This is a genomic window from Phyllobacterium sp. OV277 (assembly GCF_900104355.1).
Lineage (GTDB): Bacteria > Pseudomonadota > Alphaproteobacteria > Rhizobiales > Rhizobiaceae > Phyllobacterium.
The window spans coordinates 224,263-573,677 of the sequence record NZ_FNIY01000003.1 but is presented as its reverse complement, the minus strand read 5'-3'; the positions used below and the strand labels follow the sequence as shown (position 1 = coordinate 573,677).

The following is a 349,415-nucleotide window of genomic DNA, read 5'->3' as shown; positions in this document are numbered from 1 at the left end:
GGCACCAGACTGGATGCACTGACTTTAAGCCTTGGCACCAGCCTTGCCCATCATCAGATTGATACGCGCCGTAAAGCCCTCGGCGACAGCAACACTGCAGACTATTCGGCCAACACAGTGCAGCTGTTCGGTGAAGCCGCCTACCGGATCGATACGGCCTATGCCGCCCTCGAACCCTTTGCCGCAGCCGCCTATACCCATCTGAAAACCGATGGCTTTACCGAGACCGGTGGCAAGACTGCTCTGTCAGGTCAATCTGATACAACTGACCTGACCACCACTACCCTTGGTCTCAGGGCCTCACATCGCTTTGTCTTGAGCGAGGCGACCGCACTCACCGCTCATGGCATGGCGGGCTGGCGGCATGCCTTTGGCGATACCACACCGGAAGCCTCATTGGCCTTTGCCAGTGGTGGTCAGGCTTTCCCGGTCCATGGATTGCCCATCGCATCAGATACAGCCCTCGTCGAGGCCGGACTGGACTTTGGTATCGGCAAGGCAACCACGCTTGGCGTTAGCTATACCGGCCAGTTCTCGCAACAAACCCGCGACAATGCCGTCAAGGCCGATCTGACGGTACGGTTCTAGCTCAATCGATCCAATCTGTTCATGAACAGATTGCCCCGGAATGCTTCCGGGGCTTTTCTTTTTAAAATCAGCAACTGCGAAGCCTGCGCGGATCGAATGGCAGGTCCGCCAGTTCATCCAGTCCCATGGCTTGCAACGCCGGATGGGAGAGTGGGTCCCGGCGCCAATGGTCAGCTGCATCTTCGTCGGGAACATTCCCGTTCGGGCGGAACAGGCCAAGAATTTCCGCACACCACTTTGTTAGCCAGAAAATCTTCATAACACGGCTCCCATGATTGGAGGAATGTGCTATTCTGATTGGGTTTATTGCCATCAGCAATCAAGAATGGCGATATCAGAGTTTAGAAAATCTTGATGAAGAAATCGCATCATGAAGAATTTGAACAGGGTCCACATCAACGGATTGAAGGCTGTTGAGGCTATCGGGCGGCTGGGATCGCTGCCTAAGGCGGCGGCAGAACTTGGCGTTTCAGTCAGCGCCGTCAGCCAGCAGTTGATCCGCACCGAAGCGCAGATTGGTCACACGGTCTTTGACCGGACGCGGGCAGGGCTCGTTCCCACCTTTTTCGGCAAGGGATTCATTGCCCGGCTGGAGGAGGGGTTCCAGCATCTGTCGCGCGCTGTCGCCATGGCGGATGGGGTTGAGCAGACCCTGCTTCTTTCCGTGGCCCCGACTTTTGCCTCAAAATGGCTGGTGCCACGGCTTGGTCGTTTGCGCGCCGCACATCCGGATATGAAGATCCGCATTGATCCTTCCCCAGGCATTCTCGACCTGAAGAACTCTGATATCGATCTGGCCATCCGGCTCGGCAATGGTGATTGGCACGATGGGGCCCCTGAATGCCTGCTGCCGCAAAAGATGTTTCCGGTCTGCACGCGCGCCTTCGCCGAACGCCTGACGGGACCTGCCGATATTTTTCGCCAGCCTATCATCTGTTACGAAAATCCTATGTTCAGCTGGGATGAATGGCAGACGGCGGCTGGTCTGGGTGGTCCGCTATCCTTTGATGGCCCCACTTTCTCCGACCCGTGGCTTGCGGTCGAGGCGACCATCAGCGGGCAGGGCATCATGCTGGCTTGGGAATTGTTCGTGGAGGATGCGTTGGCCGATGGGCGTCTGGTTGCGCCATTTCCGCTGCGTGTGCCTTCAAATATTGCCTATTGGCTGGTTTCCCCGAAAAACCGCAAGCCGACGCTGCAAATGCAGCATTTTCAGGCATGGATACGCACGGAAATCGCCCTGGACGACCGCGCTCCGACCGCATGATCTGTTGACAAGTTATACCGAAGTTTGAAGAGTGCGGCTCACCACCAGACGGGTTGCGTTGGGGAGGACTACATGTCTATGCGCGCGGTTATCGGATTTTCAGTTTTTCTTCTCTCTGCCTTGGTTTCCGGCGCACCCGTTGGCGCTGCTGAAACGAATCGCGACATTGTCACCACCAAGGACGGCGACTATTTCGGGTTTGACCTGCGCACCGAAGAGGACGTGACCCTTGAGCAGTGCGAGGCTGTCTGTCTGGCTGAATCAACGTGCAAGGCCTTCACCTATAATCCCAAGGTGAAGTGGTGCTTCATGAAGTCTGACTTCAACCAGTTGCACAGTTTCCCCGGTGCCATCGCCGGCAAGGTTGTTGAAACCACCGTCGAGCCGGATATCGGCGCGCCGACAAGACTGGCATTTCTCTCCGACCAGCTTGTGCAGGATGCCCGGCAGGTCAAGGCGCGTCTTGCCTTGACGGACGCGCAGAAAGCAGAGGGCGCTGACGGGCTGAAGGCTACCGCACGGGCGGAGCTGGCCGCTGGTAATATTGAAAATGCGCTTAATGCCTTCAAAGGCGCGCTTGCCGTATCGCCCGATGATGCGGATCTGTGGATTGAAACCGCTCTCGCTGCCAATCGCGCCGACAAGAACACCTATATTGCCGGTCAGGCCGCGCTTGCCGCCTATAATGGTTATCTTTTAACCCGCACCACCCAGAGCCGCGCCGATGCGTTGGCTGTGCTGGCGGCTTCGCTGCAAAACGCGCAGAATTATCGCGCGGCGCTGAATGCCTACAAGGCCAGCCTCGAACTTGTCGATGCGAAAACTGTCAAGGCGGCCTATGTCGATCTGAAGGCTCGTCAGGGCTTCCGGGTCATCAACCACACCATCGATGCGGACAGTGCAACGGCGCGGGCATGCGTGCAGTTTTCCGAGCCGCTGGTTAAAATGGGAACGGACTACGCGCCATTCGTAACACTGGATGGAGCCGCGCCCAAAGGTCTTGAAGCCAAGGGCAGCGAGATTTGTGTAGAGGGCCTGAATCACGGCCAGCGCTACAAGCTGGCCTTGCGCGCGGGTCTGCCATCTTCGGTGGGTGAACCGTTGCAAGGTCAGGTTGATCTCGACATTTACGTCAAGGATCGCTCGGCCATGGTGCGCTTTACCGGCGATAGTTTTGTGCTGCCCAGCACCGCCCGCCGTGGCATTCCGATTGTCTCTGTTAATACCACCAGCGCCAATCTGAAGCTTTACCGCATCGGTGATCGCGGCATTGCTTCACTGCTCACAAGCTCGCAGTTTCTCACCCAGATTGATGGTTATAACGCCCAGAAATTGCAGGATGAATCCGGCGAACTGGTCTGGCAGGGCGCGATTGATATCCAGTCCGATCTCAACAAGGACGTGGTCACCAGTTTCCCCGTGGACGAAGCGTTGCCGCAGCGCAAGCCCGGCGTCTACGTTCTGACCGCAGTCTCAACCGACGCTCATACCAATGAGTGGGATTCACAGGCGACCCAGTGGTTTGTCGTTTCCGATATCGGACTTTCCACCTATACCGGCACGGATGGCCTCAATGTTTTTGCCCGGTCTTTGGCAAGCGCTCAACCTTTGATAGGCGTTGAGTTGCAGCTTCTGGCCAAGAACAATGAAGTCCTCGGTACGGCCATCACCGATACGGATGGCCGCGCGACATTCACCGCGGGCTTGCTGCGCGGCACTGCTGCCATGACGCCTGCCGTCATCACCGCCAAGAATGGCGATGCGGATTATGTGTTCCTCGACATGACGCGGGCGGGCTTTGACCTTTCGGATCGCGGTGTGACCGGCCGCACGGCTCCCGGTGCAATCGATGTGCTTCCGTGGACGGAACGCGGTATCTACCGCGCCGGTGAAACGGTGCATGCGGCAGCACTTGCCCGCGATATCAGCGCCAATGCCATCGAAAACCTGCCGTTGACCTTTGTCTTCAAGCGTCCTGATGGTGTGGAAGATCGCCGTAAGGTCAGCGCCGGTACTGAGCTTGGCGGCCATATGCTCGATCTGGCGCTGCAGGCAAACGCCATGCGCGGCACATGGAACATGCAGATTTATACGGACCCCAAAGCTTCGCCGATCGCCGAAAAATCCTTCATGGTTGAAGACTTCGTTCCTGATAGGATCGAATTCGACCTGACCAGCGAGGCTAAGTCGGTCGCAGTCGGCGCGCCGACGCCAGTTACGGTTGATGGCCGTTTCCTCTATGGCGCACCGGCAGCGGGCCTCAATCTTGAAGGTGAAGTCAGCCTCAAGCCGACGCATGAGGATGCCAACTTCAAAGGCTATCGTTTCGGTCTGGCCGATGAACAGGCCAATGAGGACACGCGCATTCCGCTGGAGGATTTGCAGGCGCTTGATGAGAACGGCAAGACGACATTCGATGTCACGCTGAATGAGGTGCCTTCAACAACGCAATTGCTGAATGCCAATATTGTCGTGCGTATGCAGGAAGCCGGTGGCCGTGCCATCGAGCGCACGCTCACCCTGCCGGTGAAATCGCAAGGCTCGAAGATCGGCATCAAACCGGAATTCGATGGTGATCTCGCCGAAAATTCCGTCGGCAAGTTCCACATCATCGGCGTTGACAATAATGGTCAGAAACAGGCGATGAATGGCTTGAGCTGGAAACTTGTCAGCGTCCAGCGCAACTATCAATGGTATCGCGATGGAAACTCATGGAAATATGAGCCCATCGTTTCGACAAAACTCATCTCCAACGGCACTGTTGATGCAACGGCTGATGGCTCTGAGATTTCCGTCCCTGTTACCTGGGGCCGTTTCCGGCTTGAGGTGGAAACAGCAGAAGCGGACGGGCCCACATCCAGCGTCGAGTTCGATGCCGGATATTATGTTGCCGCCACGTCGACCGAAACGCCTGATGGCCTTGAGATCGCGCTCGACAAGCAGAACTATGCCCCTGGCGATACGGCCAAATTGAAAGTATCGCCGCGTTTTGCCGGTGAACTTCTGGTGACGGTCGGCGCTGAAAACCTGCTGACGACGAAGCGTGCAAGCATTCCTGCGGAAGGTGGCGAGGTGGAAATTCCTGTCACTGCCGATTGGGGCGCCGGGGCCTATGTCACGGCGACACTGTTCCGTCCGGGCAATGATCGGGACAGCCATATGCCGATGCGCGCCATCGGCGTGAAATGGCTGGGTGTCAATCCGGGCGACCGCAATCTTGCGGTGAAGCTGGATACGCCAGAAAAGACCCTGCCACGCCAGCCGCTGAACATTCCCGTTCAGGTGACCGGTGCGGGCGTTGGTGACACGGCCTATGTTACGGTGGCCGCCGTTGATGTCGGTATCCTCAATCTCACCCGCTATGAAGCGCCCAATCCCGACAACTGGTATTTTGGTCAGCGCCAGCTCGGCCTTGAAATCCGCGATCTCTATGGCCGTCTCATTGATGGCTCGCAGGGCGTGGCAGGCCGGTTGCGCACCGGTGGTGATGGCGCGCAGATGCCATTGCAGGGCAGCCCGCCCACCGAAAAACTGGTTGCTTTCTTCTCCGGCCCGGTAAAGGTCGATGCGGAAGGCAAAGCCAATGTGAGCTTTGATATTCCGCAATTCAATGGAACTGCGCGCGTCATGGCTGTTGCCTGGTCTAAGGCGGGCGTTGGCCATGCCAGCAAGGATGTCATCATCCGTGACCCTGTTGTGGTGACGGCGAGCCTGCCAAAGTTCCTCGCACCCGGAGACAAGGCCGCACTACGGCTCGATATCGCCAATACGGATGCACCGGCAGGCGATTATCAGTTGCAGGTGACGAGCAATCAGGCAGTGGCTGTGGATCAGCAGTCCGCTGCCCAAACCGTCAAGCTGACGGCTGGCGGCAAGTTCGATCTGACATTGCCACTTAACGGTCAGGAACCGGGTGATGGCGTTGTCTCGGTCAAACTATCGAATGCTTCAGGGATTTCGCTGGAACAGTCGTTGAATATTCCGGTAAGGCCGGCATCACTGCCGATCACGCTGCGCAATCCGATCAAGATTGCACCCAACAGCACGTTGAAAATCGATCGCGAATTGCTGGCAAGCAGCCTTTTGCAAGGCGCATCGGTCAGTCTCAATGTATCGCGTTCATCGGCCTTCGATATACCGGGCCTGCTCATGACGCTCGACCGTTACCCCTATGGCTGCGCCGAACAGACCACCAGCCGTGCTCTGCCGCTGCTTTACCTCAGCGAAATGGCCAAGCAATCGGGTCTCGCCGAAGATGGCGATGTGCAGAAGCGGGTGCAGGAAGCGATCTTCCGCGTGCTGTCCTACCAGTCATCGACGGGCAGTTTCGGCCTGTGGGCGCCCGGTTCCGGCGATCTCTGGCTTGATGCCTATGTCACCGATTTCCTGACGCGGGCACGCGAGCAGAAATATGATGTGCCTGAGAAGGCGCTCGTACAGGCGCTGGAAAACCTGCAGAATTCACTGAGCTATGACGTGAATGTCAAGGATCAGGGCAACCAGATTGCCTATGCACTCTATGTTCTCGCCCGCAACCGCAAGGCGGCTGTGAGTGACCTGCGCTACTATGCCGATACGAAGCTGTCGGAATTCCCCACGCCATTGTCGCGCGCCCATCTGGCCGCTGCTCTGGCGCTTTATGGGGATGCGCAGCGCTCGCAGAGCATCTTCACCAACTCGCTGCAAATGTCGACCAAGGCCACCAATGTCAGCCTTGTGCGTTCCGATTATGGTTCGTCCCTGCGTGATGATGCGGCGGTTCTGGCGCTGGCGGCGGAAAGCCGTCCGGTTCCGGCCATCATTCCGCAATTGTCGCAGATTGTTGCCAAGGAATGGGAGCGCAAGCTCTATACCAGCACGCAGGAGCAGACATGGATGCTGCTGGCCGCGCGTGCCATTCAGAGTGGTGATAATGATCTGAAGCTCACCATCAATGGTGCAGCGCATACGGGCGGCTATGCCCAGCGTATGACCGGCGACGAACTGATCGCGCAGCCTGTCAGCATCACCAATGGATCAACCGAGGCCATATCGGCCGTGGTGACGACAGTTGCTGCACCCGCCCAGCCTTTACCCGCGGGTGGTGATGGCTTCAACATCCAGCGCAGCTATTACACGCTGGATGGGTCGGAGGCCAATGTCAGCGAAGCCAAGCAGAACGAGCGTTATGTTGTCGTTATCAAGGTCACTGAAAACAACAACTGGCCGTCGCGTGTCTTGATCACCGATCTCCTGCCAGCCGGTTTCGAGATCGACAATCCGGGTCTCGTCAACAGCGCACAGCTGTCGAATTTCGACTGGATCGGCGAAGTGGAAGCCGCCCATACGGAATTCCGCAGCGACCGTTTCGTCGCCGCCTTTGATCGCAATACCGGTGACAACAGGGAAATCACGCTCGCTTATGTGGTACGTGCCGTGACGCCGGGAACCTATGATCATCCGGCAGCCAGTGTCGAGGACATGTATCGCCCACAATTCTCCGCACGCACGGCAACGGGCCGGATGGAGGTTGTAACGGCGCAATAGGCGAGTCTTTGCTCAAGGTCGGTTCATTCGATGATCACGTGGCGCACATTTTGTATCGGCATATCCGCCAATCTGGTGGTGGCGACGGTGCTTGCGTTCGGCCTTGACCTGGCAGACAGAAAATTTCCGCCGCCATTGGAACAGGCGCGGGAAGTATCGCCAGAAGTTGTCGATGCCAATGGCCAGCTGCTCCGCGCCTTTGCCACGTCGGAAGGGCGCTGGCGCTTGCAGACCACCGCTGCTGATGTCGATCCGCAATTTGTCCGTATGCTGGTTGCCTATGAGGATCAACGCTTCTGGCAGCATCGCGGCGTTGACCCGCAGGCCTTGGCGCGCGCGGCACTGCAACTGGTAAGCAATGGTCGCATTGTCTCCGGTGGCTCTACCCTGTCGATGCAATTGGCACGCCTGATCGAACCACGCGAAGGGCGCTCGCTCAGCGCAAAATTTGCCCAGCTGGTTCGTGCCCTGCAGATCGAACGGCGATTGACCAAGGCACAGATTCTTGACCTTTACCTCACCCATGCCCCCTATGGTGGTAATCTTGAGGGTATCCGCGCGGCAAGCCTCGCCTACTTCGGCAAGGAACCGCGTCGTTTAACGGTGGCTGAATCGGCTTTGCTGGTGGCACTGCCGCAATTGCCGGAGAAGCGCCGCCCCGACCGCAATCTTGCTGCAGCACAGACCGCACGCGAGCGCGTGCTGGATCGCATGGCCGTCGCCAAAGTGGTGGGCGAGGGCGAGGCAGAACGTGCCGGGCTGATACCCATTCCGTCCCGCCGCCTGCAACTTCCTGTTTATGCGGCGCATTTGGCGGAAGCCGCCTTGCGCAAGGAGCCGCAGATTCTCAGACACCAGACAACGCTGCGCCGTCCGATCCAGCAAGGGCTTGAAGCGGTTGCCAAGGATGCGGCCAGCAAGCTTGGCCCAAAGATATCGATTGCCATGGTGATGGCCGATGCCCGTACTGGCGAAATCGTCGGTGAGGTGGGTTCAGCCAATTATTTTGATGCCAGCCGCTCCGGCTGGATTGATATGACCCGCGTCATGCGCTCGCCGGGATCGACGCTGAAGCCGTTCATCTATGGTCTGGCCTTCGAGGATGGTCTTGTGTCGCAGGAAACGATCATCGAGGATCGTCCGTCCGACTTCTTCGGTTATCGTCCACGCAATTTCGATATGAGCTATCAGGGCGATGTCAGCATAAGGCAGGCCCTGCAATTGTCGCTAAATGTGCCTGCGGTCCGTCTGCTTGATGCCGTTGGCCCGACGCGGTTGATGGTGCGTTTCCGCCGGGCCGAAGTAAGACCTGTCCTTCCAGCCAATGAAGAGCCCGGACTGGCGATTGGTCTTGGCGGCGTCGGCATTACATTGAAAGATCTGGTGCAGCTCTATGCGGCGCTTGCCAATCGCGGCAGACCTGTGCTGCTTGGGGATGGCATTCAGGGCAAACCGCAGCCGATCGAGGCGGAACCATTGCTGGAGCCGGTTGCCGCATGGCATGTGACCGATATTCTATCAGGCGTCATGCCGCCGCTTGGGGCGGCGCAGCGTGGCATCGCCTATAAAACCGGTACAAGTTATGGCTATCGCGATGCATGGTCCGTGGGCTTTGATGGCAGCTACGTGCTCGGTGTCTGGGTTGGCCGTCCGGATAATGGCGCGGTGCCGGGGATTACCGGTTTTGGTACAGCGGCGCCGATCCTGTTCGAAGGCTTTGTCAAATCCGGTGTTCCTGTTACGCCGCTGCCAAGGGCACCGGGCGGTGCCGTTCGGATCAGTCAGGCGGAGTTGCCGATCAGCCAGCGGCGTTTCAGCCGAACCTCCAACGGGCTTCTGGCCTCATCCACGCGTGAGCCTGCACCGCAGATCATTTATCCGCCTGAAGGTGCGCGTGTCGAACTCGGCGCAACATCAGGTGGAGCCTTATCGCCGCTTGTGCTGAAATTGCAGGGAGGCCGCGCACCGTTCCGCTGGCTGGCCAATGGCAAGCCTCTGCCGGAAACCTCGCGACGCCGCGACAATCAATGGGTGCCGGATGGTGGGGGATATTCAACCCTGACTGTTATTGATGCCGTTGGGCGCGCTGCAAGTGTCCGGGTCTTCGTGAACTAGAGCAGGTGTTGGTTTTTCCTGCTGCAGGCAACGGTTTTGCGTGGTTCGTGGTTCGTGGTTCGACAAGCTCACCATGAGGGAGAGTGTGGATGCAACGCTAATCACCAACGTTGCAGATCGCTAAGGTTGCAGAACTTGACTCCCTTTCATCACCCATCTCCCTCATGGTGAGCCTGTCGAACCACGCAACAATGGTTTTGCAATTCGTTGAACCCCCCTATGTCGATCTGCTCGTTTTTACAGATCATACATAGAGGGGCTCATGTATTTACCGGCCCTGAATCATTGACGCGATAATGCCGGATGCAATGCTGACCATGACATAGTCATTGTTTGCACGGACCCACTGATAACCGCGCGGCGGTGTCTTCAGGTGATAGCGGTGATAATCACGCACCACATTGCGGCGGTAGTTGTTGGGCAGCTGATGGCCACGCACCCAGCGCGTCTTCTTCACAACAGTGCGTTCGGTGATGACACGCTTCTTGACCATACGGTCCTGCTGCTGGTGGCCATAACCCTGCTGCTGCTGGGCAAAGGCTGCGGGCGTTGCAATCAGTGAAATGGCAAGGGCTGCCAGGGCGATCTTTTTCATGTTGTTTCCTCGTCGGTTGCAGGGGTTATCTTAAAACACCATGCAGTTTTACGAGGTGCGAGATGAATGAAAACTGAACGCGAACCTAAACAATTTGTAATGTTTTAAATGGGTTAGCTCGATGGAGAAGTCGCTGTCTTCTGCCCGCAAAGTCAACTTTCGCAGGCAGAAGAGAGTGTAAACCGGACCGTCAGGCGTAGCGGCTGATCCCGAGTTCCGATGCGTCAACGTCGGGTGTTTTACCGGACACAATGTCAGCCAATACCCGGCCCGAACCACAGGACATGGTCCAGCCAAGCGTGCCGTGGCCGGTGTTCAGGAAGAGGTTCTGATATTTGGTGCCGCCACCAATAATGGGCGGGCCATCAGGCGTCATCGGTCGCAGACCGCTCCAGAAGGTGGCTTTCGACAGATCGCCGCCACCGGGGAAAAGATCGCTGACAGAATGCTGCAATGTCGCCTTGCGCGCATCGCGCAGGGTCAGATCATAGCCGGAGATTTCCGCAGTGCCGCCGACGCGGATACGATCGCCAAGCCGCGTAATGGCTACCTTGTAGGTTTCATCCATGACGGTCGATTCAGGTGCGCATGTGGCATCGGCAATCGGCACGGTGATGGAATAGCCTTTGATCGGATACACAGGAACGGGCACGCCAATGCGGCGCAAGAGGAACGGCGAGTAGCTGCCAAATGCCACGACATAGGCGTCGGCTGTCAGTTCTTCCGTCTCCGTCGAAACGCTGGCAATACGGTTGCCGCTGGTGTTGATTGAGGTGATGGTGGTGTTGAAGCGGAAGGTAACGCCCTTTTCAGCCGCAAGCGCGGCCAGCTTTTCCGTGAAAATCTTGCAATCGCCGGTTTCATCGCCGGGCAGCCGTAGGCCGCCGACAAATTTTTCGCGCACATTGGCAAGGGCTGGTTCGGCGGCAATACAGCCAGCAGGGTCAAGGAGTTCATAGGGCACGCCGAACTGCTTGAGCACGTCGATATCGCCTGATGTGCCGTCATATTGGCTCTGTTTGCGGAAGAGCTGCAATGTGCCCTGACTGCGCTCATCATAGCTAATGCCGGTCTCAGCCCGCAAATCGCGCAGCGAGTCGCGGCTGTATTCAGCGATGGGGACCATGCGGATCTTGTTACGGGCATAACGTGCCGACGTGCAGTTGCGCAGCATACGCACCAGCCACAGCGCCATGTATGGATCAAATTTCGGCCGCACGACGAGGGGGCCGAAATGCATCAGCATCCATTTGATGGCTTTGATGGGAACGCCGGGGCCAGCCCATGGCGATGAATAGCCGGGTGAAATTTCGCCGGCATTGGCAAAGCTTGTCTCCAGAGCCGGACCGGGCTGCCGGTCGACCACAGTGACCTCGTGACCTGCCTGTGCCAGATACCAGGCAGATGTGACGCCAACGACGCCACTTCCAAGAACGAGAACTTTCATGGCCGCAGGGCTCCTTCATACAATGCAAATTGTGCCGGTGTCTTGGCAGACATCAGCATAGGGGTGACTCGCACTGTGGGATGCCGCAAAAATTCTTTCCAGAGGATTCTTGAAGAATACGCGGAAATATCTTGGGTTTTTAGGGGGATGCCTGATTCATCGTCCCGGATTCAGGACAAAATAAAAGGCCGGGAAAACCCGACCTTCTCAAATTCATCTTGGCTATCAGTGCCAGTACATCCGTGGTCAAAGACCGCGAAGACGAATTATATCAGCCAGCTTGAAGCTGGTCAGCAGTCATCTTGCCGGACTTGTTGTCACGAACCAGCTCGAAGCTGATCTTCTGACCGTCATTGAGGCTGCGCATGCCAGCGCGCTCAACTGCGGAGATGTGAACAAACACGTCTGCCGAACCATCGTCTGGCTGAATGAAGCCGAAGCCCTTTGTGGAATTAAACCACTTTACTGTTCCAGTGCTCATAATGAACCCTTTCAAGGAATATGTTTTGGTGACCTACCGGGCGACGCCCGACAGTTTTAGCTCGATTTTTGAAGAAGGATCGTTGAGAGCGCGTTGGCGCAATAAAACTAAAAACAAACTACCAAATACCGATGGGCCTTACATAGGGCCTGAAGATCATTTCGTCAATGCTGCGCCGGAAAAAATAATTTAATTATAAAAACTTAGCCTGATTCAACGGCTATATTGGATGCTTTTACTGCGCAATATTTGAGTGTGTCTGGCAACCATTCTTCATGGGGCAAGCACGTCTGCATTCTGATAAATTGATCCAGCCGCGGCTTAAAAGACCGCGTCAATGCGTTATGAATTGCTGTCGGGTTACTTACCCTTGGTTGCCAGCGTCACCTTTGCCTTCGCCTTGGCTTTCGTAGGCTTCTTGGCCGGTTTTAAAGCGTTTTCAGCTTCTTCTTCCGCTTCCTTGGCCAGCCGCAGCGCCTTCAGGCGTGCGGTCTTGTTTTCCCATTTTGCAGTCTCGTCATTGATAATGGCGGACGCGGCAGCGGTTGTGGCCAGACTTTTCTGTTCCGAAGGACTAAGGACCCGCTTCGGACGGACACCAACTTCAGGCAATTGTTTTGGACTATGTTTCATCGTGTCTCGCATTTTTGAGCCACAATCATCGCACGCGACGCTCCACAAGTCTATCGTGCATTCCTGCTGTGTCCCGGCGTCCAGCCCCGTGCAAAGCCATAGGACATGGCCAGAGAGGCATATTCGATCTCGCGCAGCAGGAACTCCCGCTCGGCCAGAAGTGCGGCTATCGTCGCGCGCGTGTCCCCTTGATGGTAAGCCAAGGCTTCATCGATTTCGTCTTCCGGTTGTTTCAATATGGCGTTCATCGGAATCTCCTTTTCAGAAAGAATGCCACAAGCGGGAACCCTTGAAAAGGAATTTGTTCCTGTTTTGTTCTAATTTTACTCTTGACGCGTGTTTCGGGTTGCGGGGCTGAATGGGCATTGCGCGTGGTTCGTGGTTCGTGGTTCGACAAGCTCACCATGAGGGAGAGTGTGGATGTAATGCTAATCGCAGAGATTGCAGAGTAAAACTCCCTGCAACCTCACCCCTGTCCGTCATCCTCAGTCCTCGGGTTTAACCCGAGGATGACCCGAGGACCCACGGTTAAGGAGATTGAACGAACTTGGATGCTCGGAGCTTTTAAATTGTGGGTCCTCGGGTCAAGCCCGAGGATGACGGAGAGGGGTGAGGTAAGGGAGCCAAGTTCTGCGACGTTGGCGATTAGCGTTACATCCACCCAAGCCCCTCATGGTGAGCTTGTCGAACCACGAACCACGAACCACAACCCAACGTTCACCGCAACAATACGGCGCGATCCTCACAATCGCGCCGCACCTGAACAATGGTTTGTTGGATAAGAGAGAGGCCCTTAAGGCTTGGGTTTGCCCTTGCCAATAACCTCAGTCTGTTTGCCAATGGAACTTGCAAACGGAACAGCGGCCTTCACCTCAGCCTTGTCCTTCTTTGGTTTGCGCACTTCACGGTTGCTGCGCTGTTGACCTTTAGCCATGGTGGTTCTCCTTTTGTTGATTGTAATCTGGACGGGAAGATTTATTCGGGGCGGGACTGATCCTCAAGAAGCGCTGCTTCCAGATCAAAGTGATCAATCGGGAAAACCTGCCGGGTGCTGAGCTTTGATGACCGGGATGGAACGTGGATGAAGGTCGCAACGCGGCGGTGGGCAACCCTGGCCAGGCCGTCGATCAGCTCTTCATCCTGATCGATGTCGTAATCCCCTGCGGGCAATGTCTTGTCCACTCCCTTCAGCGCAAATGGTGCGTTGAAGTGGACGATGGAATGTGTCGTACGCGTGAACATGCCAACCCTCCTCTGGAAGTGGCAAGCAGCGAAAGCTGACCTGCGGTGTTCTCATCCCGGCGGGTGCCGGAGATCAGTCGTCGTGCAACGTTTAAACCCGTCGCCGCTTTGGAATGAGATTGGCGGGTCGAGAACCTCTGACGCCGCGAAGAGCCAAATCTGAACCAAGGATATCCAAAAGGCGACAGCAAAACAATCGTCATCATTTAAGGCATAATTGCGGATGTCTCGTCCGGAAACACCTTCAGCCAAGGACACCGGCAAAACTTTCTGTCAGCCTGCCTTGCCGGAATGCCTCGGCAATAAAATCAACGAACACCCGCGTCTTTGCCGGTAGCAATGTGCGGCTGGCATAATAGATCGACACCGGTCCGGCATCGACATACCAATCAGGCAAAAGCCGAACGAGTTTGCCGCTCTTCAGAAGAGGCAGGGCAACCGGCGCTGAAAGAATCGTAACCCCGAGACCAAGCAGTGCTCCCTGCCGCATGGCCGCCGGATCGTTGACGACAATCCGTTCCCTGATATGTGCCGGCTTTTCCTCTCCTGCACTGTTGCGCAGCATTCGAACGGGTATTCGTCCTGTGCTGTCCCGACGCAAGACAATTCCGTCCATATTGGCAAGCTCCACCGGATCGGTCGGAGATACGCGCCCCTCCATGTAGCTGGGTGAGGCAACGGCAATGAGATGAAGCGTCGCGAGCGAACGCGACACCATGCCGGGCAAAAGCTCGAAGCCGCCGCCGATAGCCGCATCAAAACCTTCGCCTATCAGGTCCACCTGCCGGTTTTCGAAATGCCATTCAGGCCGGATCAACGGAAAGCGCTTGAGGAAGTCAGGGAGCAACGGCATGACAAAGCCAATACCGAGCGTCGGGCTCATGCTCACCTTGAGCACGCCTGAAGGTTCGTCGCGTTGGGCTGAAATGTCGGCAATTGCTGCCTGCAAATTATCAAGGTTCGTCCTGATAGCCTGCAGAAAGCGCTCGCCTTCCTCCGTCAACGTCAAGTTTCGCGTGCTGCGATGAAACAGCCGGATACCAAGATTGCGCTCAAGCATCGCCACATTGCGGCTCACCGCTGCGGGTGTCAGTTTCAGCCCCCGCGCTGCGGCCGAGAAGCCGCCAGCCTCGGCGCTGCGTACAAAGGACTCCAGATTGGCAAGGGTTTCCATGTCGGTACTTTCAATTGATGCTTGAAAATACTTAAAGCCATTACTCGCTTATCGTCAATGAATGAACGGACCATATTCAACCCATGCAACTTCACTCATTCACGACATCAAAGGAAATAACATCATGAGCATTGGTATTATTGGCTCGGGACTGATCGGTTCGGCTTTTGCACGGGCATTGGCGCGCGCCGGGATCGAAGCCACTCTCTCCAACAGCCGCGGACCGGATTCACTCAAAGAACTGGTCGGCGAAATCGGACCGTCCATCAAAGCGGGTACAGTCCAACAGGCTGCAAGTGCGGACATTGTTCTGATTGCCGTCAACTGGACCAAACTGCCGCAAGCACTGGCCGGTCTGCCCGCATGGAATGGCCGCATTGTCATCAATGCCAACAATGCCATTGAGGCACCTGAATTCAAGCCGTTTGATCTGAAAGGACGTCTGTCGAGCGAAGTGGTTGGCGATCTCGTTCCCGGCGCAAAACTGGTCAAGGCGCTCAACCATCTGCCCGCTGCCCAGCTTGCCGCTGACCCGAAAGCCGAAGGTGGCAAGCGCATATTGTTTTATTCGGGCGACGATGCGGACGCCAAAGCCAAGGTGGCTGCCCTGTTTGAAAAGCTTGGATTCTTTGCACTTGATCTGGGCAGTCTGGCAGCGGGCGAGAAGATGGCGGGTTTCCCCGGCGGTCCGCTTGTTATCCATAACCTCGTTAAATTTGGCTGATCGCTGTCAAAGGGCCTGCTCCATGAGCGGGCCCTTTCAGGGCTCTCCGCCCTGTCATCACCGGCTAATTTCCCTCGGGTACTTTTATATTCGGCAAATAATGTTACATTGGCTTCAACGTTAATGAACAAGCGCCTTGCCTGCGTCCTCCAGAGGTTCGCGCGGCGCCCGAAGGATAAGATTTTGAAAGACCCCGAATCGGACGCCCGTAAAGCGTCGAATGAAGGGGCGTCTGGCGGTGGTTCGGTGTCAAACGGCACTACAAATCCCGCCAAGAACGGACCCGGGCCACAAGGGGATTCTGCGCGACAGACGCAGGAGAGCCAGCCTGATTCCCAAGAAGGACGCTTCGACAAAAACCCCAAGAAACGCGCGCGCCGCCGTCGGCGTGGCAAGTCGAAACATGGTGCTGTTTCGACAGAGAATGCTGTTGCCGTTGCAGCTTCGGCGCACCCGGTCGGAGAAGCAGGTACCGTTGCGCAGGCCAAGACAGGCAAGAAACGCCGTCCGAACCGCAGACGTCGTGGACGTTCCGGTGCGAAACAGCCGGAAGCTATTATTGCCGCGACTGTAACACCGAGCAATCAGGCAAAGCCTGCCGAACAGGATAATGTCAGGCGCGAACCGAAATATGCGGGCGCTCCGCTCTACGCGGCGCTCGATCTTGGCACCAACAATTGCCGCCTCTTGGTCGCAACACCAACGCGGCCCGGCCAGTTCCGCGTCATCGATGCATTTTCGCGCATTGTTCGTCTTGGCGAAGGCCTTGGTGCAACCGGACGTTTGAGCCCCAATGCCATGAGCCGCGCTATCGAAGCGCTGAAAATCTGCCGCGATAAGCTGGAAAACCATGATGTACGCAAGGCGCGTCTCATCGCAACAGAAGCCTGCCGTCAGGCGGAAAATGGCGCGGAGTTTCTGGGGCAGGTCAAGCACGAGACCGGCCTTGATCTCGAAATCATCAACCGCCAGACCGAAGCCCGCCTTGCGGTATCCGGCTGCGGCACGCTGGTTGAACGGGAAACCGATGCGGTTGTTCTGTTCGATATCGGTGGTGGTTCCTCGGAAATTGCCCTGATCGACGTATCGGAACGGCGTTCGCCGCGTCTGGCCGAGCACATCATTGCGTGGACATCGTTGCCTGTGGGCGTTGTCACGCTGGCCGAACGTTTTGGCGGCCGCGATGTAACGACGGATAATTTCGCTGTCATGGTCAATCATGTGGCGGAACTGCTGAATGATTTCTCCGAGCGCCATAAACTCGGTGATCTGGTGAACAGCCAGAATTTCCACCTGCTTGGCACGTCTGGCACAGTGACCACGCTTGCCGGTATCCATCTGGGGCTCGACCGCTATGACCGGCGCCGCATCGATGGTATCTGGATGCAGAATGATGATGTGACCGAGATGACCAGCAGGCTTCTATCGTGGAGCTTTGACGAGCGGGTTGCCAATCCCTGCATCGGGGCTGATCGTGCCGATCTGGTTCTTGCCGGTTGCGCCATTCTGGATGCAATTCGCAATGTCTGGCCCAGCCAGAAACTGCGTGTGGCTGATCGGGGCCTGCGTGAAGGTATTTTGACTGAACTCATGTCGCGCGATGGCGCGTGGCGCAATCGATGGTTTCGCGCCAATGTCGCGTAAAAGAGGGGCGTAATTTCCCAATGGCTAAGACAACAACAGGCGGGCGCGGCGGCACTGGTACGCGCGGCCTTCATACCAAGATCAAGAAGAAGGCTGGCACGATCAAGGAATCGTCACGCCGCTGGCTGGAACGTCACATCAACGATCCCTATGTGCAGCGCTCCAAGCAGGACGGTTATCGTTCGCGCGCCGCCTACAAGCTGATCGAAATCGACGACCGCTACAAGATCCTGAAAAAGGGTCAACGCATCATCGATCTGGGTGCCGCCCCCGGCGGCTGGAGCCAGATTGCCGCTGGTATTGTCGGCTCTCCCGAGGACGCGCCGACGGTTGTCGGTATCGACTATCTGCACATCGATCCCTTGCCGGGCGTGACGCTGCTTGAGATGGATTTTCTCGATGACGCAGCACCGGACAAACTGCTCGAAGCGCTCGGCGGTCATCCCGATATCGTCCTCTCGGACATGGCGGCTCCAACAACGGGTCATCGCCGTACCGACCATATCCGCACGACACATCTGTGCGAAGTGGCGGCGGATTTTGCGGTTTCCGTGCTGCGTCCCGGCGGCCATTTTCTGACCAAGACCTTTCAGGGCGGTACGGAAAATGAAGTGCTGACGCTGCTCAAGCAGCACTTCAAATCCGTACATCACGTCAAGCCGCCCGCATCACGCGCGGAGTCGGTCGAGCTTTATCTGCTCGCACGCGATTTCAAGGGTCGTTCCTGATCCTCTATTCGGCAGGTGCGGGCTTGGCGGGCGGGTAATGGCCCGACACTTCGGCGCCCGCATCCGGCTTCATCGGCATAAACGAGAAGAACGCCAGCGATGATATGGCTGCCACAAGGAAGAATGCCGTGTGGAAGTCGGCCAATCCCAATGGCCTGTCGTGCAGGCTGGTGGAAACTTCAAGAATGCCGCCAGCCACTGCTACACCAAGCGCAATGGATATTTGCTGCGCAACCGATGCGATGGGTGTTGCCAGACTGGTCTGTTCATTCGGCACTTCCGCATAGGCAAGCGCATTGGTGCCGGTGAAGAACAGGGACCGGAAAAAGCCAGCAACCAAAAGCAGAACGATGATCAGCGCTGTTGGCGTCTGCGGTGTGAAGAAGCCATTGATGGCGATAAAGCTTGCAGCGACCAGCGAGCCCCACATCAGCGCATTGCGAAAACCTGTCTTGCGGAAAAACCACTTGGTAACCAGCTTCATGCCGATAGCACCAGCAGCCGACACAAAGGTAATCAGGCCCGATTGAAACGGCGTCATGCCAAAACCGATCTGGAACATCAGCGGCAGCAGGAACGGTGTCGCACCGACGCCGATACGGAACAGGCTTCCACCAAATATCGAGGCGCGAAACACCTGATTTTTGAACAGATCAAGCGCCAGCAGCGGCTCCGGCGTGCGCTTGGCATGAATGAGATAAAGCACCGTCGAGATCAGCCCGATAATAAGCGTTGTTATTCCGACCCAGACCGGCAAGGCAGGAAGACTGACGACGGAAAGGCCAAAGACCACACCGGACGCGGCAATGCCGCTGAGGAAGAAACCGGGCACATCAAGCTTGCGCTGGATCAGCGTTTCCACGTCAGGCAGATAGCGCGTGGCGAACCAGATACCAAGCAAGCCGATGGGAACATTGATCAGGAAAATCCAGTGCCAGGTGAAATAGGTGGTCAGGAATCCGCCAATGGGCGGCCCGAGCAGCGGCCCGACAAGGGCAGGCACTGTCAGCCATGCCATGGCGCCGACAAGTTCACTGCGCGGGGTTGATCGTACGAGCACCAGACGTCCAACCGGTGTCATCATGGCACCGCCAACACCCTGCGCGAAGCGCGAGATGACGAAAGCCAATAGAGAATTCGATACGGCGCAGGCAATCGAGCCCAGCACGAACACGACAATCGCCGCGCGAAACACATTCTTTGCGCCGAAACGGTCGGCCATCCAGCCACTGACCGGAATGAACACGGCAAGCGAAACGAGATAGGCGGTCAGTGCCAGTTTCAGGGCAATCGGGCTTGTCCCGATATCCGCTGCAATGGCGGGCAGAGATGTGGAAATGACAGTCGAGTCCATCTGCTCCATGAACAGGGCGACTGCGAGCACGAGCGGAACAATGCGATTCACAATGAATTCCAGTTCTCAGTAAAGGGCTTCGTCAGCAATCGGGGTCCGTCGCGGGACTCACACTCAAAAAACAACCCTTGCTGGCGCTGCGATATCACCAGTGTGGCGGGTGCTCAAGCACCGATCAATCAGATGTGATCCGGCGCGATCAGATTTTCCGCTATTCAGAACGGAACAGTTCGCCAGCCGCAGCGTTGCCCGGACTAAATCTCAACCGCAGAACCCAAGACTGCCTGAAGGAGATGCCCCCTATGACCCCCTACGAAATTTCCCGTCGCGACTTGTTTCTTGCGTCTAGCGCGATTGCTGGAGGCTTGGCTATGTCTCAGGTTATGTCAGAGCCTGCTACGGCAGCGGTCCCGTTGTCTGGCGCAAAGTCGCCGGGCTTCAAACGCTTTAAATTGGGTGATTTCGAAATTACCACACTGCTTGATGGCTTGCGCCCGTCCGATGGGCCGTTTCCTACCTTTGGAGCCGATCAGTCGCAGGAAAAAGTGGGCGAACTCATGCGTGCCAATTTCCTGCCGGAGACAAAATTCGTCAACGGCTTTGCCCCGGTTCTGATCAATACGGGCAGTGAGCTAATCCTGTTCGATACCGGTTTTGGTGCGGCGGGACGTGACAATGGTTTTGGCCAGCTGGAAGCCAATATGAAAGCGGCTGGTTATACGCCCGATCAGGTGAGCACGGTTGTCATCACCCACATGCATGGCGACCACATTGGTGGCTTGATGAATGGCGACACACCGGGCTTTGCCAATGCACGTTATATCGCCGGGCAGATCGAATATGATTTCTGGACCGATCCGGCGCGGACAGGCACACCCGCTGAAGCTGGTGCCAAAGGCGTTGCAGCCAAGGTGAAGCCGCTGGCCGAAAAAACCACGTTCATCAAGGCTGGCGATGCAATCGTATCCGGCATTACCAGTGAAGCAGCCTATGGGCATACGCCCGGCCACATGATTTTCCATGTGGAATCCGCAGGCAAGCGAGTGGTGCTAACAGCCGACACTGCCAATCATTATGTCGCTGCCTTGCAGCATCCCGAATGGGAGGTCGCCTTTGACACGGATCGCGCCAAGGGCATCGAAACGCGCAAGCGGGTTCTCGACATGATCGCCACCGACCGGGTGCCATTCATCGGCTACCACATGCCGTTCCCGTCAGCCGGTTATCTTGAACGGCTTGGAAGCGGCTACCGCTTTGTGCCTGTGACCTACCAGTTCGACGTTTAAGGCTGTTCCAGTATTGCCGCTGCGGCTTCGGCGCGCTTGCGCCGGATCGTATCGGCAATGAATACCCGTGACAGGGCATGGTAGAGCGGTTCGTGCGAGATAATCCGCGCCGTGCCGTAGCCGAGCATCGATGTGCACATCAGCGCAATCACACTGTCGTGGCTGCCGGTCATTTCCAGAATGATGACAAAGGCCGTCATTGGCGCTTGCACCACACCGGCGAAATATCCCGCCATGCCAAGCACCGCCGCAAGGCCGATATTGCTGCCGGTGAGCAAGCCGACGGAGCTGCCAAAGCTCGCACCGACAGAAAGTGAGGGTGCAAAGATACCGCCGGGAATGCCCGATACCATCGAGAGGAAACTCGCAAGCAGCTTTTCCAGAAAGAAATACCACGGCAGGGCATGGCCTTCCACAGCGCCGCGCGCCTGCTCATAGCCGGTGCCAAAGGTTGTCCCGCCTGATGCCACCCCGATCAACGCCACGGCAAAGCCGCACACCGCAGCCAGCAACAGTGTCCGGCGAAACGGATCAGGCGCGGCCCAGCGCTTGATCCGGCGCAGTGCCTTGACTGCACCCGCGCTGAAACAGGCACCGAATGCACCGCCGCCAACACCGCACAGAATAACCAGCAGCCAGTCGGAAAAGCCGGTGGTTGCCGCCACCGATTCACCAAAATAGGTGTAGTTGCCGACAAGCCCGATGGCCGCCAGACCGGAGAGAATCACCGCGGTCAAAACCAGACCATTGGTGCGGGCCTCATAGGAGCGGCCCATTTCCTCGATGGCAAAGACGATACCCGCAAGCGGTGTGTTGAAGGCGGCAGCGATACCGGCGGCGGAACCGGCCAGAATAAGACCGCGCGCCTGCGCCATGCCACCCCAGCGCGCCACCTGCAGCATCAGCGACGCGCCAACCTGTACAGTCGGACCCTCACGGCCAATGGAGGCGCCCGAAAACAGCCCGACAACAGTCAGAAGAATCTTGCCGAAAACCATGCGCAGGGAAAGCAGTCTGATACGATCTTCGTGATCGTTGAGATGCCGGGCGGCAATGGCCTGCGGAATGCCGCTGCCTTGTGCATTGGGAAAGAAGCTGTAGGCCATATAGGCACAGAAAATGAAACCCAGCGGCGTAATGATCAGCGGCAGGAATGTTGTCCAGCCGCTGGTGCCTATAACACCATGGAACGATTGCTGGGCAAGATCCGCCAGTTTGGCAAAAAGCACGCTGATGACGCCGATCGTGATTGCACCCGCCCAGAACACGAGGCGTGGTCGCCAGACGCGGGTATTGCCCCACATGGCGCGCGACCGGCGCAGGACGGAAACTTTTCGATAAATCGGGCGCACTGGATTTCCAATATCAAACAGCAGAAGGGATGTTTTGTCCTAACATGAGCGAAAACATCAGGCCAGTCTCATCAATTCGCTCTTTTCTTGCCAAGATGCATAGGGCAATTTGCCGGGACGAGGAGGACGCCATGAAACGATTCTATGCTTTGCTTTGTGTTTCGCTGACACTGGGTGCCGTGGCTCCGGCTTTTGCCGCATCGACGGAAGAAAAGGTCGATCCGATCGATAAGGCTGCCAATGAGTGTCTGGCCAAACCGGAGGGACAGACAACCGCAGGCATGGTTGATTGCACGCATAAGGCGTTCGTCGCCTATGACAAACAATTAAACGAAGTCTACAAGAAGGCTCTGGCATCGGTTGATCCAGAGTCTGCCAAAAAGATCCGCGATGCCCAGCGCAAATGGGTGGCGTGGCGCGAGGCCCAGATCAAGGCCAATGATGGCCCTTGGCGTGCCGACCGGGGCACGATTGTCAGCATCGATATCGAAGCAATGAACGTGGATGCGGTGCGTGCGCGCATCAAGGAACTTCAATATTATGGGCAGTAGGGGCGGTTTTTATCCACCCCTAGCGGGTGATCACGTATTACTGATTGCGGAATAAATACGTTTCCACCTTTCCAAACCGACATATCCATGTTACCAGCCCGTGCCAATTCACCTGAACATTACTGACTCGGCGCACCGCCATCGTGGTGCGCTTGTCGCTTTTTAAGGAATTGGTTATGGCAAAAATCGTAGAATCCGCGACAGGCGCGCTGGCACTGACATTTGACGATGTCCTGCTTCAGCCGGGTCACTCCGAGGTCATGCCCGGCCAGACCGATATTCGCACCCGCATTGCTCCCGATATTGAACTCAACCTGCCGCTGCTCTCCGCAGCCATGGACACGGTCACCGAGTCGCGTCTGGCGATTGCCATGGCACAGGCTGGCGGCATGGGCGTTATCCATCGCAATCTCACCCCTGAGTTGCAGGCCGAAGAGGTCCGTCAGGTCAAGAAGTTCGAATCCGGCATGGTGGTCAATCCTGTGACCATCGGCCCGGATGCAACCCTTGCCGATGCGCAGGCGCTGATGCGCGCCCATGGCATTTCGGGCATTCCCGTCGTTGAAAATGGCGGCGAGGGCAGCCGCAAGCCCGGTCGTCTCGTTGGTATCCTGACCAACCGCGATGTGCGCTTTGCTTCGGACCCGTCGCAGAAGATTTACGAGTTGATGACGCGCGAAAACCTGATCACCGTGCGCGAGAACAATGTTCAGCACGAGGAAGCCAAACGGCTTCTTCATCAACACCGCATCGAAAAACTGCTGGTTGTTGACGGCAAGGGCCATTGCGTCGGCCTCATCACCGTCAAGGATATGGAAAAGTCGCAGCTTAACCCGAACGCCGCCAAGGATGCGCAGGGCCGCCTTCGCGTTGCCGCTGCATCCAGTGTGGGCGAAGACGGCTTTGAGCGCGCCGAACGGTTGATTGCTGCCGGCGTCGACGTTCTCGTCATTGATACGGCCCATGGCCATTCGCAGCGTGTTCTGGATGCAGTCACCCGCGCCAAGAAAATGTCCAATGCCGTGCGCATCATCGCCGGTAATGTGGCGACGGCTGCTGGCACACAAGCGCTAATTGATGCGGGCGCCGATGCGGTCAAGGTCGGTATTGGACCCGGCTCCATCTGCACCACACGTATCGTTGCCGGTGTTGGTGTACCGCAGCTATCGGCTGTCATGTCGGCGGTTGAAGCGGCCCACAAATCAGGCGTTCCTGTTATCGCCGATGGTGGCATCAAATATTCAGGCGATTTTGCCAAGGCACTTGCTGCCGGTGCTTCCGCTGCCATGGCCGGTTCCGCGCTTGCAGGCACCGAAGAAAGCCCCGGTGAGGTCTATCTCTATCAGGGCCGCTCGTTCAAAGCCTATCGCGGCATGGGCTCGGTTGGCGCCATGGCGCGCGGTTCGGCAGATCGCTATTTCCAGGCTGAGGTAAGGGACGAGCTAAAGCTGGTTCCAGAGGGCATTGAAGGTCAGGTTGCCTATAAGGGGCCAGTATCGGGCGTGCTGCACCAGCTCGCTGGCGGTCTTCGTGCCTCCATGGGCTATGTCGGTGCAAAAAACCTTGAAGAATTCCGCGAAAAGGCAACCTTCGTGCGCATCACCAATGCGGGTCTGCGTGAAAGCCACACCCATGATGTGACAATCACCCGCGAAAGCCCCAACTATCCGGGCGGCAACTGATACGGGCGCGGAGGCCATGTCTGACAACACCCTCCGCGACCACTTCTCGGCCATGGCGCGCAACAGCGCCTGGTCGAACAACCGGCTGCTTGGTGCCTGTGCAGGGTTAACCGATGCCGAGTTTGCGCAGGAGCGCACCAGTTTCTTCCCATCGATCCAGATGACGCTCAACCACAACCTTATCGTTGACCATATCTATATGGCCGACATCAAAGGTATCGGACGCAAGAATATCAGCCTTGTCGGCGATATTCCTTTTCCCAAACTCATTGATCTGAAGAAAGCACAGGATGCTTTCGATGCGGAACTTATTGCTTTTTGCGACAGCCTGAGCGCATCCGATCTCAACCGGATCATATCCATCGAATGGCATGATGGCGCGGTGTCACGCGAGCCGCTGCGGCTTGTCCTGTCGCATCTCTTCGTGCATCAGATACACCATCGCGGACAGGCGCATGCCATGCTGGCGGGAACAAAAGTGCCCCCGCCACAACTCGATGAGTTTTTCCTGAATTATGATATGCCCCGGCGGAAAGATGAGCCTTTTACGGGGTGAGAGCGTAAGTGCCGCTCTTACCCCCTCCCCACAAGGGGGAGGGTAAGAGTGGTGCCATCTTTCCATCGATCAAATGCCTGAACATCAAAGAGGTTACAGAACCAAATACCGTGGTTCGACAGGCTCACCATGAGGGAGAGTGAAGATTGCAGGGAGTCACATCCTGCAACGTTGGCGACTATCATTGCAGCCCACCCCAGTCCCTCATGGTGAGCCCGTCGAACCACGCACGATGTTGATGCAAACAGTATTTGAAAGTCACGGAATAATCTTCCGCTCCCGCAAATCCCGGAACACCCGCAAAAACATCTCCTCCGTATCGGTATATTCATGAAACCCGGCGCGGCGCAGTTTTGTGCCGTCGGCGAAGAAATCATAATTCCAGCTGAACACCGCATCGCCAAATCCCCATGAGGACACATCCTTGTAGGGCACATCGGTGAGACCGTGTTTCCTGATCATACTGTCCCACAGTGGTTCCTTGTCAGCCATCACTACATTCAGTGACATCGGCAGGGGCGGGGCAACTTCGAGATCAAAGAATTTGGCAATTTTTGGCCACATCTCACTCCAGCGGAACAGGTCGCCATTGTTGATGTTGTAGGCCTGATTGCCGCTGGCCGGATTGGTGGCGATAAACACTGTTGCCCGCGCAAGCAGTCCGGCATCGGTCATTTCGAGTAGGCTGTCATAGGCGCCCGGCTTGCCCGGAAAACGCAGGGGAATGCCAAGTTCCTTCGACATCGAAGCATAGACCGCGATCACCGATGCAAGGTTCATCGGATTGCCCAATGCAAATCCAACCACCACAGACGGGCGCAGCGCTGACCATGTCCAGCTTTTATCCTTCTGCAAGGCTTCAAGGAAATCCTGCTGGTCGATATTGAATTCCGGCGGCATGTGATTGGCGTCGCTTTCGCGGGCCGGGGTCTTGAATGGACCGAGATGCGCACCGTAGACCTTATAGCCCTGCATCAGGCTGATGTGCTGAAGCTTGGGTGCGATAGGTTCAATAGCGCCCACCACATTCACCAGCATGGCAAGGTTCGGCGGCACCAGTTCGGCCCATGTCGGGCGATCCTGATAGGCCGCGTAAAATATATGCGTGATATCTGTCAGGTGCGCGAGCTTTGCCTTGGCATCCGCAGCGTCGAGCAGATCGACCGCGATATGGCTGAGCTTGCCCGCAGTTTTACCGCCCCGCCGCGACAGCCCCACAATCTCCCAGTCACCAAGTTCTTTAAGATGCGCGATGAGATTGCCGCCGATAATGCCGTTGGCACCCACAATTACGGCCTTCTTGATATTCTCCGTCATTTCATCAGCTCCATTTCGTTGGTGCTGCATCATCATTCATTCGTAGCTATTTGCGTAGATGCGCCGTGATGATATCATTCATAAGAATATCTTTGAGGTGATGTATGGACCGGTTCACAGCGATGAAGACCTTTATGCGGGTGGCGGAGCTTGGCTCACTGTCGGCTGCGGCGCGGGAACTTGGCCTCACACAGCCTGCGGTCAGCCAGCAGGTGGCTGCGCTGGAACGCCATCTCAAGATGCGGCTTCTGCACCGCTCGACCCGCCAGCTGGCTCTGACGGAAAGCGGCGAAACCTATTACCAGCGGGCGCGGCATATCCTGCAGACGGTTGAGGAGGCGGAAGAGGAGGTGGCCGGTCTTGCCACGGCCATTCGCGGCAATCTTCGTGTGCATGCACCTGTTGGCTTTGGCCAGATGCATCTGGCCCCTGTTCTTATCGATTTTCAGCGGCAACACCCGGATTTGACCGTCGAACTCATCCTTGATGACCGCTTTGCCGATCTGGTGGCCGAGGGTGTCGATGTCGCCATTCGCTTCGGCGCGCTGGCATCATCAGGGCTTGTGGCGCGCAAGCTTGCCACGTTCGAACGCATTCTCGTGGCTTCGCCCGATTACGTTGCACGATACGGCAATCCCTCGACACCGGAGGAATTGTCAGAGCACCCGCATGTCAGGTTCATCTGGTCGCCTCAGGGGGAGGCGGTGCCCCTGATTGGTCCTGAGGGTGCGATCACAGTGCCGGTTAAATCCAGCTTTCTCGCCAACAATGCCTTCGTGCTCAATCAGGCCCTGTGCGCAGGGGTGGGAATTGGCGGAGCGCAGGTACCGCTGATCCGGCAATTCCTTGACGAGGGCAGTCTTGTCAGGGTTCTGCCCGCCTATGGCTATGCGCCGATGGATGTTCACGTGGTCTATGCATCGGCAACGTTTCTGCCACGCAAGGTGCGCGCTTTTGTTGATCATCTCGCCGCAAGTCTGACGGAAATTCCCGGTCTGAATTAACAGGTTGCGGAAAAAATGAACGTAGACGTAAGATGCGTCAACGATGGAGGAAACCATGTCGCAAACAGCAATTCTCTGGCCAATAATCGCTCTGACAGCCCTGATCTACATTGTTTACGGGCTGGTTTTTCTGCGCCGGATGGAGGCTGTCGGCAGCGGGCAGGCATCGGCGCGCGATTTCAAGGTGCCAGTGAAAGAGCCAGAGGCCAGCGCCACGGTGATCCGCAATCTGATCAATCTCTATGAATTGCCCGTGTTGTTCTATGCCGTGTGCATTTCACTTTACGTGGTCAATGGCGCATCATTCCTTGCTGTTATCGTGGCATGGCTGTTTGTGGCAGCACGCATTGCCCACACATTCGTGCATGTCACGTCAAACAGTTTGAAACTTCGCCAGCCCATCTTCACCATTGGCTATATTCTCAACGGTGTTCTCTGGGTCATGCTCGCCCTGCATCTGGCTATACCTGCCCCGGTTTAGACGTAGAGTCACTGGTAGAGAGAGCGGTTTCATATTTCACCCCCCTCTGTCCTGTCGGACATCTCCCCCACAAGGGGGGAGATCAGCCATCACTACCGCCTTTGCACAATCTGAAACTTTTCCTGTTGTGCAAAAGCGTTCATGTCAATGTGATCTCCCCCCTTGTGGGGGAGATGTCCGACAGGACAGAGGGGGGTAGATGCCGCCGGTTCGTGGTTCGACAAGCTCACCATGAGGGAGAGTGTGGATGCAAGACTAACCGCAAAGATTGCAGATCACAGAGGGGCAGAATTTAGCTCCCTTTCATCACCCCTCTCCCTCATGGTTGTTATGTCGAACCACGAACCACAACCAATACCCCCACAACCCCGCCAATCCCCTCAGGCAGCCAAATCATCCAGCTCATCGGCTGAAATCAGCAAACGCTGGCCGCAATCGACAATCGTTGTGGCCAAAGCCTCAAAATCATCACGCCGTTCGCTTTGCCTGCGCCAGATCAGGCCAATCTCCCGTGAAGGTTCGGGGTCGGCAAAAGCAATAATGCGGACATTGTTGCGGCTGGCTTCCGTGCGCACGGCGATCTCGGGGATCAGCGTCAGGCCCATGCCATGGCTGACCATTTGCAACAGGGTTGCCATGCTGGTGGCGCCGTAATTGACCAGTTGCCGCTGCTTGACGCTGGTGCAGACTGCTAACGCCTGATCGCGCAGGCAATGGCCCTCTTCCAGCAGCAGCAGGCGCTCCAGCGCCACATTCTCCTGCGTCATCGGAGATGTGAGAATGTCGATGTCATTGCTTGAGGTGGCGATGAGAAAGCGGTCCCGGAACAGTGGTTTGGCAATCACGCCTTCGCTGTCGATCGGCAGGGCGGCGATCAGCGCATCGAGATCGCCGAGACGCAAATCCTCGACGAGTTTTGATGTCACTGCCTCGCGCAATTCGATGGTCAGGTCAGGATAGGTCGCCCGCAGTTCCGGGATGAGAATCGGCAGGAGATAGGGCGCAATGGTTGGTATGATCCCGAGCCGCAGGCGCCCCTGTAAAATGCCGCGCCGCTGCGAGGCGAGTTCTTCCAGCGAGCGGATGCCGTTCAGAATGCCACGAACCCGCGGCAGAAGCCGTTTGCCCATATCAGTTAGAACAACCGTGCGGCGCGTCCGCTCAAACAGGGTTGTCCCGAGCCGCTGCTCCATTTCGGCGATCTGCGCGGAGAGCGCGGGCTGAGAAATACGCGCGAGTTCCGCCGCTTTGCGAAAGTGCAAAGTGGTGGCGAGGATATCGAAATAGCGCATTTGCCGGACTGAAAACATGATAACTAAATCCTATCAATAATAATTCTAAATTCAATTGGAAACTATGATTGGAATAGTTCTATGGTAGCGGCGAGATCGCAGTAGGCCATGGTGCCCTGCGATTCTGAAATAGTGTCAGAACACGAAATTCAAGGGAGAAGCCAATGGCTGACCGTCCGACGTTGACAACTACTGCCGGTGCACCGGTATCAGACAATCAGAATTCGAGAACTGCCGGCGAACGCGGCCCTGTTCTTCTGGACGACTACCAGCTGCTTGAAAAGCTTGCCCACCAGAACCGTGAACGTATCCCGGAACGCGTTGTTCACGCCAAGGGCTGGGGCGCATTCGGTACGCTGAAAATCACCGGCGACATTTCCCGCTACACCAAGGCCAAGGCATTGCAGCCGGGTACTGAAACACCGCTGCTGCTGCGTTTCTCCACCGTTGCCGGCGAACTCGGCGCAGCCGATGCCGAGCGCGACGTGCGTGGTTTTGCGCTGAAATTCTACACCAGCGAAGGCAATTGGGATCTGGTTGGCAACAACACGCCCGTGTTCTTCGTCCGCGATCCGCTGAAATTCCCTGACTTTATCCACACGCAGAAGCGTCATCCGCGCACCAATATGCGTTCGGCCACCGCCATGTGGGATTTCTGGTCGCTATCGCCGGAAAGCCTGCATCAGGTTACAATCCTGATGTCTGATCGCGGTCTGCCAGTCGCGCCGATGTATATGAACGGCTACGGCTCGCACACCTATTCCTTCTGGAATGATCAGGGCGAACGTTTCTGGGTAAAGTTCCACTTCAAGACTCAGCAGGGCCATAAGCATTATACCAATGCCGAAGCCGAAACGCTCATCGGCAAGTCGCGCGAAACCTATCAGGAAGAACTGTTTGGCGGCATTGAACGCGGCGCATTCCCGAAATGGACTGTTCAGGTCCAGATCATGAGCGAAGCTGACGCTGAGAAGACCTCCTACAATCCGTTCGACCTGACCAAGGTTTGGCCGCATGGCGAATTCCCACCGATCGAAATCGGTGTCATGGAGCTTAACCGCAACGCCGACAACTATTTTGCCGAGATCGAACAGGCGGCCTTCTCGCCCTCAAACGTTGTTCCCGGCATTGGCCACTCGCCAGACAAGATGCTGCAGGCGCGCGTGTTCTCCTATGCGGACGCGCATCGCTATCGCCTCGGTACACATTACGAAGCCCTGCCGGTTAACCAGCCGAAATGCCCTGTGCATCACTATCACAAGGATGGCCAGATGAATTTCGTTGGCCAGAAGACCGGCAATGTGGATGCTTATTACGAGCCCAACAGCTTCTCCGGTGCTGTCGAGCAGCCTTCGGCAAAAGAGCCGCCATTGGCCCTGTCAGGCAGTGCAGACCGTTACAACCATCGCATCGGCAATGATGATTATGGTCAGGTAACGGCTTTGTTCAATCTGTTCGATGCCGGGCAGCGTTCGCGCCTGTTCTCCAACATCGCTGCGGCAATGGGCGGCGTTCCCGGTGCTATCATCGAGCGCCAGCTGGCGCACTTCAAGCTGGTTCATCCTGAGTATGAAGCCGGTGTGCGTGCGGCACTCAAGGAAGCGCATGGCTATGAAGCCAATGCAATTTCCAACGAAGAAAAGCACGCCGCAGCCGAGTAAACACGGCTGAACGTACTTTGTTGAGTAAAGTGAAAGCCGGAGCATCACGCTCCGGCTTTCTTTTATTGGCTTTGCCATGTATGCGATGCCGGTAGATCTAATGAAGGAATTTCCATGCGACTTGGCGGACGCCTGCAGGCGGCAATCGAAGTACTTGATGATATAGAGACCCGCAAACGCCCGGCTTCCGATGCGCTCAAGGATTGGGGCCTGTCGCATCGCTTTGCTGGTGCCGGGGATCGCGCGGTTATCGGCAATATCGTCTATGATGCCCTGCGCCGTAAATTATCGCTCGGCTGGCGCATGGACAGCGATGCAGCCCGCCATATCGCCTTTGGTGTGCTCCTGTCCGATGCCGAACTGGTCATTGACGAAATCAATGCCGCGCTTGAGGGTGACAAGTTTGCGCCTGAACCGCTTGAAGCTGACCGCATGGCAATCTGGCAGGCGCGTGACCTTTCCAACGCGCCGGATCATATCCGCGCCGACGTGCCGGAATGGACCATTCCGCATTTTCAGGCGATTTTTGGCGATGCCTGGGTTGGTGAAGCCGCTGCACTCAGCGACCGCCCGCCAGTCGATTTGCGTGTCAATACGCTGAAAGCCGACCGCGAGAAGGTGCTGAAGGAACTGGTTCGTGCCGGAGCCAATGCGGCACCGCTGCTTGAGACTGCCGTGCGCGTTCCGCCTTTGCGCGCCATGGGCCGCCACCCGAATGTGCAGGCGGAACCGGCATTCCAGCGCGGTCTTTTCGAGGTGCAGGATCTCGGCTCGCAGATCGCGGCAAAGCTTTCGAATGCCAAGCCGGGCGAGCAGGTTCTGGATTATTGCGCCGGTGCTGGCGGCAAGACGCTCGCCCTTGCAGCCCAGATGGGCAATAAGGGACAAATTCATGCCTATGATGCGGAACGCGCGCGTCTTGCACCGATTTTCGACCGGCTGAAGCGGGCAGGAGTGCGCAATGCGCAGGCCCATGCCAATGTCAGCGAACTTGCCCCGCTTGAAGGCCAGATGGATCTCGTTCTGGTTGATGCACCCTGCACGGGTTCGGGTACATGGCGGCGCAGGCCCGATGCCAAATGGCGTTTGAGCGAGCAGCAGCTGGAACGGCGCGAAGTGGAACAGCGCGAAGTGCTTGATGCGGCCAAGGCCTATGTGAAGCCGGGCGGACGGCTGGTTTATATCACCTGTTCGCTGTTTGCGCCGGAGAATGGCAAACAGGTCGCTGCATTCCTTGCTGCCAATCCCGGCTACGCGTCCGTGGATACTGCTCCGCTCTGGCAGGAAGCTGTTTCGGCAAGCGATAATCTCGGCCCGCTCTTCAAGGACGGCAGCACGATCCTGTCGCCATTATCCACGTCGACAGATGGCTTCTTCATTTCAGTTCTCAGACGCGAGAAATAACGGTACAACCATCCGCGACACTGTCGGCAGGAAAGGTCTACCCATGTCCCGGTCTGTAGGATTTCTGTTGTTTCTCGTGCTCACCATCGGTGGCGGTCTCGCCATCGGCTATATAACGCTGCCGGGCGAATGGTATGCCGGTCTGGCAAAACCTTCCTTCAATCCGCCCAACTGGGTTTTCCCGCCGGTTTGGACCATCCTTTACGTTCTCATTGCCATCGCCGGTTGGCGGGTCTGGGATATTGACCTGACATCCGCCCAGCGGTTCTGGTGGGCGCAGCTCGTCCTGAATTTTCTCTGGTCGCCGACATTTTTCGGTTTCCAGCAGATGGGACTGGCGCTGCTGGTGATCGCACTTCTGCTGGTCTCGATCATCGGCTTCATCCGGGTGACGTGGGAAGCGGAGCGACCATCGGCGATCATGTTTATTCCCTACCTTCTCTGGGTGGCGTTTGCCACATTGCTGAACGTGTCGCTTTATCTGCTCAACCCGGTAGTCTGATATGAGTTTGCCCTATGAACTGGCCGCCGTTGGTGGCAAGCAAGTGCTTTTTGTCATGGCTGTGGATGCGGAATATGGGCACCACCTGCAACGGCTGTTCCGGCCGCTGATCACCGGCGTCGGCCCGGTGGAAGCAGCCGTCAGCCTCGCCGCCAATCTTGCGGCGCTGGAAAAGGACGGCATTGTTCCCGATCTCGTTGTGTCCCTCGGCTCTGCCGGGTCGCGCACACTGGAGCAGACCGAAGTCTATCAGGCAATAAGCGTGTCCTATCGCGATATGGATGCCTCACCGCTTGGTTTTACCAAAGGTGCCACGCCCTTTCTCGATCTGCCGGTGACCGTGCCTTTGCCGCTGCGTATTCCGGGTGTCAAAGAAGCATCACTTTCAACCGGCGCGAACATCGTCTCGGGCAGCGCCTACGACCTGATCGATGCGGATATGGTTGAGATGGAAACGTTTGCCATCCTGCGCGCCTGCCAGCGTTTCGGCCTGCCGCTGATCGGACTGCGCGGCATTTCCGACGGCGCCGCAGAACTGCGCCATGTGGGCGACTGGACTGAATATTTGCACGTGATCGATGAAAAGCTCGCTCTGGCTGTTGAGGCCATGGGGGCAGCGATTGCGGGTGGGAAGATCGTTCTCTGATATTTTGTGAAATGTGCTTCGTGCGTGGTTCGACATAACAACCATGAGGGAGAGTGAGGATGCAAAGACACCCACTCTCCGTCATCCTCGGGCTTGACCCGAGGACCCACGACTAAGATGCTCAAACGAGCATGGCTACAGCGGCTCTTCGCATGGGTCCTCGGGTCAAGCCCGAGGATGACGGAGAGGGGGCACCACCAACCACAAGATCAATCCCACCCAAATTGTGAACAAATCAAATCCGCATCGATGTGTGGTGGGGTGACCCATTGCATCGACTCAGCAATTGCTTTAAAGGCCCGCCATGAACACTCCCACTCATTCCGATACAGTCCTCATCGTCGATTTCGGCAGCCAGGTAACGCAGCTGATTGCACGTCGCGTGCGCGAAGCTGGTGCCTATTCCGAGATCGTTCCTTTCCAATCGGCAGACGAAGCATTCAGGCGTATTCAGCCGAAGGCAGTCATTCTTTCCGGCAGTCCGCATTCCACCGTTGATATCGGCAGCCCGCGCGCACCGCAGGGTGTGTTTGATGCGGGTATTCCGGTTCTGGGCATTTGCTATGGCGAGCAGACCATGTGCGCGCAGCTTGGCGGCAAGGTTGAAAGCGGCCATCATCGCGAGTTCGGTCGTGCGTTCCTCGATATTCAGGAAGAATGCGCCCTGTTTGACGGCGTCTGGGCCAAGGGGACACGGCATCAGGTCTGGATGAGCCATGGCGATCGAGTCGTGTCCATTCCCGATGGTTTCAAGGTTGTCGGTACATCGACAGGCGCACCTTTTGCGGCCATCGCCAACGAAGCCAAGAAATTCTACGCCGTACAGTTCCATCCGGAAGTCGTGCACACGCCCGATGGTGCCAAGCTTTTGCAGAATTTCGTGCATCGCATTGCTGGCATCAAGGGCGACTGGACCATGTCCGCCTATCGCGAACAGGCGGTTGCGGCGATCCGCAAACAGGTTGGCGACAAGAAGGTTATCTGTGCGCTTTCAGGTGGCGTTGATTCTTCCGTTGCCGCATTGCTTATCCACGAAGCCGTCGGCGATCAGCTGACCTGCATCCTCGTTGACCATGGCCTGATGCGCAAGAATGAGGCCGCCGATGTGGTTGCCATGTTCCGTGAACATTACAACCTGCCGCTCATTCTGGTGAATGCACAGGATCGCTTCATCGGCGCGCTGGAAGGTGAATCCGATCCGGAAAAGAAGCGCAAGACCATTGGCCGTCTTTTCATCGAAGTCTTTGAAGAAGAAGCCAAGAAGCTTGGCGGTGCGGAATTTCTCGCTCAGGGAACGCTTTACCCTGATGTGATCGAAAGCGTTTCCTTCACCGGTGGCCCCTCGGTAACGATCAAGTCACACCACAATGTCGGTGGTCTGCCTGAACGCATGAACATGCAGCTGGTCGAGCCGCTGCGCGAACTGTTCAAGGACGAAGTACGCGTTCTCGGTAAGGAACTCGGCTTGCCCGATAGCTTCATTGGCCGTCATCCGTTCCCCGGTCCCGGCCTTGCCATCCGTTGCCCCGGCGGTATCACCCGCGAAAAGCTGGAAATTCTGCGTGAAGCCGATGCTGTCTATCTCGATGAAATCCGCAAGGCCGGTCTCTATGATGTGATCTGGCAGGCTTTTGCTGTGTTGCTACCGGTGCAGACCGTCGGCGTCATGGGCGATGGCCGGACCTATGAGTTCGTCTGTGCCCTGCGTGCGGTCACGTCTGTTGATGGTATGACTGCGGATTTCTATCACTACGACATGAGCTTCCTCGGTCAGGCGGCCACCCGCATCATCAATGAAGTCAAGGGCATCAACCGCGTCGTCTATGACGTGACGTCGAAGCCGCCGGGTACAATCGAGTGGGAGTGAGGCTGTCGGTTGTCTTCTGAAGCGCACGTCTCTTAAAATGATTGAGGAGCGATCAGTCCGCTGATGAGAGTAATCGACGAGATTCAACAAGCACCTTAACTCGTTAGGTCGAGTGATGAGTTATCTGGTGCTGTTCGGGGTGTTCAACACGGAGCAAGAGTATGGCAAACGATGATGCGCAGGGGGAGCACATCCTCGCGTTCTTTGAAACTGCCGAAGGTGAACACCTCCGCGCGTTCTTTGAATCTGCCGAAGGTCAATACCTCTTCCCTAACTGCCCCTTTCGGCGGCAACTTGATTGTTTGCACCAATTTGATGCCAAGTCAGTCAGCAGTATTTGGGTCCATATGCTAGGACACATCATAGACCACAGAGCGGGCCAGCCGTGCCGCAATGACTCGGATGAAATGATATCGGCGATCAATCAGGACGGTATCAATGATGAACTTCGGCACGTGTACAATGATTGCAACAATCCCGAGCTGAATAAAGCAAGACAGGTTAATCGCGATGTTGATCCATCGGATAGGCTTGAATATCGAGACTTCGGGCCTGAACAGAGGGGTTGTTTCGGCGCCGACGCGCAGGCAGAATTGATGGCGGAAGCCATTCGGACTTACATGCAGAATCCAAACTATTTGAAAACCGTGGCGCCGAACGTGGCTGCCCGAATCCGTGCCGCGGTAAATCCAAATCCCAACCTGAACAGGATCATCCAATTCAACTGAAGGCCGGTCGACCGGGTCGAGATAATTGACTGTTGCCCCGGCACAATCATTAAGAACAAGCTCGATATGAGTGGATGTGATCGATAGTGGAGGGGGAGGGCAGCAAATTATTGATTAATCAGTCCATAATTGTTAATCCACTTATCATGGCAAGACCAAGGGAATTCGATCGGGAGTTGGCACTGGAGCGCGCTACGCGCGTTTTCTGGGCGAAAGGCTATGCTTCGACCTCGACGGAAGACCTTCTCGTCGCGATGAGGATCGGCCGGCAAAGCCTGTATAATGCTTTTGGTGACAAGCGGGCGCTCTATCTTGAGGCGCTGGAACGCTATCAGCGGGGCACCACGTCGGGTCATCTGCAACGGCTGAAAGGCCCGTCATCGCCTCTGGCCGGGATTGAAGCGCTGCTGCTTGGCTTGATCGCCGAAGACGATGGTCAGCGAGCCATGGGGTGCATGGGAGTGGGTGCCGCCAGCGAGTTTGGTACTGGTGATCCTGCCCTTGTAGAGCTTCGGGCTAAAGTCGTACCCGTTCTCTTTTCCTCTTTGGTTGAGCGTCTGCACGAAGGCCAGGCCCGAGGTGAGATCGATCTGGCTATGAACGTCGAGGATGCGGCCAGCTTCATCCAGATGACGATGACCGGATTGCAGCTTGCCGCACGTAGCGGCGCGGGTGTTGATGCCTTGCACGCCCTCGCACACTTCGCCGTGGACAGACTTAAAATAGATTGAGCGCCATCTGAACACGAAGGCGCATCTGCTTGCCTAATTATGGATCAATCAGTCAATAATGGAGAGAGTTGTGAGTGAGAATTTCAAATTGTTGGGTAAGGTGGCGATGGTTTTCGGCGGATCTCGCGGGATTGGCGCAGCCATTGTCCGCCGTTTGGCCGAAGATGGTGCGGATGTCGTCCTGACCTATGCATCCGCGGAAAACAAGGCAGCAGAAACCGTCGAAGCTGTTGAAGCGATTGGCCGCAAGGCTCTGGCCATAAAGGCAGACAGTGCCGATGCCGGGGCGATTCAGAATGCCGTTGCGCAGGCCGTCGACCGGTTTGGCCGGCTCGATATCATCGTCGTCAATGCCGGTGTTCTGCGCTTGGGTTCCGTCGAAACTTTCGGCCTTGAGGAACTCGATCACATGCTTGATGTCAACGTGCGCGGCGTGTTCGTGGCAATTCAGGCGGCTGCGCCTCGGCTCACCGATGGCGGACGCGTTATCACCATCGGCAGCAACACCGCCATTCGCACCGGTTTTCCCGGCTCCAGTGTCTATTCGATGACCAAGGCAGCCGTGGCGACCATGGTGAAGGGGATCGCGCTTGATCTCGCGCCGCGTGCAATCACTGTCAACAATGTTCAGCCGGGGCCTACCGAGACGGACATGACAGCCGATCATCTGGAGAGGGTGAAATCTCTGGTTCCCCTCGGGCGTGTTGGCCAACCGCATGAGATCGCGGGCTTGGTTGCTTATCTGGCCAGCGACGAATCTGCCTATATGACCGGCGCCAGCCTGACCATTGATGGTGGATATGTGCTTTGAAGGCTCGGCGGGATATTGCAAGCCGCGACTATTCAGCCGCGAGAGGTTCGGGCTGATTGATATAGGCGGCTCCGCGTTCCTTGTTCGAAGCGGAAATCGGTTTTCGGCCACGGCCATATTGCCGCGGCGAACAGCCCATGGTCCTTTTGAAGGCGGTGCTGAAGGCGCTTTCGGATTCGTAACCCAGCGATAGGGAAATAGCGGAAACGGGATCGCCGGAGTTTTCCAGCCGATCTGCGGCAAGCACCATGCGCCAGCGCGTAAGGTATTCCATCGGCGCTTTCCCGACAGCCTCCTTGAATTTCAGGGCAAAGGTTGAGCGGGACATGCCTGCGCGGTCGGCCAGCAACTGCAATGTCCAGCGATGCGCCGGGTCCTCGTGCATGGCCGTGATCGCCGCGCCCATCTGTTTGTCCGCAAGGGCAAAGATCCAGCCAACGCCTCCATTTAATCCTTCCTTCAGATGCTGCCGCAACGCCTGAATGAGCATCATATGGGCAAGGTGTTGCACGATCAGAAAACCACCCGGCTGCCGTTCGCGCAATTCCTGCATCATCCGCTCCACCGGCCAGCGGAGCGCCGCCACATCTGAATCCTTGTGGATATGGACGATGGACGGCAGCATCCGTAACAGGAGGTCGGCATAATTGCCTGAAAGGGCAAAGCGGCTGCTGACCATAAAACAATCCCCGCCGCCATTGTGCAGGACAACAACACCACTACGCGCAGTAGAAAAAACTGTGCTGGCCTCAACCGGAGATAGTGTGATGTCACTCGCGAGGCGGAAAGGTCGCCCGTGGGGCAACAGGAAGCAGTCTCCCGCGTCGAGGCGTACGGCCCCGGCAAACCCTTCCACCGAAAGCCAGCAATAGCCTGATACCACGGCGCCGCATTTGATACTGCCATGCTGGTCAGGAAACGCGATCGACCAGTCTCCACCAGCATCAAAGCCAGCGGACATGTAATTGTGCGGTTTCAGCACCGACAGCACGTCTGAGAGTGGATCCATGGTTGATTCCGGACGATTGCAAAGATAATGCGGATTTTACAGCATAGATCGTATTTTCTCAATCGCTTATTTTCTTCACACGGGCTGCGACTGCGGTCGTGAAATGAAAGTAAGGAGAAATAAATGCGTGTTTTTGTTACCGGAGCCACAGGTTTCGTTGGTTCTGCCGTCGTTCAGGAACTCATTAACGCCGGCCATCAGGTTCTTGGTCTTGTGCGCACGGATGCGGCCGCCAGATCGCTTGCATCAATGGGCGCTCAAGCGCATCCGGGTGATCTCAACGATCTCGAAAGCCTGCGCACGGGTGCTGCCGTTTCTGACGGCGTAATCCATACGGGCTTTAACCACGACTTTTCGAAATTCGCGGAGAATTGCGAAATGGACCGGCGTGCGATTGAAACACTTGGCTCAGTGCTTGAGGGCTCGGACCGGCCCTTGGTCGTCACTTCAGGGTTGGCGATTCTGGCGCAGGGGCCTATCGGGACGGAAGAAGATATGCCGGTCCCACCGTCAACTGCCTATCCCCGCGCGTCGGAAGCAACAGCCATCGCGTTGGCGGTGCGCGGCGTGCACGCCTCAACTGTCCGTCTTCCTCCGTCGGTTCACGGCCGCGGCGATCATGCCTTCGTTCCGCATCTCATCAACCTTGCGCGTGAGACGGGCGTATCTGCCTATGTGGGGGAGGGCCTCAATCGCTGGCCTGCGGTGCACCGGCTGGACGCTGCCTCTCTCTTCCGGCTTGCGTTTGAACGGGCTGCCATAGGGGAGCGGTATCACGCGGTGAGTGAAGAGGGGCTTTTGCTCAAGGATATTGCGACGCTGATTGGCCATCATTTGAACGTGCCCGTTGTGGCCAAATCCTCAGAAGAGGCCAAGGTTCACTTTGGCTGGTTTGCAAATTTCGCCGCGATGAATGCGCTGGCCTCAAGTGAACGCACCCAGGCGTTGCTGGGTTGGCAGCCGAAACAGCCGGACCTGTTCACAGACCTTGCCCATGCGGGTTATTTTGAGGCTTGAGAGCAGATAAATAGATTAGTATTGACTAATTGATTAGCCTGTACTAATTTGTCTTCATGATTGAAGTTGCCACCATCACGACCGTCATGCGCACGCTCGCCGATCCGACAAGACGGGCGGTGTTTGAGCGGATCGTTAAATCCGATGAGATCAGTGTGGTTGAACTGACACGGGGAAGTGGCGTGACACAGGGCGCCATTTCCCAGCATCTCAAATCCCTGAAACAGGCGGGTTTGGTCGCCGAGCGTCCTGAGGGCCGCAATGTCTATTATCGTGCCCAGCCTGAGGGATTGGAGCCGCTGGTTGATTGGATGAGCCATTACGGCGTCTTCTGGCGTGAGCGGTTTGCGGACCTTAGAACCTTGCTGAAGGAAATCGACCCATGAACCAAGCTGTAGTAAAGTCCGATACGCAGGCCATCGTCGTCGACGAAATCTTTCCACACGCCCCGGAGATGATCTGGAAAACACTGACATCGGGCGATTTGATCAGCCGGTGGTTGATGGAACCTGCGGGATTTGAGCCTGTAGCTGGCAATCAGTTCACGTTTCAGACGAAACCGGCAGGTGTATGGGATGGCACTATCCACTGCGAGGTGTTGGAAGTCGTGCCGAATGAGCGGCTTGCCTATGCGTGGAAGGGCGGTCATGCGGGCAATGACGGCTATGGCTCACAGCTGGAAACGGTGGTCACCTTCACCTTGTCCAAGGCAGAGACAGGCACGCGCCTGCGCCTTGTTCATTCCGGCTTCGTGCTGCCGAAGAACGACACGGCGCTCAAGAATATGAGCGAGGGCTGGAGAAAGATTCTCCCGCGCATCGGCACGATCGCCGATGAGCAGGACTGACGATCACATCAATCATATCAATTTGGGGAGAGGAATATGAGCAAATCCTATACCGGTGGTTGCGCCTGTGGCGCAATCCGTTACGAGATTTCAGGTGAACCGGCTGTCATGGTTGACTGTCAGTGCCGCCAGTGTCAGCACGATAGCGGCACCGGACATCAATCGCACCTGACTTTTGTGGCGGCACAAGTGAAGGTTGAAGGCGACGTATCGCAGTGGCAGACCGTCGGCGATGGCGGAACCGTGAAGCGACGCGCCTTCTGTCCGACCTGCGGTTCGTCCGTCTATATGACATTTCCTGATATGCCTGACGTGTTCATCGTCACGCCCGCAAGCCTCGATGATCCAAGCCGCTATAAACCGCAACTGGTTTCCTGGACGGCAGCGGGATTTGTCTGGGATCATCTCGACCCGGCCGTGCCTAAATTCGACAGAATGCCTCCTGCTTGAATGAAAAAGGGCGCCCGGAAAGATCTGGACGCCCTTTAATATGCCAATGATTGATCAGGCCGTCTGGGCAAAGGCGGACATGTCCATCCACATGACCTCCCAGACGTTTCCATCAGGGTCTTCAACGCTGCGGCTGAACATGAAGCCGTGGTCCTGCGCCGGATTGGGATCGGCACGGCCGCCAGCAGCCGTTGTTTTCGCCAGCGTTGCATCCACCGCATCGCGCGTTTCGACACTAAGCGCGATCAGGGCCTGACTCTCGCGACGGGCATCGCCGATCGGGCGCTTGGTGAATTCACTGTAACGCTCATGGGTCAATAGCATGATCCCGATGACGTCCGACAGCATCACCGATGTCGAGCGTTCATCCGAGAATTGCGGGTTTACCTCACCGCCCAGCGCAACATAGAATGCAGTTGCCGCGGCCAGATCGCGCACGGGCAGGTTCACAAATATCATCTTGCTCATCACTTCCTCCTTTTGCGGGGGTTCAAGCTGTGTTATTCCCCATGATTAAGTTAGTAGATAGAATGTATCTTAATGTCAAGATACTTTATGCTAAGAGGAATCCCGATGGATCGTGCCGATATGGCTGTCGAACAATGGGGTCGCGAGCGCCCGGATTTGCCCGCTTTACCCATGGAGGTTTTTGGCCGTCTGTCTGACGCGTCCGAGCGCGTGTTGCGCGATCATATGAATCCGCTTTTTGCGCAAGCGGGATTACAGCCCGGCGAGTTCGATGTGCTGGCAACCCTCAGGCGCTCCGGCGAGCCATATCTGCTCTCGCCGACCCGGCTTTATGAAGCGGCGATGATCTCATCAGGCGGCATGACCAATCGTCTTGATCGGCTGGAGCGTGCCGGATTTGTCGAACGTCGCCCCGATCCTGGCGACCGTCGCGGCAAACTGATTGCACTCACCGATGCCGGTAAACGCGTGATCGACGAGACGATTGGCCGTCATGTAGCAAATGAGGAGCGGATACTGTCGGCGCTGACACCCGATGAACAGCAAACGCTCAATACTTTGCTCCGTAAACTGATCGCCGCGCTTTGACGGCGCGGCGGATCGTAAGCTATGCCGCCTTGTTTGCTTCACCTTGCCCGCCTGCGTTGAAGAGGTCGCGCCCGATATCTCTAGCCTTTGCGAGGAACGGCGCCGTATCACGGATCTCGGAATCAAACAGGATTTCTGACGTCACAACGCGAGCGCCGCAATAATCGAATATTCCATGGTCGATCTGCGTCTTCATGGCAGTCAGATAATTGTGCCGCGTATACATCTCCTCATCGGCACCACCAATGCCAATAAGATGGACTTTGAGGTGATGGAGCTTTTTTACCGAACCGGTATCCGGGCTGAAATCAAAAGCCCAGCCATTGGAAAATACGCGGTCGATCCATCCTTTGAGCAGACCCGGCATGGACCACCAATAAACGGGGAATACCAGCACCAGCGTATCGGCGCGGTCGATCCTTGCCTGTTCGGCGACAATATCGGCAGGCGGCGTTGCCTGTGTACGATGCACTGCAAGGTCGGCTGCCGAATATCTGGGATCAAAAGCTTCTGCTGAGAGATCGGCGATTTCAAAGGTGTGACTGGACAGAGACACGCCTTCGGCAACCTGCGCAGCGATGCTATGGCTGAGTGAGGTGGGCTCGGGGTGCGCAACAACGATGAGTGCATGCATGACGAAACTCCTGTAGAGGATTGCAGATGGGTGGCTTACGCTATATACTTTTAGTAAGCTACTAAAGGTAAGTTACTTTTGGTATATAAGCATGTCAAGTATTGAAACAAGAGAAGACGATTCCAGCCCGCAGCCGCGTCGCCGGCTATCGAGAGAGGAGCGGCAGCGCCAGCTTCTGGATGTTGCGTGGCGGATCATCCGTGAGGAGGGGACGGAAGCCCTGACGCTCGGACGGCTTGCCGAGCAGTCTGATGTCACAAAACCTGTTGTTTATGATCATTTCGGCACACGGGCCGGGCTGCTCGCCGTACTCTATCGGGAATTCGATACCCGGCAGGCCACCACTATGGACGCCGCGCTTGCCACCAGCGGGCCGACCCTGAAAGAGAGAGCCGATGTCATTGCATCGTGTTATGTGGACTGTGTGCTGGTTCAGGGACGCGAGATCCCGGGCATTATCGCAGCGCTGGCTGGTTCGCCTGAACTGGAAAAAATGAAGCGCGAATATGAAACTGTCTTTATCGAAAAGTGCCGGGTGCTCCTCGCACCATTCGCCGCATCAGGCGCAATTTCAACCGCCGGTCTTTGGGCGATGCTGGGTGCCGCCGAAGCCTTGTCAGATGCGGCGGCCACAGGTGAAATTACACCGGTAGAGGCGCAGGAAGAACTCTATGAAACAATTGTTGCTATGGTGCGCAGAGGCACGCGCGACGCAGCGGCGCCTCGCTGATTTTTTCTGAAATCCCTTGTATATTGTTCACTATTTGTTCTAGTGTGACCGCTCGAAAATGCAGGAGGCATGTTCGAGGGGTGTGCCGGGGCATTTCGGCGAACATGCCAGAGCATTTCGGGAGGTCACATGCAAGGCGAATTGAACTTGGGCGACAACTGGCCCAATAGACCAAAGCGACCCAATTTACAGGAACGGTTGTTCTTTGGCATCATGCCGAATGTCGATGTGGGCGATATTGTCGACGCCTGCCGGGCGGGCATTATCAACGATTTCCAACTGGTGCGAAGCAGTCTTATCGGGACAGAACGTTACCATATCTCTTTGCGTGCTTTGGGCGATTTTAAACGTCTGCCCAACTCGATCGTCTTTGCAGCAAAGCGGGCAGGCGACGCAGTATCTGTGCCACCCTTTGAGGTCACATTTCTGTCTCTTAGGAGTTTTGAGGCAAAGGGACGGCGCAATCAACCGCTGGTGCTGATCGGTGAAGGAAATGGGCTCACACAGCTGTATACGGTGCTTGGCTCCTGCCTCATCCGCAATGGTCTGCCCGGCAGACTTGGTGAATTCACCCCGCATCTGACCTTGCTCTACAGCCCGAAGCTCATCGCTGAGCAGCCCATTGAGCCCATCCGCTTCACTGTCCGCGAGTTTGCGCTGATCCATAGCAAACGCGGGCTTTCTGAGTATGACATTTTGAAGCGGTGGACCTTGCATTGAGGCACTGCTTCTAGTGTTTGCTCAGATATTTCATTCCCGTATCGCACATAATGGTAACGATGGTTGCGCCGGGCGAGAGGTTCTCGGCCAGACGCAGCGCAGCGACGACATTGGCTCCCGTGGATGTTCCGGCAAAAAGACCCTCTTCACGCGCCAATCGCAACGTCATGTCGGCAGCCTCCGCCGTTGATACCTGCTCTATCCCGTCGGCTAAATCACTCTGCCAAAGGGGAACAATATAGCCCGCGCCAATCCCATCAATTTTATGGGCTCCGGTTTTCCCGCCCGACAGGACGGGGGATTCTGCCGGTTCCACCGCAATAATTCTGGTCTGGTCATTGTGGCGGCGCAAGGCCTCGCCAATGCCGCGCAGCGATGCGGCGGTGCCGACACTTTGAACAAAGCCGTCAATCGGCCCGTTGGCCTGTGCGCAGATTTCCTCTGCCATGGCGTGGTAGGCGGTCAGCTGATCCCGGTTGTTCATCTGGTCTGTCCAGAAGCTGCCGGGGGTTGCTTGCGCAATAATCCGCGCCGCTTCGATCATGTCACGGGTCAGCTTTTCCGTCATGCGGCCGCTTTCGCTGGCCAGGATTTGCAATCTGGCACCGAGGATTTTCATATGATCCAGCTTTTCACGGGCAAAGGCATCTGACGTAACGATGTGCAACGGATATCCCTTGACCGCACAGACGAGGGATAGGGAAACGCCGGTGCTGCCGCCTGTATATTCGACCACGCAGCCGTTTGCTGCAAGACGCCCGTCCGCCTCCGCCGCCTCGATCATGGCAAGCGCCATGCGGTCTTTCATGCTGCCGGTCGGGTTTTCACTCTCAAGTTTCAGCAGGATGCGCGAGCCGTTTGCCGGGACGATGTTCCGCAGCGCCAGCAATGATGTGTTGCCTATGCTGTGCAGGATATTCCGTTGTAAGTCGCTCATGCTGGCTGTGCTCCGCGATCAATCAACGCTGATCTGGCAGCGCCAATCTGTCTGTCGAAAGGGCAAATTTCAATTTCCATGTAGATACATATAATGTATATGCATATATCTATGAGCCTTGAGAAACAACCCAAAAAGACATTGCGATCCGATGCCCGCGCGCTGGTTGAAACATGTGCGGGCTGGAACAGCCGTCTTGCCGCGCGCCGCATCACCAATTTTCTCGATCATGAGATGGCAGGGCTTGGCCTGACTTCGGCGCAGATTGGTCTGATGGCACAGATCGCCAGCCTGCCGGATGATACGCTGGGCGTATTGGCGCAGAAGAGTGGGCTGGAACAATCAACCCTGTCGCGCAATCTGCGCACGCTTGAGCGTGAGGGTTTGATTGAAATCACCATGGTGGAAACCGACCTGCGACGCCGGGCAGTGTGGCTCACCGAGACGGGCGCACGGCGTCTGGAAGCGGCTATTCCGGTCTGGCGAGAAGCGCAGTTCAGGCTTGCGGGGCTGCTCTCGGCCGATTTGGCCCGCCAGCTGGCGGACCAAACGGAGGTTCTATCTAGGCAAGAAAGGCTCTAAATCGTCTTCACATATTCCACCAGCTGGTCGAGCACCGTGCCCCAGCCATCGTAAAAGCCCATTTCCTCGTGCTTCTGCCGCGTTGCCTCATCACGGTGAATTGCCATGGCGGTGTATTTGGTGCCGCCATTTCCATGTGGCTCCAGCAGAAGGATCGACGTCAGGAACGGTTCCGCTGACGGACGATAACCGGGCAGCAGGGCGTCGGTCCACACGAGCCGTTCATTCGGGACAATATCCAGATAGCAGCCGTGAATGATGGATTGTTCGCCTTCGGGTGAGTTCATGACGGTGCGGAAAATACCGCCCGGACGCAGATCAATCTCACAGTCGGAAATATACCATGGCTTGGGCGTGAACCATTTGGAGATATGCTCCGGTCTTGTCCACGCTTTCCACACGAGTTCGCGTGGCACGTCCACAATGCGTTCAAGCACAAGGTCGAGTTTTGGATCAGGTTTCAGCAATGGGGTCATGGTTTTTCCTCCTCCTTGAGGGTCAAGAGATAATCATCCAATTGATCCAGCCTGCGTTCCCATAGCGCCCGCTGTTCCGTTAGCCAGTCTTCCGCCAGTTTCAACCGGGCGGGAGCGATCTGATAGGTGCGCACGCGTCCGGTCTTGCGCGAAAGCACAAGGCCGCATCCTTCCAGCACCCGCAAATGTTCGACAAAAGATGGCAGCGCCATATCGAAGGGCGATGCCAGTTCGCTCACCGAAGCGGGACTTCGGTTGAGCCGCTCGATCACATGGCGGCGTGTGGGGTCCGCCAATGCGCGAAACACCGCGTCGATCGGTAAAATATTCGGGTCAGGCAGGGTGGCGGCCGCTCTTGCAGTCATCGGGACGGGATCTTCCGGCTGGTTTCAATCAACGAGAAGGCAAACGTAATGCAATTTGAAACTTAGGACAATACCTAAGTTTCAAATTATGCCAGTTGCCCCGGAATGTTGTATGAATAAATGAAGGGGGGATTCCGCTGATCGCGGAGCGCAACCTTTGTGCAATGTGCATGACATAATTGTGTCGCGACCTTTGTAACCTCGTGCATGACTGGGCCTGAATATTGCGTATTTTGCTGGTGGAAGACGAGCCCGAAATGGCCGCTGCCCTTGGGGAAGCCCTCAAGAACTATGACATGATCGTCGATCATGTCGGAACACTTGCCCAGGCCGAAGAGGCCGTGTCGGTCAATATCTATGCGGCAATTCTGCTCGACAGGCAGTTGCCCGACGGCGATGGGCTGACAATTGTGCCGCAGCTTCGCGCGAAAGGCGAGGGCGTACCCATCATTGTACTGACCGCGCGCGGCGAACTGGCGGATCGTATATCCGGTCTCGACAAGGGAGCTGATGACTATCTCGCCAAACCCTTTGCCGTTGAGGAATTGCTGGCGCGGCTGCGCGCCATCCTGCGCCGACCCCCGAATATGCCATCGGAACTTCTGAATGTCGGCAATCTTTCCTTTGATCTGATCAATCGCGAAGCCAGGATCAGCGGCAACCGGCTTGACCTGCCGCGCCGTGAACTCCTCGTCCTCGAAACGCTTTTGCGGCGCATGGGGCGCACGGTTCTGCGATCATCGCTGGAAGATGCCGTTTACAGTATCGATGATGAAATTCAGTCCAATGCATTGGATACGCATGTATCCCGGCTGCGCCGCAAGCTGACGGAGTCCCGGGCGGGCGTTGAAATCCACGCCATTCGCGGCGTAGGCTATCTGCTGAAGCGCCCCTCCTGATGACCAGTACAAAACCGCACTCCTTGAAGTGGCGTCTTGTCAGCCGGCTGGTTCTCCTGCAGGCGACGTTGCTGACATTGTTCGTCGTGCTCGTGCTGTGTGCGCTTTGGTATAGCGGGATGTTGGGCTCAATCGACACGGAAGATACGACGATCAATGCCTTGCGCGACTCTATCGGACGCAGCGCCGAAGGCCGTTTGTTTGTGCAGGAAACGCCGATCCTTACGCGCGAGCGTACCACCAATCCGAATTTCTGGTTTGTGGTGCGCGATGGGCAGGGGCAATCCCTGACACAGGGCAACGTACCACCCGAATATAGCCGTATCGGAGATGCATTGAGCGATATCGGCCAAGCCCGGTTTGGCTGGAATCTCGGCGATGCGCCACGCTCCACCGCCCGGTTCAAGCGCGTGTCCACCAAGGCAGGCATGATCCAGATACTGACAGGTCCGGGCGGCTCCGTGCCATTAAGCTTTTATCTGGCTGCATTGGGCGCTGTCCTTGCAACAATCATTCTGCCCGGCATCATCGTCATGGCGCTCAGCACGCTTCTGGTGACGCCGTTTGTCGTGCGAAGAGCCCATGCAACGCTTGGCCATGTGGCGGCGCAGGCGGAGAGGATCAATATTGACGAGCGCGGCACACGTCTGCCGCTGGACGGGGTACCAAGAGAAGTCACACCTCTGGTGACGGCAGTCAACAATGCCCTTGGCCGCCTTGATGATGGTTATGAACGGCATAAGCGGTTTCTGCTGGATGCCGCCCACGAGTTGCGCACGCCCATCGCCATTCTGCAGACCCGGCTGGAATCTCTGCCCGTCACCCCAACCAATGGCCGTTTGCTGGAGGATGTGGCCCGTCTTGGCATTCTCGCCGAACAATTGCTCGATCTGCAACGCCTTAGCCAGAGCGGCGTTCAATTTGCGGCTGTCGATCTTGTGGCGCTTTGCAGGAGGGTTGTGGCTGACCTTGCCCCGCTGGCTATCGCAGCCGGTTATGCCATGTCGTTTGAGCCGGAAATGCCCAGTGTTGTCGTCAGCGGCGATCAGGCAGCACTGGAGCGCGCGATCATCAATCTGGTGCAAAATGCCATTCAGCATGGTGGGCGCCAAGGCACCATATCCATCCGCATCAAGGCACCTGCGATTATTCAGGTCGAGGATGAGGGGCCGGGCATACCACCGGAACAGCGAAACCGCGTCTTTGAACCGTTTCATCGTCTGCACACCCGGGATCGTGGGGTTGGCCTTGGCCTCAATCTTGTGCAGGAGATCGTGCAATTGCATCATGCGCAGGTTATAGTCACAAAGGCGCCCGGCGGCGGTGCCTGTTTCATTATAAAATTTTCCGCTACATCTCTGGTGCCGTAATCTTCCGCCGATACTTCCAAGTTCTGTTTAAACCATTTCCCTGTGGGTATTTTGTCGCAGACGGTTAGGGTCCGGGCCCTACCGCAATCTTCCCACAATATTGGCGCCATAAGCAGATTGCACGAAAACGTTGGAGCATGATTTTTATGATGACGGGTAGCGTTTGGACTTTCATGCGGGCCTTGCTGAGCGATCCGTTTCGCGTCAGCGCGATTGCCCCGTCGGGAGCCGCCCTTGCGCGCTTGATCACCAGCGAAATCACCCCTGCGTCGGGGCCGGTGCTTGAACTCGGACCCGGTACCGGTGTTTTCACCGACGCACTGCTTGCGCGCGGCGTTCGCCCCAAGGATCTGACCCTGATTGAATATGGCGCCGAATTTGCCCGATTGCTGCAATCGCGGTTTCCCGGCATGCGTATTTTGCAGATGGATGCTGCCCAGCTTGACCTGCACGAATTCTTCGACATTCAGCCCGCTGGTGCCGTTGTCAGCGGTCTGCCGCTTCTCAGTATGACGCAGGAGAAAGTCGCAGCAATCCTTGGCGGTGCATTCAGTAATCTGCGGCCTGAAGGCGCCTATTATCAGTTCACCTATGGTTTTCGCTGTCCGGTGTCGAAGTCTGTGCTCGACCAGTTGAATCTGGACGCCGTTTGTATTGGACGGGCTTTTCGCAACATCCCACCGGCAGCCGTTTACCGTATTGTCAGGCGCGGCGCGGCCACACCCGTTGCGATCTGAACCATAGCGGTTGATCGATCATCATCTGTGACAGGTTGATCAATTTTATTGTCTTGTCATGCTGCATCGCAGCGATAATGTCCGCGGCATGACATCTTCAGGCAATTCCCCCGTTCGCTACGCCCTTGGTGGGTTTGTCACCATGGCGGTTGCCATGGGTATCGGGCGTTTCATTTTCACGCCCATCCTGCCTGCCATGATGAAGGACCTTGCGTTGACGGCGGGTGCCGCCGGTGTCATCGCTTCGGCCAATTATGTCGGCTATCTTCTTGGCGCTGTCATTGCCGGTTACGGCTGGGCCTCGGGAAGAGAACGCCGGGTCGTGCTGGTTTCTCTGGCGGTAAGCGCTCTCCTGTGCCTTGTCGCAGGTTTGAGTACCACACTTCTCGAGTTTATCGTCTTGCGGTTTCTCGCCGGTATGGCCAGCGCTTTCATGCTGGTGCTGTCAGCGACGATTGTTTTCAGCCATCTCGCAGCAGCCAACCGGCAGGATTTGCAGGCATTGCATTTTGGCGGTGTCGGCGTGGGTATCGCGCTTTCATCCGTGCTGATTGTGATAACCGGAAACTATGGCTGGCGGTTTGACTGGTACGGAGCAGCTATCCTCTCCTTCCTCGGCCTGTTCGCGGTGATGTACCTGCTGCGTGAAGGGCCGGTGCGCACGGGAACCGATCAGAAGGAACCACCCCTGCGCTGGACGCCTGCCTTCCTCCAACTCAATATCGCCTATGGGGTTTTTGGTTTCGGCTACATCATCACGGCCACGTTTATCGTCGCCATTGTGCGTGCAAACCATGGTGGTGCCGAAATGGAAGCGCTGGTCTGGTTTCTGACCGGCGTCACGGCTGCTTTCTCGGTATGGTTGTGGACGCCGGTCTTACGCCGCGTCGGCCCCTTTATTGTGGTTGCGCTGGGCATGCTTGTGCAGGCAGTGGGTGTTGCTGCAAGTGTTCTCCTGCCGCTACCTGTGGGACCGATCCTCGGCGGCGTGCTGCTGGGCCTTACCTTTATCGTGCTCACAGCAGCGGGCTTTCAGGCGGGGCGGGCACTTCTGCCGCAATCGCCGCGCCGCGTCATGGCTGTCATGACCGCCGCCTTCGGCATCGGCCAGATCATCGGGCCGCTGGTGGGTGGATACCTTGCCACTATCACAGGCAACTTCACCACAGCGACGCTTGCCGCAGCTGTCAGCCTCGTCATCGGGGCTGTCTTTGCGTATCTTTCCCGGCAGTGAAGATTACAGCAATTTAATTGCTGTCATACAACCTTTGCCCTATTCCTGGTGGTAGACTCACATCAAATCAACCCTGATTTGTGTGTTTATGCGAGGGTCCTGCTACCGTGTTTGTCTCATTTTTCCCCAAGCCAAAGTTGTTTTTTATCTCGGCAGTCCTTTGGTCGCTGTTCGCGGTCCTGTTCTGGATATTTGCCGGTGAACAGCTAGGTGCTTATTTCGGTCTGCCGCCAGCCGATCCGAACGCGCCGCCGATTATTGGCGTGGGGGTCTTCATATCCAAGCCATATCTTTGGCTTTATATCTACTTCGCAGCTTTCGTTGCTGTGTTTGCCACATTTTGGATGTGGTATGCACCACATAGATGGCAAAGATGGTCTGTTCTTGGATCAGCCTTGATCCTATTTTATACCTATTTTTCGGTTCAGATAAACCTTGCCATCAACGCTTGGCGCGGCCCTTATTGGGACTTCTTTCAACAAGCCTTTGCAAAGCCGGGCTCTGTATCAGCGGCAGAGTTCTATTGGCAAAATTGGTTGTTTGCTGGGATTGCATTTCTTGCCATTGGGTTGAGCGTAATTTTCACCTATTTTACCAGCCATTATATATTCCGCTGGCGTACCGCGATGAACGAGTTTTATGTGGAGCACTGGAACCAGTTGCGCCACATCGAAGGTGCATCGCAGCGTGTTCAGGAAGACACAATGCGCTTTTCAACGATAGTTGAAGCGCTTGGTGTCAGTCTCATTCAGGCCGTGATGAATTTGATTGCGTTTATGCCCTTGCTCGCGCAGCTTTCTCACCATGTCACAGAAGTTCCGATTATCGGGCAGATTCCTTATTCATTGGTGGTTTTGTCGATCGTTTGGTCATTGCTCGGCACCCTTCTGCTTGCAGTTGTCGGAATTAAACTCCCTGGACTGGAATTCAAAAAGCAGCGTGTGGAAGCGGCATATAGAAAGGAACTGGTGTTTGGCGAGGATGATGAAACACGTGCCGAGCCCTTAACTCTCGCGGAACTCTTTCGAAATGTGCGGAAGAACTATTTCCGGCTCTATTTCCACTATGCCTATTTCAACATTGCAAGAAGCTTTTATGGACAGGCAGATGGGCTCATCCTTGATATCATTCTCATCCCAAGCATCGTGGCTGGAAAATTGACCATGGGGCTTTGGCAGCAGATTTCAACTGCGTTCAGCCAAGTCAGCAACTCATTCCAATATCTGGTAACTGCGTGGCCCACGATTGTTGAGCTTATTTCTATCTATAAACGTTTGAGAGCCTTCGAAGCGACATTGGAAGGCGAACCGCTGCCAACCATCGATCAACATTTCATGGAAACAGGTGTCGAACACTAAGCCAAAAAAACGGGTGGCGGTCAGATACCGCTGCCCGTTGCATTCCGGCTTGCTGCCGGAACGACTGCAACAGGCGCTTCGGCGCCTGTTTGTCTTAGGTAATCGCTATAGGTCGTGCAGCGGACATCAGGCTTGGTGCACACTTCGGCGGTAAAGCGTTCCAGTGCCCGCCAATAGGCATCGCCATTCATCAGTGTGAAGTGAATGCCGATCTGAAAGGGGATGCGCTCGCCCTTGTACTGGCGCTCAAATGCACCCTTGAATGCATCATAGGCGCGGTTTTCAAATTCATTGAGATGATCCGCCCGCTCAAAACCACCGGAGTGGCGCACGAACATATTGTAGTCCATGGCAACAACGGGTCGATGTTCCGGGCCTTCGCTGATGGTCGGCAAGGCGAATTGATAAAGCCCGCCCGCATGCACAGGCAGGGCCGGACCCTTGGAAACACTGCTGGCATCAAAGGCGTAACCCATATCCTTCAATGCTGACAGCAAAGCGGGGCTGCTGGAAAGATAGGGCGCACGGAAACCGCGCACTTCCTTGTCGACAAATGCTTTCCAGCCCTCAGGCTCCGGATCGCTGCCATATTTTGCCCATGCCGTGCGCAGCACCTGCTTATAGGTGGTGAACTCGCGTTCCCAATCTGCCTTGCCCCATGTGCGTCCGTCAAAATGGCCGCAGGCATGGCTGGCAATCTCGTTGCCTTCATTGCGTGCCCGCCAGATATTGTCGAGCCGCTTGGCAATGTCATCCTTCGATGCCGCATAGCCGATATTGGAGCGGCCAAAGCTTTCGCCCGGTGCCTGATAGGATTTACGGTCGCTGCGGTCGATCAGAAACACGCAGGAGAGAAAATAGGTGAATTTTGCATTGGAGCGTTCGGCCAGAGCCCGGCTGCGCTCCCACAGGGCATTGCTACCCGAATTATCGAAAGAGATCAGGACATATTGTGGCTTGCTGCCGATGGAACCACGCAGCTCCGCATCATCAGCATGGGCCGGAATGCACACCGAAACGGCTAGGGACGCAGCAATAATACTGGAAATCAGACGCATAATGCAGGCACAACACAACCAATGAGAGAGATACCTCTCGCTACAGGTGAATTGTGGCGATGATCGGACGCGTCGATCCACCGCAAGCGCCCGTCTTGGAACTGTTCTAAAGCCGCTATAGTCTGCCGCCAGCCAAGGGGGAGCGGTCATGCTTGTTTTGATTCTGGGTATTGTCGTCTTTCTGGGAATTCATTCGGTGCGTATTGCCGCGCCACAATGGCGCTTGGACAAAATCGCCGCGTGGGGCGAGGGCAAGTGGAAAGGTTTTTATTCGGCCATTTCCTTTGTCGGACTGGTACTCATCATCTGGGGTTATGTGCTGGCGCGGCCCTATTCTCTGTTTATCTATGAGCCGCCTGTCTGGATGAAACACATCACGCTGCTCCTGATGCTGTTTTCCTTCATCTCCGTGATGATTTCCAATTTCAAGCCGGGCAAGTTGAAGCCTATTCTCAAGCATCCCATGCTGATTGCCGTGAAAATCTGGGCACTTGCCCATCTTCTGGCCAATGGCGATCTGGCATCGCTCATCCTGTTTGTATCGTTCCTCGCTTGGGCGGTGGTCGATCGTATCGCGATCAAAAGGCAGGCGCGCGCTGGCTTTGCGCAACCGGTGATCGTGCCCGGTCCAGTCTCCAACGACATCATGGCCATTGTCGCCGGTGTGGTGCTCTACATCCTGTTTGTGTGGAAATTGCATGCCTGGTTAATCGGCGTATCACCACTTTAAACAGCTGACGAAGGGCTATTTTTCACTTAGCCCTTACATCTCAAGGATTTTCCGACTAAAAGCGCTCTGACTATATGCGCGGAGTGGCGAAAGCTGCTTCGCGCATCTGCAATTCATTTAATGGCAGGCCCCCAAGGGCACCAATGAGGCACTATGACTGACGACGGCTTTTTCCGTGAGGTAAATGAGGAACTGCGCTCCGACAAGATGCGGGCGTTCTGGAAGCGTTTTGGCGGCCTGTTGATCGGCGCGGCTGTTGCGCTTGTCGTCGGCACGGGCGTTTTCGCCTTTTATGAATACTGGACGGAAAAACAGGCTTCGAAATCCGGCGATCAGTTTCTCGCCGCGCTCAATCTTGTCCGTGATGGCAAGAATGACGAAGCGTTGAAGACACTGGACGAACTTGAGAAGACTGGCTACGGCGCCTATCCGGTACTGGCGCGCATGCGCGCTGCCGGTGTGCAGGCGCAAAAGGGTGATCCTGCAGCCGCTGTTGCGGCCTTTGACAAGGTTTCTGCCGATACGTCAGTTCCCCAATCCATTCGCGATCTGGCAAAGCTGCGCGCTGCATTGCTGCTTCTCGATACGGGCACCTATGATGATGTTGCAAGCCGGGTCGAATCTCTTTCATCGAGCAGCAATCCAATGCGCCATACCGCTCGGGAGGCTCTTGGCCTTGCCGCATGGAAAGCCGGTCGCGGCGGGGACGCGGAAAAGCTGTTCAAGCAGATTTCCGATGATCAGGCAGCGCCCGCCAATATTCGCCAGTTTGCCGACACAATGCTCGACATGCTTCGCAGCACTGGCGCAGCACCTGCTGCTGCAGCCGGTTAACACAGGAATTTGAGTCTTTGAGTTTCACCCTAGCCATTATCGGCCGTCCGAATGTCGGTAAGTCCACCCTGTTCAACCGGCTTGTCGGCCGCAAGATCGCGCTGGTGGACGACCTGCCGGGCGTAACGCGCGACCGGCGCGTTCATGCCGCCAAGCTTTATGATCTGAAGTTCGATGTTATCGACACCGCCGGTCTTGAAGAAGTTCCCAGCGATTCGCTGGAAGGTCGTATGCGCGCGCAGACTGAACTGGCGATTGGCGAAGCCGATGTGATCTTGTTCATTGTCGATGCCAAGGCAGGTATCACACCCGCTGATATAACCTTCGCCGATCTCGTTCGCCGCTCGAGCAAGCCCATTATTCTGGTTGCCAACAAGGCTGAGGCACGCGGTGCCGAATCCGGCATGTATGATTCCTATCAGCTTGGGCTTGGTGAACCATGCCCGATTTCCGCTGAACACGGGCAGGGTTTCCCTGACCTGCGCGATGCAATCGTCGACGTATTGGGCGAAGAACGTGTTTTCCCGGATGAGCACGAAGTCAAAGACCCTGACAGCGATGCTGTCGCTGTCACCATTCCGGCAGTGGCTGGACCGAAAGACGATCTGATCGGCGATGATATCGACGATCCGGATGCCGAAGATATTCCAGCCTATGATTCCACCAAGCCGCTGCGCATTGCCATTGTTGGTCGCCCGAACGCCGGTAAATCGACACTCGTGAACACGATGCTGGGCGAGGACCGTCTGCTGACTGGACCGGAAGCCGGTATTACCCGCGATTCCATCTCCGTCGACTGGGAATGGAATGGCCGGAAGATCAAGCTGTTTGATACCGCAGGTTTGCGCCGCAAATCGCGCGTTCAGGGCAAGCTCGAAAAGCTTTCCGTGGGCGATGCATTGCGTGCCATCCGCTTTGCCGAAGTGGTCATCATCGTGCTTGATGCAACGATCCCCTTCGAGAAGCAGGATTTGCAGATCGCCGATCTGATCATCCGCGAGGGCCGTGCGCCGATTATCGCCTTCAACAAATGGGATCTGGTGGAAAACCGCCAGATGGTTCTGGCTGATCTGCGTGAAAAGACTGAACGGCTGCTGCCGCAAATTCGCGGCATTCGCGCCGTGCCAATCTCGGGCGAGCGCAATCAGGGTATCGACAAGTTGATGGCCGCTGTTGCCAGCACCGACGAAATCTGGAACCGCCGCATTTCCACTGGGCGTCTCAACCGCTGGATGGAAGGTGTGACGACCCATCACCCGCCGCCTGCCGTGGCTGGCCGCCGTCTCAAGATCAAATATATCACGCAGGTGAAAACCCGCCCCCCGGGCTTTGTCATCTCGTGCTCGCGCCCCGAGGCGTTCCCGACATCCTATGTTCGCTACCTGTCAAACGGTCTGCGCGAGACATTCGAGATGCCCGGTGTTCCGCTGCGGCTGGTCTTGCGCACATCAGACAACCCGTTTGCCGGACGCGCAAAAAAGAAGCGCTGAGCGCTTTCGACGCACCGAATTTTACCGCCTTCGTGCCCTGCACGAGGGCGGTTTGCGTTTCTGGCCACCCGCACACCACAACCCAATACCTTCTTTTTGCGGTGATCGTTAACTCTCCATCAAGGTTAATGCTTCATTTTTGCAACCAGTATTGTTCGGTTGTGAGTGGGGTATTCGCGTGCGTTTCTCTGAGTTTTTTCGGGCATCGAGTTCCCGGCGAAAGAATCGGACAAACAGGAATTTCATCGGTCCGGTGGTCATCGGCACGGCGATTTATCTATTCTCGCCGACCGTCATTGCATATCAGGATATGGCAAGCATGTTGTCGGGCGTCGAATCCGGCAAAGGGCGCTGGACTGCCTATCTGGAAAATTCGCCTGCGGGTTCCATCCAGAAGGCCAATATGACCTTTGTCGATGAAAGGGCTATCACGTCAGGTATTCCGGCAAGTGGTGTCAATGTTCCGGGCATTGGTCCTGTCGTCGTCAATGGCACCCAGAAATCTCCCGGTGCAACACCTGATGAAGATCGTATCAACCGCGCTGAAAAGCAGGGACGTATCGTCACCATCAGCAAGAAAGCGCCTCCCAAGGCGTTCAGTGCGGGTTCGATCCTGCAGCGCTCAAGCATGCTGATCCGCCCAACCCACGGTGTTGAGGTCGAGATGGCCTTTGCCAAGCCGAAAATCGCCGGCAAGGAAATCCAGATTGCGCTGGCTTTTCACAATCGCGCCCCAGCCAAGGCTGACCCGCAGGTCTCGCCAATGCTGGCAAGCCTGATTACCAGCAACACGCCGGATGTTCTGGCACTGGGCTATGCCCCGGCTCAACCCGATTATGCCAAGACGTCGCCTTTCGACAATATCCTTAACGAGCCAAAGCAGCCCGGCCGGTTCATTCCGCAACTTGGCGCAGGCGACCATGCCTGGCTGGCATCGCCGCTGCCCCCTGTTGTTTTCACCAAGGAAGAACAAAAATGCCTGGCGACAGGCATTTATTTTGAGGCAAGAAGCGAGAGCCTCAAAGGTCAGGCCGCCGTTGCGCAGGTTATTCTCAATCGCGTCCGCAACCCTGCTTATCCCAAGACCATTTGCGGCGTCGTCTACCAGAATGATGACTGGATCAATCGTTGCCAGTTCTCCTTCGCTTGCGAGGGTCGCAAGCTGCTGGTGACAGAGCCGAGATATTGGAAAATGGCGCAGGAAATCGCCATGGCTGTCACGGCGGGGCGCATTTTCCTGCCGGAAGTCGGCTCCGCCACTCACTATCATGCTGTTTACGTTCGCCCGAACTGGGCCCGCACGATGAAACGCGTCGACAAGATCGGCCAGCACGTTTTCTACCGTACATATGGCGGTGGTTGGATTTGATACCCCTTGGAAGCTGAGCAAAAGCTGCTATTATTATTCTTGGAGTGAGGGGCAGGCTCTCGCCCACCCCTCCTTCCTGTTATGTGAATTGAACCCGGATTGTCAGCGACCAACTGGTCCGGGTTCTTTTCAATATCAGGGTGATGCTAAATGGCAGAAACCACATAGTTCACCTCCAAGTTTGAGGGCAAGGCCATTGCCATGGTCAGGAGGCCCATCATCCCGATACACCGGCTGACTCGGTGTTTTCTGCTTCGCCCTCAAAGCTGTCTGCTTGTGTTGTCATTTATCCTTGGGTTTGCTCAGGCCCGCAAGAAACGCAGGGTTGCGTCAGGCTGTTTTGAGCGATCGGAATCTGCTTCATTGCCTGGCTGGATTTGCTTCCAGGTACCTGTCTATTGCTTGCCTCATCCACAGGATTCGCGGGCGATTCTTGACCTCAGAGGTGAGACATAAAGTCATATTTACCTAAGGTATTGAAATTGACCGCGAAAATTACCTTTAAGAGTCCTGCTTCTGCGCCTTGACTAGCGAGGATCGTAACAATATGTTGCGCGCGACTTCGAAGCGGGGGTGAAGCCCTGCATTCAGCGTGTAAAGGACATGCCATTGACCACGGGAAATGAACCCGATCAGTCAGGTTCTGTCGGTAATACGCCGGATGCTGGAAAGCCGCTGACTTCAGTTGAACTGGAAAACCGTCGCCGCGATCTTGAAGCAAAACTTGTTTCAAAAGGGGTCGGCCGGAAGGCCAGTTCGCAAGACGAGGGGACGGGGACCGCCTCCGGTGTCGCGCAGGCCATGAAATTGTCGAGCGAATTTATCGCGGGCGTTCTGGTTGGTGCGGGGTTGGGCTGGTTAGCTGACCGATTTTTGGGCACTTCACCCTGGGGGCTGATTATTCTGCTCCTTCTGGGTTTTTGTGCCGGAACGCTGAACATCCTGCGCTCTGCAGGACGTGTGGCGGAGAACCGCGGTTTCGAGCTCGACGAGAGCAAGGACCGTGAGAAACCGGAATAAGCCTGCGGGCATGGAACGATATAGACGAGGTTAGCGTGGCCAACGATCCGATCCATCAATTCCAGATTGCACGATGGATTCCCATTGATGTCGGTGGAATTGATCTGTCCTTCACCAATTCGTCAGCCTTCATGGTTGCGACGGTTGCGGTGGCATCGGCGTTTCTTTATCTCACCTCGTCCAATCGTGGCCTGATCCCGACCCGTTTGCAGTCGGTTTCCGAGATGGCCTATGAATTCGTGGCCTCGACGCTGCGTGATTCGGCGGGTACTGCCGGGATGAAATTCTTTCCGTTTGTTTTCTCGCTCTTCATGTTTGTGCTCACAGCCAACATGCTCGGCATGTTCCCTTATTTCTACACGATCACCAGCCAGATTATCGTGACATTCGCCCTTGCGATCCTCGTTATCGGTACTGTTCTCGTTTACGGCTTTGCCAAACACGGCTTTAAATTCCTCGGTGTTTTCGTGCCGTCTGGCGTGCCGGCACCGCTGCTGATTCTCGTGGTACCCATCGAGATTATTTCCTTCCTTTCCCGCCCGATCAGCCTTTCAGTTCGTCTTTTCGCCAACATGCTTGCTGGCCACATCACACTGAAAGTCTTTGCTGGTTTCGTGGTGTCGCTGAGCGCGTTCGGAGCTGCCGGTGTCGGCGGCGCGATTCTGCCGCTCGCCATGACGGTCGCCCTGACCGGTCTCGAATTCCTGGTGGCTTTCCTGCAGGCCTACGTCTTCACGGTGCTGGCATGCATGTACCTGAATGACGCAGTGCATCCTGGCGGTCACTAAGAAAGAACTTCGCCGGCGGTGCTCCGCCAAACGCAATCTATCAATGACTATTCTATCCAAAGGAGTTTAACATGGATCCCGTAGCAGCAAAGTACATCGGTGCAGGTCTCGCCTGCTTTGGTATGGCCGGAACGGCCCTCGGCCTTGGCAACATTTTCGGCAGCTACCTCTCCGGTGCATTGCGCAACCCATCCGCAGCTGATGGCCAGTTCGGCCGTCTGGTATTCGGCTTCGCCGTTACCGAAGCTCTGGGCATCTTCTCGCTGCTCATCGCTCTGCTGCTTCTGTTCGCTGTTTAATCAGCCGACAACTCAATACTGGCTGCGCTTTGCGCGGCCAGTATAACATTTATAGTCAGTAGCTCGGGAAATGCCCGAACCAAGGGGACAACATATGTTTGTGTCTTCGGCTCAAGCCGCATCCACAACCGCTCAGAACGAGACACCTGCGCATGCCGAAACGGCTGCACCGGGTGCCGCGCCTGATGCTCACGGTACCGCGACCCACTCCGAAACGGGTGTGGCGCATAAAGGTGTTTTCCCGCCCTTTGACACCAGCCACTTTGCTTCACAGCTGCTCTGGCTGGCACTGACATTTGCATTTTTCTATCTGTTCCTGTCGCGCGTGGTTCTGCCGCGTATCGGCGGCATCATCGAGACGCGCCGCGATCGTATCGCCACCGATCTTGATCAGGCTGCCCGCATGAAGCAGGAATCGGATGAGGCGCTTGCCGCCTACGAACAGGAACTTGCTGAAGCCAAACAAAAGGCTGGCAGCATTGCCCAGACGGCCCGCGACGAATCCAAGGCAAAGGCAGACGCAGAAACTGCACAGATCTCTGCTGCCCTGGAAAAGAAGCTGGCTGATGCCGAAGCAAGCATTGCATCCATCAAGGACAAGGCAATGGCTGGCGTCGGTGCTATCGCCGAAGAAACGGCGACAGAAATCGTCAAGAAGATCGTGGGTGGAACTGTCGACAAGGCAAGTGTTACCGCCGCGGTCAAAGCCGTGCGCGGCTAAGGAGAACCATCATGGACGCAACATTTTGGGCTCTGGTTGGTCTGGTCATTTTCCTGGCACTGCTGGTTTACCTGAAGGTTCCGGGCACTGTCGGCAAGTCGCTTGACGGCCGCGCTGACCGTATCCGCGACGAGTTGGAGGAAGCCCGCCGCCTGCGTGAAGAAGCACAGTCCCTGCTTGCTGAATATCAGCGCAAGCGCAAGGAAGCCGAAAAGGAAGCTGGGGAGATCGTTGCCGCAGCGCAGCGCGAAGCCCATGCCATCCTTGAGGAAACCAAGCAGAAGACTGAGGAATATGTTGCCCGCCGCAACAAGCTTGCTGAGCAGAAGATCGCTCAGGCCGAGACAGAGGCAGTCAACGAAGTTCGCGCTTCGGCAGTTGATATCGCTGTTGCCGCCGCAAGCCGCCTCCTCAAGGACAAGGTCGATGCCAAGACATCGGCAGACCTGTTCAAATCGTCGCTGAGCGAAGTCAAATCCCGCCTGAATTGATTTTGGGCAAATGGAACTGGATCAAGCCGCCGCAAGGCGGCTTTTTCTTTTGGCCTCCAGTCAGCTTACTTCTCATAAGGGATTGGCATATCCATCGTGCGTGGTTCGCCCTTCGACAGGTTCAGGAGGCTCACCATGAGGGAGAGGGGTGATGAAAGGGAGCCAAGTTCTGCAACCCTTGCGCTGCAATCTCTGCGATTAGCGTTGCATCCACCCAAGCCCCTCATGGTGAGCTTGTCGAACCACAAACCACATTCATGCACCATCAATTTAAAAAAATCATGCCAACTTATCCAACACCATCCCACCTCGCTTATTCTGATGGTGTCCTTTCCGGCGGGAATGCTCCGGAAAACTTTCGAAGTCAGGAAAGGATCGGTGATTTCAGCTGCAGGAATGACAATCCTGCAGATGGAATGGCTTTACCTCACAAGGGTAAAACCAGTCATCGAGGCGGGTGATCCGAGAGTTTTCTTGGTTGAAACAGGAAAGTTCCGGGGGAACGCACTGACTACACTACCAATACCAAGACACCCGCGTTCCCCTTTTGGATCGCCCGTCTTTCCCACCTTTCAATAGCCAGACGCGAAAGCGGGTGTGGTGATGGGGGAGTGTGTTCCGCAATTGAAATGTTGGTAGATGCAATCACCCCCCTCTGTCCTGTCGGACATCTCCCCACAAGGGGGGAGATCACATTGACATCAACGCCTTTTCACAACCGGAACAGTTTCAGATTGTGCGAAGGCCGTATTGACAGCTGATCTCCCCCCTTGTGGGGGAGATGCCCGACAGGGCAGAGGGGGGTGAGCACCGCCGTTGCGTTGTGCGTGGTTCGCCCTTCGACAGGCTCAGGATGAGGGGGTGATTGCATGGCGCCTTATTCTGCAACGCTGGTAACTTGCATTGCACCAAGCATCCGCCCAATAACAGTAAAAACCTAAACTTCGCGGTTTTTCAGCGGGGCAAAACTGAAACGGTGCAGGCCAATCACCGGGCCATGGGTTTCCATGGCATTGCGATGAAACTCCGTGCCATAGCCCGCATGGGTTTCAAGCCCATAGAGCGGATAGCAGCGGCCCGCCTGTGCCATCATGCGGTCGCGGCTGACCTTGGCGAGGATCGAGGCGGCAGCGATGGATACGGAGCGCTGGTCGCCTTTGATCATGGCCGTGCCGGGGCAGGGAAGGCCACGGGGCACGTCGCGCCCGTCAATCAGCGCATGGCCGGGCAGAATCGACAGGCCGCAGGTGGCGCGGCGCATGGCCTCCAGCGCGGCTTTCAGAATATCGGTAGCGTCGATGGACGGCGCGGCGACACTGGCAATACCGGATGCAAGCGCAGTGTTCAGAATAATGTCGAACAGCTCTTCGCGCTTTCTGGCGCTCAGCCGCTTGGAATCATCAAGGCCATCAGGAATTCTTTTGGGGTCGAGAATGACTGCTGCTGCAACAACCGGTCCAGCCAGCGGACCCCGACCTGCCTCGTCAATGCCGACGACAAAGGGCGCACCATCGCGCAAAAGCCTGCGCTCCGTGGCAAAATCCGGTTTGCCAGGGTCGAGAGGAAGAAGCAGAGAATCAGAACGTGATCGAGCCATGTTGCGGCGAGACTCGCATTCGTTCTGATTCTCTGCAAGGCCCTGATGCTGATGGGGTAGGGCATCAGGGCTTCCGTCAGGGGGATGGGGGTCGCCTGACGGAGTTTTGGAACCGGGAAAAATTGCCCGATTGAATGCTTAAAACAGCGACAATTGTTCGCTTCCGGCTGTGGGCACGAACAGATCCGTGCGCAGGCGGCGCTTGGCCAGATTGAGACCGAGCCGCTTGGCAGCAATTTCGAACCGGCGCCCAATCTGCCAGGCATAGGGGCCTTCACCGCGCATGCGCTTGCCCCATTCCGCATCGTAGTCCTTGCCGCCGCGCATGGAGCGTATAAGCGACAGCACATGGCGGTAGCGATCCGGATAGTTGCGCAGGAGCCATTCCTTGAAGATCGGACTGACTTCCAGCGGCAGACGCAACAATACATATCCAGCTTCGCGTGCGCCGGTGGCATACACACTGTCGAGAATGCGCTCGATCTCATGATCATTCAGGCCAGGAATGATGGGAGCCACCAGTGAACCCGTGGGAACACCCGCATCGGAGAGCGCGCGCAGCGCCTGCAATCGCCGTGTCGGCGTCGATGCACGCGGCTCCATGGTTCGTGCAAGCTTGCCGTCAAGCGATGTGACCGACAGAAAGACCTTTGCCAGTCCTTTTTCCGCCATGCGCGACAGAATATCGATATCCCGCATGATCAGGGCCGACTTTGTGACGATTCCAACCGGATGCTGATGCTCTTCCAGTACCTGCAGAATCTCGCGCATGATGCGCCATTTCTTTTCAATCGGCTGGTAGGGGTCCGTATTGGTGCCAATGGCAATGGTTTTGGCCGAATAGCCGGGCTTTGACAGTTCACGATCCAGCATCTTGGCCGCATCGGGCTTGGCAAATAGCTTCGATTCAAAATCGAGGCCGGGAGACATGCCCATATAGCTGTGGGTAGGCCTAGCAAAGCAATAGATGCAGCCATGCTCACACCCGCGATAGGGATTGATCGAGCGGTCGAAACCCACATCGGGAGAATCATTGCGCGTGATGATGGTGCGCGGCTTCTCGATCTGCACTTCTGTTTTGAAAGGCGGCAAATCCTCAATGGTCTCCCAGCCATCATCAAAGACATGACGGCTTTCCGGTTCGAACCGCCCGGATGGATTCATGCCAGCGCCACGTCCGCGCCGCCGTTCATGATCGATCCGCAGTCCGGCTTCCTCGACCAGCACATTGGCATGTTCGGCCCGGCCTTGCCCGAAGGCGGCCTTATCGGCCTGCACCATGATGTTCATTGACATTCTCCTTGAGACCGGAGCGATTGTGAGTCGCTCACACCGTCGCAACATGAATGTATTCCTAGCAAATTATGAGAACAAAGCAAGAACAATCTACTAAAAAATGTAGGATAGAAATTTCAATAATAATACTATAACTGAAATGAATGATCTCAGTCCTGATTGAAACACGAAATGCCGATGAACCCTTGGCCAGAACCCTCGGCGGACTGGTAGGCGGAGCCGTTGAAGGCGTATTGAGCGACGTGATCGTGATTGATCAGGGATCGACGGATCAGACGCACCGGGTGGCCGATGCGGCTGGGTGTATTTTCCTGCAGGACCAGACATTGATCGACGGTTTGCGCCGCGCGCGCAGCGACTGGATTCTGTTCATTGAGCCGGGCGCAAGGCTGATTGACGGCTGGATCGAGGCGGTCGCCACCCATGTGGAACGGATGCAGGGCCCGGCCTGCTTCACCCGCTCGCATGCACATCGGCGGCCATTCTTCGCCCGCGTTTTCTCGCCGGGTAATCCGCTGGCCGATGGTCTGCTGATTTCGAAGCGTCAGGCTATGGCTTTGTCAGCACCGGGCAAGAGTGCAGTTGATCTGGCGCGCGGTCTCGCCATGAAGCGGCTGCGGGCGGAAATTATCCCCGGCACGCTGAAATAGCTTATTGGGATCGTTCAAGCCGCAGCGTGGATATCGTTGCTGCAAAGAGCAAACCAGTTAAAACCAGACCCAGCGCCACCCAGCCCAGAAAAACTTCTGGCTGTTTGCTGACCCATGCGATGCCGGCAAGACCGCCACCCAGGGAATCTCCCAACAGAAAAGCGCTTTGCAGCCAACCCATAACGGTCGCCGCGTGATCGCGATGGATAGCGCTCATCTCAATGTTTTTTTCACTCAGGTAGCGCGCATTGGATGTTATTCCAAACGCCATGAGCACGAATGCTAAAAGCGCGATGGAATGCGGCATATCCAGACACACGACCGTGACCGCACAGGCTGCGAATGAAATCAGGTATGTAGCAAAAGCACCTCGTGTCTCGATCAGCCTGTTTACGACAGGCTGCGAAAGCACGACGGAGATACTGACGAGGCCAACCAGCATGATTGCAGTGCCGGATTGAAAGCCCAGCCGTGTGATCAGAACGGGGAGGTATGGCAGGATGAAACTCGACAGAAGCCCGGTGAAAAGCGCGTTCAAAACGAGGACATAGGCTATCGTGCGCTGGTTGGATGTCAGCGTTGTTTTTTCTTTCCGGTGTGATACGGGCCTCGTCGAAGGCAAGTGCCGCGCAACAAGAACCGCCCCGGCAAAAGGCAGCGCGGCTACACAACACAACACGACAACAAGAACCTGCTGGCCGCCAAGCGCACCTATTGCACCGCCAATTGCCAGAATACCAACGCCCCGGACCAAGTGCCCTGACAGGGTGGTGTAGCTCAATATTCTCGCCCGTTCGCTTTCGCTGGACCAATCGAAAACCCACAAACGGATACACAAAAGCGCGAGAGATGCGCCGATTCCGGCTAACAGACCGGATAGGATCGCGGGCGCGGGAAAGGGAAAAGCACGCAGCAGGAGACCCAGCGTATAAAGACCGGAGCCCAAGAGCATGGAATGGCGCAGTCCCAATCGCGCGGCGGCCGGACCCAGAAGAAACGATGTGGTCCCGGCTAAAGCCATCACGCTGTAGGAGAGACCAAACAAGGGCAGGGCATTGTTCTGTTCAAACCAGAGGGGATGAATCGTCTTCGATATCCACATTCCCGAGAAGAACAAAAGGCAAAGGACGAATACCGGTCGGCCATCTGGTTCAATTTTCCAGAGTTTCAGCATATTTATCCATGAACTGGGCGCAATTTAGCTCTTGCGGCCATACATTCGAGCACGCAGCAAATCCGCTGGCAAACCGCGAACATTCGCTGCCTGCCCAGTGTTAAAACGAGGCGTGCATTGGAAGAGAAGGCGTCCGTGAAAATAGAAAACGATTAATTGCTGAACAGGCTTTAACAGGTCTCGCTAAATTAATTTCATTCCGAAAAAGGGGTTGGGTTTATCGCTCTATCTTCTCAATAAACATGGGCATGTCAATAATAAATGTAACAACATAACATAAAGTATAATACGCACGCCCTGTAAGTTGCAGCAGCAAGCCAAGTCGCTGATTATTCCGACAGTGCGTTCGTCAGCCGCGTTTCAGGTGTTCATCCAGCCGTGGCATGATCTCGACGAAATTGCAGGGCATGTGGCGATAGTCGAGCTGGAACTGGAGAATATTGTCCCAGGCATCCTTGCAGGCGCCGGGTGAGCCGGGCAGCACGAATACGAAAGTGGCATTCACCACGCCGCCGGTTGCGCGGGACTGGATGGTCGATGTGCCTATTTTGTCGTAGGAGATGCGGTGGAACACTTCGGAAAAGCCGTCCATGCGCTTCTCGAAGATTGGTTCCAGTGCTTCGGGCGTTACATCCCGGCCGGTAAAACCGGTGCCACCCGTGGTAATGACCACATCCACCTCAGGGTTCTTCGACCATGCCAGCACTTTATCGCGTATCCTGTCGCGATCATCGGTGACGATGGCGCGGTCGACAAGACGATGACCGGCAGCGGTGATGCGATCCACTAGCGTCGTGCCGGATTTATCATCCTCAAGCGTGCGCGTATCGGAAACGGTTAAAACGGCAATGCCGACGGGGACAAAGGGGCGTGTCTCGTCAATGCGGGTCAAGATCAGTTCCCTTCCGTGCTGGTGGCGACAACAAACCAATCGGGCTGGTTTTGGTGCAGCCGGGTTGCCGCCGCTTCAGCCATTTCATCATCGGCATAGATGGCAAAACAGGTGCCGCCAGAGCCGGACATGCGCGCAAGCAGCGGGTTGGTTTCGCGCAATGCCTGCATGCTGGCGTTGATCGACGGAGCCAGCTTTTGCGTTGCTGCGAAAAGATGATTATCGGTTTGCGCGAGATAGGTGCAGACATCGCCCGGACCCATCCGTAAAGGCAGGGCGGGAAGGGGAGGATTGTCGCGGCGGCTAAGCGCAGAGAAAACCTGCGGTGTTGAAACCGTCACGCCATTATTGACGAGAACCATCGGGAGGCGCGGAAAGGCGGCGATCCGCTCGATATCTTCGCCAATGCCGCGCGCGATCAGCGCCTCACCATGCAGGCACATAGGGACATCGGCGCCCAGTGGCAGGCCGAGCGCAGCCAATTCGATCAGGGTGGCCTCGACGTCCCAAAGAGCGGTCAGCGCGCGCAAGGCCGCTGCGGCGTCGCTGGAGCCGCCGCCGATGCCGGATGCGATGGGAAGATATTTTTCCAGATGAATGGCAACGGGCGTTGCCTTATCAGGGTAATTGTGGCGCAGGGCATCGCGCGCCTTGAGCACAAGGTTGCTTTCATCGCCGGGAAGATCAGCACCGTAAGGACCGGATATGGTGAAGGAATCCACTGCCGCTTTTGTTACGTCAAGCCTGTCGCCGAACCGGGCGAAGACCACAAGGCTGTCAAGCAGATGGTAGCCATCATCGCGTCTGCCGGTTACATGCAGTGCAAGATTGATCTTGGCCGGAGCGATCAGGCTGATTGTGTGGTCAAAACTGGCGAGCATCGCATCAATCTTTGCGCAGGCGATATTCACCGGTCTCGGGGTCCTGAACCAATGTTCCCTGCGCGCGGTTCTGCGCTTCTTTCTCAGCCTCGCGCACGCGTTGCGACACGCGTTGTGCTTCCTTCTTGAACGAACGATAGCCGTAATAGGCGGCGGCGCCGACAAGAGCAAAAAAGATCAATTGTGGCATCGTCTGTAACCCTCAACTACCGCTATCATTCCTCGCTCATATCAATAGCACGGAGTTTTGGCCTTGCCAAAAAATCCTGTGTCGATTTACAAATCAAAACGCGACCAAAGCGCACGTTCTTCAGCGGCATCCACAAGCCCATTGGCCAATCCGGTGCCAATTCCGGCGATCTGCACGCTTGTCGAAGGAATTCGGCGGCCAAACAGGCCACGCGGTTGCGAGATCAGCTTTAGCTTGGTTTTGGGGCCATATTGCGACTGAAGGTAGGAGCGCATATCGCCGAGACCATCGACCAGACCAAGCTCAACGCCGCGCACGCCGGTCCAGAACTGTCCGGTGAAAAGATCCGGACTGTCGCTCAGCTTGTCGCCGCGCCGGTCCTTGACGAGATTGATGAAGGTCTCGTGGATTTCCAGCTGCAACGCTTTGACATGGTCGATATCCGCCTTGTTCTCGGGCTTGAAGGGATCGAGCGTCGCCTTGTTCTTGCCTGCGGTATAGACGCGCCGCTCCACGCCGATTTTCTTCATGAGTTCGGTGAAACCGAAACTTGCGGAGACCACACCGATTGAACCGACAATGGACGAGGGGTCGGCAATGATTTCGTCACCGGCAATAGCGATCATATAGCCGCCGGAAGCTGCCACATCCTCAACGAAGACATAGACCTTCTTGTTCTTTTCTGCGGCCAGATCGCGGATGCGCCGATAGATCAGCCGCGACTGCACGGGCGAACCACCTGGCGAATTGACTGATATCGCCACGGCAGGCGAATCCTTGTCCTCAAATGCCTTTTCAAGCACCGCTGCCGCGCTGTCCAGAGAAAGGCTTTGCCTGAATTGACCACCGCCAGACATGATGGCGCCATGCAGGCGAACCACCGGTATCTCCACATAATCGGGGCGCCAGCGGCGCGGCAGCAATTTTCTGATCAATCGGGCCAATGCTTTCTCCTTTTGGCGGTTTGGGTCATGCGCATGTAAGCGGTGCCTATGAAATCACAATGGCACCGGGCCGAAAATGCTACAAAAGTGCTGTAACGCCGTTGTTTATGGCAATGGCGCGCTCGGTAAAGCCGTTGCCGGTCTCGTGATGCATGATGAGGGCTGGGGCAAGGGTCAGCCCGGCGCGGCTGCCACGAACACCCCTAATAATAATCCGGATCGCTGCATCCTGCGGCCTTGGCTGCACAGGTACGATAACCACCCCGCCAAAGCGCCGCTGCAGGGCATCAAGCAGTTCCGACAGGGAAGTCGGGCGGGCAATAATGGCAAGCGAGCCGCCGGGTTTAACGATGGCGGCAGCGGTGCGAATCCACTGTTCCATCATGCCATCGGTCATGACATGCGCTTCCGCCTTGACGGGATCAGGCGTGGCCCGGTCCGTTGGACGGTTGAATGGCGGGTTCATGATGACGAAGTCAAAACTGTTATCGGCAAGCCCCGCCACAACCCGCGCCTTGCCGGTCAGGGTAACATCCGCCTGCACAAGCGCGGCGCGTGCGGCAATATCTGCATTTTCTGGAAGGGCAAGCGACCGGCGGGCAAAATCCGCCATAAAATCCGAACGCTCGATCAGCACCGCTCTGGCTTTGGTGCAGCGGGCAAGCACGGCAAGTCCGGCAGCTCCGGCTCCGGCGCCAAGATCAGCGACACGCCCGGAAAAATCATTGGGCACTGTGCTGGCAAGTACCATTGCATCAACGCCGGAGCGATGGCCTTTCAGTGCTGGCTGGAGCAGGTGAAACCTGCCGCGATGGAATGCATCCAGCGTGTGGGGTGTTTCCATCGATGACATGGATCAGCCGCGCAGCTCACGTTCGAGGCAGGCGTCTTTCAACAGTTTGCGCGCTTCCTCTTCGCGACCGGAATCAACCAGTACCCGGCGGGCGAGAATGCCGACTGAGCCTTCCAGAATGCTCATGTTGGAATCGGCAATAAAGTACCTGATACCGGCATCCTTCAACAGTGATTCGACAAAGGAGATCAGCACCGGGTCGTTCGTGCGCATGATTTCGATCATGAAGGTGCCCATTCCGTTCGGGGTTGCGAGGATTCTTATATAGTCCCTTATTGTTTTTTTACAGCTGTATCGGCGGCACATATACCTGCCAGTGCCCGATCAAGTGCGATTGCGTGAAGCACATCAAGCTTTTGCGCCTTCACCACATTGCCAGCCGCCTTGGCCAGATCGGCAGGGCAATCCTTGCTACCGCGCAAGCTGGAGACGACCTCAAGTTCGTGGACAAGCGTTTCCGTATAGCGGGCAAGGGTAGGGCGGATTTCCTTGACCAGATCGGGTCTTTCGGTTTTCGGAGCCTCGCCATTGCGGTGCCATTCGGCCAGAAGCTCATATTGGACAAGCTTGTTGGCTTCGATCTGATTGGCGAAGAAGGTTTGGATAAGTGCCGGGTCGAGTTTTTCCGCATTGGGCAGCGCTGCCACGCCTGCGATGACCTTCGCTTCCTGTTCCTTGTCCTCAACCGGTTTGCCGCTATCCCATTTTGACAGGGCAACCTTGTCGGCAAATTGCAGTCGTCCGGCAACCGCCTGTGCAAGTGCGTCAAAAGATGGCGTTTGGGCAAAAGCGGGGATGCTCGGCAGTGCCAGAACAAGAGCGATCAAGCTGTAAGTTGCGACTTTCATGAAAAGAATCCTTTCAAAATCAGGATGGTCACCCCATCTGCATTACATCGACGGTGGACAATGTTCGGAGAGGTTATAGCGATGCCCTATCACGAATTTGTAACCCGTGCCATTTCTGCGCGCCAATTCGCCGCTTGCGGGTTATAGCCTGTCAAAATAAGGTGTCGCCGCATTACGCGAGAAGTTTAGGAGTTTCGTTTTGGGCGTTGTTGTCAGTCTGGACGATAAGAAGAACAGCACGGGATCAGTGCAACCGCTGGTCGATCTTACCAAGGCCGACATGGCCCGTGTGAACGAATTGATCCTGTCCAAGGCGGGTTCTGATGTCGAGATGATTCCCGAAGTGGCGAACCATCTGATCTCATCCGGCGGCAAACGCCTGCGCCCGATGATCACGCTCGCCGCAGCGCGTATGTTCGGTTATCAGGGCGATGGACACATCAAGCTCGCGACCAGTGTGGAATTCATGCACACGGCGACGCTGCTGCATGATGATGTGGTTGACGAGAGCGATCTGCGCCGCGGCAAGAGCACGGCCCGCATGATCTGGGGCAATCAGGCCAGTGTTCTGGTTGGCGATTTCCTGCTGGGACAGGCCTTCAAGATGATGGTGGATGTTGGCTCGCTCGAAGCGCTTGACGTTTTGGCAACCTCCGCTTCAGTGATTGCCGAAGGCGAAGTCATGCAGCTTGCAGCTGCAAAAAATCTCGAAACAACCGAAGATGAATATCTGGCTGTTATCAAAGCCAAGACCGCGGCGCTGTTTTCAGCGGCTGCTGAAGTCGGTCCCATCATCGCGTCCACCTCGCGCACGGACCGTCAGGCGCTGCGCTCTTACGGTCTCAATCTCGGCCTTGCCTTCCAGCTGGTTGATGATGCGCTGGATTATGGCGGCAATGCCAAGGATCTTGGCAAGAACACCGGCGATGATTTCCGCGAAGGCAAGATTACCCTGCCTATTATCCTGACCTATCGCCGTGGCACGGCGGAAGAGCGCCTGTTCTGGAAACAGGCGCTCGAAAACGGTGCCAATGATGACAAGGCGCTGGAAAAGGCAAAGGGATTGATGACGCGCTACGGAGCGCTCAGCGATACAATCCAGCGTGCCCGGCATTTCGGCGGTATCGCCCGCGATGCACTGGCCCCGCTTGACCAGTCGCCGCAGAAGGATGCGCTTCTGGAAGTCATCGATTTTTGTATCAGCCGGGTTAATTGATAAATCTTGGATGAAATCCCGCCACGCTCTGAAGCGCTGCGGGCTTGCCTCGAATTCTTTCGATCAAACTTGAGCGAGGACCGTAAAAAGGCCATGCTTTTCTTGAGGATTCGGGCAATCATTTCATAATGACGACAATGAGGAGGGATTTTGCACATGCAGCGCAGTAAATTGCTTGGCTCGGTTATGGGCGCAACACTCGCTGCCTTGGCCATCGGGGTCGCTCCCGCACCCGCTTCTGCCGGTAAAGATCCCGTTTTAGCCACCGGTTCATTGTCGGGTGCTTTTCTCTCGGCTCGTACCGCCGAGCGCAGCAATGACTTTGACAGCGCCATTTCCTTTTACCGGCAGGCACTTGCCTATGACCCGAAGAACCAGGAACTGCGCCAGAGCCTTCTCCTTGTGCTTTTGACCGATGGCCAGTTCAAGGAAGCCTTGCCGATTGCCGAAGAATTGAAATCCGTTCCGGAGATCGAACGCTTTTCGCGTCTGGCACTTGGCATCGATGCGCTGAACAAGAAGCAGTATCAGAAGGTCGATACCCTGATGATGCTGTCGCTGCAGTCCGATCTCGACAAAATGATCACGGGATTGGTTTCGGCCTGGGCCAAAGCCGGGGCCGGCAAGCCCAATGAAGCGCTGGCCATGATCAGCAAGCTGCAAGGGCCGGATGGTTTTGCGCTGTTCAAGATTTACAACTCTGCGCTTATTGCCGATATGGCCGGGCAGAAGGACAAGGCCGCAGCATTCTATCAGAGTGCGCTTGATGACCGACCCAGCCTTGCGGCTGCGCCGGATACCTATGAGCGGCTGGTTCAGGCCTATGCCTCTTTCAAGGTGCGCAATGGCGACAAGTCAGGTGCGGAATCCATGATCAAGGATGCGTCGGAAGCTCTTTCCGGACGCATGGTTCTGGCCGAATTCGGCAAGCAGCTTTCGGCGGCCAAAGCGGTCAAGCCATTGGTGCAGACGCCGCAACAGGGTGCGGCGGAAGTGCTTTATACACTCGCAACGGCTATCAATCGCGGTGGTGCGGAAGCGTTTTCCAAACTCTATCTGCAAATGTCACTGCCGCTGCGTCCAGACCATGACGCGACGCTCTTCCAGATTGGCGATATCAACGCCAAGCTTGAACAGCCCGAGAAAGCCGTCGAATACTTCAAGCGCATTCCAGCTGACTCGGCCTATAGCCGTGATGCGGAAATGCAGATTGCCATCAACCTTGCCATCCTGAAGCGCAACGACGAGGCGATCACCCATCTCAACGGGCTTCTGGCTGCCGATCCGCAGGATATCCGCACATATCTCGCCATTGGCAGCATTTACGCGCAGGACAAGAACTATGCCAAGGCCGCCGAGACCTATGACAAGGCGGTTGCGGCCATCGAAAAGCCCGAGCGCAATGACTGGATGATCTTTTATCAGCGCGGCATTTCCTATGAGCGGCTGAAGCAGTGGGACAAGGCAGAGCCGAATTTCACCAAGGCGCTTGAGCTTTTCCCGGATCAGCCGCAGGTGCAGAACTATCTCGGCTATTCGTGGATCGACATGAACGTCAAGCTGGAGCAGGGACTGGACCTCATCAAGAAGGCCGTCGCATCGCGTCCGCAGGATGGATACATCGTCGACTCGCTTGGCTGGGCCTATTATCGCCTTGGCAATTACAAGGATGCCGTGATCCAGCTGGAACAGGCTGTGAAGTTGCGGCCTGAGGATGCGACCATCAACGACCATCTGGGCGATGCTTATTGGCGGGCCGGGCGCAAGCTGGAGGCTACATTCCAGTGGGCCCATGCACGCGATTCCAAGCCGGAACCGGAAGATCTGGTCAAGATCGAGGCAAAGCTGAAGAACGGCCTTCCCGATGAAAAGGACCCGGGCGTTGCCAAGAACGGCGGTGAGGCTCCAAAGGCACCGCCTGCACCCGAACCGATGCCGCCTGCGCCGGTTCCCGGCAATAAGGGTTGATTGTGATCTAAAGCAAGGGTGCCCTGGCATCCTTGCAATCCCTCCCGTTGCGGGTGCTGCGAAAGCTGCTGCCAGGACTTCCTTTCTCTTGACCGGCCAGACTGCACGCCTTAGGACGGGCACTCCATTTCCGTTCGTCAAAAAGGCCTGACCGGTGACCGTTCCATTGCCCGATCATATGCACCCGACCCGCTCCTTCCAGGGTCTCATCCTGACGCTCCATAATTACTGGGCACAGCAGGGTTGCGTCATCCTGCAACCCTACGACATGGAAGTTGGCGCGGGTACGTTCCACCCGGCGACGACATTGCGTTCACTCGGTCCCAAGCCATGGAAAGCCGCCTATGTGCAGCCGTCACGCCGCCCGAAGGATGGCCGTTATGGTGAGAACCCCAACCGGTTGCAGCATTATTACCAGTATCAGGTGATCATGAAGCCTTCGCCGCCCAATCTGCAGGAGCTTTATCTTGGCTCGCTGCGGGCAATCGGGCTTGATCCGCTGTTGCATGACATCCGTTTTGTCGAGGACGACTGGGAAAGCCCGACGCTGGGCGCCTGGGGTCTGGGTTGGGAATGCTGGTGCGACGGCATGGAAGTGTCGCAGTTCACCTATTTCCAGCAGGTCTGCGGTATTGAATGCACGCCGGTATCCGGTGAACTGACAATTGGTCTGGAGCGCCTTGCGATGTACATACAGGGCGTCGACAGTATTTATGACCTCAATTTCAACGGCCTTGAGGGCGATGAAAAGGTTACCTATGGCGATGTCTTCCTGCAGGCTGAGCAGGAATATTCCAGGCACAATTTCGAACATGCCAACACATCGGTCCTGCTGCGGCATTTCGAGGATGCGGAAGCCGAATGCGCAGCCTTGCTGCGTGCTGGCGCGCCGAAGGATAGCGACAATAGCCCGATGCATAAAATGGTCCTGCCTGCCTATGACCAGTGCATCAAGGCTTCACACGCTTTCAACCTTCTGGACGCGCGCGGTGTGATATCGGTGACGGAGCGGCAGAGCTATATTCTGCGGGTGCGCAATCTCGCCCGGCAGTGCGGCGAGGCGTTCCTTTTGACCGAAGCCGGCGGCATCAATTTCAAGAGTGAGTCCGTATAATGCCTGATCTTTTGCTCGAACTCCGCTCGGAAGAAATCCCGGCCCGCATGCAGCGCAAGGCTGCCGGTGATCTGAAGAAGCTCGTCACCGATGGGCTGGTTGAAGCTGGCCTGACCTATGAGGCCGCTGGTGAATATTGGACACCGCGTCGCCTGACGCTGGATATTCGCGGGCTGACGGCACGCTCGAAGGATGTGCACGAAGACCGCAAAGGTCCGAGCGTCAGCGCGCCGGAAGCCGCTATATCAGGCTTTCTTCGCTCCGCTGGCCTCACGGATATCGCGCAGGCCCATGTCCATACCGATCCGAAGAAGGGTGACTTTTACGTTGCCCATCTGACCAAACCGGGTCGTGCCGCCGAAGAGATCATCGCCGAACTCCTGCCAAAAATCATTCGCGAGTTCCCTTGGCCAAAATCCATGCGCTGGGGTGCAGCATCGGCCAAGGCTGGCAGCTTGCGCTGGGTGCGTCCGCTCCAGTCGATTGTCTGCATGTTTGGCGGCGAAACTGAAGAGCCTGTTGTCGTTGATTTTGAAATCAGTGGTGTACGTTCCGGCAATGTTACCTATGGTCATCGCTTCCTCAGCGATAACAAGCCGATCACCGTGCGCCGCTTTGACGATTATGTCGCCAAGCTGGAAAAGGCCAAGGTCGTGCTTGATGCCGACCGCCGCAAGGAGATCATTCTCGCCGACGCGCAGAACATCGCTTTTGCGTCAGGGCTTGAACTTGTCGAGGATGAGGGCTTGCTTGAGGAGGTTTCGGGTCTTGTCGAATGGCCCGTCGTGCTCATGGGTGATTTTGAGGAAGAATTCCTCGTCATTCCGCCTGAGATTATCCGCCTCACCATCAAGACAAACCAGAAATGCTTTGTGACCCGCAAACCGGACGAGGCGGACAAATTGTCCAACAAGTTCATTCTCGTTGCCAATATCGAAGCCAGCGATGGCGGGAAAGAGATCGCCTATGGCAATGGCAAGGTTGTACGCGCAAGGCTCTCCGATGCCTTGTATTTCTGGACGACCGATCAGCATGATCTGCCTGACATGGAGAAGCTTGCCGCCGCAGCGATCCGCTTTGATCTCGATCTGAAAAAGCCGCTCGACCAGCGTATGGCCAAGCTTGACGCACTCAACGTCACCTTCCATGCCAAGCTCGGCTCACAGGGCGAGCGCGTAACACGCATCAAGGTGCTGGCCCGTGAGATCGCAACTCTGGTGGGGGCTGATCCTGCTCTGGCAGCGCGTGCTGCCGTGCTGGCCAAGGCTGACCTGACAACGGAGATCGTCGGCGAGTTTCCGGAACTGCAGGGCGGCATGGGCCGCAAATATGCTGTGCTCCAGAACGAGCATCCGTCGGTCGCTGCCGCAATCGAGGACCATTACAAGCCGCAGGGACCATCCGATACGGTGCCCAGCGATCCCGTTTCTGTCGCCGTCGCGCTTGCGGACAAGCTCGACACGCTGGTTGGATTCTGGGCTATTGACGAAAAGCCGACTGGCTCCAAGGACCCGTTTGCGCTGCGCCGGGCTGCCCTTGGTGTCATTCGTCTGCTGCTTTCAAGCGACTGGCAGATAGAGCTTCTACCAGTGTTCCAGGCCGCTTTTGCGCAACAGCGCGAAGCGACAATCGAAAAGCACCTCGAGCGCTACGAAGCGCATCAGGCCGCGCAAAACTCAGGCGATGTGGATGGCGAGGAAGATGTCACCAATGCAATTTCCGGTTTCGAAAAGCGCGTGCGCACCGAAGTTGCACAAAGCGCGCGGCCGGTTCTGCTTGATCTCCTCGCGTTTTTCCACGAACGGCTGAAAGTGCATCTGCGCGATCTTGGTGCGCGCCACGATCTGATTGATGCTGTCCTCACGGATGATGCTGATAATCTCCTCCTGATCGCCCGCCGCGTCGAGGCGCTGGTGGTCTATCTCAATTCGGAAGAGGGCAAGAACCTGCTGGCAGGCACCAAGCGTGCGGCCAATATCTTAAGCGCCGAAGAGAAGAAGGGCACAGTCGTCACCGACAAGGTTGATGAAGCTCTGTTTGCGGTTGATGTGGAAAAGAAGCTCTTTGCCGCCATCAATCAGGCAGAGAAGGACGCGGCGCAAGCGATTCAAAAACAGGACTTTTCCGGGGCGATGATTGCGCTGAGTGCTTTGCGTGAACCGGTTGATTCATTCTTTGAAGAAGTGCTGGTTAATGACGAGAATCCCGCCATTCGGGCCAATCGGCTTGCTCTGCTTGCACGCATCCGGACGGCAACCAGCACGGTTGCGGATTTCTCCAAAATCGCTGGTTAAACAATAGAAAGGCGCGAAAACTTCGCGCCTTTTCGTCCTTGCAGCTGGATCGTAAATTTTATTGGATGCTGGCGCGCAGGGGCGTTGCCCCGATATCGGCAATCGGGCTTGCCGGAGTCTGCGTGGCGGGAACCGCCGTTTCCGGCGGCAATGTTGCTGCATTCGCCGCGGCGACAAGAGCGTCTGGTTTGGGTCCATTGCCCTGCAGGCGGGCCATATATTGACGCGAGCGTTCGCGTCGCTCCAGATAGGCCTTGAGCTTGGCGGCTTCTGCGGCTTTCTGCTCGATGCAGGGCGTACAAACAGGGTTTCCGTCGACATCGAAACTGTCATAGCCGATATAGGAAACCGAGTTTGGCCGGGCTGATGGACCTTTGAGCATGATCGAGTCGCCGGCATGCGCAATGACCGGTGCAAGAAGGGCAGCAGCAGTGAGGGCAAGCAAACGGCGGAACATGGGCTCTATCCTTGTGATCCACCCAGCTCTACCAGCCAATCCTTGCCAATTCCCACCATGGTTGGATTCAATTTTACGCATCACCTCATATGGTGAGTTCATCAGCACAGGCTTGCGGCAGGCCCCGCCCATCGTGTAGGCAATGCGCTCTATCGGAGATGTGCCCTTGGCCGAGATAATAGCACCAGATGAGCAGGCAATTTTACGGGCAGCCCAGACGCTGGCTGCGGGCAAGCTCGTCGCTATCCCGACCGAGACCGTCTACGGCCTTGCAGCCGATGCCACGAATGGCGATGCGGTCGCCGGTATATTCGAGGCGAAGGGCAGGCCGCATTTCAACCCGCTGATCTGCCATGTCTCGGATATTGCCATGGCAGAGCGCTATGCGGTCATCGATCCTCTGTCGCGCCAGTTGATGGATGCATTCTGGCCCGGCCCGCTGACATTGGTTCTGCCGCTACGCCCCGGTACCCATATTCATCCACTGGTTGCGGCAGGTCTCGACACGGTGGCACTGCGCATGCCGCGCGGTATCGCTGGAAAGATCATTGCGGCGCTTGGCCATCCGCTGGCCGCACCCAGTGCCAATACATCGGGCAAGATCAGCGGCACCAGTGCTCAGGCCGTCGCGGATGATCTGGGGGAAAAGATCGCGCTGATCCTTGATGCTGGACCGTCCGAAGTCGGGCTGGAATCGACTATTCTCAAGGTGGATGACGATGCGGTTCTGCTGCTTCGTCCGGGCGGACTTGCGGCTGAGGATATCGAAGCCCTGATCGGCCATTCCTTGCAGCGCATGGATCAACGGGCGGCTATTCAAGCGCCGGGTATGATGGCCTCACACTATGCCCCGTCAGCCGGGGTGCGGCTCAATGTGCATGAGGTGCGTGATGGCGAGGCGCTGCTGGCATTCGGTCCTGAACGTGCCGCCGATGCGCACAAGGCAAGCGCCCGGCTCAACCTCAGCGAGGCGGGCAATCTGCGTGAGGCCGCCACCAATCTTTTCGACTACATGAAACGCCTTGACCGTCTTGGCGGCGCGGTGATTGCCGTCGAGCCGATCCCATTCACCGGACTGGGCGAAGCCATCAATGACCGCCTTGTCCGGGCCGCCGCGCCGCGCGTGCCTCCCATTGAAGAGTTGGAACAGATCAAATGACCCTGACGCCGGAACTTGCTGCCCGCTTTATATCCATTGTCGGCGAGAAGAATGCCTTGCGCGATGCGCATGATATCGAACCCTATCTGATTGAACCGCGGGAGAAATTCGGCGGCAAGACGACGCTGGTCCTGCGCCCGTCGGAAGTGGAAGAGGTCTCGGCCATTTTGAAGCTGGCCACCGAAACCGGCACAGCCATTGTGCCGCAGGGCGGCAATACCGGCCTCGTCGGCGGCCAGATGCCCGATGCGTCAGGCGAGCAGATCATCCTGTCCCTGTCGCGCCTCAACAAAATCCGCTCTGTCGAACCCTCGGGCAATCTGATGATTGTCGAGGCCGGTGTCGTCCTGCAGAAAGTGCAGGAAGCAGCTGAGAAGGCGGGACGCCTGTTTCCGCTGTCACTGGGCTCGGAAGGCTCCTGCCAGATCGGCGGCAACCTTTCGTCCAATGCGGGCGGCACGGCAGTGCTTGCCTATGGCAATACGCGCGAGCTTTGCCTCGGCGTCGAAGTGGTTCTACCGACCGGCGAGATTCTCAACGATCTGCGCTACGTCAAGAAAGACAATACAGGCTATGATCTGAAGGACCTGTTTGTCGGTGCGGAAGGCACGCTTGGCGTCATCACCGCTGCCGTGTTGAAACTGTTTCCGCTGCCCAAGGGCAAAGGCGTTGCCTATGTCGGGCTGAACAGCCCCGATGATGCGCTGAAACTGCTGGCACTAGCGCAAAGCCATGCGGGCGCGTCGCTGACCGGTTTTGAACTGATGCCGCGCGTCGGTGTCGAGTTTTCCGTCGCCCATACGGAGGGCGTACGCGATCCGCTGCAGGGCGTACACAACTGGTATGTGCTGATTGATATTTCCTCATCACGCTCGGCTGAAGACGCGCGCGAAACGATTGAGGCTATTCTGACGGAAGGTTTTGAAGCCGGGCTGGTGGAAGATGCAACGATTGCCGACAGCACCGCCCAGGAAAAATCCTTCTGGCATATGCGCGAAGCCATGTCGATGGCGCAAAAACCCGAGGGCGGCTCGATCAAACACGACATTTCCGTGCCCGTGGCGCGTATTCCGGAATTCATTACCGAAGCGGATGCGGCAGTGCTCGAAATGATCCCCGGAGCCCGCATTGTTTCCTTTGGGCACATGGGCGATGGCAACCTGCACTACAACATCACCCAGCCCAAGGGTGCCGACAAGGAAGCATTCCTTGCGCGTTGGGGCGAGGTCAATGCCCGTGTTCATGGCATTGTCCGTGCCTATAAGGGCTCAATTTCCGCAGAGCATGGCATTGGCCAGCTAAAGCGCAAAGAGCTGTCGGAAACCAAATCACCCGTGGCGCTCGATCTGATGCGCCGCATCAAGACATCATTCGATCCCGCTGGCATCATGAACCCCGGCAAGGTGATCTGACTGCTTTTGCGGTCGCCATGCAATGACACCTTCGGTCCGCGCCCGCACCACGAGTGACGCCAGACAGGTGGCAACAGCCTCATATCCGGGCGCGCCGGGATATGGCGCTACACATATGGGCGGGCTATGATTGGCGGGGCAGAAGATGATTGTTTCATCGCTGCCAACAGCAGCTAAATCCAGGATCGCGCTGGAGCGCGTCATCAGGAACAGCGGCTTGGTATCAGGGCCGCGCCGTTTGAAATAAGCGCTAAGAGCTTCTTGGCTGGCCTGATCCAGCCCCTGTTCGACCATGTCGACCACCAGCATGGCGGCGGTGGAAGACTCCATCGCAACAAGAAGTGCGATCAAGGCCTGTGATGCCGTGGCACCATCCTCGACAAGCCACGCTACAATCCCGTCCACACGCCGTTTAAGGGCTGGGTCAGCTTCCATCCGTGCCATGGCGTTATCCGCTGACCGGTCCAATCCGATGAAAGCTGCATTCGGCAAAGCTTTGGCTATGGCAAGTGCCAGCCGTGTCTTGCCGCTGCCTAATGGACCGATGATATAGTTGAGTGCCCTGATATCGGATAACGCAAATTCTTCACCGCCCCACGGCCATGGAAGATCGAATGCAATTCTAACTGTCGGGGCAGGGCGGATCAGTTGCGCCAGCTCTCCGGCATCAGGCGTGCGGCCAGCGGCAATATTTGTTCGCATAGCGGATACTTTTTCAATCGTACCGGCGAGATGGTGTAGCTGCCTTTGGAGCACTGCCTGATGTGCTGTTAATGCCGGTTCCAGAGCTTGCCGATCGCCTTTGAGAACCCTCGCTATCTGCGCGAGGCTTAAACCCAGATGGCGCAGGGCAGCGATCTCGCCAGCCCGTGCCATCTGAACCGGACCATATGTCCTCCATCCTGCTTTGGTGCGGACAGGAGCGATCAGGCCCCGTTGTTCGTAAAGGCGAAGTGCCTTGGCGGATACACCGAGCCGTCGTGCTGCTTCGGAAGGGTTCAGGAACTGTGCGGAAGAATTCACGACTCACCTCGTTCGTTGTTGACCGCTCTCCTTATCGGGGCAGTCCCAAGGGCCGGGTCAAGAGCAGGCTCACACAATCTGGCGGTTTATGCTCTGTCAGTGTTTTGTTTATCTCTCTTTTCGAAACCTTACCGATGGTCGAATTTCGATAACCATTCCCCGCGATGAGAATTGATTAACCGCGTTCGTTAAGCGGAACCGGGGGGATTGGCGCCTATTGTTTCCCCATACGAGACCAGAAAAAATTGGTCCGCTCTACAGGGAAATACAAAAGAGAAGACCGGAAAACCGGCTCTCAGGATCGACAGAAGGCGTCACATGAAAAAAGCCGGAGCAAAGCCGGTTTGGGCAGGCCAGGAATTCAGGCTCGACCCATTCCACCTGCCACAGACCGTAACCTACGCCACGCGCGATGACCGCGGCGATATCACTTTCTCGCTGCATGAGCGGGGCGCGGTGGTCAAGCGGGTGCTGCCAAACAGCAACCTGCCCATCTCGCTGGCTCTGCCAGCCTGCGCCTTTCAGGGGGTCACGGCCCGTGCCGCCGAGGACGAGCTTGGTGACATCACAGTGACACTTGAGCTGATGCATAGCGATCCGCACCTTTCAGTGCCCTTGCTGGTGGCGCATGATCTCAATGACATTGCTGCGGATTGGCGCGCCTGGTCGTCGCTTTTCAAACTGCCGATGATGCTTGTCGAGGAAGACGGCGAAGCCCGTCAGCTCGAACAGAGCATTGGGCCGGTGGCCGTGGCAGAACCGAAAGAACGCCGTCAGGGCCGTGAACCGCGCCGCCGCCGTCCGCGCTTCCTTGCCCGCCGTAAAATGGGTGATCTCGGTCTGCGCCTCGTCGTGGGCGGTGAAGAAATCATCACTTCGGGCAGACGCTGACAAATACTCAATCGGCGATTTCCTTCATGCAGTTGTGACGTTAGGGTTCTAATCAGGAACCTAGGCAACACTGTATGAGGGGCTCTCCGATGCCGGGTATTGAACGTCGTCATTTTCTGATCGGCAGCGCTATGACCGCGCTCGCCGCAACAGCCATCAAGGCATCCGCAGCGGAAACCGCTATGCTTCCAGCCGCCAATGACATGGCCATAGCAACCGATCAGTCCTATTGGGGCGCGGTTGGCGATCTCTATGATGTCGAGCGTTCCATGGCTAATCTCGAGAACGGCTATTGGGGCATTATGGCCCGGCCAGTTCTGCAGGCCTATCTGGAAAATACCCAGCGCGTGAACAGGCAGAACACCGTTTATGCGCGCAACGTGTTCAGCAAGGATGCCGAAGACGTGCGCAACCGCGTTGCGGCGGCAGTTGGCGCGGCACCGGAAGAGATCGCGCTGACACGCGGCGCGACGGAAGCCCTGCAAAAGCTGATCACCGGCTACAACAAGCTGCAGCCGGGCGATACGGTGATCTATTCCGATCTCGACTATGATTCGATGCAATATGCCATGAATGCGCTGGCCAGCCGTCGCGGCGTTGAGGTCAAGACCTTCGCCATTCCGGAACCGGCCACGCGGGAAGCCGTGCTTGACGCCTATCGCGCGGTGCTGGAAGCCAACCCGAAGGCGAAACTCCTGCTCTTGACGCATTTGTCCCACCGGACAGGTCTTGTCATGCCAATCCGCGAGATCGCCGACATGGCGCGCGCCCGCGGCGTGGATGTGGTTGTTGATGCCGCCCATTCGTGGGGGCAGATGGATTTCAAAGTCACTGATCTTGGTGCGGATTTCGTCGGTTTCAACCTGCACAAATGGATCGGTGCACCTGTTGGTATGGGCTTTTTCTATATCCGCAAGGAAAGGCTCGCCGATATTGACCGGGATCTGGCCGATGAAGACTGGCCAAAGGATGATATCCGTTCGCGCGTTCACACCGGCACAACCAATTTCGCCGCGACCCTGACGGTACCCGCTGCGCTTGATCTGCACGAGATGATCAGTTCAAAACGCAAGCAGGCGCGACTGACCTATCTTCGCAATTACTGGGTGAACAAGGTTCGGGCCATTGAAAGCATCGAAATCCTCACGCCTGACGATGACACCATGCATGCGGGTATCACCTCGTTCCGCATCAAGGGCAAAATCAGCAAGGATGACAACACGGCCCTGATGACGGCATTGCGTGACAAGCATCATGTGCTGACGGTGCGCCGCGCGGGGGTAACCAAGGGCCAGTGCCTGCGCGTATCACCAGCGCTCTACACAACCGAGGCGGAACTTGACCGGTTGGTTGAAGGGCTGGGTGCTATCAGTTCGACCTGACAGGCTAGAAGAACGGTTTCACCACCGTCCACAGCGCGCCAAGCACCAGCCCGGCGAAGATCAGCCAGCCGACGACCTTGTTTGAATGGAACAGGCGCAGACATTGCGCGGGGTCGTCAATGTCCAGCACCATGATCTGGCGGTACATATGCGCGCCTGCTGCCAGAAGGCCAGCGACAGCGGGCATGGGCACTTCCGCCATGGCAAAGGCCCAGAGGAACAGCACGAGCGCGCCGCCATACAGCACCATCAGCGCCTCGCGGGTACGGCTACCGAACAGTCTTGCGGTTGAACCCACACCGACCAGCGCGTCATCTTCCTTATCCTGATGTGCGTAGATCGTGTCATAGCCGATCACCCAGAGGATAGACCCGGCATAGAGCAGCAGCGGCGGAAGGAAATCTTTCAGCGTTGCCGGTGCGCCAAAATGCGCCGCCCAGCCAACAAGAGCGCCCCAGGAAAACGCAAGACCCAACACCAGCTGCGGCCAGTTGGTGAAACGTTTCATGAAGGGATAGATGGCGACAATCACCAGCGAGGCAATGGACAAAAGAATGGTAAAACCATTGAACTGGATAAGCACGAGCAGGCCGACAAGCGCTTGCAGGGCGATGAATATTTTCGCCTGTTTGCGCGTCACCTGACCCGAAGGCAATGGCCGCGACCGCGTGCGTGCCACCTGATTGTCAATATCCTGATCCGCAAGATCATTATAGGTACAACCAGCACCACGCATGGCAACCGCGCCAATGAGCAACAGCGCCAGATGCCAGGGCGAGGGGATGATCGACCAGACGCTGTCGCCAACCTTGGCTCCCGCGCTTGAAGCCAGCGCAACGGACCACCAGCAGGGCCAAAGCAGCAGCCACCAGCCAATAGGCCGATCCCAGCGCGCCAATTGCGCATAGGGCCACAGCCATGCGGGGAGCGCCCGATAAACCCAATGCCCCGACGGCGCATCGAAAACGCGGCCTTGGCCTTCGCTTGACTGGATAATGTCTTTTTCTGATGTCATGGCGTGACCTTGCAGCGAGCGCTTTGCCAGTCAAGTAAATATTGCAGGAAATTGCCGGTGGGGGTGCTGATATCGTTCGCGTTTGGACGTTAGGAGAAAGTGCTCACCCCCCTCTGTCCTGTCGGACTACCGGGGCGAGCCACGGGTCTCGCCCGTCCTTCGGACCCCCCACAAGGGGGGAGATCAGCTGTCATTACTGCCTTTGCACAATCAGCAACGCTTCCGGTTGTGGGAAAGCCTTACTGTCAATGTGATCTCACCCCTTGTGGGGGAGATGCCTGACAAGGCAGAGGGGGGTGAGCGCTTGGCGGAAAAATGTGCGTGGTTCGTGGTTCGACAAGCTCACCATGAGGGAGAGTGGGGATGCAAGGGAGCTTCATTCTGCCATATTGCAGAACTTGACTCCCTTTCATCACCCCTCTCCCTCATGGTGAGCTTGTCGAACCACGAACCACGAACCACGCGCGCCCCAAACACCTTTTCCAAGCAAATCTGTGATTGCGTGCTTGACCCCCGGCGCTCAAGGCCATACCGACACAGCAACCCCCTATGCACGGAGCAGAAAAACGATGAACGTCTTGCTTATTGGTTCCGGTGGCCGTGAACATGCTCTGGCGTGGAAGATTGCCGCGTCCCCCGTGCTGACCAAGCTTTACTGCGCGCCCGGCAATCCCGGCATTGCGCGCGAGGCTGAATGTGTGGCGCTTGATCCTGCCGATCATGCGGCCATTATTGCCTTCTGCAAGGAAAAGAGCATCGATTTCGTTGTGGTGGGCCCGGAAGCACCGCTGGTTGCGGGGATTGCCGATGATCTGCGCGCGGCGGGTATTTCCGTGTTCGGCCCGTCCAAGGCGGCGGCACAACTGGAAGGCTCAAAAGGTTTCACCAAGGACCTGTGCGCCCGCTTCAATATTCCGACCGGTGCCTATGGCCGCTTTACCGATGCCGCTGCTGCCCGCGCCTATGTGGAAAAACATGGCGCGCCCATCGTGGTCAAGGCGGATGGTCTTGCGGCGGGCAAGGGCGTTGTTGTTGCCATGACAGTGCAGGAAGCGCTCGATGCGGTGGATGCCTGCTTTGACGGCGCATTCGGCGGCGCCGGTGCCGAAGTGGTGGTGGAAGAATTCCTTGATGGCGAGGAAGCCAGCTTCTTCTGCCTCTGCGATGGCAAGACCGCGCTTCCTTTCGGCACGGCGCAGGATCATAAGCGCGTCGGCGATGGCGATACCGGTGCCAATACCGGCGGCATGGGTGCCTATTCGCCCGCGCCCGTCATGACGCAGGCAATCATCGAGCGCACCATGCGCGAACTGATTGAGCCCACCATGCGCGGCATGGCTGAGATCGGTGCGCCGTTCAGCGGCGTGCTGTTTGCCGGACTGATGATCACCAAGGACGGCCCGAAACTGATCGAATACAACACCCGCTTTGGCGATCCGGAAACGCAGGTGCTGATGCTACGGCTGAAGGATGATGTGCTGCTTCTGCTGAAAGCTGCCGCTGACGGTGCGCTGGATCAGGTGTCGGTGCGCTGGAGCGATGATCCCGCGCTGACCGTCGTCATGGCGGCAAAAGGCTATCCTGCTTCTCCGGAAAAGGGCAGCGTCATTAAAGGCGTTGATGCGGCCCAATCGGACAATGTTCAGGTTTTCCATGCGGGCACTGCCGAGAAGAACGGCGAACTCGTTGCCAATGGCGGGCGTGTGCTTAATGTCACATCGACAGGCAAAACTGTACAGGAGGCACAGGATGCTGCCTATGCTGCAATTGCCCGGATAGACTGGCCAGAAGGCTTTTATCGGCGTGATATTGGCTGGCGCGCCATTATCAGGGAGAAGGGTGCAGTGCAGTAAAAACTTTGTTGATCGGGTTTTCAACATTGACATCGGCGGTTCGTAGCGCAATGTCTCTCTCAAATCGGAACGAGTGGTTCGCTGAGCCGTACCCTCTGTTTAAACTGTCGGAGAAATTCACCGTGTCCATAACAGCCAAGCGAAGCCTTACTGCGATCCTGCTGATGACTTCGGTTCTGACGGCAACGCCTTCCATGGCCGAAAATCTTTTCGGTGCCATGTCCAAGGCCTATCAGAACAATTCGACGTTGAATGCCAACCGCGCCGGTGTGCGGGTCACCGACGAAAACGTGGCCATTGCAAAATCCGGCTATCGCCCGACCGTTACAGGTCAGGCCAGTGTGACTGCAAACCGCCTCAAGCTTGACGGCAGCAGAAGTTCGTCGAGTGACACGGCCACTGAAGGCGTTGAAGTCGATCAGATGCTCTTTGATGGCTTTCAGACGAAAAACAATGTTGCAGCAGCGGAGACAGGCGTTCTCGCAGCCCGTGAAGATTTGCGCGGAAGCGAGCAGACAACACTCGCTGCAGCCGTGCAGGCCTATATGGATGTCTATCTCAATCGCCAGATCGTAGCCTTGCGCGAAAAGAACCTGGCGTTCCTGAGCGAACAGGTACGTTCGAACCGCGCACGGTTCGATGTGGGCGAGGGTACGCGCACGGACGTTGCACAGGCAGAAGCATCACAGGCTACGGCGGTCAACGACCGGAATACCGCCCGCGCCAACGTGAAAATTGCCGAAGCCACCTATATCCAGACTGTTGGTGCAGTTCCGGGCTCGCTGACGGCTGCCACACCGGCAAAATCATTGCCAAAATCACTTAAGCAGGCCTATGCAATCGCCGAAGCCAACCATCCCTCGATTGGCTCTGCCAAACTGAACACGGATGTTGCTGGCTATCAGGTCAAGGTGAGGGAAGGCGTATTGCTGCCGCAGGCGGGTGTCACCGGTACCATCAGCCGGACGGATATTTTTAACGGCACGTCGCTCAGTTCCACCAACAATACCACTGGCTCGGCGCAGTTGAAGGTTACCGTACCCATTTACGGAGCGGGTAAGACGGCGGCAAATGTTCGCCAATCCAAGGAAAATCTCGGCCAGCGCCGCATTGAGGTGAATGTGTCTGAGGACAGCGTCCGGCAGGCGGTTGCTTCTGCATGGGCACAGCTGGATGCCGCGCGCGCGTCGATTACGGCGCAAAGAAGCGTTGTTTCTGCCGCGCAGCTCGCGCTCAATGGCGTGATCGAAGAGCGCAAGGTCGGACAGCGTACAACCCTTGACGTTCTGAACGCCCAGGCTGACGTGATTACCGGCCAGCTCGCACTGGTTCAGGCAGAGCATGACAGCGTCGTGCAGAGCTATCAGGTGCTTTCCGCGATGGGCCGTCTGACGGCCAGGCAGGTTGGTTTGCAGGTGGCCGAGTACAAGCCGGAAGAGCACTTTAATGCCGTCAAGGACAAGTGGGGCGGCACGAGAACACCTGACGGTCGCTAGAATCCAGTTTTAGACGAGAAAACCGGAACATCCCGAAAAGGATGTTCCGGTTTTTGTTTGTGGTGCGCGTGTCAGTTGCCGACGTGATAGCGCGATGCCGATTTGCTGGTCCGCGATGCCGCCATTAATTTCAAACGGGCTTCTTCGTAGTCTTTCAGGACCTGCACGTCCTCAAGCGATGGCATGGTGATCAACTCACCCTGATCGAGACCGGCAAGGGCGGCGTCCACACATTCTTCCGCGTCCATCACCGTTCCCGGCTCAAGCTGTGTCAGCGGAACGCCGGATAAATCCCAGATATCCGTAGCTGTCGCTGCCGGAAGCACAAGCTGGACCCTGACGCCGGTTCCGGCCACTTCGTCCTGCAAGCCGCGTGTGAAATTGAGAACGTAGCCCTTCGTACCGCTATAGGCGCTGCTGATGGGAAGCGCGTGGAAGCTGAGCACAGAGCCAAGATTGATGATGACGCCATGATTGCGCTGCCTGAATGCAGGCAGGGCGGCGAGGCTGAGGCGGACAAGTGCCGTGACATTTACATCCGTCATGGATTTGACATCGCTGAGTGCAGTGTCGCCAAGCTTGGCCAACGTCGAGGTGCCGGCATTGTTAACAAGCATTGTGATATCCGCATTTGTCGACAGGACAGTTGCAACGCGCTCAAGGTCAACGACAGTACCGAGATCCGCCACGATGGTATCAACCTTGACGCCATGGCTATTGCGAAGGGTTTCGGCGACCGCCTGCAATCGGTCCTCACGCCGTGCAACCAGAATAAGATTATAGCCGCGCCTGGCCAACCGGTCCGCATAAATCTTGCCCAGTCCTGCCGAAGCGCCGGTGACAACCGCCGTTCCCAGCGGGTTCTTCTCAGTTTCATTCGTCATATCAGTTCCAATCCGATGGAGATGGCAGGTTTTCTGGCCAACGTTCCGAAGAGGTGCAAAGGCAAAGCTTCGCAATCCCCGATAGCGGATAGCCGGGAGACAAATTCCTGTCGGTTCACTCTGTTTACGCTTCAAACATGATGGTCATCATGCTTGCATTTTGCATACATGACGACTATCATGTTTGATGTCAATACCCGTGAAATAAAAGTGGAAATAGTCATGAGATACCCGGCGGCCGAAACAGCTGAAAAGCACGAGCGCATATTGGACCAGGCCGCGAAACTGTTTCGTGAGCGCGGCTTTTCCGGCGTCAGTGTCAGTGAAATCATGAAGGCGACGGGGCTCACCCACGGGCCGTTCTATAATCACTTCCCCTCAAAGGAAGCGCTGATGGCCGAAAGCATGCAGCACACATCGCAAAAGGCGATGGGGAAGTTCAGCATGGTTGAAAACACCGCCAACGGCAAAGCCGACTTTATCGGCAGTTATTTGAGTGCGACCCATCGGGATACACCCGGTGATGGCTGTCTCATAGCAGCGCTTGCGCCCGAAATTAGCCGCGAACCGGCGGTTCGTGGACCGTTGACGTGTCATCTTGCTGATTTCATCGACAAGATGACATCACAATTTCCGTGGCCCGAAGACAAGCCTGCGCGCCAGCAGGCTATTCAGGCCATTGCCGCGATGGTCGGCGGTCTTGTCATGGCCCGTGCCGTCTCCGACGAAGCCTTGTCGGATGAAATCCTGCATGATGTGCTTGCCGGGCTGACCGAAGGTTCGTGATTGCACGCTTCTTGTCAGCATAGGCAGCAAAACGATCTGATCAGTGGTGACAGACTCAGGTTTTTCCGTTCTTTTATTGGGGGCACCAGAACCGGAGGAATTATCCATGTCATCGACAAATGTTCCGTTTTCCCTTGTGGGGATCGATCATGTGGTCTTTCTCGTCGATGACATGCCGTCTGCCCTGAAATTCTATTACGATGTTCTGGGATGCCAGCCCGGTTATATCTACCCCGCATTGGGTATGGAGCAGGTGTGGTGCGGCTCGGCGCTGATTGTCCTGTGGGATATTACCCATCCCGGCGCGTCAAGCGCCGTGCCGCCGGTTGCGGGTGGGCGCAACGTCGATCATGTCTGTATCGCAACGGGGCCGTTCGACCATGATGCCCTGCGGGCGCATCTTCATAACCATGCGGTCGAGATCGAGCGGGAAGCCATGCATGGCGGCGCGCGCGGTATGGGGCACTCATTTTACATCCGCGATCCCTTCGGCAACAAGATCGAGATCAAGGGACCAGCAGTGTATCCGGATGGGAGAGACTAGCTCTTCTGCAAAGCGAGATGCACGCCAAGGCCGACCAGTATTGTACCACCGGCGCGTTGCATCAGCCGCTGTGCGTGGTTTGAACGCTTTAGCCGTGTGATCACCGCGCCTGCCAGAAAAACACAGACAAGATCGGCGGAAGAGAACATCAGATTGACGATAGTTCCGAGCAGCACAAATTGCAGCCAAACTGGAAACGCGGCTGAAGCGTCAATGAACTGCGGCAGGAACGCCATGAAGAAAATGGCTGTCTTCGGATTGAGAACTTCGACGCTGATGCTTTCGAAAAATGCGCGGCGTGCAGATTTCTGCGCGACGTCAGGCATGGTTACATCGCCGTTCACCTTGGCGCGAAACAGGGAAATACCAAGCCAGACCAGATAGGCTGCGCCGCAGAATTTCACTGCGAGATAAAGCATGGGCACCGCGTGGAACAACACCGACAGCCCGGCAGCCGCAGCGATAACATGCACATAGCCACCCAGATGAATGCCAAGGGCCGCCATCAGCCCGGACCAGCGGCCACGCGCAATGGTTTGCGCTGCCGCATAAAGCATGGCGGGGCCGGGAATATAGGCGAAAATCGCTGTGGTCAGGAAGAAAGCGATCAGCAATTCGGTCGATGGCATTGGATGCTCCAGACAAGTGTCCATGAGAATGAGAAGCACAATATAAACAACGTAACGCCGCCTCATACAAGTCAGGATCATTTGCGTTCTGGCGGTAATTATTCCGCGTTATTCAAAACCGCTTCGATGTGATGTCCATCGGGGTCCACAACGAAGGCAGCATAGTAATGCGGGCCGTAATGGGGCCGCGGGCCCGGTGCGCCATTGTCAATGCCGCGATGGGCGAGGGCCGACGCGTGGAAGCTGTCAACAGCCAGCTTGTTTGGAGCGGAAAATGCCAGATGGAAGCCGGGGCCGGGCGCGTGCTGACCCTTCGGGCGATGCTTGATCGCAAGTTTGTCGCCACCACCGGGACTACCATAACCTACGGCCTGATCGGGCTCGCCTGTTCGTAAATCCTCCCAGACCCTGACATAACCGAGCGGGGCAAGCACCGCATCGTAAAATGCTGCTGCGCGTTCAATATCGGAAACACCCAGCGAAATATGATGGAGCATATGCATAGCCAATTCCTAGCCGTCGATGATCTCAAGTTTTTCCGGGGGTGATGCGGCAAGTTCGGCAAAATCGAGGTCCTGCTCAAGCGCATGATAAACGTCATCATCGATGATGCCGCTGTGCCGCATGATATTCAGCTTGGCCCGTTTTGCCGCGATGATGGTCAGTCGAAGCTGGTCGGTCTTGCTGACGGCGCGCGGATGCTGACCGTCTGCCACCAGATCACGCTCCTCCTCGTAGAACTCGCGCAGGCTGACCGCCGCGTGATCATCCCGTGTATTAAGCTCGAAGAGGGCCGTATCGATAAGTGCGAGCCGGGCATTGGCGAGATCCTTTTCCAATGACGTGTCCGGCGGGAAGCCGAGGAAGCGAATGAGGGGCCCGAGCGTCAGGCCCTGTATGATCAGCGATCCCAGAACAACAGCAAGTGCGCTGAGGACAATCAGTTCTCGTGACGGGAAGTTGGCAGGCAAGGCCAATGCGGTGGCAAGCGTTACCAGCCCGCGCATACCGCACCAGGATACAATCAGGCTCATCCCAAGCGCCGGGCGCGGAAAGCGGGTCTGCGATGGATTGATGTAATGGATAAGGCGATTATAGGCGAGAACCCAGGCAACACGCACGACCACGACAGTCGCAAAAACCGCCGCCGCAAAGCTCAGCGCAAATGAAAGCTCCTGCGGATCAAGATCACGAACGATCGTGCGCGCCTGCAGACCCATCAGCAGGAATGCCAGAACGTTGAGCAGGAATACGGAGGTTTGCCAGACGGAATAGGAATGCAGCCGGTTGCGTGGTGCCTGCCGGGCAGGCACGTAATGGGCAATGGTCATGGCAAAGGCGACGACGGCAAGGACTGCCGACAAATGCAGGCGCTCCGCGATGATCCATGTGCCGAACACGGCGACAAACTCGAACAGCGTTCCGCCCAGTGTTCCGGCCAGTCGTGGTGCGAACAGCATGGATGTTCTGGCAAGGAGGAAACCGATGATCAGTCCGCCCGGTACGGCAATGATCAATTGCGGGATGAGGCTGGTGAGCGACGCTGCACCAATTGCAACACCAACGGCGGCACTGAAGATGAGCAGGGATACGGCATCATTGAGCAGGCTTTCGCCCTGAAGGATGGCGACAGCGCGCCTCGGCAGCGCAAATCGCCCAAGCATGGCGGCTGCAGCTGCTGCATCTGGCGGGGCAACGATGGCACCCAGTGCGATCGCAGCGGCAAGTGGCAACCCGCCCAAAGATACACCAACCCAGGCAACCGCCGCCGTGGTGAGGATGACAACCCAGACAGCAAGCGAGAGGAGGGGCAACCAGTCCCGGCGGATCGTTCGCGGTGGCAGATCATAGGCAGCGTCAAGCAGTGCCGGGGCGATGAACAGCGCCATGGCAAGGTGCGGATCAATCGAGATTTCCGGCGCCCATGGCAGTGAAGCAACGATAACACCAGCCACCGCCAGCATCGTTGGATAAGGCACTGCCAGCTTTCGCGACAGCTGGAGGAAGATGATCGCCACCAGCATCAGGACCAGCATGTTTTCAAACAACGCCATCGGCGGACTTTCCGTTAAAGGCGGCTCATCTGTGGGCTCCACAGCAGACCGCGAACACACAAGATGTGATGAAATGGTATGAGGCTGTTTGTCCGGATACAAGCGTTGTTATAAAGGGTGTGCTATCGGTGCTGAAATCGGAATTCATCGCTGACAGCACCCTTGAAGGTATCAGCGGCTTCGACGAAAGCCACCTGCTCAAAACCAAGCGCTGTAACAAGCGCGATTGACCTGACGTTGCGCGTGTCGATGGAAGCCCCGATGTCCACAACGCCGTTATCGTGCAGGAGCGCAACAATGCCGCCAACTGCCTTTCGTCCGATACCGCAACCCTGACTTTGCTTGAAAACAAAATAGGCAATGTCTGCTGCCGTGTCCCTGACCGTCACCTCCACCAGTCCGGCGTAACGCTGCGAGGGAATGTGAAAGACAGCCCAGTTGAGCCATGCCTCGGTTCCATCCGGTGAGCGGCGACCTGACAGGCGCTGATAGCGTGCCCGCAGCGCATCAATGCTGACTGGCGGTTCCTGCGGAATGAAAATGTAAAGATCCGGATCAGAAAACCCATCGAACAGAAGCGCCGCGTGGTCAGGCAGCAGTGGTTCCAGCCTGATATCGCCGGTGAATACCGGCTGTTCGGCAAGTTCCATCATGCGCTGCAATAGAGCCATTTGGCGAAACCAGTCATTAAACGATCAATGAACCTGATTGCACTGTGTTGTCTGCTCTTGCAATCTCAATTCTGCATTCACCTGGCTGATCAGACTTGATCTTAGTCTGCTGCTGTCTCGAACACCGGTAGCACGCCGAGAATATTGGCCGAACGGCGGATAATTTCAGCGGCCATCGGCGCGGCATTGAGGCCTGCACCGGCGGCGACCTGTCCTTCGACAGGTTTCGGTTCATCGATGATCGTGAGGACGATATATTCAGGATTTTCAATCGGAAAGGCCGCGATGAAAGTGTTGAAGCGCACATCCTTGGAATAGCGCCCATTGATGACCTTTTCGGCAGTGCCTGTCTTGCCGCCAACACGATAACCGGGAACCTGTGTGCGGCTGGCCGAACCGCCGGTGCCCTTTTGCGCGTTGAGGCGGTAAAGGTAACGCAGATCGTCGCTTGTCCGCTTGCTCACAACCCGCTTGGCGATGGTCTGCGCCTCCTCGATGGTGCGCGGCAGGAATGTCGGTGCGATCAGCATTCCGCCGTTGAGGAGGGCAGCCGCGCCAACGGCTGTTTGCAGCGGTGTGGTTGCCATGCCATGGCCGAAGGAGATCGTGATTGAATGAACCTTCTTCCAGACTTTCGGCTCGGTTGGACGCGCCACTTCGGGCAGCTCCGTCTGCAGGCGGTCAAGCAGGCCGAGCCGCACCAGAAATTCGCGGTGTCCTTCAATGCCAACAATATCCGCTTCCTTGGCCGAACCGATATTGGACGAGAACAGAAAAACCTCCGGCAGGGTTAGAACACGGCGCTTGCCATGAAAATCGTGGATGGTCTGACGACCGATGGTGATCGGCCGGGTGGCGTCAAAGGTACTGTTCAAGTCTGCCTTGCCGGAATCCAGAGCCATGGCGGTGGTGAAGGTCTTGATGGTCGACCCCATCTCGTAGACGCCAGCGGACATGCGGTTGAGCCGGTCTTTTTCCAGCGCATTGAACGGGTTGTTCGGGTCAAAATCCGGCACGGAGCCCATGGCAAGAATCTCACCCGTTCTGGCGTCGAGCACCACGGCCCCCGCCGCGATGGCGCGGTAACGTTCGATGGCATTAACCAGTACATCGCGCACCACATGCTGGACGCGCAGATCAATGGAAAGCTTCACCGGCGCGAGTGTGCGTCCATGCGCAAGGCCAAGATCGCGCAGATCGGTCAGGCCCTGCCCATCAATATACTTCTCCATACCGGCAATGCCCTGATTGTCGATATTCACAAGCCCGAGAATATGTGCTGCCGTTGGCCCGCCCGGATAGAAACGGGATTTCTCGGTGCGAAAGCCAATGCCGGGAATGCCAAGCGCCATGATCTGGTTTTTATGCTTTGGCGTCAGGCCACGCCTGAGCCATGCAAACCCCGCATTGCCTTTCAGTCGGGCATAGGTCTGTTCAAAGTTAAGGTCGGGCAACACGGTGGACAGCAGTTCGAAGGCTTCATCCGGATCGATGATCTTGCGCGGTTCGGCATAAAGCGAGACGGAGTTGATATCCGTTGCCAATACCGCGCCATGGCGATCCACGATATCAGGGCGAGAGGCGAGAATGGAGCCGGTTGGCCCGGCATAGTCAACCGGATCGTCCTTCATGCCGTAGAACACCAGCCGTCCGCTGATAACGCTGAAAATCCCGATGAAACAGGCCATGACGATCAGGATACGGTTTTGGGCGCGTGGGCGACGTTGGGTCATTATCTCATTGCGAAACGGTGGATTGCGGCTGATGGCGCCAAACTAGCATCGTTTCACCAGCTGCAATTCTCACGATTTCCGGAATGTCTTGTTAACCTGAACAGATGATTAATTTGGATTTTTAGCGTGGATAACTCTGGGGAAGCGGCCGCAATATCTGGATATGGGCATTGCGTTTTTGCCGCAAGGAACCGCCTTGCGCCGGGCGCTCGTGCCAAAGGATGTTCCAGAATACCGCTGTTTTGCTGCACCGGATGGGCAGGAGAAAAAAATGTTGCCGCAGTGTGGCTTTGAGGTCACCTCATCAGGGCATCATCTGCCATGCATGGCGCATGAATTTATATTGTGCATTGCACAGGGATTAACTGATGGAAATATTGAGAATACGCGCTTCATTGGCAATATATATTCAAATGTACTGTTACATGAAAAAGTGAAAATTTTACTTTTAAATTTGAAATATTTTGCAAGTAAAAACAGTCTATTTAATCTTCATTACATCTAGAAAACGACACTTGCTTGTCATTAATCCTTACATATACTCCGCCATCGCAAGTTGTTGGGAGACAAATCAATGGCGAAAATAGTTGGTGGTGGTGCAAGTGATACTCTGCAGGGAACCGATGAGAACGACAATCTCTGGGGACTTGGCGGTAACGACATTCTCGATGGTGGTGCTGGAAACGATTATCTCTACGGCGGGGCCGGCAATGACGTCCTGACCAGCTCAAGCGGTTTCGACCAGCTTGAGGGCGGTGATGGTGATGACCGTCTGTCGTTTGTCGGCGTTGGCGGTGCAGCGCGCGGCGGTGCCGGTACGGATACGCTGGCGGTTGATGCTTCAAATTCTTCTGAACCGGTCACATTGAACAGTTCAGCCGGTCACATTGTTTTCGGCGATCCGACGGTGGCGGCCAATCATCTGTACTTCGTTGATCTGGAACGGCTGGAGCTAACGACAGGTGGCGGTGCTGACAAGATTATCGCCACGAACTTTGCTCAGGTCGAGGTCAATACAGGCGCTGGCAATGACCACGTCGAAACTGGCGAGGGCAATGACACGGTGTTTGGCGGTTCCGGCAATGATGTCATCTATGGCAATGGCGGCAATGACGAACTGCATGGCGATGCGGGCAATGACTTTGTCGATGGCGGCAATGGCAATGACAGCATCTGGGGCGATGATGGCAAGGACAATCTGAATGGCGGCCGCGGCGACGACCATATTGATGGCGGCGCGGGCAACGATACGGTGAATGGCGGCGACGGCAATGATGTACTGCTCGGCGGTGCTGGCGACGATGTTCTTAAGGGCGGCTCAGGCAGTGATCATCTGGATGGCGGCGCGGGCGCTGATCAACTGATTGGTGGCACCGGTGCAGATACGTTTGAGTTCAATGGAAATACCATTGGCGGCGTTGATCACATCGCTGATTTCAACGTGGCGGAAGATGTGATCAATCTGCACGATTTCGCCGCAAGCGGCACCGGCATTCATGATTTTGACAGCTTCCTTGCTGCAGCGCATGACACGGCCGATGGCGTCTATGTCAGCTTCGATGGCGATTCCAGCGGCATTCTTATTGAGCATGTCACGCTTGCCGACCTCTCGCCTGACGATGTTGTTTTCTCTTGAGCGTGAGGTCTGATGCGTCGCCCCTGATGGGGCGGCGCAATGCAGTTGGAGGATAGTTAAACACGAGCAACGTCTGGGAGGACGAACACAATGGCTAAGATAGTTGGTACTGGAGCAAGCGATAACCTGCTTGGAACGGATGAGAACGACAACCTCTGGGGACTTGGCGGCAATGACACACTCGATGGCGGTGCTGGTAATGATTTCCTCTATGGTGGTGCTGGCAATGATGTCCTGACCACTTCAAGCGGTTTCGACCAGCTTGAAGGCGGCGATGGCGATGACCGGCTGGCTTTCATTGGCGTAGGCGGTGCCGCACGCGGTGGTGCCGGTACGGATACGCTCGCAGTTGACCTCACAAGTTCCACCCAGGCGGTGACTTTTAATGGCTCCAGTGGCCACTTCGTCTTTGGCGATCCGGCTGTTCAGACCAATCATCTCTATTTCGTCGATATCGAACAGCTGGAACTGAAGACCGGCAGCGGCAATGACACGATAATTGCGACCAGTTTTGCCCAGATCAATGTCAACGCAGGTGCGGGCAATGACCGTGTTGAAGCCGGAGAGGGCAATGATGTCATCTCTGGTGGTGACGGCCGGGATATGCTGTTTGGCGGCGGCGGCAATGATGAAATCCACGGCGATGCAGGCGATGATTACGTCGATGGCGGCAACGGCAACGACAAGATCTGGGGCGATGCAGGCAATGACAGTCTGGCTGGTGGCCGTGGTGATGATTGGATCAGCGGCGGCGATGGCAACAATAATCTCAACGGCGGCGACGGCAACGACGTTCTTTACGGTGGTTCCGGCAACGACATTATCAAAGGTGGGGCCGGAAACGATTATATGGGTGGTGGCTCCGGCGATGATCAACTGTTTGGTGGTGACGGTAATGACAGCGTTTTCACCAATGGTGGATGGGATGTCCTCCTCGACGGCGGTAATGGCGACGATTCTTTGACGGATGGCAGCTCGGACGAGCCTTACCTGGGAGGCAATGCCAATCTTCACGGCGGCGCCGGGAATGATCGTCTCACTGTTTATTCAGAAGGCGGGACAGGTGGTTTGGATGGTGGAGATGGCTACGATACAGCCTATCTGCATTTTTCCTCGACGTCGCAAGGATTCACATTCGATGCAGCGCGTTACTCAACGGTTGAAGAGTTTCACGTCTCGGTATTCGGTGGTTATCAGGGCGTCAAGCTATATGGCGCCGATGGCAATGACGAGCTGGGAAGCTATGATGCCTACAGACCCGGTGCGAGCGGCGATGACTATATCGATGGGCGTGGCGGTGATGATGTGCTGAACGGCGGTGGTGGTGCTGATCATCTGGTCGGCGGTGCTGGCAATGACACGCTTAACGGTGAAGATCTCGTGACAATTCCGAGTGCCTACAACGACATTCTGGAAGGTGGCGAAGGCAATGATATCTTGAACGGTATGTATGGGAAGGACACTCTGGATGGTGGTGTTGGCGCGGACATCTTGAAGGGCGGCAGTGACGCCGACACCTTTGTCTGGGACGAGGCAACGGCACGCCTGAATGGTGGCATCGACCACATATCAGATTTTGATACTGCAGGCGGCGACGTCATTGGCCTGCGTGGATTTGGTCCCGACAGCGTTACGGGCATCCACGACTATGCAAGCTTTCTGACGGCCTCACACGATACCGCCGCGGGCGTCTATGTCAGCTTTGGCAGTGACACCAACGGTATCCTTATCGAAGGCGTGACGCTTGCTAATATCTCGGCGAATGACGTCATTTTCTCCTGAGTTTGGTGCCGATCTTATCTATGAAAACAGGCGTCTGGTGACAGGCGCCTGTTTTCGCAAGTTCCGCTCATACAATAACTCATGCAGCAAATTCTCAGTCCTGATGGCAAGCCAAGGTGATTCCTGCGGCTGTACTGGAAGGTTGTGCAAGCGACCGGTATAGGTGTCTTGAGGACAGCGTTAGCAACTGAACTCCCGCAAAGCGGAACAGTGGGAAGAGTTTGGCATGAGTCTTTTGTCTGCGCGCGAGAAAGCGCTGGAAGTGGCGCAGCGCCTCGTGGTTATGGGGCCAGTTGAGGTAAAGCGTTTCTTTGGCGGAGCAGGGCTTGCATTGGAAGGTATCCAGTTCGCTTTCGTCATGAAGGGCGCGCTGTATCTGCGGGTGGATGATGAGACACGTCCAAAGTTCGAAGCCATGGATGCCTTGCCATTCACTTATGCCGGGCAGTCGCAAACCGTAAGGGTTGCGAGTTATTACACGCTGTCCGATGAAATTATCGACGATCCGGACGAATTGCTGAACTGGGTCAAGGCGGCATACCGTGCTGCCCTTGATGCCAAGCGCGCTACGCGCCGACGTTCCAAATGATATCTTGAACGCCCCCGGAATTCAGCGCTGCATTGCATAGGCGGGCCAGCGGCCACGAGATGCTTTGGCGTCATCAAAACAGAAACTGACTATCCCGGCGATCAATTGGCTGTCGGGACGCTCGCCAGCCGCAGTTTTAGGCTGCTGCAGACTGATTTTGATTGCCGCCACCGTCAGCTTTTCAACGGGCTGAGGGGTAATGGAGGCGGTTAGCATCGTGTCGATTGCTTCAGGGGTGTCGTCCATATGGTCAAGATAAGCCTGTGCATCGGCGAGCAAACGGCCAGCTACTCCCGCCAGCATCTGCGGAGCGCGCAGAAGCTGGCGATAATCGACAAGTGGCGGCTCCATTGATGCCATCAATATATCATCGGTAAGGGGTGGCCGTTCGCCGGGCCTCGGCATGTCATCAGGCACCACGGCTGGAATGAGATTATCAAACGGCCATGCCTGTTTGAGCTGGGCCACAGTCATATCGGCAATGTTGACGTCGATATCGCGGTTTGTACCATTTGGGCGATAGGGGCAGCGTGTTTTCGTGCAATTGCTTTGCGAGGTAAATTGCCAGAGCGCATAATCCTGCCAGTTGCCCTTGGGAAAATGCGGGGCGATGTCAGTTTCATAGCGCGCATACCAGAGCGGCAGGCGGGAGAGAACCGGAAATTGAAGCCGGTGATCGGCAATGTATTTTGCCGTGGTGCCGTTGGTATAGAGCACGGGATAGCGACCGGTGCGCAGCTTGATCTGCTCGGCAAAGATCTGGCCATCCTGCAATGACATGAAACGGGTAGGGTCATTGTCCTCGATATCGAGTGCCATCAACTCATCGCTGGTTGGCTCCGCATAATCGATAAAGTGATTTGCCTGTTCGACAGGGTTGCCGGGACGCGCGAGATGGTAGGAACCCCATTTCAGCCCGAGCGCTTTGGCCAGCGCGCGCCGCGTTTGGTAAAGCTCGCGCGACACCGCATAATTGCGCCAGATGCGCCGGCATATCTCCTGATCCTTCACATCGGCGATCCGCCCGCAATGATAAGTGGCGGGCATTCCGTCGGAGCCCTTGTGGATGAAGGCGGCGACGCGCGGGTCCTTGATGATCTCAGGCAGATTGAAGGAATTATGCTCGTAACCATCAAGCACGATGGCACGGTCCTGATTGGACCAGGGTGTCTGGAATTGCGAGTCCGCACGGGAAGGGGCGCTGGAAAGCAGCGCGGCGACAATGGCAGCAAGGGCAAAAACCTGCGCACGGATCGTCAAATGGGTATCCCTTCACACCTCGTTGTCTGGCACTTCAGATACAAGAGCGTATGGTCGCTGGTTTATGGTTAAAATGCCGTAAACCATATCCTGCGCATGACAATTTAGGTCCAAGGCCGATTGTCCGGAATGCGGACCGGCAGGCTCAATACATCCAATGACACCAATCCCGAGGTTGCCAAAAAGTGAATTTTCTTACGTTTACGTAAAAATCCACTTGCCTTGCCTTGCCGAGGGTTGCAATGTCCTGACACTACGACCCAGCATCACTGGATGAGGAGACATGTGATCAATGTACCGGGCACCCGTCGAGGAAATCGCATATACTCTCAAGAAAATTGCCGGACTGGATGAGGCCATTGCTGCAGGGCGTTTTGGCGATCTCTCCGATGATCTGGTTGACGCCATTCTGGAAGAAGCAGGCAAGTTCGCCTCAACCCGCGTTGCGCCGCTTCTGGAGGTTGGCGACAAGTATGGAACACCGCTGAAAGATGCTGAGGTGACCATGCCTCCCGGCTGGAAAGACGTTTACAATGACTGGATCGGTGCGGGCTGGAATGGGCTGACGGGCAGGCAAGAGTTTGGCGGGCAGGGCCTGCCGATGATGCTTGCTATAGCGGCGCTCGAAATGTGGAATGCCGGTTCCATAGCCTTTGGCCTTGGCCCAATGCTGACGCTGGGTGCAATCGAGGCGGTTGACGCCCATGCGACGGACGATCTGAAACAAACCTATCTGCCAAAGCTGGTTTCCGGCGAGTGGATGGGAACCATGAACCTCACCGAACCGCAGGCGGGTTCCGATGTTGGGGCTTTGCGTTCGCGCGCCGAGCGGGCTGATGATGGCACCTATCGTATTTTTGGCCAGAAGATTTTCATCACCTATGGCGAACATGACCTGACAGACAACATCATCCATCTGGTTCTGGCGCGCCTGCCCGATGCGCCCGCGGGAACCAAGGGCATATCGCTGTTTCTGGTGCCAAAATTCCTGGTGAATGCCGATGGATCGCTTGGTGCACGCAATGATGTGTTCTGCAGCGGTGTCGAGCACAAGCTGGGCATTCATGGCTCGCCGACCTGCACAATGATCTATGGCGATGGCTTTGCGAAAGATGCAAAGCCGGGCGCCATTGGCTGGCTGATCGGTGAGGAAAACCGTGGGTTAGCCTGCATGTTCACCATGATGAACAATGCCCGTCTTGCCGTGGGCATTCAGGGCGTTGCGGTGGCGGAAGCTGCCTATCAGAAGTCGCTTGGCTACGCGCAGGAGCGCCGCCAGATGCGCGCGCCCGGCTGGACCGGCGAGGGCATGAGCCCGATCATCGAACACCCGGATGTACAGCGCAATCTCCTGACCATGAAGGGCCTCACCGGTGCTGCCCGCTCCATCTCCTATGCCTGCGCCCATGCGCTGGATATGTCGCATACGGGCTCCGGCGATGATGCGAGGCATTGGGCTGACCGCGCCAATCTGCTGACGCCTGTTGCCAAGGCCTTTTCCACCGATGTGGGCGTGGATGTTGCCTCCATCGGCATCCAGATTCATGGCGGCATGGGTTTTATCGAGGAAACCGGTGCAGCGCAGCTTCTGCGCGATGCGCGCATTGCGCCGATCTATGAGGGCACCAACGGCATTCAGGCCATTGATCTTGTCCAGCGCAAGCTGCCGCTTGGTGGCGGCAATCATGTGAAGGATTATATTGCCGAACTGCGCAAAGTCGCTGAGGCTGTATCCGCCAGCAACAGCACTGACTTTGGTGAGACAGGTGAGCGCTTGCAGGCCGGTCTTGACGATCTCGAAGCCGCAACGCTCTGGCTGCAAAAGGCGCTTGCCGATGGCAAAGTCAGTGATGCGCTGGCTGGCGCGACGCCGTATCTGCGCCTTTTCGGCCTTGCCGCCGGGGCGACCTATCTCGCCAAGGGCGCGCTCGGCGGCGACAATACCGGACGCACGGCTCTGGCGCGGTTCTTTACGGAAAATCTTTTGAATGAAACCTCGGCGCTGAAAGATCGCGTCCTCACCGGTGCACCAAGTCTGCTTGGCGCCCGCGCTGCTCTTCAATAAGGAAACACCATGTCAGACCATATTTTGATCGAGCGCCATGGCGCCGTCCAGACCATCCGGATGTTCAGGGCCGACAAGAAGAATGCGCTGACCCGCGCCATGTATGCGACGATGACCAAGGCGCTGGTGGAAGGTGATGCGGACCCGGAAATCCGCACCCATGTCTTCTTCGGTGTGCCGGGTGCATTCTCCTCGGGCAATGATCTGCAGGATTTCATGGCTTTTGCCACGTCGGGCACCATGGGCACTGAGGTTTTTGATTTTCTTCTTGCGCTGGCCAATGGCAAGAAACCAATTGTCGCCGGTGTGGATGGCCTTGCCATCGGTATCGGCACAACGCTCAACTTCCATTGCGACCTGACATTCGCCACGCCGCAATCCCTGTTCAAGACGCCCTTTGTTGATCTGGGCCTCGTGCCCGAGGCTGGCTCAAGCCTGCTTGGACCGGCCCTCATGGGCCGCCAGCAGGCCTTTGCCTTTCTGGCCGTGGGTAACGGATTGAGTGCGGCAGAAGCCAAGGAAGTTGGCCTCGTCTACAGGATCGTTGAAGCGGACCAGCTGGAAAGCACGGTTCTGGCCGTCGCCACGGAAATTGCCGCCAAGCCGCCGGAAGCCATGCAAATTTCGCGCGATCTGCTGCGGATGCCGCGCGCCGAGACTGTCGAGCGCATCAAGCTGGAAGCCGGACATTTCGCTGAACGGCTCCAGTCTGATGAGGCGCGTAACGCCCTGATGGCCTTTCTTACCCGCAAGAAAGGTTAAGCTTTACGGGTAAAGCCGCGTCTTGCTGTCCCAGTCGCTTTCAGGCGTCTCGCGGCTGAAGACCACCCGGTCATGCAGCCGGAAAGGCCGGTCATGCCAGAACTCGATTGAGGTCGGGCGAATGCGAAAGCCGGACCAATGGGCTGGACGCGGTATGTTGCCGATGGCGTAGCGGGCCGTGTATTCCGCCACAGCTTTCTCCAGCGCAAAGCGGCTTTCCAGCGGGCGCGATTGCTTGGAAGCCCATGCACCGATACGGCTGCCGCGCGGCCGCGTGGCATAGTAGGCATCGGCCTCGGCGTCGCTGACAATTTCCACAGGGCCGCGTATGCGCACTTGACGGCGCAGCGTTTTCCAATGAAAACACATGGCAGCTTTCATTGAGCCAAGTATTTCCTGACCCTTCTGACTTTCAAAATTTGTATAAAAAACAAAGCCTTGTTCGTCAAAATCTTTGAGAAGAACCATGCGAACATCAGGCAGGCCATCACCATCGACCGTTGCCAGCGCGACAGCATTGGGATCATTGGGCTCTGTTTTGGTGGCGTCCTTCAGCCATTCGTCGAAGAGCGCGAAGGGTTCGTTTTTTTCCGTGAAGTCATCGGTTGTTAACTTCATTTCACCCATAGTCATTGCTGGTTGACCTTGTTAAAGAGAGATATGCGTTTGGCACTGGCAATACCAGATATCAGGAACCTTGGGGCGAAAATTTCGGTGCGGACAGCGCCGGTCGCCGCTGTTTTTGCACTTTGCCTTCTCTCCGGCTGCGCAATGAAAAGCTTCAGCATTGAGAGTGCGGTGCCTGACAAGGCGACTGTGACAGGCTCGGTTGCTCCGGTACCACCGGTCGATGCCAAGGGTGCTGCAGACCAGTCTACCGTCCGCAATATTGTGTCTGCCCTGAACTTCACGCAATGGGGCAACAAGCCGCTGCCCTGGTCCAATCCGGAGACCGGCAGTCAAGGCACGATCACAGCCATTGCCGAGAAAAAGACCGATACGGGCCTTTGCCGCGAATTCCAGACATCGCGCGAATCCTTTGATGGCGTCATGCTCTATAAGGGCGAGACCTGCATGCAGAATGGCGGGCAATGGACATTGAAATCCTTCGCTCCATTGTAATTATCTGCAACTGAATGATATTTTCGATAGAATCGGGTGGTAATTGCAGATTTCTTGACAGAAACTCTGGAATTTCTTCCTATTGATGGGCATATACAGGGCAACTCCCAACGCACTTCCGTTTATGCCAGTGGAAAGGCACACACATGCGCGATCCCTATACCGTGCTGGGCGTCGCCAAGACGGCGAAGCCTGAAGAAATCAAATCGGCGTTTCGCAAGCTCGCCAAAAAGTATCATCCTGACCAAAATCAGGATGACCCGAAGGCGCAGGCAAATTTCTCTGAAATCAACCAGGCCTATGAAATAATCGGCGACAAGGAACGTCGTGGTCAATTCGACCGGGGCGAGATTGATGCCGAGGGCAAGCAGCGCGCCCCGCAAGGGTTTGAAGGCTTCTCCGGTGGCGGTGGTGATCCTTTTGCCGGGTTCGGCAATGCACGCGGCGCGCGCTCGGGTGGGTTCGACTTCCGCAGCGGCAATGCTGGTTTTGATGCGGAAGACATTCTCAGCAACCTGTTCGGCGAAGGTGCCGGCGGCTTTGGTGGCGGAGCGCGTCGCGGCGGGCCACGCAAGGGCACGGACCTGCAGGCAACGATTGATGTGACGCTCGAACAGGCCGTTGGTGCCGAGAAAGTCGAGGCTGTCTTTCCGAACGGCAAAAGACTGGCGATCAAGCTTCCCGCACAGGTTGAAAACGGTCAAACGATTCGCCTGAAGGGTCAGGGTGAGGCAATTCCGGGCGGAACACCTGGCGATGCGCTGGTTACAATCCGTTTCAAGCCGCATCCGAAGTTCAAAGTGGAAGGCCACGACCTGCACATGGATTTGCCCGTGGCGTTGCGTGATGCGGCGCTGGGTTCGCGTGAGGAAGTTGAGACTTTAAATGGCCGTGTGGCGGTAAAAATCGCGCCTTGGACCAGTTCTGACAGGGTTTTACGGCTGAAAGGCAAGGGTTTGCCGAAGAAGCCGGATGGTCATGGCGATCTTTTTGTTCATGTTCGCGTCATGTTGCCCGAGCATGGTGACGCCGCATTGGAAGCATTTCTGCGCGATTCGAGTCTCTGAAAATCAACGGTTCCCGAAAATCCTTGACGAAACTGACACGATGCTTGAAGCCCGGCGCGGGCTGTGCGATACCGCAAATCAATCATATGTCTTTCGTGAAGGGTTGGTAAATGACCGCCAAAACTGGTTTGATGCAAGGTAAACGCGGACTTATTATGGGCGTTGCCAATAATCGGTCGATCGCCTGGGGCATTGCCAAGGCTGCCCATGATGCCGGTGCCGAACTTGCTTTTACCTATCAGGGTGATGCGCTGAAGAAGCGTGTGGAGCCTCTGGCTCAGGAACTTGGCGCATTTCTTTGCGGCCATTGTGATGTTTCTGATGCCTCGACCATCGACGCGTGTTTTGCGGCGTTGGAAGAAAAATGGGGCAAGATCGACTTTCTGGTGCATGCCATCGGCTTCTCCGACAAGGATGAACTGACTGGCCGCTATGTCGATACATCGGAAGCAAATTTCACCAAGACCATGTTGATCTCGGTGTTCTCGCTGACAGCCGTTGCCAAGCGTGCTGAAAAGCTGATGACCGATGGCGGCTCGATCCTGACGCTGACTTATTACGGCGCAGAAAAAGTCATGCCGAACTACAACGTCATGGGTGTCGCCAAGGCAGCGCTGGAAGCCAGTGTGAAATATCTGGCTGTTGATCTTGGCCCGGATAATATCCGCGTCAACGCGATCTCCGCTGGCCCGATCAAGACGCTGGCAGCATCAGGTATTGGCGATTTCCGCTATATTCTCAAGTGGAACGAGTACAACGCGCCGTTGCGCCGTACCGTTACGATCGAGGAAGTTGGCGATGCCGGTCTTTATTTCCTTTCTGATCTGTCGCGCTCGGTAACGGGCGAAATTCACCATGCCGACAGCGGCTATCATGTCGTTGGCATGAAGGCTGTGGACGCACCGGATATCTCTGTCGTCAAGGACTGACCTTAAAGTGCATTTGCCGGACTCGATTGTTTATTTCTCGCGTCACGGCGAGACAGACTGGAACGTGTCCGAACGCATTCAGGGGCAGGAAGACGTCGATATCAATGGGCGCGGCCAGTTGCAGGCCGTGCGCAATGGCGACCTCCTGAAATCATTGATCGGTGAGGGTGCAGGCTTTGACTTTGTCGCCAGCCCCCTGCGCCGCACGCGCGACACGATGGAGCGGATCAGAACACGCATGGGCATTGACCCATGGGCCTACCGCACCGATGACCGCCTTATGGAAGTGAATTTCGGCGAATGGCAGGGCTATATGATGGCGGATATTGAACTCCGCTCGCCCGAAATGGTCGCCGCACGCGCCAGGGACAAATGGAATTTTATTCCACCCGGCCCAACGGCTGAAAGCTATGCAACATTGGCAAAACGGATGGGAAACTGGCTATCGGAAGTCCGGGAGCCGACCGTGTGCGTGACACATGGTGGCTGTATGCGGACAATTTTTCAGATGGTCGAAGGACTTGATGGCCACGATGCCGCGAATCTTTCCATCACTCAGGATAAAATTCTGCGCCTTGAAAAGGGCCGCCTGACCTGGATGTAACCACCCAGGTCTAAATCATTGGAAACAGATGCTTATTGCACCGTCTCTTCAATATCGGTGATAAAGCGCTCTTTATTGACCAGATCAAACATGATTGTGACCTTCATACCCTTGTCGATGGCGCTGAAATCGAACTCGCCCGGCAGTTTGTAGACCTTGCCATCATCAAGCGTAATGGTCGAATTGACTTCATCGATTTTGGTGATCGTGCCCTGCGCATCGTCGGCGAGCGCGCCGACTGGAAGCAGGGAAGCGACAAACATGAATGTTGCGACGATGAAACGCATTTTGATATCCTCTTTAATCAAAATCTGGTGGCCGATTTGTTGCTCAACTTAAAGCGTCCAACTGTGGCAAAACAATTGCTTTTTTCGTGGCGGAACAAGGAATTTCAGCGGCGGGTTTGACCACAGGCGTAAACGCTCATAAAACCCCCTGACGCAACACCGGATACCCTCATGTCGCATAATACTTTCGGTCATCTTTTTCGTGTCACAACCTGGGGTGAAAGCCATGGAATCGCACTTGGTTGCGTGGTTGACGGCTGTCCCCCCGGCATAAGCTTTAGCGAGGCCGAGATTCAAGCCTATCTCGACAAGCGCAAGCCGGGCCAGTCGAAATACACCACCCAGCGCCGCGAGCCCGATCAGGTAAAGGTCCTGTCCGGTTTCATGCTGCAGGATGACGGTGTGACAATGATCTCCACCGGCACGCCGATTTCGATGATGATCGAGAATACGGACCAGCGCTCCAAGGATTATGGCGATATTGCCCGCCAGTATCGCCCCGGCCACGCGGATTATACCTATGACGTGAAATATGGCATTCGCGATTATCGCGGCGGCGGCCGCTCATCAGCCCGCGAAACCGCAGCGCGCGTCGCCGCCGGTGCCATTGCCCGCAAGGTCGTGCCCGGCCTGATCGTGCGCGGTGCGCTTGTTGGTATGGGTATTCATAGCATCGACCGTGATCGCTGGGATTGGGACGAGGTGGATAATAACCCGTTCTTCACACCGGACCCCGGCTCCGTCGATGTCTTTGCCGGATATCTCGATGGTATCCGCAAGGCCGGTTCGTCCATTGGTGCAGTTGTCGAGATTGTCGCGGAAAACGTGCCTGCCGGTCTCGGCGCGCCTGTCTATGGCAAGCTTGATCAGGATATTGCCAGCTATCTCATGTCCATCAATGCGGTGAAGGGCGTTGAAATCGGCGACGGTTTCGAATCGGCCAAGCTTAGCGGCGAGGAAAATGCCGACCAGATGCGCATGGACAATCACGGCAAGCCGATTTTCCTGTCGAATCATGCCGGTGGCATTCTCGGCGGCATTTCCAGTGGCGCTCCGGTTGTCGCGCGCTTTGCCGTCAAGCCCACATCATCAATCCTCACCCCGCGCCAGAGTATCGATGCCGATGGCAAGCAGGTGGATGTGATGACCAAGGGCCGCCACGATCCCTGTGTTGGCATCCGCGCTGTACCCATTGGCGAAGCCATGGTTGCCTGCGCAATTGCCGATCATTATCTCAGACATCGCGGCCAGACCGGTCGCATTTAAGCAAGAGGCGCAACAATGGCTTACAATCAAAAACGGGTCGTCGATGCGCTGCGCGCTTTCGAACGCGGTGAAATCGTCGTTGTCATGGATGATGACGGGCGCGAGAACGAAGGCGATCTGATCGTTGCTGCCGTTCACTGCACGCCGGAAAAGATGGCGTTCATCGTGCGCCATACATCAGGCATCGTTTGCACACCCATGCCGCGCGAACACGCCAAGCGCCTCAACCTCACACCCATGGTGGCCGAGAACGATGCGCCGCATTCAACCGCCTTCACGGTGACGGTCGACTACAAGCACGGCACCACCACCGGCATTTCCGCCGATGACCGCACCTTGACCGTGCGCAATCTGGCCAATCCCAATGCGGGCGCGACCGACTTTGTGCGTCCCGGTCATATCTTCCCGTTGATCGCCCGCGAGGGCGGCGTGCTGATGCGTTCCGGCCATACGGAAGCCGCCGTTGATCTGTGCAAGCTTGCTGGTCTGCCGCCGGTTGGCGTCATCTGCGAACTCGTCAATGATGATGGTTCGGTCATGCGCGGCCCGCAAGTTGCCAGCTTTGCCGAAACCCATACCCTGCATCAGGTGACAGTGGCCGACCTCATCGCCTATCGCCAGCGCAAGGAAACCCTGATCGAGCGCATCGGCGAATATGAGATCGATACCTGTGCCGGCAAGGCAAAGGCCATCACCTATGCGCTGCCATGGGAGCCGATGCACCATGCGGCCATCGTCTATGGCGATATCCGCGACGGCGAGGATGTGCCTGTTCGCCTGCAGCGCGAGGACATCCTCAGCGACGTGTTCGGCACCCGCAACACGCTCGACAGCATCATGAAGCGCATTGCCGAGGAAAAGCGCGGCGTGATTGTTTATCTGCGTGAAGGCTCCGTCGGCGTTGGCCGCGACGACGACCGCAACCGCGCCACCCTGCAGGAGCGCGAAGCCCACGCCGAAGCCAAGGTCCGCGAGGAAGAATGGCGCCAGATCGGCCTCGGCGCGCAAATCCTGAAAGACCTCGGCATCACCTCAATCCGGCTGCTGTCTTCACGCGAACGCCATTATGTCGGTCTTGAGGGGTTTGGTATCCAGATTACGCGGACGGATATTATCTAGGCTGAGATGGGTTGAGGGGGCTCGATTCTTTTCGTTGATAAGTTGTAAAAACCTCTCGGTGCGTGGTTCGACAGGCTCACCATGAGGGAGAGGGAAGCTGCAAAGGTAATCACCAACGTTGCAGAATGACCTAAATTGCAGAACTTGGCTCCTTTTCATCACCCCTCTCCCTCATGGTGAGCCTGTCGAACCACGAACCGATAGCGCTGCAAATCTCTCTCGTATGATTGTATAAACTAACGTTTTGCAGGCGGATCACTCTCGGCATATTCAAACGCTTCGCTCGGTCCCTGATCGAGGAAAAGCAGCGCAGGGTTATCACCCACCTGCTTTACATGGCTGATAATATGAACCCGGTTTTGCGCATCGCGATGGACTGAATAAACAAGTTCTCCATCCAACACTCTGTTTACCCGCTTGCTGTCGATCCTAAACCGCAGCGTCAGCGCCATCAGTCCAAGCACAAAGGCAGGCGGGACCAGTAGCCATAATGCCTTGATCCAGTCCGGGGAAGCTCGAAACGTATCAAGCAAGTGAGCCCAGAAATTGTAGTCGTTCATTATCTGTACTCCGCTGACCAGCACAAGCCGTTAGCTTAAAAATATGTATTAAAATACATGGAAGAAATCGCTGTCAAGCGGCTTCGTGCCACCTATGGATATCAAAAAGCGATTTGGGTTGGCGGTGAAGGAACGACGGGGTGCTCTTGGCATTTCGCAGGAAGAACTGGCCATGCGAATTGGCGCAGATCAGGCTTATGTCAGCCGCGTTGAAGCTGGGCAGATGAATGTCACCCTAGAAACCGCCGAGCAGATCGCGGTGGCGGTTCAGTCGGATGTTGCGGAATTGCTTGGTGGTTCGACATAACAACCATGAGGGAGAGGGGTGGGTTGCGGGGAGTCAAGTTCCGCAATCTTTGCGCTGTACCCTTAGCGCTGCATCCTTTTGCACTACAATCTCTGCGATTAGCGGTGCATCCACCCAAGCCCCTCATGGTTGTTATGTCGAACCACGAACCACGAACCACGAACCACGAACCATGCAGCTGTGGTGCTCACCCCCCTCTGTCCTGTCGGACATCTCCCCCACAGGGGGGGAGATCAGCTGTATCGCCGCCTTTGCACAATCTGCAACGTTTCCGGTTATGGGAAAGCATTACCGTCAATGTGATCTCCCCCCTTGTGGGGGAGATGTCCGACAGGACAGAGGGGGGTGATTGTATCCATCAACATTTCAATTGCGGAACATACTCCCCCATCACCACACTCGCTTTCGCGTCTGGCTATTGAATTGATGGCTGCATCAACATCGCGCGTGGTTCGACAAGCTCACCATGAGGGAGAGGGGTGATGAAAGGGAGCCAAGTTCCGCAACCTTTGCGCTGCACCTTTAGCGCTAAATCTTTTTGCGCCCAATCTTTGCGATTAGCGTTGCATCCTCACTCTCCCTCATGGTGAGCTTGTCGAACCACGAACCACGAACCACGAACCAACAACCCTGCAACATCAGCCCCCTAAACCCGGCGTTCCTTGATCGTGTTCATGACAAAACTCGTCTCAATAGATGCCACACATTTCAGCCGGGCGATTTTTTCCTTGATGAAGCGCTCATACTGTTCCAGCCCGGCGCTCATCACTTTCAGCACATAATCGCGCGAGCCGGTGACGAGGTGGCATTCCAGCACTTCGTCCCAGCCACGAATGGCTTCCTCGAACATGACGATCTCGTCCTCATGCTGGCGGCTGAGGCGGATCGTGGCGATGGCTGCCATGGTCCAGCCTTCAATCACCGGGTCGACGAGCGCCGTATAGCCCCGGATGATTCCCGCTTCCTCCATGCGCCGCAAACGCCGCAGGCAGGGCGAGGGCGACAGCCCGACGCGCTCGGCCAGCTCATTATTGGTGATCCGCGCGTCCGCCTGCAATTCCTTCAAAATGCGTCTGTCAGTCTCGTCAGCAATTTTCTGCGTCATATCTTTTCATTCTTGGCAATTGTTTGCCGCAATCAATGCAATTTGATCACAAAAAGCAAGGATTGATCACTGCATTTGATATAATTTGCTTAAGACACTCCATCTCTCATACCCAAGATTCGCCCAAGGAGATTCGCATGGCCGCTCCCCATCCGTACAAGACCCACATCGGCAACCACAAATTGCATCCCGAAACATTGATGCTCAATTATGGTTTTGATCCTGAATTGTCGGAAGGCGCGGTAAAACCCCCGGTCTTTCTGACCTCGACTTTTGTGTTCAAGAACGCCGAGGAGGGCCGCGACTTTTTCGATTTCGTCTCTGGCCGTAAGGAACCGCCGGCGGGCGTCGGCGCCGGCCTCGTCTATTCGCGCTTCAACCATCCCAACAGTGAGATCGTGGAGGATCGTCTGGCCGTCTATGAGCGCACGGAAAGCTGCGCGCTTTTCTCCTCCGGCATGTCGGCGATCGCCACGACACTGCTGGCGTTTGTGCGCCCCGGTGATGCGGTGCTGCATTCGCAACCGCTTTACGGCGGCACGGAAACGCTGCTCGCCAAGACCTTCCTCAATATGGGCGTGGCGGCAGTCGGCTTTGCCGATGGGGTCAACGAAGCCACCGTGCAGGCAGCCGCCGACCAAGCCATGGCCAAGGGACGCGTTTCCATCATTCTCATCGAAACACCTGCCAACCCCACCAACAGTCTGGTGGATGTGGCGATGATCCGTAGGGTTGCCGATGCGATCGGTAAGAAGCAGGGGCACACACCGGTTATCGCCTGTGACAACACCTTGCTCGGGCCAGTGTTCCAGCGCCCCATCGAGCATGGTGCCGACATCTCGCTCTATTCGTTGACCAAATATGTCGGCGGCCATTCCGATCTCATTGCCGGTGCTGCGCTTGGATCGAAAGCCGTGATGAAACAGGTCAAGGCGCTGCGCGGTGCCATCGGCACCCAGCTTGATCCGCATTCCTGCTGGATGCTGGGCCGCTCGCTGGAAACGCTAAGCATCCGCATGGAAAAGGCCAACAACAATGCGCTGGCCATCGCCGATTTCCTGCGCGATCATCCGAAAGTGGAAAAGATCCACTATCTGCCCTACCACGATGCAAACTCGCCGCTCGGCCGCACATTTGCCGCGCAGTGCACGGGGGCCGGTTCAACTTTCTCCTTTGATATCAAGGGCGGCCAGCCCGCAGCCTTCAAATTCCTCAATGCGCTGCAAATCCTCAAACTGGCGGTCAGCCTCGGCGGAACAGAATCCCTTGCCAGCCATCCTGCTACCATGACCCATTCAGGCGTGCCTGTGGATGTCAGGCAGAAGATCGGCGTTCTGGATTCGACCATCCGGCTGTCCATCGGCATTGAACATCCGGATGATCTGATCGCGGACCTCACTCAGGCTTTGAGTGAGGCTTAAGGCGGGGTATCCCGTCATTCCAGCGGGAAGGGCGTGGATTCCCAGTATTTCGATAGTTTGAGGTTTTTGATCGTCTTGGCCTCCAGTTCATGCAGGCATTTGGCCACTTCTGCCCGGTCCTCGGCAATGAGGGCCGGACAGAGCGAGGGGTAATGAGCTTCCAGACTCAGCCGCATTCCCTCTCGTTTTTCGATGATATGTCTTGCGGTTTCAAAGTCGCCAATGGCCGCTGCCAGCAGGAACCGCGCATAATACATGAACTCGAATGGGGTGAGATTATTCTCGGGGCGTTGGGCAAAAGCCATCATCTGCTCGAAGGTGGTCATCTCACGCAGTGGCTCCAACGAAGCCTCGATAAAGCGCAGCATCAACTCGATATTTTCAGGGTAGCGGGTATCCCATTTGCCAAAGCGGGGATCATTTCTCCTTTTATGGATCAGATCGGGATCAGCCTCTTCGAAAGAGAGATAGATTAAATGGTCTCCCCATCCGATACCCTGAGTGGTCGATCCGCTGTATGTGAGACAGACGCTGGTGGCTGGAACGAAGATGTGACGATCGCCGCTGCGATCAATAAAGACGCCACGAACGAAATGTCGCACTGGCGTCAATATAAGGTATCGCCCGACCAGCGCTAAATCAGCATGGCGCGCGAGGAGCGGTTGGATGATTTCTTTGACTTGCGTGATCGTGGTCATCTGGACACCTCAAGTTCCAACGGGAAGGGTGTCGGTTCCCAGAACTTCTCCAGCTTGTATGTCTTGATCGTCTGGGCTTCCCATGCGTGCAGGATTTTTGCAATTTCCGCGCGATCTCTGGCTAGCAGTGCGGGATAGAAAGACGGTGCCAAATATGCGAGATAAAATTGCATATCGGGCAACGGCTCGACGATAGATTGAGCAAGGTCGAAATCGCCAACTGCCGTTGCAATCAGCATTTCAAAGAAACGATCCCTGTCATAATAATCACCCGAAGCGCGATATCGTTCGGTCAATACCCGATAATGATCGAACGTCTTCGTGGAGCGCAGTCTCGGAAGAATTTTATCTTCGAGCAAATCAAAAAACCGTTGGACGGCGTCGGGATTCGTAGCGTCCCAAAAGCCCCTTCCGGGGTCAGTAAGGTAATCGCCTCGACCCAGATAGCCGGCGTCACTCGGTGGTATGAGGATATCGACCACGGTTCTTGGGTTAAACATCTCGGGTGTTCGACAATAGTCCAGGTAAATTCCGCGCCGAAGGTGATGAATGGGTCCAACGACCATGAAACGGCCCACCATTGCCAGATCGCTATGACGTTCAAGCAACGGTTTTACCATTTTGCGAATTTGCGCCCCGGTAGTCATGGCCGAGTATCCTCCATGAACGTGCCTTGGCCCGGTCTCATTTCGATAATCGTAAAGCCTGACGGTCCAAAATTCTTTGCAACAGCGTATGAAATCTCTTTGATGCGGCCCAGACCCAAACGCGCATGACCAGTTTTAATGTCATAAACACAAGCCATTTGGGGGCTTACTTTTTCCAGCACATCGATGCGGAGAGAACCTTTCATACCTCGGGTAACATCACTCCTGAGGTGTGCACCTCCCGCAATTTCGCCCAGATATTTCATGTATGATTCTTCTGCCTTCAAATCGGGATCCTCCATCGCCTTTATTTGATGCTCGAGATTAGTGTGAACAGCGGTGCCATAGTTCGCAGCGCTGCGGTAAGCTGACCTTGGACCGGCTGCAAACTGCGCAATATCCGTTTGCGTTTGGACAGTCATGAATTTCGGGCACAATTTACGAGCCTCATCCCGCTCAAGCTCCTTCATGGTAGCAAATACGCGCTGCGGGCTGGTACCCGGGTCAAACGCCCGCGCACGAAACGTGAGCGACGGTATTGTATTTCTATCTTTAACCGCGACTGCGGAATTGTATTGGGCGAGTGCCTCTTCCAAGGGATAGGCAAGCTGACGATCGTCAAGCAATTGGACGAGAGAGACCAATTGTCCGACTTTAGGTAGCCGCCGTAAATAAGGCGATGCGATGCGGCTCGCATTTCCCCACCAACTGGCAGAGGGCTTGGAGGAGTTCTGCCCACTGTTTTGGGTTGCGTCGCTGTTTCCAGCACCTCCGCCATCGATCCACCTCCCGCCTTCGCGGGTTCCCGCAGGCTCGCGCGGCTGGTCTGGGTCATACTTTCGCCAGAGGTCGATTTCCGCCTGAAATCGGAGTTCCGCCTCCAGCATCGCCCGCTCGTTTTCAAGCTGGCGATATTGCCTGCTGCGCAGGCTGCTATGCGGCGCTATCTTCAGCGCTTTGAGTTGCAGTTCATTGGCGGAAATGTGCCATCGGAGCCGGAGATTTCTGGAAGAATGTTCACCATGCAATGTCATGAATACTATCCCTTAAAAGGACAATATTCCTATAGCAAGCAAGCCATCGTCAATTAGACGTTGGTCGGAATTTTCGACGAAATTTCAGAGATTCTTGCCATCGCCGGTTGAACGTGTCCGAATTTTGCCACCGGAGAAAGAGGCGCACTCATCAGCCCTTTGCCTCTTGTGCAAAGCGCGGCGTCTGTGCAAATTCTCTTCATGCGACCTTAGGGTTGTACTGATGTCCATTCACAGTTGCAGAAAGCCGATATGGTCACCCGTCTTTATTCGCACCCGATCTATCTGGAACATCTAACGCCTGTCGGTCACCCTGAACGGCCGGACCGCTTGCGTGCGCTTACCAAGGTTTTGGAGGACAGTGCTTTTGACGCGCTGGATCGTACGCTGTCGCCACTGGGCGATGAAGCGACCATCCTTTATGCGCACCCCGAGCATTTCGTCGAGCGGGTGCGCCAGGCAGTGCCGGAGGAGGGAATGACCCGCGTCGATGCGGATACATCCGTCAGTCCGAAGAGCTGGGAAGCGGCGCTCACCGCCATCGGTGCGGCCAATGCGGCTGTTGATGATGTGTTTGCGGGCCGGGCGGATAATGTTTTTGTGGCGTCGCGTCCGCCGGGCCATCATGCGGAGCGCAACCGCGCCATGGGGTTCTGCCTGTTCAACAACGCAGCCATCGCCGCTCGCCACGCGCAGAAGGCGCATGGGGCTGAGCGCGTTGCTATTGTTGATTGGGATGTGCATCACGGCAATGGCACGCAGGATATTTTCTGGGACGATCCGTCGGTGCTTTATTGCTCCACGCACCAGATGCCGCTTTATCCCGGCACGGGGGCCAAGGATGAAACCGGTGCGGGCAATATCGTCAATGCACCATTGGCGCCGCAGACCGGAAGCGAGCACTTTCGCGAGGCGTTCAACACGCGTGTTTTGCCATCGATTGACAGTTTCAAACCGGATCTGATCATCATCTCAGCCGGTTTTGATGCGCATCATCGTGATCCACTGGCCGAGATCAATCTGGACGAGGATGATTTTGACTGGGCGACCGGCGTTTTGCTGGAAAGAGCTGGGAAGTATGCGTCGAACCGGGTTGTCAGCCTGCTGGAAGGCGGATACGACCTCAAGGGCATGTCGCTCTCCGCTGGCGCACATATCAAACGTTTGATGAAAGGTTGAAACCATGGCCGATGTACAACCCAACTCCGATATCGCCGCCATGAGTTTTGAGCAGGCGCTCGATCAACTGGAAAAGATTGTGGATGATCTGGAGCGCGGCGATGTGCCGCTTGAGCAGTCCATCCGCATTTATGAACGCGGCGAAGCCCTGAAAAAACATTGCGATACGCTGCTGCGTGCCGCTGAGGACAAGGTTGAGAAGATCAGGCTGGGCCGCGATGGCCAGCCCGTCGGCACCGAGCCGCTCGACCCGGAATAGGCACGGCTGTTCAGGTAAGCTGCGAGACGCTATGATGCGGCTCCAATAGGTTGGAGCAGCATTGATGAGCTTTTTCCCCGGCAATGATCCGCACCCCGGCGACACGACAGCCGTTGATTCGATTGAAACGCTCATCATTCCACGCACCAGCGATATTGGTGGCTTTCAGGTTCGCCGCGCCCTGCCGACGGCAAAGCGGCGGCTCGTCGGACCGTTCATTTTCTTCGACCGCATGGGCCCTGCAATCCTGCGCCCTGATGACGCGCTGGATGTGCGCCCGCATCCGCATATCGGACTGTCGACAGTGACCTATCTCTTCGACGGCAATATCCGCCACCGCGACAGTCTTGGGACCGAAATGGTCATCCGTCCGGGCGATGTTAATCTGATGACGGCGGGACGCGGTATCGTCCATTCTGAACGCTCGCCTGAGGAGTTGCGCACCCAGCCCTTGCCTATATCCGGTTTGCAGACATGGCTGGCGCTACCCGATCATCTGGAAGAAATCGACCCGACCTTTGCCAATACGGCGGCGGGGGAATTGCCCGTCCTGCATGAGGCCGGAATGGAAGCCCGTGTGGTCATGGGCGCGTTTCATGGGGCGGGATCGTCCGTCAAACAGCATGCGGAAACGCTCTATGTCGACATCCGCCTGCAACCGGGTGGGCATATCCAGATACCAGCGAATGCCGCCGAGGAACGGGCGATCTATACGCTGGATGGATCGGTAGAGATCTCAGGCGAGAGTTTTCCCGCCGACCGCCTGCTGGCTTTCAGAACTGGCGATGAAATTGTCATATCCGCACCGCAAGGTGCGCATTTCATGCTGTTTGGCGGTGCAACCATGCCATCGAAGCGCTATATCTGGTGGAATTTCGTTTCGTCTTCGAAAGAGCGGATCGAGCAGGCCAAGGAAGAATGGCGCTCGGGCCGTTTTGATATCGTACCGGGTGACGAGGAAGAGTTCATACCCCTGCCTGAAAATTGACATGGGTAAGGAGAAAGCTGCACTTCTTGCTGCTTGCCCCGAATTCATCTAGGAAACCGCAAGAAGTGACCCTGGAACTGGAACCTGTGCTTTGGCGAAGAAACTGGAAACACCGCTGCTTGACCGCGTCATAATCCCTCCGGATTTACGCGCCCTGCCGGAATCGGATCTGCCTGAGCTGGCACAGGAGTTGCGGGCGGAACTGGTGGATGCTGTTTCAACCACCGGCGGTCATCTCGGTGCGGGTCTGGGTGTGGTGGAACTCACCGTTGCCTTGCACCATGTTTTTGATACGCCTCATGATCGGATCATCTGGGATGTCGGCCATCAGGCCTATCCGCACAAGATATTGACTGGCCGCCGTGACCGTATCCGCACCTTGCGGCAGGAGGGCGGTCTCTCAGGGTTCACCAAGCGCAGCGAAAGCGCATATGATCCATTCGGTGCGGCGCATTCGTCTACATCCATTTCAGCCGGGCTTGGCATGGCGGTTGCCAGCAAGCTCTCGGGCCAAAAGCGCAATGTGATCTCGGTTATTGGTGATGGCGCCATGTCTGCGGGCATGGCCTATGAGGCGATGAACAATGCCGGAGCGCTCGACGCGCGGCTGATCGTCATCCTCAACGACAATGATATGTCGATTGCTCCGCCCACGGGTGCCATGAGCGCCTATCTGGCGCGGCTGGTATCGGGGCGGACATACCGCTCCATCCGCGAGACCGCCAAGCAATTGGCCAAGAAACTCCCGAAATTTCTGCAGGAAAAGGCGCGGCTTTCGGAAGAATATGTGCGCGGGTTCTGGACTGGCGGCACCATGTTCGAAGAGCTTGGCTTTTACTATGTCGGGCCTATCGATGGGCATAATCTCGATCATCTTTTGCCGGTTCTGAAAAATGTCCGCGATACGATGAACGGTCCCGTGCTCGTGCATGTGGTCACGCAAAAGGGCAAAGGCTATGCCCCGGCGGAAGCTGCCGCCGACAAATATCATGGTGTCAACAAGTTTGATGTCATCACCGGCGCGCAGGCGAAACCGCCTGCCAATGCACCAAGCTATACCAAGATTTTCGCAACCAGCCTGATTGAGGAAGCGCGCCACGACGACAAGATTGTTGCCGTGACTGCCGCCATGCCGGGCGGAACCGGGCTTGATCTCTTTGGTGAAGTCTTTCCTGACAGGGTATTTGATGTCGGCATTGCTGAACAGCATGCGGTGACTTTTGCCGCTGGTCTGGCAACGGAAGGGTTCAAGCCGTTCGCTGCGATCTATTCCACCTTCCTGCAACGTGGCTACGATCAGGTCGTGCACGACGTTTCCCTGCAAAACCTGCCGGTGCGTTTCCCCATTGACCGGGCCGGGCTGGTCGGTGCTGACGGTGCCACCCATGCAGGTTCGTTTGATACGGGCTTCCTTGCGGCATTGCCGGGCTTTGTCGTCATGGCCGCATCCGATGAAGCGGAACTGCGCCATATGGTGCGCACCGCCGCGGACTATGACGAAGGCCCGATTTCCTTCCGCTATCCACGCGGTGACGGCGTTGGCATTGATCTGCCGGAACGGGGTGAAATATTGCAGATCGGCAAGGGCCGCATTATCCGCGAGGGCTCCAAGGTCGCACTTCTATCCTTTGGCACGCGCCTGCAGGAATGTCTGGCCGCCGCCGATGAACTTGATGCGGCGGGACTTTCGACAACCGTTGCCGATGCCCGTTTTGCCAAGCCACTGGATGAGGACATGATCCGCCGTCTGGCGCGCGAGCATGAGGTTCTGGTGACGGTGGAAGAGGGCGCTATCGGCGGCTTTGCTTCCCACGTCCTGCATTTCCTCAGCCGCGATGGCCTGCTGGACCATGGCTTGCGGGTTCGCACGCTGACGCTGCCAGACCTTTACCTTGACCATGCCAAGCCGGAAGCTATGTATGCACGGTCGGGGCTGGATCGGGCGGGCATTGTTCAGACCGTGTTTGCAGCGCTTGGCCGCAACACGCTGGCCGCTCCGGCGCGCGCATAATTGGCAATGCGGCTCGATCAACTGCTCGTTGAAAAGGGCCTGTTTGCCAGCCGCTCGCGTGCACGGGATGCCATCGTGCGCGGCACGGTCACTGTTGATAACGCTGTTGTCACCAAACCCGGCGCGACCTTCAACGATACTGCTGATATCAGTGTCGACGATCCGGCAAGCGGCTATGTTTCGCGCGCGGCGCTGAAACTCATTGCCGGGCTTGATCATTTTTCCATTGATGTGAGTGATGTCAATGCACTGGATATCGGCGCATCCACCGGCGGTTTCACGCAGGTCCTTTTGGAACGCGGCGCGACGCATGTCATTGCCGTTGATGTCGGCCATGGCCAGTTGCATGACAGTTTGCGTGCTGATATCCGCGTCACTAACCTTGAAAGCCTGAATGCGCGGGAGCTTTCCCGCGATCATCTGGCTGACAGGACAATCGGTCTGGTGGTTTCGGATGTCAGTTTCATCTCGCTGAAACTCGCCCTGCCACCGGCACTCGATTTGGCCGAGCCCGGCAGCCATTGCGTTCTTCTCGTCAAGCCGCAATTCGAGGCCGGGCGCGAGGCAATCGGCAAGGGCGGCATTTTGCGCGATCCAATGGATGGCGAACGCGTTGCAAATGCTCTAAGGAACTGGCTGGATGGATTGCCGGGCTGGAAAGCCCTGGGGCTTTGCCCTTCGCCTATCGAAGGCGGCGATGGCAATCGCGAATATCTTCTGGCCGGTTTGAAGAGAAAAGATTGAAGAGCTGATGAGCACGCGCGTAACAATTGAGCGGATGGGCGCCGGGGGCGATGGCATTGCTGCAACGGCAGCGGGCAGCGTCTATGTGCCATTCTCTCTGCCCGGAGAAACCGCCAATGTCGCGCTGGAAAATGGCCGCGCAACCATGATGGCTCTGCTTGAACCATCGCCGGAGCGGATTGATCCGGCCTGCCGCCATTTCGAAGAGTGCGGCGGCTGTGCGCTCCAGCATTGGCAGGATGGTGCCTATCAGGATTGGAAGCGCGCGCTGGTACAGGAAGCGCTCGGCGGTCGCGGGCTGCAATTCAAACTCGATCCATTGGTTCCCTGTGCACCGCAAACCCGTCGCAGGGCGGTTTTTGCCGTGCGCACCAGCGATCATGGTGCCGTGCTTGGGTTTAACCGGCACCAGAGCCATGAACTCATCGACATCACCGAATGTGCCGTCACCACGCCGGAAATCGTCTCCCGGCTGGATGATCTGCGCGAGGTTGTGGCGGTGCTTGGCGGCGGCATGAAACCCTTCAAGCTCACCGTGACGGCGACGGCTTCCGGCCTCGACATCATGGCCTCGGGCTGCGGCGCACCGGATGCGGGCAAGCGCCATGCGCTGACCAATCTTGTTTTGAAGAAGGGTTTTGCGCGCTTAAGCTTTGAAGGCGAAATCATCGTCGAGCCGAAAAAGCCGCTGGTACATTTCGGCAAGGTGCCTGTTTACATTCCGCCGGGCGGTTTCCTGCAAGCAACGATGGAAGCCGAGGAAGCCATGTCGGCACTGGTGGCTGGACATCTGGCCAAAGCCAAAAAAACCCTTGATCTCTTTTGTGGTTCCGGGACCTTTGCGCTACGGATGGCGGAAAAATCTGCTGTCCATGCGGTGGAAAGCGAGCAGGCGGCCCTTGATGCACTGGATCGTGGCGCGCGCCATGTTCAGGGCTTGAAGCCGGTCAGTGTGGAACGCCGTGATCTGTTCCGCAGGCCTTTCCTTGCCCGCGAACTCGCGCCCTTCACCGGATTGGTTTTCGATCCGCCGCGTGCCGGTGCCGAAGCGCAGGCCATTGAAATTGCCAAATCCAGTGTGCCGAAAGTGGCAGCCGTATCCTGCAATCCGGTGACGCTTGGCCGTGACCTGAGCATTCTTGTCAAAGGCGGCTACAAGATTGACCGCGTTGTGCCGATTGACCAGTTTCTCTGGTCCTCGCACGTCGAAGCCGTCGCACTCCTGTCAAAGAAATAGGGGAGGCGGTCGTTAGACCGCCGTTCCACCCACGGTCATCTGGTCCATGCGCAGATGCGGCTGGCCGACGCCGACGGGCACCCACTGGCCGCCCTTGCCGCAATTGCCCATGCCGGTATCGAGCTGCAGATCATTACCGATCATGGAAATGCGCTGCATGGCATCGGGGCCATTGCCGATCAGCATTGCGCCTTTAACAGGTGCACCGATCTTGCCATTTTCGATCATATAGGCCTCGGTGCAGCCGAAGACGAACTTGCCCGAGGTGATATCCACCTGACCACCGCCGAACGAAACCGCATAAATGCCGTTCTTCACCGAAGCGATGATTTCCTCCGGCGTCTTGTCGCCGTCGAGCATATAGGTGTTGGTCATACGCGGCATCGGCGCATGGGCATAGGATTCACGCCGTCCATTACCCGTCGGCTGCATACCCATCAAACGCGCGTTCTGCCGGTCCTGCATATAGCCGACAAGAATGCCGTCATCGATCAGCACAGTCTTGTTGGTCGGCATGCCCTCATCATCGACGGTCAATGAACCGCGACGTTCCGAAATCGTGCCATCATCGACAACGGTAACACCTTTGGATGCAACCTTCTGGCCGAGCAGACCGGCAAAGGCCGATGTCTTCTTGCGGTTGAAATCACCCTCAAGGCCATGGCCGACAGCTTCATGCAGCATCACGCCGGGCCAGCCGCTCGACAGAACAATGTCAAATGTTCCGGCCGGAGCTGGGATGGCTTCCAGATTGACCAGTGCCTGACGCAAGGCTTCATCAGCCGCATGCTGCCACTTCTCGGTGGTGATGAACTCGCCAAAGCCCTTGCGGCCACCGGCACCGTAGGAGCCGCTTTCCTGCCGGTCGCCATCACCGACGACAACGGAAACGTTGAGGCGCACCATCGGGCGGATATCGCGAACGAAATGCCCATCAGCGCGCAGGATTTCCACCTGCTGCCACGATCCTGCCAATGAAACCGATACCTGCCGCACCTTCGGGTCCTTGGCACGCAGATAAGCATCAATCTCCTGCAGCAATTTAACCTTGGCTTCAAAGCTGGGCGAACCGATCGGGTTTTCATCGCTGTAAAGGCTGCGATTGGTTCCGGGAGGCGCAGCGGTATAAGCGCCGGTATAACCGGTGCGCACAGCCGAGGCGGCATCGGCAGCACGCTTGAGCGCGCCAAGCGAAAGCTCGCCCGCATGGGCATAGCCGACAGCTTCACCGGCAACAGCACGCAGGCCAAAGCCCTGATCCTGATTGAATGTACCGTTCTTCAACCGGCCATTATCGAAGGAGAGCCCTTCCGATTCGCGGTATTCGATGAAAAGCTCACCATCATCGGCACCATCAAGGCTTTGCTTGACGGTTTCGAGGATTTTTTCGCGCGGTGCGTCAAAACTATCGATGAGGCTTTTCATAATGGATCATCCGTTCACGTTATTACGAAGCGGATGTAGGGCCTCGCCCGGCCCGCTACAACAGAAAACTTGTTCAAAGCTCAGGGAAGGGCGTCGAAACCTTCGCCAAATCCATTGAGTTCGACGGGAATACCGATGCCTTCTTCCGGTGTCTGGAAGACGATGAAGGTGGCAGCCTTGCCTGTCTTGAAGGTCTGGACGAGCTGGTCTTCCAGAATGACTTCCGCATAGCAGCCATCTTCGAAGCAGCGGACGAAATAGGCGCGGCCTATATCCTTGCCATCGACATTCAGGCCAAGGCCATTGGGCAGAAGCACACCAAGCGGTGCAAGCACGCGCAGGATTTTCGCCTTGTTGTCAGCGGTTTTGAGAACCACCACCGAAAGCCCCATCTCCGGGCGATCAGCCGCGACGACATTTTGAATGAGAGCGCATTGCTCTGATTTTGCCCCTGCCGGGGTGTCGCACAGGATCGACCATGCGCCATGGGTTGATTTAACGGTGCCGCTCTGCTGCGCCGCCATGGCACCGCCGGAAAAACCGGCAATAGACAGGGAAAGCAGACCAAGGGTGATGCTACGTAGCGCGAAAGAGGACATGTAGGCTCCAAAACGAATCATCCAGACGTTAAACCGCCGAGGCCCGGATGAAAAGAATACCGCTCAAACACTCCCCAGCATACAGCGGCTCTCATATGTCTGGTGTAATGTAAAAATGGCCGGATTGTGAGCCATGTGCCCTTCATGCAGTAAAATCACAGTGAAAGTCAAAAAACATACGTCTTTACAAGATGCTGTCATCCACAGGAGGCAAGCTGCGCGCAAAAATGCCGCACGGGATCACGTTCGCCTTCCTTGCGATGTAGGCTAATGTGTGATTTGAACGCGGCATATCACCGGGCCACAATGAAGCCCGGTATTAACGTATGGAATTGAAGCTTCATTCGGGAGATTTCTAGGTGAAGAAGAACTTTGTCACGCTGATGGGTGTCCTGGGAAGCCTGTTAAGTGCCGGTACTGCATATGCTGCACAGCCTGAGCCTTGGCAGATGACGTTCCAGCCGGCTGCTTCTGCCATTATGGCGCAAATCGTCTGGTTTGAGCACTATACATTGTGGTTCATCGTCCCGATTACACTGTTCGTAATGGGGCTTCTGGCCTGGGTCATGTATCGCTATCGCGCCAGTGCCAATCCGGTTCCGTCAAAGACCAGCCACAACACGGCTGTGGAAGTTGTCTGGACCGTTGGCCCGGTTGTTATTCTTCTCTTCCTGGCAATTCCATCCTTCCAGCTTCTGACCGCGCAATATTCGCCTGAAGAAGCCAAGATGACAATCAAGGCGACCGGTTACCAGTGGTATTGGGGTTACGAATATCAGGCAGATGCGCCTGTTTCATTCGACTCCGTCATGCTCAAGGATGGTGATCGTGCTGCCGCAGGCAAGGAAGACCGCAAGGCCTATCCGCGTTTGCTCGCAGTTGACAATGAAATGGTCGTTCCTGTGAACACAACCGTCCGCCTTCTGGTGACCGGTGCTGACGTGATCCACTCCTTCTCCATGCCTGCTTTCGGCGTGAAGATGGACGCTGTCACCGGTCGCAGCAACGAAACATGGTTCAAGGCTGATAAAGAAGGCATGTATTATGGTCAGTGCTCGCAGATTTGCGGCAAGGACCATGCGTTCATGCCGATTGCGATCCATGTGGTTTCGCAGGGCCAGTATGATGCGTGGTTTGCTGCTGCCGGGAAAGATCTTCCGGGCGCATACAAGACACTCACCGCTAAAATCGACGCAGACAAGAACGTAAACGTCGCCGGCAACTAAGCTGGTTGACGCGAATTATTGAGGAACGGGAGCACTTTGATGGCAGGTTCTGCAGCTCACGAGGCCCATGACGCTCATAAGCCGACAGGCTGGACGCGCTGGGTTTATTCGACGAACCACAAGGATATCGGCACACTTTATCTGATCTTTGCGATCATTGCCGGTATCATTGGTGGTTGTCTTTCGATCGCCATGCGCGCCGAGCTGCAGCAGCCCGGCATTCAGATTTTCCATGGCCTTGCATCCATGGTTTACGGTTTCGAGGGCGACGCAGCTATCGACGCCGGCAAGCAGATGTACAATGTGTTCTCGACGGCACATGGTCTGATCATGATCTTCTTCATGGTCATGCCTGCGCTGATCGGTGGATTTGCCAACTGGATGGTGCCGATCATGATCGGTGCGCCTGACATGGCTTTCCCGCGTATGAACAACATTTCGTTCTGGCTGCTCCCGCCAGCATTGCTCCTGCTGATCCTTTCCATGTTCGTTCCCGGCCCTGCCGGTGGTTTCGGCACGGGTGGCGGCTGGACGATCTATCCGCCTTACTCGACCTCAGGCCAGCCCGGCCCGGCGATGGATTTTGCCATCCTGTCGCTGCACATTGCCGGTGCGTCGTCGATCCTTGGTGCGATCAACTTCATCACCACGATCTTCAACATGCGCGCTCCCGGCATGACGCTGCACAAGATGCCGCTGTTTGCCTGGTCCGTTCTGATCACTGCATTCCTGCTGCTTCTGGCCCTGCCTGTGCTGGCTGGCGGCATCACCATGCTTCTGACCGACCGTAACTTCGGTACAACGTTCTTCTCACCGGAAGGCGGCGGCGATCCGATCCTGTTCCAGCATCTGTTCTGGTTCTTCGGTCATCCGGAAGTGTACATCATGATCCTGCCGGCATTCGGCATCGTCAGCCACATCGTCTCGACCTTCTCGCGCAAGCCGATCTTCGGTTACCTCGGCATGGCCTATGCCATGGTCGCCATCGGCGTCGTCGGCTTCATCGTCTGGGCGCACCACATGTACACCGTGGGTCTGTCGCTCGACACACAGCGCTACTTCGTCTTCGCGACGATGGTTATCGCCGTGCCGACAGGCGTGAAAATCTTCTCGTGGATTGCCACCATGTGGGGCGGTTCCATCGAGTTCAAGCCGCCCATGGTTTGGGCAATCGGCTTCATCTTCCTGTTCACCGTTGGTGGTGTGACGGGTGTGCAGCTGGCCAATGCCGGTCTCGACCGTGCAATGCATGACACCTATTACGTGATTGCGCACTTCCATTACGTGCTGTCGCTGGGTGCGGTGTTCGGAATTTTCGCGGGCTGGTACTACTGGTTCCCGAAGATGACCGGCTACATGTACAACCACACCATTGCGCACACGCACTTCTGGGTCATGTTCATCGGCGTCAATCTGGTGTTCTTCCCGCAGCACTTCCTCGGACTTGCCGGTATGCCGCGCCGTTACATCGACTATCCGGATGCATTCGCAGGCTGGAACGAAGTATCGTCAATCGGTTCCTACATCTCCGGTGTGGCCGTGCTGATCTTCCTGTTCGGCGTCTTTGAAGCCTTTGCCAAGAAGCGCGAAGCCGGTGCCAACCCTTGGGGTCCTGGTGCAACCACTCTGGAATGGCAGCTGTCGTCACCGCCACCCTTCCATCAGTGGGAACAGCTTCCACGCATCAAGTAAGTAAAATCTGGGCCGCTGCATCCCAGCGGCCCCGATACCTTCAAGTTAAAACGAACAAGACTGAGCGAATGGCCGTACTGAAGAAAAATGCATCTGTAGAAACCGCGATTGGCCTGTCTGAAGCCAATGCGTCGGACTACATTGCCTTGCTCAAGCCGCGCGTCATGTCACTGGTGGTGTTCACTGCCGTTGTTGGTCTGATGGCCGCTCCCGGCCACATCAATCCCGTTCTGGCCGTTATCGCCATCCTGAGCATCGCTGTTGGTGCTGGTGCCTCCGGCGCGCTCAATATGTGGTACGATTCCGATATTGACGCGATTATGAAGCGCACGGCCAATCGCCCGATTCCAGCAGGTCGCATTACGCGCGAAGAAGTGCTGACCTTCGGTCTGCTGCTGTCGGCGTTCTCGGTGGTCACGCTCGGCCTCTTCGTCAATCTGCTGTCGGCTTTCCTTCTGGCCTTCACCATTTTCTTCTATGCGGTCGTCTATACGATGTGGCTGAAGCGCTCGACGCCGCAGAACATCGTTATCGGTGGTGCCGCCGGTGCGTTTCCGCCGATGATTGGCTGGGCCGCCGTGACCAATTCGGTCGGCGTTGAAAGCATTGTGCTTTTCCTCATCATCTTCCTGTGGACGCCGCCCCATTTCTGGGCGCTGTCGCTGTTCATGTCGGATGATTATGCGAAGGCGAAAATCCCGATGATGCCCAATGTGATGGGTGAAGCATCGACAAAGTTTCAGATTTTTCTCTACACGCTTCTGGTCGTGCCCGTCGCCGTGCTGCCATGGATCATGGGTTTTGCCGGTATCGTCTACGGCGTCTTTTCCATCGGTGTTGGCGCCATGTTCACGTTCTACGCGTGGACCGTATGGCGCGCGCCTGTTGGTCCAGCAATGATCAAGCCTGCGAAAAAAATGTTCGCTTTCTCGATCTTTTATCTTTTCAGCCTTTATGCGGTGCTTCTTGGCGAGATTCTCGTGCGCAAGGCGCTTTTTCTGGCAGGTGCATGACATGAGTGATGATCGCGTAACACTGACACCCAAGCAGAAGCGCGCGCAGCGCAGCCGTTCCATCGCGCTTGCGCTGGCATTGGCGGCCTTTGTTATTCTTGTCTATGTCGGCACCTGGGCCAAGCTCGGTGCGAAGATTCTTGAACGGCAGATGTGATGAGCGCTCCAGTGGAAGAGAACCAGACACCAGCCACCGATAGCGCAGCAACGCCGAAGCGCCGGGTTTCAGACCGTACGATTGCGATCTCCTGCATTGCCTTTTTCTTCGGCATGGTCGGCATGGCTTTTGCGGCGGTGCCGCTTTACGCCATGTTCTGTCAGGTTACCGGTTATGGCGGCACGACGCAGCGCGTTGAGCAGATGTCCGATACGATCCTCGACAAGAAGATCACGGTTCGCTTCGATGCCAATACGTCGGATGGCCTGCCTTGGCAGTTCAAGCCGGTGCAGCGCGAAGTGACGATGAATATTGGCGAGACCAAGCTCATCCACTACGAAGCCAAGAATATTCTGGATAAGCCAACCGCTGGCCGCGCCGCGTTCAACGTGACGCCGCAGGCAGCGGGTGCCTACTTCAACAAGGTTGAGTGCTTCTGCTTTACGGACACTGTCCTGAAGCCGGGCGAAGACATGCAAATGCCCGTTGTTTTCTTCGTTGACCCTGACATCGTCAACGCGGAAGAATTGAAGGGCGTCAATACAATCACCCTGTCCTACACCTTCTTTCCGATTGCGATGCCGGCACCGGTTGCCGCCAGCGCCAATGTGAAGAAAGACAAGGCGTCGGGACAGCTTTGAACTTGCGCTGACGCTTTGTCAGTGATGAAACAGATGAATAGAACTTGCGGGGGTTAAAATGGCCGAAGCGCACACAAAGAACCACGACTACCATATCATTGATCCAAGCCCATGGCCGTTCCTCGGTTCGGTCGGCGCTTTTGTCATGGCTATCGGCGGCATCGCTTACATGCGCTACCACAATGGCGGTGAGTTGCACCTGTTCGGCCATAATCTGGCACAGCCCTGGCTGTTCCTGATTGGTCTTGCCATCGTTCTCTACACCATGTTCGGCTGGTGGTCGGATACGATCAAGGAGAGCAAGGAAGGGCACCACACCCGCGTTGTCTCGCTGCATCTGCGCTATGGCATGATCATGTTCATCGCGTCGGAAGTGATGTTCTTCGTTGCCTGGTTCTGGGCGTTCTTTGATGCCAGCCTCTACCCCGGCGAAGTAGAGCAGGTTGCCCGTGCTGCCTTCACAGGCGGTATCTGGCCTCCCAAGGGCATCGAGGTTCTCGACCCGCTGCACCTGCCGCTTTACAACACCATCATCCTGCTTCTGTCGGGCACGACAGTAACCTGGGCACACCATGCCTTGATCCACAATGATCGCAAGGGCCTGATCAGCGGTCTTACCCTGACCGTGCTGCTCGGCATGCTCTTCTCATTCGTGCAGGGTTATGAATACGCGCATGCACCGTTCGCGTTCAAGGATTCGATCTACGGCGCAACCTTCTTCATGGCTACGGGTTTCCACGGCTTCCACGTAATCATCGGAACAATCTTCCTGCTGGTTTGCCTGCTGCGCTCCATGCGCGGTGACTTCACCCCGCAGAAGCATTTCGGCTTCGAAGCTGCTGCCTGGTACTGGCACTTCGTGGACGTGGTCTGGTTGTTCCTGTTCTTCTCGATCTATGTGTGGGCCTCATGGGGCGCACCGATGGCTGTCGAATAAACAGGTCATCAGATCAGGACATTACAGGGGGCGGTTATGGAAACATGACCGCCCTCATTCTTTTGGCGTAATCCTGCATCATGCATCGGATATGATAAGGCATCTGATTATATCGTCGGCATTTCTCGTGGCACTGTTCCCGCTCTTTGCGGCAAAGGCGCAGGCGAACGAGGGCAAGGTTGATCTGGTCCGCGTTGAAAAAGCGGAACGGCGAATGCAGCTGTTATCTGGCGACGTGGTGATCAAGCAATATACGATAGCGCTGGGTGCGCGGCCTGAGGGCCACAAGCGCTGGGAAGGCGACGAGCGAACCCCGGAGGGTCGCTATGTTCTTGATTGGCGCAACCCCAAAAGCATGGCCTACAAATCCATCCACATTTCCTATCCGAATGCACGGGATACGGCGGCAGCCAAATCCATGGGTGTATCGCCCGGCGGTCTGATCATGATCCATGGTGCGGCCAATGGTTATGGCTGGTGGGGATGGATGCTTCAACTTATCGACTGGACAGATGGGTGTATTGCCGTCACTAATCGCGAAATGGATGAAATCTGGGCATTGGTCCAGGATGGAACACCGATCGAGATCAACCCATGACTGAAGACAAAGCCCTTTATCCGCCAGTTGACCCTTTCGCGGCTGGTGTAAAGGCACGCTGCCCTCGCTGCGGACAGGGGAAACTCTTTGACGGCTTCCTGACGCCCGCCCGCCAGTGCTCCAGTTGCGGCCTCGACTATTCCTTTATTGATTCGGGTGATGGTCCGGCAGTGCTGGTCATGCTGCTGATCGGCTTTATTGTCGTTGGGCTTGCTCTATGGATGGAAGTAACGCTGGATCCGCCGCTATGGGTGCATTTCATCCTGTGGATTCCACTGGCGCTGGTGCTTTGCCTGATGGCCCTGCGCTGGATGAAGGGGGTTCTGATCGCCCTTCAATACAGAAACAAAGCTGCGGAAGGGCAGCTTGATATTCCCGCTTCCCATGAGTGATATTGCAATGCCCGTAAGACCAACCCGGTTTCCATGGATCACTCTGATCCTCAGCACGCTTCTCTTTGCCGTCCTGATCGGACTTGGCACATGGCAGGTGGAGCGCCTGCAATGGAAGGAAGCATTGCTGGCAACCATCGCCGCGCGCACCCATTCCGAGCCGCAGCCGCTGGCTGATATCGAAAAAATCTGGGCGCAGGAGCATGATGTCGAATACCGTCCTGTCACGGTTACCGGGCGCCTGCTTAATGATCGAGAGCGGCATTTCTTCTCGACCTATGATGGTTACTCTGGCTATTTCGTCTATACGCCTCTGCAACTCGACGATGGGCGAGCCGTCTTTGTCAACAGGGGTTTCGTGCCCTATGACCAGAAGAATGCATCGACGCGCCAGCAGGGAGAAGTTGCAGGGCCGGTGACAGTCACCGGACTTGCCCGCAACCCGCTGGATGGAAAGCCATCCTCGATCCTGCCGGACAATGATCTCGTCAAGAACATCTACTTCTGGAAAGACCTGCCTACCATGGCGGCGCAGTCCAGCATCAATCCGGAGCAGTTGGTGCCGTTTTTTATTGATGCGGACAAAACGCCCAATCCCGGCGGCTTTCCCATTGGCGGCGTAACAATCATCGATCTGCCCAATAGCCATCTGCAATATGCGGTGACCTGGTATGGGCTTGCTGCGACTTTGCTGGCGATTGTCATCATCTCCATGATCAGGCGAAAGCGGGATGCCAAACTACAAACTGAACCTTCGGACTTGACTTCCCGCTGATTGCCGCCCAATTCCAAGGTGCATATCAAAAGCTTTGAATTTCCGCGAGACCTGTGACCATGGCTGACAAGAAACCACTGACAATCCGCCTGTGCGGACCGCGCGGATTCTGCGCCGGGGTGGACCGCGCCATTCAGATCGTGGTTCTGGCGCTGAAGAAATATGGTGCGCCAGTTTATGTCCGGCACGAGATCGTCCACAATCGCTATGTGGTGCAGGGCTTGCAGGCGCGTGGTGCCGTTTTCGTCGAAGAACTCGACGAAATACCGGCAGAGCACCGCAGCCAGCCCGTGGTCTTCTCTGCGCATGGCGTGCCGAAATCGGTGCCCGAAGATGCAGAGCAAAAGAACTTGTTTTATCTCGATGCAACCTGTCCGCTTGTCTCCAAAGTGCATAAGCAGGCCATGCGCCATCAGCGGCTTGGACGGCATGTCATTCTGGTCGGCCATTCCGGTCATCCCGAAGTTATCGGAACGATGGGGCAATTGCCCGAAGGCGCGGTAACCCTGATCGAGACCATTGAGGATGCTGAGAATTATCAGCCTGACGATCCGAAGAATCTCGGCTTTGTTACCCAGACAACGCTATCTGTCGATGATACCGCAGGGATCATCGCTGCCCTGCAGAACCGGTTTCCGGATCTGACGGCACCTGCGGCCGAATCCATCTGCTATGCCACGACAAACCGTCAGGACGCGGTGAAGGAAGCAGCGCCGGGCTGTGACCTGTTTCTGGTGGTTGGAGCGCCGAACTCATCCAACTCCAAGCGTCTGGTTGAAGTGGCTGAGCGTTCCGGTGCCTCGCAATCGCTTCTCGTGCAGCGGGCGGTGGATATCGATTGGGATGCCATTGGCGATATTTCGACGGTTGGCCTTTCCGCCGGTGCATCCGCACCTGAAATCATTGTCGATGAAATCATTCAAGCCTTTTCGGAGCGCTATTGCGTGTCGATCGAACTTGCCGAAACAACCATTGAAACCGAAAATTTCCACGTCATGCGCGATTTGCGCGATGTGGAACTGACCAGTGGCGATATGGCTTTCGTCAACGGAACCCACTGATTATGGCTGTCTATACCGATATCAACGAAATCGATCTCGCGCATTTTCTCAAGGACTACGACATCGGCGAACTGCTCTCTTACAAGGGAATTGCCGAAGGCGTTGAGAATTCCAATTATCTCGCGCATACAAGCAAAGGCTCGTTCATCCTGACGCTGTATGAGAAGCGGGTGAACAGCAATGATCTGCCGTTCTTTCTCGGCCTGATGCAGCACCTTGCAGGAAAGGGGATCAGTTGTCCCTTGCCTGTGGTGCAGAAAAGCGGTTCCAGCATTGGCGAGCTTGCGGGTCGTCCAGCGGCGATTGTGACTTTCCTTGAAGGCATGTGGATGCGCAGGCCCACCGTGCAGCATTGTCATGCCCTCGGCGAGGCGCTGGCACGTATGCATGTGGCGGGTGCGGATTTCCCTATGCGCCGCAAGAATTCGCTTTCAGTCGATGGCTGGCGGCCATTGTGGAACAATTCGAAAGACAATGCGGACCGGGTTGAGCCCGGACTGGCAAACGAGACCGAGGCCGACCTTACATTCTTCGAGGCGCATTGGCCAAAGCATCTGCCAACAGGCGTCATCCATGCGGATCTGTTTCCGGATAATGTCTTCTTTCTTGGTGACAAGCTTTCCGGCCTCATCGATTTTTATTTCGCCTGCACCGATCTGCTCGCCTATGACGTAGCGGTCTGCCTGAATGCCTGGTGTTTTGAAAAGGACCATTCCTTCAATCTGACCAAGGGCACTGCCTTGCTGCGCGGTTATAATTCCGTGCGCCCGCTCTCGGCTGAGGAAGCTGAAAGCCTGCCGATCCTTGCGCGCGGTTCGGCCCTGCGCTTCATGCTGACGCGGCTTTATGACTGGCTGACGGTTCCCGAAGGCAGTTTCGTCGTCAAGAAAGACCCGATGGAATATGTGCGCCGCATGCGCTTCCATCGCCAGATCAAGTCGGCTGCGGAATATGGCCTGATTCCTGCGAGTACTGCCTCGTGAAGTCTATCCAGATTTTCACCGATGGTGCCTGCTCCGGCAATCCCGGCCCCGGCGGCTGGGGCGCGGTGCTGCGCTGGAACGGTAATGAGAAAGAACTATCAGGCGGTGAAGCAGACACGACCAACAACCGCATGGAGCTGATGGCGGCCATTGCTTCGCTCAATGCGCTCAAAGAGCCATGCTCCGTCGATCTCTATACGGACTCTGTCTATGTCCGCGATGGTATTTCCGGCTGGATCGAAGGCTGGAAGCGCAACGGCTGGAAAACCGCAGCCAAGAAGCCGGTGAAGAACGCCGAACTGTGGCAGGCCCTTGACGAGGCGCGCAAGCGCCACAAGGTTGTCTGGCATTGGGTCAAAGGCCATGCCGGGCATCCGGAAAATGAGCGCGCCGATGAACTTGCCCGCGCTGGCATGGCGCCGTTCAAGAACAGGTCTTGATATATGTGAAGAGAGCCTATTAGCTCTAGGTGCTAATAGATTGAGATAACTCAAAATGAGACGAACGCTTTCCGCCTTTTTGGTGTCACCGCTGTGGGTTCCGCTTCTGGCGGCTGTCTATGCCGCGGTTTTTTGGAAAACACCGGATTTCATGGAACACTTTAGTCAAATGGAACTATTTTCCGTAGCCATAGCAATTGGGGCGATGCTCGGATATGGCATAATTTTGACTTTCGGGGCCATTGCTCACCGACTTCTTTGGTCAAACCGCCGTACCTCCATATTGATGTACGCTTCCGTGTTTTCCGGCATAGCTTTGCTGTCTTGGTGCGCTCTGTTGATCGGCGGCTGGGCTTTTGGGGAATATGGTATTCAGTTCGGAATACACGTACTTGTTGATACGGTTTTGCATCGCCCATATGTTCCAGGAACCGCCTGTGTATTGGGCGCTCTGGTTGGTAGTACTTTCTGGGCTATTGCGAGACCGGATCGTAAAATGCGAACGAAGTAGCTTTAAGTTCACTTTTTTCAGCAAATTGATTGTGCGCATCGATCATCCGAAAGCTGCAAATAAAGCACTCAGAACGACTTACGCGTAGGCGAGGGACCAGCCGGGTGCACGAACCCAGCAGCGTTCCGCCTGTATATCATCCGTCCGGTAGAGGCGCGTGACCCGCGTGTAATCGCCCTGCTCGAATGCCTTGGCGAGCGCTTTTTCTGATGCCTCGTCGCGCATGCCCACGCAGGGGAATATGCCGACGGGCGATATCCATTTTGCGCGAAACGCTTCTGCCTCGCGCGTTATCAGAAACATGGCGCCGCGCTGTTTGATCTTGCTCCAGTCGCTGCTGAAACCATTGTCGGTTGTCAGCGGCAGGATCAGCCTTCCGCCTTCTTTGAGGTTGTCGAGCCAGTTGTCAGCGGGCCGCGTGGCTCCGGCGTTCACATAGATCAGGTCGGCAGCGTCGAATGCAACAGTGCTTCCGTCACCTTGGACCACGGTCACATTGGGATAGGCGGCAAGGTTTGCGAGTGCCCTTTCGGCTAGTTCCGGATCATATTCAATGGCCGTGACTTTGCCCGAGGGTCCGACCAATTGCGCCATGATCGCCGAGTAATAACCGACACCTGCACCCACATGCACGATATGCTCGCCCTCCCGGGGAGCCCCTTGTGCAAGCAGGAAAGCATGCAGCGATGGTTCGCCATTGTTGATGTGCCGTTCGGGCAGGATACCAACAAGGTCATTGGTATAAAGATAAACCGGATCAGCGCTTGGTGTTGGTGTATAGGAGCGGCGTTGCCAACGCAGGATTTGCCATGGTCCTCGCCCAAGGAACTCCTCGCGTGGCACCTTGGCGAAAGCGTCTTCCACGCCTTGGTCAGCAGCTCCGGCAATGGCTGCGATCTGCATTGCATAGGCGCGGCGAACGATCTTCAACTCATCCGGTGTCATCGGTGCAAACACTCCCAAGGTGTGAAAGTGTGATCGTACACAGCAATATTCCCAAATCCAATGACATCACATGAATGAGCCATCAAAATTCTTGGCGATATTAAAAAGGGCCGGAAAACCGGCCCTCTGGGTATCTTATGAATGGCGCTGATTACAGCTGGCCGAGCAGGGTTGCTGCGCTCGAAGTCACTGCCTGACCCGGCGAATCCTCGATGTTCAGTTCCTTGACCACGCCGTCTTCAACGAGCATGGAATAACGCTTGGAGCGTACGCCCATGGTGCCGGCAGCAAGATCGATATCGAGGCCGACAGCCTTGGTGAAGGTCGCATTGCCATCGGAGAGATACTGGATTTTGCCTTCGCCATTGGTGGCCTTGGCCCATGCGCCCATGACATGCGGATCATTCACGGCAACAACGGCAATGGTATCCACACCCTTTGCCAGAATGGCATCGCGGTTCTCAAGATAACCGGGCAGGTGATTCATGCTGCAGGTCGGGGTGAAAGCACCCGGCACGGCAAACAGCACGACCTTCTTGCCCTTGAACAGCGCATCGGAGCGCACTTCGCTGACACCGTCATCGGATTTCGTCTTGAACGTGGCGTCCGGCAAACGCTCGCCTACCTTGATTGTCATGAATTGGCTCCCTGATGAAATGAGGAATTGAGACCTAAGGCAGATAGGGCGTGCGCGGCAAAAAGTCGAGGGCGTTTGCTGCTATTCCTGCGCGTCGAGTTTACCCGAAACAGCCTTTTCCCCCTGAACCAGCGTATAGTTCAGCGTAACAGACTTCTTGTCCTTGCCCGAAAGAACAGGAACGGAAAACACCGCGCTTGAGGCCTCGTGGCTTTTCAGCTTGGCCATGCCAAATGTAACACCGCCTTCACCGGCAACGAAAAGGTCAGTCGGCGGCTGATCTACAGGAAGCTGAACGGTTACCTTGACGTGGTCATCCCGGCGCACCGCGCTTTTGATGCCAAAGGAGTCGGAAGCTTTGTCAGGCAGAGCGGCGAACGCATCGCTGACGAGCGTCTTGGTCAATGCATCCGTCGGGTTATTGTCAACGGTAATGTCAAAATCAGCCGTAACCGGAATGCAGATTGCTTCGCAGATGCCGAGAAATGCGTGGCCCTTCAATTGCGCCGGTTTGGATGGATCAGCCAGCGTCAGAATAACCGGAAAGGAAACGGACTTTTTGTAGCCAGCCGATTTCGCTCCGCCATTTTCAAAACGGTGCGGCGCCGGGAAGCCCAGCGAATAGCTCTTGATATTGCCTTCCTGCGAAAGCGCCAGTTCCGGCGGCACACCCGCATCGCCGGGTTCGCGCCAATAGGTTTTCCAGCCCGGATCAAGATTGATCTGGACGGCACCACGCACCTCACTTGCGCCCTTCTGCGGATTGTCGACAATCAGCCGGACACTGCCGCCGGCTGTTCTTGTCCAGTCCGAATTTCCGGCAAGTGTTGGCGAAACAAAAGCCAGCATGGCAAAAGCAGCTGTAAAAATTATGTTCATTTTCATGCGCGGACAATTACAGGGCTTCAGGGCCTTATCAAGGATATGATAGGATTTGCTCATCATTTCTGTGTGAGGAACGTGTTATTTGGAAGCAGAAAGGGCCCGGATTTGGGCTCTTTTTACATTTCCTTGCGCAAGACCGTTGTCATTTACGCAATCCTTGATACCTTTATTTGATGGAGATTTTCAGAACGGCGAACAAAGAGACCGGATTTCTGAATGGTCAATTCCTTCTGGCAATGCCGGGAATGGATGACAGCCGGTTTGCGCGTTCGGTCATCTATGTCTGTGCGCACTCGGAAAAGGGTGCGATGGGGCTGATCATCAATCGCCCGCAGGAAATGGAATTCTCCGAAATTCTTGTTCAACTCGGTGTTCTTGATGAGCATCAGGCAATCATGCTGCCCGACTGTACGCGCGATTTTATCGTGCGCAATGGCGGCCCGGTCGAGATGCGCCGTGGCTTCGTCCTGCATTCGGATGATTATCTGACAGATTCAACCATGCCCGTCTCGGAAGAGATTTGCCTGACCGGAACAGTGGACATTCTGCGCGCTATATCCGGGGGCCGTGGCCCGCGCTGTGCCCTGATGACATTGGGCTATTCAGGCTGGGCTTCAGGCCAGCTTGAAAACGAGATCGCCAATAATGGCTGGCTGACCTGCCGTGCGCCGCAGGATTTGCTTTTTGATACGGACCTTGAAAGCAAGTACGACCGGCTTCTGGCTTATATGGGTGTTGACCCTTCGCGCCTCGCCACGGTTGCCGGGCACGCCTGATTATTTAATCCTAAGACGCCTTCGACTGCTGGAACTGCTCGCGCAGCAGTTTTGTTGCGACATCAAGCGTCAATGGCGGGCTGAACATGAAGCTCTGGGCATATTCGCAGCCCATCTGGCGCAGTTGCAGCGCATCGCTCTCGTTCTCGATACCTTCCGTGACAACCGAAAGACCAAGGTCATGCGCCATGCTGATCATGGAGCGCAGCAATGTTACCTTCTGTGGCTGTTCGGCCTTGAGGAACGACCGGTCGATCTTGATCATGTCGAAGGGGAAAGAGGTGAGGTAGGAGAGGGACGAATAACCCGTGCCGAAATCATCCAAGGAAACGCCGACGCCCATCGCTTTGATGCTCGAAAGCACATGGGCGGAACGTTCAGGGTTTTCCATCATCAGGGATTCGGTCAGTTCCAGTTTAAGGCTCGCCGGATCAATCTGGGTCTTTGTCAGCACTGAGCGTACGTCGTCAATCAGGTCCTGCCGGATCAACTGGCTGCTCGAAATATTCACCGAGACGAAAAGCGGCGTCGCGCCAATGGTGCGCTGCCAGTTGACGAGATCTTCTGCCGCGTGCTGCATGACAAACAGGCCAAGCTGCACGATGAGGCCGGAACTTTCGGCAATCGGGATAAATTCAGACGGTGGTATCGAACCCCGGCGCGGATGATCCCAGCGCATCAGGGCTTCAAACCCGGCAATCGTATTGTCCTCAAGCCGCACAATCGGCTGGTAGGCAATGTGAATTTCGCTGCGTTCGAGCGCCCGGCGCAGATCGGATTCCAATTGGAGTTTATCACTGCCAACAGCGCGGAATGCCGGACGGAATGGTTCGATCCGGTCGCCGCCAAAGCGCTTTGCCTGGAACATGGCAAGTTCGGCATCTTTCACCAGATCCTCAGGTGAGGCGGAACTGCCTGATGTCCAGGTGATCAGGCCAAGCGAAGCGGTCAGCACAATCTCACGTTTGGCAAAGGCAATCGGCGCGCGGATCGCAGTTTTGACCGCCTCGGCAAAGGCGGCAATGCGTGCCGGTTCAACTTCCGAGACCAGAATGAGGCCGAACTGGTCGGCGGAAAGGCGGCTCAGCGTGTCCTGCGGGCGCAACAGGCGGTGCAGACGGCGCGATACGGTCAAGAGGAACGTATCACCCGCCGACATGCCAAGCCCGTCATTCACCTGCTTGAAGCGATCAATGTCGATGATGAAGACAGTCGGGCGAATCTTGCTTTCGGTCTGCGCCATGGTGATGACAGAACCGAGGCGATCAAGAAACAGCTCGCGGTTTGGCAAGCCGGTCAGATTGTCATGCACCGCATCGTGCAGCAGGCGTTCTTCCGCTTTTTTCTGTTCGGTCACATCGATAAGCGTGCCGACACAGCGGACAATTTCACCATCCGAACCGATAACAGGCCGGGCTTTCAGCGTGTACCAGTAATAATGACCATCATTGGCGCGCAGGCGGAATGTCTGCGAAATGCGGCCGCGGCGGTTCTCAAGAATGACGTCGAGCGTGGTGCGGAAGCGGTCGCGATCATCCGCATGCAAGGTCGGCAGCCAGTTGCGCACAGCCCCATGCAGCGAGCTTGCCGAAGCGCCGAGGAAATTGGTGAGATCAGGGGTGGTGACAACGCGGTCGCGCGGCACATCCCAGTCCCAGACGATATCGCCCGAGCCGATAATGGCCAGCGCCTGCCGCTCCACATCGGAGAAAAGACCCTGCTGCAAAGCGCCGCCGGAAAAGGCGTGCTGCATGACCGTGAAACCAATGAGCAGGACGATCAGCACCAGACCGCCGCCCAGCGCAGGCTGGACAATATCATTGGCGAGAATGCCCGATACGGTCAGCCAGCTTCCCATCATCCAGACAAGCAGAAGCAGCCATGTCGGTATGAGCATGATTGCCCGGTCATAACTTCGGAACGAAAAGAAGCCGATCAGCACAATGCCGGCAATGATGGTCAGCGCAAACGAGAAACGCGCGATACCCGAAGCAATGGGCGGATCAAAAATTGCCACGCCGGAAAGGATACCAAGACCTAAAATCCACGTCAGAGCGCCATAGCTGAAATTGTCATGCCATCGGTTGAGATTGAGATAGGTGAACAGAAAGATCACCAGTGTCGCCGCCAGCGCCACTTCGGTGCCCGCTCGCCACATCTGCTCATTGCCGGGTGTTATTTCGATCAGCTTGTTCCAGAAACCGAAATCCACGCAGATATAGGCAAGAACTGCCCATGCCATGGCGGCCGTTGCGGGGAAAAGTGAGGTTCCCTTGACCACAAAGAGGATAGTCAGGAACAGCGCGAGAAGACCGGCAATGCCGAGCAGGATACCGCGATAAAGCGTATAGGAATTGACCGTATCCTTGTAAGCGTTCGGCTCCCACACATAGACCTGCGGCAGGTTGGGGGAAGCAAGTTCAGCGACAAAGGTAATGACAGAACCGGGATTGAGCGTGACGAGAAAGATATCAGCATCTTCACTGGCCTGCCGGTCAAGGGCAAAGCCCTCGCTGGGGGTAATCGAGGTGATGCGTGTCGAACCGAGGTCCGGCCAGATGAAACCCGATCCGACCAGACGAAAATGCGGCGCGACGATCAGACGGTCGATCTGCTCGTCAGTGGGATTGGCCAGCGAGAACGCCGCCCAATCGCCTGTTGAGCGACTGTCATTGGCCTGCACTTCGATACGGCGGACAATACCATCCGTGCCCGGTGCAGTGGAAATCTGGAAGGTCTCGCCCTGATTCCGGTAAATCTCCACGGCCTTGGAGAGATCGAGAGCAGTGCTTTCCTTGGTGATCTTGATGGTTTCAAACGCGTTGGCGGCTGACAGCATGGACGTCATCAAAAAGATGAGGACAAAAATCCTCGATAAGCCTTTCAGCATGAGTCCGGTCAATGATGCCACGAATGTAACCTTTATTTTAGCGTCGCACATCGTCTTCTAAGAGCGAGAAGAGCAGATGGTCTTGCCACATACCATTTATTTTGAGGTAGGAGCGTAGCAGTCCTTCCCTCTGAAATCCGGCTTTTTCGAGAAGGCGGATCGATCTTTCATTGCTTGGAATACAGGCCGCTTCCAGCCGGTGCAACCGTACTTTAGTAAAAGCATGGGATATCAGCAGGCTTAGAGCCTCGCCCATATAGCCCTGTCCGGCATAGGGCGCGCCTGTCCAGTAGCCAATCATACCGTTCTGGCCGACCCCGCGACGGATATTTCCAAGCGTGATGCCGCCCAGAAGACGTGAATCAGAATTGTGGAAAAGAAAAAACGGATGCGCCGTTCCTGCCGCTGCTTCCTCGTCATAATGGCGAATCCGGTGCCGGAATGAACTGCGCTCCAGATCATCATCGGCCCAGAGCGGCTCCCAAGGCGTCAGAAAATCCCGGCTCTGGGCGCGCAGATGGGCCCACGCCCGATAGTCGGAAACCTGCGGGGCTCGCAGATAAAGCCTTTCGCCCTGCAGTGAGAGCGAAGCGCTTTTCAGGAAGGGCAGGGCGATCATGGCGCTTGAGCCGTTAGACCGCTATTTTTCGCTGGCTCGGCGTTATCGGTGCCAACCCCTGACGAATATCCTGATATTTCATCAAAGGTGCGATGGGACCAACCGCAGCCAAGGTCGGCGATGAGTCGATGAAAAGCCGTCCGGCAAGATCGGTCAGACGTTCCGTCGTGATCTTGGACAAGCGCTCCACCAGCTGCTCGGTCGAAACAGCATGACCGTAAAGCAGCAATTGGCGGGCAATCTGGCCAGCGCGGCTTGCGGCGCTCTCATGTGACATCAGGAGGCTGGCACGATATTGCGCCCGCGCGCGGTTGAGCTCGTCCTGTCCGATATTGCGGGCGGCTTCATGCAGTTCATTGATGATAACAGGCACCAGCTTCTTCAGGTGATTGCGGCCCGTAGCGGCATGGATGCCGAATACGCCGGTATCCGAGAAGCCCCAATGGAAGGCATAGACCGAATAGCAAAGCCCGCGCTTTTCGCGCACTTCCTGAAACAGCCGCGATGACATGCCGCCGCCAAGGATCATGGCGAGAAGTTGTGAGGCGTAGAAATCGCGCACATGATAGGCGCGGCCTTCAAAGCCGAGAACGACCTGAGCGTCCATCAACTCGCGCTGTTCGCGGAAATCGCCGCCAACATAATGCGCGACATCCGGTTCAGGCGCTGTTGTCTTTGCCCGGAAGGAGCCAAGACGGCTTTCGACTTCGCGGACGAAATCATCATGTTTGACGCCGCCTGCAGCGACAACGACCATGCGCTCGGCGCTGTACTGGTCATCCATATAGGTTCGCAGATTGGCAGAGGAAAAGGACTGGACGGTTTCCGGTGTGCCGAGAATGGTCCGGCCAATGGTCTGATTCTTGAACGCGGTTTCGGTGAACCGATCGAAGACAACGTCATCGGGCGTGTCATGCGCCGCACCGATTTCCTGCATGATGACGTTTTTCTCGCGTTCCAGTTCTTCCTCGTCAAATTTGGAACTGTTGAGAATGTCGGCAAGAATATCAATCGCCAGCGGCATGTCATCGCGCAGAACGCGGGCATAGAAGGATGTTGTTTCAACACTTGTAGCGGCATTGATCTCGCCGCCCACATCTTCAATATCGGCGGCTATTTTCCAGGCAGAGCGGTTTTCCGTGCCTTTGAAAGCCATATGTTCGAGAAGATGGGCAATACCGTGCTGATTGCTCGCCTCGTTACGTGATCCTGCCTTGACCCAGATGCCAAGGGCTACACTCTCCACATGCGGCATCGTCTCTGTCGCAATCGTCAGACCGTTGGAGAGGCGACTGATTTCAACGCCCATGCAATGCTCCTTACTTCGCCGCTCTTGAATGACGGCTTACATACTCTTCCACATTTTTAAGGTCGTTGGGAAGTACCGTATAGTGTTCTTTTCGCTGCATGAGGTCGCCAAGCCAAAGCGGAAGCGCCGGATGGATGCCACTTGCAGCCTCAACAGCATCAGGAAATTTGGCCGGATGAGCGGTCGCAAGAACGACACTTGGTGTTCCAGATTGAACCTTTTCACGCGCGACTTTGATACCGATCGCCGAATGCGGATCAAGCAGATAGCCCGATTGATCGAGAACATCCTTGATTGCCACTGCCGTTTCAGCCTTCGTCGAGCGTCCCGCGTCGAACTCGGCGCGGATTTTGTTCAAAGGCGCGTCCGCAATGGTGAAACTTCCCGATTGCGTCAGCCCACTCATCAGGCGGCGCAGCGCCTCGGCATCCCGGTCATGGGCTTCAAACAGCAGACGCTCAAAATTGGAGGAGACCTGAATGTCCATGGATGGAGAGGTCGTGTGCATCACACCGCGTGTTTCGTATCTTCCCGTTTCCAGTGTCCGGGTCAAAATGTCATTATCGTTGGTGGCAATCACCAGCCGGTCGATGGGAAGACCCATGCGCTTGGCAACGTAGCCAGCAAAAATATCGCCGAAATTGCCCGTGGGAACCGTGAATGACACCGGACGATCAGGGCTGCCGAGGGAAACCGCTGCCGTAAAGTAATAGACGATCTGCGGCATGATGCGCGCCCAGTTGATCGAATTCACACCGGACAGTGACAGCGCATCACGGAAATTCAGATCATTGAACATGCCTTTGACCAGTGACTGGCAATCGTCAAAATTGCCTTCGATGGCCAGCGCATGCACATTTGACGCGGCGGAAGTCGTCATCTGGCGTTGCTGTACCGGCGAAACGCGATTGTGCGGAAACAGAATAAAAATATCGGTGCGGTCGCGGTTGGCGAAGGCTTCAATGGCAGCGCCGCCGGTATCGCCAGATGTGGCACCGACAATCGTCGCGCGCTGGTCGCGTTTGGTGAGAATATAATCCATCAACCGGGCGAGAAGCTGCATCGCCACATCCTTGAAGGCAAGGGTCGGGCCATGGAAGAGTTCAAGCACGAATTCATTGTGATCGGTCTGGACCAATGGGCAGACAGCGCTGTGGCGGAAAGTGGCATAGGCTTCATGCACCATGCGTTCGAAATCAGCCTGATCAATATCACCCGCAATAAATGGGGTCAGAACACGGATGGCGACGTCTTCATAGCTTTTGCCGCGCAGCGCGCGAATCTCATCTGCGGAAAACTGTGGAAACTCCTGAGGCAGATAAAGACCACCATCACGCGCCAGACCAGCCAGAAGGGCGTCGGAAAAGCCCAAAACAGGCGCTTCTCCACGAGTACTTGCATATTTCATATCATTCGCCTTTTGTACCGCGCTTGCGAGCCAGCCAACTCCTGTGGCAGAAAGCTGGAAAGCACCGTCGTATTCTTACCTTACCGTTGGTATAGAACAGGTTCGTTCGTCAAGGAAAGTTCAGTTCATGAAGTCAGAAACACATAAATCTCTGCCCTTCTATCAACTTTGCGGCATGATTTTCGCTGTAGGTCTTGCAGGCTGCAGCACAACCGGTGAAAAAGATCCATCAAAGGACCCGGCAGTAGCGGAAGCCCAGGCCCGTATCACGGCAACCGAGCTGACCGCCTATTGCCCTGGGGTGACGATCCGTGAAGGTACAGCTATCTTCAATAATTACGGCAAGGCACCCAAAGCTCCAGAAAACCTGATCTATCAGGCTTCGATTGGCGATCAGAGCCGGTCCTGCAAGCGCGGTGAAGGTACGCTGACCATGAATGTCGCGATCTCAGGCAAAGTGGTTCCAGGTCCGAAGTTCAGTGCCGGTACGCTGACCATGCCGATCCGTGTTGCGGTGATGCAGGGCTCGAACGTGCTCTATTCCAAACTGTACAAGCAGCCGATTTCGGCAACCGACACGTCAGCTGCGTCACAGTTCATTTTCAACGATCCCAATGTCAGCTTCCCGGCACCATCAGCCAAGGATGTTCAGATTTTCATCGGATTTGATGAAGGTCCGGATGATACGCAGGCAAAGACGAAGACCAAAAAGAAGAAATAACAACAAGGCGGCCGATTGGCCGCCCTTTTCTTTGCTAGGGGCATCGCTTTGAGCGGCGCCGGTTGCACACCAGTTCAAACAGCCTCGGACCAGACAGCCATTGCTTCGAGAACGGCGGGCAGGTCGCGGTGGCGGCTGATGACGGTTTCAGCACCGGCATCGGTCAGCTTGTCCGCATGACCCGGATAAGTGTGGGCACCGCCGGTAAAGCCGATAACACGCATTCCAGCTGTTGCTGCCGCATGGACGCCGTGCGATGAATCCTCGATCACGATGCAGCGGGCGGGTTCGACATTGAAATGTTTTGCCGCAAACAGGAAAACGTCAGGGGCAGGCTTTGGCTTCTGGCTTCCCACTTCGCGTGCCGAGAAAATGTTCGGGGCGAAAAGGTCATAGAGCGTGCTCTGCTCCAGCATCATCTTCAATGCAGCGCTGGTCGAGTTCGACGCTATGCATTTGGGATATTTCAGAGCGGCAACGACCTGTTCGATACCATCGATGACATTGAGCTCGTTGCGCAGTTTGTGATCCATCTGGCGCGCGGATTCTTCAATAAGCGAGGCGGAGATCGGCACGCCGGATTCTTTTTCCACCTGAATGAGAATGTCGGTCCAGGTCAGTCCGGCGAAGCGTTCGGCAATGGCCTCCGGTTCGATCGGATAACCCGACTCTGTCAACAGTTTCGATTCGACTTCAGCGGCGAGTATCTCTGAATCAACGAGCACGCCATCGCAGTCGAAAATAATCAGCTGGGGTTCCATTCCGTCATACCTGTTCGTGAAAAATAGCTGCATTGAGCAGCTTTGGGTCAAGCTTGGGGGATTACCGGCATCGACTACACTCTTATTGCCGGGGCGTCAAAGAAAAGCGCACCGGTCAGAGATATCGCCGGAGATATCGATTGGCTTTAACGCGATGTTTACCCTGCTCGGTAACCATAAGGACAGTTCAGTAACGCGTCTCCAGTAATCGAGTATCCCATGTCCGTTGTTCGTCTCGTCAATGACCTGCCCCAGGCTGCACCGCAATCGTCCTGGCTCGACACGATCCTCAAAGGCGACTGTGTTGCCGCCCTCAATCGTCTCCCTGATCATTCGATTGATGTTATTTTCGCCGACCCTCCCTATAATCTGCAGCTTGATGGCGATCTGCATCGCCCCGACCAGTCAAAGGTCGACGCTGTCGATGATCATTGGGACCAGTTCGATAGTTTTCAGGCCTATGATGCCTTTACCCGCGCATGGCTGCTTGCCTGCCGCCGCGTGCTGAAGCCGAATGGCACGATCTGGGTCATCGGCTCCTATCACAACATCTTCCGCGTTGGTGCGATCATGCAGGATCTCGGATTCTGGATGCTCAATGACATTATCTGGCGCAAGAACAACCCTATGCCGAATTTCCGTGGCCGCCGCTTCCAGAATGCGCATGAAACCATGATCTGGGCGTCGCGCGATCAGAAAGGCAAGGGCTACACCTTCAACTATGAAGCGATGAAGGCTGCCAATGACGATCTGCAGATGCGGTCCGACTGGCTGTTTCCCATCTGCACCGGTGCGGAGCGTCTGAAAGATGAGAATGGCGACAAAGTCCACCCGACACAGAAGCCGGAAGCCCTTTTGGCCCGTCTTCTCATGGCTTCATCCAAGCCCGGCGATGTCATTCTCGATCCGTTCTTCGGATCAGGAACAACCGGCGCGGTCGCCAAACGCCTTGGCCGCCATTTTGTCGGCGTTGAACGTGAGCAGAAATATATCGACGCGGCGATGAGCCGGATTGCCTCGGTCGAGGAACTCGGCGGTGCCGAACTCAAGGTCATGACCGGCAAGCGCGCCGAACCGCGCGTTGCCTTTGGCAGCATTGTTGAAGCGGGCTTGCTCAAGCCGGGTGTGGTTCTGAGTGATGCGCGCCAGCGTCACGCCGCTATTGTACGGGCTGACGGCACTGTTGCCAGCAATGGCGATGCCGGTTCAATTCACCGCATGGGCGCCAAGGTGCAAGGTTTTGATGCCTGCAATGGCTGGACGTTCTGGCACTATGAAGAGGACGGCAAGCTGAAACCCATTGATGAACTGCGCAGGCAGGTTCGCGACGGAATGGCGTCCGCTGGCATCTAACCCTTAATCCGATCGGACGAGACCTCCAGTGCCGCTCTGATCTCGAAACGCCCAAGGTTGCTGCCTTGGGCGTTTCGTCGTTCTGGTTCAGACACGAATGCCGAGATGATGAAGGTCTGCGCGCAGCGTCTGCGGATTGATGAACTGCACCGACTGCCAGCCGGCTGCCTGTGCGCCAGCGACATTCTTTGCACTGTCGTCAATGAAGAGTGTTGCAGCAGGGTCAACACCAAACGTTGCAACATGGTGGTCGTAGATCGCCTTGTCAGGCTTGATCAGGCCGATATCGCCGGAAATGGTCACACCGCGGCTTTCGGTCAGGAAGGGGAAGCGCTGCCAAGCTTCCCGCAGCGTATCGGATGCAAAATTCGTCAGCATGGTCACATCATGCCCGTCGGCGATCAGCTTGCGCATAATCACGACGCTATCATCAATTGAACCGGTGATCATCTGGTGCCAGTTCTGCCGGAAAGCACGAATGTGATGTTCCCGATCAGGAAAATCGGCAATCAACAGCGCTTCGGCATCGGCCCATTTGCGGCCACGATCCTGTTCAAGATTCCATTCATGGGTGCAGATGTTTTCAAAAAACCATTTACGCTCGGTCTCATCAGGGATGACACTGCGAAAAGCAACATCGGGATCGTAGTGAATAAGAACCTGTCCGATGTCGAAAACGATGTGTTTGACGGGTGTCATGCCTCTTTCCTTCTCTTCTCGAATGCATCCGGTATCGCGGCAGCAATGGCCTTTTTCATGACCGTCGGCAATGCCTCGCCGTTCAGATTTTCAATGCGTATCCACCAGCCGTCATTGCTGGCCTGTTTTTGAATATTCTCCGCCCGGTAGATCGTCAGCCGCAGTTCAAAATGCGTGAAAATATGGGTAATTGAACCGCTGGGCAGCCACTTTGCGTTGAACGGCGCAGCTTCGACGCCGGTTTCGCCGTCGATCCGTGATGTCCATTCTGTTGTCGGTACTTCAGCCATACCGCCGAGCAATCCCGTTTGTGCCCGTCCGCGCAGATAGACTTCACCCTCGGTCGAAATCGCCACGAATGCCGCGCCAAGACGAACTGGCTTGTCCTTTTTGGGTGCCTTTACCGGGAAAAATTCTGGGTCGGTGGTTTTAAGCGCCTCGCAATTGTCATTGAGCGGACAAATCACGCAGGCCGGGCGCTTGGGTGTGCAAATCGTCGCACCAAGATCCATCATCGCCTGGGCAAAATCACCCGGACGTTTGTCTGGGGTCAGCAATTGCATCAGGCGCCGGATCTCGGGTTTTGCCGCGGGCAGCGGCGTGGCCAAAGCATGAAGCCGTGTAATGACGCGCTCGACATTGCCATCAACAACCGCAATCGGCCTGTCAAAGGCGATGGATGCAATGGCCGCCGCCGTATAATCGCCAATTCCCGGCAATGATTTAAGCTTTATAAAATCATCAGGAAAACGCCCGTCGAAATCGGCCGCGATAATATCGGCGCACTTCTTCAGGTTGCGGGCGCGGGAATAATAACCAAGCCCGGCCCATGCCCGCATGACATCATCCTGAGTGGCCGCCGCGAGGTGCATAACGCTTGGCCATTTGCCTATAAAGGTCAGGAAATAGGGCTTTACTGCCTCAACGGTTGTCTGTTGAAGCATGATTTCCGACAGCCAGATTCGGTAAGGATCTGCCACAATTCCTGACTTGTGTTCATCAGGCGTTATGCGCCAGGGTAAAATTCGATGGTGGGAATTATACCATAGTAGCAGTTTAGTGGTTATAGGTTGCATCAATCCAAAACTGCTTTACAGGGAAGTGGTGTGACATTTCTTATGAAACGGTTGCGATCGCAAATTCAAGAATATTCGGATTCATAAATGTTTCCAGCTCAGTTGACCAACGCCCTGCTGCTTCCCACCAAAGGGCGTTTGATCGGTATCGACCGGAACAATCGTATATTCACGTTTCTGTTTGCGCTTTTCCCGGGTTTGCTGGTCAGCGGAACATCGGTGACGCTGGTGTGCGCGTTCCTCTGGGCGATCATTTCACTGAGCCTGAAGCGCTATCCGTATCAGATGACACGGCAGGATCGCGTCATTGCGTGGATTTTCACCACCTATGTCCTGGTCACGGCTCTCACCGTTGTTCTCAGCCCCAATCTGGCAAAGGGCGGCGAATATCTCCTGAAAATGATCCCGTTTCTGGCGGTATGGGCACTTATCCCTCGTCTCAGAGTGAGTTTGCAGGGGCGCCTCGTACCGTTCTTTGTTACAGGCGCAGGCATCGGGATGATTGGGGCTCTGATCTACAGCATTATTCAGGTGCTGTTTATTGAGAGCCGGGCAGCAGGCGGTGCAGGCAATGCCGCTGTGTTCGGACTTTTCACGGTTCTTTTCGGCAGTATTTCACTGCTCAATGTCCATTCAGAAAGCAGGACCGAACGCATAATTGCAATTGCCGGTTTCACCTGCGGTATAATTTGCGCGTTTCTCTCCGGAACCCGGTCCGCATGGCTGGTGATTCCCGTTCATTGCGCCATTCTGTTTTGGTATCTGCGCGGTCAGACATTGCCGACGATCAACAGAACGGTAAAAGTTTTGATTGTACTTTTGCTTGTCGTGGTGGCCCTGGCTGCGATACCCAAAATCCTTGACCGTTATCGTGCCTTGCAGATCGATATCGTCCAACTTGACGAAAAGCCTGATAATATGAGTTCGCTGGGCGCGCGGATTCAGCTGTGGAGCGGTGCCGAGAAGGCATTCTTTGCTTCACCTCTCATCGGGCAGGGTCCGCAAAATCGCATGCAGTCTGTCAATGAGGCTCTGGAATTGCCCATTGAGAAATATATGACATTCACCCATGTCCATAATGGGTTTCTGAATGCTGCTGTTGACGGTGGTGTATTGGGTATTCTGGCGCTGCTGCTTCTGCTGTCTGCGCCTATTGTTGCGGCAAGGCTGAAAGAACCCGGACCGGGCCGTGATCTGATGATGGCGCTTTCGCTGCTGCTCGTTACCAGTTATGTGATAACAGGCATGTTCGGCATCATGTTCGGTCATGATGCCACCGATGCGGTTTTCATCTATATGACGCTTCTCATTTCTTCGGTTTCCGGCACGATACCCTATCTGTCGATGCGGGAAATCGCAGACCGCGCCGAAGATGACAAGGCCGCTCTGGCTGCATAATAATAATGGGTGTTTGGGATAAAGTATTGAAATGAAAGCGATTGTTACCGGAGCGGCAGGCTTTATCGGCTTTCATGTGGCAAGACGGCTGGCCAGTGAAGGTTTCGAGGTCGTCGCCATCGACAATCTCAATGATTACTATCAGGTCGCTCTCAAGGAAACGCGCCTGTCAGCGCTTGAGGGCTTGCCCGGTATCCGTTTTATCAGGGCCAATATCGCCAAACCTGAAGAATTGCGCGCCGCCATTGCCCGGGACATGGATGCGGATGTCATCGTGCATCTCGCGGCTCAGGCCGGTGTCCGTTACTCGGTTGAAAATCCTGCCGCCTATGTCGACGCCAATGTGCATGGTCAGGTGACGGTTTTCGAACAGGCGCGCGTCATGCCAAAACACCCGCCTGTTGTCTATGCCAGTTCATCATCGGTCTATGGTGCCAATACCAAAGTGCCATTTTCCGAAAGCGATCCGGTCAACAACCCGGTTTCCGTCTATGCGGCAACAAAACGATCGGCGGAATTGCTGGCCTATTCCTATGCCCATGTGCACAAGGTCGCGTCCACTGGCTTGCGGTTCTTCACCGTCTACGGCCCCTATGGCCGCCCTGATATGGCCCCATGGCTCTTTACCGATGCCATTTCGAAGGGCGAGCCGATCAAGGTCTATAATCACGGCAAGATGGCGCGTGATTTCACCTTCATCGACGATATTGTCAGCGGTGTGCTGGGTGCGATCAACCGCATCCTGACCAATCCTAATGAGACCGCGCCTGTTTATAATCTCGGCAACAACAATCCGGTCGCTTTGCTGCGCTTTATCGAAATCATCGAACAGGCTGTTGGCCGGGAAGCCATCAAAAAGTTTGAACCAATGCCGCCAGCCGATGTCGAGCGCACGTTTGCCGACATCGATCTTGCTACGCGCGATCTGGGCTTTTGCCCGAAGACGACGCTGGAAGAGGGTATTCCTTTGTTTGTTGAGTGGTTTCGCGGCTATAATGGCCGCTGACACTTCCCTTCCTGATGCAAGGCATTTGGTACGATGAGCAATGACCGCAAGCAAAGAGGATTCCGGCCTTTGGCGGATCCCGCATCGGGCATTCTCGACCCTGTCCTGCGCAAGCGCGCCGGTATCACGATTGAACTCGTTCAGGCGTGGGAAGAGGTGGTTGGTCCGGCTCTCGGCGATCAGTCGCGTCCACTGAAATTGCTATGGCCGCGCCGCGCGCATGAAGACGACCCATTCCAGCCCGCAACGCTGGTTATCGCCTGTCAGGGCTTTACAGCCATGCGTATTCAGCACGAAACCGGGGAAATCATCAGCCGGGTCAATGCTTTTTTGGGATTTGCCGCCGTCGGCCGTATCAAGATCGAGCAGAAGGCAATCACTCTGCCCGCACCGAAGCGGCGCGCACTGCCGCCTGTTGATGCCGCCACCAAGGGCAAGATCAGCCGCGTGGTGGAAGCCATCGAGGATGACAGCTTGCGTGAGGCACTGGAACGCCTCGGCCAGAGCATCCACGCGGAAAAGATCAAGCGTTAGGTTCGAGTGCGGCGGTTGCAGCATAAAGGTCGCGCAGATTGGCTCCCTTTCATGATCCATCTCCGTCATCCTCGGGCTTGACCCGAGGACCCACTGCTAAAAAGATCAGGTAAATCCGGATATTCAACATTTTAAATTATGGGTCCTCGGGTCAAGCCCGAGGATGACAGGCATGGGTGGGTTGCAGGGAGTCCAGTTCTGCAACGTAGGTGATTAGCGTTACATCCACACTCTCCCTCATGGTGAGCTTGTCGAACCACGAACCACACCCCACAGCTTCGTCAGCCCATCAACACTCAAACCACCAAATACCAACAACCCACCCTGTTATCCCATTGACTTGATTTTATTCCCGTTCAGATCACGAAAAATTCAAAGACAGAATGCAAGCTCTGCCTTAAAGAAACTGCCATGGGGCTCTATTGAGTCAATCAACGCATAATCAACACCGGAGACAGGTGATCCTTATGACCGAAATGCTGACACGCCGAAACATTCTGACCCTCGCGGCCGTATCGACGGCGGCGCTCGCTGCAACTGCGGGCAATCCTGCATGGTCAGAAGATGCGGCAAAGCCCGCTGCTGCCGCTTCGACACCTGTACCATCCGATGTGAAAATCCCTGAGGCTGCCGGCAAGATCGATCCGGCCAAGCTTCTGGAGCAGGGCCCGTTGAAGGATATCGTGCTGGGCAAGGCCGAAGCGCCTGTCACCATCATTGAATATGCATCGATGACCTGCCCGCATTGCGCGCACTTCACCGTTGCGACGCTGCCGACCATCAAGGAAAAGTACATCGATACGGGCAAGGCAAAACTCATCCTGCGCGAATTCCCGTTCGATCCGCGCGCTGCCGCTGCCTTCATGCTCGCCCGCTGCGCCCCTGAAGATCGTTATTACCCGCTGGTTGATGTGCTGTTCAAACAGCAGGAACAGTGGGCTGCATCGGCAAATGCGGTAGAACCTTTGCTGCAAATCTCCAAATTGGCCGGTTTTACACAGGAGTCGTTCAACGCTTGCTTGACGAACCAAAAACTTCTGGATGATGTGAATGCATCGCGTGACCGCGGAGCCAAGGATTTCGGCGTGAATGCCACGCCGACATTCTTCATCAACGGCACGAAGTATGCAGGAGCCCTATCGGTTGACGAAATGTCAGCGATTATCGACGGTCTACTCTGATAGCTGCCTGTTGAAATCTGGCGGACGCCTTACTGCGTCCGTCCCTATGGCGTTTTGGGGAAGGGCCGTCTGATGCGCTTCACAAAACTCCGCCTTCTCGGTTTCAAATCCTTTGTCGAGCCCGCCGAATTCGTCATTGAAGGCGGGTTGACCGGCGTTGTCGGCCCCAATGGCTGCGGCAAGTCCAATCTGGTGGAAGCCCTGCGCTGGGTGATGGGCGAAAACTCCTACAAGAATATGCGCGCATCCGGCATGGATGACGTCATTTTCTCCGGCTCCGGCACGCGCCCATCGCGCAATACGGCTGAAGTCACGCTTTTTCTCGACAATCACGACCGCAGCGCCCCGGCAAGCTTCAACGATGCCGATGAATTGCAGGTCTCGCGCCGTATCGAGCGCGAGGCTGGTTCGGTCTATCGCATCAATGGCAAGGACGCCCGCGCCAAGGATGTGCAACTGCTGTTTGCTGACCAGTCAACAGGCGCTCGTTCGCCTTCTATGGTCGGGCAGGGCCGCATCGGTGAACTCATTCAGGCCAAGCCGCAGGCACGCCGTGCGCTTCTGGAAGAGGCCGCAGGCATTTCGGGTCTGCATACCCGCCGCCATGAGGCGGAACTGCGTCTGCGGGCCGCCGAGCAAAATCTGGAACGGCTGGAAGATGTCGTTGGCGAGCTTGAAACCCAGATTGAGAGCTTGAAGCGGCAATCGCGTCAGGCCAACCGTTTCAAGAGCCTGTCGGCGGATATTCGCCGTTCAGAAGCTATTCTTCTGCATCTGAAATGGGCTGTTGCCAAAAATCAGGAAGCCGAGGCGCAATCGGCTCTATCAGCGGCCACATCGGGTGTCGGTGATTTTGCACAGGTTCAGATGAATGCGGCCAAGGAACAGGCCATCGGCGCACACAAACTGCCTGATCTGCGTGAGGCGGAAGCCAAGGCCGCAGCGGCATTGCAGCGCTTGACCATTGCCCGCTCGCAGATCGATGAAGAAGCCCAGCGCATCCGCGCCCGTCAATCGGAACTGGAAAAGCGCCTTGCCCAGCTCACGTCGGATATTGCCCGCGAAGAACAGATGGTGCGCGATAATGCGGATATTATCGCCCGCCTTGATGCCGAAGAGCGCGCGCTGAATGAAGACAATGCCAATGCGGGCGAACATGAGCTGGAAACCCGCGCTGATTTTGAACGGGCCGACGCCAAGCTGAAGGAAAGTGAAGCAGCACTTGCCAAGGTAACGGCCGAACGCGCCGAGGCGACCGCAGAACGGGCACAGGTTGAGCGTAATCTGCGCGAAAGTGCCGAGCGCCGTGAGCGTCTCATCCGCCAGATGGGCGATGTGGAGCGTGATCTCGCCGGGATTACGGCGCAGATCGCCGCCCTTGCTGACCCCATCGAGAAGCAGGCGCTGGTTGAAACGGCCGAAGCTACACTTGAGCACGCTGAAGAAGGTGCGCTGGCCGCTGAAGCTGCCGTTGAAACGGCGCGCCGCAATGAAGCGCAGTTGCGCCAGCCCTTGCAGGATGCCCGCAGCGATTTGAACCGGATTGAGACCGAAGCCCGGACTTTGGCAAAAATGATCAATATCGGCGGTTCCGATCTGTTTCCCGCTGTCGTGGAGGCGGTCAAGGTAGAAAAGGGTTTTGAAATCGCCCTCGGTGCGGCGCTGGGTGAAGATCTGGACGCGCCTGTTGATCGCAGCGCCCCGGTGTTCTGGGGCGACGTGGATGGGGCTGGCGATGATCCCGCCTTGCCATCAGGTCTCAAATCGCTTGCCAGCGTCGTCAAGGCACCCCTCCAACTGGCCCGCCGTCTTGCCCAGATCGGTATCGTCGATGAGGCTGATGGCGCACGGCTGCAAACATCCTTGAAAACAGGACAGCGGCTCGTCAGCCGTTCAGGTGCCCTCTGGCGCTGGGATGGCTATACGGCCAGCGCCGATGCGCCGACACCTGCCGCTCAGCGTCTGGCCCAGAAAAACCGCCTTGCCGAACTTGATATCGAAGTGGTCGAGGCAACAAAGCATTTGCGTGAAGCCGAAGCCGCCATTGCCGTAGCGGAAGCCGCCGTGCGCCAGTCGGTCGAAAATGAACGCACCGCCCGTGACCATTGGCGCGCCATGCAGCGTGGTGTCAGCGATGCGCGCGAGGCACTGGCCGCTGCTGAACGCGCTGCCGGGCAGCTTTCCAGCCGCCGCGCCGCATTGGATGAAGGCAAATCACGCCTTGCCGAGACCTTGGCCGAAACGCAGGAGCAATTCCTTGCAGCCGAGGATCGTTTGGCCCGCGCGCCGGATCTTGAAGAAGTCAATATCCGGCTTGCGCATCTCACCACCGAGGTCATGACGGATCGCGCAACTCTTGCCGAGGCGCGCGCTGCGCATGAAGGTCTGCGCCGCGAAGCCGAGAACCGCATGCGGCGGCTTGAATCCATCGGCTTTGAGCGCAAAAGCTGGAATGATCGTGCGCAAAATGCCGATCGTCAGATTGAATCCCTGACCGAGCGCCGTCAGGAAGCCGAAGAAGAATTTGCCGATCTGGTCGATGCGCCTGACGAAATTGCCGAACGCAACCGGGCGCTGCTATCGCAATTGTCGCAAGCCGAAGCTTTGCGCAAGGAAGCCGGTGACCGGCTTGCTATTGCCGAGGCACGCCAGCAGGAACTTGACCGCGCCGCCACCGATGCCATCCAGTCGCTCGCCACGGCGCGCGAGGGCAGAGCGCGGTCGGAAGAGCGCCTTGCCGCTGCGCAGGAACGCCGGCAGGACGCCGAAACCCGTATTGCCGAGGCGCTGAACTGCGCCCCGCACGAAGCAATGAAGCTGACCGGCCTTGGTCCCAATGATCCGCTGCCCGATGTCGATGCGACGGATCGCAATCTGGAGCGGCTCAAGATCGAGCGCGAGCGCCTTGGTGCCGTCAACCTGCGCGCCGAGGAAGAACAGGAAGAATTGTCAGCGCGGCTTGAGGCGATTGTCAGCGAACGCGAAGACATTATCGAGGCGGTCAAAAAACTGCGTCAGGCGATCCAGAGCCTTAATCGTGAAGGCCGCGAGCGGCTGCTTGCGGCGTTCGAAGTGGTGAATGCCCAGTTCCAGCGGCTCTTCACCCACCTTTTCGGTGGTGGTACGGCAGAGCTGCAACTGATCGAATCGGAAGATCCGCTGGAAGCCGGTCTCGAAATTCTCGCCCGCCCGCCCGGCAAGAAGCCACAGACCATGACGTTGCTCTCTGGCGGCGAGCAGGCACTGACGGCCATGGCACTGATCTTTGCGGTGTTCCTGACCAATCCGGCACCCATCTGCGTGCTCGATGAGGTGGACGCACCGCTCGATGACCACAATGTCGAGCGCTTCTGTAATCTGATGGACGAGATGGCCGCGTCGACCGAAACGCGTTTCGTCGTGATCACCCACAACCCCATCACCATGGCCCGCATGAACCGCCTCTTTGGTGTCACCATGGCCGAGCAGGGTGTCAGCCAGCTGGTATCGGTCGATCTCCAGACCGCCGAGCAACTGCGCGAGGCGAGTTAAGCTATTCGCAGTTCCGTGGAATGCTCTTGCATGAGGGTGGTTCGTGGTCCGTGGTTCGACAAGCTCACCATGAGGGAGATTGGAGATGCAACGATAATCACAAAGATCGCAGAACCTGACTCCCTGCAGCCCATCTCTCTCCCTCATGGTGAGCTTGTCGAACCACGAACCACAAATCATGCACCGGCGGCACTCACCCCCCTCTGTCCTGTCGGACATCTCCCCCACAAGGGGGGAGATCACATTGGCATGAATGCTTTCCCACAACAGGAACCGTTGCAGATTGTGCAAAGGCAGTAGTGAAGGCTGATCTCCCCCCTTGTGGGGGAGATGTCCGACAGGACAGAGGGGGGTGAAACTTGGCAGACGGAGAGGGATAGGTTGCAGGGAGCCAAGTTCTGCAACGTTGGTGATTAGCGTTGCATCCTCACTCTCCCTCATGGTGAGCCTGTCGAAACACGAACCACGAACCACCCGCGAAGCAAGCCAAGGTTGCAGGCTAACCGTTTCAAGCTTGAAATGACGAAGGATTTCAAAGATTAACGCGGATTTACCCTGCTAATCGATTTGAATGCTGCGATGCAGCATTTTTCGATGGTGCTTGCCTTTTCTATCGAATAGACCTTCATCAGTGCTTTGCGGCACATGGACGGCGGCAGGGAGGCTGCAATGGTGAAGTGGGTCTACACATTCGGTGACGGCAAGGCGGAAGGCTCCGCCGGTGATCGCAATCTTCTGGGTGGCAAAGGTGCCAATCTCGCGGAGATGTGCGCGCTCGGGCTGCCGGTCCCGCCGGGGTTTACCATCACTTCGGAAGTGTGCAGCTGGTTTTATGCCAATGGCCGCCGCTATCCCGATACGCTTGAAGCTGATGTCAAAAAAGCACTTGGCCATATTGCCAAGGTGACGGGCCGCGATTTCGGCGACAAGTCAAAACCTTTGCTTGTTTCGGTGCGCTCCGGCTCGCGCGCGTCAATGCCCGGCATGATGGATACGGTGCTCAATCTCGGCCTCAATGACGAGACGGTAGAAGCCATCGCCCGCGAATCCGGTGATCCGCGTTTTGCCTATGACAGCTATCGCCGTTTCATCCAGATGTATTCCGATGTGGTCATGGGGCTTGACCATTCTGTCTTTGAGGAAATCCTTGAGGATACCAAGGCCAATCTCGGCGTCGAGATCGATACCGCGCTTACAGCCGATGACTGGAAGGGCGTTATCGACCTTTACAAGGCCAAAATCGAGGAAGAGCTGGAAGAGCCATTCCCGCAGGACCCGGAAAAGCAGCTGTGGGGTGCCATCGGCGCGGTATTTTCCAGCTGGATGAATGCCCGCGCGATCACCTATCGCCGCCTGCACAATATCCCGGAAAGCTGGGGCACGGCGGTCAGTGTTCAAGCCATGGTGTTCGGCAATATGGGCGAGCGCTCGGCAACCGGCGTTGCCTTCACGCGCAATCCGTCCACCGGCGAAAAGAAGCTCTATGGCGAGTTTCTGGTCAATGCGCAGGGCGAAGATGTGGTTGCGGGCATCAGAACGCCGCAAAACATTACCGAAGATGCGCGCATTGCAGCTGGTTCCGACAAGCCTTCACTGGAAAAGCTGATGCCGGCTGCTTTCGCCGAATTCTGCGCCGTGTCGGACCGGCTGGAAAAGCACTACACCGACATGCAGGATCTCGAATTTACCATCGAGAACGGCAAGCTGTGGATGTTGCAGACGCGCTCCGGCAAGCGCACCGCCAAGGCAGCGCTGAAAATCGCGGTTGAAATGGCCAATGAAGGCCTGATCAGTCAGGCTGAGGCGGTGCTGCGTATTGATCCGGCGTCGCTGGATCAACTTTTGCACCCGACAATCGACCCATCAGCCAAGCGCAATGTCATCGGCAGCGGCCTTCCGGCATCGCCGGGTGCGGCAACGGGTGAGATCGTGTTCTCGTCCGAGGATGCCGAACAGCTGAAATCCGAGGGCCGCAAGGCCATTCTCGTGCGCATTGAAACCAGCCCGGAAGACATTCACGGCATGCACGCCGCCGAGGCTATCCTGACCACGCGTGGCGGCATGACCAGCCATGCGGCCGTTGTGGCGCGCGGCATGGGCAAGCCCTGTGTTTCCGGTGCGGGTTCGCTTCGCGTCGACTATCGCAATGAAACGCTGCTCGCCGCCGGTGTGCTCCTGAAAAAGGGCGATATCATCACCATTGATGGCGGTATCGGACAGGTGCTCAAGGGCGCCGTGCCCATGCTGCAGCCTGAGTTTTCAGGCGACTTTGCCAAAATCATGGAATGGGCCGACCGCACACGCCGCATGAAAGTGCGCGCCAATGCCGACACGCCGACCGATGCGCGCATGGCGCGGTCGTTTGGTGCCGAGGGCATCGGCCTTTGCCGCACCGAACACATGTTCTTTGACGGCGACCGCATTCTTGCCATGCGCGAGATGATCCTGGCCGACAACGAAAAGGGCCGCCGTGCGGCGCTCGACAAGCTGCTGCCGATGCAGCGTGCTGATTTCAAGGAACTCTTTGAAATCATGAACGGCCTTCCCGTCACAATTCGACTGCTCGACCCGCCGCTGCACGAATTCCTTCCCAAGACGGATGAGGAAATTGCTGACGTTGCGGCTGTCATGAAAATAAGCCCGCAAAAACTGCGGGAGCGGACTGACAGCCTGCATGAGTTCAACCCGATGCTCGGGCATCGTGGTTGCCGCCTTGCTATTTCCTATCCGGAAATTGCCGAGATGCAGGCAAGGGCGATCTTTGAAGCGGCCATACAGGCTGCCGAAGCCACCGGTGCGCCTATCGAGCCTGAAATCATGGTGCCGCTGGTTGGCCTTCGCGCTGAACTTGATTTCGTCAAGGCACGCATTGATGCGGTTGCCGCCGATGTGATGAAGGAAGCGGATATCAAGATCAACTACCTCGTCGGTACGATGATCGAGCTGCCGCGTGCCGCTGTCCGTGCCCATTCCATTGCCGAAGTGGCTGAGTTCTTCTCCTTCGGCACCAATGACCTGACGCAGACAACCTTCGGTATCTCGCGCGACGATGCCTCATCCTATCTGATGACCTATCAGATGAAGGGCATTATCGAGCAGGACCCGTTTGTCTCCATCGATGTGGATGGCGTTGGCGAACTGGTGCGCATTGGCGTGGAAAAGGGCAGGGCAACGCGCCCGGATATCAAACTTGGCATTTGCGGCGAACATGGCGGCGATCCGGCTTCGATTCACTTCTGTGAAGAGACGGGTCTCGACTATGTGTCCTGCTCGCCGTTCCGTGTGCCGATTGCCCGTCTGGCGGCGGCGCAGGCTTCGGCGAAGAAAAAGTAGTGTTATTGGCCCTGTTCACAGGGCCAATGCCGCATTTTGGACGCGATCTGCGCGTGTAGCTGCGCGAAATCCTCATTATTGGTCAATATCGTGCGCTCAGCTTCTGCAATCATCGCTGCTCTTCTTCTGATCGCCCCTGCGGGTATCGCAACGGCCAAGGATCAGGCGTCTTTCGTCGAGCCAAAACTCTACATCGCCAAGGGCGGTGCGGTCTCTCCACAGGTGGCTTTGACGCTCGACGCCTGTTCGGGCCAGACGGACCTGCGCATCTTGAATACGCTGGTTGAAAACCATATTCCGGCAACCATCTTCGTCACCGCCCGCTGGATGCGGCGCAATGCCGAAGCGCTGGCCGTCATGAAGGCGCACCCTGATCTGTTCGAGCTTGAAAACCATGGGCTGAACCATGTCCCCGCTATCGACAACCAGCCGACCATGTTCGGGCTGAAAACGGCCGGCACCGAGGCGGGTATCCGCAGTGAGATTCAGGGCGGTGTCGATGCTATGTTGACAGCGTCGGTCGCCAAGCCGGTCTGGTATCGCGACGCGACGGCCCGTTACAGCGAAAACGGCATGCGGATCATCCACGACATGGGCTACCGCGTTGCTGGTTACTCGCTCAATGCCGATATGGGCGCTTCGCTGATGGCGGGGCAGGTGGAAAAGCGCATTTCCGCCGCCAAAGATGGTGACGTCATCATCGCCCACATCAACCAGCCCAGCCGTGTGGCCGGAGAAGGTGTTGCCAAGGGCGTGCTCGCCTTACAGAAAAAAGGCTTCCGCTTCGTGCGCCTTCAGGATGTGACGGTGTCTGCCCAGCCTGTTCATTCAGGGGTTTGAGCAATTACAGCTGATTTGGGTGTAAACTGCTGGTGACGATGTTTGTTGTTGCGGGGGTATGGTGCAGGTTCGTGGTGCGTGGTTCGACAAGCTCACCATGAGGGAGAGGGGTGATGAAGGGAGCCAGTTCTGCAACCTTCGTGATCCGTAAACTTCGTGATCCGCAATCTCTGCGATTAGCCTTGCATCATCACTCCCCCTCATGGTGAGCCTCCTGAGCCTGTCGAAGGGCGAACCAGGCGTGAAGGGTTTTGCCAAGTTTCACCCCCCTCTGTCCTGTCGGACATCTCCCCCACAAGGGGGGAGATCACATTGATATGAACGCTTTCCCACAACAGGAAAAGTTGCAGATTGTGCAAAGGCAGTACTGACAGCTGATCTCCCCCCTTGTGGGGGAGATGTCCGACAGGACAGAGGGGGGTGAATGCCGCCACTGCTGCGTGGTTCGTGGTTCGACAAGCTCACCATGAGGGAGAGTGAGGATGCAACGCTAATCGCAGAGATTGCGGATCGTGAAAGTTGCAGAACTTGCTCCCTTCATCACCCCTCTCCCTCATGGTGAGCTTGTCGAACCACGAACCACGCACCTGCACCATAACCCCGCAACAATTTTGATCGTGCTCAGATCAAGGGCTGAAGATCAGCACGAGATAAACAAAGAAAATCATCAGATGCACCGCGCCCTCAAGCACCGTTGTGCGCAGACCGGAAAAGGTCAGCGTGCTCAGGATCAGCGTCACCGCAAGCAGGGTCATCTCGGTGGACGACAGACCGAGAATTGCCGTTTGTCCAGTGAACAGGCTGATGGCGAGCACCGCAGGCACCGTGAGGCCGACGGTCGAGGTTGCCGCGCCGAGGCACAGGTTGACGGCGCGTTGCAGCTCGTTGCTTGAAACCGCGCGCAGGGCCGTAATGGCTTCCGGCGTGAAGACGATAGCGGCAATCAGCAGACCGCCAAGGGCCGTTGGCGCGCCAAAGCTTTCAATGCCGTGATCGAGCAGTGAAGCAAGGCTCTTTGATAGCAGCACAATTGGCAGAATGTTCAGGATAAGCAGCAATGTGTGGCGCCCTATCGATCCCGCCGCAGGCTTTGCGTGTGGCGCTTCCACTTCGGGTGCCGTTGCCGGTAGCACTTCATCACCCTTGGGATAGACGAAGAAGCTGCGATGCCGTCCGGTCTGCAAGACGAGGAAGATCACATAAAGCGCAATGGTGAAAATCGAGAAGAATACCGATTGGACCACGGTCAGTGAGCCATTGCTGGTTGAGGTCGTGAAGTTCGGCAGGATTAGCGGAATGACCGTCAGCGGAATGATGACGATGAGATAGGAAGCCGCACCTTGCAGGTTATAACCCTGCTGGCCATGGCGCAGCCCGCCAATCAGCAAACCCAGCCCGACCACGCCGTTGAGAACGATCATCAGCACCGCAAACATCGTATCGCGCCCGAGCGTCGGCGCATCGGAACTCAGCATGACAGCACTGATCAGCACCACTTCGATGATGACGATGGAGAGTGTCAGAACCAGTGTCCCGAGCGGCTCGCCCAGCAATTCCGCCAGTTCCTCTGCCTCATGCACCACGCCAAAGGCGGACCAGATGATGACACCGAACAACCAGACAAACAGAAGTGAAGCTTTCATCACCGAGCTTAGATCGGCCATCCAGCCATATCCGAAGACAAGAAAGGCACCCACGGTTGCCCAAGCTACGATTAGTCTGATCCATCCGGATATCATCGGTCCTCCTTCGTCTGGCTGAGGTATCAATTCATCTTGCCAAACCTATACAGGAATTTATTGGCAATATCGCGATTTTCTCATGCTTATCAACGATTTCGCCTGGTCGGCCAATGCCGAGGCTGCATAATCACGCCCTTATGACGCATCGCTTGCTTGTGTCTGCGGCCCGCTCTGCCTAACTTGCGGATGACGAGGAGCCTGCGGGTTCCCGCGATGGATTGCAAACACTCCAAGGAGAATGAAATGCAGCTTGGCATGATTGGGTTAGGGCGCATGGGCGCCAATATGGCGCAGCGCCTGATGAAGCGCGGCCACGCTCTCGTCGTCCACGATACCCGCGCCGAAAGCATGGCGGATCTGCAAAAGCAGGGCGCCACCGGAACAATTGTGCTTGAAGAGTTTGTCTCGCTGCTGGCCAAACCGCGCGCCATCTGGCTGATGCTGCCCGCTGCCGTTGTTGACAGCGTGATTGCCAAGCTCGTGCCGCTGCTCGACAAGGACGACATCATCATTGATGGCGGTAATTCCTATTATCATGACGATATCCGCCGGGCAGGTGAGCTGAAAACCAGGGGCCTGCATTATGTTGATGTGGGCACCAGTGGCGGCATTTTCGGGCTTGAGCGCGGCTATTGCCTGATGATCGGCGGCGAAAAGGATATTGTCGAACATCTGTCACCGGTTTTTGCCTCGCTGGCACCGGGTGGCAATGATCCCGCTGCTCCGGTTGTGGCTACGCCCGGCAAAAGCACGTCCGAGTTCGGCTATCTTCATTGCGGCGCCAATGGTGCCGGGCATTTCGTCAAGATGGTGCATAACGGCATCGAATATGGGCTGATGGCCGCCTATGCGGAAGGTCTCAATATCCTGCGCAATGCGGATATCGGTCTGCGCAAACACGAGGTTGACGCGGAAACCACGCCGCTGCTCCACCCCGAACATTATCAGTACAGTTTTGATCTGCCGCAGATTGCCGAAGTCTGGCGGCGGGGCAGCGTGATCAGCTCGTGGCTGCTCGATCTGACTGCTGACGCCTTGCACGATGATCCAACCCTGTCGAATTTTCAGGGCCGTGTTTCGGATTCAGGCGAAGGGCGCTGGACCGCCATTGCAGCCATTGACGAGGCGGTTCCGACCCCGGTTCTTAGCGCCGCATTGCAGGAGCGCTTCAGTTCGCGCGGCAATGCCGATTTTGCCAATAAGGTGCTTTCGGCCATGCGCAGCGAATTCGGCGGACACGTGGAAAAGCCTGCACCCAAGGGTTAGTGTTTAAAGCACCGTGCGGGCGGCCCCAAAGGCGGGCCGCTTTCGCTCGGATATACCGTCATATGCCAGTATCTACTACCTCCAACTTTTGCTTGATACGCGCCATCGGTTGAGACTTTAACCGGAGACGAATTGCATTGATCGACCTCAGATTTTTGGGCGGTGGTGCCGTGTCGCCACGTATTTTGGAGATATTCATGACATCGAAACTCTTAGGTGGAGTCTTCGGGGCCATCGCATTGATGGCGCTATCCATCTCATCCCATGCCTTTGCCGCCGATAAGGAAGGTTGCAAGGATTTTCCGGGCATCAAGCGGTTCGAGGGTTCGTCGATCGAGCTTTGCGATCATAAAAACTTTGCAGAATATACTTTGCCGACTGGCAAGTGGATCAAGAACGAAGATGACTCCGACAAGTCAGATTTTGCCAGCAAGGAAGCACTGGAAGGCCGCCTGACGCAGAATGTCTATTCCGTTCCTGCGGGACCTTCGTCAGCCGAAGTATTCCGCAATTATCTGAACGATCTGCAATCGGCAGGTTACAAGATATTGTTTCAGGCGAAGAAGGAAGAAGCCTATAATCTGGACCGCTTCTTTGAATCCCAGGGTCCCGGTGGCCAGCTTTGGGGTTACAGCGCCGATGAGGCGCGCTACGTGACTGCCGTGAAGGAAGAGGGCGGCGTTAAAACCTATATCGCACTCTACGTTATCGAATTTGAAGATGGCTATGTGCCTCAGTTCGAAGTGGTCAAAGGTCAGGTCTACGTGCGTCTCGACAGTCTTCAGGTTGGCGAACTGAAGGACCAGATGGTTCTGGTAACCGCGTCGGAGATCACCAAGGCGCTCGATACCTCGGGCAAGGTGCTGCTTTACGGCATTCACTTTGATTTCAACAAGGCATCAATCAAGCCGGAATCACGCCCGAGCCTTGATGAAATCGGTAAGTTCCTCAAGGACAAGACTGACGAAAAGCTCTCCGTGGTCGGCTACACCGACAATATCGGTGGTGCGGATTTCAACATGCAGCTGTCCAAGGCACGGGCTGACGCGGTTGTTGCGGATCTGGTCAATACCTATGGTGTTTCGCAGAGCCGCCTCAAGGCAAGCGGTGAAGGCTTGCAGTCGCCGGTTGCATCGAATGACAATGAAGATGGACGGGCGAAGAACCGCCGCGTCGAACTGCATCGGCAGTAACATACGTTCATAGCGTACACTATCGGCAAAGGCGGCTCATCCAGCCGCCTTTTTCGCGTCTGTGCCAAGTATCAGTTCGGCCGCACGCTTGCTTCGCGGTTGCAATCACCGCCGCAGGCATCAGGAGAGGCGAACTGCATGGTGAAAACCTGTCCGCCTATGCCCTGGGCGAGATCCGACGAGAAGGTCAGCGGCGTACAATCCTTGACGGCGGAGATTGCCGCATCGATGAATGATTTGCGGGCCGTTGCGTCTTTGCCCGGAAAATCAATCGCAGCCGTTGTCGGCGGGCCGATCAGCGAGCCATCGCGCTTGAAGCTGAAACGCAGTGTCACGGTTGATTTTTGTGCGCCCTGCGGTGCCGTCCAGCACGCCTGCAACGCCTTGCCGACGTCGTCCATGGTATTAAGCGGTCCGGCTATCGCATAGGGAGTGGTGAAAAGTGTTACGGCGAGTGCGAGGGATACGCGATTGAGAAGCTTTGTCATGATCCCAGTTGCTCCTTTTGAATGTCCAAAGATGGTGCACTTGAGTCCACAGACAGAATAGCACCAAAACCGCTTTCGCGGGTGCCAAAATACCGTTGCAGGAGGGGACATTATCGGGGCAATTCCCAGCATTTACTGGGTTTTCGCTATGCTCACACGAACATGTGATGGTGGGTCGCCATCTCAGGCAGTTCCCACCATCATTTTGCTTGGAAACAGGTCAGGCCGCCTTGATCGGGCGTGGTCCAACATAGAGCGATTGCGGGCGGATCAACCGGCCATGCTGGGTTTGCTCGCGCGCATGGGCAATCCAGCCGCCGACCCGGCCCATGGCAAAGACGCTGGTGAAACTTTCTCTGGGAAAGCCAAGTGTTTCCAGCAGTAGTGCCGTATAAAACTCGACATTCGTCTTGAGCGGCCGGTCCGGTTTGCGCCGCGCGAGAATACGTAAGGCCGCAGCCTCGACGCTTTCAGCCAGCTTGAAGCGGCCCGCACCGTAATTGCCCGTTCCGGCCAGCCGCCGCAGTGCCTGCATCAATGCATCGGCCCTAGGGTCGCGCACCCGGTAAATGCGGTGGCCAAAACCCATCAGCCGCTCGCCATCATCCAGTGCCTTTTCCAGCCAGCTTTCGGCATTATCAGGCGTGCCGATGGCATCCAGCATGTCGAGAACCGGCCCCGGTGCGCCGCCATGCAGCGGACCTTTGAGCGCTCCGAATGCGGCAAGCACTGAGGAAACCAGCCCCGCATGGGTGGATGCGACAACGCGGGCGGCAAAGGTCGAGGCGTTCATGCCGTGGTCGCTGACAGTCACCAGATAGGTGTCGAGAGCAGCGGCCTCCTGCGGCGATACGCTACGGCCATGCAACATGTGCAATATGTCGGCGGCATGGGTGAGCGAGCTATCAGGGGCAACCGGTGCTTGACCATTTTTCAGCCTGATGACCGCAGGTGTAAACACGGCAGGCGCCGCGATCAGGCGCAAGGCTGTGGCAAGATCATCACCGTCGGCAAACTGGGCGGTCAGGGCGCGCACAGCATCGGTAACGGGCAATTTCAGCAAAGGCATTGCAGCGTCAGGCACTGTGCGGAAAACTTCCTGCCGGGCGAGGCCAATCTGCTGGCGCAAACCATCAGCATCAAGCTTTTCATCGAAGGCATCCGACAAAAGCAGCGCCAGCAATTCCTCATAGGTCACGACGCCGGCCAACGCGTCCAGCGATTGGCCGCGAATGATCAATATGCCCCCGATACCATCAACATCCGACAGCATGGTTTCCGTGGCGACAACATCATCAAGACCGTTTTTCATGGCAAACTCCAGTTTTCGTTTCCATGGCAAGATGGTGTGCGCTATGATTGACGTCAATCTTGACGTAAATAATCAATGTGAGATCACATGGCTTGGTTGACGGCATCACAGGCATTGGCTGCTCTCGGGGTTCAGCCGCAAACCCTTTATGCCAATGTCAGCCGGGGGCGGATTCAGGCAAAACCTGATCCACAGGACCCACGCCGCAGCCTTTACAAAAGTGAGGACGTGAAGCGCCTTGCCGGACGCAAGGCAGGTCGGCGCACGGTCGCCAACGTAGCGGCCGAGGCAATCGGCTGGGGCGATCCGGTCCTGCCATCAAGCGTCTCCACCATTGTTGATGGCCGTTTATGGTATCGCGGCAAGGATGCCGCGGAACTGGCGGCAACATCGATGCTGGAGCAGGTCGCCGCCTTGCTGTGGGAGGCAGAGCGCATTTCGCTGGCTCCTCGTGCCGAGACCGTGCCGACGCCAGAGCAACCACTCGAAGCCGCCCTGATCACGCTGGCACGCCGCGCCGCAACGGATCTGCCTGCCTATGGCCGCTCCCGCGCTGTACTCGTGGTCGAAGCAACCACGATCTTCGGCGAAGTCGTTTCCGCTATGCTGGGCGCTGACAGGGCTCATGCAAGCCACGTTCACACGCGTCTCGCCCGTGTCTGGAAGGCACCGAAGGCGGAGGATTGCATCCGGCGGGCGCTGGTTCTGCTTGCCGATCATGAACTCAATGCATCGACCTTTGCCGCGCGGGTCGCTGCTTCCACCGGAGCCCCGCTGGCCGCAAGCATGCTCGCCGGTCTCGCCACGCTGACCGGACCTTTGCATGGGGAAGCCTATCTCAGCGTACAGGCGCTGGCCCGGGCGGCGCAGACCAGTGGTGCAGGTTTTGCAATCAGGGATTTGCTGGCACAGGGCCGGGCCATCCCCGCATTCGGGCATCCGCTCTATCCAAATGGTGATCTGCGCGCCAAGGCGTTGCTGGCTCAGTTCAAGCCGGGGGATGTTTATCAGGAGATTGGTGAGACGACGCAGATGTTGACGGGCGAATACCCCAATATTGATTTCGCCCTTGCGGCCATGACCGACACTTTTGACTTGCCCCCGTCAGCGCCGGTCATACTCTTCGCCATTGCCCGGTCTGTCGGCTGGATCGCCCATATTTTCGAACAGCAATCAATGAACCAGCTGATCCGCCCGCGTGCCCGTTATATCGGTCCGCCATTGACCATGTCCTGACAAGGTTCGCCCTATAGGGAAAGCTTCATGCCTTCGTGGCTGGCAACAAATCCCAGCGCTTCATAGAACCGCGCCGCATCGGGCCGGGTCTTGTCGGTGGTCAACTGCACCAGCCCGCAACCGCGCTCCCGGCAGGCTTCAATTGCCCATTCGAACAGTCGCCGCCCAAGACCGCCGCGCCGGTGGGTTTCGGCAATCCGCACGCTTTCGATCTGCCCGCGCCACATACCGGTGCGCGACAGGCCGGGAATGAAAGTGACCTGCGCACAGCCGACAACATCGTTATTTTCATCCGCAACAATCAGCAACTGGTTTGGATCATTGTCGATGGCTGCAAAGGCCGCGAGATAGCGGGCATCGACAGGATCAGAGATGACCTCACGCTGCTTGCCCAGCGGATCATCTGCCAGCAATGCGATAATCGCTGCCAGATCGGTCCTTGTGGCTTTACGGATGAGGATGTCGGTCAATTTTGGTCTCCCAAGTCTTAGATTCGGAGCAGGATACTGCCAAGATGGATTGCAAAACCAGTATGCGTTATTCGCCAAAACAACCATGAGGGGGCTGCAAAGATATCGGAAACAGAGCTGATCACCCACGTTGCAGAACGTGGCTCTCCGTCACCCACCCCACCGTCATCCTCGGGCTTGACCCGAGGACCCATGGCTAAGGAGATCAGATGAATCCGGATATACAGTGCTTTTAAGTTGTGGGTCCTCGGGTCAAGCCCGAGGATGACGGTGGGGGGGTACGGGGAATCAGGTTCTGCAGCGTGGGTGATCAGCTCTGTTTCCGATTATCTTTGCAGCCCCCTCATGGTTGTTTTATCGAACCACGAACCACGCACACTGATTTTGCGTTCAACTTTAGTCTGACGTCATCAAAACTTCACACAACAGTCAAACGGCAGAGATGCACGGCACCTAATCCTTCAGGCTCGACCCACGAACTCGAACCCTCTGGTGATCCCATGCGACCAATGCTTGCCGCTCTGCTCTGCGCTTCCGTTCTCGTTCCGGCCTCAGCCCTTGCTGCCGATCAGGAATTCAAGGCGAAACTCGTTTCTCACGCCATTCTGCCCGCCAATACGATTATCAAAGCGCCTGAAAATGCCCCTGAACATTTAAAGACTGCGGCCAAATTCACCACGGCGGACCGCAAGCGTGCGGAAGGTCTGGGCACTGTTCCGGGCAAGGATGGTGTGCGGTTGACTGGCCTCAGCCTGCCATTCGACGGTCAGGCAGTTCAAGGCTTTTCCGGCATCAAGGCTGTCGGCGATGGCACCTACTGGTCGCTATCCGATAATGGTTTCGGCACCAAGTTCAATTCCCCCGATGCCATGCTGATGTTGCATCATCTGGCATTCGACTGGGATAAAGGCACTGTCGAGCGCAAGGAAACCATCTTCCTGCGTGATCCGGACAAGAAAGTACCGTTCCCGATTGTCATGGAAGGCAGCGACACCCGGTATCTGACCGGTAGTGACCTCGATATTGAATCGATCCAGCCTGTTGCCGATGGTTTCTGGATTGGTGAAGAATTTGGTCCCTATCTCGTCAAGGTAACGCGTGATGGTAAAGTCACCGACGTCATTGCAACCAAGGTTGGTGACCGCGCTGTCCGCTCGCCTGACAATCCTGCGATCACGCTGCCAGCCAACCCGACGCTGAAAAACCCTGCCTTCAATCTCAAACGCTCCGGCGGTTTTGAAGGTCTGGCCCAATCGAAAGACGGCAAGAAGCTTTACGGTCTGCTCGAAGGCCCGCTGTTTGGCGATGATGGCGTCGTTGAAAAGGTCGATGGTCAGCCAGCCTTGCGCGTCATCGAGTTCGATATCGCGTCAAAGAACTGGACCGGCCGCAGCTGGCTTTATCCGTTGGCACAGGGCGGCGAGGCAATCGGCGACTTCAACATGATTGACGATACGACGGCGCTGGTGATCGAGCGCGACAATGGCGCGGGCACTGCCGCCAAGGCCTGTGCTGACCCAAAGACACCAAAGCCCGATTGCTTTGACGTGCCATCCAAGGTCAAGCGCATCTACAAGATCGAAATGACCGATCAGAATGTCGGCGCTGCCGTGCGCAAGATTGGCTATATCGACCTTCTGAACATTGCTGATCCTGACAAGAAGAAGCGTCAGGGCGGCGGCGAAGGCTTTTATGATATGCCGTTCGTCACCATCGAAAATGTCGATGTGGTCGATGCTACCCACATCATCGTTGGCAATGACAACAATTTGCCATTCTCCGCTGGGCGCGCTGTCGACAAAGCTGACGACAATGAATTCGTGATCCTTGAAGTCGGTGACTTTCTGAAGGCGCGCTAAAAACAATCCGGGGCGGTGAAAACCGCCCCGAATTTTTTAAGTCATTGCCTTAAACCGCGCGCAGATTGTTTTTCGAAACGTGCTCTTCCGTATCGGCCAAAGCCAGTTCGAAGCGGTTGAAGAGTTCGTTGAGTTCCGCTTCCGTGATGATCATGGGCGGGCAGAAGGCGATGGAATCGCCGATGGCCCGCAGTACCGCGCCGTGCCCTTCGAGGAAACGCGCAAGCTGCGCGCCGACGCCATGTGTCGGATCGAATGAGCGCTTGGTCGCTTTGTCAGCCACCAGCTCCACAGCACCCATCAGGCCGGAATTGCGCACTTCGCCGACCAGTGGATGGTCGATGACCTTTTTCAGCCGCGCTTCAAAGGTTGGTGTCAGGCCGCGCACATAATCGACAATGTTGCGGCGCTGATAAATCTCGATGGCCTTGACGCCAAGCGCACAACCAAGCGGATGGCCGCCATAGGTGAAGCCATGGCCGAATGTGCCAATCTGGGCGCTGTGATCCACATAGGCCTGATAGACGTCTTCAGGAACCAGCACGGCACCGAGTGGCGCATAGGCCGAGGTCAGCTGTTTGGCCGCCGAAATGGTTGTTGGTGTCATGCCCACGGCCTGACTGCCCCACCAATGGCCGGTACGGCCAAAGCCGTTGATGACCTCATCGGAAATGATCATGATATCGTGCTCGCGCAGGATCGGCTCGATGGCGGCGAAATAGCCCGAGGGCGGCACCAGCACACCGCCCGCACCCATGACAGGCTCGGCGATGAATGCGGCAATCGTTTCAGGACCTTCGCGCTCGATCATATCACGCAGCGAATCGGCAAGGCGGGAGACAAACTCCGCTTCGCTTTCGCCTTCCTGACCGAACCGGTAATAATGCGGGCAATCCGTGTGCAGGATGCCCGCGACAGGCAGGTCCCAGCCCTTGTGATTATAAGGCAGACCAGTCAGCGATGCCGCCATGATGGTCACACCATGATAGGCTTTGACGCGTGAGATGATCTTTTTCTTGTTCGGGCGACCCAGCGCATTATTGTAGTACCAGGCGAGCTTGACCTGCGTGTCATTGGCTTCCGAACCCGACGAGGTGTAAAAAACCTTGGAAATCGGAACCGGCGCGATTTCCTTGAGCTTTTCGGCAAGCTCAATAGCGGGCTCCATGCCCTTGCCACCGAAGAGGTGATAATAGGGCAGGGTACGCAGTTGCTCGGTTGCCGCCTCGATCATTTCCTCGTCGCCAAAGCCAAGACCGGCGCACCACAGGCCCGACATGCCCTCGATATATTCCTTGCCCTGCGTGTCATAGATATAGACACCCTTGCCGTGGCCCATCACCAGCGGTCCCTGCTCCTGAAGCTTGTGAAGAGGCGTATAGGGATGCAGGATCGAATCGATATCGCGCTGCTGGACATTCGAAAGGGGGCGGCTGCTCGCCATTTTTTAACTCCATCTGTGAGGGATGGCGCGAGCTTAGACACAGAGCAGGCAAAGAGCAAAGCACCTTGAAAAGAAAACGCAAAATGCGCGATTATTCCGGGCGCAGGCCCTTCATCACGGCGGCATAATCCTTGCCAAGCCGGGTGAGCAGCGTGTTTTCGTCATCCTCGGCTGAAACCGTCAGGCTGGTGCCATCATTGCCGAGCATGACATAGACGATCTGGTCGACAGCACCGTCGGATACGGAAATGGCGGCAATGCGCTGCTGGTCGCCGTCCTCAGGTGCCCGGATATTGAAAAGCACTTCGCCGCTCACCAGCGCCGCAGCCTTCTGCAATGCACCTTCGAACCCGTCGGCAACCATATCCTGTGCGCCAAGCGCCAGTTCAATTTCGACAACTTCAAGCGAAACCGCTTTGCCAGCCTCAGGCATTTTGTTCGGCCTCGTCATTTGGTTGTAAAAGCGATTTGTTACCCGCCTTCTGTTTCCTGCCCTGAATCACAAGAGTGATGATGTCAGCTATGTGACAGCCGATCTACTCATAAAGTGTAAACGGTTGAGATGGTTCGATGGGTTCGTGGTTCGACAAGCTCACCATGAGGGTTCGACAAGCTCACCATAAGGGAGAGCGGAGTGCGCAGGGAGCCAAGTTCTGCAACGTTGACGATTATCGTTGCATCCACACTCTCCCTCATGGTGAGCCTGTCGAACCACGAACCACGAACCACGCATACCTTGCAGCTTATCAATTGTACCCGGCTCGGCAGGCTTGTCTCATGGCGAATTTGCGATTAGCTGTTTGCACCAGCCACTGACCAGCAATGCCAGGACTCCATGCGACACCACATTCGACGCCGCCAATCGATTTCCGCCAAATGGTCGGTGCGGATCGCGTTCCTGTCGGCAATCCTGTTTGTCCTGTCGGCGCTCGGACACCGGTTTGAGCGGATTGAGACGCCGGAGTTTCTCTGGCTGCTCGCCATTGTTGCCGGGCTGGCGCTTCTGGCACTTCTTCTGAGCATCAAGGGTTTCACCAGCCTGTGGCGGCGTGGTGATCGGGGTGGTCCGTCGGCTTTTTGGGGCGCAGTGATCGCACTCATCGTGCTTGGCCCCTTCATCACGACGGTCTATCAGGCGATGACCTTGCCAGCGATTTATGATGTTTCCACCGATCTGACCGACCCGCCTGCTTTGTTTGCCCTTTCCGGTCAGAGGACGGATCAGATGAACCCACTGATTAATGATCCGCATAGCCGCGCATTGCAGGCCAGTGCCTACCCCGGTGTGACAGGTCGCCGTTATGAGGGGTCGCCGGATCGCATTCTGGATGCCGTGGTGTCGGTTATTGCCGATGATGGCTGGACCATCACCGAACAAAAGGGTGTGCCCGGCGACGATGAGGAAATTCTGGTTGAAATCGTGGCGCGAACCTGGCTGCTCGGCTTCACCAGCGATGTGGTGATCCGTTTGAGCGATGAAGGCGAGACCACCTATGTCGATATGCGCTCCGTTTCACGCTACGGCATTCACGACCTCGGTGAGAATGCCGACCGTATCATGCAGTTCATGACGGCGCTCGACACGCAGATCCAAAGCGCTCAGCCCGAAGAAGATACCACTCAGCCCGCCCAGTAGACACCATCGATGGACGGGTTGCCTTCCGTGTGCACCTTGCCGCGCGCCACAAGGTCTTCAAGATGGGCGAGCACCGAAAGCCCGGCAGCGCCGTGCAGACGCGGATCGGTTTCCCGGTAGATCACCTTGACCATGGCGGCAATGGTGCGGTCGCCCTGTTTGATCCGCTCCAGAACCGCGCGCTCGCGCATCTTGCGATGGGCTTTCAGGCCGCGCACAAACGTTTTTGGTTTGGTCACGGCACCGCCATGACCGGGCAGATAAACCCGGTCGTGCCGCTCCAGCAGCCGGTCGAGCGAAGCCATATAATCAGACATCGAACCATCGGGCGGCGCGACGATTGACGTGGCCCAAGCCATTACATGGTCGGCAGAAAACAGAATATCCGTTCCCACCAGCCCGAAAACCACATGGTTTGCCGTGTGGCCGGGTGTATGAATGGTTTGCAAGGCCCATCCATCACCCTCAATGACCGAATTATCCGCAGCCACGATGTCAGGCACAAAATCATAATCACCGCTGGCATCGAGCAGATTGACCTCGCCGGTATAAAGAGGACGGGCAGGGCGGTGGGGCCCTTCGGCTACCAGCTTTGCGCCGAGTTCATCTTTCAGGATCGTGGCGAGCGGCGAATGATCCCGGTGCGTATGGCTGACGAAAATATGGCTGACGGGACGTCCGCCAATCGCCCGCAGCAGGGTGGCATGATGCGCGTCGTCAATCGGACCGGGATCAATCAGTGCCAGCGTATTGCGGCCGATCAGATAGCTATTGGTGCCATAAAAGGTGAAGGGGCTCGGATTATTGACCGTGATACGCTTGATATCAGGCGCAATCTCAACCGCCTCGCCATAATGCGGCGCAAAAGAACTGTCGAAAACGAGGGACATGGGGTTATGCAGGCCTTTATGGGACTTCAGATGTATTGCGAAGCGGCGTCATCCCCAATATACCCTTTTCAACGCGTGGTGAAAGCCGATCCGGAGGATAGAAAATGACAACTGCCCAGACCCGTTCCCTTGCCGAAACATTTCAGCCGGAAGGCCAGCTTGCCAAAGCCGTCTGGTACGTCTCGCTTGCCCTCGTCGGCACGGCGCTGATGACCCTTGCCGCCAAGACCAAGGTCGACATGGTTTTCGTCAATGTGACGATGCAGACCTTTGCAGTCTTCGCCATTTCCGCAGCTTTTGGCTCACGTCTCGCAGTTGCCACCATGGCGCTTTATCTGCTTGAGGGCGCGCTCGGCATGCCTGTGTTCACCGGAACGCCGGAAAAGGGCATTGGCCTTGCCTATATGGTCAGCACCACAGGTGGTTATCTGATCTCCTATCTCGCCGCAGCCTGGGTTGTTGGCCGTGCCGCTGATAAGGGTTTTGCCCGCAACCCTGTTGTTATGGGCCTTGCCATGCTCGCCGGTGAAGCCATCATCCTGAGCCTCGGCTTCCTCTGGTTGGCCTACCTGCTCGGCTTCGAAAAGGCTTTTGCCTTTGGTGTTGGCCCGTTCATCGTTGCCGATATCCTGAAGGTTGCTCTGGCCGCCGCTATCGTTCCAGCCGTCGGTTCGCTGCTCAAGCGCCGCTGATTTTATTGTATTGTCTGGCACCCCCCTCTGCCCTGTCGGGCATCTCCCCCACAAGGGGAGAGATCACATTGGCATAAACGCCTTTGCACCACAGAAACAGTTTCAGATTGTGCAAAGACGGAATTGAAGGCTGATCTCCCCCCTTGTGGGGGAGATGCCCGACAGGGCAGAGGGGGGTGCTGCACCATATCCTGCCACATTGTGGAGAGGCCTTCCTTGTCAGACTATCCCCGCGATCTCATCGGCTTTGGCCGCGATACACCCGACCCAAAATGGCCCGGCAATGCCCGGATCGCCGTGCAGTTCGTGATCAATTACGAGGAGGGCGGTGAGAGCTGCATTCTCGACAATGATCCGGCATCGGAAAACCTGCTCTCGGAGATTGTTGGCGCCGCGGCATGGCCCGGCCAGCGCAATCTCAATATGGAATCCATTTATGAATATGGCTCCCGCGCCGGTTTCTGGCGGTTGTGGCGTATTTTCACCCGCCGGAACCTGCCAGTCACGGTTTACGGTGTGACGCTGGCCATGGCGCGCAACCCCGAAGCGGTTGCTGCGATGAAGGAAGCCGATTGGGAAATCGCCAGCCACGGCTTGCGCTGGCTGGAATACAAGGATTTCCCCGAGGAGATCGAACGCCAGCACATTCTCGAAGCTGTCCGGCTGCACACGCAAATCACCGGCTCGCGCCCGCTCGGTATCTATCAGGGCAAGCCGTCGGACAATACGCTGAAGATCGTCATGGAAGAGGGCGGGTTCGTCTATTCTGCCGATAGCTATGCGGACGAGCTGCCCTATTGGGTCAAGGGGCCAAAGGGGCCGCACCTGATCGTACCCTATACGCTCGACGCCAATGATATGCGCTTTGCCACGCCGCAGGGTTTCAACACGGGCGACCAGTTTTTCACCTATCTCAAGGACACGTTCGATGTGCTCTATCGCGAAGGGCAGGAGGGCGCGGCAAAGATGATGTCCATTGGCCTGCATTGCCGCCTTGTCGGACGTCCGGGACGCGCGGCAGCGCTGGAGCGGTTTCTTGATTATGTGCAGGGGCATGCGGGCGCGTGGGTGACGCGGCGCATCGATATTGCGCGCCATTGGCATGAACATCACCATCCGGATAATCCCGCATGACCGTCATTCCGCTTGTCGTGCAGCCGCTGACCCGCGCGGCATTCAAACCCTTTGGCGATGTGATTGAAACGGATGGCGCGGAGATGCGCCTCATCAACAATGGCACAACACAGCGCTTTCACGATCTCGCCCATGTGGATGTAACGGGCGAAGATGCGCGGGTTCTCATCAATATTTTTCGCGGGCAGGCATTCGCGCCGCCCATCGATATCGTGATGCTCGAACGCCATCCGCTGGGCAGTCAGGCATTCTATCCGCTGCAAAACAAGCCGTTTCTGCTTGTCGTGGCTAAGGATGATGCAGGCCGCCCCGGCGCTCCGGTCGCGTTTCTCGCGGGAGGGAATCAGGGCGTCAATTATGGCCGCAATGTCTGGCACCACCCGCTGATTTCGCTTGACGATACGTCAGACTTTCTCGTGGTGGATCGCGGTGGGGCGGGGGATAATCTGGAAGAGTATTTCTTCGCGGATGTGGTGTATCGGGTTGAGTCAGTCTGATCTGCATCAATATTGTGTGTGGTGTGCGTGGTTCGTGGTTCGACAAGCTCACCATGAGGCAGAGGGGTGGATGCAACGATAATCTTCAACGTCGCAGAACTTGACTCCCTGCACGCACCTCTCTCCCTCATGGTGAGCTTGTCGAACCACGCACAAATCCGCGTGAGAGAAGCAAGAACCAACCAGCCATCCCTGTTGTATGCCCCTTGACGGTTTAACGTTGCCGGATGAAGCTGCATGTCATGTCTCATATGATTAGATTTTTTCTCAATGGTCAAAAACAGGAAGCCTCTGTCCGGCCGGATATGACAGTGCTTGACTGGCTGCGCAGCGCGCCGCGCCTGACGGGAACCAAGGAAGGCTGTGCGGAGGGCGATTGCGGGGCCTGTTCGGTGCTTATTGGCGATCCCCATGGTGATTCGGTGCAATACCACGCCGCCAATAGCTGCATTCTGGCCATGGGCCAGATTGATGGTCGTTCGCTGGTGACGGTTGAGGGCCTGAAAACCGAGGTCCTGCATCCGGTTCAGGCGGCGATGGCCGAGAATGGCTCGTCGCAATGCGGTTTCTGTACGCCCGGCATTGTCATTTCGCTGACGGGTCTTGCCGCCAACAATGCCACGCCTGACGACCACGATATTCATGATGCACTAGCGGGTAATCTTTGCCGCTGCACCGGCTACCGGCCCATTGTCGAGGCCGCGCGCAAGGTTGCGAGCGCGGGTGGGGCTGGTATTGCCGGTCCGCTGGTTACAGCATTCACGGAGATAGAGCCGCAAGCCGCCATATCTGCTGAAGGGTCGACGTTCCATCAGCCGCAAACGCTGGTGGAACTTCTACAGTTGCGCAAGGAGAAGCCCGATGCCCTGCTTCTGGGCGGCGGTACTGATCTTGGTGTCGCGCTGGCCGACTATCATTCCGATTGGGACGAGGTAATCTCGCTGGCGCATGTGCGCGAACTGCGTGCCATTGGCGAATCCGACAATCATCTGAGCTTTGGCGCTGCTGTGACATGGGAAGAGGTGCTGGCGCGCGTTGCCGGTTCCTATCCGTCCTTTGCCACGCTCATTCGCCGTTTTGGCTCCACCCAGATTCGCTCCATGGGAACCATCGGCGGCAATATCGGTACTGCGAGTCCGATTGGCGATGGTCCGCCCGCATTGATTGCCCTCGGCGCGGATGTGGAACTGGCTTCGCTGAATGGTCGAAGGTTCATGGCGCTCGAGGATTTCTTCCTCGATTATCGCAAGACGGAACTGCGCGCGGACGAGGTGATTGCATCGGTGTCTATCCCCAAGCCAAAACCGGGACAGGAATTCCGCGTTTACAAGATTTCGAAACGCTACGATCAGGACATCTCAACCGTTTGCGCGGCGTTTTCCATCACCCGTGAGGATGGACAGGTGCGCAATGCGCGCATTGCCTTTGGTGGTATGGCGGCAATACCGCGCCGGGCTGTGGAAGCCGAGCGGGCGCTTGTTGGGACAGAGTTCGATGCGAAGGCGGTTGAAGCCTGTGCGGCGGCAGTTACCGCTGCGTTCAAACCGCTGAGCGACTGGCGCGGGACGGCTGAGTATCGGCTGCAGGTGGCTGGCAATCTGGTTGAGCGCTTCTGGCGGGATGTATCAGGTGAAACTGTCGAGGTGATGGCGTTATGATGGGATATCTGGGTATCACCCCCCTCTGTCCTGTCGGACATCTCCCCCACAAGGGGGGAGATCAGTCTTCAATACGGTCTTTGCACAACCTGAAACTGCTCCGGTTATGGGAAAGCATTCATGTCAATGTGATCTCCCCCCTTGTGGGGGAGATGCCCGACAGGGCAGAGGGGGGTGAAGCGTGACCCAAGCCACTCCCCAAGTCATCCCCCACACCGTCCAGCGGACCATCGTAGGCAAAGGCATCGCCCATGATTCTGCTGCGCGCCATGTGGCGGGTGCGGCGAATTACATCGACGATATGCCCGAAATGCCCGGCACATTGCATGCGGCTTTCGTACTCTCGCCCGTCGCCCATGGGCGGCTCAAATCCATTGATCCAACACAGGCGCTTGCCATGGCAGGTGTTGCCGGGGTCTGGTGGGCCAAGGATGTGCCGGGGCATAATGAGGTAGGCCCGATCCTTGAAGGCGAAACCCTCTTCGCCGAGGATATTGTTGACCACGAAGGCCGGGTGATCGCCGTTGTGGCGGCCTGCGATTTCGAAACCGCCTATCGCGCCGCCAAGCAGGTGAAGGTGGATATTGAGCCGCTTGAGCCGGTGCTGGACATAGAAGAAGCGCATCGGCGCAAGAGCTATGTGCTGCCGCCGCAGGAAGTGGTTGATGGCGATGTTGAGACGGCACTGGCCAGCGCACCGCATATCCTGTCGGGCACGCTGCATATGGGCGGGCAGGATCATTTCTATCTGGAAACCCAGATTGCCTATGCCATACCAGGTGAAAACGGCGAGATGCTGGTGCATTCCTCGACCCAGCATCCGACCGAGGTGCAGCACCATGTGGCGCTCATTCTTGGATTGCATGCCAATGCGGTGGAATGTCAGGTGCGGCGCATGGGTGGCGGTTTTGGCGGTAAGGAAAGTCAGGCGACGATCATTGCCGGTGCTGCCGCACTCGTTGCAGCCAAAACGGGAAAACCCTGCAAAATGCGGCTGAAACGCCGCGATGACATGGCGGGTACGGGCAAGCGGCACGATTACGTCGCCAATTGGAAGGTGGGCGTTGATTCCCGTGGCAGAATTTTGGGCCTCGACGTGGAATATCTCGCTCGCGCCGGAAATCTGCCTGATCTGACGGGGCCAGTCATCACCCGTACCCTGACCCATACGGACAATGCCTATCATATTCCCCATGCGCGTTTTATCGGCCATGCCTGCAAGACCAATACGGTGTCCAACACGGCGTTTCGTGGCTTCGGCGGGCCGCAGGGCATCCTGACCATCGAGAACATCATCGATACCATCGCGCAGGAATTGAAACTTGATCCCAACACCGTGCGCGCCATCAATTATTACGGCGATGCGACCGGGGAGGTAACACCCTATGGCCAGCCGGTGGAAGACAACCGACTGATTGAAGTAACCGAAGCCGTGCTCGCTTCATCGGACTGGCAGCAGCGCCGCGCTGAAATCGATGCGCATAATGCGACCAATCCCGTCATTCGCCGGGGTCTGGCGATGATGCCGGTGAAATTCGGTATTTCCTTTAACCTGACCTCGCTTAATCAGGCCGGTGCGCTGGTGCATGTCTATCTCGACGGCTCGATTTTCCTCAACCATGGCGGCACGGAAATGGGGCAGGGCCTGTTCGTCAAGGTGGCGCAGGTCGTGGCCGAGGTGTTTCAGGTCGAGCTGGATATGGTGCGCATTTCCTCCACCGCGACGGGCAAGGTGCCGAACACCAGCGCAACGGCGGCGTCGACAGGTTCTGATCTGAATGGCATGGCAGCCTTCAAGGCAGCCACGGCGATCAAGGCGCGCATGACCACGGTCGCCGCCGAGCATTTCGGCGTGGAAGAGCAAGTCATCACCTATCGCGAGGGCCGCGTTCACGCGGACAATGAGTCCGTGTCATTCGGCGAACTCGCCAAAATGTCATGGCTTAAGCGCGTGCAATTGTCTGAAGCCGGGCATTACGCCACCCCGAAAATCCATTGGGACGGCAAGACGATGAAGGGGCGGCCGTTCTTCTATTTCACCTATGGTGCGGCGGTGGCGGAAGTTGCCGTTGATACGCTGACAGGCGAATCGCGCTGCCTGCGCGCCGATATTCTGCAGGATGTCGGCTCACCGTTGAACCCGGCTATCGATCTTGGCCAGATCGAGGGCGCCTTTGTGCAGGGTATGGGCTGGCTCACCTGCGAAGAACTCTGGTGGGACAAGACAGGCAGGCTGCGCACGGTCGGCCCGTCCACCTATAAGATTCCGGGTTCGCGCGATGTGCCACCTGAGTTCAACGTGCGTATTCTTGAAAATGCGCCCAATCGCGAAGAAACGGTGTTCCGCTCCAAGGCCATCGGCGAGCCGCCGCTGATGCTCGGGGTTTCCGTGTGGCTTGCCATTCGCGATGCAATCGCCTCGCTGGCCAAGGGCGGCGCTGCGCCGCAACTTGATGCGCCCGCCACGCCTGAGAATGTGCTGCGTTCTGTGAACGCCCTGAAACAACGCTTGAAGAAAGGTCTCGATGACTCTCGATGAACTGAACAACGCCGATCCGGAAACTTTTGTCACAGCGCTGGGCGGTATTTTTGAGCATTCGCCTTGGGTGCCGGAAGCAGTGGTGCCGCTGCGGCCCTTCGCCAGCGTCGAACTCCTGCACGCAGCTATGGTCGGTGCGGTGGACAAGGCGGGACAAGTGGCACAACTTGGCCTTATCCGCGCTCATCCTGATCTGGCGGGTAAGGCTGCGCGGCAGGGTAGTTTGACCACGCATTCAACCAGCGAACAGAAGGGCGCGGGGCTCGACCGTCTGACGGACGCGGAATTCAACGAGTTTCATCGGCTGAATGATGGCTATCAGGGGCGGTTCGGCTTTCCTTTCATTCTCGCGGTGCGCGGCCATGACAAACATTCCATTCTGGCGGCGTTCAGGACGCGGTTGCAGAACAATGCCGGGGAAGAAGTAACAGAAGCTTTGCGGCAGATTGCCCTGATTGCCCGTTTCCGGCTCGATGATCTGATTGCGTGAGAGGCAAATCATGGGAAAATTGTCTACACATGTGCTTGATACATCGCAGGGACGCCCTGCATCCGGCATGAAGCTGACCCTGCATCGCATTGATGCGGATGAGGTGAGGCATTTGCTGAAGGCAGTGGTCACCAATGGTGATGGCCGCACCGATGAACTGTTGCTGTCATCAGATGAGATGGCGGTTGGACGCTATGAAATCAGCTTCTTTGCCGGGGAATATTTCAAGGCAAAAGGTGTGGAGCTTGCGGAACCGGCATTTCTGGATGTCGTACCCATCCGCTTTGCCATTTCCGATGTGGAGGCGAATTATCATGTGCCGCTGCTGGTGACGCCTTGGTCTTATTCCACCTATCGCGGGAGTTGAGGTTTCCTGAGTTCACTTTGCATGAGTGTGGTTCGTGGTGTGTGGTTCGACAAGCTCACCATGAGGGAGAGGGGTGGATGTAACGCTAATCACCAAAGTTGCAGAACTTGACTCCCTGCACACTCCACTCTCCCTCATGGTGAGCTTGTCGAACCACGAACCACACCGTCAACCACACAACATCACCCATACACACCAATCAAATTATATCGCCCGCGCTCATCACCTTTGAAGCAGATGAGATTGCTTGATGATACCGGCGATGCAATCGAACATGCGAGTGTCATCCCCCCGGCAGTACCACCATTAAGCACCACACCATCCTGCACAAATACATTACCCAACTGGCTGTACATAAGCGGCGAGATATCGACAGCAATCGTCTGGTTAGCCGGATCAGCTGTCTGAAGGTTATCGCCAGCAACCCACTGCCTGATATGATCAGGGTTGCTCACCTGCAGTTGGTCAGTACCTGTGTCCCATTTCACCCATGCGGGTTGTGCCGGGGATTTGCTGATGTTCCAGAGGCGGACCATCGCCGTGCCGCGCATTGTGGAAGCAAAGAGTGTCGAAGCCACCTTGGTTTTGAGCGAGAGAAGATCACCAGAAACCGATGCGCAAGCCGCAGTGGCTGCGACCGGCTCAAGAACGGCATTGCCGCTACCGGATAAAAAGATCAGGCCGGAAAGTTTTCTGCCCGTATGGCTGCGGACCACGCCGCCGGGAAACTGAACCGTCCCCGTCTTGCCATCGGCAATCATGACCTCACGCCATTGTTTGTTATCTGCGCTGACCTTAATGGAGAAATCCCTGTTCCAGATCGTACCGATTTCGGCTCGACCTTCATAACCGGACTGAAACAGAATCGAGGCGAGTTTCTGATCGCCCGCCTTGTTGATTTTCAGCTGGTGCCCTTCACCCGCATGGTCAAACAGCGAGGCAGCACTTTTTACACTGAGGCGGTTTGTATCATCCGCGCGCGTGTTGATGCCGACAAGCTCGACCGGATTTGTCCCCGTTTTGATATCAGCCCAACGTCCCTGACTGAAAACGGCAAGGCAGTTCTCCGCGGCAATCCATGCATGCCAACCGTCCACAGGTTGAAAGAAAGCCCATGCACCGTCCTGCCACGCCGCGATTTGCCCGTCCTTGCCATTCCATGCCCCTATGGCACCGGACGAAACAATATACCGCTCGCCCTCCTTGGCGCTTGCCGGAGGCTCTTTCTGTGATCTGCCGATAACCGAAAGCTGCACCAGAGCGTCCAAAGCCCTGATAGCTTCATTGTGGGTGACATGCTTTTGCGCCTGGGATGGGGCAATGTAGGGAAGCTTGAGGTTTGACGTCTGTTCCATGGCTTGTTGTTCCGTTGTTTGGGAAAAACCAAGGATAAATGCTGCCAGACTGTGTTGGATAAAGTAGCGGAAAAGAAAGTAGTTTACTAATCATCAGACGATCATTGCATTTGTGTAACCCTATGTTACTGGTCTCCAACACAATTAGGGTTCTAAGGATGAGCAGCGCAATCTCACAAATGCCTCAAATTGGACTTTAAGAAAAATCGCAGTTTCTCATATTACCCAGGCATTCCGTAAGCACCGAGGATCAATGAAATTGGAAAATTTTCGGCAAAGCATCTCGATGATGCCGCGTCGTTATAAACAGGTGCTCCTTGTCAGCTTTGACATGGTGGTGCTGACGTTTGCGGCCTGGTTCAGCTATGTGCTGAGATTCAATACCCTTTTCATGCCCAATACCGAGCAGGCGATGCTGATGATTGCCGCGCCGCTGATCGCGTCTCCGGTGTTCATCCGCTTTGGCCTTTATCGGGCTGTCATCCGCTATCTGCCTGACAAAGCCATATGGACAATGATTCAGGCCGTGACTTTTTCGGTCATCATCTGGGTGGTCGTGGCGTTTCTCACGCAAATGACCGGCGCAGAAGGCGTGCCCCGCGCTGTTCCGTTTCTTTATTGGGTTCTCAGCGTCGTTCTGATCTGCGGCAGCCGTTTTGCCGCGAAATGGCTCCTGTGGAGCCCGCTTCGTGAAAAACTACTGTCCCGTCAGTGCCTTATCTTCGGTGCGGGCGATGCCGGACGGCAATTGGCCAATGCGCTCAAAGCGCAGAACGAAGTTTTTGTTGCGGGCTTTATTGATGATGATCGCAGCCTGCAGGGCATGGATATCCTTGGCATTCGTGTCTATCCTACCTCCCAGATCGAGGCGTTGATTGATAATTTTGGCATCAACGAAATGATTGTGACGACGTCATCCCTGAGCGGTAGCCAGCGCCGTTTGCTGATCGGCAAGCTCAAGGTTCTCAATGTCAAGGTGCGCATTCTGCCTGCTATTTCCGATCTGACCGCCGGAAAATACATCGTCAGCAATCTGCGTGATATTGATATTGACGATCTTCTCGGTCGCTCGCCTGTGCCCGCCGATCCTGATTTGCTCGACAAGACAGTTGAAAACCGCGTTGTTCTGGTGACAGGCGCGGGTGGATCAATCGGCTCGGAACTCTGCCGGACCATCGTCAAGCTGGCCCCGGCAAAGCTTGTGCTTTTCGATGTGAACGAACACAGCATGTATCAGCTTCAGCGGGAGCTTTCGGATATCAGCGATTGCGTTCTGGTGCCCGTCCTTGGCTCGATCAGCGATGGCCCCTTGCTCAAGGTGGTGCTTGAACAGCACAAGGTCGAAAACGTCTATCATTGCGCTGCCTATAAACACGTTCCCCTGGTCGAAGAGAACGTCGTTGAAGGTGCGCGCAACAACGTCATCGGCACCGATGTGCTGGCAGCGGTTGCCCGCGAGGCGGGGGTGCGCAATTTCGTCCTCATCTCGTCCGACAAGGCGGTGCGGCCATCCAACATTATGGGCGCAACCAAGCGCTGGGCCGAACTGATCGTGCGCTATCACGGCGACGAGGCAAAGAAGCACGGTACAGGTCAGATTTTCACCTGCGTGCGCTTCGGCAATGTGATCGGGTCCAGCGGTTCCGTTGTGCCTCTGTTTCGTGAGCAGATCGCCCATGGCGGTCCGCTTACCGTTACCCATGACGAGATGACCCGCTATTTCATGTCCGTGCGCGAAGCGGCCGAACTGATTATTCAGGCCGGTGCCCTTTCCGAAGGCGGCGATATCCTGCTTCTGGAAATGGGTGAAGCGGTGCGCATCCGCGATCTGGCCGAAAACATGATCCTGCTCGCCGGGCTTTCGGTGAAGGATGACCAGAACCCCGATGGCGATATCGAAGTGGTAACGATTGGGATTCGGGACGGGGAGAAGCTGCACGAAGAGCTTTTCTATGATCCGACAGGTGTTTCCGAAACGAGCCATTCCAAGATCTTGCGGGCGAAACGGCGTGTTGCACCCGTCGATCATTTGCCGGCAGCCGTAGCCGAATTGCGCAAACTGATCGCAAAGCAGGACCCCGATGGAGTGCGGGTTCTGCTTTTCGACAAGGCGACGAGTTAAGGCACCGACCTCAATCTTGGCCATATTCACGTGCAGAAACAACGGCACTGATTGACCGACGGAAAACATCAAGCGGGATTGCGGGCTGTTGAAAAGGGCACCATCATCAGGGACAGTGGCTGTCCTCCTGGGAACATTCAACGGCGCAGCATTTCTCGATGAGCAACTGGCTTCGATCGCCGCGCAAACCTATCCGGATATCGATCTATGGGTGTCCGATGATAGATCGACGGATGCAACGCGGGCAATCCTGCAGCAATGGGCAAAGCGCTGGACGAAGGGGCGTGTAACCCTCTTATCCGGCCCCGGCGATGGCCGAGCCGAGAACATCCGGTCGCTGATTACCAACCCGGCCATTCAGGCGGAATATTATGCCTTTGCCGATCAGGATGATATCTGGGAGCCGGAAAAGCTTGCAAACTCCATTCGCTGGATCGAGCACAATGCTTTTGCCGTTCCGTCGGTCTTTTGCTCGCGAACGCTCAAAATAGCGCGGAATGGCGCGATTGTCGGCTCATCGCCGCTCTATGCGCATCCTGCGGATTTTCGCAATGCGCTTGTCCAGAATATCGCCACCGCCAATACAATGCTCTTCAACCGCATGGCGCATGATCTTCTCGCCCAGTCCTGCCTGACGACGCCATTCTCCAGTCATGACTGGTGGCTTTATCTGATTGTATCTGGCGCAGGTGGCGTGGTGCATTTTGATCCGCAACCGCTGGTGCGCGATCGTCAACCTGATCATGGCAAGGGTTGGCAGGGACAACTTGCGGCAGCACGCTCATTGTTGGCAGACCGTTTTGCCGATCAGGCGGATATGAATATTCAGGGACTGGTGCGCAACCGGGATCTGTTGAGTTCCGAGGCTCAAGCCATCTGCGATCTCTACTGGAAGGTCCGATCCGATAATTTCATCCGCCGTATTCTCGCCCTGCATCAGTCGGGTGTTCACAGACAGACGATACTCGGCCAGATCGGGCTTTATCTTGCAGCGATTTTCCGCCGCCTCTGATTATCTGGATTTCTGTTTGCGAAAGCGCAACAGCACAGCTGTGACGCTAACAACTGCAACCGCGATGCCGATCAGCCGAACCGGAATATTGGTCGAACCCGCCGCAAGCGCGCAGATGCCGAGAACGACATTCAGGGCGGCTACGGTCAGGACCACCTGCCAGACGGACCAGCCGGATCGTTTGGCCACCTGATAGGCATGTTTGGAATGGGCAGCGAAAATGTTATCGCCTTCCAGAAGCCGCTTGATCAGCGTTGTCGTGGCGTCAGCAATGAAGAACAGGGGTAGAATGAACCCGGTTGCAATGCGCATGTCGCGGGCGACCATGAAGAAGGCGAGGCCGCAGAGAAGCCCGAGCGGCAAACTACCGGAATCGCCCAGAAAAACCGTAGCCTTGGGCCGGTTGAACAGCGCAAAGCCGAGAAGTCCTCCGGCGATGGCCGCCGCTATGCTTCCCGATGCCATGCCAGCCAGTCCGAAAGCTGCAAACCCCGCCAGAAAGGCGAGGGGAATACCCATCCCCGAAACCATCATCATGTCGAGCCCATCCATGAAGTTGGTCAGATTGATGAAGTAGACGAGCGCGAGAACGAGCAGGCCTTTCTCGATGATCTCAGGCAGGAAATCTGGCAGGAGGCGAAAATCAGGGCCGAGGCCATAAATGCAAAGGCAGGAGGCAATCAGCTGTGTGGCGATCCTGATGCTCTCCGGTAGGTGACGGCGGTCATCAAGCATACCCGTGATCCAGAGGATGAGCGCGCCGATGGATGCGGTCATGAGAAAGCGCTGGTCGAGACCAATCTGCGCGCCAAATACCCAAAGCAGCACCAAAACCACGGGCACAATGGCAAGGCCGCCAAGCTGGCGTGCGGGCTGCGTATGGTTGGAGCGCTCATTGATTCCTGCGGCGAGGAAATGTTTCGGCAACAATTTGAAGAGAATGCCGAGAAGCACGGCGCTGGCAACCGCTGCGGCAAGGACAAGGGAGAGAATGAGAGGCAAGAAAATGTCGTCCTCAATTTACAAAGCTGTCGAATGATCCACCCTTGTCATGAAAATAATGCCGAAACAATTGTGAAGAGCGACAAACTGGCCAATCATTCACGTTGCGCAAGCCGGAACCAGAGGTTATAAGGCCGCGCTGTCATGCGGTGGAACACACTGACAACAGCATTTTGGGGCGTAGCCAAGTGGTAAGGCAGCGGTTTTTGGTACCGCCATCCCCTGGTTCGAATCCAGGCGCCCCAGCCACCACATTAAATTATCTAAATTATTGATTCTGTTGATATATACCGAACATGGCCCTGTTCGGTTACATTGCTTTCGACAAAACCGATTGCTGAATCCGCAAAGCGGAATCATCGGTTGGCTCCCAGCCGGTTGATTCCAGCAATGCAGCATTCGCCACAAGATTACCGTTGAGTGTCCGCCAGCGCTGGTTCTGGCCGGTTATCAACGCGGCGAGATGCAGAAGCGGCGCGGGCAGGGTGAACAGCCCTGCATCCCGTCCCATACCGCGCCGGATCGCGCTGACAATCCCCGCCGCTGTCATCGGTTCCCTGTCCGCGACGATATAGATACCGCCATTAGTATTCGTGCTTTGCAGGCTGTGCAGAATGGCGCGGCAAAGGGCGGAGCGGTCAAGCACTGAGCGCTGGCCAATCAACGATTTAAGCGGCAGCGGAATTTTCAGCGCCGCCAGTTTGATCAGTGCAGCCATATTGCCTTTCACACCGGGGCCATAGACGAGAACCGGACGCAGGATCGTGAAATTGCGCTGTGGCAAAGCCTTGGCTATCTCAGCCTCGGCGGCAAGCTTTGCCCGGCCATAATCATCCGTTGGCTGTGGAGGCGACAGTTCGGTGATGATCCCGTCTTGCGTTGGGCCTGACTGTGCCCGGATCGAAGACAGGAACACGAACTTCCCTGATAGGGTTTTATCAGCCGCGCGCGCCAGTTTGGCCGCAAGCAGGCAATTGACATCGTGATAAAGCTTTGCGGCATCGGGCAGGTGCGTATGGGCAATTGCCGCCAGATGCACCACATGATGATAACCGGCAAGAACCTGTTCGAACGCTTCGTTTGGTGCGTCGGGCGAGGGCAGGTGTACCACATCGACAGGTTGTGTCGTCCGATTGCCCGCCGCCCGCGACGCGGCGGTCACCTGATAACCGGCGGCCTTGAGGTAAGGCACAAGCTCCTGTCCTATGAACCCGGAAGCGCCTGTTACGAGCACCTTGCCCTTTACCATCGTATGAAACCTCATTTCTGAAATTCACTCATACCAAGAGGTATCCTCGCGGATCAATGCGCCTGACAATATTCGCATGGCTACCGATAGTTTTTTGCCGATCACCCGGCAAAATTTAGCGACAAATCAATATTCCGGTAAACATTTGTTCAATACACGTCGATGCGTATTGACAAGTCCCATATGATCCGAAATGTTAAATGAAACGTTTCATCGAGCATGAATCGCAGGGAGAAGCACTTTTGCAGCGGTTTGGGAGAACCGGCGAGCAAATGGATTGGTCAGGTTTTGGCGTCAGATAACGGCATCCATCATGGGCAAGCCGATTTTGATGCACATCGTCGCGCCAACCGCTTTTTCCGCAATTTGAGAAGAATTTCAGGGCTGGCGCCTGGCGCACAATCCGGAAAATGACTGGGCAAAACCAAGGGAGGATTAACCTGTGAAGAAACTGCTCGCATCACTCGCCATTATCGCGGCATTGGCCGCACCTGCTATGGCTGACAGCGCCGTCGATACATCCAAGGTGAAGAAGGAATACGTCACCTCTGCCAGCGGCAAGAAATACACTATTGCCACTGTGGTGAAGGTGGATGGCATCGCCTGGTTTGACCGCATGCGCACCGGCGTTGAACAGTTCAAGTCTGAAACCGGTGCAGATGTATGGATGGTCGGCCCAAGCCAGGCGGATGCCGCCGCACAGGTGCAGATCGTTGAAAATCTCATCGCGCAGGGCGTTGATGCCATCTGCATCGTGCCGTTCTCGGTGGAAGCGGTTGAGCCAGTTCTGAAAAAGGCGCGGGATCGCGGTATCGTGGTCATCGCCCATGAAGCTTCCAACATCGTCAATGTCGATTATGAACTCGAAGCCTTCGACAACAAGGCTTACGGCGCCAAGCTGATGGAAGTTCTGGCCAAGGACATGGGCGGCAAGGGCAAATACCTCGCCACCGTCGGCAGCCTGACCTCAAAGTCGCAGATGGACTGGATCGATGGTGCCATCGAATACCAGAAGAAGAATTTCCCCGAAATGTCGCTGGCAACCGAACGTCTGGAAACCTATGACGATGCCAATCAGGACTATACCAAGCTGAAGGAAGCCATGACGACCTATCCTGACGTCAAAGGCATTCTCGGCGCACCGATGCCGACATCAGCTGGTGCTGGCCGTCTGATCGCTGAAGGTGGTCTGAAGGGCAAGGTATTCTTTGCAGGCACGGGTCTTGTGTCCGTTGCCGGTCAGTACCTGAAGAATGGCGATATCCAGTACATCCAGTTCTGGGACCCCGCAGTAGCAGGTTATGCCATGAACGAATTGGCTGTGATGGCGCTGGAAAAGAAGACCGGCGAGATCAAGGCCGGTCTTGATCTGGGACTGCCCGGCTATAACAGCCTGCTCGTTCCCGATGCCTCCAAGCCAAACCTGCTCTATGGCGCAGGCTGGGTCGGCGTGACCTCAGCCAATATGGGCGATTACAACTTCTAAGGTATTTCACCCCCCTCTGTCCTGTCGGACATCTCCCCCACAAGGGGGGAGATCACATTGACAGTAACGCTTTCCCACAACCGGAAACTTTTCAGATTGTGCAAAGGCCGCACTGACAGCTGATCTCCCCCCTTGTGGGGGAGATGTCCGACAGGGGGGGGTGAAACAGAGGGGCAAAAAGGAAAACATGAGTGAACACCTTCTGGAACTAAAAAACATCGGCAAGCGCTTTGGCGGCCTTGTGGCGCTGGATGCGGTGTCGCTGTCGATCAAGCCGGGTGAAATTCACTGTCTGGCCGGTGAAAACGGTTCGGGCAAATCGACAATCATCAAGATCATGGCGGGCGTGTATCAGCCAACCGATGGTGAAATCCTGATCGATGGCAAGCCGGTCTCCGGCATGACGCCAGCCCAGTCGGTGCAGCATGGCATTCAGGTCATCTATCAGGATTTTTCCCTGTTCGGAAATCTGACCGTTGCGGAGAATCTGGCGCTGAACACATTGCTTCTGGAGGGCAGGCGCGCCGTCAACTGGCGCCGTGTGCGCGCCCTTGCCGAAAAGGCGCTGGCCCGCCTTGGCGTGACCATGGACCTTGACGCCGATGTCGAGACGCTCCCCACATCAGGCAAGCAGATCGTCGCCATTGCCCGCGCTGTCATGGCCGATGCGCGGTTGATTATCATGGATGAGCCAACAACAGCGCTGACCCGTCATGAGGTGGATGCGCTATTCAGCATTGTGCGCGATATTCAGGCGCAGGGCATTGCCGTGCTCTTCGTCAGCCACAAGATGCGCGAGATGCTGGAGATCAGCGAACGCCTGACGGTCCTGCGCAATGGCAAAAAAGTTGCCGAAGGTCCGATCAGCGATTTCGACGAACCGGCGATTACCCGCGCCATGACCGGGCATGACCTGACCGATCAGGCCTATCGCTGGGAGCAGCCCAAGGGCGACAACCTCCCGCGTCTTGATGTGCGCAATCTGAGCATTGCAGGCAGCCTTGAGGATATCAATCTGACCCTGCATGCGGGCGAAATTGTCGGCCTCTCCGGGCTCATTGGTTCGGGCCGCACGGAACTGGCGTTGGCACTGTTCGGCATGAATCCCAAATTCACCGGCACCGTCAAAATCGATGGCAACGGCGTTCATCCGAAGACCGTGCAGGAAGCCATTGCCAGCGGGCTTGCCTATGTGCCCGAGGACCGGCTGACCGAAGGTCTGTTCCTCACCCAGTCGATCGAACGCAACATGCTGGCGACCTCCTTCGACAAATTTGTGCGCGGCCTGTTCATCGACCGCAAGAAGACCGCTGAGGCAACCACCTCCATGTTCGGTGCCATGCAGATTGCCGCGCCCGGACCCTATACGCCCGTCAACCATCTCTCCGGTGGCAACCAGCAGCGTGTGGTGCTGGCGCGCTGGCTTCTGACCGGCGCGCGCATCCTCATCCTCAACGGCCCGACCGTCGGTGTCGACGTTGGCTCCAAGGCGCAGATCCATCGCAAGATCCGCGAGCTTGCCACCGAGAACGGCCTTGCCGTGCTGATGATTTCAGATGACGTGCCGGAGCTGGTGCAGAACTGCAACCGCGTGATCGTCATGCATCGTGGCCGTTTCGTTGATGAAATCGGACCTGATGTTTTGAATGAAGACGCTTTAAACGACCGCCTGAAGGCCTTGAAATGACTCTGTTTCGTCGATCGGAATTCATCATCGCGTGCATTCTTTTTGCCGCCATGATCATCATTGGATTGATCAATCCGGCCTTCTGGTCGCTTGATAATCTGTTCGGGCTGCTCCGGAGCAATGTCATCATCGGCATCATGGCGCTTGGTGTTCTGGTGGTGATGATATCAGGCGGGATCGATGTTTCGTTCACCGCCTTTGCCGCTGCCGCCATGTATCTGACCATCAAGCTGATGATCTATACGGGTTATGAAGGCGTGTTTCTGCCCTTTGTTGCCGCAACGCTGATTGGCCTTTTCCTTGGCGCGTTCAATGCATTTTTCATCCATACTTTCAGGATGATTCCGCTGATCGTCACGCTCGGCACCGGCAGCGTGGTGCGCGGCTTGCTGCTCGGGCTGGTTGGCACCAGCGTCATCAATATCGACAAGATGCCCCAGCAACTGATCGCCTTTGCCAAGACCGATCTGGTCAGCCTGACCTCGGCCACCGGCACCAATTTCGGCCTGACGGCGATGATCCTGATCTATCTCGGGCTTGCGCTCGTCACCCATCTTTTCCTGACCTACACCATGGCTGGCCGCAGCATTTTTGCACTCGGCGGCGCACCGGAGGCGGCGAGCCGTGTCGGCTTTAACACCCGCCGCACGTTGTTCTTCGTCTATTGTTTTGCCGGGGCGCTGGCGGGCTTTGCCGGCCTGTTGCATGGCTCGATGATCTGGCTTGCCAACCCGCGCGATTTCGCCGGTTTGGAGCTTGATGTCATCGCCGCCGTGGTGCTGGGCGGTGCCTCGATTTTCGGCGGGCGCGGCAGTGTCATCGGCACGCTGCTTGGCGTCTTCATGCTTGTCATGGTCAAGAACAGCCTGATCATCATGAAGGTCGACACCACATGGCAACGCGTCGTCGTTGGCCTGATCATTATCGTTGCGACAGCGCTTACCGCCTGGCGCGACCGCAAGAAACTGGTTTGAGGGCGTCATCATGCAAAACAGCTCAATCGCCAAACGCATTCTCGGGCAGGACCGCAATATCCTGCAACTGCTCGTCATCACGGTGCTTGTCTTCGCGCTGATGTCCTATCTCAACCCGGACAAGTTCCTGCGCTATTACAATTTTGAATCCATCACCTACATCATGCCCGAGCTTGGCATTCTCGCCATTGCCATGATGATCGCCATGCTGACCGGCGGCATTGACCTTTCCGTTGTCGGTATCGCCAATCTCGCCGGTATTCTGGCAGGCGTGTTTTTCCATTCGGTCATTATCGGCACAAGCCAGTCCACAGGCATGGTTCTGCTTTACACCGGCATCGGTGTGCTGATGGCGCTGGGCATCGGCCTGCTCGCCGGGGTGCTTAATGGCTTCCTCATCTCCAAACTGCGTATCACGCCCATTCTGGCGACCCTTGGCACCGGACAAATCTTCACCGGCCTTGCCGTGGTGCTGACAGGCGGTCCGGCCATCGTGGGCTTTCCCGATGCGTGGAACTTTATCGGCAATGGCAAAATCCTTGGCATCGCCACGCCGTTCATCCTGTTTGTTGTGGTTGCAGGGGCGGTGGCAATCCTGCTGACGCGCACAACGCTTGGCGTTAATCTGATGCTCATCGGCACCAATCCGCGCGCTGCGATCTTTGCCGGTCTGCGCAAGGACCGGATGATTTTCTATTCCTACATGATGACCGGGCTTCTGGCTGCTATCGCCGGTGTCATCCTGTCGGGGCGGACCAATGCGGCGAAATCCGATTACGGCGCGTCTTACCTGTTGCAAGCCATCCTGATTGCCGTTCTCGGCGGCACCAATCCGGCTGGCGGCAAGGGCAGGGTGCTTGGGGTTTCCATCGCCCTGATCGCGCTGATGCTGCTCTCTTCGGGTTTCCAGATCCTGCGCTTTTCCAATCACCTCATTGATTTCATCTGGGGCGGCTTCCTGCTCTTGGTCATTGCCCTCAATGCCTTCAGAAACAGCGACAGGTGAGGGCATGTTTCTTTCCCGAAATCATTGATATAGACCAGCTTCGAACGTTACGAATAAGACAAGGAAAATAGCATGGCCCGTCGCATTGCAGTCGTTGGCAGCAACATGACCGATCTCGTCACATCGATCATCCGCATGCCAGCGCCCGGCGAAACGCTGGAAGCACCGGCATTCGCCATGGGGTTCGGCGGCAAGGGTGCCAATCAGGCCGTGGCTGCTGCCCGATTGGGCGCTGATGTGATGATGGTCACCAAGGTTGGTGATGACGTGTTCGGCCAGAGCACCATCGACAACCTGAAAAGCAACGGCGTGGATATCAGCCATGTCGGCATGGTCGCCGGGCAATCGAGCGGTGTTGCACCAATCTTCGTTGATGAGACGGGCGAAAATTCCATCCTGATCATCAAGGGCGCTAACAATGATCTGAAGCCATCGGATATCGATGCGGCAGCCGAGGATTTGAAGACCTGCGACCTGATCCTGATGCAGCTGGAAGTGCCGCTGGAGACAGTTTACTACACCGCCGCTTTCGCCGAAAAGCACGGCATTGAAACCATTCTCAACCCCGCACCTGCCGCTCCTGATCTCGATGCTTCGAAAGTCGCGAAAGTCACCTTTGTGGTGCCCAATGAAAGCGAACTGGCGCTTTTGACCGGCATGCCAACCGAAACGGATGACCAGATCGAAAAGGCTGCTCATTCGCTGATTTCGCGGGGCATCCGTACGGTTATCGTCACGCTGGGCTCACGCGGCGCACGGCTGATTACATCTGACAAGTCGACCATGATCGAGCCTGTCAAGGTCAAGCCGAAGGACACAACGGGTGCTGGCGATGCCTTCATCGGCAGCTTTGCCCGCTACTATGTCGAGAGCAGAGAGCTTGAGGCGTCGTTGAAAAAAGCGGCGCTCTATGCGGCTGATTCCATCACCCGGCCCGGCACGCAGAAAGCCTATGCGACGACAGCAGAATTCGAAGCCTTCATGGCCGCGAACAAACCTTGAGAATAAGGAAACAACCGTGCTGAAAAATCTCGATCCGCTGTTGAATGCCGATGTGCTCTATGCGCTCAAATCCATGGGGCACGGCGACCGTCTGGTCATTTGCGATACGAACTTCCCCGGCGATTCCATTGCCCGGCAAACCCGCCTTGGCCGCTTGCTGCGTATCGACAATGTGAGCGCGCCGCGCGCTGCGCGCGCCATCCTCTCGGTCATGCCGCTCGACACGTTTATTGATGACGCTGCCGCCCGCATGGAAATCGTCGGCAGCCCCGATGAGATTCCGGATGTGCAGAAGGAAATGCAGGTGGAAATCGATGCTGCCGAGGGCAAGCATTGGCCAATGGTCTCCATCGACCGCATGGCCTTTTATGAGCACGCCAAAAACGCCTATTGCGTCATCGCCACGGGTGAGCGCCGCTTTTACGGCTGCTTCATTCTGACCAAGGGCGTGATTGCGCCGGAGGCTGGTTAACACCAGCGTTTATAACAGGCAGGAGGGTAAGTGGTGCCTCCTGTTCGCGCTTTTATATTGCAGCCCTCGCTCTTCCGAATGGATCGCCCGTCTTTCCCACCTCATCAATAGCCAGACGCGAAAGCCAGTTTGGTGATGGGGGAGTGTGTTTCGTAACTGCAATGTTGGTGGATGCAATCACCCCCCTCTGTCCTGTCGGACATCTCCCCCACAAGGGGGGAGATCAGCCTTCAATGCTATCTTGCACAATTTGCAGCGCTTCCTGTTGTGCAAAGGCGCTGATGTCAATGTGATCTCCCCCCTTGTGGGGGAGATGCCTGACAAGGCAGAGGGGGGTGAATGCTTGGCAGAGAATTAAAAGTTAGTCGTGGTTCGCCCTTCGACAGGCTCAGGACGCTCACCATGAGGGGCTTGGCTGGGCTGCAATACGAGATGCAAATCGCAGAGATTGCAGAATTTAGCTCTCTACACGCCCCATCTCCGTCATCCTAAAGCTCCCATCTCTCCGTCATCCTCGGGCTTGACCCGAGGACCCACGGCTAAGCAGATTAGATGAGTTGCAGGGGGCAAAATTCTGCAATGCTGACGATTAGCCTTGCATCCACCGCTCTCCCTCAAAGCTGTTTTGTCGAACCACGCACCACCAGCGTTGCTTCGAAGAATTCGTCCTGCAAAGGCACACCATCGCTGCCGGTGGTGGCGGCAACTGCCCGCGCGGCGATTTGCTCCACCGGCTGGCTGATCGTGGTCAGGCGCGGCGTTACCAGACTGGCCAGTGGAATATCATCGAAGCCGATGATTGACACATCATCCGGCACCTTGAGTTCAAGATCGCTGGCGGCGCGCAACAGGCCGATGGCCTGCTGATCGCTGGCCGTGGCAATAGCGGTCGGGCGTTCATGCGCGGGACGGTCGAGCAACAGGCGTCCCAGCGTCTCGCCCGAAGCATAATCGAAATGACCCTCGACAACCTCGCACCGCGCGCCTGCTGAGGCGAGCGTGTTGAGAAAACCGGCACGCCGTTCACCCGCAACGGGTGCGTCGACCGATCCGGCAATATAGGCAATGCGCTCATGGCCCAGCGACATCAAATGCACGGCCGCGAGACCTGCACCCCTGTAGTGATTAACCGAGATCAGGGGAAAGCCCGCGCAACGCCTGTCGACAGCCACGGTTGCCACATCGCTGCTCCAGCCCTTGGAGGCGCCGTATTGTGTGGGGACAACAATGAGACCGGTGGGATAGCTCTTGAGCAGACTGTCGATCTGCGCGCGTTCGATCTTCGGATCATCATTGGTGATCGACAGAAGCACTGACAATCCCGCGCGCGAGGCAATTGCCTCCACATGTTTTGCCAGTTCGGCGAAGAACGGATTGGTAATATCAGGGATGACAAGGCCGATCATATCGGTGCGGCTGCGGCGCAAACCGCGCGCCACGCCATTTGGCCGGAAGTTCAACTCGCGGATCGTGGCTTCCACCAGTTCGCGCAGCTCTTTGCCGACTGTCTCGTTCTTCGCCAGTACGCGTGAGACAGTGCCTACGGAAACATTGGCCTTTGCGGCTACGTCCTTGATGTTTGCCATCTTCCCATGCCTGACCTGTTGCGGATGCCAACCTTGGTTAACACCATCATTTCCCCTTATGCTTTCGTCAGCCTTTCACGATATTTGTCAAGGATTACTGCAAGGATAATCACAAATCCGGTGATCATCTGCCGCATGAAATCGCTCAGACCCAAAAGAATAAGACCATTGGCAAGCACGCCGATGATACAGGCACCAAGCAGGGTGCCGACAATACTGCCGCGTCCGCCGCTCAAGCTCGTACCGCCAATGATGACAGCGGCAATCGCATTGAGCTCAAAGCCGATGCCGATGATCGGGCTCGCAATGTTGAGGCGGGCCATGTAGATGATCGCGCCGATACCGACGAGAACGCCGCAAATGGTAAAGGCGGCGACCTTGTAGAAGAACACATTGTGCCCGGCGAGGCGGGCCGCTTCCTCATTGTTGCCAATGCCGTAGAGCACGCGGCCGAACACGGTTTTGGCAAGGACAAACCAGCCAATCGCCACCAGCACCAGCGCAATCAGGAACAGCAGCGGAATGCCGTAAAAGGTTTTCGAACCGAAGGCGTTGAACGCTGCCGGAAAGGAATAGATCGTGGAGGCATTGGTGACCTGCAAGGCCGCACCGCGCGCGATATTGAGCGTGCCAAGCGTGACGATGAACGACGGAATGGCCCAATAGGCGCTGATCAACCCATTGAGCAGGCCGAAACCGATGCCCGCCAGAATAGCGCTGATGGTTGCCAGAAACACCGCCATGACAGGATCAAGCCCCGGCAGTGTCATGACTGTGCCCGCCACCACAGCGCAGAAGGACAGGACCGAGCCGACGGAAAGATCGATACCGCCGATGAGAATGACAAAGGTCATGCCGATGGAAAGCACCAGATTGATTGTCACCTGCGTCAAGATATTGGTGACATTGCTGGAGGACAGAAAATGCGGCGTGAAGGAAAACACGATGATCAGCGCGATCAGCGCAATGCCGATACCCGCCTCGCGCAGCACTGTTTTGGTCGTGGTTGCGATGGTTCTGCTGCCCGCAGGCGCCGTGGTCAAATCAGTGGTGTCCATGGTTGCGTTCGTCCTTATAGGCAAAGTTCAAAATGCGCTCTTCGGAAAAGTCCGCGCGTGCCACTTCACCGGCAATGCGGTGTTTTGACATGACGAGAATGCGGTCGCTGAGCGTGATGAGTTCGGGCAGTTCCGACGAAACGATGAGAAGCGCCAGCCCTTTTTCCGCAAGACCGCGCAGCAGCGCGTAGATTTCCGCCTTGGCACCCACATCAACGCCGCGCGTCGGCTCATCGAGCAGCAGGATTTTCGGATCGTTCGCCAGCCATTTGGCCAGCACCACCTTTTGCTGGTTGCCGCCGGAAAGGGTGGAAACCGCATCGGAGGCGCCGCCATATTTCAGCTTGATCTCGCCGCCGAGCTGTTGGGTCAACAGGGTCTCCGCGCGCTTGTTGAGAAGGCCAAGGCGCGAAACCTTGCGCAGGCTCGCCAATGTCACATTGGCAGATATCGCCATGTCCAGGATCAGGCCTTCTTCCTTGCGGTCTTCGGTGACAAAACCGATACCGTCGCGGATTGCCTGCTTGGGGTTCTGGTAACGGCGCGGTTTTCCATCCCGTTCCAGCGTGCCGGAGAGGGGCAGATCAGCGGCGAAGATCGAGCGGAGCAGTTCCGTGCGGCCTGAGCCAACCAGCCCGGCAATGCCAAGGATTTCGCCATAGCGCAGATCGAGGGAAACACCTTCCGCATGGGGCGAGGCGGGGTGGCGCAAACCGCGCAAGGAAAGGGCGATGCGGCCCGTTTTATCCAGATCGCGCGCGGCGGCCATGGCCGCGGCCAGCTGGCGTCCCACCATATTGGTAACCAGCTGATCCGGGGTGGTTGATGCAATATCCGCCGTCATGACCGATTGGCCATTGCGCAGCACCGTCACCCGGTCGCAGATCGAAAACACCTCGTTGAGGTGGTGCGAGACAAACACCACCGCCACGCCTTTGGCCTTGAGGGCAGCAATGATCTCAAACAGCCGTTCAGTCTCACGCGCGGTCAGCGTCGCTGTCGGCTCGTCGAGAATGAGGATACGGCTTTCGCCCATAAGGGCGCGGGCAATTTCGACGAGCTGGCGATGGGCCACGCCGAGCGATTCCACCGGACGGCGCACATCGACATCACCAAGACCGATGGCATCCAGCGCCTTGCGTGCTCTGGCATAGAGCGTCGGGAAATCCACCATGCCGAATGCCTTGCGCGGCATGTCTTCAAAGCAGATGTTTTCGGCAACGGAAAGATAGGGCAGGAGATTGAATTCCTGATGCACCACCTGAATACCAGCCTTCTTGGCATCGCCGGGTGTATGCGGATCATAGGCCTCGCTATCGAGCGTAATTGTCCCGGCATCGCGCTGGATAATCCCGCACAGGATCTTGATCAGCGTGGACTTGCCTGCGCCATTTTCGCCGACAAGCGCATGGACCTCGCCCGGGCGCAGCGAAAAGCTGACGCCATCAAGCGCGACAACACCGCCAAAGCGCTTTTTGACGCCCGAGAGCGCAAGCACCGGTTTTACGGCAGCATCCGCCAATGCCGGGGCCGTCGCACCTGCCATTTGCACATTTTCCATGATCTTTGACCCGGTTGGCGGCTGCGCAGAGGAGCACAGCCGCTGTTTGACCGTGTTACTTCACATCATCAGAGGTGACGAGCTTGATCTCGGTCTTCACCCAGCCTTCGAGCGGCTTGCCGCCAGCCACTACGCCCAGCGCCTTGTCGATGGCATTGGCGGCCATCTGCTGACCGAACTGGTCAACGGTGGCCAGCAGCTTCTTTTCCTTCAGGAGCGGCTGTACGGCAGGGATATTGTCGAAGCCAACGACTTCGATCTTGCCGGTTTTACCAGCCGCTTCAATGGCCTTGACCACACCAAGCACCATGGAGTCATTGGCGGCCATCACGCCCTGAATATCAGGATGGGCGGTCAGCATATTGGAGAAAACGGTGTTGGCTTCTTCGGTTTCCCAATGGGCGGTGCGCGAGTCCAGAAGATCAAGCTTGCCCGCAGCAACGGAGTCCATGAAACCAAGCTTGCGCTGGGCCGCATTATCAGCGCCGGGATTGCCTTCTATGATGACGACTTTCGCACCGGCACCCAGCTTCTTGGCCAGCGCATCACCGGCCATCTTGGCACCTTCACGGTTGTCAGGGCCGACGAAAGCCAGCTTCAGGCCCGCTTCTTCCTTGGCCTTGTCATCCAGCGCCACGTCAAAATTGACGACGGTGATACCGGCATCAACCGCCCGCTTGATCGGTGGAACAAGAGCGCGGGAATCGGAGGGTGCAACAACAATGGCATCAACCTTCTGGGTGATGAAACTTTCGATCGCGTTGATCTGCGTCTCGACATCGGTCTCGGACTGCATGCCAACAGCTTTAAGCGTATAATCACCGCGCTTGGCTTCGTGTGCCTTGGCGCCCTCAAGCATGTTCTTGAAGAACTCATTGGCAAGCGACTTCATGACCAGCCCGACAACGGGCTTATCAGCAGCAAAGCTTGCGGCAGGCATGGCGAGCGTGCCGACCAGAATGCTGGCGGCAATAAGATGTGCGAATTTCATTGTATTCCTCCCAGAATAACAAAAGACGTTCAATTGTTTGCCATGTCCTCCAACAGGGCGATGAAACGTTTCATCAAATGGATAAATTGAGAAACGCCTCGTGATAATAGGAGCCCCAAGATCACGATCTTGTCAAGATGAAACGTTTCATTTGATCAAAACGCGGCTTTATTGGGCTGCATGGGAATGGTTCGTGGTTCGACAGGCTCACCATGAGGGAGATTGGGGATTGCAGGGAGTCAAGTTCTGCAATCTTGGCAATGAGTTTAGCTATGACCGGGCGATGACCTCAGCGATTATCATTGCATCCACCCAGGTCCCTCATGGTGAGCTTGTCGAACCACGAACCACGAACCCCATCACAACCAATGCAAATCAAAACTTACAGATAATCAGCAACGCGATTAACAGCCCAGTGGTAAAAACTGCCTTCTAGTGGTGGCTGGTTTGTCGGGCCTTTTTTATGGATATGAAACCCGATGAAATCAGGATGGTGGCTGGGCTCCAGACCATAGGCGGGATCAAAAATCTTCAGGGCGTCGCGCGCGGTCCAATAGTAGAAGTTTTCCTTCGGCGCGGCGTCCTTGAAGAAGCCGTAGCGCTTGGCCATGCGCGAGATGCCATCATTGGCAAAGGCGGTAATACCGATGGTTGCGGGCGTGATCTTCTGCCCGGTCAGGCGGAACCATGCGGGGCGCAGGACGCGGCGGCGGAAGCCGAGCCATGGTGGAACGATAACCGTTCCTTCCATATATTCGTCGAACTCCCTGATGACAGGATTATCCGGCGGCAGATACATGGCTGATACACCAAGGCGGAAATAGTTTTCGCGCGCGAGGTAAGGCTTGTCGGTATCAGGGTGAAATTGCTTCAGCAGATAAATGTCCGTGTCGAGCCAGAAACCTTGCTGCTTCTTCATCAGGGTGACGCGGAATAGATCGCTGAACTGGCCAATGACGCGGCTGGCTTTCTCGATATTGGGAAAATCCGGATCGATGCGCTGGAAATACTTTTTATCCAGAATGGTCGCGGCATCGTGAAGCTCGACACCCTTCGGCAGGTTCTCGATCTCTTCAAACGCGTAAAGTTTCACCCGCTGTCCGGTCATCGCCATGGATGCCAGACAGACCCTGTCGACTTCCCGTAAGCGCGGCCCATACCAAAACGTACAAATGTCCATGAATCAATTCCGGAACTTCTGGTGAATTTAAATTCATTAATTTTCACAAGCATCTAGGAGAGATGATCATTCCGGTCAATCGTAATGTATGTGTAATGTTTGGCCAAACGACTGCTGCCGATGGCGTCTTGATATAAATGATCTCTTATCGGCGGTTCTGAGAGTGAATTTTGCTGGATCAATTTTCCACAGATCGGCTTTTTTGAAAAAGTCAGACTCTCGCTTTCAACTTCGCTGGAATGATGTTCTTATATTTCAGACGTTCGCAGCAATAAATTGGCGTGAATTTGCCTTGCCTTGTGAAACCATCCTTTTCTTCATGCGGGGCCGTCCACTATGGTTGCCGCACGGTTCGGCAAGTCGTAAGAAGCCGAAAAATTGGATCGATATTTGTTGCGGCGAACATCTGGAAATCGAAGCGGAAACCGGGGCAACCCGGAGGTTTTCGAAATACAGTGGCCCGAAAAGCAGTGGATAGTATTTTCATGACCAAGAGCCTGACGCACCTTCAGCGTCTTGAAGCCGAAGCAATCCATATTTTCCGCGAGGTTGCCGCGACATTTTCCAAGCCGGTGATGCTGTATTCCATCGGCAAGGATTCCTCCGTCATGCTGCATCTGGCGATGAAGGCCTTCTATCCGGCCAAACCGCCATTTCCATTCCTGCATGTCGATACGACCTGGAAATTCAAGGAGATGATCGCGTTTCGTGATTCAGAAGCAAAGCGTCTCGGCTTTGATCTGCTGGTTCACAGCAATCAGGAAGGCATAGAACAGGGCATCAGCCCGTTCGTGCACGGGTCGAACACCCATACCCACATCATGAAGACCGTTGGCCTGCGCCAGGCGCTCGACAAATACGGCTTTGATGCAGCCTTTGGCGGTGCGCGGCGCGACGAGGAAAAGTCCCGCGCCAAGGAGCGTATTTTCTCCTTCCGCAATGCCCAGCACTCCTGGGACCCGAAGAACCAGCGGCCGGAAATGTGGAAGATCTACAATACGCGCGTTGCCAAGGGCGAATCCATCCGCGTTTTCCCCATTTCCAACTGGACCGAACTCGATATCTGGCAGTACATCCTTCAGGAGAATATCCCGATTGTTCCGCTTTATTTTGCGGCCAAGCGCCCGGTGGTGGAGCGCGACGGCATGCTGATCATGCGTGATGATGAGCGCATGCAGCTATTACCCGGTGAAGCGCTTGAGGAAAAGCTCGTTCGCTTTCGCACGCTTGGCTGCTATCCTCTGACCGGTGCAATTGAATCCGATGCGGTGACGCTGCCCGAGATTGTCAGCGAAATGCTGATCGCCCGCACATCCGAACGGCAGGGGCGCCTCATCGACAAGGACGAAGCGGGATCAATGGAGAAGAAGAAGCGCGAGGGCTATTTCTGATGAACAACGTTGCCCCGATCAAGGCTTCCGCTGCCGAGGAAATCCGCGCCTATATGGCCGAGCAGGAAAAGAAATCGCTGCTGCGCTTTCTCACCTGCGGTTCGGTTGATGATGGCAAGTCGACACTGATCGGCCGTCTGCTCTATGACACCAAGCTGATCTTCGAGGACCAGTTGGCCGCGCTGCAGAATGACAGCCGCAAGCATGGCACCAATGGCGAGGATATTGATTTCGCATTGCTGGTCGATGGGCTTGAGGCAGAGCGCGAGCAGGGCATCACCATTGACGTTGCCTATCGTTTTTTCTCGACGCCGAAGCGCAAGTTCATCGTTGCCGATACACCGGGCCATGAACAATACACGCGCAACATGGCAACGGGCGCATCCACCGCTGATCTTGCCATTGTGCTTGTCGATGCACGGCAGGGCATTTTGCGGCAGACGCGCCGCCATAGTTTCATTGCCTCGCTGCTTGGTATCCGCAACATCGTGCTGGCCATCAACAAGATCGATCTGGTCGATTATTCGCAAGAGATTTTCGACAGGATCGTTGCGGATTATCAGGAGTTTGCCGACAAGCTCGGCTTCCAGTCGATCCAGCCCATTCCGCTGTCGGCGCGCTTTGGCGATAATGTCATTTCTTCCTCCGCCAACATGCCCTGGTACAAGGGACCGGCACTGCTGCAACATCTTGAAGATGTGCCGCTGGCGGATGCGGATGAAGAGCGTCCGTTCCGTTTCCCCGTGCAATATGTCAACCGGCCCAATCTCGATTTCCGTGGGTTTGCCGGCACCATAGCCTCGGGCGTTGTTGCGCCGGGTGATGAGGTTGTCGTCGCCAAGTCAGGCAAATCCTCGCGGGTGAAGCGTGTTGTCACGCAGGATGGCGATCTTGACCGGGCTGTCGAAGGGCAGGCGGTAACGCTGGTGCTTGAGGATGAGGTTGAAGTCTCGCGCGGCAATATGCTGGTTGCGCCGGGTGCCCGCCCTGAGGTGGCGGATCAGTTTGCCGCCCATCTTGTCTGGTTCTCTGAACATGCGCTGATCCCCGGCCGCTCCTATATCCTGCGCACGGAAACCGATCAGGCGACGGCGACGATCACTGACCTGAAATACCGAATCGATATCAACAGCTTCGCGCAGGAAGCGGCCAAATCGCTTGATCTGAATGAAGTGGGCGTCGTCAATATTTCGGCGCAGGAGCCGATTGCGTTCGATCCCTATAAGTCGAACCGCTCCACCGGGTCGTTCATTCTCATCGACCGCCTCACCAACGCGACCGTCGGTGCTGGTATGATCGATTTCGGTCTGCGCCGTGCATCCAACGTGCATTGGCAGGCGCTTGATGTCAGCAAGGCCTCGCGTGCCGACCAGAAGAACCAGAAACCGGCGGTGATCTGGTTCACCGGCCTTTCCGGCTCGGGCAAATCAACGGTTGCCAATCTCGTTGAAAAGCGCCTCTCTTCGCTCGGCAAGCACACCTATATTCTTGATGGCGACAATGTGCGCCATGGTCTCAACCGCGACCTTGGCTTTACCGAAGAGGACCGGGTGGAAAATATCCGCCGCGTCGGTGAAGTGGCCAAGCTGATGGTCGATGCGGGCCTGATCGTGCTTGTGTCATTCATTTCGCCATTCCGTTCAGAACGCCGCATGGTGCGTGAGCTTCTGGGTGATGGCGAGTTTTTGGAAGTCTTCGTCGACACGCCATTCGAGGAATGCGCCCGCCGCGATCCCAAGGGGCTCTATGCAAAAGCCCTGCGCGGCGAGATCAAGAATTTCACCGGCGTCGACTCGCCCTACGAAGCGCCCGAAAATCCTGAATTGCATTTGCATACGGTTGGCCGCACGACCGAGGCCCTCGCATCGGAAGTGGAAAAGCTCTTGACCGATCATGGTATTATTTTCAACTACGATCAAAGTTCTTGGTCGATTTAGCGGTGTGATGAAACCGGCTTTCACCCCCCTCTGTCCTGTCGGACATCTCCCCCACAAGGGGGGAGATCAGCCTTCAGTGCTGCCTTTGCACAATCTGAAATGGTTCCGGTTGTGCAAAGGCGCTGATGTCAATGTGATCTCCCCCCTTGTGGGGGAGATGCCCGACAGGGCAGAGGGGGGTGAATGACCATCACCACCACCATCAATCACACCACTCTCCTTACCATCCTCGAAACCACCGCCATATCAGCCGGACAGGAAATCCTGCGCATCTACGCCAAGGGTTGCGATTTCGAACTGAAAGATGACAAGTCACCGGTGACGGAAGCCGATCATGCCGCCGAAGCAATCATTCAGGCGGCGCTCAGCAAGGCAACGCCCGATATCCCTGTGGTAGCGGAAGAGGAAATCTCCGGCGGCCATGTGCCCGGTGATCTCGGTGCACGTTTTTATCTGGTGGACCCGCTCGATGGAACGCGTGAGTTCGTCAACCGCAATGGTGACTTCACCGTAAACATCGCGCTAATCGAAAAAGGTGTCCCGGTTCTGGGTGTTGTCTATGCGCCGGTTCGCGGTGTCCTGTTCACAGGCGGAAACGCCGGTGCGCAGGAAGTCACCATTAGTGAAGATGGCACTGTCCTCGCGCGCAAGGCAATCTCCTGCCGCAAAGCGCCCGACGCGCTGATTGCCGTCGCCAGCCGCTCGCATCGCACACCGGAAACCGATGCCTATCTCGAAAAGTTCAGTGTGACAGACTGTGTTTCCGTGGGGTCTTCACTGAAATTCGGCCTGTTGGCGCGCGGCGAGGCGGATATTTATCCGCGTTTTGGCCGCACGATGGAATGGGACACGGCAGCCGGTGATGCGGTTTTGCGGGCGGCGGGGGGTATTACGCTGACGCTTGATGGCAATCCACTAACCTATGGCCGCCGCAATCAGGCCGATGATGCCGATTTCGCCAATCCAAATTTTGTGGCTTGGGGAAGATTGTAGTTTTCTGTGAAGCAGTCTGCGCTTTCTTAAGCGCTTCTCCTCCCTGTCCGTCATCCTCGGGCTTGACCCGAGGACCTTGCTGGAATGCGTCGCGTCAATGTTTACCTTGGCACTTCTTAGTCGTGGGTCCTCGGGTCAAGCCCGAGGATGACGGAGAGGGAGGAGATATTCAGGGATGACGGAGAGCGGGTGCGTGGTTTGCCATGCGGAAAGTTCAGGACGCTCACCATATTATGCAAAAACCCAATCACCCCGGCCGTTTCCTCAACAGCACTGTCACCACAAAAAACGCACCGATGGAACTGGTAACAATACCGATGGGTAGTTCCTGCGGTGCCAGCAGCAAACGCGCTGCGAGATCGCTGAGCAGGATCAGCGTTGCCCCGAGCAGGGCGCAGGTCACAATCAGCCCCGCATGCAACTGACCAGAGAAACGCCGGGCAATATGCGGGATCATCAGGCCGACGAAACCGATCACACCAGCCACCGAGACAAAAATTGCGGTTGAAAAAGCGCAGACGATAAACACCGTGTTGCGGATGCGGGTTACGCGGACGCCAAGGCTTTCGGCGGTGTTTTCGCCTGCCAGCAGTGCATCCAGATTGCGGTGGTTGTAAAGCGCGTAGATGAGGATCGCCGCAAGGCCGACAAGCGCCAGCGGCAGGTTTTCCCAGCGGGCAAGGCCGAGGCCGCCAAGTGTCCAGAACATCACCGAATGGGCGGCGCGCTGATCACCGGCAAACACCATATAGTTGGTGAGTGCAGCAAAGAGGAATGAGACGGCAAGACCCGCCAGAATCAGCCGCTCCGGTCCCTGTCCCTGCACGCGCCGCACCAGCATCAAAACAACAATCGCCGCCAGCATGCCGCCACTGAACGCTGCAATCGGCAAGGTCCAGATGCCGAACCGGTCGCCGATGATGGTGATGACTGACACGGCTCCCGCCGCAGCGCCATTGGAAAGGCCGAAGAGGAACGGATCGGCGAGATCATTGCGAGTGACGGTTTGCAACAGCGCGCCGATGATGCCGAGCCCGGCGCCAACGCAAATGGCAAGGATCACTCGCGGCAGGCGCAAATCAACAATGATCTTGCCAACGGGACCCTGAACAGCAGTGTCGGAGAGACCGGCGGCATGGGCAAGCGCGCGCAGCACATCACTGAGCGGGATAACCGTTGCCCCATAGGCAATGGAAATGAGGGCGAGGGCCAAAATGGCCATCACCCCCACGATAAGCATCAGATGCTGACGGATAGACGGAAGCACTCAGAATGCTTCCGGGTGCATCGCCTTGGCCATCTTGACGATCGCCTCGATATTGGCGGGGCCGGGTGTCAGTTCCGCATAGCGCAGGGCGACGAAGCGATTGTTTTTCACCGCGTCGGTTTCCTTCATCGCCGGATGCGATTTAAGGAAGTCGAGCAGTTTCTGATAGCCCGCATCATCCTGATAATCGAGGAGCACGAGGAACTCAGGATTGCGTGTGGCGACGGTTTCCCACGAAGTGGTGCCCCAGCTTGTGTCGAGATCGGCCATGATATTGCTGCCACCGGCGTCGCTGATCATCGCCGTCGGAATGGCGAATTTGCCTGCGGTGAACGGCTTGTCCTCGCCGGAATCATAGAGGAACACACGGGTGCCGCTCTTGTCGCCGATCTTGGCCTTCAGGTCGGCAAGCTCGGTTTTCCAGCCGCTGACCAGCTTGTTTGCTTCCTCTTCCTTGCCGAAAATCTTGCCGAGCTTTTCCATGTCGCCATAGAGCAGGTCCATGGAGGCGGCTGGCCGGTTTTTGTCGAGATGAATGCAGCTTTCAGTCAGCTCCAGCGTCTTGATGCCGTGCGGGGCGAGCGTGTCAGGCGTGACTTCACCGCCGGGTTTCATGCCGTAATTCCAGCCCGCAAAGAAAAAGTCGGGCTCAACGGCGACGAGATTTTCCAGTGTTGGATATTTGGGCGCAAGTTCCGGGATGGACCCCTGCTGTTTTTTGAAAGCGTCATCCAGCTTGTACCAGCCGGTAATGCCCGAAACGCCAACTATTGACGGCTGCAAATGCAGGGCGAAAGCCATCTCGCTCATATTGATGTCCTGAATGACCGCGCGCTTGGGAGCGGCATCAAAGGTCAGCGGCTTGCCGCAGCTGTCGACGGTGACAGGAAACGCCCAAGCGGGCGCTGAGAGCACCGATAAGGTGAGGGCGAGCAGCATTCTTTTCATCAAATTCTCCGTAGCTGAGCAGATTGTATTGTTGTTGTAGGTTCCGGTGCTTCGAACACCATGAGGTCGCGATCCTGCGAGGGATGGCGCAGGCGCAATACGTCGAGATCAAAGACATCGCTGACAATGCGCGGCGTCAGGGTTTCATCAGGCGTGCCAATGGCAACCAACTGTGCGCTGTGCATGACGGCGACATGGGTGGCGAAGGGCGCGACAAGCGGCAGGTCATGCAGCACCGCGATGACAGTCACATCCAGTCCGGCGACAAGCGCCAGCAATTCGCTGCGGGCTTTCGGATCGAGATGATTGGTGGGTTCATCCAGAAACAGAATATCAGGCTGCTGGGCAATAGCACGAGCCAGTTGCACGCGCTGCCTTTCACCACCGGAGAGCGAACCTATGGGGCGGCGGGAAAACTGGGCAACCTTGGCACGCAGCAGCGCTTCCGCCACGATATCGCGATCTCCGGCCTTGGTCAGAGCGCCCATATGCGGAATACGCCCAAGCGAGACATAATCCTCCACGAGCAACTGATGGTCAGGCGCATCGGTCTGGCCGACAAAGGCAAAGCGTCTTGCCCTTTCTCTGGGCTTCAACCGTTCAATAGGGGTGCCTTCGATGTAAACACTGCCGGAGGAGGGGCGCAGCAGGCCCGCCAGCATGCGCAGCAGCGTGGATTTTCCGGCACCATTCGGGCCGATAATGGCGAGCCGCGAACCTCGTTCGATATCGAGCGAGGTTTCGTCCACAAGTGTCTGGCCGGACGTGCGAAATGTCACATCGTCGGCGCGCATGACAATCTCGCTCATGGGCTGATGATGTCCGTGACTGCAGGCAAAACACATGGTGCTGGGTCCCAAATCGGTAAACTCTGTCGTGCCATATCAGGCGCATTGTTCTCGTATAGTAATGTTATAACATTGGTCAATGCCTGCCGTGTCATAGATGTGCGGGAATGCGTGCGAGTGTCTTGTCATAAAGGCCTGCCGGGCGCTGTGATGCTTTGGACCAGCCGTCATCAAGCCGCTGATACATCCGGGCAAATTCGACAAGATCGGCAAAGTTGGTGTCGGGACAGATATCGCCAAAGAGATATTGCGCCTTATTGGGGGATCGAAACGCGACGGTGCAGGGATGTCCGCAGCCCGCCATGCAGCCAACACCGCGCACCTCATAGGCGGGATCGCCATCAAGTTCCGCCGCAAGCCTGTCGACAAGGTCCTGCCCCGGCCGTGACTGGTCAACGGCTGACTTGCACAGGGTGCAGACAATAATCTGGTGGGTGGGCGTGCTCATGCCTGTCCGCTGCCTCAAAGACAGGGGTTGGGGAACGCAGCCAATGCACCATCGCGACAATGCGGGAGAGACATCGCATCGCTCCCGGCACACCCCGTCCGGTTCGAATTTCAAGTGTGATGGCAGGTCTCCTGGCTCGCGGGTCTCAGCTTCGCCTTGCCTTCCCGGTCTTTCAACCAGTGGCATGTCAGGCATCGCTCACCGCTTACAGTTGCGGGGGCAGCCACGGTCTCGGTCCCTTTTGGGTACGCCTCACCGTGTTCCCTTTTCATCTCCGGCGTTGTCTTGCCGGAGAAACCATCGGCGCGGATGCTATGCGGCCAGCACCGCCGTTGCAAGCACGTTTATGCGGCAATTTTTGACGCTGCCAAAATTTTTGGCAAATGAAAGATTTCAATTGGCTGACAACACGGTAGAGTGCTTGAGTATTTGTGGAATCGTAGCTTTTCGAAACTGACTTTTGAGGCGACATGGCAATTCACGCAGCAGTCTACCACCTGACGCACTACAAGTATGACCGGCCCATCATGCTCGGGCCGCAAATCATCCGGCTCCAGCCAGCGCCGCATTCGCGAACCAAAGTTCTCAGCCATTCCCTGAAAGTCAGTCCGGCCAATCATTTCGTTAATCTGCAACAGGACCCCTACGGCAATTTCCTTGCCCGCTTCGTTTTCCCCGAACCGGTGACTGAATTGAAGATTGAGGTCGATCTCGTCGCCGATATGACCGTCTACAATCCGTTCGATTTCTTTGTGGAGCCTGTCGCGGAGACGTGGCCTTTCAGCTATCCACAGGAAATCAGCGACGATCTGTCGATCTATATGAGGCCGGAACCGATGGGGCCATTGGTCTCGAACTTCCTTGCAACGATCGATCGCAGCCCGACCAATACGGTGAACTTTGTCGTCGATCTCAATGCGCGCATCCAGCGGGAAATCGGCTATGTCATCCGCATGGAAACCGGTGTGCAGGAGCCGGAGGCGACGCTTGGCCTGCGCTCCGGGTCATGCCGCGATTCAAGCTGGCTGCTGGTGCAGGTCCTGCGCAATCTTGGGCTCGCCGCGCGGTTTGTCTCCGGCTATCTCATTCAGTTGAAGCCTGATCTCGTTGCCATTGATGGTCCTGCCGGGACGGACAAGGACTTTACCGATCTGCATGCCTGGTGCGAGGTTTATCTGCCCGGTGCCGGCTGGATTGGCCTTGATCCGACATCCGGCCTTTTGACTGGTGAAAGCCATGTGCCGCTGGCCGCCACCCCGCATTATCGCAACGCCGCGCCGATTTCCGGCATGGCGGAGTTTGCCAATGTGGAATTCGGCTTTGATATGCGCGTTGACAGGGTTTCCGAACATCCGCGCATTACCAAGCCGTTTTCGGATGAATCATGGAACGCGCTCGATGCCCTTGGCGAACAGGTGGATGCTATCCTGAAAGAACGTGATGTTCGGCTGACCATGGGCGGTGAGCCGACATTCGTCTCCATCGATGATTTTGAGTCAGGCGAATGGAACACCGATGCGGTCGGCCCGACCAAACGGGAAAAGGCCGACAAGCTGATCCGGCGGCTGCGCGAGCGTTTTGCGCCGGGTGGTTTCCTGCATTACGGGCAGGGCAAATGGTATCCCGGCGAAAGCCTGCCGCGCTGGACGTTCTCGCTCTACTGGCGCAAGGACGGTAAGCCGATCTGGGTCAATCCGGACCTGATCGCGCCTGAGAACAGCACGGCCGATATAAAGCCTGATGATGCCGGAAAGCTCCTGCTGGCGCTGGCGGATGAGCTTGGCGTTGAACAGGAAATGGTTGCGCCTGCCTATGAGGACCCGGCTGAATGGATCGTCAAGGAAGGCAATCTGCCTGATAATGTCGATCCCTCCAATTCAAAGCTGAAGGACCCGGAAGAACGCAGCCGTATCGCCCGGGTTTTCGAACGTGGCCTCACCGAGCCAAGCGGTTTTGTGCTGCCGGTGCAGCGCTGGAACAGCCTTGCTTCCGGGCCGCGTTGGCGCAGTGAAAAATGGACGACACGGCGCGGCAAGCTGTTTCTCGTGCCGGGGGATTCGCCCGTCGGCTACCGCCTGCCGCTCGGTGCGCTGCCGCATGTGCCGCCGTCCGATTTCCCCTATATCGTCCCGGTTGACCCTTCGGTTGAGCGCGGTGCACTGCCAGACCCCTCGCCACGGGCAGCACAACGCGCAGCAGAACATCCACTGACCGTTGCGTCTTTCACAGCCGCTGAAGGCAATCAGCAGGAGCGGGTGGAGCAGGAACTGGGCGAAATCGGCGGTGCGGTGCGCACGGCCATATCGGTTGAGCCGCGCGATGGCCGTCTCAGCGTATTCATGCCGCCGGTTGAGGCACTTGAGGATTATCTGGAACTGGTTGCCGCAGCGGAAGCTGCCGCCCACAAGCTTGGCCTGCCCGTGCATATCGAAGGCTACGGCCCGCCGCAGGATCACCGGATCAATGTCATCCGCGTTGCGCCCGACCCCGGGGTGATCGAGGTCAATATCCACCCCGCCGCCAACTGGCGCGACTGCGTGGAGACGACCGAGGCGATCTATGAGGAAGCCCGCCAGACACGGCTGGGCGCTGATAAATTCATGATCGACGGTCGCCATACCGGTACCGGCGGCGGCAATCACGTGGTTGTTGGCGGTGAAACACCCAACAACAGCCCGTTTCTGCGCCGTCCTGATCTTTTGAAAAGCCTTGTCCTGCATTGGCAGCGCCATCCCGCGCTGTCCTACATGTTTTCAGGCCTGTTCATCGGTCCGACCAGTCAGGCCCCGCGCTTTGACGAAGCGCGCCATGACAGCCTGTATGAACTTGAGATCGCCTTGGCGCAGGTGCCGCGACCGGGTGAGGGCACGCCGCCTTTGCCTTGGCTGGTCGACCGGCTGTTCCGCAATCTCCTGGTGGATGTCACCGGCAACACGCACCGCTCCGAGATTTGCATCGACAAGCTGTTTTCGCCCGATGGGCCCACTGGGCGGCTTGGTCTGGTCGAGTTCCGTGGCTTCGAAATGCCGCCCAATGCGCGCATGAGCCTTGCCCAGCAATTGCTGATCCGCGCGCTGATTGCCCGGTTCTGGAACAATCCCATTCAGGGCAGTTTCGTGCGCTGGGGCACGTCATTGCATGACCGCTTCATGTTGCCCGCCTTTGTCTGGCAGGATTTTCTCGATGTGCTCGCTGATCTGCGCGAGAACGGCTTTGATTTCCGCCCCGAGTGGTTCGAAGCGCAGCTGGAGTTCCGCTTTCCTTTCTGCGGCGAAATCGAGAATGAGGGCGTCAAGCTGGAAATACGTCAGGCACTTGAACCATGGCATGTCATGGGTGAACAGGGCGCCATTGGCGGCACCGTGCGCTTTGTCGATTCATCCGTGGAGCGGCTTCAGGTCAAGGTCGATGGCTTTAACCCGGCCCGCTACAGCGTGGCATGCAACGGGCGCGAAGTGCCGCTGAAAATGACCGAGAATCAGGGCACGGCGGTGGCGGGCGTGCGCTACAAGGCATGGCAACCGCGCTCCGGCCTGCATCCGATGATCCCTGTCAATACGCCCTTGGTGTTCGATATTTACGACCAGTGGTCGCAGCGAGCCATTGGCGGTTGCGTCTATCATGTCGCACACCCGGGCGGGCGCAGCTATGATACGTTCCCGGTCAATTCCAACGAGGCTGAGGCGAGGCGGCTCGCCCGTTTCGAACCGCGGGGCCATACAACAGGTGGATATGAACTGCGCCGGGAGCAACCATCAGGTGAATTCCCCATGACCCTCGACCTGAGAAGGCCGCGCCATTGAGATTGTGGGACTGACAGTGATGCATTTTTCACCCCCCCTCTGTCCTGTCGGACATCTCCCCCACAAGGGGGGAGATCACATTGACAGTAACGCCTTTGCACAACCGGAACAGTTTCAGATTGTGCAAGATGGCTTTGAAGGCTGATCTCCCCCCTTGTGGGGGAGATGCCCGACAGGGCAGAGGGGGGTGAATGCCGCCGGTTCGTGGTTCGCCCTTCGACAAGCTCAGGAAGCTCACCATGAGGGAGAGGGGTGGTGAAGGGAGTCAAGTTCTGCAACATTGGTGATCTGCAATGCTGGCGATTATCGTTGCATCCACACTCTCCCTCATGGTGAGCTTGTCGAACCACGAACCACGAACCACGGCAACACACCATCTTCATGCAACAGCGAGTAAAACAGGAATATAAAGCACACCAATGTCACAAAGCGTGAAAGCAACTCCTCTCTCCGGCCTGCTTGCCAGCTATAAACCGCTGGCAGGGGTGGCAGATGAGATGATTGATCCCAACGGTGCGGTACGTCCCGGCTGGGAAAAGCTGTTGCGTTCGCTCGATACGCTTGGTCCTGACAAGCTTGCCACCCGTTTTGCCCGTGCCAACCAGTATCTGCATGATGCCGGTGTGTTTTATCGTGTTTATGACGAAACAGGCACGCAGGAGCGGGAATGGCCGCTGGCTCATATTCCGCTGCTCATCAACGAGGATGAGTGGCGCGCGATCACCGCAGGGCTGACCCAGCGTGCTGACCTTCTGGAAGATATTGTCGCCGATATCTATGGCGATAACCGGCTGGTGCGCGATGGTTTGCTGCCGCCTGATCTCATCGCCTCCAACCCTGAATTTCTGCACCCTGTTGCCGGTGTCAAACCGGCGAGCGGACATTTCCTGCATTTCTGCGCCTTTGAGCTTGGCCGTGCACCCAATGGCCAGTGGTGGGTGCTGGGGGACCGCACGCAGGCGCCATCAGGTGCCGGTTTTGCGCTGGAAAACCGCGTTGCCACCACCCGTGCGCTGTCAGATATTTCCACCGAAATGAATGTCCACCGCCTTGCCGGGTTTTTCAAGGATTTCCGCGATTCCCTGCAAAGCCTGATCAATGATCCGGCGGGCCGTGCGGCGATCCTGACGCCCGGACCCAACAACGAAACCTATTTCGAACATGCCTATATCGCCCGCTATCTCGGCATCATGCTTTTGGAAGGCGATGACCTGACTGTGAGCAAGGGGCGGGTGATGGTGCGCACCGTTTCCGGCCTGAAACCCATTGATGTGCTGTGGCGGCGCATGGATGCGGCCTATATGGACCCGCTGGAACTGAAATCCGATTCGTGGATCGGTACGCCGGGCATGGTTGGGGCGCTGCGCCAGCGTTCCGTTTCGCTCGTCAATGCGCTTGGCTCCGGCATTCTCGAAACGCGGGCGCTGCTTGCCTTTCTTCCAGCCATCTCCAAGGCGCTGCATGATCGCAGCCTTGCCTTACCAAGCATTGCCACATGGTGGTGCGGTCAGGAAAAAGAGCGCCAGCAGGTCATCAACCGGCTGGATCAGATGATGGTAGGCCCTGCATTGTCGACACGCCTGCCGTTTGAAGATGTACAGGCGACGGTTCTGGGTTCGGCGCTTGACGAGACGGCGCGTCAGGCGCTGTTGCACAGGCTTAAAACCGATGGTCGCGGGCTGGTCGGGCAGGAAGCGGTGAAACTGTCGACGACACCTGTTTATGTCGACGGCAAGCTCGAACCGCGCCCCTTTGTCCTGCGCGTCTTTGCGGCACGCCACAAGGATGGCTGGAGTTTTATGCCCGGCGGTTTTGCCCGCGTCGGTTTTACGCTGGATACGGCGGCTATCGCCATGCAGCGCGGCGGGCAGGCGGCGGATGTGTGGATCACCAGTTCGGCCCCTGTGCGTCATGATACGCTGCTGCCGCGCGAAGATGATGCTTTCAGACGCAATGTACCCGGCACCCTGCCAAGCCGCGCCGCCGAAAACCTGATGTGGATGGGGCGCTATATCGAGCGTGCCGAAGCCACGGCACGTATCCTGCGCGCCTGTCATGCCCGTTATGCCGAGACGGCCAATGCGGAACTGCCCCTTTTGACAGAAATGCGCGATCAGCTCAAACCGCTGGGTATTGATCTGGATGAGGCCGTGCCAAAAGGCCTGTTGCGGTCGATTGATGGCGCCATGCTGAGCGCCGGGCGCATCCGCGACCGGTTCTCGCCCGATGGCTGGCTGGCGTTGCGCGATCTGTCAAAGACTGTGCACCGCTTTCAGGATGTCGTCTCGCAGGGCGATGACGGCACCCGCGCCATGACCATTATCCTGCGCAAGCTGGCCGGGTTCTCCGGTCTGGTGCATGAGAATATGTATCGTTTCACCGGCTGGCGTTTCCTCGAAATCGGCCGCCGGGTCGAGCGCGGTATCCAGATGGCCCGCATTCTCGCCAATCTTTCCCGCCACGAAGCGCCCGAGGGAGCGCTGGAAATGCTGCTTGAAATCGGCGACAGCGTGATGACGCACCGGCGTCAATACAGCGTCTATTCCGGCCGTTTGAGTGTGCTCGACCTTCTGGCGCTTGATCCGCTCAATCCGCGCTCGATCATCTTTCAGCTCGATGCGCTGAAAACAGAGTTCAGTCTTCTGCCGCAGCGTGATGCCGGGGCGCACATGTCGGCCTTTTCCAAGGATGTGCTCCGCCTGCACACGCAGCTTGCCATCATGGAAGCTGATGAGCTGACCCCTGATAAGCTTTATGATCTCGCCAATGAAATCGGCGCGTTGTCCGATACCATCTCCGACACCTATTTTGCCTGAGGGGATGAGAGATGCTGTATAATATCCGCCTCCACCTGCACTATGATTATGAACGCTCCGCCGCCGGTGGCCGCCATCATATCCGGGTTATGCCGCAGACCCTGCCGGGCATTCAGCGCGTGGTGGCTTCAAGCCTGTCATTTGATCCTTCGGCGGCGGAACGTTCGGATTTTACTGACTTCTTTTCCAACACCGTCACCTCCATCGTCTACCGCAATCCGCATGAAACGCTTGATGTGACCATGACAGCGCGTATCAACGTGGCGCGCCCGCAGACCATGCTGGATGTTTCGCCTGATCTTGCCGGTTTGACCAAGGAGATACGCGGCGTCTGGTCCGTTGCATCCGATGCGCCACATCACTTTCTGACATCAAGCGCACAGGCGGCTATTGACCCTGATATCACTGCTTATGCCGCGAAAAGTTTGGGAACGACACGCACGGTTATGGAGGCAGTGAACGATCTCTGCAATCGCATCCATGCGGATTTCGCCTATGATTCGGACGCCACCAATGTGCGCACCACGGCGCGCGAGGCTTTTGATCTGCGCGCCGGGGTCTGTCAGGATTTCAGCCATATCATGATCGCAGGCCTGCGCGGTATCGGCATCCCTGCGGGCTATGTCAGCGGCTTCCTGCGCACCATTCCGCCACCCGGCAAGGAACGGCTGGAGGGCGCCGACGCCATGCATGCGTGGGTCCGCGCCTGGTGCGGCCGTGAGGCGGGCTGGCAGGAGTTTGATCCCACCAACGCGATGATGGCTGGCAATGACCATATCACGGTGGGATATGGCCGGGATTATGCCGATGTGTCGCCCATTGTCGGCGTGCTGAAAACCAGCGGCTCGCAGGAAGCCAAACAATCCGTGGATGTGATCCCGCTGGAGTAGGTGGGTGGTGCGGGTGCGTGGTTCGTGGTTCGACAAGCTCACCATGAGGGGCTTGGGTGGATGCAAGGCTAATCGCGAAGATTGTGGATCACAAAGGTTGCAGAATATAGCTCCCTTTCATCCACCCAAGCCCCTCATGGTGAGCTTGTCGAACCACCCCCCACACTCATTCACCACCCCATTTCCCACCCTATTCCAAATTGTTAGAACAGTTTTTCTTGGTTTCCATCAAACGTGAGAATATGGTCTGCTCCTAGTGCCATTTGAGCCCGCAAATGGGATGAAATTTCGAAGTGCGATCCATGCTCCCCATACCCCCGATAATGCTGACCACAGGTCCCGTTCCTGCCTATCCGCAAGTGCTTGCTGCGCTTGGAAAACCTGTTCTTTACGACTATGACCCGGCGTTCCAGACCTTCTATGCCGACGTGATCGAAAAATTGCGGCGGGCGCTGCGGCAGGATACGCCGCCCGTCATCATGCAGGGCGAGGCGATCCTTGGCATTGAAGCGGCAGCGGCTGCGCTGATCGCCCGCGATGACGTGGTGCTGAACCTTGTTTCCGGGGTCTATGGCAAGGGCTTTGCCGGTTGGGCCGCGCGTTATGGCAAGGAAGTCATCGAGCTTGCCGTGCCTTATGACGATATTATCGATCCGCAGGCGGTGCGTGATATCCTGCGCAAACGTCCGAATATCAAAATTGTCTCGCTCTGCCATCACGACACACCGTCAGGCACGCTCAATCCGCTGCCTGAGATCGGTGCCATTGTTGCTGAACACGGGGCCTATCTGATCGTTGATGCGGTGTCGTCCTTTGGTGGCATGGATGCGCATCCCCAAGTACATGTCGATATTTTCATCACATCGCCGTCCAAATGTCTGGGCAGCACGCCGGGCCTTAGCCTGATCGGGGTGAGCGAGCGGGCATGGGCCAAGATCGAGGCCAATCCGGATGCACCGCGCGGCTCGTTCCTCAGCCTTCTTGGCTGGAAAGGCGCATCGGAACCCGGCAAGCCATTCCCCGTCACACCGTCTATTGCGGAGATTTATGCGCTGGATGCCGCGCTTGACCTCTATGCGCAGGAAGGCCCGGAAAATGTCTGGGCACGCCATGCGCAAACCGCTGATATCACCCGCAGAGGGCTGCTGGAACTTGGGTTAAAACTCTGGCCGAAAAAGCTGGAATACGCAGCTCCAACAGCCACCGCTTTCCGGCCGCCGGAGGGTTTCAGCGATGTTGCCCTGCGCGACCGGCTGCGCGATGAACACGGGATTCTCCTGTCGCTTGGCCGCGCCGATACGGCGGGCAAGCTTTTGCGTGTCGGCCATATGGGCGCGTCGGCCCGGCCAGACTTTGCCCGCGCCACCATCTCTGCTTTAAGTCATATTCTGTCCCGGCCCATCAATTCGTAAGAGGATCGTCAGCATGTCCCGTATCCTGCTCAATCGGCGCAATTTTCTTCATCTGACCGCCAGTGCCGCCGCGTTGACCGCGCTGCCGGGCCTTGGGTGGGCGCAAGGCGTAACGCCTGTCAAAGGCGGGCGTCTGGTTGTCGCCGGGGACAGTGAACCAGCCAATCTCAATCCGGCCATTGTCGCCTCCAATGGCGTGTTCTTCGTCGCCAGCAAAATCGTCGAGCCACTGGCGGAACAATCCTATGATGGCAAGGATGGCTTGTCGCCGCGCCTTGCCACCGCATGGGAGGGGTCTGCCGATGGCCTGACGGCTACATTCAAACTGCGTGAGGGCGTGACGTGGCATGACGGCACGCCGTTTACTTCGGCTGACGTGGCTTTCTCCGCACTCGAAGTGTGGAAGAAACTGCAAAATCTCGGGCGTGTCGTCTTCAAAAATCTGGAGAGTGTCGAGACGCCTGACGATCACACGGCCATCTTCAAATTCTCCGAGCCGACGCCATTCCAGCTTATCCGCAATGCGCTGCCCGTTGTCACATCAGTTGTGCCGAAACATCTCTATGAAGGCACTGACATCGCCAAGAACCCGGCCAATGAGAAACTGGTTGGGACGGGTCCGTTCAAATATGGCGAGCACAAACCGGGCGAATATTATCTCCTGAAGCGCAATGAAACCTATTGGCAAAAGGACCAGCCGGCACTGGATGAAATCGTCTATCAGGTGCTCACCGACCGCGCCGCCGCAGGCAATGCACTGGAAGCCGAGCAGATCCAGCTTGCTGCATTCTCGGCTGTGCCGCTTGCGGACCTTGATCGTATTTCCAAGGTGCCGGGCCTGAAAGTCTATGCCAATGGCTATGAGGGGCTGACCTATCAGCTCATTGTCGAAATCAACCATCGCCGCAAGGAACTGTCCGACCCGAATGTGCGCCAGGCACTGGCCCATGCGATCGACAAGGATTTTGTGGTGAAAACCATCTTCCTTGGCTATGCCAAGCCATCAACAGGACCTGTGCCAGCCTATGACAAGACATTTTATGAGCCCGATGTGGCTGCTTATGTCTTTGATCCTGATAAGGCCGAGACACTGCTTGATGAGGCCGGTTATAAGCGCGGTGCGGATGGCATTCGCTTTACATTGAAATTGCTGCCAGCCCCATTCTTCAATGAAACCAAACAGTTTGGCGATTATCTGCGTCAGGCATTGGCAAAGGTTGGCATTGATGCGCAGGTGGTGAGCAATGACACACCGGCGCATCTGAAGGCCGTTTATACGGATCATGATTTCGATATCACCGTGGCAACGCCGGTTTATCGCTCTGATCCGGCCATCTCGACCACCATTCTGTTCGAAAGCGGACTGCCTGATGGTGTGCCATTCTCCAACCAATATGGCTATGTCAACGCGGATGTGGACGATCTCATCAAGGACGCGGCTTCGACTGTAGATGGTGGCCAGCGCGCGGACCTCTACAAACAGTTGCAGAAGAAGGTGGCCGAGGACCTGCCGCTGATCAATGTCGCCGAGTTTTCGTTCATTACGGTCGCGCGCGATACGGTGCAGAATGTATCTGACAATCCACGCTGGGCTGTGTCCAACTGGGCCAATGTCTGGCTTAAAGGGTAGGGGTTGGAGCGTGTGGCGGTGGTTGGTGCGTGGTTCGACAAGCTCACCATGAGGGAGAGTGGTGCTGTAAGGCTAATCCATCGGTGTAGAACCTTGACTCCCTGCAATCCTCCCACACCCTCATGGTGAGCCTGTCGAACCACGCTTAATGGTTTTGCAAATCTCCTTGTGGGGGAAAGGGGGATATAAGGTGGCTTTGATTCTGCACCCTTTGTGATCTGCAACGTTGGTGATCCACCCTAGCCCCTCATAATGACAACAAACCCATTTGTTTTCCCCAGCCAATCGCTCTAGTGTCCCACTCCATTCGCATGACCTGTCGGAGCCATACTTGCCGCCTCTCGCCTCCTTTTTTGTAAAGCGCCTGCTGGGGGCCATTCCGGTTTTGGGTGTGGTGCTGGTGGGCAGCTTTTTGCTGCTGGAGGCAGCACCCGGCGATGCTGTCGATTCCTATGTGGCGGGCTCTGGTGGTCTTGATGCCAGTCAACTGGCGCAATTGCGGCAGGCGTGGGGGCTCGACCAAGGGCCAATGAACCGTTTCATCGCCTATATTTCCGCGCTTGCACATGGGGATTTCGGCTGGTCAACGGCCTTTCAGCGGCCCGTGCTTTCGGTGATTTTCGAACGCCTGCCGGTGACACTGCTCTTGATGGGCATTGCCACCGCATTGGCTTTCTTTCTGGGCTCGCTGCTTGGCATTATCGCCGGTGCAAAGCCGGGATCATTGCGTGACCGCTTCCTCTCTATCGGCTCGCTGGCGCTTTATGCGGTGCCGGGTTTCTGGCTCGGGCTGGTGCTGATTGTGATCTTTGCCGTCGATCTTCGCTGGCTGCCCATTGGCGGTATCGAAACTATTGCTTCAGGGAAAACCGGATTGGCGCGAATGGCGGATATCGCAACCCATCTGGTCCTGCCGGTTGCTTCGCTCGCGATGGTCTATCTCGCGCTCTATCTGCGGTTGATGCGCGACCGCATGAGTGAAATCAGGCGCGATCCCTTTGTGACTGGGCTCAAAGCGCGCGGGCTCAGCCGGCGCCGTATCGTCTGGCGGCATGTGGCGCGCAACGCGGTTCTTCCCGTTACTACCATGCTCGGCTGGCAGGCAGCGGTGATGCTCGGCGGCAGCGTGGTGGTGGAAAGCGTTTTTGCCATTCCGGGCTTTGGCCGTCTGGCGGCGGAAGCCGTCTCGCGCCGCGATACGCCGCTGCTGCTCGGTATCATCCTGTGCAGTGCGATCACGGTGATCATCGCCAATCTGCTGGTTGATCTGGCCTATGGCAAGCTCGATCCGCGCGTGAGGGTGGGGCGATGATGATCTGGCGACGTCTTAACCTTGAAGGCCGGGCGGGCTTCGTGCTGCTTGTCGTGCTTGTGCTTATGGCACTGCTGGCCCCGTGGATCGTGCCGGGCGATCCGCTTGCTATTACAGGCGAAGCCTTGCTGCGCCCCTTCACATCGGATGCGCATCTGCTGGGTACAGACCGGCTTGGCCGCGATGTTCTCTCCGAACTCCTCTATGGAACGCGCACGACGCTGCTCGTGGCGTTCTTCTCGGCTGCGGCATCGCTTATCATCGGCAGTTTTGTCGGCACGCTTGCCGGGTTTCTGGGCGGCATTGCTGACGCGATCCTGATGCGGATCACCGAGGCATTTCAGACGGTTCCGGGTTTTCTGCTGGCGCTGGCAACAATCAGCGTCACCGGGCCAAGCGTTCCAACGCTGATCTTTGCTATCAGCATCGGCAACTGGACACAGGCCGCACGGGTCACGCGGGCGGAAGTTCTCTCCCTGCGCGAGCGTGATTTTGTTGCTGCTGCCCGCACGCTCGGGATGCGTCCGCTCGAAATTGCATTCCGGGAAATCCTGCCCAATGCCTTTGGCCCTGCCGCTTCGCTGGCGGCTATTTCGGTCGCCGCGGCCATTCTGATCGAGGCGGCACTGTCATTTCTCGGCTTTGGCGATCCGAACCGCGTGACATGGGGCAGCATGATTGCCGAAGGGCGCACTGTCCTGCGCACCGCACCCTATCTTTCCATTGTGCCGGGTCTGGCGCTGGTTGTGACAGTCCTCAGTGTTCATCTGATCGGACGCGGATTATCGCGTAATGAGAGGTTGCTCCAGTCATGAGCGAACCATTCCTGCGCGTTGATCATTTTGGTGTTTCCTACGGCAAAACCGTCGCGCTGGCGGATGTCTCGCTGGAACTTCTGCGGGGAGGGCGGCTGGCGCTCATCGGCGAAAGCGGTTCGGGGAAGTCCACCCTCGCCATGGCAATTGCCGGGCTTTTGCCAAAACAGGCGCAACAGACTGGCACGATCAGTTTTCCCGGTGCTTTGATGCGCCCACGTCTCGGCAGGGATATTGGCGTGGTGTTTCAGGACCCCGGTGGCAGCCTTGATCCGGTTATCAAGGTCGGCGACCAGATTGCCGAGGTAATTCGCGCGCATGAGGACACAAGCTGGATTGCCGCGCGGGTGCGTGCCGCCAATCTTATGGACCGCGTGCATATTCCAAAGGCGCTTTCACGGCTCAACAGCTATCCGCATGAATTTTCAGGCGGTCAGCGCCAGCGCATCGCGCTTGCATTGGCCTTGGCCGCGGGTCCGTCACTGATCATTGCCGATGAACTGACAAGCGCGCTCGACACGGTGGTGCAACGCCATATCGTCAACCTGCTGGATGAGCTGGTGCGCGAGGATGGGCTGACCCTGCTTTTCGTGACCCATGATATTGCGCTGGCTTCCGAACGTGCCGACCAGATCGCTGTTCTCTACAAGGGGCAACTGGTCGAGTGCGGCGGTGCAGCGGATGTTTTGGGCAAGCCTGTGCATCCCTATACGAAAGCGCTGATCGGCGCGCATCTGTCGCTGGAGACACCGCGCCAGCGACGCCTTGCCGAAATCAACCCCGACAGTCTGAGCCTGCCATGAGCGAAGCTGATTCCATCGTTCTTGATGTGCGCGATATTGCCAAGCGCTTTGGCGACCGCAATGCGTCGGGTCTCAGAGATATCGGCCTTACCTTGGGGCGCGGCGAAACGCTGGCGCTTGTCGGTGCATCAGGCTCCGGCAAAACAACGTTGGCGCGCCTTGTCATGCGGTTAAGCGAGCCGGACGCCGGATCAATTCGCCTTTGCGGGCATGATATCACCGCCATGCGCGGTGGCACGCTACGGCAACTGCGTCACCGGTTCCAGATGGTGTTTCAGGACCCGCTGGCGGCATTCAATCCGCGCGCCAATGTCAGGCGGATTCTGGAAGACCCGCTGCGGCTGCATGATCTGGCTCCAAAGGAAAACTATGGCGAGGTTATCGCCGCCGCACTTGAACGAGTCGGCCTAAGCCCCGATCTGATGCAACGCAATCCGCTTGAGCTTTCCGGCGGCCAGCGCCAGCGCGTCGCTATTGCCCGGGCTGTCATGACCAGACCTGATCTGATTGTGCTCGATGAGCCGGTCTCGGCGCTCGATGTTTCGGTGCGGGCGCAAATCCTCAATCTGCTGCTCGACCTGCAGGAGGAGACGGGTGTGGCCTATCTTTTCATTTCCCATGATCTCGCCGTGGTCCGCGCTATTGCCGACCGCATGATCGTGATGGATGAGGGGCGGGTCGTCGAAAGCGGTGAAACGGAACGGGTTCTGGCTGCGCCGCAGGCTGAAGCCACCCGGGCACTGATCGATGCGGTGCCGCGCCTCAAAGGCTGGGCCTGAATTACCTCGGCTTGTTCACAAAACATCAGGAAATACGGGGATTATCTGCTTTCGTGAACAGCCTGTTCGCGAGCGCGGAGGAAACAGCGGCGCCGGTCCATATCCGTATTGCAGCGCAGCAAGTCCGGGTTTAGAGCCACGCCAACGGTGGCAATCAGGCGCCGTCGACAAAGTTTCCGGAGAGTGTGATGAACCCTGCCATGCAGATGCCGATGATGAACAATATGATGCCAATGATGAACAACATGATGCCCATGCAGATGCCGATGATGGGCGGAATGATGCCAATGCAGATGCCAATGATGAACGGCATGATGCCAATGCAGATGCCTATGATGGGTGGAATGATGGCCATGCCCATGATGATGTGCACCATGACTTGCAAGATGACGCCAACGGGCATGGTCTGCGAAATGATGCCAATGGAAGGCATGTCGATGGAAATGATGAAGGATTGCTGTGACCGTATGACCGCGATGATGAACATGGGCATGCCCATGATGATGTCGTGTGGCGGTATGCCAATGATGATGTGCAAGATGGGTTGAGCTGTAGCTCGCCACAGGCACGTTTGACAGGAGCCGGCACTGCCGGCTCTTTCCTGTTTCAGCCTACAGTTTCGACATAGGTCATGACGAGATAGATGACTGCCTCGCTGTCGGTCAAATTGCGGTAGCTGTGCGGTACATCTGCCTCAAACAGCATGGCATCGCCTTCTTCGAGTGTATTGGCCGGTTCCTGACCGGTCCTGATCTCGATCCGGCCCCTGACCAGAATGAGGTTCTCGATTGTACCCGGCGCATGAGCCTCCGCCCGCTCCACATGGCCGGGACCAATCCGGAGTTCATAGAACTCGACCTTGCGTTCGCCATCGAAGGGGAACAGCGCGCGCGAGGTAAACCGCCCATCGGCAAGGCCGAGAATCTTGGCTTTGTCGCGCCGCAGGATAATGGTGCCTTGCACGCGCTGACTGTCGAGCAATGTGGCGAAGGGAACGCCGAGTGCCGTTGCAATCTTCCACAGTATATTGACGGTCGGAGCGCTTTTGCCCGTTTCAATCTGGCTGAGCATTGCCCGGCTCACACCGGCCAGTTTTGCCAGCCGCTCCAGCGAGTGGCCCTGCCGTGTCCGCAACCGGCGCAGGTTGCGCCCGAGAATTGCGGGCAAGTCATTGGCCGCGTCGTTGTTCTCGCTATAAGCAGCCGATTGAAAATTCTCGTCCAGAGCAAGTGTCGTCAAGAATGCGCCTCACCGGCAACCGGGCTATAAAAGACGACGGGGACGAACGAGACAGGCATGGCAATCCAGGCAAAGGAAACCATCGGATAGGACATGAGCTGTTGAGGCTTTTGCTGCTCGCTCCGCTGGGCATCGGCTTTCGCCTGCCTGTAGGCCTTGAGGTCGATGATATCAGCCTGATATGCCAGCATGGCCTTGATCCTTTCAAGAATGGAGATCAGTCTAGGCGCTGACAGATCAACCCGACAGAATGTTCGTTTCAAAAATGGCGCCGGATTTGAAACCGCATACCAAACTTGTTGCGATTTCTGCTCCCGATAGCCCTCGATATCGTTCCCATGGAAATTCATATTTGAAAAACTGACTTCAGGAATCATCAAAAAATACAACCTGTGGTAGAATATTTGTGTTAGATCATCGGGTAGTTCAATTTTTACGGATGTCCTTCGTACGAAATTAGCCCGGCAAAGCTATAGTCGTAGGGAGTGGAATTGAGGTTGGTAATTGTACACTGAATATTTCCCCATCGTCGCGGATCTCGTCCACCGTCTTGGCCTGGTAGCGCTGGTCAGCATGGCCTATGGCTCGATTATTCGCGGCTTTCACACCCCGGTGACACGTAGTTTCATGGTGGGGCTGTTGTTCGGCTGTTCGGCCGTTATCTCCATGCTTGATCCCGTTATTGTCGACCAAGGTATTATTGTCGATGCCCGTTCCATTCTGCTTGCGCTCAGCGCGCCATTTGGCGGCGTGGTTGCAGTGCTGGTCTCTACAACTTTAACGATTATTTCCCGCATCCTCATCGGGGGCAATGGTGTTTATGCGGGTGTTGTCGGCATTGTGATTATCGGTCTGATCAGCCTGATCTTTACGCAGGTCTACCGGCCAAAAAACTATTCCTGGAAGCACTTCATTATCCTTGGTCTGACTGTTCCGCTCTACACGCTGAGCATCTTTGTCCTGCCATTCGAACAGGCGCTGCCGATTTTCCAGCGTATCGCCCTGCCAATGCTGACGCTGAGTGTCACAGGGATCATTCTCATCTCGATGTTCCTGCATCGTGAGCGCCTGCGGGTTGATCGCGTGAAAATATTGGAGGTGGACGCTCACACCGATCCTTTGACCAATCTTGCCAACCGCAGGCTGTTCGACAGGGTTGCGCGCCGCACATTCCGCAAGGCGGCTTCAACGGGCGGCGATGTCTTTTCGCTTGTCATGATCGATATCGACTCGTTCAAGAGCATCAATGATCATTGGGGCCATTCCAATGGCGATCTGGTGCTGGTCGAAATCTCCACCATCATCCGCTCGCTGGTGCGCAAATCAGATCTCGTTGCCCGTTATGGCGGCGAGGAGATTGCGATCCTGATGCCCACGGCTGACGCCGAAGAAGCCATGGCCATGGCCGAAGCAATCCGGCGGCGGGTCAACGAAACCTTCTTCGATTTCGGGCGCACGCAAGCGCATGTGACTGTCAGCGCCGGTGTTTCGACCTTCACCTCGCAGCACCAGTCGCTGACGGACCTTATCGAAGAAGCGGATACCGCGCTTTACCGGGCCAAGCGCCTTGGCCGCAATCGTATCGAACTGGCATCGATAGCGGCTTAGCATCACGCACGGGGCGAGAGCAAAGCTCGTCCCGCAGCGCACCAGAACTGCGCGCCCGTGTCGTTGCAATACCCCTCATACCAATTGCTTATAGAGGGCTCAAAAATATTCCTCTAATAATCGAACATAGTTTGCCGGTTACATCAATCCGATGAAGCCAGCTTGATATTTATCGCTTGTTAACATCCTGAAATATCTGCATTTTTTCGCATTGGATTCGGCAAAACTATCCGGATAAACCGAAAAATCATCGGTCCTGCATCATTCGAACTCAATCAATTTTCATCTGCCAAAACATAATCAAAATAATAAAGGGGAACTATGACAAACGCTTTTGCTGCCCAAAAACCCAAATCAGGGCGTCCACATAACAATCAAACCAAAAGCATCATAGCAGCCGTGCTTGGCAATGCCATGGAGTTCTATGATTTCGGGGTCTATGCGGCCTTCGCTGTTGCTCTTGGACATGTGTTCTTTCCATCGACAGATCCCAGTATCAGTCTGTTACTTTCGGTTGCAACATTTGGCGTCGGGTTTGTCGCTCGTCCGCTTGGCGCCATTGTGATGGGGGCTTACGCCGACCGCTACGGCCGCAAGCCAGCAATGACGATGACCATCCTGATGATGGCTTTGGGAAGCGGAATGATCGGGCTGCTGCCCACCTTCCAGCAAATCGGCTATGCGGCACCGGTGCTCCTGATTGTCGCCCGTCTGATCCAGGGCTTCTCTACCGGTGGTGAAATGGGCCCGGTTACGGCTTTTCTGATTGAAAGCGCCGCACGCGGACGTCGAGGTTTCGCGGCAAGCTGGCAAGCTTCCAGTCAGTTTATGGGGTCGTTGCTGTCGGGCACGGTCGGTATTGTTCTTGCAACAACGCTCCCTGCCGGTGCGACGGAGGAATGGGCCTGGCGTGTGCCTTTTTTAATTGGAGTTCTGATTGCGCCCATCGGTTTTTATATTCGCCGGAGCCTTGAGGAAACACTCGATCCCGAGCAATCGCTTGATAGCATGTCGACTGTTTTGTCGACTGTTTTCAAACAACATTGGCGGACAATTCTGATATGCATCATGATGACCGCAAGCGCGACGGTATCCACCTACTTCTTCCTTTTCGGTACAACTTTTGCCATTACTTCACTTGGTTTCTCCCAGTCAGTTGCAATGGCAGTTACCTTCACCGTGGGAGCTGTAGGGGTCGTGTTTGCAATCGTCGGCGGTATGTTGAGTGACCGCTTTGACATTAAAACTGTTGTCTTCACCGCACGTATAATTTTCGTTATTCTGCTCTATCCCGTCATGCACTTTATTCTATCAATGGATTCGCCAGTCGCATTGATTGCGGGTTTCGGTTTTCTGATGGCGATCTACTCGACGGCAACCGGCGCAGCCTCTGGTATTTCAGCCAGAGCATTCCCTGTGTCTGTGCGCACTGTCGGCTTATCGACGTCCTATGCCTTGGGTGTCACGCTGTTCGGCGGCACGGCACAGCTTGTCTTTACAACAATCATCAATACGACTGGTGATAAGCTCTCATGGATTTGGTACATTGTCGCAATGTGTTGTGTCGGCATGGTCGGCCTTTGGCTTGTGCGTTTTGTACCTGATGAGCCCAGTTTGGATAAAACCTCCCATACGGAAAAAGTGAACGCAGGTGTGCCGGTTGCTGCTGGCGTTTAAAGGTCGTGCCCATCGTGATCAAAGCGCACTGGGCATCTCAAAGGCACTCTACCGTAAAGGGATTGAAATGACTGTTCTGGAAAAAATCAACGCATACAAAGAAGAACTTATCGCTATTCGCCGCGATATTCATCAGCATCCCGAAATTGGGTTCGAAGAGGTGCGAACTGCTGGAATCGTTGCTGCAAAGCTGGCTGGCTGGGGGATCGAGGTTCATACCGAAATTGGCAAAACCGGTGTTGTCGGTGTTCTGAAAGGCACCAAAGGCAGTGGCAGGTCGATCGGCCTCAGAGCTGATATGGATGCTCTGCCGATGGAAGAACAGACCAACCTTGCCTATAGTTCGAGTATACCGGGCCGCTTCCACGGCTGTGGACATGACGGACACACCACAATGTTGCTCGGCGCGGCGCGTTATCTTGCGGAAAATCGCGGCTTTGCCGGTACAGCTGTTTTCATCTTTCAACCGGCTGAGGAAGGTTTGGGTGGTGCCCGCGCCATGATTGAGGACGGGTTATTCGAACGCTTTCCCTGCGATGAGATTTATTTCGTTCACAATGCCCCGGCTGATGAACCCTATAAAATCGGTATTAAACCGGGACCGGCGATGGCAGGCAGTGATCGTTTTGATATGTATATTCATGGTTGTGGGGGACACGGTGCAAAACCTGAGGCCTGTAAGGACCCCATCATTGTCGCGACTGCATTGGTACAGGCGCTGCAATCCATTGTCAGCCGCAATATACAGCCGTTGAAAGCGGCGGTGCTTTCCGTTACGCAAATTCACTCCGGCACTGCTTATAATGTCATTCCGCAGGAGGCGAGGATATCAGGTACTATTCGGTATCTGGATCGAGAGGTGCAAAAAATTGTCCATGAGCGCATGCGCACCATTGCTGCCGGGCTTGCTGCGAGTTTTGATGTGACAATCGATGTGGATATTCGCAACCTTACGGACGTTTTGGTCAACACGGACGCGCTTGTCGAGGGATTTGCACAAGCAGCCCGCGACATTGTCGGTGCGGAAAATGTCTATCTGAAAGAACAGCCCGGAATGGCCAGCGAGGATTTCGCCGAGATGCTCCATCTGCGGCCGGGCGTTTACGGGACGATTGGGCATGGCGGAAACATTCCGGTTCACAATCCGGGTTTTGTCCTCGATGAAGGCGTTCTTCCGGTGGGTGCCAGCCTTCTCGCGCGAATTGTCGAACGGCGGCTTTCAGCCTGAATTGAGCCGCCATTTTCTCTACCCCGTAAGGGGCGGTCTTTGCGAACCGGCAAATACCGCGCTTTACCGGGCCAAGCGCTTTGGCCGCAATCGTATCGAGCTGGCATCGATAGCGGCATAAGTGCAATTACAGATTGATCTTCAGGCTTTTCCAGAATGTGTCGATGACTGCACGTTCTTCCGCGGGGCTGTTATCCTCATTGAAACGTGTCAGGATGACGATGCCTTTGTTGCCATTAACGGTGGAGAATGCCTCTCTGATGAGATGGGTGGATTTTCTTCCGATCACCGCTTTCATGCCTTTAAGGGTTTTGCCCGATTCAAGTTTGCGCTCGGTTGGTGTTTCTTTGATCTTGGCTCCGGCCTTTCGGTCATCATTGGTGAATCCCTTGATCATCCGGGACGCGATGGAATCCGCATCCGAACGGTCATATTCCTGCACGATAACCGATGTCCCGGTGGCGGACGTCAGGAAATATTGTGTGATGCCCCGGCTGATTTCGGTTTTCGCGGGATTAAGATCACCCGGATGATCGAAAGAGAACAATGCGCCCGAGGCTGTCGCAAATTTTGAACGCTCCAGCGCTACCTTTATTTCCTTGCCGTCGCCGGTTGTGACGGTCACGGTCTCACCAACATTGATACCGGTCTGTTTGCCATCAATGGTGAGTTGAAATCCCTTGCTGTTCTCTGCCCACGCAGATTGCGTGGATATCGCCGCAAGGCACATGAATCCAGTCAGTAAAGCGCTGCGCATCATATCCCCTCCTGTTTGGTCGCTTGCTTAATTGCCGCCGAGCTTCCCCCGTTCATCGACAATCCGCGCCATGGCCTCGGCTTCCGGACCTTCCTGCCGCAGGCCATCAGCCACGCCTGTTCTGTCCGCTTCGCCTCTGTTCTGGCTGACCTTCCATTTGCCTTCAATGCGCGAGATGGGGATTTCAATGCCGATAATACCCTTGATCTGCCCGGCGATGAAATTCTCAGGCGCGTCCTCGACCGCCCATGGTTGCGCGCGGCCCGCCTCCTGTGTACGTGTCAGGCTGCCGATCTGGCGGCGCAGCCACTCCGCGCCATCTTCGACGTGCGGGGTTCCCCATGCCTGCACAACCACATAATTCCAGGTAGGGACAACCTTGCCGTGTTCGCGCTTCGTCGCATACCACGAGGGCGTCACATAGGTGTTCGGTCCCTGAAAGATGATCATGGCTTCCGCACCCGCCTGCAGGGCCGCAACCTGCTCATTGGCTTTGGCGAGATGGGCCCGAAGCGTCCCGTTTGGCGAGCCATCCGGGTCGATTTCAAACGGAATGAGGTTGGCCATCAACCCGTGCTCGCCGCCCGTCACCAGCATAGCCAGCGGGTGCTTGCGGATCAGATCGTGCATGACGTTAAGACGATCTTCGCGAAATGCAGGTGGCCTATACATGGTAGCTCCAGTCATATCTCTCATTGGGCATTGGCCTCTGGCCATGCCTGCGCGTTTGTTCGGAATGATAATGAAACAATATGTCTTCGCAAGGCGAATAGCTTGCTAGTCGATCATCAGGATCAGGCTTGCCGCGCCAGTGCCAGAGCGGCTTGCCGACCCGCAGCCAGAATATTCGCGGATGTTTCCTCGTCTGTCACCAGTCTTGCCAGTTGCAGGGTGCCGATCATGGAGGCCAATATCGCACGACTTCTCTGGGTTGCCGCTTCTTTTTCAAGATGTTTGGGCAATACTGACGCAATCAGATCAACAAGCGCATCGACGATCTCGACCAATCGTTCGCGTATCTCGATCGAGAGACGGCCAACCTCAGCAACCAGTGATGGAATGGCGCAGCCAAGCTCCGGGTGCTTCACATGCGCGGGGCGCAGATAGGCGTGTATGATAGCCTCCATCCCGTCCGCACCGCGCGCCCGCGCACTTCTTACCGCATGCACCAGATAATCCCGGGATGAATCCACTGCCGCCGTGATGGACTCCTGCACCAATTGTTCCTTGGATGAAAAATGCGCGTAAAAACCGCCATGGGTCAGTTCCGCATCAGCCATCAGGCGAGCCAGACCCGTTGCTTCAATCCCATCCTTGCGGAAGCGTTTTGACGCAACCTCTACAACGCGCTGGCGTGTCTCGGCTTTATGGTCCTTGGAATAGCGCATCAGCCTACCTCGTCTACCCGTTGTATGGCGATTGACATATCATATGATGGTCATAATATGAAGCCCATCCAACAAGCAGGCAACCATTGCAGGAGCCAGATATGTCCGAGATGCTCAATACAACTTTTGGTCTGGTTCCCCCCGAGATTGCCGCAACGCTTTCGGGGCTCGATCTTCTGCAGGGATTGCTGGATGGCACCTATCCCGCACCGCCATTTGCTGAAACCACCGATCTTTGGCCGATTTCGGTCGAAACGGGCAAGGTCGTGTTTGAGGCACGGCCATCAAAGCGGTTCTATAATCCTATGGGTTTCGTCCATGGCGGATGGATTTCCCTGCTGATCGATACGGTCATGGGCTGTGCGGTGCAGTCAACGCTGAAGGCGGGACAAACCTATACTACACTGGAAATGAAAACGACATTCGTCCGTTCCGTGCTTGAAACGACGGGTAATCTGCGCTGCGAAGGTATTATGCTGCATTCCGGTAGCCGGACAGCGAGCGCCGAAGGCAAGATTTTTGACAGCAGCGGCAGGCTTGTCGCCCATGGTTCGGAAACCTGTCTCGTCATGGATGCGCTGAAAAAGGCGGGTTAACGCCTTCGCTGTCAGCCAGCCCTTTTCCCGGGCTAATCATAATAGGCCGGCTCTTCTTCGCCGCGAGTTTCAATTGTCACAAATTATGCGGATATTTGCGCCGATAGGAAAGATGCAGCCCGGAATGGAAAGGATTTCCATTTTCTGGCTTGCTATTTCCCGGTACGTCGTAAGATGATTGAAAAAACAACTTGAGGTCCCAAGGGGCACATGATGGATGATGAAGAACCCGAACTGGTTGTGTCGCGTTTGTCGAAAGAGTTTACCCGCGACGGAATCACCGTGAGCGTCGAGATTTATCGCCTTGCAGAGCAGAGCGAATGGACGCTGGAGGTGGTGACAGAGGACAAGGACTCAATCATCTGGGATGATCCTTTCGAGACGGATCAGGCCGCCTTTGACGAGTTTTTACGGGCCGTCGAAGACGAGGGCCTTGCAAGCCTCATCGATCCTGAGGGCGGAGAGACACTGCATTAGAGAGGCCTAAGATACGAAGGCCGTCGCAACATCACGCCCCCACGAAGATCAGGAGTGCTCCGAAATCTCCTGCATCCGCATTTCGCAAGGCTTTTAGATAGGTTGTCCGCCGCTCGTTATCGGCTTGCAGGTCAAATCCATTCGCCCATTGGATTGGCGAATGGCCGTAATAATCAGACAGAAATACATCGGCAGCAATGCGTGTATGTCGACCGTTGCCGTTTGGGAATGGATGAATCTGAACCAATCGATGATGAAATCGAGCCGCTGCCTCCAAGGGCGTGTAGACGGCATTTTCTGCCCAATAGCGGACATTGTCCAAGTGTATGCGAACTTGCGTGGAAATTTGGAGCGGATCGATACCAATGTTTTTTTCGCTTCGCCGGTAGTTACCCGCCCAGTTCCAGACGTCGCCGAATAAACGAACATGCAAGGTCCGGATAAAGCTATCCGTCAGAATGTCGCCGCCACGTCGCCGCCCAAGCCACAGGAGACCTTGCTCAATATTGGCTTGTTCCAATTCATCAAGCTCACTGCGTGTCGTGATGTGACTGAATTTAAGTCCATGAATTTCATCAGGTTCGAGGGGCGTGGCGCCTTTTGCTTCCTCGAACACTAAGTGTTTTCCCAAAAGTTGGGAGGCATATGCCGGATCATACTGTCGGCGAGCCTATCAATCTCAATTTGTGTCTGTTCCCGAGATAAAGATTGTTGCTCCAGAGCCATGTGAGAACTTGCGCGTCTGACAATATCTTCAGCATTCTTCAAAGCTTGAGCTTTGAGGACATCTTCAATCCTTTCATGAAGCACAACAGCATACACGAATCGTCCGCCAAGCGCCTCTGCCATTTTCTGCATCTGATTGAGGGTAATTGCTCCCTCCCGTTCATTGCGTTCAGCCTGATAAATAGCAGCTTTTGTTATGCCTGCTCTTTTTGCCAGTTGCGGGCCGCTCATAGCCAGAGCCTTGCGCAATGTCGCGATCCACCCCTCCGGTGGCACAAGAAGCCCGCTAACCTGCTGTAGGCCATGATCTGCCAATTTTTTATATTGGCGCGCCACGGTGTCTTTTACACTCATGGTATGAGTCCTGCGTTGATGGATATCAATAAATATTCCAAATGGGATGAAAAGGCAATTAATTGATATCCAGTTGTGGTAAAAAGATATCAATAGATATGCATTATGCAGTGAAAAGGATATTAAAAGATATCCATTTTGTTGAAAACATTTAAAAACAATACTATGTGAGTGTGGCACACGCAGGTTTTCCTAGCCGGTTTCATATCCTTCTGGACATAGAGGGTAGGGCTGAATGAGAATTGTAACAGCGTTCCGCGGTAGTTTCCGGCCAAACCCAATTTCAATGATAAGCTATTTTGATGAACTCATATGTTTTATAAACATATCCGTCCCTCTTCATTGCGGGAGTGGCAATGACACGGAAAAGGACACAAATTTTCAGTGCAATAATTTATGTGATTGAAAACACTGGTCGGAGTGAGAGGATTCGAACCTCCGACCCCGTCGTCCCGAACGGGCAGTGCTATCACGAAACCCGTGTATTTGCTGGGATTTTTATTACGTTAGATTGTTGATGTTCACGTTTAATTCTGGTCATTCCGTGGGGTTTATGTGGGGAGGAAACCGCATTGGCTGCATCCTGTAGGTGATCAGGATGATGATGGCCATATGTGTTAATCAGCGTTTCCACTGTCATGCCAAGGAAGCCCGCTGATTGCCAGACATCGGCACCAGATTGCATCAACCATGTTGCAGCGGTATGGCGCAGAATATGGGGCATCACATCGCTACCGAGCTGCGCAGCTTTGCACGCAGCACGAAAGCTCTTCTTGACGCTTGTCACTGGTTTACCATTCCACTCGACAACGTGGCTTTGTGAAATCTTCGGGCCATCTGGTTTGCCCAGATCAGCCGGCGTATCACTCCATCGGCGAAGGTGAACCAATAGGCGCCGGGGAATCGGAATTGGTGGTTGGCGCTTCTTGGTTTGTTTCGTGCCGGGCGCCCGGCGATAGAAAACACCTCTATCCAAGTCCACATAGCCGGTGCCGACTGTAGGGCGGATCGCCGCAGCACAAATAGCGGCGCTACGGGTGCCTGTATAGAGCGCGACGAGTATGAAACGTGCCAAATGCCGACCGGTCCGTCGTTTCGATTCCTGACCCTTCCAGGACTGCGTCATGCGCCAAGCAGCCCACAGTAGGGAAGCTGCTTCTTGTCGTGTCAGCCAACGATCACGGGCAGCCGGTTTTTCAGGCAGCCAGACGGTTGGCGCGATGGTCGAATAACCTTCGTCTTTGTAATAATTGATGGCGGACCGTAAATCCTCAAGCTGTCGCCGGGTTCCAGCGGTCATATCCTTATCGACCCAGTCCGGTTTTCTCTGCCGTTTGGACTTGACGCTCATTTTCTCATCGGCGTCGATTGAGGCGTTCCAATCCTTCACAAACTGCCGTTGTTCAGCATTCCATTTATCGCGGCGGAAGTCCGCATAGGCTCGGCAGAGTTGGCCGTTAATTTGATCAAGCGTCTTGTTTCCGAAGAAATCCAGTATTTTTCCGAGCCGCGCCGCCGTTTCATGAGGCTTTGTGTGTTTTGGCGCAACTTCGGATACATAGATCGAAACGACATCCGCTATTTGGATGTTAGTGGAATCACGTCCGCGCTCTCTGGACGGCTCATATTTGTCCGCGAGGTATTTTGCGAGGGCTTTTTCAGCATTTCCACGATCCGTCTCGCCGCCGCCAACGCTGACGAACGTTGATCCGTCTCGGATAAACCAGCCCGCCCGGTTCCTGAGCGATCCATCGGCTTTCCTGCTTTCGTCGCGCCAGTAGATATGAGCACCTTTCGATTTGCGCGACATAACTCTCTCATCCTCGCGATGGCCGACAGAGTGACATACTCTTTCCCGGCGATCATTTCCGTTTCAAGTCGTCCTGCATCGCGCTCTTTGCGCAATCCGGGTGGCCCGATGGAGCCGTCAGGGAAGGCGATCTGAGCGGCGATATCAAGTCTCAGTGGCGTGTCATCGGTGTAAGTGTGCGGGGGAGGAACGTTTGCCATTAGGTCAATCCCCGTTATCCACAGGTTGGCCACCCTTGGCCTGTTCCAAAATGTCGAGCGTTTTGGCAAGCCGCTTCTGCATGCTTCCCATAAGCCAAGATATTGAAGACGCCGTATTGTCTGCAATATCGCCTTGATCCAACGCAAGAATTGCCAGCGCCAAGGTCTCGATCACGTCATATACTGCGTCAATGTCTGCATCGGTAATCATGATCGCACCTCTGCAGCCAGCTTTTGAGCAAGCTTTGCAATTTCTTCCACCGTCGCGCCTGTCATAACCGCATTCTTGATCAGGAAGTGGTGTCTGGTCTCTTCGTCAAGCGCGCTATTTGGCTTCAACTTGGCCATGTATTCAGGAATTCTGTTTTCCTGCGCAAAGAACCAGTTTTGAAGCCTCTCAATCTCTTTGCCTACTGGTGTGAGATCGCGCGCTCCCCGCATGATCGTACTAGGGACGCTGCAAGGCTCAACCGGCCATATTTCTTCCAGATGATCGCCGATCTTTTCCAGCCGCCATTTTAACGTTTCAAGATCGGAGATGGTATAATCCGATAGATCGATTGGATCGATTGACTGACCGGCCTTGGTTTCCGCCTCAAGTGCGGAAAGATAATTTTCTTGTGTAAGCTCATTCCTTTGAGCAAAGGCAAGCAGATATTCAGCCTTTAGTTTGCGGTCTCTGTCCGAGGTGGCGGGGCAACGACAAACATTCATAAGGGAGTCGCTTTCGGCCTTATCAGCCTCGGCATAACGTTGCCGTGCTGTTTCGGATGGGTCGTAACGTTCGTCCTGGGTATCGTTCTTCGGGCATTCTGAATTGAACAGATCGTGCGCGCGGCGGTGAAGTTCTATCATTACATATACGGAAGTCATGACCGCACCCTCACGTCGCAGCGAGGGAGCTCGGCAATCACTCGCTCTGTGACAGATAGAAAATCCTCTGGATCTACATTGGTCCACATTTCGTCCGCTGTGAGCAGGAAGAATTTGTAGCCCCGGTCGCGCTCGTTACTCGGCTGTCGTGTTCCAGCCTCCCGAACGACGGCGCTGATCTGTTCCGCGATCATATCGGATACGTCTTCAAGCAAGTTGCCCGCAGCGTTGTATCTGGTGCGATCATCGTTCTTGTAACAGCGCGGCTGGTTGACCGCTCCTCCCAAGACGTTGAACACGGTATAAAGGTTTTCATAGACGGTAGTCAGCTCGTATAGTGACAGGGCGGTGAGGTCGAGTTGCATTTTATTTGGGTAGCCTTCGGCCGCTGTCGGAACAGTGTTCGACATGGTATTCTCCAAAACTGGGAAGGATGGAGCGCGGTTAGTCGCGCTCGCTGCTATTCAGTGGGCGTTTTGATCAGCTTGAACCGACCGTCGATGAACGGATGAGTGCAGCGTGTCGCCGTGACTTGCTCACATTCATCAACAAATCGTTTGAAGACGGCTGACACATCCTTTTTCCAATAAACTGCGAACGTTGCGCCGTCGGCTTCTTCTCGGTCGTTGCGGACCATGCCAGCGGGGCGGGGGGCGTAAGACGTGTTCCGCATCACCGCATCGGTAGTTTCGTGAGAGAGCCCGTAAAGCTTGCCTATACGTGGGCGAATATGGGTGATAGATTCTGCATTGGCTGGTCTTGTCTTCAGAACAACCTGAGCTTGTTCAATTCGATCCACCTTAACATCAATCGCTTGTATTGCGGCATCCTGTTGTTCCTGCCGCCGCTCTGTCTCGGCCAGCATTTGAAATGCATTTGCAAACGCCTCTGCCGTTGTTGGCAAACGCACCTGTGTTTTGTGGGCTTGCCAATAGTCTACCAACGATGCTGTGAATTCGGGCGAAAGCTGCGCGACAACGACATAACTGTCGCGTTCTCCCATGAGATACACAGCGACCAACTGTCCGCGATGATTGCGAACATCCTCAATCTGAGGACGTTGGATAGTGCCCTGTGACGCGAGAGTTTCAATGGCGCGCTTCACGTTGTCATGGCGCTTATCCACGAGTTCAGCCATTTCTTGGCTAGTCATCGTAGCGGGTTTACCGCCGCCCGGCGGCGTGTTAATCATAAGGCTGTCCATAAAACCTCCTACGGTATTGGGACAAGATTTCCGCGTTGCTGCGCGGTAGTCATTTGAAAACGGTCGTTGAATTGGGTTGCTGCCCTATTCGGTGGCCGTTTTCGTTTGTCGGTCCATACGTTCTTTGATTGCCCTAGTCACCTCGCTGGATAATGAACTTCCATATAGTTGAGCCTGTTGTGACACAAACGCATAAACTTCTTTGGGTAGTCTCAAATTGATCTGCCTATCAGTACGGGCCATTGTTAACCTCTCATAAACTATATAGCACGGTGCTGGATTGCGAGCAACAGCACCGTGCTATATAGTTTAATAATGGCCAGAACCGATCCGCAGATAAATATTCGCCTTCCGTTGGAACTCAAAGAGAAGCTTGAAGATGAGGCGCGGGGAAATAACCGTTCTACAACCGCTGAAATAGTCTCACGTCTTGAAGAAGTGGACCAATTGCGTGCCAAACTCAGTGAATTGGAGCCGCAAGTTGGCCGAGTGCTGGATTTTTCTAGACTGGAGCGCCTTCTTGAACAGTCTCTTGAGATGCTCGACCGATCGGCAGCTGAAGCGAAAGAGAATGTGGCAGTTCTGCATTGGATGCGAGAACAGCAGAGCGGGTTGGTGAGGCTCATTGAGGCAATAGCAGCTGGCAATGGCGAGCTGAAGCCTGAATTCATGGACGCACTGCGTAAAATGTTGGCCAACAAAGGGAAGGGCAATGATTTTCCAGAGACACCAATATCTGACAGCCCAATCCAACCATTAGACCTTGAAGAACTACTGTACGATCCGCCAGCCAAGAGTGCGCCGCAAAAAAAAGGGAAGAAAATCGGCCCGGGTGACGAATGAAGCATTACGCTATCTTTCCAATCAATTGCCATCTGTAGTTTTCTTTTCTGCTGTCACCAACGCTTCCTTTATCAATAGTCTGATAGTCTCTGCTCTGGTTGCTATCCGGTTTTCAAATCGGTAGTCGTCGATCTGGTCCAATAGGCTGGCCTCCATCATCAGAGGTACGCGCTGTTCCTTTGGCTCGTTATTCAATTTTATCTCTTGCTTATGTTGAATAAGTTGCACAATCTATCGTTAACCCTATTTGTGAGTCTGCGCAAGCGATAAGTTGTGCAACATATTCAATCTGTGTATAACAACGTTCATGGCCCCTAAGAAAAAACCCACAGACCAGCTCAAAGATCAACGCATTCCAATCATGATGACGCCTTCCGAAGTGGAAGCAATTGATGACTGGATGTTCAAAAACCGTATCAGATCGCGCGGCGAGGCAATTCGGCGCCTGTGCCAAATGGCGATCGCTGTTGATGCGAAAGCAGATCCCATTTTGAAGCAAGTAATGGCGATCTTGAGACGCAGAATAGAAGACGGTCGGATAGATCGATCTAAGGTGGACCGGGGTAATCTCGATTTTATCCGGTTTTCGCTTGCGGCGCTGACCGCCATTAAGGAGGGTCTGGAAGACCATTCTCGCTTATTGTTAGCCATTGTTGGATTGTTCGGTCCTCTACGTGCAATGAGGGATGAGCCAGAGCTTGAAGATGCATTACGAGCAGCTACGACCGCGCGGGAAGGTATGGATACAATCCTCTCAGACCTAGCGATCCTTGAAAATCCAACGCGCGAGATTAAGGACTGACCCATCACGCAGCCTCTGCCAGTGCCATAGAATGCCATGCGGCCGATTTTAGAGCCCATCTTTTGTCCTAGGTGCTGCTGCCGCGATCCACGCTGGTGAAATTGAATGTCTTGCCATGGATGGAAACGCGATAAACCTCCCCGGCCGGCAATATGAACCGGCGAGTACCTTGTCAAAGATGATAGTCGAATTGTGGGTTGGTAGGCTTTGCATAGCGCGGTCCATCTCGTTTGATGGCGCATTTATGCATTAAACGCATTAAATGGTCAATTATAAAAAATGCGTTAAACGTATTAAAATAATTCATAAAGAAGAGTGTGATACAATATACGCCATTATACGCCTGTCGGTAGGGGCGGGCCTTTGCGATTTTATCGCAGGGAAGTGCGAGGGAGGATAGCGAATATCTCTCCAATCCAATCTAATCTCACGTTTTCAATTGGTGCGGCATTCCATGAAAATAAATTGATGCCCGGCGCGCCGCGCATCACTGTTTTTATAAACCGACGACCGTCAGTCGTTCGAACTGCTGCTTCTTGCCCATAGAAGGATTCGAGAGGCTTCTTTTGATCGCGGTATACCACAACCACATGACCGTCCTTAAAGACGGGCAGCATCGAATCACCACGTACTACAAAAGCAATCATATCATCAGGCATATCAAACGGCACTTCAATCTGATCAAGCCCTTCGTGCGGCACCTGTTCGAAATCCGGCATTACCTCAGCCCCGGCACCAAGGTATCCCATGACGGGAACCGTGGTTGGCCTCATTCCGACTTCTCGATCGTACATCGCCTCAATCTGTAGGCGGCGCGACTGTTCGGGGTCCGCCCCCGCAAGCCATCGGGCAACCGTCGGTTGGCTCACATCCATCTCTTCGGCGAATTGAGCCTGTCGAATTCCACGAGATTTAAGGATGGCTTTTACTTTATCTGACGTTTTCATAATAACATCTTATGCGTTTGACGTTTAAAAATAAACTGCGTTCAACGCATATGGTAAATTGACATTTAATGCGTTTGACGTATATAATGCAAGTCATGAACAATCTAAAATATATTCGAACCAACGTTTTCAAGCTTAGTCAGGCTGAATTCGCGGCAATTGTGGGATTAAAACAATCTGCCGTATCGCGATGGGAGGCCGGTACATCCTCACCGACCTTCAACCAAGTCCGGGTCATTCGGGAAGAAGCAAAGCGCCGTGCGCTGGGCTGGGACCATGACTGGCTATTCGGAAACGTTCCAGGGCCAACCAATCCTCGCACCCAGCGCCATCCGCGGACGAAACTGCGCACACGCATGCACGCGAGGGCTGACCTATGAGCAGAAACCTCGAAAACGAATATCCGGAAGAATATGCGGCGTTCGAAAAGTTCCGAACGGCAAAATTAAAGATGGATGGAGAATTCAGCTTTGAAAACGCCCGCGTTGCCAAACAAGCATGGATCGATTTTCTGAATGTGTATCAGCCGACTGGTCAACGACTGTATCCGGTAAATGTCGCTGCCTTCCCGTCTGACCGTATTGTCGGTCGATCGCCACTGAACCCGAAAGGCGCAGCATAAATGGCACGCATCCGGTCTGTTCATCCCGGTCTCTCCACCGACGAGGCGTATATGCAGATGTCAGCATTTGCCAAGGCAGCTTTGCCGTTGCTGTGGACGGAGTGCGACGATCAAGGGGTTTTTGAATGGAAACCCGTGGTGCTCAAAGCACGAATTCTGCCAGCGGATAGTGTTGATTTCTCAGCAATCCTTGGCGAATACGAAGCCTTAGGGGCGGTGCTCAAGATCGACGTTGAGGGAAAGAATTACGGACTGGTACGGAATTTCCAGAAGTATCAACGCCCAAAAAAACCGAATGAAATACATCCACTTCCGAACCAGTATCGGACATTTGTCGGATCACCAGACATTAGTTCTGAACCGGTTCCCCACCAGTTACCCACTGGTTCCGAAAACTCTCCGCAGATGGAGGATGAAGGAGGGAGGATGAAGGAGGAAGGAGGTATAGGTAGTTCTGATAACTTAGAACCTAGAACCAACGTCGTAGGCGCAAAAGCGCCATCAACCGCCGCCTATGCCTTTGAAGGCAGAACGATCAAGCTGAACCAGAAAGACTTGGATCAGTGGAAGAAGGCATATCCCCATCTTTCGCTTGAAGCCGAACTTCTGTCGCTCGATGACTGGGCTGGCAAAGAAAAGCCGAAAAACTGGTTTGCCGCAGTGTCTGGCGCATTGAACAAGAAAAACCGAGCCGCTCACGAGGCAATCGAAAAGCACCGGGTCAGCATCCAGACACCCAATGCGAAAACGAAATCACGGACTGGGGTGGATAGCCGGTTATGAAAACCGTCAGTGAAATCCTGGACCGCGAAGGCATCTGCATCCGGCGCATAACGTCCGGCAATCAAAAGGTTACTTGTCCCAAATGTTCACCGTCGCGCAAAAACAAGAAGGAACCGTGCTTGTCGGTCGAAATCGGCAAGGATGGCATCCGCTGGAACTGTCATCACTGCGGATTTCATGGAGGTCAGTGGTATGACAGCTCACGCTCTGGGGAATACGGCAATCTTAGCTTTCGAGGGTCGGCAAATCGACCCGGAAACCGCATCTCGTTTAGGAGTTTATACAGGTAAAAGCGTCACCGACGCTGACGGCAACAACTCTGTTGTGCCAGACCAGAATGGCAATATCGTCGTCTTCCCGTTCCTCGACGGCGGTGTCAGCGTGAATGAGAAATATCGAGCACCCGGTAAGAGGTTCTGGCAACTCAAAGACGGCAAAAAGACATTCTGGAACGCTGACGCCCTGGACGATCCAGCGTTGCACGATGGAAGCCAACGTCTGATCATTACCGAAGGCGAACTTGATGCGCTGACAGCGATTGATTGCGGATTTCCGTTGACGGTTTCAGTTCCGGATGGTGCTCCACCCGTTCCGAAAGGGAAGGAACCGGAAGAGCTCGACGACACTCCACCCGAGGAAGATGCCAACGGCAAATTCGAGTTCGTGTATAACAACCGGCACCGTATCAAGCAGATCAAGCATTTTGTTCTTGCTGTTGACAACGATGGGCCGGGGCAGCGGCTTGCCGCAGAATTGGTGCGCCGCATAGGTAGTGCTAGATGTTTCTTCGTTCGGTATCCTGAGGGCTGCAAAGACCTAAATGATGTTCTCATGAAGTTCGGTGTTGACGCTGTGACGCTCTGCCTGAACACAGCGAAGCCGTATCCAGTAAAGGGCCTATACCGACTTTCCGATTATCCCGAGATAGGCGACCCGATCACTTACACCACAGGTTGGCCGGACCTAGATGAGTATGTAAAACTCTGGCTGGGGTCGCTGGTAGTCATCACCGGTATTCCCGGACATGGCAAATCGACATGGACAATGAACCTTTGTGTCAATCTTGCTCGCATGCACGGTTGGACTACCTGCGTAGCTTCCTTTGAAATCCCAACCGTACCGGCGCTTCGTGCCAAGTTGCGCAAGGCCATCACACAGACTGCCCCAGATAAATGGTATCGAGACCTGATCGACGAGGCTGACGGCTTCATTCAAAAGCATTTTGTCTTCATCGATGACGATCCCAGTGGCGACAATGAGGATGATCTGACCCTTGAGTGGTTGTTGGAACGAGCTGCCGACGCCGTGACAAGGGATGGCATAAAGGTTTTGCTAATTGATCCATGGAACGAAGTGGAACACGCCAGACCGCGCAACGAGAGTGAAACCCAATACGTCAATCGGGCTCTTCGCCAGATACGGCGGTTTGCATCAAGGTACAACGTTCTTGCAATAGTTGTGGCCCATCCAACGAAATCCGTTGGTGCTGAAGGCAGTAGCCGGACGCCAACGCTGTACGACATCGAAGGCTCTGCGGCTTGGTACAACAAGCCAGACCACGGCATCGTCATCGATGTGCCAGATCCGAACAATAACGAAACTGTCGTCTTTATCCGCAAGGCCCGCTTCGCATGGACAGGCCGCAAAGGTGACGTGACGCTTGCCTACGAACCATCAACCGAAACCTATCATTCGCTTCATGGGCAAATACCGCTCTGGAAGGCAATGCAGGAGCAAGCATGAAGACCCTCTCGCAAAACGGAATGGTCGCCACTGAAACCGGTTGGTTGATCCTCAACGGTATGGGCCGCCGATGGGATGGTCACCTGTATTTGACGCCTGAAGCGGCCGAGCTGACGGCGAAATGCTGTGTCAGCGGTTCCTTCTCCATCCTGTCGGCAAAGCGCGTGAAGTGGGTCGAGGTGCGCACTCCCAACAAACAGGTTGTTCGGCAGCAATACATCATCGAAGGAAAGGTAGCCTGATGAGTGCTAAGAAAAAGCTTAAGACCAAACGGAATGAGCCTGGCTTCGATGGGGCAAAAACTGCTCAGGTGAATGTTCGTATCTCTGTCAGCAGATCTGACTGGCGAGTGGTTAGAGCAATGCCCGGAACATTTGAATGGAGGTACGGACGCCAGTCTGGAAACGTGGCGTTGTATCATGCAGGTTCTCACTATGCCGTTTTGTGGGAGCGTGCAGGTACGGCCGCCGCTAAGTCTCCCGATCTTGGGAGCGCGGGCGGTGGAGGCGGCTGGATAGGCATGCCTGATGGCAGGCTTGCTGCAATGGACGATCTTAGCCAGGCAATGCGCGAACTTGGAAAGCGTGTTTCGGCGCGTCTGACGGACTATTGCGTTCACGGCTTAACGACGAAGGCCATAGCCCGCAAGTATGATGTTCCAGAGCGAGATATGGCGCCGATCTTGCATCAGGATCTGCGAGACTGCGCGTACCAATTTAAATTCCTATAGGGCATTTCATTTCGGAAGCGAAATGGAGTTGACATTGAACGCGAACCCATCTACCGATTAGATATTGTGGCGAATAGCGCCTATTAACCCGCCTAGTGAGGCGGGTTTTATTTTTCCAAGGGTAGCACGGAGCCAGTGAACAAAATAACTGGTAATAAAGTGGAGCTATCTTGTAAATAAAAGGCCAAGAAATAAAGTGAAGCTTCTAGCGGGGGAATCACTTTAACTATGACGTTTTCAATTGGGCTGCGTTTCTATCGTATTTCTATAAGGAAAAAGGGCGATAAAGAGCCTTTGGAAATTGGTCCGGGTTGTGAGCCGTGCGATCTTTTGGACTATGTCGAAGATTTTGTAGCCCGCAAGACGGAACCCACTGTTGAGACTACCGAGTCTAGAACGTGGTTTTTTGAGCGGTTAGATTCCAATTCCCTCCGAGCTGTCCATGGCTTTATAAATTATGGAACTCACGGGTTCGAAAGCAAACTTAAAGATGTAACTACAAAGGAAGAAAAGTATAAGCGCGAATCAACCGACCTTGAGGAGATACCGCTGTATTTTCAAATTTGGATGCCTAGTTCTACAAACTATGCGCTGATGGCTTTTCAATCATTTCAAGGGCGTTCATGCGTTCAGTTTGTGCAATCGGCTATGTCAGCCGACTTTCAAGACAAGTTCAAGGGACATAACCTGTCATTCAAGGTTATTGCACCGGCGGCTGCTCTTCTGGATACAGCGCCAGTAAAATCGGTTACATTTCTTAAGCCGAAGCAGTCGTCCGATCGGGCGGATAAGTATTGGCTTGGCAAGAAAATGGATGAATTGGATTATGAAGTAACCGTTCGAGCACATAAGCGAAGCGCGTTTATATCCATGTACAAAGATCTGAAGGAACTTGTCCCATCTGATCAAGGCGGATTCGTAGAGTTCGACGGTGTAACGTACGAGGGAGTTAAAGCCGACATCAAGATGGGAAAAAAGCGTCGATCTGTTGGGATATTCGGATCTGGAATTGACGCAGGCCTTATAGACGTCTCAGATAATGTAAAAAGAGATAAAAGCGGACATCCGACTCTGAATAGCATTGTAGCGGAGGTAGACAGTCTGATGGAAGATTTTTTTGCCAGCATAAAGATGTAAGTGATGCAAAAGATCAATGTGCTATCGATTATAATTTGCCATCTTAAGTCATTGTGCGACGATAAGGGAAAATTTTTCCTTGGGGATATTGTGACTTTTTATGTGATGCCAATTTTCTTAGGTGTTGCGTCGGTGTTCCTGGGCTGGCAAATGCCAGAGAAAGCATTAGAGCTGTCGATTTCTGTATTTTCAATTTTTGCCGCATTATTATTGAGTGTCCAAGTGGCGCTTTATGGAGTATCGCTTCGCCCTATAGCAAAACCCGAAGACCCAAAGAAACTTAAGGATTTTGAGCAACAAAAGGCATTCCGTAGAGCACTTCTAAGAGAACTCAATGACAATATCTCCTACTTAATACTTCTCTCAGTTGTAACTGTAACCATCACGCTCATCCTTTTCTTTTTTAACGCGCCCAGGGTTATTGGTTCTGGCTTGGCAATTGCGTTGTATTGTCATTTCTTCCTTACGCTTCTTATGGTGATCAAACGAGCCAGCATCGTCTTTTCGCGAGAGTATGAAGGCTCTGACCTCTCAAATAGCTGAATGTCGAACTAATAAAGCCCCTCATTCAACGAGCACGGTCTACAGCGAAAGTTTCCACCCTGTATCGTCCAAGTTTGGGTTCCACTGTTTGCGGCTTCCCGTCCACAATCACAACATGTGGCATTCGGTTTTTTCCGAGCTATTTCTTGGGCACTCATCTGTTGCATTGTCTGAATCCTTTAACGCAAAACTGCCGGTACTGAAGACGCTTAATTCCTATTGGTAGACATTCTCGTAGCTTCATCCGTGGATCAAGAATGGGCTTAGTTCTTCTCCTATGTACGTCGGTTCGGGCAGTTGTGCTGTGTGTACGTGGATGTCTGCATGATGTGCAGCAGATAGATGCTTTTTTACATAATCGATAGCCGCTTCAAATCCTGCGAATGTCTCACTCGGAATATCCGTATCCCAAAAGTAGACCGTACATTCAATCTCGGCGTAATCCACAAGTGGTTCAACTGATTTAGTCATCGTAGCCCCCATCTTGGTCAGATTCTCAATCAACCAATTCGGATTACAGAAAGCAAGGGTCGTCAATGGTGGATACACCCCGAAAAAACGGGAAATCTACGGGAAAAGGCAAGCCGCCGGTTGAGCATCAATTCAAGGTTGGGAATACGGGCAGACCGAAAGGAACGCGGAACAAGCTGGGTGAGGCATTTCTTGAGGATTTGCTTGCCGCTTGGGAGAGCAAAGGCCCGGCTGTCATTCACACAGTCATTGAGAAGCGTCCGCAAGATTTTCTGAAAGTCGTGGCATCGCTCATGCCGAAAGACCTCAATGTCAACGTCAACCAGATGGGCGAAATGACGGACGAGCAGTTGCTTGACCGCATCAGGAAACTAGATGCAACAATCAAACCTTTCCTTGATGCTCATGGAGCGGATGGAGCTGACGGCGGAGATACAACGCCGACAGCGCACTAATAAGCTTCGGTTCTATTCGCCCTACAAGAAGCAGCGCGATTTCCATAAAGCAGGGCTGACGCATAGCGAACGCTTGTTTATGGCTGGCAACCAGCTCGGCAAAACCGTTGCTGGTGGCGCTGAATGGGCAATCCATCTGACGGGACGTTATCCAGACTGGTGGGAGGGTGCAACGTTCGAACGCGCTCCGCTGCTATGGGCTGGGTCAGTTACGGGTGAAAGTACACGAGACAACCCGCAACGCATTCTCATTGGTCCGCCCACTATTGAGGAAGATTGGGGAACAGGCTTCATACCGGCCGACTGCATACGGGACCGCACCCGCGCCATGGGTGTGCCGAACCTGCTTGATAGCGTGGTGGTTCGCTGGGGTGGCGGCGGCGATGTACAGGCCAGTGACAGCGTTATCGCCTTCAAGGCCTATGAAGAAGGGCCGCGAGAAGTGGCAGGGGCCGACAGTTGACGGCGTATGGTTCGATGAAGAGCCGCCGGAGGACATTTACAGCGAGGGCCTGACCCGGACGAACAACGGCCAGCGCGGGCAGTTTGCCCAGACGACATTCACACCGCTGCTCGGCATGTCCACGGTAGTCAGCAGGTTTGTCATGCCCGGCAGCGACGATCTGGGAGACGAGGCCCGACACGTCACGTCAATGACCATTGATGACGCGGACCACTATACGCCAGAGCAGCGCGCCAAAATCATTGCAAGCTACCCAGCGCATGAACGCGAGGCACGGTCAAAAGGCATTCCCACGCTCGGCAGTGGTTTGATCTTCCCGGTTCTGGAAGAGGACATTGTTGTCGAGTCGTTCAAGATACCGGCAATCTGGCCGCAAATTGGCGGGTTGGATTTTGGCTGGGATCACCCGACTGCTGCTGTCTCCCTCGCATGGGATCGTGACAGTGATATCGTCTACCTGACCCGGAATTATCGAAAGCGGCAGGCAACGCCGGTCATCCATGCAGCAGCCGTCAAGCCTTGGGGGCTTTGGTTGCCTTGGGCATGGCCACATGATGGCAATAACGACACGGCAGCAGGTGAGAACCTTGCTTCCCAGTATAAGGCTCAAGGCCTCAAGACCTTGCCGGAACGCGCCACATTCGAAGATGGATCAAACAGCGTCGAGGCCGGTCTTATGGATATGCTGGACCGGATGCAAACGGGCCGGTTCAAAGTGTTCTCAACCTGCATCGAATGGCTGGAAGAGCGCCGACTGTATCACCGTAAGGATGGCAAGATTGTCAAAGAGCGTGATGACGTTATTTCAGCGTCCCGATATGCGCTCATGATGTTGCGGTTTGCAAAGATCGACAAGCCAGCCAACGACTGGAAATTCACACCGCGTAAGGTGGTCTAATGCCCAAAATGACAGACGAAGAGCTTGCCGGTGTTGTCGGCGGCCTGCTGGAAGATTGCGATAACTACGAAAACTCGTACCGTAGGCCGGATCGCCTGAAAGCCCAGCAGTATTATGACGGCAAGATGGTTGACACGCCTTCGGATGAAGGCCGCTCAAGAGCCATTTCCAAGGACGTGCGCTCGACCATGAAAAAGGTCTTGCCGTCAGTTTATCGCGTTTTCTTCGGATCCGATAAGATTGTCGAATATGCGCCTATTGCAGAAGGTGACGAGGGTAGCGCGGAACAGGCAACCGACTACGTGAATTACGTCGTATTGCCTGAAAGCGGCGGACAACAGGCGATCTATGATGCCATGCATGACGCCCTGTTGAAGCGCAACGGCATCCTCAAGTGGTATGTCGAGAAGAAGAAAGAAACCCTGACAACCACGCATGACGGGCTGGATGAAATGTCCGCTCAATTACTGGCGTCAGCGAAGGACGTTGAAGTTATCGGCGCGACACAAGATCAGGCGACAGGTTTCTACACGTTGCAAATCCGGCGCGAGGTTGAGAAAAAGCGCATTGTGCTGGAATGCGTTCCTCTGAGTGAGTTTTTCATTCATCCCGACGCCAAGACTATCGAAGATAGCCCGATTGTCACACACAAAACGCTCAAGCGGCGCGGCGAGCTGATTGCAGCTGGATACAAGAAATCCGTCATTGAGGCCCTGTCTGCTGCTGACGGTGCTGACATTCTCGACAACCAAGACGAGGAAGAGGACAGCAAGCGCGTCATTGGTACAAGTGCGCAGGGTCATCACCCATCGATAGATGAAATCGAAGTCTCCGAATGCTTTGTCCGGGTCGATTATGACGGTGATGGCATCGCAGAGTTGCGCCGGGTTATCTATGCAGGCGGATGTGATGAAGCCCATATGCTTGAGAATGAGCCATGGGATGACATGATACCCTTTGGTGATCTGGTCGCAGAGCGCGAGCCACACCAATGGGAAGGCCGGTCCATCCCTGACGATATCGAGGAAGTGCAGCGCATCAAGACTGTTCTCCTGCGCAATACGCTCGACAACATCTACTGGCAGAACAACCTACAGCCGATTGTGCAGGAAGATAGTGTCAGCAACCCCGAAAGCGTCACTCAGGCGAAGTTCGGTGAGCCGATCCGCGTAACCGCTGGCACCGATGTTCGCGCCGCTGTTGGTTATTCGCAGGTTCCCTTCGTTGCCGCTCAATCCTTCCAGATGCTCGGCTATATGGATGAGGTGATTACCGATCGAACCGGCGTTTCAGATGCTTCAAGCGGACTGGCCCCGGATGCACTGCAGAACACCACGGCCAAGGCATCTGCGATGATTGAGCAGGGCGGTATCGCCCAGACGGGCATGACGTTGCAGAACCTCGCGCTTGGCTTGCAGCGCGTGTTCAAGGGTGTTCTCCGGCTGGTGATCCAGCATCAGGACCAGCCGCGCACCGTGCGCCTGCGTGACAAGTGGGTGAAGTTTGATCCGCGTTCGTGGGATGCAAGCATGGATGCGACCGTGAACACCGGTCTGGGCGCTGGCACCCGCGAGCGTGACATGATGGCGTTGCAGTTCGTCATGGGCATGCAGGAAAAGCTTCTTGCCAACTTTGGCCCGGTCGATAACCCCTATGTGAAGCCCGACAATCTCTGGAATGCTCTTTCCCGCATGGTCGAAGCATCAGGCCTTAAAACCGTGAGCCTGTATTTCAACAAGCCTGATGAGGCGGAACTGCAAAAGATCATGGAAGCCCGGCGCAATCAGCCGGACCCGGAAGAGACCAAGCACAAAAACGCTCTGGAATTGGAGCAGGCAAAGGGCCAGACGGCGGTTACACGCGAACAAGCCCAGGTTGAGGCTGCAAGGCAGTTGAAAGAGCTGGAAATGCAGCGGGAAACTGAATTCAACCGGCAGAAGCTTGACCTTGAAGAGCGCAAGGACGCCCGCAAAGCCCAGCTTGAGCGCGAACGGATGGAAGGCCAGCTTGCAATCGAGCGTGAGAAAATCGCGTCTCAGGAGCGCATTGCGCTTGGAAAGCATCTTGAACAGCAGCAGCGCGACGAGGCCCAGCAGTTCATGCAGGAATTCGAACAATCGATAGGGGCGGTACAATGAGCGGGGAGCGTGATGTCAATGATGCCCTGTTTCTGCTTGAGCATCCCCTGATTGTCAGGACGCTGGAGGAATTGGAGCAGAATGCGGTCAATCATGCCATTGCTGCTCCTTATAATGATCACGAAAAGCGACAGGCATTTCTTGCCGATGCTCGCTCGATCAGAGCTTTGCGGTCGAAGCTCAAGGCTCTCTCAGAGAGCACAGCCAAACCGGCCCGCAAAGGCTCCGTTGCATAGGCACGGGGTCTAAACTACCCGAAAGGAAGTCACTATGAGCGGCGAACCCACCAACCTGCCTACGGGCGGGAGTGATAACGCACCCCCCTCTGATGCCCTCGACACGGCACTTGATGCAATGTTTGACGAAGGGGAGACTGAACAGTCCAACCCCGATAATTCGGACAAAGCTCCCGCCACCGATGGGACTGAGACGGATGACGCCTTTGAAGAAAATGGCGAAGAGACCGGCGACGAAGGCGAAACAGAAGGCGACGGCGGCGAGCCTGATCCTGATGAAGCAACTCTTGTCACGCTCGCCGATGGCACGGAAATCTCCCTCAAGGAATTGAAGGGCGGTTATCTGCGTCAGGGCGATTACCAGAAGAAGACGCAGGAAGTTTCCAACATGCGGCGCGATGCAGAGGCGAAAGTCGCTGCAATAGGACAGCAGGAAGCAGCGTTTTCTCAGCAACACACCCAGTTGCAGACAACCTTGGATGGATTGGTGGATTATCTGGCAAGTCGATTGCCGGAAGAGCCATCAACGACCCTCGCAATGACCAATCCCGGCGAATACACCCGGCAACGGGCTATGTATGAGGCGGCAGTTGGTGAATTGCAGACCATTCTTGCCACTAAAAAGCAGGTCAACGAACAGGGACAGCAAGTCGCCTATCAACAGCATCAGGAACGGCTCAAGGCCGAAAATGACGCCTTGATAGCGGCCTTCCCCCAGATCGCTGACCCGGCCAAGCGTGAAGTATTCAACAAGGGTATTCTGGACACGGCAACAAAGGTCGGCTTTTCGGTCGATGAATTGAACACCGTGGCAGATCACCGCTTTTTGAAGCTCGGTTACTATGCCCAGATCGGCCTCAAAGCCCTCGAACAGCAGAAAATCGGCAAGAAGAAGGTTGATAGCGCGCCAGCGCTCGCGTCCGGCAAGCCCCGGCCAACGGTCAACACATCCAGCAAGGCCCTGCAAAACTTCAAGAAAACAGGATCGGCACAGGATGCATCGAAAGCACTCGATGCGTTCGACTGGTCCTAGCCATTTTCGAAAGGATCACAAATGGCTCAAGCAGCAGGTACTTCCGATACCTACGATATGAAGGGCAAAGCGGAGGATTTTCGCGATGTTATTTATACGGTTGCCAAGGAGGAAACTCCTTTTCAGAAGCTTATCGGCACCACGTATGACGTGACTGCCGTCAAGCACCAGTGGCAGACTGACACCCTCCGCGCTCCGGCAGCCAATGCCAAGCCGGAAGGCAACGAGACTTCCTTTGCGGAAGTCGCACCGACTGTCGAGGTCGGCAATTACTGCCAGATTTCCGATGAAAGCTTTATGATTTCGAACACTGCGGAAGCGGTCAAGAAATATGGGCGCAAGTCTGAAATCAAACGTCAGACCGTCAAGAAGGCAAAAGAGCTTGCTCGCGACATGGAGTTTACCATGGTCGGGACAAAGCAGGCATCTTCTGCCGGATCGGCTGGCACACCAGTGCGTCAGGCTGGCTCCCTCTGGACTTGGCTTGCCACCAACGCCAATCGCGGTGCGACGGGTGCGAACGGCGGCTATAGTTCCGCAACCGGCCTTACTGTCGCCCCTACGGACGGCACACTCCGTGCGTTCGCAGAAGCACAGGTCAAGGACACGCAGCAGAAGTGCTTCAACGTCGGTGCAAAGCCAACCGTCATCATGATGCACAGCAGCTTGAAATCCGCATTCTCCGGGTTCGCCGGTATCGCGCTTAATCGCGTCGATCAGAAGGTGAGCAAGACCGGCGATGCGCAGGCCACCATCCTTGGCGCGGCTGACGTGTATCAGGGCGATTTCGGCTACCTCACGGCTCTTGCCAATCCTTGGCAGAGCGCCCGCGACGTTGCCCTGCTCGATCCTGAGATGTGGGAAATGGGCTTCCTTCGCGGCATCAACCAGACACCACTTGCCAAGACCGGCGATGCTGAAAAGCGTCTGGTCAACTGCGAATGGACACTGGTTGCCAAGAATGAGGCATCCAGCGCGGTCATCGCTGACGTTCAGTAAGCAATGCGGACAGGCGGGGGCTTTGGCCCCCGTTCCCCTTCAACGGAGACTATCACCATGGCAGACAAGAACACACCAGCAGCCGAACAGGTTGGCAATTTCGATAACGGGACCGATGAGCGCGCTTTGGAAGTGCTTATTGTTCGTGGATACTTCCGCGAGGAAGGCAAGCAGATTGATCCGGGTACGGTGATTGAGCTTCCCCTTTCGGAAGCCAAGGCAGCCATCAAGAACGGCATTGCGACGTTCCCAGATGAAGCTTGATCGGCCCTATCGTCACGGCGAGGTCATTGAAGATGACCCCGTTCGTGGCTTCCGTCGCATCTGGTTCGATATTGACGATGATTATGGCGTGGTGAAAACCGAATACTACGCCACCAATGAACTGCTCGACAAAAATGCAGCCGAGCGGGCCGAAAACCAGAAATGGGGCGAATTCGGCAAGGTCGCTTCGATCCCCCTCAACATCCTCTATCGAGATTTACTCCCAGCTATTCGCAGCGGCGACGACGCGTTTATTCAACGCTGGTTGCAGAATAGCGATAACGCCAAATGGCGGACGCGAGATAAGATATGAGCGCTATCAACGGATATGCTGACCTGCTTGTGACTGCCGGGGAATATTCCGGCCGGAACGACGTGGCGCACCTGTTTTCCCGTTTTCTCGGCATGGCCGAAACCAAGCTCAATCGCCGCTTGCGGGTGGGCGAGATGGAGCAAGCTGCAGTAGTCGCCGTTGCGTTTGGCGCAGGTTCTCTGCCAGCAGACTTTATCGAAGCGCGGTCGGTTTCCAATCCAGCCGGTTGCGTTCTCCGGTCATTGCCTTTGCAGGTTCTCATGAACCGTGATCGCACGAGGCGCGGCATTCCTGATGCCTATGCCGTACAAGGACGCTCCATTGCGGTTCGGCCCGCATGGAATGGCACCCTGACGGTGTTCTATTACGCGGCTATCCCGCCACTGAGACCCGCAAATCCCTCGAATTGGCTGCTTGAAACCGCGCCAGACGTTTATCTCTATGCCTTGGTAGAAGAAATCGCGATTTGGGCCAAGGATGCCGCGTCAGCGAGCGCCGCCGCTTCATTCAAAGAGCAGGCCATCAAGTCGCTTGCTGTCAATGACGAGCGCGCACGGTTCGGCCAGAACAAGGTTAGTATTGGAGGGCCGACACCGTGACCCTTAGAACAGCAGTGAATGACGCCTGCGATGTCGTGTCCCTTGACCAGTTTGACACGGTGTACGGCAACGACAATCCGAACGCTCAAACTATGCTTGAGTTTGCGCAAGAGGCCGGTGACGAGATTTCCCGGCGCGTCGATTGGCAAAGAACACTCAAGACAGCGACGGTTCCTACATCGCCATATGCGCTCGATGAGAACTTTCAGCGGCTGATTACAGGCGGCGCAATCACCACGGCGACAGGCGAATTTGTTCGCCCTGTCACCAATGGTAGCGAATGGACCGTCGTTAAACAGGTTCCATCCTCCCAGCCATATTTTTTCATTCGTGGCGGTCAAATCCACTTTACTCCGCTGTCGGCTGGGGCAGGTGCAAATATCGAATACGTGTCCAAAAACTGGATCAAAGCGGGATCTGATGAAAAGGACGCATTCACAGCTGACGACAACACGTTTCTGTTTCCAGAACGCTTGCTGGTGATGGGTCTGATATGGCGCTGGAAGCGACAGAAGGGCCTTAACTACGAAGACCAGCTCGCAGAATTCGAGGCGGCGCTTGCCTTTGAAATCGCAGCGGATCGGGGGGCATCACAATGATGGTTCGTCCTGGGCGAATTGCTCAAACCAACCGTGGTAGCGTTTCCGTCGGCAGCAAGCCAACGGGAACGCCTATCACGTTCCCGGCTCCAAAGCTGGGCTTGGTATCCAACTATGATCTTATGGAAGAACAGGCCGGAGCGGCAAGCGTCTTGCGCAACTTCTTTCCAACATTGAAGGGCGCGAGAATTCGGGGCGGTTCCATCAAAAAGGCGTTGCTTGCAGGCCTTGGAAACGTACGAAGCGCGTTCAACTATCGCTTTGGCGGCGCTGAAAAGATGTTCATGGCGACGGATACGGGGATTTTCGAAGTCACCAGCCCGTCAGCCCCGCCAGTACCGACACCAGCAAGCCTAGGCGGTCAAACATCGGGCAACTGGACAGTCGTGCAGCACACCACCCAAGGCACGTCTATGATGGTGTGCGTCAACGGCGCTGATCCTCGCCAGATGTACAATGGAACGGGTTGGGTGACCACACCGGCCATCACGTTCACCGATGGCACAACGAGCAATCAGCTCAATTATGTTTTCCTGTTCAAGAACCGTGAGTTCTTCCTCAAGAATGCAACGATGGATGCCTATTATCTTCCGCTGAATTCAATCGGCGGTGAGGCGAAGCTGTTTCCCCTTGGCGGTGTCATGAAAAAGGGTGGCTCGCTGCTGACCGGTTTTTCGTGGTCAATCGAAAGCGGGGACGGCCTGAATGATATGTGCTGCTTTATCAGTACTGAGGGCGAAGTTGCTATCTATTCCGGCGCTGATCCAAGTGATTTGAATACATGGGCGCTCAAGGGCGTCTACCAGATTGGCAAGCCACTGGGCAAAAATGCGTGGATCAGGGCTGGCGCTGATGTCCTGATAGCAACGACTGATGGTTTCCTGCCGATGTCGCAGGTTTTCCAGCGTGATCGACAGTCGCTTTCGCTTGTTTCCGTCAGCCGGCCAATTGAGGACGAATGGCGCGCGGCGGCTGCTGCAACCGGGACAGGCTGGACCATTACCCAGTGGATTGAACGCAATCTGGTTTTCATCACGTTTCCGAAAAACGTTGTCATTCAGGACACGACGTTTGTTCTCAATGTTCTGACCGGGCGATGGTCAATCCTGACCAACTGGAATGCGAGCTGCTTTTCTACCCTTCAAGGCAGTCTGTTCTTTGGCTCGGTCGGCGGCTACGTTTGGCAGGGGGACACGACCGGAACCGACGATGGCGCGCCATTCACTGCGGCATATCTGTCGCAGTTCCTTGCAGGTGGCAACGTCGGGCAGCGCAAGACGGCTGCCATGGCCCGTATGCTGCTCAAGGGCAAGGCCAAGCCAAAGGTTCTGCTATTCGCCCGCGCTGACATGAATAAGACGCTCCCGGCCTTCTCTGAGGTTTCTATCGGCAATCAGCAGTCGTCGGAATGGGATGTGGGCCTTTGGGACCAAGCCGTATGGGACGGCGTATCGAGCCGGAATGACTATTGGTATCGCCAGAACGTTCGCGCATCCGGTGACACATTGGCCCTTGGCTGCATCATCGTTTCAGGCGGTGCATATGCCCTTGATGCTGAAATTGATATCGGCGCGCTGCATGTCGAGGTTGGCGAGGCAAGCGCATGATTATCGCGTGGGGCGGGGCGGATTGCCCGGAAATCAACGAAGGTATTGCCCGGTTCGTTGCTTCGCACATTCCCGGCTGTGATCGTGGCTTTACCGATCATGTCACTATGGGCGTGGTTGAGGGTGACAAGCTCCTTGCAGGCGTCGTCTATCACAACTGGACACCGGAAACCGGTGTAATCGAACTTTCCGCTGCCTCCCTTGATGCCCGCTGGCTGACGGCTCCTGTACTCAAGGCCATGTTTGATTACCCATTCCAGCAGCTCGGTTGCCAGATTTGCGTGTTGCGGGTTTCAGAGCGGAATAGACGCATGAAGCGCATTCTTGATCGCTTCGGGTTTTCATCGGTTCGCGTTCCCCGCCTCCGGGGCCGGGATGAGGCCGAAATCATATTCACACTGACCGACGACGTTTGGCGGTCGCACAAGATCAATTCCAGACAGGGAGAGCGCGAAAGCGCTTGATGCTCCATGGGTAAATCCGCTCCAAAGGCTCCCGATCCAGTCAAGACAGCCGCCGCGCAGACTGCGACGAACGTTTCAACAGCGGTCGCGAATGCTGCCCTCGGCAACGTCAATCAGGTCACTCCTGACGGCACCCTGACTTATAATCAGTCGGGCACGAAACAGGTTTTCGACCCCACATCAAAATCCACCTATGATGTGCCAATTTATACGGCAACACAGACGCTTTCTGCACAGCAGCAGGCTATCAAAGATCAGAATGACGCGGCCTCGCTCAATCTCGGTAAGCTGGCGAATTCGCAGTCAGATCGCCTCAATGGGTTGCTGGGTACTCCGTTCACATTAAACGGGCTTCCTGCCGGTGGTGATGCATCCAAAATTACGGGGCCGAACTATCAGCAATTTACGGATGGCCCGCAGCTCCAAACGAGTTACACCGACGACTTTTCGAAGGACAAACAGGCTGTACAGGATGGACTTATGTCGCGCCTACAACCCTCGCTCGACAAGGATCGTTCGGCACTTGAACAGAGGCTTGCCAATCAGGGCATCCAGATCGGATCGCAGGCCTATAAAGATGCGATGGATGATTTCGGGCGCACGTCAAACGATGCCCGCACATCCACATTGCTTGCCGCCGGTCAGGAACAATCCCGCCTTGCTGGTCTTTCGCGAGATCAGGCGACGTTCGGCAACAGTTCGTTGCAGCAGATGTTCCAGAACAAGAACACCACGACAGGCGCGAACAACTCCCTGCAAGACCAGATGACCAATGCGCAGCTTGCTCAATTCAATGCGGCCAACACTCAGCGGCAGCAGGCATTGAGTGAAAAGTTTGCCGAACGCAACCAGCCCATCAACGAAATCAATTCGCTGCTGTCTGGCGCGCAAGTCACAAATCCCCAGTGGGCAAGTGCCAATATGCCGACACTGCCAACCGTGGATTATGCAGGTCTCGTCAACCAGAAATATCAGGGTGATGTGAACGCCTACAACCAGAAGGTTGGGGCGATGAACGGCATTGTTGGCGGCCTCTTCGGCCTTGGCGCAAAGGCAATTGCCGCCTCTGATGAACGGGTCAAAAAAGACATTACGAAGGTGGGTAAGGCCAATGGCCAGAACCTCTATATGTATCACTATAAGGGCGAACCGGACGATGCACCGATGCGCCTTGGCCTTCTCGCGCAGGAAGTGAAGAAGAAAAAGCCGTCTGCCGTCATCAAAATGCCCGGCGGGCTTCTCGCAGTCGATTATAGCAAAGCATTGGGGGCTTAAATGTCGGTTCAGTCGTTCATCTTTGGCCCCGGCCAGAAATATAAGACGCAAGAAGAGCTGGACCGTGCCCGCGCCACGGTACGCGACATGTACGGCAATATTGGTTCGCCAAAGAACATTGGCGAGGGACTGTCAGCACTTGGTGATGGCATCCTTGCCAACGTCATGAACCGCCGTATTGCACAAGGTCAGGGTGAGTTTGACAAGAACCGGGCAAGTGCTGACGCGGAATTCCTGAATGGCGCTGGCAGCGGGTTTGCTCCTGCATTTCCGGCGAGTGTTGCCGCTGGCGGCTCCACCACGCCCACGGAAAGCGGCGATTACTTCTCTAAAATTCGCTCGGCTGAAAGTGGCGGCAATGATAGTGCAAAAAACCCGCTTTCGTCTGCAACGGGTCGTTACCAGTTCACAACAGGCACGTGGAACCAGCTCGCCCAGCAAAACCCTCAGCTTGGTCTAACTGCTGACGGGCGCAACGACCCGGAACAGCAGGAGCGAGCAATCCGCGCCTTTACTTCTCAAAATGCAGGCGTCCTTGGCAATGCGGGTATCGAGGCGACAAATCCGAATTTGTATGCCGCACACTTCCTCGGCGCGGGAGGGGCGACAAAAGTACTGTCTCAGGCCGACAATGCACCTGTTGCCTCAATCGTGGGGCCGGGTGTGGTTAAGGCAAACCCGTTTCTTGCCAACATGACGGTTGGAGATTTCAAGAACTGGACGGCTAAAAAGGTCGGCGGCAATGGTGGCGGTGTGCAGGTCGCTTCGCTCGATCCCTCGGCAGGCATGGGGCAGGCTTACGCTCCGGCACAGCCACAGCCCCAGAATGGTGCGGCGCAAGCCATCAATCAAGTCGCTCCCCAGCAGAATAATTACCCGGAAGCTGGAAAGGTCGCTCCGGTCGATTGGACGGATCAGCAGGGACTTTCGCAAGCCGCTGGGCTTTCCTTCTCGAAAGGCATTGGTCAGGACGATCAACAGCAAATGGCCTCACTGCCTTCTCAGCCGGTCATGTCGCCTTTAGCGCCTGTGCAGCCGACCGGCCAGCCGCAAGCTCAGGACCCAGCTCGATCTTTGGAAATACGCGCACAAGCGGGCGCTGGGGATAAGATGGTGGCAGGAGCAGATCAGACTATTCAACCTCCTGCGCCGTCTAACAATGCTCTACAGCAGAACGGCGATCGCTTGCAGTATTACGCGCGAAATATGGCAAACCCATTCCTGTCGCCCCAATATCGAAAGTTGGCTGAAATTGGCTATCAGCAGGAAATGGAACGTCAGCAGCAGGCGAGTGATCCACGTTATCAGATGGGATTGGAAAAAGACCGGCTTGAGCTTAACGCATTGAAAAATCCGCCGGTGAAGTATGATTTCATCTCAGGTCGGGACGGTGCAATTTTTCGCTCTGATAACAGGGGCAACATCGAGTCCGTCTACGGCGGTAAGCCCGATACTTTCAGGACACTTACGGCAGACGAAAAGAAGCAAGCCGGACTGCCGCTTGAGGGCGCATACCAGATCGGCGCAGATAATAAGATAACCCAGATTGGCGGCGGCGGAACGACCGTCAATATCGATCAGAAGAGCGAAGGCGCATTTGATAAGAAGCTCGCTGAAAACCAAGCCACGATGTTCGACAATATGCTCACGGAAGGGCAAAACGCTAAATCCGATCTTGCCGTTATTGGCGAACTTGGGCAGGCGTTGCAGGGGCAGGGCGGCATTCTCACTGGCCTCTCAGGCAGGCTGGCCCGTTACGGCATAGGTGGCGAGAACGTCAGTGATCTTCAAGCAGCAGACGCACTTATCAATAAGCTGATCCCGACACAGCGTCAGGCTGGTAGTGGTTCGATGTCCGATCGGGATGTTGAGATGTTCCGCGCCTCTCTGCCCAGCCTGTGGAACACGCCGGAAGGCAACCGGCGCATTATAGGTGTGATGCAGGGACTTGCTCAATACAAAGACCAGCAGGGTGCGATTGCCGCCCGCGTGATGAATAATGAAATTACGCGACAGCAGGGTATTCAAGAGTTGCGCGCCTTGCCAAACCCCCTCGCTGGGTTTGGAAAGCCCGCAAATGTCAAGACGGATGCGGAATATGACGCGCTGCCCACTGGAGCGCAGTTTGTTGACCCAGACGGCAAGCTCCGGAGAAAACCATAATGGCAAACAGATGGGAAACTGCTCCCTTGGTGGAGCAGTCAAAGCAGTCCGGTCAGGACAACCGATGGAGTGAGGCTCCGCTGGTTGATCAGTCGTTTGTCAATGATGGCAGTGTTGGGCCAAGTTACGCGCGTGGCGGTCAACCATTGGATGGCGGAAAAGATGCCGCCGTTGCAGGATTTTTTGATGGAATGCCGGTTGTTGGGCCTTATGTCCTTGGTGGCCTGCAAAGATCAGTCGCGGGTTTGCGCGCTCCCTTTACTGATAAGACGTACGCAGAAGAACTCGCTGACGTACAAAAATATGACAAACAAGTCATGGACGCGAACCCCGGATCAACAACTGCGGGGCGCATAACCGGTGGAGTCATCGGAAGCGCAGGAATGGTTGCGGCCGCTCCGACGTTGTTCGGCGCAGGCGGCGGCGGACTTCTTGGCAAAACCTTCGCATCTGGCGTATCTGGTGCAACAATCGGCGGGGCTGACAGCGCTGTACGATCGGATGGTGATTGGCGAGAAGCTGGCAAGGGAGCCTTTATTGGCGGCTTGACCGGCGGTGCTGCGCCTTTAGCTGGCCAAGCTATTGGTGCGGGCGCCCGCAGTTTCATGGATATGGTTGCGCGCCGTGGTGCGGCCAAGGCTGCTGAAATGGCTCCGGGTGCTTTGGCAAGGTTGGGCCGCGCCGCGGCAGCGGATGGGCTGGATGCGCCTGCATTGCAAACCAGACTTGCCGAACTTGGTCCTGACGCCATGATTATGGACCTTGGCCCAAATCTCCAGCGTCAGGCTGGTGCAATCGCGGCAACGCCGGGACGCGGGCAAGAGATTGTTCGAAACGCGGTCAATCAGCGACAGATGGGCGCAAATCAACGCATCATTGGTGAGTTGAATGATACGCTTGGTCCTGTTCGTTCACCGATCCAAATCAATCAAGGCATTCAAGAGGGGCAACGCGCAACGGGTCCGGCTTATGCCCAGTCGTTTGCTGACGGTGTGCCTGTTCAGACGGACTATATTGCCAATGCTCTTGAGCAGCAGGGCCGTACCCTTCGCGGACCACAGCAACGCGCTGTCCAGCAGGTCCGTCAGATGCTCAACGAAGCCGGACGCGATAACTTGGACACAAATCCCTACACGCTGTTTCAGACGCGCAACGCGATTGATGGCATGTTGGCGGGTGAGCAAAATCCGCAGGTCATTCGCGTTCTTACCCAGACACGTCAGCAGATTGACGAGAACCTTTCCCGAAATGTACCGGGTATCAAGATGGCCGACGCTCAATATGAAGAGCTTGCCCGACAGAACCATGGATTAAATCGTGGCTCACAAGTTCTCGATAGCGGCAAAACCGCTCCCCGGCCGGAGGACCTCGCCAATGAAATGACTGCCGGTGTTCAGCCTCAAGGTCTTTCTGTTGGTCCTTCTGGTGAGGCATTCAGAATGACCCAGGGCGCGCGCGCCGAAATTGATCGGATCGTCGGCACGAACGTCAATGATGTTGTTGCGCTTAATCGGATTGTGAAAGGCGAAGGTGACTGGAACCGGGATCGTCTCGCAACATTGTTTGGGCCGAGTAGAGCGGATCGCATCATAAACGTGCTTGATCGCGAAAAAGCTTTCGCAAACACTCGGCATATCGTCGGTCAGAACAGCGAAACAGCGGCGCGATCTGCCGCAATGCGCGAACTCGGCCAGCCTGACATTCCAGAATTCGGCGTTCGTGAAGGCTACATGTCAGGTGGTGTTCTTGGTGCGGGCCGATCCGCGGCTGTTCGAGGGTTTGAAAAGGCCGCAAAAACTATCCTTGGCTCCGGAGCGGACCGGCGTAATGAGAGTTTAGCAAATGCGATTTCAAGTAATCGTCAAGTTGTTATTGATGCGATCATGCGGGCACAAGCGGTCCGCAATGTTCCGCAATCAGAGATCAATCAGATCACGCGAGCGGCTCTGATGAGCGGCGGGCTGCTGTCCAGTCCCCGATGATTTTTCCATCTTCAAGATGAGAAAGACCAATGCAGAGGTAAACAGAGCACCCACGACGCAACCCCACGCGAAGTCACCTGAAAATTTGCTGATGAACCAAGACGCGCCCTGATTAATAGCAATCATGACGGCAATGAAGACGACAACGCAGCCTATTTGAACAGCTCTTACCATGGCGCTCAATATGGCTGAAAGCCGCTAAAAAGAAAATCCCCCATCACTAGCAATATCAGCCGTTCGTCAGGGCGCGCTTATCTATGGAGAATGCCATGCCTCGTACAGGTGGTATCTACACCGCTCCGGCTGGAACAAAAGGTGTTCCAAACACCACAATCCAGTCAGCGCCGTACAACGCGCTTGTTGACGATCTGGTAGCCGATGCGAACGCGGCCCGACCCATAACAGCAGGCGGTACGGGGGCGACAAACGCCACTGATTCCCGTGTTAATTTGGGAGCGTTCGGTGCTGCCGATCTGCTGGCCGCTCCAACAAAAGCAATCCCTGTCGACAATGATAGCTTGGTTATCCTTGACAGCGAGGATACCCAGAAGCCAAAGCGCGTTCTCTGGTCAGTCATCAAAGCCCGGTTGAAAGCTTTCTTTGACCCGATTTATCAGGTTACGCTTGCGAATGTGCCGAACATCGAGCTTAACAGTGGGCTGACGGCTAATTCGGGATCGTTTATCGATTTTCATTCGGTGTTTCCTGCCACCGATTTTGATGCTCGCCTGATCCGCAATGCGGGAGCGAACGGAACCTTCGATATTCTCAACAATGGCGAAGGCCAAATGCGCTTCTTCGCCAATGCTGGTTCCTATTTCAACAAGGCAATGATTGTAAATGGTCGCGTTACTGGCGTCGGCGAGTTTATGGCGCAAGCGGCCTCCGCCGCTGGTAACGTTCATTTTTATATGATGGACGCGGATGGTTTCACGACGCGCGCCATTCTTTATGCACAGGCTAATAGATCGGCAATCCTTGCAGTGAATGGTGGCAACGTCGGTTTTGGCTTCAATAATGACGGGAGTTTTACTGCTCCGGGACGCCTTGTCGCCGGAAGTTCTTACATGCAGACCGACGGCAACATCGGGGGAACGGCCTACACAGGCGGTAGCGTCATGACCCATATCGACAGTCGCGCGTCAGCCTATGCTGGCAATGCTCAATCTGCCGCCATTAATGCCAGCATTATCGATAGCCGCATGGCCGGTAATATCGAAGTCGCAATCGCTACCAACCAGACGCAAACAACAGAATTGCATACGTCAGGCTACGTCCTCACTCGAATGAGCAAGAACGGACAAGGGCAGTTTGGTATTCTATTCGGCTCCCGTCAGCCGCAACTTTATTGCACCAACAAAGGTGGCTGGTACGCCGCCTTCAATTATTGAGGTAGTGAGATGAAACATTTCGGCAAATTGCGAAGCACCATTGAAACTATCTCTATCGTGACGCCTGAAGTCACAATGGAAATCCCGGAAACGCGAGATGAAAATGGGGTAATAACCTCCCCAGCCCAACGCATTGTAATTTCACCAGAACGCACCAGTAATGTTCTAATAATGGTCTTGCGAAATGCGGACGGCGTTGAGTGGCACGACCTGTTCAAGCAATATCCTCATCCATGGTACATCGCCGTTCAGGACGATGGCACGATAATCTCCATGGAAAGCGATCCGGAACAGTCGCAAATCCCTGATGTGTCAATCTGGGGCATTGATGAAACATTCGGCTTTACACGCGGCACCGGCGGCACAGTTTATGGCAAGCGCTGGAATGGAGCCACCATTGTTTCAGCGCCGGTTACGCCATTGGGTTTGGCACTTGATCCTGATCAGTTTTACAGCTTGCTTGATGGCCTTGGAAAGATTGATCAGTTCATGGGGGGAATTGAAACCGTAACGCCGACAGCAAAAAAGCTAACCTGCCGCAATCAGTTCAACAACTCTACTATGTTCACGTGGGATATGGTTCTCATGGCGCTGGTTGCCCCGAAGGTTTGGGGCGACGCATGGCAAGATGATCTTTCCTCCGCTTGGATAGCGGCTGCCGTTTAATCCGGCCCGCCAATTACTCAATACATAGGCGGACCGGACCATTCTACTGGTCTCGGCAGAGGTCAGCCTTTCGACGCTAATTCCCAAATCTAAATAAGGATTTAACCATGGACAGAACCGTACCCAAGGGCGCGGCGATCCTGCTTGACTTTATTGGTGATACCGAAGCGCCAAAAGGCTATGGCACGATCTACGGCAACAATCAGGGTAAGCTCGGAAGGCCCATCACCAGCATGACGCTGGGCGATATAATTGACGCTCAACCAGCATGGTCAAAGGCTTTCAGATCGTCCGCGACAGGACGCTATCAGTTCATGCGGGCGACCCTACAGGATTTGTCGCGCGAGCTGGGCCTGCTTGGTACTCAAGTGTTTAACGCCGGCTTTCAGGATCGGCTCGCCTATCATCTCTTGAAGCGCCGGGGATATGAAGCGTTCATGTCTGGCGCGATCAGCCGAACCGAGTTTGGCAAGCGGCTGGCGCAGGAATGGGCATCCTTCCCGGTTCTGGCTGCCATAAAGGGCGGTTCGCGTCCCGTCAGTCGCGGACAGTCCTTCTATGCCGGTGATGGCCTTAATAAGTCGCTGGTGAAGCCTGAGACAGTCGAGGCGGTTCTTGACCGCGTGAAGGCGGCAGAATCAGCGCCGATCACTCCCGCACCTGTCGAACCAGCCACACCACAACCCACACCAGAACAACCGGCAAAACCTCAATCGCTCTTCGCGATCCTCGCGGGTCTGTTCGTGCGCCTATTCAAGAAAGTTTAATCCCATGACTGCCACGAAATTCTGGGTCGCGTTCATCATCGGCCTGATTGCTTTCATCCGCGCTTTGTTCGGCATTGATCTGGGCATGGATGATGCAACCATCAACACCATCGCCATCGCCGTACAGGGATTTCTTACTGCTCTGCTCGTCTGGGCATTCCCCAACCATCCAAAGGAAAAATAATGGGCACGATTGTTTCCCTCATATCGGGCGGCAATGGCCTGCTGGTCGCGCTTGGCGTGTTTCTGGCCGGTCTTGTCGCCGCATTCCTCAAAGGCCGCTCTGTGGAGCGCAGCAAGCAGAATGAAAGGAATTCCGATGCTCTTCAAAACCATTACAAAGATGTCGCTGATGCTGTCGATGCTCGCAGCCGCTTCAATCCTGACGGGGTGCGGAACGATGACCCTTATCGGCGCGACTGATCCTGTCAAAAAGGATGTGTGCGGCAAGGTGTTTAGCCCGGTGACGTATTCCGGCCGGGACACACCCGAAACCCAGCTACAGGCCCGCCGGAACAATGCGGCCTATGACAGTTATTGCAAGGCACCGCGCTGATGGCACCAACTAGTCTGAATGACATCTACAAGGCCATTGGCACGCTATCGGCTCAGGTGGAAGCCTTGCGGCGTGACATCGATGGGTTTGAGCGTCGGGCCGGTGCGGAAAACCGTGAAGCTGATGAAAAACGTGCGGTCGTTCATCGGCGCATGAATGAGATCATTTCAGAGGTTTGCGACATAAAAACCGATATCGCGACGATAAAAGACGACGTGGTCGATGCAAAGGCTGTGACGGATGACGTTAAGAAGTGGAAACTAATGGGGATCGGGGCGCTCGGGGTTGTTGGCATAGGAGGCACGGCACTTGGGGTCAGTCTCGCAAACTCTTTTGAATGGCTGGCGAAACTGTTTCATAGGTGAATCTCTGTTCTACCGCGTACCTAAGCATTGAAAACTCGTCCGCTATGCAAGTCGGAGTTAACGTCATAAGAACCAAATCATAATAGCGTTATCGTGATAGGTCTTGCAGAAGCGCAGGAATGATTTATCTGTGGTAATCTCAGACGGCATCGTACATCATCGCGTCCGCAGCGTAGCGTTTGGGAACTTAACCGCGTTCACATGGTTGGGATAGCATGTCTGTGTATTTAATTATCACTCAATCCGATCGTCCTGATTTGACTGAAGTGATCAAATCCAAATTTCCTGATGATTACAGGGTTATTGCACCCGCTCAATGGCTCGTTTCTGCCGATATGACGCCACAGTCGTTGTGCACTCAACTCGGTGCAAATGAGGGAGCGTTCGGCAGGATTATGGTTTCTGCTGTAGGCAGTTATTATGGGTGGCATGAAAAAGATTTGTGGAATTGGCTCTCGTTGAAGGAGAAAAAATGAGAAAAGGCGCAGCGCCATCTCCTCAGCAGGTTGTAGGCACCCCACCTTCAGACGGACGTCCTGCGCAACCGTTATCAGGTGAAAACAACTTTCATGTCATGCAATCTCTGATGGAAATCCAGAAGGATTTGGCAAGCCTGAATACAAAAACTGACAGACTCATTGTGGATGTAAATAAAAACGATGACCACATAGACAAAGTTCGTGGAAAAATTTCCCGATTTGAAGGCATTGGAATATGTGCGCTTCTGCTGGTTTCGATATTCGGAGGTTTCATTTGGTGGCTCATCGGTGGTCAGATCACACAATTGAGAGATCAATTGTATCAGTATCAACGCGAAGTCGCGCCGACGTCAACAAAGCCCCCAACAGCTCCACCGCCTACAGGATAATTTCACCTATATTCTATAAAGCCCCGCATCTGGAGATAGGAGGGCATTTACGCGTTAGCTCTTAAACCTAGTCCAGCCGCTGAATGTGCCTTAAATGAATCGAGGCCCGGCAGCGACTGCTTATCGAAGGTAGGCGATTGCCACGCCCCATGCCGATCCCGGTGTTCTTGGGATGCTACACAATGGTGGGTTCAAGTTAATCCCGCAGTTCCTTACGGGTGGCGCGTTTTGATTTTTTGGCCGTTTTAACATGCTCTACGTCCGGAATTGACGGTAATGCCGGTAGTTCGAGCTTCGTCTGGTCGTTAAGAAGTACCATCAAACTATTAAACTTCGACCATACGCCTAATTTCGTAATGTTTTCAGCGGCACGAGTGTTTTCAGCCGGGGTATCAGTGGATATGAAAACCGCAGCATAAGTTGCATTTATCGATTGTATGCGGTCTTCGGTGCCAACGACAGTTTTTCCACATTGGATTTTTGCTTGAAAGAACACTTTATCAGGCTCAACCAATTGTAGTTCACTGATAAATACTCGATAGAATGGCTCTGTATTTTCGTCTTCTGTATTTACCAAATCGAACTTAACCACTGATTCGATGTTCAATAGGACAATGGTGGGATTGCCAGCAGAGTAAGTTAGCCCCTGACTTTCTTTAGGCATGTGTCGATCTCTTTTGTGAAGCTGCAAACCGAAATGCAATCGCTTCGTCTTTTGAAACGGAACGAATATTAGGCTGCAGCAGTCTCACTGCATGATGTGCAGCGGCTATATGGAACGCTGGAGTTTGCTCACTAATAAGAGTTCTGAGAAAAACTATCTCACGTTGATCGTCGACACTCGCACTCCTTGTTGCCGCTAGATTTCCTCCAAATTCTAACTTCTCAATTACTGCAGACGATATCCAGGCGTTCAGTGAATCACCGGCCTCAGCCGCCGCGATTGCCGCTCTGCGGTGATTGTCTGGAGAAATCCTTATGTTCAAAGAACCTTTAAATGGCTTGGACGGTTCCTTTTCCAGTTCTCGGCAATCAACCAAGTACTCGTCAATTATACGTTTCAACGTCGGTTCTGCATCAGACGCCTTATCACATTGACCAATCAGAACGTCATCAAGGTGCAAAACTTTGACAAAGAGCACCCCATCCTCAAATTCAACTGAGGCTTGGTAACCCTTATACTGTAAGGTTTTCATATAAGACCTCGATCATTCAAATGTTCGCGTACTTGTCTAACCACGTAAGGCAGCACCTCGTTTCCGGGATGCGGTTCATGAATCGCAATTACTGCCTTCGTATCTGGATGAAAGAATTTACGAGCGCTGCCGCTCCCATTTTTCTCTTCATATCCAAAACTACGCAAAATTCTCGCCAAATCTTTATATGGGAACGGTCCATTGCAACCTTTCAGCGCAGCGACGAGTTTGTCAGAACGTGTCATTCTAACTCGCTACACTAATGTAAGCATCCTTGGCACAGTTGCAACTACTATTTAGTTGCACTGTGCGAGTATGGGGTTCAATGGTATTTTTCAAGTTAAAATCTCATCGTCGATTCACTATCTCAAATTTGCAATTAAATTCGTTTTATCGTCAAGGTGATAAGGGAAGAAAGGCGGCGATATTTGTTAAATCATCGGTTGGTCTAAAGTAAATCGTTCGAGTCAGAAGGTATTTCATTGACGATATCCGGTGTGTTGTTGCGTGGCGAATTAACTTTCGTCGAAACTGGCCACATAGTCATCAGTTCAGCAGGGGATGGCTTCAAGAGGTCATTTGGGTTAGGCTCGATTTTGGCTATCCAGCGCTGTCAGCGACTGCTAATCGAAGGCAGGCATTTACCGGGCGTCTATCTGCTTTCCTGCAAGCAAGAAAGTACACGGCGTTCTGACAAAGATCATGTGGTTGTTTGTTTCCAGCATGATCCTTGGGTTTGTAGCGGTTTTGTCAACGGTGGGCTGAGAGTGCCTTATCCCTGTTATGGCTACATCTAGTCGCATTAACCGAACTCGATTGTCGGCGGTAACGATAAAACCTCACTCTGGAAAATTTCAGTATTTTGTGGAAATTCTGTTATGAAGTGCATATCTAGTGGTTGTGATGGGAACGTCTTTTTGAAGACTGGTGCAAATTGGAAACTATTCGTTAGCTAGTTTGTTGTAGTTGTACCCGATTGGGAATAATTGGGTGTTGACATCACGATTCCTATATGGCTGATGGTGTTTATAGAAATTTGGACAGCTCATATCTAAGTAAATTCTTTGCATGCTCTCAAATGGAACTTATAGCTATAAGCATTTGGAAGCCGACTGCAGGGATGACGGGTGGCGGAGAGATCGACTATGTCGTGATCTGACATTACCGAACCGGTGTTGAGAATTTGAGCTTAGATATTTGAGTTGAAATTGGGCGCTTCGGTGCCCAATTTCTTTTTATACTACATAGTCATTAGGAAACATGTTCAGATGTTCACAATTGCCGGCAGTTACAGAGTTTCCATGGCATCCAATAAATTTATGCGAATGTAGCGATCCATCGCTCCCCAACGAGACATTATAGTGCCGTTCGTTGCAGTAAGGTAATCCGAGCCTTAATTTTGCACTAACTAAGCACTGCAGGTTATGATTTCCCCCTTCAGTTTCTTGTTTCGCGTGAATTTCGTGACCATAAGAAAAATGATATCCTCTGGCGTCGACAAAATATTTGTCGTTATAAGATCCTCGCTTTTTAGGAAACTCTAACATTCTTAAATGTTTAAGCAGCGCCTCTAACTCTACTGCAAACTGGAAAGTTCGATCGCTGAATTTAGTTGTAATTTTCTTCCAAGAATTAGAAGCTTCTTCATCAACAAAATTCTTTAATGGCAAGAGTAATGCCTTGCGGTTTCCCATCGGTTCAAAAGTCTTGGCCACGGCATGAATACGCTTAGTCCAAAATGTGATGAGTCGTGACAGCTCGGCAGCGATGGTTCTTACACCAAGCTCAAGTAGGCTAAACGGGACACCTACCATATCCAATGATTGTAGATTTTTCTCAGTTAGCGCTACAAATGCATAGTCTTCGTTCTGCTTTACAAGATCCGCAATGAATTTATCTTCAGAAGGCTTATCAGGATAGGTAAAGAATTTATAATCAATATTGTACTTTTCGCGAATTTCCTTGGGAACCATCCCAAGTTTTGTTTCGCCAAAATATTTTTTTATATTGTGTGTTGCAGCATAAAGAACAAAAGCTATTTTCATTTTTGTGCAAGTTTTAAGATGATATCAAACGGAATTTCTATGCGGCGCAGATCACTTTCGCTTAAGTTACTAAATATCTCAAAAAACGAATTCTTCGGTGAGTTTTGTTGTTCCCTGATGTAAAGTTTCTCAATCGCAAGCCCGTTTACCTCCGCCCATTTATGTATATTCTCGCTAACTATTCTGGCATCATATAATAGTCCTGTCCCATCCGTTATTGATTCAGCTGGAATTGCTCGATGTCGGGGTGAAGGTGGTCCATCTTCCAAATCAACAAATCGGAGCGCATCATCCCCAATGTCCAAAAAACGCTTCAAATCTGTTTGAACTGGCTTCACAAATGCAGCCCAAATGGATGGCTTTATTCTTTCCTTAGATCTGCTAGCCGCCGTCGAGTCAGTGACTGTCGATTCTTCGGTGCGTGTTTCCGAAGTAACAAAGCTGAATTCTTCGCCTATCGGAATCAAGCCAGTCTTTTGTGGTTGAAAAGGGTGGGTAACAATTACGACCTTATCAATAAGTTTAGTTGCTATGTATTGTCGCAATTTCAAAGGTGCAATCGTGGTGCGATAATCCGCAATCTTCGCAAGATCGCTACCTAATGTGCTCAGGAGGAGAGGAGCTTTGTTAATGGACCACATATCAATTGTGGACGTCACAATGGTTGAGTCCAGATTTTCTGCGCCCCAAGAGCTTTCAGCCATTTCTAGCCATCCCCTAATTTTATGATTTGATTTGTAGCCATTTCTTCACCTATCACACAAGTTGTATCTTGATCCGGCAGGGCGGTCATCGCGGTTTTAATTTTCCATACGATAAGAGGTGTCTTGTCAAACTACCTATAAACGGCTGTCAATTGTCCCAATAGTTTTGCTTTGGCGGCGGCTCCCCTTCAGGATCTGCCAAGTTATCGGGTTCCGGGAACAAATCTTTTTCTACCAACGATTCTTGAAGACGCTCTACGGCCGTTTGTTTTTCAAGTGCAGAAAGACGTTCCATGGCCCACTTTATCATTCTGCTATAGTCTGGCGCACCGGCATCAGTGTCGGGAATCGCCCCTATCGTCTGTTTAAGTTCATGTACTTCATGTCTGGTGCGCGCCACAGAAGTTAGGAACTCAAGGCGCAGTTCTTCTCTCTTCTTTCGCTGCTCGGCCAATCCTCGCCGATGCGCCATGTGTTGTCGTATTCGTGCCTCTTCACGTTTACGATCGTCGTGTTCTTTTTGAACTGTAAGATTTATGCGGTAGCTTTTGACAATCGCGTCGACACAGTCTTCGATCTTCTTGTCGTCCTCATCCACCCAGTTTTTGCGAATCCCTTCGGCATTGCCAAAAATGCGGAATGCTAACCGTCCGACGTAAACATTTTCGTAGCTCTTCCAGCTTTCCCTGTCTGCAACGACCCTCTTTTTGGGGCTTGTGATTTCAAAGTCCACGTCAGCGTTGTCATTAATAAATTTTACTCGGCTCCCAGCGCCTGAAAACGAAATCCCAAACGGCTCAAACGCAAACGCGAGTGTGCTCAGGAAAGCGATTACCCGGCCAACGCTATCGCGATGAATTTTTATCCAGCGCAGTTGGACGGTGCCCTCTCTATCCGGCGTAACTTTTTGAAATTCTGCGGCGTAAGCTTTCACCGACGGGTGCAACTTGTTCAGAGGTGCTGCCTGTCGCGATGCTGGTTCGTTGTTATTGGGTTGCGCCTTCTTCGGAGGAGGAGTCTCGTCCGCCAGTTTCTGTTGTGCCGATTGAGTTGCCGCGATAGCAAAGGCCACGTACGGATTTACATCCCGCTTGAAGTCGCCGATGTGAACGGTCTCCAACTCTGGAGTGTACATTTCCCGCAAAGGCGTTTTTGTAGCACTCTGGCCAGCTTCAAGCTTTGCCCAATAACCTTTTCCCGGAACCGGAATCAGATTGCGTTGGCAAATTTTGGCTAGGCCTTTGTCGGACATGCCAAACTCCTCGGCGAGCTTTACGATAGGTGTCGACCAAACACGTTCATAGAGTTCACGCCGCGTGTAGACGGTATTTTTATCAGACATTGGATGCTACCGTGATGAATGGAAAAATCTGTGAGACCAGTAGTCTACACGCCGAAGATGCTAGCGCAACGATGGCAGTGTTCGGAGCGCCATATCCGCAACATGATCAAAGCAGGATTAATACCGGCGTTCAGGCTTGGCGGAAAGCTGGTTCGCATTGGTGGCGATGATGTTTTGAAGATTGAGGCCAGCGCATCAGCCGAAATCGATGCGGATGTCGGGCCCTCAACTGTTCAAATATCCGCCATTGTGCCCCAGGCACAGCAGCTTCCATATCGAATGGATCCGTTGAAGCGAGCGAAAATATCCCGCTTGAGAAAGAGCCCGAAATGAATGTGTTGGCTTCAATCCGTGGGGAAATCCGTGGGGTAGAAATAGTGGGGTAGTCCAAAGTGCCCGGAAACACTGGTCGGAGTGAGAGGATTCGAACCTCCGACCCCGTCGTCCCGAACGACGTGCGCTACCAGGCTGCGCTACACTCCGTGACCAGCGATGTCGGGCTATATACCGCCGCGTTTTTGTGCCCGCAAGTCGTTTCGTCAGCACTTTTTGAATTATAGCGGTGCAAACATAAACCATGTTCTGGAAATGGCGGAACCGGTCTTGTGATCGTCAATGAAAGTCTTGTATCGATAAAACACAGGCGATGCGGTGTATCGCAAAGTCTGCCGAAAGATCGCGAATTGTATATCGGACGAGATATCGACTGAAACAATGAGGTTGCATGCAATGACGTCGGGAATGAAGCGTATTATCAGCTTTGTCATGAGTGGTGGTGTCGGTTCAAGGCTTTGGCCTTTATCGCGTGAAGACTTTCCAAAGCAGTTTCACAATCTTTCCGGTCAGGGCTCGATGCTTTTGCGCACCGTCAAGCGCATGAGTGCGCGGGGCGGCGAAACCTCCGTTCCTGTCTATCTGCTTGCCTCCGAGCGTCATGCGGACAGGATCAGCCAGGATCTATCCGGCGTTGATCTGGCCGGGGGCCGCGCGATTCTTGAACCCATGGGGCGCAACACGGCCGCGGCCGTGGTGCTGGCAACCGAGATTACACTGCGTGAGCATGGCGATGATCTTGTTCTTGTCGTTCCGTCCGATCATGAAATCACCACCGATCGTGACTTCTGGAATACGATAGAGGCTGGCACGGACGCTGCCATGGCGGGACGAATCGTCGTCTTTGGCATTCAGCCTGACAGGCCGGAAACCGGTTACGGTTATATTGAGGTCGGCCCCGGGGATGACAATACGCGCGACGTGATCCGGTTCGTGGAAAAGCCCGATGAGAAAACTGCGATTCAATATCTCGAATCGAAGAACTTTCTCTGGAATTCCGGTATTTTTCTTTTCCGCGCCAGTGCCATGCGCGATGCATTCCGGGCGCATGCGCCGAAGATCTGGGATGGCGCCGTTGCAGCGCTTGACGAAGCGACCAGCAATATCTCCGGCACCTATCTGCCGCATGATCTTTATGCGGAAGTGCCGTCCATCTCCGTCGACTATGCAATCATGGAGCACGCGAAAGATATCGCGCTGGTTCCTGCGCGGTTTCGCTGGAATGATCTGGGCTCATGGCAATCGCTTCTGGAAGTCAGCTCGACCGATGGCAGCGGCAATGTGATTGTCGGTGATGTGGTCGCTATCGACTGTGAGAACAGCTATCTGCGCAGCAATGGCCGCCTGCTTTCCGCCATCGGCCTGCGTGATCTGGCTGTTGTGTCGACCTCCGACGCGACATTTGTTGCGCCCGTGACCGAAAGCCAGAATGTCCGCAAGATCGTCGAGCAGCTGGAAAAGACCGGGCGGCTTGAAACCAAGTTCACCCCGGCGCAGGACCGCCTGCCGCAGGTGGGTGCCTATGAAAAGCGGGTGCGCCACTGGCTGTTTGAAGAAACATTGCCGCTCTGGTCCACGGTGGGCGTTGATACGCGCTATGGCGGCTTTCACGAGGCGCTGACCTTCGATGCCACGCCGATCACCCGGACAAAACGCATGCGCACCACGGCGCGGCAGATTTATGCTTTTGCCGTCGCCCACGAAATGGGCTGGGATGGTCCGGCCAATGATCTGATCGACCATGGCATTCGCTTCATCACCGCCAACGGCCGGACGAAGCGTGGTGGCTGGGTAAAGACCTTCAATCCTGACGGCACGGTTCTCGACGGGGCTGAGGATGCCTATGACCAGTCCTTTGTGCTTCTGGCGCTGGCCCATGCGCATCGTGCGGGCCATCCGCAGGCGCTGGGGCTTGCCACGGAAACCTTTGCCTTCATTGACGAATATCTCGCCGATTCAAAGCTGCGTGGTTTCCTCGAAATGCCGGGGGATACCGGTCTGCGCCGTTCCAATCCGCATATGCATCTGCTGGAATCATTTCTCGCCTGGTACGATGTCACTGGCAACAGGGATTATCTCCAACGTGCAGCGCGTATCGTCGATCTGTTCCGCCATCACTTTTTCGATGCGGAAACCTGGACGCTCGGCGAATTTTTTACCGATGACTGGGAGCGGGCACCGGGTGAGAAAGGCGAATGGACGGAGCCGGGGCATCATTTCGAGTGGGCCTATCTGCTCTCCAATTTCGCCGCCGCGTCAGGCCAGAAAGATGTCATCCGCTATGCGCGCAAACTCTATGCTTCGGCCATCGCCAACGGCCTGAACCGCACAACGGAACTGGCCTATGGCGCGGTTTCCCGTCATGGTTTGCCGCTTGATACCAATTCACGCAGCTGGCCGCAGACCGAAGCGGTGAAAGCGGCTATCGCGCTTGACGGCAATGGTGGGCCTGACCTGAAGCCTGAGGTAGAAGCACGGGTAGGGCGGCTGTTCCGCTGGCATATCGAACAGGCGCCCAAAGGTCTGTGGATTGACCTGATCGATGAAAAGGGCCGGGCGCGGGCGGAAGATGTGCCCGCTTCGATCTTCTATCATCTGGTCTGTGCGCTCACGCAATATGTGGATTATATCGGCAAGGCTTAGTCTGAAGCTTTTTCAGGCCAAGCACTCATCGCCGTTTCTGCAATCGCCGTTAGCTCATCGACCGTCGCGCCATCATGCGCCTGCACCGACATGCCCTGAATGATGGCGCCGTAAAACCGCGCCAGATGTTGAGCATTGGTCGAGGCGGGCACCTCGCTATCCGTTATCGCCCGTTGCACGAGGCCGGTAAGAACGCCAAGCGTGGCGCTGCGCATGGCTGCAACCTTATCTGCAACGCTCTTGACATCAGGCGCGCAGGAAAGTGCGGCCGTCGAGATCATGCAGCCGCCGGGACCAAAGACAAAACTGGAGGCGGCACCATGGAGCAGGCGCGAAATGGTGCCCTTTGCCGTTTTTTCCTCTGCGAGTGCTTCGGTGAAATAGGCACCGGGGCCGATCTTGTAGAGCGACAGCACCTCCATATAAAGCTCTTCCTTTGATCCGAACGCCGTGTAGAGGCTGGGCGGTGTAATGCCCATGGCCTCCGTCAGATCGTTGATCGACGTGCCCTCATAGCCGCGCTGCCAGAACAGCATCATCGCCTTGTCGCGCGCCGCTTCACGGTCAAAGCTGCGCGGACGGCCACGCCTGCGGGCGGGCTCTTCAGGGGAATTGGCGGAGTCTTCAATTATTTTCATAGTGACCACTAATAAATTAGTTGACAGGAAAGAAACGCGTGTTAGTTCTTTTATATAGTGACCACTATGAAAAAGGAACAGGTCTATGAACATACCAGTTGCCGCTACTCTGACAACACTTGCTGCGAACACGCCAGGGCTGACTGTTGAGGCCGATTTCAAGAGCCGCCTTGATAAGGTGATTGACGAAGCCATTGCCGACCAGACCATAGTGGGCACGGTCATTCTGGTGGCCGAAGACGGCAAAATCGTCTATCGCCGCGCCGCCGGTTTTGCCGATCGCGAGGCAAAGACCCTGATCAAGGAAGATGCGATTTTCCGCGTTGCCTCGCTGACCAAGCCTATTGTGGCTGTTACGGCGCTGCGATTGGTGGAAGAGGGCAAGCTGAAACTGGATGATCCTGTTACGACTTATCTTCCGGATTTCCGGCCAAAAACAGCCGATGGCCGGGAAGCAGTCATCACGATCCGCCAACTCATGAGCCATACATCTGGTCTGACCTATGGCTTTCTCCAGCCCGCCGGTGGCCCTTATCTCAAGGCCGGTGTTTCCGATGGTCTCGATCAACCCGGACTTTCCATCGAGGAAAATCTCCGCCGCATTGCCAGTGTGCCCCTGTCCCATAAACCCGGCACCGCATGGGGTTATTCGGTGGGCCTTGATGTGCTGGGCGCTGTCCTGGCCAAGGCAACGGGCAAATCCCTGCCGGAACTGGTGAAGGAGAATGTCACCGGCAAGCTTGGCATGGATGACACCGGCTTTACCGTTACTGACCGGGCAAGACTGGCTGTGGCCTATGGCGACGGCGAACCGCCAGTGCGTATGGGCAAGTCCCATAGTGTGCCGTTCTTCGATGGCGGGGTCAGCTTTGCACCGGACCGGATATTTGATGCCGCGTCCTATGCTTCAGGCGGCGGGGGCATGGCCGGAACCGCCGATGATTATATCCGCTTCCTGGAAGCGTTGCGTGGGGGCGGTTCCCCCTTGCTCAAGGCCGATAGTCTTAAACTTCTGGAAAACAGCCAGATTGGCGATCTTGTTCTGGATGTCGCACCTCCCGGCACGGGTTTCAGCCTTGGGTTTTCTATCGTGAAAGACCCGGCAGCGGGAGGCTCACCGCAATCGGCAGGAACATGGAGGTGGGGCGGGGTCTATGGCCAGTCATGGTTTGTCGATCCAGTGCGCAAGCTGACCGTCGTCGCGCTGACCAATACCGCTTATGCGGGCATGATCGGCGCATTCCCCGATGGGGTCCGCGACGCCATTTACGGCAAATGATTGAAAAGGCGGGGCATGCCCCGCCTTTCGTTTTTAGTAGGGGCTTTCGACGTTGCCTGTCTCTACATAGACGGACTTGATCTGGCTGTAGTGATAAAGTGCCGCCAGACCGTTTTCACGGCCAACGCCCGATTGTTTGAAGCCGCCGAACGGCATTTCCACCGGTGCCAGATTATAAGTGTTGATCCAGCAGGTTCCGGCCTTCAACTGGCTGATGACGCGGTGGGCGCGGGAGAGGTCTTTGGTGAACACACCGGCGGACAGACCGAATTCTGTGTCATTGGCGCGGGCGACCACTTCGTCCTCATCGTTGAAATCAAGAACCGCCATGACAGGGCCAAAGATTTCTTCCTGCGCGATGGTCATCCCGTCGGTTACACCGGTGAAAATTGTCGGCTCCACATAGCAGCCCGCCTCAAAACCCTGCATTTTGGGAACGCCGCCGCCAAAGGCCAATGTTGCGCCCTCGGCCTTACCCTTTTCGATATAGGCAACAACCTTGTCGCGCTGTGCGGCATTGATCAGCGGTCCCAGATGAATTTCCGGATCAAGCGGATCGCCCAGACGGATAGCCTTGGTTCGGCTCACCAGCCGGTCGAGGAATTTTTCCTTGATACCCTTCTGGACAAAAACGCGGGTGCCGTTCGAGCAGACTTGTCCCGTCGAATAGAAATTGCCAAGCAGCGCACCGCCCACGGCATTTTCCACATCCGCATCATCGAAAATGATCAGTGGGGATTTGCCGCCGAGTTCCATCGTTGCGTGCTTCATGTGCGAACCGGCCTGCGCCAGTACCTTTCTGCCTGTTGGCACCGAGCCGGTCAGCGATACCTTTGCCACCAGCGGATGGTCGACAAGCTGCGAGCCGACATCGCCAAAACCCTGCAACACGTTGAACAGGCCATCGGGGAGGCCAGCTTCCTTGTAAATCTCGGCCAGCGCCAGCGCCGAAAGCGGGGTATTTTCCGAAGGCTTGAAGATCATGGCATTGCCTGCGGCCAGCGCCGGGGCTGATTTCCAGCCTGCACCCTGGATAGGATAATTCCACGCGCCGATACCGATACAGACGCCAAGGGCTTCGCGGCGGGTATAGGCATAGGAGCCGCCAAGCTCGATCATCTCACCGTTGAACCCGGCAATGATGCCGCCGTAAAATTCCAACGCATCGGCGGCGGAAGCCGGATCGGCTACCAGCGTTTCCTGAATGGCCTTGCCCGTGTCGAGTGTCTCAAGTTCGGCGATTTCCGCATTGCGCTCGCGCAACAGATCAGCCGCACGGCGCAAGATACGCCCGCGCTCCACCGGCTTCAGCGCCGCCCATGCGGGTTGCGCCGCCGCTGCGGCCTGCACCGCCTGCTCGATCAGCGCAGGCGTTGCACCAAACAGTCTTGCAATGATCTCGCCGGTTGCGGGATAGATGACATCCAGCGGCTTGCCCGCCTTGTCCTCAACAAAGCGGCCATTGATAAAATGCGATGCCTTGGGCTGCGCGCGCATGGTGTTCTCCTTGGGTTTATTCATCGATAGCTTATTTCACCTTGGCAGAGTTGTGCGTGGTTCGTGGTTCGTGGTTCGACAAGCTCACCATGAGGGACAGGGGTGATGAAAGGGAGTCAAGTTCTGCAAGTTCTGCACTCTTTGCGATTAGCATTGCATCACCCCTGTCCCTCATGGTGAGCTTGTCGAACCACGCACAGATCGTGCAAGGCAAGATCACCCGCCATCACCGGTCACTCACTTCCCAGCGCGGGTTAATCCACGGCTCCTGATTGGAACGCGGCAGGGGATCGCGGCCGAGAATGTGGTCGGATGCCTTTTCGCCAGTCATGATGGACGGGCCATTCAAGTTGCCATTGGTCACCCGCGGGAAGATGGAGGAATCCGCCACCCTTAGCCCCTCGACGCCAATCACCCGGCATTGCGGATCGACAACCGCCATAGGGTCATCAACCGCACCCATCTTGCAGGTGCCGCAGGGATGGAAAGCACTCTCCGCATGCTCGCGCAGAAAATCGTCAATCGCATCATCAGACTGCACATGCGCACCCGGAGAAATCTCCCGGCCACGATAGGGCGTCAGCGCCGCCTGTCCGAAAATCTCGCGGGTCAAGCGCACCGCATGGCGGAAATCAGTCCAGTCATCCGGATGCGACATATAGTTGAAAAGGATTTTTGGTTTCTCGAACGGATCGGATGAACGCAGCGTAACGCTGCCGCGCGATTTGGACCGCATCGGCCCCACATGCGCCTGAAAACCATGCCCCTTCGATGCCGCCTTACCGTCATAGCGAATGGCGGCGGGGAGGAAATGGTACTGGATATCAGGATAATCGACACCCGGTTTGGAGCGCACAAAGGCGGCGGATTCGAAATGATTTGTCGCGCCGTCGCCGGTTTTGAAGAATAGCCACTGCGCCCCGATCCGCGCCTTGGAGAATAGTCCGAGCTTTGAGTTGAGCGTGATGGGTTTGAGGCTCTCCTGCTGGATGTAGACCTCCATATGATCTTGCAGGTTCTCACCGACGCCGGCGCGATCCGCAACCACGGCGATACCATGCTCTTTCAGGTGCTTGGCGGGGCCAATGCCTGATAGCATCAACAGTTTTGGCGAGTTGATTGACGAGGCCGCAATGATCACCTCACGCCGGGCGCGGATGATCTCGGTCTTGCCGCGCCGGGTGATTTCAACGCCGGTTGCCCGTTGATTCTCGATGACCACACGCCGCGCGAAGCCATTGACCAGGTTAACATTCCTGCGTTTGAGCGCCGGGCGCATATAGGCATTGGCGGTGGACCAGCGGCGGCCATTATGGATCGTCTGCTCCATCGCGCCAAAGCCTTCCTGCTTGGCGCCGTTATAATCCTCGGTAACTTCGAAACCGGCCTCTCTGCCCGCATCGACAAAGGCGTGGAAAAGGGGGTTGTCACGTCGCCCGCGCTGCACATGCATCGGGCCATCCGTGCCGCGCCAACCGGCTTCGCCGCCATGGGAATGTTCCATACGCTTGAAGTAGGGCAGCACATCCGCATAGGACCAGCCCGTCGCGCCGCTTTCTGCCCAATGATCGAAGTCACGGGCGTGGCCGCGCACATAGACCATGCCATTGATGGAGGACGAACCGCCAATAACCTTGCCGCGCGGTGTGACCAGCGTGCGCCCGCCCAAATGCGGCTCCGGCTCGGAGGAAAACCCCCAGTCATAGGTGCTCATATTCATCGGGAAGGATAAGGCTGCCGGCATCTGGATGAACGGCCCGATATCGGTGCCGCCAAACTCGATGACGATGACCGAATATTTGCCATCCTCCGACAGGCGGTAGGCCATGGCGGATCCGGCCGAACCGGAACCGATGATAACGAAATCTGCTTCCATAGCTCTCACCTATTCGCCGCGCGGAAAGCGGGCGTTCTCTTCCAGAACATTCAGATCCATGTGATTGCGCATATAGCGCTCGGACGCCTTTTGCAGCGGCTGATAATCCCACGGATAATGCGAGCCGTTGCGCAGTGCCTCATAGACAATCCAGCGCCGCGCCTGACTTTCGCGCACCGCCGCATCATAGGCTGCCATGTTCCAGCGCGCCGTGGCCGCCGTCTGGAACTGGGCAAGCAGTTTCGCATGGGCGGGGTCACCGGCAAGGTTGGTCAACTCCTGCGGATCCGATTCAAGATCAAACAGTTGCGGCGGATCGATCTCGCAATGCACGAACTTGTACTGGCCATCGCGAATGCAGACGAGCGGGGCGTTGGAACCTTCAGCCGCATATTCCATCAGCACCGGCCCCTGCCGTTTGCCGCCCGCGATAACGCCGCTCAAATCCTCGCCATCGGTCCATGGTTTGACCGATGCGATGTCAAGACCGGCGAGCGCCGCCAGTGTCGGGTTGATATCGAGCGTCGAGACTGGCTGGCTGATCCGTTGCGGCTTGATACCCTGACCTGCGATCATCAGCGGCACGCGCGCGGAGCCTTCAAAGAAGTTCATCTTGAACCACAGGCCGCGCTCGCCGAGCATATCGCCATGATCTGAGGTGAAAACGATGATGGTGTTGTCGAGCATGCGCGTTGCCCGCAACACCTCGAGTATCTCGCCTACCTTGTCATCCACATAGGAAATATTGGCGAGATAGCCCTGACGCGCGCGGCGCACATTATCGGGTGTGATGTCGAACTTGGTGTAGTCGCAGGCCTGCATCAACCGCTGCGAATGCGGGTCCTGCGCCTCATAGGCAATGGGTGGAACAGCCGGTTCCAGCGCCGGGGAATTCTCATAAAGATCCCAATATTTGCGTCTGGCCACATAGGGATCATGCGGATGGGTGAAGGAGATGGTCAGGCACCACGGGCGGCGCGCCGCATCGTCTGACGTGCGCGACAGCTGATAAAGCTTTTGCGTGGCATGAAAAGCCACCTCGTCATCATATTCCATCTGGTTGCTGGTTTCGGCGATGCCAGCGCCCGTAACAGAACCGAGATTGTGATACCACCAGTCAATCCGCTCGCCCGGCTTGCGATAGTCAGGCGTCCAGCCGAAATCGGCGGGGTAGATATCCGTGGTCAGGCGTTCTTCGAAGCCGTGCAACTGATCCGGCCCGACAAAATGCATCTTGCCGGATAGGCCGGTGTAATAGCCTGCCCGGCGCAGATGGTGCGCATAGGTTGGAATGTCGGAAGCAAATTCCGCCGCATTGTCATAGACGCGGGTGCGCGATGGCAACTGCCCGGACATGAATGACGCACGGGCAGGGGCACAAAGCGGTGAGGCCGTATAGGTATTGGCAAAACGGGCTGAACGGTCGGCGAGGCCGCGCAGATGCGGCGCATGGATGAAATCAGCAGGGCCATCCGGGAACAATGTCCCATTCAGCTGATCGACCATCAGGATGAGTATATTCGGCCTTGTCATAGGGGCGCTCCGGCAGCGGCAAGTTTCGTCGTCACATAATCTTCCACAAGCGCGATTGCCGAGGCTGCCTCAGGCGCGCCATTGCGCAGCGCATGGCGGATATAGAGCCCGTCAATCATCGCGCCGGTGCCCTCCGCAATCTGTACTGCGGTGGCCCGGTCGGTCATGCGGCTGAGCGCATAGGCGAGATTGGAGTGCATGCGCCGCGCATAGACGCGCAAGAGACGGCGCGTTTCATCCGATTGCTGGGCGTGGACGTAAAAGGCCAGCCATGCGGCGACAGTCTGGGGTGCAAATTGCGAGGCGGAAAAGTTCACCGCAATAATCGCCGCAACGCGCTGGGCTGGGGTGTGTGCTGTTCCCAACGCCGCCCGCAAATCTTGTCCAAGTTCTTTCAGCAGATGGCGCATGGTGGCGAGGATCAGCTGTTCCTTGCCGCCGAAATAGTGATGTGCCAGCGCCGCCGACACACCCGCTTCATGGGCGATCTCCGCAACTGTCACATCAAGCGAGCCGCGCTGGCCAATCGTGCGAATAGCCGCATCAATCAACTCCCGCTTGCGCAGTGGTTCCATTCCGACTTTGGGCATGTGGGTAACCTCGTTCGAAGAAAATATTATTCTTGATTGACTGATCAATCAATAAAAAAGTTTTGGGTAATATGGGGCAGTTTTCACCCCCCTCTGTCCTGTCGGACATCTCCCCCACAAGGGGGAGATCAGCCTTCAATACGGTCTTTGCACAATCTGAAACATTTCCGGTTGTGCAAAGGCGTTCATGCCAATGTGATCTCCCCCTTGTGGGGGAGATGTCCGACAGGACAGAGGGGGGTAACTCTGCAGAGCAATTGGGCGTGGCCCGTGGTTCGACAAGCTCACCATGAGGGACTTGGGTGGATGCAAGGCTAATCGCAAAGATTGCCGCATAAAGGGTGCAGAACTTGGCTCCCCTTCATCACCCATCTCCCTCATGGTGAGCTTGTCGAACCACGAACCACGAACCACGAACCACCTCAACGCAGCCAGCTACAAAGCTGACAAAGCAATAAACGACTCTCCACACCCTCCCCACCAGCACGATAATTGCCAAACACCCCACCTCGGTATTGCACTGCAACAAACCCCTTTACCTTGAAGCACAGCGGGTTCATGCTTACCTCAACAAGAATGACATTTTGGAGGAATGACATGACAGCCTGTATCGTTGGATGGTCGCATCTGCCTTTCGGAAAACTGGAAGGTGAGAGCGTCGAAAGCCTGATCGTGAAGGCGGCGGTTGCGGCGCTTGATCATGCGGGTATTGGTCCGCAGGATGTGGACGAGATTGTGCTGGGTCATTTCAATGCCGGGTTCTCGCCGCAGGATTTCACCGCCAGCCTTGTGTTGCAGGCCAGTGATGCCTTCCGCTTCAAGCCCGCCACGCGGGTGGAAAATGCCTGCGCCACCGGTTCGGCGGCTGTGCATCAGGGTATCAAGACCATTCGCGCCGGTGCTGCGAGGGTTGTACTGGTCGTGGGTGTCGAGAAGATGACATCGACCCCCGGACCCGACATCGGCAAGAATCTGCTCAAAGCCTCCTACCTGCCTGAAGAGGGCGATATTCCTGCCGGTTTTGCCGGTGTGTTCGGACAGATTGCAGCGGCCTATTTCCAGAAATATGGCGACCAGTCCGATGCGCTGGCGACGATTGCTGCCAAGAACCACAAGAACGGCGTCAACAATCCTTATGCACAGATGCGCAAGGATCTGGGCTATGAGTTCTGCCGTCAGGAAAGCGAAAAGAACCCCTTCGTTGCCGGGCCGCTGAAGCGCACGGATTGCTCGCTCGTCTCCGATGGTGCTGCGGCACTCGTGCTGACCGATACGCAGACCGCTCTGAAGATGAAGCGCGCTGTTGCATTCCGTGCGGCGAGCCATGTGCAGGATTTCCTGCCGATCTCCAAGCGTGACATCCTTCTGTTCGAAGGCTGCTCCGAAGGCTGGAAACGTGCGCTGGATCAGGCAGGGGTGACAATCGACGACCTGTCTTTTGTTGAAACCCATGACTGCTTCACCATTGCAGAACTGATCGAATATGAGGCGATGGGCCTGGCCAAGCCGGGTGAGGGTGCCAAGGTTGCACTCGAAGGCCAGACGGCTATGGGCGGGCGTCTGCCTGTCAATCCATCCGGTGGTCTGAAAGCCAAGGGCCACCCCATCGGCGCCAGCGGCGTTTCCATGCATGTGCTCTCGTCCATGCAGTTGACAGGCGAAGCGGGTGGCATTCAGGTGCCGGATGCCAAGCTTGCGGGTATTTTCAACATGGGCGGCGCTGCGGTGGCCAATTACGTGTCGATCCTCGAACGCATCAAATAGGCATGAGCCTTAGTAGAGGTTTTCAATCCGGGACTTGAAGTCCCGGATTCTTTGTTTCAAAAGCACATTATAAATCCATGAATTGAATCATCTTTTTCCGACGAGGAAATGCCATGTCGAACGGATGGAAAGAATCGGCCTCCGCATGGATCGCCGAACAGGCTGATGATGGCGATTATGGCCGTGTCTATGTCCTCGACCGACCCATGCTGGAACGCATCAGCGGCCGCAGCTTTAAAAACGCCCTTGATGTCGGCTGCGGCGAAGGCCGCTTCTGCCGCATCCTCAAAGACCTCGGAATCAAGCCGGTGGGAATCGACCCCACCGAGGAACTACTTGAACAGGCACTGGCCAGAGACCCCGAGGGGGACTATCGCGTCGGCTATGCGGAGGCGCTGGAATTTCCCGACGCGTCTTTCGATCTGGTGGTGAGCTATCTCAGCCTCATCGACATTCCCTATCTGCGCAAAGCCATTGCCGAGATGACCCGCGTGCTCGCGCCGGGCGGAACTTTGCTGATTGCCAATCTCAACAGCTTCAACACCGCAGGACAACCCGCCGGTTGGCAGCCCGATATCAATGGCGATCCACGCTTCTATGTCGATCATTATCTGGAAGAGCGCGTCGACTGGGTGGAATGGCGCGGCATTCGCATCCAGAACTGGCACCGCCCGTTGAGCACCTATATGTCGCTCCTGCTTGGCCAAGGCCTCACCCTGCGCCACTTTGCCGAACCCGCCCCCTATGGCGGCGATCCCGATAAAGCCGACCGCTATCGCCGCGTGCCCTATTTCCTGATCATGGAATGGGAAAAGCCTGCCTGACCGGAATAATTCCGGCGCGCAGCTTTCTCCATTGGAAAGGGAAACGGAGCGTCCTATAAGACCATCAATTCGGGCCGATTTCGGTCTATTTCCTGTTCAATGGTGGACGTCATGAGCAATCCTGTTCTGGTTGAAGTTTTTCGTGGTGAAACAGTTGAAAGCCGCCATCGCGGTGCAATCGTTGTCACCGATGGCGATGGCAAGATTGTCTATTCCGTTGGGGATATTGAGCGACCGACTTTTCCCCGTTCGGCAATCAAGGCGATACAGGCGCTGCCGCTGGTGGAAAGCGGTGCTGCTGATGCCTATGGTTTTGGCGATGAGGAGCTGGCGATGGCTTGCGCTTCCCATTCGGGCGAGCCGCTGCATGTGAAAAAGGCTGCCGATATGCTCGGCCGGGCCGGGCTTGACGGTTCGGCGCTGGAATGCGGCGCGCATTGGTCATCGGATCAGGCGGTGCTGATCGCCCTTGCCAGAAGCGGGCAGGAGCCGACGGCGCTGCACAATAATTGTTCCGGCAAGCATTCCGGCTTTCTGTGCACCTGCGTGCATTTGGGGATTTCGACATCGGGTTATTCGTCGCTTGGCTCACAGTCGCAGAACATGGTGTGCGAAGCCATGGAGAGCGTGACCGGCGCGGTCCACTCGCTTGATCATTGCGGCACCGATGGTTGTTCGATCCCGACTTATGCCATTCCGCTTAAAAACCTTGCCCATGGCTTTGCCCGCATGGCGACTGGGACTGGTTTGCCGCCGGTACGTGCCAAGGCCGCCAAGCGTCTGCTCAATGCCACCATGGCCGCACCCTATTACGTCGCTGGTACCAACCGCGCCTGCACCCGCCTGATGGAAATGGCACCGGGGCGGATTTTCGTCAAAACCGGTGCGGAAGGCGTGTTTGTTGCGGCCCTGCCGGAGTTTGGTCTTGGCATTGCGCTGAAATGCGATGACGGCGCCACTCGCGCATCGGAAGCGATGATCGCATCGGTTCTCTCCAGGATTTTCCGCAATGATGCGGAACTGGAATCAAAACTTGATCGGTTTGCGGACCGGGAAATGCGCAACTGGAATGGCATCACCTATGGTGTTGTCAGCCCCGCCGATATTCTGACTGAAGCCGATATCAACTAAGAATATTGCGCTCAACGATCAGGCGACTATTGCCGCTGGCATTTTGCCTCGCAAGGTCGCCTGTCACGGCATCCATCCAGCGATGGCCGATAATGCCGCCGCGTAGCGCCTTTTCGATGATGTTGTCAGTGATAATGGCAGAACCAACACCGTCGACCATGCTGACATAAATGCCTGTGCCTGCCTGCCGGATGACGTTTCCCGTCGCCACCACATTGCGCAGATACGGCCCCCAGCCAAGCTTGATGCCATAAAGCGCCGCGTTCTCGATAAGATTGGCGGTCACGGAAATATCCGCTTCAACGCTGATGCCGATACCAAAGCCCGGTGCATCGGCGGGATAGGGGCCAATTGCCGAGAGGTTGCGCACCACATTGCCGGTGCAGGTGCCCATGCGCCCGCCGCCATCGAAATTGACCATGGAAATGCCGCTGGCCGCGCCATCGACAATATTGTTTGAGATGACAGCCCCTTCGAAGGCAAACTCCGAGTAAAGTGCCATCTCGCCGCTGTCACGGCAGTTATTACCTGTGATCTGCACATTGTTTCCGGCATTGGCGCGCACGGCAGAAAAGGCGCACTTGTTCAGAACATTATTGGCAACCAGCACATTGCCGGCGCGAAACACATTGATGCCATTGCCATTCTGCCCAGTGCCGCCACCATCCGCCCGGATGTTCTCGACGCGGTTGTTGGTCACGATCGTTCCGTCCGGCCCCTGCGCATCGCGAAACACCAGAATTCCGCCATTGCCGCAATCATGAACATGGTTCGCAGCTATCTCCAGACCGCTGGATTGCGAGGCGAAAATGCCCGCATCCGCAGCCCGTTGGATACGATTGCGTTCGATCCTGCCGTCGCACCCGTACAGCGCTATGGCATTTTTGGTTGAAGCAGTGAAATCGCAATCATCGATGACGAGTTCGGACACATTGGTGCCTTCGACCAGCGCTTTGCCGGTGAGTGGTTGGCTTGCACCATCGATGACAAGTCCGCTCAGCCGAACCTGATTGGCATTGCTGGCATTGAGGAAAGAACCGGCGCCGCCGTAGAGAAGGCGGGTTGCGCCGGGAATGCCCGCAAGATTGGCGCGCGAAGGAAGATCGACACCCGAAACAATATAGGTTCCCGGCGACAGCAATATCTGTTCGCCAGTGCGGCTCGCTTTCTGCAAAAGTCTATTCAGCGCTTTTCCCTGATCGTCAGGTGAGCCCGGCTTCAACCCGGTTGACGATGCGGCAAAGACACGGACTGGCAACACCGTTGCCCCCAATCCGGCCATTACGCCAAGCATAAGACGTCTGTTGATCACGGATATTTCCTCACGATCAGCGTTTAAACCAGTCAATACAGACCGGCCTTCTGACTGTCCGATTGATGGCACTTGCAGCAGGGGCAGGCAAGGCATACCTTTATCGGATGAGCAGAGCTTTCACGAAGGAAGATGACAGCAATTCCTCGATTGATCTGGGCGAGCGTCCCATCAGTCCGCACCGGAATCTTGTGACCGAAAACGGCCTTGCGCTGATCGATGCGGAAATCGCCGCTTCACACGAAGAACTGGCCAAGGGCAACGCCGAGGCCGACCGCGACCTGATTGCCCGCGCGTCACGCGACCTGCGCTACTGGACGGCCCGCCGCGAGACTGCGGAGGTGTCGCATCCCGATCCCGCCAGCAAGGTCGTGCGCTTCGGCATGATCGTTACGATCATTGACGAGCATGACAAGACGCAGACATGGGCCATTGTCGGCGAGGACGAAGCCGATGCCAGCCACGGCAAGATTTCCCATGTCTCACCCATGGCGCAACTAATGTTCGGCAAATCAGTCGGCGACAGCTTTGTGCTGAATACGCATGAATGGGAAATCAGCGCGATTGATACGGCGCCGTAACGTGAATCTGTATGGCAGGAACGCGGGCTAAGCTTTTATTTAGAACAATTTTACGAGGCCCTGCGGATGGGTATGAGTTCAAACCCGTAGTCAGTCACGATAAGTTCTCGCTCGTCGCCGGTTTTGAGATTGTAGCGTTCTAGAATCTCATCCGGAAAGATGAAACCTACTTCGTCTCCGACCTGTATCAGCGTAACACGCATGATCTTTGCCCCAGTGTTGTAAGCGGATTACAACATCTGTCGGTAGGTTCATCAAGGCCATTGATCTCATCACTTCGTCTTAGAGCCAGCCCTTTTTGCGGAAGATCAGGAGCGGGATGACAGCCGAAGCGATCATCATGCCGATGGCCATGGGATAGCCCCAAGCCTCTTTGAGTTCAGGCATGAAGGCAAAATTCATGCCGTAGATCGAGGCGACCAGCGTTGGCGGCATGAAGGCTACGGCGGCGACGGAAAAGATTTTGATGATAGCATTCTGCTCGATGGAGATCAGTCCCACCACCGTATCGAGCAGGAAGGTGATCTTGTTGGACAGGAAGTCGACATAGGTGCTCAGTGATTGGGTGTCGCGCTCCAGTGACTTGATCCAGGCCTTTGTCTCTTTCTTGTAGCTGTTCTGCTCGGTAATCGCGGCAAGGTAAACGAGCAGACGGCTCACACCGGCAATGCTTTCCCGAACCTTTGACAGGAACGCGCCCTGACCGCCGATACGGGTAAGGCTGTCGCGGAAATTTTTTGTCGTCATCGGCTTGTCAGTGTCATTCCGGCGGAAAATCGTATGGGAATTCTGGTCGATATCGGAGGCAACGCCTTCAAGAATATCGGCGATCCGGTCCGTTACCGCTTCGACAATGCCGAGCAGAATGGTCACGCCACTGCATTTTTCATTGATGAGGCCATTGCCGGGTTTTGTGGCGCGGCTGACGTAAAGGCTGAACGCCCTTGGTTCGGCGTAGCGCACAGTCACCAGAAAGGAACCCGTCAGGATGAAGGAGACAGGGCTGATGGCGTGGTGTTTGTGCTCGGTGAAATAGAGGATCGGCGCTGTCAGGTACTGTCCGCCATTTTCCGTATAGAACCGGCTGGATTCTTCGATTTCCACCATGTCCTCGCGCGTCGGAATGGCGGTCTTGGTCCAGGTCTCAGTTTGGATATCTTCATCATGGGTCGGATTGAGTAGATCAATCCAGACTGTATTGTCAGGCAAGGTATCACCCACCTTGGCGGGACGGGCGAGAAGATGGTCTTCTTCGAGTGTGTATAAAACGATCATGTCACAATGAATCCAGCAAAGTATCGATCAACTTTTCTGCAGCTTCGCCAATCACGGTTCCGGGCGGGAAAATCGCCGCTGCACCAGCCTTGAGCACAGCGTCAAAATCCTGAGGTGGAATGACGCCGCCGACAATGATCAGAATATCGTCGTGTTCGCGGCGGCCCAGCGCCTCTTTCAGCTCGGGAACAAGGGTGAGGTGCCCGGCGGCCAGCGAGGACACACCGACAATATCAACATTGCTCTCGATGGCGAGCTCAGCCACCTCATCGGGTGTCTGGAACATTGCGCCGACGATGACGTCAAAGCCGAGATCGCCAAAGGCTGTCGCAATAACCTTCTGGCCGCGGTCGTGGCCGTCCTGACCCATCTTGGCGACAAGAATGCGCGGCTTTTCGCCCGTCCGTTTTTCATAGGCGGCAGCTTTGGCCTGAACCCGGTCGACAACCCCGCTCTTGCCGATTTCCTTGCGGTAGACGCCCGATATGGTGCGGATATCCGCAACATGGCGGCCATAGGCTTTTTCCAGTGCCAGCGATATCTCACCAACTGTTGCGCGCGCCCGTGCAGCTTTGATGGCAAAATCGAGCAAATTGCCGGTGCCGGATTTTGCCGCGCTGGTGAGCGTCGCCAGCGCACTTTCCACGGCGGAGACGTCACGGGTGCCCTTGAGCTGTTGCAGCTTGGAGAGCTGCCGCGCCCGCACTTCGGCATTATCGATTTTCAGAACATCGATTTTGACATCCTCAACCGGGCGATAGGAATTGACCCCGACCACCGGCTGTTGACCGCTATCGATCCGCGCCTGCGTTCTTGCTGCCGCTGCCTCGATGCGCAGTTTGGGAATGCCCTGTTCGATGGCCTTTGCCATGCCGCCGAGCGTTTCGATTTCCTCGATATGGGCGAGCGCACGGGTCGCCAGATCATGGGTCAGGCGCTCCACATAGGCGGAACCGCCCCATGGATCGATGATCCGCGTGGTGCCGGATTCCTTTTGCAGGATCAGCTGTGTGTTACGTGCGATACGCGCCGAATGGTCAGTTGGCAGCGCCAGCGCCTCATCGAAGGAATTCGTGTGCAGCGACTGGGTATGGCCCTGCGTCGACGCCATGGCTTCGATCATGGTGCGCATGATGTTGTTGTAAGGGTCCTGCGCGGTGAGCGACCAGCCCGAGGTCTGCGAATGGGTGCGCAGTGACAGCGAGCGCTCATCTTTCGGGTTGAAATTCTTCTTCAAAAGCACTGCCCAGAGCAGGCGTGCGGCCCGCATCTTGGCGACTTCCATGAAGAAATTCATACCAATGGCCCAGAAGAAGGAAAGGCGCGGCGCGAAAGTGTCGATATCAAGCCCGGCGGCGACACCGGCGCGGGCATATTCGATGCCGTCGGCAATAGTGTAGGCAAGTTCGAGATCGGCGGTCGCTCCGGCTTCCTGCATGTGATAGCCGGAAATCGAGATGGAGTTGAATTTCGGCATGTTCTGCGAGGTATAGGAGAAAATGTCCGAAATGATCCGCATCGAAGGCTGCGGTGGATAAATATAGGTGTTGCGCACCATGAACTCTTTCAGAATATCATTCTGAATGGTTCCAGCGAGCAGTTTTTGGTCGACGCCCTGTTCTTCGGCTGCAACAATATAGAGCGCCAGAATGGGCAGCACAGCGCCGTTCATGGTCATGGAAACGGTCATTTCGCCGAGCGGAATACCGTCGAACAGTTGCTGCATGTCGAGAATGGAATCAATGGCAACACCAGCCATGCCGACATCACCGGCCACACGCGGATGATCGCTGTCATAGCCCCGGTGCGTGGCAAGGTCGAAGGCAACGGAAAGACCCTTTTGACCAGCCGCCAGATTGCGCCGGTAAAACGCATTGGATTCTTCGGCGGTGGAAAAACCGGCATATTGCCGGATCGTCCAGGGCTGCTGCACATACATGGTTGGATAGGGGCCGCGAATGAATGGTGCAGAGCCCGGATAGCTATCCAGATGCGGCAGGTTCTTCAGCGCCGCATCGCCATAGGCACGCTTGACGCGAATACCCTCGGGCGTCTTCCAGACGCCAGCTTCCGGTTTGCGAGGCGCTGATTTGGGCTCTTGCCAATTGATCTCGGTAAAATCTGGAACGCGCATTATTCGGACGCCTGCAATGTTTGATCAATACGCGGGAAGGTCAGCGGCTCGCAATGAACCACGCCATCCGTCGGCAAGGGCATGTGGGGTGCATCGAGCACCGTCACCGGACGTTCCTGTTTCGCCGGAAAAAGTGTCGTTCCGATGATGGCGCGCTTGCCGGAGCGATAGTCGCGGCTGCGTTCCTCGCGCGCGGCAATAACGCGCTGCTGGAACCGGTCTTCGACGAGGCTTTGCAGGATACCGCCTTCCTTTTCCAGCGTCTGGAATTCCTTCCATGCGGCTTCGCAGAGCGCTTCGGTCAGGGCTTCGATAGCACCCGAACCACAGCCGGGATCGGCAACGAAAGCAAGATTGCTTTCATCGGCAAGCACAAGTTGGGTGTTGCGTGCAAGTCGGCGGGCAAACTGGTCGGGCAGGCCGTGAGTGATGGTATGGGGCAGAATGGCAAGCGAGTCCGCACCGCCAACCGCCGCTGCAAAGGCCGCGATTGTTGTACGCAGCGTGTTGGTTTCGCAGTCCAGCTTCGTCATCATGCGCCACGAGGTTTCCGCATGGATGGTTGCCTCGGATGGCCGGATGCCGCAAGCCTCCTGCAACCGCGCCCAAAGGCGGCGCAATGCCCGCAGTTTGGCAATGGACAGGAACTGGTCCTGATCAACGGCGATGGAAAAGCCGATATGCGGCGCGGCATAAACGATTGGCTGGCGTGCTTCCTCGAACAGGCGGAAGTGCCCGGCGGCGATGGACAGCATGGCGCCGAGTTCCTGTGCCTCCGTGGCACCGGCATTGTGATAGACGCGGCCATCCGCCTCCAGCACAATCCCCGGCAGATCGGTAGAGAAAAAACCGGCCAGCGATTGCGGCAACGACGCCTTCAGGGCGGCGAGCGTCATGCGCAGGCGGCCTGTTCCGGCCAGAGTGGCTGCCGGGTCAATACCCAGCGAGAAACTCATCGTCTTGGGATCGACATTGCGCGGGCGCATGTAATCGACAAACCAGTCGGCGCAGGCACGGCTTTTCGGATGCACATCCATGCGCAGGTGGATCATCTCCAGATGCACACCGCGCAACACCTGATCGACAGCTTCGCGCGTCGACGGCAACCCATAGCCAAAGGCATTGGGCGCGCCTTCGAAAACCAGTGAAATACCGGTTGCGCCATTTTCCAGATCTTCCAGAAGTTGTTTGTTGGCACGGACTGGGTCCGGATCGTCGATGCGCTGCACAATATGCCATGGCTGCGCCGGATTGCGGCGCGGTGTCAGTTGCGCCTTTTTGCGACGCTCGTAAAGCGGCTGGATAGCAATATTATCGTCAGTCCGGGAGACAAGTGTCTCCTTGAAATCAACCCCCTTCAGGGCCTTCTGCGCCAGCTTGACCCAGCCCTCGTGGTTTGTTGCCGCAAAGGCTGTATCCTTGAGTATAGACGCGTCCATGCTCACTCCCGGTCGAATCGCACCGCTTTCCCGTCGAATGAAATCATTTCGGCAGAAAACCGGCGCAATTGTTGGTTTTCAGGCTCAAATAACGCAATCCGTGCGCAGCCCGACATTTTCTACCAACTTTACGGGGTGTTATGCTGCTACGCAATAAAACAAAATATGTGGCGCGGAGATATTGGGCTAGTCCAGAAAGGTCCACGTATCGGCGCCATCGAAGTGGCGAAGGCGTAAACCCTTGATATCAGTCGGGTTCATCAGGCCTGCATTGATGCCCATCCGATCCGCGTTCTCCTTGTCGGTGCTTTCCCAATGGGTCACACAGCCGCAGATCTGGCAATGATGCATCGCCAGCGTGCGATCTCCCTGAACATAGGCGACAGTCGTGCCTTCGCCTTTGGTGAAGGTCACATCTTTGGGATGGTAATAGGCCCAGAGACCGCCGACACGGCGGCATATGGAACAATTGCAGGATTGGAGGACGTTTGGCCGCTCGGCAAGTTCAATGCGAACGGCGCCGCAGTGGCATGAGGCTTCAATCATGGTTTCCTCACTGTGATACCTATGCCGGATGCCCTGTCTGAAATATTGGAAACTGTTTGAAATCGTCCACTCGATAACTCCCTGTGCATCCGTCACAGACGCACAGGGGAAATGAGTAAGCCTTACTGTCAGTTTCTGGCAGCACTGCGTTATGCGTCAGTGGTTGTCTCCCTGACGGGGCATGATGATCCGTCCACCGGAATCAGACCCGCCAGTGTCACCAAGCGGGCGCATCCGTCCGCCGCCATCTGGAGCCGGGCCGGGATCGACGCGCGGCGGCATAACCGGGCGTGGTCGCGGATCGGGCCGCGGACCGGGGTCAGGCCGTGGGCCGGGATTGACGATCGGCCGTGGGTTGTCAGGACGTCCCGGACGATCCCATCTTCTGTCGTCACGACGATCCCATCGTCTCCCATCGCGCCAGTCGCGGCGGTCATAGCGCCTGCCGTAGCGCGGGCCATCATAATAGGAATCGTAGTAACCACCGCCGTAGCCGCCGTAGTAACCACCATAGCCGCTCGATCCCTCATAATAGCCGCCGCTGCCTTCAACGCATCCGGAGAGCGCGAGGCCGGAAACCCCGATCAAAGCTGCGAAGACAAAAGACTTGATAGACATCGTGTTTGCTCCTGACGAACAACATTCTTGTTTACTCAAACAAGTTCAGTGCTCAATGGTTCCTTAAATCGGTATTGTACGCCAGCGCAATCAAGCAGGAGATGCATGATTAACGGTCACAATTGCACTGTTTTCGTAATCAATCGTGTCCCATACCGAAACGTCTGCAGCTATGACATCAGATTTAGTCTGCAACACGCAAGTATACATGCTCCATTCCGTCAACGTCGTCCATTTCCTCGCCCACTTTGACGAAACCGAACTTTCGCGCGATCCCTAGTGAAGGCGCATTGTCGGGAGAGATGGATAAGACGAAATGGCTGATACCGTGTGCATCCCGCGCCCAATCCATGATGGCTCCCACCGCTTCGGATGCATAACCTTTGCTGCGATCGTGGCCAAAGATCCGGTAACCGAACTCGACGGCATTACGGGCATATTTGCGGAGATAATCAGGGTCGGGGCGGCTGTGAAATCTCACATGCCCGATCATTCTGTTTTCGTCCGGCAGCATAACCGCTCGCGATGACCATGGCCGATAAAGTGGGTCTGCTTTGAGTTGATCAAGACCGAATCGGAATGAACTCGCGTGATCCAGCACTTCTCCCGGTATTCTGACACCCAGCCGTTGTTCGACGTCCGCAATCTGTCCAGCCAGCAAAGCCGACAGGTCTTCGCCTTCCATAAGCCGGAGCACAAGGCGCGGAGTAATGATGTCAGTGATGGGAAGGGAATTGTGGTCTGGAATCATGACCGGCAATCTATCTGCCCGCGCGAATTGATCAAGCGGGCAGTATGTCATTACGAGCGAACAGCTGGCCCCTTGTCGAGTATTCTGCAGAGTTGCACAAATTCTGTGGCATCTACGGGCGTATCACCATTGATATAGACGCCGGATATATCCCGGAGCTGGGGGATTGCCATGCACGCCTGGTCGACGCTGGGGTATTTATGCTCGGTCGAAGCCAGATTGCCGTCAAGGGTGAGCACGATTGTTTCTGCGTCGCGATTGACATCAGACGGATCGATCACTTGGTCCTCCTGGTGTTGATTGAAGTGCGAGTGCCAATTTTACGGCAAATGACAGCCGTGCCAAGTCTTGAAAATTCCACCTTGTGGATAACTGGGAGCAATGGCTAGAAACTCTCGCATTCATAGGACTTTGCGCAAGGCATGTCTGGGAGCCAGGGCAGGGCAGACCGCAGCCACACCTCCTTTCGCGGCACAAGCTCGTTGCGCTGGGCCAGCGATCCAACCCGCAGGCCATAATGAGTCGGGTGTTCATCGGTGCTTGTAGAATAGAGGGGAGTACCGCAATGCCCGCAAAATCCTTGCATCCGCTGCCTGCCGCTATCGGCGGTTTTTCTATAGGTTTTGGGCATGCCTGTGATGAAATGCAGACTGCTGGCCGCTGCAGGAACCGAGACCCGGAAGGCGGTGCCGGTCAGTCTCTGGCAATCGGTGCAGTGGCAGATTGTAACGCTGTCGGGGTCTATTTCAGCTTCGAATTTGATCTGGCCGCAATGGCATGAACCATCGACTTTCATTTCGTTCTCCGTTGAAGCAGGGTGCATCTAACCCCATAAACAGAACAACAACCGTGAAAGTTCCCCTAGACGATAAGTGCTTCCGGCTTCTTGATCTCGATTTCAACAAAGGCAATCGGATGTGCCGAGCCATTCATGACATCATGCCGGATACCGGACGGGCGCTGATAGGATTGGCCCGCAACGAGCGGGACATCGGTAATATCGGTTCCGTTGTGAATCCGCAGCGTTCCATCCATGAGCATGACAACGAAATAGGGCCATCCATGCTCGTGCCAGCCGGTAACCGCACCCGGCTGGAAATCCCAGCGGGTTATGCGCACGGCGTCATCATCCTGCTGAACGGTGGGAATTGCGGGCAGATCGCACTGGAATGCCAATTATTATCGCTCCTGATTGATGAACATTGATCCAATCGCGTTCAGCCGGGGAATGCAAGTCTCCCGGCAATTCTCACAGGCCGCTGCTGCACGTTTCCGCAGTTGCGTTCAGGCGCTGTTCCTCTATGGATGCAATGACATTGCGGCCGACTGCGATAACGAGCAAAGCGCAGATCACCGCGACACCCAGATTGAGCGGCTTTCGCGGGTATCGTGCATTGAGAAAAGCACCTAGCGCATAGATCAGCAAAGCTGGCGCTGCGAAGAGCAGCACCTGAAGCGATCCGTCGCAATCAACGGCATCGATTCCCTGTGCCTTGTATTCATTGACGGGCAGCACCGCCCCAAAAAACGCCAGGGGCAGGGCTGCAACAAGAATCCCAAACCCGAGCCATTTCAAGCGGTTGTTTGATGGGCGCGCGGCAGGCTCAGGAGGGCGCACGCAAGGGGTCCTGAATCGAATGTGCGGGTATTTGGCCGGGCCTCGAATCTTTTCTGGAAAACAGAGCAAGGGTCCCCAGAAGGGCAAACAGAACGACAAGTACGCCGATCACAAGGCATTTGTGTCTCATCAAGCATCTCCGTTGTGACGTTGACGTAACAGTGAAGTAGTTTTTTGGCAGCAATCGGGTCGGGGGTCAAATTCCTCTGCCAACTGTCCACATAAAAGGCCTCCTGAGATGCAAAAAGCCCGGCAGGATTATTTGCCGGGCTTTTGTTTTTTGCGAAGATTCAGCGACAGACGCGCACTTTCTTGATGATGATACGGCCATGAACACGGTGCCGTTCTGTCCTGACAAAGCAGTTGCGGTTCCATTTGCGTTGGTTGTGCCGGTAACCGGGCCGGTAATCAACATTCTGCACTTCGGTTGCGGTATTCCCGGCCAGAGTTGCAGCGAACGGTGCGGCTTGGGATGGTGCATTGAACGCCACCAGAGATGTAAGGGCGATCGTTGTAGCAATGATCAGATTTTTCATGTCGTACCTCTAAGCTATTGACGATCACACAATACACGGGCCGGACGCCCTGTTCCGGCATTACAAAAATTTTAGGTTTGTCAGTCGGTGGTTTCACCATCCGGCATCGTTACAAAGATCAGCACGGCAATGATGGTGATGAAGAAACGGAAAGCCGATTCGATGCCGTTCCACGTTGACGACATCCACATGCCAAACCATTCGCCACCAATGGACAGGAATGCCACCTGCCAGACAAGGAAACCAAGCGCGAGGCCGCCAATGGCCCACTTCTTCGAGCGGTTGAACGCACGGGCGTTGTCTGCGACACGTCCGATCATGTTGAAAGCGCCAATCCAGCACAGAATAGCTGTCAGGGTCTCGGCCGCGATGATGAGAATATAGAATGCATTGTGCAGCGCCGGGCTGCTGATAGCACGGTACTTGATGGTTGCATCAGGGAAGATCGTATCCATCAGCAACACATGCTGGACGAAGGCGAAGTTGGAGCCGTAATCGGTGATATTACCGAAAGCCACAAGCGTGGCGAAGAAAGCGATTGCCGCAACGAACGCGGTTTTGCTCAGGCGGGTGATAAGCATTGGACGTCCCTCATGATCTTGTTGTTTTTCAATGAGAGAGTGTGCCATCAGCCGGTTAATGGCGGCTTATTTTTATGCCGTTTTGAATGATGGAATGTGAAACACTGCCTGATTGACGCGATGCTAATTCTCGTCGCTGTCAATACGCAGCAACGGGGCCTGTTCGTCCTCGATCAAGCCAACCGCAAAGGTTCCGACCGCTGTTTTTCCCTTTGCAAAGGCGAGAACAGACAACAGGCTCGTCACCAATGCAGGGTCTTCGGCCCTCGGATAAATTTGCAGCGCAAGCGTGGCCATATCGATCCATGCCCGCTCATAGGCATCCATCAGCCATTCAGGGATAGGTGGGTTGCGATCATTGTTGAGGCGCGCTTCTTCGATGGTTGCAATGAGCGCGAAGGCATTCCAGTCCGCAAGCTTCAACTGCCAGGCAATCCGGACAATCTCGGGAACGGAAGCGTAGGCGGCCGTATCCACATCCCGCTTGTAAATCAGATTATCCCAAAGCTCATCCCAAGCCAGCGTAAAATCGCCCTGTTCGAGTGCCTGAAGTGCCTCGGACGGGTTATAAAGATCACGATACCCGCTGCGTAGCGTGTACCAGCGTTCATCGGTCCATGCCAACAAACTCATGCTTGCCCCATCAAATGTTTACCGAGCCAATCAATCGTGTCATTGGCATGAATGCAATAACGAATGCGTGCGGGATGGCTCCGATTCCGTCCACGCGAAGCAACGGCTGTGCAAAAGGATGCAATACATGAATTCGACTATAGACAGCACTGATGCAACAATACCGGTTCAGGGGCAGCTCGAAGCCTATAATGCCTGCGACATTGACACATTCATGCAGTTTTGGGCGGATGATTGCCAATATTATGCTTTTCCCGATCAATTGCTCGCCAATGGCGCCGCAGAAATCCGCGAACGGCATATTGTCCGTTTCAAGGAGCCGAATCTGCTGGGAAAACTGCTCAAGCGCATCGCTGTTGGTACGATGGTCGTTGATCAGGAAGTTAACGCGCACGTTCCCCGAGGGTCCCGGCGAGGTGGATGTCATTGCCATCTATGAAATCGATAAAGGCAAGATTGCTAAAGCCTGGTTCAAGATGGGTCAGCCAAGGTTGCACGCTCCGACGGCCTGACGGTCAATTATGATTCACTAGTGCATTTTTTACCCGCGGAATTTTGCCAACCCAGTGCTATGCACTGAAACGGATGCCAGCCGGAAACATCGAGTGCGTCGAGGGGTAGGGGCTCTGACATCGTCGGGCTCTATTTGCTACAGGGGATTGCATGATCAGGAAACTTCTTGCGGGCATCGCATTTGCAACATTGGCCGTCTCATCCGCGCAGGCACAGACGTGTGCAGGTAATTTCAAGACGGAAGGCATTCCGGTTATCACTGCCATAAATTACAAGAGCTGGCAGGTTTTCCCGAAGCTCGACCCGAAGACGGCGTTGAGTAATCTCGCGCAAGCCGTGGCGGCTGAAGGTTTTTTCGGCATCGATGTGAATAAGAGCCTTGGCGCGATCACGGCTGAGCAGGAAGTCACCGGTTCGGGCCGCCCGCAGACATTGCGTGTCGTCGTGCGCAAGGCGGGCAAGGGTAGCCGGGTTGATGTGGTTTTCATGGTTGCGATAGGACAGATAGCACCCGAAGGCACAACGCGCACCGCCATCTGCCGCATTATTGCATCGGCCAACAGTTAGGGTGGGGAGAACTGCCCGGCCGCTCCGGCGACCGGGCAGATACTCTGACCGAACAGATAAATCTATCGGCGGACAGCGCGCCCGACGGCAATCAGGATACAGGCGCCGACAAAACCGGCGATGAGATAGCCGATCCAGCCTGAGAGAATAATGCCGAATACCGACAGGATGGCATTGGCAAGCACCGCACCAACGATGCCCAGAATAATGTTCATGATGATGCCGGTATTGCTCTTCATGAACATCTCGGCCAGCCACCCGGCCAGACCACCGATGATAATGGCAGCAATCCAGCCTACACCTGCAGTTCCCATATCAATTCCCTCCGTTGCGAACAGTCGCGACGATTGAAACGGTGCAGCGTGCGGTTTGTTCCGCGCCCCATGCGCTATTTCCAGCCTTTGCGTGGCCGCCAGTCTTCTTCGTCATCCCGTTCACGCAGCCAGCGCTTTATTTCCCGGCAATTGCGGGGGCGGCCATCACTGACCCTGCCGTCGGTGCAGGGGTTGTAACGCTCACGTCTCTCGCGATAATCGTCCCGCCTTTCCCGATAGCGCTCGCGCCGATCCAGCATGCGCAGGAGTTCGCGGCAACTGCGGGGCTTGCCGTCATTGTAACGGCCGTCGGTGCAGGGGTTGTCGTACTGAACAAAATGGATCAGCGGCTTCTGATAAAGGCGGCTGTCGATTGGTGTCGCATCACCGACGGCAGACGCGGCGGCCACAGGAGACGTGGCGGCCATGGCAGGGGTAAAACTCAGAAGCAGCACAGCGGGCAGCAGGACTCGAAAGAGACTGGGCATCTTGGCTCTCCGGATGTGGTGCCATCAGTGACAGCACCGGATCCAAAGAGTGTGAGCGATTCCCATTGCGGCAACATTGCACAAAAGTGGAAACTGTAAATGCAATATCTGAAACTTCACGGAACCAGATAGTGCTGGCCCCACTCATTTTTCGGAACCTTGTCGCCAATCTGGTATTTGAAGGCGACGATTTCCATATTGTCTTCATTCGTCATGCATTTGAATGCCAGATGATACCATTCGCCTCGGCTACGAAAGGCTGCGCCGCGCGACTTGATCGAATGCACATCCACCTTCGGATCAGCAAAGGCATAGGCAAGCACCTTATCGGGATTATAGCCATGTTCGTCCTTGCGGATGCGCTCCATAGCCTCGACGTCGCAGCGCTGTTCCAGCCGGGTTTGCGGATCGAGCTTTTCCAGTCCGACTTCCATCCTCGTATCCATTGCCGATGCGGATTGCAGGGACAGCGCAAGGATTGCGAACAGGAGCGTTGGCTTTTTCATGAATGGGGTCAGCCTTCTATATCTGCCTGCGGACAATGCCTTGGCAGCGATGTTGATGAATCAAACCACATGGTTTGCTTTTTCGAATCGCGGGGAGAGGAAATTTGCCCAAAGCTGCGGCAATGTCAAAAGTTGCCAACTTGGTTGCCGATCATCTTGAGGATACAATCCCCTATCCGACCCATATCCGGCAAAGAGGAGGTATATCCGATGACAGAAGATGAACAGGCAATCCGCAATGTCGTCGAGACGTGGATGGCCGCCAGCCAGGCAGGCGATACTGCCACGATTCTCAGCCTGATGACCGACGACGTTGTATTCACCGTGCCCGGCCGGGAACCATTCGGCAGGGAAGTCTTTGCCTCTGCTTCAGACAGTCTGAAAGAGATGCGCATGGAGGGGACAAGCGATATTGTCGAGCTTCAGATTCTTGGGCAATGGGCGTTCATCCGCAATCATATCAGGATTGCCGTTACCGCACCGGGCAGCGCGACGCAACGCCGCTCGGGCTATACGCTGACCCTTCTGCAAAAAGAGCCCGACGGCAAGTGGCGGCTCGCGCGCGACGCCAATATGGTGACAGAAGACAAGTAGCTCGGTGTTAGGCGCGGCGAGCCGTCACAATCCATGTCCCGGTGCCGACGAAAACGCCATCCGGCGTCCTGTAAGCTTCAAGGCTCCGCCGAATGGCATCCCACGCGGCGTCTGCCTTGTCGGGGAACTGTTTGATGTGTTCACCGACGAAACCAATGTGAAGAATGCTCAACACTTCGTCGATATCGCCGCCACCTGTCTTAAGATCCAGTGGCGTAACGCCAATATCGGTAAAACCTGCCGCGCCGAGAACTGCCCGCACGCGCTCGGGATTGGCGAGCGAAAATGCGCCCGGACCGATTCCCGGTAAATCCGGGGCTGGCACGCCATGTTTGCTGGCGATCTGAATTGGCATTTCAAACCATTCGACTTCGGGCCGGTCACGCCAGCAAACAAAGGCAAGACGTCCGCCCGGCTTCAATGCCTTGCCCAGATTGGTGAAGGCCGCAACAGGATCATCGAAGAACATCACGCCAAAGCGCGAAAACAATCCGTCAAACTGACCGGAGCCAAAGCTATGTGTCTGCGCATTGGCTTCGATGAAGTGCAGATTGCCGAGGCCTTTCTCCGCCGCATGATTGCGCCCGGCAGCAAGCATGGACGCAGACAGGTCAGCACCGGTAACACTCCCATCCGGTCCGACAGCATGGGCCAATGCCAGAGAAGTGTGGCCGCAGCCGCAGCCCACATCCAGAAAGCGCTCGCCCTTTTGTGGTGCAAGAGCTTTGATTGCCTGTTCGCCCAGCGGCGCAAGCATCCGCTCCAGCGGGGCCTGCAAGGCAATCCAGTTATGCGAACGTGAATCGTCCCATACACCCGGTGTTCCGGTATCGTTGTTGCGCGCGTCAGACATGGGAATCCCTGCTGTTGGATGGAGCGTCGATATCTGTCAGTTATTCATCCGCACTCAGATCCAGATCGGCAAGCTCTTTTTCTCCGGCAGTCTGGGCTTCCTGCTCTGTCTTGTAAGGACCGATCTGCGGACCGGCTTCCCCATCGACCACAAGCACATAGTACCAGCTCGTATCGTTCTTCTGGCTGACCGCCACATGACAGATTTGTTCATTGCTCATCGCGATTCTCCTGCCTGCATAGCGGTTATTTCATAAAGCACATGGCGGCACAGCGGGTGATCTTTTGGCAGGCTGGGATGGTCGAATTCGCCCGTCTTTTGCATGCCAAGCCGTTGCATCAATCCCCAGGAGGCAGTGTTGGCGGGCGTGGTAAAACTGACGATACGGTCGAGTTTCAAGACCTGGAAGCCATAGGCAAGCGCGGCTTCTGCCGCTTCCCGTGCCAGCCCTTTGCCGTGCCATGGCGTCGAAAGCCGCCAGCCGATTTCAACTGCCGGGGTAAAGGACGCTTGCCATGGGATATCGGCAAGTCCGCACATACCGATCAGCGTTCCGCTGGCACGCTCTTCAAGCGCCCAGAAGCCCCAGCCATTTTCAGCAAACTGCGCGTCGATGCGATCAAGCATGGCATCCGAACCCTCACGCGTCAGGGGCATGAGATAGCGGTAGACTTCAGGTTCACTGTTAAGCGCAAAAAACGGCGCACGATCTTCCGCCCGCCATTGGCGCAGTCGGAGCCGGGGAGTTTCTGGTCGCATGGGGCAATTATGGGAGTGAAGCCCGAGGCCGTCAAGGCGTGTTGAGGCGAACAAGAGGGGCGGCAGGTTTCGGGTGGCGGCTTGGAACCGGCAAGGCCATTCATTGCGCCGCGGGCATATTTAACGTGCCCTTCCCACCGAAATCGCAGAGGCTGCAAAATGAACAGTTTGAATGGAAAGATCGCTATCGTTACCGGCGCAAGTTCCGGCATTGGTTACGAAACGGCAAAGCTTTTTGCCCGCGAAGGCGCGAGCGTCGTTGTCTCGGCCCGCAATAAGAATGGGCTGGATAAGCTTGTTGCCGAGATCATTGTTGATGGCGGCAAGGCTATTGCGCTGGCCGGGGATGTCAGCGATGAAACCTGTGCCAAAGCTCTGGTGGAATTGGCTGAAGAGAAATTTGGCGGGCTGGACATTGCGTTCAACAATGCCGGAACCAATGGTGAGATGGGGCCAACGCCCGATATCTCGCTTGCCGGTTGGCAAAACACTGTTGATGTCAATCTGACATCGGCTTTCCTCGCGGCAAAATACCAGTTGCCAGCCATGCAACGGCGTGGCGGTGGCTCGCTGATTTTTACCTCGACCTTTGTCGGTCACACAGCAGGTATGCCCGGCACCGCCGCCTATGCTGCCAGCAAGGCGGGGCTTCTCGGGTTGATGAAAACACTGGCGGTGGAATTTGGTCCACAGGGCATCCGTGTCAACGCGCTGCTGCCGGGTGGAACGGCGACCGCTCTGGCCGAAGCCTGGGTGGATACGCCGGAAAAGCTGGCCTTTGTGGAGGGGCTGCATGCCCTGAAACGGCGGGCACAGCCGATCGAGATCGCCCGCTCGGCACTCTATCTTGCCTCTGATGCGTCAAGCTTCACCACCGGCTCGGCCATGCTGGTGGATGGCGGCGTCTCGATCAACCGGACGTAAGAGTTACTTCAACTGCGTGCGCAGCGTTTCCTTCACCACCATATCGAAGGAATCGCTGCCCTTGTCCTTGTCTTGCTTGGCCGTCTGTTCGGCGACATAGGCATCGCGCTTCTTCACCAGTTCAGCCATGCCTTCTTCCAGCTTGCCGCGTTCCTGCGATTGCTGATCGAGCACGGCCTGTTTCTCTTCCTTGGACTTACCGCGCAGGTTCTCCGGCAATTCCGCATCCTTGAGTGCATCGAGTTTCTGCGTGCCGTTCTTCACGTCGGCCACCAGATCGCCACCACCGGTAACGACTTCTTTCGAACCACCCTTTTTCGAATAATAGCGGGAATTGTCGACCTGCACCGAGGCCGGAGCCATGGCCTTTGTTTCCATCTTGGTGCGCAAATCAGCCTGCTTCGCCCCGCTGCCATAGGGGATAACAGTCTTGTCGATCTTCTGTTGCAGGATGATGATGTCGCCGTCAAACGGCGTTTCGATAACAGTGATGCGTCCGCCATCCTGCGGAATCGCGATATAACGGCCATGTCCCAACTGGGCGATTTCGCGCCAGACTTTCGTCGTATCTGGATCGTCACCCGCCTGCACTGTATTGACGGTAATCGCCTCATCCTGCGCCCGTTTCAGTACCTGCGGGTACAGGGGGCCATTGGGGTAATCCATATGCGGCGGGGCATCGCCGACAAGAAAGACAATGCGTTTTGCATCGCCGCCCTTGGTCCATTCCAGTTTGCGCACGGATTCATCCAGCGCCTCATTGACGGACTCAGGCGTATCGCCGCCGCCATCGGCTTCAAGTTTGATCAGCTTGCCATAGAGCCCCTGCACATCGGAGCTCATGGCGAAGGACTTGACTACATATTCGTCGCCCCGGTCGCGATAGGCAACCAGCGCCATGCGGATATCCGCATCGGGATTGACGTCGATAATCGTGTTGGCGATTGACCATATCTTGCGCTTGGCTCCATCGATGAGATCGGCCATGGAGCCTGTTGTGTCGAGCACAAAGGCAACTTCGATGCGCTGGCCCTTGATATTGCTTTGCGCCAGAGCCGGCGAGGCCAGGGCGGTCATGGCAAGACTTGCAGCAAGACCTGTTACGAGAAGACGCGGTGAACGATACATGGATTCCCCCCAAACGTTGATCCGATGCCTATGTTTCGCGGCGGATTGCGGCTTAATTGGGAGATGCTTTGGACAAGACTGTGATGCCCGGGAAATATCGATTCTTATACTTTTTGCTAGCTAAGATTTTTCTACATTTGCAGATAGGCTGTGAGTATGCGGACAGCGCGCTAGTCATTAGATCACACGTCGCTCCGATTTGACCAAAATGCCAATAAGTATTTGGTAATACTGAATATTATACTTCGATTATATTGCATTTGAAGATTTGGAGAGCAGAGATTGGCGATGAGGTTTATTGCCTATGTTGACGAAGCGGGTGATGAAGGGTTTGGCAAGCTTGCAGAACAGGGCCCCACCGCCCAGTCATCTTGGTTTGCAATTGGTGCCTGCCTAGTCAGTGACGATGATGATAAGCTTCTGCCGGTTTGGCGTGACGAGATACTTCGGCAATTTCCAAAGAAACGCACGTTGGATTTGCATTTTCGCGATCTAAAACATGATCAAAGAGTTCAGACGTGCCTTATGATTGCGCAACGGCCAATTGCGGCGTGTATCGTTGCTTCAAACAAGGTCACGCTTCTGACACACCCCAAACGAGAGATTTTTAAGAAGAAGCAACACCTTTATAATTACCTGACTCGCTTCCTGCTCGAACGACTTACACATGCTTGCAAACGTAAAGCGGAACTGGAGGGCGATGGGCAGGCAAGTTTACGGGTAATCTTTTCCCGGCGAAGAGGCACTGACTACCACGCTATGCGTGAATATTTGGAGTTTATGCGCGATGGCCGTGAGGTCATGAAACCGGTTCGAACAATCGATTGGAGCGTTCTTTCTCCCTCGGACATCGCTGTTGAAAATCACAGCAAAAGGGCAGGTCTTCAAATAGCCGACGTATTCACCAGTGCCCTCTGGCATGCGATTGAACCAAATGGATATGGCTTCTGTGAATCTCGGTATGCACGCAGCCTCGCTACCCGCCTTATTAAACGCCGTGGCCAAAGGTTGGATTGCGGACTGACACTTGTTCCAGCTTACGGAAAAACACCGCTGAACAACGAGCAGACAGAGTTTGTCGAATGGATTAGATGCTACAAATAAAAATGTGGGCCCCCAGACTCCTGAAGAACACTGCAGAGAGTGCTGCCGCCTCGAAGGCAACTCGGAGCAATCTGGCGCTTACCCACCACCATATAATAGGATTAATATCGTATTTTTCAATACGACATTGGTCTATGAAGCACGAATTGACCAACAATTCATTCTCGCCCGTATTTGGGTTGCAAGATCAATTGCCTCACGGACATTTCTGGGTGCATTGCGCTATTCCGTTGACAGAATAGCCCATTCAATAAATGTAAGCATGCTGATGGTAAGTGTGCGATCTGTTGAACCTGGTCCCCCAAAGACGAAAGTGCCCCGGATCGTTTACAGTCAGTAGAGGCTCGGTGCTCTCCATGGTAGTGACATGCAATGGCCGGTGTCGAGCCTCACAATTCCTGTGTTCAACATATGATGTGTTGATGGCGCGTATATTACGCGCGCCGCCGGTGGGTTGGCATTGCATTTCAACCTGAAGCCCGACATTCTCCAGCCTCCAACGTTCTTAGCGAGGCAACATGATCTCCCGAATTGAACTTGAAACGGTATGGGCACCCCGGCTTCTCTCTGTCCTGCGCATCATAACGGCATTGCTGTTCGTGGCGCATGGCTCGTCAAAGCTGTTCGGCTTTCCCATGGCAATGGATCCGGCTCCCAACCTGATGTCGCTGATTGGCGTGGCTGCCATCCTTGAATTTGTCGGTGGCATACTTTTGGCTCTCGGTCTTTTCACCCGTCCTATCGCATTCCTGTTGTCGGGTGAAATGGCCGTTGCCTACTGGATGGCGCACGCGCCGCAAGGCTTCTATCCGATCGTCAATCACGGTGAAAACGCTGTGCTCTTCTGCTTTGTCTTCCTCTATCTGGCTGCCGCAGGTCCGGGAAGCTGGGCTCTCGACAAGGCGCGCGGATAGGCACGGCTCCATGCTCGCCAGGCTGTCGGCCACCGTGCCAACAGCCACATTTACCTGTCGTTAAGCATGCAGGCTTACCCTTGGAGCCTTGGAGGGCGCATAGCCCTCGTTGGATGTGAAGGCTGGTCCGATGATAAGCGATAACGACAACGACAGTATCTGGACAGATTTCGTCTGCCGCACCTGTGCGCTCGCAATCTTCATGATTGGCGTTGCGATCCCCGTTGCATTCAAGCTGTTCCTGTAGAATCCGGCTGCAAAGGCATCATTGCCGATTTGTAATTTGACCCGGCAGGGCAGCCGCTCCACCATGGCGATGCTGGTTTGTCGTGGGGCCAGCACGAGGCTCGACGGCCACCTGTCCTTCAAAATTCCGGTGCCGTCGAGTCTCTCCGAATTTTGAAGATAAATACTTCAAGTTTTACATGCGGAAACCCCGTTAAGGTTACTTATAATAGAGCTATTCTAAAGTTTAGCGGAATAGAGCATAAGAAGCGCCTCTCATAAAATGTCAAAAGACTGTGAGGAGACTGTTTCGTGCGATCAAAGATTACTTACGTCGATCAGAAGAATTACAAAAACAAAATCGTTGTTCAGGCGTATGGGCGCAGTGAGACCGCCCAGGCGCATTTGCTGGCTGCGATGCGCAGAATGCGGCGGCGTATGCGCATGAAAATGCTCGTCTTCAATAAATATTAATTACTGGTTCAGCCGGGCGTTTATCCCATGCGCTGCGGCGCGGCCGGTGGCAAAGCACGCTGTCAGAAGGTAGCCCCCGGTCGGTGCTTCCCAGTCCAGCATTTCCCCGGCCACGAAAACACCGGGTAGCGCTTTCAGCATATATGTCTTGTCGATGGCGCTCCAGCGAACGCCACCAGCCGAGGATATGGCCTCGGTGATGGGGCGGGGGCGCTGTACAACCAGCGGTAGCGCCTTGATCAGCTTTGCCAGCCGTTGCGGATCGGAAAGATCAGCTGCGTCGGCAAATTTTCGCAGCAATGCAATTTTGATGCCCTCGATCCCTGCGCCTTTGCGTAAGCGATTTGAGAAACTCGCCTTGCTGTCCTGACGCGCGAGGTCCCGCGCCAGCTTTTCGGTGGATCGTCCGGGCGCCAGATCAAGCACAAGCGATGCGTTACCTTGCTCTTCCAGTTCATCCCGCAGACTGGCCGCATGGGCATAGACAAGACTGCCTTCGATACCATGTTGTGTGATGACAAACTCACCGGAAAACGCACCAGCACCTGAGGTAGCCGTAACGGACTTTACCGGAGTTCCGGCAAAACGCTCCCTGAAACCATCGTCCCAATCCACGTCGAAGCCGCAATTGGCCGGGCGCAACACATTAATTTCCACGCCCTTATCGGCCAGCCACGAGGTCCATGCGCCATCGGAACCGAGCTTTGGCCAACTTGCGCCGCCAAGTGCCAGCAATGCTGCGTCGCATTCGACGGTCTTGATCCCCGCCGGTGTTTCAAATGTGAAAGCGTTTCCGGCGAAACCCGTCCAGCGGTGACGGGTTAGAATGGTCACACCCTGTGCTTCAAGCCGGCGTAGCCAAGCGCGTAACAGCGGTGATGCTTTCATCACCTTTGGAAACACCCGCCCTGATGAGCCGATGAATGTTTCCGTGCCAAGGCCAGCGGCCCATGCCTGCACATTTTCAGGTGTGAACCCATCAAGAGCAGGGCGCAAATGGTCGGATGCAGCACCAAACCGGGTAACGAAACGCGCGTAGTCTTCCGAGTGTGTGATGTTCAGGCCTGACTTGCCCGCAAGCAGGAATTTACGGCTGACGGTCGGCATTGCGTCATAGACTGTTACATCATGTCCGGCTGCTGATACCACTTCGGCTGCCATAAGACCCGCGGGGCCGCCACCGATAATCGCGATTGTTTTGCGTTGCATATGCCTGTCCAAACCCGAAATACTGCTGTTCACTCATGACCCGGACGTGTGGTGAGTACAAGATCATTCGGCGCAGGAACTTTTGCAAAAACTGTCTTTGAAGCGCCATTGTAATAAAACAGTTGCATGACACGTTAACACTTTCGCGCATATGGGCTTTACGGCTTCCATAAAAAATCGTTACAAGGGTGCGTCGTTCACTTTGTGCGACACTCAATACATCTGCCCTACGGAGGTTCATTATGGCCACAGGCACAGTTAAATGGTTTAATTCTACAAAGGGCTTCGGCTTCATTCAGCCTGAAGATGGCGGTGCAGATGTATTCGTACACATCTCTGCAGTTGAACGCGCTGGATTGCGTGATCTCAACGACGGCCAGAAAATCAATTACGAACTGGTGCGCGACAAGAAGTCGGGCAAAATGTCAGCGGATCAGCTGAGCGCCGCTTAAAGCTGGTGCCAGCGGGGTCGCCATTGGGCGATCCCCGGGGTCACCTAAGTGTGATCCCCGGGGTCGCCAAAAGGCGATTCCCAGGATCGTCCCGGTGGCGGTCCACGATGACAGACCAGAATGAAACAGGCCGGATGCAAATCCGGCCTGTTTCTTTTTTGCCGACAAAGGCGCCATCGAATCGTTCCACTAGCGCTTTTGGCCATGTTGAGGCATCCTGTCATCGGACTTTGATCGTAGCAGGGGAGGACGCGAATGCGCTGCTTTACGGTACTTGGACCCTCGCAGACCGGAAAATCCACGCTCGTGGAAAAACTCGGCGCGCTGGAGGGCGCGCCAAGGAAGTCGGTCTCGCCTTACGGGTTAAATCTGACAGAATTCACTTTCGGCAATGAAACATGGTGCGCACTGGATGCGCCGGGTGCCAATGAAGCCCTTGCGCACGCGCAGGATGCACTCTTGGCCAGTGATGCCTGTATCCTTTGTGTTTCACCCGCGCCTGAGGATGCGGTGCTTGCCGCGCCTTATTTGAGGGCCATCGAAGCGTCGGGGACGCCTTGCATCGTTTTCGTCAACCGCATTGACGAGCCAAGAGGCCGGGTGCGCGATGTCATTTCAGCATTGCAAGGCTATTGCAGCCATTCTCTCGTGCTCCGGCAGATACCCCTCCGCGAGGGAGACAAGGTTGTCGGCACATGCGACCTGATTTCCGAACGCGCCTGGCGTTATCGAGAGGGGCAGACATCCGCCCTGATCGAGATACCGGAAAGCGAGCTTGAGCGGGAACACGAGGCGCGCGCCGAACTTCTGGAACATTTATCCGAATTTGACGATTGGCTGCTGGAAGAGCTGATCGAGGACCGCGAACCGCCGAGCGATGCGGTTTTTGCCATTTCATCGCGTGTATTGCGCGAAAACAGGATTATTCCCGTGCTGCTTGGTTCAGCCAGCCACAGCAATGGCATCATGCGCCTGATGAAGGCGCTACGCCATGAAGCACCGCCTGTTGATATGCTGCGCAAGCGTCTTGCCGCCGCAAACAGCACGCCTGAAAATGCCTTGGCGGCTGTCAGCTTTCACGCCTATCACCGCCAGAATATCGGCAAGACTGTGCTGGTGCGCGCGCTGAAGGACGGACTGAAACAGGGTGGCCTGCTCGGCGGAGGACGGCTCGGGCCGGTGCAGGACCCGGGAACCGGAAAGCCCACCCCATCGGGAATACCTGTACCCGGCGATGTCTTCGCCACCGTGAAATCAGATCATCTGCCGGTGCCGTCTTTGCTTAGCCTCGATGCCGTGATCACGGCACCTGAATGGACCACACCGCCGACACCCATGCTGGAGCGCATCCTTGTCCCCGAAAGCGAACGGGACGAAACAAAATTGTCGGAAACACTGGCAAAACTGGCGGAGACGGATCACGGATTGAAGGTCATGCAGGAGGAGGGCACGGGTGCCCAGCTTGTCAGTGTGCAGGGCCCGGTGCATCTGCGTGATCTGTGCAAAATGCTGTCGGACGTCTTCCACGTCAATGTCACAGACCGGATGCCGAGCCCGGTCTACCGGGAAACCATCTCCAAACCGGCGGAGGTTCATTACCGGCACCGCAAGCAGACAGGCGGCGCAGGCCAGTTCGCCGATGTGAAACTCAGCGTGCATCCCAATGGGCGCGGCGAAGGTTTTTCCTTTGCCGAAACGGTCAAGGGCGGTGCTGTCCCGCGCAATTACATACCCGCTGTTGAGGCGGGTTCGCGCGAGGCAATGGAGCGAGGGCCATTGGGGCTGCCGGTCATCGATGTCGGCGTCATGCTGACTGATGGCCAGCACCATTCGGTCGACAGTTCGGAATTTGCTTTCCGCGCTGCGGCAAAAATGGGGGTAAAGCAGGCGCTTTCAGAAGCGGCGGCTGTGCTTATGCAGCCGGTGTTCCGCATCGAAATTCATATCCCATCTGTTTATTCGGGCAATCTCGTACCCATTATTTCCGCCTTCAAGGGGCAGGTACTGGGTTTTGACCGGGACGACAACACCAAGGGTTGGGATGTCTTCCGGGCCATTATTCCCGGCAGTGCATTGGATGAACTGGCGCGCGCCTTGCGCTCTGCAACACAGGGTATTGGCAGTTTTTCCAAAGCTTTCGATCATTTTGAGGAGCTTTACGGCAAGGAGGCGGACGCTATCGTCACAGCTCAGGCCGCGCACGCCCATTGAACAGGTGCCGGGTCGCCGCATCGAGACGGCCCGGCAATTGCTTCAGTTCTGTCGCTCGGCGGCAAAAAACGCCTCCGGACTTTCCACTTCGATCAGGCGACGCTTTTCGATCAGCCAGAAGCGGTTGCCGACTGCCCTGACGAAACTGCGGTCGTGCGAGACCAGCAGGCAGCTTGCCTCATGCGCCATCAACTCCGATTCCAGCGCCTCCTGACCGTCAATATCCAGATGGTTGGTCGGTTCATCCAGCAGGTAGAAGTTCGGATTGGCAAGCCGTAGTACCAGCATGCCAAGCCGCGCCTTTTGCCCGCCTGACAGCACACTGTTCGGCTTGCTCTGGATATCAATGCCAAGTCCCGCTCCAGCCAGAAGGGTGCGGGTGCGCTGGTCGCCAATATCGAAGCGCCTGTTGATCGTATCAAACGGCGTGTCGCGATCCGGCAGGTCGGCAAGTGCCTGATCACCATAGCCGAGCACCAGAGAAGGCGTTGCCTTGACTGCCTCAGGCGAGGTCAGCGGCTCCGTAATGGCACGCCTGATCATGCCGACAAGACGTGTTTTGCCCGCACCATTGGCCCCGAGAAGAACGATCCTGTCGCCCTGGCATATCCATTTCCTGCCTGTCTTGAACAGGAAGGTACCATCTGGCGTTTCCACCGATGCATCGTCGAGCGTCACCAGCACCTTGGCATGGGTGCCGCTGTTGGTGAGCCTGATTGCCCCGGCAGAGCGTTCCTGATGGGCAGGACGCGCAGCATCCTCAAGCCTTTCCGCCCGCTGTTTCAACTGCTTGGTCTTGACGGTCAAAAGATCGCTGCCGGAATTAATGCCGATATTGTTGAGCTTGGCGGCTTGCTGGCGCAACTGCTGCGCCACCTTCATGTCCCGCTCGTAACGGCGTGCTTCCGCCGCATCGATTTCATCCAGCGCTGCCCGAGCCCGTGTATAGGGCAGGGCAAAGGCTTGCGAGTTCTCCGGCCGCAGGAACAGTGTCCGGTTGGTCGTGGCATCAAGAAAGGCCCGATCATGGCTGCAGATGACAACAGGAACATCGCGCGGCAAATTATTGAGCCAGTCTTCCATCTGCGCGATCTTGGCAAGATCGAGATGGTTGGTGGGCTCATCCAGCAGCAGAACATCCGGGTCTGTCACCCATACACGCGCAAGCAGGGCAAGTCTTTGCCAGCCGCCGCTTAGCTGGGCAAGGGTGCGCTCGCGCAACTCATCGGGCACGTCAAGTGAGGCAAGCACGACATCGACGCGCCAGCTTTCCGTCTCTTTCTGCTCGGCGGGCAAGGCCTGCAACACCATTTCGTAGAATGAGGTGTTGAGGAGATTATCAGGCACTGCCTGTTCGACAGTGCCGATGCGCAGGCCGCGCGTGCGGGTGGTATCGCCGGTGGTGGAATCAAGCGTTCCAGCAAGGCAGCGCAGCAGGGTGGATTTACCCCGGCCATTGGCGGCGACGATGCCGATACGATCCCCCGCCCCGACGACGAGGTTGAGGTTGACAAAAAGCGGGGCTCCGAGGGTAACGCCCAGGTTTCTTACATTGATGAGTGCCATTTTAATTCTCTGGTCTGCCGGGCCATGTGCATTGACGGTATTCTGTTTGTACCGTCGGTTTTGCACCGGTGGTCAGCGTCCATGCGGGCAATGACCATTTGGCTCGGTGGGTTGTGACGTTACGCAAGGCCGCTCGAATGACGAGTTTGGCGCTGCGTGACCACGAAGGGCAGACCTGGAATGGGTATGGAAAAGCTGTTTCCGGTCAGCCCTGCAAACGTATCTGCAGGGCGTTGACGGGGCCACGCTGGCGATGATGCCGGAAGAACGTATTCATGCGCAGCCCTCCTTTCCTTAAAATGAGCTTGGCACTCCCATAGCATTCCACGGAGCGGCTTTCAATCGCCTTTGCCATGGTTGATATGGCGCAGAATTACCTGGAAAATATGCTGGTTACTATCTTTCCGAAGTGTAGCTCTACATGCATTATAAGAAGGGGGTTGCTGCGAAAGCAGATTTTGAGGGGATTTCATGCGGCTTGGCAAGCTATTACTGGTGTCTGGATTCTTGTTGTGCCTGAACGGACAGGCTTTTGCCACCGAGACGATGGGCCCTTTCAGAAATGGCGAATATCCGGCGGAAGTCGACCTTTTGCGTGGGATGGCCGAGAAGGGCGATGTCAACGCGCAGTACAAACTTGGCGATATTTATCAGACCGGCACAAAGGTTCCGGAGAACGATTATGAAGCTGCCAGATGGTATCGCAAGGCTGCCGAGGGAGGTCATGCCAAAGCGCAGCTGGAATTGGGTGCGCTGTATGAAAATGGCGCCGGTGTTGTTGAAGACAAGGCCGAAGCCGCCCGGTGGTATCGCAAGTCCGCTGAACAGGGATATGCCAAGGCACAGCTCTATCTTGGCGATATGTATGATGGCGGCATAGGCGTTGTACAAGACAGTTCTGAAGCGTTCCGCTGGTATCGCAAATCCGCTGAGCAGGGACTGGCGGGAGGGCAGAATAGTCTTGGTGTTATGTACGACAACGGTAGAGGCGTTCGGCAAGACCACAGCGAAGCGGTAAAATGGTATCGCAAAGCGGTGAAACAGGGACATCCGAATGCCCAGACCAATTTGGGTCTGAAGTACGAATTTGGTGAGGGCGTTGCGAGGAACCCAATCGAGGCAATTCGCTGGTACCGCAAGGCCGCGGAGCAGGGCTGGGCCGGGGGACAACACAATCTTGGCACCATGTATGATGAAGGCAAAGGCGTTAAGAAAGACGATCTGGAGGCGGTGCGCTGGTACCGCAAGGCTGCGGATCAGGGATATGCGAAAGCAGAGAACAATCTGGGTGCCATGTACTTTAACGGGAACGGCGTGGCCAAAGATTTGGGGCGGGCTGCCGAGTGGTATCGCAAAGCTGCCGATCACGGAAACAGTTACGCGCAAAACAACCTTGGCAACATGTATTTCATGGGTAATGGTTTTGCAGAAGACAAGGTTGAGGCAGCCAAATGGTATCGCAAAGCCGCCGATCAAGGCCATGCCGATGCACAGAACAACCTTGGTGACGCGTACTATTTTGGAGCCGGTGTTGCCGGGGACAAGGCAGAGGCTGCAAATTGGTATCGCAAGGCGGCCGAGCAAAACAACGCGGATGCGCAATACAACCTTGCCTATCTCTATGATCTGGGAGAGGGCGTCGTCCAGGACTATCCTCAAGCCGTCAGCTTGTATCGCAAGGCCGCAGCGCAAGGAAAGCTTTGGGCTCAAACGAGGCTTGGGTTGAAATATGAAAACGGCGACGGCGTGCCCCGCAATATCGCCAAAGCACGAGGCTGGTACGCCAAAGCGGCGGAAGGCGGACTTGATGAGGCCCAGTTCAACCTCGGAGTTCTCTATGCAAATGAAGTGGGCGGTAAACCAGACTACATGGCTGCACTGAAATGGTATGAGAAGGCGGCGGCTCAGGGGAATGCCAAAGCGCAAAACAATCTTGGTACGCTGTACGAAAAGGGTGGGGGCGTTGCGAAAGACCTGCGCATGGCGGTCGATTGGTATCGAAAAGCTGCCGATAAAGGCAGTGCCGTCGCGCAGAACAATCTGGGCACCAAATATTATCAGGGCGAGGGTATTTCAAAGAACCTGTTTGAAGCTGCCAAATGGTATCGTAAATCTGCCGATCAGGACTATGCCGATGCGCAATATAGTCTCGGCTATATGTATGAGCACGGTGAGGGCCTGATAAAAAATCAGGCTGAAGCCTTGGGGTGGTATCGCAAAGCTGCGGAACAGGGAAATGCCGACGCGCAATACGTGCTTGGCGGCAGGTATGAATATGGCACAGGTTTGGAGCAGCACAAATCCCTTGCCGCGAGCTGGTATCGCAAGGCTGCTGAACAAGGCTATGCCGACGCTCAATACAGGCTTGGCCTGCTCTATTTTGAGGGTAAAGGCGACGCGCCTGATCAAACACAGCCGGCTGCATGGTTAAGCAAGGTCGCGCATAGTTTCACCACGGTGCCAACGAGTTCCGGTGTGCCTGATTCAGCCGGTGATGGCATCGTGCAGGACCGGGCTGAAGCAGCCAAATGGTTTCGCAAAGCAGCCGAACAGGACAACACCGATGCGCAGTATAGGCTTGGTCTTATATATGCGCGGGGGCTGGGCCTCACAGAGGATAAAGCCGAGGCGGCCAAATGGTTTGGCAAGGCGGCGGCCCGTGGTTCTGCCGAGGCGCAATACAACCTCGCCGTCATGTTGGTCGCAGGACAGGGTGTAACCAGAAACGCAGGTGAAGCAGCCAGATGGTTGCGCAAAGCTGGCGAGCTTGGCAATGCCAAAGCTCAGTACAGCTTGGGACTTGCGTATGAGCAGGGAACCGGCTTGCGGCCGGACAGGACAGAAGCCATCAAATGGTATCTGAAAGCGGCAAGGCAGGGCCATGCCAAGGCCCGGCTGAAGCTGTCAGAAATGGGTGCCGGTGGTTAGGGGCATGGCCCCGACAGCGTTTTGAAGCTCATCCCCGCGAAACTTTGAAAAAAGCCTGTTTGCCCTGAATGCCCGCAAGATTGCCTCCATGGCCTTCCTTGGTACACAGGGCAATCGCTTCGATATAGTAGTTTGCCATAGCCGACATGGGCGGGTTGAGCAGGAATGGCACAGCTTTCCAGTTGTAGAAGGTCAGCGCCACCAGATTATGCGTCTTCGGTATGAGTGATTTCGGGTCCTTGAACAGATTGGAGACGAGATTGAAAATGCCAATCGACTCGCGGCTTGGGGTCATGAGTGTGCCGGTTGTAATGCCGACTGCGCCAGAAAATTGGTCCGACCCATCGGAATCCTTCCAATAGGGGCCCTTGAAGATTGGCACGCCAATCTCTCCATCAATGACCGGTGTTCCGGGGACGGGTCCGATCGCCTCGCCGGTTGAAGGCAGCTTTGCCAGTTCGTTGGAGCCTTTGACTTTGAAATCCTTGACCTTCACGGTAAGCACACTCAAGCCGAAGGTAATGCCGAGTGTTCCGCCGAGACCGCCGCCGGTGAAGACAATCTGCTCACCGGTTTTTCTATTGACCATTGGAATGGAAATGTGACCAAGCGTGACGCCTAATTTGGCAACAGGCGTGCTGACTGAAACACCAAGCTCCTTGGCATCAACAAGATTCCAGTCCGTCCGCTTACTATTGATCGAAGAGGCATAATTCTGGACCTCCTCCCGCTGGCGATTGTACTCATCCTGTTGCCGATAGGCTTCCTGCATCATCCCGGCGCGGGCAGCAGCGGAAAATCCAAAATCACTCGGGCCCATGGTTCCTCCTGTGTAAGGCGTATTGCTCCGAAGATTAGACGAAAGAGCTTATTCTCGTCGCACTGTGCAATAAAATTTGCAGGTAGAATACCCGTAGATTTCTATGAATCTCAAATTTCTTTGTTTCGAAAACACCAACGGAGATGCAGAGGCAATAGTGGCGACGGCCAGATTGTTGTTGTTTCTGGACCGGAATTTGATTGCGAAAATCTATTGGACATCACGTGAAGTCCTCCAGCTGATTTAGCCGCTGGAGGCATTACTTCGGTCAATTACCGGCAAATCAGCGTGTGGCAATACGCGAGGAAGATGGCAGTCGCTCCACAACGACGAGGCGCGAGACCTCGCCCCGCTGGAAAGCCTTGAGGAACCGGCGATAATCCTTGAACACCACACATCCGTTCGAATCGCCGCGCGGTCCGAGCATGTATGTGTGAGCAAGCAGACCATTGCGGCCAAAGGCATTGCGACCATCAACCGGGGTCAGGCGGATCGCAGCGACGCCATGGAAAAGCGCCTCACGCATGGTGAGATTATAGGTGTGTGGCGGTGTCGGTCCACGGTTCGATTCGCGTGTGAAGCGGGGATTATCAAGCATATGCCCCATGCCCGAATGCGCTTCTAGCTGTTCGCCATTGGGCAGGTAAACCGTGCGTGCGGAAATATCATAGACCGCAACACCATTGCGCGAGCCGCCAAATATTGACCCGAACAAACGTCTGGTGCGCGGCATGGCTTCGATCACCGCATCATCCGGCCGGATCGAAGCGAGTTTAGCGTTAGGCTGTTGCTTTGCTGGTGCATTTGGTGCTGCCGGAAAGCTTTCCGTCGCAAGTTTTGGCCGTTGCACGGGCAGGGGAACGTCTATCGAGTCCTGTCCGTCATCGGATTGCGTATCATCCGGCGCAATGCTGGCCGTATCCCGGGCGGGCGCATTCTCGGGTACAGGAACCGCGACTTCCAGATCCGGTGCCAGTGGTCCGATCAACGGATTGCTCTCGGTTGCCGATGGCGCGTAGCTTGCCAGCAGCGGTATTTGAGGCTCACCCCGCCGCTTGTCGACCAGATCCGGCTGTGCGCTGAACGGGTCGTTCGATACGGATGCCAGAGCGGCATCCGCTGCGGCAATCTCCAGAGCCGTTCTCTTGGGCGCGTCTTCAGGCAGTGGAATTGATCCGACCGTTTTTGTATCAAGCGTTGACGCCCTGCCATTTGCAGCAAGCGCAAATGCACGATTGGCTATGGCAGACTGAATAGCGTTCTGCACGTCGGTGTCCACTGGACCGGCTGGCTTATTGAGAAGTGCTGTCACATCGGATTCCGATAGTGGCGATGTTTCCATCATGACAAGCGCGGAAGCCGGTTCGGCAAAAGCATCATCGTAAGTCACGACGACGCGGTCTGCCGTATGCGCGTTTTTCGCCGCGCCCTGTGCACTGCGGGGAATGCGGTGCTTCAAATCGGGATTGAGCATTGCCAAAGCGCTGCTACCTGGTCGGCGTGCGATCTGATCGTGTGGATTGACAAGAGCGATGGTCTCGAATGCCCGCAGATCATGCCGTATGACAGTGGGACCCGAAGAGAGGGTGGAAACCATTTTCTGCGTCGTGCTGACAGTTGCAAACATCCACACGGTTGCGGCAATCCCGACACCAATGGCAAGCGCGCTGACAAGCGTGCCACGCGACTTGCCTGCGCGAGAAACAAAACCGTTAAAGGAGCCACCCTGACTGAATGTATCGGTCGCGAACGCCATCGTACTCTTTTTCCAAACGCTTACTCAAACCTGCGGCGCGCCCCAAAGGGGCACCACGGCCAATACAAACCATCAGGCACGGAACACGCGTGTCTGACGTCATTTGCCGATTGGCTTGGAGCATGAAGAATCTTGGTTACTAATTTCTTTATATATCGACGTCTTGTTGATCACGAATTGCCACAGACCGGATAAGAACGTTGTTGATAATCTACATTGGGATACAAATCAGTGCGCCGCCCGTACCAAAGACATATTGCGCAAACGACAAGGTGGCCTATTAATGAAACCTTCGGGTTTCATTTGCCTCACAATGCAATTTCAAGAGGACATATCCATGGAAAAAGGTTCAAAAAGGGCCATATTGTGGCTGCTTGTGATTCCTTATATCGGGCTGCTCTGGGTTCCCTTCTATAATTTCCGCGAACCTGAACTGCTCGGCTTCCCCTTCTTTTACTGGTATCAGCTCGCCTTCGTGCCGCTGACTGCATTGATCACCTGGATTGTTTATCGGAGCACCAGCTATGACGACTAATCTTGATCCGGTAGCCATTTCGATTTTTGTTTTCTTCTTTGCGCTTGTCACCATTCTTGGCTTCGTCGCCTCGCGCTGGCGTGCGCCAAAGACCATGGACCATATTGATGAATGGGGTTTGGGTGGCCGAAACTTCGGTACGTGGATCACATGGTTTCTCGTTGGTGGCGATTTTTACACCGCCTATACGATAATCGCGGTTCCGGCACTGGTCTATGCGGTGGGTGCCTACGGTTTCTTCGCATTGCCCTATACAATCGTCGTCTACCCCTTTGTATTCATGGTGATGCCGCTTTTGTGGAAGCGCGCCAAGGACAATGGCTATGTGACTGCCGGTGACGTGGTGTTCGGGCAATATGGTTCGCGCGGGCTTGAGCTTGCCGTGGCGCTGACGGGCGTGATTGCCACCATGCCCTATATCGCGCTGCAGCTGGTTGGTATGGCCACTGTCCTGCAGGCGCTGGGATTAACGGGTGAATTGCCCTTGGCGGTCGCCTTCATCATTCTTGCGCTTTATACCTATTCGGCTGGTTTGCGTGCCCCGGCGCTGATCGCCTTCGTCAAGGACATCATGATCTATATTGTGGTGATCACCGCCGTTGCGCTGATCCCGTCGAAACTTGGCGGTTATGCCAATGTGTTCGCCTCAGCCGACGCGGCGTTTCAGGCAAAGGGTTCCGGCAGTCTGCTTCTGGGTGGCAATCAATATGTGGCCTATGCCACGCTTGCGCTCGGTTCAGCGCTGGCGGCCTTCATGTATCCGCATACGCTCACGGGTATTTTCGCCTCCAATAGCGGAAATACCATCCGCAAGAACGCGGTAATGCTGCCAGCCTATACGCTACTGCTCGGTCTTCTCGCTTTGCTTGGTTATATGGGCCATGCGGCGCATCTCAATGTCTCCAGCCCCAATCAGGTGGTTCCGGCACTGTTCCAGACCCTGTTCCCGAGCTGGTTTGCCGGTTTTGCCTTTGCGGCGATTGCTATCGGCGCTCTGGTTCCAGCAGCCGTGATGAGCATTGGTGCCTCCAACCTCTTCACCCGCAATTTCTGGAAGGCCTATGTCAATCCCAATGTCACCGATGCCGGGGAGGCAAAGGTCGCCAAGATTACGTCGCTGGTCGTCAAGATCGGCGCGCTGCTGGTGATCGCATTCCTGCCAACGCAGTTCGCCCTTGATCTGCAATTGCTCGGCGGTATCTGGATTCTCCAGACGCTCCCGGCGCTGGTGTTCGGCCTCTATTCAAAATGGTTCCGCGCACCCGGTCTGCTGGCTGGTTGGTTCGTTGGCTTCTTCGGCGGCACCTATCTGGTCTGGATCAATGGCCTGAAGCCATTACAGGCACTCAGCCTCGGCGGTGCTCCGTTTACTGTCTATATCGGGCTTCTGGCACTGGCCGCCAATATTGTGGTGGCTGTGATCGTCAATCTCGTGACGGTTCCAGCTAGAAAGCCTGCTTGAGAGTGAGCGTGTGCTGGGTGCGCTAGTTTACGTGCGATCGGGCGTGTGGTGAGTTTTCACCCCCCTCTGTCCTGTCGGACATCTCCCCCACAAGGGGGGAGATCACATTGGTATAAACGCTTTTGCACAACCGGAAATGTTCAGATTGTGCAAGATGCTATTGAAGGCTGATCTCCCCCCTTGTGGGGGAGATGTCCGACAGGACAGAGGGGGGTGAATGCTGCCGGTTCGTGGTTCGACAAGCTCACCATGAGGGAGAGTGGGGATGCAACGATAATTGCTAAGGTCATAGCCAAGGCTGCAGAACCGGACCCTCTGCAATCCACCTCTCTCCGTCATCCTCGGGCTTGACCCGAGGACCCATAATTTAAAATGCGCTGTGGATCCGGTCTCATTTGATCCCCCTTGGCCGTGGGTCCTCGGGTCAAGCCCGAGGATGACGGGGAGGGGTGGTTGCAAGGAGGCTGGTTCTGCAGCCTTGGCTATGACCTTAGCAATTACCGCCGCTTCCCCCTTGCCACAGGCTTCAAATTACAAATCTCTGTGCGCTCGCGAATTGTTCGGCCCTGATAGACTGAGCCCTTTTTAAAAATGCGGCAGCCATACCAGGGTGGCCGCTTATGCGTGGTCTCGATCTCGACACGCTTATAGGTGCGATGGGAAAAGTCATGGCCAAAAATGCGGACATTCTTGCCCAGACGCACCTCCGCCATGGCGGAGCTGGAAATCAGCAGGCCGATGCCAAGTACACAAACAAAAACGCGCGCCAAAGGGCGCGCGCTTGAAACAGGTTTTGTGAGCGGCAAAGCCATGCGTCTTAGACGAACTGGCTGAGGCCCGGGATCGAGTTGACGACTTCGTCAACCGTTTCACTGCCAACCTTTTCACGGGCAAAGGCAATGGTTTCCTTGGAAATACCGGAGATTTCGCTCATGCCGAGGCCAGCGCCCATCAGCTTGGAGCCGAGGCCCATAACACCGGGCATCAGGCCGGATAGGAAGCCGCCGCCATCTTTTGCGTCGGCAATGGCTGCATCTGCACCCGGAATGCCGCTGATCAGCTCGGAGGCCTTGGCAGGGCCTTCCTTTTCAAGGAATGCCAGAATCAGGCCAACGGCCTTGCGTGCCGTCTCCGGATCGGTGCCAACATTGGCGGAAATGCGCGCGATAAGTTCGTCCATGAGCCTAATCTCCCGTCTATCATGAATTACGTTTACGTAATATGCGGATATTCTCGACCTTGCAAGCCACTGCGTCAATCTGGATCAATTGGACTGATCCGGATCGGGTGGCGAATGCCCGGTTGTCGCATGGGAAGATGACATGAAAACGTCAATGATTCCGGCGTCTGTTTCAATCATATTCACAACGCGACGAGTAAACCATTGTCCCTCCGGCATCGGGCCTTTATATCGGAAGGACGAGACATCGCATTGAAGAGGATCAACCCACATGGCAGCTGACGACAGAATCTTCCTTGGTGCGAGCCGCAAACCCGATGACAGCTATCAACAGGCCGAAGCCCTGCTATTGAAATACGGCAACCGGCATGGGCTGATCACCGGCGCAACGGGCACAGGCAAGACCGTGACGCTGCAGGTGCTGGCCGAAGGTTTTTCGCGCGCTGGTGTTCCGGTTTTCTGCGCTGATATCAAGGGCGATCTGTCGGGTATCGGTGCCAAGGGCGAGGCGAAGGATTTCCTCGTCAAGCGCGCCGCCGATGTGAAGCTTGATCCCTATGATCTTGATGCCTCGCCGGTTATTTTCTGGGATATTTTCGGCGAGCAGGGCCATCCGATCCGCGCCACCATTTCGGAAATGGGCCCACTGCTGCTCTCGCGCCTGATGAATCTCACCGACGCACAGGAAGGCATCATGAATATTGCCTTCAAGATCGCCGATGAAGAGGGGCTGCTGCTGCTCGACATGAAGGATCTGCAATCCTTGCTGGTCAACATTGCCGAGCGCGCCGAGGAAATTTCCGCGCGTTACGGCAATGTGACAAAGCCATCAGTTGGTGCGATCCAGCGTTCACTGCTGGTGCTTGAACAGCAGGGCGGCACGAAATTTTTTGGCGAACCGGCCCTCAAGATTGCCGATATCATGCGCACCAATACCAATGGCCGCGGTGTGGTCAGCGTATTGGCAGCCGACAAACTGATGATGAATCCACGGCTTTATTCAACATTCCTGCTTTGGCTTCTGTCCGAGCTTTTCGAGGAACTGCCTGAAATCGGCGATCCGGAAAAGCCGCGTCTCGTGTTCTTCTTTGACGAAGCGCATCTTCTCTTCAATGAAGCGCCTAAAGCTCTGCTCGATCGTGTCGAGCAGGTCGTGCGCCTGATCCGCTCCAAGGGCGTCGGCGTCTATTTCATCTCGCAGAATCCGCTTGATGTGCCGGAAACGGTGCTGGCGCAGCTTGGCAACCGCCTTCAGCATGCGCTGCGTGCCTATACGCCGCGTGAGCAGAATGCAGTGAAGACGGCTGCTGATACATTCCGCCCCAACCCGGATTTCAATACTTTCGCGGCCATTACCAATCTGGCGACGGGTGAAGCGCTGGTTTCGACACTGGCAGACAAGGGTGTGCCATCAGTCGTGCAGCGTACATTGATCCGCCCGCCATCGGGACGCATCGGGCCGCTGACACCGGATGAGCGGCAAAAGCTCATCACCGGCAGCCCGGTTGCTGGCCAGTATGACACAATGGTCGACCGCGAATCCGCCTATGAAATCCTGCAGAAGAAGGCGGCCCAGACTCAGACCGAGGCAGAAGCAGCAAAAGAGCAGGAAGCAGATAGCACCAGCGGCTGGAGCCTGCCGGATATTCTGGGCGGTGGCAGCAGCAAGCCGGGCCCGCGTGGTGGTCAGCCCCGTGCCCGCCAGACCGTAGCGGAAGCAGCGATGAAATCCGTCGTCCGCTCCGTGGGAAGTTCGCTTGGCCGCGCGCTGGTGCGCGGCATTCTGGGAAGCCTCAGTCGCCGCTAACAGGCGCAGGAATCAGCCATAGAAAAGCCGGTGCAATGGGAACATTGCCCGGCTTTCGCTTTCTCGCAGGCCTGTGCCCAAAATATGCCCGCATCCGATTGTGTTCTCGATCATTCGCAACCATTGCGCGTGGGTTGCGTTCAGCGAACGGCATACAAACATTTCGGACAAGGCAAAATGAGTACAGCAAGACGATCCCATACCCTTGTGCGAAACCTTTCTCAATTCATTGCCATTGTTCTGGCTGGTCTGCTCGCTGCAACTGGTGCGGCCTTTGCCAAAGACAGCGAAGAGATGATCGGCGGCGTCAATGTCCATGTCTGGCAGCCGGACCAGCCGATGACGGCGCGCCAGCCGGTGATTTTCTTCTCCCACGGGTTTCATGGTTGTTCGACCCAATCGAAATTCCTGATGCGGGCTTTTGCTGAAGCTGGTTACATCGTCTTTGCGCCGAACCACCGCGATGCGACGTGCAACAATGGCCATCAGAACATTTGGGATAAGCCGCAAGTTTCCCTGCGCAAGCCGGAGCGCTGGAAAGACACCACATTCCGCAACCGCGCCGATGATTTCAAGAAGGTCATATCAGCCCTGAAAAGCGACCGGCAATGGAACAGCAGGATCAACTGGAACGAGATGGGTCTCGTTGGCCACTCGCTTGGCGGCTATACCGTGCTGGGCATGAGCGGTGCCCGGCCAAGCTGGCGCATTCCCGGTGTCAAGGCAACGCTTGCCCTGTCGCCCTATGTCGGCCCCTATCTTGATAAAGACTCCCTGCAGCATCTGGAAGCGCCGGTTATGTATCAGGGCGGAACGCGCGATATCTTTGTAACACCCAAGGTGCGAAGGCCGGGCGGCGGGTATGATCTGTCAAAAGGGCCGAAATATTATGTCGAGTTCACTGGCGCTGGTCATCTGACATGGACGGACCTCGGTCTGTTCACACGCAAGCGGATTATCGAGACCAGTCTCGCGTTCATGGATCGCTATGTCAGAGGCAAGCCCAGCGGCGTGCCCTTGAAGGAGATTGCCGATCTGCCGGGAGTCTCTGATTTCCGTTATGATATCAAGTGAGTCGGGCAGAACGGCGAGGGCAGTATGGCCTCACAAATTGTTTATCGGCTGTTGAACGGCCAAAACAGCTTGCACATGGCGTTTCTGTTGCGGCAGCGCAACACTCGGCTCATCGCCTTGTTTATGCCCTATTGCCAACGGTTCGCTGCCACAATTTATGTGCGTTTAAGGGCGGTAAACCCGATCCACGTTATCTCGCAACCCATCTCCCACCGCTAAATTGGTTCAATGATGCAAAACACGATTTCCCGCCGCGGTTTCCTGACTGCATTGACCGCAACAGCGGCCGTCGGCCTTGCCGGATGTGCCGCAATCCCGGATATGCCGGTTATTCAGGTCGATGATAATGGCCAGCCGCTTTCGCCGCAGGCTGATGTTGATCCTGCATTTGGCTCCTACGATGCCATGTATGCGGCGCGTGAGGATGACGGCTATCAGCTGCCAGCCATTCCGATCAAAAGAATGAACAAGCGCTATCTGCGTCAGATCGTTCAGGACCCGACCGGCGAACAGCCCGGCACCATCGTCGTCGATACCAGCAACAAGTTTCTTTATCTGGTGCGCGAAGGTGGTCAGGCGATCCGCTATGGCGTCGGCATCGGCCGTGAGGGCTTTGCCTGGTCCGGCCGCGCAGTCATCCAGTGGAAGCGCCATTGGCCGACATGGACACCACCGGATGAGATGGTCGCCCGTCAGCCTGAACTGGTGCAGTACAGCGCCCGCAATGGCGGTATGCAGCCCGGCTTGACCAACCCGCTCGGCGCCCGCGCGCTCTACATCTTCCAGAACGGTCAGGATACGCTGTACCGTCTGCATGGATCGCCGGAATGGTGGTCCATCGGCAAGGCAGTCTCTTCGGGCTGCGTGCGTCTGATCAATCAGGACATTATTGATCTCTATGATCGCGTGCCAAACAAGACCCCAATTCTGGTCATGTAGGTTTTAGGCGCTGCACTCATGAAAGGCCGGAGACGTCACGTCTTCGGCCTTTTTGTTTGCCAGTGCTTTGGCGAGAATAAGAAGGGCAGGCCCCGCGAACGGGGCCTGCCAGCCGACCGCGCGAGCGGGGGTGAGGGATAACTGACGCGGCGGCTTGCACAGCTTTTAACGCCGGAACTGACACCCGTATCAAAGCTGCACACCAATTTGTGATCCGCTATGTGCCCATACGCAATTCAACGAAAGTATGGGATGCGTGGTTTCAGCCCTCAAAAAGCACCGATTAGGCGTTGTGTTTGTCGTAAATTGCTTCCATTCGTGCCAGAAGCATTGACCTTGCGGTTGAATAACCCTTCGATAGGGCAACAGACACACAGCAGCGGAATCACTTTCATGGCAGTCAATACAGCAGCGCAATCAATCACCTGGACCTATGTCGACGGCGACTGGCATGAGGGAAACATTCCCCTGATCGGCCCGCGCAGCCATGCCATGTGGCTTGGATCGTCGGTTTTTGACGGCGGGCGCTGGTTTGAAGGTGTTTCACCGGACCTTGACCGCCATTGCGCCCGCGTCAACGCGTCGGCGCTTGCCCTTGGCCTGAACCCGACCATGGGAGCCGATGAAATTGCCGGTCTCGCCCGCGATGGCCTGAAGAAATTCGACGGCAAGACCGCCGTCTATATCCGCCCGATGTATTGGGCCGAGCATGGTGGCTATATGGGCGTGCCTGCTGATCCGGATTCAACGCGCTTTTGCCTCAGCCTCTATGAATCGCCCATGCAGGAGCCGACAGGTTTCTCTCTGACTGTCTCGCCATTCCGCCGTCCGAGCTTCGAGACGATGCCGACCAATGCCAAGGCGGGCTGTCTTTATCCGAACAATGGCCGTGCCATTCTCGAAGCCAGATCGCGCGGTTTCGACAATACGCTGGTTCTCGATATGCTTGGTAATGTGGCTGAGACCGGTAGCTCCAATATTTTCATGGTCAAGGACGGGCATATTTTCACCCCGGCGCCCAATGGCACATTCCTCTCGGGCATTACCCGCGCCCGCACCATCGATGTGCTGGCTGATTATGGCTTCCGCACAACACAAGCGACATTGACGGTTCAGGATTTCCTGACCGCTGACGAGATTTTCTCCACCGGGAACCATTCCAAGGTTGTGCCCGTTACCCGTATTGAAGGTCGTGACCTTCAGCCGGGTCCGATCGCCAAGAAGGCGCGGGAGCTGTATTGGGAGTTCGCCCACTCCACGCCGAAAATTTAACGCTGAAAACGGGTTAAACTGAAATATTGATCCGTTCCGCATTGCCCCCGAGGAAATACGGACCTATGTAACGAACGCAGGTTTTGTCAGGATTGGCCACCACCCCGCAATGGGGAACATCCGGTGCCAATTCCGATCACAGATTGAATCGAAGAGGAGACTTCCATGGCTTTCGAACTGCCCGCACTGCCGTATGATTACGACGCACTCGCCCCCTTTATGTCGCGCGAGACGCTGGAATATCATCATGACAAGCACCACAAGGCTTATGTTGACAACGGCAACAAACTGGCTGCCGAAGCCGGTCTTGAAAATCTCTCGCTCGAAGAGATCGTCAAGCAGTCCTATGGCAAGAATGCCGGCCTGTTCAACAATGCCGGCCAGCATTACAACCACCTGCATTTCTGGCATTGGCTGAAAAAGAACGGCGGCGGCAAGAAGCTTCCGGGCGCTCTCGAAAAGGCCGTTGACTCGGATCTGGGCGGTTACGACAAGTTCCGCACCGATTTCATCGCTGCTGGCACCACACAGTTCGGCTCCGGCTGGGCGTGGCTTTCCGTCAAGGACGGCAAGCTTGAAATCTCCAAGACACCAAACGGCGAAAACCCGCTGGTTCATGGCGCAACGCCGATCCTCGGCATCGATGTCTGGGAACATTCCTATTACATCGATTATCGTAATGCCCGTCCAAAGTACCTTGAAGCTTTCGTCGACAGTCTCATCAACTGGGATTACGTCCTCGAACTCTACGAAAAAGCCAAATAAGCTTTTTCGGGAGAAGCCAGACAGGCTTTTTTCGGACTGAGATTGATAAAGGGGCCTCGTCATGGACGGGGCCCTTTTTCCTTCAGCGGGTGCACATTTGGTCTTGAGAAACATCCACTGCAAGCCGCGCATTCATTTGAAAACGGACCCGGACAGCCCGTGGCACCGACGGGTTCCAACCCGATCAGCACGTCAATTTTTGATATGCGATAACCCTCTGGCGGGGAGGGTAGTTTTCCAAACGTCAATTGATCAGCCGGAATATCGATCAGCAGATCCTGCGCCTCGATATAAAAATGGTGGTGATCGCTGATATTGATATCGAAATAGCTCTGTTCGCCATCAAGATTGACCTTTGAGAGCAATCCGGCATCGGCGAACTGGTTGAGCGTGTTGTAGACGGTCGCGAGCGAAAGCCGCACGCCGGATTTGATCGTCTGCCGGTGAAGCTGTTCCGCCGTTGTGTGGCCCTGATGGGCCCGAAACAGAATCTCGCCCAGCGCAATGCGCTGCTTTGTCGGCCGCAGACCCGCCGCCTTGATGCGGTCCCTGACAACTGCGGAGAAACCGGATTGCCGGTCACGTTCAGTCAGCAGGCGGCGTCGAACCTTATCTGGAATGAAGAGCATCTGGTCATCCGGTCTTTTTTCTCAAGGCAAGCACAGAATACGAAGAACGAGCGCGCCGTCAAGCGTTATTGCAAATGATTTGCAATTGCATTTATAGACAGCTACTTGGGAAAGCGAGGGATGAGCGTGAGGGCAATAAGCCTGCGTTAGACCAATTGGTAATTAGATTGAAATCCATTTTGGGTTATCGTGCTTAAAAGGGAACTGCATAAAAAGGCGCGAAATTGCACGATCGTCAGGGTGAGTGATGCTGGAAATTGTTTTGAACTTGCTGGCCTTCTATCTCATCCTCGCCCTTGGCGCTTATCTCAGACGATATCTGAACCCCGGTCTGCAAAAGCAAAGTGGGGTATTTCTCGTAAGATATGCATTGCCGATGGTTTTCTTCATATCCGCATTGCGCATCCATGATCACGGTCTGCTCTCGGTATCCCTGCTATCGCTCCTGTCATCTCTTCTGGTTTTTGGGTCCATTGCTGTTTTAAGGAGAGGCGATCCCGACGGCATAGCTTTGGGAACCATGTCCTCGTGGTCGAACAATGCATTTCTTGGGATTCCCCTCGCATCTATTTTATTCGGTAGCAGGGGAACCGAGATTGCAAGTTTGTGGGCATCGGGAAGCATCACATTTTTCTCGCTGGTCAGTGCCATCTTCTTCACCGAAGGCAGTGGCGGGCATCAGGGCTGGTTGCTGGCCTTTTTGCGGAAGATCATTTTTCCACCCTATATTCCGGCGTTTCTGGCCGGGTTTGCACTGAGCCAATTCGGTTTTGTTCCATCGCCTGTCTTGTCCAGTATTCTTTGGTTCGCAAGTCAGGCAATTTTCGTGCTGTCGGTTCTGTATGTGGGATCATGCCTGAAACTGCAGGGTGATATTTTCCGTTCAAAGTTGATCCTTCATGCCCTCTTGTTCAAACATGCCTTGTTTCCGCTACTTGCCGGCTTTCTGCTGTTTCTTGATGCTGCCGTACTGGGGTCGTTTTCGGAGGCAGATTATCCGGCAATCCTGTTCATGTCTGTGATGCCGGTGGCCATTAATGTTGTCATTCTGTTTCAGGGAAGAGCTGAACTTCAGTCGCAGGCTGCGTTTTCCGTCACGGTCAGCACATTGATTACCATTCTGATGTCTGTAGCGTTTTTGGCCTATAAAGTGGCTTAGGCCACAGACTGCGCACGTTCAGGCGCGCCGCAGAAAACGGCTCCGTATCAAGGTGCCGTTTTCAATATTATCAGATCAAAGGTCTGAGGGCGGTTTTGCCTAGTGCCCAACCACAACCGTATCGTCAGGCCCAAGCAGGCGCCCGTCATCAGACCGCAATTCGAGCCGCCGCACGGGCCGGCCTGTTTCGCGGTCGACCAGCCGGACCTGCGCCTTGTAACTGTCGGTGTAATATTCCTCACCCCATTGCCGCAGGGCGACAAGCAGCGGGAATAGCCCCCGGCCTTTTTCGGTCAACACATATTCACTATAGGCGCTGCCATCCGCACAGGGCTCTATCGTGAAAATATCGTGTGCAACCAGATTGCGCAGGCGTGTCGACAAAATATTCTTGGCCAGACCAAGACTTTTCTGGAATTCCCCGAAGCGGCGCGATCCCTCAAACGCGTCGCGAATTATCAGTAGTGACCACCAATCCCCAATTGCATCCAGTGGCCTTGCCACTGGGCATGGATCATCCTTGTGGCTCGTTCGCTTGACCATAGTTGTCCCCCTTTATAGTCGTCGCAGAGCAGCGCTCATCAGTGAGCATTCCGCGAAGGGTGGTTGCATAATAAAACTAGACTCGTTAAGAGGCAATAGGTTTTAATTTGCAACCACATTCGCAGGGAACACGATGAAGCTTGAACAGGACGATAATCTGCTCATTGCCGCCGGACAAGCGGTTTTGCGGGGTGAAATTGCCGAAAATGGGCCAATAAGCGCATCAAACGCTGCAGAGTTCTCCCGGCCCCTTGCGCTCTTGTTCGCGATAGCCTGCGGGCTGGCAGTGGCGAATGTTTATTTCGCTCCACCCTTGCTCGATGCCATTGCCGATAGCTTCGGCATGAGCCACGCCACATCAGGCTTGATTGTCTCAATCTCGCAAGTTGGCTACGGAATTGGCCTGCTGCTGATTGTGCCGTTGGGGGACCTTATCGACCGCCGCCGTTTGATTGCGGGCCAATCCGTCCTGTCCGCTCTGGCACTGTTGGCGGTCTGTTTTGCCCCGACATCCTTTGCGCTGCTCGTGGCGATGGCTTCGATTGGACTGCTCGCCGTTGTGACGCAAGCTCTGGTCGCCTATGCCGCCGGTCTGGCAAAGCCGCATGAGCGCGGGCAGGTGGTGGGGATCATCACCAGCGGTATTGTCCTCGGTATTCTGCTCGCCCGCACTATTGCCGGAACCATGGCCGATCTGGCGGGCTGGCGCTCTGTCTATGCGGTGTCCGCCGTGCTGACACTGGTTATCGCTGGGCTGCTTTTCCATTTTCTGCCGCGCAATGAAGCCAAGCGCGCAAAAATTGCCTATCCGCAACTGATCAAATCGGTGTTCTTGCTGTTTGTTGAAGAACCCGTTTTGCGTATCCGCGCCATCATCGCCATGTTCATCTTCGCTGATATCACCATGCTGTTGACGCCGCTGGTGCTGCCATTGGGCGCGCCGCCCTTTTCGTTGTCACACACCCAGATCGGCCTGTTCGGTCTTGCCGGGGCTGCTGGTGCGCTCGCCGCTTCAAGGGCAGGCGGATGGGCCGATCACGGCCATGCGCAGCGCACCACAGGCATTGCACTGACAATCATGCTTTTGTCATGGGTGCCGATTGCGTTCATGCAATCGTCGCTCTGGTTTCTTATCATCGGTGTTGTGACAATTGATTTCGCCTTGCAGGCGGTGCATGTCTCCAACCAGAGCCTGATTTACCGGGTGCGCCCCGAAGCCCAAAGCCGCCTGACGGCTGGCTATATGATCTTCTATTCCATCGGCAGCGCCGCCGGATCGTTCGGTTCAACATTGATCTATGCCTATGCGGGCTGGGCAGGTGTCAGTCTGGCAGGTGCGGGCATCAGTCTGCTGGCGCTGGTTTTCTGGGCCGCAACCCGCCATCTGACACCTTCAGGCGCGGCGCTCCATCACGGATGATCAAACCATCTGCGGCACGCGGGCATTCATTGCGTCGGCGATAATCTCAAAATCCTGCACGTCGATGGCAAGAACACCAAAGCGGAACTGATAGCCCCAATTCTGCCTGCCCCTGGTGAAACTCAGCCGGTCGAGCAGGGGGCGGATTTCCGCCTCCGTTGCATCGAACCAGTCAATGTTGCGGCGCCAGGGCACAAAACCACCGCCCATGTCGTGGCGATAGGCGTCGTCTTCCCGCACCGCGCCGATGGCGGTGAATGATTGCAACCCGTCCTTGGCGCCAAATACTTCGGTCGGCGAATAGTAGATCACCTTATCCTCGGGTTTGATCCGCATGAGCGGACCTTCCTTGCCATGACAGACCTGCATGAAACCCTCCTGCAGACCACGACGCACATGCTCGGCTGAAGCCACTGCAATCCAGTGCGCGCTCATTGCTCCGCTCCCTGTGTCGAAGCGGCAAACATCCGCAGGCGATGACCATCCGGATCAAGCGCGACAAAAGTGTAGCCGAAATCCAACAGAACCGGGGCTTGTGCAATCGTCAAGCCGCGTGCCGCCCAGTCGCGATGTGCGGTTTCCACCTCATCATCTGTACCCACGCTGAAAACGAGTTCGGTGCTGGAACCGGTGATGGTGACTGGAGGCTGGACCTTGTCGCGCGCCCACAACCCAAGCAGCAGGCCGGAATGAAGGGCGAACATGGCAAAGTTTTCTGTTTCTTCCAGCGGTTCGCGCTTGAGCAGTTCCGCATAGAAAGCGCGGCTTACAGGGGCATTGGCAACATAGAGTATCATGAGATTAGGGTTGGCCATGGTGTGTCTCCTTCAGGTTGTGATGGAGCAACCATAGATCGGCATACTGCCAGTTTCTGGCAGTAGCGATTAACTTGGCTGGGCGATACCCTGCTTGTCGCGCCATTCTTTCAGAAGAACCTGACGGCGGCGTGGATAGCGGATGTCGGTAGGTTCAAGGCGCGCGAGGCGGTCGGTGCGAAAGTGCCTGAAATCCCGCCGCAATTCGCACCAGGCAACGATAACACGCACCTTCTCGAAAAACCCCAGCGCAAACGGCCAGATGAGCCGGCTCGATTGACTGCCATTGCTATCGCGATAGGTAATATCGAGCTTGCGTTCGCTGCGGATGGCCTTGCGCACGCTGGCAAGATCGATTCCGTCGGTTGTCGAGCTTTCGCTCGGCCCAACGAGCAGTGTGGAAGCATCGACACTTTCACGCAGATCATCCGGCAAGACAGCTGCAATCTTGTTGAGAGCATCGCGCGCGGCGGTGGAAAGGCGGTTATCAGGCTGCTTTGCCACCCAGCGCGAGCCAAGCACCAAAGCCTCTATTTCCTCCTCGCTAAACATCAGCGGCGGCAGCATGAAGCCAGGTCGCAAAATATAGCCAAGCCCCGGTTCGCCCTCGATATGGGCGCCTTGCGCCTGCAAGGTCGCTATATCGCGATAGAGCGTGCGAATGCTGATGCCGGTTTCTTCCGCCAGCACCTTGCCACTGACGGGACGGCGATAACGGCGCATGGTCTGGATGAGATCAAGAAGGCGCTCTGATCGGGACAAGTCTGGCTCACATGTGAGAGTGGTTTGTCAGATCATGCCATAATTTGGCAGTGGTTGCATTAGACCTTTTGCGCTTCCAGATAGGGAGCATAGAGGCTGCCATCGGTTGCCGAGCGGCGGAAATCCAGCACCTGTTTGCAGAAGGCATCAAGTTCCGGATCATCAGTGAGGGCATTCAGGATGAGCCCTGTTTCATCAGCTGTCGCCCTGCCGCCATGGTGACCGGTGCGCTCGATCCAGAAGCTCGGAAAATTCTGGCGCGGGCGGCAGGAATTCGATGAACTGACGGCGTATTGATGGAGCCATGCATAACCCTGAATCAAGGGCTGTATCGTATGGGCTTCGATCCGGTCCCGCGCCACATTATCCGTATAGCAGGAATGAAAGATCATCTCAGCCTTTCCCGCATGCTCCTGCCACAGCTCCGGGAAAGCCCAGTCAAGGCAGATAAGGAAACCGCAGCGCACGCCTTTGATATCGACGGTCAGCGGCTTGTCACCCGGTGCAAAGGCGCGCAGATCATTGATCGAACAGCGCCGCTTGTCATAGCGCCCGGCAATGACACCCTTGTCATCAAAGACAAACACGGAATTGGTGGGGCGGGTATGCGCATCGTCCCAATGGACGGAGCCGGTGACGATCCAGACGCGATGGGCGCGGGCGGCTTCGGCAATCCTGTCCATGGCAGCGTTCAGGGTTGCCCATTCAAAATCATCCCATGACGGCCACGTTGCCGCGCCATAGCCGGAGAGGGCGCATTCGGGAAAATGTGCCACGTCGGCGCCTGAAGAAGCAGCGTGGCCGATCAGATCAAGCATATGGGCCAGATTGGCATTGATATCGTAGGAAACGGGAAACTGGCAGGTCGCAACCGTCAACCGAGCTGGCTTGCCCCGGGCCGAAGGCGGGACATCCCAGACGTGGTCAGCGCGTTTTTTCTTCACGGGCGTTTCCTTCGACTCAGCGGCACGATGGAGTTTACCTGAATGCCCAGCATCCAAGAACTGTTGTGGTGCCTTAACATATGGACATTTTTGGATGTTTGAACACTTAAGCAATTACGATACTATCGCTTGCAAGGCGGGGGTCGATGTGTTACTTAAGCAATCACTTAATGAAATGGCTATTCAGGAGGAAGTCATGGCCGAGCGTTCTGTCAAACATGCAACCATCGTCGTGGAGCGGACCTATGAGGCCACGCCAGAACGCGTCTTTGCCGCCTGGTCCAGCGTTGAAGCTTTGCTGCGCTGGAACGCCATGGATGAGGGCTGGTATATGGCCTATGACCAGTTCGATTTTCGCGTCGGTGGCGGTGAAATCTGCCGGTTCGGCCGGACTGGCGGTGAAACCTATATCAATACCAGCACCTATCAGGACATTGTACCGAACAGGCGGATCATATCCTCTGGCACGATGAAGCGTGAGACAACATCGATTTCCAGCGGTGTTGTAACGGTTGAGCTTACGCCTGATGACAAGGGCTGCCATCTTGTTCTGACGGAGCAGGCGGCATTTCTCGATGATGAGGATAAGCCTGAATACCGTCAGGCAGGCTGGAGTTCCATGCTCGACAATCTCGGCAAGATCTTGAAAAATGAGACCGCCTCGGCCTGATTACTGTTCTGAAACGATCCATTCGGAAAATGCCAGCATGGCTGGCGTTGGTTGACGCGATTGCAGCCGCGTCAGCCAGTAGCTGCCAAGCGAGATCGAAGTCTGGAATGGCTGTTCAATGGCACCGGCAGTAAGCAGGCGGGAGAACATCATGGGCGGTGCCAGCGCCACGCCGATCCCCTGCAAGGCAGCTTCCATCATTGCCAGAGACGAGTCGAAGACAATAGCCCTGTTCAGTTGCGGTGCCGCAGGCGCGTCAGCCGCCGCAAACCATGTGTTCCACTCGTCAGTTCGATAGCTGCGCAGAAGCGTGTGATTGGCAAGGTCAGCAGGCTCTTGCAGTGTTTGCGCCAATGCCGGGACGCATAGTGGTGAAAGCGGTGCTTCAAAGAGCCGGGTCGCATCTGTGCCATGCCATGCGCCGCTGCCAAACCGGATGGCAAAGTCCAACCCTTCCGCCGCCATATCAACGCGGTTGTTGTTGGTCGACAGGCGGATATCGACGAACGGAAATTGCCGCTGAAAATCCGGCAATCGTGGCAGCAGCCAGCCCACGGCAAATGTTCCGACCGCACCCAGAAACAACAGTTCGCGCACATGGCCGCCTTCGATCCGTTCAAGCGTATCTGCCATATGATCGAAGGATCCGGTGACGACAGGCAGAAGCGCTTCGCCTTCAGCGGTGATTTTCAGGCCGCGCGGCAGGCGTTGAAACAGCGGCACACCCAGACGCATTTCCAGGCTTTTGACCTGTTGGCTCACCGCAGCCTGTGTCACGCATAACTCAATGGCAGCGCGGGTGAAACTTAAATGTCTTGCGGATGCTTCGAAGGCTCGCAAGCCGTTCAGCGGGAGAAAAGGGCGAACCATGGATGGCCTAGTTTTTCTTATGTCTGCCCCGAGATATCATGTTTTGACAGGCCCATACAGTGGAATAAATAGAGACCGCTCAGCAAAATTGATGCGTCAAGCGGCAGGCAGCTTATGCCTCGCTGTTCGCGCGACCAGCAAAAGGAAGCCCGATAATGATCTCCAAAGTAACCAGCTTACTGGCATGCGCCCTGCTTGTCACAGGCGCATCAATGGCCGCCAGCCATGCTGCCGAGGAACAGGAAACCGAGATCAAGGATTTGGTCGATACGGCGGTGCGTCCGATCATGGAAAAATATGGTGTTCCGGGGATGGCTGTTGGCGTCGTCGTTGAGGGAAACTCATATCTGTTCAACTACGGTATAGCTTCCCGCCAGACCAAAATGCCTGTTACCGGGGATACGATCTTCGAGATCGGATCGATCAGCAAAACATTCGTTGCAACACAGGCGAGTTGGGCGCAGGTCAATGGTCAGATTTCCCTGTCCGACAAGACGAGCAAATATGTGCCGTCCATGCAGGGGACAGAGTTCGGCGATGTCAGCCTGATGCATCTTGGCACCCATACCGCCGGGGGCTTCCCGCTGCAGGTGCCTGATGAGGTCACGAACGATGATCAGTTGATGACCTATCTGCAAAAGTGGAAGCCCGCCTACAAGGCCGGGACAGCCCGGACCTATGCCAATCCGAGCATCGGGATGCTGGGGTTCATCACCGCCAAAGCCATGAACAAGGATTTCGGCGCGTTAATGCAAGGGGAATTGTTCCCGGCTCTCGGGCTGAAAAGCACCTATGTTGAAGTACCGGCAACCAAAATGGCTGACTATGCCCAAGGCTACACGGCGAAGGATGATCCGGTGCGGGTGAAACCAGCCGTGCTTTCCTCCGAGGCTTATGGCGTGAAAACTACCGCCACCGATCTGATCCGTGTGCTTCAGGCAAACATGAAAATGGTCAAGCTGGATGGAAAGCTGCAGCAGGCAATCACCGACACGCATACGGGCTATTTCAAGGTCGGTGCGATGACACAGGACCTGATATGGGAGCAATATGCCTATCCGGTTGCTCTTAAGATGCTCCAGCAGAGCAATTCAGCTGACATGCTCAAGCAGTTACCGGTCAAGCAATTGACGCCGCCGCTGGCGCCGCGCGACGACGTGTGGATAAACAAGACAGGTTCGACCAGCGGGTTCGGCGGCTATGTGGCGTTCATCCCGAAAAAGCAAGCCGGTATCGTCATTCTGGCCAACAAGAACTATCCCAACGAGGAGCGGGTTCGCATCGCGCATCAGGTATTGACGGGGCTTGAATGAAACCATAGCGCGAAACGAACCGGCCGTACGAATGCAGCTTTCACGCATTCGCACGGCCGGTTTTTATATGTGATCAGGCTTTCCCGCTATGCCTTTGCTCCGCCATATTGATTATTCATCTCTGGTTCATGGGATTAGACTTAAGTCTATTACCTAGGGACTATAAACGTCGAAATGCATGTCCACTCAGGCGCATTTCACTGGAGGCACTATGAAAAAGTTGATTTCAGCTCTTTTTGCCGTGGTGATGTCGATTGGAGCCCTCGGAGCAGCCGGACCGGTTTCCGCCGCGCCGATGACTGTCGAGAAGCCGATCACCACATCAGGGACAGTTGCTGCAAATGGCGATGTACTGAAAGTTCAGTATTACCGCGACTATGATCGCCGTTATGACCGTCGCTGGGACCGCCGTTATGATCGTCGCTGGGATCGCAGATGGGACCGGCGTTATGATCGCCGGTGGGACCGTCGTTGGGATCGGCCGCATTATCGTTATGAACGCCGTTGGGATCGCCCGCGTTGGCATCATCGCTATGATCGCAGATGGCGCCGTATTTAACGAACCGACCAGAAAAACCCCGGCCTAAAGCCGGGGTTTTTCGTATCTGCGCCAATGCTTGTCATACGAAAATGTGATCGTATGACGCGGGTGCAATCGGAGATGTTTACTCTAGAGTGCCCATGGAAACCCTTGAAGCCACATATATTTGAAGCCACGAGAGTTGGAGACATTCATGAAGAGAGTGATTGCTTTTGCTGCGGCGCCTTTGCTGGCCCTTGCGGTGTTTTCGTCTGTCGCCGGTGCCGATCCGATTGCTGACCGGCAGGCACTGATGAAAGATCAGGGCAAGGCGATTGGCAGTCTTGCGCCTATTGCCAAAGGTGACAAGCCGTTTGACGCCGCCGCCGTGCTGGCCGCCCTTACCAAGCTGAACGAGGATGCGCAGAAGATCGATCCGGTGGCACTCTTTCCCGCTGGCTCGGAAACCGGCGGCGATACCACTGCTTCACCGAAAATCTGGGAAGACAATGCTGGTTTTGTCGCTGCGGTGAACAAGTACAAGGCTGATGCTGCCGCAGCAGCCGGTGCCAAGCCGCAGGATCTTGCCAGCTTCAAGCTTGCCTTTGCACAGGTGTCGCAGAATTGCGGAGCCTGCCATCAGACATTCCGCATCAAGAAGAACTGATTGCGTAAACTGGGGGATACACATTGATCCGCAAGCTTCTGCTGCTCATCATTGTGGTCGTGATAACCGGAGGCGCTGTTTTCTGGCTCCTGTCTGCACCATCGCGGGTTGATCCGGCAAGGCTCGCGGCTGTGGCTCCCGGCGATGCCAAGCGCGGTGAAAGCGTTTTTTGGGTGGGGGGCTGTGCCTCCTGCCATGCGGCACCCGGTGCCAGCGGCGATGCAAGGCTGGTGCTGACAGGTGGCCATGAACTGGTCACGCCATTTGGCACGTTCGTTAGCCCCAACATTTCCCCTTCGGATAAAGGCATTGGCAAATGGTCGTTTGAAGATCTTGCCAATGCCATGCTTGCCGGTGTCTCGCCGGACGGGCGGCATTATTACCCGGCCTTTCCCTACACCTCCTATGCGCGCATGCAGGTGCAGGACATTGCCGATCTCTACGCCTATCTGAAAACCCTGCCGCCATCGGATAATGTAGCGGCGGATCACCGTTTGAGTTTCCCCTTCACGGTTCGCCGGGGATTGGGTTTATGGAAGCGGCTTTATCTGTCGGCGGACCCGGTTTTGACCATTGCCGGTGCGACGGATGCGATCAAACGTGGCCAGTATCTGGTGGAAGGTCCGGGTCATTGCGGTGAATGCCATACGCCGCGCAATGCCATTGGCGGGCTCGACAAGACGCGCTGGCTTGCGGGTGCAAAGGCGCCTGAGGGCAAAGGGGTTGTTCCCAATATCACGGGCGGCGAGGGCGGTATCGACAACTGGTCGGAAAAAGACATCGCCTATGCGCTGGAAAGCGGCTTTACGCCGGATTTCGATTCGCTGGGCGGTTCCATGACCGACGTCGTGCTCAATATGGCGCATCTGGACGCCGCTGATCGCGACGCGATTGCAGCCTATCTCAAGGCGATTCCTGCCCATCCCAATGGTTTTCCAAAACCCTGAGATGACGTCAGTTCGATCCATTCCGGGTCAAATCATTTCACTTTGCTTGGGTTGTCGGGGAATGATTTTCCCGGTGTGATTGATTGTTCAATATTTATGACGTCGATCCCGTCAGTCGTTTGCTTCATCCTTTGATCAATAGTGATACGAAAAGGATGGCATCGATGTTGACCCGCAGACAGACTCTCGCTTTGCTTGGCACTGGTGCCGTAACAGTGCTCATACCGTTGACGAGCCGTGCAAACGCCGAGCCGTTGAAAACCCTGCGCATTGGCTGGCAGAAGGGCGGCGTTCTCGCGCTGGCCAAGGGGACAGGTGCACTGGAAAAACGCTTTGAAGCGCGCGGCATAGCTGTCAGTTGGGCCGAATTTTCGTCCGGACCGCCACTGCTGGAAGCCCTGGGCGCGGGTGCTGTTGATTTCGGGCCAACCGGTGATGTGCCGCCGCTCTTCGCGCAGGCCGCCGGCGGAAATCTGGTTTATGCGGGCACCTATAAGGGTTCGCCTGATGGATCAGCCATTCTCGTGCAGAAGGATTCGCCGATCCAAAGCATTGCGGACCTGAAGGGCAAACGGGTCGCCTTCAAGCGGGGATCGAGTGCCCATAATTTCACGGTCAAGGCTCTGCGCACTGCGGGCCTGTCGGTCAATGACATCAGGGCGTCGGACCTTTCACCATCCGATGCCGCCGCCGCCTTTGCGTCTGGCCAGGTCGATGCATGGTCGATCTGGGACCCATATCTTGCCATTGCCGAAAAGCGCCCGGAAACGCGGGTTCTGGCCACGGGTCGGGGCATTGCTGACAGTTGGTCCTATTTCCTCAGCAATGGTGATTTCACCGCCGCCCATGGCGATATCTTGACCGAAGTGCTGGACGAATTGGCAAAGGTAGGCCGGACCGCGCAGGACAATCTCGACCAGACGGTGGCTGCCCTGTCGAAAATTACCGGTGTGCCAGAGGATATTCAGAGGATCACACTGACGCGCGAAGGCCTGCGGCTTGGCGATGTAACGCGCGTGACGCCTGAGGCGATTGCCTATCAGCAGGCACTGGCTGATGAGTTCTATGAGCTGAAAATCATTCCGAAGAAACTTGATATCAGCAGCATCGTCTGGAAGGGCCAGCCTTCCTGAGCAGTTTCAGACATCGCTGCGAAGATTGACTTGGATACGGTTGAGGAACGCCACGAATTGCGCCTCTTCATCAGGCGTAAAATTGGTCATGGCGAGAATATTGCCCTCGTTGAGAGCCGCATAGGCCTGCGGCAGGCGCTCGACGGCAAGCGCTGTTAATTCGATGATCTGGCTCCGCCTGTTGCCGGGATCGACCTTGCGCCGGATAAGCCCGTCACGCTCCATCCGCCCCAGCAACTGTGCCATGGAAGGCTGCTCCACCCGCAAAAGCCGGGCAAGGTCCGCTTGCGTTGCCGCATCCCCGTTTTTCACCGCCACCATAATGGGAAGATAGGCTGTTCCAAGCCCGAGCGGCCGCAGCCGTTCCTCGCCCCGGCGTATCAGTTCCCGCGCCACCTGTTTGATCAGGAAGGATGGGGCTTGTCTTGTATCCGGCTCGGACATGTTGATTCTCCTTGCATAGGACCCTATGTTATATTAAATAGGACCCTATGCAATCTATCAAAGAGAATATGGAAATGTCAAAGAATTCAAATATAGCCATCATCGGCGGTGGTCCCGGCGGTCTGCTGCTCGCCCGTATGCTGCATATGACGGGTGTTGCCTTCACGGTTTTCGAGAGCGATGAATCGCCTGTGCATCGCGGGCAGGGCGGTATGCTCGATCTGCACGCGGAAACCGGACAATACGCGATGAAACGTGCCGGGCTTTTCACGGAGTTCCAGAGTTTTGCCCGTTATGAAGATCAGGGCATACGGCTCTACGACAAGCACGGGGCACTGGTATTCAAGGACGACTCGGCTGATGGCGACAGGCCCGAAATTGATCGCAGCCAGCTTCGCACCCTGCTGTTGCGCTCGTTTCCGCAGGAGGCGATCTGTTGGGGATACCGGTTGAGTGAGGCTTTGCAGCTTGCTGATGGCACTGTCGAGCTTCGTTTCACCAATGGTGTCGTCAGGCAGTTTGATTTTGTCGTCGGTGCTGACGGTGCCTGGTCAAAGGTTCGCCCGCTCGTATCAACGGCAAAACCTCAGCATACCGGTCTCAGCTATTTCGAGTTGTCGATTGCTGATGTCGACCGGCGTTATCCTGACGTGGCGGCACTCGTTGGCCGGGGCACATCCATCGCCAAGGGCGATGGCAAATCAATTTTTGCCCAGCGCAATTCCAACGCGCTTATCCGTGTCTATGCGGCCTTGCCGCGCGGCGATGAGCCGGACGTTGCCGAGACAAAAGAGAGCATTCTCGCGCATTTCGCGGACTGGGATGCGGGCCTGCTCCAGCTGTTTCATGCGGCCGACGAGGACGTGCGGCCATGGCCCGTTTATACGCTGCCTGCCGGGCACCACTGGGAGCACCATGCCGGCATCACGCTTATCGGTGATGCGGCGCATCTCATGCCACCGGCTGGCGAAGGCGCCAACCTTGCGCTGCGCGATGCTGCTGATCTCGCCGACGCCTTGACGCAGGGTGGCGACCGGAGCCGGGCGGTTCAGGCCTATGAGGCTGTGATGTTTGCACGCGCAAAAACAGCCGCCGACGATGCGATGCACATCCTCGCAGCGGGCTCGTCAGAGGACGGTTTGGAAGTGTTCAGAAAGCTGATGAGCGGCGAGGTTTAATTCGTTCCGTCAGCGTTTGTCGCATCCGATCAACACGAAGTTTCCATCAATATATTTGCTGCGCATGGTGTAGAGCCAGCCGCGGCACTCCTCCATGGAACGGAAGCAGCGATAGGCAGAAACGCCCACGTAATCGCCGCCCATGGAGATGATCGGATTGTCTGTTGTACCGGAATAACGCCCGACAATAACACCGGAGCCGCGCGGCGGCGTATTGCAGCGTACGCCAGCATATTCGCTGACATTCTTGCGAACTGCGGCCTGTACTTCAGTCATGTCCATGAGGGAGATTACCGGCTGGGCGGCGAATGCAAGACCGAGCATCAGGGTAAGTGCGCTTCGTTTCATCATGACAACCTCCTGCAGTGAACCAGTCTAACCTTGCTTCCCCACGAGCGCCTCATGCCTTTATAGCGGAAACAGCGATGTCTGTAACTGCGAGTCGACACAACATCAAACACATCTGCGCTACTGCCATCCGCTGGTTTTCGCGGATGGCTTGGTTGCATCCTCGTGGGCCATTAAACCTCCGCCTTGCCAACCAGCTTGAGGGCATAGGCATAGACATAGGCGACTTCTTCCAGCCGTGAGAACCGGCCAGACGCACCGGCATGGCCTGCATCCATGTTGATGCGGAAGAGCACGGGATTGTCATCGGTCTTCAGCTCCCGCAATTTCGCCACCCATTTTGCCGGTTCCCAGTAAGTCACGCGTGGATCGGTCAGCCCCGCCACTGCGAGAACAGGCGGATAGGCCTGCGCATGGACGTTGTCATAGGGCGAGTAGGAAGCCATATAGGCGTAATCGGTCGGCGAGGTGATCGGATTGCCCCATTCGGTCCATTCCGGCGGGGTGAGCGGCAAAGTATCGTCAAGCATCGTGTTGATGACATCAACGAACGGTACTTCGGCAATGATGCCGCCAAAGGCTTCCGGTGCCATGTTGGCGACGGCGCCCATCAACATGCCACCAGCCGAACCGCCCTGCGCGATGATGCGCTCATGGCTGGTGAAGCCCTCCGCAACCAGATGGCGGGCCGAGGCGATGAAATCCGTGAACGTGTTCTTCTTGTGCAGGCGTTTGCCATTGTCGTACCAGGCATAGCCCTTGTCCTTGCCACCGCGAATATGGGCAATGGCGTAAATGAAACCCCGATCGGCCAGCGACAGGCAACTGGTGCTGAAGCTTGAGGGAATGGTCATGCCGTAGGAGCCATAGCCATAGAGCAGGCAGGGCGCCGAGCCATCCAGTTTCGTATCACGGTGATAGACGATGGAAACCGGTACGGTTTCGCCATCGGACGCAGGAGCCAGCAAACGCCGGGTGATGTAATCATCCGGGTTGTGGCCGGAAGGCACTTCCTGCGTCTTGAGCAATGTACGCTCGCGTGTGCGCATATTGTAATCATAGAGCTGCGAGGGCGTGGTCATTGATGAATAGGAAAAGCGGATAACCTCGCTGTCATATTCAGGACTGCCCTGCAGGCCGAGCGAGAAAGCCTCTTCGTCAAAGGCAATGGCATGTTCTTCACCCGAATGGCGATTGCGGATGATGATACGGGGCAGGCTGTTCTCACGCTCCAGCCAAACCACATGGTCCTTGTAAGCGCCATGGCCGAGAAGCAGGCGGCCCGCTTTGTGGGCGACCACTTCAGTCCAGTTTTCCGGCTCCGGCGTCGTGACCGGCGTGCTCATGATCTTGAAATCCTTGGCACCATCGGCATTGGTAAGGATGTAGAAAACATCGCCGCCTTCGGTCAGGCTGTATTCCACGCCTGTCTGGCGTGCAGCAACAAGTTTTGGTTCCGAAGCGGCATTTCTGGCATCAAGTAGCCAGACCTCGGAAGTCTCGTGATCATGGCAATCGATGAAGATAAAATCGTCGAGCGAACTGCCGCCGACGCCCAGGAAGAACCCCGCATCCTTCTCCTCATGGATCAGGCGGTCGGTGCTCTCAGGCTGGCCAAGTTCATGATAGAAAAGACGGGAAGGGCGATGATTGGCATCCACCCTTGTATAGTAAAAGCCGTTGGAGTGGGCATTCCATACACCGCCACCGGATGTGTCGCTGACGAGATCATCCGCATCAGCACGCGTTGTCAGATCGCGCACTTTGAGCGTGTAGAATTCAGAACCCTTATCGTCAAAACCCCAGATCATTTTTGAATGATCAGGGGAATGGTCGGCGGAGCCGAGACTGAAATAGGCCTTGCCGTCACCTTCCAGATCACCATCGAGCAACATGGTCTGCTCACCGCCATCGCGCGGTGTACGGAAAAAACGTGGATGCTGTCCGCCCGTCTTGTAGGAAGTGCCATAGGCATAAGGTCCATCTTTTGATGGAACAGAGGAATCATCCTCCTTGATGCGGCCTTTCATTTCGTCAAAAAGCTTGGCCTGCAATGCCTTGGTATCGGCCATCAATGCCGATTGATAGGTGTTCTCCGCTTCCAGATGACTACGGATCGCAGGATCGAGCGTCGATGGGTCCTTGAAAACCTCCTGCCAGTTCTCAGCACGCATCCACGCATAGTCATCCACGCGGGTAATACCGTGGCGCGTATCGGAAACCGGATGCTTGGCGGATTGGGGAGCGGGAAGGGTGATGAAACGGGATGTGTTGGTCATAAAATGCTTTCAGGTGCAGTGGATAGGATGGGCAGGAGGGGCTGACGCGGATCATGCCAGCATATCGGACTCTTGCCAAAGCATACGATGACCACATCTGCAAAGGATTCGTCAATCCTGCTTAAGAAGCAGAGTGGCGGCACAGAACTACAACCATTACGTGCAATACCGTGGCCTTGCCTTTTTCTATTCCAGATTGTTTTACCAGTGGAGAGAACATCTTCATAAATAAAATGTTGCACATAACTTCTTGCAACAATACTGCCGTTATTTAAGCGAATGCACTGATATGGGCCGGTCGAAGGGCGGTTTCGGCTGATTTGGAGAGGCGTTTTGCCGGATCAACGTGGCTTTGTGGTTTTTTTGTTCATCTTGTGCGTAAATTGTCTATTTGGTCAAAAACAGAACTCTAACAATATTGTCATGAGTTATTCTATCGTAGGTTTCGCAACCGCACTCAGCAATATCCGTTATTATAGAATGCTTGTGAAATGAGGATTGGTTCCTCATTTTCGCCATTTTTGGTCTTAGTGGTGTTGTGTGGATGTTCACGTGTGAACATTTATGTTATCACATGTTTAATCGGATTTTGGCTTTCTTGCCTTAATCACCGTGAAGACCCAAGTAAATTCTATATCAAGGAAAAATTACAAATATTTCTTTTTTTGGTGAAGTATTGATTTGACAATTTGTGCTCTATCCTGAATACAGTGTGGCCATCAGTGTCAGGATTTCTGATATTTGCAGATTTATACTGCTTGCTTTCCCGAGTAATACCCAGTTTTCAAATTAGATGAAGGATTTGGACTTTGATGACAACATTCGACAATTCAAACACAGCTGCTGGTGATGTTCTTCTGGAGCTGACCGCTGAATTGGTTGCTGCTTATGTAAGCAATAATTCGGTGCCATCTGGCGATCTCCCAGCGCTTATTGCTGATGTCCACGCTGCTCTTGGTCGGGTCGGTAGTGGTGCAGAAGCAGTCGTCGCGATTCAGGAAAAGCCGAAACCTGCAATCAACCCAAAGAAATCCGTAGCGGACGATTACATCGTATGCCTCGAAGACGGCAAGAAATTCAAGTCTTTGAAGCGTCACCTGATGACCCATTATGGCCTTACCCCTGAACAGTACCGCGAAAAGTGGGATCTGGATGCATCCTATCCAATGGTTGCACCAAACTACGCCGCTGCTCGTTCGCGTCTGGCCAAGAACATGGGCCTCGGCCGCAAGCGTAAGAAGGCTGCTTAATAAGCGGCTCACGAATAATTTGCAAAGACGGCGCCTCTGGGCGCCGTTTTTGTTTGTGCCTCAATCCGCACGCACGGAAACTGGGATAGACTTCTGCAATGTATCCAAGGCCTGTTTGAGGCCGATATGACGGTTAAGATCATAGCTCCAGTGCCCTTTGCCGCCCTTGATCCTTTCTCTCTCGATCAGTCGCTTTAACCGCCTGCAATAGTTCAACCTGTCTGCAGGGCCGAGAGCGATCATGGTGTCGAGGTTCTCGCCGCAGAGAATTTGCAATGCGAGGCGTTGCCGCGCCGTCTCCCGCTCGGCTTCTCTGGTAGCCAGAAAAGTCTCCCGTTCTTTTATCCAGTCGATATGGGCCATGGTTCCATCCTTGATGTGGGATGGGGCATTATGGGGCGTTGGAATGAATGTAGGACAAAAGTCCTAGAAAATACTGCATTCAAAAGAAAAAACATTTGTAAAACAATTATATAACGCTTTTACGCGGCAAAACTTATCCACGGTCTTGATGGGAATATTATAAGAAGATATTCCTATAAATGAAGTGGAGCGAGAATGTCCGAGAATTTCCCTCATTTGATCAGCTCTGTCACCGAAGCGCGGGCGATGATCGATATTCTTCGTCAGCGTCGCTCAAGGCAACGGGTAATCAAGCCATTCATTCCCGATGATAACGAGCCGCTGGATGAGCGTCTCTTTCAGGTCTGCGACAGTGTTATCGATATTCTTTCAGGCTTTTTCAATGTCAGTGTCCGCGATCTTCGCTCACACTCCCGGTGCGAGCGTTCGGTGGCGCGAGTCCGGCAAATCGGCATGTATGTGGCTCATGTGACGTTGTCGCTGAGCATGTCAGAGGTCGGGCGCGCTTTTGGGCGTGACCGCAGCACGGTCAATCATGCCTGTCATCTCATTGAGGATATGCGTGACGAGCCGGAGTTTGACCGCATCATCAACACCATCGAGAATATTCTGAGGGCCGCCTTCCTGCGCAGTGGCATGGTGCGCCGATGAGTGTTGTCAGGAACGGTCTATTGATGCGCAGACTATTGTGTTTCCTCCGCAAGGCACCGGCGGAGGTCGTTGCATCAGGTAATGCAAAGCGCACGCTTGAGAGCGCAGCAGGCGGCGCAATTTCCGTTGAGCGGTCGACGATTGATCATGCTGTTCGTGAAGAATTGGCCCATTCACGCGGCGGCAAGCTCATAATCACCGACACGGGCAGGGCGTTCCTGCATCGCTTGGACGGTGAAGCAGATGCCTATGCCGCCCAGCATCGCAGCGAGGCAGTCATTGTGCTTGATGACGGCAATGGTTCAGCGCATGTACGCCGTAACGAAGCGGAATCTCCCCTTGGCCTGTTGCACAAGCGCAAGGATTCATCCGGCAAGCCTTTGATCAGTGAAGCAGCCTTCAAGGCGGGTGAGCGGCTGCGCAGCGATTACACGTTAGGCAATCTGATGCCGTCACTGGGCGTCAACTGGAATATTGCCGGTTCAGGCGCCAGCCATCGCAGTGGCAATGGTGTGCTTGAAATCACCGATGCAGCGCTGGCAGCGCGGCTACGGGTGGAGCGGGCGCTGGAAGCCGTTGGACCTGAACTGTCGGGCGTGTTGATTGATGTCTGCTGCTTTCTGAAAGGGCTGGAGGTTATCGAACGCGAAAGGCAATGGCCTGTCCGCTCGGCGAAGCTCATCCTGAAGACGGCGCTGGCTGCACTGGACCGGCATTACTATCCGCCATCACCATCACGGCGATCCCAGCGCATTATTCACTGGGGAACCGAGGATTATCGCCCGATACTCTAATGCTGCGTGGCTTGGGCTGACCCGAGGGCGGCCTGTGCCTCGTTGCGGATACGGCCAATCATGGAGCGCAAACCGTTGGAACGCTGGGGTGTCAGGTTCTCGTTCAATCCCAGTTTCTTCAAGATGGCTTCCGGATCGACAGCCAGGATTTCCGATGCCTTCTTGCCGGAATAGAGCACCATCATGATGGCAACGAGACCGCGCACGATATGCGCATCGGAATCACCGACAAACTCGATCACCGGGTCCGTGCCTTCGCTCAATGTGCTTTTCAGCCAGACCTGACTGACACAGCCATTGACCTTGTGCGCCGCATCGCGGGCGGTGTCTGGATAAGGTTTCAGTTCGCGGCCAAGATCAATGACATAGCGGTAGCGATCTTCCCAATCGTCAAGAAAGTCGAAATCCGCGATAATGTCGTCAATTGTCTGTGCCATAAAACAAGTCTCTGCTGTGATTAGGCACATATAGTGACGGGAAGCCTCCACGTCACCGTTTTTCCTGTCGCAGGGCTTACTTCTTTACAATGGTGCCGGTGGTCTTGTTGTCGACAGCACCCGAATGTTCGCGTTGACGAATGGCGACGTCGAGAATTTCGCGTAAGGCCATCTCGCGCAGTTTGGCTTTGATCAGATCGCTCTGGTTCGCCGTTGCGGTGGTAGGTTTGGTTTCGGCATCTTCATGCGCGGCAGCAACGGTCGCGTCAGCATTGTTTGTCTTGTTGCCGAGCTGTGTGTCGAGATACTGATAGCCGACTTTGGCAACCTCGCCGGCACGAACGCCTGCATTGTTAAGCGCGGCCTTGCCGGTTTCGCAGGCATCGGGATTGCGTGTGCAGAACTGGCTGAGATCGCTGATCGTGGCGCGCGCAGCAAAGAAAGCTTCAAGCGGGCCGGGCTGGGCGGTTCCTTGCGCATTGTCTTTCGGCCCGCCGGGAATGAACAGCGAGATCAGCATCATCCAGAAGCAGAACTTGATCGCAAACCTGATCAGGAAGAACATTTCAAAATCCTCTGTCGATACCCAACTTGCTTTCGACATTGCCACACAGACGGCAAAAACCCGTTGCGACGCGGTTTTGCATTTGAGTGATCATAGAAACCAAGGATTAAGAAATCTTGGCGACCAAAATGCCGCTTTCCCGATTCGACGGGCAAATGGGCGGCAACCCGAAACCCTTCATTTACCATGCATTGAAAAGCCCCCTCACATTTGCCCGAAACCGGTTGTGAGAGGCATCTGGTGCCCCGGTTTTATCCTTTCCTTAAAGCCTCGTCTGCGAAGGTTAACGGCGACATTGAAATGACCGTCAAGCATTTGGCCCCGGCCGGATCTTACGGATAGCAGGAAAAAACTGGTGCCGATTCATTCCGTCACACTGCCCAAGATTGCTGATGCCTTCAGGCGCCATTGCAAGCACTGGGTGAGCACATCTGTTGCCGGCGCCGCCGAACGCGACAGGGACGCCCGCATGGCCGGTGCATTTCTGGTTATGCCTGTGCTGCTGGCGGTTGCTCTTCTCACCAGCCATACATTGTTTAGTGAAGCCGGTGGCATGCTGAGCCTTGGCGTCGGGGTTTTTGCCCTGCCGATGATTTTCTGCGGCGCGCTTTCGCTTGTCCGTAACAGCACAATACTGGGTCTGGCTGCACTTGCATCCTATGGCGCGGCGATCGGCCTGATCAGTGTCACCGGTCCATCTGCCAATCTTCTGCTCTGGATCATGGCTGCAGCGATGCCGCTTGAAGCCTGGTTTGTCTATCGCTCGCAGAAATCCCTTGTTACGTCGACAGCAATCGCCGCCACCGTGCTTGCGATTCTCTTCAGTGTGTCGATGTGGATGGGCGGCAATGTCACCCTGACGGCGGTTTCGCTGCTGGCTTCGCTTGGTTATGGCGCTTCATTGCTCGTGCGTGCTGCCAGCGCGCTGGTTGCGCGTGGCCATGCAGCCCGCCGCGATGATCGGGTGGCCGATCTTGAAAATGCCATTGAAGGTGTGGTGATCGGCCTTGGCCGCGACGGTATGATCAATTCGCTGTCCTGCAAGGCGCAGGAACATTTCGGCATGGCCCGCAGCCTGCTGATCGGCACCACGCTGCTCGACCGTGTGCATATATCTGATCGCGTGCATTTCCTTTCCTTCCTGTCGGATTTGCGCGGCGGTGTGGCCGGAGCTTCCACGGAAGTAAAGTTGCGCTGTGTGGCTGCGAGCGCAGCACATACGGTTCGCTTTGCCACCTACCGCCTATCAGCCGTACCGCACAGTCAGGGTGATGGTTTCGTGGTCGTTGCCTCGGACATTTCCGGTGCCGTTGCTGACCGCTTCGCCCTGGATTCTGCCCGCACGCAGGTGGAAACAGCCGAGATCACCAAGGGCCGCTTCCTTGCTTCCGTCAGCCACGAATTGCGCACGCCGCTGAATTCCATCATCGGCTTCTCCGACGTGCTGCTGCAGGAGATTTGCGGCAAGCTGCCGGATGCCCGCCAGCGCGAATATGTTGAACTGGTACACCAATCAGGCACGCATCTGCTTTCCGTGGTCAATGCAATCCTCGACGTGTCGAAGATCGAGGCCGGAACCTATCCGATCATGGCCGAAAGCTTTGCCTTCAAGGATGCTGTGACCATGGTGCATGACATGATGGCGCATCAGGCCTCGCAGAAGAATGTCACCCTGTGTGATCGTGTGGGCAGGCATATCGGCGCTGTCGTTGCGGATCAGCGTGCCATTCAGCAGGTGCTGATCAATCTGGTGTCCAATGCGGTCAAGTTCACCGAAAGCGGCGGTGTAGTCACCCTTGATGCGGGCATCCATGATGACATGCTGGCTTTCTCCGTCAGCGATACCGGTATTGGCATTGCCGAAGCGGATTTGCAGACGCTGGGCCAGCCATTTCGTCAGGTGCAGAACGACTATACCCGCAAGCATGAAGGCACCGGCCTTGGTCTTGCAACCGTCCAGGGCCTGATCGGCCTGCATGGCGGCCAGATGGATATTCGCAGCCGTCCCGGACAGGGCACGGTGGTCAATGTTCTCATTCCACTCGCCGGTCCGCGCATCGAGCCGGTTCCGTTTGAACCGGTCAATATTGTTGAGTTCAGAGCGGACAGCGACAGTGAGGGAGGTTCCCATGCGGAAGCCCGTAAATCGGCCTGACAGCAAAAAGCGCCGCGCCCCCAAGCGCGGCCGTATGGCCGCTATTGCCATTGGGATCGGTGGGCTGATCGCCCGCAATCCGACTATCACAGGTGGTGCAACGGCCTTTCTGGTAACGCTCGGTTTCATATCAGCCAATGCGCTGTGGTATCAGCCGCAGGGTCATGATGGCGTGTTCTTCCGCACCCGCCCGGAACTGGTGTTCAAGCCGATCAAACATGACGGCACGGTATTCGGTACGCCGCAAAAGCAGAGTTCGGTTGACGCGCCCATACGAAAAGTCAATTCGGTGCCCGTACCGCAGGCCAATCCTGATCCAGTAGCTGCGGCTATCAATGGAGACCCTGTTTTGGCACCCGGCGGTGATCCGGAAGTGGCGAAGATGCAGCAGAAATTGCTGGCGCTCGGCTTCTACAACGGTACGGTGGATGGCCTTGCGGGCAAGGGAACCCGCGCCGCGATCGAGGCCTATCGCAAGGCGTCGGCAGAAATGGGTATCGAAACTCAGCCCGCTGTCGGCAATGCCAGCGACACCACCGCCAGCATCGCCATACCGGCGGCCAAACCTGATCATGGTCAGGAGAAAGCAACCGTTCAGACCATATCAGCCAAGTCTGACGACAAGATGCCAACAGGTGCGGGCGAGCA

The 349,415-nt window shown here is 55.8% G+C and carries 348 protein-coding genes, 2 tRNA genes, 3 pseudogenes and 1 riboswitch (1 of these 354 running past the window's edge); of the genes and pseudogenes, 206 read left to right on the top strand and 147 right to left on the bottom strand.

From position 1 onward, the window contains the following. Positions 1-588, top strand: a 588-nt coding sequence (locus BLU05_RS14705; protein ID WP_139210461.1) for an autotransporter outer membrane beta-barrel domain-containing protein, incomplete at its 5' end; no start/stop codon positions are given. Positions 589-655: 67 nt separating this feature from the next. Here BLU05_RS14705 and BLU05_RS14700 read toward each other — a convergent pair. Continuing rightward, the gene (locus tag BLU05_RS14700; protein ID WP_091881108.1) at positions 656-847 is read right to left on the bottom strand and encodes a hypothetical protein; all 192 of its coding nucleotides are present in this window, start codon (positions 845-847) and stop codon (positions 656-658) included. Positions 848-958: 111 nt separating this feature from the next. Between BLU05_RS14700 and BLU05_RS14695 the strand changes: the two genes are divergently transcribed. The 3 genes from BLU05_RS14695 to pbpC all read left to right on the top strand — a co-directional run bounded on the left by BLU05_RS14695 (position 959) and on the right by pbpC (position 9,496). Continuing rightward, positions 959-1,855, top strand: coding sequence for a LysR substrate-binding domain-containing protein (locus BLU05_RS14695; RefSeq protein WP_091881106.1), 897 nt, complete (start codon positions 959-961; stop codon positions 1,853-1,855). Positions 1,856-1,933: 78 nt separating this feature from the next. Beyond that, the gene (locus BLU05_RS14690) at positions 1,934-7,381 is read left to right on the top strand and encodes an alpha-2-macroglobulin family protein (RefSeq protein ID WP_091881104.1); all 5,448 of its coding nucleotides are present in this window, start codon (positions 1,934-1,936) and stop codon (positions 7,379-7,381) included. A gap of 30 nt (positions 7,382-7,411) precedes the next feature. Then, positions 7,412-9,496 carry a penicillin-binding protein 1C gene (gene pbpC / locus BLU05_RS14685; protein ID WP_091881102.1) on the top strand — a complete coding sequence of 695 codons (2,085 nt, stop codon included), beginning with the start codon at positions 7,412-7,414 and terminating at the stop codon, positions 9,494-9,496. Between the two features lie 268 nt (positions 9,497-9,764). Here the strand turns inward: pbpC and BLU05_RS14680 are convergent, their stop codons facing one another. From BLU05_RS14680 to BLU05_RS14650, 8 genes are all read right to left on the bottom strand, one after another. Continuing rightward, entirely contained in the window at positions 9,765-10,091 is a 327-nt protein-coding gene (locus BLU05_RS14680) for an RcnB family protein (protein ID WP_091881100.1), read from the bottom strand. Between the two features lie 190 nt (positions 10,092-10,281). Continuing rightward, on the bottom strand, positions 10,282-11,538 hold the full coding sequence (locus BLU05_RS14675; RefSeq protein WP_091881098.1) for a D-amino acid dehydrogenase: 1,257 nt from the start codon (positions 11,536-11,538) through the stop codon (positions 10,282-10,284). Positions 11,539-11,809: 271 nt separating this feature from the next. Beyond that, entirely contained in the window at positions 11,810-12,019 is a 210-nt protein-coding gene (locus tag BLU05_RS14670) for a cold-shock protein (protein ID WP_091881096.1), read from the bottom strand. Positions 12,020-12,379: 360 nt separating this feature from the next. Continuing rightward, entirely contained in the window at positions 12,380-12,652 is a 273-nt protein-coding gene (locus BLU05_RS14665; protein ID WP_091881094.1) for a hypothetical protein, read from the bottom strand. 50 nt (positions 12,653-12,702) lie between these two features. Then, entirely contained in the window at positions 12,703-12,900 is a 198-nt protein-coding gene (locus BLU05_RS14660) for a hypothetical protein (protein ID WP_091881092.1), read from the bottom strand. Positions 12,901-13,445: 545 nt separating this feature from the next. Next, positions 13,446-13,586, bottom strand: coding sequence for a hypothetical protein (locus tag BLU05_RS26225; RefSeq protein ID WP_175540610.1), 141 nt, complete (start codon positions 13,584-13,586; stop codon positions 13,446-13,448). Positions 13,587-13,627: 41 nt separating this feature from the next. Then, positions 13,628-13,894: a hypothetical protein gene (locus tag BLU05_RS14655; RefSeq protein ID WP_091881090.1), complete on the bottom strand. Its 267-nt coding sequence runs from the start codon at positions 13,892-13,894 to the stop codon at positions 13,628-13,630. 244 nt (positions 13,895-14,138) lie between these two features. After that, positions 14,139-15,068, bottom strand: coding sequence for a LysR family transcriptional regulator (locus BLU05_RS14650; RefSeq protein WP_091881088.1), 930 nt, complete (start codon positions 15,066-15,068; stop codon positions 14,139-14,141). 124 nt (positions 15,069-15,192) lie between these two features. On the opposite strand from BLU05_RS14650, the gene BLU05_RS14645 reads away from it, so the two are divergent. From BLU05_RS14645 to BLU05_RS14635, 3 genes are all read left to right on the top strand, one after another. Beyond that, complete coding sequence (locus BLU05_RS14645) at positions 15,193-15,792, top strand: NADPH-dependent F420 reductase (RefSeq protein ID WP_091881218.1); 600 nt, start codon at positions 15,193-15,195, stop codon at positions 15,790-15,792. Between the two features lie 183 nt (positions 15,793-15,975). Beyond that, on the top strand, positions 15,976-17,436 hold the full coding sequence (locus BLU05_RS14640; protein ID WP_091881217.1) for a Ppx/GppA phosphatase family protein: 1,461 nt from the start codon (positions 15,976-15,978) through the stop codon (positions 17,434-17,436). 20 nt (positions 17,437-17,456) lie between these two features. Then, on the top strand, positions 17,457-18,164 hold the full coding sequence (locus BLU05_RS14635; protein ID WP_091881086.1) for an RlmE family RNA methyltransferase: 708 nt from the start codon (positions 17,457-17,459) through the stop codon (positions 18,162-18,164). A gap of 4 nt (positions 18,165-18,168) precedes the next feature. Here BLU05_RS14635 and BLU05_RS14630 read toward each other — a convergent pair whose 3' ends face one another. After that, complete coding sequence (locus BLU05_RS14630) at positions 18,169-19,569, bottom strand: MFS transporter (protein ID WP_091881084.1); 1,401 nt, start codon at positions 19,567-19,569, stop codon at positions 18,169-18,171. 251 nt (positions 19,570-19,820) lie between these two features. On the opposite strand from BLU05_RS14630, the gene BLU05_RS14625 reads away from it, so the two are divergent. After that, positions 19,821-20,804 carry an MBL fold metallo-hydrolase gene (locus tag BLU05_RS14625; protein ID WP_091881082.1) on the top strand — a complete coding sequence of 328 codons (984 nt, stop codon included), beginning with the start codon at positions 19,821-19,823 and terminating at the stop codon, positions 20,802-20,804. Here BLU05_RS14625 and BLU05_RS14620 read toward each other — a convergent pair. After that, positions 20,801-22,156, bottom strand: a complete 1,356-nt coding sequence (locus BLU05_RS14620) for a chloride channel protein (RefSeq protein WP_244518348.1) — start codon at positions 22,154-22,156, stop codon at positions 20,801-20,803. The two genes, BLU05_RS14625 and BLU05_RS14620, sit on opposite strands and share 4 nt — an antisense overlap. Before the next feature lie 131 nt (positions 22,157-22,287). Between BLU05_RS14620 and BLU05_RS14615 the strand changes: the two genes are divergently transcribed. From BLU05_RS14615 to BLU05_RS14605, 3 genes are all read left to right on the top strand, one after another. Then, entirely contained in the window at positions 22,288-22,707 is a 420-nt protein-coding gene (locus tag BLU05_RS14615; protein ID WP_091881081.1) for a lysozyme inhibitor LprI family protein, read from the top strand. Between the two features lie 176 nt (positions 22,708-22,883). Next, on the top strand, positions 22,884-24,389 hold the full coding sequence (gene guaB, locus BLU05_RS14610) for an IMP dehydrogenase (protein WP_091881079.1): 1,506 nt from the start codon (positions 22,884-22,886) through the stop codon (positions 24,387-24,389). Positions 24,390-24,405: 16 nt separating this feature from the next. After that, on the top strand, positions 24,406-24,945 hold the full coding sequence (locus BLU05_RS14605) for a DinB family protein (RefSeq protein ID WP_091881077.1): 540 nt from the start codon (positions 24,406-24,408) through the stop codon (positions 24,943-24,945). Between the two features lie 258 nt (positions 24,946-25,203). Here the strand turns inward: BLU05_RS14605 and BLU05_RS14600 are convergent, their stop codons facing one another. After that, the gene (locus BLU05_RS14600; RefSeq protein WP_091881215.1) at positions 25,204-26,262 is read right to left on the bottom strand and encodes an SDR family oxidoreductase; all 1,059 of its coding nucleotides are present in this window, start codon (positions 26,260-26,262) and stop codon (positions 25,204-25,206) included. A gap of 104 nt (positions 26,263-26,366) precedes the next feature. Between BLU05_RS14600 and BLU05_RS14595 the strand changes: the two genes are divergently transcribed. Then, entirely contained in the window at positions 26,367-27,266 is a 900-nt protein-coding gene (locus BLU05_RS14595) for a LysR family transcriptional regulator (protein WP_091881075.1), read from the top strand. 55 nt (positions 27,267-27,321) lie between these two features. Continuing rightward, positions 27,322-27,747, top strand: coding sequence for an MAPEG family protein (locus BLU05_RS14590; protein ID WP_091881213.1), 426 nt, complete (start codon positions 27,322-27,324; stop codon positions 27,745-27,747). 380 nt (positions 27,748-28,127) lie between these two features. On the opposite strand, the gene BLU05_RS14585 is transcribed toward BLU05_RS14590, so the two are convergent. Next, a complete protein-coding gene (locus tag BLU05_RS14585; RefSeq protein WP_091881073.1) occupies positions 28,128-29,057 on the bottom strand; it encodes a hydrogen peroxide-inducible genes activator in 930 nt (309 codons plus the stop codon). A gap of 146 nt (positions 29,058-29,203) precedes the next feature. On the opposite strand from BLU05_RS14585, the gene katA reads away from it, so the two are divergent. The 8 genes from katA (at position 29,204) to BLU05_RS14545 (ending at position 37,389) form a co-directional block, all read left to right on the top strand. Then, positions 29,204-30,700 carry a catalase KatA gene (gene katA / locus BLU05_RS14580; protein ID WP_091881071.1) on the top strand — a complete coding sequence of 499 codons (1,497 nt, stop codon included), beginning with the start codon at positions 29,204-29,206 and terminating at the stop codon, positions 30,698-30,700. A gap of 114 nt (positions 30,701-30,814) precedes the next feature. Further along, positions 30,815-32,104: an RsmB/NOP family class I SAM-dependent RNA methyltransferase gene (locus BLU05_RS14575; RefSeq protein WP_091881069.1), complete on the top strand. Its 1,290-nt coding sequence runs from the start codon at positions 30,815-30,817 to the stop codon at positions 32,102-32,104. A gap of 43 nt (positions 32,105-32,147) precedes the next feature. Continuing rightward, positions 32,148-32,606: a TspO/MBR family protein gene (locus BLU05_RS14570; RefSeq protein WP_091881067.1), complete on the top strand. Its 459-nt coding sequence runs from the start codon at positions 32,148-32,150 to the stop codon at positions 32,604-32,606. Between the two features lie 7 nt (positions 32,607-32,613). Next, a complete protein-coding gene (locus BLU05_RS14565; protein WP_091881211.1) occupies positions 32,614-33,252 on the top strand; it encodes a 5'-methylthioadenosine/S-adenosylhomocysteine nucleosidase in 639 nt (212 codons plus the stop codon). 304 nt (positions 33,253-33,556) lie between these two features. After that, the gene (guaA, locus tag BLU05_RS14560) at positions 33,557-35,119 is read left to right on the top strand and encodes a glutamine-hydrolyzing GMP synthase (RefSeq protein WP_091881065.1); all 1,563 of its coding nucleotides are present in this window, start codon (positions 33,557-33,559) and stop codon (positions 35,117-35,119) included. Positions 35,120-35,280: 161 nt separating this feature from the next. Beyond that, positions 35,281-35,847, top strand: coding sequence for a hypothetical protein (locus BLU05_RS14555; RefSeq protein WP_091881063.1), 567 nt, complete (start codon positions 35,281-35,283; stop codon positions 35,845-35,847). Between the two features lie 146 nt (positions 35,848-35,993). Next, a complete protein-coding gene (locus BLU05_RS14550) occupies positions 35,994-36,578 on the top strand; it encodes a TetR/AcrR family transcriptional regulator (RefSeq protein WP_091881209.1) in 585 nt (194 codons plus the stop codon). Positions 36,579-36,684: 106 nt separating this feature from the next. Beyond that, positions 36,685-37,389, top strand: a complete 705-nt coding sequence (locus BLU05_RS14545; RefSeq protein ID WP_091881061.1) for a 3-oxoacyl-ACP reductase family protein — start codon at positions 36,685-36,687, stop codon at positions 37,387-37,389. 28 nt (positions 37,390-37,417) lie between these two features. On the opposite strand, the gene BLU05_RS14540 is transcribed toward BLU05_RS14545, so the two are convergent. Further along, positions 37,418-38,398, bottom strand: a complete 981-nt coding sequence (locus tag BLU05_RS14540) for an AraC family transcriptional regulator (protein WP_091881059.1) — start codon at positions 38,396-38,398, stop codon at positions 37,418-37,420. A 123-nt stretch (positions 38,399-38,521) separates the two neighbouring features. On the opposite strand from BLU05_RS14540, the gene BLU05_RS14535 reads away from it, so the two are divergent. The 4 genes from BLU05_RS14535 to BLU05_RS14520 are packed head-to-tail and all read left to right on the top strand — an operon-like array spanning position 38,522 to position 40,712. Next, the gene (locus BLU05_RS14535; protein ID WP_091881056.1) at positions 38,522-39,415 is read left to right on the top strand and encodes an SDR family oxidoreductase; all 894 of its coding nucleotides are present in this window, start codon (positions 38,522-38,524) and stop codon (positions 39,413-39,415) included. A gap of 56 nt (positions 39,416-39,471) precedes the next feature. Then, positions 39,472-39,801 (top strand): ArsR/SmtB family transcription factor, encoded by a 330-nt coding sequence (locus BLU05_RS14530; protein ID WP_091881055.1) that lies wholly within the window; start codon positions 39,472-39,474, stop codon positions 39,799-39,801. Further along, positions 39,798-40,262 (top strand): SRPBCC family protein, encoded by a 465-nt coding sequence (locus tag BLU05_RS14525; RefSeq protein WP_091881053.1) that lies wholly within the window; start codon positions 39,798-39,800, stop codon positions 40,260-40,262. The genes BLU05_RS14530 and BLU05_RS14525 overlap by 4 nt, the downstream gene beginning before the upstream one ends. Positions 40,263-40,298: 36 nt before the next feature. Further along, on the top strand, positions 40,299-40,712 hold the full coding sequence (locus BLU05_RS14520; RefSeq protein WP_091881051.1) for a GFA family protein: 414 nt from the start codon (positions 40,299-40,301) through the stop codon (positions 40,710-40,712). Positions 40,713-40,766: 54 nt separating this feature from the next. On the opposite strand, the gene BLU05_RS14515 is transcribed toward BLU05_RS14520, so the two are convergent. After that, a complete protein-coding gene (locus tag BLU05_RS14515) occupies positions 40,767-41,180 on the bottom strand; it encodes a VOC family protein (RefSeq protein WP_091881049.1) in 414 nt (137 codons plus the stop codon). 105 nt (positions 41,181-41,285) lie between these two features. Here BLU05_RS14515 and BLU05_RS14510 point away from each other — a divergent pair, with 105 nt between their 5' ends. Next, the gene (locus BLU05_RS14510) at positions 41,286-41,768 is read left to right on the top strand and encodes a MarR family winged helix-turn-helix transcriptional regulator (protein ID WP_091881047.1); all 483 of its coding nucleotides are present in this window, start codon (positions 41,286-41,288) and stop codon (positions 41,766-41,768) included. Between the two features lie 19 nt (positions 41,769-41,787). Here the strand turns inward: BLU05_RS14510 and BLU05_RS14505 are convergent, their stop codons facing one another. Continuing rightward, positions 41,788-42,402 carry an NAD(P)H-dependent oxidoreductase gene (locus tag BLU05_RS14505; protein WP_091881045.1) on the bottom strand — a complete coding sequence of 205 codons (615 nt, stop codon included), beginning with the start codon at positions 42,400-42,402 and terminating at the stop codon, positions 41,788-41,790. Between the two features lie 91 nt (positions 42,403-42,493). Here BLU05_RS14505 and BLU05_RS14500 point away from each other — a divergent pair, with 91 nt between their 5' ends. Next, positions 42,494-43,132: a TetR/AcrR family transcriptional regulator gene (locus tag BLU05_RS14500; RefSeq protein ID WP_091881043.1), complete on the top strand. Its 639-nt coding sequence runs from the start codon at positions 42,494-42,496 to the stop codon at positions 43,130-43,132. A gap of 129 nt (positions 43,133-43,261) precedes the next feature. After that, positions 43,262-43,852: a 2'-5' RNA ligase family protein gene (locus BLU05_RS14495; protein WP_091881041.1), complete on the top strand. Its 591-nt coding sequence runs from the start codon at positions 43,262-43,264 to the stop codon at positions 43,850-43,852. A gap of 10 nt (positions 43,853-43,862) precedes the next feature. On the opposite strand, the gene BLU05_RS14490 is transcribed toward BLU05_RS14495, so the two are convergent. Beyond that, positions 43,863-44,789, bottom strand: a complete 927-nt coding sequence (locus tag BLU05_RS14490) for a PLP-dependent cysteine synthase family protein (RefSeq protein WP_091881039.1) — start codon at positions 44,787-44,789, stop codon at positions 43,863-43,865. 111 nt (positions 44,790-44,900) lie between these two features. Between BLU05_RS14490 and BLU05_RS14485 the strand changes: the two genes are divergently transcribed. Next, on the top strand, positions 44,901-45,371 hold the full coding sequence (locus BLU05_RS14485) for a MarR family winged helix-turn-helix transcriptional regulator (RefSeq protein ID WP_091881037.1): 471 nt from the start codon (positions 44,901-44,903) through the stop codon (positions 45,369-45,371). On the opposite strand, the gene BLU05_RS14480 is transcribed toward BLU05_RS14485, so the two are convergent. After that, positions 45,368-45,847, bottom strand: a complete 480-nt coding sequence (locus tag BLU05_RS14480) for an SRPBCC family protein (protein ID WP_091881035.1) — start codon at positions 45,845-45,847, stop codon at positions 45,368-45,370. The genes BLU05_RS14485 and BLU05_RS14480 overlap by 4 nt on opposite strands. Beyond that, complete coding sequence (locus BLU05_RS14475; RefSeq protein ID WP_091881033.1) at positions 45,844-46,212, bottom strand: ArsR/SmtB family transcription factor; 369 nt, start codon at positions 46,210-46,212, stop codon at positions 45,844-45,846. The genes BLU05_RS14480 and BLU05_RS14475 overlap by 4 nt, the downstream gene beginning before the upstream one ends. A 224-nt stretch (positions 46,213-46,436) precedes the next feature. Between BLU05_RS14475 and BLU05_RS14470 the strand changes: the two genes are divergently transcribed. From BLU05_RS14470 to sbmA, 5 genes are all read left to right on the top strand, one after another. After that, complete coding sequence (locus tag BLU05_RS14470) at positions 46,437-47,111, top strand: response regulator (protein WP_091881031.1); 675 nt, start codon at positions 46,437-46,439, stop codon at positions 47,109-47,111. Continuing rightward, positions 47,111-48,481: a sensor histidine kinase gene (locus tag BLU05_RS14465; protein ID WP_091881029.1), complete on the top strand. Its 1,371-nt coding sequence runs from the start codon at positions 47,111-47,113 to the stop codon at positions 48,479-48,481. The genes BLU05_RS14470 and BLU05_RS14465 overlap by 1 nt, the downstream gene beginning before the upstream one ends. A 149-nt stretch (positions 48,482-48,630) precedes the next feature. Beyond that, positions 48,631-49,218 carry a class I SAM-dependent methyltransferase gene (locus tag BLU05_RS14460; RefSeq protein ID WP_139210463.1) on the top strand — a complete coding sequence of 196 codons (588 nt, stop codon included), beginning with the start codon at positions 48,631-48,633 and terminating at the stop codon, positions 49,216-49,218. An 88-nt stretch (positions 49,219-49,306) separates the two neighbouring features. Further along, positions 49,307-50,452 (top strand): YbfB/YjiJ family MFS transporter, encoded by a 1,146-nt coding sequence (locus BLU05_RS14455; protein WP_091881206.1) that lies wholly within the window; start codon positions 49,307-49,309, stop codon positions 50,450-50,452. A gap of 107 nt (positions 50,453-50,559) precedes the next feature. After that, positions 50,560-51,810 carry a peptide antibiotic transporter SbmA gene (gene sbmA, locus BLU05_RS14450; protein WP_091881027.1) on the top strand — a complete coding sequence of 417 codons (1,251 nt, stop codon included), beginning with the start codon at positions 50,560-50,562 and terminating at the stop codon, positions 51,808-51,810. Positions 51,811-51,830: 20 nt separating this feature from the next. On the opposite strand, the gene BLU05_RS14445 is transcribed toward sbmA, so the two are convergent. Then, positions 51,831-52,868: a polysaccharide deacetylase family protein gene (locus BLU05_RS14445; protein ID WP_139210460.1), complete on the bottom strand. Its 1,038-nt coding sequence runs from the start codon at positions 52,866-52,868 to the stop codon at positions 51,831-51,833. Positions 52,869-53,016: 148 nt separating this feature from the next. Here BLU05_RS14445 and BLU05_RS14440 point away from each other — a divergent pair, with 148 nt between their 5' ends. The 9 genes from BLU05_RS14440 (at position 53,017) to BLU05_RS14400 (ending at position 60,610) form a co-directional block, all read left to right on the top strand. Continuing rightward, on the top strand, positions 53,017-53,598 hold the full coding sequence (locus BLU05_RS14440) for an NnrU family protein (RefSeq protein WP_091881025.1): 582 nt from the start codon (positions 53,017-53,019) through the stop codon (positions 53,596-53,598). 153 nt (positions 53,599-53,751) lie between these two features. Continuing rightward, positions 53,752-54,432: a tetratricopeptide repeat protein gene (locus BLU05_RS14435; protein WP_091881023.1), complete on the top strand. Its 681-nt coding sequence runs from the start codon at positions 53,752-53,754 to the stop codon at positions 54,430-54,432. Between the two features lie 17 nt (positions 54,433-54,449). Continuing rightward, positions 54,450-55,922, top strand: coding sequence for a ribosome biogenesis GTPase Der (gene der, locus BLU05_RS14430; RefSeq protein ID WP_091881021.1), 1,473 nt, complete (start codon positions 54,450-54,452; stop codon positions 55,920-55,922). Positions 55,923-56,094: 172 nt separating this feature from the next. Continuing rightward, a complete protein-coding gene (locus BLU05_RS14425; protein WP_175540618.1) occupies positions 56,095-57,291 on the top strand; it encodes a cell wall hydrolase in 1,197 nt (398 codons plus the stop codon). A 603-nt stretch (positions 57,292-57,894) separates the two neighbouring features. Then, positions 57,895-58,311 carry an AtpZ/AtpI family protein gene (locus BLU05_RS14420; RefSeq protein WP_091881017.1) on the top strand — a complete coding sequence of 139 codons (417 nt, stop codon included), beginning with the start codon at positions 57,895-57,897 and terminating at the stop codon, positions 58,309-58,311. 35 nt (positions 58,312-58,346) lie between these two features. Then, complete coding sequence (locus BLU05_RS14415) at positions 58,347-59,099, top strand: F0F1 ATP synthase subunit A (protein ID WP_091881015.1); 753 nt, start codon at positions 58,347-58,349, stop codon at positions 59,097-59,099. Between the two features lie 71 nt (positions 59,100-59,170). Next, positions 59,171-59,398, top strand: coding sequence for a F0F1 ATP synthase subunit C (locus BLU05_RS14410; RefSeq protein WP_008125314.1), 228 nt, complete (start codon positions 59,171-59,173; stop codon positions 59,396-59,398). A 94-nt stretch (positions 59,399-59,492) separates the two neighbouring features. Beyond that, the gene (locus BLU05_RS14405) at positions 59,493-60,119 is read left to right on the top strand and encodes a F0F1 ATP synthase subunit B (protein ID WP_091881013.1); all 627 of its coding nucleotides are present in this window, start codon (positions 59,493-59,495) and stop codon (positions 60,117-60,119) included. Between the two features lie 11 nt (positions 60,120-60,130). Beyond that, positions 60,131-60,610 (top strand): F0F1 ATP synthase subunit B, encoded by a 480-nt coding sequence (locus tag BLU05_RS14400; protein ID WP_091881011.1) that lies wholly within the window; start codon positions 60,131-60,133, stop codon positions 60,608-60,610. 937 nt (positions 60,611-61,547) lie between these two features. Here BLU05_RS14400 and BLU05_RS14395 read toward each other — a convergent pair. Both BLU05_RS14395 and BLU05_RS14390 read right to left on the bottom strand, forming a co-directional pair. Continuing rightward, positions 61,548-62,207, bottom strand: coding sequence for a ribonuclease HII (locus BLU05_RS14395; protein ID WP_091881009.1), 660 nt, complete (start codon positions 62,205-62,207; stop codon positions 61,548-61,550). Positions 62,208-62,345: 138 nt separating this feature from the next. Then, positions 62,346-63,497 carry a PA0069 family radical SAM protein gene (locus BLU05_RS14390; protein WP_091881007.1) on the bottom strand — a complete coding sequence of 384 codons (1,152 nt, stop codon included), beginning with the start codon at positions 63,495-63,497 and terminating at the stop codon, positions 62,346-62,348. A gap of 149 nt (positions 63,498-63,646) precedes the next feature. Here BLU05_RS14390 and BLU05_RS14385 point away from each other — a divergent pair, with 149 nt between their 5' ends. Next, the gene (locus BLU05_RS14385; protein ID WP_091881005.1) at positions 63,647-64,153 is read left to right on the top strand and encodes a glycosyltransferase; all 507 of its coding nucleotides are present in this window, start codon (positions 63,647-63,649) and stop codon (positions 64,151-64,153) included. Between the two features lies 1 nt (position 64,154). Here the strand turns inward: BLU05_RS14385 and BLU05_RS14380 are convergent, their stop codons facing one another. The 8 genes from BLU05_RS14380 to BLU05_RS14345 form a co-directional block, all read right to left on the bottom strand. Next, complete coding sequence (locus tag BLU05_RS14380; RefSeq protein WP_091881003.1) at positions 64,155-65,327, bottom strand: MFS transporter; 1,173 nt, start codon at positions 65,325-65,327, stop codon at positions 64,155-64,157. Positions 65,328-65,676: 349 nt separating this feature from the next. Next, the gene (moaB, locus tag BLU05_RS14375) at positions 65,677-66,219 is read right to left on the bottom strand and encodes a molybdenum cofactor biosynthesis protein B (protein ID WP_091881001.1); all 543 of its coding nucleotides are present in this window, start codon (positions 66,217-66,219) and stop codon (positions 65,677-65,679) included. Between the two features lie 2 nt (positions 66,220-66,221). Continuing rightward, positions 66,222-67,100 carry a 4-(cytidine 5'-diphospho)-2-C-methyl-D-erythritol kinase gene (locus tag BLU05_RS14370; protein ID WP_091881000.1) on the bottom strand — a complete coding sequence of 293 codons (879 nt, stop codon included), beginning with the start codon at positions 67,098-67,100 and terminating at the stop codon, positions 66,222-66,224. Between the two features lie 4 nt (positions 67,101-67,104). Further along, positions 67,105-67,290 (bottom strand): hypothetical protein, encoded by a 186-nt coding sequence (locus BLU05_RS14365; protein WP_091880998.1) that lies wholly within the window; start codon positions 67,288-67,290, stop codon positions 67,105-67,107. Positions 67,291-67,376: 86 nt separating this feature from the next. Next, positions 67,377-68,234 carry a S49 family peptidase gene (locus tag BLU05_RS14360; protein ID WP_091880996.1) on the bottom strand — a complete coding sequence of 286 codons (858 nt, stop codon included), beginning with the start codon at positions 68,232-68,234 and terminating at the stop codon, positions 67,377-67,379. 79 nt (positions 68,235-68,313) lie between these two features. Beyond that, positions 68,314-69,087 (bottom strand): tRNA1(Val) (adenine(37)-N6)-methyltransferase, encoded by a 774-nt coding sequence (locus BLU05_RS14355; protein WP_091880994.1) that lies wholly within the window; start codon positions 69,085-69,087, stop codon positions 68,314-68,316. Positions 69,088-69,090: 3 nt separating this feature from the next. Then, positions 69,091-69,312, bottom strand: coding sequence for a putative signal transducing protein (locus BLU05_RS14350; RefSeq protein WP_091881204.1), 222 nt, complete (start codon positions 69,310-69,312; stop codon positions 69,091-69,093). A gap of 47 nt (positions 69,313-69,359) precedes the next feature. After that, a complete protein-coding gene (locus tag BLU05_RS14345) occupies positions 69,360-69,935 on the bottom strand; it encodes a chorismate mutase (protein ID WP_091880992.1) in 576 nt (191 codons plus the stop codon). A gap of 199 nt (positions 69,936-70,134) precedes the next feature. Here BLU05_RS14345 and BLU05_RS14340 point away from each other — a divergent pair, with 199 nt between their 5' ends. From BLU05_RS14340 to glyS, 4 genes are all read left to right on the top strand, one after another. Then, positions 70,135-71,151 (top strand): polyprenyl synthetase family protein, encoded by a 1,017-nt coding sequence (locus BLU05_RS14340; protein WP_091880990.1) that lies wholly within the window; start codon positions 70,135-70,137, stop codon positions 71,149-71,151. 156 nt (positions 71,152-71,307) lie between these two features. Beyond that, positions 71,308-73,119 (top strand): tetratricopeptide repeat protein, encoded by a 1,812-nt coding sequence (locus tag BLU05_RS14335; RefSeq protein ID WP_091880988.1) that lies wholly within the window; start codon positions 71,308-71,310, stop codon positions 73,117-73,119. Positions 73,120-73,297: 178 nt separating this feature from the next. Continuing rightward, positions 73,298-74,233, top strand: coding sequence for a glycine--tRNA ligase subunit alpha (locus BLU05_RS14330; RefSeq protein WP_175540617.1), 936 nt, complete (start codon positions 73,298-73,300; stop codon positions 74,231-74,233). Continuing rightward, positions 74,233-76,527, top strand: coding sequence for a glycine--tRNA ligase subunit beta (gene glyS / locus BLU05_RS14325; protein ID WP_091880985.1), 2,295 nt, complete (start codon positions 74,233-74,235; stop codon positions 76,525-76,527). The genes BLU05_RS14330 and glyS overlap by 1 nt, the downstream gene beginning before the upstream one ends. A 58-nt stretch (positions 76,528-76,585) precedes the next feature. On the opposite strand, the gene BLU05_RS14320 is transcribed toward glyS, so the two are convergent. Continuing rightward, positions 76,586-76,984 (bottom strand): hypothetical protein, encoded by a 399-nt coding sequence (locus BLU05_RS14320; protein ID WP_091880983.1) that lies wholly within the window; start codon positions 76,982-76,984, stop codon positions 76,586-76,588. A gap of 142 nt (positions 76,985-77,126) precedes the next feature. Here BLU05_RS14320 and BLU05_RS14315 point away from each other — a divergent pair, with 142 nt between their 5' ends. Both BLU05_RS14315 and BLU05_RS14310 read left to right on the top strand, forming a co-directional pair. Next, entirely contained in the window at positions 77,127-78,143 is a 1,017-nt protein-coding gene (locus BLU05_RS14315; RefSeq protein WP_091880982.1) for an L-threonylcarbamoyladenylate synthase, read from the top strand. Beyond that, positions 78,140-79,555, top strand: a complete 1,416-nt coding sequence (locus tag BLU05_RS14310) for an FAD-binding oxidoreductase (protein WP_091880980.1) — start codon at positions 78,140-78,142, stop codon at positions 79,553-79,555. The genes BLU05_RS14315 and BLU05_RS14310 overlap by 4 nt, the downstream gene beginning before the upstream one ends. Here the strand turns inward: BLU05_RS14310 and BLU05_RS14305 are convergent. Beyond that, entirely contained in the window at positions 79,511-80,578 is a 1,068-nt protein-coding gene (locus BLU05_RS14305) for a MerR family transcriptional regulator (protein ID WP_091880978.1), read from the bottom strand. The two genes, BLU05_RS14310 and BLU05_RS14305, sit on opposite strands and share 45 nt — an antisense overlap. A 318-nt stretch (positions 80,579-80,896) precedes the next feature. Between BLU05_RS14305 and BLU05_RS14300 the strand changes: the two genes are divergently transcribed. Together BLU05_RS14300 and BLU05_RS14295 are read left to right on the top strand one after the other, a co-directional pair. Further along, a complete protein-coding gene (locus tag BLU05_RS14300) occupies positions 80,897-81,469 on the top strand; it encodes a DUF6101 family protein (protein ID WP_091880977.1) in 573 nt (190 codons plus the stop codon). An 89-nt stretch (positions 81,470-81,558) separates the two neighbouring features. Beyond that, a complete protein-coding gene (locus tag BLU05_RS14295) occupies positions 81,559-82,851 on the top strand; it encodes an aminotransferase class V-fold PLP-dependent enzyme (protein ID WP_091880975.1) in 1,293 nt (430 codons plus the stop codon). Positions 82,852-82,855: 4 nt separating this feature from the next. Here the strand turns inward: BLU05_RS14295 and ubiA are convergent, their stop codons facing one another. After that, complete coding sequence (gene ubiA, locus BLU05_RS14290) at positions 82,856-83,866, bottom strand: 4-hydroxybenzoate octaprenyltransferase (protein ID WP_091880974.1); 1,011 nt, start codon at positions 83,864-83,866, stop codon at positions 82,856-82,858. Positions 83,867-84,435: 569 nt separating this feature from the next. On the opposite strand from ubiA, the gene purD reads away from it, so the two are divergent. Beyond that, a complete protein-coding gene (gene purD, locus BLU05_RS14285; RefSeq protein ID WP_091880972.1) occupies positions 84,436-85,719 on the top strand; it encodes a phosphoribosylamine--glycine ligase in 1,284 nt (427 codons plus the stop codon). Positions 85,720-85,883: 164 nt separating this feature from the next. Beyond that, positions 85,884-87,215, top strand: a complete 1,332-nt coding sequence (locus tag BLU05_RS14280) for a TolC family outer membrane protein (RefSeq protein ID WP_244518362.1) — start codon at positions 85,884-85,886, stop codon at positions 87,213-87,215. A gap of 71 nt (positions 87,216-87,286) precedes the next feature. Here BLU05_RS14280 and BLU05_RS14275 read toward each other — a convergent pair whose 3' ends face one another. Further along, positions 87,287-88,099, bottom strand: coding sequence for an SDR family NAD(P)-dependent oxidoreductase (locus BLU05_RS14275; protein WP_091880970.1), 813 nt, complete (start codon positions 88,097-88,099; stop codon positions 87,287-87,289). A gap of 222 nt (positions 88,100-88,321) precedes the next feature. Between BLU05_RS14275 and BLU05_RS14270 the strand changes: the two genes are divergently transcribed. Next, positions 88,322-88,885 carry a TetR/AcrR family transcriptional regulator gene (locus BLU05_RS14270; RefSeq protein ID WP_091880969.1) on the top strand — a complete coding sequence of 188 codons (564 nt, stop codon included), beginning with the start codon at positions 88,322-88,324 and terminating at the stop codon, positions 88,883-88,885. A gap of 106 nt (positions 88,886-88,991) precedes the next feature. Beyond that, positions 88,992-89,429: a VOC family protein gene (locus tag BLU05_RS14265; protein WP_091880967.1), complete on the top strand. Its 438-nt coding sequence runs from the start codon at positions 88,992-88,994 to the stop codon at positions 89,427-89,429. Here the strand turns inward: BLU05_RS14265 and BLU05_RS14260 are convergent. The 5 genes and pseudogenes from BLU05_RS14260 to BLU05_RS14240 form a co-directional block, all read right to left on the bottom strand. Beyond that, positions 89,426-90,058 (bottom strand): LysE family translocator, encoded by a 633-nt coding sequence (locus tag BLU05_RS14260; RefSeq protein WP_091881200.1) that lies wholly within the window; start codon positions 90,056-90,058, stop codon positions 89,426-89,428. The two genes, BLU05_RS14265 and BLU05_RS14260, sit on opposite strands and share 4 nt — an antisense overlap. A gap of 98 nt (positions 90,059-90,156) precedes the next feature. Beyond that, on the bottom strand, positions 90,157-90,555 hold the full coding sequence (locus tag BLU05_RS14255; protein WP_091881198.1) for a VOC family protein: 399 nt from the start codon (positions 90,553-90,555) through the stop codon (positions 90,157-90,159). Between the two features lie 15 nt (positions 90,556-90,570). Beyond that, positions 90,571-92,112 carry a cation:proton antiporter gene (locus BLU05_RS14250; protein ID WP_091880965.1) on the bottom strand — a complete coding sequence of 514 codons (1,542 nt, stop codon included), beginning with the start codon at positions 92,110-92,112 and terminating at the stop codon, positions 90,571-90,573. A 122-nt stretch (positions 92,113-92,234) separates the two neighbouring features. Continuing rightward, positions 92,235-92,783, bottom strand: coding sequence for a GNAT family N-acetyltransferase (locus tag BLU05_RS14245; RefSeq protein WP_091880963.1), 549 nt, complete (start codon positions 92,781-92,783; stop codon positions 92,235-92,237). A gap of 24 nt (positions 92,784-92,807) precedes the next feature. Continuing rightward, positions 92,808-94,519 (bottom strand): annotated as a pseudogene (locus BLU05_RS14240) (penicillin-binding protein 2); the annotation flags it as partial. A gap of 160 nt (positions 94,520-94,679) precedes the next feature. Here BLU05_RS14240 and BLU05_RS14235 point away from each other — a divergent pair. The 4 genes from BLU05_RS14235 (at position 94,680) to BLU05_RS14220 (ending at position 98,523) form a co-directional block, all read left to right on the top strand. Continuing rightward, a complete protein-coding gene (locus tag BLU05_RS14235) occupies positions 94,680-95,021 on the top strand; it encodes a hypothetical protein (protein ID WP_091880959.1) in 342 nt (113 codons plus the stop codon). Positions 95,022-95,090: 69 nt separating this feature from the next. Continuing rightward, the gene (locus tag BLU05_RS14230) at positions 95,091-96,152 is read left to right on the top strand and encodes a calcium-binding protein (protein ID WP_091880958.1); all 1,062 of its coding nucleotides are present in this window, start codon (positions 95,091-95,093) and stop codon (positions 96,150-96,152) included. A gap of 90 nt (positions 96,153-96,242) precedes the next feature. Beyond that, entirely contained in the window at positions 96,243-97,934 is a 1,692-nt protein-coding gene (locus BLU05_RS26565; protein WP_091880957.1) for a calcium-binding protein, read from the top strand. Positions 97,935-98,160: 226 nt separating this feature from the next. After that, the gene (locus tag BLU05_RS14220) at positions 98,161-98,523 is read left to right on the top strand and encodes a TfoX/Sxy family protein (protein WP_091880955.1); all 363 of its coding nucleotides are present in this window, start codon (positions 98,161-98,163) and stop codon (positions 98,521-98,523) included. 21 nt (positions 98,524-98,544) lie between these two features. On the opposite strand, the gene BLU05_RS14215 is transcribed toward BLU05_RS14220, so the two are convergent. Continuing rightward, positions 98,545-99,783, bottom strand: coding sequence for a glycoside hydrolase family 25 protein (locus BLU05_RS14215; RefSeq protein WP_091880953.1), 1,239 nt, complete (start codon positions 99,781-99,783; stop codon positions 98,545-98,547). A 292-nt stretch (positions 99,784-100,075) separates the two neighbouring features. Between BLU05_RS14215 and BLU05_RS14210 the strand changes: the two genes are divergently transcribed. Both BLU05_RS14210 and BLU05_RS14205 read left to right on the top strand, forming a co-directional pair. Then, entirely contained in the window at positions 100,076-101,848 is a 1,773-nt protein-coding gene (locus tag BLU05_RS14210; RefSeq protein WP_091880951.1) for an acyl-CoA dehydrogenase family protein, read from the top strand. Between the two features lie 9 nt (positions 101,849-101,857). Then, positions 101,858-102,610 (top strand): crotonase/enoyl-CoA hydratase family protein, encoded by a 753-nt coding sequence (locus BLU05_RS14205; RefSeq protein ID WP_091880948.1) that lies wholly within the window; start codon positions 101,858-101,860, stop codon positions 102,608-102,610. 3 nt (positions 102,611-102,613) lie between these two features. On the opposite strand, the gene pdxH is transcribed toward BLU05_RS14205, so the two are convergent. Beyond that, entirely contained in the window at positions 102,614-103,237 is a 624-nt protein-coding gene (gene pdxH, locus BLU05_RS14200) for a pyridoxamine 5'-phosphate oxidase (RefSeq protein WP_091880946.1), read from the bottom strand. Positions 103,238-103,270: 33 nt separating this feature from the next. On the opposite strand from pdxH, the gene BLU05_RS14195 reads away from it, so the two are divergent. The 4 genes from BLU05_RS14195 to BLU05_RS14180 all read left to right on the top strand — a co-directional run bounded on the left by BLU05_RS14195 (position 103,271) and on the right by BLU05_RS14180 (position 106,332). Further along, complete coding sequence (locus BLU05_RS14195) at positions 103,271-103,732, top strand: RT0821/Lpp0805 family surface protein (RefSeq protein WP_244518347.1); 462 nt, start codon at positions 103,271-103,273, stop codon at positions 103,730-103,732. 146 nt (positions 103,733-103,878) lie between these two features. Further along, complete coding sequence (locus BLU05_RS14190; protein WP_091880944.1) at positions 103,879-104,799, top strand: DnaJ C-terminal domain-containing protein; 921 nt, start codon at positions 103,879-103,881, stop codon at positions 104,797-104,799. A 110-nt stretch (positions 104,800-104,909) separates the two neighbouring features. After that, positions 104,910-105,728, top strand: coding sequence for an enoyl-ACP reductase FabI (gene fabI, locus BLU05_RS14185; protein ID WP_091880942.1), 819 nt, complete (start codon positions 104,910-104,912; stop codon positions 105,726-105,728). 13 nt (positions 105,729-105,741) lie between these two features. After that, a complete protein-coding gene (locus BLU05_RS14180; protein ID WP_091881195.1) occupies positions 105,742-106,332 on the top strand; it encodes a histidine phosphatase family protein in 591 nt (196 codons plus the stop codon). 32 nt (positions 106,333-106,364) lie between these two features. Here the strand turns inward: BLU05_RS14180 and BLU05_RS14175 are convergent, their stop codons facing one another. Further along, the gene (locus tag BLU05_RS14175; RefSeq protein ID WP_091880941.1) at positions 106,365-106,619 is read right to left on the bottom strand and encodes a DUF1344 domain-containing protein; all 255 of its coding nucleotides are present in this window, start codon (positions 106,617-106,619) and stop codon (positions 106,365-106,367) included. A 171-nt stretch (positions 106,620-106,790) separates the two neighbouring features. Here BLU05_RS14175 and aroC point away from each other — a divergent pair, with 171 nt between their 5' ends. Together aroC and ribB are read left to right on the top strand one after the other, a co-directional pair. Then, positions 106,791-107,885 (top strand): chorismate synthase, encoded by a 1,095-nt coding sequence (gene aroC, locus BLU05_RS14170; RefSeq protein ID WP_091880939.1) that lies wholly within the window; start codon positions 106,791-106,793, stop codon positions 107,883-107,885. 15 nt (positions 107,886-107,900) lie between these two features. Further along, the gene (ribB, locus tag BLU05_RS14165; protein WP_091880937.1) at positions 107,901-109,004 is read left to right on the top strand and encodes a 3,4-dihydroxy-2-butanone-4-phosphate synthase; all 1,104 of its coding nucleotides are present in this window, start codon (positions 107,901-107,903) and stop codon (positions 109,002-109,004) included. Between the two features lie 236 nt (positions 109,005-109,240). Here ribB and BLU05_RS14160 read toward each other — a convergent pair whose 3' ends face one another. Then, on the bottom strand, positions 109,241-109,564 hold the full coding sequence (locus tag BLU05_RS14160; RefSeq protein ID WP_091880935.1) for a hypothetical protein: 324 nt from the start codon (positions 109,562-109,564) through the stop codon (positions 109,241-109,243). A 94-nt stretch (positions 109,565-109,658) separates the two neighbouring features. On the opposite strand from BLU05_RS14160, the gene BLU05_RS14155 reads away from it, so the two are divergent. Beyond that, on the top strand, positions 109,659-109,871 hold the full coding sequence (locus BLU05_RS14155; protein ID WP_091880933.1) for a helix-turn-helix domain-containing protein: 213 nt from the start codon (positions 109,659-109,661) through the stop codon (positions 109,869-109,871). A gap of 646 nt (positions 109,872-110,517) precedes the next feature. Here BLU05_RS14155 and BLU05_RS14145 read toward each other — a convergent pair. Further along, positions 110,518-110,976, bottom strand: a complete 459-nt coding sequence (locus BLU05_RS14145) for an Lrp/AsnC family transcriptional regulator (protein WP_091880930.1) — start codon at positions 110,974-110,976, stop codon at positions 110,518-110,520. 137 nt (positions 110,977-111,113) lie between these two features. Between BLU05_RS14145 and BLU05_RS14140 the strand changes: the two genes are divergently transcribed. Beyond that, complete coding sequence (locus BLU05_RS14140) at positions 111,114-112,397, top strand: cystathionine gamma-synthase family protein (RefSeq protein WP_091880928.1); 1,284 nt, start codon at positions 111,114-111,116, stop codon at positions 112,395-112,397. Between the two features lie 14 nt (positions 112,398-112,411). On the opposite strand, the gene BLU05_RS14135 is transcribed toward BLU05_RS14140, so the two are convergent. From BLU05_RS14135 to BLU05_RS14125, 3 genes are read right to left on the bottom strand one after another with little or no spacing between them, the layout of a single operon-like run. Continuing rightward, positions 112,412-113,095 carry a hypothetical protein gene (locus BLU05_RS14135; protein WP_091880926.1) on the bottom strand — a complete coding sequence of 228 codons (684 nt, stop codon included), beginning with the start codon at positions 113,093-113,095 and terminating at the stop codon, positions 112,412-112,414. Next, on the bottom strand, positions 113,092-113,742 hold the full coding sequence (locus tag BLU05_RS14130; RefSeq protein ID WP_091880924.1) for a hypothetical protein: 651 nt from the start codon (positions 113,740-113,742) through the stop codon (positions 113,092-113,094). The genes BLU05_RS14135 and BLU05_RS14130 overlap by 4 nt, the downstream gene beginning before the upstream one ends. Further along, positions 113,739-114,776: a hypothetical protein gene (locus BLU05_RS14125; protein WP_091880923.1), complete on the bottom strand. Its 1,038-nt coding sequence runs from the start codon at positions 114,774-114,776 to the stop codon at positions 113,739-113,741. Before BLU05_RS14125 ends, BLU05_RS14130 begins: the two co-directional genes overlap by 4 nt. Positions 114,777-115,028: 252 nt before the next feature. Here BLU05_RS14125 and BLU05_RS14120 point away from each other — a divergent pair, with 252 nt between their 5' ends. From BLU05_RS14120 to BLU05_RS14095, 6 genes are all read left to right on the top strand, one after another. After that, the gene (locus tag BLU05_RS14120) at positions 115,029-115,955 is read left to right on the top strand and encodes a histone deacetylase family protein (protein WP_091880921.1); all 927 of its coding nucleotides are present in this window, start codon (positions 115,029-115,031) and stop codon (positions 115,953-115,955) included. Positions 115,956-115,959: 4 nt separating this feature from the next. Next, positions 115,960-116,214: an exodeoxyribonuclease VII small subunit gene (locus BLU05_RS14115; protein WP_091880920.1), complete on the top strand. Its 255-nt coding sequence runs from the start codon at positions 115,960-115,962 to the stop codon at positions 116,212-116,214. A gap of 64 nt (positions 116,215-116,278) precedes the next feature. Further along, positions 116,279-117,202, top strand: a complete 924-nt coding sequence (locus BLU05_RS14110; RefSeq protein WP_091880918.1) for a pirin family protein — start codon at positions 116,279-116,281, stop codon at positions 117,200-117,202. 91 nt (positions 117,203-117,293) lie between these two features. After that, entirely contained in the window at positions 117,294-119,213 is a 1,920-nt protein-coding gene (gene dxs, locus BLU05_RS14105; RefSeq protein WP_091880917.1) for a 1-deoxy-D-xylulose-5-phosphate synthase, read from the top strand. Positions 119,214-119,219: 6 nt separating this feature from the next. Further along, a complete protein-coding gene (locus BLU05_RS14100; protein ID WP_091880915.1) occupies positions 119,220-119,957 on the top strand; it encodes a TlyA family RNA methyltransferase in 738 nt (245 codons plus the stop codon). 7 nt (positions 119,958-119,964) lie between these two features. Beyond that, entirely contained in the window at positions 119,965-121,194 is a 1,230-nt protein-coding gene (locus BLU05_RS14095; protein ID WP_091880914.1) for a class I SAM-dependent RNA methyltransferase, read from the top strand. Positions 121,195-121,206: 12 nt separating this feature from the next. On the opposite strand, the gene tldD is transcribed toward BLU05_RS14095, so the two are convergent. Next, positions 121,207-122,619 carry a metalloprotease TldD gene (gene tldD, locus BLU05_RS14090; protein WP_175540609.1) on the bottom strand — a complete coding sequence of 471 codons (1,413 nt, stop codon included), beginning with the start codon at positions 122,617-122,619 and terminating at the stop codon, positions 121,207-121,209. An 80-nt stretch (positions 122,620-122,699) separates the two neighbouring features. After that, positions 122,700-123,194, bottom strand: a complete 495-nt coding sequence (locus BLU05_RS14085) for an invasion associated locus B family protein (protein WP_348271762.1) — start codon at positions 123,192-123,194, stop codon at positions 122,700-122,702. Positions 123,195-123,601: 407 nt separating this feature from the next. Between BLU05_RS14085 and coxB the strand changes: the two genes are divergently transcribed. The 13 genes from coxB (at position 123,602) to BLU05_RS14020 (ending at position 133,644) form a co-directional block, all read left to right on the top strand. After that, the gene (gene coxB, locus BLU05_RS14080; protein WP_091881193.1) at positions 123,602-124,444 is read left to right on the top strand and encodes a cytochrome c oxidase subunit II; all 843 of its coding nucleotides are present in this window, start codon (positions 123,602-123,604) and stop codon (positions 124,442-124,444) included. A gap of 39 nt (positions 124,445-124,483) precedes the next feature. Continuing rightward, on the top strand, positions 124,484-126,136 hold the full coding sequence (gene ctaD / locus BLU05_RS14075) for a cytochrome c oxidase subunit I (RefSeq protein WP_091880909.1): 1,653 nt from the start codon (positions 124,484-124,486) through the stop codon (positions 126,134-126,136). Between the two features lie 68 nt (positions 126,137-126,204). Beyond that, complete coding sequence (cyoE, locus tag BLU05_RS14070; RefSeq protein WP_091880907.1) at positions 126,205-127,149, top strand: heme o synthase; 945 nt, start codon at positions 126,205-126,207, stop codon at positions 127,147-127,149. 1 nt (position 127,150) lies between these two features. After that, on the top strand, positions 127,151-127,306 hold the full coding sequence (locus BLU05_RS26220; RefSeq protein WP_091880905.1) for a hypothetical protein: 156 nt from the start codon (positions 127,151-127,153) through the stop codon (positions 127,304-127,306). Further along, on the top strand, positions 127,306-127,947 hold the full coding sequence (locus BLU05_RS14060) for a cytochrome c oxidase assembly protein (RefSeq protein ID WP_091880904.1): 642 nt from the start codon (positions 127,306-127,308) through the stop codon (positions 127,945-127,947). Before BLU05_RS26220 ends, BLU05_RS14060 begins: the two co-directional genes overlap by 1 nt. A gap of 58 nt (positions 127,948-128,005) precedes the next feature. Then, positions 128,006-128,884, top strand: a complete 879-nt coding sequence (locus BLU05_RS14055) for a cytochrome c oxidase subunit 3 (protein ID WP_091880902.1) — start codon at positions 128,006-128,008, stop codon at positions 128,882-128,884. A 91-nt stretch (positions 128,885-128,975) separates the two neighbouring features. Beyond that, positions 128,976-129,482 carry a L,D-transpeptidase family protein gene (locus BLU05_RS14050; protein ID WP_091880900.1) on the top strand — a complete coding sequence of 169 codons (507 nt, stop codon included), beginning with the start codon at positions 128,976-128,978 and terminating at the stop codon, positions 129,480-129,482. Continuing rightward, positions 129,479-129,874, top strand: a complete 396-nt coding sequence (locus BLU05_RS14045; RefSeq protein ID WP_091880899.1) for a DUF983 domain-containing protein — start codon at positions 129,479-129,481, stop codon at positions 129,872-129,874. Before BLU05_RS14050 ends, BLU05_RS14045 begins: the two co-directional genes overlap by 4 nt. A gap of 7 nt (positions 129,875-129,881) precedes the next feature. Beyond that, on the top strand, positions 129,882-130,649 hold the full coding sequence (locus BLU05_RS14040; RefSeq protein ID WP_244518345.1) for an SURF1 family protein: 768 nt from the start codon (positions 129,882-129,884) through the stop codon (positions 130,647-130,649). 53 nt (positions 130,650-130,702) lie between these two features. Next, the gene (ispH, locus tag BLU05_RS14035; protein WP_175540608.1) at positions 130,703-131,710 is read left to right on the top strand and encodes a 4-hydroxy-3-methylbut-2-enyl diphosphate reductase; all 1,008 of its coding nucleotides are present in this window, start codon (positions 130,703-130,705) and stop codon (positions 131,708-131,710) included. A gap of 2 nt (positions 131,711-131,712) precedes the next feature. Further along, on the top strand, positions 131,713-132,693 hold the full coding sequence (locus BLU05_RS14030; protein ID WP_091880894.1) for a homoserine kinase: 981 nt from the start codon (positions 131,713-131,715) through the stop codon (positions 132,691-132,693). Next, entirely contained in the window at positions 132,690-133,133 is a 444-nt protein-coding gene (gene rnhA, locus BLU05_RS14025) for a ribonuclease HI (protein ID WP_091880893.1), read from the top strand. Before BLU05_RS14030 ends, rnhA begins: the two co-directional genes overlap by 4 nt. A 55-nt stretch (positions 133,134-133,188) precedes the next feature. Then, a complete protein-coding gene (locus BLU05_RS14020) occupies positions 133,189-133,644 on the top strand; it encodes a hypothetical protein (RefSeq protein ID WP_091880891.1) in 456 nt (151 codons plus the stop codon). A gap of 78 nt (positions 133,645-133,722) precedes the next feature. On the opposite strand, the gene BLU05_RS14015 is transcribed toward BLU05_RS14020, so the two are convergent. The 3 genes from BLU05_RS14015 to BLU05_RS14005 all read right to left on the bottom strand — a co-directional run bounded on the left by BLU05_RS14015 (position 133,723) and on the right by BLU05_RS14005 (position 136,105). Then, positions 133,723-134,589 carry a protein-L-isoaspartate O-methyltransferase family protein gene (locus BLU05_RS14015; RefSeq protein WP_091880890.1) on the bottom strand — a complete coding sequence of 289 codons (867 nt, stop codon included), beginning with the start codon at positions 134,587-134,589 and terminating at the stop codon, positions 133,723-133,725. Between the two features lie 151 nt (positions 134,590-134,740). Beyond that, positions 134,741-135,226, bottom strand: a complete 486-nt coding sequence (locus tag BLU05_RS14010; protein WP_091880888.1) for a peroxiredoxin — start codon at positions 135,224-135,226, stop codon at positions 134,741-134,743. Between the two features lie 81 nt (positions 135,227-135,307). Then, positions 135,308-136,105: a protein-disulfide reductase DsbD domain-containing protein gene (locus BLU05_RS14005; RefSeq protein WP_175540607.1), complete on the bottom strand. Its 798-nt coding sequence runs from the start codon at positions 136,103-136,105 to the stop codon at positions 135,308-135,310. Between the two features lie 179 nt (positions 136,106-136,284). Between BLU05_RS14005 and BLU05_RS14000 the strand changes: the two genes are divergently transcribed. Beyond that, the gene (locus tag BLU05_RS14000) at positions 136,285-136,887 is read left to right on the top strand and encodes a YqgE/AlgH family protein (RefSeq protein WP_091880886.1); all 603 of its coding nucleotides are present in this window, start codon (positions 136,285-136,287) and stop codon (positions 136,885-136,887) included. Positions 136,888-136,897: 10 nt separating this feature from the next. Here BLU05_RS14000 and BLU05_RS13995 read toward each other — a convergent pair whose 3' ends face one another. From BLU05_RS13995 to thrC, 4 genes are all read right to left on the bottom strand, one after another. After that, on the bottom strand, positions 136,898-139,735 hold the full coding sequence (locus BLU05_RS13995; RefSeq protein ID WP_244518361.1) for an EAL domain-containing protein: 2,838 nt from the start codon (positions 139,733-139,735) through the stop codon (positions 136,898-136,900). Between the two features lie 79 nt (positions 139,736-139,814). Next, entirely contained in the window at positions 139,815-140,396 is a 582-nt protein-coding gene (locus BLU05_RS13990) for a GNAT family N-acetyltransferase (protein WP_091880884.1), read from the bottom strand. A 13-nt stretch (positions 140,397-140,409) separates the two neighbouring features. Continuing rightward, positions 140,410-141,705 carry a M16 family metallopeptidase gene (locus BLU05_RS13985; protein WP_091880883.1) on the bottom strand — a complete coding sequence of 432 codons (1,296 nt, stop codon included), beginning with the start codon at positions 141,703-141,705 and terminating at the stop codon, positions 140,410-140,412. 10 nt (positions 141,706-141,715) lie between these two features. Next, complete coding sequence (gene thrC / locus BLU05_RS13980) at positions 141,716-143,113, bottom strand: threonine synthase (RefSeq protein ID WP_091880881.1); 1,398 nt, start codon at positions 143,111-143,113, stop codon at positions 141,716-141,718. 127 nt (positions 143,114-143,240) lie between these two features. Between thrC and BLU05_RS13975 the strand changes: the two genes are divergently transcribed. Continuing rightward, a complete protein-coding gene (locus tag BLU05_RS13975; protein WP_244518344.1) occupies positions 143,241-143,834 on the top strand; it encodes a hypothetical protein in 594 nt (197 codons plus the stop codon). A 74-nt stretch (positions 143,835-143,908) separates the two neighbouring features. Here the strand turns inward: BLU05_RS13975 and BLU05_RS13970 are convergent, their stop codons facing one another. Next, entirely contained in the window at positions 143,909-144,595 is a 687-nt protein-coding gene (locus tag BLU05_RS13970; protein WP_091880880.1) for an HAD family hydrolase, read from the bottom strand. Positions 144,596-144,814: 219 nt separating this feature from the next. On the opposite strand from BLU05_RS13970, the gene BLU05_RS13965 reads away from it, so the two are divergent. Further along, complete coding sequence (locus tag BLU05_RS13965) at positions 144,815-145,948, top strand: site-specific DNA-methyltransferase (protein ID WP_091880878.1); 1,134 nt, start codon at positions 144,815-144,817, stop codon at positions 145,946-145,948. A gap of 87 nt (positions 145,949-146,035) precedes the next feature. Here BLU05_RS13965 and BLU05_RS13960 read toward each other — a convergent pair whose 3' ends face one another. Further along, positions 146,036-146,647, bottom strand: a complete 612-nt coding sequence (locus BLU05_RS13960; RefSeq protein ID WP_091880877.1) for an HAD family hydrolase — start codon at positions 146,645-146,647, stop codon at positions 146,036-146,038. Next, a complete protein-coding gene (mutY, locus tag BLU05_RS13955) occupies positions 146,644-147,723 on the bottom strand; it encodes an A/G-specific adenine glycosylase (protein ID WP_091880875.1) in 1,080 nt (359 codons plus the stop codon). The genes BLU05_RS13960 and mutY overlap by 4 nt, the downstream gene beginning before the upstream one ends. Before the next feature lie 87 nt (positions 147,724-147,810). Between mutY and BLU05_RS13950 the strand changes: the two genes are divergently transcribed. The 7 genes from BLU05_RS13950 to BLU05_RS13915 all read left to right on the top strand — a co-directional run bounded on the left by BLU05_RS13950 (position 147,811) and on the right by BLU05_RS13915 (position 159,546). After that, a complete protein-coding gene (locus BLU05_RS13950; protein ID WP_091880874.1) occupies positions 147,811-149,121 on the top strand; it encodes an O-antigen ligase family protein in 1,311 nt (436 codons plus the stop codon). Between the two features lie 31 nt (positions 149,122-149,152). Then, on the top strand, positions 149,153-150,127 hold the full coding sequence (locus BLU05_RS13945) for an SDR family NAD(P)-dependent oxidoreductase (RefSeq protein ID WP_091880872.1): 975 nt from the start codon (positions 149,153-149,155) through the stop codon (positions 150,125-150,127). A gap of 33 nt (positions 150,128-150,160) precedes the next feature. Further along, the gene (locus tag BLU05_RS13940; protein ID WP_091880871.1) at positions 150,161-150,661 is read left to right on the top strand and encodes a DUF721 domain-containing protein; all 501 of its coding nucleotides are present in this window, start codon (positions 150,161-150,163) and stop codon (positions 150,659-150,661) included. A 467-nt stretch (positions 150,662-151,128) separates the two neighbouring features. Further along, a complete protein-coding gene (locus BLU05_RS13935; RefSeq protein ID WP_091880869.1) occupies positions 151,129-151,842 on the top strand; it encodes a DsbA family protein in 714 nt (237 codons plus the stop codon). A 72-nt stretch (positions 151,843-151,914) separates the two neighbouring features. Then, positions 151,915-155,373: a chromosome segregation protein SMC gene (gene smc / locus BLU05_RS13930; protein WP_091880868.1), complete on the top strand. Its 3,459-nt coding sequence runs from the start codon at positions 151,915-151,917 to the stop codon at positions 155,371-155,373. A 669-nt stretch (positions 155,374-156,042) separates the two neighbouring features. Then, positions 156,043-158,706: a pyruvate, phosphate dikinase gene (gene ppdK, locus BLU05_RS13920; RefSeq protein WP_091880860.1), complete on the top strand. Its 2,664-nt coding sequence runs from the start codon at positions 156,043-156,045 to the stop codon at positions 158,704-158,706. Between the two features lie 126 nt (positions 158,707-158,832). Continuing rightward, positions 158,833-159,546: a polysaccharide deacetylase family protein gene (locus BLU05_RS13915; protein WP_244518360.1), complete on the top strand. Its 714-nt coding sequence runs from the start codon at positions 158,833-158,835 to the stop codon at positions 159,544-159,546. A gap of 626 nt (positions 159,547-160,172) precedes the next feature. On the opposite strand, the gene BLU05_RS13905 is transcribed toward BLU05_RS13915, so the two are convergent. Next, positions 160,173-161,285 carry a calcium:cation antiporter gene (locus tag BLU05_RS13905; protein ID WP_175540606.1) on the bottom strand — a complete coding sequence of 371 codons (1,113 nt, stop codon included), beginning with the start codon at positions 161,283-161,285 and terminating at the stop codon, positions 160,173-160,175. A 246-nt stretch (positions 161,286-161,531) separates the two neighbouring features. Between BLU05_RS13905 and gnd the strand changes: the two genes are divergently transcribed. After that, the gene (gnd, locus tag BLU05_RS13900) at positions 161,532-162,554 is read left to right on the top strand and encodes a phosphogluconate dehydrogenase (NAD(+)-dependent, decarboxylating) (RefSeq protein WP_091880856.1); all 1,023 of its coding nucleotides are present in this window, start codon (positions 161,532-161,534) and stop codon (positions 162,552-162,554) included. A 197-nt stretch (positions 162,555-162,751) separates the two neighbouring features. After that, positions 162,752-163,747: an OmpA family protein gene (locus BLU05_RS13895; protein ID WP_139210458.1), complete on the top strand. Its 996-nt coding sequence runs from the start codon at positions 162,752-162,754 to the stop codon at positions 163,745-163,747. 71 nt (positions 163,748-163,818) lie between these two features. Here BLU05_RS13895 and BLU05_RS13890 read toward each other — a convergent pair whose 3' ends face one another. Together BLU05_RS13890 and BLU05_RS13885 are read right to left on the bottom strand one after the other, a co-directional pair. Then, positions 163,819-164,148 (bottom strand): hypothetical protein, encoded by a 330-nt coding sequence (locus BLU05_RS13890; protein ID WP_091881184.1) that lies wholly within the window; start codon positions 164,146-164,148, stop codon positions 163,819-163,821. A 307-nt stretch (positions 164,149-164,455) separates the two neighbouring features. Beyond that, a complete protein-coding gene (locus BLU05_RS13885) occupies positions 164,456-165,547 on the bottom strand; it encodes a citrate synthase/methylcitrate synthase (protein ID WP_091880853.1) in 1,092 nt (363 codons plus the stop codon). 87 nt (positions 165,548-165,634) lie between these two features. Between BLU05_RS13885 and BLU05_RS13880 the strand changes: the two genes are divergently transcribed. Further along, positions 165,635-166,783 (top strand): citrate synthase, encoded by a 1,149-nt coding sequence (locus BLU05_RS13880; RefSeq protein ID WP_091880851.1) that lies wholly within the window; start codon positions 165,635-165,637, stop codon positions 166,781-166,783. A gap of 11 nt (positions 166,784-166,794) precedes the next feature. Here BLU05_RS13880 and BLU05_RS13875 read toward each other — a convergent pair whose 3' ends face one another. Beyond that, positions 166,795-167,253 carry a GNAT family N-acetyltransferase gene (locus BLU05_RS13875; protein ID WP_244518343.1) on the bottom strand — a complete coding sequence of 153 codons (459 nt, stop codon included), beginning with the start codon at positions 167,251-167,253 and terminating at the stop codon, positions 166,795-166,797. Positions 167,254-167,753: 500 nt separating this feature from the next. Between BLU05_RS13875 and BLU05_RS13870 the strand changes: the two genes are divergently transcribed. After that, positions 167,754-169,112: an esterase-like activity of phytase family protein gene (locus BLU05_RS13870; protein ID WP_091880848.1), complete on the top strand. Its 1,359-nt coding sequence runs from the start codon at positions 167,754-167,756 to the stop codon at positions 169,110-169,112. A 49-nt stretch (positions 169,113-169,161) separates the two neighbouring features. Here BLU05_RS13870 and BLU05_RS13865 read toward each other — a convergent pair whose 3' ends face one another. Both BLU05_RS13865 and BLU05_RS13860 read right to left on the bottom strand, forming a co-directional pair. Next, positions 169,162-170,556 carry an aminotransferase gene (locus BLU05_RS13865; protein ID WP_091880847.1) on the bottom strand — a complete coding sequence of 465 codons (1,395 nt, stop codon included), beginning with the start codon at positions 170,554-170,556 and terminating at the stop codon, positions 169,162-169,164. Positions 170,557-170,647: 91 nt separating this feature from the next. Beyond that, positions 170,648-170,989 carry a hypothetical protein gene (locus tag BLU05_RS13860; RefSeq protein WP_227987085.1) on the bottom strand — a complete coding sequence of 114 codons (342 nt, stop codon included), beginning with the start codon at positions 170,987-170,989 and terminating at the stop codon, positions 170,648-170,650. Between the two features lie 402 nt (positions 170,990-171,391). Between BLU05_RS13860 and BLU05_RS13855 the strand changes: the two genes are divergently transcribed. Further along, positions 171,392-172,192: a DUF1499 domain-containing protein gene (locus tag BLU05_RS13855; RefSeq protein WP_244518342.1), complete on the top strand. Its 801-nt coding sequence runs from the start codon at positions 171,392-171,394 to the stop codon at positions 172,190-172,192. On the opposite strand, the gene BLU05_RS13850 is transcribed toward BLU05_RS13855, so the two are convergent. After that, positions 172,177-173,082, bottom strand: coding sequence for an MBL fold metallo-hydrolase (locus tag BLU05_RS13850; RefSeq protein ID WP_091880844.1), 906 nt, complete (start codon positions 173,080-173,082; stop codon positions 172,177-172,179). The genes BLU05_RS13855 and BLU05_RS13850 overlap by 16 nt on opposite strands. Before the next feature lie 104 nt (positions 173,083-173,186). Between BLU05_RS13850 and BLU05_RS13845 the strand changes: the two genes are divergently transcribed. The 7 genes from BLU05_RS13845 to uraH all read left to right on the top strand — a co-directional run bounded on the left by BLU05_RS13845 (position 173,187) and on the right by uraH (position 180,459). Next, positions 173,187-173,774: a biotin transporter BioY gene (locus BLU05_RS13845; RefSeq protein WP_091880842.1), complete on the top strand. Its 588-nt coding sequence runs from the start codon at positions 173,187-173,189 to the stop codon at positions 173,772-173,774. A gap of 216 nt (positions 173,775-173,990) precedes the next feature. Beyond that, positions 173,991-174,908, top strand: coding sequence for an allantoinase PuuE (puuE, locus tag BLU05_RS13835; RefSeq protein WP_091880839.1), 918 nt, complete (start codon positions 173,991-173,993; stop codon positions 174,906-174,908). After that, positions 174,905-175,405 carry an ureidoglycolate lyase gene (locus BLU05_RS13830; protein WP_091880838.1) on the top strand — a complete coding sequence of 167 codons (501 nt, stop codon included), beginning with the start codon at positions 174,905-174,907 and terminating at the stop codon, positions 175,403-175,405. Before puuE ends, BLU05_RS13830 begins: the two co-directional genes overlap by 4 nt. A gap of 242 nt (positions 175,406-175,647) precedes the next feature. Beyond that, positions 175,648-177,063, top strand: coding sequence for a xanthine dehydrogenase small subunit (xdhA, locus tag BLU05_RS13825; RefSeq protein ID WP_091880836.1), 1,416 nt, complete (start codon positions 175,648-175,650; stop codon positions 177,061-177,063). A 181-nt stretch (positions 177,064-177,244) separates the two neighbouring features. Beyond that, positions 177,245-179,602, top strand: a complete 2,358-nt coding sequence (gene xdhB, locus BLU05_RS13815; protein WP_244518341.1) for a xanthine dehydrogenase molybdopterin binding subunit — start codon at positions 177,245-177,247, stop codon at positions 179,600-179,602. Beyond that, positions 179,589-180,092: a 2-oxo-4-hydroxy-4-carboxy-5-ureidoimidazoline decarboxylase gene (uraD, locus tag BLU05_RS13810; RefSeq protein ID WP_091880835.1), complete on the top strand. Its 504-nt coding sequence runs from the start codon at positions 179,589-179,591 to the stop codon at positions 180,090-180,092. The genes xdhB and uraD overlap by 14 nt, the downstream gene beginning before the upstream one ends. A gap of 10 nt (positions 180,093-180,102) precedes the next feature. Then, entirely contained in the window at positions 180,103-180,459 is a 357-nt protein-coding gene (uraH, locus tag BLU05_RS13805) for a hydroxyisourate hydrolase (protein WP_091880833.1), read from the top strand. A gap of 182 nt (positions 180,460-180,641) precedes the next feature. Here uraH and BLU05_RS13800 read toward each other — a convergent pair whose 3' ends face one another. Further along, complete coding sequence (locus tag BLU05_RS13800) at positions 180,642-181,814, bottom strand: DUF2793 domain-containing protein (RefSeq protein ID WP_091880832.1); 1,173 nt, start codon at positions 181,812-181,814, stop codon at positions 180,642-180,644. A 253-nt stretch (positions 181,815-182,067) separates the two neighbouring features. On the opposite strand from BLU05_RS13800, the gene BLU05_RS13795 reads away from it, so the two are divergent. Together BLU05_RS13795 and BLU05_RS13790 are read left to right on the top strand one after the other, a co-directional pair. Next, complete coding sequence (locus tag BLU05_RS13795; RefSeq protein WP_091880830.1) at positions 182,068-183,936, top strand: nucleoside-diphosphate sugar epimerase/dehydratase; 1,869 nt, start codon at positions 182,068-182,070, stop codon at positions 183,934-183,936. A gap of 115 nt (positions 183,937-184,051) precedes the next feature. Further along, positions 184,052-184,948 carry a glycosyltransferase gene (locus BLU05_RS13790; RefSeq protein ID WP_091880829.1) on the top strand — a complete coding sequence of 299 codons (897 nt, stop codon included), beginning with the start codon at positions 184,052-184,054 and terminating at the stop codon, positions 184,946-184,948. On the opposite strand, the gene BLU05_RS13785 is transcribed toward BLU05_RS13790, so the two are convergent. Next, entirely contained in the window at positions 184,949-185,950 is a 1,002-nt protein-coding gene (locus BLU05_RS13785; protein ID WP_244518340.1) for an MraY family glycosyltransferase, read from the bottom strand. 174 nt (positions 185,951-186,124) lie between these two features. On the opposite strand from BLU05_RS13785, the gene BLU05_RS13780 reads away from it, so the two are divergent. Then, positions 186,125-186,199 (top strand) — tRNA-Gln (locus BLU05_RS13780). A gap of 61 nt (positions 186,200-186,260) precedes the next feature. On the opposite strand, the gene BLU05_RS13775 is transcribed toward BLU05_RS13780, so the two are convergent. After that, positions 186,261-187,199: an NAD-dependent epimerase/dehydratase family protein gene (locus tag BLU05_RS13775; RefSeq protein ID WP_175540605.1), complete on the bottom strand. Its 939-nt coding sequence runs from the start codon at positions 187,197-187,199 to the stop codon at positions 186,261-186,263. 442 nt (positions 187,200-187,641) lie between these two features. Between BLU05_RS13775 and BLU05_RS13770 the strand changes: the two genes are divergently transcribed. The 6 genes from BLU05_RS13770 (at position 187,642) to BLU05_RS13745 (ending at position 193,826) form a co-directional block, all read left to right on the top strand. Beyond that, the gene (locus BLU05_RS13770) at positions 187,642-188,685 is read left to right on the top strand and encodes an autoinducer 2 ABC transporter substrate-binding protein (protein WP_091880826.1); all 1,044 of its coding nucleotides are present in this window, start codon (positions 187,642-187,644) and stop codon (positions 188,683-188,685) included. Positions 188,686-188,872: 187 nt separating this feature from the next. After that, positions 188,873-190,372: a sugar ABC transporter ATP-binding protein gene (locus BLU05_RS13765; RefSeq protein ID WP_091880824.1), complete on the top strand. Its 1,500-nt coding sequence runs from the start codon at positions 188,873-188,875 to the stop codon at positions 190,370-190,372. After that, on the top strand, positions 190,369-191,346 hold the full coding sequence (locus BLU05_RS13760) for an ABC transporter permease (RefSeq protein ID WP_091880823.1): 978 nt from the start codon (positions 190,369-190,371) through the stop codon (positions 191,344-191,346). The genes BLU05_RS13765 and BLU05_RS13760 overlap by 4 nt, the downstream gene beginning before the upstream one ends. Before the next feature lie 10 nt (positions 191,347-191,356). Continuing rightward, entirely contained in the window at positions 191,357-192,352 is a 996-nt protein-coding gene (locus BLU05_RS13755) for an ABC transporter permease (protein ID WP_091880821.1), read from the top strand. A gap of 72 nt (positions 192,353-192,424) precedes the next feature. Further along, positions 192,425-193,354, top strand: coding sequence for a ribokinase (rbsK, locus tag BLU05_RS13750; protein ID WP_091880820.1), 930 nt, complete (start codon positions 192,425-192,427; stop codon positions 193,352-193,354). A gap of 16 nt (positions 193,355-193,370) precedes the next feature. Continuing rightward, the gene (locus BLU05_RS13745) at positions 193,371-193,826 is read left to right on the top strand and encodes an RbsD/FucU family protein (RefSeq protein ID WP_091880818.1); all 456 of its coding nucleotides are present in this window, start codon (positions 193,371-193,373) and stop codon (positions 193,824-193,826) included. Positions 193,827-194,440: 614 nt separating this feature from the next. On the opposite strand, the gene BLU05_RS13735 is transcribed toward BLU05_RS13745, so the two are convergent. The 5 genes from BLU05_RS13735 to BLU05_RS13715 form a co-directional block, all read right to left on the bottom strand. Beyond that, positions 194,441-195,412: a LacI family DNA-binding transcriptional regulator gene (locus BLU05_RS13735; RefSeq protein WP_091880815.1), complete on the bottom strand. Its 972-nt coding sequence runs from the start codon at positions 195,410-195,412 to the stop codon at positions 194,441-194,443. 56 nt (positions 195,413-195,468) lie between these two features. Continuing rightward, positions 195,469-196,470 carry an ABC transporter permease gene (locus BLU05_RS13730; protein WP_091880814.1) on the bottom strand — a complete coding sequence of 334 codons (1,002 nt, stop codon included), beginning with the start codon at positions 196,468-196,470 and terminating at the stop codon, positions 195,469-195,471. Beyond that, complete coding sequence (locus tag BLU05_RS13725) at positions 196,457-198,016, bottom strand: sugar ABC transporter ATP-binding protein (RefSeq protein WP_091880813.1); 1,560 nt, start codon at positions 198,014-198,016, stop codon at positions 196,457-196,459. Before BLU05_RS13725 ends, BLU05_RS13730 begins: the two co-directional genes overlap by 14 nt. Before the next feature lie 70 nt (positions 198,017-198,086). Then, positions 198,087-199,022 carry a sugar ABC transporter substrate-binding protein gene (locus tag BLU05_RS13720; protein ID WP_091880811.1) on the bottom strand — a complete coding sequence of 312 codons (936 nt, stop codon included), beginning with the start codon at positions 199,020-199,022 and terminating at the stop codon, positions 198,087-198,089. Positions 199,023-199,404: 382 nt separating this feature from the next. Then, positions 199,405-200,202, bottom strand: a complete 798-nt coding sequence (locus BLU05_RS13715) for a glycosyltransferase family 32 protein (RefSeq protein WP_091880810.1) — start codon at positions 200,200-200,202, stop codon at positions 199,405-199,407. 485 nt (positions 200,203-200,687) lie between these two features. On the opposite strand from BLU05_RS13715, the gene cysD reads away from it, so the two are divergent. The 3 genes from cysD to cysQ all read left to right on the top strand — a co-directional run bounded on the left by cysD (position 200,688) and on the right by cysQ (position 204,523). Further along, positions 200,688-201,593: a sulfate adenylyltransferase subunit CysD gene (gene cysD / locus BLU05_RS13710; protein ID WP_091880808.1), complete on the top strand. Its 906-nt coding sequence runs from the start codon at positions 200,688-200,690 to the stop codon at positions 201,591-201,593. Continuing rightward, complete coding sequence (gene cysN / locus BLU05_RS13705; protein WP_091880807.1) at positions 201,593-203,530, top strand: sulfate adenylyltransferase subunit CysN; 1,938 nt, start codon at positions 201,593-201,595, stop codon at positions 203,528-203,530. Before cysD ends, cysN begins: the two co-directional genes overlap by 1 nt. Before the next feature lie 183 nt (positions 203,531-203,713). Beyond that, entirely contained in the window at positions 203,714-204,523 is an 810-nt protein-coding gene (cysQ, locus tag BLU05_RS13695) for a 3'(2'),5'-bisphosphate nucleotidase CysQ (RefSeq protein ID WP_091880804.1), read from the top strand. Between the two features lie 247 nt (positions 204,524-204,770). Here cysQ and BLU05_RS13690 read toward each other — a convergent pair whose 3' ends face one another. From BLU05_RS13690 to BLU05_RS13675, 4 genes are all read right to left on the bottom strand, one after another. Continuing rightward, complete coding sequence (locus tag BLU05_RS13690) at positions 204,771-205,763, bottom strand: FecCD family ABC transporter permease (RefSeq protein ID WP_091881175.1); 993 nt, start codon at positions 205,761-205,763, stop codon at positions 204,771-204,773. A 27-nt stretch (positions 205,764-205,790) separates the two neighbouring features. After that, entirely contained in the window at positions 205,791-206,738 is a 948-nt protein-coding gene (locus tag BLU05_RS13685) for an ABC transporter substrate-binding protein (protein WP_091880802.1), read from the bottom strand. After that, positions 206,738-207,547 (bottom strand): ABC transporter ATP-binding protein, encoded by an 810-nt coding sequence (locus BLU05_RS13680; protein WP_091880801.1) that lies wholly within the window; start codon positions 207,545-207,547, stop codon positions 206,738-206,740. Before BLU05_RS13680 ends, BLU05_RS13685 begins: the two co-directional genes overlap by 1 nt. A gap of 130 nt (positions 207,548-207,677) precedes the next feature. Continuing rightward, positions 207,678-208,034: a DUF1636 family protein gene (locus BLU05_RS13675; RefSeq protein ID WP_091880799.1), complete on the bottom strand. Its 357-nt coding sequence runs from the start codon at positions 208,032-208,034 to the stop codon at positions 207,678-207,680. 103 nt (positions 208,035-208,137) lie between these two features. Continuing rightward, a riboswitch (cobalamin riboswitch) is annotated at positions 208,138-208,351 on the bottom strand. 153 nt (positions 208,352-208,504) lie between these two features. Between BLU05_RS13675 and BLU05_RS13670 the strand changes: the two genes are divergently transcribed. From BLU05_RS13670 to BLU05_RS13625, 9 genes are all read left to right on the top strand, one after another. Continuing rightward, entirely contained in the window at positions 208,505-211,837 is a 3,333-nt protein-coding gene (locus BLU05_RS13670) for a transglutaminase family protein (protein WP_091880798.1), read from the top strand. A gap of 419 nt (positions 211,838-212,256) precedes the next feature. After that, a complete protein-coding gene (locus tag BLU05_RS13660) occupies positions 212,257-214,653 on the top strand; it encodes a circularly permuted type 2 ATP-grasp protein (RefSeq protein WP_091880794.1) in 2,397 nt (798 codons plus the stop codon). An 11-nt stretch (positions 214,654-214,664) separates the two neighbouring features. Then, positions 214,665-215,543, top strand: a complete 879-nt coding sequence (locus BLU05_RS13655) for a transglutaminase family protein (protein WP_091880793.1) — start codon at positions 214,665-214,667, stop codon at positions 215,541-215,543. A gap of 302 nt (positions 215,544-215,845) precedes the next feature. Further along, positions 215,846-216,955, top strand: a complete 1,110-nt coding sequence (locus tag BLU05_RS13650; RefSeq protein ID WP_244518339.1) for a pyridoxamine--pyruvate transaminase — start codon at positions 215,846-215,848, stop codon at positions 216,953-216,955. A gap of 13 nt (positions 216,956-216,968) precedes the next feature. After that, a complete protein-coding gene (locus BLU05_RS13645; RefSeq protein ID WP_091880790.1) occupies positions 216,969-218,585 on the top strand; it encodes an ABC transporter substrate-binding protein in 1,617 nt (538 codons plus the stop codon). Between the two features lie 331 nt (positions 218,586-218,916). Further along, positions 218,917-219,897, top strand: coding sequence for an ABC transporter permease (locus BLU05_RS13640; RefSeq protein ID WP_091880789.1), 981 nt, complete (start codon positions 218,917-218,919; stop codon positions 219,895-219,897). Next, positions 219,894-220,712, top strand: a complete 819-nt coding sequence (locus BLU05_RS13635; protein WP_091880788.1) for an ABC transporter permease — start codon at positions 219,894-219,896, stop codon at positions 220,710-220,712. Before BLU05_RS13640 ends, BLU05_RS13635 begins: the two co-directional genes overlap by 4 nt. Further along, positions 220,709-221,515, top strand: coding sequence for an ABC transporter ATP-binding protein (locus BLU05_RS13630; RefSeq protein WP_091880787.1), 807 nt, complete (start codon positions 220,709-220,711; stop codon positions 221,513-221,515). Before BLU05_RS13635 ends, BLU05_RS13630 begins: the two co-directional genes overlap by 4 nt. Beyond that, on the top strand, positions 221,512-222,294 hold the full coding sequence (locus BLU05_RS13625; protein WP_091880786.1) for an ABC transporter ATP-binding protein: 783 nt from the start codon (positions 221,512-221,514) through the stop codon (positions 222,292-222,294). Before BLU05_RS13630 ends, BLU05_RS13625 begins: the two co-directional genes overlap by 4 nt. 154 nt (positions 222,295-222,448) lie before the next feature. Here the strand turns inward: BLU05_RS13625 and BLU05_RS26215 are convergent, their stop codons facing one another. From BLU05_RS26215 to BLU05_RS13610, 3 genes are all read right to left on the bottom strand, one after another. Beyond that, positions 222,449-222,781, bottom strand: a complete 333-nt coding sequence (locus BLU05_RS26215; protein WP_175540604.1) for a hypothetical protein — start codon at positions 222,779-222,781, stop codon at positions 222,449-222,451. A gap of 119 nt (positions 222,782-222,900) precedes the next feature. After that, entirely contained in the window at positions 222,901-223,461 is a 561-nt protein-coding gene (locus BLU05_RS13615) for a helix-turn-helix domain-containing protein (protein ID WP_244518359.1), read from the bottom strand. Between the two features lie 68 nt (positions 223,462-223,529). Beyond that, positions 223,530-223,910 carry a hypothetical protein gene (locus BLU05_RS13610; RefSeq protein WP_139210456.1) on the bottom strand — a complete coding sequence of 127 codons (381 nt, stop codon included), beginning with the start codon at positions 223,908-223,910 and terminating at the stop codon, positions 223,530-223,532. A 127-nt stretch (positions 223,911-224,037) separates the two neighbouring features. Here BLU05_RS13610 and BLU05_RS13605 point away from each other — a divergent pair, with 127 nt between their 5' ends. The 3 genes from BLU05_RS13605 to BLU05_RS13595 all read left to right on the top strand — a co-directional run bounded on the left by BLU05_RS13605 (position 224,038) and on the right by BLU05_RS13595 (position 228,046). Then, entirely contained in the window at positions 224,038-225,141 is a 1,104-nt protein-coding gene (locus BLU05_RS13605) for a GGDEF domain-containing protein (protein ID WP_091880782.1), read from the top strand. Between the two features lie 321 nt (positions 225,142-225,462). Continuing rightward, complete coding sequence (locus tag BLU05_RS13600) at positions 225,463-226,818, top strand: MFS transporter (RefSeq protein WP_091880781.1); 1,356 nt, start codon at positions 225,463-225,465, stop codon at positions 226,816-226,818. Between the two features lie 67 nt (positions 226,819-226,885). Beyond that, entirely contained in the window at positions 226,886-228,046 is a 1,161-nt protein-coding gene (locus tag BLU05_RS13595) for a M20 aminoacylase family protein (RefSeq protein WP_091881171.1), read from the top strand. A gap of 127 nt (positions 228,047-228,173) precedes the next feature. On the opposite strand, the gene BLU05_RS13590 is transcribed toward BLU05_RS13595, so the two are convergent. From BLU05_RS13590 to BLU05_RS13580, 3 genes are all read right to left on the bottom strand, one after another. Beyond that, positions 228,174-228,806, bottom strand: coding sequence for a hypothetical protein (locus BLU05_RS13590; RefSeq protein ID WP_091880779.1), 633 nt, complete (start codon positions 228,804-228,806; stop codon positions 228,174-228,176). A 24-nt stretch (positions 228,807-228,830) separates the two neighbouring features. After that, entirely contained in the window at positions 228,831-229,475 is a 645-nt protein-coding gene (locus tag BLU05_RS13585) for an FMN-binding negative transcriptional regulator (RefSeq protein WP_091880778.1), read from the bottom strand. Positions 229,476-229,597: 122 nt separating this feature from the next. Further along, entirely contained in the window at positions 229,598-230,191 is a 594-nt protein-coding gene (locus BLU05_RS13580) for a TetR/AcrR family transcriptional regulator (RefSeq protein ID WP_091880776.1), read from the bottom strand. Between the two features lie 101 nt (positions 230,192-230,292). Between BLU05_RS13580 and BLU05_RS13575 the strand changes: the two genes are divergently transcribed. Both BLU05_RS13575 and BLU05_RS13570 read left to right on the top strand, forming a co-directional pair. Continuing rightward, the gene (locus BLU05_RS13575) at positions 230,293-230,787 is read left to right on the top strand and encodes a PaaI family thioesterase (RefSeq protein WP_210184608.1); all 495 of its coding nucleotides are present in this window, start codon (positions 230,293-230,295) and stop codon (positions 230,785-230,787) included. Between the two features lie 213 nt (positions 230,788-231,000). Next, positions 231,001-231,264: a hypothetical protein gene (locus BLU05_RS13570; protein ID WP_091881167.1), complete on the top strand. Its 264-nt coding sequence runs from the start codon at positions 231,001-231,003 to the stop codon at positions 231,262-231,264. 31 nt (positions 231,265-231,295) lie between these two features. Here BLU05_RS13570 and BLU05_RS13565 read toward each other — a convergent pair whose 3' ends face one another. From BLU05_RS13565 to BLU05_RS13530, 7 genes are all read right to left on the bottom strand, one after another. Next, positions 231,296-231,880 (bottom strand): mobile mystery protein B, encoded by a 585-nt coding sequence (locus tag BLU05_RS13565; protein WP_091880775.1) that lies wholly within the window; start codon positions 231,878-231,880, stop codon positions 231,296-231,298. Continuing rightward, positions 231,880-232,344, bottom strand: a complete 465-nt coding sequence (locus BLU05_RS13560) for a mobile mystery protein A (protein ID WP_091880773.1) — start codon at positions 232,342-232,344, stop codon at positions 231,880-231,882. The genes BLU05_RS13565 and BLU05_RS13560 overlap by 1 nt, the downstream gene beginning before the upstream one ends. 469 nt (positions 232,345-232,813) lie before the next feature. Continuing rightward, positions 232,814-234,154, bottom strand: a complete 1,341-nt coding sequence (locus BLU05_RS13555; protein ID WP_244518338.1) for a site-specific integrase — start codon at positions 234,152-234,154, stop codon at positions 232,814-232,816. Positions 234,155-234,358: 204 nt separating this feature from the next. Continuing rightward, positions 234,359-234,565 carry a hypothetical protein gene (locus BLU05_RS13545; protein WP_091880770.1) on the bottom strand — a complete coding sequence of 69 codons (207 nt, stop codon included), beginning with the start codon at positions 234,563-234,565 and terminating at the stop codon, positions 234,359-234,361. Beyond that, positions 234,562-235,227, bottom strand: coding sequence for a hypothetical protein (locus BLU05_RS13540; protein ID WP_091880769.1), 666 nt, complete (start codon positions 235,225-235,227; stop codon positions 234,562-234,564). The genes BLU05_RS13545 and BLU05_RS13540 overlap by 4 nt, the downstream gene beginning before the upstream one ends. Continuing rightward, positions 235,224-235,637 (bottom strand): hypothetical protein, encoded by a 414-nt coding sequence (locus BLU05_RS13535; RefSeq protein ID WP_091880767.1) that lies wholly within the window; start codon positions 235,635-235,637, stop codon positions 235,224-235,226. Before BLU05_RS13535 ends, BLU05_RS13540 begins: the two co-directional genes overlap by 4 nt. A gap of 50 nt (positions 235,638-235,687) precedes the next feature. Further along, positions 235,688-236,431: a Rha family transcriptional regulator gene (locus BLU05_RS13530; RefSeq protein ID WP_091880766.1), complete on the bottom strand. Its 744-nt coding sequence runs from the start codon at positions 236,429-236,431 to the stop codon at positions 235,688-235,690. 315 nt (positions 236,432-236,746) lie between these two features. Here BLU05_RS13530 and BLU05_RS13525 point away from each other — a divergent pair, with 315 nt between their 5' ends. Continuing rightward, positions 236,747-237,274: an Arc family DNA-binding protein gene (locus BLU05_RS13525; RefSeq protein WP_091880764.1), complete on the top strand. Its 528-nt coding sequence runs from the start codon at positions 236,747-236,749 to the stop codon at positions 237,272-237,274. 307 nt (positions 237,275-237,581) lie between these two features. After that, entirely contained in the window at positions 237,582-238,076 is a 495-nt protein-coding gene (locus tag BLU05_RS13515) for a hypothetical protein (RefSeq protein WP_091880761.1), read from the top strand. Positions 238,077-238,447: 371 nt separating this feature from the next. On the opposite strand, the gene BLU05_RS13510 is transcribed toward BLU05_RS13515, so the two are convergent. Continuing rightward, positions 238,448-239,023, bottom strand: a complete 576-nt coding sequence (locus BLU05_RS13510; protein WP_091880760.1) for a LexA family transcriptional regulator — start codon at positions 239,021-239,023, stop codon at positions 238,448-238,450. Positions 239,024-239,399: 376 nt separating this feature from the next. On the opposite strand from BLU05_RS13510, the gene BLU05_RS13500 reads away from it, so the two are divergent. From BLU05_RS13500 to BLU05_RS13470, 7 genes are all read left to right on the top strand, one after another. Further along, positions 239,400-239,645 (top strand): hypothetical protein, encoded by a 246-nt coding sequence (locus tag BLU05_RS13500; RefSeq protein ID WP_091880757.1) that lies wholly within the window; start codon positions 239,400-239,402, stop codon positions 239,643-239,645. Further along, a complete protein-coding gene (locus BLU05_RS13495; RefSeq protein ID WP_091880755.1) occupies positions 239,646-240,428 on the top strand; it encodes a hypothetical protein in 783 nt (260 codons plus the stop codon). Between the two features lie 192 nt (positions 240,429-240,620). Beyond that, complete coding sequence (locus tag BLU05_RS13490; RefSeq protein WP_244518337.1) at positions 240,621-242,171, top strand: bifunctional DNA primase/helicase; 1,551 nt, start codon at positions 240,621-240,623, stop codon at positions 242,169-242,171. Next, positions 242,168-242,413 carry a hypothetical protein gene (locus tag BLU05_RS13485; RefSeq protein WP_091880752.1) on the top strand — a complete coding sequence of 82 codons (246 nt, stop codon included), beginning with the start codon at positions 242,168-242,170 and terminating at the stop codon, positions 242,411-242,413. Before BLU05_RS13490 ends, BLU05_RS13485 begins: the two co-directional genes overlap by 4 nt. Beyond that, on the top strand, positions 242,413-242,901 hold the full coding sequence (locus BLU05_RS13480) for a hypothetical protein (protein WP_091880751.1): 489 nt from the start codon (positions 242,413-242,415) through the stop codon (positions 242,899-242,901). The genes BLU05_RS13485 and BLU05_RS13480 overlap by 1 nt, the downstream gene beginning before the upstream one ends. Positions 242,902-243,129: 228 nt before the next feature. Further along, on the top strand, positions 243,130-244,038 hold the full coding sequence (locus BLU05_RS13475; RefSeq protein WP_091880749.1) for a hypothetical protein: 909 nt from the start codon (positions 243,130-243,132) through the stop codon (positions 244,036-244,038). A gap of 3 nt (positions 244,039-244,041) precedes the next feature. Beyond that, positions 244,042-244,581 carry a hypothetical protein gene (locus BLU05_RS13470; protein WP_091880748.1) on the top strand — a complete coding sequence of 180 codons (540 nt, stop codon included), beginning with the start codon at positions 244,042-244,044 and terminating at the stop codon, positions 244,579-244,581. 240 nt (positions 244,582-244,821) lie between these two features. Here the strand turns inward: BLU05_RS13470 and BLU05_RS13465 are convergent, their stop codons facing one another. After that, positions 244,822-245,052, bottom strand: a complete 231-nt coding sequence (locus BLU05_RS13465) for a hypothetical protein (protein WP_139210448.1) — start codon at positions 245,050-245,052, stop codon at positions 244,822-244,824. A 65-nt stretch (positions 245,053-245,117) separates the two neighbouring features. Between BLU05_RS13465 and BLU05_RS13460 the strand changes: the two genes are divergently transcribed. The 24 genes and pseudogenes from BLU05_RS13460 (at position 245,118) to BLU05_RS25965 (ending at position 265,153) form a co-directional block, all read left to right on the top strand. Continuing rightward, positions 245,118-245,507 carry a hypothetical protein gene (locus BLU05_RS13460; RefSeq protein WP_091880744.1) on the top strand — a complete coding sequence of 130 codons (390 nt, stop codon included), beginning with the start codon at positions 245,118-245,120 and terminating at the stop codon, positions 245,505-245,507. Then, positions 245,428-246,868 (top strand): annotated as a pseudogene (locus BLU05_RS13455) (terminase family protein). The gene BLU05_RS13460 and the pseudogene BLU05_RS13455 overlap by 80 nt, the downstream one beginning before the upstream one ends. Continuing rightward, entirely contained in the window at positions 246,868-249,006 is a 2,139-nt protein-coding gene (locus tag BLU05_RS13450; RefSeq protein WP_091880742.1) for a portal protein, read from the top strand. Before BLU05_RS13455 ends, BLU05_RS13450 begins: the two are co-directional and overlap by 1 nt. Next, positions 249,003-249,242: a hypothetical protein gene (locus tag BLU05_RS13445; protein WP_091880741.1), complete on the top strand. Its 240-nt coding sequence runs from the start codon at positions 249,003-249,005 to the stop codon at positions 249,240-249,242. Before BLU05_RS13450 ends, BLU05_RS13445 begins: the two co-directional genes overlap by 4 nt. Before the next feature lie 34 nt (positions 249,243-249,276). Further along, positions 249,277-250,275, top strand: a complete 999-nt coding sequence (locus BLU05_RS13440) for a hypothetical protein (RefSeq protein WP_091880740.1) — start codon at positions 249,277-249,279, stop codon at positions 250,273-250,275. 21 nt (positions 250,276-250,296) lie between these two features. Then, entirely contained in the window at positions 250,297-251,274 is a 978-nt protein-coding gene (locus BLU05_RS13435; RefSeq protein WP_091880738.1) for a DUF5309 domain-containing protein, read from the top strand. Positions 251,275-251,331: 57 nt separating this feature from the next. After that, positions 251,332-251,538: a hypothetical protein gene (locus BLU05_RS13430; protein WP_091880736.1), complete on the top strand. Its 207-nt coding sequence runs from the start codon at positions 251,332-251,334 to the stop codon at positions 251,536-251,538. Then, positions 251,528-251,851: a hypothetical protein gene (locus BLU05_RS13425; RefSeq protein WP_091880734.1), complete on the top strand. Its 324-nt coding sequence runs from the start codon at positions 251,528-251,530 to the stop codon at positions 251,849-251,851. Before BLU05_RS13430 ends, BLU05_RS13425 begins: the two co-directional genes overlap by 11 nt. Then, positions 251,848-252,450, top strand: coding sequence for a phage adaptor protein (locus BLU05_RS13420; protein WP_091880732.1), 603 nt, complete (start codon positions 251,848-251,850; stop codon positions 252,448-252,450). The genes BLU05_RS13425 and BLU05_RS13420 overlap by 4 nt, the downstream gene beginning before the upstream one ends. Beyond that, on the top strand, positions 252,447-253,049 hold the full coding sequence (locus BLU05_RS13415; protein WP_091880731.1) for a phage adaptor protein: 603 nt from the start codon (positions 252,447-252,449) through the stop codon (positions 253,047-253,049). Before BLU05_RS13420 ends, BLU05_RS13415 begins: the two co-directional genes overlap by 4 nt. Then, positions 253,046-254,656 (top strand): hypothetical protein, encoded by a 1,611-nt coding sequence (locus BLU05_RS13410; RefSeq protein WP_091880729.1) that lies wholly within the window; start codon positions 253,046-253,048, stop codon positions 254,654-254,656. Before BLU05_RS13415 ends, BLU05_RS13410 begins: the two co-directional genes overlap by 4 nt. Continuing rightward, positions 254,653-255,120, top strand: a complete 468-nt coding sequence (locus BLU05_RS13405) for a GNAT family N-acetyltransferase (RefSeq protein WP_091880728.1) — start codon at positions 254,653-254,655, stop codon at positions 255,118-255,120. The genes BLU05_RS13410 and BLU05_RS13405 overlap by 4 nt, the downstream gene beginning before the upstream one ends. 6 nt (positions 255,121-255,126) lie before the next feature. Continuing rightward, a complete protein-coding gene (locus tag BLU05_RS13400; protein WP_091880726.1) occupies positions 255,127-256,395 on the top strand; it encodes a tail fiber domain-containing protein in 1,269 nt (422 codons plus the stop codon). Beyond that, positions 256,396-258,558, top strand: coding sequence for a hypothetical protein (locus BLU05_RS13395; RefSeq protein WP_091880725.1), 2,163 nt, complete (start codon positions 256,396-256,398; stop codon positions 258,556-258,558). Beyond that, on the top strand, positions 258,558-260,540 hold the full coding sequence (locus BLU05_RS13390) for a hypothetical protein (protein WP_091880724.1): 1,983 nt from the start codon (positions 258,558-258,560) through the stop codon (positions 260,538-260,540). The genes BLU05_RS13395 and BLU05_RS13390 overlap by 1 nt, the downstream gene beginning before the upstream one ends. A gap of 269 nt (positions 260,541-260,809) precedes the next feature. After that, positions 260,810-261,931 carry a hypothetical protein gene (locus BLU05_RS26435; RefSeq protein ID WP_244518336.1) on the top strand — a complete coding sequence of 374 codons (1,122 nt, stop codon included), beginning with the start codon at positions 260,810-260,812 and terminating at the stop codon, positions 261,929-261,931. Positions 261,932-261,940: 9 nt separating this feature from the next. After that, entirely contained in the window at positions 261,941-262,597 is a 657-nt protein-coding gene (locus BLU05_RS13380; RefSeq protein WP_091880722.1) for a hypothetical protein, read from the top strand. Positions 262,598-262,704: 107 nt separating this feature from the next. Further along, positions 262,705-263,364, top strand: a complete 660-nt coding sequence (locus BLU05_RS13375; RefSeq protein ID WP_244518335.1) for a lysozyme family protein — start codon at positions 262,705-262,707, stop codon at positions 263,362-263,364. A 4-nt stretch (positions 263,365-263,368) separates the two neighbouring features. Then, positions 263,369-263,548: a hypothetical protein gene (locus tag BLU05_RS13370; RefSeq protein WP_091880721.1), complete on the top strand. Its 180-nt coding sequence runs from the start codon at positions 263,369-263,371 to the stop codon at positions 263,546-263,548. Then, on the top strand, positions 263,548-263,787 hold the full coding sequence (locus tag BLU05_RS13365) for a hypothetical protein (protein WP_091880719.1): 240 nt from the start codon (positions 263,548-263,550) through the stop codon (positions 263,785-263,787). Before BLU05_RS13370 ends, BLU05_RS13365 begins: the two co-directional genes overlap by 1 nt. Beyond that, on the top strand, positions 263,765-263,920 hold the full coding sequence (locus BLU05_RS26210) for a hypothetical protein (protein WP_175540603.1): 156 nt from the start codon (positions 263,765-263,767) through the stop codon (positions 263,918-263,920). Before BLU05_RS13365 ends, BLU05_RS26210 begins: the two co-directional genes overlap by 23 nt. Next, positions 263,920-264,285 carry a DUF1515 family protein gene (locus BLU05_RS13360; protein WP_091880718.1) on the top strand — a complete coding sequence of 122 codons (366 nt, stop codon included), beginning with the start codon at positions 263,920-263,922 and terminating at the stop codon, positions 264,283-264,285. The genes BLU05_RS26210 and BLU05_RS13360 overlap by 1 nt, the downstream gene beginning before the upstream one ends. A 215-nt stretch (positions 264,286-264,500) precedes the next feature. Further along, positions 264,501-264,761 carry a hypothetical protein gene (locus BLU05_RS13355; protein WP_091880716.1) on the top strand — a complete coding sequence of 87 codons (261 nt, stop codon included), beginning with the start codon at positions 264,501-264,503 and terminating at the stop codon, positions 264,759-264,761. Next, entirely contained in the window at positions 264,758-265,153 is a 396-nt protein-coding gene (locus BLU05_RS25965) for a hypothetical protein (RefSeq protein WP_139210446.1), read from the top strand. The genes BLU05_RS13355 and BLU05_RS25965 overlap by 4 nt, the downstream gene beginning before the upstream one ends. A gap of 196 nt (positions 265,154-265,349) precedes the next feature. Here the strand turns inward: BLU05_RS25965 and BLU05_RS13345 are convergent, their stop codons facing one another. The 6 genes from BLU05_RS13345 to BLU05_RS13320 all read right to left on the bottom strand — a co-directional run bounded on the left by BLU05_RS13345 (position 265,350) and on the right by BLU05_RS13320 (position 270,350). Then, a complete protein-coding gene (locus tag BLU05_RS13345) occupies positions 265,350-265,817 on the bottom strand; it encodes a hypothetical protein (RefSeq protein ID WP_091880713.1) in 468 nt (155 codons plus the stop codon). Then, entirely contained in the window at positions 265,810-266,349 is a 540-nt protein-coding gene (locus BLU05_RS13340; protein WP_091880712.1) for a type II toxin-antitoxin system HicB family antitoxin, read from the bottom strand. The genes BLU05_RS13345 and BLU05_RS13340 overlap by 8 nt, the downstream gene beginning before the upstream one ends. Beyond that, a complete protein-coding gene (locus tag BLU05_RS13335; protein ID WP_091880710.1) occupies positions 266,346-266,594 on the bottom strand; it encodes a type II toxin-antitoxin system HicA family toxin in 249 nt (82 codons plus the stop codon). Before BLU05_RS13335 ends, BLU05_RS13340 begins: the two co-directional genes overlap by 4 nt. A gap of 990 nt (positions 266,595-267,584) precedes the next feature. Continuing rightward, entirely contained in the window at positions 267,585-268,394 is an 810-nt protein-coding gene (locus tag BLU05_RS13330; protein ID WP_091880709.1) for a hypothetical protein, read from the bottom strand. Next, complete coding sequence (locus BLU05_RS13325; protein WP_091880707.1) at positions 268,391-269,098, bottom strand: hypothetical protein; 708 nt, start codon at positions 269,096-269,098, stop codon at positions 268,391-268,393. The genes BLU05_RS13330 and BLU05_RS13325 overlap by 4 nt, the downstream gene beginning before the upstream one ends. Positions 269,099-269,246: 148 nt before the next feature. After that, complete coding sequence (locus tag BLU05_RS13320) at positions 269,247-270,350, bottom strand: hypothetical protein (protein WP_139210444.1); 1,104 nt, start codon at positions 270,348-270,350, stop codon at positions 269,247-269,249. Between the two features lie 108 nt (positions 270,351-270,458). Between BLU05_RS13320 and BLU05_RS13315 the strand changes: the two genes are divergently transcribed. Beyond that, positions 270,459-270,773, top strand: a complete 315-nt coding sequence (locus tag BLU05_RS13315) for a helix-turn-helix domain-containing protein (RefSeq protein WP_280139035.1) — start codon at positions 270,459-270,461, stop codon at positions 270,771-270,773. A gap of 73 nt (positions 270,774-270,846) precedes the next feature. On the opposite strand, the gene BLU05_RS13310 is transcribed toward BLU05_RS13315, so the two are convergent. Beyond that, positions 270,847-270,923, bottom strand: a tRNA-Pro gene (locus BLU05_RS13310). A gap of 246 nt (positions 270,924-271,169) precedes the next feature. On the opposite strand from BLU05_RS13310, the gene BLU05_RS13305 reads away from it, so the two are divergent. Next, positions 271,170-273,416, top strand: a complete 2,247-nt coding sequence (locus BLU05_RS13305; RefSeq protein WP_091880703.1) for an AGE family epimerase/isomerase — start codon at positions 271,170-271,172, stop codon at positions 273,414-273,416. Here BLU05_RS13305 and BLU05_RS13300 read toward each other — a convergent pair. Further along, positions 273,413-274,054: a TetR/AcrR family transcriptional regulator gene (locus BLU05_RS13300; RefSeq protein WP_091880701.1), complete on the bottom strand. Its 642-nt coding sequence runs from the start codon at positions 274,052-274,054 to the stop codon at positions 273,413-273,415. The two genes, BLU05_RS13305 and BLU05_RS13300, sit on opposite strands and share 4 nt — an antisense overlap. An 85-nt stretch (positions 274,055-274,139) precedes the next feature. On the opposite strand from BLU05_RS13300, the gene BLU05_RS13295 reads away from it, so the two are divergent. Beyond that, positions 274,140-275,333: a serine hydrolase domain-containing protein gene (locus BLU05_RS13295; RefSeq protein ID WP_091880700.1), complete on the top strand. Its 1,194-nt coding sequence runs from the start codon at positions 274,140-274,142 to the stop codon at positions 275,331-275,333. Positions 275,334-275,366: 33 nt separating this feature from the next. Here the strand turns inward: BLU05_RS13295 and betB are convergent, their stop codons facing one another. The 4 genes from betB to betI form a co-directional block, all read right to left on the bottom strand. Beyond that, positions 275,367-276,830, bottom strand: a complete 1,464-nt coding sequence (gene betB, locus BLU05_RS13290) for a betaine-aldehyde dehydrogenase (protein ID WP_091880698.1) — start codon at positions 276,828-276,830, stop codon at positions 275,367-275,369. A 226-nt stretch (positions 276,831-277,056) separates the two neighbouring features. Further along, positions 277,057-278,706, bottom strand: coding sequence for a choline dehydrogenase (gene betA / locus BLU05_RS13285; RefSeq protein ID WP_091880697.1), 1,650 nt, complete (start codon positions 278,704-278,706; stop codon positions 277,057-277,059). A 9-nt stretch (positions 278,707-278,715) separates the two neighbouring features. Beyond that, positions 278,716-280,239: a choline-sulfatase gene (gene betC / locus BLU05_RS13280; RefSeq protein WP_091880695.1), complete on the bottom strand. Its 1,524-nt coding sequence runs from the start codon at positions 280,237-280,239 to the stop codon at positions 278,716-278,718. Continuing rightward, positions 280,236-280,829: a transcriptional regulator BetI gene (gene betI, locus BLU05_RS13275; protein WP_091880694.1), complete on the bottom strand. Its 594-nt coding sequence runs from the start codon at positions 280,827-280,829 to the stop codon at positions 280,236-280,238. Before betI ends, betC begins: the two co-directional genes overlap by 4 nt. Before the next feature lie 597 nt (positions 280,830-281,426). Between betI and BLU05_RS13270 the strand changes: the two genes are divergently transcribed. From BLU05_RS13270 to BLU05_RS13260, 3 genes are all read left to right on the top strand, one after another. Beyond that, positions 281,427-282,593 (top strand): acetyl-CoA acetyltransferase, encoded by a 1,167-nt coding sequence (locus tag BLU05_RS13270; RefSeq protein ID WP_091880692.1) that lies wholly within the window; start codon positions 281,427-281,429, stop codon positions 282,591-282,593. Between the two features lie 113 nt (positions 282,594-282,706). Then, positions 282,707-283,417, top strand: a complete 711-nt coding sequence (locus BLU05_RS13265; protein WP_091880691.1) for a class I SAM-dependent methyltransferase — start codon at positions 282,707-282,709, stop codon at positions 283,415-283,417. Positions 283,418-283,516: 99 nt separating this feature from the next. Beyond that, the gene (locus BLU05_RS13260; RefSeq protein ID WP_175540602.1) at positions 283,517-284,548 is read left to right on the top strand and encodes an asparaginase; all 1,032 of its coding nucleotides are present in this window, start codon (positions 283,517-283,519) and stop codon (positions 284,546-284,548) included. Here BLU05_RS13260 and BLU05_RS13255 read toward each other — a convergent pair. Continuing rightward, entirely contained in the window at positions 284,541-285,860 is a 1,320-nt protein-coding gene (locus tag BLU05_RS13255; RefSeq protein ID WP_175540601.1) for a TIGR03808 family TAT-translocated repetitive protein, read from the bottom strand. The two genes, BLU05_RS13260 and BLU05_RS13255, sit on opposite strands and share 8 nt — an antisense overlap. Before the next feature lie 107 nt (positions 285,861-285,967). Here BLU05_RS13255 and BLU05_RS13250 point away from each other — a divergent pair, with 107 nt between their 5' ends. Then, positions 285,968-286,441: a GreA/GreB family elongation factor gene (locus BLU05_RS13250; protein WP_091880685.1), complete on the top strand. Its 474-nt coding sequence runs from the start codon at positions 285,968-285,970 to the stop codon at positions 286,439-286,441. A gap of 50 nt (positions 286,442-286,491) precedes the next feature. Here the strand turns inward: BLU05_RS13250 and BLU05_RS26205 are convergent, their stop codons facing one another. The 15 genes from BLU05_RS26205 to BLU05_RS26615 form a co-directional block, all read right to left on the bottom strand. Beyond that, complete coding sequence (locus BLU05_RS26205; RefSeq protein WP_175540600.1) at positions 286,492-286,644, bottom strand: AbrB/MazE/SpoVT family DNA-binding domain-containing protein; 153 nt, start codon at positions 286,642-286,644, stop codon at positions 286,492-286,494. Between the two features lie 79 nt (positions 286,645-286,723). After that, positions 286,724-287,716 (bottom strand): magnesium/cobalt transporter CorA, encoded by a 993-nt coding sequence (corA, locus tag BLU05_RS13245; RefSeq protein ID WP_091880684.1) that lies wholly within the window; start codon positions 287,714-287,716, stop codon positions 286,724-286,726. Between the two features lies 1 nt (position 287,717). Then, on the bottom strand, positions 287,718-289,850 hold the full coding sequence (gene scpA, locus BLU05_RS13240) for a methylmalonyl-CoA mutase (protein ID WP_091880682.1): 2,133 nt from the start codon (positions 289,848-289,850) through the stop codon (positions 287,718-287,720). Then, entirely contained in the window at positions 289,850-291,289 is a 1,440-nt protein-coding gene (locus tag BLU05_RS13235; RefSeq protein ID WP_091880681.1) for a methylmalonyl-CoA mutase subunit beta, read from the bottom strand. Before BLU05_RS13235 ends, scpA begins: the two co-directional genes overlap by 1 nt. Before the next feature lie 186 nt (positions 291,290-291,475). After that, entirely contained in the window at positions 291,476-291,835 is a 360-nt protein-coding gene (locus tag BLU05_RS13230) for a GFA family protein (RefSeq protein ID WP_091880679.1), read from the bottom strand. 156 nt (positions 291,836-291,991) lie between these two features. Continuing rightward, complete coding sequence (locus tag BLU05_RS13225; protein ID WP_175540599.1) at positions 291,992-292,453, bottom strand: hypothetical protein; 462 nt, start codon at positions 292,451-292,453, stop codon at positions 291,992-291,994. Between the two features lie 184 nt (positions 292,454-292,637). Beyond that, a complete protein-coding gene (locus tag BLU05_RS13220; protein WP_280139034.1) occupies positions 292,638-293,204 on the bottom strand; it encodes a GNAT family N-acetyltransferase in 567 nt (188 codons plus the stop codon). 50 nt (positions 293,205-293,254) lie between these two features. Then, positions 293,255-293,485: a hypothetical protein gene (locus tag BLU05_RS13215; RefSeq protein WP_091880676.1), complete on the bottom strand. Its 231-nt coding sequence runs from the start codon at positions 293,483-293,485 to the stop codon at positions 293,255-293,257. Positions 293,486-293,589: 104 nt separating this feature from the next. After that, complete coding sequence (locus tag BLU05_RS13210) at positions 293,590-294,000, bottom strand: GFA family protein (protein ID WP_091880675.1); 411 nt, start codon at positions 293,998-294,000, stop codon at positions 293,590-293,592. Positions 294,001-294,065: 65 nt separating this feature from the next. Beyond that, positions 294,066-294,380 carry a cupin domain-containing protein gene (locus BLU05_RS13205; RefSeq protein WP_091880674.1) on the bottom strand — a complete coding sequence of 105 codons (315 nt, stop codon included), beginning with the start codon at positions 294,378-294,380 and terminating at the stop codon, positions 294,066-294,068. A gap of 73 nt (positions 294,381-294,453) precedes the next feature. Continuing rightward, positions 294,454-294,822, bottom strand: a complete 369-nt coding sequence (locus tag BLU05_RS13200; RefSeq protein ID WP_244518334.1) for a hypothetical protein — start codon at positions 294,820-294,822, stop codon at positions 294,454-294,456. Positions 294,823-295,112: 290 nt separating this feature from the next. Further along, positions 295,113-295,358, bottom strand: coding sequence for a hypothetical protein (locus tag BLU05_RS13195; protein ID WP_091880671.1), 246 nt, complete (start codon positions 295,356-295,358; stop codon positions 295,113-295,115). Positions 295,359-295,438: 80 nt separating this feature from the next. Continuing rightward, a complete protein-coding gene (locus BLU05_RS13190) occupies positions 295,439-295,939 on the bottom strand; it encodes a DUF2165 family protein (RefSeq protein ID WP_091880669.1) in 501 nt (166 codons plus the stop codon). A gap of 123 nt (positions 295,940-296,062) precedes the next feature. Beyond that, complete coding sequence (locus BLU05_RS13185; RefSeq protein ID WP_091880668.1) at positions 296,063-296,572, bottom strand: hypothetical protein; 510 nt, start codon at positions 296,570-296,572, stop codon at positions 296,063-296,065. Between the two features lie 10 nt (positions 296,573-296,582). Next, entirely contained in the window at positions 296,583-297,005 is a 423-nt protein-coding gene (locus BLU05_RS26615; protein WP_348271761.1) for a hypothetical protein, read from the bottom strand. A 230-nt stretch (positions 297,006-297,235) separates the two neighbouring features. Here BLU05_RS26615 and BLU05_RS13175 point away from each other — a divergent pair, with 230 nt between their 5' ends. Further along, entirely contained in the window at positions 297,236-297,652 is a 417-nt protein-coding gene (locus tag BLU05_RS13175) for a hypothetical protein (RefSeq protein ID WP_091880666.1), read from the top strand. Between the two features lie 62 nt (positions 297,653-297,714). Here the strand turns inward: BLU05_RS13175 and BLU05_RS13170 are convergent, their stop codons facing one another. The 3 genes from BLU05_RS13170 to BLU05_RS13160 form a co-directional block, all read right to left on the bottom strand. After that, positions 297,715-297,966, bottom strand: a complete 252-nt coding sequence (locus BLU05_RS13170; protein WP_091880665.1) for a GlsB/YeaQ/YmgE family stress response membrane protein — start codon at positions 297,964-297,966, stop codon at positions 297,715-297,717. A 74-nt stretch (positions 297,967-298,040) separates the two neighbouring features. Beyond that, positions 298,041-298,454: a hypothetical protein gene (locus BLU05_RS13165; protein WP_091880663.1), complete on the bottom strand. Its 414-nt coding sequence runs from the start codon at positions 298,452-298,454 to the stop codon at positions 298,041-298,043. A 116-nt stretch (positions 298,455-298,570) separates the two neighbouring features. Then, positions 298,571-298,960 (bottom strand): DUF930 domain-containing protein, encoded by a 390-nt coding sequence (locus tag BLU05_RS13160; protein ID WP_091880662.1) that lies wholly within the window; start codon positions 298,958-298,960, stop codon positions 298,571-298,573. 210 nt (positions 298,961-299,170) lie between these two features. Between BLU05_RS13160 and BLU05_RS13155 the strand changes: the two genes are divergently transcribed. Then, on the top strand, positions 299,171-299,554 hold the full coding sequence (locus BLU05_RS13155) for an SgcJ/EcaC family oxidoreductase (protein WP_091880660.1): 384 nt from the start codon (positions 299,171-299,173) through the stop codon (positions 299,552-299,554). Positions 299,555-299,561: 7 nt separating this feature from the next. On the opposite strand, the gene BLU05_RS13150 is transcribed toward BLU05_RS13155, so the two are convergent. From BLU05_RS13150 to BLU05_RS13140, 3 genes are read right to left on the bottom strand one after another with little or no spacing between them, the layout of a single operon-like run. Then, positions 299,562-300,407, bottom strand: a complete 846-nt coding sequence (locus tag BLU05_RS13150; RefSeq protein ID WP_091880659.1) for a class I SAM-dependent methyltransferase — start codon at positions 300,405-300,407, stop codon at positions 299,562-299,564. Between the two features lie 40 nt (positions 300,408-300,447). Further along, positions 300,448-300,627 carry a hypothetical protein gene (locus BLU05_RS13145; RefSeq protein ID WP_091880657.1) on the bottom strand — a complete coding sequence of 60 codons (180 nt, stop codon included), beginning with the start codon at positions 300,625-300,627 and terminating at the stop codon, positions 300,448-300,450. Next, the gene (locus BLU05_RS13140) at positions 300,624-301,166 is read right to left on the bottom strand and encodes a GNAT family N-acetyltransferase (RefSeq protein WP_091880656.1); all 543 of its coding nucleotides are present in this window, start codon (positions 301,164-301,166) and stop codon (positions 300,624-300,626) included. The genes BLU05_RS13145 and BLU05_RS13140 overlap by 4 nt, the downstream gene beginning before the upstream one ends. Positions 301,167-301,325: 159 nt before the next feature. Here BLU05_RS13140 and BLU05_RS13135 point away from each other — a divergent pair, with 159 nt between their 5' ends. Continuing rightward, positions 301,326-302,090 (top strand): SDR family oxidoreductase, encoded by a 765-nt coding sequence (locus BLU05_RS13135; RefSeq protein ID WP_091880654.1) that lies wholly within the window; start codon positions 301,326-301,328, stop codon positions 302,088-302,090. 3 nt (positions 302,091-302,093) lie between these two features. Here the strand turns inward: BLU05_RS13135 and BLU05_RS13130 are convergent, their stop codons facing one another. Then, a complete protein-coding gene (locus tag BLU05_RS13130) occupies positions 302,094-303,218 on the bottom strand; it encodes a vWA domain-containing protein (RefSeq protein WP_091880653.1) in 1,125 nt (374 codons plus the stop codon). Between the two features lie 288 nt (positions 303,219-303,506). On the opposite strand from BLU05_RS13130, the gene BLU05_RS13125 reads away from it, so the two are divergent. Beyond that, positions 303,507-304,322, top strand: coding sequence for a DUF3800 domain-containing protein (locus tag BLU05_RS13125; RefSeq protein WP_091880651.1), 816 nt, complete (start codon positions 303,507-303,509; stop codon positions 304,320-304,322). Positions 304,323-304,840: 518 nt separating this feature from the next. Beyond that, positions 304,841-305,236 (top strand): DoxX family protein, encoded by a 396-nt coding sequence (locus BLU05_RS13120; protein ID WP_091880650.1) that lies wholly within the window; start codon positions 304,841-304,843, stop codon positions 305,234-305,236. A gap of 699 nt (positions 305,237-305,935) precedes the next feature. Here the strand turns inward: BLU05_RS13120 and BLU05_RS13115 are convergent. Continuing rightward, a complete protein-coding gene (locus BLU05_RS13115; RefSeq protein WP_091880648.1) occupies positions 305,936-307,144 on the bottom strand; it encodes a TIGR03862 family flavoprotein in 1,209 nt (402 codons plus the stop codon). A 242-nt stretch (positions 307,145-307,386) separates the two neighbouring features. Here BLU05_RS13115 and BLU05_RS13110 point away from each other — a divergent pair, with 242 nt between their 5' ends. Continuing rightward, positions 307,387-307,596 carry a cold-shock protein gene (locus tag BLU05_RS13110; RefSeq protein WP_162700345.1) on the top strand — a complete coding sequence of 70 codons (210 nt, stop codon included), beginning with the start codon at positions 307,387-307,389 and terminating at the stop codon, positions 307,594-307,596. Between the two features lie 255 nt (positions 307,597-307,851). Next, positions 307,852-309,807 (top strand): elongation factor G, encoded by a 1,956-nt coding sequence (locus BLU05_RS13105; RefSeq protein ID WP_091880647.1) that lies wholly within the window; start codon positions 307,852-307,854, stop codon positions 309,805-309,807. Between the two features lie 42 nt (positions 309,808-309,849). On the opposite strand, the gene BLU05_RS13100 is transcribed toward BLU05_RS13105, so the two are convergent. Then, a complete protein-coding gene (locus BLU05_RS13100; protein ID WP_091880645.1) occupies positions 309,850-311,373 on the bottom strand; it encodes an ATP-binding cassette domain-containing protein in 1,524 nt (507 codons plus the stop codon). Positions 311,374-311,844: 471 nt separating this feature from the next. Between BLU05_RS13100 and BLU05_RS13095 the strand changes: the two genes are divergently transcribed. Next, the gene (locus tag BLU05_RS13095) at positions 311,845-314,301 is read left to right on the top strand and encodes an SEL1-like repeat protein (RefSeq protein ID WP_091880644.1); all 2,457 of its coding nucleotides are present in this window, start codon (positions 311,845-311,847) and stop codon (positions 314,299-314,301) included. 28 nt (positions 314,302-314,329) lie between these two features. Here the strand turns inward: BLU05_RS13095 and BLU05_RS13090 are convergent, their stop codons facing one another. Then, positions 314,330-315,121, bottom strand: a complete 792-nt coding sequence (locus BLU05_RS13090) for a hypothetical protein (RefSeq protein WP_091880642.1) — start codon at positions 315,119-315,121, stop codon at positions 314,330-314,332. A 283-nt stretch (positions 315,122-315,404) separates the two neighbouring features. Next, on the bottom strand, positions 315,405-316,877 hold the full coding sequence (locus BLU05_RS13085; protein WP_244518333.1) for a DUF2778 domain-containing protein: 1,473 nt from the start codon (positions 316,875-316,877) through the stop codon (positions 315,405-315,407). 337 nt (positions 316,878-317,214) lie between these two features. Here BLU05_RS13085 and BLU05_RS13080 point away from each other — a divergent pair, with 337 nt between their 5' ends. Together BLU05_RS13080 and BLU05_RS13075 are read left to right on the top strand one after the other, a co-directional pair. Continuing rightward, complete coding sequence (locus tag BLU05_RS13080; protein ID WP_091881159.1) at positions 317,215-317,412, top strand: DUF3311 domain-containing protein; 198 nt, start codon at positions 317,215-317,217, stop codon at positions 317,410-317,412. Beyond that, the gene (locus BLU05_RS13075; protein ID WP_091880641.1) at positions 317,402-318,874 is read left to right on the top strand and encodes a monocarboxylate uptake permease MctP; all 1,473 of its coding nucleotides are present in this window, start codon (positions 317,402-317,404) and stop codon (positions 318,872-318,874) included. The genes BLU05_RS13080 and BLU05_RS13075 overlap by 11 nt, the downstream gene beginning before the upstream one ends. A gap of 497 nt (positions 318,875-319,371) precedes the next feature. Here the strand turns inward: BLU05_RS13075 and BLU05_RS13070 are convergent, their stop codons facing one another. Together BLU05_RS13070 and BLU05_RS13065 are read right to left on the bottom strand one after the other, a co-directional pair. Continuing rightward, positions 319,372-319,686, bottom strand: coding sequence for a hypothetical protein (locus tag BLU05_RS13070; RefSeq protein WP_091880639.1), 315 nt, complete (start codon positions 319,684-319,686; stop codon positions 319,372-319,374). Between the two features lie 5 nt (positions 319,687-319,691). Then, positions 319,692-320,054 (bottom strand): hypothetical protein, encoded by a 363-nt coding sequence (locus BLU05_RS13065; RefSeq protein WP_091880638.1) that lies wholly within the window; start codon positions 320,052-320,054, stop codon positions 319,692-319,694. A gap of 271 nt (positions 320,055-320,325) precedes the next feature. On the opposite strand from BLU05_RS13065, the gene BLU05_RS13055 reads away from it, so the two are divergent. From BLU05_RS13055 to BLU05_RS13035, 5 genes are all read left to right on the top strand, one after another. Beyond that, a complete protein-coding gene (locus BLU05_RS13055; RefSeq protein ID WP_091880635.1) occupies positions 320,326-321,861 on the top strand; it encodes a helicase HerA-like C-terminal domain-containing protein in 1,536 nt (511 codons plus the stop codon). A gap of 177 nt (positions 321,862-322,038) precedes the next feature. Further along, on the top strand, positions 322,039-322,935 hold the full coding sequence (locus tag BLU05_RS13050) for an alpha/beta hydrolase family protein (protein ID WP_175540597.1): 897 nt from the start codon (positions 322,039-322,041) through the stop codon (positions 322,933-322,935). A gap of 231 nt (positions 322,936-323,166) precedes the next feature. Then, positions 323,167-323,874 carry a L,D-transpeptidase family protein gene (locus BLU05_RS13045; protein WP_091881157.1) on the top strand — a complete coding sequence of 236 codons (708 nt, stop codon included), beginning with the start codon at positions 323,167-323,169 and terminating at the stop codon, positions 323,872-323,874. A 393-nt stretch (positions 323,875-324,267) separates the two neighbouring features. Further along, on the top strand, positions 324,268-325,146 hold the full coding sequence (locus BLU05_RS13040) for a branched-chain amino acid aminotransferase (protein ID WP_091880632.1): 879 nt from the start codon (positions 324,268-324,270) through the stop codon (positions 325,144-325,146). Between the two features lie 165 nt (positions 325,147-325,311). Continuing rightward, complete coding sequence (locus tag BLU05_RS13035; protein WP_091880631.1) at positions 325,312-325,911, top strand: superoxide dismutase; 600 nt, start codon at positions 325,312-325,314, stop codon at positions 325,909-325,911. Between the two features lie 59 nt (positions 325,912-325,970). Here the strand turns inward: BLU05_RS13035 and irrA are convergent, their stop codons facing one another. Continuing rightward, entirely contained in the window at positions 325,971-326,540 is a 570-nt protein-coding gene (irrA, locus tag BLU05_RS13030) for an iron response transcriptional regulator IrrA (protein WP_091880630.1), read from the bottom strand. A 247-nt stretch (positions 326,541-326,787) separates the two neighbouring features. On the opposite strand from irrA, the gene BLU05_RS13025 reads away from it, so the two are divergent. Continuing rightward, positions 326,788-327,699 carry an AEC family transporter gene (locus BLU05_RS13025; RefSeq protein WP_091880628.1) on the top strand — a complete coding sequence of 304 codons (912 nt, stop codon included), beginning with the start codon at positions 326,788-326,790 and terminating at the stop codon, positions 327,697-327,699. A 99-nt stretch (positions 327,700-327,798) separates the two neighbouring features. On the opposite strand, the gene BLU05_RS13020 is transcribed toward BLU05_RS13025, so the two are convergent. After that, positions 327,799-328,242 carry a winged helix-turn-helix transcriptional regulator gene (locus BLU05_RS13020; protein ID WP_091880627.1) on the bottom strand — a complete coding sequence of 148 codons (444 nt, stop codon included), beginning with the start codon at positions 328,240-328,242 and terminating at the stop codon, positions 327,799-327,801. Between the two features lie 133 nt (positions 328,243-328,375). Between BLU05_RS13020 and BLU05_RS13015 the strand changes: the two genes are divergently transcribed. Beyond that, positions 328,376-329,662 (top strand): MFS transporter, encoded by a 1,287-nt coding sequence (locus tag BLU05_RS13015; RefSeq protein ID WP_091880625.1) that lies wholly within the window; start codon positions 328,376-328,378, stop codon positions 329,660-329,662. Here BLU05_RS13015 and BLU05_RS13010 read toward each other — a convergent pair whose 3' ends face one another. The 4 genes from BLU05_RS13010 to BLU05_RS12995 form a co-directional block, all read right to left on the bottom strand. Then, positions 329,663-330,097: an EVE domain-containing protein gene (locus tag BLU05_RS13010; RefSeq protein WP_091880624.1), complete on the bottom strand. Its 435-nt coding sequence runs from the start codon at positions 330,095-330,097 to the stop codon at positions 329,663-329,665. Next, a complete protein-coding gene (locus BLU05_RS13005) occupies positions 330,094-330,477 on the bottom strand; it encodes a VOC family protein (RefSeq protein ID WP_091880622.1) in 384 nt (127 codons plus the stop codon). The genes BLU05_RS13010 and BLU05_RS13005 overlap by 4 nt, the downstream gene beginning before the upstream one ends. Positions 330,478-330,546: 69 nt before the next feature. Continuing rightward, positions 330,547-331,239 (bottom strand): helix-turn-helix transcriptional regulator, encoded by a 693-nt coding sequence (locus BLU05_RS13000; protein WP_091880621.1) that lies wholly within the window; start codon positions 331,237-331,239, stop codon positions 330,547-330,549. 59 nt (positions 331,240-331,298) lie between these two features. Continuing rightward, positions 331,299-332,183: a carbon-nitrogen hydrolase family protein gene (locus BLU05_RS12995; protein ID WP_175540596.1), complete on the bottom strand. Its 885-nt coding sequence runs from the start codon at positions 332,181-332,183 to the stop codon at positions 331,299-331,301. A 196-nt stretch (positions 332,184-332,379) separates the two neighbouring features. On the opposite strand from BLU05_RS12995, the gene BLU05_RS12990 reads away from it, so the two are divergent. Continuing rightward, positions 332,380-332,853 carry an SRPBCC family protein gene (locus BLU05_RS12990; RefSeq protein ID WP_091880618.1) on the top strand — a complete coding sequence of 158 codons (474 nt, stop codon included), beginning with the start codon at positions 332,380-332,382 and terminating at the stop codon, positions 332,851-332,853. Here the strand turns inward: BLU05_RS12990 and BLU05_RS12985 are convergent, their stop codons facing one another. Continuing rightward, on the bottom strand, positions 332,854-333,723 hold the full coding sequence (locus BLU05_RS12985) for a LysR family transcriptional regulator (RefSeq protein WP_091880616.1): 870 nt from the start codon (positions 333,721-333,723) through the stop codon (positions 332,854-332,856). Between the two features lie 227 nt (positions 333,724-333,950). Between BLU05_RS12985 and ampC the strand changes: the two are divergent. The 5 genes and pseudogenes from ampC to BLU05_RS12960 all read left to right on the top strand — a co-directional run. Then, positions 333,951-335,036 (top strand): annotated as a pseudogene (ampC, locus tag BLU05_RS12980) (class C beta-lactamase); the annotation flags it as partial. A gap of 211 nt (positions 335,037-335,247) precedes the next feature. Further along, entirely contained in the window at positions 335,248-335,595 is a 348-nt protein-coding gene (locus BLU05_RS25955; RefSeq protein ID WP_139210442.1) for a hypothetical protein, read from the top strand. Positions 335,596-335,770: 175 nt separating this feature from the next. Further along, positions 335,771-336,223: a c-type cytochrome gene (locus BLU05_RS12970; protein WP_091880612.1), complete on the top strand. Its 453-nt coding sequence runs from the start codon at positions 335,771-335,773 to the stop codon at positions 336,221-336,223. A gap of 23 nt (positions 336,224-336,246) precedes the next feature. Beyond that, the gene (locus BLU05_RS12965; protein ID WP_091880610.1) at positions 336,247-337,170 is read left to right on the top strand and encodes a c-type cytochrome; all 924 of its coding nucleotides are present in this window, start codon (positions 336,247-336,249) and stop codon (positions 337,168-337,170) included. Positions 337,171-337,334: 164 nt separating this feature from the next. Next, positions 337,335-338,303: an aliphatic sulfonate ABC transporter substrate-binding protein gene (locus tag BLU05_RS12960; RefSeq protein ID WP_091881154.1), complete on the top strand. Its 969-nt coding sequence runs from the start codon at positions 337,335-337,337 to the stop codon at positions 338,301-338,303. A gap of 6 nt (positions 338,304-338,309) precedes the next feature. On the opposite strand, the gene BLU05_RS12955 is transcribed toward BLU05_RS12960, so the two are convergent. Further along, complete coding sequence (locus BLU05_RS12955) at positions 338,310-338,747, bottom strand: MarR family winged helix-turn-helix transcriptional regulator (RefSeq protein WP_091880609.1); 438 nt, start codon at positions 338,745-338,747, stop codon at positions 338,310-338,312. Positions 338,748-338,821: 74 nt separating this feature from the next. Between BLU05_RS12955 and BLU05_RS12950 the strand changes: the two genes are divergently transcribed. Further along, positions 338,822-339,925, top strand: coding sequence for an FAD-dependent oxidoreductase (locus BLU05_RS12950; RefSeq protein ID WP_175540595.1), 1,104 nt, complete (start codon positions 338,822-338,824; stop codon positions 339,923-339,925). A 9-nt stretch (positions 339,926-339,934) separates the two neighbouring features. Here the strand turns inward: BLU05_RS12950 and BLU05_RS12945 are convergent, their stop codons facing one another. Together BLU05_RS12945 and BLU05_RS12940 are read right to left on the bottom strand one after the other, a co-directional pair. Then, on the bottom strand, positions 339,935-340,273 hold the full coding sequence (locus BLU05_RS12945; RefSeq protein ID WP_091881152.1) for a metallophosphoesterase: 339 nt from the start codon (positions 340,271-340,273) through the stop codon (positions 339,935-339,937). Between the two features lie 173 nt (positions 340,274-340,446). Continuing rightward, positions 340,447-342,552: a S9 family peptidase gene (locus tag BLU05_RS12940; RefSeq protein ID WP_091880606.1), complete on the bottom strand. Its 2,106-nt coding sequence runs from the start codon at positions 342,550-342,552 to the stop codon at positions 340,447-340,449. An 812-nt stretch (positions 342,553-343,364) separates the two neighbouring features. On the opposite strand from BLU05_RS12940, the gene BLU05_RS12935 reads away from it, so the two are divergent. Next, positions 343,365-343,802, top strand: coding sequence for a Ros/MucR family transcriptional regulator (locus tag BLU05_RS12935; protein ID WP_091880604.1), 438 nt, complete (start codon positions 343,365-343,367; stop codon positions 343,800-343,802). A 60-nt stretch (positions 343,803-343,862) separates the two neighbouring features. Here the strand turns inward: BLU05_RS12935 and BLU05_RS12930 are convergent, their stop codons facing one another. Next, on the bottom strand, positions 343,863-344,165 hold the full coding sequence (locus tag BLU05_RS12930; RefSeq protein WP_091880603.1) for a cytoplasmic protein: 303 nt from the start codon (positions 344,163-344,165) through the stop codon (positions 343,863-343,865). Positions 344,166-344,360: 195 nt separating this feature from the next. Between BLU05_RS12930 and BLU05_RS12925 the strand changes: the two genes are divergently transcribed. Then, positions 344,361-344,816 carry a helix-turn-helix domain-containing protein gene (locus tag BLU05_RS12925; RefSeq protein ID WP_244518331.1) on the top strand — a complete coding sequence of 152 codons (456 nt, stop codon included), beginning with the start codon at positions 344,361-344,363 and terminating at the stop codon, positions 344,814-344,816. Between the two features lie 23 nt (positions 344,817-344,839). Beyond that, on the top strand, positions 344,840-345,610 hold the full coding sequence (locus BLU05_RS12920) for a DUF6456 domain-containing protein (RefSeq protein ID WP_091880601.1): 771 nt from the start codon (positions 344,840-344,842) through the stop codon (positions 345,608-345,610). Here BLU05_RS12920 and BLU05_RS12915 read toward each other — a convergent pair. Together BLU05_RS12915 and BLU05_RS12910 are read right to left on the bottom strand one after the other, a co-directional pair. Beyond that, positions 345,607-346,047 carry a SufE family protein gene (locus BLU05_RS12915; protein WP_091880600.1) on the bottom strand — a complete coding sequence of 147 codons (441 nt, stop codon included), beginning with the start codon at positions 346,045-346,047 and terminating at the stop codon, positions 345,607-345,609. The genes BLU05_RS12920 and BLU05_RS12915 overlap by 4 nt on opposite strands. Positions 346,048-346,123: 76 nt before the next feature. After that, positions 346,124-346,651 (bottom strand): DUF5330 domain-containing protein, encoded by a 528-nt coding sequence (locus BLU05_RS12910; protein WP_091880598.1) that lies wholly within the window; start codon positions 346,649-346,651, stop codon positions 346,124-346,126. Positions 346,652-346,967: 316 nt separating this feature from the next. Between BLU05_RS12910 and BLU05_RS12905 the strand changes: the two genes are divergently transcribed. Next, positions 346,968-348,767, top strand: a complete 1,800-nt coding sequence (locus BLU05_RS12905; protein ID WP_091880597.1) for a sensor histidine kinase — start codon at positions 346,968-346,970, stop codon at positions 348,765-348,767. Further along, a protein-coding gene (locus BLU05_RS12900; RefSeq protein WP_175540594.1) for a peptidoglycan-binding domain-containing protein crosses the window boundary here: on the top strand, positions 348,742-349,415 show its 5' portion. Its footprint extends 214 nt past the window's final position; only the first 674 of its 888 coding nucleotides appear in the window; its start codon is at positions 348,742-348,744; its stop codon lies beyond the right edge, outside the window. The genes BLU05_RS12905 and BLU05_RS12900 overlap by 26 nt, the downstream gene beginning before the upstream one ends.

Bases quoted from the DNA above. Each gene is read 5' to 3' on its own strand.
- BLU05_RS14700 (WP_091881108.1), bottom strand. From the start codon at position 847: ATGAAGATTTTCTGGCTAACAAAGTGGTGTGCGGAAATTCTTGGCCTG.
- BLU05_RS14695 (WP_091881106.1), top strand. From the start codon at position 959: ATGAAGAATTTGAACAGGGTCCACATCAACGGATTGAAGGCTGTTGAG.
- BLU05_RS14690 (WP_091881104.1), top strand. From the start codon at position 1,934: ATGCGCGCGGTTATCGGATTTTCAGTTTTTCTTCTCTCTGCCTTGGTT.
- pbpC (WP_091881102.1), top strand. From the start codon at position 7,412: ATGATCACGTGGCGCACATTTTGTATCGGCATATCCGCCAATCTGGTG.
- BLU05_RS14680 (WP_091881100.1), bottom strand. From the start codon at position 10,091: ATGAAAAAGATCGCCCTGGCAGCCCTTGCCATTTCACTGATTGCAACG.
- BLU05_RS14675 (WP_091881098.1), bottom strand. From the start codon at position 11,538: ATGAAAGTTCTCGTTCTTGGAAGTGGCGTCGTTGGCGTCACATCTGCC.
- BLU05_RS14670 (WP_091881096.1), bottom strand. From the start codon at position 12,019: ATGAGCACTGGAACAGTAAAGTGGTTTAATTCCACAAAGGGCTTCGGC.
- BLU05_RS14665 (WP_091881094.1), bottom strand. From the start codon at position 12,652: ATGAAACATAGTCCAAAACAATTGCCTGAAGTTGGTGTCCGTCCGAAG.
- BLU05_RS14660 (WP_091881092.1), bottom strand. From the start codon at position 12,900: ATGAACGCCATATTGAAACAACCGGAAGACGAAATCGATGAAGCCTTG.
- BLU05_RS26225 (WP_175540610.1), bottom strand. From the start codon at position 13,586: ATGGCTAAAGGTCAACAGCGCAGCAACCGTGAAGTGCGCAAACCAAAG.
- BLU05_RS14655 (WP_091881090.1), bottom strand. From the start codon at position 13,894: ATGTTCACGCGTACGACACATTCCATCGTCCACTTCAACGCACCATTT.
- BLU05_RS14650 (WP_091881088.1), bottom strand. From the start codon at position 15,068: ATGGAAACCCTTGCCAATCTGGAGTCCTTTGTACGCAGCGCCGAGGCT.
- BLU05_RS14645 (WP_091881218.1), top strand. From the start codon at position 15,193: ATGAGCATTGGTATTATTGGCTCGGGACTGATCGGTTCGGCTTTTGCA.
- BLU05_RS14635 (WP_091881086.1), top strand. From the start codon at position 17,457: ATGGCTAAGACAACAACAGGCGGGCGCGGCGGCACTGGTACGCGCGGC.
- BLU05_RS14625 (WP_091881082.1), top strand. From the start codon at position 19,821: ATGACCCCCTACGAAATTTCCCGTCGCGACTTGTTTCTTGCGTCTAGC.
- BLU05_RS14615 (WP_091881081.1), top strand. From the start codon at position 22,288: ATGAAACGATTCTATGCTTTGCTTTGTGTTTCGCTGACACTGGGTGCC.
- guaB (WP_091881079.1), top strand. From the start codon at position 22,884: ATGGCAAAAATCGTAGAATCCGCGACAGGCGCGCTGGCACTGACATTT.
- BLU05_RS14605 (WP_091881077.1), top strand. From the start codon at position 24,406: ATGTCTGACAACACCCTCCGCGACCACTTCTCGGCCATGGCGCGCAAC.
- BLU05_RS14600 (WP_091881215.1), bottom strand. From the start codon at position 26,262: ATGACGGAGAATATCAAGAAGGCCGTAATTGTGGGTGCCAACGGCATT.
- BLU05_RS14595 (WP_091881075.1), top strand. From the start codon at position 26,367: ATGGACCGGTTCACAGCGATGAAGACCTTTATGCGGGTGGCGGAGCTT.
- BLU05_RS14590 (WP_091881213.1), top strand. From the start codon at position 27,322: ATGTCGCAAACAGCAATTCTCTGGCCAATAATCGCTCTGACAGCCCTG.
- BLU05_RS14585 (WP_091881073.1), bottom strand. From the start codon at position 29,057: ATGTTTTCAGTCCGGCAAATGCGCTATTTCGATATCCTCGCCACCACT.
- katA (WP_091881071.1), top strand. From the start codon at position 29,204: ATGGCTGACCGTCCGACGTTGACAACTACTGCCGGTGCACCGGTATCA.
- BLU05_RS14575 (WP_091881069.1), top strand. From the start codon at position 30,815: ATGCGACTTGGCGGACGCCTGCAGGCGGCAATCGAAGTACTTGATGAT.
- BLU05_RS14570 (WP_091881067.1), top strand. From the start codon at position 32,148: ATGTCCCGGTCTGTAGGATTTCTGTTGTTTCTCGTGCTCACCATCGGT.
- guaA (WP_091881065.1), top strand. From the start codon at position 33,557: ATGAACACTCCCACTCATTCCGATACAGTCCTCATCGTCGATTTCGGC.
- BLU05_RS14555 (WP_091881063.1), top strand. From the start codon at position 35,281: ATGGCAAACGATGATGCGCAGGGGGAGCACATCCTCGCGTTCTTTGAA.
- BLU05_RS14550 (WP_091881209.1), top strand. From the start codon at position 35,994: ATGGCAAGACCAAGGGAATTCGATCGGGAGTTGGCACTGGAGCGCGCT.
- BLU05_RS14545 (WP_091881061.1), top strand. From the start codon at position 36,685: ATGGTTTTCGGCGGATCTCGCGGGATTGGCGCAGCCATTGTCCGCCGT.
- BLU05_RS14540 (WP_091881059.1), bottom strand. From the start codon at position 38,398: ATGGATCCACTCTCAGACGTGCTGTCGGTGCTGAAACCGCACAATTAC.
- BLU05_RS14535 (WP_091881056.1), top strand. From the start codon at position 38,522: ATGCGTGTTTTTGTTACCGGAGCCACAGGTTTCGTTGGTTCTGCCGTC.
- BLU05_RS14530 (WP_091881055.1), top strand. From the start codon at position 39,472: ATGATTGAAGTTGCCACCATCACGACCGTCATGCGCACGCTCGCCGAT.
- BLU05_RS14525 (WP_091881053.1), top strand. From the start codon at position 39,798: ATGAACCAAGCTGTAGTAAAGTCCGATACGCAGGCCATCGTCGTCGAC.
- BLU05_RS14520 (WP_091881051.1), top strand. From the start codon at position 40,299: ATGAGCAAATCCTATACCGGTGGTTGCGCCTGTGGCGCAATCCGTTAC.
- BLU05_RS14515 (WP_091881049.1), bottom strand. From the start codon at position 41,180: ATGAGCAAGATGATATTTGTGAACCTGCCCGTGCGCGATCTGGCCGCG.
- BLU05_RS14510 (WP_091881047.1), top strand. From the start codon at position 41,286: ATGGATCGTGCCGATATGGCTGTCGAACAATGGGGTCGCGAGCGCCCG.
- BLU05_RS14505 (WP_091881045.1), bottom strand. From the start codon at position 42,402: ATGCATGCACTCATCGTTGTTGCGCACCCCGAGCCCACCTCACTCAGC.
- BLU05_RS14500 (WP_091881043.1), top strand. From the start codon at position 42,494: ATGTCAAGTATTGAAACAAGAGAAGACGATTCCAGCCCGCAGCCGCGT.
- BLU05_RS14495 (WP_091881041.1), top strand. From the start codon at position 43,262: ATGCAAGGCGAATTGAACTTGGGCGACAACTGGCCCAATAGACCAAAG.
- BLU05_RS14490 (WP_091881039.1), bottom strand. From the start codon at position 44,789: ATGAGCGACTTACAACGGAATATCCTGCACAGCATAGGCAACACATCA.
- BLU05_RS14485 (WP_091881037.1), top strand. From the start codon at position 44,901: ATGAGCCTTGAGAAACAACCCAAAAAGACATTGCGATCCGATGCCCGC.
- BLU05_RS14480 (WP_091881035.1), bottom strand. From the start codon at position 45,847: ATGACCCCATTGCTGAAACCTGATCCAAAACTCGACCTTGTGCTTGAA.
- BLU05_RS14475 (WP_091881033.1), bottom strand. From the start codon at position 46,212: ATGACTGCAAGAGCGGCCGCCACCCTGCCTGACCCGAATATTTTACCG.
- BLU05_RS14465 (WP_091881029.1), top strand. From the start codon at position 47,111: ATGACCAGTACAAAACCGCACTCCTTGAAGTGGCGTCTTGTCAGCCGG.
- BLU05_RS14460 (WP_139210463.1), top strand. From the start codon at position 48,631: ATGACGGGTAGCGTTTGGACTTTCATGCGGGCCTTGCTGAGCGATCCG.
- BLU05_RS14455 (WP_091881206.1), top strand. From the start codon at position 49,307: ATGACATCTTCAGGCAATTCCCCCGTTCGCTACGCCCTTGGTGGGTTT.
- BLU05_RS14445 (WP_139210460.1), bottom strand. From the start codon at position 52,868: ATGCGTCTGATTTCCAGTATTATTGCTGCGTCCCTAGCCGTTTCGGTG.
- BLU05_RS14440 (WP_091881025.1), top strand. From the start codon at position 53,017: ATGCTTGTTTTGATTCTGGGTATTGTCGTCTTTCTGGGAATTCATTCG.
- BLU05_RS14435 (WP_091881023.1), top strand. From the start codon at position 53,752: ATGACTGACGACGGCTTTTTCCGTGAGGTAAATGAGGAACTGCGCTCC.
- BLU05_RS14420 (WP_091881017.1), top strand. From the start codon at position 57,895: ATGCCATTGACCACGGGAAATGAACCCGATCAGTCAGGTTCTGTCGGT.
- BLU05_RS14410 (WP_008125314.1), top strand. From the start codon at position 59,171: ATGGATCCCGTAGCAGCAAAGTACATCGGTGCAGGTCTCGCCTGCTTT.
- BLU05_RS14405 (WP_091881013.1), top strand. From the start codon at position 59,493: ATGTTTGTGTCTTCGGCTCAAGCCGCATCCACAACCGCTCAGAACGAG.
- BLU05_RS14400 (WP_091881011.1), top strand. From the start codon at position 60,131: ATGGACGCAACATTTTGGGCTCTGGTTGGTCTGGTCATTTTCCTGGCA.
- BLU05_RS14395 (WP_091881009.1), bottom strand. From the start codon at position 62,207: ATGGCTCGATCACGTTCTGATTCTCTGCTTCTTCCTCTCGACCCTGGC.
- BLU05_RS14390 (WP_091881007.1), bottom strand. From the start codon at position 63,497: ATGAACATCATGGTGCAGGCCGATAAGGCCGCCTTCGGGCAAGGCCGG.
- BLU05_RS14385 (WP_091881005.1), top strand. From the start codon at position 63,647: ATGATCTCAGTCCTGATTGAAACACGAAATGCCGATGAACCCTTGGCC.
- BLU05_RS14380 (WP_091881003.1), bottom strand. From the start codon at position 65,327: ATGCTGAAACTCTGGAAAATTGAACCAGATGGCCGACCGGTATTCGTC.
- BLU05_RS14370 (WP_091881000.1), bottom strand. From the start codon at position 67,100: ATGCTCGCCAGTTTTGACCACACAATCAGCCTGATCGCTCCGGCCAAG.
- BLU05_RS14365 (WP_091880998.1), bottom strand. From the start codon at position 67,290: ATGCCACAATTGATCTTTTTTGCTCTTGTCGGCGCCGCCGCCTATTAC.
- BLU05_RS14355 (WP_091880994.1), bottom strand. From the start codon at position 69,087: ATGTCATCGATGGAAACACCCCACACGCTGGATGCATTCCATCGCGGC.
- BLU05_RS14350 (WP_091881204.1), bottom strand. From the start codon at position 69,312: ATGATCGAAATCATGCGCACGAACGACCCGGTGCTGATCTCCTTTGTC.
- BLU05_RS14345 (WP_091880992.1), bottom strand. From the start codon at position 69,935: ATGAAAGTCGCAACTTACAGCTTGATCGCTCTTGTTCTGGCACTGCCG.
- BLU05_RS14335 (WP_091880988.1), top strand. From the start codon at position 71,308: ATGCAGCGCAGTAAATTGCTTGGCTCGGTTATGGGCGCAACACTCGCT.
- BLU05_RS14330 (WP_175540617.1), top strand. From the start codon at position 73,298: ATGCACCCGACCCGCTCCTTCCAGGGTCTCATCCTGACGCTCCATAAT.
- glyS (WP_091880985.1), top strand. From the start codon at position 74,233: ATGCCTGATCTTTTGCTCGAACTCCGCTCGGAAGAAATCCCGGCCCGC.
- BLU05_RS14320 (WP_091880983.1), bottom strand. From the start codon at position 76,984: ATGTTCCGCCGTTTGCTTGCCCTCACTGCTGCTGCCCTTCTTGCACCG.
- BLU05_RS14315 (WP_091880982.1), top strand. From the start codon at position 77,127: ATGCGCTCTATCGGAGATGTGCCCTTGGCCGAGATAATAGCACCAGAT.
- BLU05_RS14310 (WP_091880980.1), top strand. From the start codon at position 78,140: ATGACCCTGACGCCGGAACTTGCTGCCCGCTTTATATCCATTGTCGGC.
- BLU05_RS14300 (WP_091880977.1), top strand. From the start codon at position 80,897: ATGAAAAAAGCCGGAGCAAAGCCGGTTTGGGCAGGCCAGGAATTCAGG.
- BLU05_RS14295 (WP_091880975.1), top strand. From the start codon at position 81,559: ATGCCGGGTATTGAACGTCGTCATTTTCTGATCGGCAGCGCTATGACC.
- ubiA (WP_091880974.1), bottom strand. From the start codon at position 83,866: ATGACATCAGAAAAAGACATTATCCAGTCAAGCGAAGGCCAAGGCCGC.
- purD (WP_091880972.1), top strand. From the start codon at position 84,436: ATGAACGTCTTGCTTATTGGTTCCGGTGGCCGTGAACATGCTCTGGCG.
- BLU05_RS14280 (WP_244518362.1), top strand. From the start codon at position 85,884: ATGACTTCGGTTCTGACGGCAACGCCTTCCATGGCCGAAAATCTTTTC.
- BLU05_RS14275 (WP_091880970.1), bottom strand. From the start codon at position 88,099: ATGACGAATGAAACTGAGAAGAACCCGCTGGGAACGGCGGTTGTCACC.
- BLU05_RS14270 (WP_091880969.1), top strand. From the start codon at position 88,322: ATGAGATACCCGGCGGCCGAAACAGCTGAAAAGCACGAGCGCATATTG.
- BLU05_RS14265 (WP_091880967.1), top strand. From the start codon at position 88,992: ATGTCATCGACAAATGTTCCGTTTTCCCTTGTGGGGATCGATCATGTG.
- BLU05_RS14260 (WP_091881200.1), bottom strand. From the start codon at position 90,058: ATGCCATCGACCGAATTGCTGATCGCTTTCTTCCTGACCACAGCGATT.
- BLU05_RS14255 (WP_091881198.1), bottom strand. From the start codon at position 90,555: ATGCTCCATCATATTTCGCTGGGTGTTTCCGATATTGAACGCGCAGCA.
- BLU05_RS14250 (WP_091880965.1), bottom strand. From the start codon at position 92,112: ATGGCGTTGTTTGAAAACATGCTGGTCCTGATGCTGGTGGCGATCATC.
- BLU05_RS14245 (WP_091880963.1), bottom strand. From the start codon at position 92,783: ATGGCTCTATTGCAGCGCATGATGGAACTTGCCGAACAGCCGGTATTC.
- BLU05_RS14235 (WP_091880959.1), top strand. From the start codon at position 94,680: ATGGGCATTGCGTTTTTGCCGCAAGGAACCGCCTTGCGCCGGGCGCTC.
- BLU05_RS14230 (WP_091880958.1), top strand. From the start codon at position 95,091: ATGGCGAAAATAGTTGGTGGTGGTGCAAGTGATACTCTGCAGGGAACC.
- BLU05_RS26565 (WP_091880957.1), top strand. From the start codon at position 96,243: ATGGCTAAGATAGTTGGTACTGGAGCAAGCGATAACCTGCTTGGAACG.
- BLU05_RS14220 (WP_091880955.1), top strand. From the start codon at position 98,161: ATGAGTCTTTTGTCTGCGCGCGAGAAAGCGCTGGAAGTGGCGCAGCGC.
- BLU05_RS14210 (WP_091880951.1), top strand. From the start codon at position 100,076: ATGTACCGGGCACCCGTCGAGGAAATCGCATATACTCTCAAGAAAATT.
- BLU05_RS14205 (WP_091880948.1), top strand. From the start codon at position 101,858: ATGTCAGACCATATTTTGATCGAGCGCCATGGCGCCGTCCAGACCATC.
- pdxH (WP_091880946.1), bottom strand. From the start codon at position 103,237: ATGGGTGAAATGAAGTTAACAACCGATGACTTCACGGAAAAAAACGAA.
- BLU05_RS14195 (WP_244518347.1), top strand. From the start codon at position 103,271: ATGCGTTTGGCACTGGCAATACCAGATATCAGGAACCTTGGGGCGAAA.
- BLU05_RS14190 (WP_091880944.1), top strand. From the start codon at position 103,879: ATGCGCGATCCCTATACCGTGCTGGGCGTCGCCAAGACGGCGAAGCCT.
- fabI (WP_091880942.1), top strand. From the start codon at position 104,910: ATGACCGCCAAAACTGGTTTGATGCAAGGTAAACGCGGACTTATTATG.
- BLU05_RS14175 (WP_091880941.1), bottom strand. From the start codon at position 106,619: ATGCGTTTCATCGTCGCAACATTCATGTTTGTCGCTTCCCTGCTTCCA.
- aroC (WP_091880939.1), top strand. From the start codon at position 106,791: ATGTCGCATAATACTTTCGGTCATCTTTTTCGTGTCACAACCTGGGGT.
- ribB (WP_091880937.1), top strand. From the start codon at position 107,901: ATGGCTTACAATCAAAAACGGGTCGTCGATGCGCTGCGCGCTTTCGAA.
- BLU05_RS14160 (WP_091880935.1), bottom strand. From the start codon at position 109,564: ATGAACGACTACAATTTCTGGGCTCACTTGCTTGATACGTTTCGAGCT.
- BLU05_RS14155 (WP_091880933.1), top strand. From the start codon at position 109,659: ATGGATATCAAAAAGCGATTTGGGTTGGCGGTGAAGGAACGACGGGGT.
- BLU05_RS14145 (WP_091880930.1), bottom strand. From the start codon at position 110,976: ATGACGCAGAAAATTGCTGACGAGACTGACAGACGCATTTTGAAGGAA.
- BLU05_RS14140 (WP_091880928.1), top strand. From the start codon at position 111,114: ATGGCCGCTCCCCATCCGTACAAGACCCACATCGGCAACCACAAATTG.
- BLU05_RS14135 (WP_091880926.1), bottom strand. From the start codon at position 113,095: ATGACCACGATCACGCAAGTCAAAGAAATCATCCAACCGCTCCTCGCG.
- BLU05_RS14130 (WP_091880924.1), bottom strand. From the start codon at position 113,742: ATGACTACCGGGGCGCAAATTCGCAAAATGGTAAAACCGTTGCTTGAA.
- BLU05_RS14125 (WP_091880923.1), bottom strand. From the start codon at position 114,776: ATGACATTGCATGGTGAACATTCTTCCAGAAATCTCCGGCTCCGATGG.
- BLU05_RS14120 (WP_091880921.1), top strand. From the start codon at position 115,029: ATGGTCACCCGTCTTTATTCGCACCCGATCTATCTGGAACATCTAACG.
- BLU05_RS14115 (WP_091880920.1), top strand. From the start codon at position 115,960: ATGGCCGATGTACAACCCAACTCCGATATCGCCGCCATGAGTTTTGAG.
- BLU05_RS14110 (WP_091880918.1), top strand. From the start codon at position 116,279: ATGAGCTTTTTCCCCGGCAATGATCCGCACCCCGGCGACACGACAGCC.
- BLU05_RS14100 (WP_091880915.1), top strand. From the start codon at position 119,220: ATGCGGCTCGATCAACTGCTCGTTGAAAAGGGCCTGTTTGCCAGCCGC.
- BLU05_RS14095 (WP_091880914.1), top strand. From the start codon at position 119,965: ATGAGCACGCGCGTAACAATTGAGCGGATGGGCGCCGGGGGCGATGGC.
- tldD (WP_175540609.1), bottom strand. From the start codon at position 122,619: ATGAAAAGCCTCATCGATAGTTTTGACGCACCGCGCGAAAAAATCCTC.
- coxB (WP_091881193.1), top strand. From the start codon at position 123,602: ATGGGTGTCCTGGGAAGCCTGTTAAGTGCCGGTACTGCATATGCTGCA.
- ctaD (WP_091880909.1), top strand. From the start codon at position 124,484: ATGGCAGGTTCTGCAGCTCACGAGGCCCATGACGCTCATAAGCCGACA.
- cyoE (WP_091880907.1), top strand. From the start codon at position 126,205: ATGGCCGTACTGAAGAAAAATGCATCTGTAGAAACCGCGATTGGCCTG.
- BLU05_RS26220 (WP_091880905.1), top strand. From the start codon at position 127,151: ATGAGTGATGATCGCGTAACACTGACACCCAAGCAGAAGCGCGCGCAG.
- BLU05_RS14060 (WP_091880904.1), top strand. From the start codon at position 127,306: ATGAGCGCTCCAGTGGAAGAGAACCAGACACCAGCCACCGATAGCGCA.
- BLU05_RS14055 (WP_091880902.1), top strand. From the start codon at position 128,006: ATGGCCGAAGCGCACACAAAGAACCACGACTACCATATCATTGATCCA.
- BLU05_RS14050 (WP_091880900.1), top strand. From the start codon at position 128,976: ATGATAAGGCATCTGATTATATCGTCGGCATTTCTCGTGGCACTGTTC.
- BLU05_RS14045 (WP_091880899.1), top strand. From the start codon at position 129,479: ATGACTGAAGACAAAGCCCTTTATCCGCCAGTTGACCCTTTCGCGGCT.
- BLU05_RS14040 (WP_244518345.1), top strand. From the start codon at position 129,882: ATGCCCGTAAGACCAACCCGGTTTCCATGGATCACTCTGATCCTCAGC.
- BLU05_RS14030 (WP_091880894.1), top strand. From the start codon at position 131,713: ATGGCTGTCTATACCGATATCAACGAAATCGATCTCGCGCATTTTCTC.
- BLU05_RS14020 (WP_091880891.1), top strand. From the start codon at position 133,189: ATGAGACGAACGCTTTCCGCCTTTTTGGTGTCACCGCTGTGGGTTCCG.
- BLU05_RS14015 (WP_091880890.1), bottom strand. From the start codon at position 134,589: ATGACACCGGATGAGTTGAAGATCGTTCGCCGCGCCTATGCAATGCAG.
- BLU05_RS14010 (WP_091880888.1), bottom strand. From the start codon at position 135,226: ATGACAATCAAGGTAGGCGAGCGTTTGCCGGACGCCACGTTCAAGACG.
- BLU05_RS14005 (WP_175540607.1), bottom strand. From the start codon at position 136,105: ATGAACATAATTTTTACAGCTGCTTTTGCCATGCTGGCTTTTGTTTCG.
- BLU05_RS14000 (WP_091880886.1), top strand. From the start codon at position 136,285: ATGGAGATTTTCAGAACGGCGAACAAAGAGACCGGATTTCTGAATGGT.
- BLU05_RS13995 (WP_244518361.1), bottom strand. From the start codon at position 139,735: ATGACGTCCATGCTGTCAGCCGCCAACGCGTTTGAAACCATCAAGATC.
- BLU05_RS13990 (WP_091880884.1), bottom strand. From the start codon at position 140,396: ATGATCGCCCTGCCCTTCCTGAAAAGCGCTTCGCTCTCACTGCAGGGC.
- BLU05_RS13985 (WP_091880883.1), bottom strand. From the start codon at position 141,705: ATGGGCGTTGAAATCAGTCGCCTCTCCAACGGTCTGACGATTGCGACA.
- thrC (WP_091880881.1), bottom strand. From the start codon at position 143,113: ATGAAATATGCAAGTACTCGTGGAGAAGCGCCTGTTTTGGGCTTTTCC.
- BLU05_RS13975 (WP_244518344.1), top strand. From the start codon at position 143,241: ATGAAGTCAGAAACACATAAATCTCTGCCCTTCTATCAACTTTGCGGC.
- BLU05_RS13970 (WP_091880880.1), bottom strand. From the start codon at position 144,595: ATGGAACCCCAGCTGATTATTTTCGACTGCGATGGCGTGCTCGTTGAT.
- BLU05_RS13965 (WP_091880878.1), top strand. From the start codon at position 144,815: ATGTCCGTTGTTCGTCTCGTCAATGACCTGCCCCAGGCTGCACCGCAA.
- BLU05_RS13960 (WP_091880877.1), bottom strand. From the start codon at position 146,647: ATGACACCCGTCAAACACATCGTTTTCGACATCGGACAGGTTCTTATT.
- mutY (WP_091880875.1), bottom strand. From the start codon at position 147,723: ATGCAACCTATAACCACTAAACTGCTACTATGGTATAATTCCCACCAT.
- BLU05_RS13950 (WP_091880874.1), top strand. From the start codon at position 147,811: ATGTTTCCAGCTCAGTTGACCAACGCCCTGCTGCTTCCCACCAAAGGG.
- BLU05_RS13945 (WP_091880872.1), top strand. From the start codon at position 149,153: ATGAAAGCGATTGTTACCGGAGCGGCAGGCTTTATCGGCTTTCATGTG.
- BLU05_RS13940 (WP_091880871.1), top strand. From the start codon at position 150,161: ATGAGCAATGACCGCAAGCAAAGAGGATTCCGGCCTTTGGCGGATCCC.
- BLU05_RS13935 (WP_091880869.1), top strand. From the start codon at position 151,129: ATGACCGAAATGCTGACACGCCGAAACATTCTGACCCTCGCGGCCGTA.
- smc (WP_091880868.1), top strand. From the start codon at position 151,915: ATGCGCTTCACAAAACTCCGCCTTCTCGGTTTCAAATCCTTTGTCGAG.
- ppdK (WP_091880860.1), top strand. From the start codon at position 156,043: ATGGTGAAGTGGGTCTACACATTCGGTGACGGCAAGGCGGAAGGCTCC.
- BLU05_RS13905 (WP_175540606.1), bottom strand. From the start codon at position 161,285: ATGATATCCGGATGGATCAGACTAATCGTAGCTTGGGCAACCGTGGGT.
- gnd (WP_091880856.1), top strand. From the start codon at position 161,532: ATGCAGCTTGGCATGATTGGGTTAGGGCGCATGGGCGCCAATATGGCG.
- BLU05_RS13895 (WP_139210458.1), top strand. From the start codon at position 162,752: ATGACATCGAAACTCTTAGGTGGAGTCTTCGGGGCCATCGCATTGATG.
- BLU05_RS13890 (WP_091881184.1), bottom strand. From the start codon at position 164,148: ATGGACGACGTCGGCAAGGCGTTGCAGGCGTGCTGGACGGCACCGCAG.
- BLU05_RS13885 (WP_091880853.1), bottom strand. From the start codon at position 165,547: ATGAAAAACGGTCTTGATGATGTTGTCGCCACGGAAACCATGCTGTCG.
- BLU05_RS13880 (WP_091880851.1), top strand. From the start codon at position 165,635: ATGGCTTGGTTGACGGCATCACAGGCATTGGCTGCTCTCGGGGTTCAG.
- BLU05_RS13870 (WP_091880848.1), top strand. From the start codon at position 167,754: ATGCGACCAATGCTTGCCGCTCTGCTCTGCGCTTCCGTTCTCGTTCCG.
- BLU05_RS13865 (WP_091880847.1), bottom strand. From the start codon at position 170,556: ATGGCGAGCAGCCGCCCCCTTTCGAATGTCCAGCAGCGCGATATCGAT.
- BLU05_RS13860 (WP_227987085.1), bottom strand. From the start codon at position 170,989: ATGCCTGAGGCTGGCAAAGCGGTTTCGCTTGAAGTTGTCGAAATTGAA.
- BLU05_RS13855 (WP_244518342.1), top strand. From the start codon at position 171,392: ATGCGACACCACATTCGACGCCGCCAATCGATTTCCGCCAAATGGTCG.
- BLU05_RS13850 (WP_091880844.1), bottom strand. From the start codon at position 173,082: ATGTCCCTCGTTTTCGACAGTTCTTTTGCGCCGCATTATGGCGAGGCG.
- BLU05_RS13845 (WP_091880842.1), top strand. From the start codon at position 173,187: ATGACAACTGCCCAGACCCGTTCCCTTGCCGAAACATTTCAGCCGGAA.
- BLU05_RS13830 (WP_091880838.1), top strand. From the start codon at position 174,905: ATGACCGTCATTCCGCTTGTCGTGCAGCCGCTGACCCGCGCGGCATTC.
- xdhA (WP_091880836.1), top strand. From the start codon at position 175,648: ATGTCTCATATGATTAGATTTTTTCTCAATGGTCAAAAACAGGAAGCC.
- uraD (WP_091880835.1), top strand. From the start codon at position 179,589: ATGACTCTCGATGAACTGAACAACGCCGATCCGGAAACTTTTGTCACA.
- uraH (WP_091880833.1), top strand. From the start codon at position 180,103: ATGGGAAAATTGTCTACACATGTGCTTGATACATCGCAGGGACGCCCT.
- BLU05_RS13800 (WP_091880832.1), bottom strand. From the start codon at position 181,814: ATGGAACAGACGTCAAACCTCAAGCTTCCCTACATTGCCCCATCCCAG.
- BLU05_RS13795 (WP_091880830.1), top strand. From the start codon at position 182,068: ATGAAATTGGAAAATTTTCGGCAAAGCATCTCGATGATGCCGCGTCGT.
- BLU05_RS13775 (WP_175540605.1), bottom strand. From the start codon at position 187,199: ATGGTAAAGGGCAAGGTGCTCGTAACAGGCGCTTCCGGGTTCATAGGA.
- BLU05_RS13765 (WP_091880824.1), top strand. From the start codon at position 188,873: ATGAGTGAACACCTTCTGGAACTAAAAAACATCGGCAAGCGCTTTGGC.
- BLU05_RS13760 (WP_091880823.1), top strand. From the start codon at position 190,369: ATGACTCTGTTTCGTCGATCGGAATTCATCATCGCGTGCATTCTTTTT.
- BLU05_RS13755 (WP_091880821.1), top strand. From the start codon at position 191,357: ATGCAAAACAGCTCAATCGCCAAACGCATTCTCGGGCAGGACCGCAAT.
- rbsK (WP_091880820.1), top strand. From the start codon at position 192,425: ATGGCCCGTCGCATTGCAGTCGTTGGCAGCAACATGACCGATCTCGTC.
- BLU05_RS13735 (WP_091880815.1), bottom strand. From the start codon at position 195,412: ATGGCAAACATCAAGGACGTAGCCGCAAAGGCCAATGTTTCCGTAGGC.
- BLU05_RS13730 (WP_091880814.1), bottom strand. From the start codon at position 196,470: ATGGACACCACTGATTTGACCACGGCGCCTGCGGGCAGCAGAACCATC.
- BLU05_RS13725 (WP_091880813.1), bottom strand. From the start codon at position 198,016: ATGGCAGGTGCGACGGCCCCGGCATTGGCGGATGCTGCCGTAAAACCG.
- BLU05_RS13720 (WP_091880811.1), bottom strand. From the start codon at position 199,022: ATGAAATTCGCACATCTTATTGCCGCCAGCATTCTGGTCGGCACGCTC.
- BLU05_RS13715 (WP_091880810.1), bottom strand. From the start codon at position 200,202: ATGGACATTTGTACGTTTTGGTATGGGCCGCGCTTACGGGAAGTCGAC.
- cysD (WP_091880808.1), top strand. From the start codon at position 200,688: ATGACCAAGAGCCTGACGCACCTTCAGCGTCTTGAAGCCGAAGCAATC.
- cysN (WP_091880807.1), top strand. From the start codon at position 201,593: ATGAACAACGTTGCCCCGATCAAGGCTTCCGCTGCCGAGGAAATCCGC.
- cysQ (WP_091880804.1), top strand. From the start codon at position 203,714: ATGACCATCACCACCACCATCAATCACACCACTCTCCTTACCATCCTC.
- BLU05_RS13690 (WP_091881175.1), bottom strand. From the start codon at position 205,763: ATGCTTATCGTGGGGGTGATGGCCATTTTGGCCCTCGCCCTCATTTCC.
- BLU05_RS13685 (WP_091880802.1), bottom strand. From the start codon at position 206,738: ATGAAAAGAATGCTGCTCGCCCTCACCTTATCGGTGCTCTCAGCGCCC.
- BLU05_RS13680 (WP_091880801.1), bottom strand. From the start codon at position 207,547: ATGAGCGAGATTGTCATGCGCGCCGACGATGTGACATTTCGCACGTCC.
- BLU05_RS13675 (WP_091880799.1), bottom strand. From the start codon at position 208,034: ATGAGCACGCCCACCCACCAGATTATTGTCTGCACCCTGTGCAAGTCA.
- BLU05_RS13670 (WP_091880798.1), top strand. From the start codon at position 208,505: ATGGCAATTCACGCAGCAGTCTACCACCTGACGCACTACAAGTATGAC.
- BLU05_RS13660 (WP_091880794.1), top strand. From the start codon at position 212,257: ATGTCACAAAGCGTGAAAGCAACTCCTCTCTCCGGCCTGCTTGCCAGC.
- BLU05_RS13655 (WP_091880793.1), top strand. From the start codon at position 214,665: ATGCTGTATAATATCCGCCTCCACCTGCACTATGATTATGAACGCTCC.
- BLU05_RS13650 (WP_244518339.1), top strand. From the start codon at position 215,846: ATGCTCCCCATACCCCCGATAATGCTGACCACAGGTCCCGTTCCTGCC.
- BLU05_RS13645 (WP_091880790.1), top strand. From the start codon at position 216,969: ATGTCCCGTATCCTGCTCAATCGGCGCAATTTTCTTCATCTGACCGCC.
- BLU05_RS13635 (WP_091880788.1), top strand. From the start codon at position 219,894: ATGATGATCTGGCGACGTCTTAACCTTGAAGGCCGGGCGGGCTTCGTG.
- BLU05_RS13630 (WP_091880787.1), top strand. From the start codon at position 220,709: ATGAGCGAACCATTCCTGCGCGTTGATCATTTTGGTGTTTCCTACGGC.
- BLU05_RS13625 (WP_091880786.1), top strand. From the start codon at position 221,512: ATGAGCGAAGCTGATTCCATCGTTCTTGATGTGCGCGATATTGCCAAG.
- BLU05_RS26215 (WP_175540604.1), bottom strand. From the start codon at position 222,781: ATGTTCATCATCGCGGTCATACGGTCACAGCAATCCTTCATCATTTCC.
- BLU05_RS13610 (WP_139210456.1), bottom strand. From the start codon at position 223,910: ATGATTCCTGAAGTCAGTTTTTCAAATATGAATTTCCATGGGAACGAT.
- BLU05_RS13600 (WP_091880781.1), top strand. From the start codon at position 225,463: ATGACAAACGCTTTTGCTGCCCAAAAACCCAAATCAGGGCGTCCACAT.
- BLU05_RS13595 (WP_091881171.1), top strand. From the start codon at position 226,886: ATGACTGTTCTGGAAAAAATCAACGCATACAAAGAAGAACTTATCGCT.
- BLU05_RS13590 (WP_091880779.1), bottom strand. From the start codon at position 228,806: ATGATGCGCAGCGCTTTACTGACTGGATTCATGTGCCTTGCGGCGATA.
- BLU05_RS13585 (WP_091880778.1), bottom strand. From the start codon at position 229,475: ATGTATAGGCCACCTGCATTTCGCGAAGATCGTCTTAACGTCATGCAC.
- BLU05_RS13580 (WP_091880776.1), bottom strand. From the start codon at position 230,191: ATGCGCTATTCCAAGGACCATAAAGCCGAGACACGCCAGCGCGTTGTA.
- BLU05_RS13575 (WP_210184608.1), top strand. From the start codon at position 230,293: ATGTCCGAGATGCTCAATACAACTTTTGGTCTGGTTCCCCCCGAGATT.
- BLU05_RS13570 (WP_091881167.1), top strand. From the start codon at position 231,001: ATGGATGATGAAGAACCCGAACTGGTTGTGTCGCGTTTGTCGAAAGAG.
- BLU05_RS13560 (WP_091880773.1), bottom strand. From the start codon at position 232,344: ATGAGTGTAAAAGACACCGTGGCGCGCCAATATAAAAAATTGGCAGAT.
- BLU05_RS13555 (WP_244518338.1), bottom strand. From the start codon at position 234,154: ATGTCGCGCAAATCGAAAGGTGCTCATATCTACTGGCGCGACGAAAGC.
- BLU05_RS13545 (WP_091880770.1), bottom strand. From the start codon at position 234,565: ATGATTACCGATGCAGACATTGACGCAGTATATGACGTGATCGAGACC.
- BLU05_RS13540 (WP_091880769.1), bottom strand. From the start codon at position 235,227: ATGACTTCCGTATATGTAATGATAGAACTTCACCGCCGCGCGCACGAT.
- BLU05_RS13535 (WP_091880767.1), bottom strand. From the start codon at position 235,637: ATGTCGAACACTGTTCCGACAGCGGCCGAAGGCTACCCAAATAAAATG.
- BLU05_RS13530 (WP_091880766.1), bottom strand. From the start codon at position 236,431: ATGGACAGCCTTATGATTAACACGCCGCCGGGCGGCGGTAAACCCGCT.
- BLU05_RS13525 (WP_091880764.1), top strand. From the start codon at position 236,747: ATGGCCAGAACCGATCCGCAGATAAATATTCGCCTTCCGTTGGAACTC.
- BLU05_RS13515 (WP_091880761.1), top strand. From the start codon at position 237,582: ATGGCCCCTAAGAAAAAACCCACAGACCAGCTCAAAGATCAACGCATT.
- BLU05_RS13510 (WP_091880760.1), bottom strand. From the start codon at position 239,023: ATGAAAACGTCAGATAAAGTAAAAGCCATCCTTAAATCTCGTGGAATT.
- BLU05_RS13500 (WP_091880757.1), top strand. From the start codon at position 239,400: ATGAGCAGAAACCTCGAAAACGAATATCCGGAAGAATATGCGGCGTTC.
- BLU05_RS13495 (WP_091880755.1), top strand. From the start codon at position 239,646: ATGGCACGCATCCGGTCTGTTCATCCCGGTCTCTCCACCGACGAGGCG.
- BLU05_RS13490 (WP_244518337.1), top strand. From the start codon at position 240,621: ATGACAGCTCACGCTCTGGGGAATACGGCAATCTTAGCTTTCGAGGGT.
- BLU05_RS13485 (WP_091880752.1), top strand. From the start codon at position 242,168: ATGAAGACCCTCTCGCAAAACGGAATGGTCGCCACTGAAACCGGTTGG.
- BLU05_RS13480 (WP_091880751.1), top strand. From the start codon at position 242,413: ATGAGTGCTAAGAAAAAGCTTAAGACCAAACGGAATGAGCCTGGCTTC.
- BLU05_RS13475 (WP_091880749.1), top strand. From the start codon at position 243,130: ATGACGTTTTCAATTGGGCTGCGTTTCTATCGTATTTCTATAAGGAAA.
- BLU05_RS13470 (WP_091880748.1), top strand. From the start codon at position 244,042: ATGCAAAAGATCAATGTGCTATCGATTATAATTTGCCATCTTAAGTCA.
- BLU05_RS13465 (WP_139210448.1), bottom strand. From the start codon at position 245,052: ATGACTAAATCAGTTGAACCACTTGTGGATTACGCCGAGATTGAATGT.
- BLU05_RS13460 (WP_091880744.1), top strand. From the start codon at position 245,118: ATGGTGGATACACCCCGAAAAAACGGGAAATCTACGGGAAAAGGCAAG.
- BLU05_RS13450 (WP_091880742.1), top strand. From the start codon at position 246,868: ATGCCCAAAATGACAGACGAAGAGCTTGCCGGTGTTGTCGGCGGCCTG.
- BLU05_RS13445 (WP_091880741.1), top strand. From the start codon at position 249,003: ATGAGCGGGGAGCGTGATGTCAATGATGCCCTGTTTCTGCTTGAGCAT.
- BLU05_RS13440 (WP_091880740.1), top strand. From the start codon at position 249,277: ATGAGCGGCGAACCCACCAACCTGCCTACGGGCGGGAGTGATAACGCA.
- BLU05_RS13435 (WP_091880738.1), top strand. From the start codon at position 250,297: ATGGCTCAAGCAGCAGGTACTTCCGATACCTACGATATGAAGGGCAAA.
- BLU05_RS13430 (WP_091880736.1), top strand. From the start codon at position 251,332: ATGGCAGACAAGAACACACCAGCAGCCGAACAGGTTGGCAATTTCGAT.
- BLU05_RS13425 (WP_091880734.1), top strand. From the start codon at position 251,528: ATGAAGCTTGATCGGCCCTATCGTCACGGCGAGGTCATTGAAGATGAC.
- BLU05_RS13420 (WP_091880732.1), top strand. From the start codon at position 251,848: ATGAGCGCTATCAACGGATATGCTGACCTGCTTGTGACTGCCGGGGAA.
- BLU05_RS13410 (WP_091880729.1), top strand. From the start codon at position 253,046: ATGATGGTTCGTCCTGGGCGAATTGCTCAAACCAACCGTGGTAGCGTT.
- BLU05_RS13405 (WP_091880728.1), top strand. From the start codon at position 254,653: ATGATTATCGCGTGGGGCGGGGCGGATTGCCCGGAAATCAACGAAGGT.
- BLU05_RS13400 (WP_091880726.1), top strand. From the start codon at position 255,127: ATGGGTAAATCCGCTCCAAAGGCTCCCGATCCAGTCAAGACAGCCGCC.
- BLU05_RS13395 (WP_091880725.1), top strand. From the start codon at position 256,396: ATGTCGGTTCAGTCGTTCATCTTTGGCCCCGGCCAGAAATATAAGACG.
- BLU05_RS13390 (WP_091880724.1), top strand. From the start codon at position 258,558: ATGGCAAACAGATGGGAAACTGCTCCCTTGGTGGAGCAGTCAAAGCAG.
- BLU05_RS26435 (WP_244518336.1), top strand. From the start codon at position 260,810: ATGCCTCGTACAGGTGGTATCTACACCGCTCCGGCTGGAACAAAAGGT.
- BLU05_RS13380 (WP_091880722.1), top strand. From the start codon at position 261,941: ATGAAACATTTCGGCAAATTGCGAAGCACCATTGAAACTATCTCTATC.
- BLU05_RS13375 (WP_244518335.1), top strand. From the start codon at position 262,705: ATGGACAGAACCGTACCCAAGGGCGCGGCGATCCTGCTTGACTTTATT.
- BLU05_RS13370 (WP_091880721.1), top strand. From the start codon at position 263,369: ATGACTGCCACGAAATTCTGGGTCGCGTTCATCATCGGCCTGATTGCT.
- BLU05_RS13365 (WP_091880719.1), top strand. From the start codon at position 263,548: ATGGGCACGATTGTTTCCCTCATATCGGGCGGCAATGGCCTGCTGGTC.
- BLU05_RS26210 (WP_175540603.1), top strand. From the start codon at position 263,765: ATGACCCTTATCGGCGCGACTGATCCTGTCAAAAAGGATGTGTGCGGC.
- BLU05_RS13360 (WP_091880718.1), top strand. From the start codon at position 263,920: ATGGCACCAACTAGTCTGAATGACATCTACAAGGCCATTGGCACGCTA.
- BLU05_RS13355 (WP_091880716.1), top strand. From the start codon at position 264,501: ATGTCTGTGTATTTAATTATCACTCAATCCGATCGTCCTGATTTGACT.
- BLU05_RS25965 (WP_139210446.1), top strand. From the start codon at position 264,758: ATGAGAAAAGGCGCAGCGCCATCTCCTCAGCAGGTTGTAGGCACCCCA.
- BLU05_RS13345 (WP_091880713.1), bottom strand. From the start codon at position 265,817: ATGCCTAAAGAAAGTCAGGGGCTAACTTACTCTGCTGGCAATCCCACC.
- BLU05_RS13340 (WP_091880712.1), bottom strand. From the start codon at position 266,349: ATGAAAACCTTACAGTATAAGGGTTACCAAGCCTCAGTTGAATTTGAG.
- BLU05_RS13335 (WP_091880710.1), bottom strand. From the start codon at position 266,594: ATGACACGTTCTGACAAACTCGTCGCTGCGCTGAAAGGTTGCAATGGA.
- BLU05_RS13330 (WP_091880709.1), bottom strand. From the start codon at position 268,394: ATGAAAATAGCTTTTGTTCTTTATGCTGCAACACACAATATAAAAAAA.
- BLU05_RS13325 (WP_091880707.1), bottom strand. From the start codon at position 269,098: ATGGCTGAAAGCTCTTGGGGCGCAGAAAATCTGGACTCAACCATTGTG.
- BLU05_RS13320 (WP_139210444.1), bottom strand. From the start codon at position 270,350: ATGTCCGACAAAGGCCTAGCCAAAATTTGCCAACGCAATCTGATTCCG.
- BLU05_RS13315 (WP_280139035.1), top strand. From the start codon at position 270,459: ATGGAAAAATCTGTGAGACCAGTAGTCTACACGCCGAAGATGCTAGCG.
- BLU05_RS13305 (WP_091880703.1), top strand. From the start codon at position 271,170: ATGACGTCGGGAATGAAGCGTATTATCAGCTTTGTCATGAGTGGTGGT.
- BLU05_RS13300 (WP_091880701.1), bottom strand. From the start codon at position 274,054: ATGAAAATAATTGAAGACTCCGCCAATTCCCCTGAAGAGCCCGCCCGC.
- BLU05_RS13295 (WP_091880700.1), top strand. From the start codon at position 274,140: ATGAACATACCAGTTGCCGCTACTCTGACAACACTTGCTGCGAACACG.
- betB (WP_091880698.1), bottom strand. From the start codon at position 276,830: ATGCGCGCGCAGCCCAAGGCATCGCATTTTATCAATGGCCGCTTTGTT.
- betA (WP_091880697.1), bottom strand. From the start codon at position 278,706: ATGGAAGCAGATTTCGTTATCATCGGTTCCGGTTCGGCCGGATCCGCC.
- betC (WP_091880695.1), bottom strand. From the start codon at position 280,239: ATGACAAGGCCGAATATACTCATCCTGATGGTCGATCAGCTGAATGGG.
- betI (WP_091880694.1), bottom strand. From the start codon at position 280,829: ATGCCCAAAGTCGGAATGGAACCACTGCGCAAGCGGGAGTTGATTGAT.
- BLU05_RS13270 (WP_091880692.1), top strand. From the start codon at position 281,427: ATGACAGCCTGTATCGTTGGATGGTCGCATCTGCCTTTCGGAAAACTG.
- BLU05_RS13265 (WP_091880691.1), top strand. From the start codon at position 282,707: ATGTCGAACGGATGGAAAGAATCGGCCTCCGCATGGATCGCCGAACAG.
- BLU05_RS13260 (WP_175540602.1), top strand. From the start codon at position 283,517: ATGGTGGACGTCATGAGCAATCCTGTTCTGGTTGAAGTTTTTCGTGGT.
- BLU05_RS13250 (WP_091880685.1), top strand. From the start codon at position 285,968: ATGAGCAGAGCTTTCACGAAGGAAGATGACAGCAATTCCTCGATTGAT.
- BLU05_RS26205 (WP_175540600.1), bottom strand. From the start codon at position 286,644: ATGCGTGTTACGCTGATACAGGTCGGAGACGAAGTAGGTTTCATCTTT.
- corA (WP_091880684.1), bottom strand. From the start codon at position 287,716: ATGATCGTTTTATACACACTCGAAGAAGACCATCTTCTCGCCCGTCCC.
- scpA (WP_091880682.1), bottom strand. From the start codon at position 289,850: ATGCGCGTTCCAGATTTTACCGAGATCAATTGGCAAGAGCCCAAATCA.
- BLU05_RS13235 (WP_091880681.1), bottom strand. From the start codon at position 291,289: ATGGACGCGTCTATACTCAAGGATACAGCCTTTGCGGCAACAAACCAC.
- BLU05_RS13230 (WP_091880679.1), bottom strand. From the start codon at position 291,835: ATGATTGAAGCCTCATGCCACTGCGGCGCCGTTCGCATTGAACTTGCC.
- BLU05_RS13225 (WP_175540599.1), bottom strand. From the start codon at position 292,453: ATGTCTATCAAGTCTTTTGTCTTCGCAGCTTTGATCGGGGTTTCCGGC.
- BLU05_RS13220 (WP_280139034.1), bottom strand. From the start codon at position 293,204: ATGATTCCAGACCACAATTCCCTTCCCATCACTGACATCATTACTCCG.
- BLU05_RS13210 (WP_091880675.1), bottom strand. From the start codon at position 294,000: ATGAAAGTCGATGGTTCATGCCATTGCGGCCAGATCAAATTCGAAGCT.
- BLU05_RS13195 (WP_091880671.1), bottom strand. From the start codon at position 295,358: ATGAAAAATCTGATCATTGCTACAACGATCGCCCTTACATCTCTGGTG.
- BLU05_RS13190 (WP_091880669.1), bottom strand. From the start codon at position 295,939: ATGCTTATCACCCGCCTGAGCAAAACCGCGTTCGTTGCGGCAATCGCT.
- BLU05_RS13185 (WP_091880668.1), bottom strand. From the start codon at position 296,572: ATGAGTTTGTTGGCATGGACCGATGAACGCTGGTACACGCTACGCAGC.
- BLU05_RS26615 (WP_348271761.1), bottom strand. From the start codon at position 297,005: ATGGCAATGACATCCACCTCGCCGGGACCCTCGGGGAACGTGCGCGTT.
- BLU05_RS13175 (WP_091880666.1), top strand. From the start codon at position 297,236: ATGATCAGGAAACTTCTTGCGGGCATCGCATTTGCAACATTGGCCGTC.
- BLU05_RS13170 (WP_091880665.1), bottom strand. From the start codon at position 297,966: ATGGGAACTGCAGGTGTAGGCTGGATTGCTGCCATTATCATCGGTGGT.
- BLU05_RS13165 (WP_091880663.1), bottom strand. From the start codon at position 298,454: ATGCCCAGTCTCTTTCGAGTCCTGCTGCCCGCTGTGCTGCTTCTGAGT.
- BLU05_RS13160 (WP_091880662.1), bottom strand. From the start codon at position 298,960: ATGAAAAAGCCAACGCTCCTGTTCGCAATCCTTGCGCTGTCCCTGCAA.
- BLU05_RS13155 (WP_091880660.1), top strand. From the start codon at position 299,171: ATGACAGAAGATGAACAGGCAATCCGCAATGTCGTCGAGACGTGGATG.
- BLU05_RS13150 (WP_091880659.1), bottom strand. From the start codon at position 300,407: ATGTCTGACGCGCGCAACAACGATACCGGAACACCGGGTGTATGGGAC.
- BLU05_RS13145 (WP_091880657.1), bottom strand. From the start codon at position 300,627: ATGAGCAATGAACAAATCTGTCATGTGGCGGTCAGCCAGAAGAACGAT.
- BLU05_RS13140 (WP_091880656.1), bottom strand. From the start codon at position 301,166: ATGCGACCAGAAACTCCCCGGCTCCGACTGCGCCAATGGCGGGCGGAA.
- BLU05_RS13135 (WP_091880654.1), top strand. From the start codon at position 301,326: ATGAACAGTTTGAATGGAAAGATCGCTATCGTTACCGGCGCAAGTTCC.
- BLU05_RS13130 (WP_091880653.1), bottom strand. From the start codon at position 303,218: ATGTATCGTTCACCGCGTCTTCTCGTAACAGGTCTTGCTGCAAGTCTT.
- BLU05_RS13125 (WP_091880651.1), top strand. From the start codon at position 303,507: ATGAGGTTTATTGCCTATGTTGACGAAGCGGGTGATGAAGGGTTTGGC.
- BLU05_RS13120 (WP_091880650.1), top strand. From the start codon at position 304,841: ATGATCTCCCGAATTGAACTTGAAACGGTATGGGCACCCCGGCTTCTC.
- BLU05_RS13115 (WP_091880648.1), bottom strand. From the start codon at position 307,144: ATGCAACGCAAAACAATCGCGATTATCGGTGGCGGCCCCGCGGGTCTT.
- BLU05_RS13110 (WP_162700345.1), top strand. From the start codon at position 307,387: ATGGCCACAGGCACAGTTAAATGGTTTAATTCTACAAAGGGCTTCGGC.
- BLU05_RS13105 (WP_091880647.1), top strand. From the start codon at position 307,852: ATGCGCTGCTTTACGGTACTTGGACCCTCGCAGACCGGAAAATCCACG.
- BLU05_RS13100 (WP_091880645.1), bottom strand. From the start codon at position 311,373: ATGGCACTCATCAATGTAAGAAACCTGGGCGTTACCCTCGGAGCCCCG.
- BLU05_RS13095 (WP_091880644.1), top strand. From the start codon at position 311,845: ATGCGGCTTGGCAAGCTATTACTGGTGTCTGGATTCTTGTTGTGCCTG.
- BLU05_RS13090 (WP_091880642.1), bottom strand. From the start codon at position 315,121: ATGGGCCCGAGTGATTTTGGATTTTCCGCTGCTGCCCGCGCCGGGATG.
- BLU05_RS13085 (WP_244518333.1), bottom strand. From the start codon at position 316,877: ATGGCGTTCGCGACCGATACATTCAGTCAGGGTGGCTCCTTTAACGGT.
- BLU05_RS13080 (WP_091881159.1), top strand. From the start codon at position 317,215: ATGGAAAAAGGTTCAAAAAGGGCCATATTGTGGCTGCTTGTGATTCCT.
- BLU05_RS13075 (WP_091880641.1), top strand. From the start codon at position 317,402: ATGACGACTAATCTTGATCCGGTAGCCATTTCGATTTTTGTTTTCTTC.
- BLU05_RS13070 (WP_091880639.1), bottom strand. From the start codon at position 319,686: ATGGCTTTGCCGCTCACAAAACCTGTTTCAAGCGCGCGCCCTTTGGCG.
- BLU05_RS13065 (WP_091880638.1), bottom strand. From the start codon at position 320,054: ATGGACGAACTTATCGCGCGCATTTCCGCCAATGTTGGCACCGATCCG.
- BLU05_RS13055 (WP_091880635.1), top strand. From the start codon at position 320,326: ATGGCAGCTGACGACAGAATCTTCCTTGGTGCGAGCCGCAAACCCGAT.
- BLU05_RS13050 (WP_175540597.1), top strand. From the start codon at position 322,039: ATGAGTACAGCAAGACGATCCCATACCCTTGTGCGAAACCTTTCTCAA.
- BLU05_RS13045 (WP_091881157.1), top strand. From the start codon at position 323,167: ATGCAAAACACGATTTCCCGCCGCGGTTTCCTGACTGCATTGACCGCA.
- BLU05_RS13040 (WP_091880632.1), top strand. From the start codon at position 324,268: ATGGCAGTCAATACAGCAGCGCAATCAATCACCTGGACCTATGTCGAC.
- BLU05_RS13035 (WP_091880631.1), top strand. From the start codon at position 325,312: ATGGCTTTCGAACTGCCCGCACTGCCGTATGATTACGACGCACTCGCC.
- irrA (WP_091880630.1), bottom strand. From the start codon at position 326,540: ATGCTCTTCATTCCAGATAAGGTTCGACGCCGCCTGCTGACTGAACGT.
- BLU05_RS13025 (WP_091880628.1), top strand. From the start codon at position 326,788: ATGCTGGAAATTGTTTTGAACTTGCTGGCCTTCTATCTCATCCTCGCC.
- BLU05_RS13020 (WP_091880627.1), bottom strand. From the start codon at position 328,242: ATGGTCAAGCGAACGAGCCACAAGGATGATCCATGCCCAGTGGCAAGG.
- BLU05_RS13015 (WP_091880625.1), top strand. From the start codon at position 328,376: ATGAAGCTTGAACAGGACGATAATCTGCTCATTGCCGCCGGACAAGCG.
- BLU05_RS13010 (WP_091880624.1), bottom strand. From the start codon at position 330,097: ATGAGCGCGCACTGGATTGCAGTGGCTTCAGCCGAGCATGTGCGTCGT.
- BLU05_RS13005 (WP_091880622.1), bottom strand. From the start codon at position 330,477: ATGGCCAACCCTAATCTCATGATACTCTATGTTGCCAATGCCCCTGTA.
- BLU05_RS12990 (WP_091880618.1), top strand. From the start codon at position 332,380: ATGGCCGAGCGTTCTGTCAAACATGCAACCATCGTCGTGGAGCGGACC.
- BLU05_RS12985 (WP_091880616.1), bottom strand. From the start codon at position 333,723: ATGGTTCGCCCTTTTCTCCCGCTGAACGGCTTGCGAGCCTTCGAAGCA.
- BLU05_RS25955 (WP_139210442.1), top strand. From the start codon at position 335,248: ATGAAAAAGTTGATTTCAGCTCTTTTTGCCGTGGTGATGTCGATTGGA.
- BLU05_RS12970 (WP_091880612.1), top strand. From the start codon at position 335,771: ATGAAGAGAGTGATTGCTTTTGCTGCGGCGCCTTTGCTGGCCCTTGCG.
- BLU05_RS12960 (WP_091881154.1), top strand. From the start codon at position 337,335: ATGTTGACCCGCAGACAGACTCTCGCTTTGCTTGGCACTGGTGCCGTA.
- BLU05_RS12955 (WP_091880609.1), bottom strand. From the start codon at position 338,747: ATGTCCGAGCCGGATACAAGACAAGCCCCATCCTTCCTGATCAAACAG.
- BLU05_RS12950 (WP_175540595.1), top strand. From the start codon at position 338,822: ATGTCAAAGAATTCAAATATAGCCATCATCGGCGGTGGTCCCGGCGGT.
- BLU05_RS12945 (WP_091881152.1), bottom strand. From the start codon at position 340,273: ATGAAACGAAGCGCACTTACCCTGATGCTCGGTCTTGCATTCGCCGCC.
- BLU05_RS12940 (WP_091880606.1), bottom strand. From the start codon at position 342,552: ATGACCAACACATCCCGTTTCATCACCCTTCCCGCTCCCCAATCCGCC.
- BLU05_RS12935 (WP_091880604.1), top strand. From the start codon at position 343,365: ATGACAACATTCGACAATTCAAACACAGCTGCTGGTGATGTTCTTCTG.
- BLU05_RS12930 (WP_091880603.1), bottom strand. From the start codon at position 344,165: ATGGCCCATATCGACTGGATAAAAGAACGGGAGACTTTTCTGGCTACC.
- BLU05_RS12925 (WP_244518331.1), top strand. From the start codon at position 344,361: ATGTCCGAGAATTTCCCTCATTTGATCAGCTCTGTCACCGAAGCGCGG.
- BLU05_RS12920 (WP_091880601.1), top strand. From the start codon at position 344,840: ATGCGCAGACTATTGTGTTTCCTCCGCAAGGCACCGGCGGAGGTCGTT.
- BLU05_RS12915 (WP_091880600.1), bottom strand. From the start codon at position 346,047: ATGGCACAGACAATTGACGACATTATCGCGGATTTCGACTTTCTTGAC.
- BLU05_RS12910 (WP_091880598.1), bottom strand. From the start codon at position 346,651: ATGTCGAAAGCAAGTTGGGTATCGACAGAGGATTTTGAAATGTTCTTC.